Origin of the sequence: Streptomyces albireticuli, assembly GCF_002192455.1 — a bacterium.
Lineage (GTDB): Bacteria > Actinomycetota > Actinomycetes > Streptomycetales > Streptomycetaceae > Streptomyces > Streptomyces albireticuli_B.
This window is the reverse complement of the sequence record NZ_CP021744.1, coordinates 2,829,709-3,282,990: the sequence shown is the minus strand read 5'-3', so window position 1 is coordinate 3,282,990 and position 453,282 is coordinate 2,829,709. Positions and strand designations below refer to the sequence as shown.

The 453,282-nt window shown below is 72.9% G+C and carries 398 protein-coding genes, 1 tRNA gene and 5 pseudogenes (2 of these 404 cut by a window edge); 222 read left to right on the top strand and 182 right to left on the bottom strand.

Annotation, left to right across the window (positions count from 1 at the left end; genetic code table 11):
• The 4 genes in view from SMD11_RS13810 to SMD11_RS13795 are tightly spaced (at most 31 nt apart) and all read right to left on the bottom strand, a layout consistent with a single transcriptional unit that may run on beyond the window.
• On the bottom strand, positions 1-730 hold the 5' portion of the coding sequence (locus SMD11_RS13810) for a 1,4-dihydroxy-6-naphthoate synthase (RefSeq protein ID WP_087926756.1). It extends 122 nt beyond the left edge of the window; the window shows 730 of its 852 coding nt (coding positions 1-730); its start codon is at positions 728-730; its stop codon lies beyond the left edge, outside the window.
• On the bottom strand, positions 727-1,512 hold the full coding sequence (locus tag SMD11_RS13805) for a futalosine hydrolase (protein ID WP_087926755.1): 786 nt from the start codon (positions 1,510-1,512) through the stop codon (positions 727-729). Before SMD11_RS13805 ends, SMD11_RS13810 begins: the two co-directional genes overlap by 4 nt.
• A gap of 31 nt (positions 1,513-1,543) precedes the next feature.
• Positions 1,544-2,023, bottom strand: a complete 480-nt coding sequence (locus SMD11_RS13800) for a DUF2771 domain-containing protein (protein WP_159395297.1) — start codon at positions 2,021-2,023, stop codon at positions 1,544-1,546.
• 26 nt (positions 2,024-2,049) lie between these two features.
• Entirely contained in the window at positions 2,050-3,486 is a 1,437-nt protein-coding gene (locus SMD11_RS13795; protein ID WP_087930489.1) for an MFS transporter, read from the bottom strand.
• 385 nt (positions 3,487-3,871) lie between these two features.
• Here SMD11_RS13795 and SMD11_RS13790 point away from each other — a divergent pair, with 385 nt between their 5' ends.
• The 3 genes from SMD11_RS13790 (at position 3,872) to SMD11_RS13780 (ending at position 8,965) form a co-directional block, all read left to right on the top strand.
• Complete coding sequence (locus SMD11_RS13790) at positions 3,872-4,780, top strand: DUF3027 domain-containing protein (protein WP_087926753.1); 909 nt, start codon at positions 3,872-3,874, stop codon at positions 4,778-4,780.
• A 259-nt stretch (positions 4,781-5,039) separates the two neighbouring features.
• The gene (locus tag SMD11_RS13785) at positions 5,040-8,474 is read left to right on the top strand and encodes a sacsin N-terminal ATP-binding-like domain-containing protein (RefSeq protein ID WP_087926752.1); all 3,435 of its coding nucleotides are present in this window, start codon (positions 5,040-5,042) and stop codon (positions 8,472-8,474) included.
• Between the two features lie 299 nt (positions 8,475-8,773).
• Entirely contained in the window at positions 8,774-8,965 is a 192-nt protein-coding gene (locus SMD11_RS13780; RefSeq protein ID WP_087926751.1) for a DUF1059 domain-containing protein, read from the top strand.
• Positions 8,966-9,007: 42 nt separating this feature from the next.
• On the opposite strand, the pseudogene SMD11_RS13775 reads toward SMD11_RS13780, so the two are convergent.
• A pseudogene (locus SMD11_RS13775) lies at positions 9,008-11,400 on the bottom strand (HAD-IC family P-type ATPase).
• 110 nt (positions 11,401-11,510) lie between these two features.
• Positions 11,511-11,789: a DUF2530 domain-containing protein gene (locus SMD11_RS13770; protein ID WP_087926750.1), complete on the bottom strand. Its 279-nt coding sequence runs from the start codon at positions 11,787-11,789 to the stop codon at positions 11,511-11,513.
• A gap of 257 nt (positions 11,790-12,046) precedes the next feature.
• On the opposite strand from SMD11_RS13770, the gene SMD11_RS13765 reads away from it, so the two are divergent.
• The 4 genes from SMD11_RS13765 to thpR all read left to right on the top strand — a co-directional run bounded on the left by SMD11_RS13765 (position 12,047) and on the right by thpR (position 16,222).
• Positions 12,047-13,516, top strand: a complete 1,470-nt coding sequence (locus tag SMD11_RS13765; RefSeq protein ID WP_087926749.1) for an NCS2 family permease — start codon at positions 12,047-12,049, stop codon at positions 13,514-13,516.
• A gap of 161 nt (positions 13,517-13,677) precedes the next feature.
• Positions 13,678-14,115 carry a MarR family winged helix-turn-helix transcriptional regulator gene (locus SMD11_RS13760; protein ID WP_087930488.1) on the top strand — a complete coding sequence of 146 codons (438 nt, stop codon included), beginning with the start codon at positions 13,678-13,680 and terminating at the stop codon, positions 14,113-14,115.
• A gap of 29 nt (positions 14,116-14,144) precedes the next feature.
• Positions 14,145-15,530 (top strand): MFS transporter, encoded by a 1,386-nt coding sequence (locus tag SMD11_RS13755; protein ID WP_087926748.1) that lies wholly within the window; start codon positions 14,145-14,147, stop codon positions 15,528-15,530.
• Positions 15,531-15,658: 128 nt separating this feature from the next.
• Complete coding sequence (gene thpR, locus SMD11_RS13750; RefSeq protein WP_087926747.1) at positions 15,659-16,222, top strand: RNA 2',3'-cyclic phosphodiesterase; 564 nt, start codon at positions 15,659-15,661, stop codon at positions 16,220-16,222.
• A 219-nt stretch (positions 16,223-16,441) separates the two neighbouring features.
• On the opposite strand, the gene SMD11_RS13745 is transcribed toward thpR, so the two are convergent.
• From SMD11_RS13745 to SMD11_RS13735, 3 genes are all read right to left on the bottom strand, one after another.
• Entirely contained in the window at positions 16,442-17,428 is a 987-nt protein-coding gene (locus SMD11_RS13745; protein WP_087926746.1) for an aldo/keto reductase, read from the bottom strand.
• A 130-nt stretch (positions 17,429-17,558) separates the two neighbouring features.
• A complete protein-coding gene (locus SMD11_RS13740; protein ID WP_087926745.1) occupies positions 17,559-18,248 on the bottom strand; it encodes a GDSL-type esterase/lipase family protein in 690 nt (229 codons plus the stop codon).
• Positions 18,218-18,655, bottom strand: a complete 438-nt coding sequence (locus SMD11_RS13735; RefSeq protein ID WP_087926744.1) for a VOC family protein — start codon at positions 18,653-18,655, stop codon at positions 18,218-18,220. Before SMD11_RS13735 ends, SMD11_RS13740 begins: the two co-directional genes overlap by 31 nt.
• A 337-nt stretch (positions 18,656-18,992) precedes the next feature.
• Here SMD11_RS13735 and SMD11_RS13725 point away from each other — a divergent pair, with 337 nt between their 5' ends.
• Positions 18,993-19,568 (top strand): hypothetical protein, encoded by a 576-nt coding sequence (locus tag SMD11_RS13725; RefSeq protein ID WP_087926742.1) that lies wholly within the window; start codon positions 18,993-18,995, stop codon positions 19,566-19,568.
• Here SMD11_RS13725 and SMD11_RS13720 read toward each other — a convergent pair.
• The 4 genes from SMD11_RS13720 to SMD11_RS13710 form a co-directional block, all read right to left on the bottom strand.
• Positions 19,552-20,058, bottom strand: a complete 507-nt coding sequence (locus tag SMD11_RS13720) for a lasso peptide biosynthesis B2 protein (RefSeq protein WP_087926741.1) — start codon at positions 20,056-20,058, stop codon at positions 19,552-19,554. The genes SMD11_RS13725 and SMD11_RS13720 overlap by 17 nt on opposite strands.
• Positions 20,055-20,321, bottom strand: coding sequence for a lasso peptide biosynthesis PqqD family chaperone (locus tag SMD11_RS13715; RefSeq protein ID WP_087926740.1), 267 nt, complete (start codon positions 20,319-20,321; stop codon positions 20,055-20,057). The genes SMD11_RS13720 and SMD11_RS13715 overlap by 4 nt, the downstream gene beginning before the upstream one ends.
• A gap of 10 nt (positions 20,322-20,331) precedes the next feature.
• On the bottom strand, positions 20,332-20,436 hold the full coding sequence (locus SMD11_RS34920) for a lasso RiPP family leader peptide-containing protein (RefSeq protein WP_107421954.1): 105 nt from the start codon (positions 20,434-20,436) through the stop codon (positions 20,332-20,334).
• 404 nt (positions 20,437-20,840) lie between these two features.
• On the bottom strand, positions 20,841-21,983 hold the full coding sequence (locus SMD11_RS13710) for a serine hydrolase domain-containing protein (RefSeq protein WP_087926739.1): 1,143 nt from the start codon (positions 21,981-21,983) through the stop codon (positions 20,841-20,843).
• 308 nt (positions 21,984-22,291) lie between these two features.
• Between SMD11_RS13710 and SMD11_RS13705 the strand changes: the two genes are divergently transcribed.
• The 3 genes from SMD11_RS13705 (at position 22,292) to SMD11_RS13695 (ending at position 25,825) form a co-directional block, all read left to right on the top strand.
• Positions 22,292-23,305, top strand: coding sequence for a hypothetical protein (locus tag SMD11_RS13705; protein WP_418952524.1), 1,014 nt, complete (start codon positions 22,292-22,294; stop codon positions 23,303-23,305).
• Positions 23,306-23,596: 291 nt separating this feature from the next.
• Positions 23,597-24,820: a beta-ketoacyl-[acyl-carrier-protein] synthase family protein gene (locus tag SMD11_RS13700; RefSeq protein ID WP_087926738.1), complete on the top strand. Its 1,224-nt coding sequence runs from the start codon at positions 23,597-23,599 to the stop codon at positions 24,818-24,820.
• A 198-nt stretch (positions 24,821-25,018) separates the two neighbouring features.
• Positions 25,019-25,825 carry a hypothetical protein gene (locus SMD11_RS13695; protein ID WP_234366029.1) on the top strand — a complete coding sequence of 269 codons (807 nt, stop codon included), beginning with the start codon at positions 25,019-25,021 and terminating at the stop codon, positions 25,823-25,825.
• Here the strand turns inward: SMD11_RS13695 and SMD11_RS13690 are convergent.
• Complete coding sequence (locus SMD11_RS13690) at positions 25,814-26,080, bottom strand: GntR family transcriptional regulator (RefSeq protein WP_418952523.1); 267 nt, start codon at positions 26,078-26,080, stop codon at positions 25,814-25,816. The genes SMD11_RS13695 and SMD11_RS13690 overlap by 12 nt on opposite strands.
• Before the next feature lie 900 nt (positions 26,081-26,980).
• Between SMD11_RS13690 and SMD11_RS13680 the strand changes: the two genes are divergently transcribed.
• The 4 genes from SMD11_RS13680 to SMD11_RS13665 are packed head-to-tail and all read left to right on the top strand — an operon-like array spanning position 26,981 to position 31,436.
• Positions 26,981-28,009, top strand: coding sequence for an FkbO/Hyg5 family chorismatase (locus SMD11_RS13680; RefSeq protein ID WP_087926735.1), 1,029 nt, complete (start codon positions 26,981-26,983; stop codon positions 28,007-28,009).
• Positions 28,006-29,193: a 3-deoxy-7-phosphoheptulonate synthase gene (locus SMD11_RS13675; RefSeq protein WP_087930485.1), complete on the top strand. Its 1,188-nt coding sequence runs from the start codon at positions 28,006-28,008 to the stop codon at positions 29,191-29,193. Before SMD11_RS13680 ends, SMD11_RS13675 begins: the two co-directional genes overlap by 4 nt.
• Positions 29,194-29,241: 48 nt before the next feature.
• Positions 29,242-30,228, top strand: coding sequence for an LLM class flavin-dependent oxidoreductase (locus SMD11_RS13670; protein WP_087926734.1), 987 nt, complete (start codon positions 29,242-29,244; stop codon positions 30,226-30,228).
• Positions 30,225-31,436, top strand: a complete 1,212-nt coding sequence (locus tag SMD11_RS13665; RefSeq protein WP_087926733.1) for an MFS transporter — start codon at positions 30,225-30,227, stop codon at positions 31,434-31,436. Before SMD11_RS13670 ends, SMD11_RS13665 begins: the two co-directional genes overlap by 4 nt.
• Before the next feature lie 281 nt (positions 31,437-31,717).
• Here SMD11_RS13665 and serC read toward each other — a convergent pair whose 3' ends face one another.
• Positions 31,718-32,836: a phosphoserine transaminase gene (gene serC, locus SMD11_RS13660; RefSeq protein ID WP_087926732.1), complete on the bottom strand. Its 1,119-nt coding sequence runs from the start codon at positions 32,834-32,836 to the stop codon at positions 31,718-31,720.
• Between the two features lie 169 nt (positions 32,837-33,005).
• Here serC and SMD11_RS37315 point away from each other — a divergent pair, with 169 nt between their 5' ends.
• From SMD11_RS37315 to SMD11_RS13605, 11 genes and pseudogenes are all read left to right on the top strand, one after another.
• Entirely contained in the window at positions 33,006-34,802 is a 1,797-nt protein-coding gene (locus tag SMD11_RS37315; protein WP_087926731.1) for a serine/threonine-protein kinase, read from the top strand.
• A complete protein-coding gene (locus SMD11_RS13650; protein WP_199844117.1) occupies positions 34,730-35,296 on the top strand; it encodes a hypothetical protein in 567 nt (188 codons plus the stop codon). Before SMD11_RS37315 ends, SMD11_RS13650 begins: the two co-directional genes overlap by 73 nt.
• Before the next feature lie 96 nt (positions 35,297-35,392).
• Complete coding sequence (locus tag SMD11_RS13645; RefSeq protein ID WP_087926729.1) at positions 35,393-38,395, top strand: FAD-binding and (Fe-S)-binding domain-containing protein; 3,003 nt, start codon at positions 35,393-35,395, stop codon at positions 38,393-38,395.
• Positions 38,396-38,499: 104 nt separating this feature from the next.
• A pseudogene (locus tag SMD11_RS13640) lies at positions 38,500-39,324 on the top strand (TIGR03084 family metal-binding protein); the annotation flags it as partial.
• 245 nt (positions 39,325-39,569) lie between these two features.
• On the top strand, positions 39,570-41,318 hold the full coding sequence (locus tag SMD11_RS13635; protein ID WP_087926727.1) for an acyclic terpene utilization AtuA family protein: 1,749 nt from the start codon (positions 39,570-39,572) through the stop codon (positions 41,316-41,318).
• Positions 41,319-41,349: 31 nt separating this feature from the next.
• Positions 41,350-42,948 carry an acyl-CoA carboxylase subunit beta gene (locus tag SMD11_RS13630; protein ID WP_087926726.1) on the top strand — a complete coding sequence of 533 codons (1,599 nt, stop codon included), beginning with the start codon at positions 41,350-41,352 and terminating at the stop codon, positions 42,946-42,948.
• 18 nt (positions 42,949-42,966) lie between these two features.
• On the top strand, positions 42,967-45,066 hold the full coding sequence (locus SMD11_RS13625) for an acetyl/propionyl/methylcrotonyl-CoA carboxylase subunit alpha (RefSeq protein ID WP_087926725.1): 2,100 nt from the start codon (positions 42,967-42,969) through the stop codon (positions 45,064-45,066).
• Entirely contained in the window at positions 45,063-46,226 is a 1,164-nt protein-coding gene (locus SMD11_RS13620) for an acyl-CoA dehydrogenase family protein (RefSeq protein ID WP_087926724.1), read from the top strand. Before SMD11_RS13625 ends, SMD11_RS13620 begins: the two co-directional genes overlap by 4 nt.
• A 15-nt stretch (positions 46,227-46,241) precedes the next feature.
• Complete coding sequence (locus tag SMD11_RS13615; protein ID WP_087926723.1) at positions 46,242-46,982, top strand: enoyl-CoA hydratase family protein; 741 nt, start codon at positions 46,242-46,244, stop codon at positions 46,980-46,982.
• Positions 46,970-47,578 (top strand): TetR/AcrR family transcriptional regulator, encoded by a 609-nt coding sequence (locus SMD11_RS13610; protein WP_087926722.1) that lies wholly within the window; start codon positions 46,970-46,972, stop codon positions 47,576-47,578. Before SMD11_RS13615 ends, SMD11_RS13610 begins: the two co-directional genes overlap by 13 nt.
• A gap of 115 nt (positions 47,579-47,693) precedes the next feature.
• Positions 47,694-49,508, top strand: coding sequence for a phosphocholine-specific phospholipase C (locus SMD11_RS13605; RefSeq protein ID WP_087926721.1), 1,815 nt, complete (start codon positions 47,694-47,696; stop codon positions 49,506-49,508).
• Between the two features lie 56 nt (positions 49,509-49,564).
• Here SMD11_RS13605 and SMD11_RS13600 read toward each other — a convergent pair whose 3' ends face one another.
• Entirely contained in the window at positions 49,565-50,668 is a 1,104-nt protein-coding gene (locus SMD11_RS13600; RefSeq protein ID WP_087926720.1) for a citrate synthase 2, read from the bottom strand.
• A gap of 470 nt (positions 50,669-51,138) precedes the next feature.
• Here SMD11_RS13600 and pdxH point away from each other — a divergent pair, with 470 nt between their 5' ends.
• Together pdxH and SMD11_RS13590 are read left to right on the top strand one after the other, a co-directional pair.
• Positions 51,139-51,762 (top strand): pyridoxamine 5'-phosphate oxidase, encoded by a 624-nt coding sequence (gene pdxH, locus SMD11_RS13595; protein WP_087930484.1) that lies wholly within the window; start codon positions 51,139-51,141, stop codon positions 51,760-51,762.
• A 508-nt stretch (positions 51,763-52,270) separates the two neighbouring features.
• Entirely contained in the window at positions 52,271-53,680 is a 1,410-nt protein-coding gene (locus SMD11_RS13590; protein WP_234366028.1) for a PAS domain-containing protein, read from the top strand.
• Between the two features lie 123 nt (positions 53,681-53,803).
• Here the strand turns inward: SMD11_RS13590 and SMD11_RS13585 are convergent, their stop codons facing one another.
• Positions 53,804-54,559: an SIS domain-containing protein gene (locus SMD11_RS13585; protein WP_087926718.1), complete on the bottom strand. Its 756-nt coding sequence runs from the start codon at positions 54,557-54,559 to the stop codon at positions 53,804-53,806.
• Positions 54,560-54,756: 197 nt separating this feature from the next.
• Between SMD11_RS13585 and SMD11_RS13580 the strand changes: the two genes are divergently transcribed.
• From SMD11_RS13580 to SMD11_RS13570, 3 genes are all read left to right on the top strand, one after another.
• Positions 54,757-55,449, top strand: a complete 693-nt coding sequence (locus SMD11_RS13580) for a metal-dependent transcriptional regulator (RefSeq protein ID WP_087926717.1) — start codon at positions 54,757-54,759, stop codon at positions 55,447-55,449.
• A gap of 724 nt (positions 55,450-56,173) precedes the next feature.
• Positions 56,174-57,079 (top strand): alpha/beta fold hydrolase, encoded by a 906-nt coding sequence (locus tag SMD11_RS13575; RefSeq protein ID WP_087926716.1) that lies wholly within the window; start codon positions 56,174-56,176, stop codon positions 57,077-57,079.
• A 385-nt stretch (positions 57,080-57,464) separates the two neighbouring features.
• On the top strand, positions 57,465-58,880 hold the full coding sequence (locus SMD11_RS13570) for an FAD-dependent monooxygenase (RefSeq protein WP_087926715.1): 1,416 nt from the start codon (positions 57,465-57,467) through the stop codon (positions 58,878-58,880).
• Positions 58,881-58,973: 93 nt separating this feature from the next.
• Here the strand turns inward: SMD11_RS13570 and SMD11_RS13565 are convergent, their stop codons facing one another.
• Entirely contained in the window at positions 58,974-59,645 is a 672-nt protein-coding gene (locus SMD11_RS13565) for a bifunctional DNA primase/polymerase (protein WP_418952522.1), read from the bottom strand.
• Between the two features lie 326 nt (positions 59,646-59,971).
• Here SMD11_RS13565 and SMD11_RS13560 point away from each other — a divergent pair, with 326 nt between their 5' ends.
• From SMD11_RS13560 to purU, 4 genes are all read left to right on the top strand, one after another.
• Positions 59,972-61,360, top strand: coding sequence for a transcriptional regulator (locus SMD11_RS13560; protein ID WP_087926713.1), 1,389 nt, complete (start codon positions 59,972-59,974; stop codon positions 61,358-61,360).
• 839 nt (positions 61,361-62,199) lie between these two features.
• Positions 62,200-63,993, top strand: a complete 1,794-nt coding sequence (locus tag SMD11_RS13555) for a hypothetical protein (RefSeq protein WP_087926712.1) — start codon at positions 62,200-62,202, stop codon at positions 63,991-63,993.
• A 125-nt stretch (positions 63,994-64,118) separates the two neighbouring features.
• Positions 64,119-64,565, top strand: coding sequence for an SCO4402 family protein (locus tag SMD11_RS13550; protein WP_234366402.1), 447 nt, complete (start codon positions 64,119-64,121; stop codon positions 64,563-64,565).
• 57 nt (positions 64,566-64,622) lie between these two features.
• Positions 64,623-65,495, top strand: coding sequence for a formyltetrahydrofolate deformylase (gene purU, locus SMD11_RS13545; RefSeq protein ID WP_087926710.1), 873 nt, complete (start codon positions 64,623-64,625; stop codon positions 65,493-65,495).
• A 60-nt stretch (positions 65,496-65,555) separates the two neighbouring features.
• Here purU and SMD11_RS13540 read toward each other — a convergent pair whose 3' ends face one another.
• Entirely contained in the window at positions 65,556-66,791 is a 1,236-nt protein-coding gene (locus tag SMD11_RS13540; protein ID WP_087926709.1) for a maleylpyruvate isomerase N-terminal domain-containing protein, read from the bottom strand.
• Positions 66,788-67,351 carry a sigma-70 family RNA polymerase sigma factor gene (locus SMD11_RS13535; protein WP_087926708.1) on the bottom strand — a complete coding sequence of 188 codons (564 nt, stop codon included), beginning with the start codon at positions 67,349-67,351 and terminating at the stop codon, positions 66,788-66,790. Before SMD11_RS13535 ends, SMD11_RS13540 begins: the two co-directional genes overlap by 4 nt.
• 427 nt (positions 67,352-67,778) lie before the next feature.
• On the opposite strand from SMD11_RS13535, the gene SMD11_RS13530 reads away from it, so the two are divergent.
• Complete coding sequence (locus tag SMD11_RS13530) at positions 67,779-68,162, top strand: STAS domain-containing protein (RefSeq protein WP_087926707.1); 384 nt, start codon at positions 67,779-67,781, stop codon at positions 68,160-68,162.
• A gap of 54 nt (positions 68,163-68,216) precedes the next feature.
• On the opposite strand, the gene SMD11_RS13525 is transcribed toward SMD11_RS13530, so the two are convergent.
• Both SMD11_RS13525 and SMD11_RS13520 read right to left on the bottom strand, forming a co-directional pair.
• Positions 68,217-69,338, bottom strand: coding sequence for a sensor histidine kinase (locus tag SMD11_RS13525; protein WP_087926706.1), 1,122 nt, complete (start codon positions 69,336-69,338; stop codon positions 68,217-68,219).
• Positions 69,335-70,000 carry a response regulator gene (locus tag SMD11_RS13520; RefSeq protein ID WP_087926705.1) on the bottom strand — a complete coding sequence of 222 codons (666 nt, stop codon included), beginning with the start codon at positions 69,998-70,000 and terminating at the stop codon, positions 69,335-69,337. The genes SMD11_RS13525 and SMD11_RS13520 overlap by 4 nt, the downstream gene beginning before the upstream one ends.
• 215 nt (positions 70,001-70,215) lie before the next feature.
• On the opposite strand from SMD11_RS13520, the gene SMD11_RS13515 reads away from it, so the two are divergent.
• Complete coding sequence (locus tag SMD11_RS13515; RefSeq protein WP_159395296.1) at positions 70,216-71,067, top strand: DUF4344 domain-containing metallopeptidase; 852 nt, start codon at positions 70,216-70,218, stop codon at positions 71,065-71,067.
• A 404-nt stretch (positions 71,068-71,471) separates the two neighbouring features.
• Here SMD11_RS13515 and SMD11_RS13510 read toward each other — a convergent pair whose 3' ends face one another.
• On the bottom strand, positions 71,472-72,665 hold the full coding sequence (locus tag SMD11_RS13510) for a tetratricopeptide repeat protein (protein ID WP_234366027.1): 1,194 nt from the start codon (positions 72,663-72,665) through the stop codon (positions 71,472-71,474).
• Between the two features lie 894 nt (positions 72,666-73,559).
• Here SMD11_RS13510 and SMD11_RS13505 point away from each other — a divergent pair.
• Complete coding sequence (locus SMD11_RS13505; protein WP_087926703.1) at positions 73,560-74,843, top strand: M64 family metallopeptidase; 1,284 nt, start codon at positions 73,560-73,562, stop codon at positions 74,841-74,843.
• 72 nt (positions 74,844-74,915) lie between these two features.
• On the opposite strand, the gene SMD11_RS13500 is transcribed toward SMD11_RS13505, so the two are convergent.
• Positions 74,916-75,641 carry a TetR/AcrR family transcriptional regulator gene (locus SMD11_RS13500; protein ID WP_087926702.1) on the bottom strand — a complete coding sequence of 242 codons (726 nt, stop codon included), beginning with the start codon at positions 75,639-75,641 and terminating at the stop codon, positions 74,916-74,918.
• A gap of 142 nt (positions 75,642-75,783) precedes the next feature.
• Here SMD11_RS13500 and SMD11_RS13495 point away from each other — a divergent pair, with 142 nt between their 5' ends.
• On the top strand, positions 75,784-77,304 hold the full coding sequence (locus SMD11_RS13495) for an MFS transporter (protein WP_087926701.1): 1,521 nt from the start codon (positions 75,784-75,786) through the stop codon (positions 77,302-77,304).
• Between the two features lie 80 nt (positions 77,305-77,384).
• Positions 77,385-77,837 carry a VOC family protein gene (locus tag SMD11_RS13490; RefSeq protein WP_087926700.1) on the top strand — a complete coding sequence of 151 codons (453 nt, stop codon included), beginning with the start codon at positions 77,385-77,387 and terminating at the stop codon, positions 77,835-77,837.
• An 18-nt stretch (positions 77,838-77,855) separates the two neighbouring features.
• On the opposite strand, the gene SMD11_RS13485 is transcribed toward SMD11_RS13490, so the two are convergent.
• On the bottom strand, positions 77,856-79,031 hold the full coding sequence (locus tag SMD11_RS13485; protein WP_087926699.1) for a winged helix DNA-binding domain-containing protein: 1,176 nt from the start codon (positions 79,029-79,031) through the stop codon (positions 77,856-77,858).
• 111 nt (positions 79,032-79,142) lie between these two features.
• On the opposite strand from SMD11_RS13485, the gene SMD11_RS35435 reads away from it, so the two are divergent.
• Positions 79,143-79,283 carry a hypothetical protein gene (locus SMD11_RS35435; RefSeq protein WP_159395294.1) on the top strand — a complete coding sequence of 47 codons (141 nt, stop codon included), beginning with the start codon at positions 79,143-79,145 and terminating at the stop codon, positions 79,281-79,283.
• 13 nt (positions 79,284-79,296) lie between these two features.
• Positions 79,297-79,839, top strand: a complete 543-nt coding sequence (locus SMD11_RS13480) for a GNAT family N-acetyltransferase (RefSeq protein ID WP_087926698.1) — start codon at positions 79,297-79,299, stop codon at positions 79,837-79,839.
• Positions 79,840-79,925: 86 nt separating this feature from the next.
• On the opposite strand, the gene SMD11_RS13475 is transcribed toward SMD11_RS13480, so the two are convergent.
• Positions 79,926-79,998, bottom strand: a tRNA-Arg gene (locus SMD11_RS13475).
• A 47-nt stretch (positions 79,999-80,045) separates the two neighbouring features.
• Positions 80,046-80,795 carry a hypothetical protein gene (locus tag SMD11_RS13470; protein ID WP_087926697.1) on the bottom strand — a complete coding sequence of 250 codons (750 nt, stop codon included), beginning with the start codon at positions 80,793-80,795 and terminating at the stop codon, positions 80,046-80,048.
• A 273-nt stretch (positions 80,796-81,068) separates the two neighbouring features.
• Between SMD11_RS13470 and SMD11_RS13465 the strand changes: the two genes are divergently transcribed.
• On the top strand, positions 81,069-82,007 hold the full coding sequence (locus SMD11_RS13465) for a DUF4328 domain-containing protein (protein ID WP_159395293.1): 939 nt from the start codon (positions 81,069-81,071) through the stop codon (positions 82,005-82,007).
• 34 nt (positions 82,008-82,041) lie between these two features.
• On the opposite strand, the gene SMD11_RS13460 is transcribed toward SMD11_RS13465, so the two are convergent.
• The gene (locus tag SMD11_RS13460) at positions 82,042-82,440 is read right to left on the bottom strand and encodes a thiol-disulfide oxidoreductase DCC family protein (RefSeq protein ID WP_087926695.1); all 399 of its coding nucleotides are present in this window, start codon (positions 82,438-82,440) and stop codon (positions 82,042-82,044) included.
• Between the two features lie 260 nt (positions 82,441-82,700).
• Between SMD11_RS13460 and SMD11_RS13455 the strand changes: the two genes are divergently transcribed.
• The gene (locus SMD11_RS13455) at positions 82,701-83,036 is read left to right on the top strand and encodes a hypothetical protein (RefSeq protein ID WP_087926694.1); all 336 of its coding nucleotides are present in this window, start codon (positions 82,701-82,703) and stop codon (positions 83,034-83,036) included.
• Positions 83,037-83,309: 273 nt separating this feature from the next.
• Here SMD11_RS13455 and SMD11_RS13450 read toward each other — a convergent pair whose 3' ends face one another.
• The gene (locus SMD11_RS13450) at positions 83,310-83,864 is read right to left on the bottom strand and encodes a GntR family transcriptional regulator (RefSeq protein WP_087926693.1); all 555 of its coding nucleotides are present in this window, start codon (positions 83,862-83,864) and stop codon (positions 83,310-83,312) included.
• A gap of 161 nt (positions 83,865-84,025) precedes the next feature.
• Here SMD11_RS13450 and SMD11_RS13445 point away from each other — a divergent pair, with 161 nt between their 5' ends.
• On the top strand, positions 84,026-84,730 hold the full coding sequence (locus tag SMD11_RS13445; protein ID WP_159395292.1) for a lipoprotein: 705 nt from the start codon (positions 84,026-84,028) through the stop codon (positions 84,728-84,730).
• Positions 84,731-85,218: 488 nt separating this feature from the next.
• Positions 85,219-85,647: a hypothetical protein gene (locus SMD11_RS13440; RefSeq protein ID WP_087926691.1), complete on the top strand. Its 429-nt coding sequence runs from the start codon at positions 85,219-85,221 to the stop codon at positions 85,645-85,647.
• Between the two features lie 262 nt (positions 85,648-85,909).
• On the opposite strand, the gene SMD11_RS13435 is transcribed toward SMD11_RS13440, so the two are convergent.
• Positions 85,910-86,206 (bottom strand): cupin domain-containing protein, encoded by a 297-nt coding sequence (locus SMD11_RS13435; RefSeq protein ID WP_087926690.1) that lies wholly within the window; start codon positions 86,204-86,206, stop codon positions 85,910-85,912.
• Between the two features lie 164 nt (positions 86,207-86,370).
• On the opposite strand from SMD11_RS13435, the gene SMD11_RS13430 reads away from it, so the two are divergent.
• Positions 86,371-86,772 carry a VOC family protein gene (locus SMD11_RS13430; RefSeq protein WP_087926689.1) on the top strand — a complete coding sequence of 134 codons (402 nt, stop codon included), beginning with the start codon at positions 86,371-86,373 and terminating at the stop codon, positions 86,770-86,772.
• A gap of 33 nt (positions 86,773-86,805) precedes the next feature.
• Here the strand turns inward: SMD11_RS13430 and SMD11_RS13425 are convergent, their stop codons facing one another.
• Positions 86,806-87,309 (bottom strand): DinB family protein, encoded by a 504-nt coding sequence (locus tag SMD11_RS13425; RefSeq protein ID WP_234366026.1) that lies wholly within the window; start codon positions 87,307-87,309, stop codon positions 86,806-86,808.
• A 69-nt stretch (positions 87,310-87,378) separates the two neighbouring features.
• Positions 87,379-88,389 carry a helix-turn-helix domain-containing protein gene (locus tag SMD11_RS13420; RefSeq protein ID WP_087926687.1) on the bottom strand — a complete coding sequence of 337 codons (1,011 nt, stop codon included), beginning with the start codon at positions 88,387-88,389 and terminating at the stop codon, positions 87,379-87,381.
• A gap of 52 nt (positions 88,390-88,441) precedes the next feature.
• On the opposite strand from SMD11_RS13420, the gene SMD11_RS13415 reads away from it, so the two are divergent.
• A complete protein-coding gene (locus SMD11_RS13415; protein ID WP_087926686.1) occupies positions 88,442-88,831 on the top strand; it encodes a cupin domain-containing protein in 390 nt (129 codons plus the stop codon).
• A 177-nt stretch (positions 88,832-89,008) separates the two neighbouring features.
• On the opposite strand, the gene SMD11_RS13410 is transcribed toward SMD11_RS13415, so the two are convergent.
• On the bottom strand, positions 89,009-89,785 hold the full coding sequence (locus tag SMD11_RS13410; RefSeq protein ID WP_087926685.1) for a GbsR/MarR family transcriptional regulator: 777 nt from the start codon (positions 89,783-89,785) through the stop codon (positions 89,009-89,011).
• Positions 89,786-90,013: 228 nt separating this feature from the next.
• Here SMD11_RS13410 and SMD11_RS13405 point away from each other — a divergent pair, with 228 nt between their 5' ends.
• On the top strand, positions 90,014-90,682 hold the full coding sequence (locus SMD11_RS13405; protein WP_087926684.1) for a DUF4097 family beta strand repeat-containing protein: 669 nt from the start codon (positions 90,014-90,016) through the stop codon (positions 90,680-90,682).
• Between the two features lie 64 nt (positions 90,683-90,746).
• Here SMD11_RS13405 and SMD11_RS37310 read toward each other — a convergent pair whose 3' ends face one another.
• The gene (locus SMD11_RS37310) at positions 90,747-90,986 is read right to left on the bottom strand and encodes a DUF6255 family natural product biosynthesis protein (RefSeq protein WP_418952440.1); all 240 of its coding nucleotides are present in this window, start codon (positions 90,984-90,986) and stop codon (positions 90,747-90,749) included.
• Positions 90,983-91,324, bottom strand: coding sequence for a hypothetical protein (locus SMD11_RS13400; protein ID WP_087926683.1), 342 nt, complete (start codon positions 91,322-91,324; stop codon positions 90,983-90,985). The genes SMD11_RS37310 and SMD11_RS13400 overlap by 4 nt, the downstream gene beginning before the upstream one ends.
• Positions 91,325-91,460: 136 nt before the next feature.
• On the opposite strand from SMD11_RS13400, the gene SMD11_RS13395 reads away from it, so the two are divergent.
• The gene (locus tag SMD11_RS13395) at positions 91,461-92,234 is read left to right on the top strand and encodes a GntR family transcriptional regulator (RefSeq protein WP_087926682.1); all 774 of its coding nucleotides are present in this window, start codon (positions 91,461-91,463) and stop codon (positions 92,232-92,234) included.
• A 152-nt stretch (positions 92,235-92,386) separates the two neighbouring features.
• Here the strand turns inward: SMD11_RS13395 and SMD11_RS13390 are convergent, their stop codons facing one another.
• Positions 92,387-92,767, bottom strand: a complete 381-nt coding sequence (locus tag SMD11_RS13390; RefSeq protein WP_087926681.1) for a hypothetical protein — start codon at positions 92,765-92,767, stop codon at positions 92,387-92,389.
• A 527-nt stretch (positions 92,768-93,294) separates the two neighbouring features.
• Here SMD11_RS13390 and thrS point away from each other — a divergent pair.
• The 5 genes from thrS (at position 93,295) to SMD11_RS13365 (ending at position 101,815) form a co-directional block, all read left to right on the top strand.
• Complete coding sequence (gene thrS, locus SMD11_RS13385) at positions 93,295-94,551, top strand: threonine--tRNA ligase (protein WP_087926680.1); 1,257 nt, start codon at positions 93,295-93,297, stop codon at positions 94,549-94,551.
• Between the two features lie 124 nt (positions 94,552-94,675).
• Positions 94,676-96,232: a serine/threonine-protein kinase gene (locus SMD11_RS13380; RefSeq protein ID WP_087926679.1), complete on the top strand. Its 1,557-nt coding sequence runs from the start codon at positions 94,676-94,678 to the stop codon at positions 96,230-96,232.
• Between the two features lie 74 nt (positions 96,233-96,306).
• Entirely contained in the window at positions 96,307-98,244 is a 1,938-nt protein-coding gene (locus SMD11_RS13375; RefSeq protein ID WP_087926678.1) for a serine/threonine-protein kinase, read from the top strand.
• Between the two features lie 75 nt (positions 98,245-98,319).
• Positions 98,320-99,948: a succinic semialdehyde dehydrogenase gene (locus tag SMD11_RS13370; protein WP_087926677.1), complete on the top strand. Its 1,629-nt coding sequence runs from the start codon at positions 98,320-98,322 to the stop codon at positions 99,946-99,948.
• A 73-nt stretch (positions 99,949-100,021) separates the two neighbouring features.
• Positions 100,022-101,815 (top strand): GMC oxidoreductase, encoded by a 1,794-nt coding sequence (locus tag SMD11_RS13365; protein WP_087926676.1) that lies wholly within the window; start codon positions 100,022-100,024, stop codon positions 101,813-101,815.
• Between the two features lie 78 nt (positions 101,816-101,893).
• On the opposite strand, the gene SMD11_RS36375 is transcribed toward SMD11_RS13365, so the two are convergent.
• Both SMD11_RS36375 and SMD11_RS13355 read right to left on the bottom strand, forming a co-directional pair.
• Positions 101,894-103,033, bottom strand: coding sequence for an LAETG motif-containing sortase-dependent surface protein (locus SMD11_RS36375; RefSeq protein WP_234366025.1), 1,140 nt, complete (start codon positions 103,031-103,033; stop codon positions 101,894-101,896).
• A gap of 850 nt (positions 103,034-103,883) precedes the next feature.
• Positions 103,884-104,180, bottom strand: a complete 297-nt coding sequence (locus tag SMD11_RS13355; protein ID WP_087926674.1) for a chorismate mutase — start codon at positions 104,178-104,180, stop codon at positions 103,884-103,886.
• A 330-nt stretch (positions 104,181-104,510) separates the two neighbouring features.
• Between SMD11_RS13355 and guaA the strand changes: the two genes are divergently transcribed.
• The 4 genes from guaA to SMD11_RS13335 all read left to right on the top strand — a co-directional run bounded on the left by guaA (position 104,511) and on the right by SMD11_RS13335 (position 109,474).
• Entirely contained in the window at positions 104,511-106,106 is a 1,596-nt protein-coding gene (gene guaA / locus SMD11_RS13350) for a glutamine-hydrolyzing GMP synthase (protein WP_087926673.1), read from the top strand.
• Positions 106,107-106,215: 109 nt separating this feature from the next.
• Positions 106,216-107,160 (top strand): alpha/beta fold hydrolase, encoded by a 945-nt coding sequence (locus SMD11_RS13345; RefSeq protein WP_087926672.1) that lies wholly within the window; start codon positions 106,216-106,218, stop codon positions 107,158-107,160.
• A 240-nt stretch (positions 107,161-107,400) separates the two neighbouring features.
• Entirely contained in the window at positions 107,401-108,189 is a 789-nt protein-coding gene (locus tag SMD11_RS13340) for a class II aldolase/adducin family protein (protein WP_087926671.1), read from the top strand.
• A 259-nt stretch (positions 108,190-108,448) separates the two neighbouring features.
• Positions 108,449-109,474, top strand: coding sequence for a L,D-transpeptidase (locus SMD11_RS13335; protein ID WP_087926670.1), 1,026 nt, complete (start codon positions 108,449-108,451; stop codon positions 109,472-109,474).
• A gap of 15 nt (positions 109,475-109,489) precedes the next feature.
• On the opposite strand, the gene SMD11_RS13330 is transcribed toward SMD11_RS13335, so the two are convergent.
• Both SMD11_RS13330 and SMD11_RS13325 read right to left on the bottom strand, forming a co-directional pair.
• Positions 109,490-109,732 (bottom strand): hypothetical protein, encoded by a 243-nt coding sequence (locus SMD11_RS13330; RefSeq protein WP_087926669.1) that lies wholly within the window; start codon positions 109,730-109,732, stop codon positions 109,490-109,492.
• A complete protein-coding gene (locus SMD11_RS13325; protein WP_087926668.1) occupies positions 109,719-111,041 on the bottom strand; it encodes a PspC domain-containing protein in 1,323 nt (440 codons plus the stop codon). Before SMD11_RS13325 ends, SMD11_RS13330 begins: the two co-directional genes overlap by 14 nt.
• Positions 111,042-111,174: 133 nt before the next feature.
• Between SMD11_RS13325 and SMD11_RS13320 the strand changes: the two genes are divergently transcribed.
• The 4 genes from SMD11_RS13320 to SMD11_RS13305 all read left to right on the top strand — a co-directional run bounded on the left by SMD11_RS13320 (position 111,175) and on the right by SMD11_RS13305 (position 116,431).
• Positions 111,175-112,878, top strand: coding sequence for a serine/threonine-protein kinase (locus SMD11_RS13320; protein ID WP_267896823.1), 1,704 nt, complete (start codon positions 111,175-111,177; stop codon positions 112,876-112,878).
• 341 nt (positions 112,879-113,219) lie between these two features.
• Entirely contained in the window at positions 113,220-114,500 is a 1,281-nt protein-coding gene (locus SMD11_RS13315) for an ATP-binding protein (RefSeq protein ID WP_087926667.1), read from the top strand.
• A complete protein-coding gene (locus SMD11_RS13310) occupies positions 114,497-115,180 on the top strand; it encodes a LuxR C-terminal-related transcriptional regulator (protein ID WP_087926666.1) in 684 nt (227 codons plus the stop codon). The genes SMD11_RS13315 and SMD11_RS13310 overlap by 4 nt, the downstream gene beginning before the upstream one ends.
• 135 nt (positions 115,181-115,315) lie before the next feature.
• A complete protein-coding gene (locus tag SMD11_RS13305) occupies positions 115,316-116,431 on the top strand; it encodes an alpha/beta hydrolase (protein ID WP_087926665.1) in 1,116 nt (371 codons plus the stop codon).
• A 138-nt stretch (positions 116,432-116,569) separates the two neighbouring features.
• On the opposite strand, the gene SMD11_RS13300 is transcribed toward SMD11_RS13305, so the two are convergent.
• Positions 116,570-117,655: a C40 family peptidase gene (locus SMD11_RS13300; protein ID WP_234366024.1), complete on the bottom strand. Its 1,086-nt coding sequence runs from the start codon at positions 117,653-117,655 to the stop codon at positions 116,570-116,572.
• Between the two features lie 327 nt (positions 117,656-117,982).
• On the opposite strand from SMD11_RS13300, the gene SMD11_RS13295 reads away from it, so the two are divergent.
• The gene (locus SMD11_RS13295) at positions 117,983-118,336 is read left to right on the top strand and encodes a hypothetical protein (protein WP_087926664.1); all 354 of its coding nucleotides are present in this window, start codon (positions 117,983-117,985) and stop codon (positions 118,334-118,336) included.
• A 115-nt stretch (positions 118,337-118,451) separates the two neighbouring features.
• Positions 118,452-120,917, top strand: coding sequence for a DNA helicase PcrA (gene pcrA / locus SMD11_RS13290; RefSeq protein ID WP_087926663.1), 2,466 nt, complete (start codon positions 118,452-118,454; stop codon positions 120,915-120,917).
• 93 nt (positions 120,918-121,010) lie between these two features.
• Here the strand turns inward: pcrA and SMD11_RS13285 are convergent, their stop codons facing one another.
• Positions 121,011-122,558 (bottom strand): M23 family metallopeptidase, encoded by a 1,548-nt coding sequence (locus tag SMD11_RS13285; protein WP_087930481.1) that lies wholly within the window; start codon positions 122,556-122,558, stop codon positions 121,011-121,013.
• 303 nt (positions 122,559-122,861) lie between these two features.
• A complete protein-coding gene (locus SMD11_RS13280) occupies positions 122,862-123,731 on the bottom strand; it encodes an esterase/lipase family protein (protein ID WP_087926662.1) in 870 nt (289 codons plus the stop codon).
• 376 nt (positions 123,732-124,107) lie between these two features.
• On the opposite strand from SMD11_RS13280, the gene SMD11_RS13275 reads away from it, so the two are divergent.
• On the top strand, positions 124,108-124,521 hold the full coding sequence (locus tag SMD11_RS13275) for a cobalamin B12-binding domain-containing protein (RefSeq protein ID WP_087926661.1): 414 nt from the start codon (positions 124,108-124,110) through the stop codon (positions 124,519-124,521).
• A 195-nt stretch (positions 124,522-124,716) separates the two neighbouring features.
• On the opposite strand, the gene SMD11_RS13270 is transcribed toward SMD11_RS13275, so the two are convergent.
• Positions 124,717-126,330 carry a DUF5691 domain-containing protein gene (locus SMD11_RS13270; RefSeq protein ID WP_087926660.1) on the bottom strand — a complete coding sequence of 538 codons (1,614 nt, stop codon included), beginning with the start codon at positions 126,328-126,330 and terminating at the stop codon, positions 124,717-124,719.
• Between the two features lie 238 nt (positions 126,331-126,568).
• Positions 126,569-127,702 carry a hypothetical protein gene (locus tag SMD11_RS13265; protein WP_087930480.1) on the bottom strand — a complete coding sequence of 378 codons (1,134 nt, stop codon included), beginning with the start codon at positions 127,700-127,702 and terminating at the stop codon, positions 126,569-126,571.
• Between the two features lie 126 nt (positions 127,703-127,828).
• Here SMD11_RS13265 and SMD11_RS13260 point away from each other — a divergent pair, with 126 nt between their 5' ends.
• From SMD11_RS13260 to SMD11_RS36370, 6 genes and pseudogenes are all read left to right on the top strand, one after another.
• Positions 127,829-128,929, top strand: coding sequence for an ATP-binding protein (locus SMD11_RS13260; RefSeq protein WP_234366023.1), 1,101 nt, complete (start codon positions 127,829-127,831; stop codon positions 128,927-128,929).
• Positions 128,926-131,691, top strand: coding sequence for a DUF5682 family protein (locus tag SMD11_RS13255; RefSeq protein ID WP_234366022.1), 2,766 nt, complete (start codon positions 128,926-128,928; stop codon positions 131,689-131,691). The genes SMD11_RS13260 and SMD11_RS13255 overlap by 4 nt, the downstream gene beginning before the upstream one ends.
• Positions 131,688-132,967, top strand: a pseudogene (locus SMD11_RS13250) (VWA domain-containing protein). Before SMD11_RS13255 ends, SMD11_RS13250 begins: the two are co-directional and overlap by 4 nt.
• Positions 132,968-133,272: 305 nt before the next feature.
• The gene (gene sucC, locus SMD11_RS13245; RefSeq protein ID WP_087930479.1) at positions 133,273-134,451 is read left to right on the top strand and encodes an ADP-forming succinate--CoA ligase subunit beta; all 1,179 of its coding nucleotides are present in this window, start codon (positions 133,273-133,275) and stop codon (positions 134,449-134,451) included.
• 20 nt (positions 134,452-134,471) lie between these two features.
• A complete protein-coding gene (gene sucD / locus SMD11_RS13240; RefSeq protein ID WP_087926658.1) occupies positions 134,472-135,356 on the top strand; it encodes a succinate--CoA ligase subunit alpha in 885 nt (294 codons plus the stop codon).
• A 279-nt stretch (positions 135,357-135,635) separates the two neighbouring features.
• On the top strand, positions 135,636-139,247 hold the full coding sequence (locus SMD11_RS36370) for a DUF6350 family protein (RefSeq protein WP_087926657.1): 3,612 nt from the start codon (positions 135,636-135,638) through the stop codon (positions 139,245-139,247).
• A gap of 503 nt (positions 139,248-139,750) precedes the next feature.
• Here SMD11_RS36370 and SMD11_RS36365 read toward each other — a convergent pair.
• On the bottom strand, positions 139,751-140,539 hold the full coding sequence (locus SMD11_RS36365) for a hypothetical protein (protein WP_234366021.1): 789 nt from the start codon (positions 140,537-140,539) through the stop codon (positions 139,751-139,753).
• 482 nt (positions 140,540-141,021) lie between these two features.
• Between SMD11_RS36365 and purN the strand changes: the two genes are divergently transcribed.
• Both purN and purH read left to right on the top strand, forming a co-directional pair.
• Positions 141,022-141,660 (top strand): phosphoribosylglycinamide formyltransferase, encoded by a 639-nt coding sequence (purN, locus tag SMD11_RS13225; RefSeq protein ID WP_087926656.1) that lies wholly within the window; start codon positions 141,022-141,024, stop codon positions 141,658-141,660.
• 41 nt (positions 141,661-141,701) lie between these two features.
• Positions 141,702-143,264 carry a bifunctional phosphoribosylaminoimidazolecarboxamide formyltransferase/IMP cyclohydrolase gene (gene purH, locus SMD11_RS13220; RefSeq protein ID WP_087930477.1) on the top strand — a complete coding sequence of 521 codons (1,563 nt, stop codon included), beginning with the start codon at positions 141,702-141,704 and terminating at the stop codon, positions 143,262-143,264.
• 99 nt (positions 143,265-143,363) lie between these two features.
• Here purH and SMD11_RS13215 read toward each other — a convergent pair whose 3' ends face one another.
• Positions 143,364-143,999 (bottom strand): RDD family protein, encoded by a 636-nt coding sequence (locus SMD11_RS13215; protein WP_087926655.1) that lies wholly within the window; start codon positions 143,997-143,999, stop codon positions 143,364-143,366.
• A 201-nt stretch (positions 144,000-144,200) separates the two neighbouring features.
• Here SMD11_RS13215 and SMD11_RS13210 point away from each other — a divergent pair, with 201 nt between their 5' ends.
• The 13 genes from SMD11_RS13210 (at position 144,201) to SMD11_RS13150 (ending at position 160,892) form a co-directional block, all read left to right on the top strand.
• Positions 144,201-145,070: a bifunctional methylenetetrahydrofolate dehydrogenase/methenyltetrahydrofolate cyclohydrolase gene (locus SMD11_RS13210; protein WP_087926654.1), complete on the top strand. Its 870-nt coding sequence runs from the start codon at positions 144,201-144,203 to the stop codon at positions 145,068-145,070.
• Entirely contained in the window at positions 145,060-145,470 is a 411-nt protein-coding gene (locus SMD11_RS13205) for a DUF3017 domain-containing protein (protein ID WP_087926653.1), read from the top strand. The genes SMD11_RS13210 and SMD11_RS13205 overlap by 11 nt, the downstream gene beginning before the upstream one ends.
• 157 nt (positions 145,471-145,627) lie before the next feature.
• Positions 145,628-146,857 carry an NADP-dependent isocitrate dehydrogenase gene (locus tag SMD11_RS13200; RefSeq protein WP_087926652.1) on the top strand — a complete coding sequence of 410 codons (1,230 nt, stop codon included), beginning with the start codon at positions 145,628-145,630 and terminating at the stop codon, positions 146,855-146,857.
• 534 nt (positions 146,858-147,391) lie between these two features.
• Positions 147,392-148,513 (top strand): helix-turn-helix domain-containing protein, encoded by a 1,122-nt coding sequence (locus SMD11_RS13195; RefSeq protein ID WP_087926651.1) that lies wholly within the window; start codon positions 147,392-147,394, stop codon positions 148,511-148,513.
• A gap of 305 nt (positions 148,514-148,818) precedes the next feature.
• Entirely contained in the window at positions 148,819-149,808 is a 990-nt protein-coding gene (locus tag SMD11_RS13190) for a malate dehydrogenase (RefSeq protein WP_087926650.1), read from the top strand.
• Positions 149,809-150,149: 341 nt separating this feature from the next.
• On the top strand, positions 150,150-151,745 hold the full coding sequence (locus SMD11_RS13185) for a hypothetical protein (protein WP_087926649.1): 1,596 nt from the start codon (positions 150,150-150,152) through the stop codon (positions 151,743-151,745).
• Positions 151,745-152,293 (top strand): hypothetical protein, encoded by a 549-nt coding sequence (locus tag SMD11_RS13180; protein ID WP_087926648.1) that lies wholly within the window; start codon positions 151,745-151,747, stop codon positions 152,291-152,293. Before SMD11_RS13185 ends, SMD11_RS13180 begins: the two co-directional genes overlap by 1 nt.
• A 13-nt stretch (positions 152,294-152,306) precedes the next feature.
• Complete coding sequence (locus tag SMD11_RS13175; RefSeq protein WP_087926647.1) at positions 152,307-153,317, top strand: hypothetical protein; 1,011 nt, start codon at positions 152,307-152,309, stop codon at positions 153,315-153,317.
• Between the two features lie 231 nt (positions 153,318-153,548).
• Entirely contained in the window at positions 153,549-155,051 is a 1,503-nt protein-coding gene (locus tag SMD11_RS13170) for an aldehyde dehydrogenase family protein (protein ID WP_087926646.1), read from the top strand.
• A 106-nt stretch (positions 155,052-155,157) separates the two neighbouring features.
• Positions 155,158-156,729 (top strand): GMC family oxidoreductase, encoded by a 1,572-nt coding sequence (locus SMD11_RS13165; RefSeq protein ID WP_087926645.1) that lies wholly within the window; start codon positions 155,158-155,160, stop codon positions 156,727-156,729.
• The gene (locus SMD11_RS13160) at positions 156,726-157,796 is read left to right on the top strand and encodes a quaternary amine ABC transporter ATP-binding protein (protein ID WP_087926644.1); all 1,071 of its coding nucleotides are present in this window, start codon (positions 156,726-156,728) and stop codon (positions 157,794-157,796) included. Before SMD11_RS13165 ends, SMD11_RS13160 begins: the two co-directional genes overlap by 4 nt.
• Before the next feature lie 187 nt (positions 157,797-157,983).
• Positions 157,984-159,927, top strand: coding sequence for an ABC transporter permease (locus tag SMD11_RS13155; protein ID WP_087930475.1), 1,944 nt, complete (start codon positions 157,984-157,986; stop codon positions 159,925-159,927).
• Entirely contained in the window at positions 159,924-160,892 is a 969-nt protein-coding gene (locus SMD11_RS13150; RefSeq protein WP_199843869.1) for an ABC transporter substrate-binding protein, read from the top strand. The genes SMD11_RS13155 and SMD11_RS13150 overlap by 4 nt, the downstream gene beginning before the upstream one ends.
• A 175-nt stretch (positions 160,893-161,067) precedes the next feature.
• Here SMD11_RS13150 and SMD11_RS13145 read toward each other — a convergent pair whose 3' ends face one another.
• Both SMD11_RS13145 and SMD11_RS13140 read right to left on the bottom strand, forming a co-directional pair.
• Positions 161,068-161,811 (bottom strand): isocitrate lyase/PEP mutase family protein, encoded by a 744-nt coding sequence (locus SMD11_RS13145; RefSeq protein WP_087926643.1) that lies wholly within the window; start codon positions 161,809-161,811, stop codon positions 161,068-161,070.
• Positions 161,808-162,299: a carboxymuconolactone decarboxylase family protein gene (locus SMD11_RS13140; protein WP_087926642.1), complete on the bottom strand. Its 492-nt coding sequence runs from the start codon at positions 162,297-162,299 to the stop codon at positions 161,808-161,810. Before SMD11_RS13140 ends, SMD11_RS13145 begins: the two co-directional genes overlap by 4 nt.
• A 47-nt stretch (positions 162,300-162,346) precedes the next feature.
• Between SMD11_RS13140 and SMD11_RS13135 the strand changes: the two genes are divergently transcribed.
• Positions 162,347-163,798 (top strand): PLP-dependent aminotransferase family protein, encoded by a 1,452-nt coding sequence (locus tag SMD11_RS13135; protein ID WP_087926641.1) that lies wholly within the window; start codon positions 162,347-162,349, stop codon positions 163,796-163,798.
• 262 nt (positions 163,799-164,060) lie between these two features.
• Here SMD11_RS13135 and SMD11_RS13130 read toward each other — a convergent pair whose 3' ends face one another.
• On the bottom strand, positions 164,061-164,900 hold the full coding sequence (locus SMD11_RS13130) for a hypothetical protein (RefSeq protein WP_087930474.1): 840 nt from the start codon (positions 164,898-164,900) through the stop codon (positions 164,061-164,063).
• Between the two features lie 215 nt (positions 164,901-165,115).
• Between SMD11_RS13130 and SMD11_RS13125 the strand changes: the two genes are divergently transcribed.
• Both SMD11_RS13125 and SMD11_RS13120 read left to right on the top strand, forming a co-directional pair.
• The gene (locus SMD11_RS13125) at positions 165,116-165,463 is read left to right on the top strand and encodes a hypothetical protein (RefSeq protein WP_087926640.1); all 348 of its coding nucleotides are present in this window, start codon (positions 165,116-165,118) and stop codon (positions 165,461-165,463) included.
• 6 nt (positions 165,464-165,469) lie between these two features.
• On the top strand, positions 165,470-166,654 hold the full coding sequence (locus tag SMD11_RS13120) for a glutathionylspermidine synthase family protein (RefSeq protein WP_087926639.1): 1,185 nt from the start codon (positions 165,470-165,472) through the stop codon (positions 166,652-166,654).
• 267 nt (positions 166,655-166,921) lie between these two features.
• On the opposite strand, the gene rocD is transcribed toward SMD11_RS13120, so the two are convergent.
• Complete coding sequence (rocD, locus tag SMD11_RS13115) at positions 166,922-168,124, bottom strand: ornithine--oxo-acid transaminase (protein ID WP_087926638.1); 1,203 nt, start codon at positions 168,122-168,124, stop codon at positions 166,922-166,924.
• Positions 168,125-168,226: 102 nt separating this feature from the next.
• On the opposite strand from rocD, the gene trpS reads away from it, so the two are divergent.
• The 3 genes from trpS (at position 168,227) to SMD11_RS13100 (ending at position 170,992) form a co-directional block, all read left to right on the top strand.
• Positions 168,227-169,240, top strand: a complete 1,014-nt coding sequence (gene trpS / locus SMD11_RS13110; RefSeq protein WP_087926637.1) for a tryptophan--tRNA ligase — start codon at positions 168,227-168,229, stop codon at positions 169,238-169,240.
• 129 nt (positions 169,241-169,369) lie between these two features.
• A complete protein-coding gene (locus SMD11_RS13105) occupies positions 169,370-169,966 on the top strand; it encodes a 2'-5' RNA ligase family protein (protein ID WP_087926636.1) in 597 nt (198 codons plus the stop codon).
• Positions 169,967-170,059: 93 nt separating this feature from the next.
• Complete coding sequence (locus SMD11_RS13100) at positions 170,060-170,992, top strand: YihY/virulence factor BrkB family protein (RefSeq protein WP_087926635.1); 933 nt, start codon at positions 170,060-170,062, stop codon at positions 170,990-170,992.
• 10 nt (positions 170,993-171,002) lie between these two features.
• Here SMD11_RS13100 and SMD11_RS13095 read toward each other — a convergent pair whose 3' ends face one another.
• On the bottom strand, positions 171,003-172,361 hold the full coding sequence (locus tag SMD11_RS13095; RefSeq protein ID WP_418952521.1) for a D-alanyl-D-alanine carboxypeptidase family protein: 1,359 nt from the start codon (positions 172,359-172,361) through the stop codon (positions 171,003-171,005).
• Between the two features lie 10 nt (positions 172,362-172,371).
• Here SMD11_RS13095 and SMD11_RS36360 point away from each other — a divergent pair, with 10 nt between their 5' ends.
• Complete coding sequence (locus SMD11_RS36360) at positions 172,372-172,668, top strand: SCO4848 family membrane protein (RefSeq protein WP_228772892.1); 297 nt, start codon at positions 172,372-172,374, stop codon at positions 172,666-172,668.
• A 183-nt stretch (positions 172,669-172,851) separates the two neighbouring features.
• Positions 172,852-174,405 carry an ABC transporter substrate-binding protein gene (locus SMD11_RS13090; RefSeq protein ID WP_087926633.1) on the top strand — a complete coding sequence of 518 codons (1,554 nt, stop codon included), beginning with the start codon at positions 172,852-172,854 and terminating at the stop codon, positions 174,403-174,405.
• A gap of 9 nt (positions 174,406-174,414) precedes the next feature.
• Here SMD11_RS13090 and SMD11_RS13085 read toward each other — a convergent pair whose 3' ends face one another.
• Positions 174,415-175,200, bottom strand: coding sequence for an alpha/beta fold hydrolase (locus SMD11_RS13085; RefSeq protein WP_087926632.1), 786 nt, complete (start codon positions 175,198-175,200; stop codon positions 174,415-174,417).
• 60 nt (positions 175,201-175,260) lie between these two features.
• Between SMD11_RS13085 and SMD11_RS13080 the strand changes: the two genes are divergently transcribed.
• The gene (locus SMD11_RS13080; protein ID WP_087926631.1) at positions 175,261-175,611 is read left to right on the top strand and encodes a MerR family transcriptional regulator; all 351 of its coding nucleotides are present in this window, start codon (positions 175,261-175,263) and stop codon (positions 175,609-175,611) included.
• 275 nt (positions 175,612-175,886) lie between these two features.
• On the opposite strand, the gene SMD11_RS13075 is transcribed toward SMD11_RS13080, so the two are convergent.
• From SMD11_RS13075 to SMD11_RS13055, 5 genes are all read right to left on the bottom strand, one after another.
• Positions 175,887-176,654: a succinate dehydrogenase iron-sulfur subunit gene (locus SMD11_RS13075; protein WP_087926630.1), complete on the bottom strand. Its 768-nt coding sequence runs from the start codon at positions 176,652-176,654 to the stop codon at positions 175,887-175,889.
• Positions 176,654-178,408, bottom strand: a complete 1,755-nt coding sequence (gene sdhA, locus SMD11_RS13070; RefSeq protein WP_087926629.1) for a succinate dehydrogenase flavoprotein subunit — start codon at positions 178,406-178,408, stop codon at positions 176,654-176,656. Before sdhA ends, SMD11_RS13075 begins: the two co-directional genes overlap by 1 nt.
• A 20-nt stretch (positions 178,409-178,428) precedes the next feature.
• Positions 178,429-178,899, bottom strand: coding sequence for a succinate dehydrogenase hydrophobic membrane anchor subunit (locus SMD11_RS13065; RefSeq protein ID WP_087926628.1), 471 nt, complete (start codon positions 178,897-178,899; stop codon positions 178,429-178,431).
• Between the two features lie 6 nt (positions 178,900-178,905).
• Positions 178,906-179,286, bottom strand: a complete 381-nt coding sequence (sdhC, locus tag SMD11_RS13060; protein ID WP_087926627.1) for a succinate dehydrogenase, cytochrome b556 subunit — start codon at positions 179,284-179,286, stop codon at positions 178,906-178,908.
• A gap of 229 nt (positions 179,287-179,515) precedes the next feature.
• A complete protein-coding gene (locus SMD11_RS13055; RefSeq protein WP_234366019.1) occupies positions 179,516-180,253 on the bottom strand; it encodes a 2-oxo-4-hydroxy-4-carboxy-5-ureidoimidazoline decarboxylase in 738 nt (245 codons plus the stop codon).
• A 207-nt stretch (positions 180,254-180,460) separates the two neighbouring features.
• Between SMD11_RS13055 and SMD11_RS13050 the strand changes: the two genes are divergently transcribed.
• The 8 genes from SMD11_RS13050 to SMD11_RS13015 all read left to right on the top strand — a co-directional run bounded on the left by SMD11_RS13050 (position 180,461) and on the right by SMD11_RS13015 (position 191,815).
• The gene (locus SMD11_RS13050) at positions 180,461-182,146 is read left to right on the top strand and encodes a beta-N-acetylhexosaminidase (protein WP_087926626.1); all 1,686 of its coding nucleotides are present in this window, start codon (positions 180,461-180,463) and stop codon (positions 182,144-182,146) included.
• A gap of 150 nt (positions 182,147-182,296) precedes the next feature.
• Positions 182,297-184,390: a glycosyltransferase family 4 protein gene (locus SMD11_RS13045; RefSeq protein WP_087926625.1), complete on the top strand. Its 2,094-nt coding sequence runs from the start codon at positions 182,297-182,299 to the stop codon at positions 184,388-184,390.
• A gap of 812 nt (positions 184,391-185,202) precedes the next feature.
• Positions 185,203-185,865, top strand: a complete 663-nt coding sequence (locus SMD11_RS13040) for an RNA polymerase sigma factor (protein ID WP_087926624.1) — start codon at positions 185,203-185,205, stop codon at positions 185,863-185,865.
• Positions 185,865-187,121, top strand: coding sequence for a hypothetical protein (locus SMD11_RS13035; RefSeq protein ID WP_087926623.1), 1,257 nt, complete (start codon positions 185,865-185,867; stop codon positions 187,119-187,121). Before SMD11_RS13040 ends, SMD11_RS13035 begins: the two co-directional genes overlap by 1 nt.
• Before the next feature lie 652 nt (positions 187,122-187,773).
• Positions 187,774-189,420 carry an acyl-CoA mutase large subunit family protein gene (locus SMD11_RS13030; protein WP_087926622.1) on the top strand — a complete coding sequence of 549 codons (1,647 nt, stop codon included), beginning with the start codon at positions 187,774-187,776 and terminating at the stop codon, positions 189,418-189,420.
• 162 nt (positions 189,421-189,582) lie between these two features.
• The gene (locus SMD11_RS13025; RefSeq protein WP_087926621.1) at positions 189,583-189,801 is read left to right on the top strand and encodes a hypothetical protein; all 219 of its coding nucleotides are present in this window, start codon (positions 189,583-189,585) and stop codon (positions 189,799-189,801) included.
• A 113-nt stretch (positions 189,802-189,914) separates the two neighbouring features.
• A complete protein-coding gene (locus tag SMD11_RS13020) occupies positions 189,915-191,207 on the top strand; it encodes a sensor histidine kinase (RefSeq protein ID WP_087926620.1) in 1,293 nt (430 codons plus the stop codon).
• On the top strand, positions 191,171-191,815 hold the full coding sequence (locus tag SMD11_RS13015; protein WP_087926619.1) for a LuxR C-terminal-related transcriptional regulator: 645 nt from the start codon (positions 191,171-191,173) through the stop codon (positions 191,813-191,815). Before SMD11_RS13020 ends, SMD11_RS13015 begins: the two co-directional genes overlap by 37 nt.
• 16 nt (positions 191,816-191,831) lie before the next feature.
• Here the strand turns inward: SMD11_RS13015 and SMD11_RS37305 are convergent, their stop codons facing one another.
• Together SMD11_RS37305 and SMD11_RS13005 are read right to left on the bottom strand one after the other, a co-directional pair.
• Positions 191,832-192,032 carry a DUF397 domain-containing protein gene (locus SMD11_RS37305; RefSeq protein ID WP_087926618.1) on the bottom strand — a complete coding sequence of 67 codons (201 nt, stop codon included), beginning with the start codon at positions 192,030-192,032 and terminating at the stop codon, positions 191,832-191,834.
• Between the two features lie 11 nt (positions 192,033-192,043).
• The gene (locus tag SMD11_RS13005; RefSeq protein ID WP_087926617.1) at positions 192,044-192,895 is read right to left on the bottom strand and encodes a helix-turn-helix domain-containing protein; all 852 of its coding nucleotides are present in this window, start codon (positions 192,893-192,895) and stop codon (positions 192,044-192,046) included.
• 286 nt (positions 192,896-193,181) lie between these two features.
• Here SMD11_RS13005 and SMD11_RS13000 point away from each other — a divergent pair, with 286 nt between their 5' ends.
• Entirely contained in the window at positions 193,182-193,733 is a 552-nt protein-coding gene (locus SMD11_RS13000; RefSeq protein ID WP_087926616.1) for a hypothetical protein, read from the top strand.
• A gap of 91 nt (positions 193,734-193,824) precedes the next feature.
• On the opposite strand, the gene SMD11_RS12995 is transcribed toward SMD11_RS13000, so the two are convergent.
• From SMD11_RS12995 to SMD11_RS12955, 9 genes are all read right to left on the bottom strand, one after another.
• The gene (locus SMD11_RS12995; RefSeq protein WP_087926615.1) at positions 193,825-194,625 is read right to left on the bottom strand and encodes a thioesterase family protein; all 801 of its coding nucleotides are present in this window, start codon (positions 194,623-194,625) and stop codon (positions 193,825-193,827) included.
• Positions 194,626-194,682: 57 nt separating this feature from the next.
• Positions 194,683-195,573: a VOC family protein gene (locus tag SMD11_RS12990; RefSeq protein WP_087926614.1), complete on the bottom strand. Its 891-nt coding sequence runs from the start codon at positions 195,571-195,573 to the stop codon at positions 194,683-194,685.
• 68 nt (positions 195,574-195,641) lie between these two features.
• Positions 195,642-196,970, bottom strand: coding sequence for a hypothetical protein (locus tag SMD11_RS12985; protein ID WP_234366017.1), 1,329 nt, complete (start codon positions 196,968-196,970; stop codon positions 195,642-195,644).
• Entirely contained in the window at positions 196,967-198,202 is a 1,236-nt protein-coding gene (locus tag SMD11_RS12980) for an NAD(P)/FAD-dependent oxidoreductase (protein WP_234366016.1), read from the bottom strand. The genes SMD11_RS12985 and SMD11_RS12980 overlap by 4 nt, the downstream gene beginning before the upstream one ends.
• Positions 198,199-199,569: a SidA/IucD/PvdA family monooxygenase gene (locus SMD11_RS12975; protein WP_087926613.1), complete on the bottom strand. Its 1,371-nt coding sequence runs from the start codon at positions 199,567-199,569 to the stop codon at positions 198,199-198,201. The genes SMD11_RS12980 and SMD11_RS12975 overlap by 4 nt, the downstream gene beginning before the upstream one ends.
• 98 nt (positions 199,570-199,667) lie before the next feature.
• Positions 199,668-200,033, bottom strand: a complete 366-nt coding sequence (gene panD / locus SMD11_RS12970) for an aspartate 1-decarboxylase (protein ID WP_087926612.1) — start codon at positions 200,031-200,033, stop codon at positions 199,668-199,670.
• An 86-nt stretch (positions 200,034-200,119) separates the two neighbouring features.
• Positions 200,120-201,688 (bottom strand): class I tRNA ligase family protein, encoded by a 1,569-nt coding sequence (locus SMD11_RS12965; protein ID WP_087926611.1) that lies wholly within the window; start codon positions 201,686-201,688, stop codon positions 200,120-200,122.
• On the bottom strand, positions 201,681-202,076 hold the full coding sequence (locus SMD11_RS12960; protein ID WP_087926610.1) for a cupin domain-containing protein: 396 nt from the start codon (positions 202,074-202,076) through the stop codon (positions 201,681-201,683). Before SMD11_RS12960 ends, SMD11_RS12965 begins: the two co-directional genes overlap by 8 nt.
• A gap of 1,135 nt (positions 202,077-203,211) precedes the next feature.
• Positions 203,212-204,594, bottom strand: coding sequence for an MFS transporter (locus SMD11_RS12955; protein ID WP_087930470.1), 1,383 nt, complete (start codon positions 204,592-204,594; stop codon positions 203,212-203,214).
• Positions 204,595-204,665: 71 nt separating this feature from the next.
• Here SMD11_RS12955 and SMD11_RS12950 point away from each other — a divergent pair, with 71 nt between their 5' ends.
• Entirely contained in the window at positions 204,666-205,637 is a 972-nt protein-coding gene (locus tag SMD11_RS12950; RefSeq protein WP_087926609.1) for a helix-turn-helix domain-containing protein, read from the top strand.
• A 6-nt stretch (positions 205,638-205,643) separates the two neighbouring features.
• Here SMD11_RS12950 and SMD11_RS12945 read toward each other — a convergent pair whose 3' ends face one another.
• On the bottom strand, positions 205,644-206,084 hold the full coding sequence (locus SMD11_RS12945) for a GNAT family N-acetyltransferase (protein WP_087926608.1): 441 nt from the start codon (positions 206,082-206,084) through the stop codon (positions 205,644-205,646).
• Between the two features lie 274 nt (positions 206,085-206,358).
• On the opposite strand from SMD11_RS12945, the gene SMD11_RS12940 reads away from it, so the two are divergent.
• Positions 206,359-206,832 carry a hypothetical protein gene (locus SMD11_RS12940; protein ID WP_159395290.1) on the top strand — a complete coding sequence of 158 codons (474 nt, stop codon included), beginning with the start codon at positions 206,359-206,361 and terminating at the stop codon, positions 206,830-206,832.
• A 573-nt stretch (positions 206,833-207,405) separates the two neighbouring features.
• Here the strand turns inward: SMD11_RS12940 and SMD11_RS12930 are convergent.
• From SMD11_RS12930 to SMD11_RS34905, 5 genes are all read right to left on the bottom strand, one after another.
• On the bottom strand, positions 207,406-212,271 hold the full coding sequence (locus SMD11_RS12930) for a putative T7SS-secreted protein (protein WP_234366015.1): 4,866 nt from the start codon (positions 212,269-212,271) through the stop codon (positions 207,406-207,408).
• Entirely contained in the window at positions 212,268-212,861 is a 594-nt protein-coding gene (locus SMD11_RS12925; protein ID WP_087926605.1) for a hypothetical protein, read from the bottom strand. The genes SMD11_RS12930 and SMD11_RS12925 overlap by 4 nt, the downstream gene beginning before the upstream one ends.
• Positions 212,858-213,229 (bottom strand): SseB family protein, encoded by a 372-nt coding sequence (locus SMD11_RS12920; protein WP_159395289.1) that lies wholly within the window; start codon positions 213,227-213,229, stop codon positions 212,858-212,860. Before SMD11_RS12920 ends, SMD11_RS12925 begins: the two co-directional genes overlap by 4 nt.
• Positions 213,230-213,341: 112 nt before the next feature.
• Positions 213,342-214,892 (bottom strand): alpha/beta hydrolase, encoded by a 1,551-nt coding sequence (locus tag SMD11_RS12915; protein ID WP_087926603.1) that lies wholly within the window; start codon positions 214,890-214,892, stop codon positions 213,342-213,344.
• 170 nt (positions 214,893-215,062) lie between these two features.
• On the bottom strand, positions 215,063-215,206 hold the full coding sequence (locus tag SMD11_RS34905; RefSeq protein WP_107421949.1) for an SCO1431 family membrane protein: 144 nt from the start codon (positions 215,204-215,206) through the stop codon (positions 215,063-215,065).
• Positions 215,207-215,482: 276 nt separating this feature from the next.
• Here SMD11_RS34905 and SMD11_RS12910 point away from each other — a divergent pair, with 276 nt between their 5' ends.
• A complete protein-coding gene (locus SMD11_RS12910) occupies positions 215,483-216,928 on the top strand; it encodes an amidase (RefSeq protein WP_234366014.1) in 1,446 nt (481 codons plus the stop codon).
• A gap of 274 nt (positions 216,929-217,202) precedes the next feature.
• Here SMD11_RS12910 and SMD11_RS35875 read toward each other — a convergent pair whose 3' ends face one another.
• Together SMD11_RS35875 and SMD11_RS12905 are read right to left on the bottom strand one after the other, a co-directional pair.
• On the bottom strand, positions 217,203-217,367 hold the full coding sequence (locus SMD11_RS35875) for a hypothetical protein (protein ID WP_199843867.1): 165 nt from the start codon (positions 217,365-217,367) through the stop codon (positions 217,203-217,205).
• A 240-nt stretch (positions 217,368-217,607) separates the two neighbouring features.
• The gene (locus SMD11_RS12905) at positions 217,608-218,309 is read right to left on the bottom strand and encodes a FadR/GntR family transcriptional regulator (protein WP_087926601.1); all 702 of its coding nucleotides are present in this window, start codon (positions 218,307-218,309) and stop codon (positions 217,608-217,610) included.
• 138 nt (positions 218,310-218,447) lie between these two features.
• On the opposite strand from SMD11_RS12905, the gene SMD11_RS12900 reads away from it, so the two are divergent.
• Positions 218,448-218,990, top strand: coding sequence for a gluconokinase (locus tag SMD11_RS12900; RefSeq protein WP_087930468.1), 543 nt, complete (start codon positions 218,448-218,450; stop codon positions 218,988-218,990).
• Between the two features lie 31 nt (positions 218,991-219,021).
• Positions 219,022-220,419, top strand: a complete 1,398-nt coding sequence (locus SMD11_RS12895; protein WP_087926600.1) for a GntP family permease — start codon at positions 219,022-219,024, stop codon at positions 220,417-220,419.
• Between the two features lie 397 nt (positions 220,420-220,816).
• Here the strand turns inward: SMD11_RS12895 and SMD11_RS12890 are convergent, their stop codons facing one another.
• The gene (locus tag SMD11_RS12890) at positions 220,817-222,424 is read right to left on the bottom strand and encodes an FAD-dependent monooxygenase (protein ID WP_234366013.1); all 1,608 of its coding nucleotides are present in this window, start codon (positions 222,422-222,424) and stop codon (positions 220,817-220,819) included.
• Positions 222,425-222,495: 71 nt separating this feature from the next.
• Between SMD11_RS12890 and SMD11_RS12885 the strand changes: the two genes are divergently transcribed.
• Entirely contained in the window at positions 222,496-223,293 is a 798-nt protein-coding gene (locus tag SMD11_RS12885; RefSeq protein WP_087926598.1) for a TetR/AcrR family transcriptional regulator C-terminal domain-containing protein, read from the top strand.
• A gap of 21 nt (positions 223,294-223,314) precedes the next feature.
• Here the strand turns inward: SMD11_RS12885 and SMD11_RS12880 are convergent, their stop codons facing one another.
• From SMD11_RS12880 to SMD11_RS12865, 3 genes are read right to left on the bottom strand one after another with little or no spacing between them, the layout of a single operon-like run.
• A complete protein-coding gene (locus SMD11_RS12880; RefSeq protein WP_087926597.1) occupies positions 223,315-224,523 on the bottom strand; it encodes an acyltransferase family protein in 1,209 nt (402 codons plus the stop codon).
• Positions 224,520-226,142 (bottom strand): alpha-2,8-polysialyltransferase family protein, encoded by a 1,623-nt coding sequence (locus SMD11_RS12875; protein ID WP_234366012.1) that lies wholly within the window; start codon positions 226,140-226,142, stop codon positions 224,520-224,522. Before SMD11_RS12875 ends, SMD11_RS12880 begins: the two co-directional genes overlap by 4 nt.
• On the bottom strand, positions 226,139-227,188 hold the full coding sequence (locus SMD11_RS12865; protein WP_087926595.1) for a glycosyltransferase family 2 protein: 1,050 nt from the start codon (positions 227,186-227,188) through the stop codon (positions 226,139-226,141). The genes SMD11_RS12875 and SMD11_RS12865 overlap by 4 nt, the downstream gene beginning before the upstream one ends.
• Positions 227,189-227,375: 187 nt before the next feature.
• Here SMD11_RS12865 and SMD11_RS36355 point away from each other — a divergent pair.
• The 11 genes and pseudogenes from SMD11_RS36355 (at position 227,376) to SMD11_RS12810 (ending at position 241,160) form a co-directional block, all read left to right on the top strand.
• Positions 227,376-228,742: pseudogene (locus tag SMD11_RS36355) on the top strand (DUF6716 putative glycosyltransferase).
• A 32-nt stretch (positions 228,743-228,774) separates the two neighbouring features.
• On the top strand, positions 228,775-230,136 hold the full coding sequence (locus SMD11_RS12855) for an acylneuraminate cytidylyltransferase (RefSeq protein ID WP_087926594.1): 1,362 nt from the start codon (positions 228,775-228,777) through the stop codon (positions 230,134-230,136).
• Positions 230,137-230,298: 162 nt separating this feature from the next.
• Positions 230,299-231,225, top strand: a complete 927-nt coding sequence (locus SMD11_RS12850) for an N-acetylneuraminate synthase family protein (protein WP_087926593.1) — start codon at positions 230,299-230,301, stop codon at positions 231,223-231,225.
• A gap of 215 nt (positions 231,226-231,440) precedes the next feature.
• Positions 231,441-232,634: a hypothetical protein gene (locus SMD11_RS12845; RefSeq protein WP_087930467.1), complete on the top strand. Its 1,194-nt coding sequence runs from the start codon at positions 231,441-231,443 to the stop codon at positions 232,632-232,634.
• Between the two features lie 65 nt (positions 232,635-232,699).
• The gene (locus tag SMD11_RS12840) at positions 232,700-233,959 is read left to right on the top strand and encodes an amidohydrolase (protein WP_087926592.1); all 1,260 of its coding nucleotides are present in this window, start codon (positions 232,700-232,702) and stop codon (positions 233,957-233,959) included.
• A gap of 166 nt (positions 233,960-234,125) precedes the next feature.
• Entirely contained in the window at positions 234,126-235,148 is a 1,023-nt protein-coding gene (locus SMD11_RS12835) for a BMP family lipoprotein (protein WP_087926591.1), read from the top strand.
• A gap of 247 nt (positions 235,149-235,395) precedes the next feature.
• Positions 235,396-236,994: an ABC transporter ATP-binding protein gene (locus tag SMD11_RS12830; protein WP_087926590.1), complete on the top strand. Its 1,599-nt coding sequence runs from the start codon at positions 235,396-235,398 to the stop codon at positions 236,992-236,994.
• 5 nt (positions 236,995-236,999) lie between these two features.
• A complete protein-coding gene (locus SMD11_RS12825) occupies positions 237,000-238,106 on the top strand; it encodes an ABC transporter permease (RefSeq protein WP_087930465.1) in 1,107 nt (368 codons plus the stop codon).
• Positions 238,103-239,389, top strand: coding sequence for an ABC transporter permease (locus SMD11_RS12820; protein ID WP_234366011.1), 1,287 nt, complete (start codon positions 238,103-238,105; stop codon positions 239,387-239,389). Before SMD11_RS12825 ends, SMD11_RS12820 begins: the two co-directional genes overlap by 4 nt.
• Positions 239,386-239,781: a cytidine deaminase gene (locus SMD11_RS12815; RefSeq protein WP_087926589.1), complete on the top strand. Its 396-nt coding sequence runs from the start codon at positions 239,386-239,388 to the stop codon at positions 239,779-239,781. The genes SMD11_RS12820 and SMD11_RS12815 overlap by 4 nt, the downstream gene beginning before the upstream one ends.
• A gap of 95 nt (positions 239,782-239,876) precedes the next feature.
• Positions 239,877-241,160: a thymidine phosphorylase gene (locus tag SMD11_RS12810; protein ID WP_087926588.1), complete on the top strand. Its 1,284-nt coding sequence runs from the start codon at positions 239,877-239,879 to the stop codon at positions 241,158-241,160.
• Between the two features lie 72 nt (positions 241,161-241,232).
• Here SMD11_RS12810 and SMD11_RS12805 read toward each other — a convergent pair whose 3' ends face one another.
• From SMD11_RS12805 to SMD11_RS12795, 3 genes are all read right to left on the bottom strand, one after another.
• Entirely contained in the window at positions 241,233-241,766 is a 534-nt protein-coding gene (locus tag SMD11_RS12805; protein WP_087926587.1) for a GNAT family N-acetyltransferase, read from the bottom strand.
• Between the two features lie 58 nt (positions 241,767-241,824).
• Complete coding sequence (locus tag SMD11_RS12800) at positions 241,825-243,027, bottom strand: serine hydrolase domain-containing protein (protein WP_087926586.1); 1,203 nt, start codon at positions 243,025-243,027, stop codon at positions 241,825-241,827.
• Between the two features lie 260 nt (positions 243,028-243,287).
• Positions 243,288-244,619 carry a helix-turn-helix domain-containing protein gene (locus SMD11_RS12795; protein WP_087926585.1) on the bottom strand — a complete coding sequence of 444 codons (1,332 nt, stop codon included), beginning with the start codon at positions 244,617-244,619 and terminating at the stop codon, positions 243,288-243,290.
• 160 nt (positions 244,620-244,779) lie between these two features.
• Between SMD11_RS12795 and SMD11_RS12790 the strand changes: the two genes are divergently transcribed.
• Both SMD11_RS12790 and SMD11_RS12785 read left to right on the top strand, forming a co-directional pair.
• Positions 244,780-246,165 carry a class I SAM-dependent methyltransferase gene (locus SMD11_RS12790; RefSeq protein ID WP_199843865.1) on the top strand — a complete coding sequence of 462 codons (1,386 nt, stop codon included), beginning with the start codon at positions 244,780-244,782 and terminating at the stop codon, positions 246,163-246,165.
• A gap of 15 nt (positions 246,166-246,180) precedes the next feature.
• Positions 246,181-246,750: a class IV adenylate cyclase gene (locus SMD11_RS12785; protein WP_087930464.1), complete on the top strand. Its 570-nt coding sequence runs from the start codon at positions 246,181-246,183 to the stop codon at positions 246,748-246,750.
• Here the strand turns inward: SMD11_RS12785 and SMD11_RS37300 are convergent.
• Positions 246,705-246,995 (bottom strand): DUF6255 family natural product biosynthesis protein, encoded by a 291-nt coding sequence (locus tag SMD11_RS37300; RefSeq protein WP_418952520.1) that lies wholly within the window; start codon positions 246,993-246,995, stop codon positions 246,705-246,707. The genes SMD11_RS12785 and SMD11_RS37300 overlap by 46 nt on opposite strands.
• A 29-nt stretch (positions 246,996-247,024) precedes the next feature.
• Complete coding sequence (locus tag SMD11_RS12780; RefSeq protein ID WP_234366010.1) at positions 247,025-247,591, bottom strand: ATP-binding protein; 567 nt, start codon at positions 247,589-247,591, stop codon at positions 247,025-247,027.
• Positions 247,592-247,836: 245 nt separating this feature from the next.
• Between SMD11_RS12780 and SMD11_RS12775 the strand changes: the two genes are divergently transcribed.
• Complete coding sequence (locus tag SMD11_RS12775; RefSeq protein ID WP_087930463.1) at positions 247,837-248,715, top strand: helix-turn-helix domain-containing protein; 879 nt, start codon at positions 247,837-247,839, stop codon at positions 248,713-248,715.
• A gap of 8 nt (positions 248,716-248,723) precedes the next feature.
• Entirely contained in the window at positions 248,724-248,933 is a 210-nt protein-coding gene (locus SMD11_RS12770; RefSeq protein WP_087926582.1) for a DUF397 domain-containing protein, read from the top strand.
• Here the strand turns inward: SMD11_RS12770 and SMD11_RS12765 are convergent.
• Positions 248,905-249,876 (bottom strand): GNAT family N-acetyltransferase, encoded by a 972-nt coding sequence (locus SMD11_RS12765; RefSeq protein ID WP_159395288.1) that lies wholly within the window; start codon positions 249,874-249,876, stop codon positions 248,905-248,907. The genes SMD11_RS12770 and SMD11_RS12765 overlap by 29 nt on opposite strands.
• Before the next feature lie 157 nt (positions 249,877-250,033).
• On the opposite strand from SMD11_RS12765, the gene SMD11_RS12760 reads away from it, so the two are divergent.
• Positions 250,034-250,642, top strand: coding sequence for a Uma2 family endonuclease (locus tag SMD11_RS12760; protein WP_087926580.1), 609 nt, complete (start codon positions 250,034-250,036; stop codon positions 250,640-250,642).
• Positions 250,643-250,738: 96 nt separating this feature from the next.
• Here SMD11_RS12760 and SMD11_RS12755 read toward each other — a convergent pair whose 3' ends face one another.
• On the bottom strand, positions 250,739-252,058 hold the full coding sequence (locus tag SMD11_RS12755) for an MFS transporter (RefSeq protein WP_087926579.1): 1,320 nt from the start codon (positions 252,056-252,058) through the stop codon (positions 250,739-250,741).
• Between the two features lie 62 nt (positions 252,059-252,120).
• Here SMD11_RS12755 and SMD11_RS12750 point away from each other — a divergent pair, with 62 nt between their 5' ends.
• Complete coding sequence (locus SMD11_RS12750) at positions 252,121-253,131, top strand: LysR family transcriptional regulator (protein WP_087926578.1); 1,011 nt, start codon at positions 252,121-252,123, stop codon at positions 253,129-253,131.
• A 145-nt stretch (positions 253,132-253,276) separates the two neighbouring features.
• Here the strand turns inward: SMD11_RS12750 and SMD11_RS12745 are convergent, their stop codons facing one another.
• Positions 253,277-254,056, bottom strand: coding sequence for an alpha/beta hydrolase (locus SMD11_RS12745; protein WP_087926577.1), 780 nt, complete (start codon positions 254,054-254,056; stop codon positions 253,277-253,279).
• Between the two features lie 103 nt (positions 254,057-254,159).
• Here SMD11_RS12745 and SMD11_RS12740 point away from each other — a divergent pair, with 103 nt between their 5' ends.
• Together SMD11_RS12740 and SMD11_RS12735 are read left to right on the top strand one after the other, a co-directional pair.
• Positions 254,160-255,296: an adenosine deaminase gene (locus SMD11_RS12740; RefSeq protein WP_087926576.1), complete on the top strand. Its 1,137-nt coding sequence runs from the start codon at positions 254,160-254,162 to the stop codon at positions 255,294-255,296.
• Positions 255,297-255,461: 165 nt separating this feature from the next.
• Positions 255,462-255,830: an ATP-binding protein gene (locus SMD11_RS12735; protein ID WP_087926575.1), complete on the top strand. Its 369-nt coding sequence runs from the start codon at positions 255,462-255,464 to the stop codon at positions 255,828-255,830.
• Between the two features lie 95 nt (positions 255,831-255,925).
• On the opposite strand, the gene SMD11_RS12730 is transcribed toward SMD11_RS12735, so the two are convergent.
• The 5 genes from SMD11_RS12730 to afsQ1 all read right to left on the bottom strand — a co-directional run bounded on the left by SMD11_RS12730 (position 255,926) and on the right by afsQ1 (position 260,023).
• Entirely contained in the window at positions 255,926-256,138 is a 213-nt protein-coding gene (locus SMD11_RS12730; protein ID WP_087926574.1) for a PspC domain-containing protein, read from the bottom strand.
• 107 nt (positions 256,139-256,245) lie between these two features.
• The gene (locus SMD11_RS12725) at positions 256,246-256,800 is read right to left on the bottom strand and encodes a VanZ family protein (protein WP_087926573.1); all 555 of its coding nucleotides are present in this window, start codon (positions 256,798-256,800) and stop codon (positions 256,246-256,248) included.
• Positions 256,801-257,071: 271 nt separating this feature from the next.
• A complete protein-coding gene (locus SMD11_RS12720; RefSeq protein ID WP_234366009.1) occupies positions 257,072-257,641 on the bottom strand; it encodes a hypothetical protein in 570 nt (189 codons plus the stop codon).
• 83 nt (positions 257,642-257,724) lie between these two features.
• On the bottom strand, positions 257,725-259,209 hold the full coding sequence (locus tag SMD11_RS12715) for a sensor histidine kinase (RefSeq protein WP_087930461.1): 1,485 nt from the start codon (positions 259,207-259,209) through the stop codon (positions 257,725-257,727).
• Between the two features lie 136 nt (positions 259,210-259,345).
• On the bottom strand, positions 259,346-260,023 hold the full coding sequence (afsQ1, locus tag SMD11_RS12710; RefSeq protein ID WP_199843863.1) for a two-component system response regulator AfsQ1: 678 nt from the start codon (positions 260,021-260,023) through the stop codon (positions 259,346-259,348).
• 196 nt (positions 260,024-260,219) lie between these two features.
• Here afsQ1 and SMD11_RS12705 point away from each other — a divergent pair, with 196 nt between their 5' ends.
• Positions 260,220-260,993: a SigE family RNA polymerase sigma factor gene (locus SMD11_RS12705; RefSeq protein ID WP_087926571.1), complete on the top strand. Its 774-nt coding sequence runs from the start codon at positions 260,220-260,222 to the stop codon at positions 260,991-260,993.
• 226 nt (positions 260,994-261,219) lie between these two features.
• Here SMD11_RS12705 and SMD11_RS12700 read toward each other — a convergent pair whose 3' ends face one another.
• On the bottom strand, positions 261,220-261,876 hold the full coding sequence (locus SMD11_RS12700) for a uridine kinase family protein (protein ID WP_087926570.1): 657 nt from the start codon (positions 261,874-261,876) through the stop codon (positions 261,220-261,222).
• Between the two features lie 96 nt (positions 261,877-261,972).
• On the opposite strand from SMD11_RS12700, the gene SMD11_RS35430 reads away from it, so the two are divergent.
• Positions 261,973-262,635: a hypothetical protein gene (locus tag SMD11_RS35430; RefSeq protein ID WP_159395287.1), complete on the top strand. Its 663-nt coding sequence runs from the start codon at positions 261,973-261,975 to the stop codon at positions 262,633-262,635.
• 418 nt (positions 262,636-263,053) lie between these two features.
• On the opposite strand, the gene SMD11_RS12685 is transcribed toward SMD11_RS35430, so the two are convergent.
• The 3 genes from SMD11_RS12685 to deoC are packed head-to-tail and all read right to left on the bottom strand — an operon-like array spanning position 263,054 to position 266,347.
• A complete protein-coding gene (locus SMD11_RS12685) occupies positions 263,054-263,938 on the bottom strand; it encodes an aldehyde dehydrogenase family protein (protein ID WP_087926567.1) in 885 nt (294 codons plus the stop codon).
• Positions 263,931-265,361, bottom strand: a complete 1,431-nt coding sequence (locus tag SMD11_RS12680; protein ID WP_087926566.1) for an aldehyde dehydrogenase family protein — start codon at positions 265,359-265,361, stop codon at positions 263,931-263,933. The genes SMD11_RS12685 and SMD11_RS12680 overlap by 8 nt, the downstream gene beginning before the upstream one ends.
• 2 nt (positions 265,362-265,363) lie before the next feature.
• Positions 265,364-266,347, bottom strand: coding sequence for a deoxyribose-phosphate aldolase (gene deoC, locus SMD11_RS12675; protein ID WP_087926565.1), 984 nt, complete (start codon positions 266,345-266,347; stop codon positions 265,364-265,366).
• A 659-nt stretch (positions 266,348-267,006) separates the two neighbouring features.
• On the opposite strand from deoC, the gene SMD11_RS12670 reads away from it, so the two are divergent.
• A complete protein-coding gene (locus SMD11_RS12670) occupies positions 267,007-267,654 on the top strand; it encodes a PH domain-containing protein (protein WP_087926564.1) in 648 nt (215 codons plus the stop codon).
• Positions 267,655-267,771: 117 nt separating this feature from the next.
• On the opposite strand, the gene SMD11_RS12665 is transcribed toward SMD11_RS12670, so the two are convergent.
• The 3 genes from SMD11_RS12665 to SMD11_RS12655 form a co-directional block, all read right to left on the bottom strand.
• Positions 267,772-269,439, bottom strand: a complete 1,668-nt coding sequence (locus SMD11_RS12665; RefSeq protein ID WP_087926563.1) for a phospho-sugar mutase — start codon at positions 269,437-269,439, stop codon at positions 267,772-267,774.
• A gap of 300 nt (positions 269,440-269,739) precedes the next feature.
• Entirely contained in the window at positions 269,740-270,555 is an 816-nt protein-coding gene (locus SMD11_RS12660; RefSeq protein ID WP_087926562.1) for a purine-nucleoside phosphorylase, read from the bottom strand.
• Positions 270,556-270,656: 101 nt separating this feature from the next.
• A complete protein-coding gene (locus SMD11_RS12655) occupies positions 270,657-271,094 on the bottom strand; it encodes a gamma-glutamylcyclotransferase (RefSeq protein ID WP_058045957.1) in 438 nt (145 codons plus the stop codon).
• Positions 271,095-271,260: 166 nt separating this feature from the next.
• Here SMD11_RS12655 and SMD11_RS12650 point away from each other — a divergent pair, with 166 nt between their 5' ends.
• Together SMD11_RS12650 and SMD11_RS12645 are read left to right on the top strand one after the other, a co-directional pair.
• Positions 271,261-272,718, top strand: a complete 1,458-nt coding sequence (locus SMD11_RS12650; RefSeq protein ID WP_087926561.1) for an NAD(P)H-quinone dehydrogenase — start codon at positions 271,261-271,263, stop codon at positions 272,716-272,718.
• A gap of 80 nt (positions 272,719-272,798) precedes the next feature.
• On the top strand, positions 272,799-273,839 hold the full coding sequence (locus SMD11_RS12645; protein ID WP_087926560.1) for a DeoR/GlpR family DNA-binding transcription regulator: 1,041 nt from the start codon (positions 272,799-272,801) through the stop codon (positions 273,837-273,839).
• A gap of 16 nt (positions 273,840-273,855) precedes the next feature.
• Here SMD11_RS12645 and SMD11_RS12640 read toward each other — a convergent pair whose 3' ends face one another.
• The 4 genes from SMD11_RS12640 to SMD11_RS12625 all read right to left on the bottom strand — a co-directional run bounded on the left by SMD11_RS12640 (position 273,856) and on the right by SMD11_RS12625 (position 278,071).
• Positions 273,856-274,452 (bottom strand): TetR/AcrR family transcriptional regulator, encoded by a 597-nt coding sequence (locus SMD11_RS12640; protein ID WP_418952439.1) that lies wholly within the window; start codon positions 274,450-274,452, stop codon positions 273,856-273,858.
• Between the two features lie 135 nt (positions 274,453-274,587).
• On the bottom strand, positions 274,588-276,342 hold the full coding sequence (locus tag SMD11_RS12635; protein WP_087926558.1) for an acetyl/propionyl/methylcrotonyl-CoA carboxylase subunit alpha: 1,755 nt from the start codon (positions 276,340-276,342) through the stop codon (positions 274,588-274,590).
• Positions 276,343-276,656: 314 nt separating this feature from the next.
• The gene (locus SMD11_RS12630; RefSeq protein WP_087926557.1) at positions 276,657-277,415 is read right to left on the bottom strand and encodes an IclR family transcriptional regulator; all 759 of its coding nucleotides are present in this window, start codon (positions 277,413-277,415) and stop codon (positions 276,657-276,659) included.
• A gap of 89 nt (positions 277,416-277,504) precedes the next feature.
• Positions 277,505-278,071 (bottom strand): DJ-1/PfpI family protein, encoded by a 567-nt coding sequence (locus SMD11_RS12625; RefSeq protein WP_087926556.1) that lies wholly within the window; start codon positions 278,069-278,071, stop codon positions 277,505-277,507.
• A gap of 215 nt (positions 278,072-278,286) precedes the next feature.
• Here SMD11_RS12625 and SMD11_RS12620 point away from each other — a divergent pair, with 215 nt between their 5' ends.
• Positions 278,287-278,583, top strand: coding sequence for a hypothetical protein (locus SMD11_RS12620; protein ID WP_159395286.1), 297 nt, complete (start codon positions 278,287-278,289; stop codon positions 278,581-278,583).
• A gap of 13 nt (positions 278,584-278,596) precedes the next feature.
• Here SMD11_RS12620 and SMD11_RS12615 read toward each other — a convergent pair whose 3' ends face one another.
• The 8 genes from SMD11_RS12615 to SMD11_RS12585 all read right to left on the bottom strand — a co-directional run bounded on the left by SMD11_RS12615 (position 278,597) and on the right by SMD11_RS12585 (position 286,125).
• Positions 278,597-279,208: a Maf family protein gene (locus SMD11_RS12615; RefSeq protein ID WP_087926554.1), complete on the bottom strand. Its 612-nt coding sequence runs from the start codon at positions 279,206-279,208 to the stop codon at positions 278,597-278,599.
• 52 nt (positions 279,209-279,260) lie between these two features.
• Positions 279,261-280,745: a SulP family inorganic anion transporter gene (locus SMD11_RS12610; RefSeq protein ID WP_087926553.1), complete on the bottom strand. Its 1,485-nt coding sequence runs from the start codon at positions 280,743-280,745 to the stop codon at positions 279,261-279,263.
• Between the two features lie 114 nt (positions 280,746-280,859).
• The gene (locus SMD11_RS12605) at positions 280,860-281,465 is read right to left on the bottom strand and encodes a carbonic anhydrase (protein ID WP_087926552.1); all 606 of its coding nucleotides are present in this window, start codon (positions 281,463-281,465) and stop codon (positions 280,860-280,862) included.
• A 215-nt stretch (positions 281,466-281,680) separates the two neighbouring features.
• The gene (locus tag SMD11_RS12600; RefSeq protein ID WP_087926551.1) at positions 281,681-282,067 is read right to left on the bottom strand and encodes a hypothetical protein; all 387 of its coding nucleotides are present in this window, start codon (positions 282,065-282,067) and stop codon (positions 281,681-281,683) included.
• 207 nt (positions 282,068-282,274) lie between these two features.
• Entirely contained in the window at positions 282,275-283,738 is a 1,464-nt protein-coding gene (locus SMD11_RS12595; protein ID WP_087926550.1) for a peptidoglycan D,D-transpeptidase FtsI family protein, read from the bottom strand.
• A 100-nt stretch (positions 283,739-283,838) separates the two neighbouring features.
• Complete coding sequence (gene mmpB, locus SMD11_RS36835; protein WP_267896821.1) at positions 283,839-283,967, bottom strand: morphogenic membrane protein MmpB; 129 nt, start codon at positions 283,965-283,967, stop codon at positions 283,839-283,841.
• 344 nt (positions 283,968-284,311) lie between these two features.
• Positions 284,312-284,521, bottom strand: a complete 210-nt coding sequence (locus SMD11_RS12590) for an acyl-CoA carboxylase epsilon subunit (protein WP_087926549.1) — start codon at positions 284,519-284,521, stop codon at positions 284,312-284,314.
• Between the two features lie 14 nt (positions 284,522-284,535).
• Positions 284,536-286,125: an acyl-CoA carboxylase subunit beta gene (locus tag SMD11_RS12585; RefSeq protein ID WP_087926548.1), complete on the bottom strand. Its 1,590-nt coding sequence runs from the start codon at positions 286,123-286,125 to the stop codon at positions 284,536-284,538.
• 135 nt (positions 286,126-286,260) lie between these two features.
• Between SMD11_RS12585 and SMD11_RS12580 the strand changes: the two genes are divergently transcribed.
• The 5 genes from SMD11_RS12580 (at position 286,261) to hutH (ending at position 292,601) form a co-directional block, all read left to right on the top strand.
• Positions 286,261-287,139 (top strand): biotin--[acetyl-CoA-carboxylase] ligase, encoded by an 879-nt coding sequence (locus tag SMD11_RS12580; protein WP_087926547.1) that lies wholly within the window; start codon positions 286,261-286,263, stop codon positions 287,137-287,139.
• 91 nt (positions 287,140-287,230) lie between these two features.
• Entirely contained in the window at positions 287,231-288,451 is a 1,221-nt protein-coding gene (locus SMD11_RS12575; protein WP_087926546.1) for an adenylate/guanylate cyclase domain-containing protein, read from the top strand.
• Between the two features lie 129 nt (positions 288,452-288,580).
• Positions 288,581-289,375 carry an enoyl-CoA hydratase/isomerase family protein gene (locus tag SMD11_RS12570; protein ID WP_087926545.1) on the top strand — a complete coding sequence of 265 codons (795 nt, stop codon included), beginning with the start codon at positions 288,581-288,583 and terminating at the stop codon, positions 289,373-289,375.
• Between the two features lie 390 nt (positions 289,376-289,765).
• Positions 289,766-290,908, top strand: a complete 1,143-nt coding sequence (locus tag SMD11_RS12565) for a GGDEF domain-containing protein (protein WP_087930460.1) — start codon at positions 289,766-289,768, stop codon at positions 290,906-290,908.
• Positions 290,909-291,062: 154 nt separating this feature from the next.
• Complete coding sequence (gene hutH, locus SMD11_RS12560) at positions 291,063-292,601, top strand: histidine ammonia-lyase (RefSeq protein ID WP_087926544.1); 1,539 nt, start codon at positions 291,063-291,065, stop codon at positions 292,599-292,601.
• Between the two features lie 29 nt (positions 292,602-292,630).
• Here hutH and SMD11_RS12555 read toward each other — a convergent pair whose 3' ends face one another.
• Entirely contained in the window at positions 292,631-292,948 is a 318-nt protein-coding gene (locus tag SMD11_RS12555) for a hypothetical protein (RefSeq protein WP_087926543.1), read from the bottom strand.
• A gap of 439 nt (positions 292,949-293,387) precedes the next feature.
• Between SMD11_RS12555 and SMD11_RS12550 the strand changes: the two genes are divergently transcribed.
• Both SMD11_RS12550 and SMD11_RS12545 read left to right on the top strand, forming a co-directional pair.
• Positions 293,388-294,662 (top strand): L,D-transpeptidase, encoded by a 1,275-nt coding sequence (locus tag SMD11_RS12550; protein WP_087926542.1) that lies wholly within the window; start codon positions 293,388-293,390, stop codon positions 294,660-294,662.
• Positions 294,663-295,201: 539 nt separating this feature from the next.
• Complete coding sequence (locus tag SMD11_RS12545) at positions 295,202-296,470, top strand: DUF2786 domain-containing protein (RefSeq protein WP_418952438.1); 1,269 nt, start codon at positions 295,202-295,204, stop codon at positions 296,468-296,470.
• Between the two features lie 223 nt (positions 296,471-296,693).
• On the opposite strand, the gene SMD11_RS12540 is transcribed toward SMD11_RS12545, so the two are convergent.
• Positions 296,694-297,437 carry an AraC family transcriptional regulator gene (locus SMD11_RS12540; protein WP_234366396.1) on the bottom strand — a complete coding sequence of 248 codons (744 nt, stop codon included), beginning with the start codon at positions 297,435-297,437 and terminating at the stop codon, positions 296,694-296,696.
• A 414-nt stretch (positions 297,438-297,851) separates the two neighbouring features.
• Here SMD11_RS12540 and SMD11_RS12535 point away from each other — a divergent pair, with 414 nt between their 5' ends.
• From SMD11_RS12535 to SMD11_RS12525, 3 genes are all read left to right on the top strand, one after another.
• A complete protein-coding gene (locus SMD11_RS12535) occupies positions 297,852-298,418 on the top strand; it encodes a class I SAM-dependent methyltransferase (RefSeq protein WP_087926540.1) in 567 nt (188 codons plus the stop codon).
• A gap of 99 nt (positions 298,419-298,517) precedes the next feature.
• On the top strand, positions 298,518-298,814 hold the full coding sequence (locus tag SMD11_RS12530) for a hypothetical protein (protein WP_087926539.1): 297 nt from the start codon (positions 298,518-298,520) through the stop codon (positions 298,812-298,814).
• Positions 298,815-298,911: 97 nt separating this feature from the next.
• Positions 298,912-299,367: a helix-turn-helix domain-containing protein gene (locus tag SMD11_RS12525; RefSeq protein WP_087926538.1), complete on the top strand. Its 456-nt coding sequence runs from the start codon at positions 298,912-298,914 to the stop codon at positions 299,365-299,367.
• 62 nt (positions 299,368-299,429) lie between these two features.
• Here the strand turns inward: SMD11_RS12525 and SMD11_RS12520 are convergent, their stop codons facing one another.
• Positions 299,430-300,038: a ClpP family protease gene (locus SMD11_RS12520; protein WP_087926537.1), complete on the bottom strand. Its 609-nt coding sequence runs from the start codon at positions 300,036-300,038 to the stop codon at positions 299,430-299,432.
• A 2-nt stretch (positions 300,039-300,040) separates the two neighbouring features.
• A complete protein-coding gene (locus SMD11_RS12515; protein WP_087926536.1) occupies positions 300,041-300,694 on the bottom strand; it encodes a ClpP family protease in 654 nt (217 codons plus the stop codon).
• Between the two features lie 313 nt (positions 300,695-301,007).
• Here SMD11_RS12515 and SMD11_RS35425 point away from each other — a divergent pair, with 313 nt between their 5' ends.
• Positions 301,008-301,550, top strand: coding sequence for a deaminase (locus SMD11_RS35425; protein ID WP_159395285.1), 543 nt, complete (start codon positions 301,008-301,010; stop codon positions 301,548-301,550).
• Positions 301,551-301,702: 152 nt separating this feature from the next.
• On the opposite strand, the gene SMD11_RS12505 is transcribed toward SMD11_RS35425, so the two are convergent.
• The 4 genes from SMD11_RS12505 to SMD11_RS12490 form a co-directional block, all read right to left on the bottom strand.
• Positions 301,703-301,906, bottom strand: a complete 204-nt coding sequence (locus SMD11_RS12505; protein WP_324614731.1) for a hypothetical protein — start codon at positions 301,904-301,906, stop codon at positions 301,703-301,705.
• Positions 301,907-301,971: 65 nt separating this feature from the next.
• Positions 301,972-302,325 (bottom strand): DUF6247 family protein, encoded by a 354-nt coding sequence (locus tag SMD11_RS12500; RefSeq protein WP_087926534.1) that lies wholly within the window; start codon positions 302,323-302,325, stop codon positions 301,972-301,974.
• A 163-nt stretch (positions 302,326-302,488) separates the two neighbouring features.
• Positions 302,489-303,196 carry a peptide-methionine (S)-S-oxide reductase MsrA gene (gene msrA / locus SMD11_RS12495; protein WP_087926533.1) on the bottom strand — a complete coding sequence of 236 codons (708 nt, stop codon included), beginning with the start codon at positions 303,194-303,196 and terminating at the stop codon, positions 302,489-302,491.
• Between the two features lie 338 nt (positions 303,197-303,534).
• The gene (locus SMD11_RS12490) at positions 303,535-304,623 is read right to left on the bottom strand and encodes a hypothetical protein (protein ID WP_087926532.1); all 1,089 of its coding nucleotides are present in this window, start codon (positions 304,621-304,623) and stop codon (positions 303,535-303,537) included.
• 126 nt (positions 304,624-304,749) lie between these two features.
• On the opposite strand from SMD11_RS12490, the gene SMD11_RS12485 reads away from it, so the two are divergent.
• Positions 304,750-305,895, top strand: a complete 1,146-nt coding sequence (locus SMD11_RS12485; protein ID WP_087926531.1) for a cystathionine gamma-synthase — start codon at positions 304,750-304,752, stop codon at positions 305,893-305,895.
• Between the two features lie 104 nt (positions 305,896-305,999).
• Here SMD11_RS12485 and SMD11_RS12480 read toward each other — a convergent pair whose 3' ends face one another.
• From SMD11_RS12480 to SMD11_RS12470, 3 genes are all read right to left on the bottom strand, one after another.
• Complete coding sequence (locus SMD11_RS12480; RefSeq protein WP_087930457.1) at positions 306,000-306,233, bottom strand: hypothetical protein; 234 nt, start codon at positions 306,231-306,233, stop codon at positions 306,000-306,002.
• A complete protein-coding gene (locus SMD11_RS12475; protein ID WP_087926530.1) occupies positions 306,230-306,790 on the bottom strand; it encodes a sigma factor-like helix-turn-helix DNA-binding protein in 561 nt (186 codons plus the stop codon). Before SMD11_RS12475 ends, SMD11_RS12480 begins: the two co-directional genes overlap by 4 nt.
• Positions 306,791-306,892: 102 nt before the next feature.
• Positions 306,893-307,393 (bottom strand): MarR family winged helix-turn-helix transcriptional regulator, encoded by a 501-nt coding sequence (locus SMD11_RS12470; RefSeq protein WP_199843862.1) that lies wholly within the window; start codon positions 307,391-307,393, stop codon positions 306,893-306,895.
• A gap of 495 nt (positions 307,394-307,888) precedes the next feature.
• Here SMD11_RS12470 and ilvA point away from each other — a divergent pair, with 495 nt between their 5' ends.
• The 3 genes from ilvA (at position 307,889) to SMD11_RS12455 (ending at position 311,063) form a co-directional block, all read left to right on the top strand.
• On the top strand, positions 307,889-309,052 hold the full coding sequence (ilvA, locus tag SMD11_RS12465) for a threonine ammonia-lyase (RefSeq protein ID WP_234366395.1): 1,164 nt from the start codon (positions 307,889-307,891) through the stop codon (positions 309,050-309,052).
• Between the two features lie 110 nt (positions 309,053-309,162).
• Positions 309,163-310,209: an ATP-binding cassette domain-containing protein gene (locus SMD11_RS12460; RefSeq protein ID WP_087926528.1), complete on the top strand. Its 1,047-nt coding sequence runs from the start codon at positions 309,163-309,165 to the stop codon at positions 310,207-310,209.
• Entirely contained in the window at positions 310,206-311,063 is an 858-nt protein-coding gene (locus tag SMD11_RS12455; RefSeq protein ID WP_234366008.1) for an ABC transporter permease, read from the top strand. The genes SMD11_RS12460 and SMD11_RS12455 overlap by 4 nt, the downstream gene beginning before the upstream one ends.
• Before the next feature lie 154 nt (positions 311,064-311,217).
• Here the strand turns inward: SMD11_RS12455 and greA are convergent, their stop codons facing one another.
• Both greA and SMD11_RS12445 read right to left on the bottom strand, forming a co-directional pair.
• Positions 311,218-311,715 (bottom strand): transcription elongation factor GreA, encoded by a 498-nt coding sequence (gene greA, locus SMD11_RS12450; RefSeq protein ID WP_087926527.1) that lies wholly within the window; start codon positions 311,713-311,715, stop codon positions 311,218-311,220.
• 187 nt (positions 311,716-311,902) lie between these two features.
• On the bottom strand, positions 311,903-312,313 hold the full coding sequence (locus SMD11_RS12445) for a DUF4307 domain-containing protein (RefSeq protein WP_087926526.1): 411 nt from the start codon (positions 312,311-312,313) through the stop codon (positions 311,903-311,905).
• Positions 312,314-312,439: 126 nt separating this feature from the next.
• Between SMD11_RS12445 and mca the strand changes: the two genes are divergently transcribed.
• The 3 genes from mca (at position 312,440) to SMD11_RS12430 (ending at position 315,855) form a co-directional block, all read left to right on the top strand.
• Positions 312,440-313,309, top strand: coding sequence for a mycothiol conjugate amidase Mca (mca, locus tag SMD11_RS12440; protein WP_087926525.1), 870 nt, complete (start codon positions 312,440-312,442; stop codon positions 313,307-313,309).
• A gap of 4 nt (positions 313,310-313,313) precedes the next feature.
• Positions 313,314-313,547, top strand: a complete 234-nt coding sequence (locus tag SMD11_RS12435; RefSeq protein WP_087926524.1) for a hypothetical protein — start codon at positions 313,314-313,316, stop codon at positions 313,545-313,547.
• A 190-nt stretch (positions 313,548-313,737) separates the two neighbouring features.
• On the top strand, positions 313,738-315,855 hold the full coding sequence (locus tag SMD11_RS12430) for a thioredoxin domain-containing protein (RefSeq protein WP_087926523.1): 2,118 nt from the start codon (positions 313,738-313,740) through the stop codon (positions 315,853-315,855).
• Positions 315,856-315,954: 99 nt separating this feature from the next.
• Here the strand turns inward: SMD11_RS12430 and SMD11_RS12425 are convergent, their stop codons facing one another.
• From SMD11_RS12425 to trhA, 3 genes are all read right to left on the bottom strand, one after another.
• Positions 315,955-316,578: a TetR/AcrR family transcriptional regulator gene (locus tag SMD11_RS12425; RefSeq protein WP_087926522.1), complete on the bottom strand. Its 624-nt coding sequence runs from the start codon at positions 316,576-316,578 to the stop codon at positions 315,955-315,957.
• A gap of 10 nt (positions 316,579-316,588) precedes the next feature.
• The gene (locus SMD11_RS12420; RefSeq protein ID WP_087930454.1) at positions 316,589-318,064 is read right to left on the bottom strand and encodes an MFS transporter; all 1,476 of its coding nucleotides are present in this window, start codon (positions 318,062-318,064) and stop codon (positions 316,589-316,591) included.
• 298 nt (positions 318,065-318,362) lie between these two features.
• The gene (trhA, locus tag SMD11_RS12415) at positions 318,363-319,085 is read right to left on the bottom strand and encodes a PAQR family membrane homeostasis protein TrhA (RefSeq protein ID WP_087926521.1); all 723 of its coding nucleotides are present in this window, start codon (positions 319,083-319,085) and stop codon (positions 318,363-318,365) included.
• 267 nt (positions 319,086-319,352) lie between these two features.
• On the opposite strand from trhA, the gene SMD11_RS12410 reads away from it, so the two are divergent.
• The gene (locus SMD11_RS12410) at positions 319,353-321,182 is read left to right on the top strand and encodes a phosphoenolpyruvate carboxykinase (GTP) (RefSeq protein WP_087926520.1); all 1,830 of its coding nucleotides are present in this window, start codon (positions 319,353-319,355) and stop codon (positions 321,180-321,182) included.
• Positions 321,183-321,246: 64 nt separating this feature from the next.
• Here the strand turns inward: SMD11_RS12410 and SMD11_RS12405 are convergent, their stop codons facing one another.
• From SMD11_RS12405 to SMD11_RS12390, 4 genes are all read right to left on the bottom strand, one after another.
• The gene (locus tag SMD11_RS12405) at positions 321,247-321,660 is read right to left on the bottom strand and encodes a hypothetical protein (RefSeq protein ID WP_087926519.1); all 414 of its coding nucleotides are present in this window, start codon (positions 321,658-321,660) and stop codon (positions 321,247-321,249) included.
• An 84-nt stretch (positions 321,661-321,744) separates the two neighbouring features.
• Positions 321,745-322,956, bottom strand: coding sequence for a pyridoxal phosphate-dependent aminotransferase (locus tag SMD11_RS12400; protein ID WP_087930453.1), 1,212 nt, complete (start codon positions 322,954-322,956; stop codon positions 321,745-321,747).
• A gap of 87 nt (positions 322,957-323,043) precedes the next feature.
• Positions 323,044-324,657, bottom strand: coding sequence for an N-acyl-D-amino-acid deacylase family protein (locus SMD11_RS12395; RefSeq protein WP_087926518.1), 1,614 nt, complete (start codon positions 324,655-324,657; stop codon positions 323,044-323,046).
• 66 nt (positions 324,658-324,723) lie between these two features.
• Positions 324,724-326,034 (bottom strand): amino acid deaminase, encoded by a 1,311-nt coding sequence (locus tag SMD11_RS12390; RefSeq protein ID WP_418952519.1) that lies wholly within the window; start codon positions 326,032-326,034, stop codon positions 324,724-324,726.
• A gap of 203 nt (positions 326,035-326,237) precedes the next feature.
• On the opposite strand from SMD11_RS12390, the pseudogene SMD11_RS36350 reads away from it, so the two are divergent.
• From SMD11_RS36350 to SMD11_RS12375, 4 genes and pseudogenes are all read left to right on the top strand, one after another.
• Positions 326,238-326,499: pseudogene (locus SMD11_RS36350) on the top strand (PfkB family carbohydrate kinase); the annotation flags it as partial.
• Between the two features lie 236 nt (positions 326,500-326,735).
• A complete protein-coding gene (locus SMD11_RS12385) occupies positions 326,736-327,812 on the top strand; it encodes a PfkB family carbohydrate kinase (protein WP_234366394.1) in 1,077 nt (358 codons plus the stop codon).
• A gap of 58 nt (positions 327,813-327,870) precedes the next feature.
• The gene (locus SMD11_RS12380; RefSeq protein ID WP_087926517.1) at positions 327,871-328,620 is read left to right on the top strand and encodes an IclR family transcriptional regulator; all 750 of its coding nucleotides are present in this window, start codon (positions 327,871-327,873) and stop codon (positions 328,618-328,620) included.
• A 56-nt stretch (positions 328,621-328,676) separates the two neighbouring features.
• Positions 328,677-329,081 (top strand): RidA family protein, encoded by a 405-nt coding sequence (locus SMD11_RS12375; RefSeq protein ID WP_087926516.1) that lies wholly within the window; start codon positions 328,677-328,679, stop codon positions 329,079-329,081.
• Between the two features lie 59 nt (positions 329,082-329,140).
• Here the strand turns inward: SMD11_RS12375 and SMD11_RS12370 are convergent, their stop codons facing one another.
• The 3 genes from SMD11_RS12370 to SMD11_RS12365 form a co-directional block, all read right to left on the bottom strand.
• On the bottom strand, positions 329,141-329,455 hold the full coding sequence (locus SMD11_RS12370) for a hypothetical protein (RefSeq protein WP_087926515.1): 315 nt from the start codon (positions 329,453-329,455) through the stop codon (positions 329,141-329,143).
• Positions 329,452-329,583 (bottom strand): hypothetical protein, encoded by a 132-nt coding sequence (locus tag SMD11_RS36830; RefSeq protein WP_267896817.1) that lies wholly within the window; start codon positions 329,581-329,583, stop codon positions 329,452-329,454. The genes SMD11_RS12370 and SMD11_RS36830 overlap by 4 nt, the downstream gene beginning before the upstream one ends.
• Before the next feature lie 104 nt (positions 329,584-329,687).
• Positions 329,688-330,998: a M14 family metallopeptidase gene (locus SMD11_RS12365; RefSeq protein ID WP_087926514.1), complete on the bottom strand. Its 1,311-nt coding sequence runs from the start codon at positions 330,996-330,998 to the stop codon at positions 329,688-329,690.
• Between the two features lie 299 nt (positions 330,999-331,297).
• Between SMD11_RS12365 and SMD11_RS12360 the strand changes: the two genes are divergently transcribed.
• On the top strand, positions 331,298-332,155 hold the full coding sequence (locus tag SMD11_RS12360; protein WP_087926513.1) for a S1 family peptidase: 858 nt from the start codon (positions 331,298-331,300) through the stop codon (positions 332,153-332,155).
• 77 nt (positions 332,156-332,232) lie between these two features.
• Here the strand turns inward: SMD11_RS12360 and SMD11_RS12355 are convergent, their stop codons facing one another.
• Entirely contained in the window at positions 332,233-333,978 is a 1,746-nt protein-coding gene (locus tag SMD11_RS12355; RefSeq protein ID WP_087926512.1) for a chitinase, read from the bottom strand.
• 296 nt (positions 333,979-334,274) lie between these two features.
• On the opposite strand from SMD11_RS12355, the gene SMD11_RS12350 reads away from it, so the two are divergent.
• From SMD11_RS12350 to SMD11_RS12285, 14 genes are all read left to right on the top strand, one after another.
• Entirely contained in the window at positions 334,275-335,213 is a 939-nt protein-coding gene (locus tag SMD11_RS12350) for a hypothetical protein (protein WP_199843861.1), read from the top strand.
• Positions 335,214-335,298: 85 nt separating this feature from the next.
• A complete protein-coding gene (gene cpaB, locus SMD11_RS12345; protein ID WP_199843860.1) occupies positions 335,299-336,021 on the top strand; it encodes a Flp pilus assembly protein CpaB in 723 nt (240 codons plus the stop codon).
• A gap of 15 nt (positions 336,022-336,036) precedes the next feature.
• Positions 336,037-337,695 (top strand): AAA family ATPase, encoded by a 1,659-nt coding sequence (locus tag SMD11_RS12340; RefSeq protein ID WP_087926511.1) that lies wholly within the window; start codon positions 336,037-336,039, stop codon positions 337,693-337,695.
• Between the two features lie 3 nt (positions 337,696-337,698).
• Complete coding sequence (locus tag SMD11_RS37055) at positions 337,699-338,322, top strand: TadE family protein (RefSeq protein ID WP_087926510.1); 624 nt, start codon at positions 337,699-337,701, stop codon at positions 338,320-338,322.
• The gene (locus tag SMD11_RS12330; protein ID WP_087926509.1) at positions 338,319-339,662 is read left to right on the top strand and encodes a CpaF family protein; all 1,344 of its coding nucleotides are present in this window, start codon (positions 338,319-338,321) and stop codon (positions 339,660-339,662) included. Before SMD11_RS37055 ends, SMD11_RS12330 begins: the two co-directional genes overlap by 4 nt.
• Positions 339,663-339,667: 5 nt before the next feature.
• A complete protein-coding gene (locus SMD11_RS12325) occupies positions 339,668-340,606 on the top strand; it encodes a type II secretion system F family protein (RefSeq protein WP_087926508.1) in 939 nt (312 codons plus the stop codon).
• 11 nt (positions 340,607-340,617) lie between these two features.
• The gene (locus SMD11_RS12320; protein ID WP_087926507.1) at positions 340,618-341,505 is read left to right on the top strand and encodes a DUF5936 domain-containing protein; all 888 of its coding nucleotides are present in this window, start codon (positions 340,618-340,620) and stop codon (positions 341,503-341,505) included.
• Positions 341,506-341,733: 228 nt separating this feature from the next.
• Positions 341,734-341,898, top strand: coding sequence for a Flp family type IVb pilin (locus SMD11_RS12315; protein ID WP_107422008.1), 165 nt, complete (start codon positions 341,734-341,736; stop codon positions 341,896-341,898).
• Complete coding sequence (locus SMD11_RS12310; RefSeq protein ID WP_087930449.1) at positions 341,895-342,593, top strand: pilus assembly protein TadG-related protein; 699 nt, start codon at positions 341,895-341,897, stop codon at positions 342,591-342,593. The genes SMD11_RS12315 and SMD11_RS12310 overlap by 4 nt, the downstream gene beginning before the upstream one ends.
• Positions 342,594-342,722: 129 nt before the next feature.
• Positions 342,723-343,331: a hypothetical protein gene (locus tag SMD11_RS12305; RefSeq protein WP_087926505.1), complete on the top strand. Its 609-nt coding sequence runs from the start codon at positions 342,723-342,725 to the stop codon at positions 343,329-343,331.
• Positions 343,328-343,963, top strand: coding sequence for an OmpA family protein (locus SMD11_RS12300; RefSeq protein ID WP_087926504.1), 636 nt, complete (start codon positions 343,328-343,330; stop codon positions 343,961-343,963). The genes SMD11_RS12305 and SMD11_RS12300 overlap by 4 nt, the downstream gene beginning before the upstream one ends.
• 78 nt (positions 343,964-344,041) lie before the next feature.
• The gene (locus tag SMD11_RS12295) at positions 344,042-345,022 is read left to right on the top strand and encodes a hypothetical protein (protein ID WP_199843859.1); all 981 of its coding nucleotides are present in this window, start codon (positions 344,042-344,044) and stop codon (positions 345,020-345,022) included.
• Positions 345,019-346,005, top strand: coding sequence for a hypothetical protein (locus SMD11_RS12290; protein WP_087926503.1), 987 nt, complete (start codon positions 345,019-345,021; stop codon positions 346,003-346,005). The genes SMD11_RS12295 and SMD11_RS12290 overlap by 4 nt, the downstream gene beginning before the upstream one ends.
• Entirely contained in the window at positions 346,002-346,253 is a 252-nt protein-coding gene (locus tag SMD11_RS12285; RefSeq protein ID WP_159395284.1) for a hypothetical protein, read from the top strand. The genes SMD11_RS12290 and SMD11_RS12285 overlap by 4 nt, the downstream gene beginning before the upstream one ends.
• A gap of 224 nt (positions 346,254-346,477) precedes the next feature.
• Here SMD11_RS12285 and SMD11_RS12280 read toward each other — a convergent pair whose 3' ends face one another.
• Positions 346,478-346,834, bottom strand: coding sequence for a DUF192 domain-containing protein (locus SMD11_RS12280; protein ID WP_087926501.1), 357 nt, complete (start codon positions 346,832-346,834; stop codon positions 346,478-346,480).
• Between the two features lie 130 nt (positions 346,835-346,964).
• On the opposite strand from SMD11_RS12280, the gene SMD11_RS12275 reads away from it, so the two are divergent.
• The 3 genes from SMD11_RS12275 (at position 346,965) to SMD11_RS12265 (ending at position 349,712) form a co-directional block, all read left to right on the top strand.
• Entirely contained in the window at positions 346,965-347,693 is a 729-nt protein-coding gene (locus SMD11_RS12275) for a prepilin peptidase (RefSeq protein ID WP_087926500.1), read from the top strand.
• A 41-nt stretch (positions 347,694-347,734) separates the two neighbouring features.
• Entirely contained in the window at positions 347,735-348,316 is a 582-nt protein-coding gene (locus tag SMD11_RS12270) for a TetR/AcrR family transcriptional regulator (protein ID WP_087926499.1), read from the top strand.
• Positions 348,317-348,515: 199 nt separating this feature from the next.
• The gene (locus tag SMD11_RS12265) at positions 348,516-349,712 is read left to right on the top strand and encodes an MFS transporter (RefSeq protein ID WP_087926498.1); all 1,197 of its coding nucleotides are present in this window, start codon (positions 348,516-348,518) and stop codon (positions 349,710-349,712) included.
• Between the two features lie 351 nt (positions 349,713-350,063).
• Here the strand turns inward: SMD11_RS12265 and mgrA are convergent, their stop codons facing one another.
• Positions 350,064-351,110, bottom strand: coding sequence for an L-glyceraldehyde 3-phosphate reductase (gene mgrA, locus SMD11_RS12260; protein ID WP_087926497.1), 1,047 nt, complete (start codon positions 351,108-351,110; stop codon positions 350,064-350,066).
• A 111-nt stretch (positions 351,111-351,221) separates the two neighbouring features.
• Here mgrA and SMD11_RS12255 point away from each other — a divergent pair, with 111 nt between their 5' ends.
• The 4 genes from SMD11_RS12255 (at position 351,222) to SMD11_RS12240 (ending at position 356,519) form a co-directional block, all read left to right on the top strand.
• Entirely contained in the window at positions 351,222-351,983 is a 762-nt protein-coding gene (locus tag SMD11_RS12255) for an isoprenyl transferase (RefSeq protein WP_087930448.1), read from the top strand.
• 402 nt (positions 351,984-352,385) lie between these two features.
• Positions 352,386-353,708 (top strand): PhoH family protein, encoded by a 1,323-nt coding sequence (locus SMD11_RS12250; protein WP_087926496.1) that lies wholly within the window; start codon positions 352,386-352,388, stop codon positions 353,706-353,708.
• Positions 353,709-354,181: 473 nt separating this feature from the next.
• Entirely contained in the window at positions 354,182-354,913 is a 732-nt protein-coding gene (locus SMD11_RS12245) for a transglycosylase SLT domain-containing protein (protein ID WP_087926495.1), read from the top strand.
• Between the two features lie 172 nt (positions 354,914-355,085).
• Positions 355,086-356,519 (top strand): AI-2E family transporter, encoded by a 1,434-nt coding sequence (locus SMD11_RS12240; protein WP_087926494.1) that lies wholly within the window; start codon positions 355,086-355,088, stop codon positions 356,517-356,519.
• Positions 356,520-356,603: 84 nt separating this feature from the next.
• Here the strand turns inward: SMD11_RS12240 and SMD11_RS12235 are convergent, their stop codons facing one another.
• Complete coding sequence (locus SMD11_RS12235; RefSeq protein ID WP_087926493.1) at positions 356,604-357,137, bottom strand: alkyl hydroperoxide reductase; 534 nt, start codon at positions 357,135-357,137, stop codon at positions 356,604-356,606.
• Positions 357,138-357,141: 4 nt separating this feature from the next.
• Positions 357,142-357,696 (bottom strand): peroxiredoxin, encoded by a 555-nt coding sequence (locus SMD11_RS12230; RefSeq protein ID WP_087926492.1) that lies wholly within the window; start codon positions 357,694-357,696, stop codon positions 357,142-357,144.
• Positions 357,697-357,829: 133 nt separating this feature from the next.
• On the opposite strand from SMD11_RS12230, the gene SMD11_RS12225 reads away from it, so the two are divergent.
• Positions 357,830-358,834, top strand: coding sequence for a hydrogen peroxide-inducible genes activator (locus tag SMD11_RS12225; protein WP_087926491.1), 1,005 nt, complete (start codon positions 357,830-357,832; stop codon positions 358,832-358,834).
• Between the two features lie 137 nt (positions 358,835-358,971).
• Here the strand turns inward: SMD11_RS12225 and SMD11_RS12220 are convergent, their stop codons facing one another.
• The 3 genes from SMD11_RS12220 to SMD11_RS12210 form a co-directional block, all read right to left on the bottom strand.
• Positions 358,972-361,347, bottom strand: a complete 2,376-nt coding sequence (locus SMD11_RS12220) for an FtsX-like permease family protein (protein ID WP_087926490.1) — start codon at positions 361,345-361,347, stop codon at positions 358,972-358,974.
• A gap of 134 nt (positions 361,348-361,481) precedes the next feature.
• Positions 361,482-361,730 carry a hypothetical protein gene (locus tag SMD11_RS12215; protein WP_087926489.1) on the bottom strand — a complete coding sequence of 83 codons (249 nt, stop codon included), beginning with the start codon at positions 361,728-361,730 and terminating at the stop codon, positions 361,482-361,484.
• On the bottom strand, positions 361,727-362,683 hold the full coding sequence (locus SMD11_RS12210) for an SPFH domain-containing protein (RefSeq protein ID WP_087926488.1): 957 nt from the start codon (positions 362,681-362,683) through the stop codon (positions 361,727-361,729). The genes SMD11_RS12215 and SMD11_RS12210 overlap by 4 nt, the downstream gene beginning before the upstream one ends.
• A gap of 261 nt (positions 362,684-362,944) precedes the next feature.
• On the opposite strand from SMD11_RS12210, the gene SMD11_RS12205 reads away from it, so the two are divergent.
• Entirely contained in the window at positions 362,945-365,215 is a 2,271-nt protein-coding gene (locus SMD11_RS12205) for a transglycosylase domain-containing protein (protein WP_087926487.1), read from the top strand.
• A gap of 81 nt (positions 365,216-365,296) precedes the next feature.
• Here the strand turns inward: SMD11_RS12205 and SMD11_RS12200 are convergent, their stop codons facing one another.
• The 5 genes from SMD11_RS12200 to SMD11_RS12180 form a co-directional block, all read right to left on the bottom strand.
• Complete coding sequence (locus SMD11_RS12200) at positions 365,297-366,760, bottom strand: catalase (RefSeq protein WP_087926486.1); 1,464 nt, start codon at positions 366,758-366,760, stop codon at positions 365,297-365,299.
• A gap of 171 nt (positions 366,761-366,931) precedes the next feature.
• The gene (locus tag SMD11_RS12195; RefSeq protein WP_199843857.1) at positions 366,932-369,145 is read right to left on the bottom strand and encodes an ATP-binding SpoIIE family protein phosphatase; all 2,214 of its coding nucleotides are present in this window, start codon (positions 369,143-369,145) and stop codon (positions 366,932-366,934) included.
• Between the two features lie 56 nt (positions 369,146-369,201).
• Complete coding sequence (locus SMD11_RS12190) at positions 369,202-369,876, bottom strand: class I SAM-dependent DNA methyltransferase (RefSeq protein ID WP_087926485.1); 675 nt, start codon at positions 369,874-369,876, stop codon at positions 369,202-369,204.
• Positions 369,877-370,013: 137 nt separating this feature from the next.
• Positions 370,014-370,700: a DUF402 domain-containing protein gene (locus tag SMD11_RS12185; RefSeq protein ID WP_087926484.1), complete on the bottom strand. Its 687-nt coding sequence runs from the start codon at positions 370,698-370,700 to the stop codon at positions 370,014-370,016.
• A 115-nt stretch (positions 370,701-370,815) separates the two neighbouring features.
• The gene (locus SMD11_RS12180) at positions 370,816-372,210 is read right to left on the bottom strand and encodes a class II fumarate hydratase (RefSeq protein WP_087926483.1); all 1,395 of its coding nucleotides are present in this window, start codon (positions 372,208-372,210) and stop codon (positions 370,816-370,818) included.
• A 109-nt stretch (positions 372,211-372,319) separates the two neighbouring features.
• Here SMD11_RS12180 and SMD11_RS12175 point away from each other — a divergent pair, with 109 nt between their 5' ends.
• Positions 372,320-373,837, top strand: a complete 1,518-nt coding sequence (locus SMD11_RS12175; protein ID WP_087926482.1) for a ricin-type beta-trefoil lectin domain protein — start codon at positions 372,320-372,322, stop codon at positions 373,835-373,837.
• A 138-nt stretch (positions 373,838-373,975) separates the two neighbouring features.
• Here the strand turns inward: SMD11_RS12175 and SMD11_RS12170 are convergent, their stop codons facing one another.
• Positions 373,976-375,655, bottom strand: a complete 1,680-nt coding sequence (locus tag SMD11_RS12170; protein WP_087926481.1) for a fumarate hydratase — start codon at positions 375,653-375,655, stop codon at positions 373,976-373,978.
• Positions 375,656-375,875: 220 nt separating this feature from the next.
• Here SMD11_RS12170 and SMD11_RS12165 point away from each other — a divergent pair, with 220 nt between their 5' ends.
• Positions 375,876-376,565, top strand: coding sequence for a DUF1707 SHOCT-like domain-containing protein (locus SMD11_RS12165; protein WP_234366392.1), 690 nt, complete (start codon positions 375,876-375,878; stop codon positions 376,563-376,565).
• Positions 376,566-376,745: 180 nt separating this feature from the next.
• On the top strand, positions 376,746-377,102 hold the full coding sequence (locus SMD11_RS12160; protein WP_087926479.1) for a WhiB family transcriptional regulator: 357 nt from the start codon (positions 376,746-376,748) through the stop codon (positions 377,100-377,102).
• A 162-nt stretch (positions 377,103-377,264) separates the two neighbouring features.
• Here the strand turns inward: SMD11_RS12160 and glpX are convergent, their stop codons facing one another.
• Positions 377,265-378,296, bottom strand: coding sequence for a class II fructose-bisphosphatase (gene glpX, locus SMD11_RS12155; RefSeq protein WP_087926478.1), 1,032 nt, complete (start codon positions 378,294-378,296; stop codon positions 377,265-377,267).
• A 218-nt stretch (positions 378,297-378,514) separates the two neighbouring features.
• On the opposite strand from glpX, the gene SMD11_RS12150 reads away from it, so the two are divergent.
• Entirely contained in the window at positions 378,515-379,075 is a 561-nt protein-coding gene (locus tag SMD11_RS12150) for a DUF4245 domain-containing protein (protein ID WP_087926477.1), read from the top strand.
• A 100-nt stretch (positions 379,076-379,175) separates the two neighbouring features.
• Here SMD11_RS12150 and SMD11_RS12145 read toward each other — a convergent pair whose 3' ends face one another.
• The 4 genes from SMD11_RS12145 to SMD11_RS12130 form a co-directional block, all read right to left on the bottom strand.
• Positions 379,176-379,766, bottom strand: coding sequence for a malonic semialdehyde reductase (locus SMD11_RS12145; protein WP_087926476.1), 591 nt, complete (start codon positions 379,764-379,766; stop codon positions 379,176-379,178).
• A gap of 366 nt (positions 379,767-380,132) precedes the next feature.
• A complete protein-coding gene (locus SMD11_RS12140) occupies positions 380,133-380,384 on the bottom strand; it encodes an exodeoxyribonuclease VII small subunit (protein WP_087926475.1) in 252 nt (83 codons plus the stop codon).
• Positions 380,385-380,394: 10 nt separating this feature from the next.
• Positions 380,395-381,672 carry an exodeoxyribonuclease VII large subunit gene (gene xseA, locus SMD11_RS12135; protein ID WP_087926474.1) on the bottom strand — a complete coding sequence of 426 codons (1,278 nt, stop codon included), beginning with the start codon at positions 381,670-381,672 and terminating at the stop codon, positions 380,395-380,397.
• A gap of 86 nt (positions 381,673-381,758) precedes the next feature.
• A complete protein-coding gene (locus tag SMD11_RS12130) occupies positions 381,759-383,120 on the bottom strand; it encodes an APC family permease (protein ID WP_087926473.1) in 1,362 nt (453 codons plus the stop codon).
• A 123-nt stretch (positions 383,121-383,243) separates the two neighbouring features.
• On the opposite strand from SMD11_RS12130, the gene SMD11_RS12125 reads away from it, so the two are divergent.
• Positions 383,244-384,248: a 4-hydroxy-3-methylbut-2-enyl diphosphate reductase gene (locus tag SMD11_RS12125; RefSeq protein WP_087930446.1), complete on the top strand. Its 1,005-nt coding sequence runs from the start codon at positions 383,244-383,246 to the stop codon at positions 384,246-384,248.
• Between the two features lie 30 nt (positions 384,249-384,278).
• Positions 384,279-385,040, top strand: a complete 762-nt coding sequence (gene ppgK / locus SMD11_RS12120; protein ID WP_087930445.1) for a polyphosphate--glucose phosphotransferase — start codon at positions 384,279-384,281, stop codon at positions 385,038-385,040.
• On the opposite strand, the gene SMD11_RS12115 is transcribed toward ppgK, so the two are convergent.
• A complete protein-coding gene (locus SMD11_RS12115) occupies positions 384,937-385,536 on the bottom strand; it encodes a DUF6542 domain-containing protein (RefSeq protein ID WP_087926472.1) in 600 nt (199 codons plus the stop codon). The genes ppgK and SMD11_RS12115 overlap by 104 nt on opposite strands.
• A gap of 182 nt (positions 385,537-385,718) precedes the next feature.
• Here SMD11_RS12115 and ychF point away from each other — a divergent pair, with 182 nt between their 5' ends.
• Positions 385,719-386,807 carry a redox-regulated ATPase YchF gene (gene ychF / locus SMD11_RS12110; protein WP_087926471.1) on the top strand — a complete coding sequence of 363 codons (1,089 nt, stop codon included), beginning with the start codon at positions 385,719-385,721 and terminating at the stop codon, positions 386,805-386,807.
• A 61-nt stretch (positions 386,808-386,868) separates the two neighbouring features.
• On the opposite strand, the gene SMD11_RS12105 is transcribed toward ychF, so the two are convergent.
• The 13 genes from SMD11_RS12105 to SMD11_RS12045 form a co-directional block, all read right to left on the bottom strand.
• Positions 386,869-387,450, bottom strand: a complete 582-nt coding sequence (locus SMD11_RS12105) for a Uma2 family endonuclease (protein WP_087926470.1) — start codon at positions 387,448-387,450, stop codon at positions 386,869-386,871.
• A 154-nt stretch (positions 387,451-387,604) separates the two neighbouring features.
• A complete protein-coding gene (locus tag SMD11_RS12100) occupies positions 387,605-388,546 on the bottom strand; it encodes an alpha/beta fold hydrolase (protein WP_087926469.1) in 942 nt (313 codons plus the stop codon).
• A 133-nt stretch (positions 388,547-388,679) separates the two neighbouring features.
• Positions 388,680-391,208, bottom strand: a complete 2,529-nt coding sequence (locus SMD11_RS12095; RefSeq protein ID WP_087926468.1) for a SpoIIE family protein phosphatase — start codon at positions 391,206-391,208, stop codon at positions 388,680-388,682.
• 191 nt (positions 391,209-391,399) lie between these two features.
• Entirely contained in the window at positions 391,400-391,819 is a 420-nt protein-coding gene (locus tag SMD11_RS12090; RefSeq protein WP_087926467.1) for an ATP-binding protein, read from the bottom strand.
• 310 nt (positions 391,820-392,129) lie between these two features.
• Entirely contained in the window at positions 392,130-392,528 is a 399-nt protein-coding gene (locus SMD11_RS12085; RefSeq protein ID WP_087926466.1) for a (deoxy)nucleoside triphosphate pyrophosphohydrolase, read from the bottom strand.
• A 70-nt stretch (positions 392,529-392,598) separates the two neighbouring features.
• Entirely contained in the window at positions 392,599-392,778 is a 180-nt protein-coding gene (locus tag SMD11_RS12080) for an SPOR domain-containing protein (RefSeq protein ID WP_087926465.1), read from the bottom strand.
• A 246-nt stretch (positions 392,779-393,024) separates the two neighbouring features.
• Positions 393,025-394,692: an APC family permease gene (locus tag SMD11_RS12075; protein ID WP_087926464.1), complete on the bottom strand. Its 1,668-nt coding sequence runs from the start codon at positions 394,690-394,692 to the stop codon at positions 393,025-393,027.
• A gap of 262 nt (positions 394,693-394,954) precedes the next feature.
• The gene (locus SMD11_RS12070) at positions 394,955-395,707 is read right to left on the bottom strand and encodes a GntR family transcriptional regulator (protein ID WP_087930444.1); all 753 of its coding nucleotides are present in this window, start codon (positions 395,705-395,707) and stop codon (positions 394,955-394,957) included.
• 327 nt (positions 395,708-396,034) lie between these two features.
• Entirely contained in the window at positions 396,035-398,137 is a 2,103-nt protein-coding gene (locus SMD11_RS12065) for a TPM domain-containing protein (RefSeq protein ID WP_234366006.1), read from the bottom strand.
• A 101-nt stretch (positions 398,138-398,238) separates the two neighbouring features.
• Entirely contained in the window at positions 398,239-399,006 is a 768-nt protein-coding gene (locus SMD11_RS12060; protein WP_087926462.1) for a succinate dehydrogenase/fumarate reductase iron-sulfur subunit, read from the bottom strand.
• Entirely contained in the window at positions 399,003-400,949 is a 1,947-nt protein-coding gene (locus tag SMD11_RS12055) for a fumarate reductase/succinate dehydrogenase flavoprotein subunit (RefSeq protein WP_087926461.1), read from the bottom strand. The genes SMD11_RS12060 and SMD11_RS12055 overlap by 4 nt, the downstream gene beginning before the upstream one ends.
• 12 nt (positions 400,950-400,961) lie before the next feature.
• Entirely contained in the window at positions 400,962-401,816 is an 855-nt protein-coding gene (locus tag SMD11_RS12050; protein WP_087926460.1) for a hypothetical protein, read from the bottom strand.
• A gap of 60 nt (positions 401,817-401,876) precedes the next feature.
• Positions 401,877-402,161 carry a hypothetical protein gene (locus SMD11_RS12045; RefSeq protein WP_087926459.1) on the bottom strand — a complete coding sequence of 95 codons (285 nt, stop codon included), beginning with the start codon at positions 402,159-402,161 and terminating at the stop codon, positions 401,877-401,879.
• A 306-nt stretch (positions 402,162-402,467) separates the two neighbouring features.
• Here SMD11_RS12045 and SMD11_RS12040 point away from each other — a divergent pair, with 306 nt between their 5' ends.
• The 12 genes from SMD11_RS12040 to SMD11_RS11985 all read left to right on the top strand — a co-directional run bounded on the left by SMD11_RS12040 (position 402,468) and on the right by SMD11_RS11985 (position 418,543).
• Positions 402,468-404,276, top strand: a complete 1,809-nt coding sequence (locus tag SMD11_RS12040; RefSeq protein ID WP_087926458.1) for an ABC transporter family substrate-binding protein — start codon at positions 402,468-402,470, stop codon at positions 404,274-404,276.
• Between the two features lie 198 nt (positions 404,277-404,474).
• On the top strand, positions 404,475-406,379 hold the full coding sequence (typA, locus tag SMD11_RS12035) for a translational GTPase TypA (RefSeq protein ID WP_087926457.1): 1,905 nt from the start codon (positions 404,475-404,477) through the stop codon (positions 406,377-406,379).
• A 627-nt stretch (positions 406,380-407,006) separates the two neighbouring features.
• The gene (locus SMD11_RS12030) at positions 407,007-408,497 is read left to right on the top strand and encodes a peptide ABC transporter substrate-binding protein (RefSeq protein ID WP_324614727.1); all 1,491 of its coding nucleotides are present in this window, start codon (positions 407,007-407,009) and stop codon (positions 408,495-408,497) included.
• Between the two features lie 94 nt (positions 408,498-408,591).
• The gene (locus SMD11_RS12025) at positions 408,592-409,518 is read left to right on the top strand and encodes an ABC transporter permease (RefSeq protein WP_087926455.1); all 927 of its coding nucleotides are present in this window, start codon (positions 408,592-408,594) and stop codon (positions 409,516-409,518) included.
• Positions 409,511-410,449: an ABC transporter permease gene (locus SMD11_RS12020; protein ID WP_087926454.1), complete on the top strand. Its 939-nt coding sequence runs from the start codon at positions 409,511-409,513 to the stop codon at positions 410,447-410,449. Before SMD11_RS12025 ends, SMD11_RS12020 begins: the two co-directional genes overlap by 8 nt.
• Positions 410,450-410,460: 11 nt before the next feature.
• Positions 410,461-411,519: an ABC transporter ATP-binding protein gene (locus SMD11_RS12015; RefSeq protein WP_087926453.1), complete on the top strand. Its 1,059-nt coding sequence runs from the start codon at positions 410,461-410,463 to the stop codon at positions 411,517-411,519.
• Positions 411,512-412,639 (top strand): ABC transporter ATP-binding protein, encoded by a 1,128-nt coding sequence (locus SMD11_RS12010; protein WP_087926452.1) that lies wholly within the window; start codon positions 411,512-411,514, stop codon positions 412,637-412,639. Before SMD11_RS12015 ends, SMD11_RS12010 begins: the two co-directional genes overlap by 8 nt.
• A 236-nt stretch (positions 412,640-412,875) precedes the next feature.
• On the top strand, positions 412,876-414,498 hold the full coding sequence (locus tag SMD11_RS12005) for a peptide ABC transporter substrate-binding protein (protein ID WP_087926451.1): 1,623 nt from the start codon (positions 412,876-412,878) through the stop codon (positions 414,496-414,498).
• A gap of 79 nt (positions 414,499-414,577) precedes the next feature.
• Positions 414,578-415,501, top strand: coding sequence for an ABC transporter permease (locus SMD11_RS12000; protein ID WP_087926450.1), 924 nt, complete (start codon positions 414,578-414,580; stop codon positions 415,499-415,501).
• Positions 415,494-416,495, top strand: a complete 1,002-nt coding sequence (locus tag SMD11_RS11995) for an ABC transporter permease (protein WP_087926449.1) — start codon at positions 415,494-415,496, stop codon at positions 416,493-416,495. The genes SMD11_RS12000 and SMD11_RS11995 overlap by 8 nt, the downstream gene beginning before the upstream one ends.
• A 10-nt stretch (positions 416,496-416,505) precedes the next feature.
• Complete coding sequence (locus SMD11_RS11990; RefSeq protein WP_087926448.1) at positions 416,506-417,510, top strand: ABC transporter ATP-binding protein; 1,005 nt, start codon at positions 416,506-416,508, stop codon at positions 417,508-417,510.
• Positions 417,500-418,543: an ABC transporter ATP-binding protein gene (locus tag SMD11_RS11985; RefSeq protein ID WP_087926447.1), complete on the top strand. Its 1,044-nt coding sequence runs from the start codon at positions 417,500-417,502 to the stop codon at positions 418,541-418,543. Before SMD11_RS11990 ends, SMD11_RS11985 begins: the two co-directional genes overlap by 11 nt.
• Before the next feature lie 96 nt (positions 418,544-418,639).
• On the opposite strand, the gene SMD11_RS11980 is transcribed toward SMD11_RS11985, so the two are convergent.
• From SMD11_RS11980 to SMD11_RS11955, 6 genes are all read right to left on the bottom strand, one after another.
• A complete protein-coding gene (locus SMD11_RS11980) occupies positions 418,640-419,683 on the bottom strand; it encodes an ABC transporter ATP-binding protein (RefSeq protein ID WP_087926446.1) in 1,044 nt (347 codons plus the stop codon).
• Positions 419,680-420,756 carry an ABC transporter ATP-binding protein gene (locus SMD11_RS11975; protein WP_087926445.1) on the bottom strand — a complete coding sequence of 359 codons (1,077 nt, stop codon included), beginning with the start codon at positions 420,754-420,756 and terminating at the stop codon, positions 419,680-419,682. The genes SMD11_RS11980 and SMD11_RS11975 overlap by 4 nt, the downstream gene beginning before the upstream one ends.
• 20 nt (positions 420,757-420,776) lie before the next feature.
• A complete protein-coding gene (locus SMD11_RS11970) occupies positions 420,777-421,754 on the bottom strand; it encodes an ABC transporter permease (protein ID WP_087926444.1) in 978 nt (325 codons plus the stop codon).
• 68 nt (positions 421,755-421,822) lie between these two features.
• Complete coding sequence (locus SMD11_RS11965; protein ID WP_199843856.1) at positions 421,823-423,622, bottom strand: ABC transporter substrate-binding protein; 1,800 nt, start codon at positions 423,620-423,622, stop codon at positions 421,823-421,825.
• Between the two features lie 62 nt (positions 423,623-423,684).
• Complete coding sequence (locus SMD11_RS11960) at positions 423,685-424,662, bottom strand: ABC transporter permease (protein WP_087926443.1); 978 nt, start codon at positions 424,660-424,662, stop codon at positions 423,685-423,687.
• Positions 424,663-424,880: 218 nt separating this feature from the next.
• The gene (locus SMD11_RS11955) at positions 424,881-427,001 is read right to left on the bottom strand and encodes a S9 family peptidase (protein ID WP_087926442.1); all 2,121 of its coding nucleotides are present in this window, start codon (positions 426,999-427,001) and stop codon (positions 424,881-424,883) included.
• A gap of 184 nt (positions 427,002-427,185) precedes the next feature.
• Here SMD11_RS11955 and SMD11_RS11950 point away from each other — a divergent pair, with 184 nt between their 5' ends.
• From SMD11_RS11950 to SMD11_RS11905, 9 genes are all read left to right on the top strand, one after another.
• Entirely contained in the window at positions 427,186-427,380 is a 195-nt protein-coding gene (locus tag SMD11_RS11950; protein ID WP_087926441.1) for a hypothetical protein, read from the top strand.
• Between the two features lie 99 nt (positions 427,381-427,479).
• A complete protein-coding gene (gene mshB, locus SMD11_RS11945) occupies positions 427,480-428,373 on the top strand; it encodes an N-acetyl-1-D-myo-inositol-2-amino-2-deoxy-alpha-D-glucopyranoside deacetylase (RefSeq protein WP_087926440.1) in 894 nt (297 codons plus the stop codon).
• Positions 428,374-428,378: 5 nt separating this feature from the next.
• Entirely contained in the window at positions 428,379-428,759 is a 381-nt protein-coding gene (locus SMD11_RS11940) for a DUF6113 family protein (protein ID WP_087930442.1), read from the top strand.
• A gap of 306 nt (positions 428,760-429,065) precedes the next feature.
• Positions 429,066-431,870: a hypothetical protein gene (locus SMD11_RS11930; protein ID WP_159395283.1), complete on the top strand. Its 2,805-nt coding sequence runs from the start codon at positions 429,066-429,068 to the stop codon at positions 431,868-431,870.
• A 154-nt stretch (positions 431,871-432,024) separates the two neighbouring features.
• Positions 432,025-432,978, top strand: a complete 954-nt coding sequence (locus tag SMD11_RS11925) for an ABC transporter ATP-binding protein (RefSeq protein WP_087930441.1) — start codon at positions 432,025-432,027, stop codon at positions 432,976-432,978.
• A complete protein-coding gene (locus SMD11_RS11920; protein ID WP_087926437.1) occupies positions 432,975-433,718 on the top strand; it encodes an ABC transporter permease in 744 nt (247 codons plus the stop codon). The genes SMD11_RS11925 and SMD11_RS11920 overlap by 4 nt, the downstream gene beginning before the upstream one ends.
• An 86-nt stretch (positions 433,719-433,804) precedes the next feature.
• Entirely contained in the window at positions 433,805-435,076 is a 1,272-nt protein-coding gene (locus SMD11_RS11915) for a sensor histidine kinase (protein ID WP_199843855.1), read from the top strand.
• 221 nt (positions 435,077-435,297) lie between these two features.
• Positions 435,298-435,945 carry a response regulator transcription factor gene (locus tag SMD11_RS11910; RefSeq protein WP_087930439.1) on the top strand — a complete coding sequence of 216 codons (648 nt, stop codon included), beginning with the start codon at positions 435,298-435,300 and terminating at the stop codon, positions 435,943-435,945.
• 187 nt (positions 435,946-436,132) lie between these two features.
• Entirely contained in the window at positions 436,133-437,272 is a 1,140-nt protein-coding gene (locus SMD11_RS11905) for a PP2C family protein-serine/threonine phosphatase (RefSeq protein ID WP_087926436.1), read from the top strand.
• 23 nt (positions 437,273-437,295) lie between these two features.
• Here SMD11_RS11905 and SMD11_RS11900 read toward each other — a convergent pair whose 3' ends face one another.
• Positions 437,296-438,132, bottom strand: a complete 837-nt coding sequence (locus tag SMD11_RS11900; RefSeq protein WP_087926435.1) for a transglutaminase-like domain-containing protein — start codon at positions 438,130-438,132, stop codon at positions 437,296-437,298.
• Between the two features lie 93 nt (positions 438,133-438,225).
• Positions 438,226-439,233 (bottom strand): GNAT family N-acetyltransferase, encoded by a 1,008-nt coding sequence (locus SMD11_RS11895; RefSeq protein WP_087926434.1) that lies wholly within the window; start codon positions 439,231-439,233, stop codon positions 438,226-438,228.
• 114 nt (positions 439,234-439,347) lie between these two features.
• Here SMD11_RS11895 and fdxA point away from each other — a divergent pair, with 114 nt between their 5' ends.
• Both fdxA and dapC read left to right on the top strand, forming a co-directional pair.
• The gene (gene fdxA, locus SMD11_RS11890) at positions 439,348-439,677 is read left to right on the top strand and encodes a ferredoxin (RefSeq protein WP_087926433.1); all 330 of its coding nucleotides are present in this window, start codon (positions 439,348-439,350) and stop codon (positions 439,675-439,677) included.
• Between the two features lie 139 nt (positions 439,678-439,816).
• Complete coding sequence (gene dapC, locus SMD11_RS11885; RefSeq protein WP_087926432.1) at positions 439,817-440,914, top strand: succinyldiaminopimelate transaminase; 1,098 nt, start codon at positions 439,817-439,819, stop codon at positions 440,912-440,914.
• Positions 440,915-441,008: 94 nt separating this feature from the next.
• On the opposite strand, the gene SMD11_RS11880 is transcribed toward dapC, so the two are convergent.
• Both SMD11_RS11880 and SMD11_RS11875 read right to left on the bottom strand, forming a co-directional pair.
• Entirely contained in the window at positions 441,009-441,425 is a 417-nt protein-coding gene (locus tag SMD11_RS11880; RefSeq protein ID WP_087926431.1) for an ATP-binding protein, read from the bottom strand.
• A 298-nt stretch (positions 441,426-441,723) separates the two neighbouring features.
• Positions 441,724-442,659, bottom strand: coding sequence for a hypothetical protein (locus SMD11_RS11875; RefSeq protein WP_087926430.1), 936 nt, complete (start codon positions 442,657-442,659; stop codon positions 441,724-441,726).
• A 159-nt stretch (positions 442,660-442,818) separates the two neighbouring features.
• Between SMD11_RS11875 and dapE the strand changes: the two genes are divergently transcribed.
• Positions 442,819-443,898 carry a succinyl-diaminopimelate desuccinylase gene (gene dapE, locus SMD11_RS11870; protein WP_087926429.1) on the top strand — a complete coding sequence of 360 codons (1,080 nt, stop codon included), beginning with the start codon at positions 442,819-442,821 and terminating at the stop codon, positions 443,896-443,898.
• Between the two features lie 138 nt (positions 443,899-444,036).
• Positions 444,037-444,714: a TIGR00730 family Rossman fold protein gene (locus SMD11_RS11865; RefSeq protein ID WP_324614726.1), complete on the top strand. Its 678-nt coding sequence runs from the start codon at positions 444,037-444,039 to the stop codon at positions 444,712-444,714.
• Positions 444,715-444,845: 131 nt separating this feature from the next.
• Here the strand turns inward: SMD11_RS11865 and folP are convergent, their stop codons facing one another.
• Positions 444,846-445,706, bottom strand: coding sequence for a dihydropteroate synthase (gene folP / locus SMD11_RS11860; RefSeq protein WP_087926427.1), 861 nt, complete (start codon positions 445,704-445,706; stop codon positions 444,846-444,848).
• A gap of 138 nt (positions 445,707-445,844) precedes the next feature.
• On the opposite strand from folP, the gene SMD11_RS11855 reads away from it, so the two are divergent.
• Together SMD11_RS11855 and SMD11_RS11850 are read left to right on the top strand one after the other, a co-directional pair.
• On the top strand, positions 445,845-446,282 hold the full coding sequence (locus SMD11_RS11855) for a DivIVA domain-containing protein (RefSeq protein WP_087930438.1): 438 nt from the start codon (positions 445,845-445,847) through the stop codon (positions 446,280-446,282).
• Positions 446,279-446,863 carry a DNA-3-methyladenine glycosylase I gene (locus SMD11_RS11850; protein ID WP_087926426.1) on the top strand — a complete coding sequence of 195 codons (585 nt, stop codon included), beginning with the start codon at positions 446,279-446,281 and terminating at the stop codon, positions 446,861-446,863. The genes SMD11_RS11855 and SMD11_RS11850 overlap by 4 nt, the downstream gene beginning before the upstream one ends.
• 45 nt (positions 446,864-446,908) lie before the next feature.
• Here SMD11_RS11850 and SMD11_RS11845 read toward each other — a convergent pair whose 3' ends face one another.
• A complete protein-coding gene (locus SMD11_RS11845) occupies positions 446,909-447,691 on the bottom strand; it encodes an enoyl-CoA hydratase/isomerase family protein (RefSeq protein WP_087926425.1) in 783 nt (260 codons plus the stop codon).
• A gap of 396 nt (positions 447,692-448,087) precedes the next feature.
• Between SMD11_RS11845 and SMD11_RS11840 the strand changes: the two genes are divergently transcribed.
• Positions 448,088-448,255, top strand: coding sequence for a DUF3117 domain-containing protein (locus SMD11_RS11840; RefSeq protein ID WP_009997451.1), 168 nt, complete (start codon positions 448,088-448,090; stop codon positions 448,253-448,255).
• Positions 448,256-448,370: 115 nt separating this feature from the next.
• Here the strand turns inward: SMD11_RS11840 and SMD11_RS11835 are convergent, their stop codons facing one another.
• Positions 448,371-449,054 carry an O-methyltransferase gene (locus tag SMD11_RS11835; protein WP_087930437.1) on the bottom strand — a complete coding sequence of 228 codons (684 nt, stop codon included), beginning with the start codon at positions 449,052-449,054 and terminating at the stop codon, positions 448,371-448,373.
• A 180-nt stretch (positions 449,055-449,234) separates the two neighbouring features.
• Between SMD11_RS11835 and sigE the strand changes: the two genes are divergently transcribed.
• The 4 genes from sigE to SMD11_RS11815 all read left to right on the top strand — a co-directional run.
• On the top strand, positions 449,235-450,011 hold the full coding sequence (gene sigE, locus SMD11_RS11830; RefSeq protein ID WP_087930436.1) for an RNA polymerase sigma factor SigE: 777 nt from the start codon (positions 449,235-449,237) through the stop codon (positions 450,009-450,011).
• Positions 450,008-450,802 (top strand): zf-HC2 domain-containing protein, encoded by a 795-nt coding sequence (locus SMD11_RS11825; RefSeq protein WP_087926423.1) that lies wholly within the window; start codon positions 450,008-450,010, stop codon positions 450,800-450,802. Before sigE ends, SMD11_RS11825 begins: the two co-directional genes overlap by 4 nt.
• A 90-nt stretch (positions 450,803-450,892) precedes the next feature.
• A complete protein-coding gene (locus SMD11_RS11820) occupies positions 450,893-452,809 on the top strand; it encodes a S1C family serine protease (protein ID WP_087930435.1) in 1,917 nt (638 codons plus the stop codon).
• Between the two features lie 106 nt (positions 452,810-452,915).
• On the top strand, positions 452,916-453,282 hold the 5' portion of the coding sequence (locus SMD11_RS11815; RefSeq protein ID WP_087926422.1) for a sec-independent translocase. Its footprint extends 80 nt past the window's final position; 367 of the gene's 447 nt are visible here — the first part of the coding sequence; its start codon is at positions 452,916-452,918; its stop codon lies beyond the right edge, outside the window.

Sequence of the window (453,282 nt, the reverse complement as noted above, 5' to 3'; positions counted from 1 at the left end):
CGTACAGCCCGATGTGCTGGTCCGCCACCGCCGGGTCCATCTCCTGCGCGTGCTCCAGCACGTACGACCGCGAGGCCTGCGGATCGTCCCAGGCCATCCGCACGGACGTGCGGGCCGCCTCCGCCAGCTCCCGCAGCCGCTCCGCGCCCAGCGAGCGCTTCGCGATGATCGCGCCCAGCGGGATCGGCAGCCCGGTGGTGGACTCCCAGTGCTGCCCCATGTCGGCCAGGCAGTGCAGGCCGTAGTTCTGATACGTGAAACGGGCCTCGTGGATCACCAGACCGGCGTCCACCTTGCCGTCCCGGACCGCCGGCATGATCTCGTGGAACGGCAGGACGACCACCTCGCCGACCCCGCCCGGCACCTCGGCCGCCGCCCACAGCCGGAAGAGGAGGTACGCCGTCGAGCGCTCGCTCGGCACGGCCACCGTCCTCCCCGCCAGCTCCGCCGGGTCACCCGCCTCGCGGGTCAGCACCAGCGGGCCGCAGCCCCGGCCCAGCGCGCCACCGCACGGCAGCAGCGCGTACTCCTCCAGCACCCAGGGCAGCACCGCGTACGACACCTTGAGCACGTCGAACTCGCCGCGCTCGGCCATCCCGTTGGTGACGTCGATGTCCGCGAAGGTCACGTCGAGGGCGGGCGCGCCCGGGACCCGGCCGTGCGCCCACGCCTCGAAGACGAAGGTGTCGTTCGGGCACGGCGAATACGCGATGCGCAGCGGCTCGCTCATGTTCCGGCCTCGGCTTTCTCCGCGGCGTACGCGGCGAGTGCGGGGGAGACGGCGCGGAAGGCGCCGGTGAGCGCGGTGAGCGCGTCGCCGATCCGCCAGGCGGCGCGGTCGCGGGGGCCGACGGGGTTGGAGACGGCGCGCAGCTCCAGGGCGGGCACCCCGTGCGCCGCGGCGGCCTCGGCCACCCCGAAGCCCTCCATGGCCTCGGCCAGCGCGTCCGGGTGCGCGGCGGCGAGCTCGGCCGCGCGCGCGGCGGAACCGGTCACGGTCGACACGGTCAGCACCGTGCCCCGCCGCGCGCCGGTGGCCTCGGCCACGGCCCGCACCAGCGGCTCCGGCGGCCGGTGCGCCACCGTCCCGAAGCCCAGGCCGGTGACCGGGACGAAGCCCTCGGGCGTCTCGGCGCCCAGATCCGCCACGACGATCGCGTCGGACACCACGAGGGAGCCCACCGGGGCGCCCTCGACGCCACGGCCGGCGCCCACGAAGCCACCGCCGATGCCCGCCGAGACCACCAGGTCGTACGGGCTGCCGGCGAGCTCGGCCGCCACCAGCGCGGTCGCCGCGCCCGCGGCCGCCGCGGCGGGCCCGACACCGGCCGCCAGCACGTCCACGACCGGCGGGAACGCCTCCGGCGCGGCCGGGACGGGGCGGAGCAGCGCGAAGCCCGGCAGGGGGATCTCCAGCGGCTCCGCGGCGCTGTCGCCGTAGGCGTCGCCGGCCGCGCCGCGCACGACGGCGTCGCGCTCGGCGGCTACGGCGGTGACGACGAGTACGCGCATCAGCGGGGCGTCCTTACGGCAGGCGGGACGGTCAGCCCTTGTCCAGCTCAAGCTTGAAGTTCCACACGCCGTCCTTGGTGAGGACGGTGAGGATGGTGGAGTCGTCGACGCGCTGAGCCTGCTGGTTCACGAACAGGGTGTCGCCGTTGAGCGTGGTGTAGGTCTGCTTCAGCTGGTTGGTCCGCTGGACCGGGCCCATGGGACCGCTGGTCAGCGCGACCCAGCCCTTGTCGGCGATGTCGGGCTCGACGCCGAGGCGGACCTTGTCGCCGTGCTTGACCTTGATGGTCTTCGGCGTCTTGTCCTTGACGCAATCGTTGATCGCCTTCTCGTCGAGGTCCTTGCCCTCGTCGTAGCAGGCGGCCTCGGCCGTCACCGTGGTGGAGCCGACGGTCACCGTCGCCAGAGGCGTCGGCTTGTCGCAGGCGGAGAGAGCCAGGAGCCCGAAGGTCACGGCCCCGGCGGCGGCAGCGGCACGGCGGCGCTTGCCCCGAAAAAACGCAGCGGTCATGCGGGCAGGCTATCGGGCCCCTCCGCTCAGGCCACGCGCGGGTGCGGCGAGCCGCGCCGGGCCGCCGTCAGCAGCCCCCGTACGGCAGTGGCCACGCCCAGCGCGAGCACCCCGGCGGCGACCGCCATCCCCAGCACTCCGTGGAGCGGGAGCAGGATCCCGATCGCCCCGCCGACCACCCAGGACATCTGGAGCAATGTCTCCGAACGGGCGAACGCGGACGTCCGGACCTCCTCCGGCACGTCCCGCTGGATCAGCGAGTCCAGCGACTGTTTGCTCAGGGCCTGGGCGATGCCGGCCGTGGCCGCGACGACGACCAGCATGAACGCGCTGAACAGCGCCGCGCTGAGCACCGCGACCCCCATCGTCACCGTCAGCACCAGCGCGATCGTCTTCTCCGGCCCGCGCGAGCGCAGCAGCGCCCCGATCGCCGTGCCCAGGGCGTTCCCGCCGCCCGCCGCCACCGCGACCACGCCCAGCGAGAAGGCCGGGCCCATCCCGCCGAGCGGGTGCACGCGCAGCAGGAACGCCAGGAAGAAGGTGAGGAAGCCCGACAGGACGCGGATCGCGCTGTTCGCCTGGAGCGCGTGCAGCACCGAGCTGCCCACGGTGCGCAGGCCGGGCCGGGGCTGCCGCTCCTTGCGGCCCTTGCGGTCCTTCCTGCCCTCCCGGTCCCGGCGGGGCCGCCACCTGCCCTCCGGGGCGCGCAGGTGGTGCTGCCGGGGCTCGCCCGAGACCAGCCGGGCCCGCGCCTCGCCCTTCGCCGAGTCCACCTTGTGCGGCAGCGAGAAGGAGAGGACCGTCCCCAGGACGAACACGACGAATGCCCCGTACAGCGGGTATTCCGGTCCGAAATGGTGCAGCCCCGCGCCCAGCGGGGCCGCCAGCCCCGTGGCGGCCAGGCCGCCGAGCGTCACCCGGCTGTTCGCCTTCACCAGGGAGATCCGGGGCGGCAGCAGCCGCGGCACCACCGCCGACCGCACCACGCCGTACGCCTTCGACGCGACCAGCACGCCCAGCGCCGCCGGATACAGCTCCAGACCGCCCGTCGCCACCGCGCCCGACATCGTCAGCGCCAGCAGCGCCCGGGTCAGCATCGAGCCCGCCATCGCCGCCCGGCGGCCGTGCGGCAGCCGGTCCAGCAGCGGCCCGATCACCGGTGCCAGCAGCGCGAAGGGCGCCATCGTCACCGCCAGGTACAGCGCCACCCGGCCGCGCGCCTGGTCCGTCGGCACGGAGAAGAACACGGTGGACGCCAGTGCGACCGTGATCATCATGTCGCCCGCGGAATTCACCGCGTGCAGCTCGATGAGCTTGCCCAGCCCGGACTCGCCCGCGCCGTGCGCGTGCGTGGCCTTGCGGACGCCCCGCGCCACCCACGCGAAAGGGCTGCGCAGGACGCGGCCGGCGCCCCGGGCCGTACGGCGGAGCGGACCGCCTTCGGCTGACCGGATGGCTCCCACCACGCCATACTGCCCCAACTGGCATCGCGGAGGGCACTTTCGGCGCATCCACGGGAGCCACGGGTCACCCGCCGGGCCGCCCGCCACGCCCGCGCCGCACCGCCGGCACGCCCTCGCCATGTCATATGGCCGGGGGGCTCGCCGAAGCCCGGGTATCCCCCGGGTGTCCTCGCGGGGTAGCGTGCGTAGCGCGCCACCGGTGGTCGTTCTTGGCCGCGCTCCGAGTCTCGATCCCGCAGAATGGGAGTGACTAGGTGCGCCCGAGGCCGTTCGGGCGCGGACGTCGACGCGGTCCTCCGGTCCGCTCCGTCCGCCGACCCGGCCGTTCGGCTGGCGCACTCGTGAGACGGCGTGGAAGAGAGAATCGATTCTTGTGAGTGCTGCGATGCGAAGCCGTACCCCGGACCGCCTGTGCGCCGAGGCGGTCGAACTCGCCCGGGCGGCGGCCGAGGAGGCCGCGCTGCCGGGCATGGTCGGCGACCACGTGGAGGTCGCCGCCGACGGGGACCGCGTCGTCACCCACTACTTCGCCTGCCTCGACCCCGGCTACCGCGGCTGGCGCTGGGCCGTCACCGTCGCCCGCGCCTCCCGCGCCAAGAACGTCACCCTCGACGAGACGGTCCTGCTGCCCGGCACCGACGCCCTGCTGGCCCCCGAGTGGGTGCCCTGGAGCGAGCGGCTGCGCCCCGGCGACATGGGCCCCGGCGACCTGCTGCCCACCGAGGCCGACGACCTGCGCCTGGAGCCCGGCTGGACGGGTGAGGACACCCCGCCGCCGAACTCCGCCCTCGCCGAGGAGATGGACCGGCTGGCCGAGGCCGAGGACGCCGACGTCACCGTCGGCTCGCCGGCCACCCAGGCCGCCCCGCCCGCCCGCGGCTCGATCGCGGCCGTCGCGGAGGAGCTCGGCATGCGCCGCGCCCGGGTCCTCTCGCGCTACGGCCTCTACACCGCCGCCGACCGCTGGGACGAGTCGCACGGCGCGAAGACCCCGATGGCCCAGGCCGCCCCGGCGTCCTGCGTCAGCTGCGGCTTCCTCGTCCGCATCGGCGGCTCCCTGGGCCAGGCCTTCGGCGTCTGCGCCAACGAATTCGGCCCCGCGGACGGCCACGTCGTCTCCCTGGCGTACGGCTGCGGCGGCCACTCCGAGGCCGCGGTCATGCCGAAGCCGCCGCGGCCGTCGGAGCCGGTCATCGACGAGACGCGGGTGGACCCGCTGCCGCTGCGGCCGTCCTCGGCGGGGTCCGTGCCGGTGGAGGCGGACGGGGTGGGAGCGGAGCTCGGGCACTCCTGAGGGGTGCGTGGGCCTGCGGCGGGCTTTTTCCCCTACCCGCCCCTTCCCGATACCGGGGCTCGGCCCCGGACCCCGGTCCTCAATCGCCGGACGGGCTGATTTCAGCCCGTCCGGCGATTGAGGACATTCGGGAAGGGGCGGGTAGGGGAAAAGCCCCGCGCAGCGGCACACCCGCCCGCCCACACCCCACCCGCACCCGCACTGTCACTCCCGCCGTGGACAATCGGACCGAGATCCCCCGGCGACAGGAGACAACCACGTGAGCGGCGCCGACCCCTTCCGTACGGAACCACTGCGGCACGCCGTGCTCCAGGCCTGGGCGGCCAGCCCCACCCGCTTCCGGGAGGACGCCAACGCCGAGGAGGACCTCGCCCTCGGCGGCTACCGCGACCGCCTCGTCGTCGAGCTCGCCCAGAACGCGGCGGACGCGGCGTCCCGCGCGGGCGTCCCCGGCCGGCTCCGCCTGACGCTCCACCACCCCACTCCGGACGGCCCGCCCGTACTGGCCGCCGCCAACACCGGCGCACCCCTCGACGCCGCCGGCGTCGAGTCCCTGGCCACCCTGCGCGCCTCCGCGAAGCGGGAGGACGACGGCGCGGGCGGTAACGTCGGCCGCTTCGGCGTCGGCTTCTCCGCCGTGCTCGCGGTCAGCGACGAACCCGCGGTCCTCAGCCGCGCGGGCGGCGTCCGCTGGTCCCTGGCCGAGGCCCGGGAGCTCACGGTCGCCGCGGCCGTCGCCTCGCCGGGGCTCGGCGAGGAGCTCCGCCGCCGCGCCGGCCACGTTCCGCTGCTGCGGCTGCCGCTGCCCGCCGAGGGCACCGCCCCGGAGGGGTACGACACGGTCGTCGTCCTCCCGCTGCGCGACGGCGCCGCCGAGGACCTGACCGCCCGTCTGCTCGCCGGGATCGACGACGCGTTGCTGCTGGCCCTGCCGGGTCTCGCCGAGGTCGTCGTCGAGACCCCGGACGGCACGGTGCGGACCCTGACGCGCCGCCAGGAGGGCCCGTACGTCCTCGTCGACGACAGCGCGCGCCCCGGCCCGGCCGGCGGCCCCACCACCGCCCGCTGGCGCGTCACCCGCGCCGGCGGCCCCCTGGACGCCGCGCTGCTCGCCGACCGCCCGGTCGAGGAGCGGCTGCGCCCGGCCTGGTCGCTGACCTGGGCCGTGCCGGTGGGCGAGGACGGCGCGCCCGTACACCCGGCGACCGCGCCCGTGCTGCACGCCCCGACCCCCACGGACGAACCCCTGGGCCTCCCCGCCCTCCTCATCGCCACCTTCCCGCTCGAACCCACCCGCCGCCACACCGCTCCCGGCCCGCTCACGGACTTCCTCACCGAGCGCGCCGCCGAGTCGTACGCCACGCTGCTGCGCGACTGGCACCCCGTCTCCACCGGAGTCCTCGACCTCGTGCCGCAGCCGCTGGCACGCGGCGCGGTGGACGCCGAGCTGCGCCGCCAGGTGCTGGAGCGGCTGCCGCGTGTGGCGTTCCTGCCGAGCGCGGCGACGGCGTACGACGCCGGACGGGGCCAGGGCGCGGACGGGCCGGCGGCCGGGAACGGCCGTGACGCCGGACCGGGTCTTGGCGCGGACGGGCCGGCGGCCGGGTACGGGGACGATCCGTACGCGGCGGGCTTCCCGGGTCGTGACGCCGCGTCCTTCGGTGGCGGGAGCGCGTCGCGTTCCGTACGGTCCGAGGCGGCCGGCGCCGGACGGGACCTCGGCCTCGACGGACCCGCGGCCGGGCCCCTGGACACCCCGTACGCCGCACGCCCGGCGGCCGTCGGCGACGCCGCCTGGGACGACCCCTTCGCCCCCGCCGGCCCCGGCGAGCCCTACGCCCTGCGCCCCCTGGAGGCGGAGCTCGTCGAGGGCGCCGGTGCCGGCACCGTCGCCGTCCTCGCCGAACTGTTCCCCAGCCTCCTGCCCGCCGGGCTCGAACGCCGCGCCGAGCTCCGCGCGCTCGGCGTCGCCCGCGTGCCGCTCGGCGAGGTCGTCGACCGCCTCGCCGGTGTCACCCGCGAGGCGGCCTGGTGGCGGCGGCTCTACGACAGCCTCGCCGGCGTCGACCCCGACCGGCTCACCGGACTGCCCGTCCCGCTCGCCGACGGCCGTACCGCCGTCGGCCCCCGGCAGGTCCTGCTCCCGCTGCCCGACGCCGGTGACGCCGAGCGCCTGACCCGCCTCGGGCTGAAGGTCGCGCACCCCGACGCCGCCCACCCGCTCCTGGAGAAGCTCGGCGCCACCCCCGCCGTGCCCCGCGCCATCCTGACGACACCTCAGGTGCGGGCCGCCGTCGCCGCGTCCCTCGACGCGGACGAGATCTGGGACGAGGACGCGCTCGACGCCGACGCCCTCGCCGACGTCGTCCTCACGCTCGTCCGCGACGCGGACCTCGCCCCCGGCGACGAGCCCTGGCTCGGGGCGCTCGCCCTCCCCGACGAGGACGGCGAGCTCGCCCCGGCCGGTGAACTCGTCCTGCCCGGCAGCCCGTTCGCCCGGGTCGTCCGGCCCGGCGAGCTCGCCGCCTGCGACGCCGCGCTCGCCGAGCGCTGGGGCGAGCAGCCGCTGACCGCCGTCGGCGTGCTGGCCACCTTCGCCCTCGTCCGCGCCACGGACGTCGTCCTCGACCCGGACGAGCTGGAGCCCCGCGACGGCGACTACGCCGAGCCCGACGACGCCGGCCTCCTCGACGCCGTCGACGTGTGGTGCGAGGACGTCCTCGACGGGCTGCCCGAGACGCCCGTGCCGCCCGTCGCCACCGAGATCGTGGCCGTACGCGACCTCGACCTGGTCGACGACGACGCGTGGCCCGAGGCCCTCGCCATGCTGGCCCGGCCGCCGCTGCGCGACGCGCTGACCGCGCCCGTCCGCGTCCTGCTCCCGGACGGCACGACGGAGTCCGTGCGTCCGTACACCGCGTGGTGGCTGCGCGGCCACCCCGTCCTCGACGGCCGCCGCCCCGCCGGGCTGCGCGTCGCGGGCGGCGACCCGCTGCTGGCCGGGCTGTACGAGGCGGCGGACGCGGCCGGGCTCGCCGACGACCAGGTGCTGCGGGCGCTGGGCGTGCGCACCTCCGTCGCCGCCCTGCTGGACGAGCCGGGCGGCGCCGCGGAGCTCCTCTCCCGGCTCGCCGACCCGCGTCTCCCGGTGGGCGAGGCCCAGCTGCACGCCCTGTACGGGGCGCTGGCCGCCCTCGACCCGGACGAGGTGACCCTCCCGGACGAGCTGCGCGCCGTCGTCGACGGCGAGACGCGCGTCGTGGACGCGGCCGACGCGCTGGTCGCCGACGCCCCCGACCTGCTGCCGCTGGCCGCCGGCCACCCCCTGCTCCCGGTGGCCCCCGCACGGGCCGCGGACCTCGCGGAGCTGCTCCAGGTGCGCCGGGTCGGCGACGTCTTCGCCGTGCGGGTGCCCATGGGTGACGGCGACGTCCGCGAGGTCCCGGAGGCGGTGCGCGTCCTCCTGCCCGGCGCCCCCGCGACGTACGTCGAGCACGAGGAACTGGTCGTCGGCGGCGTCGAGCTCGACTGGCGCCACGGTGCGGACGGCGTCCTGCACGCGACGACCCTGGAGGGCGTGGCGGCGGGGCTGGCGTGGGCGGCGGGGGCGTGGTCGCGGCGGTTCGAGGCGGCGGCGCTGCTGGAGGATTCGGGGCGGGCGGGGGAGCTGGCTCGGGCACGGTGGTTCGACTAGGGGTGGGGCGGGCGGGTGCGGGGTGGGTGGGTGCCGCTGCGCGGGGCCTTTCCCCTACCCGCCCCTTCCCGTAACCGGGGGCTTCGCCCCCGGGCCCCCCTTTCCGCGCTCCGCGCGGTGTCCTCAAGCGCCGGACGGGCTGAAATCAGCCCGAGGACCGGGGTCCGGGGCGGAGCCCCGGTATCGGGAAGGGGCGGGGCTGGGGAAAGAGCCCCGCGCAGCGGCCCGCACCCCCACCATCCCCGCCGTCCCCCCACCCCCACCGCCTACCCTGGAAACGCAGCACCCAGGAGGCCCCCATGACCAGAAAAGTCGCCGACTGCCGCCGATTCCCCAGCGAAACCAACTGCACCCTCACCATCACCGGTGAAGAGGACGAAGTCCTCCAGGCCGCCACCGAGCACGCCGTCTCCGTCCACAAGCACCAGGACAGCCCCGAGCTCCGCGAGCAGCTCCGCGAGTTCCTGGAGGACGAGAAGGCCCTCGCCTGAGAGACGAGCCTGAGGGACAAGAAGGGGCGGGGACGACCCCGGCTACGCCGGGAACCTCCGCCCCACCCACCGCCAGGCCCCCTCCAGCACCACCGCCGCAACCGCCGCGATCCCCACCGCCGCCCACGGCATCGTCGTCCCCACCAGCTTCAGCGCGAAGAACCGCTGGAGCCACGGCGTGCCCAGCACCACCAGGAACCCCAGGCCCATCGCCCCGACCAGGACGACGCGCCACCATGTGTACGGGCGGGCGATGATCGCGAGGACCCACATGGAGATCAGGAACAGGGTCAGCGTGGCCGCGCTGGTCTCCGCGTCGAGGGCGCCGGACCCCGCGTAGTGGTGCCGGGCCAGCAGGTACGCCGCGAAGGTGGCCAGGCCCGCGATCACCCCGGCGGGCACGGAGTAGCGCATCACGCGGCGTACGAAGTGTGGTTTGGCGCGCTCCTTGTTCGGGCCAGGGCGAGGAAGAACGCCGGGACGCCGATGGTGAGCGTGGACAGCAGCGTCAGGTGGCGGGGCAGGAACGGGTACGGCACCCGGGTGCAGACGACGAGGATCGCCAGCAGCACGGAGTAGACCGTCTTGGTGAGGAAGAGCGTGGCGACACGCGTGATGTTGCCGATGACCCGGCGTCCCTCGGCGACCACCGAGGGCAGCGTGGCGAAGCTGTTGTTGAGCAGGACGATCTGGGCGACGGCCCGGGTCGCCTCGGAGCCGGAGCCCATGGAGACGCCGATGTCCGCGTCCTTGAGGGCGAGGACGTCGTTGACGCCGTCGCCGGTCATCGCGACGGTGCGGCCGCGCGACTGGAGGGCCGCGACCATGTCCCGCTTCTGCTGCGGGGTGACGCGCCCGAACACCGCGCCGCGGTCCAGCACGTCGGCCATGCCGTCCCGCTCGGCGGGCAGCCGGCGCGCGTCCACGGGGGCGTCCGCTCCGGGCAGGCCCAGCTTGGCGGCGACGGCGCCGACGGAGACGGCGTTGTCACCGGAGATCACCTTCGCGGAGACGTTCTGCTCCGCGAAGTAGCGCAGCGTGTCCGCGGCGTCGGAGCGCAGCCGCTGCTCCAGGACGACCAGCGCGGTGGGCCGGACGGCCTCGGTGACGCGCGGGTCGTCGAGCTCGCGCTCGGCGCGGGCGAGGAGCAGGACGCGCATCCCCTGGGCGTTGAGCTCCTCGACGGCGGTCAGGGCGCCGTCGCCGGCCGGCAGCAGCACGTCGGGCGCGCCGAGCAGCCAGTTGCTGCTCTCCGCGTCGGGGCTGTTGAGGGCGGCGCCGCTGTACTTGCGGGCGGAGGAGAAGGGCAGGGACTCGGTGCAGCGCCAGCCGGAGCCGTCGGGGTAGGCGTCGATGATGGCCTGGAGGCTGGCGTTGGGGCGCGGGTCGGAGTCGCCGAGGGCGCCGAGCACCTGGCGTACGTACGCCTCGTCGGCGCCGGTGTCCGGCAGGATCCGCAGCTCGGTGACGTCCATGCCGCCCTCGGTGAGGGTGCCGGTCTTGTCGAGGCAGACGGTGTCGACGCGGGCCAGGCCCTCGATCGCGGGCAGCTCCTGGACCAGGCACTGTTTGCGGCCGAGGCGGATGACGCCGATGGCGAAGGCCACGGAGGTCAGCAGCACCAGGCCCTCGGGGACCATCGGCACGATCCCGGCGACCATCCGCCGGACGGCCTCCCGCCAGTCGTCCCGCTCCACGACCAGCTGGCTGATGATCAGGCCGACGGCGGTGGGGATCATCATCCACGTCACGTACTTGAGGATCTGGCTGATGCCGGTGCGCAGCTCGGAGTGGACGAGGGTGAAGCGGGAGGCCTCCTCGGCGAGCTGGGCGGCGTACGCCTCGCGGCCGACCTTGGTGGCGGTGAAGGCGCCGCCGCCGGCGACGACGAAGGAGCCGGACATCACCTTGTCGCCGGGCCGCTTGAGCACGGGGTCGGCCTCGCCGGTGAGCAGCGACTCGTCGATCTCCAGGCCGTCGGCCTCCAGGACCTCGCCGTCGACGACGCACTTGTCGCCGGGGCCGAGCTCGATGAGGTCGCCGAGGACGATCTCGGCGGTGGCGACGGCGACGGGGGTGCCGTCGCGGCGCACGGTGGGTTTCGCCTCGCCGATGACGGCGAGGGAGTCGAGGGTCTTCTTGGCCCGCAGTTCCTGGATGATGCCGATCGCGGTGTTGGCGACGATCACGAAGCCGAAGAGGCCGTCCTGGATCGGGCCGACGACCAGGATGATCAGGAAGAGGACGCCGATGATGGCGTTGAAGCGGGTGAAGACGTTCGCCCGGACGATCTCCGTGGTGGAGCGCGAGGAGCGCACGGGGACGTCGTTGACCTCGCCCCGCGCCACCCGCTCGGCGACCTCGGGCGCGGTCAGGCCGGTGTGCGGGGCCGGCGGTACGGATTCATCGGTCGCGGTCTGCGCCGGATCGCTCATGAGTCCGACGGTACGGGCGGTTCGGCGGATCTACCCGCCGAACCGGCCTTTCGGGCCGGGTGCCCGCCGTCGGCCGTCGGCGGACGAGGCGGGCCCGGGGCGGCGCCCGGTCAGCGCGCGGCGGCTTCCGCGTCCGCCTGCCGCGCGGCCGCGTGCCGGCGGATGGCCGCGTCGCGCTTGCGGACGTACCAGATGCCGATCAGGCCGAGGCCGGCGCCGGCCAGGCAGGTCCACAGCCACCACAGGCGGTCGTGGTCCTCGAACCAGCCGTAGAAGGGCAGCTGCACCAGGAAGAGGACGAACCAGATGACGGTGCCGCCGGTGATGGTGGCGACGACATTGCCCTCCAGGGGCTCCGGCGCCTCGTGCCTGGGTGTCCACTTCGTCATGGCGCAAGCGTAGTCCGTGGCTTCCGCGAAGCCCCGGCGGGGCGGGGAACGGATCCCTTGCCCCATAGGGGTCTACGCGCGGAGATAGCAATTCACGCCTTGTTTATTCATACTGAATCGAACGGGATCTGACTGGTTGGTTTTGTTTGATCATCCAATCAAGATCCTTTTTGTTTCGTCCCAGGATTCCCTCGCACCACCCCAGCCTTTCCCGTCTTTCCCGCGCCTTCCCCAGGCCCGTACGACTGAGGTCTCGTATGCCCTCCTCGGCCACCTCCCCGGTCGACGCCCAGCAGCCGGCCCCCGTGCCGCCGCCCGGCAACCCCCTCGACCGGTACTTCCGGATCACCGAGCGGGGCTCCAGCATCACCCGCGAGCTGCGCGGCGGCCTGGCCACGTTCTTTGCGATGGCGTACATCATCGTGCTGAACCCGATCATCCTCGGGGCCGGTCAGGACAAGTTCGGGCACCAGCTCGACAACGCCCAGCTGGTGACGGCCACCGCCCTGATGGCCGGTCTCACCACCGTCCTGATGGGCGCGATCGGCAATGTGCCGATCGCCTGCGCCGCGGGCCTCGGCATCAACGCCGTCGTCTCGCTCCAGCTCGCCCCCAAGATGAGCTGGCCGGACGCGATGGGCATGGTGGTGCTGGCCGGCCTGGTGCTGATGCTGCTGGTCGCCTCCGGTCTGCGGCAGCGCGTCATGGACGCCATCCCCGGCGGGCTGCGGCGCGCGATCGCCATCGGCATCGGCCTGTTCATCTCGCTGATCGGCCTGGTGGACTCCGGCTTCGTCACCCGTAACCCCGACGCCGCGCACACCACCGTGCCGCTCGGCCTCGGTCAGGGCGGGCAGCTGCACGGCTGGCCGGTGCTGATCTTCGCGATCGGCCTCGCGCTGACCTTCATCCTGGTGGTGCGGAAGACCTCCGGCGCCATCCTCATCGGCATCGTCGTGATGACCTTCGTCGCGGTCGTCATCAACACCCTGATCGAGATCCCCGACGCCAACTGGGGGCTGAGCGTCCCGCGGATGCCGGACAGCGTCGTCGGCGCGCCCGACTTCGGCCTCGTCGGTGACATCAGCCTGTTCGGCGGCTTCCACGAGGTCGGCCTGCTGACCGGCTGCCTCTTCGTCTTCACCGTGCTGCTCTCCGGCTTCTTCGACGCGATGGGCACGATCATCGGCGTCGGCGAGGAGGCCGGGCTGACCGACAAGAACGGCCAGCTGCCCAACATGGGCAAGATCCTGATGGTCGACGGCGTCGCCGTCGCGGCCGGCGGCCTCGGCTCCGCCTCCGCCAACACCTGCTTCGTCGAGTCCACGGCCGGTGTCGGCGAGGGCGCCCGCACGGGCCTGGCCAACCTGATGACCGGCGGCCTCTTCCTGCTGGCCCTGATCTTCACCCCGCTGGCCACGGTCGTCCCCTCGCAGGCGGCCACCCCCGCGCTGCTGGTCGTCGGCTTCCTGATCATGGCGGCCAACGTCAAGGAGATCGACTGGAGCGACTTCACGATCGCGGTGCCCGCGTTCCTGACGATCATCTCCATGCCGTTCACCTACTCGATCACCAACGGCATCGGCATCGGCGTCCTCGCCTTCATCCTGCTGCGGATCGCGGACAAGCGGGCGCGGGAGATCCCCTGGCTGCTCAACGTGGTCGGGCTCTGCTTCCTCGTCTACTTCCTGCTGGACCCGATCGAGCAGCTGCTCGGCGTGAAGTAGCGACGGCGGCGGCGCCGGGACGACGCGGCGAGGCGGAAGCCGAGCGTCCGCGTACAGTAGATGATCTTCTGGACGCCTCGGGAAGGCGGCCGGGCACGGGGCCCGGCCGCCTTCTTTTGTCTCGCTTTATTTAGATCAGGTAATGAGTTAACCTAATGAACATGTCGGACCCGGACCCCCAAGTCGACACCGCCGCAGTGGACTCCCTGCGCTCCGGTGTCATGCGTCTGTCGCGTCGGCTCAAGCACCAGCGGGTCGACGAGTCGCTCAGCCCGACGGAGATGTCGGTGCTGGGCACCCTCGCGCGCTGCGGCACCGCCACCCCCGGTGAGCTCGCCCGCAAGGAGCACGTGCAGCCCCCGTCGATGACCCGCATCGTCGCCCTGCTCGAGGCCAAGGGCCTGGTCCGGCTGGAGCCGCACCCGGAGGACCGCCGCCAGAAGGTGGTCACCCAGACCGAGCGGGCCGAGGCCATGCTCGAGGAGAGCCGGCGCAAGCGAAACGTCTGGCTCACCGAACTGGTCGGGCAGCTCGACGAGGACGAGTGGGCGACGCTCCGCGCCGCCGCGCCCGTGCTGGAGAAGCTCGCGCACCTGTAACACCCACACAAGGAGGAGGCGAATCCACTTTGAGTACGGGACCCGGAGCAGACTCCGCACCCGCACCGAAAGCCCACGACGACGACACCCGCACCGCCCTCACCGAAAGCCTCACCAAGAACAAGGGCGGCACTTTCAGCTCACTCCGGATCCGGAACTACCGGCTCTTCGCCACCGGCCAGGTGGTCTCCAACACCGGTACGTGGATGCAGCGCATCGCCCAGGACTGGCTGGTCCTCGGTCTCACCGGCTCCTCCGCCGCCGTGGGCATCACCACAGCCCTCCAGTTCCTTCCCATGCTGCTGCTCGGGCTCTACGGCGGCGTCATCGCCGACCGCTACCCCAAGCGTCTGCTGCTGCTCATCACCCAGGTCGCCATGGGATTCACCGGCCTGGCGCTCGCGGTGCTCACCCTCTCCGGCCATGTCGAGGTCTGGCACGTCTACGTCACCGCCCTCGTCCTCGGCCTCGTCACGGTCGTCGACAACCCCGCCCGCCAGGCGTTCGTCGTCGAGATGGTCGGCCCGGACGACCTGCGCAACGCCGTCAGCCTGAACTCCGCCAACTTCCAGTCCGCCCGGCTCGTCGGCCCCGCCGTCGCCGGTGTCCTCATCACCGCCGTCGGCAGCGGCTGGGCCTTCCTGCTCAACGGCCTGTCCTTCGTCGCGCCCGTCGTCGGCCTGCTGCTCATGCGGACCTCCGAGCTCCACAAGGTGGAGCGCGCGCCCCGCGGCAAGGGCCAGCTGCGCGAGGGCCTCCGCTATGTCGCGGGGCGCCCGGACCTGGTCTGGCCCATCGTCCTCGTCGGCTTCATCGGCACCTTCGGGTTCAACTTCCCGATCTGGCTCACGGCCTACGTCAACGACGTCTTCCACGCCGGCGCCGGTACGTACGGCCTGCTCAACACCCTGATGGCGGCCGGCTCGCTGGTCGGCGCCCTGCTCGCCGCCCGGCGCGGCAACTCCCGGCTGCGGCTGCTGGTCGGAGCCGCGCTGCTGTTCGGCGTCCTGGAGATCACCGCCGCGCTGGCGCCCAGCTTCTGGGTCTTCGCGGCGCTGCTGGCACCGATCGGGATGTGCGGCCTGACGATCAACGTGACCGCCAACTCCAGCCTCCAGATGGCCACGGATCCCGCGATGCGGGGGCGGGTCATGAGCCTGTTCATGATGGTCTTCATGGGCGGCACGCCCATAGGGGCCCCGCTCGTCGGATACGTCACCGACGTCTACGGCGCGCGCGTCGGCTTCCTCGCCGGTGGCGTCGTCTCGCTGCTGGCCGCGACGGGCGTCGGGATGGCCCTGGCGCGGGTGGGCGGCCTGCGTCTGAAGATAGACCTGCGGCGCGGCCATACGCATGTGGCCTTCGTGCCACGGCAGCCGTTGCGGGAGCCGGCGGCGGTGACGACGGCGGCATGAACCGGGGGCTCCGCCCCGGACGACCGGGCGGGCTGATTTTCGGCCCGCCCGGCGTCTGAGGGCATCGGGAAGGGGCGGGTAGGGGAGAAACCTCCGCCCGTACCCGCGGGCCCCGCCACACTGAACCCATGCGACTCTTCGCCGCAGTCATCCCGCCCCCGCAGGCCGTCGCCGAGCTGGAAGCCGCCCTGGCCCCCCTCCACGGCCTCCCCGGCGCCGCCCACCTCCGCTGGACCGAGCCCGCGACCTGGCACTTCACCCTCGCCTTCCTCAGCGAGGTCGACGAGGCCCTGCTCCCCGGGCTCGGCGAGCGCCTGGCGCGCGCCGCGCACCGGCACCCGCCGCACCCGCTGCGGCTCGCCGCCGCCGGCCGGTTCGACGACAAGATCCTCTGGGTCGGCGCCGAGGGCGAGCTGACCACCCTGCGCGACCTCGCCCGCTCCACCGCCGCCGGCGCCCGCCGGGCCGGTGTCGAGGTGGACGGGAAGCACCCCTTCCGCGCCCACCTCACCCTCGCCCGCGCCGCCGGCCCGGTGCGCCTGGGCCCGTACGAGGAGCACCTCGCGGACTTCGCGGGCACGCCCTGGACCGTCGACCGGCTCGCGCTCGTCCGCAGCACCCTCCCGGCCTCCGGCGTGCCCGGCGAGCGCCCCCGCTATACGACGGTGGCCTCCTGGGGGCTGGGTCGCTGAGCCCGGGGGCCCGGCGGTTACGCTCAAGGGGTGGACCCCAAGACCAGGAACCGGATCATGACCGGTGTGCTCGCCGTGATGCTCGTCGTCGTCGCCGTGGTGTCGGCCGTGAAGTGACGCGCGGACGGCCGCCGCGCGCCACCGGACGCGCGGACGGCCGCCGCCACCGGGCGAGGCCCGGCGTACCGCCCGGCCCGGACCGCCCGCGCGGCCGCCCGGCTACCAGGCGAAGGCCTCCGGCGAGGGCCCGGGACCGGGGAAGATCCCGTCCAGTTCGGTCAGCAGTTCCTCCGGCAGCTTCAGCTCGACGGCGCGCAGCGCCGAGGACAGCTGCTCGCCGGTGCGTGGGCCGACGATCGGGCCGGTGACGCCGGGCCGGGTGAGCAGCCAGGCCAGCGCCACCTCACCGGGCTCCAGACCGTGCTTGTCGAGCAGGTCCTCGTACGCCTGGACCTGCTCACGCACCTTGGTGTTCGCGAGCGCCTCGGACGACCGGCCGGCCGCGCCGCCGCCCTCCCGCTCCTTGCGGATGACGCCGCCGAGCAGCCCGCCCTGGAGCGGCGACCAGGGGATGACCCCGAGCCCGTACGCCTCGGCGGCCGGGACGACCTCCATCTCGGCCCGCCGCTCGGCGAGGTTGTACAGGCACTGCTCGCTGACCAGCCCGTACGAGCCGCGCCGCCGCGCCGCCTCGTTGGCCTGCGCGATGTGCCAGCCGGCGTGGTTGGAGGAGCCCGCGTAGACGATCTTGCCCTGCTGGACGAGGACGTCGATCGCCTGCCAGATCTCGTCCCACGGCGTGGTCCGGTCGACGTGGTGGAACTGGTAGAGGTCGATGTGGTCGGTGCGCAGGCGCTGGAGGCTGGCGTCGACGGCGCGCCGGATGTTCACGGCGGACAGCCGGTCGTGGTTCGGCCAGTCCGCGCCGTCCGGGCCCATGTTCCCGAAGACCTTGGTGGCCAGGACGACCTTCTCGCGCCGCCCGCCGCCGCGCGCGAGCCAGCTGCCGATGATCTCCTCGGTGCGGCCCTTGTTCTCGCCCCAGCCGTAGACGTTCGCGGTGTCGAAGAAGTTGACGCCCGCGTCGAGCGCGGCGTCCATGATGGCGTGGCTGTCGGCCTCGTCCGTCCGAGGCCCGAAGTTCATCGTTCCCAGCACGATCCGGCTGACCTTGAGACCTGTGCGTCCGAGCTGCGTGTACTCCATAGCCGCCTAGCCAACGCCTTGGAGTGCGCTTGAGGCAAGGGTGGTCTCCCGCGACGGCGCGTCGAGGGGCGCGTGGGGCGCGCGCCGGCGAGTGGAGGTGCGCCGGGTGCCCGGGGGAGGGGGCGGAGGGTCAGCCGCGCGCGGGTTCGTACGGGCCGGCGACGTCCCACGCCTGGTGCATCGCGTCGGCGAAGGCGGCGGCCAGGCGGTGCTCGCCCTCGGCGTTGGGGTGGGTGCCGTCGTAGGTGTCGCGGTCGATGTCCCAGCCCTCGGGCGGGGAGGCGAGCAGCAGCGGCGAGGCCGGGGAGTCGAGCTCGGCGACGGCCTTGCCCAGCAGTTCGTTGAAGCGCTCGCACTGGGCGGCGAAGGGCGGGTCGTTGAGCGCCCGCACGTTGTGGATCACCGGCAGCAGTACGGCCCGGACGCGCGGGTTGGCCTCGCGGGCGGCGGCGAGGAAGCGGTGGACGTTCTCGGCGGTCTGCTCGGCGTCGGTGTAGAAGCCGAGGTCGATCAGGCCGAGGGAGATCAGCAGGGTGTCGGCCTTGCCCGCGCGGACGGCGTCGCCGATCAGCGGCGCCATGTGCAGCCAGCCCTCGCCCCAGCCGGCCAGGTGCGCCTGGGCGCGGGCCGGGAAGGCGGCGTCCCCGTAGGCGAGTGAGCCGGGCGCGTCGACGGAGGGGTCGTACAGCTCGGTGCGCGGCCCGACGATTCTGTAGGGGCCGCCGTAGGAGGCGTTGAGGTGCTGCCACATGCGGTACCGCCATGTGTAGTCACCGGCGCTACCGATGGTCATCGAGTCGCCGACGAACATGATCCGCATACGGTCAGGCTATAGGCCTTACGGGCGGGGTGCGGCCCGGCCGCCTGGAGGACGGACAGGACGTTCCCGGCGGGGTCCGTGAACCAGGCGATGGGCGGCCCTTCCTGCCGGAAGACGCCCTTCTCGTCCTGTTCGAACTGCTCGTACCGCTCGAAGCGGACGCCGCGCGAGGTCAGCTCGTCCACGGCACGGTCGATGTCGTCCACGGGGAAGTTGAGCACGGTGAAGCTCGCGGGGGTGTGGTCGGGTTTGGGGTAGACGAGGATCTCCGTGCCGCCGGTGATGTGCAGCGTCAGGAGCCCGAACTCCTCGGTGACGCGGAGGCCGAGCGTCCGGTGGTAGAAGTCCTTGGCGCGCTCGATGTCGTCCACGGCGAAGCCGCTGAACGCCTTGGTGTTCGTGAACATGGTGTCCGAGCCCTTCCTCGTCCTCGTCCTCGTTCTTGTTCTTGTCCTCGTTCTTGTCCTCTTTTCCGGCCTGCCGGGTGTCTCGCAGGGGCGGTGGTACGAGCGTGACCCGGGCGGGCGCGAGGGGCAGCGTGGGCCCGAGGCGTCCGGCAGGGTGGAAGTGGCCGTTCGGGGCCCCGGTCCCGTCGGGGGAATCGGGTTTGGGCCCTCCGGATGCGTTCACCCGTACGAGTGATCCCGTCCGGGTTTCTACGGGGGATCGACGGGAGCACGCTCCTGAGCGGACGGTGTGTCCCTCCCGCCCGCCGGGAACCCTCCGAAGGAGAAGGATTCACCCATGATCTCGAAGTTATCGACGACAGCCACCGCGCGCCGCGCCACCACCCGCCGGGTGCTCACCGGTGCGGCCGCCGCGGGCGTCCTCGCGCTCATGCTCGCCCCGGCCGGTCCGGGCGCGGCGGCGGCGGGCGGAAGCGGGAAGAGCGCCGGGGAAGGGAAGGACGCCGCCGTCGTCCTGCGCTGCCACGGCTCCCTCCGCATGGACGTCAAGCCCAACGGTGAGGCGACCGGGGTGGGCAGGCTGACCTGCGACGCGCCCAGCCGCTCGCGGATCGAATCCGCGACCCTCACCATGAAGGGCCGGGCCACGGGCGGCAGCGGGCCGGACGTGGTGACCACGACGGACGACCACGTCGTCTACAACACGAACGAGGTCTCCGACCTCAAGGCGGACCGGACCTTCACCCGCCTCGACCCCGGCCGCACCGAGGCGCGGCAGGCGGGCACGGGCACGGTCGTCCGTAATCTCTTCTCCCCGGCCAGGCAGGAGGGGAACGGCAGCGGGCGGGTCTTCGTCGGCATCGCCGCGACGTCGTGGTTCATCGACGACGTCTCGTTCACGCTGGACCGGTGACGGCGGCCGCTCCAGGCGCTGTCACGGCCGCTCGCGGCTCCCTCCGGCCCGGCCCTGTGCCCGGCCTTCCGCCCGGTCCTCCGCCCGGTACGACCATGAGCCGGTGGTAGTAGCCGGGGGAGTGCGACTCACCGATCGGCAGACCCGCCACCTCCACCCACGCGTGGGCGCGGAACGGGCTCGTGCGCACCCCTGTGCACCAGTCGGGCCAGACCCCGCGCATCCGGCACAGGAGTGCCGTCGCCATGGAGCGCTGGAGACAGCCCTCGCCCGCGCACCGGGCGCTCAGGGCGACGACCGCCCGCCGGGCGGCCAGGGCCTCCTCCGCGGTGGCGGGGGCGGCGCCGCGCCGGGCCAGCGTCAGGGCGCGGCGGATGCGGCGGGGCGGCAGCAGGACGAGCAGCCGGGCGGCGCCGACGGCCAGCAGGGCCGCCGGGCGGCGGCGGAGCGGCACGGGCTCCCGGGGCTCCAGGACCATCGGCCGGCTCACGCCGTCACCACCAGGCGGGCCTCGGACAGCGAGATGATGAGCGCCGCCACGTCGCTGTTCGTCCGCTCCGTCGTCAGGCCGGGGTAGCGCTCGGCGAGCGAGCGCGCCACCTCCCCCGGGGTCGCGCCGTCGAGCAGGGCGCGCAGCACGGTCGCCCCGGTGCCGTTGAGCTGCCAGTAGCGCCCGCCGACCTCGTCGAGCAGCACCATTCCGTCCTCGGTGTCCGCGGCGGACACGTCGGGGTGCAGGGTGAGCACACTCATGGGGCGCCTCTCAGACGTCTTCCGCCGCTTCGGCCGCCGGCCGGCCCCGGGTCAGCTCCGAGAAGTCACCGAGCTCTTCGAGTGCGGGGGGCTCGTAGCTCTCCTGAGGCTCCATGGGCGGGTCCCTTCGCGTGTGCGTGTGCGTGTGCGGCTGCGCGTTGGGTCGAGGCTGTCCGTGGTGGGGGTGGGTTACGCGGGGTGGGGGATCCGGCCACCCGAAGGAGTGGCGGGTTTTGTTCCCCAGCCCCGCCCCTTCCCGAAACCGGGGGCTTCGCCCCCAGACCCCCTTTTCCGCGCTGACGCGCGGTGGCCTCAAACTCCCCCAGCTACCGCTGGGAGGTGCCCCCAGCCGGGCTGATTTTCGCCCGGTTCCGGGCAACGGCTCAGCCCGTCCGGCGTTTGAGGACCGGGGTCCGGGGCGGAGCCCCGGTATCGGGAAGGGGCGGGGTGGGGAAAGGCCCCGCGCAGCGGCACCCGCCCGCACCCGCCCGCACCCGCCCGCCCCACCACGGGTCACCCTCACCCCGCCACACACCCCCGGACAGCCCCCACCAGCAACGGCCCCCGAGGATCCTCACCCCCCACCATCCGGTTCGTCACATACGCGAACCCGACCCCCAACTCGTCGTCCCCCAGCGCGAAATGCCCACCCGCCCCCTCGTTGCTGAAGCTGCGCGCCCCCAGCAGCGGCACGCTCTCCGACGCGACGTTGAAGCCGCTGCCCCAGTGCACGCCCCCGTCCGGGAAGCCCGACCAGGAGGGTCCGTCGGTCCGTACCCGCAGGGCGTCGGTGAGGGTGTCCCGGGTGAGCAGCCGGGGCGCGCCGTCGACGCCGGTCGCGGCCGCCGCGTAGAGCGTGGCCAGGCCGCGGGCGGAGGAGACGGCGCCCGTGCCGGGGATCTCGGCGGCGAGGACCGCGGGCGAGTTCCGGCCGCGCGGGTGGTCGGTGCCGGGGAACGGGAGCGCCCCGTCCATCGTGAGGATCCGCGCGAAGAGCGACTCGGCGGGGAGCTCCGGGTACGTACCGGGCGCCTCGGAGAGGCGGGCCAGGCCGGGGAGTTCGGCTTCCGGGACGCCGATCCAGGTGGTCAGGCCCAGCTCGTCGGCGACGGCCGTACGGAAGTAGGCGCCGGGCGTGCGGCCCGTGATCCGGCGGATCACCTCGCCGATCAGCCAGCCCATGGTGTGCCCGTGGTACTCGTGCGCGGTGCCGGGCTCCCAGTACGGGGCCTGCTCCTCCAGGGCGCGTACCACCGGCGTCCAGGCGAGGATCTCCTCGAAGGTCAGCGGCCGGTCGATGACGGGCAGGCCCGCGCGGTGGGCGAGGACCATGCGCGGGGTGATCCGCTCCTTGCCGTGCCGCGCGAACTCCGGCCAGTGGTCGGCGATCGGGGCGTCCAGATCCAGGCGGCCCTCCTGCGCGAGGAGGTGGGCGCAGACGGCGACGACGCCCTTGGCCGCGGACATGACGGGGACGGCCGTGTCCCGTTCCCAGGGCCGGCCGGTCCGCTCGTCGGCGGTGCCGCCCCACAGGTCGACGACCTTGCGGCCGTCCACGAACACAGTGACGGCGGCGCCGGTGTCCCCGTGGTCGGTGAAGTTCCGGCCGAACGCGTCCGCGACGGCGCCGAACCCCTCGTCGGCCCACCCGTTGTACTCCACCGATCCCAGCCTTTCGCCCGTGCCGCGCGTCCCGTGTGACGCGCGCGGTCACGATACGTGTGAGGGACAGCTTGTTCGAGCGATATTTCCCGGAGTTCCGGGTCCGGGCGGCCGGGGCCCCGGGTGATGGCAGGCTTGGGACCATGCGCCAGCCCTTGCCTGCCACCGGAGACGGAACCGGCCGCGGTGCCGTAGCCGGAGCCGTGAGCGGAACCGTATGCGGAACCGGCCGTCGGCCCGCCCCGCGCCGTCGCGCCGGCGGTCCTTCCGGCCCTTCCGCCCGCCGGGCCGTCCTCGGACTCGCCGCGCTGAGCGCGTTCGGCGCCTTCGCCTTCGCCGCCCTGCCGGGTGCCGCCGTCGCGCGGGCGGCCGACGGCGCCGCCGCCGAGACCCCCAAGTCGTTCACCATCACGGACCCCCGGATAAGGGAGTCCAGCGGCCTGGCCGCCAGCCGCGCGCACCCGGGCGTGTACTGGACGCACAACGACAGCGACGACGGCCCGTACGTCTACGCCGTGGACAGCCGCACCGGCCGTACGGTCGCGACCGTCACCCTCGCCGACATCGACCCCCGCGACGTGGAGGGCATCTCGATCGGCCCGGACGGGAACATCTACGTCGGTGACATAGGGGACAACTACGGCGGCCGGTGGCAGGAAGTGTGGATCTATCGCTTCCCCGAGCCGAAGAAGCTGGCCGACACCACCGTCACGCCCGTCCGCCACACCGTGCGCTACGACGACGGCCCGCGCGACGCCGAGTCGCTGATGGTGCATCCCAGGACGGGCCGGGTGTACATCGTCAGCAAGAAGCAGTCCGGGAAGAGCGCCCTCTACGCCGGTCCGGAGAAGCTGTCCGCGTCCGGCGTGAACACCTTCCGGCGCGTCGCGGACATCGACGTCTGGGCCACGGACGGCGCGTTCTCGCCGGACGGCACCCGGCTCGTCGTCCGCAGCTACTTCGACGCGCGCGAGTACCGCTGGCGCGACGGCCGCCCAGAGGAGGTCGGCCGCCCGGGCGTACCGCTCCAGCGGCAGGGGGAGTCGGTCACCTTCGCGCCCGACGGGCGGACGCTGATGTACGGCTCGGAGGGCAGGCGGAGTTCGGTGCAGCCGGTCGGGCTGGACGGCGACCTACTGCCGGACTCGGTGGCGAAGGCGCCGGACGACGCCAGGAACGGCGGTGGCGCGTCGTCGGACGGGAAGTCCGGTGACGGCACGGACGAGGGGGACCGCAACCGCAATCTCGCGGTGGGGGCGGGGACGTTCGCGGTGGCGACGTTGCTGGTGGTGTCGCTGCGGAGGCTGTTCCGGAGGAAGTGAGGGGCCGAGGGCCGGCGCCCGGGTCAGGCGGCCGCCCAGGGACGCCGCCGAGGGTCGGCGGACGCCCCATCCTGCCGCCCCGCCGTACGCGCCCGCCCACTCCCGGACGCCGGTCGCGACCCACCCGACCTGTCCGGTCCATAGCGGAACCCAACAATCTCTCACCCCCCGACTCCGTTGATCATCTAGCCGCTATCCCCGCTCTCCCCTTGGCACAGTGGACCCGAAGGCAGAAACCCGCACCACCCGCCACCACGGGTGAACTGTGCCATCACCACAAGGGGGACCCTCATGACCGTCACCAACGAAAGCGCCGCCGTCACCGGTCTCGGCGCCACCACCCCCCTCGGCGGCGACATCGCGTCCACCTGGGAGGCGATGCTGCGCGGCGAGAGCGGGATCCGCGCCATCGAGGACGACTGGGCGGCGGAACTGCCCGTACGCATCGCGGGCCGCCTGCGCCAGGAGCCGGCCGGGCTGCTCGACCGGGTGCAGGCCCGGCGCATGGACCGGTGCGAGCAGATCGCGCTGCTCGCCGCCCGCGAGGCGTGGGCCGACGCCGGGCGGCCCGAGGTGGAGCCGGAGCGGCTCGCCGTGGTCATCGGCACGGGCACCGGCGGCGTCCTGACGCTGCTCGGCCAGGACGACGTCCTGGAGGCGTCGGGCGTACGGAAGGTCTCCCCGCACACCGTGCCGATGCTGATGGCCAACGGCCCGGCCGCCTGGGTCAGCATGGAACTCGGGGCCCGGGGCGGCGCCCACACCCCGGTGAGCGCCTGCGCCTCCGGCGCCGAGGCGATCGCCATGGGCCTGGACCTGATACGCCTCGGCCGGGCCGACGTCGTGGTCGCCGGCGGCACGGAGGCCTGCGTGCACCCGCTGCCCATCGCCGGGTTCGCCCAGGCCAAGGCCCACTCCACCCGCAACGACGACCCGGCGGGCGCCTCACGCCCGTTCGACACCGGCCGCGACGGCCTCGTCATCGGCGAGGGCGCGGGCGTGGTCGTCCTGGAACGCGCCGGGTTCGCCGCCGCCCGCGGCGCCCGCCCGCACGCGGTCCTCGCCGGCGCCGGCGTGACCTCGGACGCCCACCACATCACGGCCGCCCACCCGGAGGGCCAGGTACGCGCGATGCGCCTGGCCCTGTCGGCCGCCGGACTGACCCCGGCGGACATCGCGCACGTCCACGCCCACGCCACGTCCACACAGCTGGGCGACCTCGTCGAGGCCCGCTCGGTCGCCGAGGCGATCGGCACCCACCCGTCGGTGACGGCCACCAAGTCGATGACCGGTCACCTCTTCGGCGCGGCGGGCGCGATCGGCGCGATCGCGGCGATCCTCGCCGTACGCGACGGCGCGGTCCCGCCCGTACGCAACCTCGTCGACCTCGACCCGGAGGTCCCCCTGGACGTGGTCGCCGGATCCCCTCGCCACGGGCGCGTACCGGCAGCCCTGGCCAACGCGTTCGGGTTCGGCGGGCACAACGCGTCGCTGGTGTTCACGGCGGCGGGCTGAACGACCCGGGACGGAATTCCCGGCCGCTCGGCGTCCGAAGGACGGGGCGGAGACCTGCGGCGCGACGGCGCCGCACACCGGATGCGGCGGGACGGGGCGGGGCTGGGGAAGGATCTGCCGGACACACCCTGGAAGTCCGACGATTCACGGGAGAACAACGTGTACTCGCCCCCACCGGACGCGGCCGAAGAGCAGCGGATGCGCACCCGTCACGACCACGCCGCCCGCGCCCTCGCCGTCACTCTCGGCGGTGGTGAGGAGCGCTGGGGCTGGGCGGGACGGACCCTGGGGCGGCCCGGTGTCACCGGCGACGGCCGGCGGGTGTGGCTGCGGCTGGTCTCCGCCCCGGCCGGCAAGGCGTCAGGGAAGACGTGGGAAGGGGCGACGGACGCCCAGCAGGCGTTCGGCGACCTGCACGGACACAGGCCCGCGCTGCTGGCGGTGCACGACGAGGCCGAGGACGGGACCGTCCACCGCGCCGAGCTGAGCGAGCACCTGGACCAGGACGTCATCTCCGACGATCCGGTCCTGCGCGTCCCCGACGGCCTCCCCGCCGCGTGGTGGACGGCTCTCGGCAGTGCCCTGGGCACCGTCGCCGACGTCACCACCGACCGGATCGCGGTCCGCCAGGAGTACATCCACCGCGCCCTGCCGGAGTTCCTCGGCGTCCCCGCCCCCGATGCCATCACCTGGACCACCGCCCACGGCGACCTGCACTGGGCCAACCTCACCGCACCCGGGCTGCGGATCCTCGACTGGGAAGGGTGGGGCCGGGCGCCCTACGGCTACGACCAGGCCACCCTCTACGCCTACAGCCTGCTCCGACCGGCCACAGCGGCCCGGGTCCGCGCCGCCTTCCCCGACCTGGACGCCCCGCAGACCTGGACCGGGCAGGCCGTCATCGCGGCCGAGCTCCTCCAGACCCTCAGTCGTGGTGACAACCACGAACTCGCCGGCCCGCTCCACGAATGGGCCGACCGGCTCCGCGCGCGGTCACCCCGCTGAGGGGTCCTTGGATGCCTTGATGATCCCGGCGGCCTGTTCGGTGACGAACGACCCCATGCCGTGTGTAGTGACGATCAGGCCCTCTTCGCGCAGTGCGCGGGTGACTTTGCGAACCGTGACGCGCGCGACGTCGAACTCCTGCTCCAACTGGGTCTCGGAGACCAAGTGATTCGGCGCGTACTCGCCCGAGGCGATGCGCTGCCGGATGACCTGCGCGATCTGCGTCCACTTCGGGAGCGTGGGGTCGAATTCCATCACGGGGGCGACTGTAGGTATAGACACCTAGTCGAACATAGTAGCTAACCTCGGCATACGCCTATAGACATCTGCATCACACCCTCTCTATTGTGGCGCTCGCCAAAAGCCCCCCGCAGCCGTCCGACCGGCCCGGGGGGTGTGGTCACCTGTCCGACCAAGGAGCTGATGACGTGAAAAACCCTATCGTCGGCCTCATCGCCTGGGCGAGAGCGCGTTTCGCACGACGCAACCCCGTCGCGAACCCCCGCACCACCCCCACCCCAGCCCCGCCCCCCTCCACATCGCCGCCGGCGCCCACGGCTTCAACCTCGTCCCCCGCGCACCCGCCCTCTCCGACTCCTGCCGCTGCCCCGAATCCGTCCAACTGCCCCTCGCCCGCGCCCCGATCGGGGCGATCGTCGTCGACACCGTCGCCGGTGGTTCCGGCAGGGTCGTCGAGGTGGAGCCCAGTGGCATGGTGCTCGTCCGGCATCCCAACGGGTTCGCGTGGCGGAGCTGCACGCTGCGGCCGGCCGGGCCGGTGGAGAGGTTGAATCTCCTTGCGGAGGACGCCGTTCGGGCGGGTGGGGTGGAAGGTGCGTAAGAGGAGCCAGGCTCCTCTTGTGGCTCAACTCACTTTGCCTGCCGCCGAATAAAAGTTGACCGTACACACACATGCGCGGGTGCGGTCGTACCGGCAGACGATCACGGGGGGAGTGAGCCGGAGCCGGTCGCAGCGTGCTGCGCCGCGCCCAACTGTGCCCAAAACACGCTTTGTCGACGCGCCGGACCGACCCGCGCGGCCGAAGCCCCATCTCTACGCACAGCCCACCGCAGGGCTCACCCGTCTCGCCTCCTCCCGCAGTGCACTGGCGTCTCGCCCCCCACCTCAGCGACGGCCCACTGAAGGGTTCTCCCATGTCCCAACACGCCGGATTACAGGCCCATTTCACGTCACTCGACGGCATACCCCAGCCCGCTCCCGGGCGCCACGTCCTCGGTACGGTCGCGTTCGGCGAGCGTACCGGTCTCGCCCTCACCGGGCAGGGGTACCCGGAACTGACCATTCCCATGGCCTCCCCGGGCTTCGACTCCTTCCGCGAGGTGTGGACCACCGGCACCGCGCCGCGATCCGGCACCCGGGGCAGCCTGGCCTTCGCGCACGACGGCGAATACCTCTTCATCTCCGGCGCCCTCCCGCCGCTCCCGGTGTACCGGACGACGGTGCGCGAGGTGTACGAGGCGGCCTTCGCGCTGGTCAACGAGCTCGGTTACCCCCACATCTTCCGGATGTGGAACTTCGTCGGCGACATCATCGGTCCCAACGCCGAAGGCATGGAGATCTACCAGGACTTCGTCGCCGGCCGCGCCGAGGCCTTCGCGTCCTACGGCGACGGCACCGGCCACATGCCGGCCGCCACCGGCATCGGCACCCGGGGCGAGGGCATCTCCTTCACCCTGCTCGCCTGCCGCGAGGGCAGACCCCGGCACGTGGAGAACCAGCGGCAGACACCCGCCTACCACTATCCCGAGCAGTACGGCCCGAAGCCGCCGAGCTTCGCCCGCGCCACCCGGCTCCACCCGGCGGGCGCCGGGCAGGGCGACGGCGCGCTGTTCGTCTCCGGCACGGCCAGCATCCTCGGCCACGAGACCGTCCACCGCGGCGACGTCGCCGCGCAGACCGACGTGGTGCTGGAGAACATCGCCGAGCTGATCAGCGGCCCCAACCTGGCCGCGGCGGGCCTCGACGGCGGCCACGAGCTCAAGGACCTCCGCCTGGTCAAGGTGTACGTGCGCCACGAGGCGGACCTGCCGGTCGTGCGCGAGCGCTGCCGGTCGGCCTTCGGCCCCGACACCGAGGTCATGTACATGAACGTGGCCGTGTGCCGCGACGACCTGCTGGTGGAGATCGAAGGGCTCGTCCCCGGCCCGGAGTGGACCCGGTGAACGAGTCGCTCGCCGTCGCGGGGGCCCCGGCCCCCGCGGTCTGGGACCTGCTCCCCGCCGAGCAGCAGCCGCGGTGGGGCGCCCACCCGGACCTCCCCGAGGTACGCCGCGCCCTCCAGGAGGCCCCCGCGCTCACCTCCGCCGCCGACGTGAGCGTGCTGCGGCGGCAGCTCGCCGAGGTGGCCCTCGGCCGGGCCCGGCTGCTCCAGACCGGCGACTGCGCCGAGGACATCCGCGAATGCGGAGCCGCCCACACCGCCGCCAAGGCGGAGCTCCTGGCCGATCTGGCCGGCCGGATGGCCCTGCGCACCGGTCAACCCGTCGTCCGCGTAGGCCGGATGGGCGGCCAGTTCGCCAAGCCGCGCAGCAGCCCCACCGAGACCCACGACGGGGTCGACCTGCCCGTCTTCCGCGGCCACCTCGTCAACTCCCCGGAACCCCACGCGGCCGCCCGCCGCCACGACCCCAACCGGATGCTCCGGGCGTACGAGGCGAGCGCGGCCGTCCTGCGCGCGCTCGACGAGCTGCGCACCGACGCGTACGGGCCGTGGGCGTCCCACGAGGCCCTCGTGATGGACTACGAGAGCCCGCAGGTGCGCCGCGACCCGGAGACCGGCGCCCCCTACCTGGCCTCGACCCACTTCCCGTGGATCGGGGAACGCACCCGCCAGCTCGGTCTCGCGCACGTCGAGTTCCTCGCCTCCCTGGCCAACCCGGTCGCCTGCAAGATCGGCCCGTCCGCCTCCGCCGAGCAGGTCGTACGGCTCTGCCGCGTCCTCGACCCGGACCGGCTGCCCGGCCGGCTCACGCTGATCCTGCGCACGGGCGTCCGGACACCCGCGTCGGCCGTCGCCCCCGTCGTCGAGGCCGTGCAGCGCGCGGGCCACCCCGTCGTCTGGCTCAGCGACCCCCTGCACGGCAACACCGTGCAGACCGCCGGCGGCGTCAAGACCCGCCGCCTGGCCGACGCCGTCGGCGAGGCCGCCGCCTTCCGGCGCGTCCTCGAACAGCGGGGCCTGCACCCCGGCGGCCTCCACCTGGAGACCGCGACGGCCGACGTGACCGAGTGTCTCGGCGGCCCCGTCGCCGACGAGCACGCGCTGTCCGGGCGCTACGAGTCGCTCTGCGACCCACGGCTCAACCCGGCACAGGCCCGAGAGCTGATCGACGCCGTCTTCTCCTGACCCCGGGCCCCCGCCCACCCCCCGCCGGACCTCTCAGATAGGAACACCGTGCCCCAGACGCCGACCGACCTCCGTATCGGTGTCGTCCTCCCCGGACGCGAATCCGTCGTCGAACGTAACGACTATCCCCGTCACCTCGGCGAACTGAGCCGGAAGATCGAACAACTGGGGTACGACTCCATCTGGGCCGGCGAGTCCCCGCTGGCCCGCTCCCGGATGAACCCGGTGCTCGCCCTGACGGCGGCGGCCACCACCACGGAGCGGGTTCAGCTCGGCACGGCGGTGCTGCTGCCGCTGCGCCCGCCCGTCCACCTGGCCCACGAACTCGCCTGCCTGGACCGGATCTCCGGTGGCCGCCTGATCACGGGCCTCGGCTCCGGGTTCTCCTCACCCGCCACCCGGGCCGAGTTCGCGGCCTACGGCATCCCGTTCGACCAGCGGGTGGGCCGCACGCGCGAGACCCTGGAGATCTGCCGCGCCCTGTGGCGCGCCGAGGGCGAGCCCGTCTCCTTCGCCGGAAAGTACTACCGACTGGACGACGTGGCGCTGCTGCCCGTACCCGACCAGCCGGCCGGACCCCCGCTGTGGATGGCGCACTCCGGCGAGAAGATGCTGGAGCGCACGGGGCGGATCTACGACGGGTGGATGCCCACCAGCACCACGGCCGCCCACTACGAGAAGGGCTGGCTGCGGGTCCAGGAGGCCCGCGAGGCCGCCGGGCGCCCCGAGTCCGACGTCACCGGCGCCGTCTACCTCTCGGTCGCCGTGGACCGCGGCGTCGAGAAGGCCGAGGAGACCCTGACGGCCTACTTCGGCGCCTACTACCGCCTCGACCTGCCCACCATGCGCACCACCCAGGGCATCTTCGGCGGCACCCCCGAGCAGGTCGCCGAGTGGGTCGGCGGCTACGTCGCGGCCGGCGCCCGCCACATCGTGCTGCGCCTGCCCACCCCCGACCTCCACGAGCCGGCCTACAGAGCCGCGCTGGAGCGGACCGCGGAGGAGCTGCTGCCGCTGCTGCGCGGCCTCGCATGAGCGCCGTCCAGCAGACCGGCGCCGCCCGGCACTCCCGGACCGGGCGGGGCGGGCGCAGTGTCTGGCTCGCCGCCTGGCCCCTGACCGCCGTCTTCATGCTCTCGAACGCGCCGACCCCGATGTTCGTCCTGTGGCAGCAGCGGATCGGCTTCGGCACCGGCACCCTGACCGTCGTCTTCGCCTCGTACATCGGCGGGCTCCTGGTGGCCCTGCCGGTCGCCGGCGTGTTGTCGGACCGCTACGGACGACGGACCGTCCTCGTCCCGGCCGTGCTGTCCGCCCTCCTCGCCTGCCTGCTGTACGCGACGGCCGGCAGCGTCGCCGCCCTGATCGCCGCGCGCCTGCTCACCGGCCTCGCGGTGGGCGGCGCGGTGGCGGCGGGCATGGCGGCGGTCTCCGACGTCGGCGGCCCCGACCGGCGCCGGCAGGCCTCGCTCGCCGGCTCCGTGGCCATGGGCACCGGCCTGGCCTCGGGCCCGCTCCTGGCCGGCTGCGCCGCCCAGCTGCTCCCGGCCCCGACCGTGACGGTGTTCGTCGCCGAGGCCGTCCTGCTGCTGTCGGCCCTGCTGGTCATCCGCACCCTGCCGCAGGTCCGCCGCGCCGGCGCCGGCGGCTCCTGGCTGCGGCTGCCGTCCGTGCCCCGGCCCAACCGGCGCGACCTGCTGGCCGGCCTGGCCGCGTACATGCCCGGCATGACCGGCACCTCGTTCCTGCTGGCCCTCGGCCCGTCCATGCTGGCCGACCTCCTCGGCACGACCAACCGGATCGTGGCCGGCGGCTCGGCCTTCGTCATGTTCGGCGCGTCCACCGCCGTGCAGTTCTTCGTGAGCCGGTGGCGCCCCCACCGCCTCCTCGCCACGGCGACGGGCGCGACCGCGGCGGGCATGCTGCTGGTGATCCTCGCCGTCCGCGCGTCGTCCATCCGGCTGCTGCTCGCGGCGGCGGTCCTGGCCGGGATCGGCCAGGGGATGGGCCAGTTGGGCGGGTTCTCGCTGCTGAACGGGCGAGTACCGGGGCCTCGGCTGGCGGAGGCGAACGCGGCGCTGAGCGCGTGGGGATATCTCTTCGCGGGGATCCTGCCGGTGGGGACGGGGTATTTGAGCGATGCGCAGGGGATTGGGTTCAGCGCGTCGTTGCTGGGGTTGGTTGTGGCGGGGGCGGCGCTTGTGGGGGGTGTGTTTGTGGTGCGGTTGGGACGGCGGGGGTAGGGGCGGGGGTTGGGTGCGGGTGCGGTCCGGGGGGTGCGCCTGCGGCGGGCCTTTTCCCCACCCCGCCCCTTCCCGAACCGGGGCTCCGCCCCGGACCCCGGTCCTCAAACTCCCCCAGCTACCGCTGGGAGGTGCCCCCAGACGGGCTGATTTCAGCCCGTCCGGCGCTTGAGGACACCGCGCGTCAGCGCGGCCGGGGGCCCGGGGGCTTGCCCCCGGTTACGGGAAGGGGCGGGTAGGGGACAAAGCCCCGCGCAGCGGTCACCCCCTCCCGCACCCGCCTACAGCCGCTCGATCACGTAATCCACACACACCGTCAGCGCCTCGACATCCGAAGGATCGATCGCCGGGAACATCGCCACCCGCAACTGATTCCGCCCCAGCTTCCGGTACGGCTCCGTATCCACGATCCCGTTCGCACGCAGCACCGCCGCCACCGCCGCCGCGTCCACGTCCTCCGAGAAGTCGATCGTGCCGATCACCGCCGACCGCTTCGCCGGGTCGGTGACGAACGGGCTCGCGTACTTGGACGCCTCGGCCCAGCCGTACAGCGTCCGCGCGGACGTCGCCGTGCGGCGGACCGCCCAGTCCAGGCCGCCCTGGCCGTTCATCCACTCCAGCTGCTCGTTGAGCAGGAAGAGGGTGGAGAGGGCGGGGGTGTTGTAGGTCTGGTTCTTCAGGGAGTTGTCGATCGCCGTCGGCAGCGAGAAGAACTCGGGGACGTGCCGCCCGGACGCGTGCACACGGGCCGCGCGCTCCAGGGCCGCCGGGGAGAACGCCGCGAGCCACAGGCCGCCGTCGGCGGCGAAGGACTTCTGCGGGGCGAAGTAGTAGACGTCGGACTCGGTGATGTCGACCGGCAGTCCGCCCGCGCCCGACGTGGCGTCGACCAGGACCAGCGCCCCGGCGTCCGCGCCCGCGACGCGCCGCACCGGCGCCGCGACACCCGTCGACGTCTCGTTGTGCGTGAGGGCGTAGACATCGACGCCCGCCTCCGCGCGCGGCTCCGGGTGCGTGCCCGGCTCCGAGGAGACGACGCTCGGCTCGGCGAGCCACGGCGCGAGCTTCGCGGCCTTGGCGAACTTCGAGGAGAACTCGCCGAACGACAGGTGCTGCGACTTGTTCTCGATCAGACCGTGCGTCGCGATGTCCCAGAACGCGGTGGAACCGCCGTTCCCGAGGATCACCTCGTAGCCCTCGGGCAGCGAGAAGAGGTCCCGGACGCCGTCGCGCACCTTGCCGACCAGGTTCTTCACCGGGGCCTGGCGGTGTGACGTGCCGAGCAGAGAGGTTCCGGTGGCAGCCAGGGCGCCGAGCGCCTCCGTACGCACCTTGGACGGGCCCGCGCCGAAGCGACCGTCGGCGGGCTTGATGTCAGCGGGGATCTGGATATCAGCCACGGGGGCAGCCTAATGCGTGGGGGCGCTCCACGGATCTGCGTCCATCGGGTGAGATGCGTCGCTCAAGTCCGTACGCTCGACGTACCCGCCGTGTGCCGCTCCCGCTCACCCTCCGGCGAGATCCGGCGAGCGCCCGCGGCCCGCCGCGGGCAGGCCGGACGAGGGGGAAGTGATCGCCGTGCGTGGTGTGTTGCTGGATGGCCGGTACCGACTGGGCGAGCGGATCGGCAGCGGGGGCATGGGGCAGGTGTGGTCCGCCGTCGACGAGCGCATGGACCGGCCCGTCGCGATCAAGCTGCTCTCCACGGCGGTCGACGCCGGGGACCCGGTCCTCGTGGCCCGGTTCGAACGGGAGGCGCGGGCCGCGGGCCGCATCTCCAGCCCGTACGTCGTCACCGTGCACGACTACGGGGAGGCCGAGCTCGACGGCAGGCCCACGCTCTACCTCGTCATGGAACGGCTCCAGGGCCGGACGCTGGGCGCCGTCCTGGCCGGCGGGCGGCCGCGGCCCGCGCAGGCCGTGACCTGGGGCGTGCAGATCTGCGAGGCGATGGCCGCCGCGCACCGGGCCGGGCTCGTCCACCGCGACATCAAACCCGCGAACGTCATGGTCACCCCCGAAGACACCGTCAAGGTCCTGGACTTCGGCATCGCGCGGTTCGTCGAGGAGACCGCCGCCCTCACGACGCTCACCGAGACCGGCCACGCCGTGGGCACCCCGGCGTACATGTCCCCGGAGCAGGCGCGGGGCTCCCGGACCATCGGGGCGGCGTCCGACCTCTATTCGTTCGGCTGTCTGCTGTACGCGCTGCTGTGCGGCGAACCCCCGTTCTCCGGCGTCCCTCTCGTCCTGATGCGCCAGCATCTGGAGACCGTGCCCGATCCGCCGTCGAGGCGGCGGCCCGGCCTCCCCCGGCACCTCGACAGGCTCGTCCTGGACCTGCTGCGCAAGGACCCGGGGCAGCGGCCGGGCAGCGCGGGGGAGGTGACGCGGAGACTGCGGCTCGCCTCCGGCGGGGGCGACGGCGGGGGCGACGGCGGGGGCGACGGCGGGGGCGAGCCGGAGCCGGACGGCCCTGGTCCGCGCCTGTCCGGGCCGCCCCGGCTGCCTCGAACGCCCCGGCTGACTGGAACGGCCCGGCCCGCGCCGGACCCGGACCCGGACCCGGCCCCGGCCCCGGCCCCGGCCGCGGGGCGGCCTGCCCAGGGGGTGTCAGGGTCTCCGCCCGCCCGCCGGTCGTCCGAGGACCCGCCCCCGTACCGCTCCTCCGGTCCGCTGCCTCGCCGGTCGCCCCAGCCGCCGTCTGCTCGCCGTTCCTCTGATCCTCCTGCCGCCTACCGGTCCTCCGGCCCGAAGCCTGCCCGGCGGGCTTCGGATCCTCCTGCCGCGTACGGGTCGTCGGATCCGCCGCCCGCCCGCCGGGCCCCCGACCCTCCAGCCGCGTACGGGTCCTCCGCCCCGCCCCCCGCTCGCCGGTCGTCCGATCCTCCTGCCGCGTACGGGTCGTCGGATCCGCCGCCCGCCCGCCGGGCCCCCGACCCTCCAGCCGCCTACCGCTCGTCCGCCCCACCCCCGCCCGGCGGTCGTCCGATCCGCCTCCCGCCCGCCGTTCCTCCGACCCTCCCGCCCCCTACCGCTCGCCCAACCCGCCCCCCGCCCGCCGGTCGTCCGATCCCCCCGCCGTCTACCGCTCCCCCGACCCGCCGTACGCCCCCTGGTCGCCCGAGCCTCCCTCCCGCCCGTACCCCGAACCCCCTTCCATCCGCCGTCTGCCCGAGCCCCCCTTCTCGCCCGTTCCCCGCCGCTCCTCCTCGCCCTCACCCCCTCCGCCCGCCCCTCCCTGGGGGCAGCCGGCCCAGCTCTTCCCCTGGCAGTCCCCCACGCCCGCGCCGGTGGTCACGCGGGGGGCGACGTCCTCCAAGCCGCGGAAGGACCCACGCCCCGCCGTCCTGTCCGGCCTCATGACCGGGGTGGTCATCGGGTCGGTGCTCGCGGCGATGACCACGTGGTCGCTCCTCGTCGTGGTGGCGATCGCCTGCCTCGTCCCGGCCGTCACGATGCCGCTGGCCGTGTTCGTGGGCCGGGGCTACGACGGCCTGGGCCCCAAGAGGACGGCCGGTGTCGCGGCGCTGCTGTGCGAGGTGGCGTTCGTGACGGGGTTCGCCCTGCTGACGCCTCTGCCCTGGGAACAGGGCACACCCGTCGGGCTCGGCGCGGCCGTGGGCTGCTCCCTCCTCGTCGCCCTGTGCTCGGAGTACTTCAACGACAACTTCTCGCCCCTCGCGTCGTACGCCGTGCCCGCCGCCGGCCTGGCGACCGGCTCCGTCTGCTTCGCGACGGCCTTCACGGTGACGGGGCGCGACGGGGTGGCGTGGGCGTGGGGCACGCTCTGGGGGCTGGTGGTGTTCGGCGTCGTCCAGGTCGTCCTCGCGATGCTGATCCGCGCCACGGACGACTAGAGACGGCCGACGGCCGGCCAGGCGGGGCCGGGAGTTCCCGCCCGTCCGGCGGCCGGGAACATGAGGGAAGGGGCGGGAAGGGGGAAAGGGTGATCCATGCCCCTCAGTGAAGGACTGGCCCCCGCCCTGCGGAAAGCCGTACGCGGCGACGTCGACTTCGGCGCCGCCGCCCGCGCCCTCGTCACCATGGACGCCTCCAACTACCGCCGCGTCCCCCTCGGCGTCGTCGCCCCGCGCGACGCCGCCGACGTGGCGGCCGCCCTCGCCGTCTGCCGGGAGCACGGCGTCCCGGTCGTGGCCCGGGGCGGCGGGACGTCGATCGCCGGGCAGGCCACGGGCACCGGCGTCGTGCTCGACCTCGCCCGGCACATGGACGCGATCACCGCGCTCGACCCGGACGCCCGTACCGCCGTCGTCCAGCCCGGTGTCGTCCTCGACACGCTGCGGGCCGCGGCGGGCGCGTACGGGCTGACGTTCGGGCCCGATCCCTCGACACACGGGCGGTGCACCCTCGGCGGGATGATCGGGAACAACGCGTGCGGCGCGCACTCCGTGGCCTGGGGGACCACCGCCGACAACGTCCACGCGCTCGACGTCCTCACGTACGGCGGCGAGCGCGCCCGCCTCGGGCAGGGCCTCGACGGGCTGCCCGCGCGGCTCGCCGACGGGCTCCGCGCCCTCGTCCAGGGCGACCTGGCGCTGCTGCGCACCGGCTTCCCGGAGCTGCCCCGGCGCATCTCCGGCTACGCCCTGGACGCCCTGCTCCCCGAGCGGCGCACCGACGTGGCGCGGGCCTTCACCGGCAGCGAGGGCACGCTCGGCGTCGTCACGGAGGCCACGGTCCGTCTCGTCGAGGCGCCGCGCGCGCGGGCCCTGGCCGTGCTGGGCTACGCGGACGAGAGCGCCGCCGCCGACGCCGCGCCCCTCCTGCTGCCCTTCGGCCCGCTGACCGTCGAGGGGATGGCCGCCGACCTGGTGGGCGACGCCGCCGGGCTGCCGAAGGGCGCGGCCTGGCTGTTCGTCGAGACCGGCGGGGCCTCCCCGGCGGAGGCCCGTGCCCGCGCCGAGGAGATCGCCCGCGCGGCGGCCCCGGAGACGTCCGGCCGCGCGGTCGTCACCGATCCGGCCGGGCAGCGCGTCCTGTGGCGGGTACGGGACGACGCCGCCGGCACGGCAACCCGGCTGCCCGACGGCACCGAGGCGTGGCCCGGCTGGGAGGACTGCGCGGTTCCGCCGCGCCGTCTCGGCGCGTACCTGCGGGAGTTCAGGGCGCTGCTCCGCCGTCACGGCCTGCACGGCGCGCCCTACGGGCATTTCGGCGACGGCTGTGTCCACGTGCGCGTCGACTTCGACCTGATGAGCCCGGACGGTGTGCGGCGCTTCCGGGACTTCTCCGCCGACGCCGCCGCGCTCGTCGTCGCCCACGGCGGCTCGCTCTCCGGCGAGCACGGCGACGGGCAGGCGCGCGCCGAACTGCTGCCGAAGATGTACGGGCCGGAGGTCGTCGGCCTCTTCACGCGCTTCAAGGACCTCTGGGACCCGGCGGGCGGCCTCAACCCCGGCATCCTCGCCCGCCCGCACCGCCTGGACGAGAACCTCCGCTTCGAGGTCCTGCCGCGGCGGCCGGTACCGGTCGAGTTCGCCTATCCGGGTGACGGGGGCGACTTCGCGGGAGCCGTACGCCGCTGCGTGGGCGTCGCCAAGTGCCGCGAGACGACCACGGCCGGGGGCGCGGGCGTGATGTGCCCCTCGTACCGGGTGACGCGCGAGGAACGGCACTCCACGCGCGGCCGGGCCCGGCTGCTGCACGAGATGCTGGCCGGTGAGCGGGGCGGTGTGATCACGGACGGGTGGCGCTCGGAGGAGGTCCGGGAGGCGCTCGACCTGTGCCTGTCGTGCAAGGGGTGCCGCAGCGACTGCCCGGTGGGCGTGGACATGGCCACGTACAAGGCGGAGTTCCTCCACCACCACTACGCGGGGCGGGTGCGGCCCGCCGCGCACTACTCGATGGGGTGGCTGCCGGTGTGGCTCCGGGCGGCGGCCCCGGCCGCCCCGGTCCTCAACCGGCTGGCGCGCGTACGGCCGCTCGCGGCGCTCATGAAGCGGCTCGGGGGCATCGCGCCCGAACGGGAACTCCCTGAGCTGGCGGAGGAGACGTTCACGCGGTGGTGGGCGGGGCGAAATCCAGCCCGGCCGGCGTTTGAGGCCACCGCGCGGAGCGCGGAACGGGGGCCCGGGGGCGGAGCCCCCGGTTACGGGAAGGGGCGGGGCCGGGGAGAAGGCCCCGCGCAGCGGCACCCCGCACCCGCACCCGCCCCCGCAACCGCACCCCGCCCCACCGCCCTCCTCTGGCCCGACACCTTCACCACCTACCTCGCCCCCGAGACCGGCCGCGCCGCCACCACCGTGCTGGAGGACGCCGGCCTCCGCGTCGTCGTACCGCCGCGACGCCCCTGCTGCGGCCTCACCTGGATCTCCACCGGACAGCTCGGCCGCGCCCGCGCCGTCCTGCGCCGCACCCTCGACGCCCTGGCCCCGGCGCTCGCCGCCGGGCTGCCCGTCGTCGTCCTGGAGCCCAGCTGCGCCGCCGCCCTCCGCACCGACCTGCCGGAGCTGCTTCCGGACGACCCGAGGGCGCGGCAACTCGCCTCAGCCGTACGCACCTTCGCCCAGGCGGTCGAGGAGTACGCACCGGACTGGGAGCCGCCACGGATCGACCGGCCCGTCGTCGGCCAGACGCACTGCCATCAGCACGCCGTACTGGGCGACGCGGCCGAGCGGCGGCTCCGCGCCCGCGCCGGGCTCGACGGCGAGCTGAGCGGCGGCTGCTGCGGGCTGGCGGGAAACTTCGGTTTCGAGCGCGGGCATCACGACGTGTCCGTGGCCTGCGCGGAGGAGCGGCTGCTGCCGTCCCTGCGGGCGGCGCCGGAGGGGGCGGAGGTGCTGGCCGACGGGTTCTCCTGCCGTACGCAGGTGGCGCAGCTGAACGCCGGCGGCGGCCCGCGCGCCCGGCATCTGGCCGAGGTGCTCGCGGAGGCGCTCGTCCGGAAGCCGTCGGTTCCGGGGACCCCTGGCGAAAATAGATGCAAGCACGCTTGATTGTTTTCCCCGCCGGTGCCACGCTCTCCGTGCGACGGGTCCGGTGACCGGGCCCGTACGTATCTGACTGTTCGTCAAGTCACCTTTTCCCGAAGGAGCGCGGCGTGGTCGACCCGGTGGAAGTGTTCGCCGATCTGCGTGCGGAAGGCGAGGACCTGGACGGCCTCGTGTCCGGCCCCGGCCCCCTCTCCGGCGGCTGGGCCGCGCCCACCCCCGCCCCCGGCTGGACCGTCGCCCACCAGATCGCCCACCTGACCTGGACCGACGAGCGCGCCGTGCAGTCCGCGACCGACCCCGGCGGGTTCGCCGAGGAGACCCGGCGGGCCCTCGCCTCGCCCGGCACGTTCGTCGACGAGGGCGCGGCCGCCCTGGCCGCGCTCGGCCCCGCCGCGCTGCTCGCCCGCTGGCGGGAGGGCCGCGCCGGTCTGCTCCGGGTGCTCGCGGCCGTACCGCCGGGAGCGAGACTGCCCTGGTACGGGCCGCCGATGAGCGCCGCGTCGATGGCCACCGGGCGGCTCATGGAGACCTGGGCGCACGGCCAGGACGTCGCGGACGCCCTCGGCGTGCGCCGCCTGCCGACCGCCCGGCTGCGGCACGTGGCCCGCATCGGCGTACGGGCCCGCGACTACGCGTACGCGGCCCGCGGACTCACCCCGCCCGCCGAGGAGTTCCGCGTCGAGCTCCTCGCCCCCGACGGGCGGACCCTGTGGACGTACGGGCCCGAGGCCGCCGCCCAGCGCGTCACCGGCCCGGCCCTCGACTTCTGCCTCCTCGCGACGCGGCGCGCCCACCGCGACGACCTGGCCCTGCGCGCCCACGGCCCGGACGCGGACCGCTGGCTGGACATCGCCCAGGCCTTCGCGGGGCCGCCGGGGGCGGGACGGGAGGCCCGGCGGACCGCACGGCCGGACGAGGGCGGCGGCGCCCCGACCGGCGGCGGCCCTGGTCGCGGCCCTGAGGGCGGGGCGCCCGGGGTCCTGCCCGGCGCCGGCCGGGGGCCGGGGGAGTCCCCGCCCCGTGTTGCCGACGGCGGCTCCGGCAGCGCGCCCGGCGGCCGGGAGCGCACCGGCCCGGCCTCCGGGGCGGGCCCGGAGGCCGGTGGGTCCTCGACCGGTCCCGACCGCCCGCCGGGCGGGCCCCGTCCCGACGACAGCCCCGACCCCGGGAGCCCCCGATGACCGCCCCCTTACCTGCCCCCCGCCCCCGCGACCCCCTCCGCATAGGCAACTCCTCCGGCTTCTACGGCGACCGCTTCGACGCCGTCCGCGAGATGCTCACCGGCGGCCCCCTCGACGTCCTCACCGGCGACTACCTCGCCGAGCTCACCATGCTCATCCTCGGCCGCGACCGCCTCGCCGACCCCCGCCGCGGCTACGCCAAGACCTACCTCGCCCAGCTGGAGGAGTGCCTCGGCCTCGCCGTCGAGCGCGGCGTCAAGCTCGTCACCAACGCGGGCGGCCTCAACCCCGCCGGTCTCGCCGACGAGATCCGGGCCCTGGCCGGGCGGCTCGGCGTCGGCGCGCGGATCGCCCACGTCGAGGGCGACGACCTCCTGGGCACGCGCGACTGGGGCGAGGGCGTGCTCACCGCCAACGCCTATCTGGGCGGCGCCGGCATCGCCGCCTGCCTCCGGGCCGGCGCGGACGTCGTCGTGACCGGCCGCGTCACCGACGCCGCGCTCGTCACCGGCCCCGCCGCCGCGCACTTCGGCTGGCTCGCCGAGGACCTCGACCCGCTCGCCGGCGCCGTCGTCGCCGGACACGTCCTGGAGTGCGGCACGCAGGCCACCGGCGGCAACTACTCCTTCTTCCAGGAGCTGCCGGACACCCCCGGCCCCGACGGCCGCCGCCCCCTCCTCCCCGGCTTCCCCGTGGCCGAGATCCACGCCGACGGCTCCGCCGTCATCACCAAGCACCCCGGCACCGGCGGCGCCGTCACCACCGGCACCGTCACCGCCCAGCTCCTCTACGAGACGGCGGGCGCCCGCTACCTCGGCCCCGACGTCACCGCCCGCCTCGACACCGTCCGGCTCACCGACGCGGGCCCCGACCGGGTGCGGATCGACGGGGTGCGCGGCGAGCCGGCCCCCGCCACGCTCAAGACCGGCCTGACCCGCGTGGGCGGCTGGCGCAACGAGGTCGTCTTCGTCCTCACCGGACTCGACATCGAGGCCAAGGCCCGCATGGTGCGCGAGCAGCTCGGCGCCGCCCTCGCCCGGCGGCGCCCCGCCGAGGTCCGGTGGACCCTGGCCCGCACCGACCGGCCCGACGCGCCCGTGCAGGAGGAGGCGAGCGCCCTGCTGCGGCTCGTCGTCCGCGACCCCGACCCCGAGGCCGTCGGCCGCGCCCTCAGCGGTGCCGCGGTCGAGCTGGCCCTGGCCAGCTACCCCGGCTTCCACGTCACCGCCCCGCCCGGCAAGGGCACCCCCTACGGCGTCTTCGAGGCCGCCTACGTCGACGCGTACAGCGTGCGGCAGGTCGCCGTGCTGCCCGACGGCACCCGGCTGCGCGTACCGCCCGGCCCCCTCGCCGACCCCGGGCACCAGGAGCCGGACGACGAGCCGCCGCTGCCCCCGCCGCTGCCGCCCGGCCGCACCCGCCGCGCCCCCCTCGGCCTCGTCGCCGGGGCCCGCAGCGGCGACAAGGGCGGCTCCGCGAACATCGGCGTCTGGGCGCGCGGCGACGACGCCTGGCGGTGGCTCGCCCACGAGCTCACCGCCGACCGGCTCCGCGCCCTCCTCCCGGAGACCGGCCGGTTCCTCGTCCGGCGGCACGTCCTGCCCAACCTGCGGGCGCTGAACTTCACCGTCGACGGGCTCCTCGGCGAGGGCGTGGCCTCCCAGGCCCGCTTCGACCCGCAGGCGAAGGCCCTCGGCGAGTGGCTGCGCTCGCGCCACCTGGAGATACCGGAGGTGCTGCTGTGACGGTGCTGTCGTCCCTGCCGGAGGTGCTGCCGTGACGGTGCTGCCGTCCCTGCTCGACCCCTCGGGCCCGGAGTACGCCGCCGCCCGCGAGGCGATGCTCGCCCGGCTCGACGAGATCGGCGCCGAGCACGCGAAGGCCGTCGCCGGCGGCGGCGAGAAGTACGTCGCCCGCCACCGCGCCCGGGGCAAGCTCCTCGCCCGCGAGCGCGTCGAGCTCCTCCTCGACCCCGACACGCCCTTCCTGGAACTGTCCCCGCTGGCCGGCTGGGGCGGCGACCACACCGTCGGCGCCTCCCTCGTCACCGGCATCGGCGTCGTCGAAGGCGTCGAATGCCTCGTCACCGCCAACGACCCGACCGTGCGCGGCGGCGCCAGCAACCCCTGGACGCTGAAGAAGGCCCTCCGCGCCAACGAGATCGCCCGCGCCAACCGGCTGCCGGTGATCTCCCTCGTCGAATCCGGCGGCGCGGACCTCCCCAGCCAGAAGGAGATCTTCATCCCCGGCGGCGCGCTCTTCCGCGACCTCACCCGCCTCTCCGCCGCCGGCATCCCCACGATCGCCGTCGTCTTCGGCAACTCCACCGCCGGCGGTGCGTACGTACCCGGCATGTCCGACCACGTCGTCATGGTCAAGGAGCGGGCCAAGGTCTTCCTGGGCGGGCCGCCGCTGGTCAAGATGGCCACCGGCGAGGACGCCGACGACGAGTCGCTCGGCGGCGCGGAGATGCACGCGCGCGTCTCCGGGCTCGCCGACCACTTCGCCGTCGACGAGGCCGATGCCCTACGGCAGGCGCGGCGGATCGTCGCCCGGTTGAACTGGCGCAAGGCGCACGGGAGTCCGGGGGGCTCCGAGGCACCCCTCTATGACGAGGACGAGCTTCTCGGTGTCGTGCCCGGTGATCTCAAAGTGCCCTTCGACCCCCGTGAAGTCATCGCCCGCATCGTCGACGGGTCCGACTTCGACGAGTTCAAGCCCCTCTACGGCGCCAGCCTCGTCACCGGCTGGGCCCGGCTGCACGGGTATCCCGTCGGCATCCTCGCCAACGCCCAGGGTGTCCTCTTCAGCGCCGAGTCCCAGAAGGCCGCCCAGTTCATCCAGCTCGCCAACCAGCGCGACATCCCGCTCCTCTTCCTCCACAACACCACCGGCTACATGGTGGGCCGCGCGTACGAGCAGGGCGGGATCATCAAACACGGCGCCATGATGATCAACGCCGTGTCGAACTCCCGGGTGCCCCATCTGTCCGTCCTGATGGGCGCCTCCTACGGGGCCGGCCACTACGGCATGTGCGGCCGGGCCTACGACCCCCGGTTCCTCTTCTCCTGGCCCAGCGCCAAGTCCGCCGTCATGGGCCCGCAGCAGCTCGCCGGCGTCCTCTCCCTCGTCGCCCGCGCCTCCGCCGCCGCCAAGGGGCAGCCCTACGACGAGGACGCCGACGCCGGGCTGCGTGCCGTGGTCGAGCGGCAGATCGAGGCCGAGTCGCTGCCGGTGTTCCTCTCCGGACGGCTCTACGACGACGGCGTCATCGACCCGCGCGACACCCGCACCGTGCTCGGGATGTGTCTGTCCGCCGTCCACGGGGCGCCCGTCGAGGGCGTGCGCGGTGGGTTCGGCGTCTTCCGTATGTGACCTGTGAGGTTGTGCCCCGTGATCGGTTCCGTCCTTGTCGCCAACCGTGGCGAGATCGCCTGCCGCGTCTTCCGCACCTGCCGCGAGCTCGGCGTCTCCACGGTCGCCGTCCACTCCGACCCCGACGCCTCCGCCCGCCATGTGCGCGAGGCCGACGCGGCGGTGCGGCTGCCGGGTGCCGCGCCCGCCGACACGTATCTGCGCGGCGACCTCGTCGTGGCGGCCGCGCTCGCCGCCGGGGCCGACGCCGTCCACCCCGGCTACGGCTTCCTGTCCGAGAACGCCGGTTTCGCGCGCGCCGTCCTCGACGCCGGGCTCGTGTGGATCGGGCCGCCGCCGTCCGTGATCGCGTCCATGGCCTCCAAGACGCGGGCCAAGTCGCTGATGGGCGCCGCCGGGGTGCCCGTGCTCGATGTCCTGGACCCTGGTGACATCGGTGCCGGTGATCTGCCCGTGCTCGTCAAGGCCGTCGCGGGTGGGGGCGGCCGGGGCATGCGCGTCGTACGGTCGCTCGGCGAGCTGGACGACGCCCTCCTGTCCGCCCGTACCGAGGCCGCGGCCGCGTTCGGGGACGGCTCCGTGTTCGTCGAGCCGTACGTCGAGGGCGCGCGGCACGTCGAGGTGCAGATCCTCGCCGACGGGCACGGCGCCGTGTGGGCGCTCGGCACCCGGGACTGCTCCCTCCAGCGGCGGCACCAGAAGGTGATCGAGGAGGCGCCCGCTCCCGGGCTGTCCGAGGAGGCGCTGTCCGCGCTGCACGGGTTCGCCGTGGCCGGTGCGCGGGCCGTGGGGTACGTGGGTGCCGGGACCGTCGAGTTCCTGGTGGGGAAGGACGGGCGGGCCTGGTTCCTGGAGATGAACACCCGGCTCCAGGTGGAGCATCCGGTGACGGAGCTGGTCTACGGCGTGGACCTGGTGGCGTCGCAGATCCGGGTCGCGGAGGGGGCGGCGCTGGGGCCGGCGCCTGTCGCGTCGGGGCATGCGGTGGAGGCGCGGCTCTGCGCCGAGGATCCGGGGCGGGGGTGGCTTCCCTCGTCGGGGCGGGTGTTCGAGCTCGCCGTGGGCGCGGAGCCGTCCGGGGTGCGGCGCCGTGGCCTCCGGGGCAGGGGTCCGGGGCCGTATATTTACGGGCCCGGAACCCCGCACCACGACGGAACCCCCTCATCGGGCCCGCACATACACGTCAGCGCCCCGGACCCCTGCCCCTGCGGCCCCGTCGCCTCCCGTGGTTCCTCGGCCGCCCCCGTCCTGCGCGTCGACTCCGGTGTCTCCGCCGGTGATCTCGTCGGGGTGCACTACGACTCCCTGCTCGCCAAGGTCGTCGCCTGGGCCCCCACGCGTGGCGAGGCCATCCGGGTGCTCGCCTACTCGTTGTCGCGCGCTCGTGTCCATGGGCCCGTCACCAACCGGGAGTTGCTCGTACGGTCTCTTCGGCACCCCGATTTTGTGGGTGGCCTTGTCGATACCGGGTTCTACGAGCGGCATCTCGGCTCTCTTGTCGGGAGTGGTGATTCTTTTGCCTTGCGGCTCGCCGCTCTTGCCGCCGCTCTGGCTTCTGCCGCCCGTAGTCCTTCGCCTTTCGGTGGGTGGCGCAATCTTCCGTCTCAGCCGCAGGTCAAGCGCTTCCGCGTCGTGCCGGGGGGTGAGGAGATCGAGATCCGGTACCGGCTGGGGAGGGGCGGGCTGTCGGCCGAGGGGTTCCCGGGGGTGCTGCTCGTGCGGGCCGGGGGTGAGGAAGTCGTGCTGGAGGTGGACGGGGTGCGGCGTGTCTTTGATGTGTGCGTGTACGGGGATTCTGCTGTTCACGTCGGTGATTTCTCGCTGGTGCCTCTTTCCCGATTTCCCGAGCCCCGCGTCCATGCCGTCCCCGGCTCCCTCCTCGCTCCCATGCCCGGCACCGTCGTCCGGGTCGCCGACGGGGTGGCCGTGGGCGCGTCCGTGAAGGCGGGGGAGCCGCTGCTGTGGCTGGAGGCCATGAAGATGGAGCACCGCGTCGTCGCCCCCGCCTCCGGCACCCTCACCGCCCTGCACGCCGCCCCCGGCCACCAGGTCGAGGTCGGCACCCTGCTGGCCGTCGTCACCGCGCACGGTCCCGAGTCCGAGGAGCACACGCCATGAGCAACGCCCTCATCGAGAGCCAGGAACACCGCGACCTCCGCGCCGCCGTCGCCGCCCTCGGCGCGCGCTACGGCCGCGAGTACACCACCGCCGTCGTCCGCGACGGCAAGCAGCCCGACGAGCTGTGGGCCGAGGCCGGCAAGCTCGGCTACCTGGGCGTGAACCTGCCCGTCGAGTACGGCGGCGGGGGCGGCGGCATCGCCGAGCTCGCCCTCGTCCTGGAGGAGCTCGGCGCCGCCGGGTGCCCGCTGCTCATGATGGTCGTCTCGCCCGCCATCTGCGGCACCGTGATCTCCCGCTTCGGCACCTCCGCGCAGAAGGAGCGGTGGCTGCCCGGCCTCGCCTCCGGCACCCTCCGGATGGCCTTCGGCATCACCGAGCCCGACGCCGGGTCCAACTCCCACCGGATCACCACCACCGCCCGGAGGGAGGGCGGTGGGTGGGTGCTCAGCGGGCGGAAGGTCTTTGTCTCGGGCGTCGACATCGCTGACGCGACTCTCGTGGTCGGGCGGGCTCAGGACGCCCGGACGGGGGCTCTGAAGCCTTGTCTGTTCATCGTGGAGCGTGATGCCGCCGGGTTCCGGCGGAATCGCATTCCCATGGAACTCGCGGCCCCTGAGAAGCAGTTCGAGCTGGTCATGGACGACGTGCGGCTGCCCGCCGACGCCCTTGTCGGCTCCGAGGACGCCGGGCTGCTCCAGCTCTTCGCCGGGCTCAACCCCGAGCGGATCATGACCGCCGCCTTCGCGACCGGCATGGGCCGTTACGCCCTCGGCCGCGCCGTCGACTACGCCCGCACCCGCCAGGTGTGGAGCGAGCCCATCGGCGCCCACCAGGCCCTCGCCCACCCCCTGGCGCAGTCCCACATCGAGATCGAGCTCGCCCGGCTCATGACCGCCAAGGCCGCCGCGCTCTACGACGCCGGTGACGACGCGGGCGCGGGCGAGGCCGCCAACATGGCCAAGTACGCCGCCGCCGAAGCCGCCGTCCGCGCCGTCGACCGGGCCGTGCACACCCTGGGCGGCAACGGCCTCACCACCGAGTACGGGCTCGCCTCGCTGGTCACCGCGGCGAGGGTGGCGCGCATCGCTCCGGTCAGCCGCGAGATGATCCTCAATTATGTGTCGCACCGGACGCTGGGGCTTCCCAAGTCCTACTGAACGGAGGGGATCTCGATGGTGGTCCGCCGCGTGCGCGAGCACGGCATCACCCGCTTGACGCTCGATTCGCCGCACAACCGCAACGCCCTCTCGGCCCGGCTCGTCGGGGAGCTGCGCGAGGCGCTCGCCGCGGCGGCGGACGACCCGGGCACCCGCGCCGTCCTGCTCACCCACACCGGCAACACCTTCTGCGCCGGCGCCGATCTCGGTGAGGCGGGGGCGGGCGGGGCGGCGCCGCTCGGGCTCGTACGGCTGATGCGGGACCTCGTCGAGCTGCCCAGGCCCGTCGTCGCCGCCGTCACCGGGCACGTCCGGGCCGGCGGGCTGGGGCTGCTCGGCGCCTGTGACATCGCCGTGGCGGGGGAGGGGGCCTCGTTCGCCTTCACCGAGGCGCGGCTCGGGCTCGCCCCCGCCGTGATATCCATGCCGCTGCTGCCCCGCGTCCAGCCGAGGGCCGCCGCCCGCTACTACCTGACCGGGGAGCGCTTCGACGCCGCCGAGGCCGCCCGGATCGGGCTGATCACCGTGGCCGGCGAGCCCGACGAGGTGCTGCCCGCGGTGCTCGACGGGCTGCGGGCCGCCTCCCCGCAAGGGCTCGCCGAGTCCAAGCGGCTGGTCACCGCCGAGGTGCTGCGCGCCTTCGACCGCGACACGGGCGACCTGGCCGGGCTGTCGGCGCGGCTGTTCGCCTCGGACGAGGCGCGCGAGGGCATGACCGCCTTCCTGGAGCGGCGGGCCCCCGTATGGGCACGGTGACCAAGGGCCCCCAGCAGGACCGCAGCCGCGCCACCCGGATGCGCCTGCTGGAGGCGGCGATCGCCTGCCTGGCCGAGCACGGCTGGTCGGGGTCCACGGTGTCCGTGGTCGCCACCCGGGCGGGGGTGTCCCGGGGCGCCGCCCAGCACCACTTCCCCACCCGCGAGGACCTCTTCACGGCGGCCGTCGAGTACGTCGCCGAGCAGCGGTCCGCCGCGCTGCGCTCGGCGCTCGACCCCGTGCGGCACGTCGCCGGGCCGGCGCGTACGTACCTCGTGGTCAGGGAGCTGGTCGGGCTCTACACCGGGCCGCTGTTCCGGGCCGCCCTCCATCTGTGGGTGGCCGCCGCCGACGAGGAGCGGCTGCGGGCCGGGGTGACGGACCTGGAGGCGCGCGTCGGCCGGGAGACGCACCGGATGGCCGTGGAGCTGCTCGGCGCGGACGAGAAGCGGCCGGGCGTCCGCGAGACCGTGCAGGGCCTGCTCGACATGGCGCGCGGGCTCGGGCTCGCGAACCTGCTGACGGACGACACCGCGCGGCGGGAGCGGGTGGTCGACCACTGGGCCGGTCTCCTCGACGACGTGCTGCGCGGCTGACCCCTTCGTTCGCCTCGCGTGCGTCACCCTGTCATCCCCCGTCCATTCCTTCGCACGCGCTACGCGGCTACCGTGCGGGGCGCCCGCCCAGCCCCGCACCCCGAGGAGCCGCACAGTGCCAGCCTTGACGCGTCGTCAGTTCGTGGGGACCACCGCCGCCGTGGCGGCCGCCGGAGTGCTCGGGGCGGAGGCGGCCGGCCCGGCCGCCGCGTCCGCCCAGGGCCTCGGCCAGGTCCGCCACATCGTCGTGCTCATGCAGGAGAACCGCAGCTTCGACCACTACCTCGGCACCCTGAGCGGCGTCCGGGGCTTCGACGACCGGCAGGGGCTCGTCTTCCCCGACGGCACCGGGGTGCTGCGCCAGCCCGACCCCGCCCGCAAGGACGGCGGCCGCATGCTGCCCTACCGGATGGACACCACCCGCTACAACGCCCAGAACGCCGACGGCCTCCCGCACGGCTGGAAGGACGGGCACGACGCGATCAACCGCGGCGCGATGAACCAGTGGATATCCGCCAAGGGCGAGCGCTGCATGGGCTACTTCACCCGCGAGGACATCCCCTACCAGTACGCCCTCGCCGACGCCTTCACCGTCGCCGACCACTACTTCTGCTCCATGGCCGGGCCCACCGACCCCAACCGGCTCTACCTCTGGTCGGGCACCGCCGGGCCCGGCACCGACGGCACCACCGGGCCGTTCACCGACAACAGCGTCGTCACCGACAACCCCGTCGCCGACTGGACCACCTACGCCGAGCGCCTGGAGCGGGCCGGGGTGAGCTGGCGGGTCTACCACAACCCGGGCAAGGACCCCCGGTACGGCGACTACGACGACAACGGGCTCTCGTACTTCCGGCAGTTCCACGCCTTCCCGCACGACGACCCGCGCTACGTCAACGCCATGACGAAGTTCGACCTCACCGCCTTCGACCGGCACTGCAAGGACGGCACCCTGCCGACCGTGTCCTGGCTGGTGGCGCCCTATCTCTTCTCCGAGCACCCGGCGGCCAGCCCCGACTACGGCGCCGACTACGTGAACACCGCGCTCCAGTCGCTGTTCGCCAACCCCGAGGTGTGGAAGCACACCGTGTTCCTGGTGATGTACGACGAGAACGACGGCTACTTCGACCACGTCGTCCCGCCCTTCCCGCCGGCCGGCACCCCCGGCGAGTTCGTCGGCGGCCTGCCGATCGGGCTCGGCAACCGGGTGCCGCTGTGGGTGATCTCGCCCTGGTCGCGCGGCGGATGGGTGAACTCCCAGGTCTTCGACCACACCTCGGTGCTGCGCTTCATGGAGCGGGTGACGGGCGTCCGCGAGCCGAACATCAGCGACTGGCGGCGGGCCGTCTGCGGCGACCTGACCAGCTGCTTCGACTTCGCCCGGCCGGACTTCTCGGTGCCCTCGCTGCCCGACACCAAGGAGCTCGTCCGCAAGGCCGACGCCGGCGCCAAGCTGCCGCCCGTCAAGCTCCCCGCCCACGGGCAGCAGACCCTCCCCGTGCAGGAGCCGGGCGCCCGCCCGTACCGGATGCTGCCCTACGCGCCCGAGGCCGCCGTCACCGTGGACCGGGCGCGCGGCCGCGTGGTGTGCGCGATGACCAACGCCGGCGCCGCGGCCTTCCACTTCACCGTCTTCCCCAACATCCGGCTGCCGTTCGCCGGGACGCCGTACACCGTCGCGCCGGGCGCCCGCGCGGAGTACGTCTGGGAGACCGCCGGCACCGACGGCGCGTACGACTTCACGGTCTACGGCGCCGACGGCTTCCTGCGCCGCTTCAAGGGCACCGTGAAGGGGCCCGTCGTCGCCGAGCGGACCGCCCGTGAGCTCGCCGGTGCCACGACGGCAGGGCGCTACGACGTGACCGTCACCGGCGCGGACGGCTTCCTGCGGCGGGTGGCCGGCACCTGGTACGGGCCGGCGGCGGGCTGACGGACCGTTTCTCCGTGCCCCGCTCGCGCCGGGAGCGGGGCACCACCGCGGGGGGCTCAGCTCCCGGCGAGCTCGCCGAAGCCCGTGACCTCGCGCGGGTCGCGCGGGCCCGGGCCCACGTACCGCGCCGAGGGCCGCACCAGGCGGCCGGTGCGCTTCTGCTCCAGGATGTGCGCGCTCCAGCCCGCCGTACGGGCGCACGTGAACATCGACGTGAACATGTGCGCCGGGACCTCGGCGAAGTCCAGCACGATCGCCGCCCAGAACTCCACGTTGGTGGCCAGCACCCGGTCCGGGCGGCGGTTGTGGAGCTCCTCCAGGGCCGCCTTCTCCAGCGCCTCGGCGACCTCGAAGCGCGGCGCCGCCAGCTCCTTGGCCGTACGGCGCAGCACGCGGGCGCGCGGGTCCTCGGCGCGGTAGACGCGGTGGCCGAAGCCCATGAGGCGCTCCCCGCGGTCCAGGGCGCCCTTCACATAGGCCTTGGCGTCACCCGTGCGCTCGATCTCCTCGATCATGCCGAGGACGCGGGACGGCGCGCCGCCGTGCAGCGGGCCGGACATCGCGCCGACCGCGCCGGAGAGCGCGGCGGCCACGTCGGCGCCGGTGGAGGCGATGACGCGGGCGGTGAACGTGGAGGCGTTCATGCCGTGCTCGGCGGCCGAGGTCCAGTAGGCGTCGACGGCCCGGACGTGCTTGGGGTCGGGCTCGCCGCGCCAGCGCTTCATGAACCGCTCGACGACGGTCTCCGCCTTGTCGATCTCCCGCTGCGGGACCATCGGCAGGCCCTGGCCGCGCGCCGACTGGGCGACGTAGGACAGCGCCATGACGGCGGCGCGGGCCAGGTTGTCGCGGGCCGTCGCCTCGTCGATGTCGAGGAGGGGCTTCAGGCCCCACACGGGGGCGAGCATGGCGAGCGCGGACTGCACGTCGACGCGGATGTCGCCCGAGTGGACCGGGATCGGGAAGGGCTCGGCGGGCGGCAGGCCGGGGTTGAACGAGCCGTCGACCAGCAGGCCCCAGACGTTGCCGAAGGACACCTGGCCGACCAGGTCCTCGATGTCCACACCGCGGTAGCGGAGCGAGCCGCCTTCCTTGTCGGGTTCGGCGATCTCCGTCTCGAACGCGACGACTCCTTCGAGTCCGGGTACGAAGTCGGACATCAGGCGGCTCCTCGTGAGGTGTACGACAAGGTGGGCGCCGATCCGGTTACGCGGCTGCGCTGGCGGCTCGCGGTCCGTTTTCGGTCAACCCGGTAATGCCCCGTGCGGCTGTCCTTCACCCGGCTCCGGGCCCGGTCCTTCGCGGGCGGCGGCCGCCGGGCGGCTTCCGGACAGTGAGGCCGGACACGATAGTCGGTGAGACGCGGGCGCCACAGCCACCCGCCCTGCGATTTTGGGGGGTCCCGCACACGCGGGGAAGGGTGATGTCCGGCACACCAGGGGTTTCGCCCGCCGGAGGATTACGGACGCCCGGTACCGGGCAAGCTGATCGGCCGCGTCCGTCCGGGGGGCCCGCGAAGATCCCTTGCCGTTCTGTGGGGACCTGACAGGATGACCGCGTGACCCAAGCCGACGCGTTCGACGAGTTCTCCGCCGCCGGGACCTCCGGCGATGTCCTCGACCCCGCCGTCATGCGCGAGCAGTACCGCACCGGGGACCTCCTGGAGGAGTCCCTCGCCCCGGGCCCGTACGAGCAGTTCGCGCTGTGGTTCGCGCAGGCGTTCAGGAGCGGCCTGCCCGAGCCCAACGCGATGATCGTGTCCACCGCCGACGCCACCGGCCGGCCCAGCTCGCGCACGGTGCTGCTCAAGGGCTACGACGAGCGCGGCTTCGTCTTCTTCACCAACTACGCCTCCCGCAAGGGCACCGAACTCACCGGGAACCCCCAGGTCTCGCTGCTCTTCCCGTGGTACCCGCTGGCCCGTCAGGTCATCGTCGGCGGCACCGCCGAGCGGGTCGGCCCGGCCGAGACGGCCGCCTACTTCCGGTCCCGGCCCCGCGGCTCGCAGCTCGGCGCGTGGGCGAGCGCGCAGTCGACGGTGGTCTCCTCGCGCGCCGAGATCGACGCGGCCTACGCGGCGGTGGCCGCCCGCTTCCCGGAGGGCGGGCCGGTGCCCGTGCCCGAGGGCTGGGGAGGCTTCCGGGTGACGGCGGAGACCGTGGAGTTCTGGCAGGGCCGGGAGAACCGGCTGCACGACCGGCTCCGATATGTGCGCTCCGGCGACGGCTGGCGCGTGGAACGGCTCTGCCCGTAACCGGATCGGTGGTACGAGAGCGGCGTAAGTCGCCGACCCTGCCGGAAGGCACCTGAATTCGCCGTTGCGGCACTTCCGGTGTTTTCCGGCGCTTTCTCATGATTCCGGCGACAGCCGTGGCGCCGGTGAATTCCGGCGGCCCGGAATGCCCGGGAACGCAGACGATCCGTGGGCCGGCTACCGCCGCGCCGCGGGTGCGGCGCGACGGTGCCGAGCGGACGACTCGGCGGCCCACGGATCGGGTGACTGCTTGGGATTGGCCGGCGTGGCCGGCGCTGCGCTTGGCGCGACGACGGGCGCTAGCCCGCAGTCACCTCACGCGTCCGGAAAGAAATCATGTCCCGAACCACCTCCCTTCTCGTGTGCACACCACGGTAGGCAGCCGTCCCGGCGGCGACAACCGAATTTCCTGTGGCATCGATTTCCGCGAAGTCCGTGTGGTGCCCATCACGGTCGAGTTGAATGCGGTCGTGCAGGACAAGCAGACGCGGCCGGCAGGGGGTTCCTCGTGACCGCACCACACCAGTCCGGCCCGGCCCGCCCCGACGCGGCGGCCGGGCGGGGGCCCGGAGCGGAGGCGGCTGTCGACACCGACGACTCGGACCTTCTCGCGGCCCTCCTGGACGGCATGGACGCCGCCCTGTGCGCCTTCGACGCCGGGGGCACGGTCACCCACTGGAACCGCGAGGCCGAGCGGATACTCGGCTGGACGGCGGCGGAGGCCGTCGGGCGGGAGGGCCTGGCCGGCTGGGCGGTGCGCGCGGCGGACGCCGGGGAGGTCACCGCGCGGCTCTCCGCCGCGATGACGGCCCAGGGCCGCCAGGTGCACGAGTTCCCGCTGCTCACCAAGGGCGGCGGCCGGGTCCTGGTGCGCACCCAGCTGTCGGCGGTGCCGGGCGCGGGCGGCCGGGCCGCCGGCGTCTACTGCGCCTTCAGCGAGGTGCACACCCAGATCGACCTGGAGCGCTCGATCGCCCTGAGCGAGGCCCTGTTCGGCGACGCCTCCTGGGGCGTCGTCCTCGTCGACGCGGACCTGCGCCCCGCCCTCGCCAACGCCCACGCGGCACGCGCCCTCCGTACGGGCCGCACGGCGCTGCTGGGCCGCCCCCTGGGCGAACTCCTGGAGCACGGCGTCGAGGAGGTCGAGGGCGCCCTCCAGCACGTCCTGGCGGCCGGCGCGCCGCCCGCCCCCACCGACCTGTGGGTGACGCTGCGGGACCAGGGCGGCGCCCCGCCGGAGCGCCGCTGCTGGCGCAGCGGCTTCCTCCGGCTGGCCTCGCCGCTCGCCGAGGAGCCCGTGCCGCTCGGCGTGGCCTGGCTGTTCATGGACGTCACGGCGGCCCGGCTGGTCGAGCAGGAGAGCGCGCGGCTGCGCTTCCGGGGCAGCCAGCTGCACCGGGCGGGCCGCGCGGTCGCCGAGTGCGAGGACCCCGTCGAGGCCGCGTCCCTGTTCCTGGACTTCGCCCTGGCCGGCTTCGCCGACCACGCCCTCGTCGACCTGCTGTCCGAGCCCGGCCCGGCCCCGGAGCCGCCGCTCCGGCTGGTCCGCGCCGTGGCCACGCCCACCGGCACCCCGGGCCCGTCCCCGACGACCGCCCCCGGCGGCCTCCCCGTGCCCTACCCGGAGGGCCACCCGGCACCGCAGGCGATCGAGCGCTGCGGCTCGGTCCGCGCCGCCTCGGACTGCACGGAGAACTGGGCCGCGTCCCGCAAATGGCCCGAGGGCACGGTCCACGCCCTCTCCACGCCCCTCCGCAGCCGGGGCCGCACCCTGGGCGCCGTCACCTTCCTGCGGGGGCCGTCCCGCCGCCCGTTCGACAGGGGCGACGCGGCGTACGCGGAGGACGTCTCGACACGGGTGGCGGCGGCGCTGGACCTGGCGGGGGCGGTCGCGAAATCCAGCCCGTCCGGCGCTTGAGGGACCGGGGTCCGGGGGCGAAGCCCCGCCACGCGGCGGAGCCGCACATCGGATGCAGCGGGGAGGGGCGGGGTGGGGGAAGGCCCCGCCGGCAGGCGCCTGATGCCGCCCGCCGCCGCGCGGCTAGTGCCGGAAGAAGATCCGGTCCCCGTAGTCGCTCATCACCCGCCCGTTCCACTCGTGCCCACCGTCCACGTTCCCCGACCGCAGCATCGGCGGGTCGATCCCCCGCTCCGCCAGCGCCCCCACCGCCTCCACCACCACGGCCTGCATCAGCGCACTCGTCACCACGGTCGACGCCGGGCCGAACGGCGCCTCGATCCCCTCCGCCCTGATCTCCGCGTCCCCGATGTCGATCTTGCTGTCGACGACGAGGTCGCAGTGGTCCTTCAGGAAGGTCCCCGACACGTGCCGGGACTTCGTGTGCTCGGCGTAGGCGAGCGAGGTGACGCCGATGACCTTCAGGCCCAGCGCGCGGGCGTTCATCGCCATCTCGACCGGAAGGGAGTTCCGCCCGGACAGCGAGATGACGATCAGCAGGTCGCCCGGCTGCGCCGGACTCGTGTCCAGGACCGCGCCGGCGAGCCCGTTCACCCGCTCCAGCGCGCTGCCGAGCGTGGCGGGCACGATGTCGAGGCCCATCACGCCGGGCACGGCGAGGAGGTTGATCAGGGCGAGCCCGCCCGCGCGGTAGACGACGTCCTGCGCGGGGAGCGAGGAGTGCCCGGCGCCGAAGACGAAGAGCCGGCCGCCGTCCGCCACCGTGTCGGCGATCAGCGAACCGGCCTCGGCGATCCGCCCGGCCTCCTCGTCACGCACCCGCTGGAGCAGCCCGATCGCGGCGTCGAAGAACTGCCCGGCCAGCTTGTTCTCGCTCATCGCCGAGGGGCTCCTAACCTCAAGATCCGATGGGGCGTACGGCCTGGCGTACGCTCGTGGCGCGGATCACGTTGCGGTCTGGACCTGGGCGCTGTCAATACGACGGCGGCCGACAGGGGCGTACGCGGCACCGTTGTCGGTGATATGCGTCAGAATTGAGTCCAGGGGCCACGCGCACGACATATCAAGGGGCACGCATGTCCGGACTGATCGACACCACGGAGATGTATCTCCGCACCATTCTCGAGCTCGAGGAAGAAGGTGTGGTCCCCATGCGCGCCCGCATCGCCGAGCGGCTCGACCAGAGCGGACCGACGGTGAGCCAGACCGTGGCGCGCATGGAGCGCGACGGCCTGGTGTCCGTCGCCGGGGACCGCCACCTGGAGCTCACCGAGGAGGGCCGCCGCCTGGCGACCCGTGTGATGCGCAAGCACCGCCTCGCCGAGTGCCTGCTCGTCGATGTGATCGGCCTGGAGTGGGAGCAGGTGCACGCCGAGGCCTGCCGCTGGGAGCACGTGATGAGCGAGGCCGTGGAGCGGCGGGTGCTGGAGTTGCTGCGCCACCCCACCGAGTCGCCTTACGGCAACCCCATCCCGGGCCTGGAGGAGCTGGGCGAGAAGCCCGAGCCCGACCCGTTCCTCAACGACGGCATGGTCAGCCTGATGGACCTGGAGCCGGGCGCGGACGGCAAGACCGTCGTCGTCCGCCGCATCGGGGAGCCCATCCAGACGGATCCTCAGCTGATGTACACGCTGCGCCGGGCCGGTGTGCAGCCGGGCGCGGTGGTGAGCGTCACGGAGTCCGCCGGCGGGGTGCTGGTGGGCAGCAGCGGGGAGGCCGCGGAGCTGGAGGCGGACATCGCGATGCACGTCTTCGTCGCCAAGCGCTGACACCGCCGCGCGGAGCTTGTCACGGGGGTCGCCGGTGGGCGGCCCCCGTTTCGTGTTCCCGGGCCCTGTTCCCGGGTCCGGGTCGGACGCGTCCGGGGCCCGGCCCGGGTGGGGCCGAAGCGGGCCGGAGGGGAACCGGAGCCGGAGCGGAACCGGACCGGATGCGCCCAACTCCCTTGAATCCGGCCGGAGTCGGCGTATTCGGCACGGCGGATCCCCGGGCGTGTCACCCTGACGCTGACACGGACGCGCGGCGCGCCGCCGCGGCTCGGGGAGGGGCTGGTCGGTGTGGCGGGTGTGGCCGGTGCGCGTGCCCCCGTACGCCGTGGGCGGCCGTCCGGGCGGGGGCGCCCGTGGCGGATCCGGCAGCCGTCGCGGGAGTGGCGGCCGAGGCGGGTGGTCGTGGTGAGAGAGGTGCCCGGGGGTGCGGCCGGCGGTCATGGCGAGGGCCCCGGCGCTCTCGCGAGCTGCCGGGGCCCTGCCTCCCCATATACCCCCGTGGCGACCCGGAGCCCCGAGCTCCCAGGGTGCGCCCCGCGGACCTTTCTTCCCCGAGCGGTCCGCGCCCAGGTCGATTACTCCCCTGGGTGCCGCCGGTCAACCCTTCAGCAAGGTCACTCGAAAGAGGGGTGTTGCGTGGGGTGTTGCGTGCGACGGACGTGTATTCGAATCTATGTTCTATACGAGGTAGCGGCCCGGGGGAGAAGTGGGGGTGCCAGGAATCATGGTGCGGCGTATCGACGTGAGCGGGAGCGGCGGAGTGCGGCTCGCGGCCTGGGAGTTCGCCGATCCGCCGAAGAGCCGCTGCGAGGGTGGCCCGGCCGGCGCGGACAGCGGGGCCGGTCCGGGCGGCTTCGACGGCCAGGGCGCGGTGCTGCTGCTCCACGGCCTGCTGGGCCGGGCCGCGCACTGGGCGGACACCGCCCGCTGGCTCTCCACGCGCCACCGGGCGATCGCCCTGGACCAGCGGGGCCACGGCCGCAGCGAGCGCCCCGCCGAGGGCCCGTACACCCGCGAGGCGTACGTGGCGGACGCCCTGGCCGCCGTGGAGCTGCTCGGGCTCGCGCCCGTCACGCTGATCGGCCACGCCATGGGCGCGCTCACCGCCTGGCAGCTCGCGGCCCGCCGCCCGGACCTGGTCCGCGCCCTGGTCGTCTGCGAGATGCGGGCCTCCGCGCTGGGCGCGGCCAGCCAGCGCGAGTGGAGCGACTGGTTCAGGTCCTGGCCGGTGCCCTTCGCGACCCTCGCGGACGTCCGCCGCTGGTTCGGCGAGGACGACCCGGCCCTGGAGCGCCCCCGCCCGGCCCGCGGCGACTTCTACGCCGAGGTGATGGCCGAGCGCGCGGACGGCTGGCGCCCGGTCTTCTCCCGCCGCCACATGCTGAACGCCCGGGAGACGTACGCCCACGACGCCCACTGGGAGGACCTCGCCCTGGTCGAGTGCCCGACCCTCGTCGTCCGCGGCCTCGACGGCGAACTGGGCCGCGCGGAGGCGCAGGAGATGGTCCGGGTCCTGCCGCGCGGGACGTACGCGGAGGTCCCTGACGCGGGGCATCTCGTGCATTACGACGAGCCGGTGGGGTGGCGGCGGGTGGTGGAGCCGTTCTTGGAGGGTGCGGGGAGGGGGTGAGGGGGGCGGGTCGGGGTGTGGCTCGGTGGGTGGTGGTGCGCCCGCGGCGGGCCTTTTCCCCAGCCCCGCCCCTTCCCGGAACCGGGGCTCCGCCCCGGACCCCGGTCCTCGGGCTGATTTCAGCCCGTCCGGCGCTTGAGGACACCGCGCGGAGCGCGGAAAGGGGCCTGGGGGCGAAGTCCCCAGTTCCGGGAAGGGGCGGGGTGGGGAAAAGGCCCCGCGCAGCGGCACCCCGCCCGCCGCCCGCACCACCGCCCCGCACCCCGCACCACCATCCCGCCCCCACCCCCCCCGGCAAATTAATTCAACACTCGTTGACATAACCCCGTCCCCGGGTGTGCACTGGCAGTACGGCCGCCCCGGCCACCCGCCCCGAGGAGCCACCATGTCCTCCACGCACACAGACCACGCCCCCCAGACCCTCGTCGTAGGAGCCGGCCCCACCGGCCTCCTCCTCGCCGGAGACCTCGCCGCCGCGGGCGTCCCCGTGACCCTCGTGGAGCGGCGGGCCCGGGAGTCCAACCTCACCCGGGCGTTCGCCGTGCACGCCCGCACCCTGGAGGTCCTCGACGCGCGCGGGCTGGCCGAGGAGCTGCTCGGTACGGGCACGTTCCAGGACACCTTGCGTTTCTTCGGCCGGGCCAGGGTCGACCTCTCCCGGCTGCCCACCCGCTTCCCCGGCGTCCTGCTGACCCCGCAGTACGAGATCGAGCGGATCCTGGAGAGGCGCGCCGTCGAGGCGGGCGCCCGGATCCTGCGCGGCACCGAGGTCGTCGGCCTGCGGCAGGACGCCGGCGGCGTCGACGTGGACGTCCGCACCGAGGCGGGGGAGCGGCGGCTGCGCGCCGCCTACGCCGTCGGCGCGGACGGCGTCCACAGCGGCGTACGGAAGGCGCTGGGCATGCCGTTCCCGGGGAAGTCCGTGCTCCGCTCCGTCATGCTCGCCGACGTCCTCCTCGACACCCCGCCCACCACCCTGCCCGCTTTCAACGCCGGCCCGGCGGGCTTCGCGTTCGTCGTGCCGTTCGGCGACGGCTGGTACCGCGTCATCGCCTGGCGGCGCGGCTGCGAACTGCCGTCCGACGCGCCCGTGGACATGGCGGACCTGCGGGACCTCATGCGCACCGTCCTCGGCACCGACCACGGGATGCGGGACCCCCGCTGGACCTCGCGCTTCCACAGCGACGAGCGGCAGGTGCCGCACTACCGCGACGGCCGGGTCTTCCTCGCCGGCGACGCCGCGCACGTCCACTCGCCCGCCGGCGGCATGGGCATGAACGCCGGGATCCAGGACGCGGCCAACCTCGGCTGGAAGCTCGCGGCCGTCCTCCAGGGCCGGGCCGGTGACGCCCTCCTGGACAGCTATCACGACGAGCGGCACCCCGTCGGCAAGCTCGTCCTGCGCCTCAGCGGTGCCATTGTCCGGGCCGCCCTGCTGGGCTCGCCCGTCGCCCGCGGTCTGCGGGAGGCCGCCACCGCGGCCGCCGGGGCCGTGCCCTTCGTCACCCGCCGGGGCGGCCTGCTGGTGTCGGGCATCGGCATCGACTACCCCGCGCCGCCCGGCGCCCATCCGTGGACCGGCCGGCGCGTCCCCGACCTGCCGCTGAGGGAGACCGCGGGCGGGCCCTCGCGCCTGTACGAGGCGCTGCGCGCCGGTTCGTATGTGCGCGTCCTCCCGCGCGGGGTGAGCGCACGGGAGGAGGAGGGCGTCGTCACGGTGACCCGCGCCGACGCCCGCCCGACGACCCTGCTCGTACGGCCCGACGGCCACGTGGCGGAGGCCTCGGGTACGACGGCCTGAGGAGGGAACGGGGCAGGGGCCGGGGAGCGGGGGCCGGGGGACCCGGGAGGCCGGGGGCGGGCCCTCGGCCGTCCTCCCCGGCCCCGCCGCGCGTCACCTGCGCCGCGCGTCCTGGGCGTCGCAGGCGCAGGCGTACGCCAGGGAGCTGACGAGCTCCTCCGCGTCGGGCAGCCAGCGGTTGGCGGCGGTGGGCTGGCGGGCCCACTGCACCGAGCCGCGCGAGCCCATCCGCGTCGGGGGCGCGACCACGTAGTCGCCCTCGCCGCGCGCGACCAGGTCGAGCAGGGAGGGCCGCCAGCCCAGCTTCCCGGCGAGGACGGGGGCCTTCAGGGCGCCACCGGGCAGCACGAAGAACAGCATCCGGCCGTACGGGGTGGAGGTGACCGGGCCGAGGGCGGTCCCCATGCGCTCCATGCGGGCCAGCGCCAGACACCCGGCGCTCTCCGGCACCTCCAGGGCGTCGAAGGTGCGGCCGGTGGGCAGCAGGACCGAGGCGGCGGGCCGCTTGTCCCACATCCGGCGGGCGGCGACCGCGCTGCCGGTGGCCTGGGTCGCCCAGTCGGGCCGGGACGGGTGCGCGCCGGGGGCCGGGCAGTCGAGCTCGCCGCACGAGCAGCGCTCCCCGCCCTCCTCGGTCACCAGCCAGGTGCCGGCGAATACGTCCCAGTGCCGCTCCTCCGCATACCGAACAGCGGCGTCGAGCAGCTGCTCGCCGCGTTGTTGGGGGATGTGCGGTGCTCCTACTACTCCGATGGTCTCTTCCACGTCCATCACAACTCCCCTTGTCACGAGGGGTTACGGCTCAGGCTCACGCTTGTGGGCGGCGATCGGATATGCACATGGGGCGCACGGATGCATGTGCGGGGGCGCAGACGCGGGTTCGCCGCCGAGGGTGGGTAGCCACCTGCGAAGCGGTGAGGGCGATGCAGTCAATGTCTGGCCATTGCCGCCTTTACGTCATTACCGTCAAGTCCGCATTCTCCGGACATCCAGGGGGCAAAGATCACAGGGGAAGGCGCTCTCCGCTGTCTCAGCTTCTCCGTTTGTCGCGGCACGGGCCGCGAACGCTTAGCAGTATCAGGGGGTACAGCATGGCCGCACGGCCACTCGTGGCGCGGCAGCCCAATGAACGGTTGCAAGCGCTCATTCAGGAAGCCGCCTGTTCCAACGCCGGTCTGGCACGGCGCGTCAATATGTGCGGTGCCGAGCACGGCCTCGACCTGCGGTACGACAAAACGTCGGTAGCCCGCTGGCTGCGCGGCCAGCAGCCGCGTGGGCGGGCGCCCGCCATCATCGCCGAGGCGCTCGGCCGCAAGCTGGGCCGCACCGTCACCATCGACGAGATCGGCATGGCGAACGGCAAGAACCTCGCCTCCGGCGTCGGGCTCCAGTTCTCCCCGACCGTGCTCGGCGCGATCGAGCAGGTCTGCGAGCTGTGGCGCAGCGACGTCGGCCGCCGGGACTTCCTCAGCGGTACGTCCGTGGCGTCCTCCGCGCTCGTCGAACCCAGCCGTGACTGGCTGATCACGGGAGCGGACGCGCAGGTCGCGCGGAACGCGGGGGCGCGGGTCGGCGCGTCCGACGTGGACGCCGTGAAGGCCACGACGGACGCCCTGGTGGAGCTCGACCACCGCTACGGCAGCGGGCACGTGCGGCCCGTGGTGGTCCATTACCTCAACAGTGTCGTCTCCGGGCTGCTCGCCGGCTCGTACCGGGAATCCGTCGGGCGCGAACTCTTCGCGGCCGTCGCCCGTTTGACGGAGCTCGCGGGTTACATGGCCGTCGACACGGGGCAGCCCGGGCTGGCCCAGCGCTATTACATCCAGGCGCTGCGGCTCGCCCAGGCGGCGGGCGACCGGGGTTACGGGGGGTACGTCCTCGCCGCGAGCATGAGCCACCTCGCGGCGTCGCTCGGCAACCCACGGGAGATCGCGCAGCTCGCGAAGGCCGCGCAGGAGGGGGCGCGGGGGCAGGTCACGCCGCGCGCCGAGGCGATGTTCTGCGCCGCCGAGGCCCGGGGCCACGCGCTGCTCGGTGACGCCCGGTCCTTCCAGATCGTCGCGGCCCGGGCCCTCGGCAAGCTCGAACAGGCCGAGAACACGGCGGAGTCCGGTGACGACCCCACGTGGATCCGTCACTTCGACCACGCCTACCTCGCGGACGAACTGGCGCACTGCCACCGCGACCTGGGCCAGCCGGAACAGGCCCGCCGCCACGCGGAGGACGCCCTGGCCGGCCACCCCGAAGGCCGCGTCCGCCGCCGCGCGATCGGCCTGCTCCTGCTGGCCACGGCGCAGGTGCAGCAGCGCGACGTCGACGAGGCGTGCTCGACGGGGACGCGGGCGCTGGAGCTGCTGGGGACGCTGCGGTCGAACCGGGGGGCGGAGTATCTGGACGACTTCCAGCAGAGGCTGGCGCCTTATCGGGAGGAGCCGGTGGTGCGGGAGTTCGGGGCGAGGTTGGAGGTACAGGCGGCGTAGCCGGCGGGACGGGGCGGCCGGGCCGGACGGGGGTTCGGTCGCGGGGTCGTCCGCGGGCCTGGGTGTCGTGGGCGTCGTGGGTGTCCCCGGGGCGTCCGTGGGCCGGGGTGTCGTGGGTGTCTCCGGGTCATCCGTGGGCCGGGGGCGTCGGCCTCCGCGGGCCGTCCGTGGGCCGGGGCCGGGTCGCTCCGGGGTGGTGGCAAGGCTGCTTCGCTTTACGCCTTGCCACCACCCCTGCACGCCCCGCCCCCTCCCGCCACGACCGCGCCCGGACGCGCGGGCCAGGCGCCGCGGGCGGCAGCCGCCGACGGCGAGTACTTCAGCGGGCGAGCCGGGCTGGCGGTTCGGGGTGCCGGGCGGGCGGGGTGGGGGAGTTCCGCCGGAGGCGGCATCGGCGGGGTGGCCGGGTGTGGCGGGTAGGGGAGCGGGTTGCCGCCCCGACGGCGGGTCAGTCGCCGACGGCGAGTACATCAGCGGGAGCCGAGCTGACGGTTCGGGGTGCTGGGCGGGCGGGGTGGGGGAGTTCCGCCGAAGGCGGCAACGGTGGGGTGGCCGGGTGCGGCGGGTAGGGGAGCGGGTTGCCGCCCCGACGGCGGGTCAGTCGCCGACGGCGAGTACATCAGCGGGAGCCGAGCTGACGGTTCGGGGTGCCGGGCGGGCGGGTGGGGAAGTCCCGCCGCGGCAACGGCCGGGCGCGGCACCCGGCACAGCCACGCCCCCGCAGGGACCCCGGTACGGAACTGGTACGGAACCAGAACAGGAGCGCATGGCTCAGCGCCAAAGCGACCCGGTAGCGTGAGCCGACGCTTCCGTAAGTCCCGTACAGCATAGGAGTCCCGGTGACGCAGAGCGGACAGGGAAACATTCCGCACCCCCCTGCGGTCCCGGCGCCCGGCCCCGGCCAGTCGTGGGGCGGGCCGTGGGGTCCCGACGCGCAGCGCGCGCCCCTGCCGCCCGAGACGCCGCGCCCGGGGGACTCCAATGACACCTCGGACGCCACGCGGTACCTGCCGCCCGTCGGCGCGGGCCCGGTCCCGGGCGCGCCGCAGCCGCAGGCCCCGTACGTGCGGGGCGCGGCGCCGGACGCCGGTGCGGCCACGCAGTACCTCCCGCCGGTGCCCCCGGCACCTCCGGCACCGCCCGTACCGCCCGCGTCGTACGCCCAGGACGACCCCGCCACGCAGTACCTGCCTCCCGTGAGCGCGGGGCCGGACGACGGGGGAGGCTCGGAGGGGCCGCAGTATCTGCCGGCGCCGGGGGAGAGCCCCGTGCCGGACGGTGGTGCGGCGACCCAGTACCTGCCGCCGGTGCGGAGCGGAAGCGGTCCGGTACCGGACGCGGGCGCGGCCACGCAGTACTTGCCGCCGGTGGGCGACGGTCCCGTGCCCGGGTCGGCCGGTGCGGCGACGCAGTACCTGCCGCCGGTGGGCAACGGCAGCGCCCCGGCGGCCGACGCCGGTGCGGCCACCCAGTACCTGCCGCCGGTCGGCAACGGCAGCGCCCCGTCGTCCCCCGACGCCGGCGCGGCGACCCAGTACCTCCCGCCGGTAGGCGACGGCCCGGCCGGCGCGGCCACCCAGTACCTCCCCCCGGTGCAGAGCGGAAACGTTCCCGCACCGGACGCCGGCGCCGCCACGCAATACCTCCCGCCGGTGGGCAACGGCAGTGCCCCGTCCCCCGACGCGGGCGCGGCCACCCAGTACCTCCCGCCCGTGAGCGACGGCAACCGCACCCCACCCCCCGTACCCCCCGCCACCCCCACGGGCGAGCGCCCCCCGCCCGCCGAGTTCGACGGGCTGTTCCGGGCGGCCGGGCCGGGCCCCGCCGACGCCGCGCCCCGTACGCAGCAGCTGCCGCCCGTCCGGGAGCCGGTCCGGGAGCCGCGCCGGGCGCCCGTGCCGCCGCCGCCCGCACCCCCCGGCCACCACGGGGGCGGCCGGTCCGACGGGCCGGCGCCGCGCCGGAAGCTGCCCACCGCCGCGATCGTCGGCATGGTCGTGGCCGGCTGCGCCGTCTGCGGGCTCGCCGCCGGCGCGCTGCTGAGCGGCGGCGACGGCAAGGAGGACAAGGGCGGCCGGCAGAACGCCGCCGTGGAGTCCGCCACGCCCGCCGCCCCGGACGACGCGGACAAGGACAGCAAGCGGAAGAAGCCCGAGCCGAGCGCGTCGGCCGCCGACCCGGCCGCCGCCCAGGCCAAGGCGCTGGACGCGCTGCTGAAGGACAGCAACAACAGCCGGGACGCCGTCATCAAGGCCGTCGACTCGATCAAGAGCTGCAAGGACCTCGGCAAGTCCGCGTCCGACCTCCGCGACGCGGCGAAGCAGCGCGACGGCCTGGTCACCCGCCTCCAGCAGACGCCGATCGACAAGCTTCCCGACAGCACCGAGCTGGCCGCGCAGCTGACGAAGGCCTGGCAGTCGTCGTCCTCGGCCGACACGTCGTACGCGAAGTGGGCCGACCAGGTGGGCGACAAGCGCGGCTGTGTGAAGGGCCACGCGCGGCCCACCGGGGACAGCGCCGCGGGCGACCGGGCGAGCGGTGACGCGACGGCCGCGAAGAAGAAGGCGGCCGACCTCTGGAACCCGACCGCGAAGAAGTACAAGCTGTCGCAGCACAAGTGGACCCAGCTGTGAGTCCCCGCCCGGTTACGGTCGGTGATCCCCAAGGGGGGGCATGGTCCCCGCCGGGAGGGAACGTACGATCGATTGCTGTGCAGGGTTCAGAGAAGTCTTCCCGTCGCGGCCGCCGCTCGACCACCATGGACGGTATGCCGCTCAATGACATGCCGTGGTGGCGCTGGCGCACGAACGTGCGCTCCGCGCTGCACATGCTCTCGGACCCGGTCTTCCAGCGGGAGTGCTGGCTCGCGGGCCGTGAGGGCTTCGGGGACGTGACCGACGCCGTGTACCGGCTGGTCGAGGACACCTGGCTGGACAACTGGTCGGCCGAGAAGTACATCGGCACGATCTTCCGGGACTCCGGCGAGGCCGCGCTGGTCGACGTCGCCGTGCTCCGGGTCCTGCGGATCATGCACCAGGTCGGGGCCGACGCCCCGGTCTCGGCGTATCTGGAGCACCACGGCTGGCCGGAGGCGGTGCGGGCGGCCCGTGAGGCACACGTTCGGCTGGCGGCGGGCGACGGCGACGACCCGGACGTACCCCCGCGCTCGCTGGGGATACTGGCCGGGCTGACGGCCGTGCGCTGAGGCGGCCGGGGCCGCGCGGTCCCGAGGGGCCCGGCGGGTGTGCGACGCTATTGGGCTATGAACGCCTCGCAGCCCCCCGCCGCCGAACAGTACGTCCTCACCCTCTCCTGCCCGGACAAGCAGGGCATCGTGCACGCGGTGTCCAGCTACCTCTTCATGACCGGGTGCAACATCGAGGACAGCCAGCAGTTCGGCGACCACGACACCGGGCTCTTCTTCATGCGCGTGCACTTCGGCGCGGAGGCGCCGGTCACGCTGGAGAAGCTGCGGGCCAGCTTCGCGGCCATCGGTGACTCCTTCCACATGGACTGGCAGATCCACCGCGCCGACGAGAAGATGCGCGTCGTCCTGATGGTGTCCAAGTTCGGGCACTGCCTCAACGACCTCCTGTTCCGCTCCCGGATCGGCGCGCTGCCGGTCGAGATCGCGGCGGTCGTCTCCAACCACACGGACTTCGCCGAGCTCGTCGGCTCGTACGGCGTGCCCTTCCACCACATCCCGGTGACGAAGGAGACCAAGGCGGAGGCGGAGGCGAAGCTCCTGGAGCTCGTCCAGGCCGAGGACGTCGAGCTGGTCGTCCTCGCCCGCTACATGCAGGTGCTCTCCGACGACCTGTGCAAGGTGCTGTCCGGGCGGATCATCAACATCCACCACTCCTTCCTGCCCAGCTTCAAGGGCGCGCGTCCGTACCACCAGGCGCACGCCCGCGGTGTGAAGCTGATCGGCGCCACCGCGCACTACGTGACGGCCGACCTCGACGAGGGCCCGATCATCGAGCAGGAGGTCGAGCGCGTCGGCCACGAGGTCACGCCCGACCAGCTCGTCGCCGTGGGCCGGGACGTGGAGTGCCAGGCGCTCGCCCGCGCCGTGAAGTGGCACAGCGAGCACCGGGTGCTCCTCAACGGCCGCCGGACGGTCGTCTTCGCCTGACGGGCGTTGTCGCCTGACGGGCGCGCGGGGCGTACGGACCGGGTCCGCACGCCCCGCCTCTCAGAGCCTCGACAGGGACGCCGTCGCGTAGAGCGCGTCGCGGATCGCCTGGCGGTCGCCCGTCTGACCGGCGGCCGCCTCCTCCGGCGGTATGTGCCCGGCCGCCAGCCGGCAGAACTCGACGGCGTCGAGCGCGACGTGGGCAACCGTTTCCGCCGCCGAGGTGGTGGCCCCGGGGGAGTCCAGCGGGATGTACCAGTGGCCGCCGCCGCTGCCCTCGACCTCCAGATGGAGCGTGCGGCCCGGGGCGCCGGCCGGGACCAGGGCGTGCGGCGGCGGGGCGAGACCGGCCCGGCGGCGGCCCGCGATCGCGGTGGGCAGCAGCCGGGCCCCTAGGTCGACCATCCGGTGCAGATGGCTCGCGGACGGCGGGGCGTAGGGATAGTCGATGGCGTCGGCGATGTCCACGGCGTGGACCCAGCACTCGAAAGCGCGGTCGACGAAGGAATCGGCGAGCGGCAGGCTGACCGGGCCGTACGGGACGGGCCTGCCGGCCGCGTCGGCGCCGGCGAAGGACGCGGTCCTCGTCAGCGCGTGGCTCTGCTCGCGCCAGCCGCCGCGCACCGCGCCCGGCGGCTGCCCGCCGGGGTCGCCCGCGACCGTGGTCCAGAACGCCTCGGTGCGCTCGGTGGGCGTCGCGCCCCGCGCCGCGAGCGTGCCCAGCGGGTCCGGCAGGCCGAGCACGGCGGCGACCAGGCCGTCCACCGCGAGGAGATGGCCGATCACGGCGGCCGCGGTGGTGTCCCGTGCCACGGGCCGCTCGCCGTCGAACCACTTGAGCCGGACCGGCGCCCGCCACTCCGCCTCGCCGATGTCATGGAGCAGGGCGTCGAGCCGGGCGGTCTCCGCGTCGTAGGGCGCGACCCAGTCGGGCACCGGGACCCGGGCGGGGCGGCGGCCCAGACAGGCGGAGAGCACCCGGGAACGCAGCCTCGGGTCGAGATCCAGATTGTCCTCCGGGTGCAGCAGGGCTACCGCGTCCCGCAGCCGGACGGCCTCGTCGGCGCAGGTGGCGCAGTCGGTGAGGTGCTCCTCGACGGCGGCCGTCTCCTCGGCGGAGCAGGCGGCCAGCGCCCAGGCGCCGAGCAGGGACTTCAGCACCTTGTGGGTCGGGGCGGGCAGGGCCGGGGGATCCTGGCGCCCCGGGTGCTCCTCGTGCGGGCAGGCCGTGGCGGCGGCCGGGTCGTCCGGGGATTCCGGGACCCGGGCGGCTTCCGGGCCGGCCGGGCCGCTCATCGCACACCTCCATGGGCGGGCGGCGAGGCCACCCGCGGCGCGTGGTGCGCGGTGGACAGCAGTTGCAGACCGAGGCGGAGCCGGCGGCGGGCCTCGTCCTCGGTGACACCGAGGTCCGCCGCGGCCTGCCGGTAGTCGAGGCGGCGTAAGTAGGCGAGGTCCAGGGCGGCGCGCAGCGGTGCGGGCATGGACGTGACGATGTAGTCGGCGCGGGCGGCGGCGGAGGCCTCGCGGACCCGCTCCTCGATCTCCTCGGGCGTGCTCTCGCCGTCGCTCTGCGACTGCCGCAGCCGCTCGACCGCCTGACGGTGGGTGAGGGTGGCGATCCAGGAGCGCAGGGAGCCCTGCTTCGGGTCGTACGCGCCGGGGTTCTCCCAGACGTAGCCGAACACCTCGCGCGTGACGCGGTCGGCGGCCGTCTCGTCGCTCAGCACGCGGTGGGCGAGGGTGTGCACCAGGGAGGCGAAGCGGTCGTAGAGCTCGCCGAGTGCCGCGGCCTCACCGTGTGCGAGCCGCTGTTGCATCTTGCGGTCCCAGCGCGGTGGTGCCTCGGTCGCCATGGATGGTGCCCCCTCCTGCGTACTCGCCGCGTGTACTTCGTCCTGCGTACCACTTCTGGCACCGGGGCGGCACGTCCCGGCGCGGAACGTGCTTGTGCCCAGCGTCACATACTCCCCGAATGTAGTCGCCGGGTCCGGCGGCGCAGACATCTTTACGGCAAAGCCGACCCCCTGACCGGCTGCGGATGGTATTGCCGCCGTCACTTACCGCACCGCTGAGCGATCGTTATAGATCGTACGTGCGCGAATGTGCCGATGTGTTATGCGTGTGTGACCGTATCCAGGAGGATTCGGGGTTGGAGCTGGGCATAGGCTCGATGAGGGCCGGCCGGCGCCGCGGCGTTTCACGGTGGAGCCGTCGGGCAGCCGCACCCCCAGGAAGGGTCCGTTCCGGGGAACGAGAACCGAGCGAAGGGGCTTCGAGCGCGTGACGTTGAAGGTGAAGGACGCCGCACACGGGGACTGGGCAGTCCTCCGTGTCTCCGGCGAGATGGACCTGGTGACGTCGCCGGTGGTCCGGCAACGCGTGCACGACGCGGTCGCCGACGGCCGCCGCAGTCTGGTGCTCGACCTGGCCGAGGTGCAGTTCTGCGACTCCAGCGGGGTGGGCGTGCTGATCGCCGCCCGCCGGCTGATGCGCTCCTGTCAAGGGCGGCTGAGGCTGATCCTGCCCGCGCAGGGCGCGGAGGACGGCTCGCACGTCAACAGGGTGCTCGGGGCGCTCGGGGTGCGCCGGCTCTTCGAGATCTACCCCGACCTCGACACGGCCACCCACGAGACGCACGAGGGCACCAAGCCGCTGTCGGCCTAGCCGCCGGACCTCGCACCGCTCCTTCCCGGTCGTTCCGCTCTCCCCTCTCCTCCCTCACCCCGCGCGGGGAAACCCGGCCCGTACGACGAAGCCGCCGTCCCGCGTCCCGTGCGCCTCCAGCGTCCCGCCCAGGCTCTGGGCCCGCTCGCGCAGCCCCACCAGGCCGTGGCCGCCGCCCGGCAGTCCGGGAACGGGCGCCGCCGCGTCCGCGGGGCCGTTGCGGATCTCCACCAGCAGGGTGCCGGTGCCGCCCCCGCCCTCCGCCCGCTCCCCCTCGGCCACCGTGACCCGCACCCACGCGCCCGGCGCGTGCTTGCGCGCGTTGGTCAGCGCCTCCTGCACCGTGCGGAACGCCGCGCGCTCCACGGCCTCCGGGCGCTCCACCGCCGGGTCGCAGGTGTTCTCGTACGTCACGTCGAGCGCGCTCATCCCGATCATCTTCGGCAGGTCCGCCAGCCGCGGCTGGGGCGAGAGCTCCTCGGTGTCGGCCCCGGCCTTGCGCAGGATGCCGACCATGTGGCGCAGCTCCTCCAGGGTGCGCACCGACAGCTCCCGGATCCTCCGGGCGCCCTCGCGCGCCTGCGCGTCCGGCGTGGCGATCTGGAGGGCGCCCGCCTGGAGGCTGATCAGGCTCACCTGGTGGGCCACGACGTCGTGCATCTCGCGCGCGAGCCGGGCCCGCTCGGTGGCCAGCACCTGCTCGGAGAGCAGCCGGTCCTCGCTGGCGCGGCGGCGGGTCAGCTCGTCCAGCCGGGCGGCCAGCTCACGGCGGGTGCGGGTCAGCAGGCCGATGGCGACGGGCGCGGCGGCCGTGACGCAGGCGTCGAGCAGCTGGAGGACGACCTCCCGGCGGTCCGACAGGTCCAGGTCGGAGAGCGGATAGGGCACGAAGTGCGCGGCCGCGAGCAGCAGGGCCAGGCCGGTCAGCAGCCGCCGGTCGGGGCGCCGGGTGGCCACGGTGTAGAGGGCGATCATCGGCGCGAACCAGACGTAGCCGATGTAGATGCCGGGCAGCGTCACCAGGAAGACGGCGACGGGGAACCGCCGGCGCAGCAGCAGGGCCGCCGCGGCGAGCAGCGACACCCCCAGGTCCACCCCGAGGCCCGGCCCGTTGACCAGCAGCGCGTCGACGACCGCGAGCAGGACGGGGACCAGCAGCGGCAGCGCGGCGGTCATGGGGCGCCCTGGCCGGGCGGGTCCGTGACCAGCCCGGCCCGGTCGGCGATGACCGCGGCCTGCACCCGGTTCAGCCCGCCCAGCTTGCCGAGGACGGCCCGCACATGGTCCTTGACCGTGCTGGGCGCGAGCCCCATCCGCTCGGCGATCTGCGGATTGGCCAGCCCCGCGCCGAGGTGCGTGAGCACCTCGCGCTCGCGCGGGGTCAGCCCGGCCACCGCCGCGGCCGCCGTGGACTCGGCCTCCGCGGCGAGATAGCCGCCGATGACGGCCCGCGTCACCCCCGGGTCCAGGACGCTGCCGCCGACCGCGAGGGTCCGTACGGCCTGGACGAGCTGCTCCGGATCGGTGTCCTTCAGCAGGAAGCCGGTGGCGCCGGAGCGCAGCGCCGCGGCGAGGTACTCGTTGGCGTCGAAGGTCGTCAGCATGCCGACGGCCGGCGGGTGCGGGAGCTCCCGCAGCGCGCGCAGCACGGTCAGGCCGTCGACGTCCGGCATCCGGATGTCCAGCAGCACCACGTCCGGCGCGCCGTCCCGCACGGTGGCCACGGCCTCGCCCCCGCCGCAGTCCGCGACGACCTCGATGTCCGGGGCCGTGCCCAGGATCATCCGCAGCCCGGACCGGACGAGCTGCTCGTCGTCCACCACCGCAACACGGATCACCGACCGCTCCCTACTTCCTGTACCGCCGGGGCCGCCTCTGCCGGATCCCTGGCAACCTTCCAGCTTGCCGTACCGATCGATGAAAGCAGCAGCACGGAGCCCGGCACTCCCCCCGGCGGCCTGTCCGCGGCCCGGCGACCCCCGCCGATCGGCGGGGGTGACCTTGGACCCGCGACGGATTCCGCTCCGGCGCGCCACCCGGCAGAGTGTTGTCCATGCTGCATCATGCCGGGGCTCGCCCCCGCACGCCCGGCCGCGGGCGGCGCGTCAGCGTCGTCCTGGTGACCGGGGCGTGTGTCGCCCTGGCGACGGCATGCGGCGGCACGCGGTCGCAGGCCGCCGCGTCCCCCACAAGCGGCGGCCTGTCCGTGTCCTACGAGGCCCCGGCCCGGGGCGGTGGCGCCGAGCGCGACTTCCTGCGCGAGCGCCGGCCCGCGGAGCGGGTCGCCGAGGACGTCGGCGGGGCGTTCCGCCTGCGGAAGGCGATCGCGATCGTCGGCCGTTCCTGCGAGAAGGGCGACGTCCCCGAGTACGACCCGGAGACCCGGCGGATCGTCCTCTGTTATTCGTACGTCGCCGAGGTCCGCTCGATGTTCGAGCGCGCGCACGACCCCGACCCGGCCGGCCGCACGGCCGGAGTCATCACCGAGACGCTCTACCACGAGGTCGCCCACGCCCTCGTGGACACGCTGAAGCTCGCGCCCACGGGCCGCGAGGAGGACGTAGCCGACCAGTTCGCCGCGTACCGGCTGATCCCCCGGGGCCCGGAGGGCCGCGCGGCCGTGCTGGCCGCCGCCGACAACTACGCGCAGTACGCCCGCGAGTCCCGGCCCGAGGACGTAGACCTGGGCGCGGAACACCCGCCGGACGCGGCCCGCGCGGCCAACTACCGCTGCTATCTGTACGGGGCGTCGCGGGCGGAGGGGTCGGACGGGGATGCGGCGTCGGACGACGATCTTGTGGACGGCAGGGTGCTGACGGAGGAGCGGGCGTCGGTGTGCGAGGAGGAGTACGGGGCGTTGCGGCGGGGGTGGGACGGGTTGTTGGGGGCGTATCGGAGGGGGTAGGGGGTGGTGCGGGTGCGGGTGCGGGTGCGGGTGCGGGTGCGGGTGCGCGGGGCCTTTTCCCCGGCCCCGCCCCTTCCCGAACCGGGGGCAAGCCCCCGGGCCCCCGGTTCCGCGCTACGCGCGGTGGCCTCAAGCTCCCCCAGCTACCGCTGGGAGGTGCCCCCAGCCGGGCTGGATTTTGCCCCTGTCCGAGGCTGGCTTTCCGTGCGCCGGAAGCACTTCCCTTGCTCCGTGGTCGGGCTTTCCTGCCCGGTTCCGGGCGACAACTCAGCCCGTCCGGCGTTTGAGGACCGGGGTCCGGGGCGGAGCCCCGGTTCGGGAAGGGGCGGGGTGGGGAACAAGCCCGCCGCAGGCGCACCCCCCGCCGCACCCCCCGCCGTCCCCCCCGCCGTCCCCCCCGCCGCTCAGTACGGCGGTGGCGGCGGCGCAGGCCCCAAGGTCGTCGTACCCGGCGCCGCCCGGTGCCCCAGGCCCGTGCGGTACGCGTCCAGGGCCGCCTCCACCCGGCCCGTGCGCCGGAGCAGGTCGCCCAGCAGGCGGCAGAGGTCCGCGAGGTCGCCCGCCGCGCCCGTGCGTTCCAGGAGGGACAGGGCCGAGCAGTAGTGCTCCTCCGCCGACTCGTGCTCGCCGCGCTGCTCCGCGATGAGGCCCAGCAGCCGGTGCGCGCCGCCCGCGTGGACCGCGCCGCGCTCGGCGCCCAGCGCCGAGGGCGCGAGCAGCGGGCTCAGCAGCTCCGCCGCCTCCGCGGCCTTGCCGCGCCGCCGCAGCACGTCCGCCAGCTCCACCTCGACCTGCGTGGTGAACAGCACCGCGCGCTTGGCCGCCAGCATGTCGCGGGCGGTGCGCAGTTCGCTCTCGGCGCCCTCCAGGTCGCCGGCCTGGGAGCGCACGTAGCCGCGCATCCAGTGGCAGTGGGCCAGATCGGTGCGGACACCCAGCTTCCGGTACAGCTCCTGGGCGCGGGCGAGGGAGGCGTCGGCCTCCGCGATGCGGCCCTCGGCGATGAGGGTCCGGGCGACGCCCCGGTGCATTCCGGCCACCAGTGCCGGATCCTTCACCTTCGGCGCGAGCGACAGTGCGAGCTGCGCGGCGTGCACGGCGCGGGCGTGCGCCCCCATGTCCATATAGGGCGCGATGGAGGCCGTGTGGAGGTGCATCAGCGCCTCGGCGTCGTGCGTACCCGAGGCGGTCAGCGCCTCGACGGTGGTCTCCAGGAGATAGCAGGAATAGCGCAGTTCACCCGCCAGCAGATGGGCGGTGGCCCGGCCGCGCAGCGCCGGTACGCGCCGGGGCAGCGGCTCGTCGGCGAGGAGCCGCTCGGCGGCGGCGAAGTGGTCGCGGGCGTCGGTGAGTTCGCCCGTCTCCAGGCCGCACTCGCCGAGCCCGAGGAGCGCCGTGAACTGCTCGTCCACGAGGCCCAGCCGGGCCGCGTCCTCCCGCGCCGCGCGGAACAGCCCGGTGGCCTCCTCCGCGGCGCCCGTGGACAGCGTGCGCCGGGCGGCGGCCAGCCGTTTCCGTACACCGGTCGCCGAGTGCGGGGGCCTGCCGGTGCCGGCGGGCCCGTCCGCCCGTATGCCGTGGGTGCTGTTCTCCGCCACTGCCGCCCCTCGGTAGGTCGCGCCGCGCGCGTCAAGCGATCGGTGTCCCGCAGGTGAAGAATCCGTCCGTACGTGAGGATGGAACCACGCCCCGGTCCGTCGGCGAAGCGGCCGTCGTAGCACCGCCGGTCGTCCCGGCCACGGCCCGTCGGCCGGGGCTCGTCCTCACTGATCACCACTTCGACGTACCGCCCGACGACGCGGACCCCGCCGGTGAGCGCATGCGTCTCTACGCACGCGCGGTCGCCGCCGCCTTCTCGCACCGGCCGCGCTACGTCCTGGAGGACGGCGTCGTGCCCACGGGCGCCGGGTCGCGGCTCCCCGGCACGTCCACCGAGCGGACCGCGGTGGTGCTCTCCCGCGCACCGTGCCCGCTCCACGTAATCCTCCATGAGGTCATTCATGCCCAGTGCGGGGGTGTGACGCACTGGTCGGGGGAGCGTGTCCGGGCGGAATTCCCGCAGTTGGGCCGCTGTGCGGGTGGGGGGCGCGTTTTCTCTTCACGGGTGGGGGTGTGCGCCCTTGGGTGCTTCGTGCGCGCCCTTTCTTGCGCCCCCTGGGTCCTGGGTGCGGGGCGGGTGGGGGTGCGCCTGCGGCGGGCTTGTTCCCCGGCCCCGCCCCTTCCCGCTGTATCCGATGTGCGGCTCCGCCGCGTGGCGGGGGGCAAGTCCCCGGGCCCCCGGTTCCGCGCTGCCGCGCGGTGGCTGGGGGAGTTCGAGGACCGGGGTCCGGGGCGGAGCCCCGGTATCGGGAAGGGGCGGGGCTGGGGAAAAGGCCCCGCGCAGCGGCGCCCCACCCGCCCACCGAGCCGCACCCGCACCCCGCCCCACCCATTGCCCCCCACCCCCCGACTCCCTACCTTGGGCCGCACCCACCACCCCCCAGGGAGTCCCCATGCGCAGACGAATACCCCTCACCCTCGCCACAACCTTCGCCCTAGCCCTCACCCTCACCCCCACGGCAACAGCAACAGCCGCACCCACCCGCCACCCCCAACCCGTCGAATACTTCACCGGCCCCGACGGCCACCCCAGACACACCACCGTCCCCGCGTCCCCCACCCCGTCCCACCCCCTGCGCCCCTCCGCCCCCGGTGACGGCGACGTGACGCCCGTCGTCGAGAACGGGCCGGTCGCCACCACGCTCGACGTCGTCTTCGTCGGGGACGGGTACACCGGTGCCGAGCAGGCCGACTTCCGCGCGGACGCCCGCGCCAAGTGGGAGAAGATCGCGGCGGTCGAGCCGTACGCGTCCTACCGGCAGCTCTTCAACGTGTGGGCGGTCGGGGCCGTTTCCCGTCAGTCGGGCGTCTCCGGGGACCCCGTGCAGGGGGTCGAGAAGGACACCGCCCTGCGGTCCGCCTTCTTCTGCGACGGCATCGAGCGGCTGCTGTGCGTCGACACCGGCCGCGTCGAGTCGTACGCGGCGAAGGCGCCCGCCGCCGATCTCGTCGTGGTGCTGTCCAACTCCGCCAAGTACGGCGGCGCGGGCTACAACGACGTGGTCTCGCAGGTGGGTTACGACGGCATCGCCACCGCCTCCTCCGACCACCCGAAGTCCGACCAGGTCGCCGTCCACGAGACCGGGCACTCGCTCGGCAAGCTCGCCGACGAGTACCAGTACGACGAGTACGGGACGTACACGGGCGCCGAGCCCTGGGAGGTCAACATCAGCAAGCTCCGCGCCGACGAGCAGGCCGCGCAGCGGAGGAAGTGGTACCGCTGGCTGGGGGAGACCTCGCCGGACGGTGGCGCGGTCGGCGCGTACGAGGGTGGCGGCTACTACCCCAAGGGCCTCTACCGCCCCACCGAGAACTCCGTGATGCGCACGCTCGGGCGCGAGTTCAACCTGCCGGGCCGCGAGGCGATGATCGCGGGCTTCCACCGCCACGCGAGCGTTCTGACCAGCACGGTCGCACCGGGCGCCGAGGTCGGCCGCGGGGACCGGATCGAGGTCCGGCCGTCCGCCGCCACGACGGTGGTCCGGTGGTACGTCGACGGGCGCGAGGTCTTCCGCGCCCGCGGCCGGATGTCCGTCAGCCCGCGCTCGCTCGGCATCCGCGCGGACGGGCGCGGGCACGTGGTGACGGCGACGGGCACCGATGCGACGGAAGCGGTCCGCGACCCGGAACTGCGACGCAAGCTGACGGGGTCACTGAGCTGGCCCGTGACGCGCTGACCAGGAGCCCAGCCCGTGACGCGCTGACGGGGTCACTGGGCCGGCACGTGACGCGCTGACCAGGAGCCCCCGCTACCCCGCGTCCAACACCCCGACACCCTTGCCCCCATAAGCCCGCACCACCCGCCCGTACCCCCTGGCCAGCGCCGTCTCCGCCGCCTCCCGCACCCGGTCCGTCGGCTCGCCCGCCGCCAGCGATCTGTGCAGCGCCTCGAAGCCCAGCTCCCGCGCCGTGTTCGCCAGCGCCGCGAACGCCTCCAGCTCGGCCCGTACGACCGGGTCGGCGGCGTGCGCGCCCGCCCGCTCCATGAGGAGTTCCTCCAGGAGCAGTCGGCGGCGGTGGGCGAGGGGGTGGTAGCTGTGGCGCAGGGCCGGGCTGTCGAGCAGGACCCGGGAGAAGACCCGGGCCTGCTCCAGGGAGTCCTCCGCGAGGGCGATGTCGAAGGCCCCGGCGTAGGCGCGGCCCAGCTCTTCGAGGAGTTCGGCGCCGGTGGCGGCGCCCGTCACGGCCTCGGCCACCATCGGCTCGAAGTCGTCGCGGCGGCCGAAGAAGATGTCCTCCTTCGACGCGTAGTGCGTGAAGACGGTGGCCGGGGCCACGTCCGCCGCCGCCGCGATCCGGGTGAGCGTGACGGCGTCGAAGCCGTCCTCCGCGAAGAGCCGGAAGGCCGCCTGGGCGATCGCGCGGCGGGTGCGCTCCCGCTTGCGCTCGCGCAGGCCGCCCGTCGCGGGCGGCGCGGGCGGCGAGGTCCGCGCGCGGGGCGCCGGCGCGGTGGCGGTGCGGGCGGCGGGAGTCATGGCTTCAGAATAGCCGCCCGGCCAGCAGAATTAGAGGTGCTACATTTTTGTAGCGCCTCTAATTTCCGAGGGTGTCCGCCTCGCCGCGCCGCCCTCCCCCGTGCCCGCAAGCCGTGCCCTCAGCCGTGAGGACGTGCCCGCCATGCGCACAGCCGACTCGTCACAGCCGCCGGCCAGGAACCCACAGGATCCCGCAGCCACCGTCGAAACCACCGCCGACACCCACCCGGAACGGTCCCGGCCCCGGCCCCGGTCCACCACCGCGATCCTCGTCCTCGCCTGCGCCGCCCAGTTCATGGTCATCCTCGATGTGACGATCGTGAACGTGGCGCTCCCCGCCATGCGCGCCGAGTTGCACCTCGACGCGGCGGGCCAGCAGTGGATCGTCAACGCCTACACCCTCGGCTTCGCCGGTCTGCTGCTCCTCGGCGGCCGGACGGCCGATCTCGTCGGCAACCGCCGCGCCTTCCTGGCCGGCGTCACCGCCTTCACCCTGGCCTCCCTGGCGGGCGGCCTGGCCGACGGCGGCGGCCCGCTCGTCGCGGCGCGCGCCGTCCAGGGCGTCGGCGGCGCGTTCCTCGCGCCCGCCACCCTCGCGCTGCTGATGAGGACCTTCACCGACCCCGCCTCCCGGGCCCGCGCGATGGGCGCCTGGAGTGTCGTCACGGCGGCCGGCGGCGCGGTCGGCGCGGTGGTCGGCGGGGTGCTCACCGAGTACGCCGGATGGCGCTGGGTGCTGTTCGTCAACGTCCCCATAGGCGCCGCGCTGCTGACCGCCGCGCTCCTGTACGTACCGGCGGCGGGCGGCGGCCGGGGCGGGGCGCGCCGGCTCGACCTGCCCGGCGCCCTCACGGCCACGGCCGGCCTGACCGCACTCGTGCACGGGACGATCGCCAGTGAGACGCACGGCTGGGACTCCCCGCACGTCTGGGTCCCGGCCGGCGCCGGGGCGCTGCTGCTGGCCGCGTTCGTCGTCGTCGAGTCCCGGGTCGCCCATCCGCTCGTACCCCTGGCGATCCTGCGCCACCGCGGCCTCGCCGTCGCCAACCCGCTGGTGATGGCGATGAGCGGGGCCGGGTTCTCGATGTGGTTCCTGCTGTCCCTGCACCTCCAGCAGAACCTCGGGTTCAGTGCCGTGCGGGCGGGCCTGTGCTTCGTGCCCGGGTCGCTCGGCATCATCGCGGGGGCCGGGATCGCGACCCGCCTCGTGGCCCGCACCGGGCCCCGCCCGCTGATCGTCGCCGGCATGACGCTGGGTACCGCCGGCTTCGTGTGGCTGTCCCGGATCAGCGCGGGCGGGAGCTACGCCGGCGAGGTGGCCGGGCCGTTCGTCCTCACGTCCCTCGGCTTCGGCCTGGCCCTCATGCCCGCCATGGTCGCCGCCACCGGTGGCACGGACCCGGCCGAGGCCGGGCTGGCCTCCGGGATCCTCAACACCTCCCGCCAGGTCGGCGGCGCGCTGGGCCTCGCCGTGCTCGCCACCGTCGCCTCGCACACCACGGCCGCCCGCCTGGCCTGGCGGCCCCACGAACTTCAGCGGGCGCTGACCGCCGGCTACGGCCGGGCCCTGCTGACCGCCGCCGCGTTCACCGCGTGCGCGGCACTGGGCGCCCTCGCCCTGCCCGGAAGGCGGGGCAAGGCGCCGCTCCGGCACCACTCGTAAGCCACCACTCGTAAGCCACCACACATAGGCCACCACTCATAAGCGATGAAGCAGTCGACGAGGAGAGGAAAAGGACCACCGTGCCCAACGAGTTGAACCACATCATCGTCCACGTCAAGGACCGCCGGGAGACCGGAGCGTTCCTGGCCTGGCTGGCGGGATCCGCCGAGGCGCCCCTCGAATGGGGTCCCTTCACCCAGGTCACCACGTCCAACGCGGTCGGCGTCGACTTCGCCGACGAAATGGTCCCGGCGGAGAAGATCAACCTCAGCCACCTCGCCTTCCTCGTCACGGACGAGGAGTTCGAGGCGGTCCTCGCCCGGATAGCGGAGCGCGGACTGCCGTTCTGGGCCGACCCGATGCTGACGGAGGAAGGGAAGATCAACCACGACTACGGCGGGCGCGGCGTCTACGTCCGCGACCCGGGCGGCACCTGCGTCATCGAGTTCATCACCAAGCCGTACGGGGAACAGCCGTCGGAGCGGTCCACGCGGGCGGCGGTGGCGACGCACGGCGGGGGAACGGGGAGCTGATCAGCTGAACCGCCGCGCTCACCGCACCAGTTCCCGCTCCAGCGGTGTCCGGAAGCGCGGCGTGACCCGTACGTCACCCATCCAGCCCGTCAGCCTGGCGGCCTCCGCGTTGATCGCGGTGGCCGCCTCGCGTCCCACGTCCACCAGCGGCCGCCAGACGATCTGCCCGTTCGCGCGCTGGGCCCAGCCGCCCACGACCCGGCCGTCCCACCACACCGTCGGCCCGACGTTCCCGGCCCGGTCGAAGAGCGCGGGCACCAGGTCCGGCGACAGGTACCAGTCCCGGCCGCGCCAGCCCATCGGCGTGGGGTCGAGCCCGGGGAGCAGGGCGGCCCAGGGCTCGGCGGGCGGTACGTCGTCCAGGTCGTCCGGCAGGGCGTGCCCGGCCGCGCCGCCCGCCAACTCCACCCCCACCGCGCCCACATCGGCCAGCGCCCTACGGGTGTCGCCGAGCGTCCAGCCCGTCCACCACTTCAGGTCCGCCTCCGTCGCGGGCCCGAAGGAGCCGAGCCAGCGCCGGGCGAGCTCCGCCTTCGCCTCCCGCACGTCCATCTCCGGGATCCGCGGCACGGGCGCCCACGGGTACAGGCTGCTGGTCCACGAGCCGCGCGGCCGGCCGCGGCGCACGTGCCCGTCGGAGGCCAGCAGCCGCAGCAGCCGGCTGCCGACGCTCTGCCGCGACTCGTACGGTTTGCCCACCGAGACCGCGATCGTCTCCCGCAGGGCGGGGACGTCCTTGGCGAGCTCGGCCGTCGTCGCCTGGCCGCGCGCGGCGAGCGCGTCCAGCACCTCCCGCTCGGTCCGCGCGAGCCGCCGCTCGTCCCAGACGCCGTCGGTGCTCTGCTGGAGGAACCGCACGAACTGGGCGCGCTCGCGCACCGCGATCGCGCGGGCGGTGGAGGAGCTGACGTACGGGGCGAGGCCGGAGCTCACGGCGAAGAGCGTGCGCCGCATGGACAGCAGCTTCACCAGCGTCACGTCCTCGTAGAGCGCCCGCTCCACCTCGGCGGACGAGGGCTCGGCCAGCCGCGCGCACGCCGACAGGTACACGGTCGCGGCGTCGGTGGCGTGCAGCCCTACGAGCGCGTCGGCGACCTCCTCGACGGACGCGGCGCGGTGGCCGGGGGAGAGGAGGTGACGCCGGGCGAGGCGGGCGCGGCGCTGGTCGTCGGAGACGTGGGGGCGGGCGGTCATGGGGCGAGCGTAGAAGGGGTATAGGGCGGAACCTGTCCTCCACGGGCGGGCGTCCGGGCGATCCATCCCTCGGCCGGTGACGGCGCCCGGCCCGGCCGAAGGGCGCGGCCGGTGGACCCGGTGGACCTGGTGGACCTGGTGGACCTGGTGGACCTGGTGGACCTGGTGGACCTGGTGGACCTGGTGGACCTGGTGGACCCGGTGGACCCGGTGGACCCGGTAAACAGAGTGCGCGGGCGGAGGGCCGTCTGAGACGGTGCCCGCCATGGACACCCACGGAACCCGCACCACGCCCGCCCCCGCCGGAAGGCCCCCCGGGCCGGGACGGCCGGCCCCGGCCCTGCGCCGCGCCGCCGCCCCGGACGCCGGGGCCGTGGCCGAGGTCTGGCTGCGCTCGTACGACGCGGCCCTGCCGACGGTCCGCCGGGCCCACTCGGACGACGAGGTGCGCGCCTACTTCCGCCACGTGGTGATCCCGGAGCGGGAGACCTGGGTCGCGGACGCGGGGGACGGCGGGATCGCCGGCGTGCTGGTCCTGACCGAGGGCGCCGGCGGCCGCACCCCCGGCCCCGGTCGCGTCGACCAGCTCTACCTCTCCCCGGACTGGCGCGGCCGCGGCCTGGGCGCCCGCTTCCTGTCCCTCGCCAAGGAGCGCTTCCCCGCCGGCCTGGAGCTGTGGACCTTCCAGGTCAACACGCCGGCCCACCGCTTCTACGAGCGCCACGGCTTCACGGCGGCCGAGCGCACGGACGGCTCCGGGAACGAGGAACGGGAACCGGACGTCCGTTACGTCTGGTTCCCTCGGTGAGCGCTGCCCCCGGGGACGGGCGGGCGCCCGCTCCCGGGAACACGACAAAGGCCCTCAGGATTTCTCCTGAGGGCCTTTGTCCGCTGTGCACTCGGCAGGATTCGAACCTGCAACCTCTTGATCCGTAGTCAAGTGCTCTATCCGTTGAGCTACGAGTGCTCGGCGTTCCGGCGGACAGGCCACCGGTCGGCGTTGCGGGAACAATATTACCCGACGTGCGAGGGTGGATTTCCCCACCGGGATCCGCCCGCCGTCCCGCCGCCGCCGGGCGCCCGGCGGCCGGTCACGCTCCGGACGAGATGCCCGCGCGAGCTGTACTGGAGGGCCATCCGCTCCACGCGCCGGGTCAGCGGGAAGAAGCCGTCGAAGCAGGGCACGACGTGTTCGAAGTCGTAGAGCGACCGCAGGGACGGGCTGTCGGTGATCTTCTTGAACGAGACGGCCACCTCCCAGTCCAGGGGATAGCGCGCGAGGGCCTCCTTACGGACGGCGCGCAGCATGTGTTCCGAGAGGCCGTTGCCCCGGAAGTCCGCCCGCACCCACAGGCCGCCGGGGAATCCCAGCAGCCCGGCGATCCGCGGCATTTCCCCGGGGAGTACGAGGTCCAGCGTGCCCGAGTGCTGGTCGCACGACCCCTCGCAGAAGATCCGCATCGTCCGGATCAGTTCGCGCACATCGGAGGTGCGGAACGTCCGGTAGGCGATGCACGCCGCGATACGGCCGTCCCGGTCCCGGGCGGCCAGCCAGAAACTCGTGTCGGGGGAGAGGGAACTGTGGCGCGGATCGAATGCCGGATTCACGCCGTCCGAGCCGGGGGCGCCGCCGAGGTGGTCGCGGAATTCCGCGAAATCCGCCTGCGGGGTGAGGGTCAGTCCCAGGGCCTCCGCCCATTCCTCTTCCCGTTCCTCTTCCCGTCCCGGCGCCCGCTGTTCCTCCCGCGCTACTGCGGTACCCACTGTTCTTCCTCCCCCGGACCGCCGCCGGTCCCTTCCGGCGGCGCAGTTCATGATCCACCGCCGCCCGGCCGGACGATTCGCGCGGCCCGGAAAAATGGCGCGATCTTGGCGGTGGGAATGCGGTGGGAATGCGACGGGATGGCCGGTGACGTCCGTAAGGGTGCCGTACAACCCCGGGGGCCGCACGGGGGTCATGGTTCCGGCAAACGAACGGGGGCTTGAGGGAGAGGGATTCATCTCGTGTGGTGTTCGGACTGCCGGGCGGAACCCGCGGTGCACAGATCGGGGCGTTGCGACGCGTGCGAGGGGGCGAGGCCGGGCATCCCGCGGGACGGGGCGGGCCCGGCGGGTGGCGCGTACCCGGCGGGCGGCGCGCAGCCGGTGACGGGCCCGGAGTCCCCGTACGGGCCGGGCACGGGGCCGGCTCCGTACCCGCAGGGCCCGGCGCCCTTCCACGCGCCACCCCCGGGTCCCGGCGCGCGGCTCGCCTCCCCCGACGGCCTCGCCCGCGCGACCGTCGTCCTGCTGGTGCTCTGCGCGGTCACGGACGCCGTCGCGGTCTGGTCCGACATCAGCATGTTCCGGCTGATGGACAGGGTCCTCGCCGACGGCGTCGAGACCGTGGCCGACGCCGACCTGGACCGGGCCGACCTCACCCAGGCGGTCGCCGGCTTCGCCCAGTCCGCGGCCTACGTGGCCGCGGCCGTCCTCTTCGTGCTGTGGTTCCGCCGGGTCCGCGTCAACGCGGAGGTGTTCGCCCCGGACGGCCACCGCATGGCCCGGGGCTGGTCCGTCGGCGGCTGGTTCGTGCCGGTCGTCAACCTCTGGTTCCCGAAGAAGATCGCCAACGACACCTGGAACGCGAGCCTCCCGTACGGGCCGGAGGGCGCGCCCCGGCCCGCTTCGCGCGCGGTCATGAACGCGTGGTGGGTGATGTGGCTCGTGACGACGGCCCTCGGCTGGATCTCCACCCGGGTAGATGCCCTGGCCGACACGTTCGAGAAGATCCGGAGCTCCAGCGGGGTGCTGATCGTCGCGGACGCCGTCGACATCGTGGCGGCCGTCCTCGCCGTGTGCTTCGTGCGCCGGCTCACCGCGTTGCAGCGCGAGAAGGCGGCGCAGGGGCCGGTGCCGTCGGTGCCGGGCGTGAGGGACCGGCCGCCGTCGGAGGTGCCGGCCGTGGGCGACCGGCCGTCGGCGGCCCGCGCCTGACGGCCGCCGGGAGCCCGTCCCCGGCCGTCCCTCGTCAGGACCCCGCGGCCCCGGGCCGCCGCGCGGCGGGCAGGGCGCAGGCCGCCGTGCCGCCCGGCATCTTCTGCCGGTTGTCGGCCACCAGCCGGTAGACGCCGTGGGCGGCCCAGCGCACCGGCGGCAGCCTGAGCACGGCGCCGAGGACGGCCCAGGGGCCGCCCGCGCTGAGCAGCAGCTTGGCGACGGCCTGGGCGCCGCCGTACACCGTCCCGGCCGGGGTGATCCACAGCAGCTCGTGCTCGGCCCGCTCCTGGGTGACGCCCAGGGCGTCCAGCTCCGCGAACTGCCAGGCGGTGACGGTGCAGCGGGGCCGGACGTGCTTCTCGGCGATGTTCACCGAGGTCGTGCAGAAGCCGCAGTCACCGTCGTAGACGAGCACAGGTCGGATACGCATGGGCCTCATGATGCCGGGCGGGGCGGGGGAGAGGACCGCCGGGGGTCGGCCGGGGCCGGACGGGGTCGGACGGGGTCGGACGGGCCTGCCGGGGCCGTGCACGCCGACGGCGGGAACGGAAGTTCCGAACTTCACCTATGCGGGTGACCTCACCCCCCAGTCCCCCTTAAAGCGGTTTATCTGCCTTTCGTCACGCCAGATCTAGGGCGAGCGAACCGAAGCGGGATCGGGCGGGCATCGCCCCGCCGGGGGAGGACGTCATGCACGCACTCACACGCCTGGGCCGGGCCGTGGTCACGGCCGGAGCCGCGCTGGTGCTGACCACCGGGCTCGCCACCAGCGCGCAGGCCACGACGGGCCACTTCAGCTACGCGTCGGGGAGCGGGGAGGCGCTCGGGTTCGACGACCCGGACGACGGCGAGTGCTATCTCCTGGTCTCCGGTGCGCTGCGCGCGGAAAACGGCACGCACGCCAAGGCGACGTTCTACGCGGAGCCGGGCGACTGCGAGTCGGCGGTCGTCGGGTCGCCGCTCCCACCGGGCATGGCGAGGAGCTTCCAAGGGGGGACGATTCCCCGCAGCGTGCAGTTCGGCTGAGGGCGGCCGCCGGCCGTCAACCGGTGAGGGCGGGGCGCCCACCGGGGCCCGGGACGGCGGCCGGGCCGTCCGCCCCCTCGGTCGCCGCGATCGTCCGCCGCAGGACCTCCCGGGCCGCCGCGATCTCCTCCGCCCGCCGGTCGAGCAGCCACGATCCACTGGACGTTCACCTGGCGGCCCCGGACGACGCCGGGGCCGACCGCACGGCGCTCTTCCCGGCCCGTCCGCACCCGGAACGGGCGGCCGGCGGTGCGACGGACGTTCCGGCCGGGGTCAGTCGAGCCGCATGCGGTAGCGGAGCGTCCGGTCCTTCGCGGTCATGGTCATCGCGCAGAACTCCATCGGCAGCCCGTCCCCGTCGAGGATCAGCCGGTTCAGGACGAGTACGGGCTCGTGCTCGCCGAGCCGCAGCGCCTCCCGCTCCTCCTCCGTGGGCAGGCGGGCGGAGACCGTCTCCTCCACCCGCGTTGCCAGGAAACCGAGTTCGGCGAGCAGGGTGACCGCGCCGCCCGGCACCTTCCTCGGCTCGGCGAGGGCGGTCCCGGCGGCGACGCGCGGCGGGTAGTACGAGTCCGCGAGCTCGACCGGCTCGTCGTCGAGGAGGATCAGGCGCCGCCGCGAGACCGCCTGCCCGCCGGCCTCCAGGCCGAGGGCGCGGGCGACGTCGGCGGGCGGTACGACCGTCCCGGCGGAGAGGAGCCGCTGCCCGCCCCGGCGCTTGCTCTCCCCGGCCTCCTCGGCCCACGCGTCCGGCTTCTCCCGGCCGCGCGGCGTGAGGTACCTGGCGGAGTCGCTCTCCCAGGTCTGTCGTGGTGTCTGTTCCGGCACGATCGCGTCCCTTCCGTCCGCACCATCATGAGGTTCCCCGGGGACCGGGAGTAGGTCGCGTCCGGGGAGCCTCGAATGCGTAGCGGAAAATAACGATTTGTACGGGGTCGGTGCGCCGGGCTACTTTCCTTTTCTTTTACCTGATCGACGGGGAAAGGTTCATGCGCAGAATCACAGGGGGACTGGTTACCGCCGCGCTCATGGTCGGCGCGCTCACCGGCTGCACTTCCGGCGACGGTGACGACAAGGCCGGTAAGGCCGACAAGGCCGAAGCCGCCGGCAAGGCCGCGGGGAAGCCGGAGTCGTCGAAGCCCGCGTCGCCGAAGCCCGCCGAGCCGCCCGCCGAGTCCGGGCGGGGCAGCGGTACCAGGGTCGGCGGGACCGGTTCGGCGTGTGAACTCCCGGTGTCGTTCGAGACGGGTGAGGGCTGGACGGCGAAGTCGATGTCGGTGGGGGACGCCGCGTTCCTCGGGTCGGTGACCGAGCACAAGTACCTCAAGGGCACCTGTGAGCTCGACACCAAGGAGCGCGTGATCAGCAGGATGCTGGTGTGGACCGGCCCCGCGACGGGCTCGTCCGCGCGGCAGGTGCTCGAAGCCTTCATGGCCGAGGAGAAGAAGTACCTCGTCGAGAGCGAGTACCAGGACATCAAGGTCGGCGGGCTCCCGGCGGTGGAGGTCGTCTACAAGCTGAACAGCCCCAAGCTGAAGGAGGACCGGGAGCAGCGGGCGCTCGCGGTGTCCACTCCGAAGGGTGCGGCCGTCGTGCAGCTGCGCGGCTTCGACACGGCGGAGCACCGGCGGATTCTTCCCGTGTACGAGCTGGCGAAGAAGACCATGTCCGGGACCCCTGTCGTGGCGAATTAACGGTCGTCAGAATTCCGTGCGCAAATCCCGGGGCGGTGATTGCCGCCTCCGGGAAGATGCGGATTCAAGTTCTTCCGGAAACCGGCCCTTGCCGGATCGTTTTCCGGGAGGAGAAACGGTTATGGCGTGGGTTCGAGCCATGGTGCCGGGGGCTCCGGTGGGCGGTGGTGCCGGAGCTGTCGCCGGTCTGTGACCTGTGGTTCCCGTGGGCGTCGAGCTCCGGCGAACGCTCGCTGCGATGCGGCCGTGGCTCGTTCCGGCGGGACGGGCGCGGCTGGCCGGAACACTCCGATGTGCGCAATTCGGCTACGGGCGTACCTTTCTGGTGCGGCGAGGAGGGGAAAGTGCCGGGAGATATCCCGGTTATCAGACTTTCCGTTCCGGGTGTCGGGTAAATGGTTGCCAAGGTGTCCGATCGTCGCGACACCCACGCCGCGCCGCGCATCGAAGAAGACAACTCTCAGCAATCGACCGCGAGGAGTTCTCCGATGGCCGTTTCCGACGCCGAACTGTTCCAGCAGTGGCAGCAGTTCCAGCAGTGGCAGCAGCTCCACCAGCAGCACCAGACGAGTGGGCCCGACGTCCCGCACGAGAAGAAGAACGTCCTTCTCACGGCAAAGACAGTGCGGGGCAGCATCATCGGCATGGCGCAGGCGGAGATGAGCGCGAACCTCACCACGGCCGACGGCGGCGGAATCGGGGGGCAGCGGATCAGCTTCGTCGTCACCAGCACGAACCAGGAGTTCGGCACGGCCACGACCGATTCCAACGGTGACGCGAACCTCGACTCCGGGGCGAACATCAGTGACCCGCAGTTGATGGCCACGGCGGCGTTCTCCGGATACACGGCCGTCTATCACGGCAACACGGACTACAACCCGGCGAAGGCCAGGGGGAAGTTCATCGTCGGACTCTGATTCCTGAGGTTCCGGCGGTGCGGTGGAGGGAGCGGATCGGCTGCCGTGCACCCCGCCGTGCCGCCGGTCGTGGGGGAGCGGTGGCCCGGCGTCGGGGAACCTCCGGGCGCCGGGCTCCGGTGAGGCCGGACGAAGTCCGAGCGCGCTGCGGGGACGGTTGGAGCGGGCTGCGGCGATGGACGGATTCGGCTGCTCGTTCGAGTGAGCGGCGCATGTCCGGTCATGGGTGTGGGCAGTCCGGGGGACGGCTCGAATCCGTCGCCTAGCCCTCCACGAGCAGCAACACCCCCCGGCTCCCCGGCCGCACCTCGTGCGCCACCCCCGCCGGGACCACGCACATCTCCCCTTCCCCCACCCCCACGTCGACGCCCCCGACCACCAGCTCCATCCGCCCCTCCACCACGAACAGCGCCTCCGCCTCCGCGTGCGACTCCGGCGGCAGCCCCTCCCCGCCCATCCGCAGTACCTTCACGCGCGCCCCGCCGGCCGTCCCCAGCACCGTCGACCGCCACACCTCGGGCAGCCCGGCCGCCACGTCCAGGACCTTGATCTTTTCCATGGCGAGGACGCTAGCCGCGCGGCGGGCGCCATCGGCTGACCGTCGGGTAAAGCTTCCCGCGGGCCGGGAGAGGTGCCGTGGCGCTCCGGCCGAACATGACATTCCGGATGCTCAGGTCCCGCCCGACCGGTCGCACGGCCGGGCCCGTGAGGCATCATCACCGGATGAATCACCTCGGGCTCGTGGCCATCGTCGTGCGCGACTACGACGAGGCCATCGACTTCTACGTCAACGTCCTCGGCTTCGCGCTCGTCGAGGACACCCGCATCGACGAGCGGAAGCGCTGGGTCGTCGTCTCCCCGCCCGGCGCCCGCGAGGCGGGCCTCCTCCTCGCGCGGGCGGCCAACCCGGCCCAGGAGGCGCGGATCGGGAACCAGACGGGCGGCCGCGTGGGCCTGTTCCTCAACACCGACGACTTCGCGCGCGACCACGCGCGCATGCGCGCGGCGGGTGTCGTCTTCGAGGGCGAGCCCCGGCAGGAGCCGTACGGCACGGTGGCCGTCTTCCAGGACCTGTACGGCAACCGCTGGGACCTGATCGAGCCGAGCCACGCGGGACGCGGCTGAGGCGTACGGCCGCTGGACGGGCCGACCGTACCCCTACGAGCCGGTCCGCCCGTCCACCAGCTCCCGCACGATGTCCAGGTGCCCGTTGTGCCGCGACGTCTCCTCGATGAGGTGCGTCAGCACCCACCGCAGCGTCACGTGCAGCCCGTCCCGCACCGTCCGCACCGCCCTGGCCTCCAGGTCCGTGGCCGCCACGAGCTCGCGGTAGCGGGCGCTCTGGGCCTCGTACGCGGCCAGGATCTCCGGCAGCGGGATGCCGACGGCCGTGCGCATCTCCCAGTCGGGGTCGTCCTCGGTCCACGGGGCGATGTCCTCCTCGCCGAGGAAGACGACCTGGAACCAGTAGTACTCGACCCACCGCAGGTGGTTGAGCAGCCCGCACAGGGTCATCAGCGGGGAGCCCGGCAGCGGGGCCTTACGGGCGTCCTCGGCGGTCACGCCCTCGCACTTGGCGCGGGCGGTGGCGCGGGCGTAGTCGAGGAAGGTGGCCAGGGAGGCGCGTTCGTCCCAGGTGGGGGGCGTGTCGGTTCGGGTCACCGGCGCATGATCCATGGCCCGGGTGCCGGGCGTCGACCGATTAAGCGGGGCGGCGGGGTCCCCGGTCCATCAGGCCGGCACCGGCCCGAAGCGCCGCCGGTACGCCGTCGGGCTGAGGCCGGTCTCCCGCCGCAGGCGCGCCCGTAGGTTGGCCGCCGTCCCCAGGCCGCTGGTGCGGGCCACGACGTCGAGGCGCTCCTCGCCGCGCTCGATCAGGCGGCGGGCGAGCGTGACGCGCTCCCCGGTGAGCCAGGCCAGCGGCGTCGTGCCGAGCTCCGCGCGGAAGCGGCGGTGGAGGGTGGCGGGGCTGATCGCGGCCCGCGCGGCGAGGTCGGCGACGGTCAGCGGCTCGCCGAGCCGCTCCTGCGCCCACGCGAGCAGCGGGGCGAGCGACTCGTCCGGCACGTCCGGTACGGGTCGCTCCACGAACTGGCGCTGCCCGCCGTCCCGGTGCGCGGCGAAGACCAGGCGCCGGCTGACGGAGTTGGCGACCTCGGCACCGTGGTCGCGGCGGACGATGTAAAGACCGAGATCCAGCGCGGCGGCGCTCCCCGCGGCCGTAAGGATGTCGCCGTCGTCCACGAACAGCACGTCCGGTTCCAGGCGCACGCCCGGGAAGCGGCTGCGGAACGAGCCCGCCCACTGCCAGTGCGCGGTGGCCCGCCGCCCTTCCATCACCCCGGCCTCGGCCAGCGTGTACGCGCCGCTGCAAAACCCTACGAGCCGCGCGCCCCGGGCGTGGGCCCTGCGGATGGCGTCCAGTACCTCCGGGCGGCGCGGTACGTCCGTGTCGGGGCGGTTGGGGACGATCAGGGTGTCGGCGGTGTCGGCCGCCTCGATCCCGGCGACGCCGGTGAGCGTGAAGAACCCGTCCCGCATGAGGATGTTCGGCTCGGCGGCGCAGAGGGTGAAGTCGTAGAGGTCCCGGCCGAGTTCCGGCCTGCGCAGTCCGAAGATCTCGGTCGCGCAGCCGAGCTCGAAGGGGTTCGAGTTCTTGTCGACGATCACGACGACGCGGTGGAGCCGTGGCGCGGACCCCGCGTCGCCCGGGTGGCTCGCATGCGAGGAATCTTGCGGCATGTGCGATTTCTAGCACTCACGTGATCACCCGGCCAGTCCCCAGGATGGGGGCATGAGCAACGACCCCATCGCCCTGCGAGAGGCTCTGGCCTCCTTCGACGCCCTGTGGAGCCCTCGCATCGTGACCCGCGTCAACGACTACGACGTCCGCGTCGCCAAGGTCGCGGGCGAGCACATCTGGCACGTCCACGAGCACACCGACGAGTTCTTCCACGTCCTCGAAGGCGAGCTGCGCATCGCCTTGCGCGACCCCGGGGAGCGCTCGGTCACCCTCCCCAAGGGCTCGGTCTTCACGGTCCCGCGCGGCACCGAGCACAAGCCGTACGCGCCGGCCGGCGCGACGATCCTGCTGTTCGAGCCGACGGGGACACTGACGGTCGGGGACCGGCACGAGGAGGTGCCGGGGCACGTGGACGCGACGACGGGGCACGCCCTGTCGTGACGGGTCCCGTGCGTGGCCGGGGCCTGTCCCGGTCCGCGGCGGTACGCGCGTGAGGCCGGGCTTCCGGGGCGACGGGGGTGCTCCGGAAGCCCGGCGTCACGCGTTCCTCTGCCGCCAACCGGCCGTCAGGCGGGGTGAGAAGGACGGTTTCCGCGACGGGGAGGGCGAGGCGACGGATCAGCCGCGTGTTCCGGGGGCGGCTGCCTCGCCGCGGTCGGGGCGCGGCTCGGCGGCATCGTCCGAGGGTGCCTTCGTATGGAGGACGTCGCGGGCCTGCTCCGCGGCGCGGGTGATGCTCTCGGCGACGAAGTCGACGAAGCGGGCGATGTTCTCCAGGCGGGCGGCGGCCGGGGTGCCGGAACCGAGGACACCGACGCCCTGCCGCGCGGTCTCGGCGAGCTGGAGGCTCGCCCGGGCGCTGGCGATCATCGACTGGTACCAGACGTCGTCGTCGACCGTGTAGCGCTCGCGGCGGCCCTCGTCGCGTTCCCGGCGGACCAGGCCCTGGCTTTCGAGGAACGCGATCGCCTTGGAGACGGACGCCGGGCTGACCTGGAGCCGCCGGACGAGCTCGGCGGCGGTGAGGCTGCCCGCGTCGGTGGTGTAGAGGCAGGTCAGCACCCTGGCCATCATCTTGGGCAGGCCCGACTGCATGAAGACGGTGGTGAACACCTCCTCGTACTCGCGCACGGCCTCGGGGTCGCGCCCGTGCGGCTGCGGCGCCTGCTGTGACCCCCGGGGCGCGGCCTGCTTGCGCCGCTGGGCGCGGCGCTCGGTGGCGCGGTGTGCCAGGTCGGCGCGGTAGCCGGCGGGGCCGCCGTTGCGCGTCACCTCACGGGTGACCGTCGAGGTGGGGCGGTCGAGGCGCCTGGCGATCTCGGCGTAGGCGAGGCCGTCGGCCAGTCCCAGCGCGATCTGCTGGCGTTCGGGCTGGGTGAGCCTGCCTCCCGGCATCGTGATCTCCCTTTTGTGCTCGTCGGTGGCCCCAGCATAGCGTTCATCCTCATTTCATTGCAACGAAATGGCCATCGATGTTGCGTTAGATCTCAGATCATTGCAATGATTTAGAGCCTCTGACCTGCATAGATGATGTTTGTGTGCAACGAAGATGTTGCTGGTTCCTTGAACGCAACGTAGCTTTTGCGTTGTCGGAAACGCCGACCGGAACCGAAGGAAGTCATCATGCAGAAGTTCGCCACCGCCGCCCCGATCGCCGCCGTCCTGGACATCCCCGCCGGGCGTATCCGCTTCATCGCCGCCGACCGGGCCGACACCACGGTCGAGGTCCTGCCCGCGGACGCCTCCAACGGCCGTGACGTGAAGGCCGCGGAGCAGGTCGAGGTCGTGTTCGCCGACGGTGTCCTGCGGGTGGAGGGTGCGCCGGTGAGGAACCGGGTCCTGGGTGGTTCGGGGTCGGTCGAGGTGACGGTGCAGCTGCCCGCCGGTTCCCGCGTCGAGGCGAAGGCGGCCGCGGCCGAGTTCCGGGGTGTCGGGCGGCTCGGCGACGTCGCCTTCGAGGGCGCGCAGGGCTCGGTGAAGATCGACGAGGTCGCGAGCGCCCGCCTCACGCTCCTGGCGGGCGACGTCGTGGTCGGCCGCCTGGGCGGCGACGCGCAGGTCAGCACCCAGAAGGGCGACATCCGTATCGCCGAGGCCGTCCGTGGCACGGTCGAACTGCGCACCGAGGCCGGCGGGATCTCGATCGACGCCGCCCGGGGCGTCTCCGCCTCCCTCGACGCAGGCACCACCTACGGCCGTATCCACAACGCCCTTCAGAACGCCGGGGGTGCCGCCGGCCTGACCATCCACGCGACCACCGCGTACGGCGACATCACCGCCCGCAGCCTGTGAAGTGGTGGAGGTGGGCCAGGCCGTGCCCGTCGGTCGGCTGTCCGACGGGCCTGAGACCTCGGATTCACCACCCCGGGGGCCGTGGCCTCCGTCGGCGCCGCGCCGCTTCCGAGATCCACGACGCGGCGGCCCGGTCCGCGCGGCGGGCCCGTCCACCGGCCGGGGTGATCGCCTGGGGCAGCCCCGGCGGGCGTACGGCCCCGTAGTCGGTGAACCGTACGACCCCGCACGCGCAGCACCGCGACTCGCCTCCGGCGCGGGCCCAGCCCGCGAGGTGGGGGCACGCGGCCGTGACGGCCCTCATCGCCCCACCGGCAGCATGTGCGCCGACCGCCAGTGGCGTCGCTGGGCGACGAGCGCGTCCCCGGCCTTGATCTCGTCGTCCCCCTCGGCGGCGGCCCGCCGCGCGGCGTCCAACTGGACGCACTCCGCGCAGCCGTAGGCCGGAAGGCTCTTGTCGGGCCAGAGGCCGGTGGCTTCCCGCTCCTGCCGGGTGGCCAGCCGCAACGCGGCGAAGGGGACCTCCCATTCGAGCCCGCCGCCGGGTTTGCGCAGTTGTACGCGGTCGCCCACCGCGCCGATCACCTGGGCGATCACCCCTTCTCGGGTGTCCACCACGAACGCGCCGTTCCTGTACGTCATCGCTCCCGCACCTCCTGGCGCGACCGTATCGCTATTCGCGAATAGCAGCAAGGTGCCCTGGCGGCAGTAATCCCTCTCAAGTCGCATACCGTGGGGGACGGTAAGGGTCGAAAGGGTCAACAGGTCGGAGGACATCGTGGGCAACAGCGAGGTGGGGGCGTCGGACCGCCGCTCACTGCACGAGCGGATCGCCGCGGATCTGCGCGACGAGATCATGAGTGGCGACCTCGGCCCTGGCGACAACCTGCCGTCCACCACGCAGCTCCGGGAGAGGTTCGACGCCTCGAACGCCACGATCCAGAAGGCGCTGCACCTCCTCAAGGAGGAGCGTCTGATCGTCGGGCGTCCCGGCAGCGCCGTCACCGTACGCCCGCGTCGGCAGCGCACCATGAGGCCTGCCGCCTACATGGCCCCGTCGGCGACCGGCGCGCCGTACCGCTGGCTCACCGAAGCGTCGAAGCTGGGAGGGGAAGCGCGCAGCAAGCTGCTGGAGGTCGCGGAGGTGACGCCCGGGGCGGATGTCGCCGCAGCCTTGAACATCGCCAAGGGTGACACCGTGCTGCTGCGCCGCCAGATACTCCTGATCGACGATGAACCCGTCGAACTCGTCAAGTGCTACTACCCCTTGAAGATCGCCCGGGGCACGGCCCTCATGGAGCGCCGCAGGATCAAGGGCGGCACTCCCACCCTCCTCGCCGAGCTGGGCTTCCCGCCTCGGCTCAGCGTGGACAAGGTGTCGGCCCGTGTCCCCACCCAGGAGGAGTTCAGCGCCTTGCGGCTGCCCAGCAGCCTGCCGGTGCTCCGCACACTCCGGACGCTGTACAGCGACGACGAGCGGCCGGTCGAGGTCGCGGTCATGGCCAAGGCCGGCCACCTTTACGAGTTGCAGTACGAGTTCACGGCGCAGTAGGGAATGCCCAAGCCCTCGCACGCGGCGAACTGACTCGCGCGGCCGCGTGACCGATGCGCTCCAAGCGATGAACCGTGCCGGTACAGTCGGAAGGGGCGCCCGAAGCCACCTTCCATGGCTTCGGACGCCCCCTTGTCGACGTCGTCGATTTCCTACCGCACCACGACCACGTGGAAGCTGCGGTCTGCCAGTGCCCCTGCCGAGTTGAACGTCTGAAGGAACAGACAGTTCGTGGTGCCGGCCCGGCCCGTGACCGTGATTTCACCGGTCGGCGGAGTGCCCGTGTTGCCGGGAAGCCCGACGGTCGCGAGATACGTGCCGCGGGTGACCACTACGTTGAAGCACACCTGGTACGTGCCGACGGCCAGCCTGGTCGACGACGTGGCGCCGAGGCTCTGCGCGGCGACGAGGACCCCGTTGGCCTGCACGACGGCCCTTACCGCATCCGCCGGAGCCGGAGCGTCGGCGACAGCTGTCGAGCCGTCCTCTGCTGGGGAGTTGATGGCCGCCTCGTCGGGAGTTTCGTTGTTCATTTCGCGTTCCTCTCTTTCCGTGAGCTCGGGGCCTGCCCGGTCGGCACAGGCGTGACGAACGAGGCCGACAGGGAAAGCGCGTAAGGTCGCGGGGAATTCGGAGGCACCGGAGCCGGGCCTGTCGAGGTGAGATTAACTCCACAGCCGGTTTCCCGATACTGGACTAATGTCCAAACTTGAAAGGCGGATTACCTGCTCATCCGATCACCAGGATAATGAATTGCCTTTCGTTATCCGGTAATTGTGGCAGACGCGTCGCCCGAGGCGCACGCTTCCCTATGGCGCCGCAGGGTCAAGGGCACGCATTCGCGCGGTCGCGGGTCACGGCGAGGACCCGGTGGAAAACCCCGTGCACCCCGCCCCACCCTCCTGTTACCGTCCCCGTCATGCAGCGCGCCATCACCGTCATGACGACGACGCCGGAGACTGTCCCGGCGCGCTGACAGATGTCCAGTCCGAAGCCCCGGGGCGAGTGCCCCGGGGCTTCGGCTTGCGGTCGCTCGCTCCACGTCCGCGAGGAGACCGTCATGCAGGACCACGCCCACGCCCACGACCACCGCAAACTCGGCCGCGAACTCGCCCTGTTCGACACCGACCCGCTGATCGGCGCCGGGCTTCCCTACTGGCTGCCCGACGGCGCGGCCGTACGTCACGCGCTGGAGGAGTACATCCGCTCCGCCGAGCGGAAGGCGGGCTACCGGCATGTGTACTCGCCCGTGCTGGGCAAGCGGGAGCTGTACGAGATCTCGGGGCACTGGTCGCACTACAGCGACGACATGTTCCCGCCGATGGACCTCGGGGCCGAGCAGGTCGTCCTGCGGCCGAGCCTGTGCCCGCACCACGCCGTGATCTACCGGTCCCGCTCCCACAGCTACCGCGAACTTCCCCTGCGCATGGCCGAGCTGGGCGCCATGTACCGCTCCGAACTCTCGGGCGTACTCGGCGGCCTGACCCGCGTACGGGCCATCCAGCTGAACGACGCGCACATCTTCTGCACCCTGGACCAGGTCGCGGACGAGGCCGCCGCCGCGCTGGAGATGATCCGGCGGGCGTACGAGGCGCTCGGGATCACCCCGGCCCGGTACCGGCTCTCGCTCCCCGGGCCCGGCGGGAAGTACGTCGCCGCGCCGGAGATGTGGGAGCGGTCGACCGTCCTCCTTACCGACGTCCTCGACCGCTCCGGCCTGCCGTACGAGGCGGTCGAAGGGGAGGCCGCGTTCTACGGGCCGAAGATCGACGTGCAGGTCGCGGACGGCGCCGGCCGGGAGTCCACCCTGTCGACCGTCCAGGTCGACTTCCACCAGCCCGAACGCTTCGACCTGCACTACATCGGCGCGGACGGCGCGAAGCACCGCCCGGTCATGGTCCACCGCGCCGTCATCGGCAGCGTGGAACGGGCCGTGGCGCACCTCATCGAGGCGCACGGCGGCGCCTTCCCCGCCTGGCTGGCGCCCACCCAACTCGTGCTGCTCCCGGTCTCCGAGGCCCAGGTGCCCGACGCGGAGGCGGTCGCCCGCCGGTGCGTCGACCTGGGCCTGCGGGCGGAGGTCAGCGGCCCCGGACACGGCACCCTGGGCGCCCGTATCCGTCAGGCGCGGCTCGTGCCGTACCAGGCCGTCATCGGCCCCGAGGAGGCCGCCGACGGCCACCTCGCCGTACGCCTGCGCGACGGCCGGCGCCTGGACCCGCGCCCCGCCGGGGAGATCCTCGCCGCGATCGGCGCCCTCGTGGCCGCTCACAGCACCCATCTGTGGGGCGAAGACGCAGGCGAGGGCGGCCGCTGAGCCCGCGCCCGGACGGCCGGGGAGGCGCACGTAACGGAACCCCCGGTTCGGAAATTTTCCCTCCGGACCAGACCCGACCGGTACAGGCCGATAGGCCCAAGTGGCCCCGGGGCAAGATGTGCTCATGGGGACCTTCGCCGCGCACGATGGTCTGATCGCCGGCCGCTACCGCCTCCGTACGAGGATCGCCCGGGGCGGCATGGGCACCGTATGGCGGGCCACCGACGAGCTCCTGGCCCGTGAGGTCGCCGTCAAGGAACTGCACGTCGACGGCGGGACGCTCGCCGGGGCCGCCACGCGCGCGCAACTGGACCGCACCCTGCGCGAGGCCAGAGCCGCCGCCCTGATCAGCCATCCGAACGTCGTCGTCCTGCACGACATCGTCGTGCAGGACGGCCGCCCGTGGATCGTCATGGAGCTGGTCGAGGGCCGCACCCTGTCCGACGTGCTGGTGGCGGACGGGCCGGTCGGGCTGCCGGAGGCGGCGCGGATCGGGCTGGCGCTGCTCGGGGCCGTACGGGCCGCCCACGCGCGCGGGGTGCTGCACCGGGACATCAAGCCCGCGAACGTCCTGCTGGAGACCGGCACCGGACGCGTCGTCCTTACGGACTTCGGCGTCGCCCATGTGTCCGGTGCGACGACCCTTACGGAGTCCGGCGCGTTCGTCGGGTCCCCGGAGTTCACCGCGCCCGAGCGGATCGCGGGCGGCGAGACGGGCACCGCCTCCGACCTGTGGTCCGTGGGCGTGCTGTTGTGCGTGGCGCTCAGCGGGGAGTCACCCTTCCGCCGGGACTCCCTCGGCGGCATCCTCCAGGCCGTCGTCCACGACGAGATCCGGCCACCCGCGGGCGCCGGCCCGCTGCTGCCGGTCGTACGCGGCCTCCTGGAGCGCGACCCCCGGCACAGGATGGGCGCCGACGAGGCCCAGCGGCTCCTGCGCGCGTATCTCGACCCGGTCTGCGAGCCCGGCGGCGGTCAGCCGGACCCGCAGCCGCCCTACACCCTGTACGGGCCCGGCGGCCGCGCGCGCATCGCCCTTACGGCGGCCGTCGCCGTCGTGGCCCTGGCCGGTGTGGGTGCCGGGCTGGCCGCCCTGCTGGCCGGCCGGGACGCCGGAGGGCCCCTCGCGCCGACGGGGGCCGCGAGCGGGCCCCTGACCCGTTCCCGGCCGACCCCCTCCGTGCTGCCGTCGCCGCCCCAGCCGCCCGTCTCCGCGCCCGTCAGAGCCCCCGCGGGCTACCGCGCGGTCCAGGACCCGGCCGGGTTCGCCCTCGCCGTTCCCGAGGGCTTCACCCGCTCCTTCGAACCCCCGCGGGTCTTCTACTACTCGCCCGGCAAGGAGTTCCGCCTCGGCGTCCTCATCCAGGACCCGCAGCCGGGCGGCCCCGTAGGCGCCCTGCGCGCGGCGGCCGCCCAGGCCCCGGCCCGCTACCCCGGCTACCGCGACGCCACCGTCACGGGGACCCGGACCCGCGGACGTCCCGCCGCGGCCTGGGAGTTCACCTGGGACGGCCCGGACGGGAACCGGTCCCTGCGGACGTACGACATCTGCTGGGACGAAGCGGGCAAGACGTACGACGTGTGGGCCTCGGGACCCGCCGCGCGGTCCGCGGAGGTCCGGCGCCATGTGGAGACGGCGCTCGACACGTTCGTCCGCATCAGGCCCGTTTCGAGCCCGTGAGGGCCCCTCGGGGACCCTGTGACGGCCGCTCGGCGGGGGACGGGACCCGCCTCACCATCGGTGATGATGGGTGCATGACGAACGACGGGGGACGGGCCAGCGAGCCCACCAGCTACGATCTCCAGCCGCCGATACCGGGACCCGCCGCCCCCGGCGCCGCAGTGCCGGGCGCCCCGGCGGGCTTCCAAGGAGGCGCCCCGGGCGGCGTCCCGGCGGGCACACCGCCGTACGGCACGCCGCCGCAGGCCGCATACCCGCAGTACGCGGCACAGGCGCCCGTACCGCAGGCATCCGCCCAGACGCAGGCATCAGCCCAGGTACAGACGCAGGCGCCCTCCCAGGCCATGCCGCCGCACGCCGGGCCCGCCCAGCCGGCGCAGCCGCACCACGCGCCCCCTCAGGGCACCCCGCCCCACGGCACCCCGCCGCCCGGCCCCTACGTCCCCACCGCGCTGCACACCTCCACCCCCGCCCCGGCCGCCGCACCCGACCCCAGGGCCGACCGTCTTCTCGGTGGCCGCTACCGGCTCGTCTCCCGGCTCGGCCACGGCGGCATGGGCACCGTCTGGAAGGCCCGCGACGAGGTCGTCGACCGCGACGTGGCGGTGAAGGAGCCGCGCGTCCCGGACCACCTGAGCGAGCAGCACCGGCAGAACGTCCACCTGCGCATGCAGCGCGAGGCCCGCGCCGCCGCGCGCATCGACCACCCCTCCGTCGTCACCGTGCACGACGTCGTCGTCGAGGACGGCCGCCCGTGGATCGTCATGGAGCTGGTGCGCGGGCGCTCGCTCGGCGACCAGCTCACCGAGGGCACCCTCGACCCGCGCGAGGCCGCCCGGATCGGCCTGGACGTCCTGGGCGCGCTCACCGCCGCGCACGAGGCCGGGGTGCTGCACCGCGACGTGAAGCCCGACAACGTGCTCCTCGGGCGCAACGAGCGCGTCGTCCTCACCGACTTCGGCATCGCGCAGATCGAGGGCGAGCAGGGCCTGACCGAGACCGGCGCCTTCGTCGGCTCGCCCGAGTACGTCGCGCCCGAGCGCGTCCTGGGGCAGCGGCCGGGCCCCGAGTCGGACCTCTGGTCCCTCGGCGTCGTGCTCTACGCGGCCGTGGAGGGCGTCTCCCCCTTCCGGCGCTCCAACACGCCCGCCACCCTCCAGACCATCCTGTCCGCCGAACCCCAGGTGCCCGCGCGCGGCTCCGGCGCGCTGGGCGCCCTGATCATGCAGCTGCTGCGCAAGGACCCGGCGGCCCGCCCGACGGCCCCCGAGGTCCGGCAGGCGCTGGAGGCCGTGGCCCGGCCGACGACCCCGCAGCCGCTGGCCTACGCCCCGGCCGCCGCGCCCGTCACCGGCAGCCGCTGGGTGCCGCCCGTGCTCCACGGCAACCGTAAGGCGCAATGGGGGCTCGGCGGCGGCGTGGTGGCCGCGGCCGTCGCCGCCACGCTCCTGATCGTCAACCCGTTCGCGGTCGGCCCGGCCGTCCCGCTGCACTGGAAGGTCCGGGACGAGCCCGAGGCCGTCAAGGCGTCCCTCGCGGTCCCGGAGGACTACACCAAGGGTGTCAACGCCGAGGCCGGCTGGGTGCAGTTCAGCGACCCCAGCGGCGTCTTCCTGATCACCTTCAGCCGGGAGACCCCGGAGATGCGGACCAAGAACGCGGGCCTGAAGGACCCCAAGGACGTCGCCTCCGCCACCGAGGAGGCCAAGCGGCTCGCCGACCGGTACCGGAGCGACGGCGGCCACCGGGACGCGCTCAACGACTCGAAGTCGACCACGTCCAAGGCCTCCGCCCACCAGGGCCTCCAGTCCGCCGGAGTCGTCACCGTCTACCGGAAGTCCGGCGACAGCGACGACGCCCCCAAGCGCCTGCGGCGCAACCAGATCTTCGTCAATGACGACAAGTCCGCCGTCTGGAGGCTGGAAGTCGGCATGCCGGAGAAGGGCGAAGGCCGTAAGGACGGCGACAAGCTCTTCGAGAACGTCGTCAAGTACCTGAAGATTCAGGAATAGTGCGGCGCGGGTACCCGGCGAAAACCAGTTACTACCGGGTACCCAAAGCGTGCCGGCCGACATACGCTCAGCCGCATGACCGACTCGCGGCACAGCGCAACAGCAACGACGGTGGCAGCGGAGAACGGCGGCAACCCTGTCGCCCCGGCGGGGGCGAGGACCGCCGCCGATGTCGTCACGCCCGCCCTCGTCGCCCGTCTCACCCGGGGCGTCGTCGGCTCCGGCCGCACCCTCAACCACACGCCGTTCACGGGCGAGAAGCTCGCCGACCTCCCGGAGTCCACCCCGGAGGACGTCGCCCTCGCCTTCGAGCGCGCCCGGGAGGCGCAGTGGGCGTGGGCCGCCGTGCCCGCGCGCGAGCGCGCCGCCGTGATGCTGCGCTTCCACGACCTGGTCCTCGCCCGGCACTCCGAGGTCGTCGACCTGATCCAGCTGGAGACCGGCAAGGCACGGCTGCACGCCCACGAGGAGGTGCAGTCCGTCGCCGTCGCCGCCCGCCACTACGGGCGCAAGGGCCCCGCGTATCTGCGCCCCAAGGGCCACACCGGTGTCATACCGACGCTGACCAAGGTGACCGAACTGCGCCAGCCGCGTGGCGTCGTCGGCCAGATCGCGCCCTGGAACTACCCGTTCGAGCTGTCGGTCGGCGACGCGCTGCCCGCGTTCGTCGCGGGCAACGCCGTCGTGATGAAGCCCGACACCGAGACCGCGCTGACCGCCCTCTGGGCGCGCGAGCAGATGATCGAGGCCGGGCTGCCGAAGGAGGTCTGGCAGGTCGTCCTCGGCGAGGGCCCGGTCGTCGGCCCCGCCGTCGTCGCCCACGCCGACTACGTCTCCTTCACCGGCTCCACCCGCACCGGCCGCGAGGTCGCCCAGGGCGCCGCCGCCCGCCTGGTCGGCTGCTCCCTGGAGCTCGGCGGCAAGAACGCCATGCTGGTCCTGCACGACGCCGACGTCGAGAAGGCCGCCGCCGGAGCGATCCGCGGCGCCTACTCCTCCGCAGGCCAGCTGTGCATCTCCATCGAGCGGCTGTACGTCCACGAGTCGATCGCCGACGAGTTCACCGAGCGCTTCGTCGCCCGCACCCGGGCCATGCGGCTCGGTACCGGCCTCGCCTACGGCGCCGACATGGGCTCGCTCGTCTCCGAACGGCAGCTGGAGACCGTGACGCGGCACGTCGAGGAGGCCGTCGCCAAGGGCGCCACCGTGCTCGCGGGCGGCCGCCCCCGGCCCGACATCGGCCCGCTCTTCTACGAGCCGACCATCCTCGAAGGTGTCGAGGCGCCCATGGCGGTGTGCGCCGAGGAGACCTTCGGCCCGGTCGTGTCGATCTACCGCTTCCAGGACGAGGACGAGGTGATCGAGCGCGCCAACGCCACCCCGTACGGCCTGAACTCCAGCGTCTGGACCAGGAACGCACGCCGGGGCGCCGCGGTCGCCGCCCGGCTGCGCACCGGCACCGTCAACATCAACGAGGGCTACGCGGCCGCCTACGGCAGCGCCCAGTCGCCCATGGGCGGCATGGGCGACTCCGGCCTCGGCCGCCGGCACGGCTCCGAGGGCATCCTCAAGTACACCGAGGCCCAGACCGTCGCCCACCAGCGGATCCTTCCGATGGGCCCGGCCTTCGGGATGACGGACGAGAAGTACGCGGAGTTCATGACCCGCAGCCTGCGGGTCATGAAGGCACTGCGCCTGCGCTGAGCGCGGTGCCGCAAGCGCTCCGACGGGATCGCTCCGAGCGTGTTCCGGCGGGCCGTCCTGGCGGGAGGTGAAGATGTCAGCGTTCGACTACGACGTGATCGTCGTCGGCTCGGGCTTCGGCGGGGCGGTGTCCGCCCTGCGCCTGACCGAGAAGGGGTACGACGTCGGGGTGCTGGAGGCGGGCCGGCGCTTCACCCGGGACACGCTGCCCAGGAACTCCTGGGACCTGCGCAACTACCTGTGGGCGCCCGCCCTCGGCCTCTACGGCATCCAGCGGATCCACCTGCTCGGCAAGGTGATGGTCCTGGCGGGCGCCGGCGTCGGCGGCGGCTCGCTCAACTACGCCAACACCCTCTACGTGCCGCCGAAGCCGTTCTTCGACGACCCGCAGTGGGCCGGCATCACCGACTGGCGGGAGGAGCTGCGGCCGTACTACGACCAGGCGCGCCGCATGCTGGGCGCCCGCCTCAACCCGACGATGACGCCCTCGGACGTCCATCTCAAGGCGGCCGCCGAGAAGATGGGCGTCGGTGACACCTTCCACATGGCGCCCGTGGGGGTGTTCTTCGGCGACGGGCAGGACGCCGACGGCACGGAGCAGGCCCCGCCGGGCGGGGAGGCCGCCGACCCGTACTTCGGCGGCGCGGGCCCCACCCGCAGGGCCTGCACCGAGTGCGGCGAGTGCATGACCGGCTGCCGCCACGGCGCCAAGAACACCCTCAACGAGAACTACCTGCACCTCGCCGAGCAGGCCGGCGCCGTCATCCACCCCATGACCACCGTCGTCGCCGTCACCGAGCACCGCGACGGCGGCTACCGCGTCGTCACCGTCCCCACCGACAAGCGCCGCACCGCCGACCGCGCCCGGCCGAGGGTCCTGCGCGCGCGGTACGTGGTCGTCGCCGCCGGCACCTACGGCACACAGGCGCTGCTGCACACCATGAAGGACAAGGGCCTGCTGCCCCGCGTCCCGGACGTCCTCGGCAGGCTGACCCGCACCAACTCCGAGGCCCTGGTGGGCGCCCAGACCGACGACCGCCGCTACCGCAAGGCCCACGGCGAGCCCCGGGCCGACTTCACCCGCGGCGTCGCCATCACGTCCTCCATCCACCCCAACGCCGACACCCACATCGAGCCCGTGCGCTACGGCAAGGGCTCCAACGCGATGGGCCTGCTGTCCGTCCTCCAGGTGCCCGTGGGCACCCGGGCGCCCCGGGCACTCGCCTTCGCGGCACGCTGCGCCCGGCACCCGGTGCTGCTGCTGCGGTCGCTGTCCAACCGCCGCTGGTCCGAGCGGACCATCATCGGGCTGGTCATGCAGTCGCTGGACAACTCCCTTACGACCTACCGTAAGGACAAAGGCATCGGCAAAGGGCTGCTCACCGCCCGGCAGGGGCACGGCGCGCCCAACCCGACACAGATCCCGGAGGCCGCCGAGGCCGCCACCCTGCTCGCCGGGGAGATCAACGGCTTCGCGGGCAGCAACGTCGGCGAGCTGATGGGCACCCCGCTCACCGCCCACTTCATCGGCGGCTGCCCCATCGGCGCCGACCCCTCCCGGGGCGTCATCGACCCCTACCACCGGCTGTACGGGCACCCGGGCATCTCGGTCGTCGACGGCGCCGCCGTCTCCGCCAACCTCGGCGTCAACCCGTCCCTGACCATCACGGCCCAGGCGGAACGCGCGATGTCGCTCTGGCCGAACAAGGGCGACGCGGACCCGCGCCCGGCGCAGGGCCGCCCGTACGAGCGCGTGGCCACGGTCGAGCCGCGGTACCCGACGGTCCCCAAGGAGGCGTTCGCGGCCCTCCGGCTGCCGTTCCTGGCGGTACCGCCGGTGCCTCCCGCGCGGCCGCCCGAGGCGTAGGAAGCGGTAAGGCCCGCACTCCTGGAGTGCGGGCCTTACCTGTTCTTACCCGTTCTTACCTGTTCACCGAGCCGGTGCTCAGGTGTTGTTCTTACGGCGCCGCGTGACGGCCACGGCCGCGCCGCCCGCCACGACGGCGGCCCCCGCGAGCCCGGCGATCACCGGGGTCGAGGACGAGGAACCGGTCTTGGCGAGCTCACTGTTGGCCGACGTGTTCGACAGGCTCCCCTGGGCGGACGTGCCGCTGCCGCCCGTGGTGGTGCCGCCGCTCGTCGTGGTGGTGCCGGTGGTGCCGGTGCTCGAAGAGGCGCTGGCGCTCGCGCTCGGGCGGGCACTGGAACCGGCCTTGGCGGAGGCGCTGGCGCTCGCGCTCGGGCTGGCGGAGGACTTGGCGCCGTCCTTGCTGTGACTGGGGGAGGGCGAGGGGCTCTTGGAGTGGTCGACCTTGCCGGGCTGGGTGTCGGCAGCCAGGATCTTGATGGATTTCCGGTCCTTGTACTTCTCCGAGGCCTGGGCGTTGGCCTCCGTCTTCCCGCACACGTCGTCCTTGCCCACGAAGACGCCGGAGTGGTAGGTGTTCGCGGTGCCGGCCTTCGCCTTGCCGTCGACCTTCAACCGGAGCTTGGCGTCGGTGTATTCGCCGGTCGGGAGGTCATCGACGTAGCCGAAGTGGATCGAGTCGTTACGCTTGTTGATGACCGGCTGCCAGGCCCCCTTCGGGTCCTGCCACTCCAGCGTCACGAACCCGGTCGAGTCGGTGCTGGTCGCGTCGGACACCCAGCTCTCGGTGTCCACGTGGAGGCAGATCGACTTCATGCGATCTTTCGAGGTGTTGGTGGCCCGGAGGAAGAACTCCTGCGGGTCGGCACCGGCGACGATCTTGTCGGGGAACCCGATCAGCTCGGTGGTGGCCCGCTTCTCCTTCGAGTCGGCCTGCTTCTTGCAGGGGTTCTCCGAGGGCGGGTTCTTGTCGTCCGCGGCCGGGACCGGCAGCACGGCCTTCCCGGCCGCCGGTGCGGCGGAGTGGCTCTTCGCCTTCCCGGCCGAAGAGTCCTCGGACGTGGCGGGCGCCGTATCGCCGGACGTACCGGCGTTCACGGACCCCGCGGGCGCGGCCGCTGCCTCCTGCGCGGCGTACGCGGCAGGGGCCGCGAGCAGCGCGGCGGGCGCGATCGCAGCCGTGACAGCGGCAGTCGCCAGAGCGCGGCGAAGCTTCATGGAGACCTCTGGGTTCCGAAGTAAAGGCCGTCGCGGTGGGGGGAGAGCGCGGTATGGCCGTGCTGGTTGGCACGTTCAGCTGTCATCGTAGGACGCCCGTTGTGACACGAGATCACCCGGCGCGCACACGTGAGCGATTTCACAAGGGCGCTCGGGGGCGGTACGGCAGGAGCACGGCGAAGGGCCCCGGGCCGCCTCCGCGGGGGCGTGCGGGCGGCCACGGGGCCCTTGACTGCCGGCACCGAGTGTCAGGGCAGGGTCGGTGCCGCGGAGCGGCGCCGGGGGGAGCGCCGCGGGCTTTGGCGTGCGGTCGTGCTGCTGGTGCGTGCTGGTCGTACGGGGAGCGCTGGTGCCGCTCCCGGAGTGGCTGTCCGGGGACCGGATCCGGTCGCGTACCGGCGCATGATTCGAAGGATTGGTCGAACCAATGGCGGTGCGGGCCGGGAGTTCCGTTCCTCCCCTTGCATCGTGCGGGACGCATCGCGCTCGGCGCAACCGTTTCGACCGGATACGGTCGGTTCCAGGCGTCCCCGGAACCGACCGTCCTTCGGTGGCGGCCGGACTGCTGTCCCCTGCTGACCGGTCGCCGTGCCACCGGAGTGAGGTCCCACGACGCACGTACGCGCACGTCTCACACTCCGGCGGATCCGCCCTGTCGTCGCCGGGCGCCCGGATGAACAAGGACGGAAACCACGCGTGGATCTCGGTGGGCCGCTCCTGGCTGGTGCGACACCGGGTCCAACGAAGCGGCCCGCGGGCCGGTCACGCGCCGTACGGGTGACGGGGCGGTACGGCACGCGACGCCGGACACGGGCGTCCGGGGCCCCGGCGCGGGGCGGTCGGACGCGGCTCAGATCCGGCCCCGGCACAGCTCCAGGAGCGTCATCGCGAGGGCCGTGCCCGGCTTGCCCAGCTGCTCGCTGTAGTGGTTGAGGATCTCCATCTCGCGGGACAGGTTCACGCGGCGGCCGCCGGACCCGATGCGCTCGCGCTGGATCACCGCCGAGACGGCCATCCGCTCCTGCACGAGGCCGATGATCCGGCCGTCGAGGTCGTCGATCCGCTGCCGCGCGCCGGTGATGACGTCCGCGGCCGCGTCGGTGCGGGCGCCGGTGTCGGCCTTCAGGACGGTGCTCTGTGCGCTCATGTCTGATCCTCCAAAGGGGCGTGGCCCCCCGGAGCGGCAAGGTCCGGGAAAAACGACAGGCGCCCCGGGCCTTGTCGGCCCGGGGCGCCTGGGAAGTCGCTTGTCAGTTGCTCAAGCAGCACGACCATGGCAGCCGGACGGGCCGGTCGCCATAGGTAAAGACGTAGGTCAGGTGCTTGCGCATGGGGGACAGTATGGCCCCGGAGCGGCCCCGCGGCCAAGGCCGGGCGGGTCCGGGTTCGGATGGTGAGACAAAAGCAAGCCCCCGCGCCCCGGTAGAATCGACAAATAGAGACCCCCTCCCCTCACCACCGCCGGAAGGCCGCACCCGTGTCAGCAGCACCCCCCGCCGCCCACGACAACACCGCGGAGCCGGTGCTCGTTGTCGACTTCGGCGCGCAGTACGCCCAGCTCATCGCCCGCCGCGTCCGTGAGGCACGGGTCTACAGCGAGGTCGTCCCGTCCACCATGCCGGTGGCCGAGATGCTCGCGAAGAAGCCCAAGGCGATCATCCTCTCCGGCGGCCCCTCGTCCGTCTACGAAGAGGGCGCTCCCACCGTGGACCGCTCCCTGTTCGAGGCCGGCGTCCCCGTCTTCGGCATGTGCTACGGCTTCCAGCTGATGGCCACCTCCCTCGGCGGCACCGTCGACAACTCCGGTGCCCGCGAGTACGGCCGTACGCCCCTGACCGTCTCCCGGCCGGGCTCGACCCTCTTCGAGGGCACCCCCGCCGAGCAGCCGGTGTGGATGTCGCACGGCGACGCCTGCTCGGCCGCCCCCGAGGGCTTCACGGTCACCGCGTCCACGGACGTCGTCCCCGTCGCCGCCTTCGAGAACGACGAGAAGAAGCTCTACGGCGTCCAGTACCACCCCGAGGTCATGCACTCCACGCACGGCCAGCAGGTCCTGGAGCACTTCCTCTACCGCGGCGCCGGCATCCAGCCCACCTGGACCACCGGCAACGTCATCGAGGAGCAGGTCGCCGCGATCCGCGCGCAGGTCGGCACCAAGCGCGCCATCTGCGGTCTGTCCGGCGGCGTCGACTCCGCCGTCGCCGCGGCCCTCGTCCAGAAGGCCATCGGCGACCAGCTCACCTGCGTGTACGTCGACCACGGCCTGATGCGCAAGGGCGAGACCGAGCAGGTCGAGAAGGACTTCGTCGCGGCCACCGGCGTCCAGCTGAAGGTCGTCGACGCCCAGGAGCGCTTCCTGGCCGCCCTCGCCGGCGTCTCCGACCCGGAGACCAAGCGCAAGATCATCGGCCGTGAGTTCATCCGCGTCTTCGAGCAGGCCCAGGCCGAGATCGTGGCCGAGGCCGGTGCCGAGGGCGAGGACGTCGCGTTCCTCGTCCAGGGCACGCTCTACCCCGACGTGGTCGAGTCCGGTGGCGGCACCGGCACCGCCAACATCAAGTCCCACCACAACGTGGGCGGCCTCCCCGAGGACCTGGAGTTCGAGCTCGTCGAGCCGCTGCGCCAGCTGTTCAAGGACGAGGTCCGCATGGTCGGCGCCGAGCTGGGCCTGCCGGACGAGATCGTCCAGCGCCAGCCCTTCCCGGGCCCCGGCCTCGGCATCCGCATCGTCGGCGAGGTCACCAAGGAGCGGCTGGACCTGCTCCGCGAGGCCGACGCCATCGCCCGCGAGGAGCTGACCGCCGCCGGTCTCGACCGCGAGATCTGGCAGTGCCCGGTCGTCCTGCTCGCGGACGTCCGCAGCGTCGGCGTCCAGGGCGACGGCCGCACCTACGGCCACCCGATCGTCCTGCGCCCGGTCTCCTCCGAGGACGCCATGACGGCCGACTGGTCGCGCCTGCCGTACGACGTGCTGGGCAAGATCTCGACCCGCATCACCAACGAGGTCGACGACGTCAACCGCGTCGTCCTCGACATCACGAGCAAGCCCCCGGGCACCATCGAGTGGGAGTAGTCCCCACCCGCTGAACGGCCCCCGCGCCGCCTTCCCGTCCGTGACGGGGAGGCGGCGCGGTCGTTTCCCCGGGGGACCGGCATCCAGGAACCCGTGGGAGGGGACGGCCGTGCGGCGAACCGTCGACATCGCACCCGGTGTGCGGCTCTGGTCCGAGGCGCGGGGGCCGGCCGACGCGCCCCCGCTCCTGCTGATCATGGGCGCCACCGTCTCCGCCCTGGGCTGGCCCGAGGAGTTCGTCGACGCCCTCGCCGTCCGCCACCGCGTGATCCGCTACGACCACCGCGACACGGGCCGCTCCACCCGGGCGTACGAGCTGCGGCCGTACCGCGTCGCCGACCTCGCGGCGGACGCCCTCGCCGTCCTGGACGCCCACGGCGCCGGGCGCGCGCACGTCGTCGGCCTGTCCCTCGGCGGGCTGCTGGCCCAGCTGCTGCTCGCCGACCACCCCGAGCGGCTGCTGAGCGCCACGCTGATCGGCACCTGCGCGCTCAGCGAGCGCCCGCTGACGGCCCCCGACGGCACCGAGACCGCCGCCGCCGACCTGCCCGGCGTCGACCCGCGCGTCCTGGAGATGTGGGCGCGCCCGGCCCCGGACCACGGCCCGGAGGCCGAGCTCGACCGGCGGGTGGCGCACTGGCGGCTGCTCAGCGGCGACGAGCTGCCCTTCCACGCGGAGGAGCTGCGCGAGCGGGAGCGCCGCGACATCGAGCACGCCGGCCGCCACGACGTCACCACCGCCCACCGCCGCGCCGACGCCTCGGGCCTGCTGCGCACGGCCGAGCTGGCCCGGAACACCGTCCCCACGCTCGTCGTCGAAGCCACCGCCGAGCCCGTCTTCCCGCCGCCGCACGCCCGCCACCTCGCCCAGGCGGTCGCGGGGGCCCGCCTCGTGGTGATGCCGGGGATAGGGCACGCCCTGCCGCGTGAGTGCCTGCGGCCGCTGGCGGACGCGATCCTGGAGCATGCGGGGCGGGCGGCCTTGCCCCACCCCGCTCCTTCCCGAACCGGGGCTCCGCCCCGGACCCCGGTCCTCAAACGCCGGACAGGCTGATTTGTCGCCCGGAACCGGGCAAATCAAGCCCGGCCGGCGATTGAGGCCACCGCGCGGAGCGCGGAACGGGGGCCCGGGGGCTTGCCCCCGGTTACGGGAAGGGGCGGGGTGGGGAACAAGCCCGCCGCAGGCGCAACACGGGCCGCCCGAGCAGCTCCGCCGCACGCGGCCCTGTCGCCCGCGCCTACCCGGAGGTAGCTTCCGTTGCGTACCGGACGCGCGCAGCGAAGGAGCCGCCTCATGTCGCAGACGCCCGAGCCCGTTCCCACCGACAGCCTGACGTTCGCCATGCCGCCGAAGCACGACAGTGCCGAGGACGAGCGCCGCCACCGCAAGGAGCGGCTGGCCGCCGCGCTGCGGCTCTTCGGCCGGTTCGGCTTCGAGGAGGGTGTCGCGGGGCACATCACCGCGCGGGACCCGGAGTTCACGGACTGCTTCTGGGTCAACCCCTTCGGGATGTCCTTCAAGCACATCACCGTCAGCGACCTGATCATGGTCAACCACCTGGGCCAGGTCGTCGAGGGCCGCCACCACGTCAACCAGGCGGCGTTCGCCATCCACGCGCAGGTCCACAAGGCCCGGCCGGACGTCGTGGCCGCCGCCCACAGCCACTCCGTCCACGGGCGGGCCCTGTCCGCGCTGGGGGAGCTGCTGGAGCCGATCACCCAGGACGTGTGCGCCTTCTACCAGGACCACGCGCTCTTCGACGACTACACCGGCGTCGTCGTGGACGAGGAGGAGGGGCGCCGCATCGCGACCGCGCTCGGCCCGCACAAGGCCGTGATCCTGCGCAACCACGGGCTGCTGACCGTGGGCGACTCGGTCGACGCGGCGGCGTGGTGGTTCATCACCATGGAACGTTCCTGCCAGGTCCAGCTCCTGGCGAAGGCCGCCGGGAAACCGGTGCTCATCGACCCGGCGAGCGCGGAGCACACGCGCGAGCAGCTGGGCAACGACCTGGTCGCGTGGATCAACTACCAGCCGCTGTACCAGCAGATCACCCGGAGCGAGCCCGAGCTGCTGGACTGACCGGCCAGGGGGAGCCCGGCGGGGTGGTGACCCCTCCCGTCGGCGGGGGTGGCTCGTCCTTTCGGGGCTCTTATATCGCCACATGCGCCACCTAGGATGGATCGATGCCGAGGCATACCCGCCTCGGCATCGTCATGTCCCGGCGGCGCGGCCCCGGGCGTCGCGGGGCGTCCCGCGGTGCCGGGCGCGTCCCGGCGACGCCACGCCCCGGGCTCGCCGGGGCGTGCGGAGACACCGAAGAGACACCGGTAGGAGAACCATGCGCCGCCTTTCCCGTTGCGTCGGGCTGTCCGCCGCCGTGGCCCTGACGGGCCTGGCCGTCACCGCGTGCGGGGGTGGCGCCGAGGCCGAGGAGCGGCCCGCCGCCAAGTCCTCCCCGTCCTCCACCGCGCCGTCGCCCTCCGCCACGCCCGTGGTCGAGAAGCCCGCGCCGCCCGCGAAGACGCTGGCCGGCGCCGCCCGGGTCGTACGTCCCGAGATAGCCCCGGCGAACGGCGAGAAGGTCGGCGTCGGCCAGCCCCTCGCCCTCGTCTTCAAGCAGCAGAAGGTCTCGCCCGAGCTGCGGGCCGGCATCGAGGGACGGCTGAAGGTCTCGACCTCCCCGCGGGTCCCGGGCGCCTGGCACTGGAACGAGACGAAGGGCGACACCCGCGTCCACTTCCGGCCCGAGAAGTTCTGGCCCGCCGGTACCGAGGTGACCCTCGACGCGCGCCTGGCGGGGGTTCAGCTCGCCGACGGCACGGCCGCCGCCGGCGACCGCAAGGTCTCCTTCACCGTCGGCGACTCCATGGTCAACACCGTGGACCTCAAGACCCGCAAGATGACCGTCGTGCGCAACGGCAAGACCCTGCGCACCATCGAGATCAGCGGCGGCGACGAGTCGAAGGGCTTCGGCACCCGCGAGGGCATCAAGACGATCCTCGCCAAGGAGGGCCGCGTCGTCATGGACTCGCTCTCCATCGGCATCCCGCGCAACCACCCCGACGGCTTCTTCGGCTCGTACGACTACAGCATGCGCGAGACGATCAGCGGCGAGTACGTGCACGCGGCCCCGGACAACGCCGAGTCGTTCGGCAAGGAGAACGTCAGCCACGGCTGCATCGGCATGTCCACCGAGAACGCCAAGTGGCTGTACGGGATGAGCCTCAAGGGCGACGTCGTGCGGGTCGTGGGCGGCACCAAGCCCAAGCCGATGGACCGCTTCGGCAACGGCTACGGCGACTGGAACATCGACTGGCAGGAGTGGCTGGCGGGCAGCGCGCTGGGCATCCGTACGGGCGCCTGAGCGCCGCCCCCGCCGTCAGCCGAGGGGGCGGCGGCCGCCGGGTCCGTCCGGGTCGGCGCCCCGGGCGCGGGCCCGGCGGATCACGAACGCCAGGAAGGACACCAGGCCCGCCAGGCAGAAGCCGGCGGCCAGGACCGGCAGCAGGGCGTAGGACGGGAAGTGCCAGGAGCCGTGGGCCGCGGCGAGGTAGGCGGCGCAGCCGCCCAGCAGCACCAGCCCGACCACGAGCTTGCCCGGTTCGAAGTCATGCCGCCTCACGGGTCACCTCCACCTGTCCGATGCCGGCCTTGAGACGGAGCTCCAGGGTGCCCCGGGAGGACTTCCCGGGGACGGGGTCCAGCGTCACGCTCCGCTTCTGGCCGGGCCGCACGTCGATGTTGTCGGTCGCCTCGCCGGGCAGCTGGATGTCGCCGACGCCGACGTCGATGGTGAGCTTCGCGGTGACGTCCTCCGGGAGCACCACCCTGAGCTGCCCGGCCCCGACCTCGGCGCCCGTGCGGACCGGGGCGTCCTCCGGCCAGGCCAGGCCCGTCAGGTCGAGCTCGCCGACGCCGCTGCCCACCCGGTACTCCCCGCGCACCGCCGAGACCTCCGCCGGGCGCCACGTCGACCGCGTCCAGTCGGTGCTCACCGACTTCGGCAGCGCGGCGGCGCCCGACAGCAGCCCCGCCGTCAGCACGGCCGCCACGACGGTGCCGCCGCCCGTGCGCCCGTAGAGCGAGCTGACCGCCATGCCGAGCCCGAAGACGCCCAGGGCCGACGCCAGACCGATCTCCAGGCAGGTGCCCAGCGGCTGGTGGTCCCAGGCCAGGCCGGTGCCCAGCGCGAACGCGAGGAAGGCCAGCAGGAACGTCCAGCCGCCCAGCGGCCTGACCGCCGCCTTCACCGGGCGGCGGACCGCCGCCCGGCCCGCGTCGGGCCCGCTGTCCCACGGGCCGTCGTCCGGGCCCCACAGATAGCCGGTCTCCGCGCCCATCGGGCCCGTCGTGCCGTCCTTGACGATCGGGTCCCGCCACCACGACGGGCCGCCCGGGGCGGGCGGCGCCTGGGTCTCGGGCGGTGCCGGAGCCGTCTTGGGCTTCTGCGCGTGCTTCTGCGCGGCCGGGACGTCCTCCTCCTCCGCCGCCTCCGTCCGGTGCCGCGACCAGTACGCGGCGCCCGCCGTGGCGAGCGTCAGCAGCAGACCGAAGGACATCACCGCGCTGTTGTTGAGCATCGACAGGAACAGGCCGCAGCCCACCAGCGCGCACAGCACCGCCGTCAGCGCCGGGCCCTCGACCCGCCCCGACAGCAGCCGGCGGCCCTCGTTCTCCTCCTCGCCCTCCAGCGGGATCAGCAGCCAGGCGAACCCGTAGAAGATCAGGCCCAGACCGCCCGTGACCGAGAGGACGCCCAGCACCACCCGGAAGATCACGGGGTCCAGGTCGAAGCAGCGGCCCGCGCCGCCGCACACACCGGCGACCGCCTTGTGGTCACGGCTGCGCCGCAGGGGCGGCCGGGACTCGGGTGGAATGCCGTGAACCGCGCCCGCCGGTTGCGCGTCCTCGCTGGTGGGTGTGTCGGTCATACAGGACATGGTGTCAACCGGAACGCGCTTGCGGCACACCTGGCGACCCTGGCCGTTCCCTGAGATATCCCCTGAGAAGGTGCCCGCTATCGTGGCGCATCGATCACTTACGGGGGAACCGGAGGGGTGCAGGGTGACGGAGTCAGTGTCCGGGTCCGCGGCGGCGGGGCCGTGGCCGGACCAGGGTCGGCTGATAGCCGGGCGTTATCGGCTCCTGGACCGGATCGGCCGCGGCGGCATGGGCACGGTCTGGCGCACCCAGGACGAGCTGCTCGACCGTCAGGTGGCGCTCAAGCAGCTGCACGTCTCGCCCTACCTGGACGAGGACGAGCTCGCCACGCTCTACGAGCGCACCCGCCGCGAGGCCCGCGCCGCCGCCCGGATCAACCACCCCAACGTGGTCGTCGTCCACGACGTCGTCGACGACCGGGGGCTGCCCTGCATCGTCATGGAGTACGTGCCCTCCCGGACGCTCGGCGACGTCCTCCAGGACGGCACGGTCACCCCCGAGGAGGCCGCCCGCATCGGGCGCGGGATGATCGCGGCGCTGCGCGCGGCGCACGCCGCCGGGGTGCTGCACCGCGACGTGAAGCCGGGCAACGTCCTCCTCGGCGCCGACGGCCGGGTCGTCCTCACCGACTTCGGCATCGCCCGGTCCACCGGCACCTCGACCCTCACCAAGACCGGCGAGATGGTCGGCTCGATCGACTACATCGCGCCCGAGCGGGTCAAGGGCGGCAAGCCCGGCCCCGCCTCCGACCTGTGGGCCCTCGGCGCGACCCTCTACCAGGCGCTGGAGGGCCGGCCGCCGTTCCGCAAGGACACGGCCGTCGAGACGGCCTACGCGATCGCCATGGACCCCCTGGAGCCGCCGCGCCGGGCGGGCGCGCTGACCAGGCTCGTCGAGACCCTCCTCGCCAAGGAGCCGGACCTGCGGCCCCCGGCCGAGCTGGCCGAGCAGATCCTGCGGGAGCCGGCGGCGGAGGCGGAGACGACGCTGATGCCGGTGGGCACGCCGGACGCCGCTCCCGGAAGCGACCTCGGGGACGCCCGCGCGGAGGCGCCCCGCCCCGTGGCGCCGGCCGCGGAGCCGGTCACCGTGCCCGAGCCGGTGCCGGTCGACGGCGCGGGTGACCGTAAGGGTGAGGGCCAGGCAACCAGCGACCGTAAGGGCGACAGCGGCGAACGCCGCCCCAAGCGCGCGTCCCTGTGGATCGCGATCGCGGTCTCCGTCGTCGCGGTCGCCGGTCTGGCGGGCGGCGCGGCCCTCTACCTCCGCGACGGCGGCACCGAGGACACCACCGCCCGCGACGCGCCCGCGAAGGACGCCCCGAAGCCGGACGCCTCCCCGGCACCGGCGCGGCCCTCGGCGTCCACCACGCCGCTCCCGCCCGTGCCCAAGGGCTACCACTTGGTCAAGGAGGAGAAGCTCGGCGTCTCCTTCCCCGTCCCGGACGGCTGGACCCGCCGTGCCAAGTCGGCCGTGGAGGTCGACTACATCGACCGCACCGGCCTGGTGAACCTCAAGGTCAACGTCCTGGGCTTCGCGAGCCCCGACCACCTCCAGCACTGGAAGGACGTCGAGTCGCAGATGCGGACCAAGGTCGACGGCTACCAGCGGGGGCGCATGCAGGAGACCACGTACCGGGGGGAGCCGGCGGCGGTCTGGGAGTTCGAGTTCAAGGGGCGCGCGCGGGATTTCCGGGCGATCGACCTGGGGTTCGGGCGTGAGGGGGGTAGCGAGTACGCGATCTATCTGTCGGGGCCGAAGGCGGATTGGGAGCGGCATCGGCCGGTGTTCGATGCGGTGCGGGACGGGTTTCGGCCGGGGCGGTAGGGGGACGGCGGTGTGCCCTGCGGGCGGCCTTTCCCCAGCCCCGCCCCTTCCCGAAACCGGGGCTCCGCCCCGGACCCCTGTCCTCAAACGCCGGACGGGCTGAAAATCAGCCCGTCCGGCGTTTGAGGACACCGCGCGTCAGCGCGGAACGGGGGCCCGGGGGCTTGCCCCCGGTTTCGGGAAGGGGCGGGGCTGGGGAACAAGCCGCCCGCAGGGCACACCCCCCCGCACCAGCCCACCGGCCGCCACCCACCCGCCGCCGCTCACCCACCCCCACCCCCGGGTCCCGTCAGGGTCCAACCCTGATGCCCGTACACACGCCCGCATGTGACGATCGGACCATGACCACCGCCCCACCGTCGCCGACGCCGCCCCGCGCGGACATCCCCCCGCGCAAGCTCTACCGCAGCGCCGAGGGCCGGATGCTCGGCGGCGTCGCCCGTGGTCTCGCCGGGCACCTGGGGGCGCCGGTCTCCTGGGTGCGGATCGTCTTCCTGGCGCTGCTGCTGGCCCAGGGCATGGGCGCGGTGCTCTACGCGGTGTTCTGGTTCGTCGTGCCGCTCGGCGTCGGCGGCGTCGAGGCGCCGCGCCCGGCGCCCGCCGAGACCCTGCCCGACGGGCGGCGGCGCCTCTTCGCCCGTAAGCCCGACCGGGGTCAGGTCGTCGCGCTCCTCGCGCTCGTCATCGGCGCCGCGATCTTCGTCGACAACCTCCACCTCGGCCGGGCCAACGCCTACATCTGGCCGCTGCTGCTCGTCGGCGCGGGCGTAGCCCTCGTCTGGCGCCAGGCGGACAACGCCCGCCGCGCCCACTGGATGGAGGTCAGCCGCCGCAAGCGCGTCCTGCCGCTCGCCCGCGGCGCCGCGGGCGTCGCCCTGGCCGGCATCGGCGTCACCGGCATCGTCGTCCTCCAGGGCTCGGCGGAGCACCTCGGCACCGTCCTCCAGGCGTCGCTGGCCGTCCTCGTCGGCATCGCGCTGCTGGCCGGACCCTCGCTCGTACGGATGACCCAGGACCTCTCCGCCGAACGCACCATGCGCATCCGCGCCCAGGAGCGGGCCGAGGTGGCCGCGCACGTCCACGACTCCGTCCTGCACACCCTCACCCTGATCCAGCGCAACGCCGAGGACCCCCGCGAGGTCGCCCGGCTCGCCCGCGCCCAGGAGCGCGAGCTGCGCGCCTGGCTGTACCGGCCGGAGGGGCGGGGGAAGGACGAGGCGGAGGAGCCCACGACCCTCGCCGAGGCCGTCAAGGCCACGGCCGCCGAGGTCGAGGACCACCACGGGGTGCCGATCGAGGTCGTGGTCGTCGGCGACTGCCCCCTGGACGAGAGGCTGGCCGCACAGATGCAGGCCGCCCGTGAAGCCATGGTCAACGCCGCCAAGTACGGTGGCGAGGGCGGCGCCGTCCAGGTCTACGCCGAGGTCGAGGGGCGCACGGTCTTCCTCTCCGTGCGCGACCGCGGGCCCGGCTTCGACCTGGACGCGGTGCCGGACGACCGGATGGGCGTCCGCGAGTCCATCATCGGCAGGATGCAGCGCAACGGCGGCACGGCGAGACTGCGCTCCGTGCCCGGTGGGGGAACCGAAGTGGAGCTGGAAATGGAGAGGGCGGCGGCATGACGACCGAAGAGACGACGGAGCGCCACGTACGGGTCGTGCTGGTGGACGACCACCGGATGTTCCGGACGGGTGTGCAGGCGGAGATCGGGGCCACCGACCGCACGGGCGTCGAGGTCGTGGGCGAGGCCGCCGACGTCGACCAGGCCGTCACCGTGATCACCGCGACCCGCCCCGAGGTCGTCCTGCTGGACGTCCACCTCCCCGGTGGCGGCGGGGTGGAGGTGCTGCGCCGCTGCGCCCCGCTGATGGCCGACCCGGAGCACCCGGTCCGCTTCCTCGCGCTGTCGGTGTCCGACGCCGCCGAGGACGTCATCGGCGTCATCCGCGGCGGCGCCCGCGGCTACGTCACCAAGACCATCACCGGCACCGACCTGGTCGACGCCGTCTTCCGGGTCAAGGACGGCGACGCCGTCTTCTCGCCCCGGCTGGCCGGCTTCGTCCTCGACGCCTTCGCCTCCACCGACGCCCCGCCGGTCGACGAGGATCTCGACCGCCTCACCCAGCGCGAGCGCGAGGTGCTGCGCCTGATCGCCCGTGGCTACGCCTACAAGGAGATCGCCAAGCAGCTGTTCATCTCCGTGAAGACGGTGGAGTCCCACGTCTCGGCGGTGCTGCGCAAGCTCCAGCTGTCCAACCGGCACGAGCTGACCCGCTGGGCGACGGCCCGCAGGCTGGTCTGACCGCCCGGCCGCACCCGAGCCCGTACCGCGACCGGGAACCGAGGAGGCCGTCAGGCCATCTAGAACGGACGAGAGGCTCTCACTTGCGCAGGGCCCAGGGCCCGCGCCGGGTCCGACACCCGAAACGAGAGCCTGATGAGCCTGACGGGGACACCCTTCTTCCTCACCACGATCGCCCTGGTCGTGGTGGCGCTCGTCCTGCCGCTGGCCCTGTGGAGCAGGGTCGGCGGGCCCCGGCCCGTACGGTTCCTGGCGCGGCTGTGCATGCTGCTCTTCGCGCAGGTGACGGCCCTCACGATGGTCTTCGTGGTCGTCAACAACTCCAACGGCCTCTTCGACACCTGGGACGACCTGCTCGGCACCGGCGACCACGTCCGGACGGCGGTCGACCTCGGGCCGGACGGCACCGGCGGCAAGAACGCGGATGCCGAGCCGAAGGTGGTCCAGAAGTTCACGCCCGCGTCCGACCGGCGGATGGGCCCCGGCGTCCAGGAGACCAAGCTCAAGGGCCGGGTATCCGGAGTCGAGGGCGAGGTCTACGTCTGGCTGCCGCCGCAGTACGACGACCCCGCGTACAAGGACCGGAAGTTCCCCGTCGTCGAGGTGCTGCCGGGCTTCCCCGGCTCGGCGAAGGCCTGGTTCGGCACGCTGGAGGTCAACACCCAGCTGAAGCCGATGATGGAGAAGGGCGAGGTCGCCCCGTTCATCGTGGTGGCGCCCCGCACCACGCTCCTCGGCGACGTCGACACCGGCTGCGCCAACATCCCGGGCAAGGTCAACGCCGACACCTGGCTGAGCGTCGACGTCCGCAAAATGGTCACCGACAACTTCCGGGCCGAGGAGAAGGCCGCCGGCTGGGCCGTCGCCGGCTACTCGGCGGGCGCGCACTGCGCCGCGAAGCTCGCCGTCGCGCACCCCGACCGCTACCACGCGGGCGTCAGCCTCTCCGGCTACAACGACCCCGTCGGCGAACCCTCCTCCCTTACGGCGAAGACGCCCGAGCTGCGCGACGAGCACAACCCGCTGAAGATCCTCCAGCGCGCGAAGACGCCGCCGGCCGTGTCGCTGTTCGTCTCCGGCGCGGAGGGCGACGGTTACCAGGGGGGCCTGGCCCTCAAGCAGGCCGCGAAGCCGCCGACGACGGTGAAGGTGCACATGATCCCGGCGGGGGCGGGCGGCCACGGGACGGCGGTGTGGAAGCGGCAGGTGCCGGATGTGTTCCGGTGGCTGACGCAGCAGGTGAAGGGGTGACGGGCGGGTTTTCCCCCACCCGCCCCCTCCCGGAACCAGGGGTTCCGCCCCCGGGCCCCCTGCCGCGCTGAAGTGCGGTGGCCTCAAGCGCCGGACGGGCTGACGCGCGGTGGCCTCAAGCGCCGGTCGGGCTGAGAATCAAGCCGGCCGCGACGCCCCCGCGAACGGCATCTCGTCGACCGGGGCGATCCGCACCGGCGCCCCCGGATGCGGTGCGTGGATCATGCGCCCACCGCCCACGTAGATCCCCACATGGCTCACCCCGGAGTAGAAGAACACCAGGTCACCCGGGGCGAGAGCCCCCCGCGAGATCCGCCGCCCCGCGTTGATCTGCGTGTACGTCGTGCGCGGCAGCGACACCCCCGCCGCCCGCCAGGCCGCCTGCGTCAGCCCCGAGCAGTCGAAGGCGGACGGGCCCGTCGCCCCCCAGACGTACGGCTTGCCGAGCGCGGAGTACGCGTAGGCCACGGCCCGCGCGGCCCGCTGGGTCGGGGCCTGCGCCGCGCCGCCGACCACGCTCCCGCCCGTATGGAGCGCGGCGGGCACGGCCGACGTGACACCGCCGGCCGGGGCGGCCTGCGGCGCCGCGTCACCCCGGGCCACCGCCGCGCGGTGCTCCTCGGGCAGCCGCTCCAGGATCTTGCGGGCCTCGGTCAGCTTCGACTCGACCGCGCGCTTGTGCCGGGCGAGCGTGGCCTTCTCCCGCCGGAGCTCCGCGAGCCGGCCCCCGGCGGTCGTCCGCACCTGCTCCACGTCCCGCAGCTCGTCCCGGTAGCGGGTGACGGCGATGCTCCGCCGGACGCCCGCGCGGTCGCTCATGGACGCCCGTTCCAGGTACTGCTCGGGGGAGGCGGACATCAGCAGCCGCACGCTCGTCGGCAGGGAGCCCTCGCGGTACTGGGCGGTGGCGACGGACCCCAGGGCGTTGCGGGCGGTGTTGAGCCGCGCGGTCCGGCGGGCCGCCTCGTCCTGGAGGCCCTCCAGCGTGGACTCCGCCCGGTCGGCCTTCTCCTTGGCGCCGTTGTAGCGCTCGGTGGCGGCCTCGGCCTCCTGGTAGTACCGGTCGATCCGGGTCCGCAGCTGGGACGGCGTCGGGTGCGGCGCGGCCTGGGCGGAGCCGTCCAGGACGGTGGCGGTGGCCGCGCCCGCGAGGGCCAGACCGGCGGCGGTCCGCGCCGTGGCTCCGGTGAGCGGATGCTGCCTGGGCTTTCGGTGCGATGCCACGTCGGCCGTCACTTCCTTCCACACCTGCTGGTCGTGCACACCTGCTGTCGTGCCGGCCCGTCCCGCACGGCGCGGACGGGTACGGCGGCGGCCCGCCACGAGGGGGGAGAGCACGGGTCGCCGCCGTCTGGAGAGGGACGCTATTGGGACCGGTCACGCCCCAGAACGCACATGACCGGTAATGCCTGGAATCGGCCGCACTGCGACAGAGGGTGACCGGGTGCCTCGCGAGCGGTTGGATTCATATACGTCCTGCCTGACCGATGCGGCGATAGAGCCCCACCTCGCCTCCGGCGGCTGGTATGGGCCGGGCTAGGGTCGGTCCTCATGGACGTACTGATTCACGCCGTCGTCGGCCTCCACATCATCGGCATCGCGGCCCTGCTGGGCGGCTTCCTGACCCAGATGAAGGCCATGGGCAAGGGCGAGGCGCGCATGGTCCCCGCGATGCTGCACGGCGCGCTGACCATGCTGGTCACCGGCGTGGCGCTGGTCGGCCTCAACCAGGCCGAGGGCAACACCCTCGACACCGTCAAGATCGGTGTGAAGCTGGCCCTGCTCGTCGTGATCCTCGGGCTCGTCTACGTGAAGCGGGACGACGAGAAGGTCGAGGCCGCGGCCTTCGGCACGGTGGGCGCGCTCACGGTGGCCAATGTCTTCGTCGCCGTCCTCTGGACGTAGCCCCCGGCCCCCGGTCCCCGGCCCCCGGCCCCGCGGGCGTGACGTGGGCCTCATTCGAAGGGCGTTCGGGGAACGGGGACCGGCTGTCAGTGCGGCGGCCTAGACTCGGGAGGCGATGAGCAGCCTCTTTGACGACAGCTTCCTGGCGGACCTCGGCCCTGCGGACGAGGAGCACCCGCCTCCCCCGGAGGACGCGGCCCCCGAGCGGGTGCCGGACGACCTCTTCGGCGGTGCCTTCGACGCCCCCGTGCCCCGGGAGGCCTATTACCGCGACGGCGCGGCCCGCCCCGTCGTGGACCCGGCCGCCCTGCTGGAGGGGATGAACGACCAGCAGCGCGCCGCCGTCGTGCACACGGGCTCCCCGCTGCTGATCGTCGCCGGCGCCGGCTCCGGCAAGACCCGGGTGCTCACCCACCGCATCGCCCACCTGCTCGGCGCGCGCCACGTCCACCCCGGCCAGATCCTCGCGATCACGTTCACCAACAAGGCCGCGGGCGAGATGAAGGAGCGCGTCGAGGAGCTCGTCGGCCCCCGCGCCAACGCCATGTGGGTGATGACGTTCCACAGCGCGTGCGTGCGGATCCTGCGCCGCGAGAGCAAGAAGCTGGGCTTCACCTCCTCCTTCTCGATCTACGACGCGGCGGACTCGAAGCGCCTCATGGCGCTCGTCTGCCGCGACCTGGACCTCGACCCCAAGAAGTTCCCGCCGAAGTCCTTCAGCGCCAAGATCTCCAACCTGAAGAACGAGCTGATCGACGAGGAGGACTTCGCGGCGCGGGCGGCCGACGGCTTCGAGAAGACGCTCGCCCAGGCGTACGTGATGTACCAGTCGAGGCTCCGCGAGGCCAACGCCCTCGACTTCGACGACATCATCATGACCACGGTCCACCTCCTCCAGGCCTTCCCGGACGTGGCCGAGCACTACCGCCGCCGCTTCCGCCACGTCCTGGTCGACGAGTACCAGGACACCAACCACGCGCAGTACACCCTGGTGCGCGAGCTGGTCGGCACGGCGGGCAGCGTCCCGGACCTCGACCCCGCCGAGCTGTGCGTCGTGGGCGACGCCGACCAGTCGATCTACGCCTTCCGCGGCGCCACCATCCGGAACATCCTCCAGTTCGAGGAGGACTACCCGGACGCCACCACGATCCTGCTGGAGCAGAACTACCGCTCCACGCAGACGATCCTCAGCGCCGCCAACGCCGTCATCGAGCGGAACCAGAACCGCCGCCCGAAGAACCTGTGGACCGAGGCCGGCGAGGGCGCGGGCATCACCGGCTACGTCGCGGACACCGAGCACGACGAGGCCCAGTTCGTCGCCGACGAGATCGACCGCCTGACGGACGCGGGCGACGCCAAGGCGGGCGACGTCGCCGTCTTCTACCGCACCAACGCCCAGTCGCGTGTCTTCGAAGAGATCTTCATCCGCGTCGGCCTGCCCTACAAGGTCGTCGGCGGCGTGCGCTTCTACGAGCGCAAGGAGGTCCGCGACGTCCTGGCCTACCTGCGCGTCCTCGCCAACCCCGAGGACACCGTGCCCCTGCGGCGCATCCTCAACGTCCCCAAGCGCGGCATCGGCGAGCGCGCCGAGGCCATGATCGACGCCCTGTCGCAGCGGGAGCGGATCAGCTTCCCGCAGGCGCTGCGCCGCGTCGACGAGGCGTACGGCATGGCGGCCCGCTCGACCAACGCCGTCAAGCGCTTCAACGTCCTCATGGAGGAGCTCCGCACGATCGTCGAGTCGGGCGCCGGCCCGGCCACGGTCCTGGAGGCCGTCCTGGAGCGCACGGGCTACCTCGCCGAGCTCCAGGCCTCCACCGACCCGCAGGACGAGACCCGCATCGAGAACCTCCAGGAGCTCGCCGCGGTGGCCCTGGAGTTCGAGCAGGAGCGCGAGGAGGAGAGCCCGGGCACGCTCGCGGACTTCCTGGAGAAGGTCGCGCTGGTCGCCGACTCCGACCAGATCCCGGACGAGGACACCGAGGGCACCGGCGTCATCACGCTGATGACCCTGCACACCGCGAAGGGCCTGGAGTTCCCCGTCGTCTTCCTCACGGGCATGGAGGACGGCGTCTTCCCGCACATGCGCGCCCTCGGCCAGACCAAGGAGCTGGAGGAGGAGCGGCGGCTCGCCTATGTGGGCATCACCCGCGCCCGCGAGCGGCTCTATCTGACCCGGGCGAGCATGCGCAGCGCCTGGGGCCAGCCCTCGTACAACCCTCCGTCGCGGTTCCTGGAGGAGATCCCCGAGAAGTACGTGCAGTGGCGGCGCACCGGCCCCGCCACGCCGTCGGCGACGATGGGCACCGTCTCCTCGTCGTTCTCCTCGTCCCGCTCGGGCGGCACCTCCACGGGCTTCGGCGGCGGCAAGGCGGGCCCGAGCGGCTTCGCCACCCGGCGCACGAAGGACCGTCCGGTGGTGGCCCTGGCCGTCGGCGACCGCGTCACGCACGACTCGTTCGGTCTCGGCACGGTCGTCGGGGTCAAGGGCAGCGGTGACAACGCCGAGGCGACGGTCGACTTCGGCGAGGAGAAGCCGAAGCGGCTGCTGCTGCGGTACGCGCCGGTGGAGAAGCTCTAAGGGGCAGGCAGGCATGCGGCGGCCCGAACCCCGGCCATGACGGCCGGGGTTCGGGCCGGTTGCTTACGCGGGCCCGCGTGGGTCTGCGTGGGTTTACGTGGGGTCGAAGCCCCTGCCCCGGAGCCAGGGCAGCGGGTCGACGGCCGAGCCGCCGGGCCGGACCTCGAAGTGCAGGTGCGGGCCGGTGGAGTTGCCGGAGTTGCCCGAATAGGCGATGACGTCCCCGGCCTTGACCTGGCCGGAGCGGAGCTTGGTGCTGCTCAGGTGGCAGTACCAGGTCTCGACGCCCTCGGGCGACGTCACTATCGCCATGTTGCCGTAGGCGACGTTGTACTGCGTGCGGACCGTGCCGTCGGTGGCCGCCATCACGGGCGTGCCGTAGCTGACGGGGAAGTCGATGCCGGTGTGTACCGACATCCAGTTGACGCCCGCCTGCCCGTAGTACGCGCTGAGCCCGTGCTGGGCGACGGGCAGGGAGAACTTCGGGCGCTCGGCCTCCTTGCGGGCGGCCTCCTCGGCCTTCCGCTTCTTCTCCGCCTCCTGGCGCGCCTTGAGGTCGATGCGCTCCTGGGTGCGGTTGGCGCGGCTGGCGAAGTCGTCGGCGCCGTGGCTGAGGCTGGCGAGCTGGGTGTCCAGCTTGCTGTTGGCGAGCTTCGGGACGCCCGAGGTGTCCGGGACGGACGCGGCCTGCGGCTTCTTCGCGTCGTCACCACCGCCGGAGACGGACGCGGCGGCGATCCCGGCGACGCCCATGACGGCGACCGAGGGAACGGCCACGGTGAGCAGCGCCTTGCGGCGCGGCCGGTAGCCCGTGCGGGCGGGCGCGCCCTTGCGGCGGCTGCGGGCCGGGCCCGGGACGTCCGCGCCGGGCGGGCAGGTCCCGCCGGCCGCCCCGTCCTCCGGAGCGGTCTGCTCCAGGAGGTCCATGGGGTCGACCACCGACATGGTGCGGGTCTCGGCGGCGGCGACGGCCGCCGCGCCGGGCGAGGCCGGGGCCGGCTGGTCCAGGTCGACGCCGGAGAGGTCGACCATCAAGGTCGGGGTGTGCTGCGCCTCGGGCCGCTGCTCGTCCATGGCGTCCATGGCGGCGTAGGCGCTGGTGTCCCAGGTCTGGGTCTGCTGGGCGCTGAGGTCGCCCCAGCCCGTGCCCGTGCTCTGGTCCCAGGCCGGGTACTGCCCGCTGTGCCCGCCGTGCCCGCTGGTGTCCCAGCTCTGGGCGTGGGCACCACTGGTGTCCCACTGCCCCGAGGTGTCGTACGCGCCGGTGGAGCCGGAGGTGTCCCAGGAACCGGTGTCCCAGGAGCCGCTCTGCCACTGGCCCTGGTCCTGGCCGCCCTGGTTCTGGGCCGGGATCGCGGAGGTGTCCGGGTGGCCGCCCGAGGTGTCCCACTGGCCGGTGTGCTGCCCGGTGTGCTGACCAGTGTCGTAGCCGCTGAAGTCCCAGATCTGGGTCTGGCCGGTGACGCCCCACTGGTTGGTGGTGTCCCACTGGCCCGACGCCCACTGGCCGGTGTCGTAGCCGTCGTACCCGGGATAGCCGGGCTGTGCGCTCTGCTGCTCGTACGACGCGTAGTGCCCGTAGGAAACATCCTGAGCGGGACCGGTCGGGCTGGAGCCCGCCGACGGGTGACGGTCGTTCACCACCACTTCTCTTTCGCCTCGGGAGCCGGAGAATTAGCGGCGACTGTACCCGGCGGTATGGGATGGCGACAATCTTCGTCACGTTTCGGGCGGGCGCGGCACGGGCATTTGGCCGCCTTTCGGTGGACTGAACCCCGGGAAACCGATTTGACGTTCGAAGTTTGTTCGGTTTCCGGCCGTCCGAAAGTCGAACGGGACCCTGGGTAGCCGACCGGCCGGTTCGCCGGGCGGGGTCCCGGCACGGTCCCGGCGGTGGTTCCGGTCCGTGTCTCCGGTGGTGCTTCCGGTCGGGTGCGTCGCAGGTCAGGCGACGGAAGCGGCGCCCGAGGCGCCGGCGGCCGGTTCCTCCGCGGTCAGGGCCTGCCGGATGCCCGCCGCCACCGCCCAGTGGACGGGCAGCGCGAGATGGCCGACGCCTGTCACCCGCACATTGCGCGCGAGGAGATCCGGATGGTCGATCCGGGCGGTCTCCACGGGCACCATCAATTGGTCCAAGTCGCTCCAGAAACTGATGAAACGGGTCGCGCAATTCGGGGCGGGACCGGCCAGTTCCCTGATCACCTCGGAGCCCGGCCGCATCTGCCGCACCAGCGGATGGGCGGACATCAGCGGTGCCACGCGGGTGCCGCCGTGCGGGGTGCCCAGCGTGACCAGCGTCCGCACCCGGGCGTCGCCGCCGAGCCGCTGGATGTAGTAGCGGGCGATCAGGCCGCCGAGGCTGTGCCCGACCACATCGACGCCGGAACTTCCGGTGCGCGTACAGAGATCCTCCACATGGCGGGCGAGCAACTGGGCCGCAGTCCTGAGGTCGCAGGTCAGCGGCGAGTAGTTGAGGGATTCGACGTGCCGCCAGCCGTTCCGGCGCAGCGAACGGCGCAGCAGGACGAAAACCGAACGGTTGTCGATGAAGCCGTGCAGGAGGAGAACGGGCGTGTGACCGACGTCTTTTGTCGGTTTCTCTGCGAGCTCGGGCGTGTCGGTTGGGCCGGATGGGGGAGGCGGGGTGGCGGGAAGCGCATGGGGCGGTCGCGCGCGGCGCTCCTGCGTGAGGCCCGTGGGGTAGAGCAGGACGTGGCCGGTGAGGATCGCCAGCTCCAGCACGGTGGACCGGGTGCGCGCCGCGGAGGGGCGCAGCAGTGCGGAGAGGAGAGTGAGAAAGCGCAGTGCCCCCATGGCCGACCGACCTCCCGAACGGCACACAGAAGGCGGCTCCGTCCCCCCGCGCGCATTCATGGGAAGTCGCGGCGGCGCCGGCCGCACCGTCGCCCCGTGCGGCTGCCGGCACGGCGGTGCGGCGACCTCGCCGCGGCTCCCTCGCGACCGCCTTCTGCCCGCCGCCCCGGTGACTCGGGGGGCCTCACGGCCCGTGGGACGCGGCAGTACGAGGACGGCGCGTAGCGAAAGTGTTGTCCCACGTGTGATTTCCCCCTCGCTCTCCTCCGCGAAACGGCGGGTTGCGGGATGCTGGAGATAACGTTCGTTCACGTCTCCGGCCCCTGGGCCGGAGAACCTCGCGGCCGGTTGCCGGCAGTCGTACATGGAGGCAGTGATGGGAGTGACCGGTCCGATCCGCGTGGTGGTGGCCAAGCCGGGGCTCGACGGCCATGACCGCGGCGCCAAGGTGATCGCCCGCGCGCTGCGCGACGCCGGCATGGAAGTCATCTACACCGGCCTGCACCAGACCCCCGAGCAGATCGTGGACACCGCGATCCAGGAGGACGCCGACGCGATCGGCCTGTCCATCCTCTCCGGGGCGCACAACACCCTCTTCGCCAAGGTCCTCGAACTGCTGCGGGAGCGGGACGCGGCGGACATCAAGGTCTTCGGCGGCGGGATCATCCCCGAGGCGGACATCGCCCCGCTCAAGGAGCAGGGCGTGGCGGCGATCTTCACTCCGGGGGCGACGACGGCGTCCATCGTGGAGTGGGTCAACGCGAACGTCCGCCAGCCGACGGACGCGTAGCGGCCGCTCCGGCCGTTGGGTTTTCCCCTACCCGCCCCTTCCCGGATGTCCTCAATCGCCGGACGGGCTGAAATCAGCCCGTCCGGCGCTTGAGGACACCGCGCGAAGCAGCGGAAAAGGGGGCCCGGGGCGGAGCCCCCGGTTACGGGAAAGGGCGGGTAGGGGACAAAGCCCCGCGCAGCGGCCCGGCACCGGTCACCCCGCGAGCTCCGCCCACATCGTCGCCCGCAACCGCAACGTCCCCACCAGCCGCTGAAACGCCTCCGACCAGTACGCCGCCGCACCCGGCGCCCCCGCCGGCTCCGGCGAGTCCTCCGGAAGCGCCGTGAGCACCTCCAGGCGGTCCGCCTGCGCGGGGTCCAGGCAGCGCTCGGCGAGGCCCATCACCCCGCTGAAGCTCCAGGGGTAGCTGCCCGCGTCCCGCGCGATGTCGAGGGCGTCGACGACCGCGCGGCCCAGCGGCTCCGCCCAGGGCACCGCGCACACCCCCAGCAGCCGGAACGCGTCCGAGAGCCCGTGCACGGCGACGAAGTCCGCCACCCACTCCGCCCGCTCCCCGGGCTCCAGCGCGGAGAGCAGTCTCGCCGGGTCCTTCCAGGACGAACCCTCCGCCGTGGGCGGCGCCGTGGCGGGCCCGAGCAGGGCCCGGGACCAGGCCGCGTCCCGCTGCCGGACGGCGGCCCGGCACCAGGCCGCGTGCAGATCCGGCTGCCAGCCGTCCGCGACGGGCAGCGCCACGACCTCCTCCGGGCCCAGACCGCCGAACCGCTCGCACCACACGGCCGGCGGGGTCGCCGCCACGACCTGCGTCAGCCACCACGACCGCTCGCCGCGCCCGTTCGGCGGCTTGGGGGAGACGCCGTCGCGCTGCATCCCCTTGTCGCACTCGTGCGGCGCCTCGACGACGATCCGTACGGCGCCGTCCGTACGCTCCAGGGCGACGCAGCTCCGCGCCCGTTCGGCCATCCGCGCGGCGAGCGCGGAGCCGGGCAGCGCCGTCAGCAGCTCGGCCGCCGTGGCCCGGACGTTGCGGCTGCGGTCGGACAGGGCGCGCTCCAGGAACGGCTCGTCGTCCGGGGAGAGTTCCGGGCGCAGCCCGTCGAGGAACATCAGGCGGTCCTCGGCCCGCTCGGCCGCCCAGGTGCCCGCGAGCAGTTCCCGGCCCGCCGCCGGGTCCCGCCGCCGTAGAGCGGCCAGGGCGGAGACGCGCTCGGCGAAGAGGCCCTCCTCCCAAAGGCGCTGTGCCGCCTCGGCGTCCCCGCCGCCCGCCGGTGCCCCGGCGGAGCGGCGAACGGGCGGTGAGCCGTCGGGGCCCGCGCGCAGCGCGTACTTCCACTGAGGGTTCAGCCCGGCCAGCCACCGGGCCCGCGGCCCGCCGAGGGTGAGGGCCGCCGCCCGGAGGTCGGTGCGCGCCCGCCCCGCTTCGAGCAGCGCGGGCAGCAGCGGGGCCGGGGCGCGGTACCCGTGCCGATCGGCGGCGGCCAGCCACTGGGGCAGCAGCTCCGTGAGATCGGGCGCGGCCCCGCGCCGCCCGCCCCCCTGGCCGGGCGCGGACCGGTCGGCGAGCAGCAGCGCCAGCCGCCGCCGCGCCGCGGGCGGCGGCTCCGGCCGAGGATCCTCCGGCGCGACCCCGGGCCGCTCCCGCACCACGGCGGGCCGTAGCCCGGCCCGCCGCCGCACGGTGTGCAGGGCGGCGGCGTCCAGGAGCGCGGCGGCGCCGTCCTGGCCGGGCCGGGGAGGGATGGGCGGGGTGCGCCGCCCGGTGCCGAGCAGGGCGGCGGAGAGGAGGTCGTCCCAGGTGACGGTCATGGGGTTGCCTTTCCTGTGAGGGGCCCTGCCAGGGGCCGTTCGACGAAGCGAGACCTGCGTGAAATCCAGCCCGTCCGGCGTGTGAGGACACCGCGCGTCAGCGCGGAAAAGGGGGCCCGGGGACTTGCCCCCGCCACGCGGCGGAGCCGCACATCGGATACAGCGGGAAGGGGCGGGGCCGGGGAAGAGCCCGCCGCAGGCGCCGACCACCCACAGACGAACACCCACCCGCACCACCTCAGAGCGGCACCGGCCCGGACCCACCCACCCCCCACACCCCCAACGGCACCACCCCCCGGAACCCGCACTCCCCGAACACCGTCACCGCCTCACCCCCCGACACCGCCGCCAACTGCCACACCGCTGCCCGGCCGCCCTGCCGCGCGTCCACCGGCACCCCCGCCTCCCCCTCCTCGTCCACCAACTGCCAGTCACCCGACGGCATCCGCACCGGTATCACCGGGCCGAGCACGACCGGCCAGCTCTCCAGCCAGGGGTCGTCCCGCAGCGCCTCCCCGTACGCGGCGAGGGCCGCCGCGACGCCACCGGCGGGAGGGGGTCCGGGGCTCGGGACGGGCGCCGAGTGGCGCGTGCCCAGCGCCGCCCGCAGGGGGCGCGCGGAGGGGTGATAGGCGAGCTCGGCGTCGAGCGAGACACCGGCCGGGAAGGAGAGCTCCGGCGGCCGCCCCACGGGCCCGTACGACAGGAGCAGCGCCATCCGGCCCGTCCGCCGGCCGCGCAGCCAGACGCGGCGGGTGATCAGCCGGCCGTCGTCGGCGTCCTGCTGGGCCAGGGCCAGCCAGTCGTCGCGGACCGGCGCCGAGGTCGCGAGCAGCGTCGCCGTGTCCGCCGTGATGCCGACGCGCGCCCGGACCGTCGCGGCCAGCGCCTCCGGCAGCTCGTCGACCCGCAGATATCCCTGGTTGAGGGTGTGCAGCAGGGCGCACTCCTCCAGCAGCCGCGAAGCCCGGTCCGCTCCCGCGCCGGACCCCGCCACCGACGCCAACTCCCTTACCCGCGAGGCCAGGCCGGGCGCCTGGGCGTCGACCATGCGGGCCGCCGTCTCGTCCCACCTGTCGTACGCCGACGCCTCCGCGGACGCGAGGCCGCCGCGCAGCAGATCGGCGAGCCGCTGCTCCAACTCCGAGGCACCGGACGCGATCCGGGCCGCGCGGCGCTCCGCGCGCCGCCGCGCCGCTTCCCCGCCCGCCCCGGGCGCGCCCCCGGCGGGCGCCCCCGCGCCCGCATCCGGACATGCCGTCCCCGGGCGCGGTCCGGGCTCCGCGAGCTCCGCCCCCGCCATGCCTGATGGAGCGTCAGGCGCCGTCGCCGGCACCGCCTCCGCCGTCCTGCGTTCCCCCTGCGGATTCATGCCGTCAAAGCTACGGGCCCCCACTGACAATCGCCCTGACCTGCGCTTTCCCTTCCTCGGGGCCGATTGTCAGTGGGGTGGTGCAGTGTGGACGACGTACCCGGAACCGCACGACGAGGGGGACTTGTGACCGTGCCCGGAATCGCCACCGAAGCCCTGCGACCGCACGCGGAGGACGCCTTCGCCGAGGAGCTCGGGGCCCTCGCCGCGGCCGACGACCGCCCCAGGCCCGCGCGTTGGAAGCTGTCGCCGTGGGCGGTCGCCACGTATCTGCTCGGCGGCACGCTGCCCGACGGCGCGGTGATCACACCGAAGTACGTGGGCCCGCGCCGCATCGTCGAGGTCGCCGTCACCACGCTCGCCACCGACCGGGCGCTGCTCCTCCTCGGCGTGCCCGGCACCGCCAAGACCTGGGTCTCCGAGCACCTCGCCGCCGCGGTCAGCGGCGACTCCACCCTGCTCGTCCAGGGCACGGCCGGCACCCCGGAGGAGGCGATCCGCTACGGCTGGAACTACGCCCGGTTGCTCGCCGACGGCCCCAGCCGCGAGGCGCTCGTGCCCAGCCCCGTCATGCGCGCGATGGCCGGCGGCACCACGGTCCGGGTCGAGGAGCTCACCCGCATGCCCGCCGACGTGCAGGACACCCTCATCACCGTGCTGTCCGAGAAGACGCTTCCCATCCCCGAGCTGGGGCAGGAGGTGCAGGCCGTGCGCGGGTTCAACCTGATCGCCACGGCCAACGACCGGGACCGCGGGGTCAACGAGCTCTCCAGCGCCCTGCGCCGCCGCTTCAACACCGTCGTGCTGCCGCTGCCCGCCACGCCCGAGGCCGAGGTCGACATCGTCTCCCGGCGCGTCGGCCAGCTCGGCCGCTCCCTCGACCTGCCCGCCGTCCCCGACGGCGTCGACGAGATCCGGCGCGTCGTCACCGTCTTCCGGGAGCTGCGCGACGGCGTCACCACCGACGGCCGCACCAAGCTCAAGTCGCCCTCGGGCACGCTCTCGACCGCCGAGGCGATCTCCGTCGTCACGGGCGGCCTCGCCCTGGCCGCGCACTTCGGCGACGGCGTGCTGCGCGCCGGGGACGTGGCCGCCGGGATCCTGGGCGCCGTCGTCCGCGACCCGGCCGCCGACCGGCTCGTCTGGCAGGAGTACCTGGAGGCCGTCGTCCGCGAGCGCGAGGGCTGGCAGGACTTCTACCGCGCCTGCCGAGAGGTCTCCGCATGACCGGGCCCGCCGCCCCGGCGCTGCTCGGGGTGCGCCACCACGGCCCCGGCTCCGCGCGGGCCGTCCGGGCCGCGCTCGATCAGCGCCGGCCGGGCGCCGTGCTGATCGAGGGACCGCCCGAGGCGGACCCGCTCGTCCACCTCGCGGCCGACCCGGGGATGCGGCCCCCGGTGGCCCTGCTCGCCCATGTGCCGGAGGACCCCGGGCGCGCCGCGTTCTGGCCGTTCGCCGACTTCTCCCCGGAGTGGACCGCCCTGCGCTGGGCCCTGGACCACGGCGTGCCCGTGCGGTTCATCGACCTGCCCGTGACGCACACCCTCGCCCTGCGGGACCCCGACCGGGAGCCGGGACCGGAAGGGTCCGGCGCGCGGTCCGCGCCGGAAGCCGATCCACTGGCCGCCCTCGCGGCCGCCGCCGGTCACGACGACCCCGAGCTGTGGTGGGAGGACGCCGTCGAGCACCGCCGGGGCGGGGGCCCGGCCGGAGGCGACGCGCTCGCCCCCTTCGAGGCCCTCGCCGAGGCCATGACCGAACTGCGGGCCGGGTACGGCGAAGGAAACCGGGGTGGCCGTGATGAGGGCGGCCACGGCATCCGGGACGCCCTGCGCGAGGCGCACATGCGGCTGAAGCTGCGGGAAGCGCGCAGGGAGTTCGGCGACGGCATCGCCGCCGTCTGCGGCGCCTGGCACGTGCCGGCCCTCGCGGAGAAGCGCACGGTCGCCGAGGACCGCCAGGCGCTGAAGGGACTCCCCAAGGTCAAGGCCGAGATCAGCTGGGTGCCCTGGACCCACCGGCGCCTCGCCCGCCGCAGCGGCTACGGCGCGGGCATCGACTCGCCCGGCTGGTACGCCCATCTCTTCCACGCCCCCGACCGGCCCGTCGAGCGCTGGCTCACCGAGGTCGCGCGCCTGCTGCGGGAGGAGGACTTCCCGGTCTCCTCCGCGCACGTCATCGAGGCCGTACGGCTCGCGGACACCCTCGCCGCCCTGCGGGGCCGGCCGCTCGCCGGGCTCACCGAGACCACCGACGCGGCCCGGGCCGTGATGTGCGACGGCTCCGACGTCCCCCTCGCGCTCGTGCGGGAGCGGCTCGTCGTCGGCGACGCCCTGGGCGAGATCCCCGACGAGTCCCCCGCCACCCCCCTCCAGCGCGACCTCACCCGGCTCCAGCGCACCCTGCGCCTCAAGCCCGAGGCCGCGGAGCGGGACTGCGAGCTCGACCTCCGTAAGGACACCGACGCCGCCCGCAGCAGACTGCTGCACCGGCTGCGGCTCCTCGGCGTCGACTGGGGGGAACCGGTGCGCTCGCGCGGCGGCCTGGGCACCTTCCGCGAGACCTGGCGGCTCCGCTGGGAGCCGGAGCTGTCCGTGCGGGTGGCCGAGGCCGCCGCCTGGGGCACCACGGTGGAGGGCGCCGCGACCGCGAAGGCGGAGTCCCGGGCCGTCGCTGCCCCGGCCCTCGCCGACCTCACCTCCCTCGCCGAGCGCTGCCTGCTCGCCGGGCTGCCCGACGCCCTCCCCACCGTGATGCGCGTCCTCGCCGACCGCGCCGCGCTCGACACGGACGTCGCCCATCTGGCCAAGGCCCTTCCCGCACTCGTCCGCTCCGTCCGGTACGGCGATGTGCGCCGTACGGACGCCACGGCGCTCGGAGAGGTCGCGGCGGGCCTCGCCGAGCGCGTCTTCGTCGGCCTCCCCGCCGCGTGCGCGGGGCTCGACACGGACGCGGCGGCCGAGATGCGGGGACATCTGGACGCCGTGCACCAGGCGGTCGGCCTGCTGGCCGAGACCGGCCGGGCGCGTACGCCGGTGCCGCACGGCACGGAAGGAGCCGCACCGGGGCGGGTTCCCGAGGGTGGCCCGGGCCCCGTTCTCCCCGGCGGCACCGGCACCGGCACCGGCGCCGACCGTGACAGACAGGAGCGCTGGGCCGGGGTGCTCCGGGTGCTCGCCGAACGGGAGGGGCTGCCCGGAGAAATACGGGGCAGGGCCGCGCGGCTGCTGCTCGACGACCGGCGGCTGACCGAGGACAGGGCCGCCCGCCTCATGGGCCGCGCCCTCTCGGCCGGCACCGAGCCCGCCGGGGCCGCCGCCTGGATCGAGGGCTTCCTCGGCGACGGAAGCGCGGGCGGCATGCTGCTCGTCCACGACGAGAGCCTGCTCGCCCTCGTCGACGCCTGGCTCGTCGGCGTGCCGCCCGCCGCCTTCACGGCCGTCCTGCCGCTGCTGCGCCGCACCTTCTCCGCCTACGAGCCGGGGGTGCGCCGCACGCTCGGCGAGCTCGTCCGCCGGGGGAGTCCGGGCGGCCCGGGCAGCCGTCCGCCCTTGCCCGGCGGGCAGGACACCCGCGGCTTCGGCCCCGGGCTCGACGAGGAGCGGGCGGCGGCCGTCCTGCCGACGCTGCACGCGCTGCTGGGCACCGGACCGGATCCGGGCGGGGACGGAAGCGACGGCCGCGAGGGAAGCGGCGGGAGCGCACGAAGCGACGGTGGGTGCGACGGGCATGCCCTGGCCACAGCGCTGGACGGGGCGGACAGGGCGGACGGGGCGGACAGGGCGGACAGGGTGGACGGGACGTACGAAATGGCCGGGGCGGAGGAGAAGGACAGGACGGCCGGGGTGGACGGGACGTCCAGGACGGCCGGGGTGGGCCGGACGGACAGGACGGGCAGCACGACCGGGCCGGACCAGGCGGAGGAGGGGGCCGCCCCGCCCGCCGTGCTCGCCACCACCGGCGCGGCCATAGAGGGGACGGGACGATGAGGCCCACCGGGGCGACGACACCAGCGGCGGCCGGCGCAACGACCACGGTTGGCGGAACGACCACGGTTGGCGGAGCGCCCACGACCGACGGAACGACCACCGCCACCCCTCCCGCCGAGACGCCCGACCCCGCCGCCGAGCGGCTCCGCCGCTGGCGGCTGGTGCTCGGCGGCGAGGCGGACGCGGGCGGTCGCGGAGCCGCCGGTTCCGCGCTCGGCGGGGCGGACCTCGCCATGGACCGGACCCTGGAAGCCCTCTACGACACCGGGTCACCCACCGGCCCCGGCCGGCGCGAGGGTGGCCTGGGGAGTCCGCGCCCCGGGTCGCCCGCTGGCTGGGTGACATCCGGACGTACTTCCCGGCGTCCGTCGTCCAGGTGATGCAGCGCGACGCCATCGACCGGCTCGGTCTGGCCGCGCTGCTCCTGGAGCCCGAGACGCTGGAGGCGGTCGAGGCGGACGTCCACCTCGTCGGCACGCTCCTCTCGCTCAGCAGGGCCATGCCCGGGTCCACCAAGGAGACCGCGCGCGCCGTCGTCCGTAAGGTCGTCGAGGACCTGGAGAAGCGCCTCGCGCAGCGCACCCGCGCCACGCTGAACGGCGCGCTCGACCGCTCGGCCCGCGTCGCCCGGCCCCGCCACCACGACATCGACTGGAACCGCACCGTCCGGGCGAACCTCAAGAACTATCTGCCCGAGCACCGCACGGTCGTGCCGGAGCGCCTGATCGGCTACGGCCGCGCGGCGCGGTCGGTGCGGAAGGAGGTCGTCCTCTGTGTGGACCAGTCCGGCTCGATGGCCGCCTCCGTCGTCCACGCCGCCGTCTTCGGGGCCGTCCTCGCCTCGACACGCTCCCTGGACACCCGCCTCGTCGTCTTCGACACCTCCGTCGTCGACCTCACCGACCAGCTGTCCGACCCGGTCGACGTGCTCTTCGGCACCCGGCTCGGCGGCGGCACCGACATCAACCGCGCCCTCGCCTACTGCCAGTCGCGCATCACCCGGCCGACGGAAACCGTCGTGGTCCTCATCAGTGATCTTTACGAGGGCGGGATCCGGAACGAGATGCTCAAACGCGTCGCCGCCATGAAGGCGTCCGGCGTGGAGTTCGTGGCGCTGCTCGCACTCTCCGACGAGGGCGCGCCCGCCTACGACCGGGACCACGCGGCGGCCCTGGCGGCCCTCGGCGCACCCGCCTTCGCCTGTACGCCCGACCTCTTCCCCGAGGTGATGGCGGCCGCGCTGGAGAAGCGGCCCCTGCCGATACCCGAGCCCTGACAAGGGCATGACGGGGCGGGAAGGCGGGGACGGGGGCGCGCGGAGCACCCCCGCGGCGCCCGGACGGACCAGTCGCCCGGCTCCGGACGGGTGACGGCCGGTAGCCGCTCTGTGAGCGTAATCACGGCCAGAGTGTGACCTGCGATTTAGGGACCTCCGTCCCACGGGGATAACCTGCGAGACGGACATGCCGCGTCAACGGTGAACGTGTGCCGCCCTCGTCAAAGATCGCGTCCTCACGCTGCCCTGCGGCACGCCCGCGCAGACAACGAACCGCGATATCCATGGAAAAGGGACTGACGCGCGTGGACCTGTTCGAGTACCAGGCGAGGGACCTCTTCGCCAAGCACGGTGTACCGGTGCTGGCCGGTGAAGTCATCGACACGCCTGAGGCGGCGCGCGAGGCCACCGAGCGGCTGGGCGGCAAGTCGGTCGTCAAGGCGCAGGTGAAGGTCGGCGGCCGCGGCAAGGCCGGCGGCGTGAAGCTGGCCGCCACGCCGGACGAGGCCGTCGCCCGCGCGACGGACATCCTCGGCATGGACATCAAGGGCCACACGGTCCACAAGGTGATGATCGCCGAGACCGCTCCCGAGATCGTCGAGGAGTACTACGTCTCGTACCTCCTCGACCGCACCAACCGCACCTTCCTGGCCATGGCCTCGGTGCAGGGCGGCATGGACATCGAGGAGGTCGCGGAGAAGACCCCCGAGGCCCTCGCGAAGGTCCCGGTCGACTCCAACGAGGGTGTGACGATCGAGAAGGCCCGCGAGATCGTCGCCCAGGCGAAGTTCCCGGCCGAGGTGGCCGAGAAGGTCGCCGAGGTCATGGTGACCCTGTGGAAGACCTTCGTCGCCGAGGACGCGCTCCTCGTCGAGGTCAACCCGCTCGCCAAGGTCGCCGGCGGCGACATCCTGGCCCTCGACGGCAAGGTCTCGCTCGACGAGAACGCCGACTTCCGCCAGCCGGAGCACGAGGCGCTCGAGGACAAGGCCGCGGCCAACCCCCTCGAGGCCGCCGCCAAGGCCAAGGGCCTCAACTACGTCAAGCTCGACGGTGAGGTCGGCATCATCGGCAACGGCGCGGGTCTCGTCATGAGCACCCTCGACGTCGTCGCCTACGCCGGTGAGAACCACGGCAACGTCAAGCCGGCCAACTTCCTCGACATCGGTGGTGGCGCCTCCGCCGAGGTCATGGCCAACGGTCTTGAGATCATCCTCGGCGACCCGGACGTCAAGTCCGTGTTCGTCAACGTCTTCGGTGGCATCACCGCCTGTGACGAGGTCGCCAACGGCATCGTCCAGGCCCTGGAGCTGCTCAAGAGCAAGGGCGAGGCCGTCACCAAGCCGCTCGTCGTGCGCCTCGACGGCAACAACGCGGAGCTGGGTCGCAAGATCCTGTCCGACGCCAACCACCCGCTCGTGCAGCGCGTGGACACCATGGACGGCGCGGCCGACAAGGCCGCCGAGCTGGCTGCGGCTAAGTAAAGGACGAGGACTCCACAACCATGGCTATCTTCCTCACCAAGGACAGCAAGGTCATCGTCCAGGGGATGACCGGCGCCACGGGCATGAAGCACACCAAGCTCATGCTGGCCGACGGCACCAACATCGTCGGTGGCGTGAACCCGCGCAAGGCCGGCACGTCCGTCGACTTCGACGGCACCGAGGTCCCGGTCTTCGGCTCCGTCAAGGAGGCGATGGAGAAGACGGGCGCCGACGTGTCCGTCCTCTTCGTCCCGCCGGCCTTCGCCAAGGCCGCCGTCGTCGAGGCGATCGACGCCGAGATCCCGCTGGCCGTCGTCATCACCGAGGGCATCGCGGTGCACGACTCCGCCGCCTTCTGGGCGTACGCCTCGGCCAAGGGCAACAAGACCCGGATCATCGGCCCGAACTGCCCCGGTCTGATCACCCCGGGCCAGTCCAACGCCGGCATCATCCCGGGCGACATCACCAAGCCCGGCAAGATCGGTCTCGTGTCCAAGTCCGGCACGCTGACCTACCAGATGATGTACGAGCTCCGTGACATCGGCTTCACCTCGGCCGTCGGCATCGGTGGCGACCCGGTCATCGGCACCACGCACATCGACGCCCTGGAGGCCTTCGAGGCCGACCCGGAGACCGAGCTGATCGTCATGATCGGTGAGATCGGCGGCGACGCCGAGGAGCGTGCGGCCGACTTCATCAAGGCCAACGTCACCAAGCCGGTCGTCGGCTACGTCGCGGGCTTCACCGCCCCCGAGGGCAAGACGATGGGCCACGCCGGTGCGATCGTGTCCGGTTCCTCCGGCACCGCGCAGGCGAAGAAGGAGGCCCTCGAGGCCGCGGGCGTGAAGGTCGGCAAGACGCCGTCCGAGACCGCCCGTCTCGCGCGCGCCGCGCTCAGCGCCTGAGTCCTGGCCCGGCCGCACGACCCCGGACCGCGGCGGTGACCGCGGCCCGGACCGTACGTTCGCGTGGCCCGTGGGCCCGTACCTCTCACGAGGTGCGGGCCCACACCCGTTTCCGAACCGGGGCATAAGGGGACCTGGGGCGACACGACGGCCATTTGCCCGTTACCCGTACGAAAGCATTGTTGTTGGCAGCATGGCCCTGTGAGCCCTGTGACTCCGTATGCCGAGCACACCCCCTCGTTCCCCGCGCGCGGCCGCTCCGCCGTGCACGGGCCACCCATGACGGCGGGCACGGTGTTCCTCGGCGGGATGCTCGCCGCGGGGCTGGGGCTGGGCGCGCTCGCCGTGGCCGTACTGCTGCTCTGGATCTCCTCCCCCTACCCCGACAGCGGGCCCGCCGGTGCCCTGCGCATCGCCGCCGACCTGTGGCTCCTGGCGCACGGCGCCGAGCTCGTACGGACCGAGACGCTCTCCGGGGGGACCGCGCCGGTCGGCCTGACGCCGCTGCTGACCTCCGTCCTGCCGTGCTGGCTGCTCTACCGGGCGGCCCGGCACGCCCTGGAGCGGACGGGCGACCCCAGGGAGGCCGCGGGCGGCCGTGGTGCGGGGGGTATCGATGTGGTCGAAGCGCTGGACGGGGCCGGCAGGGGTGACGGGGCGGTCAGGGCCGACGGGACGGGTGAGTCCGGTGGAGGCACCGGCGCCGACGGGGCCGACGGAGCCGACGGGCTCCCGGAGAAGTCCGGTCACACCGACGGAAACGGGCACGCCTACGACCCCGACGATCCGCTCCCGCCCCGCACGGTGGCACTCGCCCTGCTCGGCGGCTACCTCCTCGTGGCCACGGCCGCGGTGCTCTACGCCTCTTCCGGCCCCCTGCGGGCCGCGCCGCTGAGCGCGCTGCTCCACCTGCCGCTGGTCGCCGGCGCGTCCATCGGCCTCGGGGTGTGGACGGCGCTCGGCCGTCCGGGTGGAACCGCCCCCGCGTTCGCCCGCGGCACGCTCCAGGCCCTGCCCAAGCGGGTCCGGGCCGCCTTCACCCGCCCCCGGCTGACCGCCGTCGCCCGGGTCGGCGCCGTCGGCACGGCGGCCCTGCTCGCCGCCGCCGCGCTGCTGCTCGCCGGTTCGCTCGCCGTGCACGCGAGCGACGCGCGGGAGTCGCTGCTCCAGATGACGGTGGCCTGGTCCGGCCGGGTGGCCGTGGTGCTGCTGTGCGTGGCGCTGGCCCCGAACGCCGTGGTCTGGACGGTGGCCTACGGGCTCGGGCCCGGCTTCACGGTCGGCGCGGGCAGTGTGATCGCCCCGCTGGGCGTGACCGACCACCCGATGCTGCCGAGGTTCCCGCTGCTCTCGGCCCTGCCGGCGGAGGGCGACCCCGGGCCGCTGCTCTACGCGGCCGCGATCGCCGTACCGGTCGCGGCGGGCGTCGCCATCGCGTACGCCGCCGTGCCGGGCGGCGCGGTGCCGCTGGGCCGCTCGACGTTCCTGGGCACCGCGCTGACCGCCGCGTGCGGCGCCGCGGTCTGTGCCGTGGTGACGACGTTCCTGGCGTACGCGGCGTCCGGCGCCCTCGGCGACGGCGCGCTCGCGGTCTTCGGCCCGCCGTGGCGGCAGGTCGGGATGTCGGCGGCCACCTGGACGGCCGCGATCGGGGTCCCCGGCGCGCTGATCCTGCGCTGGCTGCGCCGCCGGGCGGTCCGCGCGGCGCGGCGCGAGGCCAGGTCGCGGCAGTACGGCGCCGCGGTACCGGCCTGGTCGCGGGGGCCGGTGGCCGCGCTGGGCCTCACGCCCCTGCCCGACCCGTCGGAGGCGCCGGCCCCGGTGGCGGCCCGCGAGTCGCGCGCTCCCCGCCGCCGACTCGGCGCCGCGGCCCTGCGGGGCCTGGCCGCGTGGCTGGGCTTCGGCACCCACCCGGAGCCGTCCCCGGCCGCCGCGGCACCCGCGTCGGCCACGGAGGTCACGGTGGGCCTGGGCTCGGTGGCGGGCCCGGCGCCTGCGGGCGCCCCGGCGAAGGCGGGCGCGCCGTTTTGGCGGTGGGGGAGAGGCGGGGCGGCGGACGCCGGACCGGCCGGGCCGGAGGGCCCGGAAGAGCCGGCGGACGAGCTCCGGCAGGAGAGCGGGGAGCCGGCGGAGGACGTGGCGCCCGAGGACGCCGGGAGGAGCGAAGCCGGGGAGGAGACCGGCGAGGACGCCTTCCCGCGGTGGGCGCGGGCGGATGACGAGGTGGCCGTGGCCATGGATGAGGCCGAGGACGGCCTCCGACACCGAGGGCGGCAGGCCGCGGCGGTCGGCATTCCTGGTGAGGCCGACGGTCCGGAGGAGGTCCGGGACGGGTACCGGCAACGGGGAAGGCGGGCTGCCGCGGGTGCGGTGGCCGGGTTCCCAGGTGAGGCCGGTGGTCCGGACGACGTCGAGGACGGTTACTGGCAGCAGGAGGGTGCGGCGGCGGATGACGCGCCCGGCACCCCCGGTGAGACCGTCGGCGTGGACGAGGCCCGGGACGGCCTCCGGCAGCGGGCGAAGTGGGCGGCGGCGGATGCGGCGACGAGGGCTCCTGATGAAGCTGGCGGTCCGGGTGAGGCCCAGGACGGTTTCTGGCAGCGAGTGCGGCAGGCGGCGGAGGGCGTGGCGGCCGGGACTCCTGGTGAAGCCGGTGGTCCGGACGAGGCCCAGGACAGTTACCGGCAGCGAGTGCGGCAGGCGGTGGAGGGCGTGGCGGCCGGGACCCCTGAGGAGGCCGAGGGCTCGGACGAGGGACGGAACGGTTACTGGCAGCGGGCGAGCCGGGCAGCGGACGACTCGGCGGTCGAGGCCTCCGGTGAGGCCGACGGTGCGGACGAGGACCGGGACGGCTTCCGCCCGCAGGCGAGGTGGACCGCGGACGCGGTGACCGGGGTGCCCGGTGAGGCCGAGGGTCCGGGCGAGACCTGGGACTACGCGGCAGCCGTGCCCCCGGGCGAGGGCGACGGCACGGAGGAGGCCGGAGACGACTTCTGGCCGGCGGAGGAGCGGGACGCGGCGGCCGGGGCCTCTGCCGAGGGCCAGGATCCGGAGGTCCGCGGGGATGTGTTCCGGCAACGGGAACGGTGGGAGACGGCGGCCGGGGCGCCGGGTGACGCCGGGAGTCCCGCTCAGGGGGAGACTCCTGCTCAGGCCGGGCCCCACGCGGCATCCGGGGGCTCCGCTCAGGCCCGTACCCCCGCGCGCCCCGAAGGGCCCGCCCAGTCCGCCCAGGCCGACGGTCCGGAAGAGGCCGGGAGCCCGGAGAAGGCCGCGAGCGGCTCCCGGTGGCGTAGCCGGCGGGGCGCCGGTCCTCAGGGGGAGGCGGCTGACGGAACCGCAGGAGAGGCGGAAGCCCTCGCCGCGCGGGTGTTCCGCGGCCGGTGGCCCGGCATCGGCGCGCTCCGGGGTGCCACGGCGGGCGACGGTACGCCCCAGAGCGGCCCGGCGGGCAAGGCGGCCCGTAACCGCCCGGCGGTCGACCGCCCCACCCGGCGGCTCCGGCCACGCGGCGCGCCCCAGGACCCGGCGGCGGCCGGACCGCCCGTCCCGGCCGTGGCCGAGGAACTGCCCGTACGGCCGTCCCTGGAGGCGTCCCCCCGGCACGGTCCCCCGGACGCCGCGCACTCCGCCGCCGGACCCGTCTCCCCGCCGGCCGCCAAGCGGCCGCGGGCCCGTGGCTGGTGGCCGGGCCGGGCGAAGAAGGGCCGGCACGCGGCGCCGTGCGCGGGCCGGGGCGCGGCACCGGCCGAGGGCAAGGTCGTGGGCGGCACGCAGGCCTGGCACGACACGGGGGCCCGGCAGGTGCGGTGGGCGGCCCTCAAGGACTCGGGCGGCGGCCTGGTGCCGGACTTCGAACCCCGCGACCCGGCGGGCCCGGCCCCGGACTGACTCTCCCGGCTCCGGCCCCACCCCGGCTCAGCCCTTGCCCCGGCTCGGGCCCCTCTTCCCGGCCTCTGGCTCTGGCTCTGGCTCCGGCCTCTGGCTCTGGCCTCGGGCTCCGGCCTCTGGCTCGGGCCGCGGGCTCGGGCCTCGGGCTCGGGCCCCGGCCTCCGGCCCCGGCCTCCGGCCTGGTCCCGGCCTCGATCTGGCCTTGGCTTCGACCCTTGGCCGCGCGCCCGGCCTTCCCTGGCCCCGACCTGCCCTCGGCCCCGACCCTCAGCTTCGGCCCCGGCCCTGATCCCGGCCCGCCCTCTGCCCCGTCCCAGCCTCGCCCGCCCCGCCCCGCCCTCTCCCCGCCCCAGGCCTCACCTACACACCGGCCCGGGCCCGCCCCCAACCCAAAAATGCCGGGCGGGCCGGAAAGAATCCGGCCCGCCCGGCGATCCAGCCCGTCCGGCGCCTGAGGACAGCATCGGGAAGGGGCGGGTAGGGGAAAACCCCCACCCCCGACCTCAGTCCCGCGCCCCCAGCAGCGGCCGCAGTTCCTTCGGCAGATGGTTCTCGCACGCCTGCCGCGACGTCTGCGTCAGCGCGTCGTCCACACACGTGTAGTAGTCGCTGTACACGATCTGGAAGAGGAACGTCGCCGCCACGATCGCCAGTGCCAGCCCACCCGTGACCAGGCCGCTCACCGCCGCCGTGGTCTGCGGCCGGAACGCGCCCGGCACGCCGGGGCCGCCCGCCGCGCCCGGCGCACCCGCCGTGCCGGGGGCCGCCGGCCCGTCCGGGTCAGGCCGACGTGGTGTGGCCTTGGCGCGGAGGGAGCTGATGCCCCAGTAGAGGGAGAGGGCGCCGAGCAGGAGGGCCACCTGGGGGATGCTGAAGAGGGCGAAGAAGAAGCCCCACATGCCCGCCAGAAGGGCATAGCGGGCGCGCCGCTGTGCCGGGTCCGTCGGGTCCCAGCGCAGGCCGCTGCCCCCGCCCGGGCCCCCGCCAGGGCCTCCGCCGGGGCCGCCCCCGGGACCGCCGCCCGGCGGGCGGCCGCCGCCGAAGCCGCCGTCATGGCGCCCGGGCTGCCGGCTGCTCCACTGGCTGCCCCACACCGGCGGCTGCCCGCCGTCCTGCTGCCCCGTGCCGTCCTGCGACCCGGTGCCGTCCTCGCCGCCCTGGCCGTCCTCGCGCCCCTCCGGGCGCTCACGCGGCTCCCAGGGGCGGTCCGGCCGCCCCTCCGGCGGGGGCGCGAAGGGGTTGTCGTCCCGCTGTTCGTCCGGGGACTGCGAGGACGGGCGCTCGTGCGACATCCGGGCGTTCCTCATCGCCGGCCTCCCGCGGACTCCGTGGACGCGGACTCCGTGGACACGGTGGGTCCCGAGGGCCCCGCGGACTCCATGGACGCGGTGGGCAGCGCGAGGTGGTGAGCCGCGTGGCGGCGTCGGTCCGGCATGTGGAGTGTGTCTTCCCCTTGTGTCGTCGTCCTGCACACGTCTCGTGTCGTCGTCCTGCGCACGGCGCGCCGACGTGTCCCGTACGCCAGAACGTGACCGCATGACGTACTGCACACCGAACGTACGGCGTCGCGCTCGGATTCCTCGCGCTTTGCCCGCGCTTTCCGTGCGCTGCTTCCAGACGCTACCTTCCGCGGCCGCCCCCGTCCCGTGGGGGCCGTTCCGCGTGCCGGTATCGTTGCTGGCGGTCGGCGGCTTCGTAGGGTCCCCCGTATCCGGGGACCCCTCACTCTCGTACGACCATACAAACCGCATCACCCGCGAGAAAGGGCCCCGCTGTGGCCTCCCCGCCTCCCGCGTCCCCGTCGCCCGCACGGCTCGTCGTGCTGGTCTCCGGCTCGGGCACCAATCTCCAGGCCCTGCTCGACGCGATCGCCGCGGACCCGGACGGCTTCGGCGCCCGGATCGTGGCCGTGGGCGCCGACCGGGACGGCATCGCCGGCCTGGAGCGCGCCGAGCGCGCCGGGCTGCCGGTCTTCGTGTGCCGGGTGAAGGACCACGCGGACCGGGACGCCTGGGACCGGGCGCTGACCGAGGCGACCGCCGCGCACGCGCCGGACCTCGTGGTCTCCGCCGGCTTCATGAAGATCCTGGGCAAGGAGTTCCTGGACCGCTTCGGCGGCCGGGTGGTCAACACCCATCCGGCCCTGCTGCCCAGCTTCCCGGGCGCCCACGGCGTGCGCGACGCGCTCGCGTACGGCGCGAAGGTGACCGGCTGCACCGTCCACTTCGTCGACGACGGCGTCGACACCGGCCCGATCATCGCGCAGGGCGTGGTGGAGGTCCGGGACGAGGACGACGAATCCGCGCTGCACGAGCGGATCAAGGAAGTCGAGCGAGCGCTGCTCGTCGATGTCGTGGGGCGTCTGGCCCGCGACGGCTATCGCATAGAGGGACGAAAGGTAAGAATCCCGTGACCGTCGAAGCTACGACCTCCGAAGGTACGACCCCCGAGGGCGTGACCGCTGAAGGTACGAAGCGGCCCATCCGGCGCGCGCTGGTCAGCGTCTACGACAAGACGGGGCTGGCGGAGCTGGCCCGCGGTCTGCACGCGGCGGGCGTCCAGCTCGTCTCGACCGGCTCGACGGCCGGGCGGATCGCGGAGGCCGGTGTCCCGGTCACCAAGGTCGAGGAGCTGACCGGCTTCCCCGAGTGCCTGGACGGCCGGGTGAAGACGCTGCACCCGCGCGTGCACGCCGGCATCCTCGCCGACCAGCGCCTCGCCTCGCACCGCGAGCAGCTCACCGAGCTGGGCGTGGAGCCCTTCGAGCTCGTGATCGTCAACCTCTACCCCTTCCGCGAGACCGTCGCGTCGGGCGCCGCGCCCGACGAGTGCGTCGAGCAGATCGACATCGGCGGCCCCTCGATGGTCCGCGCCGCCGCCAAGAACCACCCCTCCGTCGCCGTGGTCGTGAACCCCGACCGCTACGCCGACGTGCTGAAGGCCGCCGCCGACGGGGGCTTCGACCTCGGGCAGCGCAAGCGGCTCGCCGCCGAGGCGTTCCAGCACACCGCCGCCTACGACGTGGCCGTGGCCAACTGGTTCGCCGCCGACTACGCCGCCGACGAGGGCGACTGGCCGGACTTCACCGCCGTCACCTACGCCCGCAAGCAGGTCCTGCGCTACGGCGAGAACCCGCACCAGGCCGCCGCGCTCTACACCGACGGCTCGGGCAAGGGCCTCGCCTACGCCGAGCAGCTGCACGGCAAGGAGATGTCGTACAACAACTACGTCGACACCGAGGCCGCCCGCCGGGCGGCGCACGACCACACCGAGCCCTGTGTCGCGATCATCAAGCACGCCAACCCGTGCGGCATCGCGGTCGGTTCGGACGTCGCCGAGGCGCACCGTAAGGCGCACGCCTGCGACCCGCTGTCCGCGTTCGGCGGCGTCATCGCCGTCAACCGCCCGGTGTCCGTCGCGATGGCCGAGCAGGTCGCCGAGATCTTCACCGAGGTCGTCGTCGCGCCCGGCTACGAGGACGGCGCCGTCGAGGTGCTGGCCCGCAAGAAGAACATCCGCGTGCTGCGCTGCGCCGACAGCCCCGAGGCGGGCGCGGAGTACCGCTCCGTCGAGGGCGGCGCGCTCGTCCAGGCCAAGGACCGGCTCCAGGCCGAGGGCGACGACCCGGCGAACTGGACGCTGGCCACGGGCGAGGCGCTGGCCGCCGGCGAGCTGGCCGAGCTGGCCTTCGCGTGGCGCGCCTGCCGCGCCGTGAAGTCGAACGCGATCCTGCTGGCCAAGGACGGCGCGACCGTCGGCGTCGGCATGGGCCAGGTCAACCGCGTGGACTCCGCGAAGCTGGCCGTCCAGCGGGCGGGCGAGGAGCGCGCCCAGGGCTCGTACGCCGCCTCGGACGCCTTCTTCCCCTTCCCGGACGGGCTGGAGGTGCTGACCGCCGCCGGCGTCAAGGCCGTGGTGCAGCCGGGCGGTTCGGTCCGCGACGAGCAGGTCGTGGAGGCCGCGAAGGCGGCGGGCGTGACGATGTACTTCACGGGGACGCGTCACTTCTTCCACTGATCTCCCACCGGGCCGTACGCCGTACGTACGCGAAAGCCGCGCCCCGAAAGTTTCGGGGCGCGGCCTCGGCGTGCGCGCGGGACGTGCTCGACGGATGTCTCAGCGCGTGCGGATGACGACCGTGCCGATCATCTTGTCGGCCCAGGTCTGGTTCTTCTCGTCCCACAGCGGCCACAGGTAGCCCAGGTTGAGCGGGATGCCGTCGACGATGTGGGCGAGGTTGCGCACGAAGGCCATGCCGAAGCCGGTCGGCTGGCCGTCGCGCTCGCGCACCACGGCGATGTTCATCATCTTCTTGCCGACCGTCTGGCCGGTCTTGCCCTGGCGGTAGAGCATCCACAGGCTGAGACCGAAGCCGAGGAGGCCGCCGACGGCCATCAGCGCCATGCCCGTGCCGATGGCGCCGGTGGAGGGCTCGCAGGTGCTGGCCACGGTGTTGGTGGTGCTGTCCACGCAGTCGGCGTAGGACATCACGATCATGACGATGCCGATGATCATGAAGGCGAACGGGATCAGGCCGAGCAGCAGGCCGTCGATCAGCGTCGCGGCGACGCGCGACCACCAGCCGGCCAGCGGCGGACGCTGCTGCATGACGGGCGCGCCCTGAGGGTAACCGCCCTGCGGGTAGCCGTAGCCCGCCGCCTGCTGCGGGAACGGCGCGTACGGCTGGCCGGGCTGCTGGGGCTGCTGCGGGTACTGGGGGTACTGCGGGGGCTGCTGGGGCGGGTAGGTCACCTGGTGATCCTTCGAGCGGTCTCGGGGTGGGACGAGCCGGGACCGCGCGGGGCAGGAGACGTGCGGGGACAGTGGCCGCCCGGCCCCCGACAGTCGCGGCTACTCCGATCATCGTGACATACGGCACTGACAGCGTCACACGTCCGCGAGCGGCCGTGACCTGACTGGAATGAGTGCCACCCCATCCGCGAGGATGGGGGCATGACCGCCCAGATTCTCGATGGCAAGGCCACCGCCGCCGCGATCAAGTCCGAACTCACCACCCGCGTGGAGGCGCTGAAGGCCGAGGGCGTCACGCCCGGCCTGGGCACCCTCCTCGTCGGCGACGACCCCGGCAGCAAGTGGTACGTGGCCGGGAAGCACCGTGACTGCGCCCAGGTCGGCATCGCGTCGATCCAGCGCGAACTGCCCGACACCGCCACGCAGGAGGAGATCGAGGCAGTCGTCCGCGAGCTCAACGACAATCCCGACTGCACCGGCTACATCGTCCAACTCCCGCTGCCCAAGGGCATCGACACCAACCGCGTGCTGGAGCTGATGGACCCGGCCAAGGACGCGGACGGCCTCCACCCCACCAACCTCGGCCGCCTCGTCCTCAACGAGACCGGCCCGCTGCCCTGCACCCCGCACGGCATCGTCGAGCTGCTGCGCCGCCACGACGTGGAGATCAACGGCGCGCACGTCGTGGTCGTCGGCCGCGGCATCACCGTCGGCCGTTCGATCGGCCTCCTGCTGACCCGCAGGTCCGAGAACGCCACGGTCACCCTCTGCCACACCGGCACCCGTGACCTCTCGGCGCAGCTGCGCCAGGCGGACATCATCGTCGCCGCGGCCGGCGTACCGCACCTGATCAAGCCCGAGGACGTCAAGCCGGGCGCGGCCATCCTCGACGTCGGCGTCAGCCGCGACGAGAACGGCAAGATCGTCGGCGATGTCCACCCGGGCGCCGCCGAGGTGGCCGGCTGGGTCGCCCCCAACCCGGGCGGCGTGGGCCCGATGACCCGGGCGCTGCTGCTGGTCAACGTGGTGGAGGCCGCCGAGCGCGCCGCCGGAATCGGCAATGCGGGCTGAGTCCGGCGGCGGGCGGCCCGGCAGGTCGCGCCGCTTCCAGCTCACGCGCGACACCGCCCGCCCCGAGGGGGGCGGGCGGGCCGCCCCGGGCGACGCCCCGGCCCCGGCCCGGCAGTGGCCGCTGCTGACGGTGCTGGGCGTGACGGGCCTGGGCCTGCTGGTGGTCTCCCTGGACGCGTTCCGGGTCGGGACGCTGCTGATCGGGCTGGCGATGGTCGGCGGCGCGGTGCTGCGGTGGGCGCTGCCCTCGGTCGGCATGCTCGCGGTCCGGTCCCGGTTCACGGACATGATCACGTACGGGGGGCTGGGGGCGGCGATCCTGCTGCTCTCGCTGATGGCGCAGCCGCACCCGTGGCTGAAGATCCCGTTCCTGGAGGACGTGCTGCACTTCACGGTGTAGCGGGGCGGGCGGTCTCTCCCGGGGGCGTCCGGCCCCCGGGTCCGGGCCCCCGGGCGCCGCGCGCGGGGCCGGGGCCGGCGCGCGAAAGGCGCCCCGGAGGCACCCCGGAGGCGGAGCCTCCGGTTATGGGAAGCGGCCGGGCGGGGAAAGGACCCCCATGGCCAAGATCAAGGTAGCCGAGCCCGTCGTCGAGCTCGACGGCGACGAGATGACCCGCATCATCTGGTCCTTCATCAAGGACAAGCTGATCCTCCCGTACCTCGACATCGAGCTGAAGTACTTCGACCTGGGCATCGAGCACCGCGACGCCACCAGCGACCAGGTGACCGTCGAGGCCGCCAAGGCCGTCCAGGAGTACGGCGTCGGAGTGAAGTGCGCCACGATCACCCCGGACGAGGCGCGGGTCGAGGAGTTCGGCCTCAAGGCGATGTACCGCTCGCCCAACGGCACCCTCCGCAACCTCCTCGGCGGCGTGATCTTCCGCGAGCCGATCATCATCGCGAACGTGCCCCGGCTGGTCCCGGGGTGGACCAGGCCGATCGTCGTCGGCCGTCACGCCTTCGGTGACCAGTACCGCGCCACCGACCTCAAGATCCCCGGGCCGGGCACCCTCACCATGACCTTCACCCCGGCGGACGGCTCGGAGCCGCTGGAGGTCGAGGTCCACGAGTTCCCGGGGCCCGGGGTCGCGCTGTCGATGTACAACCACGACGCGTCGATCCGCGACTTCGCGAGGGCCTCGTTCCGCTACGGCCTCACCCGTGGCTACCCGGTCTACCTGTCCACCAAGAACACGATCCTCAAGAAGTACGACGGCCGCTTCAAGGACCTCTTCCAGGAGGTCTTCGACGCCGAGTTCAGGGCGGAGTTCGAGGCGAAGGGCCTCACCTACGAGCACCGGCTGATCGACGACATGGTCGCCGCGGCGCTGAAGTGGGCGGGCGGTTACGTCTGGGCCTGCAAGAACTACGACGGGGACGTCCAGTCCGACACGGTCGCGCAGGGCTTCGGCTCGCTCGGCCTGATGACCTCCGTGCTGATGTCGCCGGACGGGCGGACCGTCCTGGCCGAGGCCGCGCACGGCACGGTCACCCGCCACTACCGCCGGCACCAGCAGGGCAAGGCGACCTCGACCAACCCGATCGCGTCGGTCTTCGCCTGGACCCGCGGCCTGGCGCACCGGGGAACGCTCGACGGCACCCCCGAGGTCACCCGGTTCGCGGAGACCCTGGAGAAGGTCTGCGTGGAGACGGTCGAGGGCGGCCGGATGACCAAGGACCTGGCGCTGCTGATCTCCAAGGACGCCCCCTGGCTGACCACGGAGCAGTTCCTGGACGCGCTGGACGAGAACCTGAGGAACCGGCTGGGACAGGGGGCGGCGCTCTGAAACCCGGGGAGCGGGGGGACGGGCTGTTTCCGGCCGGTTCCGGCACCGCCGCGGGGAGCCATGGGCTGTGAGCCGTGGGCACAGTGGCCCGCACCGCCTCGCACGCGATCCTGTGCGGGATCTCGTACGCGATGCGGACCACCGCTCTCTGCGGGTTGAGCGGCCGCGGTGGCCCGTCCTCCACCCCCGTGGGGGGACGGGCCACCGCCCACTCCAGAGGATCTTGACCCCGGCGGGCCGTTTCAAGATCCCCCGGTGCCCTGTGGCCCGGAGGTGACTGTTCCGGTACGAGGTCCCTGTCGTGTACCAGTTGTGCGGCGGATGTGACAAGGGCGCATACCGGGACAGCCGTTCGCCCCAAATGCCCCCGTGCGCCCCCTGCTGGGGAACTGCCGCGCCGAGTTGCGGCATCCCCCTGGGTAGCCAGCACCGAAGACTGTGGACGGGCGCCGCGGCGACGGGCCGCGGCGCGACACGGCCGGGCACGGGCAGGGCCCGCGCCCGGCGCACGTACCGGGGGAGCAGGGGAGGACAATGCCTCGCTGGAGGGCGTTACCGGAGGAACTCGATCCGCAGGTCCGGGAGTTCACCGAACAGCTGCGCAGACTCGTCGAGCGCAGCGGGCTGAGCATCAGCGCCGTCGCGGACCGCACGGGGTACAGCAAGACGTCGTGGGAGCGCTATCTGAACGGCCGGCTGCTCTCGCCGCGCGGGGCCGCGGAGGCCCTGGCCGAGGTGACCGGCACCGACGTCGGCCATCTGAGCACCATGTGGGAGCTGGCCGAGCGGGCCTGGAGCCGCTCGGAGCTGCGGCACGACGTGACGCTGGAGGCGATGCGGGTCGCCCGGGCGCGGGCCGCGCTGGGCGAGTTCGGCCCGCCCCCGGCGGCGCGGGCGGGCGCGGGCGCCCGGGAGCAGGGCGCGCTGCGCTCGGAGCCGCTGTGCCGGGAGCCGCGGCTGCCGGACCCCCGCCCGCCGGACCGCCCGGAAGCCGTCGCGGAGGGCATACGGGCCGCCCCGGCCGTCCCGGCGGCCCAGGCCCCGGCTCCCCGCCCGCCCGTGCCCCGTGCGCCCGTACCGCCGGACTACCGGGCGAGCGCCATCCCCGCCCCGGCGCCGGGCGCGCCGCGCCGCCGGGTCGGCCTGTTCGTCACCGGCGTCGTCGGCGCGCTGCTCGTCGTCGCGGCGGCCGTCCTGCTGCTGGGCACGGGCGACCGCGGGGCGGACGGGGACACGGCGGCGGTCACGCCGAGCGCGAGCACCGTGGCGAATCTGCCCGCCGGGGTGAAGTGCGCGGGCGCCGGCTGCGCCGGCAAGGACCCGGAGGCCATGGGCTGCGGCGGCGCCCGCGCCACGACGGCCGGCTCCGCCACGGTCGGCTCGTCCTACGTCGAGGTGCGCTACAGCGCCGTCTGCGGCGCCGCGTGGGGCCGCATAACGCGGGCGGCCGTCGGCGACGCCGTGCGGATAAGCGCCCGTGCCCAGGGCTCGGCCCCGGCGCGTACGGAGTCCGGGCGCGTCGTCCGCGACGCCGACGGCTACACCCCCATGGTCGCGGTCGCCGCCCCGGGCCAGGCGACGGCCTGCGCCACGCTGGCGGCGGGCCCCCAGGGCTGCACGGTCCCGCGCGCGGCCTCGCCGGGCACGGCGGGCTGAACCTGGCCGAAAACCCCCGCACGCCCCGCACCCCGCCCCGTACGCCCGGGCCGTGGCCCGTACGCCCGTCCCACGGCCCGTCCACGGCCCGTACACGCCCGCCGAAGCGCCCTGACGCGTCGGCGGGCGTCCCGCGTGGTCCCCCTCGCCGCCGGGCCGGCGGCGCCACGGTGAGGCGTCCCACACGGGGGCGGCGGTTCAGGCGGTGCGCGGTCGGATAGCCTGACGCCGGATCTCTTGACACCGAGAGAGATCCTCACAAATGGGCAGGGACACCCAACCCCAGTTCGCAGCAGGAGATCGCCATGACCCGCACTCCCGTCAATGTCACCGTTACCGGCGCGGCCGGTCAGATCGGCTACGCGCTGCTCTTCCGCATCGCCTCCGGTCACCTCCTCGGCGCGGACGTGCCGGTCAAGCTGCGGCTGCTGGAGATCCCGCAGGGCCTGAAGGCCGCCGAGGGCACCGCCATGGAGCTCGACGACTGCGCCTTCCCGCTGCTCCGCGGCATCGAGATCACCGACGACCCGAACGTGGCGTTCGACGGTGCGAACGTGGCCCTCCTCGTCGGCGCCCGCCCCCGCACCAAGGGCATGGAGCGCGGTGACCTCCTGGAGGCCAACGGCGGCATCTTCAAGCCCCAGGGCAAGGCCATCAACGACCACGCCGCGGACGACATCAAGGTCCTCGTCGTCGGCAACCCGGCCAACACCAACGCCCTGATCGCCCAGGCCGCCGCCCCGGACGTGCCGCGCGAGCGCTTCACCGCGATGACCCGCCTGGACCACAACCGCGCGGTCTCGCAGCTGGCGCAGAAGACCGGTGTGTCGGTCGCCGACGTCAAGCGTCTGACGATCTGGGGCAACCACTCCGCCACCCAGTACCCGGACATCTTCCACGCCGAGGTCGCCGGCAAGAACGCCGCCGAGGCCGTGAACGACGAGAAGTGGCTGGCCGAGACCTTCATCCCGACCGTCGCCAAGCGCGGCGCCGCGATCATCGAGGCCCGTGGCGCCTCCTCGGCCGCCTCCGCCGCCAACGCCGCGATCGACCACGTCCACACCTGGGTCAACGGCACCGCCGCCGGCGACTGGACCTCCATGGGCATCCCGTCGGACGGCTCCTACGGCGTCCCCGAGGGCATCATCTCGTCCTTCCCCGTCACCACGAAGGACGGCGCGTACGAGATCGTCCAGGGCCTGGACATCAACGAGTTCTCCCGCGCCCGCATCGACGCCTCCGTCAAGGAGCTCGTCGAGGAGCGCGACGCGGTCCGCGGTCTGGGCCTCATCTGATCCACCGAGCCACGGGCTCCGGCCCGCGGAACGTTCCAGGGGTGTGCCCCCGGCGGCTTCGGCCGCCGGGGGCACACCCCTTTCCGCGTGTTCCCGCACGCCGGTGCGGGCCGGCGTCGGCGGCGCGGCGGTCTTCGCGAGTGCGTGATCAGTAATTCTGACGGCGGCGACCTTGGCGGTATTCGCACCCCCGTGCGCATGCGCATCCGTACGGGGTGACATCCGCCCCGTCATTTGCGCCCCGACTGGGGTTGCGCGCGGGACTTCTGGCCTATTCTGAGTTCTCCGAAAATCCGTCAACTCATGCCTGATCGCAGGTGAGTTCGACGATCGGGGGACGAATGACAGCAATCACCCCACAGGACTCCCGCACCGAGGCCACGAGGCTGCTCTGTGCCGGGACGTACCTGGACATCGAGTTCCGCCGGCGGGTCGTCGAGGAGCTGGTGGAGCACGAGGAGAGGCCCATCGCGCCCTCGCTCGGCGTCGACGTCGTGCCGGTGCTCGCGCACGCGCTTCGCGCCCGCAGACAGGACGCGCTGACGGCGCTGATGCTCCTCGTGCTCTGGGGCGCCTTCATCGGCATCGAGGTGGGCACCGCCGACGGGCCCCCTTTGCCGATCTGGTCGGGGATCTACGCGCTGGTGAGCTTCTTCCAGTGGTCCGCCGCGGCCTCCGCCGGGCGCGGCTCGTCCGTGTACGTGGTCGACAAGCGCACCCTGCGCGAGGCGATGAAGGGGAACGTGCGCAAGCTCGTCCCCGCCGTGCCCGCGGTGCTCGCGATCGCCTACTGGGCCTACGCGCTCTACAGCCTGGCCACCGGCTCGGACAACTGGATCGGCATCGTCTTCCCGCTCCTGCTGGTCCTGCCCGTGTGGGCGCACCGCAGGCGCGTGGCGGACGTGATGTGCAACGAGCTCAGCCGCGAGGCGTTCCTGCTGGCGCCCCGGGCCGAGCCCACCACCGCCTACCACCAGCGGATCGCGCGGGCCATCGACCGCGAGCAGTACGCGGGGATGGCCATCTACGACGCGGGCCGCCCCTTCATCGGGATGGGGAAGCCCTACGAGCCCTGGTCGTTCGCGCTGGAGCTCCGGCGGCGCGGGGACACCGAGGCGCCGGACGGCGGTGCCGCGCCCTTCACCGGCCGTACGGTCGTGGACCTGGTCCGGCCCCGCCTGGAGGCGCTGCGGCAGGGTGCCGCAGCGACCAGCCGGGACCGGCTGAAGGACCTGGAGATCGAGGAGTTCGTCTATCTGCCGGTCGGCCCGCCGCGCCCCCGGCTCGACTACGCGGACGCCACGGTGACGCAGCACGTCGCCGAGGCGGTGGACGAGGGCGGCGAGGCCCGCCGGTACTTCCTCCGGGTGCGCGTCGGCGCCTGGGACGAGCAGGTCGTGGTGTCCGTCCTGGTCAGGGTGCACACGCAGGGAGGGATGCTGGTGCTGGAGGTCGTGCCGCACATCCTGACGCCGATCCGGACGGAGTTCCGCTCGGTCGACGTGATCGCGGCGCGCGGCCAGGACGACCCGCTGCGCGACGGCCTGCGGGCGCTGCTCAGCGGGCCCGCCGCGGGGTTCGCGGCCGCCGTCTCCACGGTCCGGGCCGGCATCTCGGGCTTCCGCACCTGGCTCGCCGAGCCGCAGCGCGCGCTGCCCGACGGCCCGGCGCAGTCCGTGCGGGAGCTGGGCGGCGCGGAGACGGTGTCGCTCTTCCAGGAGATGGACATCAGCCGCTACGTGAAGACGGTCCAGGACCGGATCGCGAGCGGCGTGCGGGACGCCCTGCGCTCGCAGGGCTACGAGACCGACCAGTTCGAGCAGCAGATCGTGCAGATCAGCGAGGGCGGCGTCTTCATCGGCTCGATGAGCGGCGGCGCGGTGGCCGCGGGCGCCGGCGCCAAGGCGAAGAACATGACGAAGGACGGGGGATCGTGATGGGTGACGACACCCAAGGGACACAGGGCGACAGGAACGGCGGCGGCAAGGGCGGTGGCATCGTCATCGGCCGCATGACCGGCGGCGCGGCCGCCAGCGGGGAGAAGGCCCGCGCCGAGGACCGCTCGGAGCGCGTGGGCCCGCCCGCCGCGACGGACGCGGCCCCGGGTCCCGTGCCCGTGCCGTCCGGGGCGCCCGGTGAGGGCGGCATCGCCGTCGGCGAGGTACTCGGCGGCGCTCTGGCCGCGGGCCGGGAGTCCGAAGCGGTCGACGCGTCGAGGGAGTTGGTGCTCCTTTCGCCCGATCTCCTCACCGCCGTTCGCGAACTGCGCGGCCAACTGCCGCTGCTGGCACGGGCCGAGGGCGACGGTCTCGACGACGTCGACGGTGAGCTGGCCGGGCTGGAGGCGACGGCCGTCCGGGACGGGCGCGCCGAGCGCGGCCGTCTGGTGCGGCTCCGGGCGCTGCTGACCGGCGGGGCGACGGCGGCCGGCGGGCTGGCGTCGGCGCTCGCCGTCGTGCAGGCGATCACGCAGCTGCTGGCGTGAGGGGGTGGAACGGATGAGCCGCTGGGACGCGGACCTCCAGCAGTGGGTGGAGGACGACCCGCCCGCGAAGAACCCCTACGACCCGGACGAGCCGGAGATCCTCATCGGCGCGGGCGGGCCGGGCGAGCCGCACGGGCCCTCGCACGCGACGATCCTGGCCGGTGCGCTGGTCGGGGTGGTGTTCGCGGGCGGCATCGGGATCGGCGCCTGGGCGCTGTTCCGGGACGACGAGGAGAGCGGGGCGCCGGGCGGCACCGTGCGGCCCGGCTACAGCGCACCGCCGACGCCCGGTTCGTCGTCCGGCGACTCCACCTACGGGGGCTCCACGTACGGTTCCACTTCCGGGAGTTCGACCTACGGAGGGACCACGTACGGTTCCACGTCGGGAGGTTCCACCTACGGGAGCTCCACCTCCGGTTCCACGTACGGTTCGACGTACGGGTCCACCTCCGGTTCCACATACGGGTCGACGTACGGGTCCACGTACGGCTCCACCTACGGATCGACGAGCTCGGGAAGCACGAGCGGCGGATCGACGTACACCCCGTCGGCGGCGTCGAGCGGCTCCGGGACCGGGGTGCCCTCGGGCTGGACCCGGGTGCGGGACGCGTCCGGCGTCACGCTGGCCGTGCCGCGCGGCTGGTCGCGCAGCACCCAGGGCGCCAGCGTCTTCTACAAGAACGCGGACGGCGGCAGCCTCATCCAGGTCTTCCGGCTGAACGGCCCGGAGAAGACGCCGTACGAGGCCGTCGTCGCGACCGACAAGGCCGTCTCGGGCAACAAGGGCTACCGCAAGGTCGGCCTGTGGAAGCTCTCCGACGGCGCGGCCGAGCTGGAGTACACGTACACCCCCGGCACGGGTGGCGCCCGGCACGTCGCCCTGCACGCCATGACCGCCGGGGACGGCAAGCAGTACGCCCTGCTGGTCGCCGGGCCGTCGGGGGAGTGGACGGCGCACGTGCAGATCTTCCGGACGGTGCTCGGCTCGTTCTGCCCGACCGGCTACTGCTCCACGGGGAGGTGACGGAGGCCCGGGGACAGCCGCCGGGAAGGCGCCTACAGGCGCTGACAGGTGCCGACATGCGCCTACGTCCGTACACATCAGCTCACACCAACTGACTCTGAGTGACTCGGGTCACTCTTTGTGAAAACCGAGGCATATGTTTCCGCCTTCTGGTTAGGCGCGTCCCGTTGCCGGCCCGAGTGCTGCTCGACCGGTGACGGGACGTTTCGGATATCGGAAGGCAGAAGAGACATGTCGTCAGTCGAGACCATCCATGTGGACGGGGAGTGGCGGGCCGCCGCGTCCGGCGCGCAGCGCGAGGTCCTCGACCCCGCGGACGCCAAGACCCTCGCCGTGGTGTCCGAGGGCGGTGCCGACGACACGGACGCCGCCGTGGCCGCGGCCCGCCGCGCCTTCGACACGGGCGCCTGGCCGCACACCCCGGTCGCCGAGCGCGCCGCGCTGCTGCGCCGGGTCGCCGAGCTGCTCGTGCGCGACCGCGAGGAGATCGCGCTGACCGAGAGCCGCGACACCGGCAAGACCCTCGCCGAGGGCCGTATCGACGTCGACTGCGTCGCCGACGCCTTCCGCTACTTCGCCGACCTGGTCGTCGGCGAGGGCGCCGGCCGTGTCGTCGACGCCGGCTCGGCCACCGTGCACAGCGTGGTCGTCCACGAGCCGGTCGGCGTCTGCGCGCTGATCACACCCTGGAACTACCCCCTCCTCCAGGCCAGCTGGAAGATCGCGCCGGCGCTCGCCGCGGGCAACACCTTCGTCATCAAGCCCAGCGAGGTCACCCCGCTCTCCACCGTGCTGCTGGTGCGGCTGCTCGCCGAGGCCGGCCTGCCGGCCGGCGTCGCCAACCTCGTCACCGGCGCCGGCGACCCCGTGGGCGCCCGGCTGTCCGAGCACCCCGACGTGGACCTCGTCTCCTTCACCGGCGGCCTCACCTCCGGCGTCAAGGTCGCGCAGGCCGCCGCGCCGAGCGTGAAGAAGGTCGCCCTCGAACTCGGCGGCAAGAACCCCAACGTGGTCTTCGCCGACGCCTGCGCCACCGACGAGGACTTCGACACCGCCGTCGACCAGGCCCTCAACGCCGCGTTCATCCACAGCGGCCAGGTCTGCTCGGCCGGCTCCCGGCTCATCGTCGAGGAGTCCGTCCGCGAGCGCTTCGTCGCCGAACTCGCCCGCCGCGCCGAGCGGATCAAGCTCGGCCGGGGCACCGAGGAAGGCGTCGAGTGCGGCCCGCTCGTCTCCGCCCAGCAGCTCGACAAGACCGAGGCGTACGTCGCCTCTGCGCTCGCCGAGGGCGCCGCGCTGCGCTGCGGCGGGTCCCAGCCCGAGCCCAGCGGGGTCCGCCCGGCGTCCGGCTACTTCTACTCGCCGACCGTCCTCGACAACTGCCACCGCGGCATGAAGGTCGTCCGCGAGGAGACCTTCGGCCCGATCCTCACCGTGGAGACCTTCCGCACCGAGGACGAGGCCGTGGCCCTCGCCAACGACACCGAGTACGGGCTCGCCGGCGCCGTCTGGACCAAGGACGCGGGCCGCGCCCGCCGGGTCGCGGGACGGCTGCGCCACGGCACCGTCTGGATCAACGACTTCCACCCCTACCTGCCGCAGGCGGAGTGGGGCGGCTTCGGCAAGTCCGGCACCGGCCGCGAGCTCGGCCCGACCGGCCTCGCCGAATACCGCGAGGCCAAGCACATCTACCAGAACCTCGCGCCCGAGCCGGTGCGCTGGTTCGCCGGCTGAGCCGCGCCCTTCCGCGGGCGGGCACGCGCTCACCCCGCCGGTGAGCGTGCCCCCGCCCGGCCATCCCGTACGCGAAGAACTTTCCTGCCCTCCGAGGAGTACCCCCATGCCCCCCGTTGAAGAGACCCGCGCGAAGATCACCGCCGACTACGTCGTCGTGGGCGGCGGCACCGCCGGATCGGTGATCGCCTCCCGCCTCGCCGAGGACCCCGGCACCAGCGTCGTCGTCATCGAAGGCGGCCCGTCCGACATCGACCGCCCCGACGTGCTCACCCTGCGCCGCTGGCTCGGGCTGCTCGGCGGCGACCTCGACTACGACTACCCGACGACGGAGCAGCCGCGCGGCAACTCCCACATCCGGCACAGCCGGGCGCGCGTGCTCGGCGGCTGCTCCTCGCACAACACCCTGATCTCCTTCAAGCCGCTGCCCGGCGACTGGGACGAGTGGGCGACGGCCGGGGCCGAGGGCTGGGACGCGGAGTCGATGGACCCGTACTTCGCCCGGCTGCGCAACAACATCGTCGCCGTCGACGAGAAGGACCGGAACGCCATCGCCCGCGACTTCGTCGAGGCCGCGCAGGCCGCGATCGACGTGCCGCGCGTCGAGGGCTTCAACAAGCAGCCGTTCCACGAGGGCGTGGGCTTCTTCGACCTCGCCTACCACCCGGAGGACAACAAGCGCTCCTCCGCCTCCGTCGCCTACCTCCACCCCCACATCGAGGCCGGCGACCGCCCCAACCTCCGCATCATGCTGGAGACCTGGGCGTACAAGCTGGAGCTGGACGGCACCCGGGCCACGGGCGTGCGGGTCCGCACCAAGGAGGGCGACGAGATCCTCGTCGAGGCGGGCCGCGAGGTCCTGCTGTGCGCCGGCGCCGTCGACACCCCCCGGCTGCTGCTGCACTCCGGCATCGGGCCCAAGGCCGACCTGGACGCCCTCGGCATCCCCGTCGTCCACGACCTGCCGGGCGTCGGCGAGAACCTCCTGGACCACCCCGAGTCGGTCATCGTCTGGGAGACCCACGGGCCGATCCCCGAGAACTCCGCGATGGACTCCGACGCGGGCCTGTTCGTCCAGCGCGACCCGGCGGCCAACGGCCCCGACCTGATGTTCCACTTCTACCAGATCCCGTTCACCGACAACCCCGAGCGCATCGGCTACGAGAAGCCCCCGCACGGCGTGTCGATGACCCCCAACATCCCCAAGCCGCACAGCCGCGGCCGGCTCTACCTCACCAGCGCCGACCCGGCCGTCAAGCCCGCCCTGGACTTCCGGTACTTCACCGACGAGGACGACTACGACGGCCGCACCCTGGTCGACGGCATCAAGATCGCCCGTGAGATAGCCAAGACGGAGCCGCTGGCCGGCTGGCTCAAGCGCGAGGTCTGCCCCGGCCCGGAGATCACCTCGGACGAGGAGCTCAGCGCCTACGCCCGCCAGGTCGCGCACACCGTCTACCACCCCGCCGGCACCTGCCGGATGGGCGCCTTCGACGACGAACAGGCCGTCGTCGACCCGCAGCTGCGGGTCCGCGGCCTCGACGGCGTGCGCATCGCCGACGCGTCCGTCTTCCCGACGATGCCCGCGGTCAACCCGATGATCGGCGTGCTGATGGTGGGGGAGAAGTGCGCCGAGCTGCTTGTCCCGGCCCCGGCCACGGGCGGTGATACCAAGTGAGCGCGGCCGCGGCACCGGCCGCCACCGCCGCCCCGGTCTTCTCCGTCCGCAACCTGTGGAAGGTCTTCGGACCGCACGCCGACCGGGTGCCCGGCGGCGAGCTCGCCGAGCTCAGCGCCGAGGACCTGCGCGAGGAGGCCGGCTGCACGGTCGCCGTGCGCGACGTGTCCTTCGACGTCCGGCAGGGCGAGGTCTTCGTCGTCATGGGCCTGTCCGGCTCCGGCAAGTCCACGCTCGTCCGCTGCCTGACCCGGCTCATCGAGCCGACCTCCGGCACCATCGCCATCGACGGCGAGGACGTCTGCGGCATGGACAAGGGTGCCCTGCGCGACCTGCGCCGGCACCGCGCCGCCATGGTCTTCCAGCACTTCGGCCTCCTCCCGCACCGCACCGTCCTCGACAACGTCGCGTACGGCCTGGAGATCCAGGGCGTCGGCAAGGCCGAACGCCGGGAGAAGGCCCGCGAGATGGTGGCCAAGGTCGGCCTCGCCGGCCTGGAGGACCGCCGCCCCGGCCAGCTCTCCGGCGGCCAGCAGCAGCGCGTCGGCCTCGCCCGCGCCCTCGCCGCCGACCCCGAAGTACTGCTGTTCGACGAGCCGTTCAGCGCGCTCGACCCGCTGATCCGCCGCGACATGCAGGAGGAGGTCGACCGCCTGCACCGCGAGGAGGGCCGCACCATGGTCTTCATCACCCACGACCTCGCCGAGGCGCTGCGCATCGGCGACCGGATCGCGCTGATGCGCGACGGCCGGGTCGTGCAGTGCGGGACGCCCGAGGAGATCGTGGGCTCGCCGGCCGACGACTACGTCCGCGACTTCGTCCGGGACGTCCCCCGCGAGCAGGTCCTCACGGTCCGCCGCGCGATGCGGCCCCCGGCCGCCGGCGAGGCGGACACGGGCGAGGCCCTGGACCCGACGACGACCGTCGCCGACGCGATCGGCACCGTGGCCCGCACGGGCACGGCCGCCCGCGTCGTGGACGGCGGCCGCTGCATCGGCGTCGTCGACCACCGCGGCCTGCTGGGCGTGGTGGCGGGACTGGACGGCGACGGGAAGGCGGCGGCATGAACGTACGCACCGACCACCGGTGGACGGCGCTCCCGGTGAGCGCCGCGCCCGGCACCCGCCCGGCCCCGAAGGGGACGAGGTGGACCGCGTGAGCACAGCCACCTCCCCCGCCCGCCCCGCCTCCGCCACCAAGGCCAAGGCCCCCGCGGCCGGTCCCGCGGCCCGCCCCGCCGCCGACGCGGCACCCGTGGACGCGCCGCCCGCGGCGCCGGGCGCGCTGCGCGCCCTGCTGGCCCGCCCCGCCGCCCGCAAGCTCCTCGTGCTCGCCGTCGCCGCGGCCGTCCTCGGCCCCCTCGCCACCATGGCCTGGGGCGGCGGCGCCTGGCCGCAGGCGCTGACCGTCGACCTGACCGGCCCGCTCGGCCGCGCCAACGACTGGATCATCGACAACCGCGACCACCACTGGCTCTTCCTCTACTTCTTCGGCCACATCAGCGGCGCGATCATCGGCGCCGTGCACGCCGTCTACACCGTGCTCCTCGCCCTCGGCTGGGCCGGCGTGACGGCCGGCGCCGGGCTGCTCGCCTGGCGGGTGGCCGGGGTCAGGGTCGCCGTCACCACGCTCGCGTCGTTCGCCGTGTGCGGACTGCTCGGCATGTGGGTGCCGACGATGCGGACGCTCGCGCTGATGATCGTCGCCGTCGCCGCGTCCGTCGTCGTCGGCGCGCTCCTCGGCCTCGCGGCCGGCCTGTCGGAGCGCACGTTCCGCGCGCTGCGGCCGGTCCTGGACACCATGCAGGCGCTGCCCGCCTTCGCCTACCTCATGCCCGTCGTGCTGGTCTTCGGCATCGGCGTGGCCCCGGCCGTCCTCGCGACCGTCGTCTACGCGGCCCCGCCGATGGCACGGCTGACCGCGCTGGGCCTGCGGGCCACCGACAAGGGCGTGCTGGAGGCCGTCGAGTCCCTCGGCGCGACCTCCCGGCAGCGGCTGCTGACCGCCCGGCTGCCGCTGGCCCGCCGCGAGCTGCTGCTCGGCGTCAACCAGGCGATCATGATGGCCCTGTCGATGGCCGTCATCGCGTCCGTCATCGGCGCCGACGGCCTGGGCGACCGCGTCTACCAGGCCCTGTCGACCGTCGACGTCGGCAGCGCCCTCGCCGCCGGCATCCCCATCGTGCTGCTCGCGATCGTCCTCGACCGGACCACCGCGGCCGCCGGCGACGGACGCGCCTCGCACGGCCCGTCCGGCCGCCTCGTGTGGCCGCTCGTCGCGGCCGCCACCGCCGCCGCGGCCGTCGCCGCCCGCCTCCTGGACGCCCGCAACTGGCCCGACACCTGGACCCTGTCCATCGCCGCGCCGGTCAACGACGCCAAGGACTGGATGGTCGACCACCTCTACTCCGGCGTTCCCGGCATCGGCGGCACCGCGGAGTGGGCCGCCCACTACACCGGCTGGATCCTCGACCCGCTGCGCGACGGCCTCCAGGGCCTGCCCTGGTGGGGCGCCCTGCTGCTGGTCGCCGCCCTCGCCTGGCTCATCGGCACCTGGCGCACCGCCCTGACCGCCGTCCTCGCGCTCGCCGCGATCGGCGTGCTCGGCCGCTGGGACGTCTCCATGGACACCCTCTCGCAGGTGCTGGCGGCCGTCGCCGTCACGCTCGTCCTCGGCTTCGCCGTCGCCGTGCCCGCGGCCCGCAGCCCGCGCGTCGACCGGCTGCTGCGCCCGGTCCTGGACGTCTTCCAGACCATGCCGCAGTTCGTCTACCTCATCCCCGTCGTCGCCCTCTTCGGCATCGGCCGGGCACCGGCCGCCGCGGCCGCCGTCGTCTACGCGCTGCCGGCCGTGGTCCGGATCACCAGCCAGGGCCTGCGCCAGGTCAACCCCGGCGCGATGGAGTCGGCGCGCTCGCTCGGTGCCACCAGCGGCCAGCAGCTGCGCCACGTGCAGTTCCCGCTGGCCCGGCCGGAGCTGCTGCTCGCGGTCAACCAGGCCGTGGTGCTGGTGCTGTCCGTCGTCATCATCGGCGGTCTCGTCGGCGGCGGCGCGCTCGGCTACGAGGTCGTCTTCGGCCTCGCCCAGGGCGACCTCGCCACCGGCCTGGTCGCCGGCGCCGCGATCGTCTGCCTGGGGCTGATGCTCGACCGGGTCACCCAGCCGACGAAGGCGGAGAAGAAGGGAGCGGGCGCGTGAGAACCCGTCAGTGGATCGTGGCGGCGGGCGCCCTCGCCCTGCTCGCCACCACCGGCTGCGGAGCGGCCGACATGACCAAGCAGGCGTCCCCGTACGCCGACGCGGCGGGCACGAAGACCGTCACCCTGTCCGTGCAGTCCTGGGTGGGCGCCCGCGCCAACGCCGCCGTCGCCAAGTACCTCCTGGAGCACGAGCTCGACTACCGCGTCGACACCGTGCAGGTGGACGAGGTGCCCGCCTGGGACGCCCTCAGCCAGGGCCGCGTCGACGCGATCCTGGAGGACTGGGGCCACCCGGACCAGGAGAAGCGCTACGTCGAGGACAAGAAGACCATCGCCCCCGGCGGCGACCTCGGCGTCACCGGCCACATCGGCTGGTTCGTGCCGAAGTACTTCGCGGACGCCCACCCGGACGTCCTCGACTGGAAGAACCTGAACAAGTACGCCTCGCAGCTGCGGACCGCCGAGAGCGGCGGCAAGGGCCAGCTGCTGGACGGCTCGCCGTCGTACGTCACCAACGACAAGGCGCTCGTTGCGAACCTCGGCCTGGACTACAAGGTCGTCTTCGCGGGCTCCGAGGCGGCGCAGATCACCCAGATCCAGCAGTTCGCGAAGAAGAAGCAGCCCTTCCTCAGCTACTGGTACGAGCCGCAGTGGCTGTTCAACGAGGTGCCGATGGTGGAGGTGAAGCTGCCGCCGTACACGGACGCCTGCGCCGAGAAGGGCGCGGCCGACCCCTCGACCGTGAACTGCGCCTACCCGACCTCGACGCTGAAGAAGTTCCTCAACGCGGACTTCACCCGCAAGGGCGGCAAGGCCGCGCGGTTCCTGAAGAACTTCCACTGGTCGAAGGACGACCAGAACGAGGTGGCGCAGATGATCGCGGAGGAGAAGCTTTCGGCGGACGAGGCGGCGAAGCGGTGGGTGGAGCGGCACCCGGAGGTGTGGAAGAAGTGGTTGCCGTAAGGGGGTGACCGGGGGCGTGACCGGCGGGTCTTTTCCCATACCCGCCCCTACCCGCCCCTTCCCGTAACCGGGGGCAAGCCCCCCGGACCCCCGGTTCCGCGCTGGCGCGCGGTGGCCTCAAACGCCGGACGGGCTGAATTCCAGCCCGTCCGGCGTCTTGGTCCGGGGACCCGGCTCAGTCCCCGTCCCGCAGGCCGGCGGCCAGCAGTGCGGCCGTCTCCGCCACACCCGCCATCGCCCTGGAGTGCAGCCCGCCCCCGAACGTGACCCGCGCCGCGCCCAGCCGTCCGAGCTCGCGCGGCGGCGGGCCGTCCGGCAGGGCGAGGGCGTTCACCGGCAGGCCCACGGCCTCGCCGAGGACGGCCAGCAGGGGCGGCGGCGCCAGGATCGGGTAGAGGCAGTCCGCCCCGGCCGCCGCGTACAGGCGGCCGCGGGCGATCGCCGGGGCCGGGTCCGCGTCGCCCCTCAGGAAGGTGTCGACGCGGGCGTTGACGACGAGCGCGTCGCCCGCCTCGGCCCGCACCGCCGCCAGGAAGTCCGCCTGCTCGCGCGGGTCCCTGAGCGGGCCGCCGCGCCGGTCGCTGTCCTCCAGGTTGCAGCCGGCGGCACCGGCCTCCAGGAGCCGGCCGACCAGCTCGCGGGGCGCGAGCCCGTACCCGTCCTCGACGTCCGCCGAGACGGGCACGTCCACGGCGCGGGCGATCCGGGCGACGGCCGCGAACATCTCCGCCGCCGGGGCCTCCCCGTCCGCGTACCCCAGGGAGGCCGACACCCCCGCGCTCGGCGTCGCCAGCGCGGGGAAACCGGCGTCCGCGAAGGCGCGGGCGCTCGCGGCGTCCCAGGGGCCGGGCAGGACGAGCGGCCCGCCCCCGGGCGCCGGGGTGTGGTGCAGGGCGCGCAGGGCGGCCGCGGAGGTCACGCGTGGGCCTTGTAGGCGCCCGGGAACAGGCGCGTGGTCACGCCGATCCGGTTCCAGGCGTTGATCGTGACGATCAGGGAGATCAGCCGGGCCAGCTCCGGCTCCTCGAAGCTGCGGGCGGCGCGCTCGTACACCGCGTCCGGTACGAAGCCGTCGGTCAGGACGGTCACGGCCTCGGTGAGCGCGAGGGCGGCCTGCTCCTTCTCGGTGTAGAGGCCGACGGCCTCCTCCCAGGCGCTGAGCAGGTAGATCCGCTCCTCGCTCTCGCCCATGCGACGGGCGTCCTTGGTGTGCATGTCGAGGCAGAAGGAGCAGTGGTTGAGCTGCGAGGCGCGGATCTTGACCAGTTCGATCAGCGTCGGGTCGAGGCCCTTACGGGCGGCGATCTCCAGCCCGATCATCGCCTTCTGGACGTCGGGAGCGACCTCGTGGAGGAGCATCCGGGGCGCGTGGGTGTGGGTGGGGTGAGAGGCGTTCGTCGTGGTCATGGAAACAACCCTAGGGTTCGGATAGCCCACCGGTATGGTCCACTCCCATGGAGAGATCGTGGGCCACTTCGGCGGGGACCGGCGCCGGTCCGCACCCCGGTACCGGCGCCGACCTGCACCTGGACCTGACCGGGCCGGGCGGGGTCCGGGCGAGCCTGATCAGGGCTCTGCGCGACGCCGTACGGACCGGCCGGCTCGCCCCCGGCACCCGGCTGCCGTCCTCCCGCTCCCTCGCCGCCGACCTGGGCCTGGCCCGGAACACCGTCGCGGACGCCTACGGAGAGCTCGTCGCCGAGGGCTGGCTCACCGCCCGGCAGGGCTCCGGCACCCGGGTCGCACCGCGCGCCGCGCCCCGCGCGCCCGAGCGCGGCTCCACGCCGCCGCGCACGGCCCGGCGGCCCGCCTACGACCTGCGGCCCGGCACCGCGGACGTCTCCGCCTTCCCGCGCGCCGCCTGGCTCTCCGCCGCCCGGCGGGCCCTCGCGGCCGCCCCGAACGACGCCTTGGGCCACGTCGACGAGCGCGGCCGACCCGAACTGCGGGCCGCCCTCGCCGACTACCTGGCCCGCGCCCGCGGCGTGCGGACCGACCCGGAGCGGATCGTGGTGTGCGCGGGCTTCACCCAGGGGCTTTCGCTGCTCAGCCGGGTGCTGCGGCGGCGCGGCACCCGCGAGGTGGGCGTCGAGGAGTACGGGCTCCGGTTCCACCACGAGGCGCTGGAACGGGCCGGGCTGCGCCGCTCGGAACTGACCGTCGACCCGCTCGGCGCGGACGTCGCCGCCCTGGCGGAACGCCGGGGCGTACGGGCGGTGCTGCTCACACCCGCGCACCAGTTCCCCACGGGCGTGCCGCTGCACCCCGACCGGCGGGCCGCCGTCGTCGACTGGGCCGTGCGCACGGGCGGGACGATCCTGGAGGACGACTACGACGGCGAGTTCCGCTACGACCGCCAGCCCGTCGGCTGCCTCCAGGGCCTCGCGCCCGACCGCGTCGTGTACTTCGGCACGGCCAGCAAGTCGCTCGCCCCCGGCCTGCGGCTGTCGTGGATGGTGCTGCCGGAGCACCTGGTGGGCGACGTACTGGCACTGAAGCGGGCGGGGGAGTGGAGCTCGGGCGTCCTCGACCAGCTGACCCTCGCGGAACTCCTCACCAGCGGCGCGTACGACCGCCACGTCCGCGCGATGCGCCAGCGCTACCGGCGCCGCCGCGACCAGCTGGTCGCCGAACTCGCCGAACACGCCCCGCACATCCGCGTCACCGGCATCGCGGCAGGCCTCCACGCGGTCCTGGCCCTGCCGCCGGGCACGGAGCGGGCGACGCTCCAGGCGGCGGCGTGGCAGGGGCTGGCGCTGGAGGGGTTGTCGCGGTTCCGGCGCGGGGATGGGGTGGCGGCGTCCTCGAACGAGGACGGGCTGATCGTGGGGTACGGGACGCCGCCGGACCACGCTTTCGCGGGGGCGCTGGAGGCGTTGGTGCGGTCGTTGCCGCCGGGGGTTTGACGGGGTTGGGTGCGGTGGGCGGGTGCGGGCCGCTGCGTGGGGCCTTTCCCCACCCCACCCCGCCCCTTCCCGCTGCATCCGATGTGCGGCTCCGCCGCGTGGCGGGGGCAAGCCCCCGGGCCCCCGTTCCGCGCATACGCGCGGTGGCCTCGAACGCCGGCCAGGCTGATCTTCAGCCTGGCCGGCGTTCGAGGCCATTCGGGAAAGGGCGGGGTGGGGAAAAGGCCCCGCGCAGCGGCAACCCCGCTCCCACCCGGCCCGATCAACCCACCCGCCCCACATCCCCCTCCGGCGCCTCCCCGAACCGCGCCAACCCCAGCGCCCCCACCACCGCCACCCCGAACCCCAGAAGAGCCAACGGCTCCAACCCCTCCCGCGTCCGGTCGCCCAGCCACACCACCCCCGCCACCGCAGGCCCCAGCGTCTCGCCGAGGACCATGCCCGCCGTCGCCGCCGTCACCGAGCCGCGCTGGAGCGCCGATGTGAGGAGGAGGAACGCCGCGCCGCCGCCGAGCAGCAGGGCGTACGAGGCCGGGTTCGTGAGCAGCGCGCCGGGTGAGAAGTCGTCGAGGAGGCGGACGGCGACCTCCACCACGCCGAAGCCGGTGCCCGCGCCCAGCCCCAGGGCCGCCGCCCGCGCCCGCCCCGGCAGCCGGCCGGCCGCGGCGCCGAGCAGCAGTACCGCGGCCGCGACGGCGAGCACCCCGAAGCGCAGCGCCGGGCCGCCCGTGAGGCCGCCCTCCGCGCCGGAGGCCAGGCCCAGCAGCGCCAGCCCGCCGCACACCACGCCCACCGCGGCCCACTCCACCCCGCGGAGCCGCACCCGCAGCACCCGTGACGCCACCACGGCGGTCACCGCGAGGCTCCCGGCCAGGGCCGCGCCCACGGCGTAGATGGGCAGGTTCCGCAGCGCGACGAGTTCGAGGGCGAAGCCGAGCGCGTCGAGCGCGAGCCCCGCCAGATAGCGCCACTGCCGCAGCACCCGCCACAGCAGCAGGGGGTCCACGCCCGAGCCGGTGCCGGGGGCGGAGGCGCGGGCGGCGACGGCCTGGAGGACGGACGCGGTGCCGAAGCAGACCGCGGAACCGAGCGCGCAGAACATCCCGAGGAGCACGCGTCGACTGTAGGCCCGGCGGCCGGGTTCCCCGGGAACCGGCCGCCGGACCCGGCCCGGCGAATCGGGGCCCGTCCGGCGTCCGGCGACAAAGCGGGAAGGGGCGGACAGGGGAAACCCCCAGGCCCGTACCCCCACGCGGCCGCCCCCTAGGGTGAACCCGTTTCCGCGAGTCCAGTTCAGCTGACGGGGGTCAGAACCAGATGGCAGAAAAGACGAAACGCCGGCTCCGCTCGTCCACGGTGATACTCGGCGGCATGGGCGCCCTCGCCGCCGCCCTGACCTCCTGCGGCTCCGAACCCGACAAGCGCTGCGTCGATCCCAAGAGCTACGACGCCGCCCGCGGCTACCGCGTCCTGGACTCCAAGGCGTGCAGGAGCGGCGGCAGCGGGAGCGGGAGCGGTGGCAGCGGCGGCGGCTCGTCCTCCGCCCGCTGGTACTACGGCTCCGGGAAGTCCGGCGGCTACGCCGACAGCGGCACCTTCAGCAAGAGCCAGGCCGTCGACCGCGGCGGCTTCGGCTGCTCCGGCTCCGGTTCGAGCGGCGGCTGACCGCGGATGGAGCGGCACCGCCTCGCCCCGCGCCCCGGCTGGCAGGCCACGGTCGAGGAGCAGGGCGTCATCTATCCCCTCACCCGCCACCCGGACGGCTCCCTGCGCCCGTACTGGGACGAGAGCGCGTACTACTCCTTCCCGCTCGCCGAGGTCGAGGCGCTGGAGGAGACCGTGGCCGAGCTGCACGGGATGTGCCTGGCCGCCGCCGCGCACCTCGTCGAGCACGAGCGCCTCGCCGACCTCGGGATCACCGACCCCCGGCTGGCGGCCCTGATCACCGAGTCCTGGCACCGGCGCGCCGAACTCCCCACCGTCTACGGCCGCTTCGACCTGCGCTACGACGGCACGGGCCCGGCCACCCTGCTGGAGTACAACGCCGACACCCCGACCTCGCTGGTGGAGGCCGCGAGCGCCCAGTGGTTCTGGATGGAGGAACGATTCCCCGGTCATGACCAGTGGAACTCCCTCCACGAGCGGCTCGTCGACGCCTGGCGGCGGCAGGCGCACCTGCTGCCCCCGGGCGCGCCGCTGCACTTCGCCCACTCGGCCGGCGACGAGCTCGGCGAGGACCTGATGACGGTCGCCTACCTGCGCGAGACCGCCGAGCAGGCCGGCCTCGCGACCCGGGCCGTCTCCATGGAGGACATCGGCTGGGACCGGGTCTCCGGCCGCTTCGTCGACGACCGCTACGGCTTCGTCCGGGCCTGCTTCAAGCTCTACCCCTGGGAGTGGCTGGCCACCGACCGCTTCGGGCCGTACGCCCTGGACACCCTCGACAACGGCGGCGGTACGGGTTCCACGCTGTGGATCGAGCCCGCCTGGAAGATGCTGCTGTCCAACAAGGCCCTGCTGGCCGTGCTCTGGGAGCTCTACCCCGGTCACCCGAACCTCGTGCCCGCCTACCTCGACGGCCCGCGCGAACTGGCCTCGACCACCGGCTGGGTCGCGAAGCCGCTGCTCGGCCGCGAGGGTGCCGGCGTCACGGTGCATCCGGCCGGCGGCGACCCCACGCCGCGGGACGAGCCGTGCTGCTACCAGGGGCTGGCCCCGCTGCCGGCCTTCGACGGGAACCATGTGGTGCTGGGGGCGTGGGTGGTGGGGGAGGAGCCGGCGGGGCTGGGGATACGGGAGTCCGCGGGGCTGGTGACGGACGGCTACGCGCGCTTCGTCCCGCACGTGATCGTCTGACCGCCGCTGCGCGGGGCGTTGTCCCCTACCCGCCCCTTCCCGTAACTGGGGGCTTCGCCCCCAGGCCCCCTTCCGCGCTGACGCGCGGTGTCCTCAAGCGCCGGACGGGCTGATTTTCAGCCCGTCTGGGGGCACCTCCCAGCGGTAGCTGGGGGAGCTTGAGGACCGGGGTCCGGGGCGGAGCCCCGGTTCGGGAAGGGGCGGGGCGGGGACAAAGCCCCGCGCAGCGGCCCCCCCCCCACCGCCCCCACCCCGCCCGGACACCCGTCAGGCCAGAACCGCCCGCAGCTGATCCAGCCCCCAGTCCAGATCCTCCTTGCTGATCACCAGCGGCGGCGCGATCCGGATCGTCGACCCGTGCGTGTCCTTCACCAGCACCCGCCGGTCCATCAGCCGCTCCGAGATCTGCCGCCCGGTCCCCTTCGCCGGGGCGATGTCGACCCCGGCCCACAGCCCGCGCCCGCGCACCGCCTCCACCGCGCCGCCGCCCACCAGCAGCCCGAGCTCCTGGTGCAGGTGCTCGCCGAGCTCCGTGGCCCGCTGCTGGAACTCGCCGGAGCGCAGCATCGCCACGACCTCCAGGGCCACCGCGCAGGCGAGCGGGTTCCCGCCGAACGTCGAGCCGTGCTCGCCGGGGCGGTACACGCCGAGGACGTCGGCGGAGGCCACCACGGCCGACACGGGGACCACGCCGCCGCCGAGCGCCTTGCCGAGGACGTACATGTCGGGGACCACGTCCTCGTGGTCGCAGGCGAAGGTCCGGCCCGTGCGGCCCAGGCCGGACTGGATCTCGTCGGCGATGAACAGCACCCCGCGCTCGGCCGTCAGCCGCCGGACCCCGCGCAGGTAGCCGGGCGGCGGTACGAGCACCCCGGCCTCGCCCTGGATGGGCTCCAGCAGCACCGCCACCGTGTCCTCGTCGACGGCCGCCTCCAGCGCGGCGAGGTCGCCGTAGGGGACGATCTCGAAGCCGGGGGTGTACGGGCCGTAGTCCGCGCGGGCCTCCTCGTCCGTCGAGAAGCTGATGATCGTGGTGGTGCGGCCGTGGAAGTTGTTGTCGGCCACGATGATCTTCGCCCGGCCGTCCGGCACGCCCTTGACGCGGTAGCCCCACTTCCGGGCGGTCTTGACGGCCGTCTCGACCGCCTCCGCGCCGGTGTTCATCGGCAGCACCATGTCCTTGCCGCACAGCGCGGCGAGCTCCGCGCAGAACTCCGCGAAGCGGTCGTGGTGGAAGGCGCGCGAGGTGAGAGTCACCCGATCGAGCTGCGCCTTGGCCGCGTTGATCAGCCGGCGGTTGCCGTGCCCGAAGTTGAGCGCCGAGTAGCCGGCCAGCATGTCGAGATAGCGGCGGCCCTCGACATCGGTCATCCACGCACCTTCCGCGTAGGCGACGACGACCGGCAACGGGTGGTAGTTGTGCGCGCTGTGGGCCTCGGCGGCGGCGATGCCGCGTTCCGTGGATGTCACCGTGTGCTCCGTTCGCTGTACGGGCATGCTGTTACCGAGCTTTCTACTACCTCGCCCGCACCGCCGGACCGAGTCCGTCGCGGCACCTGAGAGAATGTGCGCATGGCTCTTGATCGTCCGCGCGCTCTTTCAGGTATCCAGCCCACCGCAGGCTCGTTCCACCTCGGGAACTACCTCGGTGCCGTCCGGCAGTACGTCGCGCTCCAGGAGACCCACGACGCCTTCTACATGGTCGTCGACCTGCACGCGATCACCGTGCCGCAGGATCCGGAGGAGCTCCGCGCCAACACCCGCACGGCCGTGGCCCAGCTGCTGGCCGCGGGCCTGGACCCGGACCGCTGCACCCTCTTCGTGCAGAGCCATGTGCCCGAGCACGCCCAGCTCGGCTGGGTGATGAACTGCCTGACGGGCTTCGGCGAGGCGTCGCGGATGACGCAGTTCAAGGACAAGTCGGCCAAGCACGGCGCCAACCAGACCACGGTGGGCCTGTTCACGTACCCGATCCTCCAGGTCGCCGACATCCTGCTCTACCAGGCGAACGCGGTTCCGGTGGGTGAGGACCAGCGTCAGCACATCGAGCTCACCCGTGACCTCGCCGAGCGCTTCAACACCCGCTTCGGTGACACCTTCACCGTCCCCGCGCCGCACATCGTGCGCGAGACGGCGAAGATCTACGACCTCCAGGACCCCTCGGCGAAGATGAGCAAGTCGGCGTCGACGGCGAAGGGCCTGATCAACCTCCTCGACGAGCCCAAGGTCTCCGCCAAGAAGATCAAGAGCGCCGTCACCGACACGGACACCGTGATCCGTTTCGACGCCGAGGAGAAGCCGGGCGTCAGCAATCTGCTCACCATCTACGCCACGCTGACCGGCACGACAATCGCGGATCTGGAGCAGAAGTACGAGGGCAAGGGCTACGGTGCGCTCAAGACCGACCTCGCCGAGGTCATGGTGGACTGGGTGACCCCCTTCCGCGCCCGTACGCAGGAGTACCTGGACGACCCGGAGACGCTGGACGCCGTCCTCGCCAAGGGCGCCGAGAAGGCCCGCGCGGTCGCGGCCGAGACTCTCGCACAGGCGTACGAGAAGGTGGGCTTCCTGCCCGCCAAGCACTGACCGACGTACCGGGGCGTGCGCGCGGGACCCAGGGCCCCGCGCGCACGGGACCAGCGAACCTGGCACCAGGTGTGGCACAGCCGTCACACTGGCCACGGGGACTTACAGGCGCACAGGAGGGAGAACGCAGTGGGGACCGTAACGCTCGGCGTTTCGATCGCGGTCCCGGAGCCTTACGGCAGCTTCCTCCAGAAGCGCCGCGAGGGCTTCGGCGACCCGCACGCGCACGGCATCCCCACGCACGTCACCCTCCTGCCGCCCACCGAGGTCGACGACTCGTCGCTGCCCGCCATCGAGGAGCACCTCGCCGGGGTCGCGGCGCTCGGCCGCCCGTTCCGGATGCGCCTGTCCGGGACCGGCACCTTCCGCCCGCTCTCGCCCGTGGTCTACGTCAACGTGGTCGAGGGCGCCTCCTCCTGCGCCTGGCTCCAGAAGCGCGTCCGGGACGCCTCCGGGCCCGTCGCCCGCGAGCTCCAGTTCCCCTACCACCCGCACGTCACCATCGCCCACGGCATCGCCGAGGAGGCCATGGACCGGGCGTTCGAGGAGCTCGCGGAGTTCGAGGCCGCCTGGACGATCACCGGCTTCGCCCTCTACGAGCAGGGCGCCGACGGCGTATGGCGGCTGGAGCGCGAGTACCCCTTCGCGGACGGCGAGGACGGCGACCCCGCGTCCGCCGTACCGCGCCAGCCGGGCGCCACGCGCCCGCCCGCCGCCTCCCGGTAGCCCCTGGTCACCGCGCGTGCCCGGCGCCCCGCCGGGTAGGCGTACAGCCGCCCGTGGACGCCCGCGAGGGCCCGTGGATGGTAGGTGTTGACCATGGAATGGCTGACCCGGCTGCCGGGGATCGGGCCCGTGATCGCCCGGCTGATGCGCACCCACGCGTGGCGCTCCTACGAGACCCTGGACCGGGTGAAGTGGACCCGGCTGGCCGCCGCGATCACCTTCACCAGCTTCCTTTCGCTGTTTCCGCTGGTCACAGTGGGTGCGGCGATCGGCGCGGCGGTCCTCAGCAAGCAGCAGATGCATGAGCTGGAGCAGAAGCTCGCCGAGCAGGTGCCCGGCATCTCCGGCCAGCTCGACCTCAGCGGGCTCGTCGACAACGCCGGCACCGTCGGGGTCGTCGCCGGCGCCCTGCTGTTCTTCACCGGCCTCGGCTGGATCGGCTCCCTGCGCGAGTGCCTGCGCGCCGTCTGGGAGAAGGAGGAGAGCCCCGGCAACCCCGTCCTCCTCAAGCTCAAGGACGGGGCGGTGCTGCTGGGCCTCGGCGGGGTCGCCCTGCTCTCCTTCGCCTGCTCGGCGTTCGCCACCGCGGCCGTCGGCTGGGTCGTCGACCGGACGGGTCTGGACGGCGTCGGCGGGCTGCTGACGGCGGCGGGCTTCTGCATCGCCGTGCTCGCCGATTTCCTGCTGATGCTCTACGTCCTGTCCCGGCTGCCCGGCGTGCTGCCGCCGCGCCGCCGGCTCGTGGTCGGGGCGCTGCTCGGCGCGGTCGGCTTCGAGCTGCTGAAGCTGCTGCTCAGCAGCTATCTCCAGGGGGTCGCGGCGAAGAGCATGTACGGGGCGTTCGGTACGCCGATCGCGCTGCTGCTGTGGATCAACTTCACGGCGAAGCTGACGCTGTTCTGCGCGGCGTGGAGCGCCACGCCGTCGAAGTCGGCGGACGGGCAGGGAACGGCGGACGGGAAGGAGCCGGCGGACGGACCGGAGTCGGCGGACGGGAAGGAGTCCCGCCCGCCCGCCGACCGGTGACGCCGCGCGCTCAGCCGCGCCGCCGCACGCGGTCCGGCAGCGGGTGCCTGCGGTGCACCACGAACCCGCCCACGGCCAGCACCACCAGCGCCGCCCCCGCGATCCCGACGGCCGTCCACATGCCGCCGCCGGAGCCCGCGACGGACGCCTGGGCGTGCTGCGTGGCCTGGTCGGCCCGGCCGTCGCCGGGCTTGTCCGCCGCGCCCCTGGGGGGCACCAGGACGCCGACCGGCTGGACGTGGCCGGCCGCCTCGAAGCCCCAGTCGAGGAGCTCGCGGGCCTCGGTGTACACCCGGTGCGGCTCGGCCGTCTCCGGGTTCATCACCGTGACCAGGAGCTTGCGGCCGTCGTGCTGAGCCACCCCGGTGAAGGTGTTGCCCGCGTTGGTCGTGGAGCCGTTCTTCACGCCGGCCATGCCCTTGTAGGGCTCGCCCTTGGGCATGCCCTCGCCGGTCAGCAGCCGGTTGGTGTTCACGATGGCGAAGCTGTCCCGCTTCTTGCCGGGCTTCTCCTCGCCCGGGAACTTCGCCGAGACCGTGGCGCAGTACTCCCGGAAGTCCGCCTTCTGGAGGCCGGAGCGGGCGAACAGCGTCAGGTCGTAGGCGCTGGAGACCTGCCCGTCGGCGTCGTACCCGTCGGGGGTGACGACGTGGGTGTCCTTCGCCTGGAGGTCCTCCGCGTGCGCCTGCATGTCCTTGACGGTGCGCGGGACGCCGCCGTTCATGGCCGACAGCACCCGCACCGCGTCGTTCCCGGAGCGCAGGAAGACGCCCAGCCACAGGTCGTGGACGGAGTAGGAGGAGCCCTCCTTGACCCCCACGGCGCTGCTGCCCGCGCCCATGCCCGCGAGGTCCGAGGGCACCACCTTGTGGGTCTGGTCGCGGGGCAGCTTCGGCAGCACCGTGTCGGCGAAGAGCATCTTGAGGGTGGAGGCCGGGGGCAGCCGCCAGTGGGCGTTGTTCGCGGCGAGGATCTCACCGGACTCGGCGTCGGCCACCAGCCAGGAGCGGCCGCTGAGATCCTTGGGCAGCTGGGGGGCGCCGGGCCCGCGCCGCACCTGCGGCCCGGGTTTGCCCAGCAACTCGCCGCCCACCGTGGACATCTGAGCGGGCGGAACCTTGGGGGCGCCCTTGCCGTCGGCCGGATTGTCGGCGTGGGCGGGCGCGGCGGTCATCAGCGGGAGGAGCAGCGAGGCGGTCGCCGCGAGGGCGGCTCCGTAGCGTCCCGCCGCGGCGAGCCGCGGGGGGTGTGATGTCGTCGTCGGCACGTCCGTGAACGTACCCCGCCGCCCGTACCCCCTAGTCGCTGCCTCACCGGGACGGACCCGTGCCGAGGACCCGATAGGACCAGTGCCGGAGGCCGAACGCATACTGAAACCCATGCTGAGTTCTTCCGGGGACGCCTCGCCCGCCCCTCGCCCGTCCGGCCGCGCGGCCACCCTGTCCCGCCCGGTGTCCTGGTTCCTGCTCGCCTTCGGGGTGTGGAGCTGGTTCATCTGGATCACCTTCGCGAAGAATCTGTGGAAGGACGGCAGCGGGCTCGCTTTTGACGACGCGGGTGACCCCACCGCGTACTTCTGGGTCCACCTCGCGCTCGCGGTCACCTCGTTTCTTCTGGGGACGGCCGTCGGGCTGATCGGGTTGCGCGGCGTACGGGCGTTGCGGCGCACGTCATAGACGCGGAGACGGAGGGGCGCGGCCGCCGCGCGGCTGCCCCGTAGATGCCCCGTGGCCGCCCCGCGCAGCGCGGCGGCCGCCGTGGTTCCCCGGACCGGGTGACGATCACTTGGCCTATTCCCGGGACGTATGCGCGTTCGTATGTTTGAGTGATGCGCATCACTGGGCGGAGGGGGCGCGGGGATGCGTGGGGTCCGGGTTCGGACAGGTGTGCTGGGTGTGGTGCTGCTGGTCTCGGGGGCCACGGGCTGCGGGCTGATGTCGCCGGGGGACGAGGACCGGGGGCCCATCACGGTGGGCATGACGGACGCGGTCACCGGGCTCGACCCGGCGGGCACCTACGACGTGGGCTCCTGGGCCCTGCACAGCAACGTCTACCAGTCGTTACTGACCTTCACGCCCGGCTCCTCCGTCCCCGTGCCGGACGCGGCCGAGCGCTGCGGCTTCCAGGGCCGGGACCTACGCACGTACGCCTGCACGCTGCGCGAGGGCCTGAAGTTCACCAACGGCCACGACCTGACGGCGGGGGACGTGAAGTTCTCCTTCGACCGGATCCGCCGGATCAATTCGAAACAGGGCCCCGGGCCGCTGCTGGACACCCTGGAGAGCGTGCGGACGGCCGACCGGACGGTCAGCTTCCGGCTGAAGGTGCCGGACGCCACCTTCCCGTTCAAGATCGCCACCGGTGCCGGGGCGATCGTCGACTCCCGGACCTACCCCGCGGGCCGGCTCCGCGCGGGCGCCGAGGTGGACGGCTCCGGCCCGTACGTCCTCAAGGAGTACCGGCAGGGCCTCCGGGCCGAGCTGCGGCCCAACGACCGCTACCGCGGCGCCGTGCGGCACAAGGGCGAGCCCGTGACCGTCCGGTACTACCGCGACCCGGCGGCGCTCGCCCAGGCCTGGCAGCGGCGCTCCGTGGACGTCGCGGGCCGCCAGCTGCCGCCCGCCGTGACCGCCGAGCAGTCCCCGTCGGACGCCGGCGTGAAGATGATGGAGACCTCGGGGCCCACGTCCCGCTCGATGGTCTTCAACCTGCGCGACGGCTCGCCCGTGAAGGACGTCGCGGTGCGCAGGGCGATCGCCGCCGTCGTCGACCGTACGGCGCTCGCGCGCGACATCCACCGCCGGACGGTCGAGCCGCTCTACTCCCTCGTCCCGCAGGGCCTGACGGGCCACGCCACGTCGTTCTTCGACGCCTACCCCGAGCCGGACCCGGCGCGCGCCCGGACCCTGCTGCGGCAGGCGGGCATCACCCAGCCGGTCCGCTTCCGGCTGGCCTACTCGCAGGGCGCCGCCACCGACGAGGAGGCGGCCCTGCTGAAGAGGCAGCTGGAAGCCACCGGGCTGTTCGAGGTGACCACGCAGCACGTGGAGTGGAAGGAGTTCCTGGAGGGCTACGCCCGCGGCGCCTACGACGCGTACTGCCTCACCTGGGTCGCGGACTTCCCCGACCCGGACACCTTCATCACCCCGCTGGTCGGCGCGGGCTCGGCCCTCCACACGGGCTACTCCAGCGCCCGCGTCGAGAAGCTCATCCGCGACACCCAGCGGAACCACCAGCGCGGCCGCGTCGCGGAGGACGTCCGCGAGGTCCAGCGGATCGTCGCCGAGGACGTACCCCTGCTGCCGCTGTGGCAGAAGAAGGAGTACACCCTCGGCAACTCCGCCGTCTCCGGGACGCAGTACTTGTCGGACGGCACCGGGATCCTGCGGCTGTGGGAGCTGGGCAGGATCTGACGCCGCGGCTCAGAGGCCGTGCCGGTCGAGGAAGGACGTGATCAGGCCGCCCCACTCGGCGGGCTTCTCCGCCATGGTCACATGGCCCGTCATGATCTCGGCGTACTCGGCGCCCGGGATGTTCGCGGCGAGGAAGCGCGAGTTCGCGGGCGCGACCAGGGTGTCCTGGAGCGGCGCGATCACCAGCGTCGGCACGGAGATCCCGGCCAGGTCGGCCGTGGTGTCCGAGGACTGCACGACGGCCGCCTGCTCCGCGGCACCGGCGGGGACGCCCGAGGCCAGCACCTTGTAGAAGATGTCCAGCTCCCCGGCGGGCACGGCGTTGAAGAAGTCCTCGCCGAAGCCGGAGAGGGCGATGAAGCGGGCGAAGGTCTCCAGGTCGCCCTCGTCCAGGAGCTTCCGCCAGATGTCCAGGGAGGCCAGCGTGCGGTTGTCCGCCTTGGCCAGACCCGCCGTCAGGACCAGGCCGCGCACCCGCTCCGGGTGACGGGCCGCCGTCCGTACGGACACCAGGGTGCCCATCGAGTAGCCGAGCAGGGTGAACGTCTCCAGGCCGGCCGCGTCGGCCGCCGCTATCAGCGCGTCGGACAGGCCGTCGACCGTCAGCGGCTCCGCCGAGCGGGGCGTGGCACCGGAGCCGGGGAAGTCGGGGGCCACCACGGTGTGACGCTCGGCCAGGGCCGGGATGACCGGCCGGTAGTTGCCCTCGATGCTGCCGCCCGCGCCGTGCGCGAGCAGGATGCCGGGGCCGGAGCCGTGGACGGTGGTGGCGAGGGGCGTGGGAATCTGTGTCATGGCCAAGAGGTTGCCGTATGACATCAGTGTCAAGGTCAAGTCCCCGGGGGGAATCCGCACATGCGCATAGGTGAGCTGTCGCGTCGTACCGGGGTGAGCCCCCGGCTCCTGCGCTACTACGAAGGACAGGGCCTGCTCACCTCGGAGCGGGACGCCAACGACTACCGGCGCTACGGGACGGACGCGGTCGAACGCGTGACGCGCATCCGCGAACTCCTCGCCGGAGGCCTCACGACCGAGGCCATCCGCGACCTCCTGCCCTGCGCCCAGGGCGGCCCGGGCCTCCTCGCCTGCGACCACTCCGTCCAGATCCTGGACGGCCAGCTGACCCGCGTGGAGGAACAACTGGCGGAGCTGGCCCGCCGGCGCGAGGCACTGCTGGACGTGGCGTCGGCGATGCGGGCGGGCTGACCGGGGCTCCGCCCCGGACCCCGGTCCTCAAGCGCCGGACGGGCTGCTTCGCTGCCCGGAACCGGGCAAATCCAGCCCGGCTGGGGGCACCTCCCAGCGGTAGCTGGGGGAGTTCGAGGCCACCGCGCGTCAGCGCGGAACGGGGGCCCGGGGGCGGAGCCCCCGGTTTCGGGAAGGGGCGGGTAGGGGAAAACCCCCGCTCACGACGGCGAGGCCCCGCCCCCCCCCGTTCACAGGGGAGGGCGGGGCCTCGCCGTACAAGCCCGACCGGCCGGTCAGAAGCGGCGCGTGATCAGCGCCCGCTTGACCTCCTGGATCGCCTTCGTGACCTCGATGCCACGCGGGCACGCGTCCGTGCAGTTGAACGTCGTGCGGCAGCGCCACACGCCGTCCTTGTCGTTCAGGATCTCCAGCCGCTGCTCCCCGGCCTCGTCACGCGAGTCGAAGATGAAGCGGTGGGCGTTGACGATGGCCGCCGGGCCGAAGTACTGGCCGTCGTTCCAGAACACCGGGCAGGACGACGTGCACGCGGCGCACAGGATGCACTTGGTGGTGTCGTCGAACCGCTCGCGGTCCTCGGCGGACTGGAGACGCTCACGCGTCGGCTCGTTCCCCTTGGTGATGAGGAACGGCATGACGTCGCGGTACGCCTGGAAGAACGGCTCCATGTCGACCACGAGGTCCTTCAGGACCGTGAGGCCCTTGATGGGCTCGACCGTGATCGGCTTGGACGGGTTGATGTCCTTGATCAGCGTCTTGCACGCCAGGCGGTTCTTGCCGTTGATCCGCATCGCGTCGGAGCCGCAGATGCCGTGCGCGCAGGAGCGCCGGAACGTCAGCGTGCCGTCGTGGTCCCACTTGATCTTGTGGAGGCCGTCGAGGACCCGCTCCTTGGGGTCGATCTCCAGCTGGAAGTCCTGCCAGGTCGCCTGGTCCGAGATCTCCGGGTTGAACCGGCGGACCCGGAAGGTGACCGTGATCAGGTGCGCGGGGGCCTCGGACTCGGCCGAGGCCGCGCTCTTCTCGAGCGTCGGGGTGCTCATCAGTACTTACGCTCCATCGGCTGGTAGCGGGTCTGGACGACCGGCTTGTAGTCGAGGCGGATCGAGTCCGTGCCGTCCGCGTCGACCTCGCGGTACGCCATGGTGTGCCGCATGAAGTTGACGTCGTCGCGGTTGGGGTAGTCCTCGCGGTAGTGACCGCCGCGGGACTCCTTGCGCGCCAGTGCGGACACGGCCATGACCTCGGCCAGGTCGAGCAGGTTGCCCAGCTCGATGGCCTCCAGCAGGTCGGTGTTGAACCGCTTGCCCTTGTCCTGCACGGAGACGTTCTTGTAGCGCTCGCGCAGCTCGGCGATCTTCTCGACGGCCGTCTTGATGGTCTGCTCGGTGCGGAACACCATGACGTTGGCGTCCATGGTCTCCTGGAGCTCCTTGCGGAGCTCGGCGACCCGCTCCTTGCCCGTGGAGTTGCGCAGGCGCTCGACCTGGTCGGCGACGAGCTGCGCCGGGTTCTCCGGCAGCTCGACGTAGTCGGCCTTGGCGGAGTACTCGGCGGCCGCGATGCCGGCCCGCTTGCCGAAGACGTTGATGTCCAGCAGCGAGTTGGTGCCGAGGCGGTTGGCGCCGTGCACGGAGACACAGGCGACCTCGCCGGCGGCGTACAGGCCGGGGACGACGGTGTCGTTGTCGGCCAGGACCTCACCCGCGACGTTGGTCGGGATGCCGCCCATGGCGTAGTGCGCGGTGGGCTGGATCGGGATCGGGTCCGTGTAGGGCTCGATGCCCAGGTACGTACGCGCGAACTCGGTGATGTCCGGGAGCTTGGCGTCGAGCTGCTCCGGCGGCAGGTGCGTGAGGTCGAGGTAGACGTGGTCGCCCTCGGGACCGCAGCCGCGGCCCTCGCGGATCTCCGTGTAGATGGAGCGCGAGACGACGTCACGGGACGCGAGGTCCTTCATGACCGGCGCGTACTTCTCCATGAAGCGCTCGCCGTCCTTGTTGCGGAGGATGCCGCCCTCACCGCGGGCGCCCTCCGTCAGCAGGATGCCCATGCGCCAGATGCCCGTCGGGTGGAACTGGAAGAACTCCATGTCCTCCAGCGGCAGGCCGCGGCGGTAGCAGGCCGCCTGGCCGTCACCCGTGAGGGTGTGCGCGTTGGAGGTCACCTTGAAGAACTTGCCGGTGCCGCCGGAGGCGTAGATGACGGCCTTCGCCTGGAAGACGTGGATCTCGCCGGTGGCGAGCTCGTAGGCCACCACGCCGGCCGACTTCTTGACGCCGTCGACCTCGGTGATCAGCTGGTCCAGGACGTAGAACTCGTTGAAGAACTCCACGCCCTCCTTGACGCAGTTCTGGTACAGCGTCTGGAGGATCATGTGGCCGGTGCGGTCCGCGGCGTAGCAGGACCGGCGGACCGGGGCCTCGCCGTGGTTACGGCTGTGACCGCCGAAGCGGCGCTGGTCGATGGTGCCGTTCGGGGTGCGGTTGAACGGCAGGCCCATCTTCTCCAGGTCGAGGACCGCGTCGATGGCCTCCTTCGCCAGGATCTCGGCGGCGTCCTGGTCGACCAGGTAGTCGCCGCCCTTGATCGTGTCGAAGGTGTGCCACTCCCAGTTGTCCTCCTCCACGTTCGCCAGCGCGGCGGCCATGCCGCCCTGCGCGGCGCCCGTGTGGGAGCGGGTGGGGTAGAGCTTGGTCAGCACCGCGGTGCGGCTGCGCTTGGTCGACTCGATGGCCGCGCGCATGCCGGCGCCACCGGCGCCGACGATGACGGTGTCGTACTTGTGGATCTGCATGGTCTCGTCAGCCCCGGGCTCTAGCGGATGTTCGGGTCGAAGGTGAAGATCACCAGCGTGCCCAGCAGGACGGTGAACACCGTGGCCGCGTACAGCAGGTTCTTCAGCCAGAAGCGGGTCTTGGGCCGCTCCGCGTAGTCGTTGATGACCGTGCGCAGGCCGTTGGCGCCGTGCAGCATGGCGAGCCACAGCATGACCAGGTCCCAGGCCTGCCAGAACGGCGAGGCCCAGCGGCCCGCCACGAAGGCGAAGCCGATCTTGCTCACGCCGCCGTCGAGGACCAGCTGGATGAGCAGGTGGCCCAGGACCAGGACGACCAGGACGACGCCGGACAGCCGCATGAACAGCCAGCCGTACAGCTCGAAGTTGGTGCGGGTGCTCTTGGGCGTCTTCTTGGTGCGGGCCCGGGGCGGCTCGATGACCGGCGCCGGGTTGTCCACGTCGTACAGCGACACGGTCTCGGTCGCGGGGGTGGTGGTCTCAGCGGACATCTCGCGTCAGCTCCCGAACAGCGTGCGCAGCGTGTGCTGGAGCACGGGGTAGAAGGCGCCGGCCATCAGCACGAGCCAGATGGTGACAACGGACCACAGCATCTGCTTCTGGTAGCGGGCACCCTTGGACCAGAAGTCCACCGCGATGACACGCAGACCATTGAGGGCGTGGAAGAGGATGGCGGCGACGAGGCCGTACTCCATCACGTTGACGAGGGGCGTCTTGTACGTCGCGACGACCTCGTCGTACGCCTCGGGGGAGACGCGGACGAGGGCGGTGTCAAGGACGTGCACGAACAGGAAGAAGAAGATGAGGACGCCGGTGACTCGATGAGCCACCCAGGACCACATGCCTTCCCGGCCGCGGTACAGCGTTCCAGCCGGCACGGAAAACCCTCCGGGAGCGGGGATCAGAGCCTGCCGGCTTCACTGTCAGCGGGCCCGGCCGGGTACGGTCCACCGGCCCTGGCCATCGTAGCGACGCGTTGTCGGTTCGGGTTCACGGGGTCGTCAGGTGTGATCAAACAGGCACGTACGGACCAGTGGCCAGGGCCTTCCGAGGGTGCGGGATGTCCGGTGTACCCCGTCTGTCCTGCGGTTTTGTGTGATGGGACCGTTATGTGGCGTGCGGCTGCCGGGTGGCGCGCCAGGTGTCGTAGGGGGTGTCGCGGCTCCGGGCGCACGGGGTGTCGGAGGCCAGCCGGGCGAGCCGGCCCAGGGCCAGCCGGGTGAGCTCGGCGACGGTGGTGGCGGCCTCCTCGTGCGGCGCGCGGGTGAGGCGGAGGCGGAGCGCGGCGAGCAGACGGGTGACGGTCTCGTCGGGGGGTGTGCCGTCCAGGCAGGCCAGGAAAACATGGCCGAATCTGTGCTCGTAGGCGGCCTGGGCCTGCCGGAGGACGGCGTGGACGGGCCGGTGGAGGCCGGTCCCCTCGGCGGGCAGGTGGGGGCCGGCCTCGTCGGCGAGCGCCTCGGCCAGGGCGGCCGGGGTCAGGGCGTGGGTGGTCCGCTCCGCCGCGCCGAGCAGGGTGCGCAGGTCGGGGTAGGGGCGGTGGTCCGCGAGGTGGTGGGCCCACTGGCGGCTGCCGCAGCAGGCCAGGAGGGCGGCTTCGGCGGCGCCCGGCGAGGCGGAGTTGAGGCGGTCGAGGCCGTGCCGGTCGAGGCTGTGCCGGTCGGGTCCGTGCAGCGTGGTCTCCTCGGGAGAGGGGGCGCGGCGGAGGGCTCGACGGCCGGGTCCGGGCGGTGCCCGGGACGAGGCCGGGTGGGGTCCGGGTGCGGTGCGGACGGGGCGAACGGGTCCGGGGGCGGCAGCGCGGACGCGGCAGCCGGCGACACCCGCGCGGCGTCCGCGGGACACCCGTGTGCCACCCGCGGAACTGGGTCTTCCGGTCGAGGAGCTGAGCCGCTACGGTGACGACGATTCTCGGCCACGGTCCGATGCGCTGTCCGACGGACGCGCGAATTTCATTCGGACGAGGCCCGTTTCGGGCGCGTGGTGGACACCCAGCCAGGCAAAGGGCAATACCTTCAGCCCATATATGCCCTATATAGGAGGTTCTGCTCCATGGGACTGCCTGCCGGCCTCACCAGGGCTGCCCGGATCGACCGGCTCCACCGGATCGCCCGGCTGGCCCGGGTCACCCGGGCCGCCGCCCCGCGCGGCGCCGTGGCCGCCGCCGCCCTGCTGGCCACCATGACCCTCGTCGGCTGCCCGCGCGAGTCCGCCACCCGGCCCGCCCAGGACGACTCCCGCTCGCCGCAGGCGTCCCAGCCGGTCACGCTGTCCAGCGCCCCGCCGCCCGCCGCCTCCCGCGCGCCCGTCCCGGCGGGCGTCCCGCGCACCGTCCCGGCCCTGCGCTCCGCCACCTCCGTGCCCGGCCCCGGCTGGCGGCCCGCCGTCGGGGCCCGGGTCGTCACCGACCCCGACGGCCCGCTCGCCGACGAGGCCCGCATGCTGGCCGTCGAGCTCAAGATGACCGCCGCCGGGACCCCCGCCCGCCCCGGTGACATCGAGCTGGCCCTGCGCCCCGGCCAGAGCGGTGGCGAGGAGGCGTACGAACTGACCGCCGACGACCACAAGGTCCTCGTCACCTCGGCGGGTGAGGCCGGGGTGTTCTACGGCACGCGCACCCTCGCGCAGGCCGTGCGCTCCGGCGGCGGGCTCCCCGAAGGCGTCGTGCGCGACGCCCCCGACCGCGGCCAGCGCGGCCTCAACCTCGACATCGCCCGCAAGCACTTCACCGCCGAATGGATCGAGGCCCGGATCCGCGAGCTGGCGGACCTCAAGCTCAACCAGCTCGGCCTGCACTTCTCCGACGACCAGGGCTTCCGCATCGAGAGCGAGTCGCACCCCGAGATCGTCTCGCCCCAGCACCTCACCAAGGCCGAGGTCCGCCGCATCGTCGCCCTCGCCGACTCCCTGCACATCACCGTCGTCCCCGAGATCGACTCACCGGGCCACCTCGGCGCCGTCATCAAGGCCCACCCCGGCCTCCAGCTCAAGGACGCCGCCGGCACCGCCGCCCGGGGCGCGGTCGACATCGCCGACCCCGAGGCCGCCCGCATCGTCGACGACCTGCTGCGCGAGTACGCGCCGCTGTTCCCCGGCGCCTCCTTCCACCTCGGCGCCGACGAGTACCGCGCCCTGATGGCCAAGGACCCCGAGGCCTCCTACCCGCGCCTGGCCCAGCTCGCCCGGCAGCGCTACGGCGACCGGGGCCGCGTCCAGGACCTCGCCACGGCCTGGCTCAACGACCGGGCGGGCGTGGTGCGCTCCCTCGGCAAGAAGCCCAAGGCGTGGAACGACGGCTTCTTCCGCGGCGGCGTCGTGAGCGCCGACAAGGACATCGAGGTCGAGTACTGGACGGGCAAGGAGATCGGCGCCCGCGACCCGCAGGAGTACCTGAACGAGGGACGCCGCGTCGTCAACCTCAACGACGAGTACCTCTATTACGTACTCGGCGAGCCCAACCAGTTCCGCTACCCCACCGGCGAGCGGATCTACCGGCAGTGGTCGCCCGCCGTCCTGCGCGGCACCACGGCCGCCCCGCGGGACCTCACCGGCCCCGACCGTGTCACCGGCGGCAGGCTCGCCGTCTGGTGCGACTTCCCCGACGCCCAGACCCCGCAGCAGGTGGCCGACGGCATCCGGCTGCCGCTCGCCGCCGTCGCCCAGCGGCTGTGGGACCCCCGCCCGCCCACCCTGCCCTGGAAGGAATTCTCGGCCCTCGCCGGGCGGGTGGCCCCTTGAGGGGCTTAGCGTTCGGGGTTGAACCATGCGGAGCACTCCCGTCGTCGGATATGCGGAAGGCAGCACTCAGGTAATACTCGGGGTCGCTCACGCATCTCTCCACGGAGGAGTGCGCGCAGGCGTACCCCCCGCATCTGTAACGAGGGCCCGATGAAGATCGAATTCCTGCTTCACAACGCGTACGGCATCGGCGGCACCATCCGCTCCACCGTCAACCTCGCCGCCGCCCTCGCGGACCGGCACGAGGTGCGGATCGTCAGCGTCAACCGCCCCGTGGACGAGCCCGAGCTCACCCTCGACCCCCGGGTGCGGCTGACCCCGCTGGTCGACCTCCGCGAGGGCGCCGAGACCGACGAGTACGCCACGCCGCTCAACCAGCGGCCGAGCGAGATCTTCCGCGACGAGCGCATCGACAACGGCCGCATGGCCGCCACGGCCCTCACCGACGAGCGCGTGGCCGCCCACCTCGCCGCCACCGACGCCGACGTCGTCATCGCCACCCGCCCCAAGCTCATCGGCTACCTCGCGAAGTACGGCTCCGAGCGCTACCTCCGCCTCGGCCAGGAGCACCTCACCCACGAGGCGCACGTCCCCGAGCTGCACGCCGTGATGGATCCCGCCATCGCCGCGCTCGACGCCTTCGCCACCGTCTCCGAAGCGGACGCCGGGCACTACCGGGAGGCCCTCCCCGACGCCCGCGCCCGCGTCCTCGCCATCCCCAACGCCGTCCCGGCCCCCGCCGCCGAGCCCTCCGACGGCACCTCGAACATGATCGTCTCCGCCGGCCGGCTCGTCGCCGTCAAGCGCTACGACCGCCTGATCGCCGCCTTCGCGAAGATCGCCGCCGAGCGCCCCGACTGGAACCTGCGGATCTACGGCCGCGGCCCCGCCAAGGCCAAGCTGCGCAAGCAGATCGAGGACCTGGGCCTCTACGAGCGCATCACCCTCATGGGAGCCCGCTCGCCCATCGAGACCGAGTGGTCCAAGGGCGCCGTCGCCGCCGTCGCCTCCGACGCCGAGTCCTTCGGCATGACCATCGTCGAGGCCATGCACGCCGGCCTCCCGGTCGTCGCCACCGACTGCCCCTACGGCCCGCGCGAGATCCTCACCGACGGCACCGACGGCGTGCTCGTCCCGCTGGACGACACGGACGCCGTCGACGCCTACGCCGCCGCACTCCTCAAGATCACCGGCGACCCGGCCCTGCGCGAGCGCCTCGGCAAGGCCGCCCGCGAGACCGCCCTGCGCTACGCACCGGCCCGGATCGCCGACCGCTACGAGGAGCTGTTCGAGGAACTGCGGCCCGGCTCCACGGCCGCCGCCCCCGAGAAGAAGAAGGGCCTGCTGCGCGGCCTCTTCGGCGGCGGACGCGCCAAGGCCGCCCCGGCGGTCGCCGCACCGGCCCCCGAGGCCGTCGCCCACCCCGAGGCCCGCTGCGCCGTCGCCGCCGACGGCACCCTGACCGTCAGGCTGCGCGCCGAGCAGCTCACCGCCGCCGACACCCACGCGCTGCTCCGTCAGCGGGGCGCCAAGGGCAAGGAGCGCGCCTCCGTCCAGGCCCCGCTCACCGGCGGCCGCGAGCCCGGCGCCTGGGTCGAGGCCCGCTTCGGGCCCGCGCCCCTGGCCGAGGGCCGCTGGGACACCTACGTCGAGCGCCCCGGCGACAAGACCCGCCGCCGGCTGACCGCCGCGCTCGTCGAGCAGAAGGCCCTGCTGAACCGCCCGCTCGCGGTGACGGCGGACGGCGTCGCGGCCCGCGTCCCGTACACCACCAGCGACGGCTTCCTCGCGGTGCGCGCCTGGCTGCGCCCCGAGCACGCCGAGGTCACCGAGGTGGGCGTCGGCGAGGACGGCGTCACCCTCACCCTCACCGCCCACGGCGCCGCCTTCGGCGAGGGCGCGGAGATCATCGCCCGGCTGCGCGGCGGCGACGGCTCGGTGGGCGACGTCCGCGCGCCCCTGACGGCCGGCTCCGGCCGGCTGCCGTACGAGCCGATGGCGCGGCGCGTGAAGCCGGAGGAGGAGCAGGACCTGTGGGACCTGTGGGTGCGCCCGGCGGCCGGGGCGGCGCTGGTCCGCGTGGGCCGGATCGCGGGCGACTTCGCCGACCGCAAGGGCATCGACACCTTCCCGGCGGCCGAGCGCGGGCAGGTGCGGCTGCGCCCGTACTTCACGGTGACCAACGACCTGACGATCACGGTCAAGGACGTGGAGCCGAAGGAGGAGGCGGGGGCGGCGGCGTGAGGCGCGCGGGGGGCCGGGTCGTGACGGGCGGGGGCTGACGGGCAGGTCGGACGGCCCGGTCTTGACGGGCAGGTCCCGGCGGGTCGGGGCGAGGGCGCGTTCCGGGGTGCGCGCCCGGTGGGCGCGCGCCGAAGGGGCCACCCGTTTTCCCGGTGACGCATCAGCCCGGCCGGGGGTCCGGGGGCTTGCCCCCGGTTCCGGGAAGGGGCGGGGCGGGGACAAAGCCCCGCGCAGCGGCCCCCCGCACGCACCCACCTGCCGCACCCGGGCGCGTTGGTCACGCGGTTGGTCACGGTGGCGGGCGCGGCTCGGCAAAAGCCCAGGTCAAAAGCTGTAGCCGGACGGAGGACGGCCGGGGCCGCCACCCCCCACAGGAGAGGCCCCGGCCGCCGTCCGGTGCGAACCCTGGTGAGGTCCGCATCTTCTACAGCGCCAAGGGCCGCGAATCCGTCACACTGTCATACCGCCGTGGTCGGGTCTCTTCTGGACGAGGCCGGGCACATGCCCGTAACGTGCGGGGTCCGCGCTCGTCGGAGCGCGTCTCTCTCTCGTCTGTTCTCGTCTGTCCCAGTGGCCGGGGAACCGGGAAACACCGGAAATGACGACCACAGCCCCAGGGGGTCCGAAGATGTGTCCGTGCGGTCAGCCGTCCCCGCGCCGGGTGGCGACGGCCGGTGTGCCGTCCCGCGCCGCCGGGTATCGGCCAGTGGAACCCGGCCCCATGGCCGGTGACACCCGGGCGCAGAATCCTTACGGCGTCGGGCCCGCGGGCTGCTGAGTCGCGGATTCTCGGAGTGGGGCAGGATGAGGGCGTGCAGGGGGACGACGCTGAGCTGACGGCCGCGGTGCGCGCGGCGCAGAGCGGGGACGAGACGGCATTCCGTACCGTCTACCGTGCTGTTCACCCCCGCCTGCTCGGCTACGTCCGCACGCTCGTCGGCGAGCCGGACGCGGAGGACGTGGCCTCCGAGGCGTGGCTCCAGATCGCGCGCGACCTGGAGCGGTTCACCGGCGACGCGGACCGGTTCCGCGGCTGGGCCGCGCGGATCGCCCGCAACCGCGCGCTCGACCACATACGGATGCGGGGCCGGCGCCCGGCCATCGGCGGCGACGAGAGCGAACTCGCGGCCCGGCCCGCCGACGCGGACACCGCGGGCGAGGCCCTGGAGTCCCTCGGCACCGACCGCACCCTCGCGCTCATAGCCCAGCTCCCTCAGGACCAGGCGGAGGCCGTCGTGCTGCGAGTCGTCGTCGGCCTCGACGCGAAGAGCGCGGCCGGGGTGCTCGGCAAGCGGCCGGGCGCGGTCCGCACCGCCGCCCATCGCGGCCTGCGGCGGCTGGCCGAGCTGGTGACGGCGGCCGACGCGCTCCCCGCGCAGCGGCGGCCCTCTTCGACGCCCCCGACGTCACACACCGGAGCGAACGCTTCTGCCGGTGTGACGCAATTGCGTGCGCGGACGCAGAAGGACATGTGATGGCGGACGACCACCGGTACGACTGGTTGGAAGACTGGCTGGACGACGACGCCGTGGAACGGCTCCTGAGCGCCCCGGCCGGCGCCGAGTGCACGGCGGAAGCGCCGGCTCCGCCGACCCCGGGGACCCGGCCTGCCCTGGAGAAGGAGCCGGCCCCGGAGCCCGGACCGGTCCTGGAGACGCCGCTCGCGCCGGCCCCGCCGGAGGCGGCGGCCCTGCTCGCGGCCCTGCGTTCCCTGACCCCGCCTCCCGCGGCCCCCGGCGGCCCGCTGCCCGGCGAGGAAGCGGCACTGGCGGCGTTCCGCGCTGCCCGCGCCGCCTCCGCGCCGGAGGCGGTGACGGAGGCCGCGCCCACGACCGGGACGGCCTCCCTCGGGGCCGCGCCGGCGACTTCGGCGGACAGACCTACGCGCGTCGATGCGGCCGGAACGGACACGTCCGTGACGTCCGGTCCCGGCGCCCCGGTCATCCCCATCGCCGCCGGCCGCCGCCGGCGGTTCGGCAGACGCTGGCGGCCCGTCGAGGTCGGCGTGGCGATGGCACTGGCCGGCTGCGCCCTCGGCGGCGTCGCCGTGGCCGCGGGTACGGGCGTCCTCCCGGCGCCGTTCAAGCGGTCGACCGCCGAACCGGCGGCGGGCGCGAGCGTGTCCGCCCTGGAGAACGGCGGCGCGGGCACCACGGAGCCCGGCGCCCCCGGAGCCACCCCGTCGCGCGGCAAGGACGACGGCCCGCGCGAGAGCGGCCGCCCGTCGGCCTCCGCCACGCCCGGCGCCGACGCGACCGCCGGCCACGGCGGCGGCAGGAACGCCGGGCCCGGCGCGTCCCCGTCCGAGACCCGGCGCCGCCACGACGGCGACACCCGCGAGGACCGCGACGGCGGCGGCCGGAACGACGACCGTGACGACCGTAAGGACGACGGCAAGGAAACCGACGCCGGTGACGGCGCCACCACCCTCGCCACCCGGCTGTGCCGCGACTACCTGACCGCTCAGCGGCGTCGTGACGCCGTCGACGAGAACGACATGCGCGCGCTGGAGCGCGCGGCGGGCGCGGGCGCGGCGGCGATCCGCAAGTACTGCGAGAAGCTGCTGGACGGGGCGGGTGCTCCGGGTGGAGTCCGGAATCTGCCGGCGAAGGGCGGTGCGACGGGGGCGGCTTCCGGGCTGGGTGGCGCGTTGCCGTTGCCGTCTGCGCAGAGTGGGGTGCGGTCGGAGGTGTTGCTGGTGCCGGTGGATTCGGCGGCGCGGGGTACGTAGGGGGTTGCCGCTGCGCGGGGCCTTTCCCCAGCCCCGCCCCTTCCCGAAACCGGGGGCAAGCCCCGGGCCCCCGTTCCGCGCTGACGCGCGGTGGCCTCAAACTCCCCCAGCTACCGCTGGGAGGTGCCCCCAGCCGGGCTGGATTTGCCTCCTGTCCGAGGTCGGCTTTCCCATGTGCCAGAGGCTGCTTCCCGTGGATCGGAGGTGGCTTTCCTGCCCGGTTCCGGGCGACAACTCAGCCCGTCTGGGGGCACCTCCCAGCGGTAGCTGGGGGAGCTTGAGGACCGGGGTCCGGGGCGGAGCCCCGGTTACGGGAAGGGGCGGGGCTGGGGGAAAGCCCGCCGCAGGCGCCCCGCACCGGCACCCGCACCCGCACCTTGCCCCCGCACCCCCCTGTGACATTTTCCCGCCCCCGGCGCTGTAAGAAGTGAGCCGACTGGTCATCGGCCGCGCAAGAGCCGGAGTTCCCCCCATACCGTCGGCTCCTGCGCATCGGCGCGGGCGGGGCTCTTCCCCCGGCCCTGCCCGCGCCCCCCACAACCGCGTCCCCTACAACCGCGCCGCACACACAGGCCGTGTCGGGACTCCCCCCGCCCCACCCCTCGGCGCATGCTGGTGGACACAGCCCCAGCGGAGCGGGAGGCGGTAGCCGATGGGCACCCAGGAGCCGAGGCCGGAGCGTGTGCGGGACGGGGGGAGCGGGCGCCCGCGTCCGCCGCGTCTGACCGAGTCCGGGTTCCCCGTCGAGCCGGTCTACGGCCCCGACGCCCTCGCCGCCCCCGGCTGGGACCCCGCCGAACGGCTGGGCGCCCCCGGCGCGTACCCCTTCACCCGCGGCGTCTACCCGACGATGTACACGGGCCGCCCCTGGACCATGCGCCAGTACGCGGGGTTCGGCACGGCCGCCGAGTCCAACGCCCGTTACCGGCAGCTCATCGCCCACGGCGGTACGGGCCTCTCCGTCGCCTTCGACCTGCCCACGCAGATGGGCCACGACTCGGACACCGCGCTCGCGGGCGGCGAGGTCGGCAAGGTGGGCGTCGCCGTCGACTCGGTCGAGGACATGCGGGTGCTCTTCGGCGGCATCCCGCTCGGCGAGGTCTCCACCTCGATGACCATCAACGCCCCGGCCGCGCTGCTCCTGCTGATGTACCAACTGGTCGGCGAGGAGCAGGGCGTACCGGCGGTGGCCCTCACCGGGACCGTCCAGAACGACGTCCTCAAGGAGTACATCGCCCGCGGCACGTACATCTTCCCGCCCAAGCCGTCGCTGCGGCTGGTCGCGGACACCTTCCGGTACTGCGCCGCCGAGCTCCCCCGGTGGAACACGATCTCGATCTCCGGCTACCACATGGCCGAGGCCGGGGCCTCGCCCGCGCAGGAGATCGCCTTCACCCTCGCCAACGGCATCGAGTACGTCCGTACGGCCGTCGCGGCCGGCATGGACGTCGACGGCCTCGCGCCGCGCCTGTCCTTCTTCTTCGTGGCCCGCACGACGATCCTGGAGGAGGTCGCGAAGTTCCGGGCGGCGCGGCGGATCTGGGCGCGGGTGATGCGCGACGAGTTCGGCGCGCGCGATCCCAAGTCGCTGATGCTGCGCTTCCACACCCAGACGGCGGGCGTCCAGCTCACCGCGCAGCAGCCCGAGGTCAACCTGGTGCGGGTGGCCGTCCAGGCCCTGGCGGCCGTCCTCGGCGGCACCCAGTCCCTGCACACCAACGCCTTCGACGAGGCCATCGCCCTGCCGACGGACAAGGCGGCCCGGCTGGCCCTGCGCACCCAGCAGGTGCTGGCCTACGAGACGGACGTGACGGCGACGGTCGACCCGTTCGCCGGTTCGTACGCCGTGGAGTCGCTGACGGACGCGGTCGAGCGGGCCGCGCTGGACCTCATGACGAGGATCGCGGACCGGGGCGGCGCGGTGGCCGCCATCGAGGACGGCTTCCAGAAGTCCGAGATCGAACGCAACGCCTACCGCATCGCCCAGGAGACGGACGCCGGCGAACGCGTGGTCGTCGGCGTCAACCGCTACCGGCTGGACGAGGAGGAGCCGTACGAGCCGCTGCGCGTCGACCCGGCGATCGAGGCCCAGCAGGTGGCCCGCCTGGAGCGGCTGCGCGCGGAGCGCGACGGGCGGGCGGTGGAGGCGGCGCTGACGGAGCTGCGGAAGGCGGCGGGCGGGACGGAGAACGTGCTGTACCCGATGAAGGACGCGCTGCGGGCACGGGCGACGGTGGGGGAGGTGTGCGGGGTGTTGCGGGAGGTGTGGGGCACGTACGAGCCGACGGAGCGGTTCTGAGGGCGGGCGTGTTCTCAGCCCGTCCGGCGCTTGAGGACACCGCGCGTCAGCGCGGAAAGGGGGTCCGGGGCGGAGCCCCCGGTTACGGGAAGGGGCGGGGTGGGGAAAAGCTCCGCCGGAACCCTGACCCGCACAGATCCCCGCATGCGAGACACTGGTGGGATGTCCTCCCCCCGCCGCACCTGCCCCGTCTGCTCCCGCGAGATCGCCGTCGTCGGTGGCCGCTACGCCCGCCACGACCCGCCGGGCCGCCGCCCCGCGTTCTCGTACGAGCTCGTGTCCTGTCCCGGTTCGCGCCGTTCGGCGCCGCTGCTGTCGACGGAGCCGAGGCTGTTCGACCCGGAGCAGCCGCCGATGGACGGCCAGCAGCAGCTCTTCTGAAGCTTTCCCGGAACAGGGGAGTTTTTCCCACCGACTCCGTGCGCCGCGCGCCCGCATACTGACGGCGCGGCTCGCTCCGGGCCGCCGGTTCATGGGGGAAAGGTGCAGGTCGGATGGGTGGGATCGCGGTCGTGGACGGTACGGGCGGCGGTGTGTTCGCGGAGGGGGTGCGCGGCCTGCGGCGGTCGTTGACGCTGTGGGGGCTGGGGATCGCGGCGACCGTCATGTCGTTCCTGGTCCTCGGGGTGGTGGTCTCGCTCCCCGGGCTGGGGCTGCTGGTGCTGCCGGCGGTCGTGGGCGGCGTCCGGCGGGTGGCCAACCGGCAGCGGGAGCTGGCGGGCGCGTGGTCGGGGGAGCCGGTCCCGGTCCCGTACACGCCGGAACCGGCCGACAAGGGGCTGCTGGCGCGCTGCCGGTGGATCGCCCAGGACACCCAGACCTGGCGGGACTGGCTGTGGGTGACGCTCGACCCGGTCGTGGGCGTGACGCTGGCGTTCCTGCCGATCGGCCTGATCCTGAGCGGGTTCTGGGGCATGGGCCTCGCCTTCTTCGGGGCGGAGCTGTCGGCGGAGTGGGACGGGCTCTGGTTCGACTTCATCCCGGTCGAGGGGCCGAGGACAGCGGTGCTCGCCGGCGTGCTGGGCGTACTCCACCTGCCGCTCGCCCTGTGGCTCGCCCCGCGCACGGTCCGCGCCCACGGCGCCTGGACCCGCTCGCTGCTCGCCCCGAGCGAGGTGGCGCGGATGGCCGACCGCATCGAGCACCTGTCCGTCACCCGCTCCGACGCCGTCGACACGCAGATGGCCGAGATCCGCCGTATCGAACGCGACCTCCACGACGGCGCGCAGGCCCGGCTGGTGGCGATGGGCATGACCCTGGACGCGGCCGAGCACCTCCTCGACTCGAACCCGGAGGCCGTGCGTTCGCTGCTGATCGAGGCCCGGAAGTCCTCCTCCAAGGCCCTGGAGGAACTCCGCGACCTCGTCCGGGGCATCCACCCACCGGTGCTCGCCGACCGCGGCCTCGCCGACGCGGTACGTGCCCTCGCCCTGGTCAGCCCGCTGACCGCCGAGGTCGTCGTCGACCTCCCGGGCCGGCCGGAGCCGCCGGTGGAGTCGGCCGTCTACTTCGCGGTGTCCGAGATCCTGGCCAACGCGGCCAAGCACTCCGGCGGCGACCGGGTCTGGGTGGACCTCCGTTACGATCGCGGCATGCTGCGGGTCGGCATCACGGACGACGGCCGCGGCGGCGCGGACATCGCGCGCGGCACGGGGTTGCGGGGCATCGAGCGGCGGCTCGCCACGTTCGACGGCGTCCTCGCCGTCAGCAGCCCCCTCAACGGCCCGACCCTGGTGACGATGGAGATCCCGTGCGTGTTGTCCTCGCCGAAGACCACTTCCTGCTGAGGGACGGCCTCGTACGCCTCCTCGGCGCCTTCGGCCACGACGTGGTGGCCGCGGTCGACAACGGCCCGGACCTGCTCGCCGCCCTCACCACCCACCGCCCGGACGTCGCCGTCGTCGACGTCCGCCTCCCCCCGACCTTCGCCGACGAGGGCCTCCGCGCGGCCCTCGCGGCCCGCTCGCGGCTCCCCGCCCTGCCGGTGCTCCTCCTCTCCCAGTACGTGGAGCCGCTCTACGCCCGCGAACTCCTCGCGGACGGCGCGGGCGCGGTCGGCTACGTCCTCAAGGACCGGGTCTCCAACGGCGCGGAGTTCATGACCACGATCCGGTGCGTCGCGGACGGCGGCACGGTCATGGACCCCGAGGTCGTCACGAAGTTGCTTTCCAGCAAGGACCGGGACCAGGGCGTGGGCAGCCTGACGCCGCGCGAGCGGGAGGTTCTGGCCGCCTTGGCCGAAGGCCGCTCCAACGCGGGGATCGCGGAGGCGCTGTTCATCACGGAGAAGGCGGTGGCCAAGCACATCGGGAACATCTTCCCGAAGCTGGGGCTGCACGCGTGCGACTCGGACAACCGGCGGGTGCTGGCGGTTCTGGCCTACCTGGAGCGGTGACTATTGCTCGTGTGTGTCACTGTCCCCTGTCGTGGACGCCGGCCTTGACGGTATGGATGAGGCCCGCGAGGCGGAGGGGTGTGAGGGCGAGAGAAACGGTGGGGGCGTCGCTCTCACGGAGGTGAACGGCAGCCGCGGTTCTGCTGAGTTCGACGCAGTTCTCGTCCTCGCAACCGCTGGAATAGGAGGACTTCTGCCAGACGATAGGTGAGAACATGGCTCGGCCTTTCACATCTCTTCAGCGATCCGGTGGATCAGGTCCAGTGACTCCCGGGGCCCCAAGGCCGATCGGGTGATCCTGGCCAACCGGTCTCGGTACCGCCTGAGCTGTGCATCCTCGTCGAGGATGATGCTTCCATGCGCAGTGTCGATCTGTACGGTGTCGAGTTGGGGTACTGCACCGCTGAGGTAGAGCATCGCGTTCCCCGCACCGGCGAAACCCTCGGCATCGAAGGGAATCACGCGCACGGTCACGTTGGTCTGCTCAGCCATCGTGAGCAAGTGCCGCAGCTGCGCGCGAGCGGTTTTCCGGCCGCCTACTTTGATCCGTAGGGCGGCTTCGTGGACGATGGCATCGAACTCGATCGGCACTTCCCGTTCGATCACCGTGCGGCGATCCATCCGGAAGGCGACCCGGATTTCGACCTCGGCCGACTTCCTCGTGGGGTCGGCGTAAGTGAACATTGTGCGAATGTGATCCTCGGTCTGCAAGAGGCCAGGAATGTGGACGATCTCAACCGACCTGTGGTGTGTCGCGTGATGTTCGGACTCGGCCAGGTCCAACGCCAGCTGGGGAAGTACGTTGCGATAGCTTTCCCACCAGCCTTTGACACGTTCACTCGCCATGGCGGCCAACGCGTCCACCCAGCGCGCGTCCGTGCAGCCGTAATGGTCGGCGAGTACGCGAACGCGTTCCGCGCTGATGCCCGATCGCCCCGACTCCATGTTCGGCAGGTTCGTGCGAGGTACGCCCAGCAGCTTGGCGGCCGCCTCCGTCGTCATCCCTGCGGCGACGCGCATCTTGCGCAGCTCCGAGCCGAGGCGCTTCTGGCGAGCGGTCGGCGTACTCCTCGGGGGCATGCGGCTTCTCCCGGCTCCCATTGGGCGTGGTGTCGGCGCCAGTCTGCCCGCGCGCGGAACGCCCGGTCCACCGAAAGGTGATCCTTTCGCGAATTGGTAGTACGTGTACTCCGCGATGCCCTAGCTTCGATAGCGCACCAGTCACGCACCGCGTGAGCCGGAAGCGCATCGGCGCGAGCATGCCCGCACCTCCTGCCCTGGGAGAGGCATGCGCCCGCCCAGGGAGACAAGCCACCGGCCGGCGCGCGCGTACCCCAACACCCCACACCCGTACGGGAGCTGCCGCATGCCCATGCACACCTCCATGCCCACCGCGACCGCGAACCCCATCACGCTCTGTCCACTGATCACGCAGGACGTCGTGCGTCACCCCGCCCCGGACGGGGTCCCCGCCCCGAAAGCCCGGGCCCGGCTCGCCTACAGCTTCACCGTCCCCGGAGACCCCCGCTCCGCGGCCGTCGCACGGCATACCGTCCGGTCCGCGCTCTACGGCCACGACCTGGCCGTATTCCTCGACCCCGCGCTCCAGGTGATCACCGAACTCGTCACCTGCGGCGCCCTGTTCGCCCCCGGACAGGACCTCTACTACTCCCTCCGCTGGCGCGAAGGCATCCTCCGCCTCGTCAACTGGGACCCCCACAGCAGCCACAGCGACCCCGTCCACGCCGCGCACTGCACCAGCAGCAGGAAGCGCCTCCTGCTCCTCCTCGCCTGCGTCGTGCGCGAATGCGGCGGAACCTGGGGCATCACCGACCCCACCCCCACCACCGAAGGCACCAAAGTCTGGGCCGACCTCCCCGAAACCGGAGCCAAGACCTACGGCAAGCGCCACTGCTGAGGCGGAACCCAGCCCGTCCGGCGCCTGAGGACATTCGGGAAGGGGCGGGGTGGGGAAAAGCCCCGCCCCCAACCCCCGCCGCCAACGAACGTCACCGCTCCGCGACAAGCAGCGTCTGCACCACCCGCCCGCAATCCCCCTCCGCGTCGTCCAGCCGCCCCACCGCCAGCCCCGACCCCGACGGACTCGCCGATGTCGCCGCGCTCAGGCAGAGCCATTCGCCCACCGGATCGCGGTGGAGGGCCAGCGTGACGTCCGTGTTGATGACGAGACGCCGTGCGTGGTCGAGTTCGAAGGCGACGGCCCAGTTGCTGTCGGCGAGGGTGAGGGCGCGGGTGAGGGGGGTGTCGGGCTCGCCCGCGACGAGGGGGACGCGCTGGCGGGCCCAGGCGACGCCCGGGCCCGGGGTGTCGAAGCCGCCGGAGACGAAGCGCCACTCCATCGCCGAGACGTAGCCGTCGAGATGGGCGCCGGTGATGCCGTGCGGTGGCTGCGGGCCCGGCAGGGGCGGCGGGGTCGGTTCCGGGCGGAGGGCGGGCGTGTCCTTCGGGCTCTCGGCCACCCGCCACGCCCGTGCGAGCATGACGGTCCGGCCGCCCGCGCTGACCTCGCCCTCGACGAGCTCCGTGCGCCGGCCCCCGCGGACCGTGCGCACGTCGACCCGGAGTTCGCCGACCGGCACCGGGTGCGGGATCTCCAGCGTCACGCGCGCGACCCGGAAGCCCTCCCGGGCCTCGTGCCGTTCCAGGGCGCGCCCGAGGAGCGCCGACGGCGGCCCGGCGTGCTGGGCGTCCGGGCTCCACGGGCCGGCCGTGGCGCTCGTACTCTCGTAACGACCGTCACCCACGCGCCGGTAGAAGGACTCGGGCAGACCCACCGCGCCAGACGTCATCAACGCTCCTCAGCAGTCCCAACGGCCCCTAGGGCCACCGTCATCACCCGCACCGTCTCAGGACCGGCGCCCCGCCGCCGCGGCGGGGTCCGGAAACCCCTCCCAGACCTCCGCCGACACCCCGCTCGCGAGCGGCATCAGCGTCCGGCCGCTCACCGTCCGGCCGGAGTGCCGGCCCGTTCCCGCCAGCGCGGCCACCTTCTCCGCCGAAGGCGCCAGCAGGGCGAACGAGACGGGCTCGGCCGGCCCGTCGTGGGCCACCAGCAGCAGGTTCCCCACGAGCACCGGCCCGGCGCCGCCGTCCGGGCGGCCCGGCAGCACACCCGTCTCGGCCTCCGCCTCCAGCGCCGTCTCGTAGAACCGCACGGCGTCCGCGAAGCGTTCCGCCGGCACCGCGCAGCGCGGGAGCAGCCGCACGCCCGTGGCCACCGGCTCCGGCACGGCCGTCCCCGGGCGCGGGTCGGGCCGCTCGCCCGGCCGCGGCCGGTGCTCGACGAGCTCCGCGAGCAGCCCGTCCGGGTAGCGCACCCGGGCCCGCGACCCCGGCAGGATCGTCTCGACGGGCTCCAGCACGCTCGTCCCCGTACGCTCCAGCAGGGCGAGCTGGCCCGCCAGCGACGGCACGATCAGCGAGTACGCCGTCCGCCGCTGTACCGGCGTGAACGGCCGCTCGCTGGCGATCAGCAGGAGGTTGCCCACCGCCGCCAGTTCGAGCCCGCCGAAGTCGGGGATCGGCATGCGCAGGTCGGCCGGGACGCCGAGGAGACGCTCGTAGAACACGATCCGGTCGTCCAGGTCGGCGAGGTCGATCAGGGACCTGGCCATCAGCCGCGGCCGGTCCAGGACCGACGAGTCGGGCCACGTCCGGAACCACCGGTCCGCGACCGTCGGCGGCGGTACGGCCGGGCCTCCCGGCAGGGTGCTCCCCGGTACGGCGCTGTCGGGCATGCTCGTCTCTCCTTCTCGTCGTGTCCGTGATTCCCGTCCGCCCGCCCGGCCCGGTCGGCGAAGTTCGCTCAACCCGCCCACCAGGCCTCCGCCCGCAGCCCCCACGCCGCGAACTCCTCCGTGACCGCGCCCCGCAGCGACCGCGCGTCGCCGAAGTGGTCCGGCATCCCCGTCACGGTCACGGTCAGCCGCTCCCCGGCGCGCACCAGGCACAGCGACGCGCGCAGCCCCGCCCGCTCCGGTACGACGCCGGGCACGTTCATCGTGCGCAGGGCCGTACGGTCCGCGCGCTGGCCCGCGAACCGGGCCACCCCCTCCGGCAGTTCGCCGAAGTTGGACGCGACCACGTCCGTGGCCTGCGAACCGGGCGCCTTGAGCCGCCCGGCGTACCGGCCCGGCAGCAGGTGCCACAGCGGTTCCGGTACGAGCGTCGTGCTGTGCTCGCCCGAACCCTCCAGCGCGGCCTTGGTCTCCAGCCGGGTCCGCCGCAGGTCCGTGTGCTGCGGCTCGCCCGCCGGGACCGCCAGCGGGACGACGACCAGGGCGTTGGCCCGCAGGTCGGCGGGGCCCCGCCGCAGGTTCACCGGGACCCCGACCCGCAGCGGGGCGCGGCCGGCCCGGGGCACCCGGGCGCGTACGAGGTTGGCGGCGATCTCGACGAACAGGCTGTTCGCCGTGCCACCGTGGGCCCTCGCCCGCTCCTCCCACGCCGCCGCGTCCAGGTCGAAGAACGCGGTCGTGAAGAAGCGCGGGTCCGAGCCGGGGCCCGCTGGCTTCGGTGCGGCGCGGAGGGCGGACACGAGGCGGGCCCGCTCCTCCCGGTCCGCGAGGGTCCGGGCCGCCCACCCCGCCAGCTCCCGTGCCGCCGCGCCCGGGGCCCGGCCCGCGTGACCGGCCGGTACGGGCCCCTCCTCGCCGAGGGCGGTGAAGATCCCGAGCCCGTCGGAGCGGAAGTGCGGCACGGTGAGCGAGACGAGCGAGCCCGCCCCGTACGGCGCCGCCGCGAGCCGCCACAGCGCCGAGGAGCCGGCCGGGAGCGGCGCGCGGACCTGCTCGTCGAGCCAGTCCGGCACCGTGTCGTCGGTCAGCGCCTCGGCGCGGTGCCGCGGCGGCTCCGTGTTGTGCGCGGGGACCCAGGTGCGGCGGCCGCCCGGGATCCGGGCCGGAGCGGGGCGGCGGCTGAGCCTGCCGCGGTCGAGCCGGTGCCACTCCTCCCGCAGGGCCTCCGGGGACACCGGGGCCGGGAGCCGCCAGAGGACCTGCACGACGCGGGACGAGCCGAGGGCCCGCTCCGCGCCGAGGAGCATCTCGTCGGTGGGGTTGAGGCGGGCCGCGCCGGGCCGGGCACGGAACCGGCCGGGACGGGGCCGCCACACCCCGCCCGCGCCCGGCGTCACGCGAGCACCTCGCGGAGCAGCCCCGCCGCGTACCGCCCGGCCGCCGGGGCCTGCTTGAAGCCGCCGCCGTTCCAGCCGGTGGCCGTGACCAGCCCGTACGGGTCCGGCCAGGCCGTCACCGTGCCCATGTCGCCGGGCGCGAGGGCGTCGTAGGCGGTGACCCCGCCGACGAGGTCCGCGTCGGCCAGCCCGGGGTACCGGTGACGCGCCACGGCCCGTACGCGCTCCTCCTCGGCGGCGGGGACGCCCCGCGTCACCGCCGGGGGGACGTCGCGCGCCGGGGACGGCACCCCGGCCAGCACGGCCGTGCCGTCGTCCCACCGGCGCAGCCAGCCACCGGTCGTGGAGTCGAGCACGGCCGGCAGCGGGCCGGGGGCGCCCGCGCCGCCGGTCTCCCGGCCGCGCGGTGCGAACACGCAGAAGCTCACCGACCGGGTGCGCAGCGGCAGTTCCACGCCCGCGGTCCGCGCCAGCTCCGTGCTGTGGACCCCCGCGGCGAGCAGTACCGCGGGGGTGGTCACGAGGCCGGCGGTGGTGCGGACGCCCGTCACGCGCGAGCCCGCGGTGACGATCTCCAGCGCCCGTACCCCGCCGAGGAAGGTGACGGAGTCGGCGTCGCGCAGCATCGCCTCGGCCGTCTCCCGCGCGGGCAGCCAGCCGGCGCGGGGCTCGTACACGCCGGTGAAGCCCTCGGGGACCGCGAGGCCGGGGAACGCCCGGGAGATCTCCCCGGCGTCCAGGATCTCCGCCCCGTGGCCGGTGGCCCGGACCCGCTCGACGCCTTCCACCGCCCGCGCGGTGTCGTCCGCGCCGAACAGGGTGAGGCTGCCGTCCTCGCGCACGGCGGGCCAGCGGCCGTGGTCGCCGCGCCGCAGGTAGCGGTCCAGCCCCTCCGCCGCCCAGGAGTGGGCGGCGGAGGAGAGGTCGAGCGCCCGGACCAGCCCGCCGGACGCCCCGGTCACGCCGCCCGCCGGCCCGCGCTCGTCGATGACGACGACCGAGAGGCCGTGGGCGGAGAGGCGCTCGGCGGTGGCGAGGCCGATGATCCCGCCGCCGATGACGGCGACGTCGGCGGCCGTGACGCGGGCGGTCGTGACGCCGGCCGTGGCGGCCTCGGGTGTGACGCCGGCGTGACGACCGTCAGAGGCTGCGGCGCCGGTGCCCGCGTCACGACCGTCGGAGGGCGCACCACCGGCGGCGACGCCGCCGGTGGCACGGTCGGGCGTCGTCACCGGAGCGCCTCGTCCCGCAGCCGCTCCCCGGCGACGAGTCCGTCCGCCGGGAGCCCGCCGTCCCGCTCGGGGACGACGTCCGGTTCGAGCATGAGGGACTCGACGATGTCGGTGGACCGGGCGGAGAGCACCGCCAGGGCCCCCGCGTCCCCCATGCCGTGGCTCGCCTCGCACAGACCGTTGAGGTACAGGCGGAGCGGGCGCGGCCCGTAGGACTGCCGCACCGGCACCGAGTAGTCGCGCGCCACGGCCGGCAGCCCGTAGTCGTTCAGCGCGAGCCGGTCGGCCACGCCCTCCAGCAAGGGGTGGTAGTGCTCGTCGTCGGGCCCGAGGCCGAAGTCCCGGAAGCCCGTCGCCAGGATCACGACGTCGGCGTCGTAGGCGCTGAGCGTCCCGTGGTTGACGTCGCGCACCGTGAGCCGGTTGACGGCGCCGCCCGCGTGCGGGGTGACCTCGGCGACCTCGGAGAAGGTCAGCATGCGCAGCCGGTCCGAGCCCATCAGCTCGTACTCGTGCTGCACACTCGCCAGCCGGTCGATCACGTCCTGGTCGCACGCCGCGTAGTTGATCGAGCGCAGCTCCGCGCGGATCCGCTGCTTCGCCTCGCTCGGGAGCGGATAGAAGTAGTCGATGAACTCCGGGAGGAACACCCGCCTGCTGTACGGGCTGGTGTCCTTGAGCCGGAATCCGATGCCGCGCTGGACGGACACGACCTGCCCGACGTCCGGCCGGTTGAGGAGGTCGAGCACGATCTCGATCGCGCTCTGGCTGCCGCCGACGACCGCCACCTTGAGGTCGCGGCCGTTCAGGCGGCGCATGGAGCTGAGGTACCGGGTCGCGTGGAAGACGGAGGGCCCCAGGCTGCGCTGGAACACCGCCGGGATGCGCGGCGACCGCCCGGTGCCGATGACGACCTTCTCGCCCAGGTACTCCCGGCCGCTGCCGGTCTCCAGCCGGAACACCTCACCGGCGGGGGAGTCCACCACGGAGAGCCGCGTCGCCGACTCGCCGTAGTCCACCGACCCGCGGAACGCGTCGGCCACCCAGCGCAGATAGCCCGCGTACTCCCGGCGCAGCGGGAACTTGGCGTTCAGGTGGAGGTAGTCGGTCAGCCTGCCCTGCGAGGCCAGGTAGTTGACAAAGGTGTAGCGGCTGCCGGTGTCGCGCGGCATGGTGAGGTCGCGGAACGGATTGTTCTGGATGTCCGCGCCGGCGATCAGCTGTTCGTCCTGCCACTGGAAGTCGCCGGCCCGCTCGACGAACCGCGACCGGCCGGTCCAGCCGAGCTCCTCCAGGGTCACCGCGAGGGACAGGTTCGCCGGGCCGAACCCGACGCCCAGCACGGAGTAGATCTGTTGATCCGTCATTGCTCACGCACCTTCGGCATATCGCGTACGTAAAACGTCGGGCGGGGGCCGTCCGGCCGGCCTTTCGGCCGGCCTTCCGGCGGAAGGGTGCGCCCCGGTCATGCCGCCGTGGCGGTCTCGATGATCTTGTTGCTGTCGTCCACGTGGACGACGCGCGGCTTGTGGTTCTCGACCTCGTCCTCGGACAGCTGGCCGTAGGCGATGATGATGACCTTGTCGGCGGGCTGGACGAGGCGCGCGGCGGCGCCGTTGACGATGACCTCGTTGGCGCCGGGCGCGCCGAGGATCGTGTAGGTCTCGAACCGGGCGCCGTTGTTGACGTTGACGACGTGGACGAGCTCGTGGACGCCGATGTCGGCGGCGTCCAGCAGCTCGGGGGAGATCGTGATCGAGCCGACGTAGTTCAGGTTGCTGTCGGTGATCGAGGCGCGGTGGATCTTCGAACGCATGAAGGTGCGCAGCATGGCGGAAACCTTTTCTGTGAGGGTGTGTACGTACGTGAGGGAGAGGGTGAAGTCGAAGGGGAGCCCGTGGGCCCGGCGCCGTCCGCTCAGACGACGAGCGCGCCGAACGCCCCGGCCGGCGGGACCGCGGCGTCCCGCAGCAGCGGTGCGGCCGCGCCCGCGGGACCGGCGCCGAACGCCTCGGCCACCGCGGCGGACAGGTCCGGAGTGACCGGCCAGGCGAGCGTGCGGAGCGTCCAGAGGAACAGCAGGGCGCCGGACACGTCGCTCGCGTCGTCGGTCCGCACCTGCCCGGCCCGCAGCGCGAGCACCTCCAGGTGCAGCGCGAGCGCCTCGGCCGCCTTGCGGATGCTGAAGCCCTCCAGGTCGTACGCGGCCTCGAAGCGCCGCACGCTGGCCTCGATCGCGGTGGTCCACCACGGTGAGGGCGGTGCGTCGACGCTCCGGCCCGCGAGCCGCTCGCCGAGTGTCTCGACGATCGTGGCGAGGGGGGTGTCGAAGCGGTCCCGGAGGGTGTTGACGGCCACCTGCTCGCTGAACTCGGACTGCTGGAGCTCCGGGCTGGTCAGCGACAGGACGAACCGCGCCCGGTCCCGGCCGGCCTTCTCCAGGTACTCGCGCGCCCAGACCACGTCGCCCTTGCTGGTGGAGAACTTGCGGCCCTCCAGCAGGAAGTACTGGTTGGTGAGCGTGCGGGTGACCGGGAGCTCGACGGGCAGGCCGTGCCGGACCGCGAGCAGCTTCAGCGCGAGGTAGACGAACGCGTTGTAGAAGCCGTTGTCGATCCCGATGAACTGGACGAACTCGTCGCAGCCCGACCGCCCTTGCTCACGGACCTTCTGCGGCCAGTAGAGGTGGCCGACGTAGATCTCCGGCCAGGCGTTGACGGCCTGCGGCGGGGCGTCCGGACCGTCCCAGTCCACCTGGATGCCCCAGTCGCTGGGGTAGGTGATCGGGATGTACGGCAGCCGGCCTTCGAGGGTCCGGGCCACGACCTTCCGGAGGTCGGGCCGGAGCTCGACGTCGGAGGACCGGTACCAGTTGGTGAGCATCGACCGGTAGCGCTCCAGGTCGAGGACCCAGATGGAGACGGGACGGGTCGGCAGCGCCGTGGCGGAGTCGCTCGGCAGCAGCGCACCGGGCAGGTTGTACAGGCCGCAGGCCTCGCAGACGCCCGCCCGGGCGTGGGCGAGACAGGTCGGGCAGCGGCCCGTCACGAACGCCTCGGCCCGGTACTCCCCGGCCTCGGCGTCGTACGGGAGGTCGACCTCGCGCCGGTCGAACGCGCCGTGCTTCCACAGGTGGGTGAAGAAGTCCCGGACGAACTCCGTGTAGTCGGCGTCGGGCCGCTCGAAGAGGTCGACCTCGACGCCGGCCAGGTCCAGCGACGTCCGGACGCTGTCGAGGGCCTCCTGGATGAGGGCCTCGGGCGTCACGCCCAGCCGCTGCGCGGTGGTGACCACGTACGTCTGGTTGTCGTCGGTGCTGCACGCGTACACGACGTCGTTGCCCAGGATCTTCTGGGAACGGGCGCACACGTCGCTGGCCAGCACCGGCCCGGACAGGTGACCCAGGTGCAGGTCGCCGTTGGGGGTGGGCGGGGAGAAGCTGACGTTGACGCGGCGGGGGGCGGGGGTGGTGGTCGGCTCAGGCACGGGCCGGCTCTCCGGTCGTGGCCTGCGCGCCGCCGGTGGCCTGGTCGCCGCCGGTGGCGGGCTGGAGCCAGTAGACGCTGATGAAGGTCAGCGGCGCGTCGTCACTGGTGTTGGTGACGATGTGGGCGTTGCCGTGCGGGATGTAGATGACGTCGCCCTCGGTCACGGGGCGCAGCTCGTCACCGACCTGCACCGTGCCCGACCCGGCCGTGAAGATGAACGTCTCGTCCGTGGCGTGCGCGTGCTCCGTGCTCGACTCGTGCGGCCGGACGGTGCAGAAGGTGCTGTTCCAGGGCGGTACGACGACGCCGTCCCAGGGGTAGAGCTGGCGGACGTCGATGCCGTTCTTGCGTACGTGGCCGTCCTCGGCCGCGGTACGTACGTACATGGCGAATCCCTTTTCCTCGTGGCTCGTCGGCCGCGCCGCCGCGGGGCATGCGGGGGCGACTTCGGGGGCGGGTGACAGCGGAGGCCTTTCCGTCGGATTCCACCGCTGATGCGCATGGGGAAATTCGACGGGGCCACCGTGAGGTGATTCATCGGAATGATGGGGTGCGCGGACGCGGGCCCGTAATTCAGGGCAGGGCAGCGCCGGCTGTGGGACATCGGCCGTGACGACAGGACATCACGGGAAAGGTATTTCTCAGGCCCATGGAATGGTGGGACTGGAATGGTGGGACGAAAGAAAGGCAGCGCCGGGTGGTCGCCGTGTCTTTCCGCCATGCCCCACGCTCTGCCGAGAGGATCCGGCGGAGCCGGACCGGGGAGCGTTTCGTCGGGCGGTAAGAGAGGGAAGGGCGTTCCGGGAATCCGGTGCTCCGGGCCGGAAGGCCCATTTCACCGGCGCTGTTTCACGGTGTGCGGCGAGGACCGCGCCACCGGCCGCGTCGCGCGTGGCGATCCGTGGCGGGGCGTGCGTCGACGGTGCCGCCGACCGAGGTCACATCAGGTTGGGCCGCATGGTGAATACCCCCGTAGCTCGGGCGCCGGCGGGCGTCACCGGCTGAAGCCGGTTCGTCACCGCCGTGCCCGTCCGTGTGTGAATGTCTTCTCCAAGGACGTCACCAATCCTCCATGAAGGAGTGGGATAGGTCAACCCTGAATATTCAAGAGGGCAATCCTTGAATAGAGGCTGCTGTGACCTGCGGAAAGGCGTTGTGGAATGCCTTGTTCCGCGATTCGAATGCAGTGGGAAACTAGATGAGTGTGGGCCGCGCCACACACTCTCGCCATCGAAAGGTGGGCGGCGGGGGCGTCAAGGCCGCATAAATACCGGTCGGCCCGTCGGTTGGCCGTCGATCGAACGGTGGGGGTGAGGGTGGTGCTCCCGGCCCACGAATACCAATCGGTAACTCATGGGCTACTGATTGGTAGGTGCATGGATGTGGTGAGGGGGGAGGCGGCGAAACTCCTTACGGGGCAAAGGCATTCGCGGGGTCCCAGGGCTCGGGGGCGCCATGGGACCCCGCGGTGCGGGGGGCGAGGGGGCGGGTCCGGGGGCTGCCCGCCCTCCCGCCATGGACTCAGGCGGGCCCGTCGCCGGAGCGGACACCGCCGGCGGGGACGGGGGCGGTGCCGTCGGTGAGGACGGGGGCGGTGACGCCGGTGGGCGCGCCCGCGCCGGCCGCTGTCGCGGTCACGCCGAGGGGGCCCGTGGCATCCGCCGCGCCCTGGACACGTACGGCCCGCAGGCTCGTCCAGATCAGGGTGAGGGTGGCGAGACCCGCCGCGATGACCAGCAGCAGGCTCGCGGGGATCGCCTCCTGGAACGCGGCCAGCAGGAACGGCGCGGCGAACCCGATGTAGGAGAGCGCCTGGTAGACGGCCGTCAGCCCGGCCAGGTCCTTCGGGTGGGCCAGACGCTGCACCTCCAGCAGCCCGCACACCTGGCAGCACCCGTAACCCGCGCCGAGCACCAGCGTCCCGGCCACGACCAGCACCGGCTGCGACCACTGCGCGGCCGCCGCGGCGACGAGCAGACCGGCGACGACGATCGCCATCGACATCGCGATCAGACGGGGCTTGCGCGGGTCGTCCACCCGGCGGGCCAGCGGCTGCACGAGGATGCCCGCGAAACCGGTGAGCGCGGTGACGCAGGCGCTGAACACGAGGGCGCTGTCCCCGAGCTGGTCCTTGACCAGGCCCGGCAGATAGGCGAGGGCGACCGACGCGGAGCCGAACACCCAGGGCGCCAGGGGCATCACGACGCTGCGGAACCTGGGCTCGCGCACCGCGGACACCTTCAGCTGCCGCAGCAGGCTGTCCTGCCGCTTGGACACACAGGTCTCGGGCGTGCGCATGACCAGCGGGATGGAGACGAGCGTCAGGGCGAGGTGCGGCAGGTACGCCACCACCGTCGGCGACGGCGCCCACTGGGCGAGGGCACCGGCCACCAGGGGACCCATGGCGAAGCCCATGGTCATGGTGATCGTCGCCCGCCGGGGGCCGGGGTTCGCCTCGCGGGCGGACCCGGCGAGGGAGAGCTCCTTGATCCAGGCGGCGCCGGCGCTGAAGGCCGCGCCGCTGGCGATGCCGGAGACCACGCGGCCGGCGAAGAGCAGCCCCAGCGCGTCCCCGCCCGCGATCAGCAGCAGGCTGCCGAGCAGGGAGATGAACAGCGCCGGGAGGATCAGCCGGCGGCGGCCGTACCGGTCCGAGACCGGACCGCCGAGCAGCAGGCCCGGGACCAGCCCGATGGCGTACAGACCGAAGGTGGCCTGCACGGTCGCGGCCGAGAGGCCGAGTTCGGAGCGGTAGAGCAGCAGCAGCGGCGCGAACTGGTTGGCTCCCCAGCCCACCGCCGCCACGGCGACCCCGGCGCGCAGCCAGGCCCACTTGTCGATGGCCGGCGGCGGCCCGGCACTCCCCGCCGGGGTGTCGCGGTAAGTCAACGCGTGCTTGGTCATGCCCACATGCTGGCGACTTCCCGCCCCTCGCCACGAGCGTCCGGAACGACAAGATGCGTACAGTTACGGACATGGCTTCTGTAGCGTTAGCCGTCACCGACGGCATGCCCCTGCTGGAACTGGCGGCCGCCTGCGCGATATTCGGCACCGAGCGGCCCGATCTCGTCGACACCTGGTACGACTTCACCGTCTGCGCCCCGGCCGGCGCGCAGGTCGGGGGCTGGTTCCACGCGGACACCCCGCACGGCCTCGACGCGCTCGCGGCCGCGGACACCGTCATCGTCCCCGCCTGCCACGACGTCGAGGCGCCCCCGCCCGCCGACCTGGTCGACGCCGTGCGCGCCGCGCACGAGGGCGGCGCGCGGGTGGCCTCCATCTGCACCGGCGCCTTCACCCTGGCCGCCGCCGGCCTGCTCGACGGGCGGCGCGCCACCACGCACTGGCTGCACGCGGACCTGCTGGCCGCGCGCTATCCCGGCGTCGAGGTCGACCCCAGGGTGCTGTACATCGACGAGGGCTCCGTCCTCACCTCGGCGGGCCGGGCCGCCGGGATCGACCTGTGCCTGCACCTGGTCCGCACGGACCACGGCACGGCCGTCGCCAACGCGGTGGCCCGCCGGCTCGTCGTCGCGCCGCACCGCTCGGGCGGCCAGGCCCAGTTCATCGCCGCCCCCGTGCCGCCCGACAACGGGCCGGGCCTCGCCGAGGTGCTGGCCTGGGCCCTCGAACGGCTGGACCAGCCGCTGACCGTCACCGACCTGGCCCGCCGCGCCCACATGAGCTCGCGGAACCTCGGCCGGCACTTCACGGCGGTCACCGGCACGACGCCGTTGCAGTGGCTCCTGACACAGCGCCTGCACCGCGCGCAGGAGCTCCTCGAAAGCACCGACGACAGCGTCGACCACATCGCGGCCCGCGTCGGGATGGGCAGCGCGGCGACGCTGCGCCGCCACTTCAACCGCGCTTTCGGAGTGCCTCCGGACACGTACCGCCGCACGTTCCGCGCCGACCCGCGGCGGGAGGAGGTGGCGTACGCGGGGTGACGTCCGTCAGCGCGGCAGCTCGATCTGGTACCGCAGGAAGCCCTTGTTGACGGCCACCTTCTCGTACAGGCTCCGCGCCGTGGCGTTCGTCTCGTGCGTCATCCAGTACACCCGCGAACACCCGCGCTGCTTGGCCCAGTCGACCACGGCCGCGATCAGCGCCTCGCCGACACCCTTACGGCGCGCCTCCGGCCCGGTGAACAGGTCCTGGAGATAGCACACGTCCGGGCCGGAGGTGTTGGCGTGCACGAAGAAGTGCGTGATCCCCACGAGCTTCCCGTCCACCTTCGCCCCGAACGCGTGCATCCGCGTGTCGGCCTGGAACTCGCTCCACGACGTGTCGTACATCGCCTGCGGCTCGTCGCGCTCGTAGAAGTCGATGTACGCGCGGAACAGGGCCTCCCAGGCCTCTCTGTCGGCCGGCGTGAGCTTTCCGATCTCAACCATGCTGCACCTCCGAGGTACTTGCGGGTAGGGGCCGTCGTTACTGGTGGTCACGTACGACGCGGAAGATCACCATCTAACGGGCGGGGGTGGGGGCGGTAGGGGGTATGACGGGCATCACAGGGCGCCGCCCCTGGCGGGCAGACCGGACGGGGAGTCTGTTTTCGGGACGGTACCCCAAATGACGTGCGTAAACGCCCCTCTGGGAGGCTGAGGCCGTTCGGCTTCATCGACACGTAGGGGAGAGGTCGAGATGCGGTGGCATGCCCTGGGGCTCGTGGGCGCGCTGGTCGTGGGGGCGTCGCTCACCACGACCGGATGCGCGAACTACTTCGGCTGCGGAGTGGAGGGCAAACGCCCGGCGGGGCTCACTCGGGAGGATCTGATCGGCGCCTACGCGGCGGATCCGTTCGGGAGGGTCGAGCTCAAGGCGGACGGGACGTTCACCGCGAGCGACTGGCCGGAATTCAACTATCCGGACGATCCGAGGCGTGCGGGTGGGGGCGCGGGGACCTGGAGGCTGGAGCCGGCGGGAGACACCGCCATCGTGGGCGACGACGTCGAGTTGTCCTTCGAGGGCAAGGCATTCAACGGTGCCGGGTGGAAAGCGAAACCCGAGGCGTTTCGGCAGACGTACAGCGGCTTCGGCTTCGATGTCGCAGGCACCCGCGAGGGGCCGCGCATGTACCGCTACGCGGAGGACCCGGACATCTGCGAGCTGCACGTCTTGCGGCGGGCGAAGTCGGAATAGCACGGGGCGGGGCGGCATGACCGGAGTTCCTGGTGTGGACATGATTCCGGTGTCCTGGGTTCTGCGGCGGCCGCCAGGCGGCATCCCCAACTTCGGGCAGTCGGCGCACCCAGCATCGGACCCTTCTTGAGGGTGTATCCCGCGGCTGGGCCGGAAGCTGTACCGGCTGCCCGTCTCTCCTTCGGTCTCCTTTGCTCGACCAGCTGGGCTCGGTGGAGTCCGGCTTCTGGTGGCGTCTTCCTTGCGAGGAATTCAGAAACCCCGGTGGAGTACACAATTGGGGCTGAGATCTGCCTCGGTAAGGAACTCTTTCAGTGTGTCGGCCGGCTCGCAGCTGCCGATTGCGGTCAAGATGAACCCTGGGCTGGGCGCGTTTTCGACCTCCCGGACCAAGGCCGCGAGCGTTCCATTGTTCAAGGTGAAGGCGAAAGTGAGCCATGGTCCGAGATCGTCATGCGACAGATCGTGGGATCCCCACCTTGCTGCAGCCTGCTCCAGCGTGATGTCCAGTTGGGCCACGTACCTCTGAGGAGATCCGTGAAAGCGCTGTGCGTCAATTCGTCTCAAGTCTCGCTACCTTACCTCGGTGACATAGGCCGGGATGGCTCCGAATTCCTCACCATTATGCTGGAACCCTATGACGCCCGGCTCGCGCCCCAACTCCCAAGCTGCGTATCCTGGAGGGGTGTTCCTTTCAGGCTTCGGTGCGACGGATGTGTAGAATTCAAAGCTCCCTGATGGGGCGCCGTCGGGAAGCGGGCCCCGGTGGGCCTGAGGCATGGGATTTCCTCCCCAGCGTGATTCTCGTCCCCATAGCTGCCCGGAATCGATCACCTGCTGAGTTACTTCGCTAGTCTGAGTCGGGGACCCGAGCCTATGGAAAGGGCCGTAAAGTTCTGCCACCTCTCCGATGCCCGGCCTTGCGGGCTCCAACATCGGGGGCTGCCTATTGTATGCCGCCTCTGGTGCGCTGGCGGAATTATCTTGTCTGCCGAACATGTTTCGCAGACGGCCTATGAACCCGGTCTTGCAAGGCGCCAGGCCCAGCGGATCCGCCCACGTATGCGGATTGTGTACATACGTAGCCGGGTTCGGAGCCGGAGACAGTCCCAAAGGATCCGGGGACGCGTAGCGCCCCGTCTCCGGGTCGTAATGCCGGTGGAAGTTGTAGTGCAGGCCCGTTTCCGGGTCGAAGTACTGGCCCGGGAAGCGGAGCGGGGTGTAGGCCGGGCTGTCCGTGGGCCAGGTGGTCGTGCCCCAGAGTGTGGAGCGGCTGCGCCAGGCGATCTCGCCCTGTTCCGTGACGAGTTCGCTCGGTGCGCCCACCAGGTCCGTGACGATGGCGAAGAAGCGGCTGTCGATCTCCTTCTGGGGGGCGTCCGCCGCCGATATTCGTTCCGTCTGCGCGATCGGGCGCAGGCCGTCGTGGTCCCACGTCAGGGTCACCGGAGCCGGGCAGTCGGCCGTGGTCGTCGTCTGCTCGGCGAGCGTGGCGCTGTCCCAGGTGAAGGTCACCTCCTCGGCCACCGTGCCCGACTCGGTCAGGCGCTGTTTCGCGATGCGGCGGCCCAGCGGGTCGTAGCGGTACCGCCACCGCGTGCCGTCCGGCGTGGTCACCGACCTCAGCCGGTCCTCCGCGTCCCACTCGTACCGCCAGGTGTCCGGTTTGCGGGACAGCCGCGGCTTGCGGCGGACGACGATCCGGCCCAGCGCGTCGTGCTCGTAACGGACCTTGCCCGCCCGGGTGATGCGGGTACCGGTGTACGAGCGGGAGCCGAGCGACTCCTGGCTCGCGTGGGACGCGGGCCAGGCCGCTTCCGTCTGGTTGCCCGCCGCGTCGTAGGCGTACCGCTCGGACCAGCCCGCCCCGGTAACGGACGTCACCCGGCCCACGGGGTCCAGCGCGAAGGCGCGGGCGCCGGCGAGGTGGTCGTCGACCGAGGTGAGGTGCCCGTCCGGGCGGTACGTGTACGCGCGGGACTGCACGCGGTCCGCGTCGTCCTTCAGCAGGCGTTGCTCGGTGAGCCGCCCCGCCGGGTCCCAGGCGTGCGTCAGCGTCAGCGCCTCACCGAAGTGCCGCGCGACCTCCCGCCCCGCCGGGTCGTGTTCCATCGTGAACGTGTGGCCCGAGGCGGTCGCCGACGCGCGGCGGCCGGCCGCGTCGTACGTCCAGGCGCTGACCGCCCCCGTCGGCGTGACCCGGCGGGTGCGGCGCCCGAGCCTGTCGTAGGCGTGCGTCAGCGTGCGGCCGTCGCAGGTCTCCGACTTGACCCGGCCCAGGCGGTCCCGGCCGAAGACGAGCGTGGCGTCCGGCCCCACCGCCTCGACGAGCCGCCCGGCCGCGTCGTGCGCGTACGTCGTGACCGCACCGGCCGCGTCCTTCCGCACGACCCGGCCGAGCGCGTCGTGCTCGTAGGCGATCACCTGCTCCAGATCGTCCGTACGGGAGACCAACTGCCCCGCCGCGTCATGCGCGTACGCGAGGGTGCGGCCGTCGAAGTCGGTCTCAGCGGTGAGCCTGCCCGCGCCGTCGTACGTATAGCTCCACGTCAGCCCCTGCGGGTTCGTCACCCCCAGCAGCCTCAGCCGCGTGTCGTGCGCGAACTCGTACCGCGCCCCGTCCGGGCCGGTCCGCGCGGACAACCGGTCGAAGTGGGTGTACTCGGAGCGGGTGACGCCGCCCGTCGCGTCCGTGTGCGCGACGCAGTTGCCCTCGCCGTCGTACGTCCAGGTCTCCTCCGCGCCGTCCGCCGCCACCCGCCGGACGAGCTTGCCCTCGACCGACCACCACAGCCGGGTGGTCGCCCCGAGCGGATCGGTGATCGCGGTGACGCGGCCGAAGGCGTTCCGGCGGTAGGTCGTCACCCCGCCCAAAGGGTCGGTGATCTCCACCGGCAGCCCCGCACGGTCGCACCGCACGCGCGTCACGTCGCCGACGGCGTTCGTCACCGACGCCGGGTGCCCGTACGCGTCGTAGCCGAACAGAGTGACCGAGCCCGCCGGGTCGGTGACCGAGGTGCGGCGGCCGTCGGCGTCGAAGGTCTGGTGGTGGACGGAGCCGTCCGGAGCGGTCAAGGTCCCCGGCCGGCCGCCGGCGTCGTACGAGACCGAGGCCGTCCGGCCGTCGGGGCGGGTCACCGAGAGCGGCCGGCCGTCCTCGTCGTAGCGGAACTCCGTCGTCCGGCCGAGTGCGTCGGTCCGGGAGAGGACGCGGTTCCAGCGGTCCTGGCGGGTGAGGACGGTCGCGCCCGCCGGGTCGGTCTCGGCGACGACCTGAAGGGCGTCGTTGACGGTGTAGCGGCTCGTGGCGCCGAGGGAGTCCGTCAGAGTGGTGACGCGGAGGCCCGTCGCGGGGTCACGCTCCCCGTACTCCAGGGAGCACCGCATGTGGCCTTCGTCGCCCGACTCGAAGACGCAGCGGTCCTCGTCGTCGTACGCGTAGACGTAGCGGCTGTCGTTACGGTCCGTCCACGAGGTGATGCGGCCGCGTTCGTCATAGGTGAAGCGGAGGGGCAGACCGGAGGAGTTGACGACGTCCGTCAGGTCGCCGTCCGTGTATCCGTAGCGGATCAGCTCCGCGTCGGTGTCGCCCGGCCCGCCGCCCTCCAGGTGCAAGGCGGTGATCCGGCCGGCCTCGGTCGTGATGCGCACGCGGTAGCCCGCGTCGTGGGCGACGGCCGTCGGGGTGCCGTCCGGGTCGTACTCGAAGGTGATCCGGTGACCGTCGCGGTCGGACACCTGGTCCAGCAGGGCCGGCCCGGCGCCGTACGGGGTGAAGTGCCAGGTCCGCCCGGTGAGCGGATCGGTGACGGCGTACCCGCCGGCCCCGCTGCTCGTGAGCGGCCAGCGGGGGCCCTCGGACGGGAGGGTCGGGACGCCGGGTGCCGGGTGGGGGTAGGCCATCAGCATGCCGTCCGCGCGGACGAGGACCACGCCTTCGGCGTCGATCTCCAGCCGCTCGTCGGCGGTGCTCGCCCACGACGGGCCGAACCAGCGGCCCGCCCGGTAGCCGGACTCCGCCTGCCGCTGGAAGACCAGCGGCAGCGCGCCGGGCAGCGCGACGTCCGTCTGCGGGAGGAACATCCGCCCGGTGGCGAGGTTGACGGGGTCGGTCGGGCCGGTGCACTTCTGGCTGTTCCGCTGGCCGCCCGCCTTCGGGTCGCTCTCCACCTGCCGCCGCGCGGCGGCCCCGCTCTCGGCGGCCTCCGTGCCCGTCCTCCGGCCGCCGCTGCCGACGAGGCCCTCCGCTCCCTCCCGCGCCCCCGTGGCCAGCGCGCGCCGGCCGGCGCCCGCCCCCGCGCCCGCGCCGCCCGTGCCCAGCGCCGAGGCCAGGTCGAGGGAGAGCCGGCCGGTGGCCTCGCTCGGGTCCTTGCCCCAGCCGTCACCGAGCAGCACCTGCGGTGTGCGCTCCGGATGGTTCCCGAGAGCGGCGAGGCCGGCGATCGTGGTGTCCAGGTGGTCCAGATAGGCCGCGGGGTGGGTGAGGTTGTACGGGTCGATCGGATTGACGCCGCGGACGAACTTCACGACGCCGCCGGCGCCCTTGACGACGCCGCCCGCGAAGTGGTTGCCCTCGATGACGGACGCCGTCCGGAAGTCGGCGAAGTCCTGCGAGAGCCGGTCCGTGAAAGCGGCCTTCCTCGGCGCGTGCGCCAGGGCCCCCTCGACCGCTTCCCGCGCCTTCCCGGCGGCGGAGTCCCGCTGCGACCGGGCGCGGGCCAGGATCTCCCGGGCCTCCTTGACCTTCGCAGCTCCCGGGTCGCTGAACTCCCCGGGCCGGGCCGGGCGGGCGCCCGGGTCCTTGCCGGCCGCGAGCTTGGCGTTGTACGTGTCCGCCGCGTCGTTGTAGGCCTCCACCAGCGCCTTGTGCGCGTCGGAGGCCTTCTTCGTGGCCGCCTTGCCCTCCTTGTAGGCGGCCACCGCCTCCTTGGCCTGACCTTGCGCCCAGGTCACGGTGTCCGCGTAGGAATCCAGGGCCTTGTACGCCTTCTCGCACGCGTCGGCGGCGTGCAGCCACTGCGTGGGGTGCATCTCGAACTTCGCCCGAAACGTTTCCGCGCTCTGTCCGCGCCAGTGGCTCGCGTCCAGGGCCCTCATCCCCTTGCCGACGCGATCGAAGGCGGCGTGGAAGTCCTTCAGGTGCCCGGCGGAGGCCCGGATCTCCTTCGCGCTGCCGTGGACGAGCTCGTTCGCCTCCTCGGTCTGCCCGAGCTGCTGTTCCGCGATCTTCGCGCCGAGCGCGGAGCCGGTCCGGTCGCCCCAGTCCTCGACCGCGTCGGCGGCGCCGTGGAACCCGATGTGCTCCAGACCGCCGCCGACCTGGTCCGTGGCCCAGTCGACGCCCTCGCCGACCTTCTTCTTCCCCGCGTTCCAGAGGTGTTCGCCCTTGTCGCCGACCTTGTCCACGGCCTTCTTGAACGGGTCCCAGACGCTGCTCACCGGTCCTCACCCGCGCCCGGCCGCTCCTGCGGGGCGTTCACGGCACGCCGGGCCAGCCTCGGCAACGACGGGTCGTCCTCGTAGTCCTCGACGACGCCGCTCCAGGTCTTCCGGCCGTTGTTCCAGGCGTCCGAGAACGACTTCCCGCTGTAGTCGGCCTTCGCGAAGTTGCCGTTCGCGCGGATCTCGTCCCAGGACATCTTCTCGACGTCCGCGTCGGACATGTTCGGATTGGCGCCCCAGGCCGCCCCGAACACCTTCCAGGCGCCCTCCTGGTACTTGTCCTGCTCGTAGAACAGGCCCGCCGACAGGCCCACCCGCTTGGCGAACTCGTTCCCGTCCTGGACGAGGTCGCGCACGCCCCGTTCCCAGCGCTCGCAGAACTCCTTGAACTGCGCGGCGAGCCCCTCGTGGCCCAACTGGAAGCCCGACAGGGCGATGTCCTCGAAACCGCGCCCCACATTCGCCTCGCCGATCAGGCCGAGCTCCTTGAGCTCCGCGATCGCGTCCCCCAGGCCCTTGGTGATCAGCGCCAGCGCGGTGGGGCTCGCGTCCAGCGTGCCGTCGCCGGAGGGCCCCTGCCCGCTCACAGCGCCACCGCCACGTCGTCCGGCACGATCCCCGCGACGGGCGGGAACAGCATCGGCCGCTCGCCGCCCACGTCCAGGGCCACACCCGCCGGTTCACCGAGGCCCGGCACCACCACGTCCAGGAGCCGCGCGCCGAGCACGGTGCGGTACTCCCAGTCGCGCCGCTCGCCGTGCGCCACGGCGAAACGGGCCAGGGCGGGCTCGTCGGTGAAGGCGTGGATCCACCACACACCCTCGAAGCCGGCCGTCCACAGCCCGCCTCCGTCGTCCAGCGGCACCAGTACGGCGGTCCGCCGGAACTCCCCGATCATCGCGGCGGACCGCCCCTGACCCGCGCGGACGGCGGCCACTTCATCCCATAACGCCACTGCGTACGCCCCTCCCCTTTGGGGACAGCGTAGATAACTGACGACACGTCGACACCACGGGGTGTGGTGGTGCGTGCGGGATGCGTGAGGATCGAGGGGTGGTGGTCCGGGGTTACGCGGGCTCGGCCGCGCAGACCTTGTCCTGGTCGGGGCGGGTGCCCTCGGTGAGGAAGCCGGTCACCTCGCGGTCGCCGCAGGCGTTGCCGTTGCCCAGGTAGGAGCCGTGGCCGCCCGCGTCGACCGTGATGAGGCGGGTGCGGTCGCCCAGGGCCTCGCGCATCTTCAGGGCGCCGCGGTGGGGCGTGGACGGGTCGCGCAGGTTCTGGATCATCAGGATGTTCGACGGGCCCTCCGCGGTGATGCGGGTGGGCTTCTCCGGCGCGCCGCCCTTCCAGAAGGCGCACGGGAGGATGCCCACCGGCATGCCCGCCGTGAGCGGGTGGCGGATCCGGTCGGCGGCGACGTCACGGGCGTAGGAGCCCACCGAGCGCGGCCAGTTCACGTCGTTGCAGAGCGTGGCGACCAGGACCGCCGCCTGGTCCTGCGATATGGGGCCGGCCGGCAGCGGGTCGGGCACGGTCAGCGGGCCGGTCGTGTCCCTGGCCGCGACGATCAGCGCGGACACCCTGGCGAACGTGCCCTCCTCGCCCGTCCCCTCGCTGTAAAGGGCCTGCTGGAGCGCCTGGCGGAGGCGGTTGCCCGTGAGGGGGAAGTGGCCCGCGTCCTGGAACCCGCGGGGGTTCGCGTCCAGTTTCTCCGCCACCGCGAGGAACTCCCGCCGCACGTCCTCCACCCGCCCGGCCACCCGGTGCGCCGTGTCCCGCGCGGGGTCCGCCGCCCACCGCGCGAAGTCCGGGAAGCGGTCGTCCGCGCCGGACGACATGTTCGCCGACCAGCCCCTCTCCACCCGCGAAGGGTCCGGGTCGCCGGTGCTGTCCAGGACCCAGCGGTCCGTGTGCTGCGGGTACTTCTGGGCGTAGACGGCGGCCACGTACGTGCCGTACGAGACGCCCCACGCCGACAGCTTCTCCTCGCCGAGCGCCTGCCGGAGGCGGTCGATGTCGCGGACCTCGTTGGCGGTCGACATGCTGCGCAGGAGGGCGCCACCGTCACGTGCGCACGCTTGTGCGACGCGGCGGGCGCGGGCGACGTTCTCGGTGATGTCGCCACCCGGGCCCGGCCAGGGGCGCAGGTGGGTCAGCTCGCGGTCGTCGTCCGTGAGCCGGCAGTCCGCCTTGCTGCTGCCGCCCACGCCGCGCGGGTCGAGGCTCACGACGTCGTACGCCCCGCCGGTACGTTCGCGCAGCTCGGCGCCCTTCCTCGCGAGCCGGTCGCGGCCGGAACCGCCCGGTCCGCCCGGGATGAGGAGGAGGGTGCCGCGGCGGGCCTCGGGACGGTCGCTGCGCAGACGGGCCACCGCGATGTCGGCCTGGGGACCGCCGGGGGCCGCGTAGTCCAGCGGTACGGAGAGCGTGGCGCACTCGCGGACGGGGGAGCGGTCGGTGCCGGATCCGGCCGGAGCCGGCTCGCAGGGCTGCCAGTTGAGGCTCGCCGTTCCCGGTTCCGGTGTCTGCGGGCGCGCTTGCGCGGGAGCCGTCAGCGCCGCGGCGCAGGCCGTCGTGGAGAGGGCGAGCAGGAGGGCCTTGCGGTGGAAAGATCGCATGGGGCAAGGGTGTTGGGTGCGGCCTCCGTTGCCCATCCGGGCAGCCGTTCCCTTAAGGGTGGGGGTAGCCCCAGGGTGGCGGAGGGGAGGTGTGAGCCCTCCTGGTTTCGGTGTGCTGTGCCCCTCGGGAAGGGGTAGGGCGCCGTGGCGTTCTTCGTTCGTCCGTCCGCTCAGATCAGCCCGAGCTGCGTGATCAGCATCGCGATCACCACCACCAGCGTCCACCCCGCCACCTGCTCGACGAGCCTGTCCTTCTCGGACGGATCGGTGGGGCCGCCCGTGCGGGCGCGGACGGCGGCCGTGGTGTCGGTCATGGTGCGTGTCCTCGGTTCTTGATCAAGTGCGGTGATCGGGCGCGGTGATCGGATGCGGTGCTCAGGTGCGGCGGCCGGATGCGGTGCTCAGGTGGTGTGGTGCGTACCGTGTGGTCCTCGCGGCGCCTCCGGCCGCCCGGAACTCCACGTTCCACCGTGCGCGCGCCACCCCCGCCCGGTAAAGGGGGAGTGGCTCACGTCACGGCCGCACCCGTCGGCCTGTTCGGGCAACTCCCGTTCCCCTACCGTGGATTGTCGGCGGGGGAGGGGGATCAGGTGACGGGGTTCATAGCCGGAGGGCTCGGGGACCAGGCGAGGGCGCTGGCCGCCGGGGAGGTCTCCTCGCGGGAACTGGTCGCGCGGGCGCTCCGGCGGATCGAGGAGACGCAGCCCGGGCTCAACGCCTTCCGCCGGGTACGGGCCGAGGCGGCCGCCGAGGAGGCCGAGGCCGCCGACCTGCGGCTGGCGGCCGGGGAGCGGCTGCCGCTGCTGGGCGTGCCGGTGGCGGTGAAGGACGACATGGACGTGGCGGGCGAGCCCACCGCCTTCGGCTGTGCCGGGGACTTTCCGCCGAAGACGGCCGACAGCGAGGCCGTGCGGCGGTTACGGGCCGCGGGCGCGGTGATCGTCGGCAAGACGAACACCCCGGAGATCGGCCAGTTCCCCTTCACGGAGGGCCTCGCCTTCGGGGTGACCCGCAACCCGTGGAGTCCCGGGCACACGCCCGGCGGCTCCTCCGGCGGGGCCGCCGCGGCCGTTGCCGCGGGGGTGGTGGCCGCCGCGCTGGGCTCGGACGGCGCCGGCTCGCTCCGTATCCCCGCGGCCTGGACACACCTCGTGGGGATCAAGCCGCAGCGCGGCCGGGTCTCGACCTGGCCGGAGCCCGAGGCGTTCCAGGGCATCACCTGCCACGGCCCCCTGGCCCGTACGGTCGCCGACGCGGCCCTGCTGCTGCACGTGGTGAGCGGCTCGCACGCCGGTGACCTGCACCGTCCCGAGCCCGTCGACGTCCTCGCGGCGGTCGGCCGGGAGCCCGGACGGCTGCGTGTCGCCCTCTCGCTGCGGCCCGCCTTCGCCGCCGCGCGCCAGTGGCTGGACCCGGCCGCCCGGGCGGCGACGCTGCGCGTCGCGGAGCGGCTGGAGGCGCTGGGGCACGAGGTGATCGAGGAGGAGCCGCGCTACGGCCCGATCGGGCTCACGTTCGTACCCCGTTCGATGGCCGGCATCCGCGAATGGGCCGACCAGGCCCCGGACCCGTCGCTCCTCGACACCCGCACGAAGGTGAACGCCCGGCTCGGGCGGCTGCTGGGCGGGCGCGCGCTGCGGGCGGCGCGGGCGGCGGAGCCGCTGCTGCGGCACCGCATCGGGGAGATCTTCGACCGCTTCGACGTGGTCCTGACGCCCAGCACGGCCGTGCCGCCGCTGCGTACGGGCGCGATGGCGCACCTGTCCACGCGGGACACGGACAGCGCGATGATCGCGGCCTGCCCGTACTCCTGGCCGTGGAACATCCTGGGCTGGCCGGGGGTGAGCGTGCCGGCCGGCTTCACGGAGGAAGGGCTTCCGCTGGGGGCGCAGCTGTTGGGGCCGGGTGGTGGGGAGCCGTTGCTGATCTCGCTGGCGGGGCAGTTGGAGGGGGAGCTCCGGTGGTACGAGCGGTGGCCGGCGGGGTTCGGGGCCGCGGGGGTGGGGGCGGGGGGTGTGCGGGTGCCGTCCGGTTAGGCGGTGGGGCGGCGCCTGCGGCGGGCTTTTCCCCAGCCCCGCCCCTTCCCGAAACCGGGGGCGAGCCCCCGGGCCCCCGGCCGGGCTACGCGCGGTGGCCTCAAGCGCCGGCCGGGCTGATTCTTCGCCTCTGTCCGCGGCCGGCTTTCCGGCCCGGTTCCGGGCGACGAATCAGCCTGTCCGGGGGCACCTCCCAGCGGTAGCCGGCGGAGCCCCGGTATCGGGAAGGGGCGGGTAGGGGAAAAGGCCCCGCGCAGCGGCACCCCCGCACCCGCTACCGCGGCGCCCCGTACGACAGAAGCAGCAGCACCCCCACCGTCACCACCGGCGCGATCACGATGAGCGCGAGCCCCGCCGGGTTGCGGTGGTTGTAGACCCAACGGCTCCCGTACCGGCGGCGGGTGAAGAGCGGCCGTTCTTCCTCGTCCTCATGGCGCATGCGGCCAGGCTACGGATGCGCGTTCGACGAGGCGATGATTTTGTCGCTTATCTGATGTGTCGTGTCGCACCCGTGCCGCAGCCGGTACGGTCCGCTGACGATTCCGCGACATCGGCGAATCACTGGCGAATCACCGGCGAACCGTCGGCGGAACACCGGCGGAACACCGGCGGAACACCGGCGGAACACCGGCGGAACACCGGCCGGACGCCGCCCGGGACGGTGGTCCTCCGCCACCGACTACGGCGCCAGGATGTCCAGTTCCGCCATCGCCCCGGCCGTGATCTCGCGTGTCAGCGCCTCCGCCCGGGCCGCGTCCCGCTCGCGTACGGCCTCGGCGACGCGTACGTGCAGGGTGACCGCGGCCGGGTCCGGGTCGGTGAACATCACCTGGTGTTCGGTGCGGCCGGTCAGGACCTCGGCGACGACGTCGCCGAGGCGGGCGAACATCTCGTTGCCGGAGGCGCGCAGGATCACGCGGTGGAACGCGACGTCGTGCACCAGGTATCCGGCCAGTTGCTGGCCGCGCGAGGTGGCGACCATGCCGAGGGCGTGTTCCGTGAGCTCCGCGCACTGCTCGGGGGTGGCCAGGCGGGCGGCGAGGCCCGCCGCCACGGGTTCGACGGCCGAGCGCAGCACGGTCAGGGAGCGCAGCTGGCGCGGCCGGTCGGCGCCGGCCAGCCGCCAGCGGATCACCTGCGGGTCGTAGACGTTCCACTCCTCGGTGGGGAGCACGGTCACACCGACCCGGCGCCGGGAGGAGACCAGGCACATGGACTCCAGGACGCGGACGGCCTCACGGATGACGGTGCGCGAGACGGCGAACCGCTCCTCCAGCTCGTCCGTGCGCAGGACCGTGCCCGGACCGTACTCGCCTGCCGTGATCGCGGGCCCGAGGGACTCCAGCACGCGCGCGTGCAGCCCCTGCCCCTGGTTTTCCATGGGGTCAGCCTACGGTTTCCCCGCTCCGCCAATTAAGTATGACTTTTAGGTCACGGGGTCTTGAATACGTCGTATCAATGAGCTTGAGTGAGCCGCGTCGCCAATGGCGTCGAGGTCGACGAGGACAACGAGGTAGCGATGCAGGCCCCCCACGCCCCGAACACCCCCCACCCCCATGAGGCCGGCCCCCGCGTCGTCGCCGTCATGGGAGTCTCCGGCACGGGCAAGACCACCATCGGCCCGCTGGTGGCCCGGGCCCTCGGCGTCCCCTACGCCGAGGGCGACGACTTCCACCCGGCCGCCAACATCGCCAAGATGTCCTCGGGCACCCCGCTCGACGACGCCGACCGCGCCCCCTGGCTGGACGCCATCGGGGCCTGGGCGCACAGCCGCGCCGGGCTCGGCGGGGTCGTGAGCTGCTCCGCCCTCAAGCGCGCCTACCGCGACCGGCTCCGCGCCGCCGCCCCCGGCATCGTCTTCCTGCACCTCACCGGCGACCGCGCGCTGATCGCCGAGCGGATGGCGGCCCGCAAGGGCCACTTCATGACCGGCCGGCTCCTGGACTCGCAGTTCGCGACCCTGGAGCCGCTCGACGCGGACGAGGCGGGCGTCGCCGTGGACGTCACGCCCGGCCCCGAGGCCATCGCCGAACGGGCCACCGCCGCGCTGCGGCGCCTCTAGCAACCTCCCCCGACCCCCTTAGGAAGCCCCCGTGAGCACTCTCAGCGTCGAGATGCTGGCCGCGGCCCCCGCCGGACCGATCACCTCGGCGGGCCATGCCCAGCTGGGCATCGCGGTCCTCGTCGGCATCGCCGTCATCGTCCTCCTCATCACCCGCCTCAAGCTGCACGCCTTTCTGGCCCTGACCATCGGCTCGCTGGTGCTCGGCGCGGCTGCGGGCGCGCCCCTGGACAAGGGCATCGCCAGCTTCACGACCGGCCTCGGCTCGACCGTCGCGGGCGTCGGCGTCCTCATCGCGCTCGGCGCGATCCTCGGCAAGCTGCTCGCCGACTCCGGGGGCGCCGACCAGATCGTCGACACGATCCTCGCCAAGGCCGGTACGCGCTCCATGCCCTGGGCGATGGTGCTGATCGCGGGCGTCATCGGGCTCCCGCTCTTCTTCGAGGTCGGGATCGTGCTGCTGATCCCGGTGGTGCTGCTGGTCGCCAAGCGCGGCAACCACTCCCTGATGCGCATCGGCATCCCCGCCCTCGCCGGTCTCTCCGTGATGCACGGCCTGGTGCCGCCGCACCCCGGTCCGCTGGCCGCCATCGACGCGATCGGCGCCAACCTCGGGGTGACCCTCGCGCTCGGCGTCCTCGTCGCCGTGCCGACCGCCGTCATCGCCGGGCCGCTGTTCTCCCGCCTCGCCGCGCGCTGGGTCGACATCGCCCCGCCCGAGAAGCTGATCCCCCAGCGGCCCTCCGAGGAACTGGAGCGCCGCCCGAGCTTCGCGGTCACCGTCGGCACCGTGATGCTGCCGGTCGTGCTGATGCTGGCCAAGGCGCTCGTCGACGTCGTCGTGGACGACCCCAAGGACCATGTCCAGCGGGTGACCGACGTGATCGGCTCGCCCCTGATAGCGCTGCTCTCCGCCGTCCTCGTCGGGCTGTTCACCCTCGGCCGGGCCGCCGGCTTCGGCCGTGACCGGCTCGCCACGACCGTGGAGAAGTCGCTGGTGCCGATCGCCGGCATCCTGCTGATCGTCGGCGCGGGCGGTGGCTTCAAGCAGACCCTCGTCGACGTCGGCGTCGGCCGGATGATCATGGACATCTCCGAGGACTGGTCGGTCTCCGCCCTGCTGCTGGCCTGGCTGATCGCCGTCGGCATCCGGCTCGCGACCGGCTCCGCGACCGTCGCCACGATCTCGGCGGCCGGTCTCGTGGCCCCGCTCGCGGCCGACATGAGCACGACGCACGCGGCGCTGCTGGTGCTGGCTGTGGGTGCGGGGTCGCTGTTCTTCAGCCACGTGAACGATGCGGGGTTCTGGATGGTGAAGGAGTACTTCGGGATGAGCGTGGGGCAGACGATCAAGACGTGGTCTCTGATGGAGACGGTGATCTCTGTGGTGTCGCTGGGGTTTGTGATGCTGTTGTCGCTGGTGCTTTAGCGCTGGCGCGGGGTGGGGGGTTGGGGCGGGTGCGGGGTGCGGGGTGCGGGCGGGGTGCGGGCGGGGTGCCGCTGCGCGGGGCTTTTCCCCACCCCGCCCCTTCCCGAACCGGGGCTCCGCCCCGGGCCCCGGTCCTCAATCGCCGGACGGGCTGAGTTGTCGCCCGGAACCGGGCCGGCAAGCAAGCCACGGACAGCGGCGAAATCCAGCCCGGCTGGGGGCACCTCCCAGCGGTAGCTGGGGGAGTTTGAGGCCACCGCGCGGTAGCGCGGAAAGGGGGCCCGGGGGTGAAGCCCCCGGTTCGGGAAGGGGCGGGTAGGGGGCAGGGTCCCGCGCAGCGGCCCCCCGCCCGTGACCGGCCCCCTCAGCCCGGCGGTCGCCACCCCGCACCACCCCCTCAGCCCGCCGTCACCACCCCCACCGCCCCCACATACGCCGCGATATCCCCCACCTCATCCGTCGCCAGCCCCACATACCCGTCCGGGCGGATCAGGAACAGCCCCGAGCCGTACGCCGCCTTCGCGTGACCGCCGGCGTCGTGCAGGTCCGCGCCCGGGCCGCCCACGCGGTATGTGTGGAGCCACGGCGCGTCCGGGACCGGCCGCGGGGCGGGCTCGCCCGTGAGGTCCAGCAGGGTGAAGTGCGGTCCACGGAAGGCGTCGAAGAGGCGGACCTCGGCGCCGGAGGCGTCCACGCACGGTGCGTCGGGCGCGCGGTCGCCCGCCCGGAGGGCTCCCTCCGGGACGTCCCGGCGCGCCTCGCGGGTGAGCGGGCTCTCCCGGTAGTTCAGGCCCAGTTGGAGGGTCTCCGGGCCGCGGCGGTGCAGGCCGTCCTCCGAGTGCGCCCGGTCGGCGGCGTGCACGCTCGTGCTCAGCCCCAGCACATCGGCGGCCACCCGCACCCGCTCCGTGTCATAGCTGTCCAGCAGGGTGTCGGGCGCGCCGTGCCGCAGCACCGCCCCCAGCTTCCAGCCCAGGTTGTACGCGTCCTGGACGCTGGTGTTCAGCCCCTGGCCGCCCGCCGGGGAGTGGATGTGCGCCGCGTCCCCGGCGAGGAACACCCGGCCCGTGCGGAACCGCTCGGCCATCGCCGCCCGCGCCCGGTACACCGAGGCCCACGTGACCTCGCCCACCCGCAGCCCCGGCAGCCCCGTGCGCCGCTCCAGGAGGGCGAGCAGCGCCTCGGGCGTGGCGTCGCGGGAGACCTCCGGCTCGTACGTCACGTCCTCGAACCCCGCGATGACCTGGAACGTCTCCGCGCCCTCCAGCGGCCGCAGGGCCAGGAGCCCGCCCTCCGCCTTCGGCCACATGTGCCAGTGCCCGCGGTCGACACCCTCCAGCATCACGTCCGCGATCAGCACCGGGCGCGGATCGACGGGCTCGCCGGTGAAGGGGACGCCGAGCGCCTTGCGCACCGTGCTGCGCCCGCCGTCCGCCGCGACGAGATACTCCGCCCGCACGGTCTCCTCCGAGCCGTCCGCGTGCCGCAGCGTCGCCGTGACCCCGTCCGCGTCCTGGTCGAACCCGGTCATCCCGGTGCTGAAGTCCACCGTGCCGCCCAGCTCTTCCAGCCGTCCGTACAGCACCTCCACCGTGCGCCACTGCGGCAGCATCAGCAGCTCGGGATACGGAGTCGTCGGCCCGGCCTCCGCCCGGTGGACGAGATCCCGCTCGCGGACGCGCCGCGGCCCCTCCCAGACCTGGATCAGCGGGCACGGCCCGCCCACCGCCCGGAGCGCGGCCACCGCCCCGAGGTCGTCCAGCACCTCCAGGGTGCGGGGCTGGATGCCCGTGCCGCGCGAGCCGGGGAAGCCGCGCTCGGAGCGCTCCACGATCCGGTGGCGGACACCGCGCCGGGCGAGGTCGATGGCGAGGACGAGACCGGTGGGGCCGGCGCCGGCGATGAGCACCTCGACGTCCACCGCGGCGCGGGCGGCAGAAGGAACGGCGGAAGGAACGGCGGAAGGAACAGCAGCGGGAACGGCAGCAGGAACGACAATGCCCACGAGCCACACTCCTTAACGTTGTTAAGTTCGCTCTGCCCCCAGCGTGAACTGAACACCGTTAAGCTGTCAAGGTGGCAACTCGAATCGACCGCGCCCTGGTCGCGGACACCGCCCTGCGCCTGCTGAACGAAGTGGGCCTCGAAGGCCTGACCCTGCGCCGGATCGCCAAGGAGCTGGACGTCCAGGCCCCGGCGCTCTACTGGCACTTCAAGAACAAGCAGGAGCTGCTCGACGAGGTGGCGACGGAGATGTTCCGCCGCATGGCCGTCCCCATCTCACAGGCCGGCGGCACCACCTGGCAGGAGCGCATGGCGGCCGCCACCCGCGAACTGCGCCGCTCCCTGCTCGCCTACCGCGACGGCGCGAAGGTCTTCAGCGGCAGCCGCTTCACCGACGCCAGCTACGCCACCCCGCTGGAGGAGCTGCTCCGCTTCTGCGTCGACTCCGGCTTCACGCCCCGCGCCGCCGCCCGCGCCTGGTTCACCGTGAACACGTACACCGTCGGCTACGTCATAGAGGAGCAGTCCGTCTACCCCGTGCCCGACGGTGGTCGCGACCCGGCCTACGAGCCGGACGGCCGCGCCCGCAGGCTGGCGGGCCACCCGCTCGCCACCGAGGCCGGCCGGGAGTTCTTCGAGGACCTCGACGCCGGCTACGAGGACGGGCTGCGCGCCGTCATCGCCGGTCTTGAAGTGACGCTGCTGCCCGGGTCAGGGCACCACTCGCCCCCGGAGCGCCACTCGTCCTCAGGGCACCACTCGCCCCCCGAGCACCACCCCGCCCCGGAAAACGGCTCCCCGGAAAACGGCTCCCCGGAAAACGGCTCGGCCCCGGAGCGACACCCTGCTCCGGGGCTCGACAAGGGCTGACCCACTCCGGGGGCACGGCAACTATCCGCCCGTCCGCCTGTCTTCCACCCCACCCCGCACCCTCGTCAACGACCGCCTCAGCAGCGGCGTCAGCCGCCGCTCCACCTGCCGGTGCAGCAGCCACGCCAGCCCCAGCATCAACGCGATCGTCAGCGGGAACGTCGCGGCCGAGGGGATCCCCAACCCCCGGTGCAGCCCGCCGATCACCACCCACCCCAGGTGCTCGTGCACCAGGTAGAAGGGGTACGTCAGCGCGCCCGCGACCGTCAGCCAGCGCCAGTTCGCCCAGCGCAGCTTCCCCGTGGCGATCAGCGCCACCGCCGCGTAGCCGACGGCGATCACGGCGACGATCACGTACTGCGAGCGGTACGAGAAGTACTGCGCGCCCGGCGGGTGCCACAGCCCGGCCACCGCGTAGTGCTGCCCCACCAGGAAGCTCACCCCCACGATGCCCCAGGACAGTGCCTCGTGGCCGAAGCGGTGGATCAGATAGAGGCCGATGCCGCCGATGAAGTACGAGGAGTACTCCGGCATCACCACCACCCGCAGGAACTCCACGTGCGAGGCGGTCGTGACCACTGTGGCCAGGGTCCACACCGCGCAGAAGAGCACCACCCGGCGGCGGGTCGCGCCCGGCAGCACGACGAACAGCGCGAAGAGCGCGTAGAAGCGCAGCTCCGCCCAGAGGGTCCAGCACACGCCCAGCACCCGCTGGGCCCCGACCGGCTGCTGAAGCATCGTCATGTTCACCAGGGTGTCGCTGAAGGACACCGTCCGGTACGTCACCCAGGGCAGCGCGAAGGCCAGTGTGACGAGCGCGATCGCCGCCCAGTAGGCGGGGTAGAGGCGGGCCACGCGGGAGGCGAAGAAGGAGCGCAGCGGACGCCCCCAGCCGCTCATGCAGATCACGAAGCCGCTGATGACGAAGAAGATCTCGACGCCGAGGCAGCCGTAGGCGAAGGCCCCGGACAGCGTGGGGAATTCACGCCGTGGCGAGGCGCCCCAGGCCTGGCCGATCTCGCCGCCCCGGCCGCCGTAGTGGTAGAGCGCCACCATCAGGGCGGCGATCAGCCGCAGCCCGTCCAGCGCGCGCAGCCGCCCACCGGAGCCCTTCCCCTCCGCCTGACGGCCGCTGCCGCTCTCCCGAGGAGCCTCGGACGGTACGGGCGGTGGTACGGGCGTGAGGGAGGAGGCCGACGGGGCGGGGCCGGACACGGGAGGCGCGGTCATGCGGTCACCTTCGGTTTCGCCGGAGCCGTCGGCTTCACCGTCTGCCCCTGCTTCCCCGCCCTTCCGGCCCGCCCCGCCAGCCGCCGCCGCACCGCGCGGGCCCGGCGGGCCACCTTCCGGACGGCCGGGTTGCGGGGGAGGAAGGCGAGGGGCGAGGGAAGCGCCCCGGGGAGCGCGAGGGCGGTGAGGCGCCGGCGCTTGAAGTAGCGGCGGGTGCGGTCGTCGAGGTGTGCGGCCAGATAGCGTTCGGCGGCCGGGCGCAGGGACGGCAGGACCTGCGGCTGCATGGCGAAACCGACGGCGGCGAGCAGACCGGCGAGCTCCTCGCCGGCCGGAACGCGGGCCTCCGTCACCGTACTCACGGCCGGGCCGTCAGCCCCGGGACCGTCCACGCCCTCCGCGCCGACGTCCGTCCCGCCGTCCTCCAGCTCCGGCAGCAGCGCGTCCACCAGCGTCACCGGCACCCGGTTGCTGTTCTGGTACGGGCTGAGCCGCTCCAGCAGCAGGTCCGTCCCGGTCCGGGCGACCCGCAGCCCGTAGAAGGCGCGGGCCGTGAGCAGCGCCGTCGAGAAGCAGCCGACGACCAGCGCCGGCCGGATCCGCTGATAGACCACTTCGGCCAGCATCGGCGTGTCCAGCACCGTCAGGTCCGCGCCGAGCCGGCCGGCCTCCTCCTCCAGCGCCCGCGACCAGCGGGCCGGTGCCGCCGGGTGCGGCTTGAAGACCAGCGCGCGGTGGCCGCGCGCGACCGCCCCGCGCAGCATCCGCACGTGCAGCCGCTCCTCCTCCTCGGGCGTGAGGATGTCGAGCGCCGACAGATACTGCCCGAGCAGCAGCGCGGCCCCCTCGGGCGCGGTCACCGGAGGCGTGGCGTCCGCGAGTTCGGCCAGCACCTTCGTGAACGCCTCGGTCGGTACGAGCTCCGCCGGCACCCCGAACTCGCCGAGCAGCAGCGGCCGCAGCCCCGGCACCAGGTCCAGGTGGAGCAGCCGCCGCACCCGGGTGCCGACCAGCGGGTCGAGCTTGTTGCGCGTCGGGCCGTAGCTCATCAGCCCGTCGGCGTAGACCTCCAGGGGCGCGTCCGGGAAGCACAGGGCGACCGCGTGCGCGGGGCTGACCTGGAGGGACTCCACGATCAGCTCGACCGGCCCGGCGCCCAGCCCCCAGAGCAGCCGCAGGTGCCGCTCCCACAGGGGCGCGTCGTCCGGGCGGGGCGACCAGCCGCTCGGGTGGAAGGGGCTGATCGTCCCGTTCCACGAGAGGACCTCGTCGAAGCGGGCGCGCAGCGGCGCGAAGCCGGGCGCCTCGTCGAGGGCGGGCGTGGTCTCCGGGACGGCGGCGGTGTTGGCGACGAGCAGCAGCCGGCGGTCGGCGGGGGAGAAGCACCCGGTGTCCAGGGCGGCGGCGAGCGTCGCGGCGCCGTAGAGCGTCGACGCGAGGAAGATCTGGGTGCGGGGGCTGTCCCCGACCGTACGGGCGCTGTCCCCGGTCGTGCGAGGGCTTTCCCCAGCCGTACAGGTGCTGTCCCCAGCCGTACGGGTGCTGTCCCCAGCCGTGCGGCGGTCGTCCCCGGCCCTACGGGCGCCGCCCCCCGCCATACGCGCGCTGTCCCCGCTCATCGGCCGGCCCCGCTCCCGCGCCCGGCGCCCGGGCGCGCCCCGCTCCCCTGCCCGGAGGCGTTCGAATACCCCGTGTTCCCGTGCCTGAAAGCCGGCCTGCGGCGGAGTCTGCGCAGCCGGGCCGCGCGGTCGTGATCCATGGAATTCAACGCGTCCTCAAGCGGTTCCGGTGGCATCCGCCGCAGCGCGGACGCACTCATCGAACGCAGTGTGCGCGCCACCGCGGGTTCGAATCTTTCGACGGAAGAGAGATGGTGGGAAATGATCGCGCAATATGTGCGGACGGCCTTCGGGAGAAGGGCGTCCGCGTCCTTGTCCCGCGCGGTCTCCTCGACGACCTGATCGAACGCGCGAATGAAATCGAGTTGGCGTACGTCGCCGATCTGCGTGAGCGAAGTGGCCACTCCCCGCCGGTAGAAGACACCGAGCGGCCCGGCCACCGCGAACGTCCGCGCCTCGCGGTGCAGCCGCCAGATCCACGGCCGGTCCTCGGCGGTGCGCAGGCCGTCCGTGAAGTGCAGCAGCCCCTCCTCCAGCAGCCGCCGGTGGTAGATCCCGGCCCACGCGTAGGGGTAGTCGACGGACGAGGACCGCTCGACGGGGAGGATCGCGCTCCGCGGGTCGAGCACCACCCCGCGGCGGCCCTCCGGCACCCGGTGCACGGTCCGGACGCGGCCCGTGCACTGCACATGGTCGGTGCGGACGAAGTCGACCGCCAATTCCTCGATCACCCCGAGCAGCCGCTCGTAGTGGCCGGGCGCCAGCCAGTCGTCGCCGTCGAGGAAGGTGACGTACTCGCCGCGCGCCGCGTCCAGCCCGGTGTTGCGGGCCGTGGCGAGACCGCCGTTCGCGGCGTGGCGGAGGACCACGGCGCCCGGCAGTTCGCGCCCGGCGCGTTCCAGCAGCGCCGGAGTGCCGTCGGTCGAACAGTCGTCGACGAGAATGAATTCGAAATCATCACGCGCGTTCGCACGCAGACTTCTCAGTGTGTCGGGCGCGAAAGTCTGCACATTGAAGAACGGCACGATGACGGAGAGCTTGACCACTCCCGTGACCTTAGGCGGCCCGCCGGCATTCCCCCTGACCGAGGGTGGAAGGGGAGGTGAACGAAGCGCGGCGGAACAATGAACCAGCCGCTGCGCCGGACCGATTCGCCGATCGTCGGTGAGCTGTTTACCGGTTGTTGTACTCACGTTGGGCAACGAAACGGAATGGATTCCTATCGTCGGCGACGTGCCCTCACGTACTGACCGTTCGTCGTCCTCGCCGCCGCGGATCGCCGTGCTCGCCGACTCCGACACCCGGTGGAAATGGGGCGCGCTCACGGCGCACCGCCTCGCCCCGGGCGCCGGTCTCGACGGCCGGCTGCTGAGGGGGCGCGCGACCCCGACGGGCCGCCAGCTGGCCGAGGTCGGGGTGCGCGCGGAGAGCCTCCGCGAGGTCACGGCCGCCGAGTTCGTCGGCGGCGCCGACCGGACGCGGTACGACGTCATCGTGCTGGCCTGCGTCGGCGGCGCCGTCCAGGCCGCGCTGCACGGCCTCGCCCACGCCTGGGGGGCCGCGCCCGTCCGCCCCGTCGTCGTCACCGGCTACGTCGGCGTCGTCTACGAGAAGCTCGCCGACGGCCTCCTCCTGCGCCACGGCGCGGACGTCGTCCTCGCCAACTCGCCCGACGACGCGGACCGGTTCCGGGCCGTGTACGAGGGGGTGGGCGCCCCGGCCGGCTCCGTCACGGAATGGGCGCTGCCGTTCCTCGGCGACCCCGACGAGGCGGGAGCGAACGGAGGGAAGTCCGGTGACGGAAGTGACACGGACCCCCAACACCGTCCGTTCACCGTCGTGTTCGCCGCCCAGCCCTCCGTACCCGAGCGCCGCGAGGACCGCGCGTACCTCCTGCGCCGCGCGGCCCAGCACGCCCGCCTGCACCCCGGGCGGGAGGTGCTCGTCAAGCTCCGCAGCAAGCCCGGTGAGCACACCACGCACATCGAGGAACTCCCGTACCAGAAGCTGGCCGCCCGCCTGCCGGGCGGCCTGCCGCCCAACTGCCGTCTGGTGTACGGGCACATGGGCGAGGTCCTCGCCCGTACGGACCTGCTGGTGACGGTCAGCTCCACGGCCGCCCTGGAATCCCTCCACCTGGGCATCCCCACCGTCGTCCTCACCGACCTCGGCATCCGCGAGGCCCTCGGCAACCACCACTTCCTCGGCTCCGGCTGCCTCGCCTCCTGGGACCGGCTCGACGCCGGGCACCTCCCGGAGCCCGACCCGCGCTGGTGCGCCCGGCAGGGCGTCGCCGCCGACGGGCCGTACGCCCACGGCACCGCCTTCGCCACCGCGCGCCGGCGCGTGACCGAACTCGTCGCACGCCCCGCGCTTCCCCCGCTCGCCCCCTACTACACGGCCGCCACCGCACCCGGCTACCTCCCCGCCGTCCTCGCCCGCCACGGCCTCGACCCCACCGGCCGCCCCTCCCCGGCCGGAGCCGGGAGGCCGGCGAGCCCAGCGCCCTGCGGCGGGCGGTCCGCGAGGCCGCGCGCGGGGCCTACCGCCACGGCGTCCAGCGCGTCGCCCCCGTCATCCGCCGCCTGGGGGAGCTGTGAGCAGCACCCCCGCGCGCACCGAAGGAGCACCCATGGCCGCCCCGGCCACCCCGGATTCCCCGGCCGCACCCGCCGAGCGCCCCACGGCCGTCCTGGCCGTCATCCCCGCCCGCGGCGGGTCCAAGGGCGTCCCCGCCAAGAACCTCGCCGCGGTCGGCGGCGTGCCCCTCGTCGCCCGTGCCGTGCGCGAGTGCCGCGCGGCCCGCCTGGTCGGCGACGTCGTCGTCTCCACCGACGACCCCGGCATCGCGGCCACCGCGCGCGGCGCGGGCGCCGTCGTCGTCCAGCGGCCGGGCACGATCGCGGGCGACACCGCGACCAGCGAGGCGGCGGTGCTGCACGCGATGGACGCCTACGAGGCGATGTCCGGCGCCCGGGTCACCGCCGTGCTCCTGGTGCAGTGCACCAGCCCCTTCCTCAGCAGCGCGGACATCGACGGCGTCGCCGCCGCGGTCGTCGAACAGGGGGCCGACACGGCCCTGACGGTGGCCCCCTTCCACGGCTTCGTCTGGCGGGCGGAGGAGGACTTCGCACCCGCGGGGGACGCCGTGCTGCCCGCGCAGCTGTCCCCCCGCCGGACCGTGGCCGCCGCCCCGGCCGGCGACGGACCGGAGGACCGCCACGGGATCCCCGCGGCCCACGGCACCCGGACCGCCCGGTCCCGCCCCGGGGCCCACGGCGTCAACCACGACAAGTCCCACCGCCCGCGCCGCCAGGACCGCCCCCAGGACCTGCTGGAGACCGGCGCCGCCTACGCCATGCGCGCCGACGGCTTCCGGGCCGCCCGGCACCGGTTCTTCGGGCGCACCGAGCTCGTCCGCACCGACGCCGCCCGCGTCCTGGAGGTCGACGACCCGCACGACCTCGCCCGCGCCCGCGCCCTCGCGCCGCTGTTCGACGGGCCCGCCACCGGCGCCGTCCCGACCCGCGCCGACGTCGACGCCGTCGTCATGGACTTCGACGGCACCCAGACCGACGACCGGGTCCTCATCGACGCCGACGGCCGCGAGATCGTCGCCGTGCACCGCGGCGACGGGCTCGGCGTCGCCGCCCTGCGCCGGGCCGGCCTCGCCCTGCTGATCCTCTCCACCGAGACCAACCCCGTCGTCGCCGCCCGCGGCCGCAAGCTCCAGGTGCCCGTGCTGCACGGCGTCGACCGCAAGGACCTGGCGCTCAAGAGATGGTGCGAGGAACACGGCCTCGCCCCCGACCGCGTCCTCTACGTCGGCAACGACGTCAACGACCTGCCCTGCTTCGACCTCGTCGGCTGGCCCGTCGCCGTCGCGAGCGCCCACGACGTCGTACGCGGCGCCGCCCGCTCCGTGACGTCCGCCCCAGGCGGCAACGGCGCCCTCCGGGAGATCGCCTCCTGGCTGCTCGGCCCGTCCCTCTGAGGCCGTCCACCGAGCAGGCCGCCCGCCGAGCAGACCGCCCACCGGCCAGGACGTTCACCGAAGCGGCGCGCTCACCCGGGAGGCCCTCTCACCGAAAAGCCCGCCGCCTTCCCGCACTCCGCCCGCTCAGCCCCGCTCACCGCGACCTAAGGAACACCCCATATGACCCCCGCCCTGCGCACCCGCCCCCTCGGCCACAAGACCGCCGGCCCCGGCCACCCCGTCTACATCACCGGTGAGATCGGCATCAACCACAACGGCGACCTCGACAAGGCCCTCGCCCTCGTCGACGCCGCCGCCGACGCCGGCTGCGACGCCGTGAAGTTCCAGAAGCGCACCCCCGAGATCTGCACCCCCCGTGACCAGTGGGACATCGAGCGCGACACGCCGTGGGGCCGGATGACCTACATCGACTACCGCCACCGGGTGGAATTCGGCGAGGACGAGTACCGCAGCATCGACGCGTACTGCCGCGAGCGCGGCATCGCCTGGTTCGCCTCGCCCTGGGACACCGAGGCCGTCGCCTTCCTGGAGAAGTTCGACGTCCCCGCCCACAAGGTCGCCTCCGCCTCGCTCACCGACGACGAGCTGCTGCGCACCCTGCGCGCCACCGGCCGCACCGTGATCCTCTCGACCGGCATGTCGACGCCCCAGCAGATCCGCCACGCCGTCGAGGTGCTCGGCAGCGAGAACATCCTGCTCTGTCACGCGACGTCCACGTACCCCGCCAAGGCCGCCGAGCTCAACCTCCGGGTGATCCACACCCTCCAGGCGGAGTACCCCAACGTCCCGATCGGCTACTCCGGCCACGAGACGGGCCTCCAGACCACCCTCGCCGCCGTCGCCCTCGGCGCCACCTTCGTCGAGCGGCACATCACCCTCGACCGGGCCATGTGGGGCTCCGACCAGGCCGCCTCCGTCGAGCCCGGCGGGCTCCAGCGGCTCGTCCGCGACATCCGGGTCGTCGAGGAGTCGCTGGGCGACGGCGTGAAGAAGGTCTACGAGAGCGAGCTCGGCCCGATGCGCAAGCTGCGCCGGGTCCCGGGCGTCGTCGCCCAGGCCGGCCACCGCGAACCCGCAACGGTGTGACGGGCACCCCCGTGGCACCGCCGGAAGGACCACAAGAGCCACCACAGGACGGGCCACCACAGGCCGGCTCGCCGCACGACGGCCCACCGCACGACGGCCGGTCGCGGAACGAACGGCTACAGGACGGGGAGCGCGGCCCCGAGCCGCCGCAGGGCCCGCCCCCGCGGGACGAGCCCCCGCCCGAGGGCTCCTCGCCCGGCGCCGCCGCCGACTCCCTGGCGTTCGTCGAGAGCCCCGTCCAGCTCCTGAACGTCCTCGAATGGGCGTACGCCACCGGCCGTTCGGGTTCCCCCGCGCACGGCTCCGGCCCGCCGCCCCCGCGCGACGGCGTGCCCCGGCAGCCGGACAGGGAGCCGGACGAGCGGCGGGACCGCCGGGCCGCCGTCCCGGCGCCCGCCGACACCGGTCTCGTGATCGTCGTGCTCGCCCCGCACGACCCCATGACGCGCGGTCAGCTGCGCCGGATGGCCGAACTCGCCCGCGACCACGGCCACCGGCTGCGCTGGGAGGAGGCCCGGGGCGGGCCGGGCGCGCCGCTGCGGACCGTCGCCGGGCTCGCGGGCCCGCTGCGCCGGGCGCGCCGCGTCGTGATCGGCGACCCGTTCTCGCGCTATGTGCAGCTGCTGCTGCCGCTCACCCGCGCCCGCGAGCTGGTGGTCGTCGACGACGGCACCGCCACCATGGAGTTCGTCTCCCAACTCGCCCGGGGCGAGCGCCTCGTACGGTGGCACCGGCGGGGCAGCCGAGGGGCGCGCGATCTGGCTTTCGCGCCGGTGTCCGCTTCAACGCGCCGTCGCCTGACGCCGAACGCCCGCCGGAGCGTGACGGTGTTCACCGCGATGCCGGTCGAGGCCCCGCCCGGCGTGGCGGTCACCCGCAACGACTTCGCCTGGACCCGCGCGGCCTTCGGCCCGCCGAGACTCACCCGGGGCACCGACCTCGTCGGCACCTCGCTGGTCGAGACCGGGGTGGTCGACCCCGAGCGCTATCTGGCGGCGGTGGCCGGGCTGGCCAGGGCGTACGGCGCCACCCGCTACTTCGCCCACCGCCGGGAGAGCGCCGAGAAGCTGCACCGCGTCGCCTCCGGGCTGGGCCTGGAGGTCGTCCGCCCCGAGCTGCCCCTGGAGCTCATCGCCCGTCGCGGCCCCATCGGCCGCACCGTCCTCAGCTTTCCCTCGACCGTGGTGCACACGCTGCCGCTGGCACTGGCCGGTACGGGTGTGACGGTGGCGGTCTGCGACATCGACCCGGTGTGGCTCACGGAGCGGGCCTCGCCCCGGGCGGAGGGCTTCCTGTCCGAGGTGACAGACACCGCCTCGGATGTGCGGCGGCTTCCGGCCATGCCTCTGAGTGCCCCCTCGGCCGTAAATACTGGTCATACCCCTCAAGGCACCCATCCATGCGGCTGAACTTTTCTTGATCTGGGGGCAGTTGCCGGGTCGGGGGCTTTACCCTTCAGTGCGTGAACCATCTGATGCCTTTGGACGCCGAACCCGACACCGCCGACGGTGAGCTCCTCGGAGAGCTCCCCTCCGTACTGCGCGCCGAACTCATCGCGTTCCGCCGGGACTTGCACATGCACCCCGAGCTGGGAAACCGTGAGTTCCGCACCACCGCGGCGGTCAAAGCGAGGCTGGAGAAGGCGGGGCTCACCCCCCGCACCCTCTCCACCGGCACCGGGCTCTTCTGCGACATCGGCCGGGACACCGCGCGCGAGACGGCCGGCCGGGTCGCCGGGCAGCACGGCACCGCGGCCCGGGGTGTCCTCGCCCTCCGCGCGGACCTCGACGCGCTGCCCATCCCGGACACCAAGACGGTTCCGTACCGCTCGACGGTCCCCAGGATGGCCCACGCCTGCGGCCACGACGTGCACACCACCGTCGTCCTCGGCGCCGGTCTGGTCCTCGCCCGGCTGGCCGAGCGGGGCCTGCTGCCCCGCCCGGTCCGGCTGATCTTCCAGCCCGCCGAGGAGGTGCTGCCCGGCGGCGCGCTCGACGCCATCGAGTGCGGGGCGCTGGACGGCGTGGGCCGGATCCTCGCGGTGCACTGCGACCCCAAGGTCGAGGTCGGCCGCCTCGGCCTGAAGCACGGCCCGATCACCTCCGCCTGCGACCGGCTGGAGGTCTCCCTGGATGGCCCCGGCGGCCACACCGCGCGCCCGCACTTCACCACCGACCTGGTGACGGCCGCGGCCCGGGTGGCCACCGACGTGCCGGCGGTGCTGGCCCGCCGGGTCGACGCCCGCTCGGGGATGTCCGTCACCTGGGGCCGGATGGAGACGGGCCACGCCCCGAACGTCATCCCGCAGCACGCCGAGCTGTCCGGCACCGTCCGCTGCCTGGACCTGCACGCCTGGCGGGACGCGCCCGACCTGGTGCACGCCGCGATCGACGAGATCGCCACGCTGCACGGTGCGAAGTCGGAGATCAATTACGTCCGGGGCGTCCCCCCGGTCGTCAACGACCCGGAGGTCACCGAGCTGCTCCGGAGCGCCATGACGGCACGTCGCGGACCGGACTCGGTCGAGGACACCGAGCAGAGCCTCGGCGGCGAGGACTTCTCCTGGTACCTGGAGCACGTGCCCGGCGCGATGGCCCGGCTCGGGGTGCGGCCGGTGGGCGACAACACCCGACGTGACCTGCATTCCGGTGATTTCGACGTGGACGAGGGGGCCATCCAGGCCGGGGTGGAGCTCTTCACCGCCGCCGCCCTGCTGGACGCCCGGTCGGTGTAGCTGACACGTACACAGCCGGCGTGGTCAATCCGGACGCATTCGGGGCAAGGACGGTTCGCGACGATCCGATAACGGCTTCGAACTACCCCTTTTCTCTCCATCTACGCGCGTTACGATTCCCGCGAACCAGCGCCGACGGAGGCGCTTCGAGTGAAGGGGCCCCTTCGTGCGCCGGGTATCCACAATCACTGTCGCGGGTGTCGCCACCGCGGCCCTCGCATTCACCCTCACCGCTTGTGGTGAGTCCTCCACCGAATCGGGTGGCGACAAGGGCGTCGGCCTGGCGTTCGACGTCGGCGGCCGTGACGACCACTCCTTCAACGAGTCGGCGGCCCGTGGTGTCGACAAGGCCAAGGCCGAGCTGGGCATGAAGGCCAAGCTGCTCACCGCCAAGAACGGTGAGACCGAGGCCGAGCGCGAGCAGCGGCTGAGCTCCCTCGCCGACGCGGGCCACAACCCCGTCATCGGCGTCGGCTTCAACTACTCGAAGTCGATCGAGAAGGTGGCCAAGGAATACCCGAAGGTCACCTTCGGCGTGGTCGACTCGGTTGCCCCGGGCAAGAATGTCGTCAGCATGACCTTCGGTGAGCACGAGGGTTCGTACCTCGCCGGTGTGGCCGCCGCGCTGAAGTCCAAGACCCACAAGGTCGCCTTCATCGGCGGTGTGAACAACGCCCTGATCCAGAAATTCCAGGCCGGTTTCGAGCAGGGCGCAAAGGCGGCCGACCCGAAGGTCGAGGTCCGTTCGGACTACCTCTCCAACAGCGACAAGGGCTTCAACGACCCGGCGGCCGCCAAGGAGAAGGCCAAGGGCATGCTCGACTCGGACTTCGACGTGATCTACACCGCGGCCGGCCTCTCCGGCAACGGCTCGATCGAGGCCATCGCCGCCAAGAAGGGCGCCTGGGCCATCGGCGTCGACTCCGACCAGTACCAGCAGCCGGGTCTGGCGAAGTACAAGGACGCCATCCTCACCTCGGTCGTGAAGAACGTGGACGTCGCGGTCTTCGACCTCATCAAGAGCGTCAAGGACGGCAAGCCGCTCACCGGCCAGCGTCAGTACCTCCTGAAGGACGGCGGCGTGTCGCTGTCCACCTCGGGCGGCCACATCGACGACATCAAGGCCCAGATCGAGGAAGCCAAGAAGAAGATCGTGGACGGTCAGGTCAAGGTCAAGACCTCCCCGTGATCCCGGGCCGGTTCCGGCCGGCACCGGCCGGTCCCTGACCGGCCTCGCACCACCACGGGCCCGGTACGGGGGGAGCTCCTCCCGCCACCGGGCCCGTAACTGCGAGCCAACGCTACGCGCGTAGCGCAGCGTTGACGCGTGTAGCGTCGCCCCCGCCCGATCCGGGCACGCCCCGTCCGGGCACAGCCGGTCCCCGCCCGGCTCGCCCCGGTCTTCCTCCCGCTCCCTTCCCCGAGGAGAGTGCGCCATCAAAGCGTCCAGCAGTACCGCCCCCGCAGTAGAACTCGCGGGCATCACCAAGCGGTTCCCGGGCGTCGTGGCCAACCACGACATCCACCTGACCGTCCGCCGCGGCTCCGTCCACGCCCTCTGCGGCGAGAACGGCGCCGGCAAGTCGACCCTGATGAAGATCCTCTACGGCATGCAGAAGCCGGACGAGGGCACCATCACGCTCGACGGTGAGCAGGTCACCCTGCACACCCCGGCCGACGCCATCGCGCGCGGCATCGGCATGGTGCACCAGCACTTCATGCTCGCCGACAACCTGACCGTCCTGGAGAACGTCGTCCTCGGCGCCGAGAAGCTCCACGGCATCGGCGGCAAGGCCCGCGCGAAGATCAAGGAGATCTCCGACTCCTACGGCCTCGGGGTCCGCCCCGACGCCCTGGTCGAGGACCTCGGCGTCGCCGACCGCCAGCGCGTGGAGATCCTCAAGGTCCTCTACCGCGGCGCCCGCACCCTGATCCTCGACGAGCCCACCGCCGTCCTGGTCCCGCAGGAGGTCGACGCGCTCTTCGACAACCTCCGCGAGCTCAAGGCCGAGGGCCTCACCGTCATCTTCATCTCGCACAAGCTCGGGGAGGTGCTCTCCGTCGCCGACGACATCACCGTCATCCGGCGCGGCACCACCGTCGGCACCGCGGTGCCGAGCGAGACCACCCCCAAGCAGCTCGCCGAGCTGATGGTCGGCAGCGAGCTGCCGTCGCCCGAGACCCGTGAGTCGACGGTCACCGACACGCCGATGCTCACGGTCGAGGACCTCCAGCTCTCCGCCACCGACCCGGACGGCGTCGTCCGCGCGGTGCTCGACGGCATCTCGCTGACCATCCACAAGGGCGAGGTCCTCGGCATCGCCGGTGTGGAGGGCAACGGCCAGGCCGAGCTCGTCGAGGCCATCATGGGCATGCGGGACCCCGACGCGGGCACCGTCACCCTCGACGGCGCCGACATCAGCCACGCGCCGACCCGCAAGCGGCGTGAGGACGGCATCGGCTACATCCCCGAGGACCGCCACCGCCACGGCCTCCTCCTGGAGGCGCCGCTGTGGGAGAACCGCATCCTCGGCCACGTCACGGAGAAGCCCAACAGCAAGAAGGGCTTCCTCGACCCCAAGGCGGCGCGCGCCGACACCGAGCGCATCGTGCGGGAGTACGACGTCCGCACCCCCGGCATCGAGGTCACCGCGGCCTCCCTCTCCGGCGGCAACCAGCAGAAGCTGATCGTCGGCCGCGAGATGAGCCACCTGCCCAAGCTGCTGATCGCCGCGCACCCCACCCGGGGCGTGGACGTCGGCGCGCAGGCGCAGATCTGGGACCAGATCCGCGAGGCGCGCCGTGAGGGCCTGGCGGTGCTGCTGATCTCCGCCGACCTGGACGAGCTGATCGGGCTCTCCGACAACCTGCGGGTGATGTTCCGCGGCCGCCTGGTCGCCGACGCCGACCCCGCCACCATCACCCCCGAGGAGTTGGGCTCGGCCATGACCGGCGCAGCCACCGGCCACCTCGAACACGTCGAGGCCGACGACCAGGAGCAGGACCAGGAGCAGGAAGGGGGCGACAAGGCATGAGCGCCATGAAGAAGCTGGACAAGAACAAGCTGATCCTGGCCCTCGCCGCGCCCGTCCTGGCGATCGTGGCCGCCCTGGTGATCACCTCGATCATCATCGCCGCCACCGGCAAGGACCCGTTCCACGCCTACCAGGTCATGGTCGACTTCGGTTCGAAGGCCGACTCCCAGGTCTGGATCATCAACAAGGCGACCCCGTACTACCTGTCCGCGCTGGCCGTCGCCATCGGCTTCCGGATGAACCTCTTCAACATCGGCGTCGACGGCCAGTACCGCATCGCGGCCTTCTTCGCCGCGGTGGTCGGCGGCGCCCTGACGCTGCCGGGCATCATCCAGATCCCCGTGATCATCATCGTCGCGATGATCGTGGGCGCCATCTGGGCGGGCATCGCCGGTCTGCTGAAGACCACCCGGGGCGTCAGCGAGGTGATCAGCACCATCATGCTGAACGCCATCGGCGCCGCGGTGATCGCCTACTTCCTCCAGGACGGCCGGCTCGCGGAGAAGGAGGGCAACCTGATCCACACGCCCTACCTGCCCGACTCGGCGCACTTCTTCGAGATCCCGACCACGCCCAAGCCGATCTACGGCTTCGTCGTGATCGCCGCCCTCGCCGGCCTCGTCTACTGGTTCGTCCTGAACCGCTCCCGCTTCGGCTTCGACCTGCGCACCGTCGGTCAGTCCGAGTCGGCAGCCCAGGCCAGCGGTGTGAACGTCAAGCGCATGGTGGTCACCTCGATGGTGCTCTCCGGCGCCATGGCGGGCCTCGTCGGCATGCCGACCCTGCTCGGCGTCTCGTACAACTACGGCACCGACTTCCCGGCCGGTATCGGCTTCACCGGCATCGCCATCGCGCTGCTCGGCCGCAACCACCCCATCGGCATGGCGCTCGGCGCCCTCTTCTGGAGCTTCCTGGAGCGCACCGGCACCCAGCTGGAGTTCGAGGGCTACGCCCAGGAGATGGTCGGCGTGATCCAGGGCGTCATCGTCCTGTGCGTGGTCATCGCCTACGAGATCGTCCGCCGGTACGGCCTCAAGGCCCAGCAGCGGAAGGTCGGCGAGGAGCTCGCCGCCCAGGCCCGTAAGAGCGACAAGGCGGAGGTATCCGCGTGAGTACGACCTTCACCGCCGCGGTCTCCGACGCGCTCAGCGGCAAGAACAAGCCCGGACGGCGCAAGCTGTCCTACCCCGTGGTCCTGATGATCATCGCGGGCGGTCTGCTGCTGCTCTCCGCCCTGCGCGAGATCACCAGCACCGGGGACCTGACCTCCTCCGGCCAGTTCAGCGGCGCCCTCGCCGCCGCCGTGCCGATCGGCCTCGCCGGCCTCGGCGGCCTGTGGGCCGAGCGCGCGGGCGTCGTCAACATCGGCCTCGAAGGCATGATGATGCTCGGCACCTTCTGCGCCGGCTGGATCGGCTGGCAGCACGGCCCCTGGGCCGCGGCGCTCGCCGGTGTCATCGGCGGCGCGCTCGGCGGCCTGGTGCACGCCTTCGCCACCGTCACCTTCGGTGTCGACCACATCATCTCCGGTGTGGCCATCAACATCCTGGCCCTCGGCATGACGCAGTACCTCGCCAAGCTGTGGTTCGGCGCGGAGGGCAGCGACGCCCAGCAGGCGGGCGGCAACGACAAGCAGTCGCCCGTGATGTCGGACATGCCGACCTTCTCCATCCCCGGCCTGTCCGACTGGCTCGGTGACATCGAGAAGCACCACTGGTTCTTCGTCTCCGACCTCGCCGGCATCCTCGACGGCCTGGTCACCGACGTGTCCTGGCTGACGATCGTCGCGGGGCTGCTGTTCGTCGGCACGTTCTTCGTGCTCTGGCGTTCCTCCTTCGGCCTCCGCCTGCGCTCCTGCGGCGAGAGCCCGGTGGCCGCCGAGTCCCTCGGCGTCAACGTCTACACGTACAAGTACGCGGCCGTGGTCGTCTCCGGCGCCATGGCGGGTCTCGGCGGCGCGTTCCTCGCCATCGGCACCCACATGTACTCCGACGGCCAGACCGGTGGCCGCGGCTACATCGGTCTCGCCACGATGATCTCCGGCAACTGGCGGCCGGGCGGCGTCGCGATGAGCGCCGGCCTGTTCGGCTTCATGGACAGCCTCCAGCTGCGCGCCGGCGGCCCCGTCGTGCACGCGCTGCTGCTGCTCCTCGCCGTGCTGCTGGTCGGCTTCGCCGTCTGGAAGCTGCGGGCGGGCAAGGTGCGCGGCGCGGTCGTCGCCGCCGCCTTCGCCGCCGCGCTGGTGGTCTGGTACGTGCTGACCAAGACCGTCCCGCTGGAGCTCGTGAACGCCACCCCCTACGTGGTGACGCTGCTGGTCCTGTCCTTCTCCGCGCAGCGGCTGAGGATGCCCAAGGCCAACGGCAAGCCCTACCGGAAGGGCCAAGGAAAGTGACCTCTCCCCTCGACTGGGAGGCGCTGCGGACGCAGGCCCGGGACGCGATGTCCCGGGCCTACGCCCCGTACTCCGATTTCCCCGTCGGCGCCGCGGCCCTCGTGGACGACGGCCGCGTCGTCACCGGCTGCAATGTCGAGAACGCGGCGTACGGGGTCGCCCTGTGCGCCGAATGCGGACTCATTTCCGCGCTGTTCTCCTCGGGTGGCGGCCGGCTGACCGCATTCACGTGTTGCGACCGCAACGGCAATGTCCTGATGCCCTGCGGGCGCTGCCGCCAGCTGCTCTGGGAGCACGGCGGACCGGAACTGGCCGTCGACACGACGACGGGCGTCCGCCCGCTCGCCGAGTTGTTGCCGGATGCGTTTGGGCCTGCCGACCTGAATCGTTAAAGATGTCCTCAAGCGCCGGAGGGGTTGTGGAAACAACCCCTCCGGGTCACTTTCCGGCCCCGGGAAGACTGAGGACGCACGAACTTAAGGAAAATGTGCTGATGGACGCCATTTCCGTAATCCGCGCGAAGCGCGACCGCGGTCGGCTGACCGACGAGCAGATCGACTGGGTCATCGACGCGTACACGCGCGGCGAGGTCGCCGACGAGCAGATGTCCTCGCTCGCCATGGCGATCCTGCTCAACGGCATGGACCGCGCGGAGATCGCCCGCTGGACCGCCGCCATGATCAAGTCCGGCGAGCGCATGGACTTCTCGTCCCTGCCCATGCCGACCTCGGACAAGCACTCCACCGGCGGCGTCGGCGACAAGATCACCCTCCCGCTGGCCCCGCTCGTCGCCGCCTGCGGCGCGGCCGTGCCGCAGCTCTCCGGCCGGGGCCTCGGCCACACCGGTGGCACGCTCGACAAGCTGGAGTCCATCCCGGGCTGGCGCGCCCTCCTCTCGAACGACGAGATGATGGACGTCCTGCGCAACGTCGGCTCCGTGATCTGCGCGGCGGGCGACGGCCTCGCCCCGGCCGACAAGAAGCTCTACGCGCTCCGCGACGTCACCGGCACGGTGGAGGCGATCCCGCTGATCGCCTCGTCCATCATGTCGAAGAAGATCGCCGAGGGTACGGGCTCCCTGGTCCTGGACGTGAAGGTCGGCTCCGGCGCCTTCATGAAGAACATCGAGGACGCCCGTGAGCTGGCCTCCACGATGGTCGGCCTCGGCACGGACCACGGCGTCAAGACCGTCGCCCTGCTGACCGACATGTCGACCCCGCTGGGCCTCACCGCGGGCAACGCCCTTGAGGTCCGCGAGTCCGTCGAGGTCCTCGCCGGCGGCGGCCCGGCCGACGTCGTCGAGCTGACCCTGGCCCTGGCCCGCGAGATGCTCACGGCGGCCGGCCTGCCCGACGCGGACCCGGAGAAGGCCCTGCGCGACGGCTCCGCCATGGACCACTGGCGCCGCATGATCCAGGCCCAGGGCGGCGACCCGGACGCGGCGCTGCCGGTGGCCCGGGAGCAGCACGTGGTGACGGCCTCGGCCTCGGGCGTCCTCACCAAGCTCGACGCCTACGCCGTCGGCGTCTCCGCCTGGCGCCTGGGCGCCGGCCGGGCGCGCAAGGAGGACCCGGTCCAGTTCGGCGCGGGCATCGAGATGCACGCCAAGCCGGGCGACAAGGTCACCGCGGGCCAGCCGCTGATGACGCTCCACACGGACACCCCGGAGAAGTACGACTACGCGCTGGCGGCGCTGGAGGGCGGCGTGGAGATCGCCCCCGAGGGCACGTCGTTCACCGCGAACCCGATCGTGCTGGACCGCATCGCCTGATCCCGACGGCGAACGGACGGGCCCGGCGGATTCCTCCGCCGGGCCCGTCCGGCTTTTTCGCGGCCCGCCGGCTCAGGCCTGGTACTCGGTGAGGTCGATGGCGTGCACCGTCAGCGGGAAGTCGAGCACCGGGTGGACCGTCGCCCGCTCCGGGGCCATGCCGAGCTTGCGGGCGACGTTCTCGGAGGCCTCGTCGCCGGTCCGGATGACGGCGACGACACGGTCGAGGCCGCGGTCCGTGAGCGCGAACTCCAGGGTGGCCTGCGCGGCCTCGGACGCGTACCCCTGCCCCCAGAACTGGGAGCCGAGCCGCCAGCCGATCGCCACGTCGGGCAGCTCCTCCGGGGAGAACTCCGTCCAGGACAGGCCCGTGAAGCCGATGAGCTCGCCCGAGCCCAGCAGCTCGACGGCGAAGATCCCGAAGCCCTCGTCGTCCCACTCCTCCTCCCAGCGCTCGATCGCCTCGGCGGTGGTGTCGGGGCCGAGCGTCGAGCCGTCCTCCACCCAGCGCATGACCCGCGGGTCCGCGTTGATGTCCGCCATGAAGGTGACGTCGTCGTCGTGCCAGCGACGGAGGAGGAGGCGGGGGGTGTGGATCTCGGTCATACGGTCCATCCTGCGCGACGGCGGGGCCCGGGCGTTAATCGGTGACGGCCGGTTGGTGTCACCTCATCCCGCAGAGGGCGTCGTCGAGGAGCTTGTCGGTACGGCCGTCCCGGTCCTCCGCGGCGAGGTTGGTGGAGCGCATCACGACGACACCCTTCCGGCCCTTGTCGACGAAGCCGTTGCGGTTCAGGTGCCCGAGGGTGGTCCCACCGTGGCCCCAGTAGCCGCCGCCGCAGCTCAGCGCGGTCTTGAAGACCCCGAGCCCGGCCTCTCTGGGCACCTCCCTGTCCTCCTCATGGGTCGGCACCGTGGCGAACATCTGCGCCATCTGCGCGGGCCCCAGCAGCTTCCCTCCGAGCAGGGCCTGCCAGAAGCGCGTGAGGTCGTCCGAGGTGGTGACGAGGTCGCCCGCCGAGCCGCCCCAGTCCATGCTGACCTCGGTGCTGTCGATCAGCGGCCCGCCGGGCGCGAACTGCTGGTAGGCGCGGGCGGACGGCCGGGGGAGGCCGGTGCGGTCACCCGCGGAGAAGGTGTGCGTGAGGCCGAGCGGCGCGACGACCCGATCGCGGACCTCCTCGCTCCAGTGGTGGCCCGTCGCCTTCTCGACGATCATCCCGACGAGGATGTAGCCGGTGTTGGAGTAGCTCCAGCCCTTCCCGGGCTCGAAGAGTCTCTTCTCCCGCAGGGCCATGTCGACCAACTCGCGTGGCGTGTAGCGGTCGAAACGGTGCTTCCGGAAATTCTCCTCGTCGAGGACGGGCAGGTGGTCGTCGTAATCGGGCAACCCGCTGGTGTGCTGCAACAACTGCCGCACGGTGATCCGCTTGCCGTCGTTGCCGTTGGCGTCGACGACCCCCGGCAACCAGTGGTCGACGGTGTCGTCGAGCCGGACCTTTCCCTCCGCGACCAGTTGCAGCATGACGGTGGCGACGAAGGTCTTGGTGTTGCTGCCCATCCGGAAGTAGCCCTGGGCGGGCATCGGACGGTTCGTGCCGCGCTCGGCGGTGCCGGCGGTGACGTCTGTCCGGGTGGGGCCGTTGGCGAGGGTGGCTTGGGCGCCCACGACGCCGTCTTTGCGGACGATGTCGTCCAGGCCGCGCTGGAGGTCGGCGCGGCTGTATCCGGCGGCACGGGCTTCCGGCTGGGCGGCCCAGGCCGTGGACAGCGGCATCGCGAGGGTCGCCGCGACGGCGGCTGCCGCGATGGCGCCGAGGGCGGCTTTGCGGCGGGTTTCGGGTGCGGGGGTTCGTACGGGGGTCATGGCGGCGCCTCACGTGGAAGTGTGCAATGTCCTTGCGGGTGCGAGGAGTTGTGGTGCGGGGCGGCCGGGGCCGGGGGTGCCCGGCCGCTTCGGGATCATTCACGCACGTGAGGACGGTGGGGGCCATGAGGATGTCCCCCGGCCCGGAGGTGGGGACGGCGCGGGCGCCCTCCGGGGGTTAACCCCCGGAGGGCGCCCGCGCCGTCAAGAGGCCATCCGGGTGGGTGACGTCCATCGCTGCCGGTGCTCGCAGTTCGCCGTCACAAGTGGGCGGTGTGTACCTCGTGGAGGAGCTGTGCGACCCCGGGGGCTGCCTTGTGCTTCTTGAAGTCGGGCATCATCCCGCTGATCAGCGCTGTGCAGCGCGGCGCCCCGATGCGCTGCGCCATGGCGAGTGCCTTGTGCGCGGCGTACGCCGCCTGGTCGATCTCGCCGCCTTGCAGGTAGCCCTCGGCCTCGTAGGCGAGGAAGACTGCGCGGGTCTTCTCCCGCGCGATCGGCAGCATCCCGGTTCCGTCCTGGATCAGCGTGTGTGCCTGGCGGACATGTCCGAGGTCGAGCAGGCACCGGCCGGTGTCCACGGCCAGGTCGGATCGGGACATCCAGGCACACCATTCGGGCGCGGCCCCCGCGTCGGCCGCGTCCTCGAAGTTCTTCTCCGCTGCGCTGAGGGCGCGGGTGCAGGTGCGTTCCTCGCCGAGGGCGGCGTGGGCGCGGGCCTTGCGCAGGTAGAGCACCGATCGGGCCGCCGGGTGCAGGGGCCGGCGCAGGGCGCGGTCGAGCACGGCCACGGAGGTGGAGGGGTCGTGCAGCCACAGTGCCTGGTAGGCGAGGTCGGAGAGCACTCCGGAGCCGAGGTCGTGGTCCTTGCAGGTGTGCGCGGAGTGGACGGCGGCGTGCCAGAACCGTGCGGCGGCGGCGTGCTGGCCGTGGTCGAAGCGGTGCCATCCCACGGTTTGAGCGAGGCAGGCGGCGAGTCGGTGAAGTCGCTCCCCTACCTGTTCGCTGTAGCGGCCCTTGTCGATGAGACCGGTGACGATCTTCAATTGGTCGTCGAGGAGCGGGGCGGTGTACTGGCGTTGGGCGGTCGGCGCGGTGGTCAGGTTCCGGCTGATGGATTCCAGGGACCCGACCAGGTCGGCGTCCACCGGCTTGCCCTGCTGCGCGGCAGCGAATGCGGCGGGGGTCGCGGTGGCCCACTCGTGGGCGAAGCCGGTCAGGGACACGGCGGTGTAGGCGACGAAGTTTCGGCGGTCCATGCGGGCTGCGATGGCCTCTCTGAGCGCGGCAGGGGTGGAATGCGGGGCGAGCGTACGGGTCTCGTCGCCTCCGGGGAGCCAGTCCGGCCAGCCGAGCACACGAACGAGGTCCTGGTCGATGCCGAAGGCGTCGGCCAGGAGCATCTGGGAATCCGCGTCAGGTGTGGCGCGGCTGGTCTCCCATTTCCACACCCGTTGACGGTCCGCGCCGGAACGCAGGCCTTGGCGGCCCGCAGCGGTCCCGATCTGTGCGGCCAGCTCGGCCTGAGACCAGCCGCGCATCTGACGGGCATAGGCGAGGGGGTGACGGATCACTCGGTCCACATCGGTCATCCCATCATCCGGGCACAGCCCGAGCCTACCGCCGGGGCGGACGGGACTACACCGGGACTACAGCCAACACATGGGCGGTCCTCGGCAGTTGAGCTGTACTCGCAAGCGCCCCGTCGACCGGTCGGAGGCAGCTGATCAAGGACTCGGGCAAGGAGTGCAGGTGTCTACCCCAACGTTCTCGACCACTCTCAAGACGGCGCCCGGCTATCTCGATGTCGCGGCCAACGCCCACGGAGAAGAGAAGGCGTTCCTCGCCCTGCGCGCCTTGGAGCGCGTACAGACTCCCGGTCCGCGCCTGGTGGAGATCGGTCCCGGTGGCGGGTCGGCGGTCGCCTTCCTGGCCTCGCGGCTGGCCGCGGGCGAGCACCAGGGCAAGGACGTCCATCTCACCGTGGTGGAGGTTCCTGGAGTGGTGTCGGAATCGCTGGCGCGCGCGATGAAGGAGTTCGGCCAGGTGGGCACGTGCGACCTCGTCACCGGCTTCGCCCAGGACCTCGCGGCCATCGTCAGCGAGCCGGCGGACGTCGTCACCGCGTCAGCGCTGCTGCACGAGGTCTACTCCTACGGCGACGGCTACAGCGGGCTGCACGACGTGATCCGCACGATCCCCACGGTCCTACGGCCCGGCGGCATGTTCGCCTACCGGGACGTGTACGCGGTCGAGTCCCCGTCACTGCACGAGAGGGTCGTGCAGACCTACAGCGCGCTGTCGTGGGTGCGGTTCCTGCGGATGTTCCTGCCGCAGTACCTGCGGGAGGGCACTCACCCGTACCACCGCTCCGCCGACCTGACAGTCTTCCGGCAGGACTCGCGGATCGTACCGGCCGAGGAACTGAACGACGCCACGAGCACGCTCGTCGCGGCCCCGGTCGGGATCTTCCGGGAGGTCCAGCGGCACTACATCACGTTGCGGGATCACATCTGGCGCTCCGGAGTGCTCGGGTTCGTCCCGTATCTGGACGGCCCGCTGGCCTCCGACTGGATCGACGCCAAGCGCGGGCACAAGCGGGTGCACTACGCGCTGACGGACACCGGCCGCCTGCCCACCTCGCAGAAGACGATGCTGCTCGCCCTGAGCGAGCGGTACACCGACCACTACACGGTGGACGGGGACATCTTCGACGAGTGCACCGACATCGCGCTGTCGGCGTTCCTGGAACTGGCCGGGAGCGGTGACGGGGAGTGTGCGCAGGTCTGGGAGAGCTGGGTGACCCGGGAGGGCCGGGAGACGTACGCGTACATGACGCTCGACGCGCTGCTGGCGGCCTTCGCGGTCAGCTCCACCGAGGCCCCGCAGGACGAGCGGACGGTGCTCATGTCGGTAGCGGTGGCGGATGTGATCCAGCAGGACCGGGCCTACTACAACCGCTACCTACGGCGGAATCTGCCGAATCCCCTCAAGGACGCGAAGCAGCTGGTGCTGTTCTCGAACGTACCGGCGGCCGGCGACCCCCGGTCGTTGGGAGAGGGGATGCACTGTCTTCAGCAGTGGTGCGGCAGGGCGAACCTGGCCCGGGTGTATTCGGCGATCAACTCAGGAAGGTGACCAGGGGTGGACAAGATGATCGAGGTCGAACGCAAGCGGCGGCTGCCGGACGGTGGGGAGGGGCTGGCGCGGCTGCTGGCTTCCCTGGGGTGGCAGGCATCGGAGCCGGCCATGGAGACGGACGTCTACTACAGCCGCCCCGATGTGGACTACCTGGTGACGGTGGAGTGCCTGCGGGTGCGCTGCCGCGGAGACTTCACGGAGATCACCTACAAGCCGCCGACGACCGCGCGGACCCATGCCGACGGGGTGATCTCCAAGGAAGAGACGAACGTCCTCCTGGCCGCCGGCCAGGAGGAGCTCGCGAACCGGATGCTGGAGAACATCGGCATGCGCCGCCTGGTGCGCGTGGCGAAGAACCGCACCGCCCACCATCACCCCGGCCACCCCGGCGCCGTGGTCGCCATCGACATCGTGGCCGGGGCGGGCGTCTTCGTGGAGACGGAGGTCACCGGCTCCGATCCGGACGCGGCCGCCGGGCTCGTCGAGCGGATCGAGAGGCAGCTCGACGTGCTCGACTGTCCGACGGTGGAGTTGCCTTACCGGGACCTTGTCCTCGCCGCCGGGGCCGGTGTGACCTCGTGATGACCGTGACGGGCCGTGCTCCAGGGGGCCGGTAGGAACCTGCGGGAGTCGGTTACGGCCTGTGAGATGTTGAGGGCCGCCACCCGGTCCTTGGAGTGACGGGCCGGGGTGGGCGGGGTGACGGCGTAGGGCAGGTCGGACGGACGTACCGCGCCGTATTCCGTGAACCGGCGGACGCCGCAGTCGTCGCAGCGGGACTCGCCTCCGTGGTGTGTCCAGCCCCCACGGTGGGGGCAGCTGTCCACGACGCGGCCGACGGCGTAAGCGGTCACGGTCACTTTGCCGCCGCCGGCAGGATGTGTGCGCTGCGGAAGTGCTGGCGCACGGCGATGGTGGCGTCGGTGATCTTTTCCGGATCGCCGTCGGCGACGGCCGTGCGTCGGGCATCCCGTAGCGTGTCGCAGTCGGTGCAGCCGACGGGTGACTTGCTCGCCCTTCCCAGCTCGAACCAGGTGGCCTTTCCGGGCCCTGGGCCGTGCGCGCAGACGCCCCACGCGTCCGCATCGCTCGCGATCAGCATCAGGCCGCGACCGGACTCGTCCTCGGGTGACACCTTTTCCCGGCGTACGGGCAGCCCCGCTGCCCCGTCGTGCACGAGTACGCGCAGCTGTCCCGTCTCCGTCCACTCCGCGAACAGCGCGACCGGGATGTCGCAGTCCTTTGCGCCGCATGCGTTGACCGCGTTCGTGACCGCCTCCGAGGTGAGCGCGACGGCGGTGTCGGTGAGGTCGGTTCGTCGGGACGCGAGCAGCAACGTACGGACGATCTCGCGGGCGGCGCGCACCCATGCGGGGTGCGGTGGGAAGACGAGGGAGCAGTCCGGGGTGGGGTGGGTGCGCATGTCGGCTCCTGGGTGCTGAGGTACCCGGCGGCTTCTCGCGGTGGCTTTGCCCGCACCAACTCCCGTTGGGTCAGGTGCACTTCCGTGCCGGGTCTTGCCGGGTGGAGGCTTCGAAGGTAGGGAAACCCTTTTCCTCATAGCAAGGATTGCCGCAGATGTTGCCCCTTGTGGGTGACGCGCGGCAGGACCGGTGGCCTCTCCGGGCCCGGCCTCGGCAGACTGCCGCCAGTGAGAAGGAGGTAGCGATGGCACCCAGGAAACAGCCCAGCGAGCGGCAGCGCCGACTGGGCGCGGAGTTGAGGAAGCTCCGTACGCGCTCGGGGATTTCCGGTGATCAGGCGGCGGTGATGCTGGACGCCGACCGAGCCCGCATCAGCAACATCGAAGCCGGTCGACTCGATGTGTCACGGAACCGGCTGTACATGGTGCTGCGCGAGTACGACTGCCCGCCGGGCGCTTACTTCGACGGACTCATGGAGCTGGCCCAGGATTCGGGTAAGGGCTGGTGGGACGAGTACAGGGAGACCCAGGGGCGCCGAGCTCTCGATCTGGTGGAACTGGAGTCCCGGGCCACCAGGGTCCGTGCACACGAGCCGTCGGTCATTCCCGGGCTGCTTCAGACGGAGGACTACGCGCGTGGTGTCCTCTCCAGCATCGAAGGCGATCACCGGAACCTGGATCGCTGGGTGCGCTTCAGAATGGAGCGGCAGCGTGTGCTGGCCGAGCTGGAGACGTACCACGCCGTCATCCATGAGTCGGCCTTGCGCATGCGGGTCGGCGACACGGGCACCATGCGGAAGCAGCTCCTGAAGCTCATCGAGATTTGTCGAATGCCTCACGTCACGGTGCAGATTTTTCCTTTCGATATGGGGCCGTACCCGTCCCATACCCGTTCGTTCGTCCTCTTCGGTGGTACAGCTCCCGAGCTGGACACGCTCTACCGGGAGCACCCGACCAGCGCGGACTTCATCGGGGATGGCGATCGCATCGCCGAATACGCCAGTATGTTTGAGCGACTGGCTTCCCTGGCCCTTGCACCTATCGACCCGGCGGCTGCTCCCGAGGCGCAGGGAGCAGGGGACTCGTTGAGTTTGCTTCAACACGTCCTGTATGAACTGCGATAGGTGGCCGGATGTCTCAACTTGGTTGGCACAAGTCCTCATTCAGTACGGGATCGGAAAACGACTGTGTCGAGATCGCCTACGCTCCCGGCCGTCTCATACGCCTCCGGGAGAGCGACGACCCGGCTCAGGTCATCGCCACCGGCCCCGCCGCCCTCGCCACCCTCCTCAGAACCGTCAAAGCCGACCGGCTCACTCCCCGAGCGGCCCCGCGTACGTGACCAGCGTCCGCTCACTCACGAAGCCCAGGCTCCCGTAGATCCCCAGTGCACCGGTCGGGTTCGCCGTGTCCACCACGAGCTCGGCACGGTCGTAACCCTGATCGCGCGCTGCCCGCAGGGTGTGGGCCAGCAGGGCCCGCGCCGCACCCTTCCCCCGGTACGCGCGCCGCGTCCCGAGGTGAGCCACGGTGCAGGTCCGAACCCCCGTGGCCGCGGTGTCGGCCTCGTACTCGTCGGCCAGGAGGTACGCGGCGACGTGGTCGCCGGCGTCGAGGAGAACGGCGGAGACGTCGGCCCGGAACGAGCGGGAGCCCGTGTTCCAGGTGCGCCAGTCGGCCTCGTCGGCCTCGGCGAAGTCCCAGTGGTCGAGGAACGCCTCGTTGTGGGCGAGGCGCACGGCCTCGTCGTACTCCCAGGTGAAGGGCGCCAGCCGCAGACCGGCCAGAGGGGCGGCTTCCGGCAGGGGCGCGGCGGTGCGCAGGTCGTGCGACATGGTGAACCAGTACCGGGAGGGGGCGAAGCCCGCCCGCTCGGCCAGTGCGGCCAGGCCGGCGTTGGTGGAGATTCCGTCGAGGTGCAGTTCACCGGGCACCTCGGCGGCCCGCTCCGCGTGGAGGGCGCGGGCCCGGGCGCGCATCCAGTCGACGATCCGCGTGCCGAGCCCGCGGCGGCGGTACGCGGGGTCGACGGCGCCGTCGGTGTCGAAGCGGAGCACGCCGCGCACGGTTTCCGGCTCGTACACCAGGGCGTACGCCACCAGCCGGGTGCCCTGCCACGCGCCGAGCGTGTCGTGGGCGAGGTCCAGCTTGGGGTCGGTGAACTCCTGGCGGATATCGGCCAGGTCGTAGTGGATGCCTGTGCGGTCGGTGCGCTCGACTTCTTCCCGGAGGGCGGCCAGGGCGGCTATGTCCGCGGTTTCGAGCGGCCGAAATGCGATATCCATGATCGAAGGGTACATAGCGTACCGGCGGAAGGCCGGGAATTTACGCCTGGGCAGGGCCGAGGTCGGCGGTGACTCGTACGGGTGAACGGGACCGGTGGCCCGGCGTCCGCCTTATTCGGCATGCTGGGGTCGGTGATGTACCGATAAGGAGACCGCCATGAGCGCACTCACCATCGACTGTTCGGAAGGCCCCAGCGCCGAGTGGGACGAGCTGGTCCGTATCTGGGAAGAGACGGACGCCCCCGAGGGCTGCAAGGTGGAGATCATCGAGGGGATCATCACCGTGTCACCAGCACCCGCCAACAGGCACAACAGCATCGCTTGGAAGCTGCAACGCCAACTGGCCAAGGTCATTCCCGAGGACTGGGGCATCTACCAGACCCAGGCCGTCGCAGTCCCCTCGCGTAGCGGCCTTTACATCCCCGATCTAGTCGTGGCTCCTGAGGCGGTGGTGGACGAATCGCCCGAGGAAGCGGGTGGTTCCGAGCTTTTCGTTCCCGCTGCGGCAGCTGAGCTCGTCGTGGAGATCACTTCGAAGTCCAATGCTCGCCACGACCGGATCAGCAAGCCTGCCGGCTATGCCCACGCGGGTGTGCCGCTCTACCTCCTTGTCGACAGGTGGGCGCCGGGGGGCCCGACCGTCACGCTCTACGGCGAGCCCACCGACGACGTCTACCGCGTCCTGCAAGCCGGAAAGTTCGGTGATGCGATCCACCTCCCCAGCCCGTTCGACCTCGTGATCGACACAGGCTCGTTCCCCGCCTGACCCGGGGTGGGACAACGAAGGGCCCGCCCCACCAGGACAGGTGGTGGGGCGGGCCCTCCGGGTTCGTGGGGCCGGGGCCTCGGGTCCGTAGGGGGCTCAGGCCCGGGCGGAACCCGCCCGGACGGGCACCCGGCGGCGCTCCACGAGCGCCATCCGCGTCGCGTACAGCGTGATCGACGCCGCGCCGATCATCGCCGCCATGCCCAGGACCACCGCGCCGTCCCACCCGGCGTAGTGGTACGCCACCGCGCCGAGCGTGCCGCCGACGGAGCTGCCCAGGTAGTACGCCGTCTGGTACAGGGCCGACGCCTGCGCGCGGCCCGTCTTCGCGGCGCGGCTGACCGAGGACGAGGCCACCGCGTGGCCCGCGAAGAAGCCGGCCGTGATGAGGACGAGGCCCGCGAGGACGGCGGTCAACGAGGTGCTCAAGGTCAGCAGCAGGCCCGCCGTGGTCGTGCTCACCGCCAGGTACAGCGCCCCGCGTCGGCCGAGGCGGCCGACGAGCTTTCCGGCCGCCGCCGAGGAGGCCGTACCGACCAGGTAGATCAGGAAGATCGAGCCGACGACGCCCTGGGGGAGGGAGAAGGGGGCCTCGGCCAGCCGGTAGCCGATCACCGTGTAGACCGCGCCGAAGACGGTCATGAACAGTGCACCGATCATGTACAGGCGGCGCAGCAGCGGGTCGGAGAGGTGGCCGGCGACCGTACGGGCGAGGTCGCGCGGGGAGACGGTGGTGGGGGTGAAGTGCCGGGCCTTGGGGATCAGGGCGCGGAAGGTCACCGCGCAGATCACGGCCAGGACGCCCACCGCGGCGAGCCCGGCCCGCCAGCCCCATGCCTGGGCGACCCAGCCGGCCAGGATGCGTCCGATCATGCCGCCGAGGCTGTTGCCCGCGACGAACAGGCCGATCGCGCCGACCAGCGCCTTCGCCCGGACCTCCTCCGAGAGGTAGGCCATCGCCGAGGCGGGCAGGCCCGCGAGGGCGGCGCCCTGTACGGCGCGCAGGGCCACCAGCCAGCCCAGGCCGGGGGCCAGGGGCACGAGCAGCGCCACGAAGGCGGCGACACAGAGGGACGCGGTCATCATCGTCCGGCGGCCGAAGCGCTCGGACAGGGCGCTGAGGGGGACGACGGCGACGGCGAGACCGCCCGTGGCGGCGGAGACCGTCCAGCTCGCCTGATCCGGCGTCACCCCGAGGTCGTCGGAGATCGCGGGGAGCAGGGCCTGCGTGGAGTAGAGCAGGGCGAAGGTGGCGACACCCGCCGCGAAGAGCGCGAAGCTCGTACGGCGGTAGCCGGGCCCGCCGGGCACCAGCTTGTTGTCATCGGCCGAGGAGGAGGGAGAGGTGAGGGACGACAGGGCAGAGGCACCCGAACGCATGGTGACGACGGATGCCCTGGTATCGGCAGGAGGCATGTCCCGACCGTATGCATGTACCGCTCATGCGTCCAATGCACAAAAACGCGATAATCGATCCCATGCAGCATGACCGCAGGCCAGGGCCGTCTCTGTCACCAAGTGGCAACGAAAGCGTGACTCGGAATTTTGACAAGTCGGTAACACCTGACACTCCCGACATCAAGGCGGATTCGTGGGCGGCCACGCTCACACCGCGGCTGGCGCAGTTCGTCGCCGTGGCCCGGCACGAGCACGTTACGCGGGCCGCCCAGCAGTTGCAGATGCCGCAGTCGACGCTGAGCCGGTCGATGGTCCGGATCGAGAAGGACCTGGGGGTGGCGCTGTTCGCCCGGCACGGGCGGACGGTCTCGCTCACGGCGGCGGGCCGGGCGTTCCTGGCGTCGGTCGAGAAGGCGCTGTCGGACGTCGACCGCGCCGCCGAGTCCGTACAGGCGGACGCCGACCCGACCAGCGGCAAGGTCGCCTTCGGCTTCCTGCACACCCTCGGCTCCGAGACCGTACCCGAGCTGATCCGCGCCTTCCGGGCCGACCACCCGCGCGTGCGGTTCCAGCTGGTGCAGGGGTACGGCGAGGCGATGCTGGAGCGGCTGCGGTACGGCGACCTGGACCTGTGCCTGACCTCGCCGCTGCCCGACGCGCCGGACCTCGCGGCCCGGCGGCTGGACGAGCAGAAGCTCCGCCTCGTCGTCCCCGAGGACCACCCGCTGGCGAGCCGCAAGCGGGTCCGGCTCGCGGAGGCGGCGACGGAGCTCTTCGTGACCCTGGAGCCGGGCTACGGACTGCGCCGCATCACCGACGCGCTCTGCGCGGAGGCGGGCTTCACGCCGAAGGTCGCCTTCGAGGGCGAGGACCCGGAGACGCTGCGCGGCCTGGTCGCGGCGGGGCTCGGCGTCGGCCTGCTGCCGCCGCCGGCGGTGCCGCGGCCGGGGGTGGTGGAGCTGACGGTGACGGCGCCGCGGGCGTTCCGTGAGATCGGGGTGGCGTGGCTGGACGGGCATCCGGACACGGCGCCGGTGGCGGCGTTCAAGAAGTTCCTGCTGTCGCGGCGGGGGCAGTTGCTGCCGCGGTAGCCCGTGCCGGGCGGGCTTTTTCCCCTCCCCACCCCTTCCCGTAACCGGGGGCTGCGCCCCCGGGCCCCCTTCCGCGCTGACGCGCGGTGTCCTCAATCGCCGGACGGGCTGAAATCAGCCCGTCCGGCGATCGCGGAGGCCGGGGTCAGTACCCCAATGACGCCCCGAAGCCGGAGGCCAGCGGCATGCGCAGGCCCAGCGGCGGCGGCGCCGCCAGCGCGTCCGTCACCGGGCGCGCGTAAGGATGGCCGAAGAGCGAGCCCCGGACGAAGTCCACGGCCAGGGCCAGCACTTCCGCCCGGTGCTGGTGCAAGGCGTGTCCGTCCGAATGGACTTCGAAGCGGCAGACGTCGCGGTTGACCTTCTTCGCCCGTTCGGCGAGGCGGAAGGACAGGTCCGGATCCGTGCGCTCGTCGTTCGTGCCGTGGACCAGGAGCACCCGGCGGCCCGCGAGTTGACGTACGGGCTCGTCGTCGGCGGACGGGGCGCCCGCGGGCAGCCAGGGCGCGAGGGCGAGGACGGACGTGACCGCCGGGTGCCCGGCCGCGTGGAGGGCGGCGCGGCCGCCCATGTCCGTGCCGATCAGGCAGACGGGCACGTCGCCGTAGCGGCGTACGACCTCGTCGGCGGCCCACTCCGCGTCCCGCACCGGGTCCGCCGCGGCGCCGTTCCAGCCGCGGCAGCGGTAGCGCACGACATGGGTGACCAGCCCCTCCGGGCCGGCCGCGCGGGCCAGCCGGCGGGCCAGCGGGCGCTGGCCGGCGGTCGTCAGGGCCGACGGCCTGCGGGTTCCGGCGGCGCGTCCGCCGGGGAGCAACAGGGCCACGCCGTGCACCGAGTGCCCGGCGCCGAGCGCCTTTCCGAGGCGGGCGGCCCCGCTTCCCGGCCCGCCGGGGTCCCGCTGCGGCATCGCTTGCTGAGACATGGCAGAAACGATGGCAGAACGCCGCGTGGTGTCCACCCCGCCGATGGGTCACCTTTCCGTATCGTTCGCCGATATCTACGCGCGTAGGCGCTAGAGTGCCGAAATGACGAGCGAGACCACCTCTCAACCCACCCCCGAGCAGATCCGTCGCGCGCCCAAGGTGCTGCTGCACGACCACCTCGACGGCGGACTGCGCCCGGGCACGATCGTCGAGCTGGCCCGCGAGACGGGTTACGGCGATCTGCCCGAGACCGACCCCGACAAGCTGGGCGTCTGGTTCCGTGAGGCCGCCGACTCCGGTTCGCTGGAGCGCTATCTGGAGACCTTCGCCCACACCTGCGCCGTGATGCAGACGCGTGAGGCGCTCTTCCGGGTCGCCGCCGAGTGCGCCGAGGACCTGGCCGAGGACGGCGTCGTCTACGCCGAGGTGCGCTACGCCCCCGAGCAGCACCTGGAGGGCGGGCTCACCCTCGAAGAGGTCGTCGAAGCCGTGAACGCCGGCTTCCGCGAGGGCGAGCGACGGGCCAGGGAGAACGGTCACCGCATCCGCGTCGGCGCGCTGCTCACCGCCATGCGGCACGCCGCCCGCGCGCTGGAGATCGCCGAACTCGCCAACCGCTACCGCGACTCCGGCGTGGCCGGCTTCGACATCGCGGGTGCCGAGGCGGGCTTCCCTCCCACCCGTCACCTCGACGCCTTCGAGTACCTCAAGCGCGAGAACAACCACTTCACCATCCACGCGGGTGAGGCCTTCGGTCTGCCGTCCATCTGGCAGGCCCTCCAGTGGTGCGGCGCCGACCGGCTCGGCCACGGCGTGCGGATCACCGATGACATCGAGATCGCCGAGGACGGCACCGTCAAGCTCGGCCGGCTGGCCTCGTACGTCCGGGACAAGCGCATCCCGCTGGAGATGTGCCCGACGTCCAACCTCCAGACCGGGGCCGCCACCTCCTACGCGGAGCACCCGATCCACCTGCTGCGCAAGCTGCATTTCCGGGCGACGGTAAATACCGATAATCGTCTGATGAGCGGTACCAGCATGAGCGTGGAATTCGAGCACCTGGTGAAGACCTTCGGGTACACGCTGGACGACATGCAGTGGTTCACCGTCAACGCGATGAAGTCCGCGTTCATCCCATTCGATGAACGTCTTGCGATGATCAATGACGTGGTGAAGCCGGGCTACGCCGAGCTCAAGTCGGAATGGCTGTTCCGGCAGACCGTGACGGAAACCGCCTGACCAGCAATTCTCTTTGCCGTCGCAACGGACGGTGAATCCACGGGGAATACCGCGACAACGGCCGGGACTTCGCGTCCCGGCCGTGTCATTGATTGCGGCTCCCCGGAACTCGTGACTAGGTTGCAGTGCCGCTCCACACATCCCCGTCGCGAGGACAGAATTCAGATGAAGCAGGGAACCATCAAGACCCTCGGTGTCGCCGCGCTCGGTGTCGCCTTCTCCGCCGTGGCGGCGGGCAGCGCGTCGGCGGCGGCCCCCGTGGGCCCGGTCGAGTCGGTCACCACCACCACCGCGACGACGATGGGCGGGCTGCCCATCCAGCAGGCCGCGAAGATGTCCCCGGCGGGTGGCCCTGTGATCGCCGCCGCGGACCGGGCGGTCCAGTCCGGCATCCTGAAGTCCCCGTCCCAGGCCGTCGACAAGGCCGTGGCCCCCAGCCTGCCGCCGATGGACGCCAAGGGGAACGGCGGGCTGCTCGGCGGCCTGCCCCTCGGCATGCTGCCCTCGAACCTCACCCTGCCGGGCTCCAACTGACGCTCCTCCCGCACGCGACTACGGGCCGCGCACCCCTCTTCCGGGGTGCGCGGCCCGCCGCGTTCCGTACGGGAACGGGGAAGGTCAGCGGCGCGTCACCAGGACTGCGCCGACGTGGCGGCGGCCTTCTCGTTCGGCAGCAGCAGCCACAGCGCCAGGTACAGCAGGAACTGCGGGCCGGGCAGCAGGCACGAGACCAGGAAGATCACTCGCATCGTGGTGCGGGACGTCCCGTAGCGCTGGGCGAGACCCGCGCAGACTCCGGCGATCATCCTGTGGTTGCGAGGCCGGACCAGCGGAGCGGACATGGGGACGACCCTTCGTTCGTGGGGCCGGCACCGCCCTCGGCGGCGCCGTACGGGAGCGTTTCCCGATGACTCCACGCTACGTTCGCGGACCGGGGCGAAGCGTCGCTCTAGGGGGCGATCCGGACCCTGGGGATCGTCGGGGTCAGACCCTGAGGGGTCTCCTCCGGAAGGCGGGCCGCCGGTCGCCCCGCGTCACCCCTGCGACGGAGCCGGGCCCTTACGGCGGGCACCACGGCCAGGTGCGTGAGCGCGACGCCCGTCACGTCCAGCAGCAGCGCGTCCACGTCCAGGACCTGGCCGAGCACCCCGCTCTGCACGACCTGGAGCCCCAGCGAGATCATCGCGGCGGTGAACACGGTCCGGGTCAGCGAGCCCAGCGACGAGGCCGCGACCCTGCCTCTCGCCCACGGCAGCAGCACCCCCAGCGGGGCCAGCGGCAGCACCCCGGAACCGATCGCACGGACCGCCTCCCAGGGGCCGAGCGCCAGATCGGCGCGGAGACTCGCGAGCGGCTCCAGGTGCGCGGCGGTCACCCAGGGCGCCGTCAGCGGGCGCAGGGCCAGCCAGCCGACGGCCAGGAGATGGGCGACGAGCAGCACACACCCCGCGACGCGGTAGCGGTATCGGAGGGCGGGCGTACCGCCGTAACCATGACCCTGCACGTCCCCCAGGACGCGGGGTGCCCGTCGCGCGGTTCCGCCCGCCGGGGACGGAGAGCGGCGACCGGCGCGTGCGACGGAGCGTGACGGCGGTCAGGAAGGCGGACGGGCGCCGCGGGGACGCCCGTAACGACGCCGACCGGCGCGTACGGGCGGCTGGACGGGCGAGCGGGCGGGGGAGCGGCCGGACGGGCGCCGGACCGCGGCCGCACGCTCCGTCGCGGTCACGGCCGTCACGGCCTTCACCGCCTCGGTGCCACCGCCACCCCACCCGTCAGCCGACCTCGCTGCCCGGGATCTCCGCCGTGTCCGGGTGCGTGCGCATCCCCTCCGTGCAGGCGTAGCTCTTCGGCCGCGCCTCGCCCGGCCCGCCCAGGATCACCGTCCCCCTGCCGTCGGCCGCCGCCGTGCTCTCGTACGTGCACACCAGCTGGGCCAGCGCGACCTGCGGCAGCTCGTCCGGCTCCCGGCCCAGGCGCAGCGTGCCCGCCGGGTCGCCCGACCGCGGGCCGCCCACCGTCAGGCGCTGCGGCACGGCCGTCGTCAGCCCGGCCCCGGCCTCGCGCGCGGACGGCGTCCGGCGCAGCTCGTCGAGGAGGGCGCGGGCCACCACCACGGTGTCGCCCGGCTTGTCCGGCAGCGACACCTGGCGGGTGACGGGCACCAGCTGCGAGGCGCACGCCAGCTGTACGGTCACGGTGGCCAGCCCGGCCGGCAGGCTGCGGTCGGGGTGCGCGACGCACGAGGCCCGGGAGGGGGCGCCGCCGGCGTCCACCGGCACCGCGGTGCCGCGGATGCCGCAGCCGGACAGCGCGGGGAAGGCGCCGAGCAGCGCGAGCGCCACGGCGGCGGTCCTGATCCTCGACGCCGGCCCCGGCGTCCTCGGTTTCCCGGCCGTCCGCACGGTCCCCACGGTCCGTACCGTCCTCACTCCCCGCTCCCTTCGGCCCGGTCGCGGTCCGGCTCGCCGCCGGTCAGCTCCGACACGTCCCTGGGCAGCGTCAGCGTGAAGACCGCGCCGCCGTCCGGGGAGTTGGCGGCCGTGATCTCGCCGCCGTGGATGTGGGCGTTCTCCAGGGCGATCGACAGGCCCAGGCCACTGCCCTCGGAGCGCGGCCGCGAGGCGCTCGCCTTGTAGAAGCGGTCGAAGACGTGCGGCAGGACGTCCTCGGGGATGCCGGGGCCGTGGTCGCGCACGTCGATCCGCAGCGAGCCGTCCACCGGGCGCACCGAGACCCGCACGGGCGAGCCGCCGTGCTTGAGGGCGTTGCCGATGAGGTTGGCGAGGATGACGTCCAGGCGGCGGGGGTCGAGCCGGGCCACGATGCCCCGCTCGGCGTCCAGCTCCACCGCGTCCAGCCAGGCACGCGCGTCGATGCAGGCGGTGACCTGGTCGGCGACGTCCACGTCGTCGAGGACCAGCCGGGCCGTGCCCGCGTCGAAGCGGGTGACCTCCATCAGGTTCTCCACCAGGTCGTTCAGCCTGCGGGTCTCGCTGACGACCAGCTGCACGGCCGGCGCGATCATCGGGTCGAGGTTGTCGGCCTCGTCCTCCAGGACCTCGGTCACCGCGGTGATCGCCGTGAGCGGGGTGCGCAGCTCGTGCGACATGTCGGCGACGAACCGCCGGCTCGCCGCCTCCCGGGCGCTGAGCTCCTCGACCCGCTTCTCCAGCGACTCGGCCGTCCTGTTGAACGTCCGCGAGAGATCGGCCAGCTCGTCGGTGCCCGACACCTGGAGCCGGGTGTCCAGCTTGCCCTCGCCGAGCCGCCGCGCCGCCTCGCCGAGCCGCTGCACGGGCCGCAGCACCGTGGACGCGGCCGCCTGGGCCAGCAGCGCGGAGCCGATCAGCGCGAGGCCGGTGGCGATGCCCAGCGACCAGGCCAGCGAATTGAGGTCGGCCCGCTCGTTCTCCAGGGACTTCAGCAGATAGCCGGTCGGCCCGCCGCCGATCACCTTCGCGCCGCCCACCAGGTACGGCTTGCCGCCCAGCGTGATGCGCTGCCAGTACAGGTGGTAGGCGTAACGGTTGGAGTCGTCGACCCGGCGCTCGCGGTTCACCGCGGCCTGGAGCGACTCCGGTACGACCTTGAGCGTGAACAGGTCGCGGTCGGACGGGGCCGCGCAGGCGGTGCGCCCGGACGTGCTGATCAGCAGCACCTCGTACTTCTGCGAGGTGGCGGCCATCCGGTCGGCGGCGGCCTGGAGCTCCTGGCAGGTCGGGTTCTGCGGCAGCGAACCGGTGTTGTCCTGGAGCGACTTGTGGAAGTCGTCGAGCGCGGCGTCCTGGGTACGGGTGAGCACCGCGTCGCGGTTGAGCCAGTACGCGATCGCGGAGGCGGAGACCGCGGCGGCGAGCGCGACCAGCGCGAAGACGAGCATCAGCCGCAGCCGCAGGCTGATCCACCGCATGCTGAGCTTCAGCACGTTCCGGGCCGGAGGCCGTTCACCGGCCGGGGGCCGCTCGCGTTCACGTGCGGTGCCGGGCGTGGTGCCGGACTCTTCTGTCACTGTGCGCTCTCTGTGCTGTTGTGGCGGGCGGGGGCGGTCACTGCGGGGCGTCCAGGCGGTAGCCGACGCCGCGGACCGTACGGATCAGGGTGGGGGACGAGGGGACGTCCTCGACCTTGGCGCGCAGCCGCTGCACACAGGCGTCCACCAGGCGCGAGTCGCCCAGGTAGTCGTGCTCCCAGACCAGCCGCAGCAACTGCTGGCGCGACAGCGCCTGGCCCGGCCGCCGGCTGAGCTCCAGCAGCAGCCGCAGCTCGGTCGGGGTCAGCTGGAGGTCCTCGCCGTTCTTGGTGACCGTCATCGCGGACCGGTCGATGACCAGCGAACCGAAGGACGCCGAATCACTGGACTCCCGCTCGCCGCGGCGCAGCACCGCGCGGATCCGCGCGTCCAGCACCCGGCCCTGCACGGGCTTGACCACATAGTCGTCCGCGCCGGACTCCAGGCCGACCACGACGTCGATGTCGTCGTTGCGCGCGGTGAGCAGGATGATCGGCAGCTGGTCGGTGCGGCGGATCCGCCGGCACACCTCGAAACCGTCGATACCGGGCAGCATGACGTCCAGCACGATCAGGTCCGGGCGCTGCTCGCGCAGCATCTTCAGACCGTCCTCGCCCGTCGCCGCGGTCACCACTCGGTGACCCTGGCGGGACAGGGAGAACTCGAGAGCCGTGCGGATGGCGTCGTCGTCCTCGATCAGCAACAGGAAAGGCACGCTGGCCATTCTGGACTACGACCGGTGGGTGGTTCGACCGAAGAGGTCCCCCGCGGGGGTCCGCGGGCTGTTGCAGGGCTGTGACAGTCGGCGGACAGCGCGATGAAACTGGCCCGGCAGGCTTTGGTTCACCGGGCAAGGACCAGGCCCGGGAACGCAAACGGACCGAGCTGGCTCCACCGACGGGGGGCGCGAGATGAACACACTGCACAGCACCACGACCAGCGCAGTCATTCGCACGCGCCTGCACGACGCCGGACGGGGCCCCGAGAAGTCCGGTGCCGTGGGCGGGCGGGGGTGCGCCCGCGGCACCGGACGTGTACGGCCGCCCTACATGGTGGCGATCGACGCGATCACGTACGGGCAGACCACGGGGGTCCCCGGGGAGAACAAGGGCGCGTCCCGGCCCGGCGATGCCGCCGGAGCGGGGAAGACGGACCGGTCGGACGCCGAAGCGGCGTTCACCGCCTACGTCCAGGAGCGCCGGGCCTCCCTGTACGCGACCGCGTACCACCTGACGGGCGACCGGCACGAGGCCGAGGACCTGCTCCAGAGCGCGTTGTTCTCCACGTACCGCGCCTGGGACCGCATCAGCGACAAGGCCGCGGTCGGCGGGTACCTGCGCCGCACGATGACCAATCTGCACATCAGCGCCTGGCGCCGGCGCAAGCTCAACGAGTACCCGACCGAGGAGCTGCCGGAGACGGTGGGCGAGACGGACGCGATGCGCGGCACCGAGCTGCGCGCCGTGCTCTGGCAGGCGCTCGCCCGGCTGCCCGAGCTCCAGCGCACGATGCTCGTCCTGCGCTACTACGAGGGCCGGACGGACCCGGAGATCGCGGAGATCCTGGACATCAGCGTCGGCACGGTCAAGAGCAGCATCTGGCGCTCGCTGCGCCGGCTGCGGGACGACGAGGTCATCGGCTCCGGCCGGGGCGTCTCGGAGTCCTTCGGCGAGCTGGTGGCCTGAGAGCGGCGGACGGAGGTCCGAGGCGGCCGGGGGGCCGCGCGGGACCATCGTCCAGGGCCGTCGGGCAGAACCACGGAGGCCAAAGGGGGGCCTGGGGGGGCGCTCGGGGGAGCGTGTGGGGGCCCAGGGGGGAGCGGGAGCGGGTCGGTAACGGGCTGGGGGGCCCGGAAACCGGCCCGCTCTCGCATGTCCGGGGCGCTAACGCGCGCCCGGACGGCTCACGCGGTCAGACCCGTACGCCCTCGCGGCGGCCCGCCGCCGCGGCGGCTATCCGGCCCATGGCCGCCTCCTTGGCGCAGGCGTGGGCGCCGAGGGCGGTCTGACGGGCCACGATGCCGCGCTCGGCGCGCATCAGCCGCAGGCCGCGGCGGATCAGGGTCGGGACGGGCTTGCGGGCCTCGCGCAGGTCACGCACCAGCCGGCGGCGGAAGGTGGTGCCCGGCCGGCCGCGCAGGCACAGGGCGTCGGCGAGCACCCCGAGGTCGCGGCAGCGGTCGATGATGTCCGCGGCGAAGATTCCCTCGGCGATGAACAGCGGCGTGCGGCCGATGTCCAGCGCGCTCTCGCCCGTCCGCGAGCTGGTCGAGATGTCGTACAGCGGCACGTCCGTACGGGCCGTGCGGCACAGGTCGTCGATCGCGCGGACGGCCGCGTCCGCGTCCCACGACAGGGGCGAGTCCCAGTCGGTGCCCGAGCCGTCCGCGAGGAGCGGGAGCGTGGGGTCCGTGCCCTCCTTGTAGAAGTCGTCGAGGTTGAGGACGGGCAGCCCGGTGCGGGCCGCGAGGGACGACTTTCCGGAACCGGACGGGCCGGTCAGCAGGATGACGCGCGCGGGGGTCAGGTGGGGAGTCACGGGACACCAGTGTGAGGCATTGGGCCGCATGGGGGATCCCCCCGGGTCGGGGGATGTGCGGGGAGTCACGGTTCGGCTACGGTGCGTTGTCGTTCGCTCCGGTCACTCACTACCCGGCAGGTGCCCATGGCCTCGCACGCACGACACGCTCGTCGCTCCGCCCCCGGCCGTCCGTCCGCGCTCTCACGCGGTCTGGTGCGCGCCGGGCTGACCGTCTCCGCCGGGGCTGCGTTCGTCGCGGGCGGCGCGGGGGCCGCGAGCGCCGTGCCCGTCCAGCCGCCGCGGGCGGTCCTCGGGGACCTGGATGTAGGGGCGGGCCTGCGCGGGGCCGACATCGGGCTCCAGAAGGGCGCGGAGGGCGTCTTCAACACGATGCGTCACCTCCAGGCCAACCCGTTCGCGGAGACCAGCGCCGATCCGCTGGACAACTCGGTGAACACGCAGGTCGCCGACTTCAAGCCGGTCAGCACGGCGCCGCTGGTGGAGCCGCTGACCACCCGGGGCGGCCTGATCCAGAACCTGGCCTCCGTGGGGCCGCTGGCGCAGCTGTCGAAGGACGTGGTGCAGCCGCCGGCGCCGGGGGGTACGCCTCCGCCGCCGCTGGGTCCGGCGAAGGGGGCTCCCGCGAAGGGCGCTCCCGGGAAGGCCGCTCCCGGGAAGGGTGCGCATGCGAAGGGCGCTCCTGCGAAGGGTGCGGATCCGGCCAAGGCCGGGCCGTTGGGGCTGCCGATCGGGGGGTTGCCGGGGCCGCTGTCGAGCCTGGCGGCTCCGCCGCAGGCGGGGCGGTAGCGGGGGCCTTTTCCCCTACCCGCCCCTTCCCGGAACCGGGGCTCCGCCCCGGGCCCCGTTCCGGGCTGACGCGCGGTGGCCTCAATCGCCGGACAGGCTGAATTGCTGCCCGGAACCGAGCGGGAAGAGCTCGCGGCCTCCGCGGCCCGCCGGGCCCCTGACACAGGGGGATGACGACCTCGGGCAGGTGCGAAATCCAGCCTGGCCGGCGTTTGAGGCCACCGCGCGTCCGGGGGTCCGTGCGTCCGGGGGTCTGTGCGTCCGGGGGTCCGCGCGTCCGGGGGTCCGGGGCCCTCCCCGGTTTCGGGAAGGGGCGGGTCTGGGGAAAGCTCCGCAGGACGCGCGAACGCCGGACGAGCCGCGAGGGCCCGTCCGGCGTTCACACGTCGGGGTCCGGGGCGGAGCCCCGGGGGAACCGTCAGTACGACGAGCCGCCCGCGCCCAGCGACCCCGTCGGGTGCCAGACCGTCCGCGTCTCCAGGAACGCCGTCATGCGCTCCGTACCCGGGTCTGCGGTCCAGTCCGCGGGACGCGGGCGAAGGACGCGCTTCAGGTTGTCCGCCGCCGCGATCTCCAGCTCCTTGGCGAATTCCGCGTCCGCCCCCGCCAGGTCGATCGCGTTGACGTCCTGGTGCGAGGCCAGCGTCGGGGCCATCTCGGCCGTGCGGCCGGACAGGATGTTCACGACGCCGCCCGGGACGTCGGACGTGGCGAGCACCTCGCCCAGCGACAGGGCGGGCAGCGGGGCCTTCTCGGAGGCCACCACGACCACGGTGTTGCCGGTGGCGATCGCCGGGGCGATCACCGAGACCAGGCCGAGGAACGACGACTCCTGCGGCGCGAGCACGGCGACGACGCCGGTCGGCTCGGTGGCGGAGACGTTGAAGAACGGGCCCGCGACCGGGTTGGTGGAGCCGGTGATCTGGCCGATCTTGTCGGTCCAGCCCGCGTACCAGACCCAGCGGTCGATGGCGGCGTCGACGACCGCGGCCGCCTTCGCCTTCGACAGCCCCTCGGCGTCGGCCACCTCGCGCACGAACTGGTCCTTGCGGCCCTCCAGCATCTCGGCGACGCGGTAGAGCACCTGGCCGCGGTTGTACGCGGTCGCGCCCGACCAGCCGCCGACGGCCTTACGGGCCGCGACGACCGCGTCCCGGGCGTCCTTACGGGAGGACTGCGGGGCGTTGGCCAGCCAGTTGCCCTTGGAGTCGGTCACCTCGTACACCCGCCCGCTCTCGGACCGGGGGAACTTGCCCCCGACGAACAGCTTGTAGGTCTTGAAGACAGTCAAGCGCTCAGACATCGAGGTACGCCTCCAGGCCGTGGCGACCGCCCTCGCGGCCGAAACCCGACTCCTTGAAGCCGCCGAACGGCGAGGTCGGGTCGAACTTGTTGAACGTGTTGGCCCAGACGACGCCCGCGCGCAGCTTGCTCGCGACGGCCAGCATCCGCGAGCCCTTCTCCGTCCAGATGCCGGCGGAGAGGCCGTACTGCGAGTTGTTCGCCTTGGCGACCGCCTCGTCGGGGGTGCGGAAGCTCAGCACCGACAGCACCGGGCCGAAGATCTCCTCGCGGGCGATCCGGTGGGCCTGGGTGACGTTGGTGAACAGCGTCGGCGCGAACCAGTAGCCCGCCGAGGGCAGCTCGCACGCCGGGGCCCAGCGCTCGGCGCCCTCGGCCTCGCCGCTGTCGGCCAGCTCGGTGATCCGGGCCAGCTGCTCGGCGGAGTTGATCGCGCCGATGTCGGTGTTCTTGTCCAGCGGGTCGCCCAGGCGCAGCGTCGACAGACGGCGCTTGAGGGAGTCCAGCAGCTCGTCCTGGATCGACTCCTGGACCAGCAGGCGGGAGCCCGCGCAGCAGACCTGGCCCTGGTTGAAGAAGATGCCCTGGACGATGCCCTCGACGGCCTGGTCGATGGGCGCGTCGTCGAAGACGATGTTGGCGCCCTTGCCGCCCAGCTCCAGCGTGAGCTTCTTGTCCGAGCCGGCGACCGTACGGGCGATGGCCTTGCCGACCGCCGTGGAGCCGGTGAACGCGACCTTGTTCACGCCCTCGTGCGCGACGAGCGCGGCGCCCGTGGTGCCGTCACCCGTGACGATGTTGACGACGCCCTTGGGCAGGCCCGCCTGGCGGCAGATGTCCGCGAAGAACAGCGCGGAGAGCGGGGTGGTCTCGGCCGGCTTCAGCACGACCGTGTTGCCCGTCGCCAGCGCCGGGGCGATCTTCCACGCCAGCATCAGGAGCGGGAAGTTCCAGGGGATGACCTGGCCCGCGACGCCCAGCGGGCGGGGGTTCGCGCCGTAGCCCGCGTGGTCGAGCTTGTCGGCCCAGCCCGCGTAGTAGAAGAAGTGCGCGGCGACCAGGGGGAGGTCCGCGTCGCGGGTCTCCTTGATCGGCTTGCCGTTGTCCAGGGTCTCCAGGACGGCCAGCTCGCGGCTGCGCTCCTGGATGATCCGGGCGATGCGGAAGAGGTACTTGGCGCGCTCGGAGCCCGGCAGCGCGGACCACTTCTCGAACGCCTTGCGGGCCGCCTTCACGGCGCGGTCCACGTCCTCGGCGGAGCCGTGCGCGACCTCGGAGAGCACCTCCTCGGAGGAGGGGCTCACGGTCTTGAAGACCTTGCCGCCGGTGGCCTCGGTGAACTCGCCGTCGATGAACAGGCCGTAGGACGGCGCGATGTCGACGACCGAACGCGACTCGGGCGCGGGTGCGTAAGTGAAAGACATGATCAGTCCACCGTGACGTAGTCGGGACCGGAGTAGCGGCCGGTGCTCAGCTTCTGCCGCTGCATCAGCAGGTCGTTCAGGAGGCTGGAGGCACCGAACCGGAACCAGTGGTTGTCCAGCCAGTCCTCGCCCACCGTCTCGTTGACCAGGACCAGGAACTTGACCGCGTCCTTGGTGGTGCGGATGCCGCCGGCCGGCTTCACGCCGACCTGCACGCCGGTGAGCGCGCGGAAGTCGCGCACGGCCTCCAGCATCAGCAGGGTGTTCGACGGCGTGGCGTTGACCGCCACCTTGCCCGTCGAGGTCTTGATGAAGTCGGCGCCCGCGAGCATCCCGATCCAGGAGGCGCGGCGGATGTTGTCGTACGTCGACAGCTCACCGGTCTCGAAGATCACCTTGAGCCGGGCCTTGTCGGCGCACTCCGCCTTGACGGCGCGGATCTCCTCGAACACGTCCATGTACCGGCCGGCCAGGAAGGCGCCGCGGTCGATGACCATGTCGATCTCGTCGGCCCCGGCCGCGATCGCGTCCCGGGTGTCCGCGAGCTTCACCGGCAGCGCGGCGCGGCCGGCGGGGAACGCGGTGGCGACGGACGCGACCTTCACGTCCGTGCCGGTCAGGGCCGCCTTCGCGGTGGCCACCATGTCGGGGTAGACGCAGACGGCCGCGGTGCGCGGCGTCGTCCGGTCGGTCGGGTCGGGGTTGACGGCCTTCGCGGCGAGCGCCCGGACCTTGCCGGGGGTGTCCGCGCCCTCCAGCGTCGTCAGGTCGATCATCGAGATCGCCAGGTCGATGGCGTACGCCTTCGCCGTGGTCTTGATCGAGCGGGTGCCGAGGGACGCGGCGCGGGCTTCCAGCCCGACCGCGTCGACGCCCGGGAGGCCGTGCAGGAAGCGGCGCAGCGCGCTGTCGGAGGCGGTCACGTCCGCCAGCTCCGTCAGCCGCCCCGCGGCGTCATTGCCGTGTGCGGGAACTGTGGTGGGCATGGTCACCAGATGAGCATATCTACGCGCGTAGCGCGTGCCAACCCCTGAGCGGGGAGCTTTGCGGATGAGCGTGCGCGAGGGGTTGGGGCCGGGCCGGGCCGGGTGCGGGCCGTGCCGCTGCGCGGGGCCTTGTCCCCACCCCGCCCCTTCCCGAACCGGGGGCAAGCCCCCGGGCCCCCATTCACGCGCTGACGCGCGGTGCGAGACCCCCCGGACCCGCCGCCTGGGCCTGGGCCCGCCCCTCGGACATCTGCCCGTCGGCTCCGACCCGTGGCCGTCGTGCGGCGGAGGGCCGATGTGCGGTGGGAGGGGCGGGCTGGTCTGGGGGAAGGTGGTGTGGCCCGTGGTCGTCGTGCGCGGAGGGGCGATGTGCGGCGGGAGGCGGGGCAGGTCCGGAAGGAGGCGTGAGGGCGAATTTCGTGCGTAGCCGTCATGGGGCGGAGGGCCGACGTGCGGCGGGAGGGGGCGGGGCGGGGTGGGCCCGGTAGGGGCGTGAAGCGTGATTTGCGGGCCTTACGGCGGGCAACTGTGCCGCGGCGGGGTACTTGGCCCGTAAATCATGCAGCCCCGGAGGGCCCACCCCGCCCCGCCCCCGATCCCCCACCGCCCGCACCCGAGCACCCGCCCCACCCGAACACACCGTGCGGCACAATCGGCCCATGACGAGCCCGGACGACTCCTCCGCCCCACGGTCCCCACAGGAACCGGACGCCTACGCCGAGCGCTGCTACCGCTCGCCCTCCGGCATCGCCACCGGCGTGCTGCTCCTCGGCCTCGCCGCCTGGCTGGGCGGCGACGCGATCGCGCGCGGCGCCGACCGTACGCCCTGGCTCGCCCTGGCCGGACTCCTCTGCGCCGTGCCGCTGATCATCGCCTTCACCGTCCGGCCCGCCGTCTGGGCGGGCGCCGACCGGCTCCTCGTCCGCAACCCCTTCCGCACCATCACGCTCCCGTGGAGCCGCGTGGACGGCGTGCGCGCCGGCTACTCCAGCGAGGTGCTGGCCGACGGCGCCAAGTACCAGCTGTGGTCGATCCCGGTCTCCCTGCGCAAGCGGAAGGCCGCCGCCCGGCGGCAGAACCAGGCCGTGGCCGAGGGCATCTCCGGGGCCTCCGTGACCGCCGCCGGCACCGACCAGGGCGTCAAGGCGCCCTCGGACCAGGTGATGGACGACCTCCGGGAGCTCGCCGAGCGGAACGCCGGGCGGGAGGGCGCGCAGGGCGCCGTGACGGTGCGCTGGGCCTACGAGGTGATCGCGCCGGCCGTGGTGGGGTTCGTGCTGCTCGTGGTGCTGTTCGCGACCGGGTGAGTCGCCCCCCGTGCCGCGTCGACGCGCGGCGCCCGCTACGACGAAGCGCCGGGCGGGCTGGAGAGATCCAGCCCGCCCGGCGCTTTCAGTAGGGGGTGCGGGGCGGTGCCCCCGTCGTCAGATGCCCGCCGCGCGCGACAGGTCCGACTTGATCGCCGCCAGGACCTCCGTCGCCCGCGCCCGGGCGTCCGTCAGCGCGATCGCCGACGCGACCGGGACCACGACCTCCAGGTAGCACTTGATCTTCGGCTCGGTGCCGCTCGGGCGGACGATGACGCGCGCGCCCGACACCTCGCCCGCCGCGTCGCCGGCCAGGTGGTACCGCAGGCCGTCCGTCGCCGGCAGCGCCTCCGAGCCCTTCGCCAGGTCCTCGGCCGAGGAGACCTGGAGGCCGGCCAGCACCGTCGGCGGCTGCTCGCGCAGGCGCCGCATCGCGTCCGAGATCAGCGACAGGTCCTGGACCCGCACCGAGAGCTGGTCCGTGGCGTGCAGGCCGTGCTCGACGGCCAGGTCGTCGAGGAGGTCCGTCAGCGTGCGGCCGGACTCCTTGAGCTCGGCGGCCAGCTCGGCCACCAGCAGGGCGGCCGTGATGCCGTCCTTGTCGCGCACGCCCTCGGGGTCGACGCAGTAGCCCAGCGCCTCCTCGTAGGCGTAGCGCAGGCCGTCCACGCGGGCCAGCCACTTGAAGCCCGTCAGGGTCTCCTCGTAGTCCGCGCCGGGCGCGGCCGCCGCGATGTGGGAGAGGAGCGACGAGGACACGATCGTCGTCGTGAAGGTGCCCTGGGCCTTCTTGTGGACCAGGTGCGTCGCCAGCAGCGCGCCGACCTCGTCGCCGCGCAGCATGCGCCAGCCCTCGACCGACTCCGGGTCGGGGACCGCGACGGCGCAGCGGTCCGCGTCCGGGTCGTTGGCGATGACGATGTCCGGCGCGGCCTCGCGGGCCGTGGCGAACGCCAGGTCCATCGCGCCCGGCTCCTCCGGGTTCGGGAAGGCGACCGTCGGGAAGTCCGGGTCCGGCTCGGCCTGCTCGGCGACCACGGTCGGCGCGGGGAAGCCGGCCCGCTCGAAGGCGGCGGTCAGGACGGTGCGGCCGACGCCGTGCATGGGCGTGTAGACGACGCGGACGTCCCGGGCGGAGCCGTTGGTCAGGACCGCGTCCGTGCGCTCAAGGTAGGCCTCCACGATCGTCTCGCGGAGGGTCTCCCAGCCGGCGCTCGGGCGGGGCACGTCGGCCAGGCTCTCGATCGACGCGATCTCGGCGGCGATCTCCGCGTCGGCCGGGGGCACGATCTGGGAGCCGTCGCCGAGGTAGACCTTGTAGCCGTTGTCGCGCGGCGGGTTGTGGCTGGCGGTCACCTCGATGCCGGCCACCGCGCCGAGGTGGCGGATCGCGAAGGCGAGGACCGGGGTGGGCAGCGGCTTGGGCAGCAGGGCCGCCTTCAGGCCGGCGCCGACCATGACGGCCGCGGTGTCGAGGGCGAAGTCGGCGCTCTTGTGGCGGGCGTCGTAGCCGATGACGACCGTGCCGCCGGTGTGGCCCTGCTTCTTCAGGTACGCGGCGAGGCCGGCGGCCGCGCGGATGACGACGGCGCGGTTCATGCGCAGGGGGCCGGCGCCGAGCTCGCCGCGGAGGCCGGCGGTGCCGAACTGGAGGGTGCCGCCGAAGCGGGCGCTCAGCTCGGTGGTGTCCCCGGCGTCGATGAGCCGGGCGAGCTCTTCGCGGGTCTCGGGGTCGGGGTCCTCGGCGAGCCACGTCTTGGCCTGGGCGATGAGGTCTCGCTCCACGGGTTCTCCTCCGGAGGGGGTCAGTGTCTGGGTGCCGGGTTCTGGGTGCGGGTGCGGGTGCGTGGTGGGTCGGGGGCGGGGCGGGGTGGGCCCTCCGGGGCCGCATGATTTACGGGCCCGTGACCCGGTGTTGCATCGTTGCCCTGCGATTGGGCCCGCAAATCACGCTTTACGCCCCTTGCCGGGCCCACCCCGCCCCGCCCCCTCCCGTCGCACGACGACCGCGGGCCGGAGCCGATCGCGCTTCGTGCTGCGCGGTCGACGTCCGGCCCGGTCCGCCGTGGCGGGGTGTGGATCGATCTACAGGCGGTCGAGGACCTGCGCCAGGAGCGCGCCCATCGCGGTCGCGGAGTCGCGGCCGGCCTGGAGGACCTCTTCGTGGTTCAGCGGCTCGCCCGTCATGCCGGCGGCCAGGTTCGTGACCAGGGAGATGCCCAGGACCTCGGCGCCCGCCTCGCGGGCGGCGATGGCCTCCAGCGTGGTGGACATGCCGACCAGGTCCGCACCGAGGGTGCGGATCATCTTGATCTCGGCCGGGGTCTCGTAGTGCGGGCCGGGGAACTGGACGTACACGCCCTCTTCGAGGGTCGGGTCCACCTCCTGGCAGAGCGCGCGCAGGCGGGGGGAGTACAGGTCGGTGAGGTCGACGAAGTTGGCGCCGACGATCGGCGAGGTCGCCGTGAGGTTGATGTGGTCGCTGATCAGCACCGGCTGACCGGGGCGCATGCCCTCGCGGAGACCGCCGCAGCCGTTGGTCAGGACGACGGTCTTGCAGCCGGCGGCGACGGCGGTGCGGATGCCGTGGACGACGGCGGCGACGCCGCGGCCCTCGTAGTAGTGCGTGCGGCCGAGGAAGACCAGCGCGCGCTTGTCGTTGACCTTGTAGGAGCGAACCGTGCCCGCGTGGCCCGCGACGGCGGCGGCGGTGAAGCCGGGGAGCTCGGTGACCGGGAATTCGACCTCGGGGGTGCCGAGCGCCTCCGTCGCCGGGAGCCAGCCGCTGCCCATGACCAGGGCGACGTCGTGGGTCTCGGCGCCCGTCAGCTCGCGCAGACGGGTGGCGGCGGCGTCGGCCGCGGCGTACGGGTCGACCTGGGGGGTAACAGATGCGTTCACGCGGACGAGGGTAGCCGCTCTTCGCCTACGCGCGTAGATGTCGCCGGGCACGGTGTTCCGATTGTTGCTTTGTGTGTTGCGACGAGACGGGTCCGTCACTCTCAGCAAGGGCGCTTGCGGAGCTCCATCACATAGTCGTGCGGCGCGCCCGCGGACTCGGCCGCGTCGGCGATCTCGCCCAGGTAGCGGGCGGAGGGCAGGCCGCCCTCGTAGCCGTTCAGGACGTAGATCCACGCGGGCTCCTCGCCGTCCAGGGTGTGCACCCGCACCCGCATCCGGCGGTAGATGTCGAGTCCGACACCCTCCCAACGGTCCATCGAGTCCTCGTCCATCGGAGCGATGTCGTAGAGGGCGACGAAGACCTGGGAACGGGGGGCCTCGACGACGGTCGCCAGCGCGCCCTCCCAGCCCAGCTGCTCGCCGCCGAACGTCAGTCGCCAGTCGGAGAGCCAGCCCGTGCCGCGCAGGGGCGAGTGGGGTGCGCGGCGGGACATCAGCCGCGCGTCGAGGTTGCCGGCGTACGCGGCGTAGAGCGACATGGTTCCGAGGGTACGGGAGTGAGGCGGAACGGCATTTGGGATGGCAGGCTCGAAGGGAGGTTCGTCCGGAACCTCCTGCCGGTCCTCGCACGGATGGACGTACGCATTCAGGTACGTATTCACCTGGGGAGGCCCCGGGAGAAGTCGCTTTGATGGGTGCGGGACAATGGAGTACGTGACTCGGATCGTGATCATCGGTGGCGGACCCGGCGGCTATGAGGCGGCGCTCGTCGCCGCGCAGCTCGGCGCGGAGGTGACCGTCGTCGACTGCGACGGTCTGGGTGGGGCGTCGGTGCTCACCGACTGCGTGCCCTCTAAGACGCTCATTGCGACGGCTGAGGTGATGACGACCTTCGACTCCTCGTACGAGGAGCTGGGGATCATCGTCGCCGACGACACGCCGCACGTGGAGCAGGCGGCGCGCGTCGTCGGTGTGGACCTGGGCAAGGTCAACAGGCGGGTGAAGCGGCTCGCCCTGGCGCAGTCGCACGACATCGCCGCCTCGGTCACCCGCGCGGGTGCCCGGGTGCTGCGCGGCCGGGGCCGGCTGGAGCCGAACCAGGCGCCGGACGGTTCGCGCAAGGTCGTGGTGCGCGCCGCGGACGGCAGCGAGGAGACCCTCGTCGCCGACGCCGTGCTGATCGCCACGGGCGCGCACCCCCGGGAGATCCCGGACGCCCTGCCGGACGGCGAGCGCATCCTCAACTGGACCCAGGTCTACGACCTGGACGAGCTCCCCGAGGAGCTCATCGTGGTCGGCTCGGGTGTGACCGGTGCCGAGTTCGCCGGCGCGTACCAGGCGCTCGGCTCGAAGGTGACGCTCGTCTCCAGCCGCGACCGGGTGCTGCCGGGCGAGGACCCCGACGCGGCCGCCGTGCTGGAGGACGTCTTCCGGCGCCGCGGCATGAACGTCATGGCGCGGTCGCGGGCGCAGTCCGCGAAGCGGGTCGGCGACCGGGTGGAGGTCACGCTCGCCGACGGGCGCGTCATCAGCGGTACGCACTGCCTGATGGCGGTCGGCTCCATCCCCAACACGGCCGGGATCGGGCTGGAGGAGTCCGGGGTCCGGCTCAAGGAGTCCGGGCATGTCTGGACGGACCGGGTCTCGCGCACGAGCGCGCCGGGCGTCTACGCGGCCGGTGACTGCACGGGCGTGCTGGCGCTGGCCTCGGTCGCGGCCATGCAGGGCCGCATCGCGATGTACCACTTCCTGGGTGACGCGGTGGCCCCGCTGAATCTCAAGGCTGTATCCGCGAACGTATTTACGGATCCGGAGATTGCGACAGTCGGGTATACCCAGGCCGATGTCGACAGCGGCAAGATTGACGCCCGGATGGTGAAGCTTCCGCTGCTGCGGAATCCGCGCGCCAAGATGCAGGGCATTCGCGACGGCTTCGTGAAGATGTTCTGCCGCCCCGGCACGGGCATCGTGGTCGGTGGTGTGGTGGTCGCGCCGCGCGCCAGCGAGCTCATTCACCCCATCGCGATCGCGGTCGACAACAACCTGACCGTCGAGCAGATCGCCAACGCGTTCACCGTCTATCCCTCGCTGTCCGGTTCGCTCGCCGAGGTGGCGCGGCAGCTGCACACGAGGAAGACACAGCAGACGCAGCGTGACGCTTAGGGCTCAGGAGTACGCCCATACCACTTCTTGCGTTCGGGAGCGGACAACTTCCGTTAATTGCTGCAACCTGCTGAAAACGGATGGTCGTTGGCGTTACTGTCGGTTTCGTGTTCGCTGCAGAACGTCGTCAATTGATCCTCGAAATGGTGCGCGCCAACGGAGCGGTTTCGCTCCGTGAGCTCGCCCGTGTCGTCCAGACCTCCGAAGTGACCGTACGGCGGGACGTGCGGGCATTGGAGGCAGAAGGACTGCTCGACCGCCGGCACGGCGGTGCGGTGCTGCCGGGCGGTTTCACCAGGGAGTCCGGCTTCCCGCAGAAATCCCATCTAGCGACCGCGGAAAAGACGGCCATCGCCGATCTGGCGGCGAGCTTCGTCGAAGAGGGCGAAGCCGTCGTCGTCGGCGCCGGCACCACCACGCAGGAGCTGGCCCGCCGGCTCGCGCGGGTGCCGGGTCTGACCGTGGTCACCAACTCCCTGCTCGTCGCGCAGGCGCTGGCGCACGCCAACCGGGTCGAGGTCGTCATGACCGGCGGCACGCTGCGCGGTTCCAACTACGCCCTGGTGGGCAGCGGGGCGGAGCAGTCCCTGCACGGTCTGCGCGTGACCAGAGCCTTCCTGTCCGGGAGCGGGCTGACCGCCGAGCGCGGGCTGTCCACGTCCAACATGCTCTCCGCGAGTGTGGACCGGGCGCTGGTGCAGGCCGCGGCGGAGGTGGTGGTGCTGGCGGACCATACGAAGCTGGGCACCGACACCATGTTCCAGACGGTGCCCACGGATGTGATCACGCGCCTGGTGACGGACGAGCCGCCGGCGCACGACGACCGTGCCGCCACGGAGCTCCAGGCTCTCGCGGACCAGGGCGTCCACATCTCGGTCGCCGGGCCCGGCGCGGGGTCGGGCTCGGGGCCGTCGGGCGTCGCGGGCGGCGGGGAGGTGGGGCCGCCGGCGCGGCGCCGGGACGTTCCGCCGCTGCCGGGTCAGCGGCGCACGCACCCGCTGGGCGGGCAGCCGCCCGGCCCGGGGCAGGGCGGGCCGGCCGGGCCGCAGCTGCGCAGCGCGGTGTCGCTGGGCGACCAGTCGACGGCGAGGGTGGCGGACCTGGCGCCGCGGCGCCGGTAGGCCCGGTGCGGTGCCCTCAGCCGTCCGAGGGCACCGCCTTGAGGCCGCTCAGGGTCAGCATCAGCAGGCGGTCCGCCAGCTCCGGGTCGTCCGGGGACTGCTCGACCGCCAGGGAGATCGCGTTCGTCAGCTGCATCAGGTCCGAGATGCCCACGTCGGCGCGGACCGCCCCGGCCTGCTGGGCGCGGCCGAGCAGCCTGCTGCCCGCCTCGCGCATCGGCAGGCTGCACCGCGACAGCGCCGACGCCTCGTCGGTCTGCGCGGCCATCAGGGCCCGGGAGAGCCCGCGGTAGGTGCTGGCGTGCGCCACGATGGCGCGCAGCCAGTCCACCAGTGCCCGGCACGGCTCGGGGGACGCCAGCAGTTCGCGGGAGCGGGTGAGCAGCCCGTCGACCTCGCCCTGGAAGACGGCGCTCATCAGCGCCGTGCGGTTGGGGAAGTGGCGGTAGAGCGTGCCGATGCCGACGCCCGCCCGGCGGGCGATGTCCTCGAGGGAGGCGTCCGTGCCGTGCGCGGTGAAGGCGGTACGGGCCTCCGCGAGCAGTCGCTCGTAGTTGCGCCGTGCGTCCGCGCGCATGGGGCGTGGTGACGCCTGTGTGATCTCCGTGGCCATTGCCGTCGATCCTCCCTCTCGCTCCCCGCGAGTCAAGAATGCCACTGGCCCGGCCGCCCGCCGTCCGCTCGGTCCAGACCGCGGGCCCCGGCCGGAGCTCCGGCCGGGGCCCGCGGGCCGTGCTGAGGGGGCGCGTCAGTCCTTGATCTCGCAGATGACGGCGCCGGAGGAGACGGAGGCACCGACCTCGGCGGTGATGCCCTTGACCGTGCCCGCGCGGTGCGCGTTCAGCGGCTGCTCCATCTTCATCGCTTCCAGGACCACGATCAGATCACCCTCGGCGACCTCCTGGCCCTCCTCGACCGCGACCTTCACGATCGTGCCCTGCATCGGCGAGGCCAGCGCGTCACCCGACGCCGCCGAACCCGCCTTCTTCGCCGCACGCCGCTTCGGCTTCGCCCCACCCGCCGCAGCCGTCCGCGCGATCGTCATCCCCAGCGAGGACGGCAGCGACACCTCCAGGCGCTTGCCACCGACCTCGACCACCACCGTCTCGCGGCCCGGGGCCTCCTCCTCGTCCTCCACCACCGCACCCGCGAACGGAGGAATCGTGTTCTCGAACTCCGTCTCGATCCACCGCGTGTGGACCTTGAACGGATCCGAAGCGAACGCCTCGTCCGTCACCACGGCACGGTGGAAGGGGATCGCGGTCGCCATGCCCTCGACCGTGAACTCACCCAGCGCACGCGCCGCCCGCTGGAGGGCCTGCTCACGGCTGGCACCCGTCACGATCAGCTTCGCCAGCAGCGAGTCCCACGCCGGACCGATCACCGAACCCGACTCCACCCCCGCGTCCAGCCGCACACCCGGACCCGACGGCGCGTCGAAACGCGTCACCGTCCCCGGAGCCGGCAGGAAGTTACGGCCCGGGTCCTCACCATTGATACGGAACTCGAACGAGTGCCCGCGCACCGCCGGATCCCCGTACCCCAGCTCCTCACCATCGGCGATCCGGAACATCTCCCGCACCAGATCGATACCCGTGACCTCCTCGGTCACCGGGTGCTCGACCTGAAGACGCGTGTTGACCTCCAGGAACGAGATCGTCCCGTCCTGCCCCACCAGGAACTCACACGTCCCCGCACCCTCGTACCCGGCCTCCTTCAAAATGGCCTTCGACGCACGGTAGAGCTCCGCGTTCTGCTCATCCGACAGGAACGGGGCCGGGGCCTCCTCCACCAGCTTCTGGTGCCGGCGCTGGAGCGAGCAGTCACGCGTGGAGACCACCACCACATTGCCGTGCTTGTCCGCCAGGCACTGCGTCTCCACATGCCGCGGACGGTCCAGGTAACGCTCCACGAAGCACTCGCCCCGCCCGAACGCGGCCACCGCCTCACGCACCGCCGAGTCGTAGAGCTCGGGCACCTCCTCCAGCGTGCGGGCCACCTTCAGACCACGCCCGCCACCACCGAACGCCGCCTTGATCGCGATCGGCAGACCATGCTCCCGCGCGAACGCCACGACCTCCTCCGCACCCGACACCGGATCCGGCGTACCGGCCACCAAAGGAGCACCCGCCCGCTGCGCGATATGACGGGCCGCCACCTTGTCACCCAGATCCCGGATCGCCTGCGGCGGCGGACCGATCCACGTCAGCCCCGCATCCAGCACCGCCTGCGCGAATTCGGCGTTCTCGGACAGGAATCCGTACCCCGGGTGAACGGCGTCCGCACCCGACTCCGCGGCCGCGGCGAGGACCTTGGCCACGTCCAGGTAACTCGTCGCCGGGGTGTCACCGCCCAGCGCGTACGCCTCGTCGGCCGCACGGACGTGCAACGCGTCACGGTCCGGGTCGGCGTAGACCGCCACACTTTCGATCCCGGCGTCCCGGCACGCACGAGCGACGCGGACAGCGATTTCGCCTCGGTTGGCGATGAGCACCTTGCGCACGATGGCTCCCTCCTTGAAACAACGTGAGTTTAGGTACCGGCGACACTCTGTGCCGACCCGACTCCCGGGGTGAGGTTGCCCACACGGAGGGTGAACGGCGGGGCGTGCACGGGCATAAGTCCCCAGTTATCCCACGGTACGCCGCGTTCGAGGGCCCAGGGTGATCCTTTCGTGTGGGCTAGATCTCGGTGATCGTCCGGGAGCGTCGCCGCGCATTCTTTGTCGAGTCCCTACGAAGGGGTGGCGCAAAGTTTGCGTGTCCGGCGGGCTGTCGGAGTGGACCCCGGGCCCGCCAGGTGATCCCGGGCCGCGCCCTACCCGCCGGTAGTGCCGGCGGGGCGCGCGGCCGCCAACCTCCCGGCCTCGGCCGCCACATGGCGGAGGAACTCCGTCACCCGGTCCCCGCGGCGCTCGAAGTCCGCCAGCGGCAGGGCCACCGAGACGGCCGTGCGGGCGCCGTCCGCCGCCGGCACGGGCACCGCCACACAGGCCACACCGGGCGCGCACTCCTCGACCTCCACGGCGACGCCCTGCCGCCGCACCCGCCGCAGCTCCGCGTCGAGCCGGTCGGGCGAGGTGATCGTGCGCGGCGTGATCGCGCGCATCCCGGTCCCGGAGAGATAGCGCAGCCGGGCCGCGCGGGGGAGGGCGGAGAGCAGCACCTTGCCGTGCGCCGTGGCGTGTCCGTCGGCGTCCCGGCCGACGGAGAAACCGCCGGTCGGCGCGGCGGAGTCGGACGCTCCGGCGAGCACCGCTATCTCCCCGTCGCGATAGGCGCTGAAGTAGGTGTCCGCGCCCACCGTGCGCCGGGCCTTCAGCAGCAGCCCGTGCACCTCCTCGTCCAGCCGCATCTGGCGCTGGAAGGCGCGGTGCAGGGAGGGGACGCGGTAGCCGAGGGTCCAGCCGGCGGCGGTGCGCACGAGGTGCCCGCGCGCGGTGAGGGCGCCCAGCAGTTCGTAGACGGTGGAGAGCGCGCAGCCGGTGCGCCGGGCGAGCGCCTTGGCGCTCACGGGGCCGTCGGAGGCGGCGACGGCGTCGAGGACGTCGAGGGCGCGGTCGACGGACTGCGGCATGGCGGAGGCGCTCCTTCGGGTGGCGGCACGCGCGGACGGGCTGACCCACCAGCTTCGCACAGCCGGCGGAGCGCCCCGCCGGATCCGGCTCAGCGCTTGACCGGGGCCTGCTCGCGCAGAAGGTCGACGAAGGCCCGCATCCACGCCGGGTGGTCGTTCCACGCGCGCGCGGAGACCAGATTGCCGTCCACCACCGCCTCCGCGTCCACGAAGGTGCCGCCCGCGAGCCGTACGTCGGGGGCGCACGCGGGCCAGGCGGCCGTGCGCCGGCCCTTGAGCACGCCGAGCGGCGCGAGGGCCACGACGGCGTGGCAGATGTGGGCGACGGGCTTGTTCTCGGCGAAGAAGTGTTTGACGATCCGCTGGAAGTGCGGATCCAGCCGGAGGAACTCGGGGGCCCGCCCGCCGGGGATCAGGACGGCGGCGTAGTCGGCCGGGTTCACGTCGGCGAGCGCGACGTCCGCGGGCCAGCAGTGGCCGGGCTTCTCGGTGTACGTGTCGAAGGTCGACACGAAGTCGTGGACGACGAACTGGAGCTGCTTGACGGTCGGCGCGGCTATGTCGACCTCGTAACCCTCCTCCAGCAGCCGCTGGTAGGGGTACATGACCTCCAGGTCCTCCGCGGCGTCGCCGGTCGTGATGAGGATCTTCGGCATGACGGTGCTCCTCGGCGCTTCTCGGGAGTCGGCTCTACCGGAATATGCGCAGCGGGATACGCCGAGAAACTCCCCCGGACGGTCCGATCGGCCGCCGGGGAAGGGGTGTTGGAGTGGTGGGAGAGGTTCCGGTCACCGCGCGCGTACCTCTGGGGTGGGCCCCCATGTGGCGCAAGGAATGGTGACCGGTGGGGCCCGACCTCGTTGGGTCGGGCATGATCAAGCGCATCGCAGCCGCGGCCGCCCTCACCGGCGCCGCCCTCAGCATGTCCGTCACCGCCGCCTCGGCCGCGCCCATGCCGCAACCGCCCGTGTCGAACGCCGGGGAGGTCGCCGCGCCGCCGAAGATCGACCCGCCGCAGATGCAGGACATGAGCATCTACCCCGGTGCCACCAACCAGCTCGGCCAGCTCAACAAGCTGGGTCAGATCAGCGAGGTCGGCAAGGCCGCTAGCGCCCTCGACCCGGTGCTCGGACTGCTCGCGCCCGTGACCGGGCTCCTGCCGACCTGAGGTCCGGGGGCTCTCACACCCACAGGTCGGTGATCGAGGTCCCGAGCTCGCCGAGGAGCGTGCGGAGCAGGGGCAGCGACAGGCCGATGACGTTGCCGTGGTCACCGTCGATGCCGTCCAGGAACGGGGCGGAGCGGCCGTCGAGGGTGAAGGCGCCCGCCACGTGGAGCGGTTCGCCGGAGGCGACGTAGGCCGCGATCTCGGCATCGGTCGGCTCGCCGAAACGGACGGTGGTCGAGGCGGTCGCGGACACCCGCCGCCCGGTGGCGGTGTCGATCACGCAGTGACCGGTCCGGAGGATTCCGGACCGGCCGCGCATCGACTTCCAGCGGGCCGTGGCGTCCTCCGCGTCCGCCGGCTTGCCCAGTGCCAGGCCGTCCAGCTCCAGCACCGAGTCGCAGCCGACGACCAGCGCCCCGGCGGCCTCCGCCCGTACGGAGACGGCCTCGGCCTTGGCCTCGGCGAGGACCCGGGCGAGCTCGGAGGGGTTCGGGGCGGTGATCGCGTCCTCGTCCACGCCGCTGACGATCACCTCGGGGGCGAGCCCCGCGGCGCGGAGCAGTCCGAGGCGGGCGGGGGACTGGGAGGCGAGGACCAGGCGGCGGCGCGCGGGGCTGTCGTTCATACCGGCCAGCCTATGAGGTCGGCACCGCCCCCGCCGCCACGCCCCGTTTCCGTCAGCCTGCCACGGCGACCACCTCGCCCCGCACCTGCACGGGCTCCGTGCCCTCCTCGTTGTGCCGGTCCGCCCAGTTCGTCAGGGCCGTCCGGCAGGCGTGGTCCAGGTGGCGCAGCCCGGACAGGTGCAGCTCGATCGGCCGGTCCTTGGGCAGCGCCTCCAGGGTGTCGAGGATGTGCGGCAGCCGCAGGAACGTGGCGCTGCCGGTCAGCCGGACGTGGATGGGACCCTCGCCCTCGTCCTTGACGTCGAGCTGGACGCGCGAGGTCTCCCACGCGGTCTTGGCCACGGCCAGCAGCAGACCGGCCACGACGCCCTCGAACATATTGGTGGCCACGATGGCCACGGCGGTGACGCCGAGCACGATCGCCTCGCCGCGGTGCTCCCGCCACAGCGGACCCAGATCGCGCACGGGCACGAGCTTGCCGCCCGCGTGGACCAGGACGCCCGCGAGCGCGGCGACCGGGATCACCCCGAGCGCGGCCGGGAACAGCGCCGCGAAGAGCAGCAGCCACAGGCCGTGCATCCATCGCGAGGCCTTGGTGCGGGCGCCGGCCTGGACGTTGGCGGCGCTGCGCACGATGACGGCGGTCATGGGCAGGGCGCCGAGCAGGCCGCACACGGCGTTGCCCGCGCCCTGGGCCATCAGCTCCTTGTTGTAGTCGGTGCGCGGTCCGTCGTGCAGCCGGTCCACCGCCGCCGCGCTGAAGAGGCTCTCGGCGGAGGCGATGAGCGCGAACGCGAGGACGGTGCCGATCAGGGTGCCGTCGACCAGACCGCCGAAGTCACTGAGCCCGGGCGGCTGGATGGATTCGAACAGGCCCTTGACCTCGACCTTGGCGACGGGCAGCGAGAACGCCGCCGTCGCACCGGTGGCGAGGGCCACGGCCGCCAGCGGCGCGGGCACCAGGCCCGAGACGCGGGCGGGCAGCTTCTTCCACAGGATCAGCACGGCGACGGTGCCGGCGCCCAGGGCGAACGCCTTGAGCGCCTGGCTGTCCGAGGCGAGGTCGGAGACGAGGCCGGGCAGTCCGGCGATCTTGTCGAGCCCGCTGCTGGGCGCCTTGAGGTCGCCCATCGCGTAGGACTGGCCGAGGATCAGCACCAGGCCGATGCCGGCCAGCATGCCCTGGACCACGGCGACCGAGATGGCGCGGAACCAGCGCCCGAAGCCGAGGAATCCCAGGACGAGTTGGATCGCTCCGGAGGCCAGGACGATCGCCCCGAGGGTGCCGAGGCCATGGGTCTGCACGGCCTCGTAGACGAGCACGGTCAGGCCCGCGGCCGGGCCGCTGACCTGGAGGGAGCTGCCGGGCAGCGCCCCGACGACGAGTCCGCCGACGATGCCGGTGATCAGGCCGAGTTCGGCGGGCGCGCCGGAGGCGACGGCGACCCCGACGCAGAGCGGGAGGGCGACCAGGAAGACGACGAGCGATGCGGTGAAGTCCCGCCGCAGCACGGCGGAACCGGGATTGGTGAGCATGGATTCCTCACGTTGAGGTGGGGAAGGCGAGCGGAAGTGACCCGGGGCCCGGGAGGGGGCCCAAGGGAGGAGCCGGAGGGCCCGGGGCGGTTCGGCCGCGCCCGGGCCGGCGGGTCACAACGGGAGGAACAGCGCGTCGTCTCCGACGGTCTGGTGCGCCAGCACGAGGCCGGTGTGCACCTCGTAGTACCAGGCGTGCAGGCCGAGGCGGCCGTCGTCGATCCGCTCGGCGACGCACGGGTAGGCGCGCAGCCGGTCGAGCTGTGCGAGCGCGTGGCGCTGCACCGGGATGGCGACGTCGGGGGTGTCCCCCTCGCCGTCGCGGAGGGCGGGTGAGGCTCCGCGTTCCAGCCAGCCGCGGACGGCGGGCACCTGGGTGAGGTCCTCGTCGCGGACGAGCGCGCCCACGGCACCGCAGTGCGAGTGGCCGCAGACGATGATGTCCTGCACCCCGAGGACCGTGACGGCGTACTCGATGGTGGCCATCTCGCCGGCCGGGTGGTCGGTGCTGTACTCGGGGACGATGTTGCCCGCCGTGCGCAGCTCGAAGAGGTCACCCGGGCGGGTGTTGGTGATCAGCGTCGGTACGACGCGGGAGTCGGAGCAGGTGATGAAGAGTGCTTCGGGGGACTGGCCTGATGCGAGGCCGCTGAGCTCCCCGGTGGTGGACTGTCGCGCGCGGGTCGGGAAGGCGCGGGCGTGGTCGATGAGGGACTGCATGAACGGCTGACCTCCTGGAGGTAGTCGTTGTCGGTCGGACATCGAAGACGTGCGTCGTCGAGACGTCTTGACAGGGAAATGCCGCATCGAATGATGTGCGGCAGCGAACAGAGTGACGAAGGCGCTGAGAAGATCTGCCATCGGCGCGCGTTACTGATGGTAGTGACGCGACTGGAGGGCCGCTGGTTGCGCGCGGAGGCAAGGCCTCCAGCGAATCAGTGCCTGAAGACCTGGATGAGGGTGCCGACTTGGCGGCCGGAGCCACGAGCCGTCACGGGGGCGTGTCTGTCGGACGGCCCCGCACAGGGGTCAACGCCGTTGCCGCCGGGGGAGTTCCCGAGCGGCGCCGTGGTCTGGACCTGCTGCCGGGGCTGAGCTGTGCCGCCCCGGTGGGACACATGGGCGCGCCACATGCCCTGTTCGCCCCCGGAGCCTTCGCCGGGGTGGGCGCAGTCGTGCTCGGCGGACGCCGGGGCGCCGGCCGAATAGGCGAGGGAAGGGGCCGCCGGGGTCTCCCCGGCATCGGCCGTCCTGATCGTCAACAGCACGGCCAGGGCGAGGACGAGGAACGCGGCGAGCGCGCCGACAGAGCGTATACGCATTCTTCCTCGACCCCCCTTCGAGTGACTGTGCTGGTCGATTCTAGCCATACGAAGTGTCGGTGCAGGGGCAAAGTGATTACTGGTCAGTTAAGTCGTCACCTTCGCGTTCCCGGGGTGAACGCACGCGAAAGGGGGCCGACTTACGGGAGCGATGTGGACATCTCCGCCGTAAGTCGGCCCCCGTAACGGGGCGAATCCGTCAGTGGCTCACTTGCCGAGCGCGGCCTCCATGACCTTCTTGGCGATCGGCCCGGCGAGCTTGCCGCCGGAGATGTCCTCGCGGTCGATGTCCGAGCCCTCGGGGTCGATGAAGACGGCCACCGCGACCGGCGAGCCGTCGCCCTGCTTGGCGTACGAGACGAACCAGGCGTACGGCAGCTTCTCGTTGTTGACACCGTGCTGCGCGGTGCCGGTCTTCGCGCCGACCGTCACGCCGTCGATCAGGGCCGCCTTGCCGGTGCCCTTCTCCGCGGTGTTCTCCATCATGGTCTGGACCTTGCGCGCCGTGTCGGCGGAGACGGCCTGCGACATCAGCTCGGGCTTGTGCTTCTCCAGCGTGCCGAGGTCCGGGCCGCGCAGCTCCTCGACCATGTAGGGCTTCATCACCTTGCCGTCGTTGGCGAGGCCGGCCGTCATCATGGCGATCTGGAGGGGCGTGCTGGCGAGGCTGCCCTGGCCCATGCCGGTCAGCGCGGTCTGCGGCCGGTCGAGCTTCGTGGGGTAGAGGCTCTCACCGGCCCGCACCGGGATGTCGAGCTTCTTCTCGTTGAACCCGAACTTCTCCGCGGTCTCGCGCATCTTGTCCGTGCCCAGTTTGTCCGCGAGGTCCAGGAAGACGTTGTTGCACGACCACTGGAGGCCGGCCTTCAGCGAACCGTTGACGCATTCCTGCGTCTGCACGTCGTTGCGGACCGTGGTGGTGCTCAGCGGCAGCTTGTACGGCACCGGGGCGCTGCCCTTGGCGTCGATGTCCGAGACGATCCCGTGCTCCAGGGCCGCCGCCGCGGTGAGGATCTTGAAGGTCGAGCCCGGGGGGTAGCGCTCCTTGAGCGCCCGGTTCAGGGTCGGCTTGTTCTTGTCGGCCGCGAGGGCGTCCCAGGCCTTCTGGTCCTTGTACGTGTTCCCCGCGAAGACCGAGGGGTCGTAGGAGGGGGTGGAGGCCAGGGCGAGCACCTTGCCCGTGCGCGGGTCGAGCGCCACGACGGCGCCCTTGTACTTGCCGAGCCCCTCGAAGGCCGCCTTCTGCGCCTTCGGGTTGATCGTCGTGACCACGTCACCGCCGCGCGGCTTCTTGCCCGTGAGCATGTCCGTGGTGCGCTGGAGGAAGAGCCGGTCGTCGGTGCCGCTGAGCAGCTTGTCGTTGACGAACTCCAGCTGGCTGTTGCCGTAGATCTGCGAGGAGTAGCCGGTGACCGGGGCGTACATCTCGGCGTCCTTGAACGTCCGCTTGTACTTGTAGTCACCGGAGGTCTCCGAGGAGCCGGTGACCGGCTGGCCGCCCACGATGATGTTGCCGCGCGGCTGGGCGAAGGAGGCGATCCGGACGCGCTTGTTCTGCTTGTGCTCCGCGAATTCGTCGCCGCGCACGAACTGCACCCAGGTCGCCTGGAGCAGCAGGGCGAGTACGAGCACCCCGACGAAGACGGATATGTGCCGTACGGGTTTGTTCATGGTGGGACGCGCTCCCGGGTTCGCGGGCATTTCTCTTGTGATGATGCGAATGGGGAGATTTTGGTTGCAGTGAGATGCGCGTGGGGTGGGGGCGGAGGGGTCAGTGCAGGCCCAGGATGACGAACAGCACCACCATGCCGACGGCCAGCACGAGGCCGGCCCGGCGGAGCATGGCCTGCGCTTCGCGCAGCTCCTCGGGGGGCTCTTCGGGCGGATCCGACCACAGCATGGGTTCCATGCTCGCGCGGCGGGGTGGGCGGCGCCTGAGTACGCGTACTCAAGGTAGGGCGGGGCGGGACTTTTCCCCTACCCGCCCCTTCCCGAGACCGGGGGCTCCGCCCCCGGGCCCCCTTTTCCGCGCTTCGCGCGGTGTCCTCAAGCGCCGGACAGGCTGAATTTGCCCGGTTCCGGGCGACAACTCAGCCCGTCTGGGGGCACCTCCCAGCGGTAGCCGGGGGAGTTCGAGGACCGGGGTCCGGGGCGGAGCCCCGGTTCCGGGAAGAGGCGGGGTGGGGAAAGATCCGCCCCGGACGGACCGCGCACCCGCCCTGCCGACCGCCCGCGCCGGCCCCGCTACGCCGGCCAGTACGTCGTGCGCCACGCCCGCGGCCCCGCGGCCGGCATCCGGCCCGCCGCCAGCCGGCGCGCCGGCTCCGACCACTCCGGGCGCGCCTCACCCGCCTCCCGCGCGGCAGCGCCCCGCGCCGCCGCGCGGGCCTGGACCACCGCCAGGGCGGCGGCCAGCTCCTCCGGCGTGGGGTTGCCTCGCACTACCTTGATCATCGGACAGCCCCTTCCTAGAGCGGGATGTTGCCGTGCTTCTTCGGCGGCAGCGCCTCGCGCTTGTCCCGCAGCACCCGCAGCCCCCGCACGATGTGGCGGCGCGTCTCGTGCGGCATGATCACCGCGTCGACGTAGCCCCGCTCGGCCGCGGCGTAGGGGTTGAGCAGGGTGTCCTCGTAGTCCGCGATGAGCTTGGCGCGCAGCTCCTCCTGCTCCTCCGGGGTCTCCGCGGCCGCGATCGTACGGCGGTGCAGGATGTTCACCGCGCCCTGCGCGCCCATGACCGCGATCTGCGCCGTGGGCCACGCCACATTGAGGTCGGCGCCGAGGTGCTTGGACCCCATGACGTCGTACGCCCCGCCGAACGCCTTACGGGTGATCACCGTGATCAGCGGCACCGTGGCCTCGGCGTAGGCGTAGATCAGCTTGGCGCCGCGCCGGATGATGCCGTTGTACTCCTGGTCCGTGCCCGGCAGGAAGCCCGGGACGTCCACGAACGTGAGCACCGGGACGTTGAAGGCGTCGCAGGTGCGCACGAACCGCGCGGCCTTCTCGCTCGCGTCGATGTCCAGGCAGCCGGCGAACTGGAGCGGCTGGTTGGCCACGATGCCGACCGGGCGGCCCTCGACCCGGCCGAAGCCGGTGATGATGTTCGGCGCGAACAGCGCCTGCGTCTCCAGGAACTCCCTGTCGTCCAGCACGTGCTCGATGACGGTGTGCATGTCGTAGGGCTGGTTGGCCGAGTCCGGGATGAGGGTGTCCAGCTCCTGGTCGGAGCCCGACACCTCCAGGTCCGCCTCCTCCGGGAAGGCGGGCGGCTCGGAGAGGTTGTTGGAGGGGAGATAGGACAGCAGCGCCTTGACGTACTCGATGGCGTCCTTCTCGTCGCCCGCCATGTGGTGGGCCACGCCCGACGTGGCGTTGTGCGTACGGGCGCCGCCCAGCTCCTCGAAGCCGACGTCCTCGCCGGTGACGGTCTTGATGACGTCGGGGCCGGTGATGAACATGTGCGAGGTCTGGTCGACCATCACCGTGAAGTCGGTGATCGCGGGGGAGTACACCGCGCCGCCCGCGCACGGGCCGACGATCAGCGAGATCTGCGGGATCACGCCCGAGGCGTGCACATTGCGGCGGAAGATCTCCCCGAACAGGCCGAGCGCGACCACGCCCTCCTGGATGCGGGCGCCACCGCCGTCGTTGATGCCGATGATCGGGCAGCCGGTCTTCAGCGCGAAGTCCATGGCCTTGCCGATCTTCTCGCCGTACACCTCGCCGAGCGAGCCGCCGAAGACGGTGAAGTCCTGCGAGTAGACACAGACGGTACGGCCGTCGACGGTGCCGTAACCGGTGACGACGCCGTCGCCGTAAGGACGGTTCTTCTCGATGCCGAAGTTGGTCGAGCGGTGCCGCGCGAACTCGTCCAGTTCGACGAAGGAACCCTCGTCCAGCAGCAGTTCGACACGTTCCCGGGCGGTCAGTTTGCCCTTCGCGTGCTGCTTCTCCACCGCGCGGGCCGAACCCGCGTGGGTCGCCTCCTCGGTCCTGCGGCGGAGGTCGGCGAGCTTGCCCGCGGTGGTATGGATGTCGTATTCCGGCTCGGACACGGGATGCGGCTCCTGCTCGTCCTGAGGGGTGGGCTGACTGGGCTACCGGTTCGTAGCGTATCCGCGCGGATGCGCCGTGGCAGTGCGTCGTCGGCCACACCTTTTTGCCGCCGATTGCCTCCTAAGGTGGCTCTTATGACGCCCGATGACGCCTCAGGCTCCGCCGTGAACCGCTGGTCCGACCTCGACCGGCCCCCGCTCAACGCCCTCGCGCTCCGGCGCGGACTCCTGCGCCCCGGCGGGCTGTGGAGCTCCGTCGAGGTGGTCGCGCGCACCGGATCCACCAACTCGGACCTCGTTGCCGCGGCCGCCGCCGGGAAGGCGGCCGAGGGCGCGGTCCTCGTCGCCGAGGAGCAGTCCGCCGGGCGCGGCCGGCTCGACCGGGCCTGGACCGCGCCGCCGCGTTCCGGCCTCTTCTTCTCCGTACTGCTCACCCCGGGCCCGGACGTCCCGGTCGAGCTCTGGGGCTGGCTGCCGCTGCTCGCCGGCGTCGCGACGGCCACCGCGCTGTCCCGCGCCGCCGGTGTGGACACCGCCCTGAAGTGGCCGAACGACCTGCTCGTGACGGTCGGCGGCGCCGAGCGCAAGGCCGGCGGCATCCTCGCCGAGCGCTCCGGCGACAGCGTCGTCGTCGGCATCGGCCTGAACGTGTCGCTCCGCGCCGAGGAGCTCCCGGTGCCGACGGCCGGCTCGCTCGCCCTGGCCGGAGCCGTGGCCGTGGACCGCGACCCGCTGCTGCGGGCCGTCCTGCGGTCGCTGGAGGAGTGGTACACGGAGTGGCGACGCGCCGGAGGCGACCCGCGCGCGTCCCGCCTCCAGGAGGCGTACGCCGCCGGGTGCGCGACCCTCGGCCGGACCGTGCGCGCCGAACTGCCCGGCGGCAAAGACCTGGTCGGGGAGGCCGTGGCCGTCGACGGCGACGGCCGGCTGGTGCTGGCCACCGGCGACGGGGTGCAGCGGCCGGTGGGCGCCGGCGACATCGTTCATCTACGGCCCGCGCTGTCGGAAGAGTGAGCTACGGCACACTTGTCGTATCGTTGTGCCCGGAACCTAAGCGAGCAGTGATCGGCAGGGCAGTGCGCACGGATCGGACAGGGGGCGGGCGGTGACCGGCGACGGTGGGGGCACCTCCCGTGCCGTTGAGGCCACGGGCGGCACCCCGGGCGGCGGCAGCGCCGCGAGCGGGAGCGCCGGGGGAACCGGCGGCGACGCCGACCGGCAGGGCTCCGACGGCGCGGGCCGGAGTACGGGCGGCCGGGGCGGCGCCAGAGGCGTCGAGGAGTACGGGGACGACGGCGGCGACCCGATCGCCCTGCGGCTGGAGTCGCTGATCCTCGGCGCCGAGCGCCGCTACACCCCCTTCCAGGCCGCCCGCGCGGCCGGGGTCTCCATGGACCTCGCCTCCCGCTTCTGGCGCGCCATGGGCTTCGCCGACATCGGCCAGGCCCGCGCGCTGACCGAGGCCGACGTGCTGGCGCTGCGGCGGCTCGCCGGTCTGGTCGAGGCCGGGCTGCTGAGCGAGCCCATGGCCATCCAGGTCGCCCGCTCCACCGGGCAGACCACCGCCCGCCTCGCCGACTGGCAGATCGACTCCTTCCTGGAGGGCCTGACCGAGCCTCAGGAGCCGGGCATGACCCGGACGGAGATCACCTACCCGCTGGTCGAGCTGCTCCTCCCCGAGCTGGAGGAGTTCCTCATCTACGTCTGGCGGCGGCAGCTGGCCGCCGCCACCGGCCGCGTCGTCCAGGCCCAGGACGACGCGGAGATGGTCGACCGCCGGCTGGCCGTCGGCTTCGCCGACCTCGTCGGCTTCACCCGCCTGACGCGCCGTCTGGAGGAGGAGGAGCTCGGCGAGCTCGTCGAGGCCTTCGAGACGACCGCCGCCGACCTGGTCGCGGCGCACGGCGGACGGCTCATCAAGACGCTCGGCGACGAGGTGCTCTACTCGGCGGACGACGCGGGCACCGCGGCCGAGATCGGCCTGCGGCTCATCGAGACCATGACCCACGACGAGACGATGCCGGAGCTCCGGGTCGGCCTCGCCTTCGGCACGGTGACGACGCGCATGGGCGATGTCTTCGGTACGACGGTGAACCTGGCCTCCCGGCTGACGTCGATAGCGCCGAAGGACGCGGTCCTGGTCGACGGCGCCTTCGCGGAGGAGCTGGCCCGCAGCGGCGACGCCCCCAAGTCGGAGGTGGAGGCCGCGGCGGCGGCCGACGGCACGGAGAAGTACCGCTTCGCCCTTCAGCCGATGTGGCAGCGGCCGGTGCGTGGGCTGGGTGTCGTCGAGCCGTGGTTGCTGACCCGGAGGAACAACGCCTGAGGGTGGGTGGCCGGGGGTGGGTTCGCCGGGCCGGAAATTCGAGCCCTTCCGCCGATTGAGGACCTCCGGGACCGGTGCGATGATCAGCGACGGAAGTTTACGGTCGTTAACGTCACCGGGAGACACCACGTGAGTGAGCACCGCTTCGGGGAATGGGTCGCCGTAAGGCGCCACGGGCACGTCGCCGAACTCGTCCTGGACCGGCCCAAGGCCATGAACGCCGTCTCCACCGAGATGGGCCGCCGCATCGGGGAGGCCACCGCCGCCCTCGCCGCCGACGCCTCCGCGCGGGTCGTCGTCCTCACCTCCACGCACGAGCGCGCGTTCTGTGTCGGCGCCGACCTCAAGGAGCGCAACTCCTTCACCGACGCCGACCTCGGCCGGCAGCGTCCGCACGCCCGCGCCGCGTACACCGGCGTGCTGGAGCTGCCCATGCCGACCGTCGCCGCCGTGCACGGCTTCGCGCTCGGTGGCGGTTTCGAACTGGCGCTGTCCTGCGATGTGATCGTGGCGGACACCACGGCCGTCGTCGGCCTGCCCGAGGTGTCGGTCGGCGTGATCCCCGGCGGTGGCGGCACCCAGCTGCTCCCGCGCCGGGTCGGCGCCGCACGCGCGGCCGAACTGATCTTCACCGCGCGGCGGGTGCCCGCCGAGGAGGCGAGGGAGCTGGGCCTGGTGGACCAGCTCGTCGCCGAGGGCGAGGACCGTACGGAGGCGCTCGCGCTGGCCGCGCGCATGGCGGCCAACTCGCCCGTGGGCCTGCGCGCCGCCAAGCGCGCCCTGCGGCTCGGGCACGGCCTGGACCTGCGGACGGGGCTGGAGGTCGAGGACGCGGCGTGGCGCACGGTGGCCTTCTCCGGGGACCGTGCCGAGGGTGTGGCGGCCTTCAACGAGAAGCGGGTGCCGGAGTGGCCGGGGGAGTGAGTGGCTGCGGGCGGTCGGCGTTCCGAGGCCGTCCGTGGGGCGGGGGCGGGGCGGGGTGGGCCCTACGGGGCTGCATGATTTACGGGCCCCGTTGCTCGCCGTTGTCATCGTTGCCCCGCGTTCGGGCCCGCAAATCACGCTCTACGCCCCTTGCCGGGCCCACCCCGCCCCGCCCCCTCCGGTCCGCTCCGATCCCTTCCACCTACGCTGGTAATTCCCCTGGTACAGGTGTGGCGGGAGGGGCGCCAAGCCGGTCATAGGGCGGAATGGCCGCAACATTCATACGCTGGAGTGCAGGTACTGCGCGCGGTGACGGAATGTGAGGCTCGGGTGGCAGACGGCGGGGAGTGCGACGTCCGGCTGGGCGCCGTCGTGGAGCTCGCTCAGGCGATGGCCGCGGCGCAGTCCCCGCTGGAGTCGGTGGCCGCCGCGGCGGAGCGGGCCCGGCGGGCGCTGGGGGGCACCTTCGCCGCCGTCTCGGCGTGGGAGCGGGAGCACGGCCGGCTGCGGGTGCTGGTGAACGCCGGTGAGCTGGCCGAGAGTGAGGAGCGGTACCCGGAGGACGAGTCGTACCCCGTGCACGACTTCCCCGAGATCGCCGAGATCCTGCACGAGGAATGGGTGGGCGGCGGGCCCGAGCCCCGCGCGTGGGTCGAGAGCGCGGAGGGCGCCGAGGGCGCCGCGGACACCGGCGCGTACAGCCCGGCCGGCGCGTACCGCCACCAGCGGGTGGCCGCGCTGCGGCGGCGCGGCCGGGGCAGCTGCGTCGTGGCGCCGATCGTGCTGCACGGGCGGGCCTGGGGCGAGCTGTACGTGGCCCGGCCGCCCGGGGTGGCCGCCTTCGGGCGCACGGACGCGGACTTCGCGACGGTCCTGGCCGCCGTGGCCGCGGCCGGCATCGCCCAGACCGAGCGCCTGGAGGAGGTGCGCCGGCTCGCCTTCACCGACCCCCTGACCGGGCTGGGCAACCGCCGCGCGGTCGACGCGCGGCTGGACGAGGCGGTGGAGCGGCACCTGGCCGACGGCGTGGTCGTCAGCCTGGTCGTCTGCGACCTCAACGGCCTCAAGAAGGTCAACGACACCCTGGGTCACGCGGTCGGCGACCGGCTGCTGGAACGGTTCGGCTCGGTGCTCTCGCTGTGCGGGGCGATGCTGCCGGGCACCCTGGCCGCCCGGCTGGGCGGCGACGAGTTCTGTCTGCTGACGGTCGGTCCGTCGGCGGACGAGGTGGTGCGGATCGCGGACGAACTGTGCCGCAGGGCCGCCGGGTTGGAGCTCGGTGAGGGCGTCGCCTGCGGGGTCGCCTCCACGGGCGACCCGATCGGCGCCGTGGGCACGGCCCGCCGCCTCTTCCGGCTCGCGGACGCGGCCCAGTACCGGGCCAAGGCCGCGCGGGCGGCGAAGCCGGTGGTCGCCGGGCGCGACGGCGGGCGCCGGGACCCGGTCGTCCGGCTCGCCGACCATCCGCCGGCCGCGCCGGCCGCCGAGCGGCGGCGGTTCCGGGGCCGGAACTCGGGCACGCCGGGCGACTGACGGCGACGGAGAGCGACAGGGAGCGACGGGCCCGGCGGAGGTGGATCGGAGGGTGCGGAGGTTGGGGCGCGGCCTGTGGCGCGGGGTCCCGGGACGAGCTGGCGGAGACTATGTACAGACAGCGATTCAGTCTCTAGGGTGCCTGAATATGGATATGCACACTGTGGTGGTGGGGACGGCCGGGACGACCGCGGAAGATGTGATCGCCGTGGCACGCGACGGTGCGCGCGTCGTGATCTCGGACGAGGCGCTGGCCGCCGTCGCCGCCGCGCGGCAGGTCATCGACGACCTGGCCGCCAAGCCCGATCCGGTCTACGGCGTCTCCACGGGCTTCGGCGCCCTCGCCGTCCGGCACATCAGCCCCGACCTGCGCGCCCAGCTCCAGCGCAACATCGTCCGTTCGCACGCCGCCGGTATGGGCCCCCGCGTGGAGCGCGAGGTCGTCCGCGCGCTGATGTTCCTGCGGCTGAAGACCCTCGCCTCCGGCCACACCGGCGTCCGGCCCCTCGTGGTCGAGACCATGGCCGCGATCCTCAACGCCGGGATCACCCCCGCCGTGCACGAGTACGGCTCACTCGGCTGCTCCGGCGACCTCGCGCCGCTCTCCCACTGCGCGCTCACCCTGATGGGAGAGGGTGAGGCGGAGGGCCCCGACGGCACCCTGCGCCCGGCCGGCGAGCTCCTCGCCGCGCACGGCATCGCCCCCGTCGAGCTGCGCGAGAAGGAGGGGCTCGCGCTCCTCAACGGCACCGACGGCATGCTCGGCATGCTGGTGATGGCCTGCGCGGACCTCGCCCGCCTGATCACCTCCGCCGACATCACCGCGGCCCTCTCCCTGGAGGCCCTGCTCGGCTCCGAGAAGGTCCTCGCCCCCGAGCTGCACACCATCCGCCCGCACCCGGGCCAGGGCGCCAGCGCCGGCAACATGCTCCGCGTGCTGGCCGGTTCCGGGCTGACCGGGCATCACCAGGACGACGCGCCGCGCGTGCAGGACGCGTACTCCATCCGCTGCGCCCCGCAGGTCGCGGGCGCCGGCCGGGACACGCTCGCCCACGCCCGGCTGGTCGCCGACCGTGAGCTGGCCGCCGCCGTCGACAACCCTGTCGTCCTCGCGGACGGCCGGGTCGAGTCCAACGGCAACTTCCACGGCGCCCCGGTCGCGTACGTCCTGGACTTCCTGGCCATCGCCGCCGCGGACCTCGCCTCCATCGCCGAGCGCCGCACCGACCGGCTGCTGGACAAGAACCGCTCGCACGGGCTGCCGCCGTTCCTGGCCGGGGACCCGGGCGTCGACTCCGGCCTGATGATCGCTCAGTACACGCAGGCCGCGCTGGTCAGCGAGATGAAGCGGCTGGCCGTACCGGCCTCCGTGGACTCGATCCCGTCCTCGGCGATGCAGGAGGACCACGTCTCCATGGGCTGGTCGGCCGCGCGCAAGCTGCGGACGGCCGTCGGGGCGCTCACGAAGGTCGTCGCCGTGGAGCTCGTCGCCGCGACCCGCGCCATCGAGCTGCGTACGGGCCTGACGGCGGCGCCGGCCACTCAGGAGGTGCTGCGCGCGGTGCGCGCGGCGGGCGTCGAGGGCCCGGGCGAGGACCGGTTCCTGGCCCCCGACCTCGCGGCGGCCGAGGAGTTCGTCCGCTCCGGGAAGCTGGTCGCGGCCGTCGAGCCGGTGACGGGCCCGCTCGCCTGAGGCTGTTGCCGGATACGGCCGGACAGCGGTTACCGGGCCGCCGTGCGCGACCTGCGCACGGCGGCGGTGACCAGCGCGCCGCCCGCCGCGACGAACGCGACGCCGCCGAAGACGTAAGGGGTGGTGTCGACGCTGCCGGAGTCGGCGAGTACGGGCGCCTTGGCGGGTTTCCTGACGGAGGGGGCGGGTGCCGCGGGGGTTTCTGTGGTGACGGTGGCGCTCCGCGCCGTGTCACTCTTTCCGGGCCCGGCGGGCTCGGCCGTGGCGTGCGCGCTCGGCACGAACCACACCGCGCACAGCAGTGAACCGGCGGCGACGGCCGTCAGCAGCGGTCGATGCGCGGTCACGGGACGAATTCCCCCTGAAGTGGCGTTCCTTGGGGCCCTCGCGCTGTGCGCCCGGCCCCGGCTGACTCGATGTTAGTGATACGAACGGGCGCGCGGAAGCCGGGGGAGAGGGCGGGAAGCCGCCGGGGAACGGGCGAGGAACAGGCGGCGAGGCGTACGGCCCGCGCCCGGCTCGCGGGGACGAACCCGGGTGAACGCCGCGGAAAGTCAAGGGCACCCCGACCCTGGCCGTAACAACAGCCCCGCCCGCACCATGGAAACCAGGCAACTACCAGCACCCCGGCTACCATGTCGGCCCCGCGAGGGGCTTTACTGGGGTGGTCTTCCCCACATTTCCCTGAGGTGTGGAACGGACGTATCGGTGCAGGCGTTCCTTATGCAGAAGCCGGGATACGTGCTGCCCCACGATTCGGCTCGGGGATTTCGGGGTCCAGGAGCAATGGAGAAGCGTGTGATGACGGACGGCAAGCGCCGCAAGGGCCTGGTGGCCGCGGCCGCTGTGCTCGGCGGTGTGCTGACCCTCGCCGCCTGCGGCGGTGGCGACGACGACGGCAAGAGCGGCTCCTCCGGCAACGGCAAGTCCCAGAACAAGGTCGACGCCGCTGCCGCCAAGGAAGCATCCAAGGCGCAGATCAAGATCGCGCAGAAGGACGGCTCGACCAACGCCGGGATCACCACCGACGCCGCCAAGGTCACCGTCAGTGACGGCGAGCTCACGAGCGTCAAGATGACGACCGACAAGGGCACGCCGGTCGAGGGCACGATATCGCCCGACAAGACCTCGTGGAAGCCCTCGAAGCAGCTGGAGCGGTCCACCAAGTACAAGGTCGTCGTCGAGGCCAAGGACTCCGAGGGCCGCAAGGCCACGGAGAACTCCTCCTTCGCCACCGTCTCGCCCACCAACAGCTTCATCGGCTCCTTCACGCCGGAGGACGGCTCGACCGTCGGCGTCGGCATGCCCGTGTCGATCAACTTCGACAAGCCGATCAAGGACCGCAAGGCCGTCCAGTCCGGCATCACGGTCAACTCCAGCAGCGGCCAGAAGGTCGTCGGCCACTGGTTCGGCGACCAGCGGATCGACTTCCGCCCGCAGGAGTACTGGAAGGCGAACTCCGACGTCACCCTGAAGCTGGACCTCGACGGCGTCGAGGGCGCCCCGGGCGTCAAGGGTGTGCAGAAGAAGACCGTCTCCTTCAAGATCGGTCACGCCCAGGTCTCCACGGTCGACGTGAAGTCGCACCAGATGACGGTCGTCCGGGACGGCAAGACCATCAAGACCATCCCGATCTCGGCCGGCAGCCCCGAGAACCCGACGTACAACGGCAAGATGGTGATCTCCGAGAAGTTCAAGGAGACCCGCATGGACGGCTCGACCGTCGGCTTCACCAAGGGCAACGGCAAGGGCGAGTACGACATCAAGGACGTGCCGCACGCCATGCGCCTGTCCACGTCGGGCACGTTCATCCACGGCAACTACTGGGGCAGCGGCATCTTCGGCAGCGCCAACACCAGCCACGGCTGCATCGGCCTGGAGGACAAGCAGGGCGCGGACGACCCGTCGACCTCGGGCTCCTGGTTCTTCAGCAACACCCAGCTGGGTGACGTCGTCGAGGTCAAGAACTCCAACGACAAGACGATCGCTCCGGAGAACGGCCTCAACGGCTGGAACATGGACTGGAGCGCGTGGGTCGCGGGGAGTGCGACGGGCGCCTGAGCCTGAGCTTTCTTTTCCGCTGGTTTTCCGCTGGGTGGCGGCTCGCACGGGGTGTGCGGGTCGCCGTTCGGCGTTTTCGGGTTGTTGTTCTTGCGCTTTGTGTTTGGGCGTCAACGGGAGGGTGGGGGGGTACGTCTGGAGGGGGCGGTGGGGGTGGGGTGGGCAGGCTCTTCCGGGTGACGTGGGGGGTGCGGGGTGGCCGCTGCGCGGGGCTTTTTCCCCAGCCCCGCCCCTTCCCGAACCGGGGCTCCGCCCCGGACCCCGGTCCTCAAACGCCGGACGGGCTGAAATTCAGCCCGTCCGGCGTTTGAGGACACCGCGCGTCAGCGCGGAACGGGGGCCCGGGGGCGGAGCCCCCGGTTACGGGAAGGGGCGGGGCTGGGGAACAGGCCCGCCGCAGGCGCATCCCGCCCCCCGCCACGCACGGCCGCCAGGCCACCCCGTACAGCCACCACGCCGCCCCCCACCCCCTCCGGGACAATAGGAACACCCGCACGGACGACCGCGGGCCCCGAACCACCCGAGGAGCACAGACACCCGTGGGCAAGCGCAGCAGCCGGCAGCGACCCGAGGACGCCGGCCCGCTGGCCGCCGTGGAGGCGGCCCTGGCCGATCTGCGGGCCCGGCCCGCCGGCGACCTCGACGACGCCCTCTACGCCGCCGCCTCCGGCCTTACGGCGGATCCGGCGGGGCCCGCGGCCGTCAGCCGTGCCCTGCTGCGCGCGGCGGAGAAGGTCGTACGGCGCGCCTGGGAGGGCGGCTGGCAGCCCGCGGACGTCGTCAGGCTCGTACGGCGGGAGCTGACCGCCGCCGAGCTGCGCTTCACCGTGGACGCCGTGGCCGCGGAGGCGTGGCGCTACGCCCCGGAGACGCTCTCCGGCCGCTGGGCGGCCCAGCTGGCCGAGCTGGAGGCCCGGGTGTGGTGGGAGGCGGACGAGGCGTTCCTGGAGGGCTTCGCGGGGCGTGAGCGGCTGAGCCGGTTCGAGGCGGCCGCGTGCGGCCTGGGCGCGCTCCGGCTGATCGGCTCGCTGCCGCGGATCGGCGCGGCGGGGCCGCTGCCGGGCGCGGCCCGCCCGGTGGGCGGCGCGGGGACGGGCCGTCCCGCCGTCGCCGTGGAGCCGAGGATGCTCACGCGGATCCGGGCGCTGCTGGCGAAGGCGGAGTCGACGGAGTTCGCGGAGGAGGCCGAGGCGCTGTCCGCGAAGGCCCAGGAGCTCATGGCCCGCTACTCCCTGGACGAGGCGCTGCTCGCCGCCCACGCGACGGAGCCCGTGGACGGCCCCGGGGCCTGGCGGATCGGCGTCGAGGGCCCGTACGAGGCCGCGAAGGCCCTGCTCCTCGACGCGGTCGCGGAGGCGAACCACTGCCGGTCGGTGTGGTCGAGCGAGTTCGACTTCTCCACGGTCGTCGGCTTCGAGGCGGACCTGGAGCTGGTGGAGCTGATGTACACGTCGCTGCTGGTGCAGGCCACGACGGCGATGCGGCGCGCGGGCGACGACCACCACGCGCGCGGCCGCTCGCGCCGCACACGCGACTTCCGCCAGTCCTTCCTCATCGCCTACGCGGCCCGCATCCGCGACCGCCTCGCGGCGACGGCGGCGGCCGTCGTGGCGGAGGCGGCGGGCGGCGGCGCCGGTGCCGCCACGGCTCCGGCGGAGGTGCTGCCGGTGCTGGCGGCGCGGGACGTGGCGGTGGGGGAGTCGGCGGAGCGGATGTTCCCGACGACGACGTCGCACCGGCTGAAGGGGCGCGACGCGGAGGGGTGGGCGCGGGGGGAAGCGGCGGCGGACGCGGCGCGGTTGCGGTGACGGGCGCGTGGGCGGGGCCGCTGCGCGGGGCCTTTTCCCCACCCCGCCCCTTCCCGAATGTCCTCAAGCTCCCCCAGCTACCGCTGGGAGGTGCCCCCGGACGGGCTGAAATCAGCCCGTCCGGCGCTTGAGGACCCGGGGTCCGGGGGCTTGCCCCCGGTTCCGGGAAGGGGCGGGTACGAGGACAAGGCCCCGCGCAGCGGCCCCGCCCCGCACCCCTCCCTCACCGCCCCACCCCCTCCCCACCCGCCCGCGCGAAGTACGTCCCCGGCGCCACCCCCACCCCCCGGCGGAACGCCGCCACGAACGCGCTCGGCGACCCGTACCCCACCCGCCGCGCCACCGACGACACCGTCGCCCCCGCCGCCAGCAGCGGCATCGCCGCCTGGAGGCGCAGCTGGGCGCGCCACTGCCCGTAGGTCAGGCCCGTGCCGGAGACGAACGCCCGGGCGAGCGTCCGCGCGCTGGCGCCCACGACCGCTCCCCACTCCGTCAGCGTCCGGCCGTCGGACGGGTCGGCGCGGAGGGCCTCCGCGACGCGGCGGGCGCGGGGGTCCGTGGGGTCCGGGGCACGGACGGTCGTCACGGACACCGGGCGCAGCAGGTCGAGGACGACGCTCTCGGCGCGGAGCCGGGCGTCGGCCGGGATACGGTCGGCGCCCTGCGCGAGGTGTCCGATGAGCTCGCGCAGCAGTCCGGACATGGCGACGACCTGGGGCTCGTCCCAGGAGACCGGGCAGCGGTCCGGCCAGAAGTAGAGGCTGCGGAGCAGGGCGGCGGAGGTCGCCCCCGTGGCGTGCGGCACCCCGGCCGGGATCCAGAGGGCGACGGTGGAGGGCAGCACCCAGGTGCGTCCGGCGGCCTGCACGGCGAGGACGCCGTGGGGCGCCCAGGCGAGCTGATGGGCGCCGTGCTCGTGACGGGCGAACCACTCGCCGCCGTCGAGGGGGAAGCTGCCGACGGCGATGGCGCTGCCGAGAGGGGCGACGAGGTGGCCGTGGGAGGAGTGCGCGGGTGGCGGCGGTCCGTCGGAGGCTCCGCGCACGGCGCGTGGCGGCCCGGGGGGTGTCGGGCTGTCCGGCTGTGGTTCGTCGGTGACCTGTCCGGCCTGCTGTGGCCCGTAGGGCGTCCGGCCGCCCGTCCCCAACTCGTCGGTGGCCCGGCCCGCGCCGGGCGCCTCGCCGGCTGTCCGGTCGCCCGTCCCCGGCTCGTCGGTCAGCCGCCCGGTGCGAGGCCGCGCGCCGGGCGCCCGTCCCGGCGTCGTCCGCCCGTCCCCGGGGCGGCCGCTCGCATCCCGTCCGTCCCCCACGTGTCCGTTCAGCGACATCAGTTGACCCCCTGGCCCGTATCCGACACCCGCCCATCTTCCTAGCCTCGAAGCATGCCGATGAACTTCATTCACCGCCGTCTGTGCGCCTCTGACAAGTGGGCGCGCGCGATCGAGGACGAACTGCTGCCCTGGGCCCTCGAAGGGGTCACGCTCGGCCCCGACACGCTGGAGATCGGGCCGGGTTACGGCGCCACCACACGCGTCCTGCTGCCCAAGGTCTCCCGGCTGACGCTCGCCGAGGCCGACGCCTCCTACGCGGCCCGGCTGCGGCGGGAGTTCGGTGACCGGGCGGACGTCCGGCACGCCGACGGCAGCGCGCTGCCGCTGCCCGACGGGCGGTTCGACTCCGTCGCCTGCTTCACCATGCTCCACCACGTCCCGTCGCCCCGCGCCCAGGACCGGCTCTTCGCCGAGGCCCGCCGGGTCCTGCGGCCCGGCGGCTTCTTCACGGGGTGCGACGCCCTCAGCAACTGGGGCTTCCGGCTGATCCACCTCGGCGACACCTGTGTGCCCGTACCGCCGGAGACGCTGGAGGGGCGGCTGCGGGCGGCGGGCTTCGACGACTGTGAAGTCAGCGTCGGGAAGGGGAGTTTCCGCTTCGTCGCTTACCGGAGATGAGGGCGGCAAGGGAACAGAGGAGGGCGCCAGGAAAGACGGCGGGGCGCCAGGGAACACGACAGGGTGCCGTCCGCCCGGCCCTCGCTACGATCGCGTGTCATGGACATAGCCGTGTATCTGGCCCTCCTCGTGCTCATCCCGTTCTTCGCCGCGCTGAGTTCGGTCCAGGAGCGCCGGCTCAAGCGGCTGGACCGCAGGCTCGGGGAGCTCGACCGCAAGACGGACCTGATCCTGCGGCACATGGGCATCGCCCAGGCGGAGGCCGGCCGGGCGCCCGAGCTGGAGCGCGTGGGCGCGCTCCTGAGGGACGGCAAGAAGATCCAGGCGATCGCGGCCTACCGGGAGATCACGGGCGCCGATCTGAAGGAGGCGAAGCAGGCGGTCGACCGGATGTAGCCGGCCGGGCGGGTGCCGGCGGGACGCCCGCCCTGATTTCGCCGGGGGCAGAACGCCGTTGGCCCCCGGCCGGGCGTGGCGCTCCTACTCTGAGAGGGTGAGCACCCACGCGCCGAACCAAGCCCGCGTCGTCCCCCTGTGCCCCGCCGCGGAGCACCCGGCCCCCGCGGCCAAGGAGCCGCTCTGGCGGGACGTCGTCGGTGACGTGCTGCGCCGGGAACGCCTCGCGCAGGAACGCACGCTCAAGGACGTCGCCGACGCGGGCCGGATCTCGATGCCCTACCTCTCCGAGGTCGAGCGCGGCCGTAAGGAGGCCTCGTCCGAGGTCCTCGCCGCCGCCGCGCAGGCCCTCGGCCTCGGGCTGGCCGATCTCCTCGCCCTCGCGCAGGAGGAGCTCGCCCGCCTCGGCGCGGCGCGCGCGGCCAGGACCCGTACCGCCGTCGCCCCGGTCGCCCCGGCACGCTCCCTCCGCTCGGTCCGCTCCGCGCCGACTGCCCGCTACGGCGGTGCGTCGGCGGTCTCGCGGCAGGGCGAGGTGCGGCTCGCGGCATGACCGCGGGCGGCCGTCGCCTCCCCCGTGGGGCGACGGCCGCCCACGCGCGCCCGAGGGCGCGGTCAGCGGCGGGCGGCGAGGTCCCGCCGGCTGAGCACCGCGTCGGCGAGCCCGTAGGACACCGCCTCGTGCGCGGTGAAGACCTTGTCGCGGTCCATGTCCGCGCGGAGCGTCGCGACGTCGTGGGGGGTGTGCCGGGACAGCACCTCCTCGACCTCCGAGCGGATCCGGAGCATCTCCTTCGCCTGGAGGGTGAGGTCGGAGACCGTCCCCTGCCGCCCGCCGCTCGACGGCTGCCCCAGCAGCACCCGCGAGTGTTCGAGGACGAACCGCCGGCCGGGGTCCCCGCCCGCCAGGAGCACCGCCGCCGTCGAGGCCGCCTGGCCGACGCAGAACGTCGAGATCGGCGAGCCGACGAAGGTCATCGTGTCGTAGATCGCCATGAGCGAGGTGAACGAGCCGCCCGGCGAGTTGATGTAGATCGCGATCTCGCTCTCCGGGCTGGACGACTCCAGGTGGAGCAGCTGCGCGATGACGACGTTCGCGACGCCGTCGTCGATCTCCGTGCCGAGGAAGATGATCCGCTCCGACAGCAGCCGGCTGAAGACGTCGTACGCCCGCTCGCCCTGCTGGGTGCGCTCGACGACCGTGGGAATGGTGTACTGGCTCATCGTCAGAGTCCGATCCGTCGCTTCGTGCCGGCCGGCCGGACGTCCTCCAGGGACTCGACGACGCGGTCGACCATGCCGTATTCCTTGGCCTGCTGGGCCGTGAACCACCGGTCGCGGTCGCCGTCGCGGGAGATCGTCTCCGGGGTCTGGCCGGTGTGCTCGGCGGTGATGCGCTCGACGGCCCGCTTGGTGAACTCCAGGTTCTCCGCCTGGATCGCGATGTCGGCGGCGGTCCCGCCGATGCCGGCCGAGGGCTGGTGCATCATGATCCGCGCGTTCGGCAGGGCGAAGCGCTTGCCCGCCGTGCCGACGGTGAGGAGGAACTGCCCCATGCTGGCGGCGAATCCCATGGCCAGCGTCGAGACGTCGTTCGGGATCAGCCGCATCGTGTCGTAGATCGCGAGGCCCGCCGTGACCGAGCCGCCCGGGCTGTTGATGTAGAGGCTGATGTCGGTGCGCGGGTCCTCCGCGGACAGCAGGAGCAGCTGGGCGCAGACCCGGTTGGCGGAGACCTCGTCGACCTGGGTGCCGAGGACGACGATCCGCTGGGTGAGGAGCTGCGCCGCCAGGTGGTCGTCGAACCGCGTCGACGGGGTGTCGCCTTCGGAGGCGCGGGGGCGCAGATACGCGTCCGGTCCTGTGATGAGCGCTGACATGGGGCCCTCCTCGTCGTCGTGCGGCTGCCGTCCGCCGCGGGTCCCTCCACTTTCGGGCCGGGCGGGCCGTGCCGTGAGCGATCTCGGCCCGCAGCAGATCTGCCGAGAGCAGAGCGGGGGCCTCCGGTGCGGCGGGGAGGGCGGGGCAGGGCTCGTACATATCTGCCCACGGGCGGACGGGCGCGCCCGTCCGGGCGGTTGGGGGTCACGTTGCTGGAATGGCCGTATGTCTTCTCCGGCTTCGCCCGCTTCGCCGGGTGCTTCGCGTCGGCGTTTCCTGCGCGGTACGGCCCTGGCGGTCGCACCCTCGGCCGTGGGAGGCGCGCTCGGTACGGCACCGCCCGCGCGCGCCCGGTCCGTCGCGAACTCCCCCGCGAGGGAGGAGTGCTGGGACGGCGACTGGCCGCCACGGCTGCGGGCCGCGGTCGCCGACGCCATGACCGCCGCCGTGGGCCACGCGCGCGCGGCGCGCTGGCCTTTCGGAGCGGTCCTGGTCGACCCGGCCGACGGCTCCGTCGTGCTGGGCGCGGGCAACAGCGCGGAGGGCGGCGACGTCACGGCGCACGCGGAGGTGAACCTTCTGCGCAAGGCCGTCGCGGCGGGTGTCCCCCTGCGCCCCTGTGTCGTGGTGAGCACGGCCGAACCGTGCCCGATGTGCGCGGGCGCCCTCGTCTGGTCGGAGGTGCGAGGCGTCGCCTACGGCACGTCCATCGCGTACCTGGTCTCCAGGGGCTTCCCCCAGATGCGGGTCCCCTTCGGCGAGATCGTCGCCCGCTCGACCCTGCCCCGCCCGTCCCTGGCCCACCACATCCGGACGGACCTCACGGATCCGCTGTACCGTGCCGTGCCGGGGTGAACTCCCGGGGCGGGGCGCGCGGTCTACGAATGGACCGCTTACGGTACGCGGGCGCGGTGGGCTCGCAGATGTAGCGGTCCGTCCGGGACACGCCCCTCACGGCCCGGCGGTCCCACGGCCGTGACCGCCGAGCCGCTTCGGAGCGACGAGGGCTACAGCACGTCGAACGGGGGCACGATGCGGACGATGATGATCAGCGCGTCGCGCGGTGTCACCAGGAAGTAGAACCAGCCGCCGATGGCGTCCATGCGGCGTAGACCGCCCGGTCGGGGGCCGTTGCCGACGTCGCTGACATCGACGCCCGTACCGGCGAGCTCGACCAGCTGACCGGCCAGACGCTCTACTTCCGCCACCACGGCAATGGGGGCACCGCCCGCTACGTGATCTTGATCTGGGACGTACTCCCATCGCCAGTCCGGACTCACCGGGCGGCGAGGCCCGTGGCCGCGTGGGCTTCGTCCAGGATCCGCCCGATCTCGGAGGCGGCCCGCCGAGCCTGGGACGCGTCGCCCGACTCGGCCATGTCCTCCCACCGGCGCAGGTCCGCTGCCAGGTCAGGTCGGCGCTGGATGTGGACATAGACGGCCCACTGGGCGATGAACCGCTGGAGCGGCGCCAGATCGGAGCCCTGCCGGGACTGGTCGGCAGCCTGGTCCAATTCCCGGGTGAAGGCCGGTAGCGCGGCAGGGGCGATCTGACTGATGGCCTGCCGCAGGGCGGCAACCGTGGCCGGGGGCTCGGGGATGAGTGGTCGCCCAGCGGCGGAGGTGGTCATGGCTGCTCCCATGGGCGTGATTCTGATCCCCACGGCTCAGCGTATCGGCCATGAGCGCATTTCCACCGCTCGAACGAGTGAGGGAGAAGCGATACGGCTGCCCTTCCGGACTCACCCTGCGGGCACCACGTGGTCGTCGGTCGGTGTGCTGCCGTGGGGCGGGCTACTCCTCCGTGACGTCCGGGGCCGGTGCGACCCCGGTGGGGCAGGACCGTCCCCAGTTCGTCTCGAACGGGTCACCCAGCTCGACGCCCGTGCCGCCGATCCCGCAGTAGCCCGCGGGGTTCTTGTCCAGGTACTGCTGGTGGGCCGCCTCGGCCGGGTAGAACGGGCCCGCCGGGAGGATCTCCGTGGTGATCGGGCCGTAGCCGGACGCGCGGAGGACGGACTGGTAGGCGTCGCGGGACGCCTCCGCCGTCGCCTGCTGGGACGGGGAGTGGGTGTAGACCGCGGAGCGGTACTGGGTGCCCCGGTCGTTGCCCTGGCGGAAGCCCTGGGTGGGGTCGTGGGACTCCCAGAAGAGCTTCAGGAGCGCCTCGTACGACGTCAGGGACGGGTCGAAGACGACGCGGACGGCCTCGGTGTGGCCCGTGAGGCCGCTGCACACCTCCTCGTACGCCGGGTTCGGGGTGTGGCCGCCCTGGTAGCCGACCAGGGTCGTCCAGACGCCCGGGGCCTGCCAGAACTTGCGTTCGGCGCCCCAGAAGCAGCCCAGGCCGAAGTCCGCCACCACGAGGCCCTCCGGGTAGGGGGCCGCGAGGGGGGTGCCCAGGACCGTGTGGCGCTCAGGGAGGGCGAATTCCGGCTCCGGGCGGCCCTTCAGGGCCTCTTCGGGGCTGGGGAGGCGGGTCTCATGGCGGGAGAAGAGCATTGCGGCTCCAGGGGAGGGCCGGACGGACGGGCTGTTCCGTCAACGAGCGGGGGCGGCCGACGATTCCCGGACGCCGGACGCGCGCTTTCCGCCCGTGCGGCGGTCTTCCTGCCCAGCGGCGCGGCCTCCCGGCCTTCGGTGGCCTTCGGCTCGCGCGGTTGTTCCGGGGCGTCGGCGCCCCGCGGCGGTGGTCCGCCGGTCGCCCGGCGCCGTTCTTGGCTGCCGGCCGCCGCCCGCGGTCCGGCCGGTCCGCGGTCCTCCCGGGCCCCGGCCACGGTCCTCCCGGCGGTCGGCGCCCCGGCTCCGGCCGTCGCTCACAACCCCGCCGGCCCCGCCCCCTAACGCCCCCCGCCCTGCTCCCACCCCGCCACCGCCAGCGCCCGGTACGTCAGGTACGCCGCCACCGGGTCCTGCTCGTACGACCACGGGACCGCGCCGATGTGGCCGTCGACGGCGCGGAGCTGCTCCATCGCCTCCGGGTAGCGCTCCGCGCGCACCAGGAACCACACCAGCAGGTGGCGGACGTGCGGCAGTACCGGGTGGTCCGCCGGGGCGCCGGCGACCGCGAAGCGGGCCGCCTCGATCGCCTGGGACACCACCACGCCCTGGTACAGGCCCGGGACCAGGTTCACGTCGGGCAGGTGGTCGTGGACGGCGAACAGCGGCAGCGCCGGCAGCAGGCTGCCGGGGGCCGCGCCGGCGGCCGCGCGCTGCGCGAAGGCGTCGGCCTGCTCCTGGGAGCCGTGCCACTTCGCGCTCCAGTAGCGGAGCGCCACCAGATGTGCGCCCATGTGCTGCGGGGCGCGCGCGACCACCCGCTCCCACAGGGACTGGAACTCCGCCTCGGACGCGCCGAGCCCCCGGGCCACGCCCAGCTCGACGATGGCCGGCACCGGGTCGCCCGGCGCCAGCAGGGCCGCTTCGGCGCAGACCGTGCGGGCCTCCTCAAGGATCATCCGGAAGTCCTGCGAGGACGGGTCGCGCAGCGCCTGCTGGACCAGGAACTCGGCCTGCACGGCCGCGCCGCCCGCGTCCTTGGGCGCCACCACGCGCCAGTGGCGCAGCCACATGCCGCCCGTGCCCGGTGTCTCCGCGAGCTCCTGCGCCGCCGCGCCCGCCAGCGTCTGCACCCGCTGCCACCGCAGCTCCGCGGCCGACGTGGCGTCCGTACGGGCCAGCAGCTCGGCGGCCGGCTTCCAGTCCTGGGTGCGACGCGCCTCCTGCACGGCCGCCAGCAGCTCCTCGTCCGGGCCGGGCAGCCGGACGTCGAGCCGCTCGGCGGGCAGGAAGCCGTACGCCCCGGCGGGGTCGACGGCCGTCCGGGCGCCCTCGGTCACCTCCTGTCCGGCGCGCCTGCGACGCATCGCGGGACCGATCAGGACACCGCAGACGACCACGATGGCGAGCAGGATGAACAGAAACTCCATGAGGTGTCCCGGGAAGCTGAGCGTAGGGGCCGACATCAGGACAACGCGGCAGCCCGGCGGATCGTTCATCCGCCAGTTACAAGTGAACAGGAGTGTTCGGGTATCCGGGGTACTACCCTCGGAGAAATGAGCGACCAGCACTCTTTCGAAACCCTCGCCATCCACGCCGGGCAGGAGGCGGACCCGCTGACGGGCGCCGTCGTGCCGCCCATCTACCAAGTCTCCACCTACAAGCAGGACGGCGTCGGCGGCCTGCGGGGTGGCTACGAGTACAGCCGGAGCGCCAACCCCACGCGCACCGCGCTGGAGGAGAACCTGGCGGCGCTGGAAGGCGGCCGCCGCGGGCTCGCCTTCGCGTCGGGCCTCGCCGCCGAGGACACCCTGCTGCGTACGCTGCTGTCGCCGGGCGACCACGTCGTCATCCCGAACGACGCCTACGGCGGAACGTTCCGCCTCTTCGCCAAGGTCATCGAGCGCTGGGGCGTCGAATGGTCCGTGGCGAACACCTCCGACCCGGCCTCCGTCCGCGACGCCCTCCGGCCGCGCACGAAGGTGATCTGGGTCGAGACGCCCTCCAACCCGCTGCTCGGCATCACGGACATCGCCGCCGTCGCCGAGGTGGCACGCTCCGGGGGCGCGCGGCTGGTCGTCGACAACACCTTCGCGAGCCCTTACCTCCAGCAGCCGCTCTCCCTGGGTGCCGACGTCGTCGTGCACTCCACCACCAAGTACGTGGGCGGCCACTCCGACGTCGTCGGCGGCGCGCTCGTCACGGCCGACGCGACGCTGGCCGAGGAGCTCGTCTACCACCAGAACGCGATGGGCGCCGTCGCCGGCCCCTTCGACTCCTGGCTGACGCTGCGCGGCATCAAGACGCTCGCCGTCCGCATGGACCGCCACAGCGCCAACGCGGCCCGCGTCGCCGAGCTGCTCACCTCGCACCCCAAGGTCACCAAGGTCTACTACCCGGGCCTGCCGGAGCACGAGCTCCACGAGGTCGCGGCCAAGCAGATGAAGGACTTCGGCGGCATGGTCTCGTTCCGCGTCGCGGGCGGCGAGGAGGCGGCGGTCGAGGTCTGCAACCGCGCCCAGCTGTTCACCCTCGGTGAGTCCCTCGGTGGCGTGGAGTCGCTGATCGAGCACCCGGGCCGGATGACGCACGCGTCCACGGCCGGTTCGGCGCTGGAGGTCCCGGCGGACCTCGTGCGCCTGTCGGTGGGCATCGAGTCGGTGGACGACCTGCTGGCGGACCTGACGCAGGCGCTGGGCTAGTCACCGGCGGGTTCCGGGGCGGGCGGGGTTCTTCCCCTGCCCGCCCTTTCCCGTGGCCGGACCGGAGCTGTCCGGAACGGCGCGCGCGGGCCGGGAGCGGCCGTCTAGCCCTCCCACCACGGCCGCGCGGACCACGGTTCCGTCAGCGCCGCCCACACGGAGAACACCAGCACCCCCGCCACCAGCAGCACCCACCCCACCGCCCGCACCGCCCGGCGCCGGCGCAGCGCGCGGCGGCCGCGTCCGGCGGCCCGCGCGGCGAGTCCCCGGGGCAGCGGCGGGTGGCGGAGGTCCAGCATCCGGCGGACCTCGTCCTCCTTACGGTCGAGGCCGCTCACGGTCCGGCCCGCCACGGCCGGGTACGCCACCACCCGGCCCGCCAGGTCGCGGCTCCGGCCCGCCCCGCGCGGGGCGCACCGCGGCGCAGTGTGTCGACCGCGCGCGTGCAGAGCGTGCGCACGCGCTCCACCGGCAGGCCGAGCAGCGCGGCCGTCTGCTCCTCCGCGAGGCCCTCGGCCAGGCGCAGGACGAGGACCAGGCGCTCCTGCGGGGCGAGCGGGGCCAGTACCCCACCGGGGTCCGCGCTCCCGGGCCGGCGGGCGGTGCGCGCGTAGCGGGTCACCAGCTCCTGGCGGGCGCGGTCGTACGGATCCTCGCCGCGCAGCCCGTCCCAGGCGGCGTACGTGGCGGCCAGCGCGGCCGTCAGCAGCCGCGCGGCGGCCTCGGGGCCGTGGCCGGCCGCGGGATCACCGGATGTGCCCCCGGCGGGTGTCCGGCCGGGCGCCTCGCCCGTGAGCAGCGCGGCGACGTGCAGCAGCCTGCCGCCCGCACCCGCGACGAACTCCTCGAACTCATGGGCGCGGCGGCGCTCCCTGGCCGTCCGCCGTTCTCCCACCCGCCGCCCCCGTCCCCGGCCCCCCGGTCCGTGCCTCGCACGCGCGGACAGCGTCCGTACGCGTGTCGTACGCACCAGGAGAGGGCAGCCGGCGGCGCCGGGTCAAGAGGCCGGCGTGGCCGGGGGCAGGGCGTTGTGCACCTCGGAGAGGGCGGAGTTGAAGCGGGTGAGCAGGGTGGTGAAGACGTCCCGCTCCTCCTCGGTCCAGCCGGAGGTCACCAGGGCCATCAGCTCGCGCCGGGAGCCGCGCACCTCGTCGAGGCGGGCCTTGCCGCGCGGGGACAGCTGGAGCACGACGGCCCGGCCGTCCTCGGGGTGCGAGGTCCGCTTGACGAGGCCGGTGTCGACCAGCGGCGCCACCTGGCGGGTGACGGTCGAGGAGTCGATCCCCATGCCCGCGGCGAGCGCCTTGACGCCCATCGGACCTTCCTGGTCGAGGCGGTTGAGCAGCAGATAGGCGGCGCGGTCCATGGAGTTGCGGACCTGGCCTACACCGCCGAGCCGGGTCTGTTCGGCGCGACGGGCGAAGACGGCCACCTGGTGCTGGAGGGCGTCGAGGACGCCTGGGGCGAGGTCGGTCGTCATGTCCGGAGGGGTGGGCATGGCCTGGGGCTCACTTCGTACGGCGGGCAGGGAATCGCTGAGGATTGGGGGACAGAGTACGCGGCCCGACGGGCGCTCGTACGGGTGCTGCGCAAACCGCTCGGTATGCGCCGCCGCGCGCCCGCCGCCCGTCCGCCTCCCTTCCGCGCCGGTATGCGCGGATGTGCGCGTCCTGTGACGGTAGTCGCGGAGGCGAGCTGCGAGACTGGCGGCATGGCTGCACGAGTTGATGACGAAGGTACGGTCCGACGCGTAACCGGTCAGTCCGCAGGTCAGCCGGGAAGCCGGTCCGCAGACCGCCCCGCGGGGTCGTCCGCCGCCCCGGGGACGGATCCGGAGGCGGACCCGGCGGCCCACGATCCGCTGCCTCTTCCCTCCGGGATGTCCGGGAAAGTTCCCCCCGCGGCGCCCGGGTTATCCCTTGATGTCTCCCACGGCGATTCCCACGGCTCTTCTCTTGATGTCTCACTCGAAGCGGTGCGCGAAGCCCAGAAGATGCTCTCCGGCGTCGCCCGCGCGACCCTCATGGAGGGCAGCCGCTTCCTGTCCGGACTGGTGGGCGCCCCGGTCCACCTGAAGTGCGAGAACCTCCAGCGCACGGGCTCCTTCAAGGTGCGCGGGGCATACGTCCGGATCGCCGGGCTGTCCCCGCGGGAGCGCGCGGCGGGGGTGGTGGCCGCCAGCGCGGGCAACCACGCGCAGGGCGTGGCCCTCGCGGCCTCGCTCCTGGGCGTGCGCTCCACGGTGTTCATGCCGGAGGGCGCGCCCCTGCCCAAGGTGGCCGCCACCCGGGAGTACGGCGCCGAGGTGCGCCTGCACGGACAGATCGTCGACGAGGCGGTGCGCGCCGCGCAGGAACACGCCCGGGAGACCGGCGCGGTGTTCATCCACCCCTTCGACCACCCGGACGTCATCGCCGGTCAGGGCACGATCGGCCTGGAGATCCTGGAGCAGTGCCCCGAGGTGCGCACCATCGTGGTGGGTATCGGCGGCGGCGGTCTGGTGGCCGGTATCGCGGTGGCCGTGAAGGTGCTGCGGCCCGATGTGCGGATCGTGGGCGTGCAGGCGGCGGGCGCGGCCGCCTATCCGCCGTCGCTGGCCGCCGGGGAGCCGGTGTCGATACCCGCGCCGGCGACGATGGCCGACGGCATCAAGGTGGGCCGCCCCGGCGACATCCCCTTCCGGATCATCGAGGAACTGGTCGACGAGGTCCGCACGGTCTCCGAGGACGACCTCTCCAGCGCCCTCCTGCTCTGCCTGGAGCGGGCCAAGATGGTGGTCGAGCCGGCCGGGGCGAGCCCCGTGGCGGCGCTGCTCGCGGACCCGGGCTCCTTCGAAGGGCCCGTCGTCGCGGTGCTGTCCGGCGGCAACGTCGACCCGCTGGTGCTCCAGCGCACCCTGCGGCACGGCATGGCGGCGGCGGGCCGCTATCTGTCGCTGCGGGTGCGGCTCACGGACCGCCCGGGCGCGCTGGCCGCCCTCCTGGAGGTGCTCTCTGAGGTCGACGCCAACGTCCTGGACGTGGGTCACGTGCGCACCGATCCGCGGCTCGGGCTCACGGAGGCGGAGGTCGAGCTGCATCTGGAGACCAAGGGGCCGGAGCACTGCGTGGTGGTGGGGACCGCCCTGCGCGAGGCGGGGTATCTGGTGATGCCCTGACGGCGGGCGGGTAACGGCGGCCGTGGGTGCCGAGGAGTCCATTCACAGGGCGGGAGGACGACAGCGAACGTAAAATCCTGTAATACGTCACCCAAACGGGGAGAACCTCCATGCCAGGCGCCATTTTTGCCGAAGGCCTGGTCAAGACTTTCGGCGATGTCAGGGCTCTGGACGGCGTCGATCTCGACGTACCCGAAGGAACCGTTCTAGGACTTCTCGGCCCCAACGGCGCCGGCAAGACCACCGCAGTGCGCGTCCTCACCACCCTGCTCAAACCCGACAGCGGCACGGCCCGCGTGGCGGGCATCGACGTCCTGAAGAAGCCCCACGAGGTCCGGCGCTCGATCGGGCTCTCCGGCCAGTTCGCCGCCGTCGACGAGTATCTGACGGGTCGTGAGAATCTCCAGATGGTCGGTCAGCTCTACCAGATGAGCGCGCGCGACGCGAAGGTCCGCGCGGGCCGGCTGCTGGACCGCTTCAACCTCGCCGACGCCGCCGACCGCACCGCCAAGACCTACTCCGGCGGCATGCGGCGCCGCCTCGACCTCGCCGCCGCCCTGGTCGTCAGCCCGCCCGTGATGTTCATGGACGAGCCGACCACCGGCCTCGACCCGCGCAACCGGCAGCAGCTCTGGGAGGTCATCGAGGAACTGGTCGCGGGCGGCACGACCCTGCTGCTCACCACCCAGTACCTGGAGGAGGCCGACCGCCTCGCGCACGACATCGCGGTGGTCGACCACGGCAAGGTCATCGCCCGTGGCACCTCCGACCAGCTCAAGGCGCGCACCGGCGGGGAGCGCGTCGAGGTCGTCGTCCACCAGGCCCACCAGATCGCCCCCGCCGACGAGGTCCTGCGCGGCTTCGGCAAGGGCGAGTCGAAGGTCGAGGAGCACACCCGCAAGGTCACCGTCCCGGTGTCCGGCGGCGCGAAGCTGCTCGCCGAGGTGATCAGAGAGCTGGACGCCCGGGGCATCGAGATCGACGACATCGGGCTGCGCCGCCCCACGCTGGACGACGTCTTCATCTCGCTCACCGGGCATGTGGCCGAGGCGGAGGAGGCCGAGGGGCAGGAGCGGGGGAGCGGCAAGGGCGGCTCCCCGGCGCCCGAGGCCCGTCAGGGGCACAAGCGGCACGACAGGAAGGAGGCGGGCTCGTGAGCATCCTCGACGGCGCTCCCGCCGCGACGGGACCGCGTCCGTACGGCGGCGTCGGCCAGTCCGTGCGCGACTCCCTGGTCGTCGCCAAGCGCAATCTGATCCGGATGGCCCGGATCCCCGAGATGGTCATCTTCGGGCTGATCCAGCCGATCATGTTCGTGGTGCTGTTCAGCTACGTCTTCGGCGGCTCCATCGCCGTGGGCGGCAGCACCGACCCCTCGACGTACCGCGAGTTCCTGATGGCCGGCATCTTCGCGCAGACCGTCACCTTCGCGACGGCCGGCGCGGGCGCGGGCATCGCCGACGACATGCACAAGGGGCTCATCGACCGCTTCCGGTCGCTGCCCATGGCGCGCGGGGCGGTGCTCACCGGCCGCACCCTCGCCGACCTCGTGCAGACGGCGCTGACGCTGGTGGTGCTGGCGATCGTCGCGGTGATCGTGGGATGGCGCACCCACGCGGGCATCCCCAAGGCGGTGGCGGGCTTCGCGCTGCTGCTCCTGCTCGGCTACGCCTTCTCCTGGATCGGCGCCCTGATCGGGCTGTCGGTGCGGACCCCGGAGGCGGCCACGTCCGGCGGGCTGATCTGGCTCTTCCCGCTCACCTTCATCTCGAACGCCTTCGTGCCCTCGGACAACATGCCGATGGTGCTCCGCAACATCGCCGAGTGGAACCCCTTCAGTGCCACGGTGCAAGCGGCCCGGCAGCTCTTCGGCAATCTCCCGGACGGCTATCCGGTGCCCGCGGCCTGGCCCATGCAGCACCCGGTGTGGGCCTCGCTGATCTGGTCCGTGGTGATCATCGTGGTCTTCCGGACCCTGTCGGTGCGGAAGTACCGGTCGGCGACGGCCTGAGGCCGGGCCCGCCCGCCGTGACCGGCCGGGCGCGGCGACGACGGAGCCCCGGACCCGGTGCACGGGTCCGGGGCTCCGTCGCGCCTCGGAGGCCCGGCTTCCGCCGGGCCGCGTCCTCGGGCCGTCTCCGTGCGGATCGGGCCCTTCCATGGGGTCAGGCCGTGTAGGGCTTGGCCTCCAGGATGCGGACCATGGCCTTCTTGCCGTTCGGCAGCTCGTACGAGGCGTCCTCGCCGATCTTCTTGCCGTTGACCCCCGTGCCCAGCGGGGACTGGGGGGAGTACGTCTCGATGTCCGTGCTGGCGTACTCACGGGAGGCGAGCAGGAAGGTCATGGTGTCGTCCGGGTCGCCGTCGAAGGCGATGGTGACGACGGTGCCGGGCGCGACGACGCCGGTCGCGGCCGGGGCCTCGCCGACCTTCGCGTTCTCCAGCAGCTGCGTGAGCTGGCGCACACGGAGCTCCTGCTTGCCCTGCTCCTCCTTGGCCGCGTGGTACCCGCCGTTCTCTCGCAGGTCACCCTCCTCGCGGGCCGCCGCGATCTTCATCGCGATCTCGGTGCGAGCGGGACCAGACAGGTACTCCAGCTCGGCCTTGAGCTGGTCGTACGCCTCCTGAGTCAGCCAGGTGACGTTGTCGCTGGTCTGGGTCACAGGTGCTCCTCGTCGGTACTGGGAAAAACTTGGGGTTACGGCTGGGGTCACAGCCGGGATACAAATGAACGCCCTACTCAGAAGGGTGCGCCTTCAAAGGTGGGCGAAACCACGAGCCTAACAATTACGTCCGTAAAGGGGGAAGAAGTCAGCGGGAGAAAACGCGCAAGAAGCGCGTAAGCGCTGGTCAGCCGCGTGACGAGCTGGTGCAACCCTCGAGCGCGGTGGCCGAGGCGCGCCGGGTGGTGTGCAGCGTGACCAGCTGCGTGAAGTGACCCTCGCGGCGGTCGAGCGTGACGTCCTTACGGGCGACCTCGCCGCCGTCCTCGCCCAGCGAGCGCAGGGTGCAGATGGCCGTGGCGTCCTTGTCCTTACGGACCTCCAGGACGGCCTCGACGGTGGTGTCGGAGACCGGCTTCGAGCGGATCAGCTGTCCCGTGACGTCCGACGACGTGATGTAGTGCACGGCCGACCAGCCGATCACGCCCAGCAGGCAGGCGCCCAGCACCGCCCCGATGATCTTCAGCTTGCGGTCGGCGCGCTCGTCCGCCGAGCGGCCGTAACGACCCTCGGGCAGGCCCTCGCGTACCGCAGCCATGATCTTTCCTCCTGGTCGGGGACCGGCGGGGAGAACTGGAATGAAACGTCTCCCGCTTCGGTCACTATAGGAGGCGCCCCGACACACCGATAAGACGGGCCATGACCAGTGACTGAGGATCGAGCCTTGACTGAGCAGCTGCGACTGATGGCCGTGCACGCCCACCCCGACGACGAGTCGAGCAAGGGCGCGGCCACGATGGCCAAGTACGTGTCCGAGGGGGTGGACGTGCTGGTCGCGACGTGCACGGGTGGCGAGCGTGGCTCCATCCTCAACCCCAAGCTCCAGGGCGACCCCTACATCGAGGAGCACATCCACGAGGTGCGCGCCAAGGAGATGGCGGAGGCGCGCGACATTCTCGGTGTGAAGCAGGAGTGGCTGGGATTCGTCGACTCCGGGCTGCCCGAGGGCGACCCGCTGCCGCCGCTGCCCGAGGGCTGCTTCGCGCTCCAGGACGTCGACGAGGCGGCGGGCGAGCTGGTGAAGCTGATCCGCGAGTTCCGTCCGCACGTGATCACCACGTACGACGAGAACGGCGGCTACCCGCACCCCGACCACATCATGACCCACAAGATCACGATGGTGGCCTTCGAGGCGGCGGGCGACCCCGAGCGCTACCCCGAGGCCGGCGAGCCCTGGCAGCCGCAGAAGCTCTACTACAACCAGGGCTTCAACCGGGAGCGCACCCTGGCCCTGCACGAGGCGCTGCTGGCCCGCGGCCTGGAGTCCCCTTACGGCGAGTGGCTGGAGCGCTGGCTGACGGCCGGCCGCGAGCGGACCCTGACCACCTACGTCCCGTGCGGCGACTTCTTCGAGATCCGGGACAAGGCGCTGATCGCGCACGCGACCCAGATCGACCCGGACGGCGGCTGGTTCCGGGTGCCGCTGGACCTTCAGCGGGAGGTCTGGCCGACCGAGGAGTACGAGCTGGCGAAGTCCCTCGTCGGCACGTCCCTCCCCGAGGACGACCTCTTCGCGGGCATCCGCAACAATTGACCCCATGACGACCTCCCCCGCGCTCACGCATCTGGTACCGCTCGCCGCGGAGCTCGACCAGAACAAGGTCACTCCCGGTGTGCTCGGCTTCATTGTCTTCGCGCTGATCGGCGGCGCCGTCTGGCTGCTGATGAAGAGCATGAACAAGCACATGAACAAGGTGGACTTCGAGGAGGCCCCGGAGGAGACCCCGGCGGCCGCCAAGGGGACCGCCGCCGCGAGCGGCACCGGCGCCTGAGCGTCCGGACCGGGGGCGACCGCCCCTGACACGGCCGTGGCCCACCGGGCCGCGGTCGCCTTCGGGCGTGCCCGCGCCCGGCCGCGCCCCGCCGTACCCCTTCGCGCCCCCGTCCTCCTTCCGGGCGCCGTGTCCCGATCAAGCCTGTGGACAACTCACCGATCGGGCCGGGTTGGGGAAGGATGGGGTCATGCCGAACCGCCTGGCGCATGAGACGTCCCCGTACCTCCTCCAGCACGCCGAGAATCCGGTGGACTGGTGGCCGTGGTCGCCCGAGGCCTTCGAGGAGGCCCGGCGGCGCGATGTGCCCGTGCTGCTGAGCGTCGGGTACTCCAGCTGTCACTGGTGCCATGTGATGGCGCACGAATCGTTCGAGGACGACGACACGGCCGCGTTCCTCAACGAGCACTTCGTCCCGGTCAAGGTCGACCGCGAGGAGCGCCCCGACGTCGACGCGGTCTACATGGAGGCCGTGCAGGCGGCCACCGGCCACGGCGGCTGGCCCATGACGGTCTTCCTCACCCCCGGGGCCGAGCCGTTCTACTTCGGCACGTACTTCCCGCCCGAGCCCCGGCACGGCACGGCGTCCTTCCCGCAGGTGCTGGAGGGCGTCCGGGCCGCGTGGGCCGACCGCCGGGAGGAGGTCGGCGAGGTCGCCGGCCGGATCGTGCGCGATCTGTCGGAGCGCACCCTCACCCTGAGCCTCGCCGAGGAGGACGCCGACGGCGAGGACGGAGGGGCCGGCTCCGTGCCCCGGCCGCCCGGCCCCGAGCACCTCCACCAGGCCCTGATGGGGCTCACCCGGGACTTCGACGCCGTGCGCGGCGGCTTCGGCGGCGCCCCGAAGTTCCCGCCGTCCATGACCCTGGAGTTCCTGCTCCGCCACCACGCCCGTACGGGCTCCGAGGGCGCCCTCCAGATGGTGGAGGCCACCTGCGAGGCCATGGCCCGCGGCGGGATCTACGACCAGCTCGGCGGCGGCTTCGCGCGGTACGCGGTGGACGCCACGTGGACGGTGCCCCACTTCGAGAAGATGCTCTACGACAACGCCCTGCTCTGCCGGGTGTACGCGCACCTGTGGCGGGTCACCGGATCGGGGCTCGCCCGCCGTGTCGCCCTGGAGACGGCCGACTTCCTGGTCCGCGAGATGCGCACCGACCAGGGCGGTTTCGCGTCGGCGCTGGACGCCGACAGCGGAGTCGTAGACGAATTGGGGCACCTCCCAGCGGTAGCTGGGGGAGGCACCGGCGCGCACGCCGAGGGCGCCTTCTACGTGTGGACGCCGGGGCAGCTGAAGGAGGTCCTGGGCGAGGAGGACGGCGAGCTGGCGGCCGCCCACTTCGGGGTGACCAAGGAGGGCACGTTCGAGGAGGGCGCCTCGGTCCTCCAGCTGCCGGACACCGAGGTCCTGCTGGAGGCGGGGCGGCTCGCCGCCGTGCGCCGCAAGCTGCTGGCGGCGCGGGAGACCCGGCCCCGTCCCGGCCGGGACGACAAGATCGTGGCCGCCTGGAACGGCCTGGCGATCGCCGCGCTGGCGGAGACCGGCGCGTACTTCGACCGCCCGGATCTCGTGCAGGCCGCGACGGACGCCGCCGATCTGCTCGTCCGCACCCACATGGACTGGCACGCGCGGCTGTTCCGCACCTCCCTGGACGGCGTGGCGGGCGCCCACGCGGGCGTCCTGGAGGACTACGCGGACGTGGCCGAGGGCTTCCTCACGCTCACCGCGGTCACGGGCGAGGGGGTGTGGACGGACTTCGCGGGGCTGCTGCTGGACTCCGTCCTGGCACACTTCCGGGGCGAGGACGGCGGCTTCTTCGACACGGCCGACGACGCCGAGGCCCTGATCCGCCGCCCGCAGGACCCGACGGACACCGCGACGCCCTCCGGCTGGACGGCGGCCTGCGGCGCCCTGCTGACGTACGCCGCCTACACGGGCAGCGCCCCGCACCGGGAGGCGGCGGAGCGCGCGCTCGGTGTGGTGCGGGCGCTCGGCCCGAAGGCGCCGCGCTTCATCAGCTGGGGTCTCGCCGCCGCCGAGGCGCTGCTGGACGGGCCTCGCGAGGTCGCCGTCGTCGGCCCGCAGGATCACCCGGCGACGCTCGCCCTGCACCGCACCGCCCTGCTGTCGACGGCCCCCGGGCTGGCGGTGGCCGTGGGCGAGGTCGGCTCGGAGGAGGTGCCGCTGCTCTCCGGGCGGCCGCTGCTCGACGGCAGGCCGGCCGCGTACGTCTGCCGGGACTTCACCTGCCGGCGGCCGACGGACGACCCGGCGGTGCTGGCGGCGAGCCTGGCCGCGAGGACGTGACCCCGGGCCGGGGCCGGTCCTGGGTGGTCGGCGGGCTCCGGCGGCCGTCCCGGGCCCGGCGGCCCGGAGGGCTCGGAGGACTCAGAAGCCTCGGAGGGCTCAGAGGGTGAGGCCCCGGTCGAGGACGTCGAGCGTGCGGCTGATGAGCGCGATCAGGTCCTCGGTCTGGCCCTGCTCGACCCAGCGCATCAGGGCCTCGTGCATCGCCGCGAGCACGGCGGCGATGACGACCCGCAGCTCCAGGTCGTCGGCCGGGCGGCCGGTGCGCTCGGCCAGCACGCCGCAGAGCATCCGCGCCGACTCGCCCATGCCCTCGGCCTGCCGGCCGCGCAGCGAGGGCACCTCGCGGACGAGTCTGGTCCGCTGCTTGAGCTCGACGACGTCGCTGTCGATGACGTGGCGCATCGAGGAGAGGACCCCCTGCCGGATGGCCTCGACCGGTGACTCGCTCATCGGCCGGGCCCGGATCGCCGCCTCCAGCAGCGGGTCGTACTCGTCGGTCAGGACGATGTCGTCCTTGGTGGGGAAGTAGCGGAAGACCGTGCTGGGGGAGACGTCCGCGGCCTCGGCGATCTGGTCGACCGGGGTCGCGTCGTACCCCTGCTTCTCGAAGAGCCGGTAGGCGGCGCGGCGGATCGCCTGACGGGTCTGGATCTTCTTCCGCTCGCGCAGCCCGAGCCGGGGCCCGGGCGTCGCGGCGGAGGAGGTGTCTGCGGAGGCCATGGCAGCATTCTCAGGCATCGACCTTCTCGGCGACCACGCCGTGGTCCCCGGTGGCCGCCTTGTCGCGCCCGTTGGGCAGGAAGGCGGCGGTGAGCATCGCGGCGGCGATGCCGGCGATCGCGCAGACCAGCAGCGCGAGGTCCATGCCGTGCAGATAGGCGCTGTCCGCCGAGCGGGCCAGGGCCTTGCTGCCCAGCTCGGCGGCCACCTGGTGGGCGCGGCCGAGGGAGTCCGAGGCCGCGTCGGCCGCGGCGGGCGGCAGCCCGGTGGTGTCGAGCCGCGAGGTGTAGGCCCCGGCGATCAGGCTGCCGAGGACCGCGATGCCGACGGCCCCGGCGACCTGGCGGAGCGTCATCAGCAGGCCGGACCCGTTGCCCGTGCGGTCGCGGGGCAAGGCGCCCAGGGCGCCGTCCATGGCGGGGATGATCCCGAAGCCGAAGCCGAATCCGGCGAGGGTCAGCCACAGCGCGGTCCAGCCGTAGCCGTCGTGGAGGTCCGTACGGCTGCCGAGCAGCCCGGCGACGGCCATCACGAACAGGGCGCCGGTGATGACCGGGCGCGGCCCGAACCTCTTGACGAGCGGCCCGGCGGCGCGGGCCGCCACCAGCAGGCCGCCCATCATCGGCATCATCCGCAGGCCGGTGCCGAAGGCGTCCAGACCCAGCACGGCCTGGAGGTAGGTGGGCAGCACGAACAGCAGGCCCATGAGGGTGAAGGAGACCAGGGACGCCGCGATCGTGCTCCACAGGAAGCCGCCGTGGCGCAGGAGGGCGAGGTCGAGCATCGGCCGGGCGCGCCGCCGCTCGCGCAGGACCAGGCCGGTCAGCAGCAGTACGGCGAGGACGAGCGCGCCGAGCACGAAGGGGGAGTTCCAGCCGCGGGTGGGGCCCTCGTTGAGCCCGAAGACGAAGGCGCCGAGGCCGGTGACGGTGAGGGTGGTGGAGACGGCGTCGACCTTGGGGGAGGACGGGTCACGGGTCTCGGGGAGCAGGAAGACGCAGGCGGCGATGCCGAGCAGCACCAGCGGGACGTTGATCAGGAAGATCGAGCCCCACCAGAAGTGGTCGAGCAGCCAGCCGCCGACGATCGGGCCGAGCGGCATGCCCAGCGCGGAGGCGGCGGAGACCGCGCCCACGGCCTTGGTGCGCTCCTCGGGCGGGAACAGCGTGGGCAGTACGGCCATGGCCAGCGGCATGATCAGCGCGCCGCCCACGCCGAGGACCGAGCGGGCCGCGATGACCAGGCCCGGGGAGTCGACGAAGACGCCGAGCAGCGAGCCCGCGAGGAAGACCGTGAGCCCGGTCAGGAGCATCCGCCGGCGGCCGAAGCGGTCGCCGAGCAGGCCCGCGGGGAGCATCAGGGCGGCGAAGACGACGAAGTAGGAGTTGGCGATCCACTGCTGTTCGCCGGTGTCGGCGCCGAGCTGGGTGGCCATGACCGGCAGGGCCACGTTGAGGATCGTGCCGTCGAAGCCGAGGACCAGCATGCAGGCGACCAGGGCGCCCAGGGCCCACCAGCGGCGCGGGTCGAGCCCGGCCTCGGCCTCGGGTGCGAGCGGGGTACTCAAGACACACCTCCAAGAGAGTTGACGTCAAATGAAAGTAACTCTCAAAAGATGCAGACTGTCAATCGAGACCGGTCTCTTCGGTGCGTTCGGCGGGGGCGCGCGCCGGAGGGCGGCGCACTCGGCGGAGGCCGCGCCCCGGGAGCGACGAAGGCCGCGACCTCGTCGAGGTCGCGGCCTTGGAGGCTGCGTGGTGGGTGCCCCTGGGCAGGGGCCCGGCTCAGGCGTGCGTATAGGCGACCAGTGAGATGCCCACGTAATGCACGATGAACGCCGCCAGCGTCAGCGAGTGGAAGACCTCGTGGAAGCCGAACCAGCGCGGGGACGGGTTGGGGCGCTTGATGCCGTAGATGACGCCGCCCACGCTGTAGAGCAGCCCGCCGACGATCACGAGGACGAGCACCGCGATGCCGCCCTTCCGCAGGAAGTCCGGCAGGAAGAAGACGGCGGCCCAGCCCATGGCGATGTAGCAGGGGGTGTAGAGCCAGCGCGGCGCGCCGACCCAGAACATGCGGAAGGCGATGCCCGCCGCCGCGGCCGCCCAGACCGCCCAGAGCAGCACCTGGCCCTTGCCGTCGGGGAGGAGCAGCATGGTCAGCGGCGTGTAGGTGCCGGCGATGATCAGGAAGATGTTGGCGTGGTCGAGCCGGCGGAGCACGGCGTTGACCCTGGGGCTCCAGTCGCCCCGGTGGTAGAGGGCGCTGATACCGAAGAGCAGGCAGGCGGAGAGCACGTAGACCGCGCAGGCGATGCGGCCGCGGGTGCTGTCCGCGAGGGCGGTCAGGAACACGCCGGCGATCAGGACCGCGGGGAACATGCCGGCGTGCAGCCAGCCGCGCAGGCGCGGCTTGGCGTTCGGCAGGGGGAGGCCGGGCGGGGCGGCGGCCGCGGCGCCGGCGGGGGCGGGCTGCGCGGGAAGCGCTGCGTCGGGCGCGGAAGTCATGGCGGCATGGTACCTACGGCACCGTAAGTTACGGATCAGTACCACGTGGCGATGGTCACGGGGGCGCCCCCTGGACAGAAGCGGGGCGGAGTCGGATGATCAAATGAGTGCGGGCGGCACCGGATGAGCGGTCACGAAGCGTCTGGGTCGCAGCCCCCAAGGGGCACCTTCCACAGCAGCGGACCGAGCGGGCGACAGGGCGCGAGGTCCGTCAACCCTCAAATCTGACGCCGGGGTCAGTGTGGTCCCCGGCGGGACGGAGCGATCGTGGCGCGCAGCAATGCGGCTCCCACCACTCTCACCAACCACCAGGAGCTGATCTCCTGGGTCGACGAGATCGCCGCCCTCACCCAGCCGGACCAGGTGGTCTGGTGCGACGGTTCCGAGGCCGAGTACGAGCGCCTGTGCGAGGAGCTCGTCGCCAAGGGCACCTTCCGCAAACTCGACCCCGTCAAGCGCCCCCACTCGTACTACGCCGCCTCCGACCCGAGTGACGTGGCCCGCGTCGAGGACCGCACGTTCATCTGCTCCGAGAAGGAGGAGGACGCCGGCCCGACCAACCACTGGAAGGCCCCCGCCGAGATGCGGGAGATCTTCCGGGGCAAGGACGACCAGGGCGGCATCTTCCGCGGCTCCATGCGCGGCCGCACGATGTACGTCGTGCCCTTCTGCATGGGCCCGCTCGGCTCCCCGCTCTCCGCGATCGGTGTCGAGATCACCGACTCGGCCTACGTCGCCGTCTCCATGCGCACCATGACCCGGATGGGCCAGGCCGTCCTCGACGAGCTCGGCACCGACGGGTTCTTCGTCAAGGCCGTCCACACCCTCGGCGCCCCGCTGGCCGAGGGCGAGGCCGACGTCCCGTGGCCGTGCAACACCACCAAGTACATCTCGCACTTCCCCGAGGACCGCGAGATCTGGTCCTACGGCTCCGGCTACGGCGGCAACGCCCTGCTGGGCAAGAAGTGTTACGCGCTGCGCATCGCCTCCGTCATGGCCCGCGACGAGGGCTGGCTCGCCGAGCACATGCTCATCCTCAAGCTCACCCCGCCGCGCGGCGAGGCGAAGTACGTGGCCGCCGCCTTCCCCTCCGCCTGCGGCAAGACCAACCTCGCCATGCTGGAGCCCACGGTCCCCGGCTGGACGGTCGAGACCATCGGCGACGACATCGCCTGGATGCGCTTCGGCGAGGACGGCCGGCTCTACGCCATCAACCCCGAGGCCGGCTTCTTCGGCGTCGCGCCCGGCACCGGCGAGCACACCAACGCCAACGCCATGAAGACCATGTGGGGCAACTCCGTCTTCACCAACGTCGCCCTCACCGACGACGGCGACGTGTGGTGGGAGGGCATGACGGAGGAGCCGCCCGCGCACCTCACGGACTGGAAGGGCAACGACTGGACGCCGGCGAGCGGCACCCCCGCCGCCCACCCCAACGCCCGCTTCACCGTCCCCGCCGCGCAGTGCCCGATCATCGCGCCCGAGTGGGAGGACCCCAAGGGCGTGCCGATCTCGGCGATCCTCTTCGGCGGCCGCCGCGCCTCGGCCGTGCCGCTGGTGACGGAGTCCTTCGACTGGCAGCACGGCGTCTTCCTCGGCGCCAACGTCGCCTCCGAGAAGACCGCCGCCGCCGAGGGCAAGGTCGGTGAGCTGCGCCGCGACCCCTTCGCCATGCTGCCGTTCTGCGGCTACAACATGGGCGACTACATGGGTCACTGGCTGGAGGTCGGCAAGGGGAAGGACCAGGCCAAGCTGCCGAAGATCTACTACGTGAACTGGTTCCGCAAGGACGCGGCCGGCCGGTTCGTGTGGCCGGGCTTCGGCGAGAACAGCCGGGTGCTCAAATGGATCGTCGAGCGGCTGGACGGCACGGCGGAGGGCGTCGGGACGCCGATCGGCGTGCTGCCCACGAAGGAGGCCCTCGACACGGACGGCCTCGACCTGGGAGCGGACGACCTCGACTTCCTGCTGACCGTCGACAAGGAGGTCTGGCGTGAGGAGGCCTCGCTGATCCCCGAGCACCTGAACACGTTCGGCGAGCACACGCCGAAGGAGCTGTGGGACGAGTACCGGGCGCTGGTGCGGCGCCTGGGCTGAGGCCGGGAGGGTGCTGGAGGCCCGGCCTCCAGCACCTGCGCGAAGTGACGTACGGCCCCGCCGGTCAGGCGGGGATGCCCAGCGCCGCCGCGTGCGCCCGCAGGCGCTCCCCGGCGACGGCCTCGCCGGCCGTGTCCTTCGCCGACACGGCGACGACCAGCGCCTGTCCGGCGAGCTGGTGCGCCCGCTGGTGCAGGGCGTCGACGCGGGCGGGGGTGGCGTGGTCCGCGGACGGGGCCGCGCGGAGCGGGGAGCTGCCGCGCAGCCGGGTGATCAGATCGGCGAGCCGGTCCGCGGCGTCGTCCAGCGCGCCGGACGGCGTGAGGGCGCGGAGCTCGTCGGTGACCGTCAGCAGCGCGGTGAGGTGCCCCGCGAGCCGGATGTCCAGCTGCTCCTCGCGGGAGCGGCGCAGCTCGCGCTTGCTCCAGTGCTGTGCGGCCAGGCTGTGGACCGACTGCGTCCGGATTGGCTCGTACATGGATGGCCTCCTGGAAATACCTCAGAAGGCCATCCTAACTTAGACGGCGTCTAAAGTTGTTTTACCTACAGAACGGGATCTTCCTCAGGGCTGGCTGTAGCCGTCCAGGAAGGTGCCGATCCGGGTCACCGCTTCCGCCAGATCCTTGGTGTTCGGCAGCGTGACCAGGCGGAAGTGGTCGGGCTCCGGCCAGTTGAAGCCGGTGCCGTGCACGACCATGATCTTCTCGGCCCGGAGCAGGTCCAGGACCATCTGCCGGTCGTCCTTGATCTTGTAGACCTTGGGGTCGAGCCGGGGGAAGGCGTACAGCGCGCCCTTGGGCTTCACGCACGTCACACCGGGGATCTGCGTCAGCAGCTCGTACGCCACGTCCCGCTGCTCGCGCAGCCGGCCGCCGGGCAGTACCAGGTCGTTGATCGACTGCCGGCCTCCGAGCGCCGTGGCCACCGCGTGCTGCGCCGGCATGTTCGCGCACAGGCGCATGTTGGCGAGGATCGTCAGGCCCTCGATGTAGCTGTCGGCGTGCGCCTTCGGGCCGCAGACCGCCATCCAGCCGCTGCGGTAGCCGGCGACCCGGTAGGACTTCGACAGGCCGTTGAAGGTCAGGGTGAGCAGGTCCGGGGCGATGGCCGCGGTCGGCGTGTGGGTGACGTCGTCGTAGAGGATCTTGTCGTAGATCTCGTCGGAGCAGACGATCAGGTTGTGGCGGCGGGCGATCTCCGTCAGGCCGCGCAGCATCTCGTCGTCGTAGACCGCGCCCGTGGGGTTGTTGGGGTTGATGATGACGATGGCCTTGGTGCGGTCGGTGACCTTCCGCTCCACGTCGGCGAGGTCCGGCATCCAGTCCGACTGCTCGTCGCAGCGGTAGTGCACGGCCGTGCCGCCGGCCAGCGAGACGGACGCCGTCCACAGCGGATAGTCGGGTGCGGGGACGAGCACCTCGTCGCCGTCGTCGAGCAGTGCCTGCATCGACATCTGGATCAGCTCCGAGACGCCGTTGCCGAGGTAGACGTCCTCGACGGACAGCTCGATGCCCTTGGTCTCGTAGTGCTGCACCACCGCCCGGCGGGCGGAGAGCAGCCCCTTGGCGTCGCCGTAGCCGTGTGCGCTGCCGACGTTGCGGAGCATGTCCTCGAGGATCTCCGGCGGGCACTCGAAACCGAAGGTCGCTGGGTTGCCCGTGTTGAGCTTGAGGATGCGGTGACCTGCCGCTTCCAGCCGCATCGCCTCCTCGAGCACCGGGCCACGGATCTCGTAGCAGACGTTGGCGAGCTTCGTTGACTGGATCACCTGCATGACGGCCACCATACGGGGGCTCCGGGACCCCCGCGCGTGGATTCCCGTCACACCGGATGCCCCGGCCGGGCCGCCCGGAGGCCCCGGTCAGCGCCCCGGCGACCGCCGGACCGTCCGCCCCGCCAGGACGTCCGTCCGGCGTCCGTCTTCCATCACAAAGCGTCCGGCAATCAGGACATAAGGAATGCCGGTCGGAAGCGTCCGCGGGGCTTCGAAAGTGGCACCGGCGGCCACGGTCTCCGGATCGAAGAGCACCAGGTCGGCGCGGTATCCCTCGCGCACGAGACCCCGGTCCGGCAGCCTCAGCCGGGCCGCGGGCCGCGACGTGAGATGCGCCACGCACTCCTCCAGCGGCAGCACCCCGAGCTCCCGCGCGTAGCGGCCCAGGTAGTGCGGGAACGTGCCGTACGCGCGGGGGTGCGGCTTGGCGCCGTGCAGGATCCCGTCGCTGCCGCCGGTGTGCGCGCGATGGCGCATGATCGCCCGGACGTTCTCCTCGTGCCCCACGTGCTGGAGGATCGTCGACCCCAGCCGGTCGGCCAGCAGCAGCCCACGGGCGACGGCCCAGGGCCGCTCGCCGCGCGCGCGGGCGAGGGCGGCGACCGTCCGGCCGACGTACCCGGCCAGCGCCGGGTCCGCCACCCCCGAGATCTCTATGGCGTCCCAGTCGATCGGCACCCCGTGGCAGCCGTCCGCGCCCTCGACCTCCATCGCGTGCCGGACGCGCTCGGCCGTCGCGTCGTCCCGCAGCCGCGCCAGGACCGCCTCCGGGCCGCCCTCGCCCGCCCAGCTCGGCAGCATCGCGACGAGCGTGGTGCAGCCCGGGGTGTACGGATAGGTGTCCAGGGAGATGTCGGCGCCGTCCGCGAGCGCGGCGTCGAGCAGCGCCAGCAGTTCGGGGGCGCGGCCCTCGTTCACCCCGAAGTTCATGGTCGCGTGCGCGAGGTGCAGGGCGCAGCCCGCCTCGCGGGTGAGGGCGATCATCTCCGCGTACGCGCCGAGCGCCCCGGCCCCGTACGAGCGGTGGTGCGGGCAGTAGTAGCCGTCGTAGGCGGCGACGACCCGGCACAGCTCCGTGAGCTCGGCGTCGCCGGCGTACATGCCGGGCGTGTAGGTGAGGCCGGAGGACATGCCGACGGCGCCCTGCTCCAGGCCCTCGGCGACCAGCCGCTTCATCCGGCCGAGCTCGGCGGGCGTGGCCGCCCGGTCCTCCCAGCCGACCGCGAGCATCCGCACGGTGCCCTGCGGGACGAGGTAGGCGGCGTTGACGGCGGTGCCCTGCCGGTCGAGCCGGTCCAGGTACTCGCCGACGGTCCGCCAGTCGAAGTCGACGCTCGTGTCCCCGGGCCCGCCGCCGTTCCAGCCGGTGATCTGGGCGCGGACCTCCGCGAGGGTGCGGTCGTCCACGGGCGCGTACGACAGGCCGTCCTGGCCGAGGACCTCAAGGGTCACGCCCTGGGCGGCCTTGGCCTCGTGGGCGGGGTCGCGGAGGAGGGCGAGGTCGCTGTGGGCGTGCATGTCGATGAAGCCGGGGGAGAGGGCGAGGCCGTGGGCGTCGAGGACGCGCCCGCCGCCGGGGCGGCGGCCCTGTCCTTCTCTGCGGATCTCGGCGATACGGCCGTCCCGCAGGGCGACGTCGGCCCGGTAGGAGGGGCCGGCGGTGCCGTCGATGACGCGGACGTCGCGGAGGACGGTGTCCATGGTGGTGTGCCCTTTCCTTGGCCCCGGCCCCGCCGCCTCCCGCACCCGGGTGGCCGGGCCGGTGGGTCAGAAGAACGTGCGGACGTATTCCGTGACCGTGCCGTCCTCCTCGACCAGCGGGATCAGCTGCCACTTGTCGAAGGTCGTGCACGGGTGCGACAGCCCCAGCCCCACCCAGTCCCCGACCTCCAGCTCCGCGCCCTCCGCCAGCTCCACGAACGTGTGCTGGTCGGCGAGGGCGACGACCGTCAGGCCCGTGGCGCTCCGCACGGAACCGTCGCGCGCGGAGCGCACGAGCTGCGGTTCGGGCAGGTCGAGGTCGTACGGGGCGTCGCGCTTGCCCGCGTCGAGGTACGCGCGGCCCGGCTCGGGGCGCGAGACGACCTGGGCCCACAGCCGGAGCGCGGGGAGCAGTCCGCCCTGGTCCGGGTGGCGGTTGAACGGTGTCCTGCGGCGGTAGAAGCCGTCGTCGTGGGCGACGTAGGCCCCGGCGCGCAGCACCTTCCGCACGGGGGCGGACAGCGGCGGGAGCTCCCCGAGGACGTCGGCGACCGCGTCGAACCACGAGCTGCCGCCGGCGCTCACCACGATCTCCGCCACGTCCGTGAACCGGCCCGCCTCGTCGAACTCCACGGCGAGCGCGGTCAGCCGCCGCAGCCACGCCCGTACGCGCCCGGTGTCGGCATCCGGTATCTCGCCCTCGTAGCCCGCGACACCGGCCAGGCGCAGGGTGTCCGTGGCGGCCACGGCGTCGGCGACGGCGGCGCACTCCGCCTCGGTGCGCGCCCCCGTGCGGCCGCCGTCGGTGCCCAGTTCGACGAGGACGTCCAGGGGGCGCGTGGCACCGGCCGCGCGCAGGGCGGTGTCCATGAGCTCCACGCCGCGCACCGAGTCGACGTAGGTGAGCAGGTGGAACGCGGGGTCGGCGGCGAGCTCGGCGGCGAGCATGCGCAGGGCGGCGGCGTTCACGACCTCGTTGGCGAGGAGTATCCGCCGGACGCCGAAGGCGCGGTGGACGCGGACCTGGGCGGGGGTCGCGGCGGTGAGGCCCCACGCGCCCCGGGCCAGCTGGCGCGCGAAGAGCTGCGGGGCCATGGCCGTCTTGGCGTGCGGGGCGAAGCTGAGGCCGCGGTCGGCCGACCAGCGCTCCATGAGGGCGAGGTTGTGGTCGAGCGCGGCGGAGGAGAGGGTGAGCACGGGAGTGGTGAAGCCGCCGGTGAACAGCGGGCGGCGCTCGGCGGCCAGGGCGCCGACGGTCAGGCCCCCGGCGTCCGGGGGCAGACCCTTGAAGCGGTGGTCGAGGCGCTCCTCGGCGAGGCGCGCGACGGCGGCCTCGCTGAAGGGTCCGGCGCCGGCCATGGAGCCTCCCGTGAACATCAGTTGCAGTATGTGCAACATCCATTGCGTATATCGCTCACCGCTGTCTAACATCCCGGCAGGCGCAGGGTCAACGGTCGCCCCGGACACCTGGGGCGCCGTCACATGGCCCGCGCGGCGGGCGGATCGGCGAACGAGGGGTACGGGTGGCTGTCGGCGGCGGTGACGGGACGCGCGCGGAGGTGGTGTGCCTCGGCGAGGCCATGGTCGCCTTCCGCCCCTCACGCCCCGGCGGCCTCGGCGACGTGCCGTCCTTCGCGCGGGGCGTCGGCGGCGCGGAGGCGAACGTCGCCTGCGCGCTCGCGGCGGCGGGCCACCACACGCGCTGGATCGGCCGGGTGGGCGCGGACGGCTTCGGCGACTACGTGGTCTCGGCGATCGCCGCGTACGGCGTGGACGTCTCGGCGGTCCAGCGCGACCCGCTGCGGCCCACGGGCGTCTACTTCCGGACGGCGGGGGAACGGGCGGTGACGGAGGGGCGGGCGGCGGCCGGCGGCCCGGCGGGTACCGCCCCGGACTATCCGACGCCGACGGGCGCCCGCGCGGAGGCCCCGCCGGAGAGCCCCGGTGGGGCACCGGCGGGTTCGCGGGCCGGTGCGGGCCCGGAGGGCCCTGCGACGGCGGGCCCTCGCGCGGCCGTCCCGCCCTCCGCTCCGGCACCACCGGTCGGCCCCGGCGCGGGCCCCGGGGACCCTGCGGCGGTGGGTTCCCGCGCGGCCGTACGCGGGCGGGTGCCGGACGCCGCCGTGGTCGTGCGCGCGGACGCGGCGCCCGGCGATCCGGCACAGGACGGCTCAGGCGGTGCGCCGGCGGGTTCGCGGGCCGGTGCCGGCCCGGACGCCCCTGCGACGGCGTCCCCCCACGCGGACGCCGAGCCCGCCGATCCGGCACCGGACGGCTCCGCCGCCGGGCTCGCCGAAGTCGCCTACTACCGCGCCGGGTCCGCCGCCTCCGCCATGTCCCCGGAGCTCGTCCCCCGCGCGGCCGCCTGGGCCGGGCGGGTGCTGCACCTGACCGGGATCACCCCCGCGCTCTCCGCCGGCTGCCTCGCCCTCGTCCGCGAGCTGACCGCCCCCTCGTTGCCCGGCCGCCCGCTGCTCTCCTTCGACGTCAACTACCGCGTGGGCCTGTGGCGGGACACCGCGGAGGGCCCCGCCGTCCTCGCCGAGCTGGCGCGCCGCTGCGACCTCGTCTTCGTCGGCGAGGACGAGGCGGAGGCGGCGTGGGGCCTCCACGGCCCGTCCGCGATCCGGGCCGCGCTCCCCGAACCGGACGTCCTGGTCGTCAAACGGGGCGCGGCGGGCGCGGTGGCGTACGTACGGGAGCGGGGCGCGGGGCCCGCGGCGGCGGACGCCCCCGGCGAGCCCGTCTCCGAGGAGCGGACCTCCGCGGAACGGGGCGGTCCCGCGCCTCGTACCCCCGGCACCGGTCGATCACCGGCCCCCGCCGCCCCCACCGACCGCGTCGTCTCCGTCCCCGCCCTCCGCGTCGACGTCGTCGCCCCCGTCGGCGCCGGTGACGCCTTCGCCGCCGGGTTCCTCTCCGGGGTCCTGCGCGGGCTGGACGTCCGGGCGCGGTTGCGGCACGGGCACCTCATGGCCGCCGCCGCGCTCACCGCCGCCGGGGACCTCGGCGTGCCGCCGCGCCGGGCGGACGCCGACCGGCTGGCCGCGCTCGACGACGCCGCCTGGGGGAGACTGCGACTCGGCCCCGGCTGGACGGACCGTCCGCCGGCGGCCGAGGCCCCGTACGCCGAGGTGGAGGACCGCACCGCATGAACGACCCCGCGCGCCCGCGCGCCACGACCGTCCCGCACGGGAACGGCGGGCCGGACGCATGAGCCAGACCGTCGACCGGGCGCTGACCATCCTCCCGCTCCTCGCCGAGGGCCCCGCCAACCTCGAACAGGTGGCGACCCGCCTCGGCGTCCACAAGTCCACCGCGCTGCGCCTCCTGCGCACCCTGCACGAGCACGGCTTCGTCCACCGCCAGCAGGACCAGCGCTACCGCCTCGGCGCCCGCCTGTTCGCCCTCGCGCAGCAGGCCGTCGAGAGCCTCGACGTGCGGGAGATCGCCCACCCCCACCTCGTCGCCCTCAACGAGGCGTGCGGCCACACCGTGCACCTCGCGGTGCACGAGGAGGGCGAGGTCCTCTACATCGACAAGGTCGAGAGCCGCTACCCCGTACGGATGTACTCCCGGATCGGGAAGCCGGTCGCGATCACCGTCGCCGCCGTCGCCAAGCTGCTCCTCGCCGACCTCCCCGAGCCCGAGCGCCGCGCGCTCGCCGAGCGGCTCGACTACCCGGCCTACACCTCACGGTCGACGCCGAACGCCGCCGCCTTCCTCAAGGAGCTGGCGACCGTGCGCGAGCAGGGCTGGGCCACCGACCTCGGCGGCCACGAGGAGTCCATCAACTGCGTCGGGGCGCCCGTGCGGGGCGTGGACGGCCGCGTCGTCGCCGCCTGCTCCATCTCGGCGCCCAACGTCGTCGTCACCGCCGAGGAACTCCTCGCGCTGCTCCCGCTGCTGCGCCGCACCGCCGAGGCGATCAGCGCGGAGTACTCCGGGAGGCCCCTCCCGTGAGCTCCGGAGACCGTCCCGACCGTCCCCCTTACGAATGACGAACTTAAGGAAGAGTCATGACGCAGAAGACCGCCGTCCACCCCGCGGGCCACGCCGCCGCGCCCGCCAAGTTCTCGCACGGCGTCCGTAAGGGCAACATCCTCCAGGTCGCCGGACAGGTGGGCTTCCTGCCCGTCGAGCCGGGCCAGGAGCCCGTCGTCGCCGGACCGACCCTGCGCGAACAGACCCGGCAGACCCTCGCCAACGTCAAGGCCGTCCTGGAGGCGGGCGGCGCGAGCCTGGAGGACGTGGTCATGCTCCGCGTCTACCTCACGGACACCGCGCACTTCGCCGAGATGAACGAGGTCTACGACGAGTTCCTCGCCGACCTCAAGGAGGCCCCGGCGGCCCGTACGACCGTCTACGTGGGCCTGCCCGACGGCCTGCTGGTCGAGATAGACGCGCTCGCCGTGCTCGACTGACGCCCACCGTGGCGGGCGGGGCCGCCCGCCCGCCACGGCGCACGGCTCCGCAGGGGCCGTCAGACGACGCGCGTGACCATGCGGCAGTTGGCGCACCAGAAGAGATAGCCGTTGGCGTCGACGTCCTCGCTGCCGCAGGCGAGGCACGGGCGGCCGACGAAGTTCGCCGGTACCCAGGAGTGCGACGCCCGGGCGATCCGCACATCCGCGTTGGCCTCCCTGGCGTAACACTCGATGCACACACCGCCGTTGTGGCCGGGGAGCTTCATCGTCCGTTCGTGGCACACGACGCACAGGGCCGTGCCGACGAGTTCGGGCGCGAGCGGGGTCCGTTGGGCCCGCTTCACGGGGACGTCGCGCTCACCCGCGGTCACGCGAGCACCGTGCCCGTCCCGAGGCACCCGCTGCACTGCGTGGTGACCTCGTCGCCTTCGTGCGACTCCCACGTGGCGTTCCCCGACCCGCAGCAGTCGGGGCAGTCCTTCTCCGGGGGTAGCGACATGGGTCATCCTCCCTGGCCCGCCTTACGTCGGCAACGAGAGTACGCCGACGCCGATCTCCCCGCGGGTGTTCCCGCGAGCCCGGCGCCGGCGCGCTCGTCGCCCGTCAGGCCTTCGGGCAGTACTGCTGCTCCTTCCCGATCGCCCGGTACACGCAGTCCGAGGTCTCCAGGAGCTTGAGCACCGCGTCACGGTTGCGCGCGGTCTCCCGGTCGATCACCTCGTCCGGCGGGTAGAAGCCGCCGCCCGTGCCGTTCGCGCCCGGATACATCTCGAAGGTGTACGCGAAGATCCGCTGGCTGCCCCACAGCCAGTCGTCGATGGTCCCGTCGGTGATGTACAGGTCGCTCGACTGCTCGGGGGTGTAGCCGTTGCTGGCCGCCATGGTCTTGCCGACGGCCGCGAAGGCGTCGTGGTCGTCCTGGCTGAGGCCGGGGGCGGTGTCGTTGTACGTCCAGCCGTAAGGCCAGAGGACCAGCTCGCTGTAGGTGTGGAAGTCGATGGCGGTCCTGATCTGCTGCTTCCCGCCGACGACCCGGCCGCGGACGAAGTCGGCGAGGACCTTCACCTCGGGCGCGGATTCAGGTGCCGTGCCACGGTAGGTCTCGGAGCCGGTGCTGCCCGAGGAGCCGTTGCAGCAGCCCCACTTGTAGTCCCAGTTGCGGTTGAGGTCCGTGCCCCGGCTGCTCGACCCGGCGTTGGGCTGGCGGTTCTTGCGCCAGCTGCGGTACGAACCGGACGCGATGTCGTATTCGCCGCCGTCGGGGTTGACGTCCGGCACGACCCAGATCTCCCGGCTGTCGACCATCTTGGTGACGCGCGGGTCGGTGCCGTACTTCGAGCCGAACTCCTTGAGCAGGTAGAGGGCCATCTCCACGGTGAGGTGCTCGCGCGCGTGCTGGTGGGCGGTGAAGAGGACCTCGGGCTCGTCCTCGTCCGCGGCCACGTTCTTGCTGATCTTGACGGCGACGATGTCCCGGCCCTCGTAGGACTTGCCGATGACCTTCTTGCTCATGATGGCCGGGTGGGCGGCGACGCCGGCGTCGACCTCCGCCATGGCCTCGGCGTAGTTGTGGTACTTGGCGTCGGCGGGCGGGAAGTCGAAGGGCGTCGACTCGCCGCCGCCCGAGCGGTCCGGCGGGCCGGGCAGGGCGCGCACCCGGTAGCCGAGCCCACGGATCCGTTCGGCCTGCCCGGCGTCCGCCGTGATGACGACGGAGTCCCGGCGGACGGCGTCGATGGCGGCGCCGGTGGCGGCCACGGCGGTGCGCTGGGCGGCCGTGCGCGGTCCGGTGACCTCGTACGAGTGCGAGGTCCGCGCTTCGTCGCGGGAGGCGGCGGGGACGGCCAGGGCCATGGTCAGCACGGCGGCGAGGGCGGCGGCCCACCGTCCTCTGCCGTGCGGTCGCGGTCGCATGCGGTCTCCTCAGGGGTGAGGTCGTGCGACGGGTGGGGGGTATGAGCCGTGGCCAGTGTCGAGAGATGGCATGAACCGGTCAAGTGTCCGCGTGTGAGCGAATCAGGCCAACTTCCCTTTCACTTCTGACCGATTGATTGCGCACGCTCTCCTCCGAACCAACAATGCACACGTCAAAACCGATGGGATCGGATCACGGGTCACACGTGCCACGGATCGCCCGTCTCCCGGCCACTCGTATCACGGATCACCCGGATCACAGGTCACTCGGACCCCAGGTCAAGAGAGGAACACCCCCCATGGCCCTCCAGCCCCTCGCCGGACGACCTCTCCTCGGCGCCCTCTCGGCGCTGACGCTCGCCGGCGCGGCCCTCGTCGGCACCGGCGTGGCGCCCGCCTCCGCCGCCCCCGCCGCCAAGCCCAAGGCCGTCGACTTCGCGGGTACCGTCGCGCTCAGCAACTGTTCCGGCTCGCTCGTCCGGATGCCCGGCTCCGCCGACACGGACCCGGCGCTGGTCATGACCAACGGCCACTGCCTGGAGACCGGCATGCCCGGTGCCGGCGAGGTCATCACCGACCGCGCCTCCAGCCGCACCTTCAGCCTGCTCAACTCCACCGCGGGCAAGGTCGCCACGCTCCGCGCCACCAAGATCTCGTACGCCACGATGACCGACACGGACGTCACGCTGTACGAGCTGAACACCACGTACGCGCAGATCAAGCAGCGCTACAACATCAGCGCGCTGAGCCTCTCGCCCGACCACCCGACCGCCGGCACGGCGATCAAGGTCGTCTCGGGCTACTGGAAGCGGATCTACTCCTGCAACGTCGACGGGTTCGCCTACCGCCTCCGCGAGGGCGACTGGACCTGGAAGGATTCGCTCCGCTACACCTCGTCGTGCAACGTCATAGGCGGCACGTCCGGCTCGCCCGTCGTCGACGCCACCACGGGCAAGGTGGTCGCGATCAACAACACCGGCAACGAGAGCGGTGAGCGCTGCACGATGAACAACCCGTGCGAGGTCGACGAGAACGGCCAGGTCACCGTCCGCCAGGGCATCAACTACGCCCAGCAGACGTACGGCATAACCAAGTGCGTGGGCACCGGCAACAAGATCGACCTCGGGCTCCCGGGGTGCACCCTCCCCAAGCCGTAAGGGTCTCGCGCGCGAAGCGCCGGGCGGGCCCGCGGGCCCGCCCGGCGCCGGGGGGAGCGGCTACGGCAGGGGGGCGGCTACGGCAGCCCGTGGACGTGCGGGCCCACCCCGTTCGACCAGGCGTTGCCCGCGCTCGCGTCCCAGTTCGTGGACCACGTCATCGCGCCCCGGATCCCCGGGTACGTCTTCGCGGGCTTGAACGAGCCGCAGCCCGTGCCCTTGGCCAGGCAGTCGAGCGCGTTGTTCACCACGGACGGCGCGACGTAGCCGCTGCCCGCGCCCCGCGTCGAGGCGGGCAGGCCGAGCCCGACCTGGGACGGCGCCAGACCGCCCTCCAGCTGGATGCAGGCCAGCGCAGTGAGGAAGTCGACCGAGCCCTGCGAGTAGACCTTTCCGTCGCAGCCGTTCATCGAACCGCTGTTGTAATACTGCATGTTGACGACCGTAAGGATGTCCTTGATGTTCAGCGCGGTCTTGAAGTAGCCGGCCGACGTCGACTGCATGTCGATGGTCTGCGGGGCCATGGTGATGACGAGTTTGCTGCCCGCCTTCGCCGACAGGGAGCGCAGCGCCTGCGTCATGTAGGTCGGGTTGAGCCCGTTCTCCAGGTCGATGTCGACCCCGTCGAAGCCGTACGTCTGCATCAGGGTGTAGAGGCTGTTCGCGAAGTTCTCGGCGGACGCCGCGTCGTTGACGGTCACCGTGCCGCGCTCGCCGCCGACCGAGACGACGACCGCCTTGCCCGCCGCCCGCTTGGCCGCGATGTCGGCCTTGAACTGCGCCTCGGAGTACTTCAGCGCCGGGTCGAGGGCGAAGGTGACGGCGCCGGGCGTCGGCGTGGCGTCCGCGAAGGCCACGGCGATGATGTCGTACTGGCTCTGCACGTCGCTGATCCTCTGGACGGTGGCGCCGTTGTCGAAGTTCTGCCAGTAGCCCGTGACGGCGTGCTTGGGCACGGCGGGCCCGTCGCCGTTCCCGGCCGCCGTGGTGACGGTGACCTCGGCCGAACCCGGTGACTCGCCCGCTCCGTTGACGGCCGTCACCCGGAAGCGGTACGAGGTGGCCGGTGTGAGCCCGGTGACGGTGGCCGAGGCGCCCGCCACGGACTGTGTCCGCGTGCCGTCCTGGTAGACGTGGTAGCCCGTCGCGCCCTGGACGGGGTTCCAGGACAGGCCGACGGAAGTGGCCGTGGCGGTCCCGGCTTTGAGGCCCTCGGGGGCGCCGGGCACCGGCTCACCGGGGTCGCCGCCGCCGGGGCCGCTCAGGGAGACGTCGTCGGCGTAGTAGGCGGCCTGCCCGTACCAGCCGTGCGTGTGGACCGTGACCGAGGTCGTGCTCGGGCCGGTCGTGAACGAGGTGGCCAGCTGCTGCCAGTCGGCCGCGGACGGCGTCCACGTCGAGACGTCCGTCGTCCCGGTGCCGCTCGCGCCGAGGTACACGTACGCGCCCCGGACCCACGCGCTCAGTGTGTACGAGGAGTTGGGCAGCACGCTCACGGTCTGCGCGCAGCGGGCGTTGTCGGCGCCGGCCGGGGTGGCCTTGAGCGCGCCCGTGCCGCTGCGGGCGGGGGAGGGAACCACGGTGCCGCTGTCACCCGAACAGGCCCAGTACGAGAGCCCCGACTCGAAGCCGGGATTCCGGGCGAGGTTCGCGGCGCCGGCCGCCGCGGCGGGGGTCCCGGCGTCCAGGCCGGCGAGCCCGCCGGCCGCGAGGAGGGCCGCGGCGAGGGCGCCGCCGAGCCGGCGCGCCAGGCCCCGGCCGGATCCGGACCCTCGCCCGGGTCCTCTTCTGAAGATTCTTCCGATGTGCCGCGCACGGTCCATGAGGGGCCTCCGGTGGGAAGGGAGTCGAGGGTGGTGCGGGCGAGCGGCCGAGGTGGAGCTGTGGGGACGGGCGCCGCCTTGTGCGCGTAAAGATGGTCTAGGCCAATGCATCCGTCAATACGTTCGTCAAGGTTCACGGGAAGACCGCCAGGCCACCGCGGGCACGCGTGGGCAAACCCCGAGGACCGGTTCTCAGCCGCCCCGTTCGTGGATAAAGTGCGGGGGCATCAGCACAGGGCAGTATCGATCTGCGTCCGCCGCAGCCCACCGCGTCCGGAGTGAACGGGGAAGCCTACGTGCCCCTTGCGATAGCAGTCACCAGCCTCGACCTGGTGATCTCACCGCCCGACGGGCAGGCACCCGACGCCGCCGTGTTCCGCCCGCCCGAGGAGCAGCCGCTGGACACCGCCGTCACACAGACGGCCGTCCTGCTGGAGCGGTGCGGCCATGTCGTCGCCCTCTACCCGGACTCGCTGCCCGCGCCGTACGTCCGGCGCCTCCACACGATCCGGTCCGTGCTGGAGACCGGCCGGCTGGCCCTGCTGCCCGTCGCGCTGCCACCGCTGGCCGTCGCGGTCCTGGCCCGCCAGCTGCGCCAGCTGTCCCTCTCCGACCTCAGCCCCGGCGTCCTCGCCTCCGCGGCCCGGCTCCTCGCCCACTACGTCTACGCGGGCGCCCAACTGCCGGGTGTGGGCGGGCTGGACCGGGTCGACGTCGGGCTCGGCGCCCACCTGGCCTCGCTCGTGCCCGGCTCCCGGTTCGGCGTCCTCGTCAACCCCGCGCGCCGGCTCTTCCGCATCGGCGGGGGCGGCGAGGTGCCCACCGGCCCCGGCTTCGGCACCCGGATGACCGTCGCGCGCGCCAGACCCGCCAAGGGCGACGACTGGGTGCTCGGCACCCTCGCCCCCCACTGGCGCGTCCAGGGCGTCCAGGAGGCCCCGCTGCCCGCGGAATCCGGGCGCTGGTGGGGGAGCCGGGGCGTCGTCGAGTTCGCCGCCGCCATCCCCGATCCCACCGTGCTCTACCAGCTCGTGTCGTCCGTAAGGAGGGAGCAGTGCCACTGGTGCGGCCTCGAACTCATCGGTGACCGCTGCGCGTTCTGCGCCGGACCGCTGCCGCGCGCCGACGGCACCGCCGGCCCGGCCGCCGGACCGGGCGCGGGGCGGACCGGTGGCGCCCGTACCGCCCTGGCCGGGCCGCCCGGCCGCGCCCGCACCGCCCTGGCCGGCCGCTGACCCCCGTGCCCGCGCCGCGCCGGCCGCCCGGCCGCCCCCTCCGTCCCCGCGTCCCGGCCACGTCCCGAACGAGGTTCGCCGCCCCATGAATTCACGTCAGCGCCGCGGGATCGTCCTGCTGCTCCTGTCGGTCCTCTGCGCTCTCGGCGCCTTCGCCGGGGTCTTCTCCGTCGTCCACGACGCCGAGTCGAAGGTCGGCCCCGAGACCACCGCCTACCGGCTGCGCGCCGACATCCCCGCCTACCAGCACCTGGAGGAGGCCCGGGGCAGCTTCGAGAAGATCTCGGTGCCCAGGCGCTGGCTGCCGGCGACCGCCGTCACCGACCTCGCCGCCCTCAAGGGCAAGATCGCCGTCACCCCGCTGCACAAGGGCTCCCTGCTCCAGGAGGACATGATCGTCTCCCGGCCGGAGGTCGGCCCCGGCCAGCAGGAGATCGCCATCATGATCGACGCGGCCACCGGCGTCGCCGGGAAGATCAACGCCGGTTCGAAGGTCAACATCTACGCCACCTTCGACGGCAAGGACCAGGGCACCAAGCCCGTGTCCAAGGTCATCGTCAGCAACGCCCGGGTCATCGCCGTGGGCCGGCTCAAGGCCCTCGACCGGGACGGCGGCACCACGGCGGCCACCACCCGGCGGGCCGGCGAGGCCGTGCCGATCACCTTCGCCCTGGACACCAAGGACGCCCAGCGGGTCGCGTACGCCGAGTCGTTCGCCTCCCATGTGCGGCTCGCGCTCGTCGCGCCCGGCGGCGACGACGAGATCAGCAGCGGCGACCGCACGTACACGCTCGACGGCGACAAATAGCGGTAAGGGGACACCGTGACGATCAGAATCCTCCCGGCCGTCGGTGACCCGGACGCCGCCCGCGCCATCGGCGGGCTCCTCGGCCAGCTCCCCGGCGTCGAGCCGCTGCGCGTGGCCGAGGACGCGACCCGGCTCCTGGACACCCTCGCCGTCCTGGCCGCCGCCTCGGTCGCGGACCTCCCCGAGGTCGTCCTCGTGCACGAACGCCTCGGGCCCTTACCGGCCCTCGAACTCATCCGTGAGGTGGCCCTCCGCTTCCCCGCCACCGGGGTCGTCCTCGTCACCGCCACCCCCAGCCCCGCGCTCTACGCCGCCGCCATGGACGCCGGCGCCCGCGGCCTCGCCGGGCTCCCGCTCTCCTACGAGGAGCTGGGCGCCCGTGTGCAGGCCGCCGCCCACTGGGCCACCGGCGTCCGCAAGCACCTCGGCAGCGGCCCGGAGGCCCTTACGGAGGGCGGGGCCGGCGGCTCGCTCGTCGCGGTCGTCGGCGCCAAGGGCGGGGTGGGCACGACCGTCACCGCCGTCCAGCTCGCCCTCGCCGCGAGCGCCGCCGGGCGGGCCGTCGCCCTCGTCGACCTGGACCTCCAGTCCGGCGACGTCGCCTCCTACCTGGACGTCCAGTTCCGCCGCTCCATCGCCGACCTCGCCGGCATCAGCGACATCTCCCCCCGCGTCCTCCAGGACGCCGTCTTCCCCCACCCGGCCGGCCCCGGCCTGCTGCTCGCCCCCGCCGAGGGCGAGCGCGGCGAGGAGGTCGGCGACCTCGCCGCCCGCCAGATCGCCACCGCCCTGCGCGCCCGGTACGAACTGGTCGTCGTCGACTGCGGCACCCAGATCACCGCCGCCGGGGCCGCCGTGGTCGAACTGGCCGACGTCGCCCTGCTCGTCACGACGCCCGACGTGGTGTCCGTAAGGGGCGCCAAGCGCATGGTCCGGCTCTGGGAGCGGCTCCAGATCCGCAAGGCCGAGGAGACCACGACCGTCGTCAACCGGCACACCCGGAGCGCCGAGATCCAGCCGCCCCTCGTCGAGCGCACCACGGGCACGAAGACCGCCCGCACGACGGTCCCGGCCGGCTACAAGGACCTCCAGCCCGCCGTCGACTCCGGCCGGATGCAGGACCTCGACGCCCGGTCGCCCGTCCGGCAGGCGCTGTGGGCCCTGGCCGCCGAGCTCGGGCTCGCCGCCCCCGCCCCGGGCGGCTCCCGGGGCCCGGCCCACGCCGACCGCTCGCTCACCGGCGGCCTGCGCCGCCGCCGCGCCGCGCTGGGCCCCGGCGGCACCGGCCCCGACCAGCTCGCGCCCGTACCGGCGAGCCGCTTCCGGCGCCGGGGCGGCGACCGGGGGCAGGTGGCCGTCGAGTTCCTCGGCCTGCTCCCGCTCATCCTGGTGGCGCTCGCGGTGGTCTGGCAGTGCGTCCTCGTCGGCTACACCTACTCGCTCGCCGGGGACGCGGCGGACAAGGGGGCGCGGGCGGGCGCGGCCGGCGGTGACTGCGTGAGCGCGGCCCGCGCGGACGTCCCGGGCGCGTGGGGCGACGGCGGCATCGGCTGCGGCGCCGAGGGCGGCGTCTATCGCGCCCGGGTGGCGCTGCCCGTCCCGGTGCTCTTCCCCGGGGCGGTCGACTGGCCCTGGACGGTCGAGGGCTCGGCCGGCGCGGCGAGGGAGGACTGAGCGATGGGGTACGCGGGCGGCGCGAAGGGGCGGGTGAGCCGGTGCCTCGCCCGGCGGCGGGCGGAGCCGGGTGAGGCGGGGGAGGCCGCCGGGGCGCCGTCAGCGCGCGGGGTCCGTGCCCGCCGTCGTGCCCGGCCCGTCCGCCCCGGTTCGCGCTCCTCACCCGGCCCGACGGCCGGGGAGGGGAGCCGTACGGACCCGGGGGCCCGCGCCCCCCGCCGTACCGCCCGGGACCGGGGCACCGCCTCCATCGAGTTCCTCGGCTTCCTGCCCGTGCTGCTGCTCGTCGGGCTCGCGGCCGTGCAGCTCGGGCTCGCCGCGTACGCCACGCAGCAGGCCGGCAGCGCGGCGCGGGCGGCGGCGCGCACGGCCACGCTGGACGACCCCCGGATGTCGCCGGGCGACGCGGGCCGGGCCGCGCTCAGCGGGTGGCTGCGGACGGACGGCCCCCCGGAGGCGGCCCCGTGCGACGGCGGCGGAAGGACCACCGCGACCGTCACCGTCGAGATCCCCGCCGTCCTCCCCTTCCTCGGCGACCCGGCCGTGACCCGGCGCGCCACCATGGCCTGCCCCGCCGACGTGGACCCGTACCCGTACCCGCGTCCGAATCCGAGGAGTGCGCCATGAGCCTGCGGGCCCGGATCGTCGCCCCCGAAGCGCCGCCCGACGGACGGGAGTCGGGCCACCTGGTGCCCGTCTACCGGGCCAAGCTGCTGGAGGAGATCGACCTCGCCGAGATGTCCGCGCTCGCGGCCGGCGAGCGCCGCAGCCGCCTGGAGCGCGTCCTCGGGCACATCATCAGCCGGGAGGGCCCGGTGCTCTCCACGGCCGAGCGCGACCGGCTCATCCGCAGCGTCGTCGACGAGGCGCTGGGCCTCGGCGTCCTCGAACCGCTGCTGGAGGACCCCTCCATCACCGAGATCATGGTCAACGGACCCGACCAGATCTTCGTCGAGCGGGCCGGCCGGGTCGAGCTCGTCCCCGTCCGCTTCGCCTCCAACGAGCAGCTGATGCAGACCATCGAGCGCATCGTCTCCACCGTCAACCGCCGGGTGGACGAGTCCAATCCGATGGTCGACGCCCGGCTGCCCAGCGGCGAGCGCGTCAATGTCATCATCCCGCCGCTCGCGCTCAACGGCGCGACGCTCACCATCCGCCGCTTCCCCCGCGCGTACACCCTCCCCGAGCTCATCGGCATGGGCACGCTGGACGAGCGGATGCTGCTGCTGCTCTCCGCGCTCGTCCGGGCGAAGTTCAACGTGGTGGTCTCCGGGCCCACCGGATCCGGCAAGACCACGCTGCTCAACGCCCTCTCCGGGCTGATCCCCGAGGGCGAGCGCATCATCACCGTGGAGGACGCCGCCGAGCTCCAGCTGCAACAGGCGCACGTCATCCGCCTCGAATCGCGGCCGCCCAACGTGGAGGGGAAGGGCCGGATCACCATCCGCGACCTCGTGCGCAACTCCCTGCGCATGCGGCCCGACCGCATCATCGTCGGCGAGGTGCGCGGCGGCGAGACGCTCGACATGCTCCAGGCCATGTCCACCGGCCACGACGGCTCGCTCGCCACCGTCCACGCCAACAGCGCCGAGGACGCGCTGATGCGGCTCCAGACGCTCGCGTCCATGTCCGAGGTGAAGATCCCCTACGAGGCGCTGCGGGACCAGATCAACAGCGCCGTCGACTGCCTGATCCAGCTCACCCGGCAGGCCGACGGCAGCCGGCGCGTCGCCGAGATCGCCCTCCTCGACTCGCACGGCCGCGAGGACTACCGGCTGGCCACCGTCTGCCGCTTCGACGCCCGGCCGATGGGCTCGGACCGCATCGTGCGCGGCGCGTTCTCCTGCTTCCCGGTCCCCGAGCGCGTCGCGGAACGGCTGCGGATGGCCGACGAGTCCGTACCGCAGGCCTTCGGCGTCGCGGCCTTCCCCACCGATCTCACCCTCCGAGAGGCGAGGCAGAGGTAGCCGCCATGGACGGACTCGTCACCCTTACGGTCGGAGCCACCCTGCTGGCCTGCGCCCTCGGCGTCGCGGGCCTGCTGGTGTACGGGGCGGGCCGGGCGCAGCGCAGGGCGCTGGTGGACCGGCTGTCCGACACCCCCGCGCTGCCGCCCGCCGGCCGGGCCCGGCACTTCGCGGGCCTCGACCGGCGGCTGCGGGCGACGCGCGCGGGGCGGCGCCTGGAGCTGCGGCTCGCGTCGACCGGCCTGGACGTCACGCCGGCCGAGTTCACGGTCGGCACGGTCACGGCGGCGGCCGGCCTGTGGCTGGTGGCGGCGGGCGCCCTCGCGCCGTTCTTCGGGCCGCTGGCCGGCGGGGTCGCGGTCTGGTCCGCCTCCGGGGTGCTGACCTGGCAGCGGCGCAAGCGGATCGAGCGGTTCATCAACCAGCTGCCCGAGCTCTCCCGGATCCTCGCCAACGCCACCCAGGCCGGCCTCGCCCTGCGCACGGCGCTGGCCATGGCGGCGGACGAGATGGAGGCGCCGGCGGGCGAGGAGCTCGCCAAGGTCGCCGACAAGCTCGCGGTCGGGCACTCCGTGGACGACGCGCTCGGCGAGCTCGCCGAGCGGCTGCCCTCGCGGGAACTGGTGGTGCTGGTGACGACGCTGGTGCTGTCGAACCGGGCGGGCGGCACGGTCGTCAGCTCGCTGCGCAACCTCACCCGGACTCTGGAGGAGCGGAAGGAGACGCGCCGGGAGGTCCGTACGCAGCTGTCGCAGGTGACCGTCACCGCCTACGTCGTCCCGCTGATGGGCATCGGCACCCTGCTGCTGATGGACCGGATCGCGCCCGGGTCGATCGACCGGATGACCTCCGGCTTCCTCGGGCAGGCGGCCGTGGTCGCGGCCTTCTGCCTCTACGGGGTGGGCTTCCTCGTCATCCGCAAGCTGTCCAGGATCGACGTCTGAGGGGCGGGGAGATGGGACTTCTGCTGGGACTGCTGGCCGCGCTGGCCGTGGCCGGGCTCTGCGCGGGGGTCGCCCTCTGGCGCAGCGAGGCGCGGCTGCCGGCCGACCTGGCGCTGGCCCTGGAGGTCGGCGCGACCCGGACGACGGCCGTGGGGTCCGCGGTCGACCGGCTGGGTATGCGGTACGCGCCGCTGGTGCTGCGGATGATGGGCGAGAAACGGGTGTCGAAGGTCCGCGGGCGCATCGACCGGGCCGGGAACCCGGGCGGCCTGACCGTCGACCGCTACGCGGCGCGGCGCGCGGTCTACGGCGCGCTCGGCTTCGGCGGCGCGCTGGTGATGCTGCTGGACGGCGAGGTGCTCCTCGCGCTGCTGCTGGGCGCCTTCGGCCTGTTCTGGATCGAGGTCGGCATCTGGGCGGCGGTGCGCGAGCGCAAGGACGCGATCGACCGGACGCTGCCGGACTTCCTGGACGTCCTCGCGGTGGTGGTGAGCGCCGGGCTGAGCTTCCGGCAGGCCCTCGACCGGGTCTCGGAGAAGTACGAGGGGCCGTGGGCGGACGAACTGCGCATCACGCTCCGGCAGATGGACATGGGCGTCGGCCGCCGGCAGGCGTTCGAGGAGCTGCGCCGGCGCAACGACTCCGAGCAGGTCGCCCAGTTCGTCACCGCCCTCCAGCAGGGCGAGGAGCTGGGCGCGCCGATCGTCGACACCCTGATCGCCATCGCGGACGACATGCGTCGCACGGATGCGCAGCAGGCGCGCCGCCGCGCGGCGCGCGCCGTCCCCAAGGCCACTGTCGTGATCACCACGTTCATGGTGCCGGGGACGATGATCCTGCTGGTGGCGGGGTTCTTCCTGGGGTCGGGGACGGACTTCGGGTCCCTCACGGGGAAATGAGAGGGGTGAAGCCGGTGTGGTGTGCGGGTGGCGCGGTGCGTGTGGGGGTAGCGATGCGGGGGCCGGCCGGGTGTCCGGCGTGTCAACTCCCCCTGAAGGGTGAGGAATCGCGTCACGTGCCCTGTTCCGCTCCTGCTGTTCCGGCGTACTTTTCTTGTGTCGCGAGCGGCGTCACGGGGACGGAGCGAGCGGGTCCGCCGGGACCGGCCGCCGATGGAGGGGAAGACGATGGGCAAGCGCTTCTTGGGAAACGACCGCGGCCAGACCGCGATCGAGTATCTGGGCATCATCGCCGTCGTGGTGGCGATCGTCCTCGTGCTGACCCGGACCGACTTCGGCAGCGCGATCGCGAGCGCCATCTCCGACAAGATCACCGAAGTGACCAGCGGCTGACCGGCCGGCCGGCGCGCGGGCGGGCCGCGGGCGACGCGGGACAGGCGTTCCCGATCTACCTCACGGCCGTGGCGGGCCTGCTCTTCCTCGCGCTCGCGTTCTTCGCCGTGGGCAGGGCGGGAGCCGACAAGAACGGCGCGCAGACCGCCGCCGACGCCGCCGCCCTGGCCGCGGCCCAGAGCTACCGCGACCAGCTCCGCACGGGCCTCCTGACCGCCCTGGGCGGCCTCACGGACGGCGGTGCGGGCGCCGCCTGGACGGACTGGCTGACGGGCCGCGCCGGGTCGCCCGACGCCGCCTGCGGTGCGGCCGCCTCGTACGCGACCCTGAACGGCGCCGGCCTGGTGGGCGACTGCGTACCGCCGGACGGCGGCCTGCCCGCCGCCTTCACCGTCACCGTAAGGGCCACCGATCCCGTCGGCCGGTCCGTCGTCCCGGGCACCGAGGACACGCACGCGACGGCGACCGCGCGGGCCGTGGTCGAACCGCGCTGCGCCGCCGGCCGGCCCGCCGGCGAGCCGTCGCCCCGGCCCTCGGGCGGGGCGTCCCCCGGGCCGACGGGCACGCCGTCACCCGGGCGCCCGGCGCCCGTCGAGATCGTGTGCGGCGGCGAGGTGGTGACGATCGACCCGGCGCGCCCCGGCGACCTCGCGCGGGCGGCCCGGGCGCTCTTCGCGGTCCGCCTGGCGGACTGACGGAAGGCGGACCGCACCGACACCGACCCCTCCGCCTGGCCACCCGGCCGTGTCCGACCGGCCCGACCGGCCCGACCGCTTGACGTTGACGAACCCGCCCGCCCGGCGACGAACGAAGGAACGCGACCCATGAGCATGCGGCACACGACGAAGGCCCGCAGAGGCGCGGCCGCGGCGGCGCTCGCGGCCGCCCTGGCCCTGACCGCGACCGGCTGCGGCGGGGGCGGCGACGCGTCGGACGACTCCGGCGCGGCCTCGGCCACCCCGCGCGGCAAGGCGGGCGAGGCCGGGAAGTCCGGGAAGGGGGGCGGATCGGACGGCGCGGACGACTCCTCCCCGAAGGCCGGGGCGATAGGTGAGATGAAGGGGCCGGACGGCGTCGTCATCACCCTCACCGCCGCGCGGCGCGACGACGGCGGCTTCGTGACCGTCGACGGCACGCTGACCAACCGCGGCCAGAAGCCCTTCAACGCCATCCACTGGCTCTCGAAGGAGACGGAGATGAAGTCCCGCTCCTCCCTCTCCGGCGCCTCACTTGTCGACGGCTCCAGCAAGAAGCGCTATCTGGTGCTCCGGGACACCGACGGCGAGTGTCTGTGCAGCACGGGCCTGACCAACATCAAGCCGCAGGAGAGCCGGCCGGTCTTCGCGCAGTTCCCGGCCCCGCCGGAGAGCGTCACGGCCGTCGACTTCCAGCTCCCCACCATGCCCTCCGTCCGTGTGCGGATCTCGGGATGAGGCAGGCCGTGCCGACGCCCCGAGCGGTCCGCCGCGGCGCTGCCGCCGCCGCGGCCGTGACCGCCGCCCTGCTGGCCGCCACCGCGCCCGCCGTCACCGCCCGCGCGGACAGCGGCCCCGGCAGCCCCGCCGACACGTCCCCGCCGGTGCGGATCGACCGTAAGGACCCCGATCTGAAGATGCGCTCCGGCGCCGAACTCGCGCCCGGCCGGGTCCTCGACATCAAGTCCGTGGTCGAGACAGGCGACGGCGACGAGCGCCGCGAGGACACCAACATCGCCGTCACCTTCGCCCTCCAGGCCGAGGTCCTCTTCGACAAGGACAGCTCGTCCCTCGGCTCCGACGCCCACGCGAAGATCCGCTCCATCGCCGAGGAGGTCACCAGGCAGCGCGCCACCACGCTGAGGGTCTTCGGCTTCACCGACAACCTCGGTTCCACCACCCACGGCGTCGCCCTGTCCAAGGAGCGCGCCAACGCCGTACAGCGGCAACTGGCCAAGGACGTCGGCTCGTCCGGCGTCAGCTACCAGATCCGGGGCTACGGCGAGCTGTTCCCGATCGCCGACAACGCCACCGAGGAAGGCCGCCGGAAGAACCGGCGGGTGGAGGTCAGCTTCCCGCGGCGCGGCTGAACGCCCGCCGCCCGCGCGGCCGGCCGGGGTTATCCACAGGGCTCGCGCGGAAGCGGGCGGGTGCGGTCTCCTGGGGCGATGAGGGCGGATCACCGGAGGCTGCGCGAAGTGGCCGCCGCGCAGGGCGGGATCGTGCTGGCCGCGCAGGCCGCCGGCGCCGGGCTGCGGGCGGACGGGGTGGCCCGGTCGCTGCGGCGCGCGGGCTGGAGCCGGGTGCACCCGGGGGCCTGGGCCGAGCCCGGGCGGGTGGTCGACCTGCCGCTGCGGCTGCGCGCCTGGCAGCTGCGCCACCCCGAGCTGGTGGCGAGCCACGGCTCGGCCGCCGCCGCCCACGGCATCGCGCTGACGCGGCCGTACGGGGCGGAGCTGACCGCCCCCGGCCGGGGGCGGCGGGCCGCGGGGGCCGTGCTGCACGGGATCCCGGTGGCCGAGGAGGAGGTCACCGTCGTCGCCGGGGTGCGCGTCACGACACCCGTGCGGACGGTCTGCGACCTGCTGCGGACGCTCCCCCTGGAGGAGGGCGTCATCGCCGCGGACTCCGCCCTCGCCCGCGGCACGGTGGACGCCGACGGCATCGGGGCGGCCCTGGCCGCCTCCTCGCGCCGCCCCGGCACGCGCGCGGCGCGGCGGGCCCTCGCGCTCACCGACGGCAGGTGCGGCTCCCCGGCGGAGTCCAAGGCGCGGCTGGAGATGCTCGGCGCCGGGCTCCGGCCCGAGTCGCAGGCCGAGGTGGTCACGGCGCGCGGCAGGACGGCCCGGCTGGACTTCCTCTTCCGGGCGGAAGGGCTGGGCGTGGAGATCGAGGGCTTCACCTGGCACGGCAGCCGGGCCGCCCACCAGAACGACACGGCGCGCTTCAACGACCTGGCCGGCTGCCCGGAGCTCCGGCGGCTCCTCCGCTTCACCCGCGACGACGTCTTCCACCGCCCGCGGCTGACCGTGCGCACCATCGAGGCGGCCCTCGCCGGCCTCCGTGCGGAACCCTCGCGCCCGCCGCGCGGCGCAGGGCAGGATGGGGCACCGCTGAGGCCGGGGACTGGTGAGGGAGGCGGGAGATGAGGGGCTGCTGGCTCGTCGGAACGGCCGCGCTGGGGGTGCTGGTGGCGGCCGGGAGCGCCGGGGCGGCCGGACAGGGCGGCAGGGGAGCGGGCGCGGTGCCGGTCTACCGCATGGCGCCGGGTGCGCAAGAGGTGCGCGGGTCGGGGAGCGCCACCGGCGGGCCGTTACTGAGGCCGGGCTCCGCGACCTACACGGACAGCGTCAAGCCCGGCGAACGCAAGTACTACAGAGTGGAGCTGGACGCCGGTTCCAGCGCGTACGTCTCGGCGGTGGCCGTGCCCCGGCCCGGCGCCACGATGGGCACCCGGGACGGCATCGACGTGGTCCTGGAGGACGCGTCCGGCACCCCCTGCGGCGCCGGGCGGCACCGTACGTTCCTGTCGGCGGGCGGTGCCTACCCCGTCGCCGACTACGCGGAGCGGGTGGTCCGGCCGGGCGCGCTCTGCGGGGCCGCGGGCACGTACCGCTTCGCGGTGGAGCGGGGCGACGCGGCGGGCGGTGACACGGCGGCGGTGCCCGTCGAGCTGCGGTACGAGACGGGCCCGGCGGCCCGGCCCGGGGACGCCGCGACGTCCTCCGGCTCCTGGAGCTCGCAGCCGCCGCCCAGGACGCGCCGCGCGGCCACGGAGATCGTCGGCGGCTCCGGCTTCAACGACGCGGCGGAGATCCGCGCCGGATCCTGGAAAGACCAGCTCCGCCCCGGCGAGACGCGCTTCTACCGGGTCTCGGTCGACACCGGCCGGCAGCTCTTCGCGAGCGCGCGGTTCGCGGGCGCGGCGGACGACGGCGCCGCCCCGTACGTGATCAGCGGGGTGCGGCTGGGGCTGAGCAACACCGCCCGCGGCTACGTCATGAACAAGACGGCCGGCTATCAGGGGCGGGACGCCACGCTCTCCCTGGCCACCCCTCCCGCGGGCGGCCCGGCCGGGGCGGGGACGCGGTGCGGGGGATGCGCTTCGCGGGCTGGTACTACCTTCAGGTGAGTCTCAACCCGAAGGTGGGGCGGGGTGGTTCGGGCACGGTGCCGGTCACTCTCGACGTGGATGTCGAGAGGGCGTCCTCGGCGGCGCCGCGCAAGGAAGCCGGGGGCACTCGGGTGACGGCGGTCGCCGGCGCGGGTGGTTCGGGCGGGGGCGGGGTGCTGCGGGTGGTCGGGTATGCGGGGGTGGGGGTGGGGTCGGGGTTGCTGTTGGGGCTGGGGGTGTGGACGCTGCGGGTGCGGCGCGGGTAGTGGCGCCTGCGGCGGGCTTTCCCCAGTCCCGCCCCTTCCCGTAACCGGGGCTCCGCCCCGGACCCCGGTCCTGGCTTCAGCCCGTCCGGCGTGTGAGGACACCGCGCGTCAGCGCGGAACGGGGGCCCGGGGGCTTGCCCCCGGTTACGGGAAGGGGCGGGGTGGGGAACAAGCCCCGCGCAGCGGCCCCCACCGTCCCGGCCCCCGTCACCCCGACCCGCACCTCACCCCCCACCCGTCACCCCGACCCGCACCCCCACCCGCACCCCCCACCGCTCCAACGCCCCCGCCGAAGCCTCCACCACATGCCGCCCCCGAACCCGCGGCAACCCCAGCCTCCCCGGCACCATCGTCCGCACCGCCAGTACCCGCAACTCCCGGTCCAGATAGGCCACATCGATCGCGAACCGCATCCGGAAGGTATGGACGGAGGACGCCGGCGTGAGGAGCAGTGCCCCCTCGACGCCGTCCCGGCCGAGGAGCCCCCGAGTGCGGGCGCGGTAGGAGGAGGCGATCTCCAGCGGGACCGGGGGCAGGTCCGGGAGGAGGAGCAGGCCGGTGCCGTCCCGCCATCGGGGCATGCCGTGATCCTTCCGTGCGGGGAGCCGCAACAAGGCGCCGGGACCCGGCCGTCGGGTGCCGGATCCGCGCCTCACGGCACTTTATCCACAGGCCCCGGCGGAGATCGGCGATCGTCCGTAATCTCGGGTCATGGATGCGCTGTTGGTCTTTCTCGCGGCGGTGTACGGGGCGGTGGCCGGGGCGGCCGTGGCGCGGGCGCGGTATCGGCTGAGCGTCGGGCCGGAGGAGCCCTGGCGGTCGGCCGGGCCCTGCGGGCACGCCGTCGCGGGCTGGCTGGGCCGGTCCCGCTGCGGGGTGTGCGGGGCGGGGTACGGCGGGGGCGCGTGGTGGCCCGCGGCGTTCACGGCGCTGGGTTGCGCGGGGCTCGCGGCCGCCGCGGGGGCGCGCCCCGAGCTGGTGGTGTGGCTGCTGGCCGCGCCCGTGGTGGTGCTGCTGGCGGCGGTCGACCGCTCGGTGCGGCGGCTGCCCGACGTCCTGACGTTGCCGCTGGCCGCCGGGGTGGCGGCCCTGCTGGGGGCCGCCGCGCTCATACCCGGGGCCGCGGGTTCCTGGGCCGGGGCCCTGCTGGGCGGCCTGGCGATGGGCGGCGGCTATCTGGTGCTGTTCCTGGTCCATCCGGCCGGGATGGGGTTCGGGGACGTGAAGCTCGCGCTCGGCCTGGGCTGCGCCCTCGGCTGGTACGGCTGGCCGGTGGTCTTCGCGGGCGCGTTCGCGGGGCTGCTGCTCGGCTCGCTGTACGGCACGGCGCTGCTGGTGGCGCGCCGGGCCGCGCGCGGTACGGCGCTGGCCTTCGGCCCGTTCATGATCGTGGGGGCGTGGCTGGGGGTGCTGCTGGGCGGCGCGGCGGCCACCGCCTGATCTTTTAGACCAAGTGATCCAAAACATGTTACGGTCGTTCCATGGCCCGACCGAGGAAGTTCGACGAGGAGCGGGCGGTCGACGCGGCGATGGAGGCGTTCTGGACCGCCGGGTACGAAGCCACCTCCACCCAGGATCTCTGCGACGCCACCGGCCTGGGCCGGAGCAGCATCTACAACGCCTTCAAGAGCAAGCACGACCTCTTCGAGCGGGCCCTGGGGCGCTATCTGGAGACGAAGACCGCCTCGCTGACCGAGCTGCTCGAATCGGACCTCCCGGCGCGGGAGAAGGTCCGCACGATGCTGGAGCGCGTCGTCGAGGAGGAGTGCGCGCACGCGGAGGACGGCCGTGGCTGTCTGTTCGTCAACACCGCCGTGGAGCTGGCGGCCCGCGACGCCGAGGTGGCGCGTGAGCTGGAGCGCGACTACCGGCGCCGCCTGGAGGTGCTGACGGCCGCCCTGGAGTCCGGGCAGCGCGACGGCGACATCGACGCGGCCAAGGACGCCCGTACGCTCGCGCACTTCGTGGCCGCCGCCATCGGTGGCATGCGTGTCTCGGCGCGCGCCGGCATCGGGCGGGCGGCGCTGGAGGGCATCGCCCGCACCACGGTCGACGCGCTCTGAGTCCAGGGCCGCGGCGCAGGCGCCGCGGTCGCCCACGGACCGCCGACCGGTCTCCGTCCCGCCCGTAGCGCACCCCTTTCCCCTCACCCCTTTCCTCCACCCCTTTTCCCCTCACTCGTCCGGGCCGCCTCCCCGCCTTCCCCTGCCCCGATTTTGTACTGACCTATCCAAAACCTTGCACCGCACAGGAGCACCTGCCATGCCACGTGCCGTATACGTCCTCGCCGCGGGCATCTTCGCCCTGGTGACCGGCGAGTTCGTCGTCGCCGGACTGATGCCGCAGATGGCCGAGGGGCTGGACACCACCGTCCCCCGGATCGGCTACCTCATCACCGCCTTCGCGGTGGCCATGGCCGTCGGCGGCCCGCTGCTGACCGTGGCCGTGCTGAGGATGCGCCAGAAGCGGGCGCTGATCCTCCTGTTCGCCGTCTCCCTGACCGGCACCGTCATGGCGGCCGCCGCGCCCGGCTACGAGGTCATGCTGGTGGCGCGCGTCATAGGCGGCGTCGCCTCGCAGGCGTTCTTCGGCGTCGCCCTCTCGATCTGTGCCCAGCTGACCCGCCCGGAGGTCCGCGGCCGGGCCATGGCTGTCGCCCTGAACGGGCTGATGCTCGGCACCCTGCTCGGGATGCCCCTGGCCACGCTGATCGGCGAGCGGCTGGGCTGGCGCGCCGCCTTCTGGGTCATCGCCGCCCTGACCGTGGCCGCCGCGCTCTGCACGCTCGTCGGCGTGCCGCGCCTGGAGCGCTCCGAGGGCGGCGGGAGCGTCCGCCAGGAGCTGGGCGCCTTCCGGAACCCCGAGCTCTGGCTGACCCTCTCCACCAGCACCTTCATCATCGGGGCGACCTTCGCCGCGTTCAGCTACTTCAACCCGATCCTCACCGAGGTCACCGGCTTCGCCGACGGCACCGTCCCGCTGCTGCTCATCGGCTACGGCGCGGCCACCGTGATCGGCAACAACGTCGTCGGCCGGCTCGCGGACCGGCACACCGTCGGCGTCCAGGTGGCCGGCCTGGCCCTGAATCTGCTGTTCCTCGCCGGCTTCGCGCTCTTCGCCCACCTCACCGTGCCGGCGGTGGTCCTCATGATGGGCATCGGGCTCGTCGGCGTCACGATGAACCCGGCCATGGCCACCCGGGTCCAGCGGGTCGGCAACGCCCGGCCGCTGGTCAACACCGTCCACTCCTCCTTCATCACCCTGGGCGTCACCATCGGGTCATGGGTGGGCGGTGTGGTGATCGGTCCGTTCGGTCTGCGGGCCCCGCTCTGGCTCGGCGCCGCGCTGGCCCTGATCGGTCTCGCCACCCTCGTTCCCGCCCTGCTCCCCGGCCGGGCTACCCGGAATGGACATCTGGCGCAAAACGCCGAGCTCGCTACCGAAAGTGTCCACGCGTGAGGCCAAAAAGAGCCAAACGCGTCAAGCGAGGGTGACTTTTCAGGACGTTTTTAGAAAGGGCGGAGAGCGGCGTTCCGATGGACCCCGGCGTGGCCGGTTCTACGCCGTAGGGCCAGTGCTGACGGGCCTCGCGGGCCTCGAAGCGGCCGCCCGCACCGGCCCGTTCAAGATCAATAACGTCACCCAGTGTCAGCATGGCGCGCGCCGTCACCCCCGCCGGTGCGCGGAACACGTGCTCCGAGCGGTTAAGGTGGAAACCCCCCCTCGGGCCGGTCCGTATCCCCCCCACGGACCGGCCCGTTTTTCTGCCCGGGCGTCACCGTGTGTGACGGAATGGAGACCCGTCGGGTTTCAGCCGCGTCGGGCCCAGATGTTGACACCTTCGGTGCTCACCGCGAAGGAGTCGATCTCGGACAGCTCCTCATCGGTCAGCTTCGACGTCCCGAGCGCGGCGATATTCGCCTCCAGCTGACGCACGCTGGACGCGCCGATCAGCGCCGAGGTCATCCGGGCGTCGCGCAGCACCCACGTCAGGGCCAGCTGGGCCAGGGACTGCCCACGGCGCTCCGCGAGGGCGTTCAGCCCGCGCAGCCGCTCCACGACGTCGTCCGTCAGCAGCTCCGGGTCGAGCGACTTGCCCTGCGAGGCGCGGGAGCCCTCCGGGATGCCGTGCAGGTACTTGTCGGTCAGCAGGCCCTGGGCGAGCGGCGCGAAGGAGATGCAGCCCATGCCCTCCGCCTCCAGGGTGTCCAGCAGGCCGTCGTCCTCCGTCCAGCGGTTGATCATCGAGTAGGACGGCTGGTGGATCAGGGCCGGGACGCCCATCTCGCGCAGCAGCCGGGCCGCTTCGCGGGTCTGCTCGGCGTTGTACGAGGACACGCCCGCGTAGAGCGCCTTGCCCTGCTGGACGGCGGACGCGAGGGCGCCCATCGTCTCCTCCAGCGGGGTCTCCGGGTCGAAGCGGTGCGAGTAGAAGATGTCGACGTAGTCGACACCCATCCGGCCCAGCGACGCGTCGAGCGAGGAGAGCAGGTACTTCCGCGAACCCCACTCCCCGTACGGGCCGGGGTGCATGAGATATCCGGCCTTGGTGGAGAGCACCATTTCGTCACGGTACGACCGGAAGTCCTGGGCGAAGATCTTGCCGAAGTTCAGCTCGGCGGAGCCCGGCGGCGGCCCGTAGTTGTTGGCCAGGTCGAAGTGGGTGACGCCCAGGTCGAAGGCGCGGCGGAGGATGGCGCGCTGCGACTCCAGGGAGCGGTCGTCCCCGAAGTTGTGCCACAGTCCGAGGGAGATGGCCGGCAGCTTGAGGCCACTGCGCCCCGTACGCCGGTACTCCATCGAGTCGTAGCGGGAATCGGCCGCGCGATAGTGCGCGGAATGAGTGGAATCGGTCATGTGTATCTGACTATCACGGACCTGTGACAGGCCGAGTTGGGTGCTCGTGACACGCGGGCAGTAATGTGGCGCCCTCGGGGCGACCGCCGTGGCATGGAGGGGCTGGAAGACGTGAAGTTGCGCGACCTGGTGTACAGGCTCTACGCACGCCGGGTGGAAGGCCGCCTCGACCACGCCCAGGTGCCCAAGCACATCGGCGTCATCCTGGACGGCAACCGACGCTGGGCGCGGGCCGACGGCCGCACGCTGGAGCAGGGGCACCAGGCGGGCGCGGACAAGATCTCGGAGCTGCTCGGCTGGTGCGCCGAGACCGACGTCGAGGTCGTGACGCTCTGGATGCTCTCGACCGACAACCTGGACCGGCCGGCCGACCAGCTGAAGCCGCTGCTCGGCATCATCGAGAACACGGTCCGCGGCCTGGCCGCCGACGGGCGCTGGCGCGTGCACCATGTGGGCACGATGGACCTGCTGCCCGCGCGCACCCAGTCGGTGCTGAAGGAGGCCGAGCAGGACACCCTCGGCGTCGACGGAATACTGGTCAACGTGGCCGTCGGCTACGGCGGCCGGCAGGAGATCGCGGACGCGGTGCGCTCGCTGGTGCTCGAAGCCGCCGAGAACGGCTCCTCTTTCGAGGAACTGGCCGAGACCGTCGACGTCGAGCACATCTCCAAGCACCTCTACACGCGCGGCCAGCCCGACCCGGATCTGGTCATCCGCACCAGTGGCGAACAGCGTCTGTCCGGTTTCATGCTCTGGCAGAGCGCGCACTCCGAGTACTACTTCTGCGAAGTCTTCTGGCCGGCTTTCCGGAAGGTCGACTTCCTTCGCGCGCTGCGGGATTACGCGGCGCGGCACCGCCGTTACGGCGGCTGACGCGCGGCTCGCGCGAGGGCCCGTAAGGCGGTCCGCCGGGGGCGGCGGACAAGCCGGTTGACAGGTCGGATCCGGCGGCCGGAGCGGCTGCTCCACAGGTCGGCGGAACAAGGGTTCACCTCGTCGTCGCATATGCCGTTGCATGGTCAAGCGGTACAGCGGGAATATCCCCTCCAGGTCGACGGTCTGTCCAAAGACCGTCGCTCTGCCAGCGGGCGGCATGGGGCCGCCCGCCCGGGAGGCCCTTTGCACACGGACGACGACCGTGCGGACCGTGCGGACCCGACAGGTCGCGCGGACGACGCGGAGGGCCGGCGTCCGGCCCTCGAAGGGCATCGACCCGGCCCATTCCCCGGCGACGCCGTCGCGCCCCGACCTCTCCCCGAGGGGGTTCGTCCACCCGTGGTGACCAGCAAGAAGCGCCGTGAGAACGACCGGCGCACCTATGTCCTCGACACCAGCGTCCTGCTGGCCGACCCAGGCGCCATGTCCCGCTTCGAGGAGCACGAGGTCGTGCTGCCCGTGGTGGTGGTCACGGAGCTGGAGGCCAAGAGGCACCACCCCGAGCTCGGTTATTTCGCGCGGCAGGCGCTGCGCCTGCTGGACGGATACCGGGTGCAATTCGGCCGCCTCGACTCACCGATTCCGATCGGTGAGTTGGGCGGGACGCTCAGGGTCGAGCTCAACCACTCGGATACGGGCATACTGCCCGCCGGGTTCCGCCTCGGTGACAACGACTCGCGCATTCTCGCGGTCGCCCGCAATCTCCAGGCGGAGGGATACGACGTCACGGTCGTGTCCAAGGACCTGCCCCTGCGCATCAAGGCGTCCGCGGTCGGCCTGCTGGCGGAGGAGTACCGCGCGGAGCTCGCCATCACGGACTCGGGCTGGACGGGCATGGCGGAGCTCGCCGTCACCGCCGAGCAGGTCGACGAGCTGTACGCCACCGAGGCCATCGACGTGCCCGAGGCGGCGGAACTGCCGGTGCACACGGGACTGGTGCTCCAGTCCGAGCGCGGCAAGGCCCTCGGCCGGGTGGCCGCGGACGGCTCCGTACGGCTGGTCCGGGGCGACCGCGAGGCGTTCGGCATCCACGGCCGCAGCGCCGAGCAGCGGGTGGCCCTGGACATGCTCCTGGACCCGGACATCGGCATCGTGTCCATGGGCGGCCGGGCCGGCACGGGCAAGTCGGCGCTGGCGCTGTGCGCCGGGCTGGAGGCCGTCCTGGAGCGGCGGCAGCACCGCAAGGTGATGGTCTTCCGGCCGCTGTACGCGGTGGGCGGCCAGGAGTTGGGCTATCTGCCCGGCAGCGAGGCCGAGAAGATGAGCCCGTGGGCCCAGGCCGTCTTCGACACCCTCTCGGCGGTGACCAGCGCCGAGGTGATCGAGGAGGTCGTCGGGCGCGGCATGCTGGAGGTGCTGCCGCTCACCCATATCCGCGGCCGGTCATTGCACGACGCATTCGTGATCGTGGACGAGGCCCAGTCGCTCGAAAGGAATGTCCTGCTGACCGTTCTGTCGCGGATCGGAGCCAATTCGCGGGTGGTTCTCACCCACGATGTGGCGCAGCGCGACAACTTGCGCGTGGGGCGTTACGACGGAGTGGTCGCCGTCGTCGAGAAGCTGAAGGGCCATCCGCTCTTCTCGCATGTCACTCTGACGCGTTCGGAACGTTCCCCGATCGCGGCCCTGGTGACCGAAATGCTGGAGGACGGCCGTATCTGATACGGATCCGTCTTGTCCGTCGTTTTCCGTGGCACCGGAGCGGATCCGTCATGGATCCCGCACGGACGGCGGCTTGACGACAGCGCGCGGCAAAGCGAAGGAGCTTAGCCGCGCGCTGTTGTGCGGCGCCCGGCTTTCCGGGAAATCCCAGGCGTAAACGACGTGTGAGCTTTCCCACGCAACGCGGAATTGCCTCGGGGCGTCCCGGTCGGGCAAAGTCTGGGTCCTGTCAGGCCCCCGCATACGGCACCACCGCACCTCCTTGGGGTGCGACACCACAGAACTGAACAGCGTCGCCGTATGCCGCCCGAGCGTCACACGGACCTCCCTCGCGGGAGGCCCCACCGGGTCAGCGCCTTCTGTGACCAGTCGGTTCCTCCGCTCCACACGGGACCGGCACGACGGAGGCCAGCGCCAGGGGCACGATTGCGTCCGCGAGGTCACCTATGCGGGCGATGCTGGAAGGAAACCGTGTGAGCCGGATTTCGGTCCGGGGATTCGCCGTGGCGTCCGCCACCGCGGTCACCACCGTCGGCGCCGTCGTTGGTGTCGCCTCGGGCAGCGACCAGGGCACGACCCCTCAGGTCGAGGCCACCGCAGCCGACGCGACGCTCCTCGCGGAGATCCCCGTCGGACACAACGTCCAGGCGCAGACCGCTTCCCTGACGCAGCAGGCGGACACCCAGTCCGACGCGGCGGACACGGCCGCGAAGAAGGGCGCCGAGGAGGCCGCGCGCAAGCAGGCGGCCGAGGACGCCACCGCCAAGAAGGACGCCGCGGACGCCGCGGCGAAGAAGGAGGCGGAGGAGAAGGAGCAGGCGAAGAAGGACGCCGAGGAGCGCGAGAAGAAGGACGAGGTCGGCAGCCGGTCCGCCGCGCGCGACGCCTCCGACTTCGCGGTCAAGAGCTCCTACTCCACCGCCGAGGTCCAGGCGATGGCCCGGCAGATGGTCCCCGGCGACCAGTTCCAGTGCTTCAGCAACATTGTGAACAACGAGAGCAGCTGGGACTACACCGCGACCAACGCCTCCTCCGGCGCCTACGGTCTGGTGCAGTCGCTGCCCGCCTCCAAGATGTCGTCGGCCGGCGCCGACTGGCGGACCAACCCCGCCACCCAGATCAAGTGGGGCCTCGGCTACATGAACGAGCGCTACGGCAGCCCGTGCGGCGCCTGGTCGTTCTGGCAGGCCAACCAGTGGTACTAGCCCACGCCTAGGCCGTACCTACGGTAACTTCCATGCCTTTCGCGGGACCCCCGGCCTCAACCGGCCGGGGGTTTCGTGTGTCTTCCCCCACGACGCCTGTCGGCATCGATGACAGCGGGCACAGGTAACGTCGTCACCATGGCCGCGGGGGAGTGGGGGTAGAGGAAGAGAAATGTCCAGATTGCCAAGATTGGTCGGGGGTGTGGGAGCGGGCCTGTCCCGCCTCGCCGACCGTCTCGAAGCCCGGAAGGGCGAGGACCCGGGCGCGGCGGCGACGCCGGCCGCGGTGAGCCCGCCCTCCGGCCCCGAACCCGTGCCCGTCGCGGCCCCCGGGCCGGCGGCCGGCGCCGCCGACACGCCGTCCGCGACGGCCCCGGCCGAACACGTACCGCCGCCGCCCGGCTATGCGCCGGCCGTCGCCGCGCGCCCCGACCCGGTGGCCACCGTCCCCTGGGGCGTGCGCGTCGCGGCCGAGGTGGCCTGGCGGCTGCTGATCCTCGCCGGCACGCTCTGGGTGCTGATGCGGGTGATCAGCGCGGTCCAGCTGGTGGTGCTCGCCTTCACCGCGGCCCTGCTCATCACGGCGCTGCTCCAGCCCACCGTCGCCCTGCTCAAGCGGCGCGGCGTGCCCCGCGGCCTGGCCACGGCGATGACCTTCATCTCCGGGTTCGTCGTCATGGGCCTGGTCGGCTGGTTCGTGGTCTGGCAGGTGACGGAGAACCTCGACGACCTGTCCACGCAGGTCCAGCAGGGCATCAAGGACCTCAAGCACTGGCTCCTCAACAGCCCGTTCCACGTCACCGAGGACCAGATCAACAACATCGCCGACAACCTCAGTCAGGCGATCGGCACCAACACCAAGGACATCACCACGGCGGGCATAGAGGGTGTCCAGGTCATCATCGAGGTGCTCACCGGCATCCTGCTGGCGATGTTCAGCACGCTCTTCCTGCTCTACGACGGCCCGAAGATCTGGGAGTGGCTGCTCAAGCTGTTCCCGGCGGCGGCCCGTGAGGGTGTGGCGGGCGCGGGCCCGCGCGCGTGGGCGACGCTGACGGCCTATGTGCGCGGCACGGTGATAGTGGCCCTGATCGACGCGATCTTCATCGGCATAGGGCTGTTCTTCCTCGATGTGCCGCTGGCGGTGCCGCTGGCCGTGTTCATCTTCCTCTTCGCCTTCATCCCCCTCGTCGGCGCGGTGGTCTCCGGCGCGCTGGCGGTGGTCGTGGCGCTGGTGACGCGCGATGTGTTCACGGCGATGATGGTGCTGGTCGTGGTGCTCGCGGTGCAGCAGATCGAGGGCCATGTCCTCCAGCCCTTCATCCTGGGCCGGGCCGTGCGGGTCCACCCGCTCGCGGTGGTCCTGTCGGTGGCCGCGGGCTCGCTGGTCGCGGGCATCGGCGGCGCGGTGGTCGCGGTCCCGCTGGCCGCCGTCACCAACACGGTCGTCGGCTATCTCCGCGCGCACGCCAAGGAGAACGCTTTGCGGGCGGCAGCGGCGGACGGGCCGCCGCCGGAGGAGCCCGTCGCGGTGACCGCGGGTGCGGCGGCCGCGGGCGCGGCGCCACCCGGTGAGCCGCCGGGCGAGGAGCCCCCGCGGGCCTGACGCGCGCGAGCGGACATACGAAAGGTCCGCCGGCCTGATGGCCGGCGGACCTTTCGTATGGGCTCAGGGCAGCGGTGCTGTCCGTCAGCCGTTCAGCACGGCCTCGGCGTCGAGGGTCGCGCCGACGGCCTGGAGCACCGAGGCGATCTTGAACGCCTCCTGGATCGTCTCGCGCTCCACGCCGGCCTTGCGCAGCACCTGCTCGTGGGAGTCGAGGCACATGCCGCAGCCGTTGATGGCGGAGACGGCCAGGGACCACAGCTCGAAGTCGACCTTCTCCACGCCGGGGTTGCCGATGACGTTCATCCGCAGACCCGCGCGCAGGTTGCCGTACTCCGGGTCCGACAGCAGGTGCCGGGTGCGGTAGTAGACGTTGTTCATCGCCATGATGGCCGCCGCGGACTTGGCTGCGGTGTACGCCTCGGGGGAGAGGTTCTCCTTGGCCACCGGCTCCAGCTCACGCAGGACGATCGGCGAACGGGTCGCGATCGCGCAGGAGAGGACCGTGCCCCACAGCTGCTGCTGGGGAAGGTCGGAGTTGCCGATGACCGAGCCGAGGTTCAGCTTCAGGTCCTTGGCGTAGTCCGGTATGGCGGACTTCAGCTCGTCGAGGGCCATCGGGTCACTCGCCCGCGAGCAGCGCGACCGGGTCGAGGGTCGTCTCGCCCTTGTTCCAGTTGCACGGGCACAGCTCGTCCGTCTGGAGCGCGTCGAGGACCCGCAGGACCTCCTTGGGGTTACGGCCGACGGAACCGGCGGTCACCATGACGAACTGGATCTCGTTGTTGGGGTCCACGATGAAGACGGCGCGCTGGGCGTAGCCGTCCTCGCCCTCGACGCCGCAGGCCTGCATCAGCTCGTGCTTGGCGTCGGCCAGCATCGGGAAGGGCAGGTCACGCAGGTCGGCGTGGTCCTTGCGCCAGGCGTGGTGCACGAACTCGGAGTCGCCGGACACACCGAGGATCTGGGCGTCACGGTCGGCGAACTCGTCGTTCAGCTTGCCGAAAGCGGCGATCTCGGTGGGGCAGACGAAGGTGAAGTCCTTCGGCCAGAAGAAGACGACCTTCCACTTGCCCTCGTGGGTCTTGTGGTCGATCTGCGCGAAGGCCTTGTCCGCGTCGAGATCAACGCAGGCGGTCAGGTCGAACTCGGGGAACTTGTCACCGACAGTGAGCACGCGCTCTCCTTGTAACGAGAAACGTCCCATTTCGGGAGCTTCCTTCGGGTTGGACAGACCAACCCTGCCACAGGTCTCATTGATAACGGAAATAGCTAGACTGGTGGAAGTTGATCGGAGGTGGTTATCAGTCATGTCTCCCATAGCCCCGGGGAAGGACCCCGGCCAGACGCCCGCGGGGGGCGCCGCGAAGGCCGCGCCGGCCCGGCCGCGCCAGCTCAGCCTCGCCCAGCTGCGGGCCTTCGCCGCCGTCGCGGAGCACCTGCACTTCCGCGACGCCGCGTCCGCGATAGGGATGAGCCAGCCCGCGCTCTCCGGCGCCGTCTCGGCCCTGGAGGAGGTGCTCGACGTCCAGCTTCTTGAGCGTACGACAAGAAAAGTGCTGCTCAGCCCCGCCGGCGAGCGGCTGGCCGTCCGCGCCCGCGCCGTTCTCGACGCCGTCGGAGACCTGCTGGAGGAGGCCGACGCGGCCCGCGCGCCCTTCACCGGGGTGCTCCGGCTCGGGGTGATCCCGACTGTGGCGCCCTATCTGCTGCCCACGGTCCTGCGGCTGGTCCACGACGCCTATCCCGCCCTCGACCTCCAGGTGCACGAGGAGCAGACCGCCTCCCTGCTGGACGGCCTGGCCCAGGGCCGGCTGGACCTCCTGCTGCTCGCCGTGCCCCTCGGCGCGCCCGGTGTGACGGAGCTCCCGCTCTTCGACGAGGACTTCGTGCTCGTCACTCCGAGTGACCACTGGCTGGCCGGCCGGGGGGACATCCCCCGCGCCGCGCTGCGTGAGCTGGACCTCCTGCTCCTGGACGAGGGGCACTGCCTGCGCGACCAGGCGCTCGACATCTGCCGGGAGGCGGGCCGCACGGCCGGGCTGCCCGTCACGACCAGCGCCGCCGGGCTGTCGACCCTGGTCCAGCTGGTGGGCGGCGGCATGGGCGTGACCCTGCTGCCGCGGACGGCGCTGCGCGTCGAGACCGACCGCAACGAGGAACTGGCCACGGGCTACTTCTCCGACCCCGCGCCCTCGCGCCGGGTCGCCTTGGCGATGCGCTCGGGCGCGGCCCGGCAGGAGGAGTTCGAGCAGTTCGCCGAGGCGCTGCGGGCCGCCATGCGAAGCCTGCCGGTCCGGACACTCCGGGGCTGACGCGAGGTCAGGGGCGTTACGGGCACGGGCGTACGGCTCCGGGGGTACGGGCGCGGGCTACGGTCCCGGGCGTACGGGCGCGGGGCGGCGCCCTGTGGCACCGCCCCGCACTTCCCGCCGTCACCGTGCCGCCGGGCCTACTCCGTGTGGAGCCCGTCCGGCCGCATCAGCCGCCACAGGGGCGGCAGACTGGCGAGCGTCACCAGCACGATGACGCTCGCGCCCGCGCCGACCAGCGGTACGAACGCCGTCCAGTCCCGTACGGTCCGGCCGACCAGGGCGAGCGTCGCCCAGCCCAGTCCCAGGCCGCCCGCGACGGCGAGCGCCAGGCCCAGGATCACGGGGATCGCGGTCTGCCAGAGCACGGACCAGCCGACGGTGGCGCGGGGGACGCCGGAGGCGACCAGGGCGGACAGCAGCCGCCTGCGCTCCCGCAGCTGCTCCAGCGTGCCGACGAGCATGCTCGCGCCGATGAGGAACAGGATGAGGACCGCGCCGGCGAGCAGGCCCTGCCGCACGGCCGCGTAGTGGTCGTCCTTCACCACGCCGCCCGCCCGCCAGACCCGGAAGGAGGGGTCGACGGCGGCCGCGGTGTTGCGGACCCGTTCGATGGCGTCCAGGTCGCCGGGCCGTACCTTCACCGCGAACGTGGTCTCCGCGTCCGGGATCTTCGGCACGTCGATGGCCGACGGGGTGGCGAGCACGCCGAACCGGTGCTCACCGATCGCGTCGGGACGGGTCGGCACGACACGCGCCGTCGTGGGAACCGTCCAGCGGTACGTACGCGGGGACGGCCCGTCCGCCCACTCCTTGATCGTCAGCGGGGTGCCGGGCGGGAACCGGCCGGCCGTGTCGACGTCGCCGTCGGGCTCCTGGGCGACGAAGGTGTCGCCCTCCCGGCACGAGCCCAGCTCGGCCAGCTCCCGCAGGGTGGCGCAGTCGCCGACCGTGACCGTGGTGACGGAGAAGGGCCCTCCGCTGTCCTTGTCGGCGTACCGCTCCACGAAGCCGGTGACGCCCGTGACGCCCTCGGTGGCCTTCAGCCGGTCCACCCAGCCGCGTACCTCGGCGGCCGTGCCGGGGCGGAACCGGCCGTGCAGCGCCGAGTGGCTCGGCTCCTCAGGCCTCGGGGGGCCGCTCTGGGTGCCGGCGAGGAACATCTGGATCGCGATCGCCCCGGCCACGGCGACGGTGATGCCGCTGACCGCGCGGGCCGCCGGGCCGCTGTTGAGCTGGAGCCGGCGGACGGCCAGCTGCCACGCCACCGGGCCGCCCCGCAGCCGGGCCACGCAGCGCTCGACGAGCCAGGGGAGCAGGGCGGTGACGCCGACCAGGACGAGCACCGCGCCGAGGGCGATCCGGTAGGTGCCCGCCGAGATCCCGTAGGTCATCACGTTCGCGTCCGTGAGGCCCGGCAGCAGCAGCGCGACGCCCACGGCCGGGACGAGCAGCCGCCACCACAGCCTGCGGCGCCGGGACGCGCCGTCGCGCGTGACGCCCAGCGGCTCCACGGCGACCCGGCGCAGCGCGAAGAGCGTGACGAGCACGGCGGCAGCGGGCACCGCGAGGGCGACGAGCGCGGCGAGCGGCGCGCTCGGCGCGAGGTCGGCGGGGAAGACGCTGGCCTCCCGGATGGTGACACCGGTCGCGAAGCCGCGCAGGAAGAGGAAGAGGCACGCGCCGACGGCCATTCCGGCCAGCGCGCCGCACAGCGCCTCACCGGCGGCGATCCGCCGGACCGTCCTGACGTCCGCGCCGACCAGCCGCAGCGCGGCGAGCCGCCGGTCGCGCTGCTCGCCCCCGAAGCGCACGGCGGTGGCGAGGAAGACGGCCACCGGCATCAGCAGGACGACGCAGCCCAGGGCGCCCAGGACGAGGGCGACCGCATCCGGTGGTGGCAGGTCCGTGTCGCCTCCGAAGTGGTCGACGCGCGAGGCGTGCGGGTCCGTGGCGAGCCGGTCGGAGCCGACGTAGTAGTAGAGCTCGCTGGGGCCGGCGAGTCCGGCGTCGGAGATGGTGCCGACGAGCCGGTGGGCGAACCGGTCCCGCAGCAGCGCGCCCTCGTCGGACTTCAGCAGCCGTTCCAGGGCGGGGGAGAGCACCATCTCGCCGGGACCGGGGAGCCGGTCCAGGCCGGGCGGTACGGGCGCCTCCGGCCCGTCCGCCCGCACCAGCGTGCCGCGGACGGGCTTGTCCCGGAAGTCCGTCTCGACGGCGCGGACCAGCAGGGTGCCAGGGGCGGGATCCAGCCGCGCGGGCGTCTCGGCGGGCAGGGGCACCGCTCGCGCGCTCTCCCGGTGCGACCGCTGGGACAGCATCTCCGGGACGGAGGCCGCGATCAGCAGCAGCGTCACCCCCAGGCCGACGCCCACCGCCGTGAGCGCGGTGCGCAGCCAGCTGTCCCGGCCGCCCGTCAGGGCGAAGCGGGCGCCCGTGGTGAGGTCCCGCAGCCAGGCGGCGACCCCGGTGGGGCCGGCGGGCCGGGGGGTGGTTCCTGTGGGTCCGATCGACATGCCGAGGAATGTACACGGTGTGTATACACGGCATGTATAGACGGGGTGTTGAGTTGTCTGAAAATATTCGCTCAAGAATCGAATATAAAAGGGGTGCCGGGGCCGGGGCCGGAGGGTCCCCGCCCTCCGCGTCCTCAGTCCGTGTCGCGGTCCTGGCCCTCGCCCTTCGGCGGCCGGCCCCGCCGGGGCAGCGCGCCCGTCCCCTTCGGCAGCCGCCCGGCCTCGGAGAGCGCCTTGCGCAGCAGGAACTCGATCTGCGCGTTGGCGCTGCGCAGCTCCTCGCCCGCCCAGCGCGTGAGCGCGTCGTGGACCAGCGGGTCGAGCCGCAGCAGCACCTGCTTGCGCCGCCGCGGCCCGCGCTCGGGCGGGAGGTCCTCCGTCACTGGTAGAGGGTGCCCGTGTTGAGGACCGGCTGCGCCGCGCGGTCCCCGCAGAGCACCACCATCAGATTGCTCACCATGGCCGCTTTCCGCTCCTCGTCCAGTTCCACGAAGCCCTGCTCGCTGATCCGCTCCAGGGCCTCCTCCACCATCCCGACCGCGCCCTCGACGATCAGCTTCCGGGCCGCGACGACCGCGCCCGCCTGCTGCCGCTGAAGCATCGCGGAGGCGATCTCCGGAGCGTAGGCGAGGTGCGTGAACCGCGACTCGATGATGTGCACACCGGCGGCCTCGACGCGGGCGTGCAGCTCGACGGCGAGTTTCTCGGTGATCTCCTCGGCGTTGCCGCGCAGCGAGAGGGCGTCGTCGTCGTGCGCGTCATAGGGGTACTCGATGGCGATGTGCCGCACGGCCGCCTCGGTCTGGGTGGAGACGAACTCCAGGAAGTCGTCCACCTCGAACAGCGCCTGCGCGGTGTCCTCCACCCGCCAGACCACCACGGCGGCCAGCTCGATGGGGTTGCCGTAGGCGTCGTTGACCTTCAGGACGGCCGTCTCGTGGTTGCGCACCCGGGTCGAGATCTTCTCGCGGCTGGTGAAGGGGTTCACCCAACGCAGGCCCTCGGTGCGGATCGTGCCGCGGTAGCGGCCGAAGAGCTGGACCACGCGGGCCTCGCCCGGGGCGACGGTGTTCAGCCCGCTCATCGCCGTGACGGAGGCGAGGCCGAGCAGGATCCCGCAGGCCACGAGCACCGCGCACGGGAGCGTCCGCCCGGCGCTGCCGAAGCTGACGCCCCAGGCGATCGCGCCGCCGCCGGCCAGCAGCCCGGCCAGCCCCAGCAGCAGGGCGAGGCCGCCGCCGATGTCGTGGGCCGGCTTCTCCCGCACCTGCGGCGCGGGCATCTCCGGTACGTCCGCCGATGTGACGGCGTCGGTCGTGCCGATGGTCTCCGGCATGGCGATCCCCCTGGTTCCTCGCTGATTTCACGCGTGTCCGACGGGCCGCGCGTCGGTCGGCGCGCCCCCTCGGCTGTCTAGCAAAGTGATAGCACATTATCGCCCTGTACGGTTTTCCGCGCTGCGCCGTACCCGGTTCCCGCCATCCGGGGTGCTGTATGTCACGTGCGTCAAAGCCTTGATCGATGGGCGTTTGGTGACAGTTGCGGTGTTAGCTTCGTGAGCTGGGTTGGGGGCGGACAGAGTGGAGCTACGGGAGAGATGGGCCGAGCGGAAGCGCGACGGGCGCAGAACAGCACCCGCACAACGAAGGGCAAGAAGCCCAAGAAGACAGGCATACGCCGCTTCTTCACGTGGAAGAAGCTGCTCGCCTACTTCGTGGGTCTGATCGCTCTCGGTGCGGGCGCCTTCGTGGCGCTCTATCTGTACGTCGACGTCCCCGACAGCAAGACGGCGACGAAGTTGCAGAGCAACATCTACAAGCTCAGCAACGGCACGGTGGTGGCCCGTACGGGCCAGGTCAACCGTGAGGAAGTCCCGCTGGACAAGATTCCCAAGAACATCCAGAACGCCGTCGTCGCGGCGGAGAACAAGAACTTCTGGACCGACCCCGGTGTCGACGTCAAGGGCACCGCCCGAGGCATCCTCAACACCGTGATGGGCCGCGGCAAGCAGGGTGGCTCGACCATCACCCAGCAGTACGTCAAGAACTCCTACCTGAGCCAGGAACAGACCGTCACCCGCAAGGTGAAGGAACTGATCATCTCGCTCAAGGTGCAGCAGAAGTTCGACAAGAAGGACATCCTCGCCGGGTACCTGAACACCAGTTACTACGGCCGGAACGCCTACGGCATCCAGGCCGCCTCCCGCGCGTACTACCAGAAGGACGTCGACAAGCTCACCCTCGAAGAGGGCGCCTACCTGGCCGCGTTGCTCCAGGCCCCGAGCCAGTACGACTGGACCGTCGCGACCGACGACGGCAAGAAGAACGCCCAGAACCGCTGGAACTACGTCCTCGACAAGATGGTCGAGATGAAGTGGCTCACCGCGGACAAGCGCAAGGACATGAAGTTCGAGGTGCCGAAGGACCCCAAGCCCCCGAAGGGCATGAGCGGTCAGAACGGCTACCTCGTCAAGGCGGCGGAGCAGGAGATCGAGCGGGTGCTGCGCGCCCAGGGCCGCAGCGAGAGCGACCTGGCGGCCGGCGGCTGGACCATCACGCTCAGCATCGACCCGACGAAGCAGAAGGAGCTGGAGAAGGCGGTCCACCAGCAGGTGACCCGCAAGCTGGATCCCCAGGCCCGCAAGGTCGACGCCTATGCCCAGGTCGGCGCCGCCTCGGTGGACCGCAAGACCGGCAGGGTCGTGGCCCTCTACGGCGGCCAGGACTACCTCAAGCACTTCAGCAACAACGCCACCCGCGAGGACTACCAGCCGGCCTCCACCTTCAAGCCGCTGATCTTCGCCTCCGCGTTGCAGAACGAGGCCAAGAACGAGAACGGCCAGCGCATCACGGCCGGCACGATCTACGACGGCACCAGCAAGCGGCCCGTCCGCGGCGGTGACACGGCCTTCGCCCCGGAGAACGAGGACGACGTCAGCTACGGCCCGGTGACGGTCCAGGAGTCGATGAACAAGTCCATCAACTCCGCGTTCGCGCAGATGGCCGTCGACGTGGGCCTCGCCAAGGTCAAGAAGACCGCCGTCGACATGGGCATGAACGGCAAGGCCGGCAACTTCGAGGAGGTGCCCGCCATGTCGCTGGGCTCCATGGGCGCGAGCCCCCTCCGGATGGCCGGTGCCTACGCGACCCTCGCCAACCACGGCAAGAAGGTCACCCCGACCCTCGTCGCCTCGGTCACCCGCAACGGCGGCCAGAAGCTGGACATGCCCGACCCGATCGGCAGCCAGGTCCTCGACCGCACCAACGCCGACAACGTGACCCAGATCCTCAAGGGCGTGGTCAACGACGGTACGGCCAAGGTCGTGCAGAACGCGACGTACGCGGTGGCGGGCAAGACCGGCACCTCCGACGACAACAAGTCGGCGTGGTTCGCGGGCTACACCCCCGGTCTGGTGACCACGGTCGGCATGTTCGGTGAGGGCCCCGGCGGCAAGCAGGTACCGTTGACCAACACCGGCGGCCACGACGGCCGTATCAACGGTGGTGGCTACCCGGCCGAGATCTGGGCCGACTACATGGGTGAGGCCGCGGACGGCGACACCGAGTTCGACCTGGAGACGGACGAGGCGGCCGTGGTGCCCCCGCCGCCCGCGCCGCCGGCCTCCTCGCAGCCCTCCACGCAGCCCTCGCACACGCCGTCGGCGACGCCCTCGCGGCAGTCGCAGTCGCCGTCCCCGGGCGGTTCCTCCAAGCCGCCGTCGCAGCAGCCGTCGCCCCCGCCGGCCTCGCAGTCCGCGAAGCCGCCGAAGCCGCCCACCCCGTCGAACAAGCCCTCGCCCAGCACGGGCGGCGGCGGTGCCGACGGCGGGACGGTGCCCAACGGCGGGCGCGTGGACCCGAAGGACTGACCCGGCCCGCACCGGACCCGAAGGACGGCCGCCCGCCGCGCGAGAAGCGCGGCGGGCGGCCGTCCTTTCGCGGTCCCGGGCTCAGCCGCCGTTGACCTCGGTGGCGATCCGGTCGCCGATCTTCTTGTCGATGTTGCGCCAGTACTGGAACGCCCGGTCGAGGACGGGCCTGCTGACGCCCTGCTTCAGATGGCCGGAGACGTTGCCCACCAGCCGGTCGCGCGCGGCGTCGTCCATGACCTGGCGGACCAGCGTGCCCGGCTGGCCCCAGTCGTCGTCCTCGCGGTGCAGCTTGTACGCCTCGCGGACCATCTCGCCCGCCGCCGCCCAGCCCGCCGGGTCGCCGAAGCGCCCGTAGTCCGCGGCCGGACCGCCGTGGGAGTTCGGGGCGTACACCGCGCCCGTACGGGACGGCTCGTAGCGCATCGGGCCGTCCTTGGCGTAGGAGTACACCGGGGAGTGCGGCCGGTTCGGCGGCAGCTGCGCGTAGTTCGGGCCGATGCGGTAGCGGTGGGTGTCCGGGTAGGAGAAGAGCCGCCCGAGCAGCATCTTGTCCGGGGACGGCCCGATGCCCGGCACCAGGTTGGACGGCTCGAACGCGGCCTGCTCGATGTGGATGAAGAAGTCCTCGGGGTTCCTGTCCAGCGTCATCCGGCCGACCTCGATCAGCGGGTAGTCGCCGTGCGGCCACACCTTCGTCAGGTCGAAGGGGTTGAAGCGGTAGTCCGCCGCGTCCTCGAAGGGCATGATCTGGACGTGCATCGTCCAGGAGGGGGCGTTCCCGCTCTCGATGGACTCGTAGAGGTCCCGGCGGTGCTTGTCGGCGTCCGAGCCCGCCAGCTCGTCCGCCTCCGCCTGGGTGAGGAAGTCGATGCCCTGGTCGGTCTTGATGTGGTACTTCACCCAGAACCGCTCACCGCCGCCGTTCACCCACATGTAGGTGTGCGAGCTGTAGCCGTTCATGTGGCGCCAGGTCTTCGGGATGCCGCGGTCGCCCATCAGCCAGGTGACCTGGTGCGCCGACTCCGGCGACAGCGTCCAGAAGTCCCACTGCATGTCGTTGTTGCGCAGGCCGGTCCGCGGGTGGCGCTTCTGGCTGCGGATGAAGTCCTGGAACTTCTGCGGGTCCCGGACGAAGAAGACCGGGGTGTTGTTGCCGACCAGGTCGTAGTTGCCGTGTTCGGTGTAGAACTTCAGGGCGAAGCCGCGCGGGTCGCGCCAGGTGTCGGGGCTGCCCTGTTCCCCCGCGACCGTCGAGAAGCGGGCCAGCATCTCGCAGCGCTTCCCGGGCTGGAAGAGGTCCGCCTTGGTGAACTGGCTGACGTCGTTGGTGACCTCGAAGAAGCCGTAGGCGCCGCCGCCCTTGGCGTGCACCACCCGCTCGGGGACCCGTTCCCGGTTGAACTGGGCCATCTTCTCGATCAGGTAGTGATCCTGGAGCAGGATGGGACCGGTGTCACCGATGGTGAGCGAGTGCTCGTCGCTCTCCACCGGGATTCCCGCGTTGTTCGTGGTGTAAGGAGTCTGCTGCGCCGAGTCGGTCATGGGACGCCTCCCGGAACGGGGGATGGGTGAGGGCGCGTCCGTGCCGCCCTCACCCGAGCCAGTGAACTCCGCCGACAGCGTGTCGGCAACAGGAGTCTGGACACTGTCCAGAATTTCACCTCGTACGGGCGAACGGGTCGTCCCGGACACCCTCCTCAGGTGCCCCGGACCTCACCGGGCATGCGCGGGCAGCGCCAGCTCGAACCACACCACCTTCCCGGTGGAGAGCCGGGTCGCCCCCCACCGCCTGGCCAGCCGGTTCACCAGATACAGCCCCCGCCCGCCCTCGTCCGAGGGCCGGGCCTGACGCAGCCGGGGCAGCTGGGGCACATCGTCGCCGACCTCGCAGCGCAGTACGTCCGTCCGGAGCAACCGCAGCGTTATCGGCCGTTCGGCGTACCGCACCGCATTGGTGATCACCTCGCTGACCAGCAGCTCCACGCTGTCGGACAGCTCCTCCAGACCCCAGCGGGTCAGCGCCCGGCGGGCCAGCCGGCGGGCCTGCCGGGCCGTCTGCGGCCGGGGGTCGAGGAACCAGTACGCGACGTCGCTGGGGGCGATCCCCTCGAAGCGGGCCGCGAGCAGGGCGATGTCGTCGTCCCGGTCACCCGGGCCGAGCATGCCGAGCACCTCGTCGCACAGCGGCTCCAGCGGCGGCGGGTTCGGGCCCGTCAGCCGGGCCGTCTCGATCAGCCGCTCGCGCAGCTGCTCTATGCCCGTCCACACGTCCCGTATCCGCGACTCCACCAGGCCGTCGGTGTACAGCAGCAGGGTCGCCCCGGCCGGCGCGTCCAGCTCCACCGCCTCGAAGTCCACCCCGCCCACGCCGATCGGCGCGCCCGGCGGGACGCGCAGCACCTCGGCGCGGCCGCCGCGGTGCAGCATGATGGGCGGCGGGTGCCCGGCGTTGGCGATCACGATGCGGTGCGCGACCGGGTCGTAGACCGCGTAGAGGCAGGTGGCCATGCGGTCCGAGCCCAGCCGCTGGGCCTGCTCGTCCAGGTGGTGCAGCACCTCGGCCGGCGGCAGGTCCAGGCCCGCGAGGGTCTGCGCGGTGGTGCGCAGCTGGCCCATGATCGCGGCGGAGGTCATGGAGTGGCCCATGACGTCGCCGACCACGAGCGCGACCCGGTTGCCCGGCAGCGGGATGGCGTCGTACCAGTCACCGCCCACCCGGGCGGTCTCGGCGGCCGGCAGATAGCGGCTGGCGAGCCGGACGCCGGTCGGCTGGGGGAGGGAGTCGGGGAGCATCGTGCGCTGGAGCTCGTCCGCGATGTAGACCTCGCGGCCGTAGAGCACCGCCTTGTCGACGCCGAGGGCCGTGTGCGTCGCCAGCTGCGCCGCGACCAGCAGGTCGTCGCCCTCGAAGGCGGGCCGGTCGGCGCGGCGTATGAAGACCGCGGCCCCGATCACCCGGCGCCGGCCGCGCAGCGGCGCGAGGATCGTCCGGTGCCGGTCCGGGACGCACCGGCCCTCGCCCAGCAGTTCCGGGAGCGCCGCCCGCGCGGCGGAGGAGTCGCCGAAGACGGGTCTGACCCCTCGCAGCACCTCCGCGAGCGGCCCTCCTATGCGCACCTCGCAGCGCTCGGCCGCGGCCCCCGCCAGGTCGGTGGCCGGATCGGTGCGGTCGGGGACCGGCTCCGCGGGCACGGCGAAGCCGCCGACCGGCTCGCCCAGGCCGCGCACGTGCTCGGGCAGCTGGTCGGTGCGGCGCAGCCGCAGCACGACGGGGCCCACCGGCCGCTCGTCGCCCACCGGCAGCGGGTCGCGGAGGTAGACCAGGATCGCGTCGGCGAAGGTGGGCACGGTGGCCCGGCACAGGCCGAGCACGATCTCGTCCAGGTCGATGCCGCGCGCGATCCGCCGGGTGGCCGCGCCGACGAAGCGCAGCCGCTCGCCGCCGGTGGCCCCGGCGGGCGTGGGAGACGCGGGGGCTGCCCCGCCACCGTCGGCGCCGCCCGGGCCGGAGCCGTCCGCGCCCGGCCGCGTACGGCCCGCTGCGGCGGTCCCGGGGGCCGCGGGTGCCTCGGGGGCCCCAGGCGCGCCGTCGGCCGCACCCGCCCCGTCCACGGCCCCGCTGACGCCGGCCTGACCGTCCGGCCCGCCGGTCCGCTCGGGGCCGCCGCGTGCCGGGCCTGCCGCGTGGGCGTCGCCGCCCGGGCGCCCGGCCGGTTCCGGGTGCGCCTCGGCGCGGCTCCGCTCGCGCGGGGCCTCGGCGCCGGGCACGGCGCAGCCGCCACCCCCGCCGGGCTGCCGGGGCAGGCGGGCGGTGGCGGCGTCGGGGCCGGGCACGGGCGCGGGCACGCCGGGCACGGTGCCGGGCGGGGCGGGCTGTCGCACCGCCGCGGTCCGCTGTCGTCCGTGGGAGTTGGGATGCTCCGTCACGCGTGGGGTTCCATCCGTCGGGGCCGTACGCCCAGTCGCAGAGGGCGCACCGTGGGTCAGGCGCGTCGCAGATTGAGGAAGAGCTGGATCTCGGGTGGTACGTCCGTACTCGCCGGGGCGTACGCCAGCGAGTTCTCCCCGGCGATCTCGAAACCCGCTTCGCACACGACCTGGCGCAGTTCCTCCCGCAGATATCCGGATACCCGGATCGTGTTGCCCAGGAACGGGATCGCGAAGTCGTCCACGTCGGCCTCGACCATCGACAGGGCCAGCAGCCCCCCGGGTCTCAGCAGGTCGTGCAGCATCCGCAGCGCGTGCGGGATCTCCGCGCGGGGCAGCATCAGCAGGGCGAAGAACGCGGCGACGCCGTCGAAGGCGCCCAGCCGCCCGTCCCGCAGGTCGGCCAGGTCCGCCAGGCGGAACTCCGCCTTGGGGACGTTGCCGCGGGCCAGGTCGAGCATGCCGGCCGAGATGTCGACGCCGAGGACCTGATGGCCCGCGTCGCTCAGCTGCCGGGCCGTCGGCAGGCCCGTACCGCAGCCGAGGTCGAGGATCCGGGAGCCGGGCGGCAGCTCGGCCGCGAGCCAGGCACCGGCGTCGAGCTGGCCCTCCTTGTGCGGGAACGCCTCGTCGTAGCGGTCGCCGATGCTGTCGAAGGCCTCGGCCTGACCACTGCGGTCCAGCCCTAAGCGGGCGTAGCCGTCGTAGTCCCGCTGGTCGTCACCGCTCACGGCTCCGCCCTCTCTGTGACCTTCGGCTGTGATCGTGCGTCACATGCCGTGCTCTGTTCGTGCCGTGCTGCTGTGCAGTATCGCGGAGGCCGATCCTACGGTTGCCCCGTGGGGGCCCGCCAAGCGGTTCCGGAGGTTCAGCTCCGTACCCGGACCGGGACCCGGTCCCAGTCGGCCGGCAGGGACGGCACGGCCCAGGCGGGATCCGGCCGCCAGTCCTCCCAGCCCGCGGCGAACGGAGCGGCCCATTCCTCGATCCGCCGGACGGCGTCGTGCCCGGCGGCCCGCACCCGCGCGGCCTGCTCGGCGGGCATCAGGCCGACGCGCTGCGCCTGGGCGAACTCGTCCTCGTCCTTCCACTCCCAACGGCGGTCCGGGTAGACGGCGATGTCGAGGTAGTGGTCCTCGGAGTCGACCCCGCCGGCCCAGCGGGCGAGGGGCTCCTCGAGGTTGACGTACCAGTTCTTGAAGCGCCAGCCCGCGTCCCAGAACAGCCAGACCGACCAGGCCTCGCCGGGCCGGGCGAGCTTGAGGACGCCCGTGCCGTGCCAGCGGTCGACGACGGTCGTGCGCGGACGGGTGTAGCGGGTGGCGAGCGGCTCCTTGTGGATGGGGGTGCCATCGGCCAGCAGCGGCTTGACGCAGTCCGTGCCGGGGGCCATCCACACGGCCAGGAGTTCGTCGGTGTCCTGGACGACGGTGACGGGACGGCAGATGTGGACCTGGTCGCTGCCGTTGCCCCGGTAGCGCCAGAGGATATGGTCCCCCGGCGCCCAGGGGGCGGTGCCGGCCGTGCCCGTGGTGTCCACCGTGTCCGCTGTCATGCGCAGATCCTAGGTGCCCGGCACGGGGATGCGCCGTGACGTGCGCCGCAAAGGTACGGTCCAGGGCGCCGCCCGGACCCGGCGCCCGGGGGCGCGCCCCCGGGGCCCGGAGGGATTACGGGCGGGTCATCCGCAGCACGTCCAGTGCCTCGTCGAGCTGCTCCCGCGTCAGCAGCCCGCGGTCGACGTAGCCCGACTCCAGGACGACCTCGCGGATCGTCCTGCGCTCGGCGAGGGACTTCTTGGCCACCTTGGCGGCCTCCTCGTAGCCGATGTAGCGGTTGAGCGGGGTGACGACCGAGGGCGAGGACTCCGCGTACTCGCGGGCGCGCTCGACGTTGGCGGTGATGCCGTCGACGGTGCGGTCGGCGAGCAGCCGGGAGGCGTTGGCGAGCAGCCGCACCGATTCGAGGAGGTTCTTCGCCATCACCGGGAGCATCACATTGAGCTCGAAGTTCCCGGCCGCGCCCGCCGTGGCCACGGTCGTGTCGTTCCCGGTGACCTGGGCGGCCACCATCAGGACGGCCTCGGGGACGACCGGATTGACCTTGCCGGGCATGATCGAGGAGCCCGGCTGGAGGTCGGGGAGATTGATCTCGGCCAGACCGGTGCGCGGACCGGAGGACATCCAGCGCAGATCGTTGGCGATCTTGGTGAGGCCCACCGCGATCGTCCGCAGCTGGCCGCTGGTCTCCACCAGGCCGTCGCGGGCGCCCTGGGCCTCGAAGTGGTCGCGGGCCTCGGTCAGCGGCAGCCCGGTGGCGCGGGCCACCTCGGCGATGACGGCACCGGAGAAGCCGGGCGGGGTGTTGATGCCGGTGCCCACGGCCGTACCGCCGAGGGGCAGTTCGGCCAGCCGGGGCAGGGCGGAACGCAGCCGCTCCACGCCGTAGCGCACCTGGGCCGCGTAGCCGCCGAATTCCTGACCGAGCGTCACAGGGGTGGCGTCCATCAGGTGCGTACGGCCGGACTTGACGACCTGTGAGAACTCCTCGGCCTTGCGCTCCAGGGACGCGGCCAGGTGCTCCAGCGCCGGGATCAGATCGCCGGTGACGGCCGCGGTGGCGGCGATGTGGATGCTGGACGGGAACACGTCGTTGGAGCTCTGCGAGGCGTTGACGTGGTCGTTCGGGTGCACGTCCCGGCCCAGGCGCTCGGTGGCGAGGGTGGCGAGGACCTCGTTGGTGTTCATGTTCGAGGACGTGCCGGAGCCGGTCTGGAAGACGTCGACGGGGAAGTGGTCGTCCCAGCGGCCCGCCGCGACCTCCTCGGCCGCGGCGGCGACGGCCTCCGCGATGTCCTTGTCCACCACGCCCAGCTCGGCGTTGACCTTGGCGGCCGCCCCCTTGATCCGGGCCAGCGCCGCGATGTGCGCGCGCTCCAGCCGCTGGCCGCTGATCGGGAAGTTCTCCACGGCCCGCTGGGTCTGCGCGCGCCACTTGGCGTGGGCCGGGACCCGGACCTCACCCATCGAGTCGTGCTCGATCCGGTACTGCTCGCTGTCGGTCATCGTCACTTACCTCCTGACAAAGAACAGCGTTTGTCCGGTTCAACGTGTTCCCAAAAGTACCTACCGACTAGTAAATACCGCGGGTAACAACAGAAACCGGGGAGACACGATGACACGCAGACCCACCCTGCGCTGTACCCTCGCCGCCGTCGCCGCGCTCGCCGCGGCGTTCGGCGGCATGGCCGCGACCGGCCCCACCGCCCAGGCCCTGCCCCGCGCCGCGGCCGCCACCCCCCTCGCACCGGAGCTGGAGAAGATCCGCGCCGCCGAGGCCCTCAAGCTCTACGGCGACGCCGCCGAACGGCCCCTCGACCAGCGCAAGACCTCCCTCGTCTCGCTCGGCGACAGCGAGATCTCGGGTGAGGGCGTCGGCACCTACGAGCCGGGCACCAACGGGCCCGACAACTGGTGCCACCGCTCGCCCGACGCCGCCATCCACCGCACCACCATCCCGGCCGACGTCACTTACAACGTGGCCTGTTCCGGCGCGGCCACGTACAACATCCGGGCCGGCGGCAGCAAGCAGTACGCGGACGAGCTGGTCCAGAGCGACAACCTCGCCGTCAAGGCCCGCAACACCCGCGTCAAGCTGGTGCTGCTCGTCGCCGGCGCCAACGACGACCTCCAGTTCGGGCCCGTGATGACCGACTGCGTCACCCGCTACCTCACCCTCCAGGGCACCTGCGAGCCCAAGTACGCACCCGGCTGGCAGGCCCGCGTCGACGGCCTCGTGCCCAAGGTCGAGCAGACCGTACGGGACCTGCGCGCCGTCATGACCGGCGCGGGCTACGCCGACGGCGACTACCGGCTCGTCGTCATGGGCTACCCCAGCCCGATCGGCCCCGACTTCGAGGACAACCCCAAGTTCCCGGGCAAGCTCCCCGGCGGCTGCCTCGGCTACACCTCCGACGCCGCCTGGGGCCGCAACACCGCCGTCCCCGCCTTCGAGCGCGGCATGCGCGAGGCGGCCCGCCGCACCGGCGCGACCTACCTCGACAACTCCCGCCTCTTCCACGGCCACGAGGTGTGCATGGAGGACACCTGGGCCCGCGGCCTCTACGTCGACGTGACCAACCCGTTCCCGCCGGACTCCAACTCCGTCCGCCAGTCCTTCCACCCCAACCAGCGCGGGCACGGCGCCTTCGCGTCCTGCCTCAGCCAGCTCTACCGCGCGGGCTACCGCGAGGCCGGCTGCGCCGACCCCGGCAGCACGGGGACGCCGGTGCTGCGCGAGGGCGCCTGGGACGACTCCTTCCGCCCGCTCAAGGGCGCGGCGACGGGGACCTGCGTCGACGCGTACGGGGCGGCCAGCCGCAACGGCACCGCGGTCGTCGGCTGGGACTGCACGGGGAACCGGAACCAGGAGTGGTCGTACGACTCCGCCACGGGCGCGCTGCGCACGGCGCTCTCCCACGACCGCTGCGTCGACGTCCCGGAGGGGAAGTACGCGGCGGGGGCGGCTGTGGTGCTGTGGAACTGCCACGGTGGGGGGAACCAGAAGTTCGTCCGGAACGGTTCCGGGTTCCGGCCCGCCGCCGCGGACGGGCTGTGCCTGACGCTGTCGTCGGCGAAGGACGCGGTGCGGCTCCAGAAGTGCGACGGGTCGGCGGCGCAGCGCTTCGCGTAGCCCCCACCCCGCCCCTTCCCGAAACCGGGGCTCCGCCCCGGACCCCGGTCCTCGAACGCCGGACGGGCTGATTTTCAGCCCGTCCGGCGCTTGAGGACATTCGGGAAGGGGCGGGGCTGGGAAAAAGCCCCCGCCCGGCTACCCCTGCCGCACCGGAATGCTCGTGAACGTCGGCGCCGGCGCCGGATCCACGAAGAAGTCGTTGCCCTTGTCGTCCACGACGATGAACGCCGGGAAGTCCTCGACCTCGATCCGCCAGACCGCCTCCATGCCGAGCTCCTCGTACTCCAGGACCTCGACCTTCTTGATGCAGTCCTGCGCCAGCCGCGCCGCCGGGCCGCCGATCGAGCCCAGGTAGAAGCCGCCGTGTGCCTTGCACGCGCTGGTGACCTGCGAGGAGCGGTTGCCCTTGGCGAGCATCACCTTGGAGCCGCCCGCGGCCTGGAACTGCTCGACGTAGGAGTCCATGCGGCCGGCCGTCGTCGGGCCGAAGGAGCCGGAGGCGTAGCCCTCGGGGGTCTTGGCCGGGCCCGCGTAGTAGACCGGGTGGTTCTTGAGGTACTCGGGCATCTCCGCACCCGAGTCCAGCAGCTCCTTGATCTTCGCATGTGCGATGTCACGGGCCACGACGAGCGTGCCGGTCAGCGAGAGCCGGGTCTTGACCGGGTGCTTGGTCAGCTCCGCGAGGATCTCGTCCATCGGCCGGTCCAGGTCGATGGCGACCGCGTCCAGGTCGGCGCCCGCGCCCTCGGTCAGCTGCTCCTCGGTGGTGTCCGGGAGGAAGCGCGCCGGGTCCGTCTCCAGCTGCTCCAGGAAGACGCCCTCGGGCGTGATCTTGGCGAGCGCCTGGCGGTCGGCGGAGCAGGAGACCGCGATGGCCACCGGGCAGGACGCGCCGTGCCGCGGCAGGCGGACCACGCGCACGTCGTGGCAGAAGTACTTGCCGCCGAACTGGGCGCCGATGCCGATCTTCTGCGTCAGCTCGAAGACCTTCTCCTCCAGCTCCTTGTCACGGAAGCCGTGGCCGAGCGGGGAGCCCTCCTCGGGCAGCTCGTCGAGGTAGTGCGCGGAGGCGTACTTCGCGGTCTTCAGAGCGTACTCGGCGGAGGTGCCGCCGACGACGATCGCCAGGTGGTACGGCGGGCACGCGGCGGTGCCCAGCGAGCGGATCTTCTGCTCCAGGAACTTCATCATGGAGCCCTCGTTGAGGACCGCCTTCGTCTCCTGGTAGAGGAAGGACTTGTTGGCCGAGCCGCCGCCCTTGGCCATGAAGAGGAACTTGTACGCGCCGCCGTCGGTCGCGTACAGCTCGATCTGCGCGGGCAGGTTGGAGCCGGTGTTCTTCTCGTCCCACATGGTCAGCGGCGCCATCTGCGAGTAGCGCAGGTTGAGCTCGGTGTAGGCGTCGAAGATGCCGTGCGAGAGCGCCTTCTCGTCCTCGCCCTCGGTGAGGACGTTCTGGCCGCGCTTGCCCATGACGATGGCGGTGCCGGTGTCCTGGCACATCGGGAGCACGCCGGCCGCGGCGATGTTGGCGTTCTTCAGCAGGTCGAGGGCGACGAAGCGGTCGTTCGCGGACGCCTCGGGGTCGTCGAGGATGCGGCGCAGCTGCGCGAGGTGCGCGGGCCGCAGGTAGTGCGAGATGTCGTGCATCGCCTCGGCGGCCAGCTTCCGCAGCGCCTCCGGCTCGACCTTGAGGAACGTACGGCCGTCGGCCTCGAAGGTGGACACGCCCTCGGAGGTGACCAGGCGGTACGGAGTGTGGTCCTCGCCCAGGGGCAGGAGGTCGGTATAGGCGAACTCAGACGGGGCAGACATTGCGGCGATTCCTCACTCGACAGTGGCTTCGGCTGGCACCTTCGGCAGCGCAGCTCAAGCGTAGGCGGCCGCCGCGCGTCCGGGCTTGTGAGGTAAGGCTCAGTACATCTCGACTTTCCCCTGGTCGCGATCTATCGCGTTTCGCTACGCTGCTGTCGTGGACAAGCCATCGTTCGAGAAGCGGCCCCGACCGAGCGGGTCCGAGAGCCCGCCCGAGCCCGTGCCGGTGGCCGTGACGGAGCCCGGTCCGTCCGGTCTGCCCGGTGCGCCCGGGATCCGCGCCTCCGACGCCGACCGCGACCGGATCGCGGACATCCTGCGCGAGGCCCTGGCCGAGGGGCGCCTCACGGCGGAGGAGCACGGCGAGCGGGTCGGCGCCGTCTACGGGGCCCGGACGCTCGGGGAGCTGGAGCCGCTCGTCCGCGACCTGCCCCGCGCGGGCGGTGGCGCCCCGGACGCCGGCCGGGCCGCCCCGGCCCACCCGCGCCCGTACGACCACGACGTGGCGCGCCCCGGTGGCGCGGGTCCGGAGGGCTCCGAGAGCACGGAGAACCTGGTCGCCGTCTTCGGCGGGGCCGGCCGCAAGGGCCGCTGGCGGGTGCCGCGGCGGACCAACGCCTTCGCGCTGTTCGGCGGGGTGGAGATCGATCTGACGGAGGCGGTCTTCGAGCGCCGGGAGATCGTGATCAACGCGGTCGCGGTGTTCGGCGGCGTCGACATCAAGGTCCCCGAGAACGTCACGCTGCGCACCACGGGAGGCGGCGTCTTCGGCGGTTTCGACGTCCGGACCCAGGAGGCGCCCGACCCCGACGCCCCGGTCGTCTCCGTCACCGGCTTCGCGTTCTTCGGCGGTGTGGAGGCCAAACCCCGGCGCGGAAAGCGGCTCAAGAACCTCCGCGCGGCGGGCTGATCGCGCCCGGCGGCGGCTGACGGCGTTCCGCTCATGGCAACGGTGTGAATAAGCACGCGCACAGCGGGTAAAGCTTGGTGCATCGTCTCTCGTACGGCTGCCGGTGCGAATGGCCGTGCGCAGTGGAGGCGGGCAAAGGTGACTCAATCGGCCCAGCAAAGCCGTCGTCAGGAGTAGACCGTGCTGCTACCGCATCAGCCCCTGCAGGAAGCCGCCGTACCGTCCCAGCGGATTTCCGCCAGGGATCAGGCCGGCCCCTGGCATTCGGAGGCGGTGTGCCGCCGGGATGAAGCCGGGCTCTTCTTCGCACCATCCAAGGAACCCACGGCCGCGCGGCTCTCCCGTGAGGAGGCCGCGAAGCGGGTCTGCGCCCGCTGCCCCGTGATGGTCGAATGCCGGGAGCACGCCCTGCTCCAGCCGGAGCCCTACGGGGTGTGGGGCGGTCTCACCGCGGCCGAGCGCCGCGTGGTGCTCGCCCGCCGGCGCCGCCGCGAGGCCGAGCTGGCGCGCACGACACGCATCGCCGCAGCGGGCTGAGCGTGCGGGCCCGGGTCCGTCCGGGGCGCACCCGTCCGCGCTCGCGGCACCCGGACGGGCCGGGACCGGCCGAGGCCGGCCGCTCCCGGCCCGTCCGGTGACCGGCGCCGGCCGGTCGGAAGTCGTCGCGGGATCCGCGGCCGAGGGAGGCGCCTTCGGGCGTCAGCTGGGGCGCTCGAAGTCCACCCTGCTGTACGCGCGCAGCTTGGACAGCCGGTGCGTGGAGTCGATCTGCCGGATCGTGCCCGACTTGGACCGCATGACGAGCGACTGCGTGGTCGCGGTCTCCGCGCGGTAGCGCACGCCGCGCAGCAGCTCGCCGTCGGTGATGCCGGTGGCGACGAAGAAGACGTTGTCACCGCGGACGAGGTCGTCGGTGTGCAGGACCTTGTCGAGGTCGTGACCGGCGGCCAGGGCGCGCTCGCGCTCCTCGTCGTCCTTGGGCCACAGCTTCGCCTGGATGGTGCCGCCGAGGCACTTGATCGCGCAGGCCGCGATGATGCCCTCGGGCGTACCGCCGACGCCGAGCAGCAGGTCGATGCCCGTGCCCTCGCGCACCGCCATGATCGCGCCGGCCACGTCGCCGTCGGAGATGAACTTGATGCGGGCGCCGGCCTCGCGGATCTCCTTGACGATCCCGTCGTGGCGGGGGCGGTCCAGGACGACGACCGTGACGTCCTCGGGCGAGGAGTGCTTGGCCTTCGCGACGCGCCGGATGTTGACGGCCACCGGGGCGTTGATGTCGACGTAGTCGGCGGCCTCGGGGCCGGTGACCAGCTTGTCCATGTAGAAGACCGCGGACGGGTCGAACATGGAGCCGCGGTCGGCGACGGCCATCACGGAGACCGCGTTGGCCATGCCCTTGGCGGTGAGGGTGGTGCCGTCCACCGGGTCCACGGCGACGTCGCACTCGGCGCCGGTCCCGTCGCCCACGCGCTCACCGTTGTAGAGCATGGGGGCGTTGTCCTTCTCGCCCTCGCCGATGACGACGACACCGTTCATGGAGACGGTGCCGATGAGGGCGCGCATGGCCTTGACCGCGGCGCCGTCCGCGCCGTTCTTGTCGCCGCGACCGACCCAGCGGCCCGACGCCATGGCGCCGGCCTCGGTGACCCGGACGAGCTCCAGGGCGAGGTTCCGGTCGGGGGCCTCGGGGCTGACTTCCAGCGGGGACGGCAGATGATGATCGGTCATCGGAGCGCACCTTTCTGTACGGCGACGGCCGTGGGGCCCCTCGTCCCCTTGGCGGGGCAGAGGGTGAGGGTGCTGATGACTTTATCTGCTTACTGCGAGAGTGAGCAGGGCGCCCCACGCATGAGCGTCGTCAAGGTTCACGGCGCCCGGGAGCCCCGTGCGCGGCGCACCCCCCCTCCGGCGTCGAGATCGTTCGGGCCATAGGGGACGATGGTGGGGTGGCTGGTAGGAATGGCAAGGCGCAGACCGTACGGAACATGCTGCTCTCGCTCGCGGTGGTGATCCCCGTGGCGTTCGTGAGCTATGTCTTCATTCCGCACGACGAAAGCAACGACCCCGTGAAGACGGTCGGCTACCGCGTGGAGCTCGACACGGCGCGCCGCGCCGCGCCGTACGCCGTCGCGGCACCCGAGGGGCTGGCCGAGGGCTGGCGCGCGACCTCCGTCTCGTACCGGGCGGGCGGCAAGGAAGGCTCGCTCTGGCACCTGGGCTTCCTCGACCCGCAGAAGGAGTACGTGGCGGTCGAGCAGAGCGACGGCCCGGCGGCCGAGTTCATCGACGAGGTGAGCCGGCGGGCGGAGCGGACGAGCGGGACGCAGAAGGTGGGCGACGCCACCTGGCGCCGCTACGAGGGCGAGAAGTACAACGCCCTGGTGCGCGAGGAGCGCGGGGTGACCACGGTCGTCACCGGCACGGCCTCCTACGAGCGGCTCGGGGAGATGGCCGCGTCGCTCAAGGCGGAGAAGAAGACTCTGCCGGAAGGGGCGGGCAAGGCCTGACCGGCTTCTGTTCCCGTCTGTCCAGCGGAACGGCCCGTCCTCCCCGGCATCGGGGAGGACGGGCCGTTCCGCTGTTCGCTTTCGCGGGTGACGCGTCCGGTCAGACGGTCGTGACGACCTGCTCGTAGGAGAGGCGCGGCGAGCGGGGGAACCAGGCGTCCTCGCCCGGCTTGCCGATGTTCACGACCATCAGCGGGGTGTGGTCGTCGTCCAGGAACTCCTTCTGGACGCCCGCGAAGTCGAAGCCGGTCATCGGGCCCGCGGCCAGGCCGGCGGCGCGGACGCCCACGATGAAGTACGCGGCCTGGAGCGCGCCGTTGAGCGCGGCCGACTGCTCACGGGCCGGACGCTCGGCGAAGAACACGTCCTTGGCCTGCGGGAAGTGCGGGAACAGCGCCGGCAGCTCCTCGTGGAACTCGTTGTCCGTGGCGAGGATGGCGACCAGCGGCGCGGTGCGGGTCTTGGCCTGGTTGCCCTCGGCCATGTGACCCACCAGACGCTCGCGGGCCTCCTCGGAGCGGACCAGGACGACGCGCAGCGGCGACTGGTTGAAGGCGGTCGGGGCGTACTTGACCAGGTCGTAGACGGCCTGGATCTGCTCGTCGGTCACCGGTTCGGCGGAGAAGGTGTTGGCGGTGCGGGCCTCGCGGAAGAGGAGGTCCTGGGCGGCGGGGTCGAGGGCGAGAGTCATGAAAAAACACCTTCTATTACGTGCAGAGGGCTGTGCTGATGTCGTCCACTGTACGCGAGATAGGTGAAAGTTCAACCAAAGGGGGGGTGGGGCGGGTCACGGGGGGGTGGGGGTGTGCCGAGGGTGCGGTGGGTTGTGGGCCGCTGCGCGGGGCCTTTCCCCAGCCCCGCCCCTTCCCGATACCGGGGCTCCGCCCCGGACCCCGGTCCTCAAGCGCCGGACGGGCTGAGTGGTTGCCCGGAACCGGGTGAATTCAGCCCGTCCGGCGCTTGAGGACACCGCGCGTCAGCGCGGAAGGGGGTCCGGGGGCTTGCCCCCGGTTTCGGGAAGGGGCGGGGCTGGGGAAAAGGCCCCGCCCCCGGCCCGTCAGCCTTCGGCCGACACGTCCTCGGACTCCGCCAGCGCCGCGTCCAGCCGCGCCCGCGCCCCCTCCAGCCAGTGCCGGCACACCTTCGACAGCTCCTCGCCGCGCTCCCACAGCGCCAGGGACTCCTCCAGCGTGGTGCCGCCCGCCTCCAGGCGGCGCACCACCTCGATCAGTTCGTCCCGCGCCTGCTCGTACCCCAGCACGCTCTCGCCGGAGCCGCTGTCCTCGGCTGTCGCACCCGTCTTCGCCATGTCGTCCAGCCTAAGCGGGGGGAGTGACACCGGGCCGCACGTCCGCCGACGGCTCCGCGGACGGTTCCGTAGGCGTCTCCGCGGACGTGACCCGCACCGCGAACTCACCCTCCGCGACCCGTGCCCGCAGCTCCTCCTCGGCCGTCACCTCGGCCGCGGCCCGCACCACCGAGCCGTCCGCGTGCTGGAGCACGGCGTAGCCACGGCGCAGGGTCGCCGCCGGGGACAGCGCGACCACCCGCGCGTGGGTGTGCGACAGCTCGGACTCCGCCCGGTCCAGCAGGTGCCCGAGCGTGCGCCGCGACCGCTCGGCCAGCGCCGTGACCTGCGCCTCCCGCTCGTCCACCATCCGCTGCGGCCGCTCGACGCACGGGCGCGCCCGGACCGCCGCGAGCCCTCGCTCCTCGCGGTCAAGGAACCCGGTGACGCAGCGCAGCGCGCGGTCCCGCAGCTGCCGCACCCGGACCAGCTCCTCGCCGACGTCCGGCACCACGCGCTTGGCGGCGTCGGTGGGCGTGGAGGCCCGCAGGTCGGCGACGAGGTCCAGGAGCGGGGTGTCCGGCTCGTGCCCGATCGCCGACACCACCGGCGTACGGCACCCGGCGACCGCCCGTACGAGCTGCTCGTCCGAGAACGGCAGCAGGTCCTCCACGCTGCCGCCGCCCCGCGCCACGATGATCACGTCGACCTCGGGCTTCCCGTCCAGCTCCGTGACCGCCTCGATGACCGCCGGTACGGCGTGCACGCCCTGCACCGGGACGTTGCGCACCTCGAAGCGGACCGCCGGCCAGCGGTGCCGGGCGTTCTCCAGGACGTCCCGCTCGGCGGCGGAGGCGCGGCCGCAGACCAGCCCGATCAGCTGCGGCAGGAACGGCAGCGGCCGCTTGCGGTCGGCGGCGAACAGACCCTCCGCAGTCAGCGACCTCTTCAGCTGCTCCAGCCGTGCCAGCAGCTCGCCGACGCCGACCGGCCGGATCTCGGCGGCCCGCAGGGACAGCTGGCCGCGCGGCGCGTACCACTCCGGCTTGGCGTGCACGACGACGCGCGCGCCCTCCGAGACGATGTCGGCGACCTGGTCGAAGACCGCGCGGTAGCAGGTCACGGACAGCGAGATGTCGTGCGACGGGTCGCGCAGCGTCAGGAACACCACGCCCGCGCCGGGCCGCCGGGACAGCTGGGTGATCTGCCCCTCGACCCATACGGCGCCCAGGCGGTCGATCCAGCCGCCGATCAGCCGGGACACCTGGCCGACGGGGATCGGGGTGTCGGGGGACGTGCTCAGAGCCATGGCGCGAGCGTAGTCGCGTGCGCTGACAGTGTGGGGGTCTCAGCGCGGGCCTTCGCCGTCGGTGTCCGCGCGGGACCGCGGGCACGTCACCCCACGCCCGCCGACCCGCGCCGGAGGCGTTGGGTGATCAGGACCCCCAGGCCCACCGCCAGCCACACCCCGCCCACGATCTGGGCCGTCGCCGCCGCCTTCACCACGACCGCGATCACCACGGCCAGTCCCAGCAGCGGTACCACCACATGCCGTACCGGATGCGTCGGACCGCCCCGCTTCCGTACCGCGAACCAGCCGATCACCGACAGGTGCAGCAGCGCGAAGGCGACCAGCGCGCCCACGTCCACGACCGAGACCAGCCGGTCCAGGCCGTCGTCGCGGCGGGCCGCCCAGACCGCCGCCACCAGCGTCACCGCCGCCGCGCCCAGCAGGGCGGGGCGGGGTACGCCGGAGCCGCGGTCGACCTTGGCCAGCAGGGCCGGCAGCCGGCGGTCGCGGGCCATCGCGAACAGCAGCCGGCCCGCCGCCGCCTGCCCGGCCAGGGCGGCGAACGCGGCGCCGATCGCCTTGCTCGCGGCCACCAGGTCGTGCAGCCACGCGCCCGTCGACGCGTCCACCGTGTCGTAGAACGCCGAGCCCTGGGCCGCCGGGTCCGCGGCCAGCTCAGCGGCGGACATGGGGGCGAGCAGCGCCGCCAGGTACGTCTGGGCGACGAACAGCACGCCCGCCACCGCCAGGCACGTCATCACGGCCCGGGCCACCCGGGCCGAGCCGCCCGCGGACTCCTCCGCGAAGGCGGCGATCGCGTCGAAGCCCAGGTACGACAGCACCGCCACGGACACCGCGGCGAAGACCGCCCCCGTGGTGAGCCCGCCCTCGCCGGTCAGGGGCGACAGCCAGTCGCGCCGGGCGCCCTTCTCGGCTAGCGCGAAGACGGCCGAGGCCAGGAAGACCAGCAGCACCACGATCTCCATGGCCAGCACCAGGAAGCCGACGAGCGCCGCGGCCCGCACCCCCCAGAGGTTCAGCCCGGTCGTGACGACCACGGCGATCGCCGTCCACACCCACCGGGAGACCTCGGGCACCAGCGCGTTCATCGCGATCCCGGAGAAGAGGTACGCGACGGCCGGGATCAGCAGGTAGTCGAGCATCGCCATCCAGCCGGCGATGAAGCCCGGCCCCTCGCCGAGCCCCACCCGCGCGTAGGTGTAGACCGAGCCGGCCTGCGGGGCCACCCGGACCATCTGCGCGTACGAGAAGGCGGTGAACGCCATGGCGACCGTGGCCACCACGTAGACGAGGGCGACCGCGCCGTGCGACTTCGCGCCGAGGGTGCCGAAGACGCCGACGGGCGCCATGGGGGCGATGAAGAGGAGGCCGTAGACGACCAGGTCCCGGAAGGTGAGCGTGCGGTGGAGCTCGGTGCTGCCGCGCTCGCCGGCGGGCTGTGCCATGGAATGCCCCTCGCTGGTCCGTGCCGTCCGGCCCCTTCCGGCCTTCCGGACATCGTGCCCCAGCTCCGGCCGGGACGCCGGTCAAGCGGAATGAGCGGGGCCCGGGCCCGTACGATGGACGGCATGACTGCAACGACCTCCCGCAAGGTTCTTCTCGCCGCCCCCCGTGGCTACTGCGCGGGTGTGGACCGTGCCGTGATCGCCGTCGAAAAGGCTCTGGAGCAGTACGGCGCGCCCGTCTACGTGCGCCATGAGATCGTCCACAACAAGTACGTGGTCAAGACCCTGGAGAAGAAGGGCGCCATCTTCGTCGAGGAGACGGAGGAGGTGCCCGAGGGCAACATCGTCATCTTCTCGGCGCACGGCGTCGCCCCGGTCGTCCACGACGAGGCCGCGCGCGGCAAGCTCGCCACGATCGACGCGACGTGCCCGCTGGTCACCAAGGTCCACAAGGAAGCCGTCCGGTTCGCCAAGGAGGACTACGACATCCTCCTCATCGGTCACGAGGGCCACGAGGAGGTCATCGGCACGAGCGGCGAGGCGCCCGACCACATCACGCTGGTCGACGGCCCCGACGACGTGTCGAACGTGACCGTCCGCGACGAGTCCAAGGTCGTCTGGCTCTCCCAGACCACGCTCTCCGTCGACGAGACGATGGAGACCGTCGACGCGCTGAAGGGCCGCTTCCCGCAGCTGATCAGCCCGCCGAGCGACGACATCTGCTACGCCACGCAGAACCGCCAGATCGCGGTCAAGCAGATGGGCGCGGAGGCCGACCTGGTGATCGTCGTCGGCTCCAAGAACTCCTCGAACTCCGTCCGCCTGGTCGAGGTCGCCCTCGGCGCGGGCGCCAAGGACGCCCACCTGGTGGACTACGCCGAGGAGATCGACGAGGCGTGGCTGGAGGGCGTGCGGACGGTCGGTGTGACCTCGGGCGCCTCGGTGCCGGAGATCCTCGTCGAGGGCGTCCTGGACTGGCTGGCCGAGCGCGGCTACGACGACGTCGAGACCGTCACGGCCGCCAAGGAGTCCATCACCTTCTCGCTCCCCAAGGAGCTCCGCCGCGACCTGCGCGCGGAGGCGGCCACGCTGGCCGGGGGTCCGGAATCCGGCGCCGAGAAGGGGTGACGCCGGACCCGACCCCTTAGCGTGGTGGCCATGAACGTATTCGGCGTGGACATCGGCGGATCGGGCATCAAGGGCGCGCCGGTGGACGTGGCGCGGGGCGAGCTGGCCGAGGAGCGGTTCAAGGTCCTCACCCCGCACCCGGCGACCCCGGACGCGGTCGCGGACCGTGTCCGGGAGGTGGCGGACCACTTCGGCTGGTCCGGGCCGGTGGGGGCGACCTTCCCCGGCGTGGTCGTCGGCGGTACGACGCGGACGGCCGCCAATGTCGACAAGGGCTGGATCGGGCGGGACGCCGCCGCGCTGCTCGGTGAGCGCCTCGGCGCCCCCGTGACCGTGCTGAACGACGCGGACGCGGCCGGGCTCGCCGAGATGACGCACGGCGCCGGGCGCGGGCGGCGCGGCACGGTCGTCGTGCTCACCTTCGGCACGGGCATCGGCAGCGCCGTCTTCACGGACGGCAGGCTGGTGCCCAACACGGAGCTGGGCCATCTGGAGCTGCACGGCCATGACGCGGAGACCCGCGCCTCGACCCGGGCGAAGGAAGAGGAAGGCCTGAACTGGCAGCACTGGGCCCGCCGGGTGCAGCGCTACCTCGTCCATGTGGAGAAGCTGTTCTCGCCCGAGCTGTTCGTGATCGGCGGCGGGGTGAGCCGTAAGGCGGAGAAGTTCCTGCCGCTGATCGAGGGGGTCAGCGCCGAGATCGTGCCTGCTCTGCTCCAGAACGACGCGGGGATCGTGGGGGCCGCGATGGCCGCCTCCGCTGCCGGTTCCGCTGCTTCCGACGCGCCCTGACCAGCATGATCCTGCGGACGAGCGCGAGCACGCCGGCCAGCAGGGTGCCGGCGTAGAGCCACCCGGCGTTCAGCGACAGCAGGGTGATCATGCCCATGGCCTGGCCTGCGAAGCCGCCGTCGCCGTCGGTCAGGGGCACGGCTCCCGCGGTGAAGGCGATGGGGGCGGTCACGGGCGCGGTGACCAGGTCCGCGGGGCGCACCCACAGGGCGCAGGCCGCGGCGCCGGCCAGGAAGGCCATCCCGTAGAGGGTGGTCGAGCCGCCGGCCGTGACGGAGACCAGCCAGCCCGCGCCGAGCATCGCCAGGATGGTCAGCAGGCCGCTGCCGAGGCCGGTCAGCCGGGTCCCCGGACCGCCCGTCGGGGGAGAGGCCCGTCCGGACCGGCCGCGGAGGAGGAAGGGGCTCTCGCCCGGCCCCACGGGGGCGGCGGGCCGGGGCACCGGGGACGCGCGGCGGACCTTGCGCTGCGGGATACGTGTGCTGGGTTGCTCCACCCGACCAAACTAGGTCGAGAAGTGGGAGGAATCCGACGTTGGACACGCCGTTTGGGCCACCTTGGCCGTGCGTTCGACTGATAGTCCGTCCGGGGCCGCCTCCGGGCGGGGACCCGTAGACTGGATGACCGGCCCCGCAGCGGGCCGCGAACCCTTCACATCTCGCTACGGGAAGTCGCCACGTGTCGCTCACGATCGGAATCGTCGGTCTGCCGAATGTCGGCAAGTCGACCCTGTTCAACGCCCTGACCAAGAACGACGTCCTGGCGGCCAACTACCCGTTCGCCACCATCGAGCCCAACGTGGGCGTCGTCGGCGTCCCCGACCCCCGGCTCCAGAAGCTGGCCGAGATCTTCGGTTCGCAGAAGATCCTTCCGGCCACGGTCGACTTCGTCGACATCGCCGGCATCGTCCGGGGCGCCTCGGAGGGCGAGGGCCTGGGCAACAAGTTCCTGGCGAACATCCGTGAGTCCGATGCGATCTGCCAGGTCATCCGTGCCTTCAAGGACGAGAACGTCGTCCACGTCGACGGCAAGGTCTCGCCGAAGGACGACATCGAGACGATCAACACCGAGCTGATCCTCGCGGACCTCCAGTCGGTCGAGAAGGCGGTCCCGCGCCTGACCAAGGAGTCCCGCCTCCAGAAGGAGAAGGTCGCCGTCCTGGCCGCCGTCGAGGCCGCCAAGGAGATCCTGGAGTCCGGCCAGACCCTGTTCTCCGCGGGCATCACCAAGGGCACCGAGCGCGGTGACCTCCTGCACGAGCTGCACCTGCTCACCACCAAGCCCTTCCTCTACGTCTTCAACGTCGACGAGGACGAGCTGGTCGACGAGGACTTCAAGAACGAGCAGCGCGCCCTGGTCGCCCCGGCCGAGGCCATCTTCCTCAACGCCAAGATCGAGTCCGAGCTGATCGAGCTGGACGACGAGGAGGCGCTGGAGCTCCTCCAGTCCATGGGCCAGGACGAGCCCGGCCTCGCCACCCTCGGCCGCGTCGGCTTCGACACCCTGGGCCTCCAGACCTACCTCACGGCAGGCCCCAAGGAGACCCGCGCCTGGACCATCAAGAAGGGCGCCACGGCCCCCGAGGCGGCCGGTGTCATCCACACCGACTTCCAGAAGGGCTTCATCAAGGCCGAGGTCATCTCCTTCGAGGACCTCGTCGCCACGGGCTCGGTGGCCGACGCCCGCGCGGCGGGCAAGGCCCGCATGGAGGGCAAGGACTATGTGATGGCGGACGGCGACGTGGTGGAGTTCCGCTTCAACGTCTGATCAGCACGCGAGAAAGGGCCGCACTCCGGTGAGCGCGGCCCTTCGGTGTTCCCGGTCCGGCTCAGCGGCTCGCCCGCGGTGTGAGCTTGTCCAGGTCGAGGCCGATTTCGAAGGGGACGTCGCGCTGGAGGGCGTGGCGGAAGATGCCTGCCGGGGCGTAGGCCCCGGTCGGTTTGTCCAGCTCGTAGACGTGGACGACGGGGGAGCCGTCCTCGTCCTCGACGATCCAGTAGTGCGGGATCCCCGCCCGGGCGTACTTGCCGAGCTTGACCGTGCGGTCGCGGTGCGCGTACTCGGGGGACACCACTTCGAGGACGAGCTGGACATTCTCCGGCGCGAACCACGTCCGTTCGGGGACGTACGGGACCGTGCTCACCAAGAGGTCCGGTTCGGGGCGGTTGCGCTCGTCGAGGCTGACGGTCATCTCACGCTCCACCTCGAAGCCCGCAGGTGCCTGCTGCCTGATGGTGTAGGTCAGGGCGTCGAGGACGCGGCCGTGCCAGGACCGCTGTGGGGACATCGTGAAGACGAGGGCTCCATCGATCAGCTCGGTGTGGCGAGGGGCCTCCGGGAGGTTGTCCAGATCCTCCGCCAGCCAGCCTTCCTCGCGAGGCGGGCGCATCCAGTCGGGCAGGGCGGTCATGCCTCCACCGTAGCGACCTGGATCCCTTCCGGTCATGGATCGGACCGGTTCGGGCGAACGCTCCGCGCGTGGGCTCCGGCCGTGCTACTGCATGCCGATTTCCCTCCCCGGACATCCAGGGAGGGAAAGTCGGCATGGCGGCCCCGCCCCCGCCTCAGCCGAAGAACGCCAGCAGCTCCCGCGCCACCGCCTCCGGCTGTTCCTCGACCAGGTAGTTGCGGGTGTTCTCGATCTCGACGACGCGGACGTCCGTGCCCTGGGCCGGGAGGGCCTCGCGCATGTAGTCGTAGAAGGTGCCGTAGGCCAGGCCCAGCATGGGGGCGGTGACCGGGCCGTAGCCGTTGAAGTCCTCGATGTCCCGCTGGTACGCCTGGAACCAGGCCTTGCTGGCGCGGATCGCCTCCGCCGAGGAGTAGGCGCGGGCGTAGACGTCGCGGTCGTGCGGGGTGATCGCGTCCGGGTTCACCAGGCTGAGGCCGAACATGTAGTCGATCAGATGGCGGTAGCGGCCCTCCAGGAGTTGCTCCGGGAGGTCGTGCACCTGGTTGAAGGCCAGCCACCAGCGGTGCGGTCCCTTGTCGCCGGGGCGGGGGACCATGGGGAAGTCGTAGTAGCTGTCGTCGATGTGGGTGGTGTTGAGGACGGCCACCTTCTCGGTGGCCTCCGGGTGGTTGTTGGCGTACGCGAAGGCGATCATCGCGCCGATGCCGTGACCCGCGATGTTGATCCGGTCGTGGCCGAGGTGGCGGGCCAGTTCGCGGATGTCGCCGGCCATCGTCTTCTTCTCGAAGCCGGACGCCGGCTTGTCCGAGCCGCCCATGCCGCGGAAGTCCACGGCTATCACGCGGTGGTGGGCCGCGAGGGCGGGCATGACCTTGCGGTACTCCCACCAGGTCTCCGGCCAGCCGGGCAGCAGGACCAGCGGCGTGCCCCGGCCGCCCGTCACATAGTGCAGGCGGACGCCGTTCACCTCCGCGTACTCGCTGCTGAAGGAGCCCTCCAGGGACGCCGCGAGCCGGGCGTCGAGGGACTCCCCGGTACCGGCGTCCTCCAGCAGCCCGCCGGGCGTCGGCGTCTGGATCCCGTTCGGCGACATGCGCTTCCCCCTTCGTCGGCCGGAGGCCGCTACCGGCTGTGGTGGATTTGAATATCCAACCCTCCGGTTGCCGCGACGATAACAAGATCCAGTCCGCTCGGCCACCCCGGCCGGAAGGGGGTTCGGTACAGGATCAGTAAAGGCTCAGCAGCGCCTCCACCGCGTCCGGAGCCGGGGAGTCCGCGTCGGGCAGGGCCAGTTCGAACCACACGGTCTTGCCGTGCGGCGTGCGCCGGCTGCCCCAGGCGGCGCTGAGCAGGCCGACGAGCTGGAGGCCGCGGCCGCCCTCGTCCGTGTCGCGGGCCCGGCGGCGGCGCGGCTGTACGAGGCCGCCGTCCCAGACCTCGCACACCAGCGTCCGGTCCAGCAGCAGCCGGAGCCGGATCTCCCCCTCGCCGTACCGCAGGGCGTTGGTGACCAGCTCGCTGACCAGCAGCTCCGTGGTGTCGACCAGGTCCTCCAGGCCCCATGCCAGCAGCTGGTCGCGGGCCATCTCCCGGGCGCGGGCGACCGAGCGGGGCTCCGGCGGCAGCGTCCAGTCGCCGACGTGGCTCTCGGGCAGGCCGCGCAGCCGTGCCATGAGCAGCGCGATGTCGTCCTCGCCGTGGTGGGTGTCCAGGGCGCCCAGGACGTGGTCGCAGACCTCCTCCAGCGGCCGCGCCGGGTCCGTCAGCGCCTCCCGGAAGGCGTGCAGGCCCTCGTCCAGCGGATGGTCGCGGGACTCCACCAGGCCGTCGGTGTAGAGGGCGAGGAGCGCGCCGTCCGGCAGATCGATCTCCGTCTCCTCGAACGGCTCGCCCCCGACGCCCAGCGGCATCCCCGGCGGCACGTCCAGCAGCTTCGCGGGCCGGCCCGCCTCGACCAGCACCGGCGGCAGGTGCCCGGCGTTGGCGACCGTGCAGCGGCGGGTGACGGGGTCGTAGACGGCGTAGACGCACGTCGCCAGATAGACCTCGGAGAGGTCCGCCGCCCGTACCCCGCCGCGGACCCCGCGCGACGCGGACTGCTTGCCGCCCGGCCTGCCCAGGCCGTGGGCGATCTCGTCGAGCGCGGAGAGCACCTCGGCCGGCTCCAGGTCCAGCATGGCCAGGGTGCGGACGGCCGTGCGCAGCTCGCCCATGGCCACGGCGGCCCGCAGCCCACGGCCCATCACATCGCCGACGACCAGGGCCGTGCGGTGGCCGGGGAGCTCGATCACGTCGAACCAGTCGCCGCCGACCTCTGTCGCCGCGTTGGCGGGCAGATAGCGGCAGGCGATGTCCAGCCCGGCGGCCTCGGGGTCGCCCGGGGGCAGCAGGCTGCGCTGGAGGATCAGGGCGCGCTCGTGCTCCCTGCGGTAGAGGCGGGCGTTGTCGATGCAGACCGCCGCGCGCGCCGCCAGCTCCACGGCCAGGGCGGTGTCCCGCTCGCCGAAGGGCTCGCTGCCCTTCGTACGGGAGAACTGGGCCAGCCCCACCACGACGTCCCGGGCGACCATCGGCACGGCCAGCGTCGACTGCACCACCGCGCCCAGCTCCGGCCCCTCCTCGCGCTCCCGGCGCGGCACCACCTGCGCCTGCGCGGTGCGCAGCGCACCGGCGCAGGGCGAGTGGAAGGGGTAGCGGTGCACCTCGCCGACCTGGATGGGCTTGTCGCCGCCGTCGACGGGCGCCCCCGAGACCGCGCTGGCGTACGCGACGCGGCGCAGCTCCCCGCTGCCGTCCGCGAGGCCGGGCGGGGCCTCGTCGCCGGCGAGCAGGCCCTGGTAGAGGTCCACGGAGGCCAGGTCGCAGAACTGCGGCACGGCGACGGCCAGCAGCTCCCGCGCCGTGGTCTCCAGGTCCAGGCTGTTGCCGATCCGGGCGCCCGCCTCGTTGAGCAGCGCCAGATTGCGGCGGACGCCCGCGGCCTCCCGCTCGGCGCGGCGGCGGCCGGTGACGTCGGTGGCGAGGGCGGCCACGCCGATCGGCCGCCCGCTGCCGCTGTGCAGCCGGTAGAGCGAGACCGACCAGCGGCGGCGCTCGCTCTGGCCCGGCACGGGCCCGACGAGCTGAATGTCCGACACCGGCTTGCCGGTGGCGAGGACTTGGCGCAGGGCGGCGGTCAGCCGCTCGGCCTCGCCGCGCGGCAGGAAGTCGTGCGGGGTACGGCCGCGGTGCCAGGCGGCCGGCCGGCCGAAGGTCTGGGCGAAGCTCTCGTTGACGCGCAACAGGGTGAGATCGGTACCGAAGAAGAAGAAACCCAGGGGAGATTGGCCGAAAACGGCTTCGGACGCCGCGATGTCGGTCTCTATGCCGCGCAGCGCCCGGACGTCGACGGCGACACAGAGCGCGGCGCGCTCCCCGCGGTCGGTCTCGGTGGGCATTACATAGATCTCGGCGAGGCCGGACCCCTGGAGGCCGTCGTGCGGGCCGCCGCGCCGGCCACCGCGCTGGTACGGGACGATCCCGGTCCACTCCCGGCCGTCCGGGCCGCCCTCGCCCAGGAAGGGGGCGAGCGGGCGCCCGGGCTCCGGGGCGGCGAAGAGCTCGGCGGGGTCCTTCCCGACGGCGTGCCGCGCCGCTATGCCGAACAGCTCGGCCGCCCGCTCGCTCCACTGCTCGATCCGCCCGTCGGAACCCAGGGCGAAGGAGGCCACGCGAATGTAGTCGTAGAGGGATCCGGGCGGACTGTTCTGCCACATCGCATCGGCGTGGAGTGCCTCCGGCGTGCTGTCCGCCGTACCCGCTGGCTTTTCGCTCACGTGCCCGTCCCCTCCGGCTCATGTGCTCGCACCGGCATCAGAAGGCCGAGTATCCAGCACAGGGGCCCTTCGGAACACGGACTTCACGATCACAGCACGGTCTCAACCCGCTATGTCTCCTCACCGGGTTCCTAACCGGGCAGACTGAGCTCGAACCACACTGTTTTGCCGGTGTTTCCCCGGCGGGTTCCCCAGCGTCGCGAGGCGCATGCCACCAATTGCAGCCCGCGGCCGCCCTCGTCGTCGGGGTGGGCGACGCGCTCGGTGGGCGGATCGGGCAGTGGATCGGACACCTCGACCAGCAGCGTGGGCCCGGCGTGGGAGTACATCCGGACGCCGATGGGCCCGCTCGCGTACCGCAGGGAGTTGGTGACCAGCTCGCTGACCAGCAGCACCGTCACATCCGTGACCGAGCCGAGGCCCCACTCCTCCAGGGTGTCGCGCACCAGGGTGCGCGCGGTCCGGACGGCGCCGGGCTCGGCGGGGAAGCTCCACTCGGCGAAGCCGGGCGTCGACGCCAGGGCCCTCGCGCTCTCGCTCACGCCGATCACTTCCCAGACCCGCTGCGGCCCCGCCCGGGAATGACCGGGTACGGGGAGAATAATCAGCACATACCCGATATGGCGGGCTGACTATCTTCTTCGGCGCTCCGGGGTCGTCGGCTGTGACACGGATGGCGTAACCGGCCCGCGCGTGCGGGGGGTACGCGGGGCGGGTGACGGCCGGGCGCGGCGGTGCGGGACGGGTGCCGCCGCGCGGCGTACTTCCCGGGCCCCGCCCCTTCCGGACCGGGGGATTCGTGCCCCGGCCTCTCCCGCGCCGCCGTGCGGAAATCCGGTCCGCCGGGGGCTGGGCCTCAGGTCAGGAAGAGCCGAGCAGGCGCGCCGCGGCCGCCACCGCAGGCCTGTCCTGGTCGAGCCAGTCGACCTCGTCGACGCGGTCGGGGGTCAGCCAGCGCAGCTCGTCGTGGTCCTGGAGCGGGCGCGCCTCGCCGCTCCGCAGCCGGGCCGTCCAGACCTGGAGGACGTACGGGGGCCGCAGCGGCCACTCGCCCTCGATCCGCTCCAGCGGCTCGACCTCCACGCCGAGCTCCTCGCGCAGCTCCCGCACCAGCGCCTGCTCGGCGCTCTCGCCCGCTTCGAGCTTGCCGCCGGGCAGCTCCCAGCGGCCCGCCAGCTCGGGCGGGGCACTGCGCCGCGCCGCCAGCAGCCGGCCCTGGTCGAAGACCGCTCCGCCCACCACCACACGCACCGTCGTCATGAGGGGCAAGCCTAGGGGGTCGGCGCGGCCCGGCGGCCGGGGGAGGGGCCCGGAGCGGCCGGGCGCGCTCTCAGGAGAGCGCGCGGCCGACCCGCTCGACTATGTAGAGCCCGCTGCGGGCGCGGGCGTCCAGGCGCTCGGCCACCTGCTCGGCCTCCGTCTTGGTGGCGTAGCGGCCGACGCGGTAGCGGTTGCCGCTTTCGTCCTCGCGGATCACCAGCCAGGGCAGGATCGGTCCGCTGTCCGTCATCGCCCCTGCCCTTCCGCCGGTGCGCGCACCGGCGCACACCTTTCGGCGTCTCCCCGAGAAACCGCAGTCCGCATATGCCCGAGCGTACGCCCGACCTTTACGCAGCGGATACGGTTTTTCACGAAGAGGTACGCATTCGGCCATCAGGGTGGTCCGGGGACGCACGAAGGGGCGGTCCGGGGCCCGTTGCGGACCCTGGACCGCCCCTTCGTGCTACAGGAGGCCGGTCAGGCTGTCAGGCAGCCGTCAGGACTTCTTCGCCAGCGAGGGCTCGGAGCGCCCGTCGGTCTCGTCCGACCCGCCCTCCGACTCCGCGAGCTCCGTCATCTCCTTCTCGACCTGGACGAGCGTCGGGTTGCGCCAGGCGCTCTTCACGCCCCAGGCGTAGAAGACGAGGGCGATCAGGGCGACGACCACGATGTCCCAGCCGGGGGCCAGGTAGCCCTTGCCGCCGAACTCCTCGCCGCCGGCCCAGGAGACGAAGGCCATGACGAGCAGGTAGGTGACCATCCAGGCGCCGGCCTTCAGGTGCGGCTTCAGCTCGGCCCACGGCTTGCGCAGCTCGTACCAGGCCCAGATCGGCAGGCCGATGGCCATGATGAAGATGACCTTGCCGGTCAGCGGCCAGCGGGCCCAGTACATGACCAGGGAGCCGAAGATCATCGCGATGGGCGCGATCACCGGCATGGCCTTCAGCTTCACCGGGCGCTTCATGCCGGGGGCGATGCGGCGCAGGGACATCACGGCGACGGGGCCGGTGATGTACGAGATGACCGTGGCCACACCGACGATCTCGGCGATCGAGCCCCAGCCGCGGAAGACGGCCAGGAAGATGAAGGAGATCACCAGGTTGAGCAGCAGGGCCGGCTTCGGCACACCGGTCTTGGGGTCGACCTTGCCGAAGATCTTCGGCAGGTGACCGTTCTCCTGGACGCCGTGGATCATGCGCGAGGTGGTGGCCGCGTAGATCATGCCGGTGCCGGACGGGGAGACGAAGGCGTCCGCGTAGAGCAGCAGCGCGAGCCAGTTCAGGCCCCAGGCGATGGAGAGGTCGGCGAGCGGGGACTTGTAGCCCAGCGCGTTCCAGCCACCGCTGGCGGTCAGGTCCTGGGCCGGGACGGCCATCAGGAACGCGACCTGGAGGGCGATGTAGATCACCAGGGCGATCAGGATGGAGCCGATGACGGCCTTCGGCAGCGACTTGCCGGGGTTACGGGCCTCGGCGGCCATGTTCAGCGGCGACTGGAAGCCGTTGAAGGCCCAGACGATGCCCGCGACCGCGACCGCGCTGAAGACCGCGCTCCAGCCGTTCGGGGCGAAGCCGCCGTGGTCGGTGATGTTGCTGGTGTCGAAGTGGGCGAACATCAGCGCGCCCGCCGTCAGCACCGGCACGACGACCTTGAACACGGTGATCGCGTTGTTCGTCTTGGCGAACAGGGTGATCGCGAACCAGTTCAGGAAGAAGTAGAAGACCACCAGCACGCTGGCGAGGGCGAGACCGGATCCGGTCAGCTCCTTGCCGTCGTACAGGTTCTCGGCCCAGGAGAAGTCCCAGGAGCTCATGTACTGGATCGACGCGGTCGCCTCACCGGGGATCACGGAGACGATCGCGATCCAGTTGGCCCAGGCGGCCATGTACCCCGCCAGCGAGCCGTGCGAGAACTGGCCGTACCGCACCATGCCGCCGGCCTTGGGGAACATCGAGCCGAGCTCGGTGTAGGTGAGGGCGATGGTCAGCGCCACGACGGCGCCGATGACCCAGGCGAGGATGGCGGCAGGGCCGGCCAGCGCGGCGGCGCGCTCGGCACCGAAGAGCCAGCCGGAGCCGATGATCGACCCGAGGCCGACGGCGGTCAGAGCCGTCGTCCCAAGCGTCCGGCGGTAGTTGGAGTTAGAACCCTGTTCGGTACTCAAGCCCCGGATCTCCTTTTCTTTCTTCTCCCTCACGGCAGGACACAAACCGCGCCATCGTATGAGTGATTTGGACGCTCACATTCCGCGAAAAGCCTCTGACCTGGCCGTATGTGAGGTTTGCAACACAAAGACCCGCCCTGCCTTATCGGGGCAGAGCGGGACATAGCGCGCACTTCCTACCCGCTGGTACGAAGCGGCGGGTAGTGCGTCATGGCCGGTTCACGCCGGCGTCACACGTGCTTCACCGGAAAGTGGTAGCCGATCACTTCACCGGAAGGTGGTACGCGATGCGGTAGCGCTCGGCGAGCACGACGATGTCCGCCGTCTCCACGGGGCAGCCGCCGGCGAAATACGTGCGCGAGACGACCACCACGTAGTGACCGGGGACGCCGCCGAGGGCCAGCACCTCCTCCGCGAGGCCGGGGCGGGCGCTGACCTCCTCCGCGACGTTGTCCACGATCAGGTCGATGGCGGCCATCCGCTCCACGACGCCGCGCCCGGCCAGCGGGCCCTCCTCGGGGAGCATCACGGGTGTCCGCCCGGTGACGGCCAGGGGCTCCCAGGAGGTCGAGAGCATCACCGGCTCGCCGCCGGCCCGGAAGAGGTAGTCCGTCCGCATGGCGCGGTCGCCCGTGGCGATCCGCAGCCGACGGGCCAGCGGGGTGTCGACCGCCACCTGCTCGCTGCGGGACTCCCAGGTGCCCTTCACCCGGCTGTCGGCCTGCTCCTGACGGAAGGGCGTGGACTCCCCGGCCGTGCGGTAGCCCGTGCGGGCCAGGGCGCGCGGCACGGGCTGCTCCCGCACATAGGTGCCGGAGCCGGAGCGCCCCTCGACCAGCCCCTCGGCCATCAGGACCTTGCGGGCCTCCAGGGCGACGGTGTCGGAGACGCCGTACTGCTCGCGGATGCGGGCCTGGGAGGGGAGGCGGGTGTGCGGCGGCAGCTCGCCTGCGACGATTTTCTGTCGAAGATCGCCGGCGACTCGAAGGTATGCGGGCTGGTCACCGAAGGCCACGTCCACTCCCAAGGGGTTGACAGTCCGCAACAGCTTGGCAACCCAGGGTTGCGATGCGCAACTTCTGGCCAGAGTTTCACTAGATGTAGTGAATTGCAGTTCAGGGACGTGTGATCGGGGTGGCGTACGCACATGCGGACGGCACCCTTCCAGGACGCGTCTGCAATTATGCGCGCGCGGTGCACGGCGCGATACACCGCGTCACCACTCTGAGTGACCGGCCCGCCGTGCGCGGACGGCGCGCGGAGCCGGCGCGAGCGCCTCGCCGGGGACACGGCGGCGGCCCCGGCCGCCCTCCGGGGCCTCGCCGTCTCCGGCCCGTCTCCGTCACGCCTCCGTGCCGCCCGCCAGCCGCCCCCGCGTCGCCCCGCCGCCGAAGGTGGCCGGCAGCAGGCCCGCCATGATGACGCCGCCCAGCAGCGCGCCGCCCAGGGCGCGGGCGGGCCGGGGCGCCTCCGGGTCATAGGCGGCCGGCCTCCCGGTGCCGGGCCCGGTCAGATAGTCGGTGACGTCGTGCTCGGCCAGCGCGCGGGCCTGGCGGGCCAGCGAGTCGGCGTGGCCGGTCGCCGACAGGATCTCCCGGCCCTGGTCGGCCGGCAGGCCGCGGGCTCGCGCGAGATGGCGCTCCGCCTCGGCGAGCCGGGTGCGGGCCCGGCAGCCGACGGCACCCCGGTGGGTGCTGACGAAGTCCCGGGCCGCCGCCACCTCGCCGCGCGCGGCCAGCACCGCCCGCTCCACCCGGCGCCGGGCCCGCCGCTCGTCCGCCCGGCTGCCGCCGCCCGTACCCGCGGCCTCCGCGTCGAGCGACGCCGCCGCCTCCTCGACGCGCCGCAGCACCGCCCGCGGGTCGTACCGGCCGCACGCCATGTCGCGCCGCACCTCGGTCAGCACCCGCGCGGCGGTGGCCGCGCGCCGGGCGCCCTCCGCCGAGACCGGGCCGCTCCGGGCGGCCGCCAGCCCCGCCTCGGCGTCCAGCACGGCGGCCCGCAGCCGGGCCGCCGTGCCCGTCAGCTCGTGGGCCCGCCGCAGGGCCGCCGTGGTCAGCGTGCGGGCCTGGGACAGCGCGGCCTCGGCGGCGCGCAGGGAGACGGCCGCGCCGTCCGCGTCACCCGCCGCCAGGGTCCGGCGGGCCTCGGCCAGGCCCGCCGTGGCGAAGGCCAGCCGGTCCCGGGCCTCCGCGGGGTGCCGGACGAAGGCGCTGAGCGCCGTGCCCGCGCAGCAGCCGGTCAGGGCGGTGAGCGCCGCATCGGCGGTGTCGATGCGGGGCGCCAGCGCCTGGGCCGCGGCCTCGGCGTGCGCGAGGATGCCCGCCGCGTTGGCCCGCAGCCCGCGCAGCCGGTCGAACGCCTCGGACTCGGCGTCCAGCCGGCGGTTGGCGCTGGTGCAGTGGGAGCAGATCTCGTCCAGCGCGCGGCGGCGCAGCTCCTCGTCCTCGTACGGCGCGTCGTCGAGCCGCTGCCGCAGCCGGAAGGCGTCCGCGAGCTCGCCCTTCGCGTACGCGACGGCCTCGGCGAAGGGCCGGGTCGCCGCGCCGCCCAGCTGGGCGGTGGCGAAGAGCAGCTCCTCCGCGCTGGTGCGCACGGCGTCGTCCGTCTCCACGAGCGCGCGGGCGGCCTCGGCGTCCAGGGCGGGCAGCGGCGTCAGCGGCTGGACCATCCGGGCGAGGCCGGGTTCGGTCGACGTGCCGACGACGGAGGCCCGCACCGCGCTGTCCGGGCGGACCGCCCGCGCCGCCCGTGCCGCCCTGCGGGCCCGCCGGGCCGCCCGCCGCCGTGCCGCCCGCCGGGAGCACAGGCACAGGACCGTCAGGCAGACCGCGGCGGCGAGGGCCACGGGCAGCCACACGGCGCGGTGACGGGGCACCAGCCCGCCGCCCGGGTCGCTGTCGCCGGGCGAGATCGCGGGTGGCCGGACCGGCTCGCCCCGGAGTACGGAGCCGTAGCCGTCGGCCGCGCCGATGGCCGCGCCGGCCCAGTCGTGCTGGGCCACGGCGGGCGCGATCGCGGTGGCCGCGACGGCGTCCAGCTGCGCGCGGCGGAAGCCGGAGTCCCCGGCGGCCGAGACGGCGTACTGCTGCCGGTGCGTGGCGACGGCGAGCAGGACGTCGCGCGGGCCGAGGCCGTTGCGGTCGGCCGTGGCGTCGGCCCAGTCGTGCCCGGAGCGGCCGGAGAAGTCCCGTACGTAGGTGACGTACAGCTGGATGCGGTGCGTGGTGTGCAGCTTGTCGAGCGCGGACGTCACCTGGGCCCGGCGGCGGCCGAGCGCGCCCACGGTGTCGGTGATCCGGCCCCCGGTGTCCAGGTCGAGGGGGGTGTCGGCACGGGCGGGCGGGCCCGGCAGCAGCAACGCGCACAGCGTGAGGAGGGCGAGGAGGGCCCTGACCCTGGCCCCGCCCGGCGCCGGACGGTACCGCCTCGAAAGCCGCGTCACATTTGTGAGCGTATGGCGGTAGTGTCCGGCCCGCTACCGGGAGCTCGGGGCCATCCACGGTCCGTGTTCGCGCCTGCTCGCGCCCCTTGTCGCGCCCCCGCTCACGCCCCCCGCCGGCGGATCCTGGCGCCGAGCCAGACCAGCGGGTCGTACTTGCGGTCGACGGCGCGCTCCTTGAGCGGGATCAGGGCGTTGTCGGTGATCTTGATGTTCTCGGGGCAGACCTCCGTGCAGCACTTGGTGATGTTGCAGTAGCCCAGTCCGTGCTCCTCCTGCGCGGCCCGCTTGCGGTCCAGCCCGGCCTCGGCCGCCGCGTCCAGCGGGTGCATGTCCAGCTCGGCGACGCGCATCAGGAAGCGGGGCCCGGCGAACGCGGCCTTGTTCTCCTCGTGGTCGCGCACCACATGGCAGGTGTCCTGGCACAGGAAGCACTCGATGCACTTGCGGAACTCCTGGGAGCGGCCGACGTCCTCCTGCCGCATCCGGTACTCCCCGGGCGCCAGACCGGGCGGCGGGACGAACGCCGGGACCTCGCGCGCCTTTGCGTAGTTGAACGACACGTCCGTCACCAGGTCCCGGACGACCGGGAAGGCGCGCATCGGCGTGACGGTCACGGTCTGCCCGGGCGGAAGGGACGACATCCGGGTCATGCACATCAGCCGCGGCCTGCCGTTGATCTCCGCGCTACAGGAACCGCACTTGCCCGCCTTGCAGTTCCAGCGGACGGCCAGGTCGGTGGCCTCGGTGGCCTGGAGCCGGTGGATGACGTCGAGGACGACCTCGCCGTCGTTGACGGCGACGGTGTAGTCGGCGAGCTCCCCGCCGGCCGCGTCCCCCCGCCATACCCGGAAGTGGGCGTCGTAGCTCACGGTGCGGTCAGCTCCTCGTCGGTCAGGTACTTCATCAGCTCGTCCTTCTCGAAGAGCGCCAGCAGGTCGCCCCGGATCGGCGGCATCGCGCGCCGCTCCACCCCGATCAGCCCCAGCAGCGGATCGGCCTCGCCGCTCTCCGCCAGCAGCCGGCAGACGAGGTTGACCTGACGCCAGCTCCGGTCCATCGCCGGGTGGTCGTCGCGCGTGTGCCCGCCCCGGCTCTCGGTGCGCTCCAGGGCCGCGCGCGCCACGCACTCGCTGACCAGCAGCATGTTGCGCAGGTCGATGGCCAGGTGCCAGCCGGGGTTGAACTGCCGGTGCCCCTCCACGCCGGCCCGCCGGGACCGGCCGCGCAGCAGTGCCAGCCGGCGCAGCGCCTCCGCCATCTCGGGACCCTTGCGGATGATGCCCACCAGGTCGTTCATGGACTGCTGGAGCTCTTGGTGCAGGGTGTACGGGTTCTCGGCCGGGCCCGGGGTCCCGTCGGCCCCTCCTGCCCCGCCGCCTTCGGCGCTGAACGGGCGCAGCGCCTCGGCCTCCGCCGCCTCGACGTCGGCGTCGGCGACGGCGGGCCGGCCGGGCCCGGTGAGGCCGGCCGCGTACCGGGCGGCGTGCAGCCCGGCGCGGCGGCCGAAGACCAGCAGGTCGGAGAGGGAGTTGCCGCCCAGCCGGTTGGAGCCGTGCATCCCGCCCGCGACCTCGCCGGCCGCGAAGAGGCCGGGCACGCCGGTCGCCGCCGCCGTGTCCGGGTCGACGTCCACGCCGCCCATCACGTAGTGGCAGGTGGGGCCCACCTCCATCGGCTCCGCCGTGATGTCCACGTCCGCCAGCTCCTTGAACTGGTGGTGCATGGACGGCAGCCTGCGGCGGACCTCCTCGGCCGGCAGCCGGCTGGAGATGTCCAGGAAGACCCCGCCGTGCGGGCTGCCGCGACCGGCCTTGACCTCGGAGTTGATGGCGCGGGCCACCTCGTCGCGGGGGAGCAGCTCGGGCGGCCGGCGGTTGTTGTCGGGGTCCTTGTACCAGCGGTCGCCCTCGGCCTCGGACTCCGCGTACTTCTCCTTGAAGACGTCCGGGACGTAGTCGAACATGAACCGCTTGCCGTCGCTGTTGCGCAGCACCCCGCCGTCGCCGCGGACGGACTCGGTGACGAGGATGCCCTTGACGGACGGCGGCCAGACCATGCCCGTCGGGTGGAACTGCACGAACTCCATGTTGATCAGCTGGGCGCCGGCGAGCAGCGCCAGCGCGTGGCCGTCGCCGGTGTACTCCCAGGAGTTCGACGTCACCTTGAAGGACTTGCCGATGCCGCCGGTGGCCAGCACCACGGCGGGGGACTCGATGACGAAGAAGCGCCCGGACTCCCGCTCGTAGCCGAAGACCCCCGAGATCCGGTTCCCGTCCTTCAGCAGGCGGGTGACGGTGCACTCCTGGAAGACCTTCAGCCGGGCCTCGTAGTCGCCGTGCTCGCGCAGGTCCTCCTGCTGGAGGGCGACGATCTTCTGCTGGAGGGTGCGGATCAGCTCCAGGCCGGTGCGGTCGCCGACGTGTGCCAGGCGGGGGTACTCGTGCCCGCCGAAGTTGCGCTGCGAGATCTTCCCGTCCTTGGTGCGGTCGAAGACCGCGCCCCAGGTCTCCAGCTCCCAGACCCGGTCGGGGGCCTCCCTGGCGTGCAGCTCCGCCATCCGCCAGTGGTTGAGGAATTTGCCCCCGCGCATGGTGTCTCTGAAGTGCACCTGCCAGTTGTCGCCCTCGTTGACGTTGCCCATGCTGGCGGCGATGCCGCCCTCGGCCATGACCGTGTGCGCCTTGCCGAAGAGCGACTTGCAGATGACGGCGCAGCGCAGGCCCTGCTCCCGGGCCTCGATGGCGGCCCGCAGCCCCGCGCCGCCGGCGCCGACCACGACCACGTCCCAGTCCTGTCGTGCCGTACGCGACATCAGTAGCCCCTCCTAGAAAAAGCGCGGATCGTCGAAGGCGCCACTGGCGACCAGGTACACGTAGAAGTCCGCGGCCGCCACGCTGATCAGGGAGGCCCACGCGAGCAGCATGTGCCGGGCGTTGAGCGCGCTGACCCAGCCCCACATGCGGTAGCGCACCGGGTGCTTGGAGAAGGTGCGGATCCGGCCGCCGACGATGTGCCGGCAGGAGTGGCAGGAGAGGGTGTACGCCCAGATCAGCGCGATGTTCGCGAGGAGGACGAGGGTGCCGAGCCCCATGTGGCCCCACTCGCCCCGCTCGTCGCGGAAGCCCAGGGCCGTGTCATAGGTGAGGATGCCCGCGACGATCACCGCGAAGTAGAAGAAGTAGCGGTGCACGTTCTGGAGGATCAGCGGGAAGCGGGTCTCCCCGGTGTACTTCGCGTGCGGCTCGGCGACGGCGCAGGCCGGGGGCGAGGCCCAGAAGCCGCGGTAGTACGCCTTGCGGTAGTAGTAGCAGGTCAGCCGGAAGCCCAGCGGGAAGATCAGGATCAGCAGCGCGGGCGACAGGCCCCACCAGGCGCCGAAGAGCTCCCAGTCCGCGCCGCCCTTCATGGGGACGCAGTTCTCGGCGAGGCAGGGGGAGTAGAAGGGCGAGACGTAGGGCGCGGCGTAGTAGGCGTCGTTCGCGAAGGCCCGCCACGTGGAGTAGACGACGAACGCGAACAGTCCGGCGGCGGTGACCGCGGGCGCCAGCCACCAGCGGTCCGGGCGCAGGTGACGGGCGCCGATCGCGGCGCGCGAGGGGTGGTGGACGCCGCCGCGCGCGGGGGCGGCTCCGCCGGCGGCGGGGGCGGTGCCTGCTTGGGGGTCGGTACCAGTGGCCAAAGGGGACTCCGGTGAGGAGCGGGGATGGTCGGTGCCTGGCTGCCGCGGTGCCCGGTGCCGTCAGGGGGCGCGCCGGTCGCGGGCCCCGAGACCTTCCTCGTCGGCGTCCGTCCACAGGGAGGCGTCGTACGGGGTGTCGGGGATCGGCACGGTCTCGGGGCGTGGGCGCTCCGCGGGGTGGACGTCCCGCAGGAGAGTGACGCTCTCGCGCAGATGTGCGGCATCGGTGCGGACGCGTCGCAGCTCCAGGTCGCGGTTGCCCAGATGGCCCTCAAGGCGGGTCAGCGCCCGGCCGAGCTCGTCCAGGCAGCGCTGAACTGCCGTCACTTCGTCGTTCAGGGACATGTCTTGCCCTCACTTCCGCGGTCGGCGGTTGCGGGTGGCGACGTTCATGCGACAGAGAGTGTCGCGCGTCACACCCCTCCAGCGGAAGATAGCGGTCACGATCGCGGCTTCGCGGGAGCGCATTCGCTCCGCGCCCGGGGGCCGCCGAACGTTCGTCCACGTGGGTGGCGTGTCCCCGCGGGGCGCCGTGTCGCCGGGCGTTCGAGCGGACTGTCACATTCAGTGGTGAGCAGTAGATGCGATCAGCGGCGCATTGCGCCGGACGCGCGCGATCCGGCAGCCGTCCCGTCCCGGCGGAGGTATCCCATGGCCCCCCTCTCGACCCGCACCCGGCTCCGTCGCTCCGCCGCCCTGCTGGCCGCCGGGATGCTCCTGCCGCTGCCGGTGCTGGCCGGCTGCGGCCTCACCGGGGACGAGGCCGACGAGGGCGCGATCACCCCGCCGGACATCAACGCCCTGCCCCGCGAGAAGGTCGCCGACAAGGGCACCCTGCGCTGGGCCGTGGACGCCCTGCCCGCCACCCTCAACACCTTCCAGGCGGACGCCGACGCCGCCACCCGGCGCGTCGCCGCGGCCGCCCTGCCCGCCCTCTTCACCCTGGACGACCACGGCCGCCCGCGCCGCGACCCCGACTACCTGGCGTCCGCCGAGGTCGTCCAGCGCGCCCCCCGGCAGGTCGTGGTCTACAAGCTCAACCCCCGGGCCGCCTGGAATGACGGCAAGGCCCTCTCGGCCGCCGACTTCCAGGCCCAGTGGCAGGCGCTGCGCGGCCGGGACAGCGGCTATTGGACGGCCCGCAACGCCGGCTACGACCGGATCGACCGGGTCGAGCCGGGCGCGGACGCCCACGAGGTCAAGGTCACCTTCGCCCGCCCCTACGCCGACTGGGCCGCCCTCTTCACCCCCCTCTACCCGAAGTCCGTGATGGGCGACGCCAACGCCTTCAACGACAGCGCCCGCAACGAGCTCAAGGTCTCCGCCGGCCCCTTCCGGGTCGGGCCGCGCGACAACGGCCAGGGCACCCTCACGCTCGTCCGCGACCCGAAGTGGTGGGGCGACCGGGCCAAGCTCGACCAGCTGGTGCTGCGGGCCGTGCCCCGCGAGGAGCGGGCCGCCGCGCTGGCCGCCGGCCGCCTCGACCTCGCCGACGTGCGCACCGCCGACGCCGACCGCATCACGGCCGCGAACACGCCCCGCAGGAAGAAGGGGGAGAAGCGCGCCGCGCCGCCCGCCGGGCCGCTGCGCGGGCTGTCCGTCCGCCGCTCCCTGGAGCCCGCCTACACCCAGCTCGCCCTCAACGGCTCCACGGGCGCCCTCGCCGACGAGCGGGTGCGCCGCGCGGTGGCCCGCGCCCTCGACCGCAAGACCCTCGCTGAATCGGTTCTGCGCCCGCTGGGCCTGCCCGTGGCACCGCAAGGCAGCCACCTCTTCATGGCCGGCCAGCAGGGCTACGAGGACAACAGCGACGCCATCGGCGGCACCGACCCCAAGACGGCCGGGCAGCTCCTGGCGGACGCGGGCTGGCGGGAGCGCGGGCCCGCGCGGGGCACGGACGGCAAGCGGGCGGCCGCCGCGCCGCCGGTGCGGATGAAGGACGGCAAGAGGCTCACGCTCCGCTTCGTCCTGCCGGAGGGCTCCGGCGCCGAGCCGCTGCGGTCCGTCGGCGACCGCATCGCCCGCCAGCTCGACGCCGTCGGCATCCACACCGAGATCACCAAGGTCGCGGACGCGGGCTACTTCAAGGACCACATCGCCGCCGGCACCTACGACCTCGCCCTCTACTCCTGGCCCGCCACCGCCTACCCCTCGACGGACGCCCGCCCCGTCTTCGCCAAGCCGCAGCCCGCCGCCGACGGCTCGCTGCTGGTCGAGCAGAACTACACCCGGGTGGGCACGGACCAGATCGACCAGCTCTTCGAGCAGGCGTCCACGGAGCTGGACACCGAGGTCTCCCGCGACCTGGTCGGCCGCGCGGACGCCCGGATCTGGGCGGCGGCCGGCTCGATCCCGCTCTACCAGCGCCCCGAGCTCGTGGCGGCCAGGAGCACGGTCGTGAACGCCGGGGCGTTCGGCCTGGCGACGCCGCGCTACCAGGACCTGGGGTTCCGGCGCTGAGTCTCCCGGAGCGGCACCGGGCAGCACCCTCATTTCCGGAAGTAATCGCAGGTCAGAGGCTGCGCCCACAGCCTGGGGCGGCCGAAGTCGGCGCGGCCCCGTACCATGGAGTGGATAGGCCGTGGCGTGTCCTGCCCGGCAGGCGCGCGTACCGGACCGTACGCGCTGCCATCCACGATTCCGGGAGAAGCGCCGCAAGTGCCCACGCGCCACGACATTCGAAACGTCGCCATCGTCGCCCACGTCGACCACGGCAAGACGACCATCGTCGACGCCATGCTCAAGCAGGCCGGCGCCTTCGCCGCCCACCAGCTCGAGTCCGTCGACGACCGCGTCATGGACTCGAACGACCTGGAGCGTGAGAAGGGCATCACGATCCTCGCCAAGAACACGGCGGTGAAGTATCACCCCAAGGACGGCGGGGACCCGATCACGATCAACATCATCGACACCCCCGGCCACGCCGACTTCGGTGGCGAGGTCGAGCGCGGTCTGTCGATGGTGGACGCGGTCGTGCTGCTCGTCGACGCCTCCGAGGGCCCGCTGCCGCAGACCCGCTTCGTGCTCCGTAAGGCGCTCCAGCAGCGGAAGCCGGTCATCCTCTGCATCAACAAGACGGACCGCCCGGACTCCCGCATCGACGAGGTCGTCAACGAGACGTACGACCTCTTCCTGGACCTGGACGCGGACGAGGACCAGATCGAGTTCCCGATCGTCTACGCCTGCGGCCGTGACGGCATCGCCTCGCTGACCAAGCCGGAGGACGGCACCGTCCCCGCGGACAGCACCAACCTGGAGCCGTTCTTCTCCACGATCCTGGCGCACGTCCCGGCCCCGACGTTCGAGGACGACGCGCCGCTCCAGGCCCACGTCACCAACCTCGACGCCGACAACTTCCTCGGCCGCATCGCGCTGCTCCGCGTCGAGCAGGGCGAGCTGCGCAAGGGCCAGACGGTCGCGTGGATCAAGCGTGACGGCACCATCTCCAACGTCCGCATCACCGAGCTGATGATGACCGAGGCCCTCACCCGCAAGCCCGCCGAGGTGGCCGGCCCCGGTGACATCTGCGCCGTCGCCGGTATCCCCGACATCATGATCGGTGAGACCCTGGCCGACCCGGAGAACCCGGTCGCGCTGCCGCTGATCACGGTCGACGAGCCGGCGATCTCCATGACCATCGGCACCAACACCTCGCCGCTGGTCGGCCGCGGTGGCACGGGCAAGGGCGCGGACGCCAAGTCCGCCGTCAAGGACCGCAAGGTCACCGCCCGCCAGGTCAAGGACCGTCTGGACCGCGAGCTGGTCGGTAACGTCTCGCTGCGCGTCCTGGACACCGAGCGCCCCGACGCCTGGGAGGTGCAGGGCCGCGGTGAGCTGGCGCTGGCCATCCTGGTCGAGCAGATGCGCCGCGAGGGCTTCGAGATGACCATCGGCAAGCCGCAGGTCGTCACCAAGCAGGTCGACGGCAAGACCCACGAGCCGGTCGAGCGCCTCACGGTCGACGTGCCCGAGGAGCACATGGGCGCGGTCACGCAGCTCATGGGCACCCGCAAGGGCCGCATGGACAACATGTCCAACCACGGCTCCGGCTGGGTCCGCATGGAGTTCGTCGTCCCGTCCCGCGGTCTGATCGGCTTCCGCACGGAGTTCCTGACGAACACCCGCGGCACCGGTATCGCCCACTCCATCCACGAGGGCCACGAGCCGTGGTTCGGCGAGCTGAAGACCCGTAACAACGGCTCCCTGGTCGCCGACCGCGCCGGTGCCGTCACCGCCTTCGCGATGACGAACCTCCAGGAGCGCGGCGTGCTCTTCACCGACCCGGGCACCGAGGTGTACGAGGGCATGATCGTCGGCGAGAACTCCCGCGCCGACGACATGGACGTCAACATCACCAAGGAGAAGAAGCTCACCAACATGCGCTCCTCCTCCGCCGACTCCTTCGAGGCGATCGTCCCGCCGCGCAAGCTGTCGCTGGAGCAGTCCCTGGAGTTCTGCCGCGACGACGAGTGCGTCGAGGTGACCCCGGAGGCCGTGCGCATCCGCAAGGTCGTCCTGGACCAGAAGGAGCGCGGCCGCACCGCGTCCCGCGCCAAGCGCTAAAGACCGCGAGCGCTGAGGGGCGTACTCCCGCGAGAGTGCGCCCTCGGTAGCCGAAGAGGCCCGGAATCCCCGCTTCCATAGCGGTGGGCTCCGGGCCTCTGGCATGCTCTGCGGTGCGGCCCGTGTTACGGGCCCGTCAACGGATTATCCGTCAGTTTTCGTCGCCCTCTGTCCGTATAGCGGACAGAGGGCGTCTGTTGTTGTGTTAACAGTCCGTTTCGCGGGTGTCTGTCTGCACTCCCTTTGTCCGGATTTCGGACATCTCTCGCCGGTCGATGTGACCAAAGCGAGACCCTTTAAGTGTGGTTTACAAGGCGGACGTACTTAATAGTTGGGTTCACTGAGCTCGGGTCAACGGGTCACGCGCTGTGGGGAGCGCCGACTCACGAGCACACTCGAGGTGCCGGTTCCGTCTCCGCTGTCAGGGGTGTCAGCGTGGGGCCGGCGCCTCTCTTGTAGTGATAGTGGACTCCTGAGGAGGGCATACCCATGCGCGGTGCCAAGAGCGCTACCTGGGTCGCAGGTGCGATAGCCGTTGCGTTGACAGCTACGGCCTGTGGTGGCGGTGGAAACGACAGTGATGACAACGCGGCTGTCAATCCCGACGGCACCTACACGTACTACAACGTGGAACCGCAGAACCCGATCATCCCGAGCAACACCAATGAGGTCGGCGGCGGTTACATCGTCAAGAACCTCTTCCGCGGCCTCGTCGACTTCGACGAGAAGTCCAAGCTGCGCCTGGTGGCGGCCGAGAGCATCGACACCGCGGACAACCAGACCTTCAAGGTCAAGCTGAAGCCGGGCTGGAAGTTCCACAACGGCGAGGACCAGACCGCCGCCTCCTTCGTGGACGCGTGGAACTGGGCCGCCAACGCCAAGAACAAGCAGCTGAACGCCTCGTGGTTCGAGCCCATCAAGGGCTACGACGAGGTCCACCCGGCCGAGGGCGACCCGAAGGCCGAGAAGATGGAGGGTCTCAAGGTCACCAGTGACCTCGAGTTCACCATCGAGCTGAAGAAGCCGGTCTCCACCTTCAAGGAGCAGCTCTTCTACGACGTGTTCTCCCCGCTGCCCAAGGCGTTCTACAAGGACACCAAGGCGTTCGGCGAGCACCCGATCGGCAACGGCCCGTACCAGCAGGACGGCGACTGGCAGCACAAGGTCGAGTTCAAGACCAAGAAGTTCGCCGACTACAAGGGTGACGACAAGCCGAAGAACGGCGGCGTCGTCTTCAAGTTCTACAACAAGGACGACGCGGCCTACAACGACCTCGTCTCCGACAAGCTCGACATCATGTACCAGGTCCCCAACTCCATGGCGGGCCAGTACCAGAACGACCTCGGCAAGCGCGCGATCAGCCAGATGTTCGGTGGCAACACCAACATCTCGTTCCCGCTGTACGAGGCCGAGTGGAACAAGCCGGAGAAGGTGAAGGTCCGTCAGGGCCTCTCCATGGCGATCGACCGCGAGACCATCGCCAAGACCGCGCTCAAGGGCAGCAAGGACGCGGCCGACGGGTACACCCCGAAGGTCGTCGAGGGCTACCAGGGCGGCGCCTGCGGCGAGTTCTGCAAGTTCGACCCGGCCAAGGCCAAGGAGCTGATCAAGGCCGGCGGCGGTGTCCCCGGCAACAAGGTCACCCTCACCTACAACGCCGACGGCGCCAACAAGGAGTGGGCGGACGCGGTCTGCAACGACATCCGCCAGAACGGCGGCGTCGAGTGCGTCACCGACCCCAAGCCGACCTTCCAGCAGGCGCGCGCCGACATCACGGAGCGCCGCATGAAGAGCGCCTTCCGTATGGCCTGGGTGCAGGACTTCCCGAACATCCAGAACTTCATCTCCGCGCAGTACCGGACCAAGGCCGGTGCGAACGACATGGAGTTCAGCGACAAGGCCATCGACGAGCTGATGGACAAGGCCGACGCCTCGAAGACCATCGAGGAGTCGAACAAGCTCTACGCCGAGGCCGAGAAGAAGATCATCCAGGAGCACATGCCCTCCATCCCGCTCTTCTTCGACCACACGCTCGCCGGCTACTCCAAGAAGGTGCAGAACGTGAAGTTCGACTCCTTCCGCCAGGCGATCTGGACCGACGTCGAGGTCAAGAAGTAACCGGGACAGGCTTGCAGTGACGTAGGCCCGGCGGCCGCTCTCCCCCACAAGGACCTGGGAGCGGCCTCCGGGCCCGTCGGCGACAGGAGGAACCATGGGGCGCTTTGTCGCGAGGCGACTGCTCCAGATGATCCCGGTGTTCATCGGGACCACTTTGCTCATCTTTCTGATGGTGTATTCGCTGCCGGGCGACCCCATCAAATCGCTCTTCGGCCCCAAGGCGGCCGACCCGGCGACAGTCGCGAGACTTCGCCACGAGTACGGCCTCGACAAGCCGTTGCTCGAGCAGTACTGGAACTACATCTCCGGCCTGTTCCAGGGTGACTTCGGGCAGAGCTTCACCGGGCGGCCCGTCGCCGACCTGATGTCCGAGGCGTTCCCGGTGACCATTCGGCTGGCGCTCCTCGCCTTCGGCTTCGAGGTGATCGTGGGCATCGCCCTCGGCGTCCTCACGGGCATGCGGCGAGGGAAGTTCCTGGACCAGTTCGTCCTGGTGCTCACCCTGATCGTCATCTCGATCCCGGTGTTCGTCATCGGCTACGTCACGCAGTTCCTGCTGGGACTGAAGTGGAAGGTCATCACCCCGACGGTCCAGGACTCCGAGAACCTCGGGCAGTTGATGATCCCGGCCATCGTGCTGGCCGCGCTCTCGCTGGCGTACGTGATCCGGCTGACGCGCACCACCGTGGGGGAGAACCTCCGCGCCGACTACATCCGCACCGCCGTGGCGAAGGGTCTGCCGCGCAAGCGCGTGGTCGGGGTGCACCTGATGCGCAACTCCCTCATCCCTGTCGTCACGTTCCTCGGCACCGACCTCGGTCTGCTCATGGGCGGCGCCATCGTCACCGAGGGCATCTTCAACATCCAGGGTGTGGGCTTCACGCTCTTCAAGGCCATCCAGACCAGTGAAGGCCCCACCGTCGTCGGCATCGTGACCGTGCTGGTGCTCGTCTACCTCCTGACCAGCCTCCTCGTCGACCTGCTGTACGCCGTCCTGGACCCGAGGATCCGCTATGCCTGAGAAGACGCTTCCTCACGAGACCACCGTCCCCGAGGCGGTGTCCACGGCCATGAAGTCCGGCGCCGGCAAGCCGCGCAGCCTCGGCCAGGACGCCTGGCGGGAGCTGCGGGGCAGCTGGCTGTTCTGGGCCTCCGGTGTGCTGCTGATCCTGTTCATCATCATGGCGGCCTTCCCGACGCTCTTCACCGGCGTCGACCCCCGTCAGGCCGACCTCCGCGGCCACTACCTGGCCCCGCCGAACTGGTCCCACTTCTTCGAGGCGGACTGGTTCGGTTACAACGGACAGGGCCAGAGCGTCTACGCGCGTACCGTCCACGGTGCCCGCGCGTCGATCATCGTCGGTGTCTGTGTGACCCTCGCGGTCACCATTGTCGGCGGCCTCGTCGGCATGCTGGCGGGCTACTTCGGCGGCTGGGTCGACGCCCTGCTCTCGCGCCTGACGGACATCTTCTTCGGCATCCCGCTGCTGCTCGGTGCGCTGACCCTGCTCCAGGCGTTCACGCACCGCACCGCGTGGACGGTGTCGCTCGGTCTGGCCACCTTCGGCTGGATGCAGATCGCGCGCGTCATGCGCGGTGCCGTCATCACGCAGAAGCAGGCGGACTTCGTGACCGCGGCGCGGGCGCTGGGCGCGGGCACCGGCCGGATCCTCTTCCGGCACATCCTGCCCAACGTCATCGGCCCGGTGATCGTCGTCGCCACCATCGCGCTCGGCGGCTACATCTCCACCGAGGCGACCCTGTCGTACCTCGGTATCGGTCTCCAGGACCCCGTGGTCTCCTGGGGTGTGGACATCTCGGCCGCTCAGTCGCAGCTGCGTGACGCCCCCCACGTCCTGCTGGTCCCGGCCAGTTTCCTGAGCCTCACCGTGCTCGCGTTCATCCTGCTCGGCGACGCGGTGCGCGACGCCCTCGACCCCAAGCTGCGCTGAGGGAGGCGTACGTGACCACCATGGAGAAGACCGCGAACGTCCCCGAACCCCGGGCGGCGGACGGCGGCGGCACCCCGCTGCTGCAAGTCCGTGACCTGCACGTGGAGTTCCACACCCGGGACGGCGTCGCCAAGGCCGTCAACGGCGTCAACTACTCGGTGAACGCCGGCGAGACCCTCGCCGTGCTCGGCGAGTCCGGCTCCGGCAAGTCCGTGACCGCTCAGGCGATCATGGGCATCCTCGACATGCCGCCCGGGAAGATCCCGCAGGGCGAGATCCTGTTCCGCGGCCAGGACATGCTGAAGATGTCCGCCGAGGAGCGCCGGAAGCTCCGGGGCAGCAAGATCGCCATGATCTTCCAGGACGCGCTGTCCTCGCTGAACCCGGTGCTCAGCGTCGGCTACCAGCTGGGCGAGATGTACCGCGTCCACCAGGGCCTCTCCAAGAAGGAGGCCAAGGCCAAGGCGATCGAGCTGATGGACCGGGTGCGCATCCCGGCCGCCAAGGAGCGGGTGAACGACTACCCGCACCAGTTCTCGGGCGGTATGCGCCAGCGCATCATGATCGCGATGGCGCTGGCCCTGGAGCCGGACCTGATCATCGCGGACGAGCCGACCACCGCGCTCGACGTGACGGTGCAGGCCCAGGTGATGGACCTGCTGGCCGAGCTCCAGCGCGAGTACAACATGGGCCTCATCCTCATCACCCACGACCTGGGAGTCGTCGCGGACGTCGCCGACAAGATCGCCGTGATGTACGCGGGCCGGATCGTCGAGACCGCCCCCGTGGACGAGCTGTACAAGCGCCCCGCGCACCCGTACACCCGCGGTCTGCTGGACTCGATCCCGCGCCTGGACCAGAAGGGCCAGGAGCTCTACGCGATCAAGGGTCTGCCGCCCAACCTGCTGAACATCCCGACGGGCTGCGCCTTCAACCCGCGTTGCCCCAAGGCTCAGGACATCTGCCGCACCGAGACGCCGGCCCTGGCGTCGGTCACCGAGCGGGACGGCGCGGAGCTGGCCGGGCGCGGGAGCGCCTGCCACTTCTGGAAGGAGACGATCCATGGCTGAGACCGCCAAGAACGAAGAGGTCTCCGGCGTGGTCCTGTCGACGGCCGAGACGACCGCCGAGGTCGAGGCCGTGCTCGACGCGCCCGTCGACCGCGGTGAGCCGATCCTCCAGGTCCGCAACCTCGTCAAGCACTTCCCGCTGACGCAGGGTGTCCTCATCAAGAAGCAGATCGGCGCGGTCAAGGCCGTCGACGGGATCTCCTTCGACCTCTACAAGGGTGAGACCCTCGGCATCGTCGGCGAGTCCGGCTGCGGCAAGTCCACGGTCGCCAAGCTGCTGATGACGCTGGAGACGGCGACGTCCGGCGAGGTCTTCTACAAGGGCCAGGACATCACCAAGCTGTCCGGGCGCGCCCTGAAGGCCGTACGCCGCAACATCCAGATGGTCTTCCAGGACCCGTACACCTCGCTCAACCCCCGGATGACCGTCGGCGACATCATCGGCGAGCCCTTCGACATCCACCCCGAGGTGGCGCCCAAGGGCGACCGGCGCAAGCGCGTCCAGGAGCTGCTGGACGTCGTCGGCCTGAACCCGGAGTACATCAACCGCTACCCGCACCAGTTCTCGGGCGGTCAGCGGCAGCGCATCGGCATCGCCCGCGGCCTGGCGCTCAACCCCGAGGTCATCATCTGCGACGAGCCGGTCTCGGCGCTGGACGTCTCGGTGCAGGCGCAGGTCATCAACCTGATGGAGAAGCTCCAGGACGAGTTCGAGCTCTCCTACGTCTTCATCGCGCACGACCTGTCCATCGTCCGGCACATCTCCGACCGGGTCGGCGTGATGTACCTGGGCAAGATGGCCGAGATCGGCACGGACTCGGAGATCTACGACCACCCGACGCACCCCTACACCCAGGCGCTGCTGTCGGCCGTCCCGGTCCCCGACCCGGCCGCCCGCGAGGGCCGCGACCGCATCATCCTCACCGGTGACGTGCCCTCCCCGGCCAACCCGCCGTCCGGCTGCCGCTTCCGCACCCGCTGCTGGAAGGCGCAGGACAAGTGCGCCGAAGAGGTGCCGCTGCTGGCCGTGCCCGAGGTCTTCGCGGGCAAGAAGACGCTCGCGGCCCACGATTCGGCGTGCCACTTCGCCGAGGAGCGGGACGTGGTGCACGCGGCATGACATGACGGGCGCGTGTGAACGTACACGCGTACGAGCGTGGGAAGGGGTGTCCGGGCCGTTCGGTCCGGGCGCCCCTTCGGCGTTCCGGGCGCGAGACCGGCGCTCCTTCGCGCTCAGGCATCCGGGCGGTTTCTGCCTTCGAACGCGCACAAACAGCGGCCATAAAGATGCAGAGTGTCACCGAATGGGGTGTTATTTGGGCCTAAGTGGGACTTGGGACCTTGAGGAGGCACTCCATGCGCGGAGCCGTGCGGGCCAGGTGGGCCGCGTGCGCGCTGTCCGCCGCCCTGGTCGCGGCCGTGGCGGGCTGCGGTGGCGGGGGCGGCGACGAGGCCGGGGTGGTGCGCGCCTCCTGGGGGGACCCGCAGAACCAGCTGGAGCCCGCCAACACCAATGAGGTCCAGGGCGGCAAGGTGCTCTCCATGGTCTTCCGGGGCCTCAAGCGCTACGACCCCCGGACCGGCGCCGCCGAGAACATGCTCGCCGAGAAGATCGACTCCACCGACCAGCAGACCTTCACCGTCACCCTCAAGGACGGCTGGACCTTCAGCAACGGCGAGAAGATCACCTCCCGGTCCTTCGTGGACGCCTGGAACTACGCCGCGCTCGTCGACAACAAACAGAAGAACGCCTCCTTCTTCGAGTACATCGACGGCTACGACAAGGTCCACCCCGACGACGGCTCCCCGACCGCCAAGACCCTCTCCGGCCTCACCGTCAAGGACGACCGCACTTTCACCGCCAAGCTGCGGACCAAGTTCTCCACCTGGCCCGACACCCTCGGCTACACCGCCTACGTCCCCCTCCCCAGGGCCTTCTTCGACGACCACGAGGCCTGGCTGAAGAAGCCCGTCGGCAACGGCCCGTACAGCATCGAGTCCTACAACAGGGGCTCGTCGATGCGGCTGCGCAAGTGGGACGGCTACCCGGGCGAGGACAAGGCCCGCAACGAGGGCGTGGAACTGCGTGTCTACACCGACAACAACACCGCGTACACCGACCTCCAGGCCGGCAACCTCGATCTCGTCGACGACATCCCGAGCGCCCAGCTGAAGAACGTCAGGAAGGACCTCGGCGACCGCTACATCAACCAGCCGGCCGGCATCATCCAGACCCTGGCCTTCCCGATGTACGACGGGAAGTGGGCCGGCGACGGCATGGAGAAGGTCCGCAGGGGCCTGTCCATGGCGATCAACCGCGAACAGATCACCGACCAGATCTACCGCAGGACCCGCACCCCCGCCACCGACTGGACCTCACCGGCCCTCGGCGACAAGGGCGGCTACAAGGGCGGTCTGTGCGGCGACGCCTGCCGCTACGACGCCGCCGCCGCGAAGCGGCTGATCGAGGAGGGCGGCGGCCTGCCCGGCGGCCGGGTCACCCTCACCTCCAACGTCGACACCGGCTCCCACCGGGTCTGGATGGACGCCGTCTGCAACAGCGTCAACAACGCCCTCGGCGACGACAAGGCCTGCACCGTCAACCCCATCGGCACCTTCGCGGACTTCCGCAACCAGTTGTCCAACCAGCGGCTGACCGGCCCCTTCCGCTCCGGCTGGCAGATGGACTACCCGCTGATCCAGAACTTCCTCCAGCCCCTCTACTACACCGACGCCTCCTCCAACTACGGGAAGTTCAGCGACACCCAGTTCGACAAGCTCGTCGACGAGGCCAACGCCGAGAACTCGCAGGACAAGGCGAACGCGAAGTTCCAGGAGGCGGAGCGGATCCTCGCCGCGCAGATGCCCGCCATCCCGCTCTGGTACCAGAACGGCAGCGCCGGCTACTCCAGCCGGATCTCCGACGTCACGCTCAATCCCTTCAGCGTCCCGGTCTACGAGCAGATCACGGTCGGCTGACCCGTCAACGGACCCGGGGAGCCGAACGCCGCGCCGGCCGCCTCCCCGCCGAGTCCCCGCGAAACCCCCCGGAGCCCCCATGGGACGGTATGTGATCCGGCGGCTGCTCCAGATGATCCCGGTGTTCATCGGCAGCACCTTCCTGATCTTCTTCATGGTCTACGCCCTGGGCGACCCGATCGCCGCGCTCTTCGGCGACAAGGCGCCCGACCCCGCGACCGCCGCGCGGATCCGCAAGGACCTCTACCTCGACGAGCCGCTGTGGAAGCAGTACCTGCACTACATGGGGCAGATCCTCACCGGTGACTTCGGCACCGCCTTCAACGGGCAGAAGGTCACCGAGCTGATGGCGAGCGCCTTCCCGGTGACCCTGCGCCTCACCCTCGTCGCCCTCCTCTTCGAGGTCGTCGCGGGCATCGTCCTCGGCGTCTTCAGCGGGCTGCGGCGCGGGCGCTCGGTGGACACCACCGTCCTGCTGCTCACCCTGATCGTGGTCTCCATCCCGACCTTCGTCAGCGGCTACGTGCTCCAGTTCCTCATCGGCGTGAAGTGGGGCGTCGTCACCCCGGCCGTCTCGCCCTACGCGCCCTTCGACGAGCTGATCCTGCCGGGCGTCGTGCTCGCCCTGACCTCGCTCGCCTACGTCACCCGGCTGACCCGCACCACCATCGCGGAGAACTCCCGCGCCGACTACATCCGCACGGCCGTCGCCAAGGGGCTGCCGCGCCACCGGGTCGTCACCCGGCACCTGCTGCGCAACTCCCTCATCCCCGTCGTCACCTTCATCGGCACCGACGTCGGCGCCCTGATGGGCGGCGCCATCGTCACCGAGCGGATCTTCAACATCCACGGCGTCGGCTACCAGCTCTACCAGGGCATCCTGCGGCAGAACTCGCCCACCGTCGTCGGCTTCGTGACCATCCTCGTCATCGTCTTCCTGCTGGCGAACCTGCTCGTCGACCTCCTCTACGCCGTGCTCGACCCGAGGATCCGCTATGCCTGAGCCCGAGCCCTACGGGGACCCGCGCGCCGCGGACCCCCAGCCCGCGATGGACGCCATCACGCCCGGCGACGGCGGCGCGATGACCCTGGCCACCGGGGACGCCCGCAGTCTGGACGAGGGACCGCTGCCCGGCGGCCCCGGCAGCGGCAAGTCCCGCAGCCTGTGGTCCGACGCCTGGCACGACCTGCGGCGCAACCCCGTCTTCCTGGTCTCCGCGCTGGTCATCGTCTTCCTGGTGCTGATCGCGATCTGGCCGGGCCTGATCGCGAGCGGCAACCCCCTCCAGTGCGACCTCGCCAAGGCCCAGGAGGGCTCCCAGCCGGGCCACCCCTTCGGCTTCGACACCCAGGGCTGCGACGTCTACACCCGTACGGTGCACGGGGCGCGGGCCTCCATCGCCGTCGGCATCTGCGCCACCGCCGGGGCCACCCTGTTCGGCAGCGTCCTCGGCGGGCTGGCCGGGTTCTTCGGCGGCTGGTGGGACGCGCTGCTCTCCCGGATCGCCGACATCTTCTTCGGCATCCCCATCATCCTCGGCGGACTGGTCTTCCTCTCCGTCGTCACCAGTGGCTCGGTCTGGCCCGTCGTCGGCTTCATCGTGCTGCTCGGCTGGCCGCAGATCTCCCGCATCGCCCGCGGCTCCGTCGTCACCGCCAAGCAGAACGACTACGTCCAGGCCGCGCGGGCGCTCGGCGCGGGCAACCGGCGGATGCTGCTCCGGCACATCGCGCCCAACGCGGTGGCCCCGGTCATCGTCGTGGCCACCATCGCCCTCGGCACCTACATCGCGCTGGAGGCGACGCTGTCCTTCGTGGGCGTGGGCCTCAAACCGCCCACCGTCTCCTGGGGCATCGACATCTCCAACGCCTCCGTCCAGATCCGCAACGCCCCGCACATGCTCCTGTGGCCCGCGGGAGCGCTGAGCATCACGGTGCTGGCGTTCATCATGCTCGGCGACGCGGTGCGCGACGCCCTCGACCCCAAGCTGCGCTGAGGAGCGGGCGATGGAGCACCAGAGAGACCAGCCGGTGACCCTGCTGGACGTACGCGACCTCCAGGTGGAGTTCCACACCCGGGACGGCGTCGCCAAGGCCGTCAACGGCGTCAACTACTGCGTGGACCCGGGCGAGACGCTCGCCGTGCTGGGGGAGTCCGGCTCGGGCAAGTCCGTGACCGCTCAGGCGATCATGGGCATCCTCGACTCGCCACCGGGCCGGATCACCGGCGGCCAGGTCCTCTTCCGCGGCGAGGACCTGCTGACCATGGGCGCCGAGACCCGGCGCAGGATCCGCGGCGCCAAGATGTCGATGATCTTCCAGGACGCGCTGTCCGCGCTCAACCCCGTGATGAGCGTCGGCGCCCAGCTCGCCGAGATGTACGAGGTCCACGAGGGGATGACCCGCAAGGACTCCCGGGCCAAGGCGGTCCAGCTGATGGACCGGGTGCGCATCCCCGCCGCCAAGGAGCGGGTGGGCGACTACCCGCACCAGTTCTCCGGCGGCATGCGCCAGCGCATCATGATCGCGATGGCGCTGGCCCTCGAACCCGCCCTCGTCATCGCGGACGAGCCGACCACCGCGCTCGACGTGACGGTGCAGGCCCAGGTGATGGACCTGCTGGCCGAGCTCCAGCGCGAGTACAACATGGGCCTCATCCTCATCACCCACGACCTGGGTGTCGTCGCGGACGTCGCCGACAAGATCGCCGTGATGTACGCGGGCCGGATCGTCGAGACCGCCCCGGTCCACGACCTCTACGCCGCGCCCGCCCACCCCTACACCCGCGGCCTCCTCGACTCCATCCCGCGCCTGGACCAGAAGGGCCGGCAGCTCTACGCCATCAAGGGCCTGCCGCCCAACCTGACCGCCATCCCGCCCGGCTGCCCCTTCAACCCGCGCTGCCCCATGGCCCAGGACATCTGCCGCACCGACCGGCCGCCGCTCTTCGCCGTGTCCCACGGCCGCGCCAGCGCCTGCCACTTCTGGAAGGAAACCCTCGATGAGCGCTGACGGCGAGGCGATTCTGGAGGTGCGGGACCTCGTCAAGCACTACCCGCTGACCCAGGGCGTCCTCTTCAAGAAGCAGGTCGGCGCCGTCCGGGCGGTCGACGGCGTCTCCTTCGACCTGCGGCGCGGCGAGACCCTCGGCATCGTCGGCGAGTCCGGCTGCGGCAAGTCCACGGTCGCCAAGCTGCTGGTCAACCTGGAGCGCCCGACCGCGGGGGAGATCCGCTACAAGGGCGAGGACATCACCCGGCTGTCCGGGCGCGCGCTGAAGGCCGTACGCCGCAACATCCAGATGGTCTTCCAGGACCCGTACACCTCGCTCAACCCCCGGATGACCGTCGGTGACATCATCGGCGAGCCGTACGAGATCCACCCCGAGGTCGCGCCCAAGGGCAGCCGGCGGCAGAAGGTGCGCGAACTCCTCGACGTCGTGGGCCTCAACCCCGAGTACATCAACCGCTACCCGCACCAGTTCTCCGGGGGCCAGCGGCAGCGCATCGGCATCGCCCGCGGCCTGGCGCTGCGCCCCGAGGTGATCGTCGCGGACGAGCCGGTCTCGGCGCTGGACGTCTCCGTGCAGGCCCAGGTCGTCAACCTGCTGGAGCGGCTCCAGAACGAGTTCGACCTGAGCTACGTCTTCATCGCGCACGACCTCTCCGTCGTGCGGCACATCTCCGACCGGGTCGCCGTGATGTACCTCGGCCGGCTCGCCGAGATCGGCACGGACCTCCAGATCTACGAGCACCCGACGCACCCCTACACCCAGGCCCTGCTCTCGGCGGTCCCCGTGCCGGACCCCGGCGCGCGCGAGCGGCGTGAGCGCATCCTGCTGGCGGGCGACGTGCCCTCCCCGGCGAACCCGCCGTCCGGCTGCCGCTTCCGCACGCGCTGCTGGAAGGCGCAGGAGAAGTGTGCGCGGGTGGTGCCGCCGCTGGAGGTACCGGAGTGGTTCAAGGAGGGCGCGCGCCCGGCGGCACACCCTTCGGCGTGCCACTTCGCGGAGGAGCGGGCGGTGGTCCCGCCGGAGGAGGAGTGAATTCCCTCCGGTCCCGGCCCGGTCCTCAATCGCCGGACGGGCTGAGTTTCAGCCCGTCCGGCGATTGAGGACACCGCGGAAGGGGGCCCGGGGGCGTCAGTCCCCGGCTCCGGCAAGGGGCGGGGCAGGGGAAGGAACCGGCACCGGCTCCGGGAAGTGGCACGCCGACAGATGCCCCTCCGCACTCCCCTCCAGCCGTACCAGCTCCGGCACCTCCACGCCGCACACCTCCCGCGCCTTCCAGCACCGCGTCCGGAACCGGCACCCCGACGGCGGCAGGATCGGCGACGGCACGTCCCCGGCCAGCCGGATCCGTTCCCGCCGCACCCCCTCCGGCCCGCCCATGAGGTCCGACGCCTCCGGCACCGCCGACAGCAGCGCGTGCGTGTACGGGTGCCGGGGCCGCTCGTAGATGTCCTCCCGCCCGCCCACCTCGACGATCTTCCCGAGGTACATCACCGCCACCCGCTGCGAGAAGTGCCGTACGACGGCCAGGTCGTGGGCGATGAACAGGAACGCGATGCCGAGCTCCCGCTGGAGCCGCTGGAGCAGGTTGACCACCTGGGCCTGGATGGAGACGTCCAGCGCGGACACCGGCTCGTCCGCCACGACGATCTTCGGGTCCAGGGCGAGCGCGCGGGCCACCCCGACCCGCTGCCGCTGGCCGCCGGAGAACTCGTGCGGGAAGCGGTTGTAGTGCTCGGGGTTGAGGCCCACGATGTCCAGGAGCTCCCGGACGCGGGCCTCCCGGCCGCCCGCGGGCTCGACGCCGTGGATCTCCATCGGCCCGGAGACGATCTTCCCCACGGTCTGCCGGGGGTTGAGCGAGGAGTACGGGTCCTGGAAGATCATCTGGATCTCGCGGCGGACCGGGGCGAGCTCCCGGCGCCGGGCGTGGGTGATGTCCACCCCCTGATAGGTGATCCGGCCGGCGGTCGGCTCCAGGAGCCGGGTCAGCAGCCGCCCGGTCGTGGACTTGCCGCAGCCGGACTCGCCGACCAGCCCGAAGCTCTCGCCCGCGCGTACGGTCAGGTCGATGCCGTCCACCGCCTGGACCGCCCCGACCTTCCGCTTGACGGGGAAGCCGCCCATGATCGGGAAGTGCTTGGTCAGGCCCTCCGCGACGAGGAGTTCGGTCATCGGGTGCCTCCTCGGCCCGGTCGGGGCGCGAGCCGCGCGGCGAGGGCCGTGCGCCGCTGCCCGGGGGTGAGGTGGCAGGCGGCGCCGTGGCCCGCCGGCAGCTCCGGGCGCTCCGTCCGGCACCGGTCGCCGGCCACCTGGGCGGCGTAGGCGCAGCGCGGGTGGAACGGGCAGCCGGGCGGGGGCGCCAGCAGGCTGGGCGGGGTGCCGGGGATGGGTACGAGCGGCTCGTCGACGTCCGAGGTCAGCCGGGGCATGGAGCCCAGCAGCCCCCAGGTGTACGGGTGGCCCGGCGCGCTCAGCACCTCGCGGACCGGGCCGCGCTCGACGGCCCGGCCCGCGTACATCACCAGCAGGTCGTCCACCGTGTGGGCGACGACGCCGAGGTCGTGGGTGACGAGCACGATCGCCGAACCGGTCTGCCGCTGGAGGTCCTTGAGCAGGTCGAGGATCTGGGCCTGGACGGTGACGTCCAGCGCGGTCGTCGGCTCGTCGGCGATCAGCAGCTCGGGGTCGCAGACCAGCGCCATGGCGATCATGGCGCGCTGGCGCATGCCGCCGGAGAACTGGTGCGGGTAGTCGTCGACGCGCCGCGCGGCGTTGGGGATGCCGACCTTGTCCAGCATCTCGACCGCGCGCCGGCGGGCGTCGCGCCGGGAGGCGCCGGTGTGCTTGCGGTAGGGCTCGGCGATCTGCCGGCCCACCGTGTAGTAGGGGGAGAGCGCGGTGAGCGAGTCCTGGAAGATCATGGCCATCTTGTCGCCGCGCAGCTTCTCCAGCGCGGACTCGGGGGCACCGGTCAGCTCCCGCCCGTCCAGCGTGATCCGGCCGCTGATCTTGGTGCCGCGCCGCTCGTGCAGGCCGAGGACGGCGAGGTTGGTGACGGACTTGCCCGAGCCCGACTCGCCCACGATGCCGAGGGTCTGCCCGCGCGCCAGGTCGAAGGAGAGCCCGTCGACGGCCTTCACGACGCCGTCCTCGGTGGTGAAACGCACGTAGAGGTCCCGTACGGAGAGAAAGGGTGTGGCTGACGGTGCGGGTGGGGGAGTCGTGTCGGGTGAGGTCGCGGTCACGGCAGTCGTTCTCCTGGCGGTCAGGCGAGGCGCACGCGCGGGTCGATGAGGGCGTAGGCGGCGTCCACGACGATGTTGGCGATGACGATCGCCGTGCAGCCGACGAGCATCACGGCCATCAGGGTGGGCAGGTCGGTCTCGCCGACCGAGGAGACGGCCAGCCGGCCGAGCCCGTGCAGGCTGAAGGTGAACTCGGTGATGATCGCGCCGCCGAAGAGCGAGCCGAGGTCGATGCCGAAGATGGTGACGACGGGTGCGAGCGCTCCCCTCCAGGCGTAGCGGAAGAAGACCGTCCGGCGGCTGAGGCCCTTGGCGCGCGCCGTGCGCACATGGTCCTCGCCCAGCTGCTCGATCATCTGGGAGCGCGTCATCCGGCTGTAGTTGGCGATGAAGATGATGGACAGCACCAGCCAGGGGATGAGCATCCCCATGAACCACTTCCCGGGGTTCTCGGTGATCGGGTGGTAGGCGGGGTTGTCCATCCAGTGCAGCCCGCTGACGAGGACGGCGAGCGCGATGACGCCCACGAAGTAGATCTGGAGGGAGTTGCCGATCAGCGACAGGGAGCTGAAGAACTTGTCGACCCAGGTGCCCCGGAAGGCGGCGGCGAGCATGCCGATGCCGACGCCGACGACGAGGAAGACCACGGCGCCGCCGACCGTGATGGACAGGGTGGTCGGGAAGCGGTCCACGATGGTGCCCCAGACCGGCTGCTGGTTGGAGAAGGAGTAGCCGAAGCAGGGGGCCGGGCAGTGGCCGACGCTGAAGTCGCGGCCGGTGAAGATGCCCGCCATGTAGTGCCAGTACTGGACGGGCACCGGCTCGTCCAGGCCCAGGTTCTTGTTGATGAGCGCGAGGGCGTCCGGTGTGCAGTTCTTGCCGCAGGACATCAGGGCGGGCTCGGAGGGCAGCGCGAAGAACAGGAAGAAGGTGATCGCGCTGATCAGCACGATGATGACGAGTGCGCCGAGGACGCGGCGGGCGAGGAATCTCAGCATGGCTCCGCGGACTTCCGTCAGGGCGGGGCGCCGGCCGGGCGGGGGACGGGCCCGGCCGGCGCCGGGGGCTACTTCACGTACACGCCGGTCGGGTCGACGGTGCCGTAGACGGGCTGGTACCGCACGCCGCCGAGGTTCGAACCCCACAGGGAGAACTGCCGGTTGTAGAAGGCCGGCACCGCGGGCACGTCCTCGGTGAGGATCTTGTCGGCGAGCTTCTGCCACTCGGGCCCGGCCTGCTTCACATCCGGGATCTTGCTGATCCGGTCCACCTCGGCGTCGACCGCGGGGTTGTTCAGATGGCTGTAGTTCTGGCTGCCGTCGGCGATCTGGCGGCTGTCGAACAGCAGCGGGACGACCGTCGAGGAGACGGGCCAGTCCGCTCCCCAGGAGTTGCGGTAGACGTCGAACTTGTTCTTCACCTCGGCGACCGCGGTCCGCCAGATGTTGGCGTCGACCTCCTTCTTCTGCACCTTGAAGCCCGCCCGCTCCAGCGCCTGGGTGACCACGACGGACACCTTCTGCTGGACGTCGGTGTTGGCGTAGGCGTAGACGATCTCCATGCCCTCCTTGCCGGCCTCCTTCAGCAGCGCCCTGGCCTTCTCGGGGTCGCCGGAGGGCTTGGCCTTCTTGCCCAGGGGGTCGGTGGGCCGGTAGCCGTCCATGGCGGGCGAGAGGTAGTTGGTGGCGAGCAGCCCGGCGGTCGCGCCGCCGTTCTGCTGGAGGATCTGCCCGTTCGGCATGGCGTGGGCGATGGCCCTGCGGACCCGGACGTCCTTCACGCGGTCGACGTTGATGCTCATGTAGTCGACGTACGGCTGGACCTCGACGAAGCGGCGGGACTTGGTGTCCGCCTGCTTCAGCACCTTCTCGGTCATCTCCGGCGCGACGGCGTTGGAGAACGACAGGGCGTTCTTGTCGCCGCCCTGGTCGGCGAGGTAGCGGCGGGTGGAGTCCGCGTACTGGTGGCCGAAGCTGATCTCGAACCCGTCGGCGTACTGGTGCCGGATGGGGTCCGTCCTCGGGTCCCAGTGCTCGTTGCGTACCAGCTTCAGCGACTTGCCGACCTTGTACTCGCCGACCCTGTACGGGCCGGAGGCGAAGGGGGCGTTGTCGTACTTCTGCTTGGTGTCCTTCGCCGCCTTGACCGCGCCGACGTTGGGCATGGCGGTGGCGAAGGGCGTGTCGGCGTGCGGCTGAAGGAAGTGGAAGACGATCGTCTTGTCGTCCGGGGTGTCCAGCACGGACGACGGCAGGTGCTTGCCCTCGTACGGGCCGTCCGGCAGCGCCTTGCGGAAGGTGCTGCCCTCGCCCGAGAGCCACTGCGGGATGTAGAGCGGCCCGTCGGTCTCGAAGGGGGCGTAGAGCCGCTCGATGCCCCAGCGGACGTCCTGGGCGGTGATCGGCGAGCCGTCCTCGAACTTCAGCCCGTCCTTGAGGGTGAACTTCCAGGTCCGGCCGCCGTCGGAGGCCGTGCCGGTGTCCGTGGCCAGGTCGCCGACGACCTTCACCCGGCCCTGGTCGTCCACCTTGTAGGAGGTGAGCGAGCGGTTGTAGAGCATCTGCGCGGCGAGCACGTCGGCGAAGTAGATCTGGCCGGGGTCCAGGTGGTTGAAGGCGTCGCGCTGGAGGACGTTGACCGTGCCGCCCTTCTTCGCGCCCCGTACCTCGGGCGCGGGCCCGGTGGAGTCCTCCTTGGTGCCCAGGGAGTAGTTGGACGCCTTCGTCTTGTCCTCGCCGGGCCCCTCGCTCTTCCCGCCCCCGTCGCCGCCTCCGCCCCCGCTGCTGCACGCGGAGAGGACCAGGGCCCCGGCCGCCAGTGCCACGGCCGCGGAGTGCCGGCGTCTGCGCCTCAGTGCCTTCGTCATGGGTCGATGCACCTGCCTGTCCCGTCGGTGTCCAGTTCTGCTCTGCCGGCCGTGCGCCGTGCTCAGCGGGTGGTCCGGGGGTCGAAGGCGTCCCGGACGGAATCCCCGAGCAGGTTGAAGGCGACCACGAAAATGATCATCGCGAGGCCGGGGAAGAAGATGTAGGTGATGTCGCTCTCGTAGTAATGGGCGCCGTTCGCGAACATCCGCCCCCAGTCGGGGGTGGGCTCCAGGATGCCGACGCCGATGAAGGACAGGCCCGCCTCGACGGTCACGATCGACGGCAGCATCAGCGTCGACTGCACCAGGATCGGCGTCCACAGATTGGGCAGCAGCTCCTTGCGGATGATCCGCCAGGGCGACGCCCCGGTGACCTTCGCGGCCTCGACGAACTCCCGCTCCCGCAGGCTCAGCACCTGCCCGCGCAGCAGCCGCGCCATCCCCATCCAGCCCAGCACCCAGAGCACCAGGATCAGGGTGAGTACCCGCAGATAGGTCGGGGTCTCCTTCCCCGGGCTGACGAAGAGGGAATAGACCACCGGCGTGAAGGCGATGAACGACAGCTGGGAGGGGAAGGCCAGCAGGAGGTCGATGAACCTGCCGAGCAGATAATCGGTGCGGCCGCCGATGTATCCGGCCGTCACACCGATCAGGATGCCGGTCACGACGCACAGGACCGTAGCGGCGGTCGCGATGAGCAGGGACGTACGGATTCCGTACACCAGCTGGGTCAGCACGTCCCGGCCCAGGGTGGGCTCGATTCCGAACCAGAAACGCCCGGAAATGCCGCCGTTCGGCGCCACCGGGTAACCGAACTCATTGAGCAGACCCGGCTCGTCCAGCCCGTAGGTCTCCGTCGGATTCTTCCCGTAGACCTTCGAGAGGAGCGGAGCCGTCACGGCGACGAGAAAGAAGAACGCCACGATGTACGCGGAAACTACCCCGGAACGGTCACGCTTGAAGCGGCGCCACATCAGCTGTCCGGGTGAACGGCCCGCCAACTCTGTTTGCGCCACCGGTAACTGGGAAGGACTCGTCATCGCGTAAATCCCCCGCACTGTCGTCTTCGCGGCCTCTCGCGGACGCCGGTCGCGCGATGGGTTGAGCGGACTTTCGCAATGGATTCACGGCCCAGTCAAGAGGGCTGCGCGGAAGAGGCGGCACCGCCCGCCATCTTGAGCGAAGGTTGAGCGGATCGACGACGCGGCGTGCTTGACAGGTCTGCCGGGCACGCCGCGCGCGCGTCACTCCGGGGCGGTCAGGAGATCCCCAGCGACCGCTTGAGGAAATCGACTTGGAGCAGCAGCAGATTCTCCGCGACCTGCTCCTGCGGGGTCATGTGCGTCACCCCCGACAGCGGCAGCACCTCGTGCGGACGGCCCGCCGCGAGCAGCGCCGAGGACAGCCGCAGCGTGTGCGCCGCGACCACGTTGTCGTCCGCGAGCCCGTGGATCACCATCAGCGGCCGGTTCTCCGCCGCGGCCCCCGACAGCCCCTCGTCGGTGACCAGCGAATTGCGCGCGTACACCGCCGGCTGCCGCTCCGGGTCACCCAGATAGCGCTCCGTGTAGTGCGTGTCGTACAGCCGCCAGTCCGTGACCGGCGCGCCCGCGATCCCCGCGTGGAAGACGTCCGGGCGGCGCAGCACCGCCAGCGCCGCGAGGTAGCCGCCGTACGACCAGCCGCGGATCGCCACCCGGCCGAGGTCCAGCGGGAAGCGCCCGGCCAGCGCCTGTACCGCCTCGACCTGGTCGTCCAGGGTGACGCCCGCGAAGTCGTCCCGGACGGCCTTCTCCCAGCCGGGTGAGCGGTGCGGCGTGCCGCGCCCGTCGGCCACGACCACCGCGAAGCCCTGGTCGGCGAACCACTGGGAGGTCAGGTGGGCGTTCTGCGCGGCGACCACCCGCGGCCCGTGCGGCCCGCCGTAGGGGTCCATCAGCACCGGCAGCGGCCCGTCGCCCTCCGCGTAACCCGTCGGCAGCAGCACGGCGCACGGGATACGGCGTGCGCCCGCCTCCGTCAGGCGCGCGCGGGCGGTCAGCACGGGCGTCTGCGCGTACGAGGGAATCGTGGCCGCCCGCACGCCGTCGCGCAGGACCCGAACGAGGGCACCGCTGCGCTCCGGTGACGTGGAGACCAGGACCGTCACCGCCCCGCAGCGCACCGCCGAGTGCCACCCCGGGCCCTCGGAGAGACGCTCCACCCCGCGCTCGCCGACGCGGTAGACGTGGGTCTCGCCGGTCTCCGGATCCGCCGCCTCCGGACCGGCCGACGCCGAGACCAGCACGTCCTCCGCCCCGGCGTCCAGCACGGCCCGCACGTGCAACCGCGGCCCGGTCAGCACCCGGTCGTCCACCGCCAGGACCCGCGCGTCACCCTCGTCGGCGATGCGTACGAGTCGCCCGTCCGGGTTCCACACGGGCACCCCGGGGAAAAGATCCAGCCAGTTTGCGTCCTCCTCCACGCGCAGCACGCGCGTGCCGCCCGTCGCGGTGTCCACGGTGAGGTACACCTGGCTGCGCTGGTCGCGCGCCTGCACCAGCAGCAGCGGGGGACCGGCCGCCGACCAGTGCACACGCGCCAGGTAGGGATAGCGCTCGCGGTCCCACTCGACGTCCTTACGGCTGCCGTCCAGACCCACCAGGGCCAGCGACACCTCCGCGTTGGCGGTGCCGGCCACCGGGTAGCGGATCTGCGCGGGCACCCGGTCCGGATGGGCGGGATCGGCGATCCACCAGCTGCTCACCGGCGCCTCGTCCACCCGTGCCACCAGCAGCGACGTCCCGTCCGGAGCCCACCAGAAGCCCCGCGAGCGGTCCATCTCCTCGGCGGCGGCGAACTCCGCCAGCCCCCAGGTCACGGTCTCCGCCCCGGGCTCGGCCAGGGCGCGGTCGCCGCCGCCGTCCGCCTCGACCACGCGCAGCGCGCCGCGCGTCACATAGGCCACCCGGCGGCCGTCGGGCGAGGGCCGCGGGTCGACCACCGGGCCGGGGACGACCAGTTCACGGGCGGTGCCGCCGCGCAGTTCGGCCACGAACAGGCGCCCCGACAGGGCGAACGCCGCCCACTCCACGGCGCTGTCCACCGCGTACCCGACGACGCCGGCCGAGCCTTCGCGGCTGCGCTCGCGGCGCGCCCGCTCCTCCGCGGAGAGCTCCTCGTCGGCGCCGCCCAGCAGCAGGGCGGGATCGGCCGCCACACGCTCCCGTCCGTCGTCGAGGTCGAGCACCCACAGCACCCCCGCCCGGTCGGTGCCGGAGCGGGAGCGCAGGAACGCGACACGCGCGCCGTCCGGCGACACCGTGAACGCGCGCGGCGCGCCGAGGGAAAAACGTTGTGTACGGGCTTGCTGCCGAGGAAACGAGAGCTGTCCGGTCATGCGTGGAGCCTATTGCGGGGCGGCGAGAAGTCGCCGTGCGCCCCGGATTTGCTCCTGTGCACCGAGTGATGTCCGGGCACCGGAAAGTTATGATCACTGACGCATAGGTGATAAGCCCCGAGCGGCATCCGTGTGCCGCTCGTTCGTCGTCCGTCCGACCGCGCGTTCCTGGAGGTGAACCGCTGTGGCACTCTCGATTTCGGCGGTGGTGCTGCTGGCGATCATCGTCTTCCTGCTGGTCCGGAAGTCCGGACTGAAGGCGGGCCACGCCGCGGTCTGTGTGCTGCTGGGGTTCTATCTGGCGAGTTCGTCGATCGCCCCGACGCTGCACAGTCTCACGTCGAGCGTGACCGGGATGATCAGCAACATCAAGTTCTGACGGTCCGGCGGAGGGCCCCGGCGGGGTCCTCCGGCCGGTCCGTGCGGGGCGGCGCCCGGTGGCTCCCCGCACCGCCCGGTGTGCTCGTAGGCTGTCCCCATGACCGACCGCTCCGCCCTGCCAGGCCGCCGGCTGCTCCTGGTGCACGCGCACCCGGACGACGAATCGATCAACAACGGCGCGACCATGGCCAAGTACGCCGCCGAAGGGGCCCACGTCACCCTCGTGACCTGCACCCTCGGTGAAGAGGGCGAGGTGATCCCGGCCGGCCTCGCGCACCTCACCGCCGACCGGGACGACACCCTCGGCCCCTACCGCGTCGGTGAACTGGCCGCCGCGATGAGGGAGCTGGGCGTCACCGACCACCGCTTCCTCGGCGGTGCCGGGCGCTACCGCGACTCCGGCATGACGGGCGCCCCGCAGAACGACCGCCCCGGGTCCTTCTGGCGGGCGGACGTGGACGAGGCCGCCGCATCCCTCGTAGAGGTGATTCGCGAGGTCCGGCCGCAGGTCCTGGTCACCTACGACCCCGAGGGCGGCTACGGCCACCCCGACCACATCCAGGCGCATCGCGTCGCGATGCGCGCGGCCGACCTGGCGGGCGAGTCCGCCTTCCGGCGCGACCTGGGCGAACCGCACGAGATCGCCAAGGTCTACTGGAACTGCGTGCCGCTCTCCGTCGTGGAGGCGGGCTTCGCACAGCTGCGCGAGCGCGGCGAGGGTGACCCCTTCCCCGGCATCGCGTCCGCCTCCGACGTCCCCGGGGTCGTCCCCGACGAGGAGGTGACGGCGGTCGTCGCCGGCGCCGCGTACGTCGGCGCGAAGGCCGCCGCGATGCGCGCCCACGCCACCCAGGTCGCCGTCGACGGGCCGTTCTTCGCGCTCTCCAACGACCTGGGCCAGCCCCTCTTCCCGGACGAGTACTACAAGCTCGTCCGCGGCCGCGCCGCCGCGCCCCGCGAGGACGACCTGTTCGCCGGGGTGGGCGTGTGACCGGCATGGCGGCACCCCTGAGTGCCGGGCGCATCGCCCTCTACGCCGTCCTCGCCGTCCTCGGCGCGCTGGTGGGGGTCGCGGGCGGCCTGGTGCAAGCGGGCTGGTTCCCCGGCGGGTTGACGCTCGCCCTGCTCGCCCTCGCGGGCCTCTGCTACGGCGGGCTCGTCGCGTCCGGCACCCGGCTCGGCGGGGCGGCGCCCGGCGCCGGCTGGCTCGTCGCGGTGCTGCTGCTGACCGACAGCCGGCCGGAGGGCGACTTCCTCTTCGGCGCCGGACTGGGCTCGTACGCCTTCCTGCTGGGCGGGATGGCCGTGGCTGTGATGTGCGCCACGCTCCCGAAACTGCCGCAACCGGACGGCTCCGCAGTCCGACTTGGCAAGTGACGTGACGATTTCCGCCTGACCGGTCAAAGGCGCGCGCACCCGCCTCGTGCGCCTCGCCGCCGGGTCGATCCGGCAGCCGTCAAGTACGCGTCCGTGGTGCCCAGTATGGTGGTGCGCGCCGCCGAGCCGCCCGAACGAGGTCATGACGGGCGGCGGAGCTAACCGGGAGAACCTGCTTTGAGCCGTGAATCTGACAGTTCGTCCTCCGGGCCCCAGGGCCGCGGTGGCGCCGCGTACCCCTCGGGGACCCCGCCGTACGGAAGCCGCCAGCCGTCCGCCGACGGTGGCGTCAGCGAGGAGCAGGCCATGGCGCCGAAGCCGGAAGAGCAGAAGACCGAGACCACGCTGACGACGCGGATCCGCATCAACATCCCGGGTTCGCGGCCCATCCCGCCGGTCATCATGCGCACGCCCGTCGGCGACGAGGCGGGCGCCGCCTCGGGCCCCGCCGCCGTCCCGGCACCGCCCGCGGCCGCCAAGAACACCCCGGCGCCCGGCTCCGGCGCGCCCGCCGCCCGCCAGAGTGCCGACGGCAAGCCCGCCCTGCCCCGCCGCCCGGAGCCGTCCGCGGCCCCGGCGCGCCAGGAGGCGGAGCGGCCGGCGTCGAAGGACAAGACGAGCGACTGGTTCGCCCCGCGCAAGTCCTCCCCGGGTACGCCGCCGGCCGGTGCCGGCCGCCGCCCGCAGGCGTCCGGCGGTGGCTCGGTGCCGCCGCTCCCGCAGCGTCAGAAGCAGGGCCCGCCGCCCGCGGCCCCGGCCGCCCCGGTGGACGACTGGCCGGTCGGCCCGACGGCTTCCCAGGCCACTCCGGCCCCTCCCGCCCCTCCTGTCACGGGGACGCCGTCGTGGCAGGGCGCCTCCTCCGGCATGCCCTCGGACGCCCAGGGTGCCCCGAAGCCGGTCGACGACTGGCCCGGTGGCTCCGCCTCGGGCACCACCGGCACCACCCCCTGGCAGCCGGACACCTCCGCCGCGCAGGCCGACGACTGGCCGGGCGGCTCCTCGACGACGAGCGCGACGCCGTGGCCCGCCGAGGGCGTGGCCGGCACGGGCGAACAGCGGCCCACCGGCCCGGTCGACGACTGGCCCGGCGCCTCCGCCTCAGGGACCACCGGCGCCACTCCCTGGCAGGCGGAGACCCCCGCCGGTCACGTGGACGACTGGCCGGGCGGTTCCTCGACGACGGCCGCGACGCCGTGGCCCGCCGACGGCGCCGCCGCGGCCCCGGCCGCCCCGGTGGACGACTGGCCGGTCGGCCCCTCCGGTTCCCCGGCCGCTTCGGGCCCCTCGGGCTCGACGACGGGGGCGACGCCGTGGCAGGGCGCGCCCTCCGGCATGCCCTCGGACGCCCAGGGTGCCCCGAAGCCGGTCGACGACTGGCCCGGTGGCTCCGCCTCGGGCACCACCGGCACCACCCCCTGGCAGGCCGACACCTCCACGGCGCGCGGCGCCCGGGGTGCGCAGACCGACGACTGGCCGGGCGGTGCCTCCGTTTCCGGGACCACCGGCACGACGCCGTGGCCGGGCGGCCCCGCCGACGCGTCCACGACGGGCACCACGCCCGCCCCGTGGGCCGGCGACCCCATGGCCACGGGCACCAATCCCGTCGTCGCGGGCACCCCGCAGGCCACGCCCGCCGTGCCGCCGCCGGGCCCCGGCGCCTCGGCCGGCGCCGCGCCGTGGACCGGCGCCCCGGACAGCACGCAGCAGTTCCCCGCGCCCACCGCGGGCCAGGGGAACGCGTTCCCCGGCGGCGCCGCCTTCGCCCCCGGGCGTACGGACACTCCGCGCGAGGGCGTCCCGCGCGTCCCCGCGCCGTCCACCGGTGCCCAGTCCGCCCCGCGCGGCCCCAAGGGCCCGCAGGGCACCCAGGCGCCCGGGAACGGCCAGCAGCAGACGAAGGCACCCAAGGCGCCCAAGAACGGCGGCAAGGGTGGCAAGAAGGGCGGCCAGAAGGCGCCCGCCGCGCCCGGCGGGACGTCCGAGACGCTCGTCAGTGGTGTGCCCGTCGTCCCGCCGCCGGGCCCTGGCAAGAAGGCCGGCCCGGTCGACAGCGGCGCGCCCCGCGTGGCCGTGCCCAAGCCCAAGGTGCCCGCCCCCGGTGGCGCCCCGGCCCCGGCCGCGAGCGCGCCCAAGAGCGCGCCCAAGAAGGCCGCGAAGAAGAAGGGCCGCTCCAAGGTCGTCCTGCTGGGCGGCGCCGTCGTGGCGCTGGCCGGCGTGGCCTACGGCGCGGGTCTGCTCCTCGACCACGCGGACGTGCCCAACGGCACCACCGTGCTCGGCGTCGGCATCGGCGGCAGCTCCAAGGAGCAGGCCGTGCAGAAGCTCGACTCCGCGCTCGGCGGCCGCGCCACGGACCCGCTGAAGGTCTCCATCGGGGGCAAGGAGGCGGAGCTCAAGCCGTCGGTGGCCGGTCTGTCGATCGACACCCAGGCCACCGTCCGCGCGGCGGCCGGCCGGGACTACAACCCGCTGACGGTCATCCCCTCGCTCATCGGCGGCACCCGCAAGGCCGAGGCGACCATCGGCGCCGACGAGGAGAAGATCGCGGCGGCGCTGAAGACCCTGGCCGGCGAGTCCGGTGGCGCCAAGGACGGCACGATCGTCTTCGAGCCCGGCAAGGCCGTGCCCGTCTACGGCAAGCCGTACGTCGGCCTGGACACCGACAAGGCCGTGGCCGCCGTCGCCCAGGCGTACCGCGACCGCGCCGCCACGGGTGAGAACAAGACCGTCGAGCTGCCCAGCGCCCAGCAGCAGCCGAAGGTCGACAAGGCCGAGGTCGACCGGGTGATGAACGCCTTCGCGAAGCCCGCGATGTCGGGCCTCGTCACCATCCAGACCGACCCGGCCCACAGCATCCAGTTCGGTCCGGACCGCTCGCTGCCGAAGATCCTGGCGGTCAAGGAAGTCAACGGAAAGCTCGAAGAGCACTACAACCTCGAAGCGCTCAAGGAGCTCTACGGCACCAAGTTCAACGGCGTCACCATCCAGCGCGGTAACGGCAGCAAGACGTCCGTCCAGCCGCAGGACGTCGTCGTCGCCCTCCGCAAGGCGCTGCTCGGCAAGACGCCCGCCGAGCGCGTCGGGGTGATCCCGGTCAACGGCAGCTGACCGGCCCCGCCCGGCCCGCGACGAGCCCCCGTGCCTCACCCGGCACGGGGGTTTTCGCATGTCACAGGGGTCAAGGGAGTCATGACATCTGTCATCGTCAGCACACGACGCCCGACACTGCCCCCGCGCGCCCAGGGCCCGGATCATGGAGTACATGACCACCACAGCACGTACGCTCACGGGGGACCGGCACCGCACCGCACCACCCGTGGTCAGCTTCTCGAACGTCAGCAAGAGCTTCGGCCAGGTGCGGGCCGTCTCGGAGCTGGACCTCCGGCTCCACCCCGGCGAGACCGTCGCCCTCCTCGGTCCGAACGGCGCGGGCAAGTCCTCCACGCTCGACCTCCTGCTGGGCCTGCGTGACCCCGACGCGGGGCGCGTCGAGGTCTTCGGCACCACCCCGCGGCAGGCCATCGCGCGGGGCAAGGTCGGCGCGATGCTCCAGAGCGGCGGCCTGATGGAGGACGTGAAGGTCCGTGAGCTCGTGCGGCTCGCGTGCGACCTGCACCCCCGGGCCTATCCGGTGGAGCAGGTGCTGGAGCACGCGGATCTGCGCGACATCGCGGACCGCATGGTCAACAAGCTCTCCGGCGGCCAGGAGCAGCGGGTGCGGTTCGCGCTCGCCACCGCCGGTGCCAACGAGCTCGTCGTGCTGGACGAACCGACCACCGGCATGGACGTCTCGGCCCGGCAGGCGTTCTGGGGCGTGATGCGCGCCCAGGCCCGCGCCGGCCGGACGATCCTCTTCGCCACGCACTATCTGGAGGAGGCCGACGCGATCGCCGACCGGGTGATCGTGCTGCACCGCGGCAGGGTGATCGCGGACGGCTCGGCCGCCGAGATCAAGGCGAAGGCCGGCGCCCGCCGGATCGTGTTCGACCTGGACGGGCACATCGGCGAGGGCGCGCTGCGCGAACTGCCGTTCCTGTCCTCCCTGGAGATATCGGGCCGCACGGTGCGCATCCAGTCGCACGACGCCGACGCCACCGTCCACGCGCTCTACGGCCTGGGGCTCTACCCCCGCAATCTGGAGGTCGCGGGCCTCGGCCTGGAGCAGGCCTTCATCGCCCTCACCGACGCGGCGACCGCTGAGGAGGCGGCCCAGTGAACACCCTGATCAAGCTTGAAATTCAGCGCACCCTGCGCAACAAGAAGTTCATGTTCTTCTCCGTGCTCTACCCGGCGGGCCTGTATCTGCTGATCGCCGGCGGCGCGAGCAGCACGGAGGTCGTCGAGGGCACCGGGCTGACCGTGCCGCTGCTGATGATGGTCTCCATGGCCTCCTTCGGCGCCCTCACCGCCGTCCTCGTCGGCAACAGCGAGCGCATCGCCAAGGAGCGCGAGAAGGGCTGGGTGCGCCAGCTTCGGCTCACGGCCCTGCCCGGCCGCGGCTATGTGACGGCGAAGGTCGCCTCGGCCGCCGTGGTGTCACTGCCGTCGATCCTGGTGGTGTTCGGGGTCGCCGCCCTCGTGAAGGACGTCCGGTTCGACGCGGCGTGGCAGTGGTTCGCGCTGACGGGCGCGATATGGGCGGGCAGCATCGTCTTCGCCGCGCTGGGCGTGGCGGTCGGCTATCTCGCCACCGGTGACGCCGTGCGTCCGATCACCTTCATCATCTACTTCGGCCTGTCGATCCTGGGCGGCCTCTGGATGCCGGTCAACACCTTCCCGGCGTGGCTCCAGGACATCGCGGAGTGGGTGCCCACCCACGCCTACGCCGCGCTCGGCCGGTCCATCGAGCTGGGCGACGCCCCGGACGTGAAGGACGTGGCCGTCCTGGTCGCCTATCTTGTGATCTTCGGGGGCGCGGCCGCCTGGCTGTACCGCAAGGACACGCGCAAGGCGTGAGCCGGGGGCGGCGGGACCGCGCCCGCGCGAGGCCCGAGACCCGAGGCCCGAGGGGCGAAGGGGGATTCCGGAGGAGAGAGAGCACGATGTCCGTAGGTGACCGCATCCGCGGGGTGTGGCACGCCGCCCTCGTGGCCGACGACGACCTGGACACGGACAGCGTCCGTATCGGGGAGCCGCCCGAGACCCGCCGGCACAAGCTGATCAAGCTGATGTGGATCGGGATCTGGTTCGCCTACCTGGCCGCGCCGGTCGAGGACGTCCTCGGTGACCACCACACGGCCGGCGTCGACGTCTTCGGCGGATTCGGTCTGGTGGCCTTCGTGGGCGTCTACCTCGCCCTCGTCTTCCGGCACACCTCGCGGCCGCTGGAGCGGCGGCGGGTGTTCGCCGTCCTGGGCACGCTGCTGACGACGGCGACGGTGCTCTCGCTGGCGCTGGGCTCCGCCTGGCTCGTGCTGCTCGTCTATGTGTGCGTCGCGATCGGCGCGGTCCTGCCGATGCGGCTGGCCCGGATCCTGATCCTGGTGGTCACCGGGATCCTGGTGCTCATCGGGGTGAACGTGGGCGCGGGGAGCTTCCTGTGGGCCCTGATGCTCCCGTCGCTGCTGGGCGGTTTCGCGATGGTCGGGGTGCGTCAGATGGCGCGGACGACCCGCGCGCTGCGCGAGGCCCGGGCCACGGTCGCCCACCTCGCCGCCAACGAGGAACGGCTGCGGCTCGCCCGCGATCTGCACGACCTCCTCGGCCACTCGCTGTCCCTGATCACTCTCAAGAGCGAGCTGGCGGGGCGGATGCTGCCGGGCAGCCCCGAGGCGGCCGCCCGGCAGATCGCGGACATCGAGCAGGTCAGCCGGCAGGCCCTGGTCGATGTGCGGGAGGCGGTGAGCGGCTTCCGCCGTCCCACCCTGGACGCCGAGATCGCCGGGGCCCGTACGGCCCTGGCCGCCGCCGGTGTCACCGCGGACCTCGACCGGGTCGCCGTCGGCGCCCCCGGCGAGGACGACGGGGGCGACTCCCCGCTCGCCGGCCTGACGCCCGACGCGGAGGGCGCGTTGGCGTGGGCGCTGCGGGAGGCGGTGACGAACGTCGTCCGGCACAGCGGGGCGCGCCGCTGCGAGGTGTCGCTCTCCGAGGCGGGGGACGAGCTCTGCCTGACCGTCACCGACGACGGCCACGGCCCCGCCCGCCCGCACGGCAACGGCCTGACGGGCCTGGCCGAGCGGCTGGCCCTGGCCGACGGCCGGCTGGAGACGGGCCCGGGCCCGCGGGGCGGCTTCCGGCTGCGGGCGTACGTACCGCTGGTGCGGCGGCGGGTGCCCGAGGACGGACCGGCGGCGCCGCTCGGCGCCCCATGAGCTCCGGCCGCCGGGGGACGGGGGTCCCCGGCGGCCGGAACCGGCCTGGCACCACCGGCCCGGCACCACCGGCCCGGCACCACCGGCCCGCACTTCCGGCGCGCCCCGCCGGCTCCGTGCTGCCGGCGCGCCCCGCCGGCTCCGTGCTGCCGGTCCGGCGCCTCCTGGCCCGGTGCCACCGGCCCGCGCCTCCGGCCCGTCCCGCCGCCTACGCTGTCGCTGTGACCGATCAGCCCAGCTCCGCGCCCACCGCCGGCCGACGTGCCATCAACGTCCTGCTCGCCGAGGACCAGTCCATGGTCCGGGAGGCGCTGGCGGCCCTGCTCGGGCTGGAGCCCGACATCGAGGTCGTCGCCCAGGTCGCCCGGGGCGACGAGGTGCTGGCCGCGGCCCGCGCGCACGACGTCGACGTCGTGCTGCTCGACATCGAGATGCCGGGCATGACCGGGCTCGACGCGGCCGCCCTGGTCCGCCGGGAGCTGCCGGAGCTCAAGCTGGTGATCCTGACGACCTTCGGGCGGCCGGGCTACATGCGCCGGGCGATGGAGTCGGGCGCGGAGGCCTTCCTGGTCAAGGACGCCCCCGCCGCCCAGCTCGCCGACGCGCTGCGGCGGGTGCTGCGCGGCGAGCGGGTCATCGACCCCACGCTCGCCGCGGCCGCGCTCGCGGAAGGCGCCAACCCGCTGACGGACCGGGAGCGGGCCGTGCTCACCGCCTCGGCCGACGGGTCGACGAACGCGGAGCTGGCGGCGGCCCTGCACCTGTCGCACGGGACCGTGCGGAACTACCTCTCGACGGCCATCCAGAAGACGGGCGCGCGGAACCGCGCGGAAGCGGTGCGGATCGCCCGCGACAAGGGCTGGCTCTGACCGCACGTCCGCCGGGGACACCGCGCGGGGGCCGGAAGGGAGCCGGGGTGCCGGGAGGGGCGAGGCCCGCCGGCCGGCGGTAATCGCGATCATGGAATCCGGTGGGTTGTCGCACAGCCGTCATACGGCCGTCGTATGGTCCCTACGTCCCACCCGTGCACCCCCGGAGGCAGGAAGGAGCCCCGCCATGAAAGTCGGACGTGTGCCCGACGGCGGCCGTCTCCTCACCGTCCTCCTCCTCGTCGCGCTCGCCGCGCTGGCCGCCCTCGACTGCCTGACGGGCGTCCGGCTGCGCCTCGCCCTCGTCGCGAGCGTGATGCCGCTGATCGCCGCCCGGCTCTGCTCCTTCCGCCGGACCGTCGTCGTCGCGGCGGCCTTCGCCGTCGCCCAGGTGACGGTCCACTGCACGGTCGTCCCGGGCTGGGACACGGCCGGCGCCCTCGTCGCCGTCCTCGGCGCGCTGCTCGTCGGCGGCTTCTCCGTCGCCCTGTGCGCGGCCCTGCTGGAGCGCGAGGCGGCGTACGACCGCACCCGGATGGTCGCCGACGCCGTGCAGCGGACCATGCTGCGCGAGCTGCCCATCACCGCCGGGCCGCTGCGGGTCGCCGGGTTCTACATCTCCGCCCAGGAGGGCGCCCGGGTCGGCGGTGACATCTACGAGGTCGTGGAGAGCCCCTACGGCCAGCGCGTCCTCATCGGCGACGTCCAGGGCAAGGGCATGCCCGCCATCGGCGCCGGGCACGCCGTGCTCACCTCCTTCCGGGAGGCGGCCTACCACGAGGCCCGCCTGGAGGCCGTCGCCGAGCACATGGAGGGCGCGCTGCTCCGGCACAACCGCGCCCTGTCCCTCACCGGCACCGACGAGCGCTTCGTCACCGCGCTGCTGCTGGAGGTCGGCGGACCGTCCGCCGGCACCCGGGTGCTCTCCTGCGGCCACATCCCGTACTACGTGGTGCGCGGCGGCGCCGTCGAGGAGCGGCTCCCCGGCAGCTCCGGGCTGCCGCTGGGCCTCGGCGGGCTGACCGGCGAGCCCCGCCGGGGCGTCGACCTGCCGCCCGACCCGCACGAGTGGGTCGTGCTGTGCACGGACGGCGTCACGGAGGCCCGCGACGCCGAGGGCCGCTTCTACCCCCTGCGCGAGCGCCTCGCCCGGCGGACCCATCTGCGGCCCGGCGCGCTCGCCCAGGCGCTCCGCGCGGACCTGGAGCGCTACACGGACGGCGAGCTGAAGGACGACGCCGCCGTCCTGATCGTCCGGAACGTCGCCTCCTGCGGCGGCCGCCCCGGGACCCTGCCCGCCCAGCCGGCCGCCGTGGCGGGCGACTGAGCCCCGGCCGACGGCCGGACCGCTCAGTTCAGCATCGCCCGGGCCGCCCGCGCCTGCCGCCGTACGGACTCGGCGGCGGCCGGCTCCACAGTGTCGATGACCTCCGCGTACGCCTCCAGCTCGTGGGCGCCGCCCGCGAAGTCACCGCGCTCCACGAGCAGCTCGGCGCGCTCGTAGCGCAGCCGCGCCGGGTGGCTGGGCAGCAGCAGCGAGAGCTCGACGGCCCACAGCTGGACGTCGCTGCGCTCGGGCCGGGCCGCCGCCCAGGCGCGGATGTTGTTCAGCAGCCGCAGCACGATCTCCAGCGGCTCGGCGGGCGAGAACATCGACGGTGACAGGGGCGCCCCGGTGGCCCCCGCGACCAGCAGCCCGGCGTCCTCGTAGGACAGCGTCCGGCCGCCGTCGAAGGGGTCGGCGAGGACGTGCTCGCCACGGGGGTCGCCGAAGCCGACGACGAAGTGGCCGGGCAGCGCCACCCCGTACACCGGCGCGCCGGCCCGCCGGGCGACCTCCATCCACACCACGGACAGCAGGATCGGCAGCCCGCGCCGGTGCCGCAGCACCTCGCCCAGGAGCGAGGACTCCAGCCGCCGGTAGTCGGCCGGGGAGCCGTGGAAGCCGCACCGCTCGCCGAGCAGTTCGGCGAGCGCCTCCGCCCACCGCCCCGGCCCGGCGTGCCGGCCGAGCGCGGGCAGCAGCCCCGCGAGCCGGTCCAGCTCGATCTGGGCGGTGTCGACCGCCTCCTCGCCGGACTCCGGCTCCGCCTCGGCCGCGATCAGCAGACAGAGCAGCGCGAGGTCGGGCCGTTCCTCCCGGGCCGCCTCGGCGAACCGCCGACGCCGGCCAGTGGTGTCGTACATAGGTGCCTCGTACCCGCTCGGGGCGCTGGGGGAAGCCCACCGCCGGTTTCCATCATGCGGCCGCCACCGTGGCCGCGGACCGTACGGCCGCGGCTACGGCTGGGGCTCGCGACGGTAGTGGTACGCGTGGTGAGTGGTGAAGCCCAGGCCGTCGTAGAGCGACGCGGCACCGCCGTTGTCCGTCTCCACCTGGAGGTACGCCGCCGAGGCCCCCTCGTCGAGCGCCCGCTCCGCCAGCCGGGCCATGACCTTGGTGGCCAGCCCCCGCCTGCGCGCGCCGGGGTCGACGGCCAGGGCCGCGAAACCCGCCCACCGGCCGTCGACCACGCACCGGCCCACGGCCGCCGGCTCCGCCCCGTCCGCGTCGCCCGGCACGGTCGCGAACCACACCGACGGCCCGCCCGTCAGCACGCCCACGGCGTCGGCGACGGAGGCGGACGTCCGCCCGTACGCGCGCAGCCACGCCTCGTCCGGCTCCCGCGAGAGCAGCACCCCGGCGGTGTCGGCGCCGGTGTCGGCGAGCGGGGCCAGGGCGGCGGTCCGTATCAGGGCGTGGCGCTCGTCGGTCCAGCCGCGCTCCGCCAGCGCCGCGTCCAGCCGCGCGTCCTGGTCCGGGTCACCGGTGGCGACCTGGACCAGGGCGGGCAGGCCGCGCGCGCCGTACCACTCGCGGACCCGGTCGAGGGCCGCCGAGAGCGGCATCCCGGTGGCGCCGAGGGGCAGCACGGAATTGGCGCGGGCGGTGAAGCCGCCCGACGCGCGCAGCGTCCAGTCGCCCAGCCGCCCGGTCTCCCGGGCGGGCCAGCCGCGCGCCGCGACCTCCTGGAGCTCGCGCGCGCTCGTCGCGGGCCCCCGGCGCCGGGCGGGGGCGGCCGGGACCACCTTGCCGGCGACCAGCGTCGCCTCGTCGATCCTGATGGTTTCCCCAGTACGGCGTGTGATCCGGAGCACACCGTCCTCCCAGGAGTCGAGCAGTCCGACGGTGTCCGTGAAGCGCTCGGAGGCCGTCCCGGGAGCGGTCAAGCGCCGTACGGATACCCTTTTTCCCACATCAGCGGTACTGATCCGGATTTCAAGCTGTCCGCCCGTGGTGAATTCCACAGCTCTCCTCGCTCCTCTTGTTCGTCAAGTGCCCAGGAACGGAGATACTAGGTGTGGGCATCGACGACGCCGCGCTCCCGCGCGAGATGAGCCCTACCGAGGAGGAACGACAGCGTGACCTACGTCATCGCGCAGCCTTGTGTCGACGTGAAGGACAAGGCGTGCATCGAGGAGTGCCCCGTCGACTGCATCTACGAGGGCTCCCGGTCCTTGTACATCCACCCGGACGAATGCGTCGACTGTGGTGCCTGTGAGCCGGTCTGCCCGGTCGAGGCCATCTTCTACGAGGACGACACCCCCGAGGAGTGGAAGGACTACTACAAGGCGAACGTCGAGTTCTTCGACGAGCTCGGTTCGCCCGGTGGTGCCTCCAAGCTCGGCCTGATCGAGCGCGATCACCCCTTCATCGCAGCGCTGCCGCCGCAGGCCGAGGGCGAGCACTGACCTCCGGCGCAGCTTCGCCGCGGCCCCGTACGGCGTCCCAGCCGTCCGGGGCCGCGGCCGTTTCCCCGCCCGGCGGCTCGTCACCGCCGAACCGCCGGGCACCCACCGCGTACCTACCGACCGAGTAAGAGAGAGCACCGTGGGCGCAGTCTCCTCCCGTCTCCCCGCCTTCCCCTGGGACCGACTCGACCCGTACAAGGCGACGGCCGCGGCCCACCCCGACGGCATCGTGGACCTTTCGGTCGGCACCCCCGTCGACCCGGTGCCCGCGCTGATCCAGCGGGCGCTCACCGACGCCGCCGACACCCCCGGCTACCCCACGGTGTGGGGCACGGCCGCGCTGCGCGACGCGCTGACCGGCTGGGCGGAGCGCCGGCTGGGCGCCCGGGACCTGGCGCACACCAACGTGCTGCCGATCGTCGGCTCCAAGGAGCTGGTGGCCTGGCTGCCGACCCAGCTCGGCCTGGGTGCCGGCGACAAGGTCGCCTACCCTCGCCTCGCCTACCCGACCTACGAGGTCGGCGCGCGGCTCGCGGGCGCCGAGCCCGTCGTCTACGACGACCCGACCGAGCTCGACCCCACCGGCCTCAAGCTGCTCTGGCTCAACTCCCCGTCCAACCCGACCGGCCGGGTGCTCGGCAAGGACGAGCTGCGGCGCGCGGTCGAGTGGGCCCGCGCCCACGGCGTGCTGGTCTTCAGCGACGAGTGCTACCTGGAGCTGGGCTGGGAGGCCGAGCCCGTCTCCGTCCTGCACCCGGACGTCTGCGGCGGCTCGTACGAGGGCATCGTCGCCGTCCACTCGCTCTCCAAGCGCTCCAACCTGGCCGGCTACCGCGCCGCCTTCCTCGCCGGTGACGCCGCCGTCCTCGGTGAGCTGCTCCAGATCCGCAAGCACGGCGGCATGATGGTCGCCGCGCCCGTGCAGGCCGCCACCGTCGCGGCCCTCGGGGACACCGCGCACGTCGCCGAGCAGCGGGAGCGCTACGCCCGCCGCCGGGCCGCGCTGCGTGCCGCGTTCGAGGGCGCGGGCTTCCGGATCGAGCACAGCGAGGCGTCGCTGTACCTCTGGGCCACGCGCGACGAGCCCTGCTGGGACACCGTCGCCGATCTGTCGAAGCGCGGCATCCTCGTCGCGCCGGGGGACTTCTACGGCGTGGCGGGGGAGCGGTTCGTCCGCATCGCCTTCACCGCGACCGACGAGCGTGTGGAGGCCGCGGTCCGCCGTCTGGCCGAGTAGCCGTACGCCGCCGGCGGGACACGCGAGAGGGCCCGGGAGATGAACTCCCGGGCCCTCTCGCGCTGGGCTGCGTGAGACCGTCGGACGGCCTCGCTCAGCCGCCGATCGGCAGGTTGCCGACCGGCAGGTTCTTGGTGACGCCGCCGCCCTTGGTCGCGGTCTGCGCCGCGGTGCCGACGAGGCCGGCCGTGGAGCCGCCGAGGTCGCCCGCGACCTTCTGGGCGGCCGGGGCGCCGGTCTTGGCGGCCTTGCCCACGGTGTCCGTGGCGGCGGGCACGGTGGTGTCGATGGCGGCGTGGCCGACGTGGGTCGTCACGGTCCCGGCCTGGTGCGAAGCGGCGTCGATGTTCTTGCCCAGGTTCGCTCCGTCGACCGCGGTGATCCCGTTGGCCAGCTCGGGGGCCTTCAGGTCCGCGGCGTTCGCGGCGCCGGCCGCGCCGGCGACGGAGCCCGCACCAGCGGCTACCAGCAGCGCGACGCGGGCGATCCGACGCGAAAGGGGGAGGGACATGATGCTCCTTCAGCGGAGTTGAGGACGTTGGCTGTCCGGCGATCGGACGCAGTGACTACCGCGTGAGCCCCGTGAAGGTTGCGGTGGGCCAAGGTAAAGAGTTGGCAATGCGTCGCATTATCGGTTTCCCGAAAACCTGGGCAAATACGACAACCGCAAGAAGGCTTTGAAAGGCTTACAAGCCTTTATTCGCAAGGGATCCGGGGCTGTGTGCCGACACCGCCCGGACGTGGCGTATTCCCTCTCCGCCGCGGCCCATGCACGCGGTCCGCATACCTCTTTCGGGGGGAACCTCGCACTACTGAACAGTGGTGACGGACACCCGGTCCGCAGTCCCTCCGGGCCCGTCCGGCGCGTCCTCGGACCGCCGCCAGCCGTCCCCGGAGTCCGCCGCGGTCCACACCCGGCCGTCGAAGGAGACGCGCGAGATCCGCAGTTCGGCCGCGTGCGCCACCGCCCAGGACGCCAGCTGCCAGCCCTGCCGCTCCGGGCCGCCGTCCGTCCCCGTCCCCCGCGCCGGCACGGTCACGGTCCGCGCCGCGGCACCGGCCGTCGCGCCCGCGCCCGCGCCGCCCCGGCCGTCGGCCACCGTCGGGGTGACCGTGTCGCCGAACTCGCGCCGCAGCTTCGCCCGGACCGCCGAGGGATCGCCCGGCTTGCCGTCACCCGGGCTCGTCGTGCAGCTGAACGCGGCCGTCGCCCGGCCGGTCAGCCCCGACGCCAGCAGCGACGCGTCCGGCTCGTGCTTCGCGTACGCCTGCGGGAAGCCGCTGCGCTGCACCTTCTGCGCCGCCACCGTCAGCGGCAGCCGCGAATAGCCCGGCACCTCCACCAGGTGGTCGTAGAACTTCCCCGCCGCGTACACCGGATCGGTGATCTGTGCCGCGCTGCCCCAGCCCTGCGTCGGCCGCTGCTGGAACAGGCCGAGCGAATCGCGGTCGCCGTGGTGGATGTTGCGCAGCCCCGACTCCTGCATGGCCGTGGCCAGCGCGATCGTCACCGCCCGCTCGGGCAGCCCGCGCGCCGATCCCACGGCCGAGATCGTGGCGGCGTTCACCGCCTGCTCGGGGGAGAGGGAGTACGACTCACCGTTGGCCCGCACCGTGCAGCGCGGCGCCCCGGGGCCGCCCGTCACCAGCTGGGCCACCCCGTAACCGATCAGCGCCAGCAGCACGGCACAGGCGGCCACGATGCGCAGCAGACGGCCACGGCGAGTGACGGAGATCCCGGACATGGGGCCCACGTTACTGGAGAGACGGGCCGATCAACGGGGGCCGACCCGGCGCGCTGCCCGCTCCCGCCCACGCCCGTACGCGCGCCCGCGCCCGCTCGCGGAGGCCCCGCCTCCGTCCGGCCCGGCCCGTGTCCGCCCCGCCGGGTTAGAGTCGCCGCTATGGATGACGCCGCACTCGACCTGTCCCTCGACGCCGCCGCACTCACCGCCCGGCTCGTCGACTTCCCGTCCGAGAGCGGGAACGAGAAGCCGCTCGCCGACGCCATCGAGCGCGCCCTGCGCGCCCTCCCGCACCTGACGGTCGACCGCCACGGCAACAACGTCGTGGCCCGGACGAACCTGGGCCGCGCCGAGCGCGTCGTCCTCGCGGGCCACATCGACACCGTCCCCATCGCCGGCAACGTCCCCTCCCGGCTGGACGAGGACGGTTTCCTCTGGGGCTGCGGCACCAGCGACATGAAGTCCGGCGTCGCCGTGCAGCTGCGCGTCGCCGCGACCGTGCCCGCCCCCAACCGCGACCTGACCTTCGTCTTCTACGACAACGAAGAGGTCGCCGCCCACCTCAACGGCCTCGGCCACGTCGCCGACGCCCACCCCGACTGGCTCACCGCGGACTTCGCCGTCCTGCTCGAACCCACCGACGCCCAGGTCGAGGGCGGCTGCCAGGGCACCCTGCGGGTGCTGCTGCGCACCGAGGGCGAGCGCGCCCACTCGGCACGCTCCTGGATGGGCAGCAACGCGATCCACGGCGTCGCGCCGGTCCTCGCGAAGCTCGCCGCCTACGAGCCGCGCCGGCCCGTCATCGACGGCCTGGAGTACCACGAGGGGCTCAACGCCGTCCGGATCGAGGGCGGCGTCGCGGGCAACGTCATCCCCGACGCCTGCACCGTCACCGTGAACTTCCGCTACGCGCCGGACCGCACCGAGGCGGAGGCGCTGGCCCACGTCCAGGAGGTCTTCGCGGACTGCGGGGTGGCCGAGTTCGTCGTCGACGACCACTCGCCCGGCGCGCTGCCCGGCCTCTCCCACCCGGCCGCGGCCGCCTTCATCGAGGCCGTCGGCGCCGTCCCGAAGCCGAAGTTCGGCTGGACGGACGTCTCGCGCTTCAGCGCCCTCGGCGTCCCTGCGGTCAACTACGGGCCGGGCGACCCGCTGCTCGCCCACAAGCGCGACGAACGCGTGCGCGCCTCGCTGATCACCGACTGTGAGGAGCGCCTGCGCACCTGGCTCACCGGCTGACCAGCCCCGACAGGCCGTTCGGTGGGCCTACGCTGAACAGCAACGATCTCAGCGGAGGGAGCGCGGAATGGCAAATCCCGAGGGACCCGCACGCAGCGGGAGCAGCGGCGGGGCCCGGTCGTCCGCCGGCACGGCCAGATGCAGCAGGGCACCACCGACCAGCATCTGCTGGACACCAGAGGGACCGCGGACTGGGTGCACGAGGACCCCTTCCGGGTGATGCGCATCCAGTCGGAGTTCGTCGAGGGCTTCGGCGCGCTCGCCGAACTGCCGCCCGCCATCAGCGTCTTCGGCTCGGCCCGCACGCCCCGGGACTCGGCGGAGTACGAGGCCGGCGTGGCCATCGGGCGCGGCCTGGTGGAGGCCGGCTTCGCCGTCATCACCGGCGGCGGGCCCGGCGCGATGGAGGCCGCGAACCGCGGCGCGATGGAGGCGGGCGGCGTCTCGGTCGGCCTCGGCATCGAGCTGCCCTTCGAACAGGGGCTCAACCCGTACGTCAATCTCGGTGTGGACTTCCGCTACTTCTTCGTGCGGAAGACGATGTTCGTGAAGTACGCGAGCGGGTTCGTGGTGCTGCCGGGCGGACTCGGCACGCTGGACGAGCTGTTCGAGGCGCTGACGCTCGTCCAGACCAAGAAGGTCACCCGCTTCCCGATCGTGCTGTTCGGCAGCGCGTACTGGCGGGGCCTGGTCGACTGGGTGCGGGACACCCTGATCGCCGAGGGCAAGGCGGGCCCGCACGACCTGCACCTCTTCCACATCACGGACGACGTCGACGAGGCGATCGGCCTGGTGACGAAGGAGGCCGGGGCGTAAGGGCGCCCGGGCCGAGGACCTCAACCACCGGACGGGCGCGCTCTCGGCCCGACGCGACGGGAATCCGGCCCGTCCGGCGATTGAGGACACCGCGCGGGGAGCGGGGCGCCCGGGGCGGAGCCCCGACGGGTCTAGGCGAGCCCCCGGCGGGCCACCGCGGGTGCCCGGTGGCCGGCGATCGACGCCACCATGTCCAGCACCTGCTTCGTCTCCGCGACCTCGTGCACCCGGTACACCCGCGCGCCCAGCCACGCCGAGACGGCCGTCGTCGCGAGGGTGCCCAGCACCCGCTCCTTCACCGGCTTGTCGAGCGTCTCGCCGACGAAGTCCTTGTTCGACAGCGAGACCAGGACGGGCCAGCCCGTCGCCGCCATCTCACCGAGGCGCCGGGTGGCCTCCAGCGAGTGCCGGGTGTTCTTCCCGAAGTCGTGGCCGGGGTCGATCATGATCCGGTCGCGCCGGACGCCGAGCGCGGCGGCCCGCTCGGCCAGCCCGAGCGTCACCCGCAGGATGTCCGCCATCACGTCGTCGTACTCGGTCCGGTGCGGCCGGGTGCGCGGCTCGACGCCGCCCGCGTGGGTGCACACCAGGCCCACGTCGTAACGGGCCGCGACCTCCGCCAGCTTGGGGTCGACCCCGCCCCACGCGTCGTTGAGGACGTCGGCGCCCGCCTCGCAGACGGCCTCGCCCACGTCGTGCCGCCAGGTGTCGACGCTGATCACCACGTCCGGGTGGCGGCGGCGGACCTCGGCCACGAAGCCGACCGTGCGCCGCGCCTCCTCCTCGGCCGTGACCTCCTCGCCGGGGCCGGCCTTCACCCCGCCGATGTCGATGATGGCGGCGCCCTCCGCCACGGCCTGCTCCACCCGGGCCAGCGCGGGCTCGTCCCGGAAGGTCGACCCCTGGTCGTAGAAGGAGTCCGGCGTCCGGTTGACGATCGCCATGATCACCGGTTCGTGCTCGTCGAACTCGCGTCGTCCCAGCCGCAGCATTTCCGTACTCCTTCTCCGTGGTCCGCCAGCGACCTTAACCGTCAGTGCGGCATGGCACGATCGGGGAGGACGGATTGGCAGTCCGCTCACCGACGGAAGTCCGGCGCAGCGGGCGGCGGACGCACCTGGGAGTTGGTCGTGTTCTGGTTCTTGCTCATCGCGCTGGTCGTGGTGGTCGCCGCGGTCACGCTCTTCGTCGCGGGCGGCGGGGGCGGGGCCCCGCTGACCGAGGCCGCGCCGGACCGGATCGTCTGGCCGCTGCCCGCCGACCGGCCCATGGGCCGCGCCGACGTCGACGCGCTGCGGCTGCCCGTCGCGCTGCGGGGCTACCGCATGGCCGAGACCGACGACGCCCTGGACCGGCTGGGCGCCGAGCTCGCCGAGCGCGACGCCCGGATCGCCGAGCTGGAGGCGGCGCTCGCCGGCGCGCAGGCCGCGGCCCTGAGCGGCCCGGAGCTGCTCAAGCGCGCACCCGGTGAGCGGGCGACCGGTGGCCGGGCGGTCGGGGAGTGGACGGCGGGCGAGCGCCCGGCCGACGGGGAGCAGGGCGAGCGGGACAAGGGAGCGGACGCGTGAGCGGCGGAGCGGTACCCGGGCCGGACGGACTGGCGCGCTGCCCCTGGGGCCTGGAGGCGGAGTCCCGGGAGGACTACCGCGTCTACCACGACACGGAGTGGGGCCGCCCGGTGCACGGCGACGACGCGCTGTACGAGCGGATGTGCCTGGAGGCGTTCCAGTCGGGCCTGTCGTGGCTGACGATCCTGCGCCGCCGCGAGGGGTTCCGCGCCGCGTTCGCGGGCTTCTCCGTGGCCAAGGTGGCGGCCTTCACGGAGGCGGACGCCGAGCGGCTGCTGGCCGACTCGGGCATCATCCGCAACCGCGCGAAGATCACCGCCGCGATCGGCAACGCCCGGGTGGCCGCGGAGTGGGCCCCCGGCGAGCTGGACGCCCTCATCTGGTCCTACGCCCCGGACCCGGCCGGGCGCCGCGCCCCGCGCACGGCGGCGGACGTCCCGGCGACGACCCCGGAGTCCATAGCGTTGGCCAAGGACCTCAAGAAGCGCGGCTTCCGCTTCGTCGGTCCCACCACGGCCTACGCGCTGATGCAGGCCTGCGGCCTGGTGAACGACCACCTGGCGGACTGCCACGCGCGGTAGCGGCCGGGCGCGGCCGTGGCCGGCCGCGCCCGCTCACGGGGCCGGTCAGCGGCCCACGTACCGCGGCCGCTCCTTCTTCAGGAAGGCGTCCACCGCGATGCGGTGGTCCTCCGAGGCGCCGGCCCGCGACTGGAGTTCGTTCTCCTTGGCCAGGGCCTCGGGGAGCGAGTGGTCCGCCGCGTAGGACAGCGACTCCTTGATCGCCGCGTAGGCGGCCGTGGGGCCCTCGGCCAGCTTGCGGGCCACGGCCGCGGCCTCGGCGGCCAGTTCCTCCGCCGGGACGAGCTTGTTGGCGATGCCCAGCTCGAACGCCTCCCGCGCGCTCACGTTGCGCGGGAACAGCAGCAGGTCCGAGGCGCGGCTGCGGCCGATGAGCCGGGGGAGGGTCCAGGAGACGCCCGAGTCGGCGGTGAGCGCCACCCCGGCGAACGAGGTGTTGAAGGCCGCGTCCTCGGCGACCACGCGGTAGTCCGCCGCGAAGGCGAAGCCCGCGCCGGCGCCCGCCGCGACGCCGTTGACCCCGGCGACGACCGGCTTCGGCATCTCGGTGATCGCCGTGACGATCGGGTTGTAGTGCTCCTCCACGGTGCTCATCACATCGCCGGCCGCCAGCAGCCCCACGTGCTCCTTGAGGTCCTGCCCGACGCAGAAGGCGCGGCCGGTCGCGGTCAGCAGGACGGCGCGGACGGCCGGGTCGGCGCCCGCCTCCCGGAGGGCGTCGCGGAGGGCGACCTTCGCCTCGATGTTCAGCGCGTTCATCGCGTCGGGGCGGTTGAGCGTGATCGTCGCGAGCCCGTCGGTGATGTCGTACAGCACGGCGTCGGCCATGGGTGCTGTTCCCTCCCTCTCGGTACCGTCACCGGCCCCGCCCGCCGCGTGCCGTCGCCTGCGACCGCGCGCCCGTCGGGGCCCGGTGGTGCGCCGGCGCTGGACCGGCGGCTGCCGTCGCTCAGCATGCCGGAGATCATCCGTCGCCGATATGTGACCTGCGTCAAAGAATTCCGCCCCCGCGCTGGTGCGGGGGTGGCGCAGTATCGCAGCCCGATCGCCGAATTGGGTGGTTTTGTGTGATCGCCTTGCCGAAGGGATGCGGACCGATGTTGGTCATCGGGTCACGCGATGCGGGATAATGGCCTGGAAGCAATGTGTTCGATGCCGGTGACGCGGAGCCCTGCCAGGGAACCGTCGGCTGACGATGAGCTGGTTTCAGGAAGGGGAACGAGCATGGCGGCCATGAAGCCGCGGACGGGCGATGGCCCGCTCGAGGTGACCAAGGAGGGGCGGGGCATCGTCATGCGGGTTCCGCTCGAGGGCGGCGGTCGTCTCGTCGTCGAGCTGACACCCGATGAGGCCGAGGCCCTCGGAGACGCCCTGAAGAAGGTTGTCGGCTGACGCACCGGCCCGCAATTCTTTCGCTGCCCCGGCAGCCGGCCGCCGCCGGCTCCGGGGCAGAGTCGTGTCCGGCGCCGGTTCCGCTCCCGGTTCCGGGCGCTCCCGCGGCCGCGGGTCAGCCGCGCCGGGCCGCGCACAGCAGCCCGTCGCCGACCGGCAGCAGCGAGGGCACCAGCACCGTGGACTCCCGGACCGCGCGCAGCAGCTCGCGCACCCGCTGCACCTCGGCGGGCTGCACGGCGGAGTCCACCGTCCGGCCGTCCGCGAAGACGCCCTCGAAGCAGACGAGTCCGCCCGGCCGCAGCAGGCGCAACGATTCGGCTAGATAGTCCAGGGACTCCAGCCGGTCGCCGTCGCAGAACACCAGGTCGTATCCGCCGTCGGCGAGGCGCGGCAGCACCTCCAGGGCGCGGCCGGGGATGAAGCGCGCCCGGTTACCCGCGAAGCCCGCGGCGCGGAACGCCTGCCGGGCGAACTGCTGGCACTCCGGGTCGCTGTCCACCGTGGTCAGCACGCCGTCGGGGCGCATGCCGTGCAGGAGGTGGATGCCGGAGACGCCGGTGCCGGTGCCGATCTCGGCGACCGCCTTCGCGCCCACCGCCGCGGCGAGCAGGCGCAGCGCAGCGCCGGTGCCGGACGCCACCGAGCGCAGCCCCGCCTCGTGGGCCCGGTCCCGGGCCCACCGCAGCGCCTCGTCCTCGGCGACGAACGCGTCGGCGAACGCCCAGCTCGTCTGCCGGTTGCCGGTAATGGCCCTCTCCTGTCCCCGTGGTCCGCAACCGTGACTGTATCCGCTGATCACGGGAACCCGCAGATGGGACCGCGCGTTGGAGGAGTGACGAAGGGCGACGGCGGAGCGGCCGTGCGCGACGCCGGGGGATCGGAGGGAGGGCCGGGGCGGCCGGGGAGGTCATCGAAGGGTGGCCAAGACCAAATGCAGGTCAAAATTCCTTATCCGGAGCTAACGGGCGGGATGGATATGGTAGGGGCTCTACTGGACACCACCAGAGCCGACAGGGGAGGTGCGGCTGCGGCCGGAGACCGTCGGAGAGTGCACAGGCGCTTTCGCAGGTCCCCCGGCGAGCCGAAATCCGTGACCAAGACCGCTGACCGTTCCCGCACCGCCGACTCCGCACAGACCGCGACTTTCGCCACCCATGCGGATTCGCAGGCGTGGACCCCTCCCACCTGGGAGGAGATCGTCAGCACGCACAGTGCACGGGTCTACCGACTGGCTTACCGCCTCACCGGCAATCAGCACGACGCCGAGGACCTCACGCAGGAGGTGTTCGTGCGCGTCTTCCGCTCGCTGTCCACGTACACCCCGGGGACCTTCGAGGGGTGGCTGCACCGCATCACCACCAATCTCTTCCTGGACATGGTCCGGCGCCGCCAGCGCATCCGCTTCGACGCCCTGGGCGAGGACGCCGCCGAGCGGCTCCCCAGCCGTGAGCCCTCTCCCCAGCAGCACTTCAACGACACCCACTTCGACGCGGACGTCCAGCAGGCGCTGGACACGCTCGCCCCGGAGTTCCGCGCCGCCGTGGTCCTGTGCGACATCGAGGGCCTCTCCTACGAGGAGATCGCCGCGACGCTCGGCGTGAAGCTGGGCACCGTGCGCAGCCGGATCCACCGGGGCCGCTCCCACCTGCGCAAGGCGCTCCAGCACCGCTCGCCCGCCGCCCGGGCCGAGCAGCGTGCGGTGGCCGGGGTGGGTTCCGGTGTCCCGCTGGGTGGGGAGGTAGGGATCGCGTGACCGGTTCAGGCGGTCAGTCCCCCGCCGAGCTGCATCTCGGCGACCGCCTCGCGGCCCTGGTCGACGGGGAGTTGGGACACGACACTCGGGAGCGGGTGCTGGCGCACCTGGCGACCTGTTGTAAGTGCAAAGCGGAAGCCGACGCTCAGCGCCGGCTCAAAAGCGTGTTCGCCGAGGCGGCGCCCCCACCGCTCTCCGAGGGGTTCCTCGCCCGGCTCCAGAGCCTGCCCGGCACCGGCCTGGAGGGCGACCCCGAGGGCCGCACCGGCGCGGTGGACGCGGACGGGCGGTGGGACGCCTCAAGGGGTCCCGGAAGGCCGGGAGGGAACGCCTTCGGCGAGTCCTTCTCCTTGATCCCGGCCGCCGTCGCGCCCCACCGTGACCGCTCCCACCGCGACCGCGGCTTCCGTGTCCACGCGGTCCCGGACGCCTCGCGCGGCTCCCGGAGCCGCCGCTTCGCCTTCGCGGCGGCCGGCGCGGTCTCGCTCGCCGCGTTCGCGCTCGGCGGCGCGCAGCCGCTGGCCTCCGTCGCCGAGGCCCCCGGCGCGCGCGCCGAGGACCCCCGTGCCACCGCCACCCCGCTCGCCCGCACCACCGGCGGCGTCCGCGACGACGGCCGGCTCCTGCCGCTGGGCTTCACCGCCGCGACCCGGCCCGCGCCGGCCGCGCCCGGTGCCCCCACGCCCCCCGGCGCCCCGCTGCTACGCCCCTCCACCGCCGCACCGCTGCCGCCACTGGCCCGCGCGGCCCTCCCCGGCTCCGGCGGGCCCACGGGCGACAGCGCGCGCTGACACCGCCCGCGGGGACCTGGTTGAATTCCAGGTGGGCCGCGGATCCCTCGGGCGATGCCGTGCGCCCTCCGGGCGAACGGTGGGGAGAAGATGGACGAGGGGAAGGCGGGGGCCCACGGGCCCAGGCCGCACTGGTGGAGCCGGCCCGCCCCTTCGCGGGAAGCGGCGGAGGCGGCGGACACGACGACGGGCGGCCCCGCCCCCGACGACGGAGGCCGGCCGCACGCCCCCGGATCCGCCACGGCGCCGCTGCACGCCCCCGACCCGTACGGCACGCCGCCGTACGGCCGCCCGGGCCCCTGGGCCCCGGCCCCGCCGGTCCAGCGCCCGGTGACCCCGGCCCACGGCACCCACGTCCCGGCGGGCGCCCAGTTCCCCCCGCCGGACACGGCCGCACCGTTCGGACCGGCCGCACCGGACGGGAGCGCGTCCCCCGCGTACGGTACGGGGGTCCCCGTGTCCGGTATGACGCCGCCTTACGGCACGCCGCACCCGGCCTCCGGCGCGACCCCGGCCCACGGGATGCCGTCCTCGGCCCCGGGCGCGACCCCGCCGGGCGGCACGGGCGTCCCCGCGTCCGGTATGACACCGGCTTACGGGACGCCGCATCCGGCTCCGGCCCAAGGGACGCAGGCTCCGGCCCAGGGCGCCACCCCGCCCGGTGGCACCGGCGTGCCCGCGTCCGGCATGACGCCGCCTTACGGCACCCCGCACCCCGCCTCCGGCGTCACCCCGCCCGGTGGCACCCCGCTGCCGCCCTCCGGCACGACCCCGCCCGCAGGGACCCCCTTCCCCGCCGCCGCGGCCCCCGCCGGGCCGCCGCGCGGGCCGTGGCAGTACGACCCCTGGGCCGCCGGGCAGCGGCCCCCGGCCGGGGGTGTGGCCGCGCCGGGCCGGACCGGGCGGGGCCGGCTCGTCGCCGGGGCCGTGGTCGTCGCGCTGGTCGCCGGTGGCGTCGGCGGCGGCATCGGGGCGTACCTGGAGCGTGACGGGCGCCTCGGCCACCACCGTGTGGAGCTGCCGCAGGCGGCGGCCGACCGGACCGCCCGCGCCCCCGGCAGCATCGCCGGGATCGCCGCCCGCGCGCTGCCGGGCGTCGTCACCATCCATGTGCGCGGCGGCGACGACCAGGGCACCGGCACCGGCTTCGTCCTGGACAAGGAAGGCCGGATCCTCACCAACAACCACGTCGTGGAACCCGCGGGGTCCGGCGGCGAGATATCGGTGACCTTCAACGGCGGCCAGACCGCCAAGGCCACCGTCGTCGGCCGCGACAGCAGCTACGACCTCGCCGTGATCAAGGTGTCCGGGGTGTCCGGCCTGACCCCGCTGGCCCTCGGCAACTCCGACTCCGTCCGCGTCGGCGACTCCGTGATCGCCATCGGAGCCCCCTTCGACCTCGCGGGCACCGTCACCACCGGCATCATCAGCGCCAAGGAGCGCCCCATCACTGCGGGCGGCCACAAGCAGGACGGCAGCGACGTCAGCTATGTCGACGCCCTTCAGACGGACGCCCCGATAAACCCGGGCAACTCCGGCGGGCCGCTGATGGACTCCGAGGCCCGCGTCATCGGCATCAACAGCGCCATCCGCTCCGCGGGCGACGGCTCCGACCTCGGCGGCGGCCAGGGCGGCAGCATCGGCCTCGGCTTCGCGATACCGATCAACCAGGCCAAGCGGGTCGCCGAGGAGCTCATCAACACCGGCAAGGCCACCCACCCGGTGATCGGCGTGACCCTCGACATGGAGTACACGGGCGACGGCGCCCGGGTGAACACCAAGGGCGCCAAGGGCCCGGCCGTGACCCCGGGCGGCCCCGGTGACGCCGCGGGCATCCGCCCCCGCGATGTGATCAAGAAGGTCGACGGGGTCCCCGTGCGCAGCGGCCAGGAGCTGATCGTCAAGATCCGCAGCCACCGTCCGGGGGACCGGCTCACCCTCACCGTGGAGCGCGACGGCCGGGAGGAGGCCGTGCGGCTGACCCTCGGATCGGCGGGTTCGCCGTGAGCTTTGGCCTGATGTTGGCCGAGGTGTCTCCCTTCGGGCCCGTTGGGCCAGGTACCGTGAGGGGTGGCCTCGACCGTCGGCCACTGACGCATCAAGGAGCTGCAACGTGCTCGACATAGGACCCCTCGAGCTGGTCGCGCTCGTGGTGCTCGCTGTGCTCATCTTCGGCCCGGACAAGCTGCCGAAGATGATCCAGGACGTGTCGCGGACGTTGCGCAAGATCCGGCAGTTCTCGGAGAGCGCCAAGGAGGACATCCGCTCCGAGCTGGGCCCCGAGTTCAAGGACTTCGAGTTCGAGGACCTCAACCCCAAGACCTTCGTGCGCAAGCACGTGCTGGACAAGGACGAGCTGGGCCTCAAGGAGATCCGCAACGGCTTCGACCTCAAGTCGGAGATGAGCGAGGTGGCCGACGCGGTGCACGGGCGTGGCGCGGAGGCGCCCCCCGCGGCCGGTTCCACCGCCCCGGCCACCG

What these genes read in the sequence shown, in the direction of transcription:
- SMD11_RS13805 (WP_087926755.1), bottom strand. Translation starts at nt 1,512, where the DNA reads ATGCGCGTACTCGTCGTCACCGCCGTAGCCGCCGAGCGCGACGCCGTC.
- SMD11_RS13800 (WP_159395297.1), bottom strand. Translation starts at nt 2,023, where the DNA reads ATGACCGCTGCGTTTTTTCGGGGCAAGCGCCGCCGTGCCGCTGCCGCC.
- SMD11_RS13790 (WP_087926753.1), top strand. Translation starts at nt 3,872, where the DNA reads ATGCGAAGCCGTACCCCGGACCGCCTGTGCGCCGAGGCGGTCGAACTC.
- SMD11_RS13780 (WP_087926751.1), top strand. Translation starts at nt 8,774, where the DNA reads ATGACCAGAAAAGTCGCCGACTGCCGCCGATTCCCCAGCGAAACCAAC.
- SMD11_RS13770 (WP_087926750.1), bottom strand. Translation starts at nt 11,789, where the DNA reads ATGACGAAGTGGACACCCAGGCACGAGGCGCCGGAGCCCCTGGAGGGC.
- SMD11_RS13765 (WP_087926749.1), top strand. Translation starts at nt 12,047, where the DNA reads ATGCCCTCCTCGGCCACCTCCCCGGTCGACGCCCAGCAGCCGGCCCCC.
- SMD11_RS13760 (WP_087930488.1), top strand. Translation starts at nt 13,678, where the DNA reads ATGTCGGACCCGGACCCCCAAGTCGACACCGCCGCAGTGGACTCCCTG.
- thpR (WP_087926747.1), top strand. Translation starts at nt 15,659, where the DNA reads ATGCGACTCTTCGCCGCAGTCATCCCGCCCCCGCAGGCCGTCGCCGAG.
- SMD11_RS13745 (WP_087926746.1), bottom strand. Translation starts at nt 17,428, where the DNA reads ATGGAGTACACGCAGCTCGGACGCACAGGTCTCAAGGTCAGCCGGATC.
- SMD11_RS13740 (WP_087926745.1), bottom strand. Translation starts at nt 18,248, where the DNA reads ATGCGGATCATGTTCGTCGGCGACTCGATGACCATCGGTAGCGCCGGT.
- SMD11_RS13735 (WP_087926744.1), bottom strand. Translation starts at nt 18,655, where the DNA reads ATGTTCACGAACACCAAGGCGTTCAGCGGCTTCGCCGTGGACGACATC.
- SMD11_RS13725 (WP_087926742.1), top strand. Translation starts at nt 18,993, where the DNA reads ATGATCTCGAAGTTATCGACGACAGCCACCGCGCGCCGCGCCACCACC.
- SMD11_RS13715 (WP_087926740.1), bottom strand. Translation starts at nt 20,321, where the DNA reads ATGAGTGTGCTCACCCTGCACCCCGACGTGTCCGCCGCGGACACCGAG.
- SMD11_RS34920 (WP_107421954.1), bottom strand. Translation starts at nt 20,436, where the DNA reads ATGGAGCCTCAGGAGAGCTACGAGCCCCCCGCACTCGAAGAGCTCGGT.
- SMD11_RS13700 (WP_087926738.1), top strand. Translation starts at nt 23,597, where the DNA reads ATGACCGTCACCAACGAAAGCGCCGCCGTCACCGGTCTCGGCGCCACC.
- SMD11_RS13695 (WP_234366029.1), top strand. Translation starts at nt 25,019, where the DNA reads ATGCGCACCCGTCACGACCACGCCGCCCGCGCCCTCGCCGTCACTCTC.
- SMD11_RS13690 (WP_418952523.1), bottom strand. Translation starts at nt 26,080, where the DNA reads ATGGAATTCGACCCCACGCTCCCGAAGTGGACGCAGATCGCGCAGGTC.
- SMD11_RS13680 (WP_087926735.1), top strand. Translation starts at nt 26,981, where the DNA reads ATGTCCCAACACGCCGGATTACAGGCCCATTTCACGTCACTCGACGGC.
- SMD11_RS13665 (WP_087926733.1), top strand. Translation starts at nt 30,225, where the DNA reads ATGAGCGCCGTCCAGCAGACCGGCGCCGCCCGGCACTCCCGGACCGGG.
- SMD11_RS13645 (WP_087926729.1), top strand. Translation starts at nt 35,393, where the DNA reads ATGCCCCTCAGTGAAGGACTGGCCCCCGCCCTGCGGAAAGCCGTACGC.
- SMD11_RS13635 (WP_087926727.1), top strand. Translation starts at nt 39,570, where the DNA reads ATGACCGCCCCCTTACCTGCCCCCCGCCCCCGCGACCCCCTCCGCATA.
- SMD11_RS13620 (WP_087926724.1), top strand. Translation starts at nt 45,063, where the DNA reads ATGAGCAACGCCCTCATCGAGAGCCAGGAACACCGCGACCTCCGCGCC.
- SMD11_RS13615 (WP_087926723.1), top strand. Translation starts at nt 46,242, where the DNA reads ATGGTGGTCCGCCGCGTGCGCGAGCACGGCATCACCCGCTTGACGCTC.
- SMD11_RS13610 (WP_087926722.1), top strand. Translation starts at nt 46,970, where the DNA reads ATGGGCACGGTGACCAAGGGCCCCCAGCAGGACCGCAGCCGCGCCACC.
- SMD11_RS13600 (WP_087926720.1), bottom strand. Translation starts at nt 50,668, where the DNA reads ATGTCCGACTTCGTACCCGGACTCGAAGGAGTCGTCGCGTTCGAGACG.
- pdxH (WP_087930484.1), top strand. Translation starts at nt 51,139, where the DNA reads ATGCGCGAGCAGTACCGCACCGGGGACCTCCTGGAGGAGTCCCTCGCC.
- SMD11_RS13585 (WP_087926718.1), bottom strand. Translation starts at nt 54,559, where the DNA reads ATGAGCGAGAACAAGCTGGCCGGGCAGTTCTTCGACGCCGCGATCGGG.
- SMD11_RS13580 (WP_087926717.1), top strand. Translation starts at nt 54,757, where the DNA reads ATGTCCGGACTGATCGACACCACGGAGATGTATCTCCGCACCATTCTC.
- SMD11_RS13575 (WP_087926716.1), top strand. Translation starts at nt 56,174, where the DNA reads ATGGTGCGGCGTATCGACGTGAGCGGGAGCGGCGGAGTGCGGCTCGCG.
- SMD11_RS13570 (WP_087926715.1), top strand. Translation starts at nt 57,465, where the DNA reads ATGTCCTCCACGCACACAGACCACGCCCCCCAGACCCTCGTCGTAGGA.
- SMD11_RS13560 (WP_087926713.1), top strand. Translation starts at nt 59,972, where the DNA reads ATGGCCGCACGGCCACTCGTGGCGCGGCAGCCCAATGAACGGTTGCAA.
- SMD11_RS13550 (WP_234366402.1), top strand. Translation starts at nt 64,119, where the DNA reads ATGGACGGTATGCCGCTCAATGACATGCCGTGGTGGCGCTGGCGCACG.
- purU (WP_087926710.1), top strand. Translation starts at nt 64,623, where the DNA reads ATGAACGCCTCGCAGCCCCCCGCCGCCGAACAGTACGTCCTCACCCTC.
- SMD11_RS13540 (WP_087926709.1), bottom strand. Translation starts at nt 66,791, where the DNA reads ATGAGCGGCCCGGCCGGCCCGGAAGCCGCCCGGGTCCCGGAATCCCCG.
- SMD11_RS13535 (WP_087926708.1), bottom strand. Translation starts at nt 67,351, where the DNA reads ATGGCGACCGAGGCACCACCGCGCTGGGACCGCAAGATGCAACAGCGG.
- SMD11_RS13525 (WP_087926706.1), bottom strand. Translation starts at nt 69,338, where the DNA reads ATGACCGCCGCGCTGCCGCTGCTGGTCCCCGTCCTGCTCGCGGTCGTC.
- SMD11_RS13515 (WP_159395296.1), top strand. Translation starts at nt 70,216, where the DNA reads ATGCTGCATCATGCCGGGGCTCGCCCCCGCACGCCCGGCCGCGGGCGG.
- SMD11_RS13505 (WP_087926703.1), top strand. Translation starts at nt 73,560, where the DNA reads ATGCGCAGACGAATACCCCTCACCCTCGCCACAACCTTCGCCCTAGCC.
- SMD11_RS13500 (WP_087926702.1), bottom strand. Translation starts at nt 75,641, where the DNA reads ATGACTCCCGCCGCCCGCACCGCCACCGCGCCGGCGCCCCGCGCGCGG.
- SMD11_RS13495 (WP_087926701.1), top strand. Translation starts at nt 75,784, where the DNA reads ATGCGCACAGCCGACTCGTCACAGCCGCCGGCCAGGAACCCACAGGAT.
- SMD11_RS13485 (WP_087926699.1), bottom strand. Translation starts at nt 79,031, where the DNA reads ATGACCGCCCGCCCCCACGTCTCCGACGACCAGCGCCGCGCCCGCCTC.
- SMD11_RS13480 (WP_087926698.1), top strand. Translation starts at nt 79,297, where the DNA reads ATGGACACCCACGGAACCCGCACCACGCCCGCCCCCGCCGGAAGGCCC.
- SMD11_RS13460 (WP_087926695.1), bottom strand. Translation starts at nt 82,440, where the DNA reads ATGCGTATCCGACCTGTGCTCGTCTACGACGGTGACTGCGGCTTCTGC.
- SMD11_RS13455 (WP_087926694.1), top strand. Translation starts at nt 82,701, where the DNA reads ATGCACGCACTCACACGCCTGGGCCGGGCCGTGGTCACGGCCGGAGCC.
- SMD11_RS13445 (WP_159395292.1), top strand. Translation starts at nt 84,026, where the DNA reads ATGCGCAGAATCACAGGGGGACTGGTTACCGCCGCGCTCATGGTCGGC.
- SMD11_RS13440 (WP_087926691.1), top strand. Translation starts at nt 85,219, where the DNA reads ATGGCCGTTTCCGACGCCGAACTGTTCCAGCAGTGGCAGCAGTTCCAG.
- SMD11_RS13435 (WP_087926690.1), bottom strand. Translation starts at nt 86,206, where the DNA reads ATGGAAAAGATCAAGGTCCTGGACGTGGCGGCCGGGCTGCCCGAGGTG.
- SMD11_RS13430 (WP_087926689.1), top strand. Translation starts at nt 86,371, where the DNA reads ATGAATCACCTCGGGCTCGTGGCCATCGTCGTGCGCGACTACGACGAG.
- SMD11_RS13420 (WP_087926687.1), bottom strand. Translation starts at nt 88,389, where the DNA reads ATGCCGCAAGATTCCTCGCATGCGAGCCACCCGGGCGACGCGGGGTCC.
- SMD11_RS13415 (WP_087926686.1), top strand. Translation starts at nt 88,442, where the DNA reads ATGAGCAACGACCCCATCGCCCTGCGAGAGGCTCTGGCCTCCTTCGAC.
- SMD11_RS13410 (WP_087926685.1), bottom strand. Translation starts at nt 89,785, where the DNA reads ATGCCGGGAGGCAGGCTCACCCAGCCCGAACGCCAGCAGATCGCGCTG.
- SMD11_RS13405 (WP_087926684.1), top strand. Translation starts at nt 90,014, where the DNA reads ATGCAGAAGTTCGCCACCGCCGCCCCGATCGCCGCCGTCCTGGACATC.
- SMD11_RS37310 (WP_418952440.1), bottom strand. Translation starts at nt 90,986, where the DNA reads ATGAGGGCCGTCACGGCCGCGTGCCCCCACCTCGCGGGCTGGGCCCGC.
- SMD11_RS13400 (WP_087926683.1), bottom strand. Translation starts at nt 91,324, where the DNA reads ATGACGTACAGGAACGGCGCGTTCGTGGTGGACACCCGAGAAGGGGTG.
- SMD11_RS13390 (WP_087926681.1), bottom strand. Translation starts at nt 92,767, where the DNA reads ATGAACAACGAAACTCCCGACGAGGCGGCCATCAACTCCCCAGCAGAG.
- thrS (WP_087926680.1), top strand. Translation starts at nt 93,295, where the DNA reads ATGCAGGACCACGCCCACGCCCACGACCACCGCAAACTCGGCCGCGAA.
- SMD11_RS13380 (WP_087926679.1), top strand. Translation starts at nt 94,676, where the DNA reads ATGGGGACCTTCGCCGCGCACGATGGTCTGATCGCCGGCCGCTACCGC.
- SMD11_RS13375 (WP_087926678.1), top strand. Translation starts at nt 96,307, where the DNA reads ATGACGAACGACGGGGGACGGGCCAGCGAGCCCACCAGCTACGATCTC.
- SMD11_RS13370 (WP_087926677.1), top strand. Translation starts at nt 98,320, where the DNA reads ATGACCGACTCGCGGCACAGCGCAACAGCAACGACGGTGGCAGCGGAG.
- SMD11_RS13365 (WP_087926676.1), top strand. Translation starts at nt 100,022, where the DNA reads ATGTCAGCGTTCGACTACGACGTGATCGTCGTCGGCTCGGGCTTCGGC.
- SMD11_RS36375 (WP_234366025.1), bottom strand. Translation starts at nt 103,033, where the DNA reads ATGAAGCTTCGCCGCGCTCTGGCGACTGCCGCTGTCACGGCTGCGATC.
- SMD11_RS13355 (WP_087926674.1), bottom strand. Translation starts at nt 104,180, where the DNA reads ATGAGCGCACAGAGCACCGTCCTGAAGGCCGACACCGGCGCCCGCACC.
- SMD11_RS13340 (WP_087926671.1), top strand. Translation starts at nt 107,401, where the DNA reads ATGTCGCAGACGCCCGAGCCCGTTCCCACCGACAGCCTGACGTTCGCC.
- SMD11_RS13335 (WP_087926670.1), top strand. Translation starts at nt 108,449, where the DNA reads ATGCGCCGCCTTTCCCGTTGCGTCGGGCTGTCCGCCGCCGTGGCCCTG.
- SMD11_RS13325 (WP_087926668.1), bottom strand. Translation starts at nt 111,041, where the DNA reads ATGACCGACACACCCACCAGCGAGGACGCGCAACCGGCGGGCGCGGTT.
- SMD11_RS13315 (WP_087926667.1), top strand. Translation starts at nt 113,220, where the DNA reads ATGACCACCGCCCCACCGTCGCCGACGCCGCCCCGCGCGGACATCCCC.
- SMD11_RS13310 (WP_087926666.1), top strand. Translation starts at nt 114,497, where the DNA reads ATGACGACCGAAGAGACGACGGAGCGCCACGTACGGGTCGTGCTGGTG.
- SMD11_RS13305 (WP_087926665.1), top strand. Translation starts at nt 115,316, where the DNA reads ATGAGCCTGACGGGGACACCCTTCTTCCTCACCACGATCGCCCTGGTC.
- SMD11_RS13295 (WP_087926664.1), top strand. Translation starts at nt 117,983, where the DNA reads ATGGACGTACTGATTCACGCCGTCGTCGGCCTCCACATCATCGGCATC.
- pcrA (WP_087926663.1), top strand. Translation starts at nt 118,452, where the DNA reads ATGAGCAGCCTCTTTGACGACAGCTTCCTGGCGGACCTCGGCCCTGCG.
- SMD11_RS13280 (WP_087926662.1), bottom strand. Translation starts at nt 123,731, where the DNA reads ATGGGGGCACTGCGCTTTCTCACTCTCCTCTCCGCACTGCTGCGCCCC.
- SMD11_RS13275 (WP_087926661.1), top strand. Translation starts at nt 124,108, where the DNA reads ATGGGAGTGACCGGTCCGATCCGCGTGGTGGTGGCCAAGCCGGGGCTC.
- SMD11_RS13270 (WP_087926660.1), bottom strand. Translation starts at nt 126,330, where the DNA reads ATGACCGTCACCTGGGACGACCTCCTCTCCGCCGCCCTGCTCGGCACC.
- SMD11_RS13265 (WP_087930480.1), bottom strand. Translation starts at nt 127,702, where the DNA reads ATGAATCCGCAGGGGGAACGCAGGACGGCGGAGGCGGTGCCGGCGACG.
- SMD11_RS13255 (WP_234366022.1), top strand. Translation starts at nt 128,926, where the DNA reads ATGACCGGGCCCGCCGCCCCGGCGCTGCTCGGGGTGCGCCACCACGGC.
- sucD (WP_087926658.1), top strand. Translation starts at nt 134,472, where the DNA reads ATGGCTATCTTCCTCACCAAGGACAGCAAGGTCATCGTCCAGGGGATG.
- SMD11_RS36370 (WP_087926657.1), top strand. Translation starts at nt 135,636, where the DNA reads ATGACGGCGGGCACGGTGTTCCTCGGCGGGATGCTCGCCGCGGGGCTG.
- SMD11_RS36365 (WP_234366021.1), bottom strand. Translation starts at nt 140,539, where the DNA reads ATGTCGCACGAGCGCCCGTCCTCGCAGTCCCCGGACGAACAGCGGGAC.
- SMD11_RS13210 (WP_087926654.1), top strand. Translation starts at nt 144,201, where the DNA reads ATGACCGCCCAGATTCTCGATGGCAAGGCCACCGCCGCCGCGATCAAG.
- SMD11_RS13205 (WP_087926653.1), top strand. Translation starts at nt 145,060, where the DNA reads ATGCGGGCTGAGTCCGGCGGCGGGCGGCCCGGCAGGTCGCGCCGCTTC.
- SMD11_RS13200 (WP_087926652.1), top strand. Translation starts at nt 145,628, where the DNA reads ATGGCCAAGATCAAGGTAGCCGAGCCCGTCGTCGAGCTCGACGGCGAC.
- SMD11_RS13195 (WP_087926651.1), top strand. Translation starts at nt 147,392, where the DNA reads ATGCCTCGCTGGAGGGCGTTACCGGAGGAACTCGATCCGCAGGTCCGG.
- SMD11_RS13190 (WP_087926650.1), top strand. Translation starts at nt 148,819, where the DNA reads ATGACCCGCACTCCCGTCAATGTCACCGTTACCGGCGCGGCCGGTCAG.
- SMD11_RS13185 (WP_087926649.1), top strand. Translation starts at nt 150,150, where the DNA reads ATGACAGCAATCACCCCACAGGACTCCCGCACCGAGGCCACGAGGCTG.
- SMD11_RS13180 (WP_087926648.1), top strand. Translation starts at nt 151,745, where the DNA reads ATGGGTGACGACACCCAAGGGACACAGGGCGACAGGAACGGCGGCGGC.
- SMD11_RS13175 (WP_087926647.1), top strand. Translation starts at nt 152,307, where the DNA reads ATGAGCCGCTGGGACGCGGACCTCCAGCAGTGGGTGGAGGACGACCCG.
- SMD11_RS13170 (WP_087926646.1), top strand. Translation starts at nt 153,549, where the DNA reads ATGTCGTCAGTCGAGACCATCCATGTGGACGGGGAGTGGCGGGCCGCC.
- SMD11_RS13165 (WP_087926645.1), top strand. Translation starts at nt 155,158, where the DNA reads ATGCCCCCCGTTGAAGAGACCCGCGCGAAGATCACCGCCGACTACGTC.
- SMD11_RS13140 (WP_087926642.1), bottom strand. Translation starts at nt 162,299, where the DNA reads ATGACCACGACGAACGCCTCTCACCCCACCCACACCCACGCGCCCCGG.
- SMD11_RS13135 (WP_087926641.1), top strand. Translation starts at nt 162,347, where the DNA reads ATGGAGAGATCGTGGGCCACTTCGGCGGGGACCGGCGCCGGTCCGCAC.
- SMD11_RS13130 (WP_087930474.1), bottom strand. Translation starts at nt 164,900, where the DNA reads ATGTTCTGCGCGCTCGGTTCCGCGGTCTGCTTCGGCACCGCGTCCGTC.
- SMD11_RS13125 (WP_087926640.1), top strand. Translation starts at nt 165,116, where the DNA reads ATGGCAGAAAAGACGAAACGCCGGCTCCGCTCGTCCACGGTGATACTC.
- SMD11_RS13120 (WP_087926639.1), top strand. Translation starts at nt 165,470, where the DNA reads ATGGAGCGGCACCGCCTCGCCCCGCGCCCCGGCTGGCAGGCCACGGTC.
- trpS (WP_087926637.1), top strand. Translation starts at nt 168,227, where the DNA reads ATGGCTCTTGATCGTCCGCGCGCTCTTTCAGGTATCCAGCCCACCGCA.
- SMD11_RS13100 (WP_087926635.1), top strand. Translation starts at nt 170,060, where the DNA reads ATGGAATGGCTGACCCGGCTGCCGGGGATCGGGCCCGTGATCGCCCGG.
- SMD11_RS13095 (WP_418952521.1), bottom strand. Translation starts at nt 172,361, where the DNA reads ATGCGTTCGGCCTCCGGCACTGGTCCTATCGGGTCCTCGGCACGGGTC.
- SMD11_RS36360 (WP_228772892.1), top strand. Translation starts at nt 172,372, where the DNA reads ATGCTGAGTTCTTCCGGGGACGCCTCGCCCGCCCCTCGCCCGTCCGGC.
- SMD11_RS13090 (WP_087926633.1), top strand. Translation starts at nt 172,852, where the DNA reads ATGCGTGGGGTCCGGGTTCGGACAGGTGTGCTGGGTGTGGTGCTGCTG.
- SMD11_RS13085 (WP_087926632.1), bottom strand. Translation starts at nt 175,200, where the DNA reads ATGACACAGATTCCCACGCCCCTCGCCACCACCGTCCACGGCTCCGGC.
- SMD11_RS13080 (WP_087926631.1), top strand. Translation starts at nt 175,261, where the DNA reads ATGCGCATAGGTGAGCTGTCGCGTCGTACCGGGGTGAGCCCCCGGCTC.
- SMD11_RS13075 (WP_087926630.1), bottom strand. Translation starts at nt 176,654, where the DNA reads ATGAGCACCCCGACGCTCGAGAAGAGCGCGGCCTCGGCCGAGTCCGAG.
- sdhA (WP_087926629.1), bottom strand. Translation starts at nt 178,408, where the DNA reads ATGCAGATCCACAAGTACGACACCGTCATCGTCGGCGCCGGTGGCGCC.
- SMD11_RS13065 (WP_087926628.1), bottom strand. Translation starts at nt 178,899, where the DNA reads ATGTCCGCTGAGACCACCACCCCCGCGACCGAGACCGTGTCGCTGTAC.
- SMD11_RS13050 (WP_087926626.1), top strand. Translation starts at nt 180,461, where the DNA reads ATGGGACTGCCTGCCGGCCTCACCAGGGCTGCCCGGATCGACCGGCTC.
- SMD11_RS13045 (WP_087926625.1), top strand. Translation starts at nt 182,297, where the DNA reads ATGAAGATCGAATTCCTGCTTCACAACGCGTACGGCATCGGCGGCACC.
- SMD11_RS13035 (WP_087926623.1), top strand. Translation starts at nt 185,865, where the DNA reads ATGGCGGACGACCACCGGTACGACTGGTTGGAAGACTGGCTGGACGAC.
- SMD11_RS13030 (WP_087926622.1), top strand. Translation starts at nt 187,774, where the DNA reads ATGGGCACCCAGGAGCCGAGGCCGGAGCGTGTGCGGGACGGGGGGAGC.
- SMD11_RS13025 (WP_087926621.1), top strand. Translation starts at nt 189,583, where the DNA reads ATGTCCTCCCCCCGCCGCACCTGCCCCGTCTGCTCCCGCGAGATCGCC.
- SMD11_RS13020 (WP_087926620.1), top strand. Translation starts at nt 189,915, where the DNA reads ATGGGTGGGATCGCGGTCGTGGACGGTACGGGCGGCGGTGTGTTCGCG.
- SMD11_RS37305 (WP_087926618.1), bottom strand. Translation starts at nt 192,032, where the DNA reads ATGTTCTCACCTATCGTCTGGCAGAAGTCCTCCTATTCCAGCGGTTGC.
- SMD11_RS13005 (WP_087926617.1), bottom strand. Translation starts at nt 192,895, where the DNA reads ATGCCCCCGAGGAGTACGCCGACCGCTCGCCAGAAGCGCCTCGGCTCG.
- SMD11_RS13000 (WP_087926616.1), top strand. Translation starts at nt 193,182, where the DNA reads ATGCCCATGCACACCTCCATGCCCACCGCGACCGCGAACCCCATCACG.
- SMD11_RS12995 (WP_087926615.1), bottom strand. Translation starts at nt 194,625, where the DNA reads ATGACGTCTGGCGCGGTGGGTCTGCCCGAGTCCTTCTACCGGCGCGTG.
- SMD11_RS12990 (WP_087926614.1), bottom strand. Translation starts at nt 195,573, where the DNA reads ATGCCCGACAGCGCCGTACCGGGGAGCACCCTGCCGGGAGGCCCGGCC.
- SMD11_RS12975 (WP_087926613.1), bottom strand. Translation starts at nt 199,569, where the DNA reads ATGACGGATCAACAGATCTACTCCGTGCTGGGCGTCGGGTTCGGCCCG.
- panD (WP_087926612.1), bottom strand. Translation starts at nt 200,033, where the DNA reads ATGCTGCGCACCTTCATGCGTTCGAAGATCCACCGCGCCTCGATCACC.
- SMD11_RS12960 (WP_087926610.1), bottom strand. Translation starts at nt 202,076, where the DNA reads ATGTACGTACGTACCGCGGCCGAGGACGGCCACGTACGCAAGAACGGC.
- SMD11_RS12955 (WP_087930470.1), bottom strand. Translation starts at nt 204,594, where the DNA reads ATGACCAAGCACGCGTTGACTTACCGCGACACCCCGGCGGGGAGTGCC.
- SMD11_RS12950 (WP_087926609.1), top strand. Translation starts at nt 204,666, where the DNA reads ATGGCTTCTGTAGCGTTAGCCGTCACCGACGGCATGCCCCTGCTGGAA.
- SMD11_RS12945 (WP_087926608.1), bottom strand. Translation starts at nt 206,084, where the DNA reads ATGGTTGAGATCGGAAAGCTCACGCCGGCCGACAGAGAGGCCTGGGAG.
- SMD11_RS12915 (WP_087926603.1), bottom strand. Translation starts at nt 214,892, where the DNA reads ATGCGATCTTTCCACCGCAAGGCCCTCCTGCTCGCCCTCTCCACGACG.
- SMD11_RS34905 (WP_107421949.1), bottom strand. Translation starts at nt 215,206, where the DNA reads ATGACCGACACCACGGCCGCCGTCCGCGCCCGCACGGGCGGCCCCACC.
- SMD11_RS35875 (WP_199843867.1), bottom strand. Translation starts at nt 217,367, where the DNA reads ATGCGCCATGAGGACGAGGAAGAACGGCCGCTCTTCACCCGCCGCCGG.
- SMD11_RS12905 (WP_087926601.1), bottom strand. Translation starts at nt 218,309, where the DNA reads ATGGAAAACCAGGGGCAGGGGCTGCACGCGCGCGTGCTGGAGTCCCTC.
- SMD11_RS12900 (WP_087930468.1), top strand. Translation starts at nt 218,448, where the DNA reads ATGCAGGCCCCCCACGCCCCGAACACCCCCCACCCCCATGAGGCCGGC.
- SMD11_RS12880 (WP_087926597.1), bottom strand. Translation starts at nt 224,523, where the DNA reads ATGACCGCGCCTCCCGTGTCCGGCCCCGCCCCGTCGGCCTCCTCCCTC.
- SMD11_RS12875 (WP_234366012.1), bottom strand. Translation starts at nt 226,142, where the DNA reads ATGAGCGGGGACAGCGCGCGTATGGCGGGGGGCGGCGCCCGTAGGGCC.
- SMD11_RS12855 (WP_087926594.1), top strand. Translation starts at nt 228,775, where the DNA reads ATGGCCGCCCCGGCCACCCCGGATTCCCCGGCCGCACCCGCCGAGCGC.
- SMD11_RS12850 (WP_087926593.1), top strand. Translation starts at nt 230,299, where the DNA reads ATGACCCCCGCCCTGCGCACCCGCCCCCTCGGCCACAAGACCGCCGGC.
- SMD11_RS12840 (WP_087926592.1), top strand. Translation starts at nt 232,700, where the DNA reads ATGCCTTTGGACGCCGAACCCGACACCGCCGACGGTGAGCTCCTCGGA.
- SMD11_RS12825 (WP_087930465.1), top strand. Translation starts at nt 237,000, where the DNA reads ATGAAGAAGCTGGACAAGAACAAGCTGATCCTGGCCCTCGCCGCGCCC.
- SMD11_RS12805 (WP_087926587.1), bottom strand. Translation starts at nt 241,766, where the DNA reads ATGACCGAGATCCACACCCCCCGCCTCCTCCTCCGTCGCTGGCACGAC.
- SMD11_RS12800 (WP_087926586.1), bottom strand. Translation starts at nt 243,027, where the DNA reads ATGACCCCCGTACGAACCCCCGCACCCGAAACCCGCCGCAAAGCCGCC.
- SMD11_RS12795 (WP_087926585.1), bottom strand. Translation starts at nt 244,619, where the DNA reads ATGACCGATGTGGACCGAGTGATCCGTCACCCCCTCGCCTATGCCCGT.
- SMD11_RS12785 (WP_087930464.1), top strand. Translation starts at nt 246,181, where the DNA reads ATGATCGAGGTCGAACGCAAGCGGCGGCTGCCGGACGGTGGGGAGGGG.
- SMD11_RS12780 (WP_234366010.1), bottom strand. Translation starts at nt 247,591, where the DNA reads ATGCGCACCCACCCCACCCCGGACTGCTCCCTCGTCTTCCCACCGCAC.
- SMD11_RS12775 (WP_087930463.1), top strand. Translation starts at nt 247,837, where the DNA reads ATGGCACCCAGGAAACAGCCCAGCGAGCGGCAGCGCCGACTGGGCGCG.
- SMD11_RS12770 (WP_087926582.1), top strand. Translation starts at nt 248,724, where the DNA reads ATGTCTCAACTTGGTTGGCACAAGTCCTCATTCAGTACGGGATCGGAA.
- SMD11_RS12765 (WP_159395288.1), bottom strand. Translation starts at nt 249,876, where the DNA reads ATGGATATCGCATTTCGGCCGCTCGAAACCGCGGACATAGCCGCCCTG.
- SMD11_RS12760 (WP_087926580.1), top strand. Translation starts at nt 250,034, where the DNA reads ATGAGCGCACTCACCATCGACTGTTCGGAAGGCCCCAGCGCCGAGTGG.
- SMD11_RS12755 (WP_087926579.1), bottom strand. Translation starts at nt 252,058, where the DNA reads ATGCCTCCTGCCGATACCAGGGCATCCGTCGTCACCATGCGTTCGGGT.
- SMD11_RS12750 (WP_087926578.1), top strand. Translation starts at nt 252,121, where the DNA reads ATGCAGCATGACCGCAGGCCAGGGCCGTCTCTGTCACCAAGTGGCAAC.
- SMD11_RS12745 (WP_087926577.1), bottom strand. Translation starts at nt 254,056, where the DNA reads ATGTCTCAGCAAGCGATGCCGCAGCGGGACCCCGGCGGGCCGGGAAGC.
- SMD11_RS12740 (WP_087926576.1), top strand. Translation starts at nt 254,160, where the DNA reads ATGACGAGCGAGACCACCTCTCAACCCACCCCCGAGCAGATCCGTCGC.
- SMD11_RS12735 (WP_087926575.1), top strand. Translation starts at nt 255,462, where the DNA reads ATGAAGCAGGGAACCATCAAGACCCTCGGTGTCGCCGCGCTCGGTGTC.
- SMD11_RS12730 (WP_087926574.1), bottom strand. Translation starts at nt 256,138, where the DNA reads ATGTCCGCTCCGCTGGTCCGGCCTCGCAACCACAGGATGATCGCCGGA.
- SMD11_RS12715 (WP_087930461.1), bottom strand. Translation starts at nt 259,209, where the DNA reads ATGCGGTGGATCAGCCTGCGGCTGCGGCTGATGCTCGTCTTCGCGCTG.
- SMD11_RS12705 (WP_087926571.1), top strand. Translation starts at nt 260,220, where the DNA reads ATGAACACACTGCACAGCACCACGACCAGCGCAGTCATTCGCACGCGC.
- SMD11_RS12700 (WP_087926570.1), bottom strand. Translation starts at nt 261,876, where the DNA reads ATGCGGCCCAATGCCTCACACTGGTGTCCCGTGACTCCCCACCTGACC.
- SMD11_RS35430 (WP_159395287.1), top strand. Translation starts at nt 261,973, where the DNA reads ATGGCCTCGCACGCACGACACGCTCGTCGCTCCGCCCCCGGCCGTCCG.
- SMD11_RS12685 (WP_087926567.1), bottom strand. Translation starts at nt 263,938, where the DNA reads ATGTCTGAGCGCTTGACTGTCTTCAAGACCTACAAGCTGTTCGTCGGG.
- SMD11_RS12680 (WP_087926566.1), bottom strand. Translation starts at nt 265,361, where the DNA reads ATGTCTTTCACTTACGCACCCGCGCCCGAGTCGCGTTCGGTCGTCGAC.
- deoC (WP_087926565.1), bottom strand. Translation starts at nt 266,347, where the DNA reads ATGCCCACCACAGTTCCCGCACACGGCAATGACGCCGCGGGGCGGCTG.
- SMD11_RS12670 (WP_087926564.1), top strand. Translation starts at nt 267,007, where the DNA reads ATGACGAGCCCGGACGACTCCTCCGCCCCACGGTCCCCACAGGAACCG.
- SMD11_RS12655 (WP_058045957.1), bottom strand. Translation starts at nt 271,094, where the DNA reads ATGTCGCTCTACGCCGCGTACGCCGGCAACCTCGACGCGCGGCTGATG.
- SMD11_RS12650 (WP_087926561.1), top strand. Translation starts at nt 271,261, where the DNA reads ATGGAGTACGTGACTCGGATCGTGATCATCGGTGGCGGACCCGGCGGC.
- SMD11_RS12645 (WP_087926560.1), top strand. Translation starts at nt 272,799, where the DNA reads ATGGTCGTTGGCGTTACTGTCGGTTTCGTGTTCGCTGCAGAACGTCGT.
- SMD11_RS12640 (WP_418952439.1), bottom strand. Translation starts at nt 274,452, where the DNA reads ATGGCCACGGAGATCACACAGGCGTCACCACGCCCCATGCGCGCGGAC.
- SMD11_RS12630 (WP_087926557.1), bottom strand. Translation starts at nt 277,415, where the DNA reads ATGCCGCAGTCCGTCGACCGCGCCCTCGACGTCCTCGACGCCGTCGCC.
- SMD11_RS12625 (WP_087926556.1), bottom strand. Translation starts at nt 278,071, where the DNA reads ATGCCGAAGATCCTCATCACGACCGGCGACGCCGCGGAGGACCTGGAG.
- SMD11_RS12620 (WP_159395286.1), top strand. Translation starts at nt 278,287, where the DNA reads ATGATCAAGCGCATCGCAGCCGCGGCCGCCCTCACCGGCGCCGCCCTC.
- SMD11_RS12615 (WP_087926554.1), bottom strand. Translation starts at nt 279,208, where the DNA reads ATGAACGACAGCCCCGCGCGCCGCCGCCTGGTCCTCGCCTCCCAGTCC.
- SMD11_RS12610 (WP_087926553.1), bottom strand. Translation starts at nt 280,745, where the DNA reads ATGCTCACCAATCCCGGTTCCGCCGTGCTGCGGCGGGACTTCACCGCA.
- SMD11_RS12605 (WP_087926552.1), bottom strand. Translation starts at nt 281,465, where the DNA reads ATGCAGTCCCTCATCGACCACGCCCGCGCCTTCCCGACCCGCGCGCGA.
- SMD11_RS12600 (WP_087926551.1), bottom strand. Translation starts at nt 282,067, where the DNA reads ATGCGTATACGCTCTGTCGGCGCGCTCGCCGCGTTCCTCGTCCTCGCC.
- SMD11_RS12595 (WP_087926550.1), bottom strand. Translation starts at nt 283,738, where the DNA reads ATGAACAAACCCGTACGGCACATATCCGTCTTCGTCGGGGTGCTCGTA.
- mmpB (WP_267896821.1), bottom strand. Translation starts at nt 283,967, where the DNA reads ATGCTGTGGTCGGATCCGCCCGAAGAGCCCCCCGAGGAGCTGCGCGAA.
- SMD11_RS12590 (WP_087926549.1), bottom strand. Translation starts at nt 284,521, where the DNA reads ATGATCAAGGTAGTGCGAGGCAACCCCACGCCGGAGGAGCTGGCCGCC.
- SMD11_RS12580 (WP_087926547.1), top strand. Translation starts at nt 286,261, where the DNA reads ATGACGCCCGATGACGCCTCAGGCTCCGCCGTGAACCGCTGGTCCGAC.
- SMD11_RS12565 (WP_087930460.1), top strand. Translation starts at nt 289,766, where the DNA reads ATGGCCGCGGCGCAGTCCCCGCTGGAGTCGGTGGCCGCCGCGGCGGAG.
- hutH (WP_087926544.1), top strand. Translation starts at nt 291,063, where the DNA reads ATGCACACTGTGGTGGTGGGGACGGCCGGGACGACCGCGGAAGATGTG.
- SMD11_RS12550 (WP_087926542.1), top strand. Translation starts at nt 293,388, where the DNA reads ATGGAGAAGCGTGTGATGACGGACGGCAAGCGCCGCAAGGGCCTGGTG.
- SMD11_RS12535 (WP_087926540.1), top strand. Translation starts at nt 297,852, where the DNA reads ATGCCGATGAACTTCATTCACCGCCGTCTGTGCGCCTCTGACAAGTGG.
- SMD11_RS12530 (WP_087926539.1), top strand. Translation starts at nt 298,518, where the DNA reads ATGGACATAGCCGTGTATCTGGCCCTCCTCGTGCTCATCCCGTTCTTC.
- SMD11_RS12520 (WP_087926537.1), bottom strand. Translation starts at nt 300,038, where the DNA reads ATGAGCCAGTACACCATTCCCACGGTCGTCGAGCGCACCCAGCAGGGC.
- SMD11_RS12515 (WP_087926536.1), bottom strand. Translation starts at nt 300,694, where the DNA reads ATGTCAGCGCTCATCACAGGACCGGACGCGTATCTGCGCCCCCGCGCC.
- SMD11_RS12500 (WP_087926534.1), bottom strand. Translation starts at nt 302,325, where the DNA reads ATGACCACCTCCGCCGCTGGGCGACCACTCATCCCCGAGCCCCCGGCC.
- msrA (WP_087926533.1), bottom strand. Translation starts at nt 303,196, where the DNA reads ATGCTCTTCTCCCGCCATGAGACCCGCCTCCCCAGCCCCGAAGAGGCC.
- SMD11_RS12490 (WP_087926532.1), bottom strand. Translation starts at nt 304,623, where the DNA reads ATGGAGTTTCTGTTCATCCTGCTCGCCATCGTGGTCGTCTGCGGTGTC.
- SMD11_RS12485 (WP_087926531.1), top strand. Translation starts at nt 304,750, where the DNA reads ATGAGCGACCAGCACTCTTTCGAAACCCTCGCCATCCACGCCGGGCAG.
- SMD11_RS12470 (WP_199843862.1), bottom strand. Translation starts at nt 307,393, where the DNA reads ATGCCCACCCCTCCGGACATGACGACCGACCTCGCCCCAGGCGTCCTC.
- ilvA (WP_234366395.1), top strand. Translation starts at nt 307,889, where the DNA reads ATGCTCTCCGGCGTCGCCCGCGCGACCCTCATGGAGGGCAGCCGCTTC.
- SMD11_RS12460 (WP_087926528.1), top strand. Translation starts at nt 309,163, where the DNA reads ATGCCAGGCGCCATTTTTGCCGAAGGCCTGGTCAAGACTTTCGGCGAT.
- SMD11_RS12445 (WP_087926526.1), bottom strand. Translation starts at nt 312,313, where the DNA reads ATGGCTGCGGTACGCGAGGGCCTGCCCGAGGGTCGTTACGGCCGCTCG.
- SMD11_RS12435 (WP_087926524.1), top strand. Translation starts at nt 313,314, where the DNA reads ATGACGACCTCCCCCGCGCTCACGCATCTGGTACCGCTCGCCGCGGAG.
- SMD11_RS12430 (WP_087926523.1), top strand. Translation starts at nt 313,738, where the DNA reads ATGCCGAACCGCCTGGCGCATGAGACGTCCCCGTACCTCCTCCAGCAC.
- SMD11_RS12425 (WP_087926522.1), bottom strand. Translation starts at nt 316,578, where the DNA reads ATGGCCTCCGCAGACACCTCCTCCGCCGCGACGCCCGGGCCCCGGCTC.
- SMD11_RS12420 (WP_087930454.1), bottom strand. Translation starts at nt 318,064, where the DNA reads ATGCTGGTCCTCGGCTTCGACGGCACGATCCTCAACGTGGCCCTGCCG.
- trhA (WP_087926521.1), bottom strand. Translation starts at nt 319,085, where the DNA reads ATGACTTCCGCGCCCGACGCAGCGCTTCCCGCGCAGCCCGCCCCCGCC.
- SMD11_RS12405 (WP_087926519.1), bottom strand. Translation starts at nt 321,660, where the DNA reads ATGTACGAGCCAATCCGGACGCAGTCGGTCCACAGCCTGGCCGCACAG.
- SMD11_RS12400 (WP_087930453.1), bottom strand. Translation starts at nt 322,956, where the DNA reads ATGCAGGTGATCCAGTCAACGAAGCTCGCCAACGTCTGCTACGAGATC.
- SMD11_RS12395 (WP_087926518.1), bottom strand. Translation starts at nt 324,657, where the DNA reads ATGGACACCGTCCTCCGCGACGTCCGCGTCATCGACGGCACCGCCGGC.
- SMD11_RS12390 (WP_418952519.1), bottom strand. Translation starts at nt 326,034, where the DNA reads ATGTTCACGGGAGGCTCCATGGCCGGCGCCGGACCCTTCAGCGAGGCC.
- SMD11_RS12380 (WP_087926517.1), top strand. Translation starts at nt 327,871, where the DNA reads ATGAGCCAGACCGTCGACCGGGCGCTGACCATCCTCCCGCTCCTCGCC.
- SMD11_RS12375 (WP_087926516.1), top strand. Translation starts at nt 328,677, where the DNA reads ATGACGCAGAAGACCGCCGTCCACCCCGCGGGCCACGCCGCCGCGCCC.
- SMD11_RS36830 (WP_267896817.1), bottom strand. Translation starts at nt 329,583, where the DNA reads ATGTCGCTACCCCCGGAGAAGGACTGCCCCGACTGCTGCGGGTCGGGG.
- SMD11_RS12365 (WP_087926514.1), bottom strand. Translation starts at nt 330,998, where the DNA reads ATGCGACCGCGACCGCACGGCAGAGGACGGTGGGCCGCCGCCCTCGCC.
- SMD11_RS12360 (WP_087926513.1), top strand. Translation starts at nt 331,298, where the DNA reads ATGGCCCTCCAGCCCCTCGCCGGACGACCTCTCCTCGGCGCCCTCTCG.
- SMD11_RS12355 (WP_087926512.1), bottom strand. Translation starts at nt 333,978, where the DNA reads ATGGACCGTGCGCGGCACATCGGAAGAATCTTCAGAAGAGGACCCGGG.
- cpaB (WP_199843860.1), top strand. Translation starts at nt 335,299, where the DNA reads ATGAATTCACGTCAGCGCCGCGGGATCGTCCTGCTGCTCCTGTCGGTC.
- SMD11_RS37055 (WP_087926510.1), top strand. Translation starts at nt 337,699, where the DNA reads ATGGGGTACGCGGGCGGCGCGAAGGGGCGGGTGAGCCGGTGCCTCGCC.
- SMD11_RS12330 (WP_087926509.1), top strand. Translation starts at nt 338,319, where the DNA reads ATGAGCCTGCGGGCCCGGATCGTCGCCCCCGAAGCGCCGCCCGACGGA.
- SMD11_RS12325 (WP_087926508.1), top strand. Translation starts at nt 339,668, where the DNA reads ATGGACGGACTCGTCACCCTTACGGTCGGAGCCACCCTGCTGGCCTGC.
- SMD11_RS12320 (WP_087926507.1), top strand. Translation starts at nt 340,618, where the DNA reads ATGGGACTTCTGCTGGGACTGCTGGCCGCGCTGGCCGTGGCCGGGCTC.
- SMD11_RS12315 (WP_107422008.1), top strand. Translation starts at nt 341,734, where the DNA reads ATGGGCAAGCGCTTCTTGGGAAACGACCGCGGCCAGACCGCGATCGAG.
- SMD11_RS12305 (WP_087926505.1), top strand. Translation starts at nt 342,723, where the DNA reads ATGAGCATGCGGCACACGACGAAGGCCCGCAGAGGCGCGGCCGCGGCG.
- SMD11_RS12300 (WP_087926504.1), top strand. Translation starts at nt 343,328, where the DNA reads ATGAGGCAGGCCGTGCCGACGCCCCGAGCGGTCCGCCGCGGCGCTGCC.
- SMD11_RS12295 (WP_199843859.1), top strand. Translation starts at nt 344,042, where the DNA reads ATGAGGGCGGATCACCGGAGGCTGCGCGAAGTGGCCGCCGCGCAGGGC.
- SMD11_RS12290 (WP_087926503.1), top strand. Translation starts at nt 345,019, where the DNA reads ATGAGGGGCTGCTGGCTCGTCGGAACGGCCGCGCTGGGGGTGCTGGTG.
- SMD11_RS12280 (WP_087926501.1), bottom strand. Translation starts at nt 346,834, where the DNA reads ATGCCCCGATGGCGGGACGGCACCGGCCTGCTCCTCCTCCCGGACCTG.
- SMD11_RS12275 (WP_087926500.1), top strand. Translation starts at nt 346,965, where the DNA reads ATGGATGCGCTGTTGGTCTTTCTCGCGGCGGTGTACGGGGCGGTGGCC.
- SMD11_RS12270 (WP_087926499.1), top strand. Translation starts at nt 347,735, where the DNA reads ATGGCCCGACCGAGGAAGTTCGACGAGGAGCGGGCGGTCGACGCGGCG.
- SMD11_RS12265 (WP_087926498.1), top strand. Translation starts at nt 348,516, where the DNA reads ATGCCACGTGCCGTATACGTCCTCGCCGCGGGCATCTTCGCCCTGGTG.
- mgrA (WP_087926497.1), bottom strand. Translation starts at nt 351,110, where the DNA reads ATGACCGATTCCACTCATTCCGCGCACTATCGCGCGGCCGATTCCCGC.
- SMD11_RS12240 (WP_087926494.1), top strand. Translation starts at nt 355,086, where the DNA reads ATGTCCAGATTGCCAAGATTGGTCGGGGGTGTGGGAGCGGGCCTGTCC.
- SMD11_RS12235 (WP_087926493.1), bottom strand. Translation starts at nt 357,137, where the DNA reads ATGGCCCTCGACGAGCTGAAGTCCGCCATACCGGACTACGCCAAGGAC.
- SMD11_RS12225 (WP_087926491.1), top strand. Translation starts at nt 357,830, where the DNA reads ATGTCTCCCATAGCCCCGGGGAAGGACCCCGGCCAGACGCCCGCGGGG.
- SMD11_RS12220 (WP_087926490.1), bottom strand. Translation starts at nt 361,347, where the DNA reads ATGTCGATCGGACCCACAGGAACCACCCCCCGGCCCGCCGGCCCCACC.
- SMD11_RS12210 (WP_087926488.1), bottom strand. Translation starts at nt 362,683, where the DNA reads ATGCCGGAGACCATCGGCACGACCGACGCCGTCACATCGGCGGACGTA.
- SMD11_RS12205 (WP_087926487.1), top strand. Translation starts at nt 362,945, where the DNA reads ATGGGCCGAGCGGAAGCGCGACGGGCGCAGAACAGCACCCGCACAACG.
- SMD11_RS12200 (WP_087926486.1), bottom strand. Translation starts at nt 366,760, where the DNA reads ATGACCGACTCGGCGCAGCAGACTCCTTACACCACGAACAACGCGGGA.
- SMD11_RS12185 (WP_087926484.1), bottom strand. Translation starts at nt 370,700, where the DNA reads ATGACAGCGGACACGGTGGACACCACGGGCACGGCCGGCACCGCCCCC.
- SMD11_RS12180 (WP_087926483.1), bottom strand. Translation starts at nt 372,210, where the DNA reads ATGACCGACAGCGAGCAGTACCGGATCGAGCACGACTCGATGGGTGAG.
- SMD11_RS12175 (WP_087926482.1), top strand. Translation starts at nt 372,320, where the DNA reads ATGACACGCAGACCCACCCTGCGCTGTACCCTCGCCGCCGTCGCCGCG.
- SMD11_RS12170 (WP_087926481.1), bottom strand. Translation starts at nt 375,655, where the DNA reads ATGTCTGCCCCGTCTGAGTTCGCCTATACCGACCTCCTGCCCCTGGGC.
- glpX (WP_087926478.1), bottom strand. Translation starts at nt 378,296, where the DNA reads ATGACCGATCATCATCTGCCGTCCCCGCTGGAAGTCAGCCCCGAGGCC.
- SMD11_RS12145 (WP_087926476.1), bottom strand. Translation starts at nt 379,766, where the DNA reads ATGACTCTCGCCCTCGACCCCGCCGCCCAGGACCTCCTCTTCCGCGAG.
- SMD11_RS12140 (WP_087926475.1), bottom strand. Translation starts at nt 380,384, where the DNA reads ATGGCGAAGACGGGTGCGACAGCCGAGGACAGCGGCTCCGGCGAGAGC.
- xseA (WP_087926474.1), bottom strand. Translation starts at nt 381,672, where the DNA reads ATGGCTCTGAGCACGTCCCCCGACACCCCGATCCCCGTCGGCCAGGTG.
- SMD11_RS12130 (WP_087926473.1), bottom strand. Translation starts at nt 383,120, where the DNA reads ATGGCACAGCCCGCCGGCGAGCGCGGCAGCACCGAGCTCCACCGCACG.
- SMD11_RS12125 (WP_087930446.1), top strand. Translation starts at nt 383,244, where the DNA reads ATGACTGCAACGACCTCCCGCAAGGTTCTTCTCGCCGCCCCCCGTGGC.
- ppgK (WP_087930445.1), top strand. Translation starts at nt 384,279, where the DNA reads ATGAACGTATTCGGCGTGGACATCGGCGGATCGGGCATCAAGGGCGCG.
- SMD11_RS12105 (WP_087926470.1), bottom strand. Translation starts at nt 387,450, where the DNA reads ATGACCGCCCTGCCCGACTGGATGCGCCCGCCTCGCGAGGAAGGCTGG.
- SMD11_RS12100 (WP_087926469.1), bottom strand. Translation starts at nt 388,546, where the DNA reads ATGTCGCCGAACGGGATCCAGACGCCGACGCCCGGCGGGCTGCTGGAG.
- SMD11_RS12095 (WP_087926468.1), bottom strand. Translation starts at nt 391,208, where the DNA reads ATGTGGCAGAACAGTCCGCCCGGATCCCTCTACGACTACATTCGCGTG.
- SMD11_RS12085 (WP_087926466.1), bottom strand. Translation starts at nt 392,528, where the DNA reads ATGACGACGGTGCGTGTGGTGGTGGGCGGAGCGGTCTTCGACCAGGGC.
- SMD11_RS12080 (WP_087926465.1), bottom strand. Translation starts at nt 392,778, where the DNA reads ATGACGGACAGCGGACCGATCCTGCCCTGGCTGGTGATCCGCGAGGAC.
- SMD11_RS12055 (WP_087926461.1), bottom strand. Translation starts at nt 400,949, where the DNA reads ATGTCGCGTACGGCACGACAGGACTGGGACGTGGTCGTGGTCGGCGCC.
- SMD11_RS12045 (WP_087926459.1), bottom strand. Translation starts at nt 402,161, where the DNA reads ATGTCCCTGAACGACGAAGTGACGGCAGTTCAGCGCTGCCTGGACGAG.
- SMD11_RS12040 (WP_087926458.1), top strand. Translation starts at nt 402,468, where the DNA reads ATGGCCCCCCTCTCGACCCGCACCCGGCTCCGTCGCTCCGCCGCCCTG.
- SMD11_RS12025 (WP_087926455.1), top strand. Translation starts at nt 408,592, where the DNA reads ATGGGGCGCTTTGTCGCGAGGCGACTGCTCCAGATGATCCCGGTGTTC.
- SMD11_RS12020 (WP_087926454.1), top strand. Translation starts at nt 409,511, where the DNA reads ATGCCTGAGAAGACGCTTCCTCACGAGACCACCGTCCCCGAGGCGGTG.
- SMD11_RS12010 (WP_087926452.1), top strand. Translation starts at nt 411,512, where the DNA reads ATGGCTGAGACCGCCAAGAACGAAGAGGTCTCCGGCGTGGTCCTGTCG.
- SMD11_RS12005 (WP_087926451.1), top strand. Translation starts at nt 412,876, where the DNA reads ATGCGCGGAGCCGTGCGGGCCAGGTGGGCCGCGTGCGCGCTGTCCGCC.
- SMD11_RS12000 (WP_087926450.1), top strand. Translation starts at nt 414,578, where the DNA reads ATGGGACGGTATGTGATCCGGCGGCTGCTCCAGATGATCCCGGTGTTC.
- SMD11_RS11995 (WP_087926449.1), top strand. Translation starts at nt 415,494, where the DNA reads ATGCCTGAGCCCGAGCCCTACGGGGACCCGCGCGCCGCGGACCCCCAG.
- SMD11_RS11990 (WP_087926448.1), top strand. Translation starts at nt 416,506, where the DNA reads ATGGAGCACCAGAGAGACCAGCCGGTGACCCTGCTGGACGTACGCGAC.
- SMD11_RS11985 (WP_087926447.1), top strand. Translation starts at nt 417,500, where the DNA reads ATGAGCGCTGACGGCGAGGCGATTCTGGAGGTGCGGGACCTCGTCAAG.
- SMD11_RS11980 (WP_087926446.1), bottom strand. Translation starts at nt 419,683, where the DNA reads ATGACCGAACTCCTCGTCGCGGAGGGCCTGACCAAGCACTTCCCGATC.
- SMD11_RS11970 (WP_087926444.1), bottom strand. Translation starts at nt 421,754, where the DNA reads ATGCTGAGATTCCTCGCCCGCCGCGTCCTCGGCGCACTCGTCATCATC.
- SMD11_RS11965 (WP_199843856.1), bottom strand. Translation starts at nt 423,622, where the DNA reads ATGACGAAGGCACTGAGGCGCAGACGCCGGCACTCCGCGGCCGTGGCA.
- SMD11_RS11960 (WP_087926443.1), bottom strand. Translation starts at nt 424,662, where the DNA reads ATGACGAGTCCTTCCCAGTTACCGGTGGCGCAAACAGAGTTGGCGGGC.
- SMD11_RS11955 (WP_087926442.1), bottom strand. Translation starts at nt 427,001, where the DNA reads ATGACCGGACAGCTCTCGTTTCCTCGGCAGCAAGCCCGTACACAACGT.
- mshB (WP_087926440.1), top strand. Translation starts at nt 427,480, where the DNA reads ATGACCGACCGCTCCGCCCTGCCAGGCCGCCGGCTGCTCCTGGTGCAC.
- SMD11_RS11940 (WP_087930442.1), top strand. Translation starts at nt 428,379, where the DNA reads ATGGCGGCACCCCTGAGTGCCGGGCGCATCGCCCTCTACGCCGTCCTC.
- SMD11_RS11930 (WP_159395283.1), top strand. Translation starts at nt 429,066, where the DNA reads ATGGCGCCGAAGCCGGAAGAGCAGAAGACCGAGACCACGCTGACGACG.
- SMD11_RS11925 (WP_087930441.1), top strand. Translation starts at nt 432,025, where the DNA reads ATGACCACCACAGCACGTACGCTCACGGGGGACCGGCACCGCACCGCA.
- SMD11_RS11915 (WP_199843855.1), top strand. Translation starts at nt 433,805, where the DNA reads ATGTCCGTAGGTGACCGCATCCGCGGGGTGTGGCACGCCGCCCTCGTG.
- SMD11_RS11905 (WP_087926436.1), top strand. Translation starts at nt 436,133, where the DNA reads ATGAAAGTCGGACGTGTGCCCGACGGCGGCCGTCTCCTCACCGTCCTC.
- SMD11_RS11900 (WP_087926435.1), bottom strand. Translation starts at nt 438,132, where the DNA reads ATGTACGACACCACTGGCCGGCGTCGGCGGTTCGCCGAGGCGGCCCGG.
- SMD11_RS11880 (WP_087926431.1), bottom strand. Translation starts at nt 441,425, where the DNA reads ATGTCCCTCCCCCTTTCGCGTCGGATCGCCCGCGTCGCGCTGCTGGTA.
- SMD11_RS11875 (WP_087926430.1), bottom strand. Translation starts at nt 442,659, where the DNA reads ATGTCCGGGATCTCCGTCACTCGCCGTGGCCGTCTGCTGCGCATCGTG.
- dapE (WP_087926429.1), top strand. Translation starts at nt 442,819, where the DNA reads ATGGATGACGCCGCACTCGACCTGTCCCTCGACGCCGCCGCACTCACC.
- SMD11_RS11865 (WP_324614726.1), top strand. Translation starts at nt 444,037, where the DNA reads ATGCAGCAGGGCACCACCGACCAGCATCTGCTGGACACCAGAGGGACC.
- folP (WP_087926427.1), bottom strand. Translation starts at nt 445,706, where the DNA reads ATGCTGCGGCTGGGACGACGCGAGTTCGACGAGCACGAACCGGTGATC.
- SMD11_RS11845 (WP_087926425.1), bottom strand. Translation starts at nt 447,691, where the DNA reads ATGGCCGACGCCGTGCTGTACGACATCACCGACGGGCTCGCGACGATC.
- SMD11_RS11840 (WP_009997451.1), top strand. Translation starts at nt 448,088, where the DNA reads ATGGCGGCCATGAAGCCGCGGACGGGCGATGGCCCGCTCGAGGTGACC.
- sigE (WP_087930436.1), top strand. Translation starts at nt 449,235, where the DNA reads ATGGTAGGGGCTCTACTGGACACCACCAGAGCCGACAGGGGAGGTGCG.
- SMD11_RS11820 (WP_087930435.1), top strand. Translation starts at nt 450,893, where the DNA reads ATGGACGAGGGGAAGGCGGGGGCCCACGGGCCCAGGCCGCACTGGTGG.